At 49.4% G+C, this 425,958-nt stretch carries 156 protein-coding genes, 3 tRNA genes, 2 rRNA genes and 1 pseudogene (2 of these 162 running past the window's edge); 105 read left to right on the top strand and 57 right to left on the bottom strand.

Annotated features, from left to right (window positions below):
• The 3 genes from ACOMG9_RS21625 to ACOMG9_RS21615 form a co-directional block, all read left to right on the top strand.
• Positions 1 to 1,364, top strand: a 23S ribosomal RNA gene (locus ACOMG9_RS21625); it begins 1,729 nt to the left of the window's first position.
• Positions 1,365 to 1,567: 203 nt separating this feature from the next.
• Positions 1,568 to 1,683: ribosomal RNA gene (gene rrf, locus ACOMG9_RS21620) — 5S ribosomal RNA — on the top strand.
• 519 nt (positions 1,684 to 2,202) lie between these two features.
• On the top strand, positions 2,203 to 3,657 hold the full coding sequence (locus tag ACOMG9_RS21615; RefSeq protein ID WP_448218432.1) for an NAD-dependent succinate-semialdehyde dehydrogenase: 1,455 nt from the start codon (positions 2,203 to 2,205) through the stop codon (positions 3,655 to 3,657).
• A gap of 134 nt (positions 3,658 to 3,791) precedes the next feature.
• Here ACOMG9_RS21615 and ahpF read toward each other — a convergent pair whose 3' ends face one another.
• The gene (gene ahpF, locus ACOMG9_RS21610; RefSeq protein WP_448218431.1) at positions 3,792 to 5,381 is read right to left on the bottom strand and encodes an alkyl hydroperoxide reductase subunit F; all 1,590 of its coding nucleotides are present in this window, start codon (positions 5,379 to 5,381) and stop codon (positions 3,792 to 3,794) included.
• A gap of 73 nt (positions 5,382 to 5,454) precedes the next feature.
• On the bottom strand, positions 5,455 to 6,018 hold the full coding sequence (ahpC, locus tag ACOMG9_RS21605; RefSeq protein ID WP_422135518.1) for an alkyl hydroperoxide reductase subunit C: 564 nt from the start codon (positions 6,016 to 6,018) through the stop codon (positions 5,455 to 5,457).
• Between the two features lie 229 nt (positions 6,019 to 6,247).
• Between ahpC and ACOMG9_RS21600 the strand changes: the two genes are divergently transcribed.
• Positions 6,248 to 9,382: a cytochrome c peroxidase gene (locus tag ACOMG9_RS21600; RefSeq protein ID WP_494529403.1), complete on the top strand. Its 3,135-nt coding sequence runs from the start codon at positions 6,248 to 6,250 to the stop codon at positions 9,380 to 9,382.
• A gap of 64 nt (positions 9,383 to 9,446) precedes the next feature.
• Here the strand turns inward: ACOMG9_RS21600 and ACOMG9_RS21595 are convergent, their stop codons facing one another.
• Positions 9,447 to 10,004, bottom strand: a complete 558-nt coding sequence (locus ACOMG9_RS21595) for a DUF1415 domain-containing protein (protein WP_448218429.1) — start codon at positions 10,002 to 10,004, stop codon at positions 9,447 to 9,449.
• Between the two features lie 160 nt (positions 10,005 to 10,164).
• Between ACOMG9_RS21595 and ACOMG9_RS21590 the strand changes: the two genes are divergently transcribed.
• Complete coding sequence (locus ACOMG9_RS21590) at positions 10,165 to 11,655, top strand: DNA recombination protein RmuC (protein WP_448218428.1); 1,491 nt, start codon at positions 10,165 to 10,167, stop codon at positions 11,653 to 11,655.
• Here ACOMG9_RS21590 and ACOMG9_RS21585 read toward each other — a convergent pair.
• Positions 11,637 to 12,557: a LysR family transcriptional regulator gene (locus ACOMG9_RS21585; protein ID WP_494529402.1), complete on the bottom strand. Its 921-nt coding sequence runs from the start codon at positions 12,555 to 12,557 to the stop codon at positions 11,637 to 11,639. The two genes, ACOMG9_RS21590 and ACOMG9_RS21585, sit on opposite strands and share 19 nt — an antisense overlap.
• A gap of 99 nt (positions 12,558 to 12,656) precedes the next feature.
• Here ACOMG9_RS21585 and ACOMG9_RS21580 point away from each other — a divergent pair, with 99 nt between their 5' ends.
• The 4 genes from ACOMG9_RS21580 to ACOMG9_RS21565 all read left to right on the top strand — a co-directional run bounded on the left by ACOMG9_RS21580 (position 12,657) and on the right by ACOMG9_RS21565 (position 14,491).
• On the top strand, positions 12,657 to 13,166 hold the full coding sequence (locus ACOMG9_RS21580; protein ID WP_317144884.1) for a lactoylglutathione lyase family protein: 510 nt from the start codon (positions 12,657 to 12,659) through the stop codon (positions 13,164 to 13,166).
• Positions 13,167 to 13,370: 204 nt separating this feature from the next.
• Entirely contained in the window at positions 13,371 to 14,204 is an 834-nt protein-coding gene (locus ACOMG9_RS21575; RefSeq protein WP_448218426.1) for an SDR family oxidoreductase, read from the top strand.
• Between the two features lie 103 nt (positions 14,205 to 14,307).
• Positions 14,308 to 14,395 (top strand) — tRNA-Ser (locus tag ACOMG9_RS21570).
• A gap of 19 nt (positions 14,396 to 14,414) precedes the next feature.
• Positions 14,415 to 14,491: transfer RNA gene (locus ACOMG9_RS21565), tRNA-Arg, on the top strand.
• Between the two features lie 349 nt (positions 14,492 to 14,840).
• Here ACOMG9_RS21565 and ACOMG9_RS21560 read toward each other — a convergent pair.
• The 4 genes from ACOMG9_RS21560 to ACOMG9_RS21545 are packed head-to-tail and all read right to left on the bottom strand — an operon-like array spanning position 14,841 to position 17,259.
• The gene (locus tag ACOMG9_RS21560; RefSeq protein WP_448218425.1) at positions 14,841 to 15,266 is read right to left on the bottom strand and encodes a hypothetical protein; all 426 of its coding nucleotides are present in this window, start codon (positions 15,264 to 15,266) and stop codon (positions 14,841 to 14,843) included.
• Entirely contained in the window at positions 15,257 to 16,618 is a 1,362-nt protein-coding gene (locus tag ACOMG9_RS21555; RefSeq protein ID WP_448218424.1) for a recombinase family protein, read from the bottom strand. The genes ACOMG9_RS21560 and ACOMG9_RS21555 overlap by 10 nt, the downstream gene beginning before the upstream one ends.
• Positions 16,587 to 17,066 carry a DUF2924 domain-containing protein gene (locus tag ACOMG9_RS21550; protein ID WP_448218423.1) on the bottom strand — a complete coding sequence of 160 codons (480 nt, stop codon included), beginning with the start codon at positions 17,064 to 17,066 and terminating at the stop codon, positions 16,587 to 16,589. The genes ACOMG9_RS21555 and ACOMG9_RS21550 overlap by 32 nt, the downstream gene beginning before the upstream one ends.
• A complete protein-coding gene (locus ACOMG9_RS21545; protein ID WP_448218422.1) occupies positions 17,056 to 17,259 on the bottom strand; it encodes a hypothetical protein in 204 nt (67 codons plus the stop codon). Before ACOMG9_RS21545 ends, ACOMG9_RS21550 begins: the two co-directional genes overlap by 11 nt.
• A gap of 217 nt (positions 17,260 to 17,476) precedes the next feature.
• Between ACOMG9_RS21545 and ACOMG9_RS21540 the strand changes: the two genes are divergently transcribed.
• The 12 genes from ACOMG9_RS21540 (at position 17,477) to ACOMG9_RS21485 (ending at position 27,333) form a co-directional block, all read left to right on the top strand.
• Positions 17,477 to 18,655, top strand: coding sequence for a hypothetical protein (locus ACOMG9_RS21540; RefSeq protein ID WP_448218421.1), 1,179 nt, complete (start codon positions 17,477 to 17,479; stop codon positions 18,653 to 18,655).
• Positions 18,633 to 19,568 carry a hypothetical protein gene (locus ACOMG9_RS21535; RefSeq protein WP_448218420.1) on the top strand — a complete coding sequence of 312 codons (936 nt, stop codon included), beginning with the start codon at positions 18,633 to 18,635 and terminating at the stop codon, positions 19,566 to 19,568. Before ACOMG9_RS21540 ends, ACOMG9_RS21535 begins: the two co-directional genes overlap by 23 nt.
• A 165-nt stretch (positions 19,569 to 19,733) precedes the next feature.
• Positions 19,734 to 20,003, top strand: a complete 270-nt coding sequence (locus tag ACOMG9_RS21530) for a helix-turn-helix domain-containing protein (protein ID WP_317144893.1) — start codon at positions 19,734 to 19,736, stop codon at positions 20,001 to 20,003.
• A complete protein-coding gene (locus ACOMG9_RS21525; RefSeq protein ID WP_448218419.1) occupies positions 20,000 to 20,467 on the top strand; it encodes a hypothetical protein in 468 nt (155 codons plus the stop codon). The genes ACOMG9_RS21530 and ACOMG9_RS21525 overlap by 4 nt, the downstream gene beginning before the upstream one ends.
• The gene (locus ACOMG9_RS21520) at positions 20,464 to 21,306 is read left to right on the top strand and encodes an ATP-binding protein (RefSeq protein WP_448218418.1); all 843 of its coding nucleotides are present in this window, start codon (positions 20,464 to 20,466) and stop codon (positions 21,304 to 21,306) included. The genes ACOMG9_RS21525 and ACOMG9_RS21520 overlap by 4 nt, the downstream gene beginning before the upstream one ends.
• A gap of 2 nt (positions 21,307 to 21,308) precedes the next feature.
• Entirely contained in the window at positions 21,309 to 21,962 is a 654-nt protein-coding gene (locus ACOMG9_RS21515) for a hypothetical protein (RefSeq protein WP_448218417.1), read from the top strand.
• A gap of 50 nt (positions 21,963 to 22,012) precedes the next feature.
• Entirely contained in the window at positions 22,013 to 24,121 is a 2,109-nt protein-coding gene (locus ACOMG9_RS21510) for an AAA family ATPase (RefSeq protein WP_448218416.1), read from the top strand.
• Between the two features lie 302 nt (positions 24,122 to 24,423).
• The gene (locus tag ACOMG9_RS21505; protein ID WP_317144898.1) at positions 24,424 to 24,804 is read left to right on the top strand and encodes a DUF6362 family protein; all 381 of its coding nucleotides are present in this window, start codon (positions 24,424 to 24,426) and stop codon (positions 24,802 to 24,804) included.
• Positions 24,805 to 24,989: 185 nt separating this feature from the next.
• The gene (locus tag ACOMG9_RS21500) at positions 24,990 to 26,267 is read left to right on the top strand and encodes a site-specific DNA-methyltransferase (RefSeq protein WP_494529401.1); all 1,278 of its coding nucleotides are present in this window, start codon (positions 24,990 to 24,992) and stop codon (positions 26,265 to 26,267) included.
• Positions 26,233 to 26,508 (top strand): flagellin, encoded by a 276-nt coding sequence (locus ACOMG9_RS21495; protein WP_257276409.1) that lies wholly within the window; start codon positions 26,233 to 26,235, stop codon positions 26,506 to 26,508. Before ACOMG9_RS21500 ends, ACOMG9_RS21495 begins: the two co-directional genes overlap by 35 nt.
• Before the next feature lie 16 nt (positions 26,509 to 26,524).
• On the top strand, positions 26,525 to 26,968 hold the full coding sequence (locus ACOMG9_RS21490) for an N-acetylmuramoyl-L-alanine amidase (RefSeq protein ID WP_494529400.1): 444 nt from the start codon (positions 26,525 to 26,527) through the stop codon (positions 26,966 to 26,968).
• Positions 26,965 to 27,333 carry a 3TM-type holin gene (locus ACOMG9_RS21485; protein WP_494529399.1) on the top strand — a complete coding sequence of 123 codons (369 nt, stop codon included), beginning with the start codon at positions 26,965 to 26,967 and terminating at the stop codon, positions 27,331 to 27,333. The genes ACOMG9_RS21490 and ACOMG9_RS21485 overlap by 4 nt, the downstream gene beginning before the upstream one ends.
• Here the strand turns inward: ACOMG9_RS21485 and ACOMG9_RS21480 are convergent.
• From ACOMG9_RS21480 to ACOMG9_RS21470, 3 genes are all read right to left on the bottom strand, one after another.
• Complete coding sequence (locus ACOMG9_RS21480) at positions 27,330 to 27,977, bottom strand: GNAT family N-acetyltransferase (RefSeq protein WP_448218412.1); 648 nt, start codon at positions 27,975 to 27,977, stop codon at positions 27,330 to 27,332. The genes ACOMG9_RS21485 and ACOMG9_RS21480 overlap by 4 nt on opposite strands.
• Positions 27,978 to 28,911: 934 nt before the next feature.
• A complete protein-coding gene (locus tag ACOMG9_RS21475; RefSeq protein ID WP_494529398.1) occupies positions 28,912 to 29,391 on the bottom strand; it encodes a DUF3489 domain-containing protein in 480 nt (159 codons plus the stop codon).
• Between the two features lie 19 nt (positions 29,392 to 29,410).
• Positions 29,411 to 29,584, bottom strand: coding sequence for a DUF6900 domain-containing protein (locus ACOMG9_RS21470; protein ID WP_494529397.1), 174 nt, complete (start codon positions 29,582 to 29,584; stop codon positions 29,411 to 29,413).
• A gap of 154 nt (positions 29,585 to 29,738) precedes the next feature.
• Between ACOMG9_RS21470 and ACOMG9_RS21465 the strand changes: the two genes are divergently transcribed.
• From ACOMG9_RS21465 to ACOMG9_RS21455, 3 genes are read left to right on the top strand one after another with little or no spacing between them, the layout of a single operon-like run.
• The gene (locus ACOMG9_RS21465) at positions 29,739 to 30,227 is read left to right on the top strand and encodes a hypothetical protein (RefSeq protein WP_494529396.1); all 489 of its coding nucleotides are present in this window, start codon (positions 29,739 to 29,741) and stop codon (positions 30,225 to 30,227) included.
• Positions 30,224 to 32,074: a phage terminase large subunit family protein gene (locus ACOMG9_RS21460; protein ID WP_494529395.1), complete on the top strand. Its 1,851-nt coding sequence runs from the start codon at positions 30,224 to 30,226 to the stop codon at positions 32,072 to 32,074. The genes ACOMG9_RS21465 and ACOMG9_RS21460 overlap by 4 nt, the downstream gene beginning before the upstream one ends.
• 3 nt (positions 32,075 to 32,077) lie before the next feature.
• Positions 32,078 to 32,278, top strand: a complete 201-nt coding sequence (locus ACOMG9_RS21455; RefSeq protein ID WP_494529394.1) for a phage head-tail joining protein — start codon at positions 32,078 to 32,080, stop codon at positions 32,276 to 32,278.
• On the opposite strand, the gene ACOMG9_RS21450 is transcribed toward ACOMG9_RS21455, so the two are convergent.
• On the bottom strand, positions 32,275 to 32,619 hold the full coding sequence (locus ACOMG9_RS21450; RefSeq protein ID WP_257287963.1) for a hypothetical protein: 345 nt from the start codon (positions 32,617 to 32,619) through the stop codon (positions 32,275 to 32,277). The genes ACOMG9_RS21455 and ACOMG9_RS21450 overlap by 4 nt on opposite strands.
• 39 nt (positions 32,620 to 32,658) lie before the next feature.
• On the opposite strand from ACOMG9_RS21450, the gene ACOMG9_RS21445 reads away from it, so the two are divergent.
• The 17 genes from ACOMG9_RS21445 to ACOMG9_RS21365 all read left to right on the top strand — a co-directional run bounded on the left by ACOMG9_RS21445 (position 32,659) and on the right by ACOMG9_RS21365 (position 50,135).
• Complete coding sequence (locus ACOMG9_RS21445; protein ID WP_448218408.1) at positions 32,659 to 34,152, top strand: phage portal protein; 1,494 nt, start codon at positions 32,659 to 32,661, stop codon at positions 34,150 to 34,152.
• A complete protein-coding gene (locus ACOMG9_RS21440; RefSeq protein WP_448218407.1) occupies positions 34,130 to 35,116 on the top strand; it encodes a head maturation protease, ClpP-related in 987 nt (328 codons plus the stop codon). The genes ACOMG9_RS21445 and ACOMG9_RS21440 overlap by 23 nt, the downstream gene beginning before the upstream one ends.
• A 51-nt stretch (positions 35,117 to 35,167) precedes the next feature.
• On the top strand, positions 35,168 to 35,548 hold the full coding sequence (locus tag ACOMG9_RS21435; protein WP_422137686.1) for a head decoration protein: 381 nt from the start codon (positions 35,168 to 35,170) through the stop codon (positions 35,546 to 35,548).
• On the top strand, positions 35,545 to 36,540 hold the full coding sequence (locus ACOMG9_RS21430; protein WP_494529393.1) for a major capsid protein: 996 nt from the start codon (positions 35,545 to 35,547) through the stop codon (positions 36,538 to 36,540). The genes ACOMG9_RS21435 and ACOMG9_RS21430 overlap by 4 nt, the downstream gene beginning before the upstream one ends.
• On the top strand, positions 36,525 to 36,824 hold the full coding sequence (locus ACOMG9_RS21425) for a hypothetical protein (protein WP_317146043.1): 300 nt from the start codon (positions 36,525 to 36,527) through the stop codon (positions 36,822 to 36,824). Before ACOMG9_RS21430 ends, ACOMG9_RS21425 begins: the two co-directional genes overlap by 16 nt.
• Positions 36,808 to 37,410: a hypothetical protein gene (locus ACOMG9_RS21420; RefSeq protein WP_317146044.1), complete on the top strand. Its 603-nt coding sequence runs from the start codon at positions 36,808 to 36,810 to the stop codon at positions 37,408 to 37,410. Before ACOMG9_RS21425 ends, ACOMG9_RS21420 begins: the two co-directional genes overlap by 17 nt.
• On the top strand, positions 37,403 to 37,804 hold the full coding sequence (locus ACOMG9_RS21415; RefSeq protein ID WP_257287970.1) for a hypothetical protein: 402 nt from the start codon (positions 37,403 to 37,405) through the stop codon (positions 37,802 to 37,804). The genes ACOMG9_RS21420 and ACOMG9_RS21415 overlap by 8 nt, the downstream gene beginning before the upstream one ends.
• 25 nt (positions 37,805 to 37,829) lie before the next feature.
• Positions 37,830 to 38,573 (top strand): phage tail tube protein, encoded by a 744-nt coding sequence (locus ACOMG9_RS21410; protein ID WP_494529392.1) that lies wholly within the window; start codon positions 37,830 to 37,832, stop codon positions 38,571 to 38,573.
• A 118-nt stretch (positions 38,574 to 38,691) separates the two neighbouring features.
• On the top strand, positions 38,692 to 38,943 hold the full coding sequence (locus ACOMG9_RS21405) for a ribbon-helix-helix domain-containing protein (protein WP_422138992.1): 252 nt from the start codon (positions 38,692 to 38,694) through the stop codon (positions 38,941 to 38,943).
• On the top strand, positions 38,930 to 39,223 hold the full coding sequence (locus tag ACOMG9_RS21400) for a type II toxin-antitoxin system RelE/ParE family toxin (protein WP_494529391.1): 294 nt from the start codon (positions 38,930 to 38,932) through the stop codon (positions 39,221 to 39,223). Before ACOMG9_RS21405 ends, ACOMG9_RS21400 begins: the two co-directional genes overlap by 14 nt.
• A 93-nt stretch (positions 39,224 to 39,316) precedes the next feature.
• Positions 39,317 to 42,304, top strand: a complete 2,988-nt coding sequence (locus ACOMG9_RS21395; RefSeq protein WP_494529390.1) for a tape measure protein — start codon at positions 39,317 to 39,319, stop codon at positions 42,302 to 42,304.
• On the top strand, positions 42,304 to 42,693 hold the full coding sequence (locus ACOMG9_RS21390) for a hypothetical protein (RefSeq protein WP_494529389.1): 390 nt from the start codon (positions 42,304 to 42,306) through the stop codon (positions 42,691 to 42,693). The genes ACOMG9_RS21395 and ACOMG9_RS21390 overlap by 1 nt, the downstream gene beginning before the upstream one ends.
• Before the next feature lie 55 nt (positions 42,694 to 42,748).
• Positions 42,749 to 43,228, top strand: a complete 480-nt coding sequence (locus ACOMG9_RS21385) for a hypothetical protein (protein ID WP_494529388.1) — start codon at positions 42,749 to 42,751, stop codon at positions 43,226 to 43,228.
• Positions 43,229 to 43,309: 81 nt separating this feature from the next.
• Positions 43,310 to 46,858 (top strand): hypothetical protein, encoded by a 3,549-nt coding sequence (locus ACOMG9_RS21380; protein WP_494529387.1) that lies wholly within the window; start codon positions 43,310 to 43,312, stop codon positions 46,856 to 46,858.
• A complete protein-coding gene (locus ACOMG9_RS21375; RefSeq protein ID WP_494529386.1) occupies positions 46,858 to 48,048 on the top strand; it encodes a hypothetical protein in 1,191 nt (396 codons plus the stop codon). The genes ACOMG9_RS21380 and ACOMG9_RS21375 overlap by 1 nt, the downstream gene beginning before the upstream one ends.
• Complete coding sequence (locus ACOMG9_RS21370; RefSeq protein ID WP_494529385.1) at positions 48,049 to 49,902, top strand: hypothetical protein; 1,854 nt, start codon at positions 48,049 to 48,051, stop codon at positions 49,900 to 49,902.
• Positions 49,902 to 50,135, top strand: a complete 234-nt coding sequence (locus ACOMG9_RS21365; RefSeq protein ID WP_494529384.1) for a hypothetical protein — start codon at positions 49,902 to 49,904, stop codon at positions 50,133 to 50,135. Before ACOMG9_RS21370 ends, ACOMG9_RS21365 begins: the two co-directional genes overlap by 1 nt.
• Here the strand turns inward: ACOMG9_RS21365 and ACOMG9_RS21360 are convergent.
• Positions 50,132 to 50,701 carry a hypothetical protein gene (locus tag ACOMG9_RS21360; RefSeq protein ID WP_494529383.1) on the bottom strand — a complete coding sequence of 190 codons (570 nt, stop codon included), beginning with the start codon at positions 50,699 to 50,701 and terminating at the stop codon, positions 50,132 to 50,134. The genes ACOMG9_RS21365 and ACOMG9_RS21360 overlap by 4 nt on opposite strands.
• Positions 50,701 to 51,819, bottom strand: a complete 1,119-nt coding sequence (locus tag ACOMG9_RS21355; protein ID WP_494529382.1) for an XRE family transcriptional regulator — start codon at positions 51,817 to 51,819, stop codon at positions 50,701 to 50,703. Before ACOMG9_RS21355 ends, ACOMG9_RS21360 begins: the two co-directional genes overlap by 1 nt.
• A gap of 230 nt (positions 51,820 to 52,049) precedes the next feature.
• Between ACOMG9_RS21355 and drmD the strand changes: the two genes are divergently transcribed.
• The 3 genes from drmD (at position 52,050) to ACOMG9_RS21340 (ending at position 59,318) form a co-directional block, all read left to right on the top strand.
• Positions 52,050 to 55,322 carry a DISARM system SNF2-like helicase DrmD gene (gene drmD / locus ACOMG9_RS21350; RefSeq protein ID WP_494529381.1) on the top strand — a complete coding sequence of 1,091 codons (3,273 nt, stop codon included), beginning with the start codon at positions 52,050 to 52,052 and terminating at the stop codon, positions 55,320 to 55,322.
• The gene (locus tag ACOMG9_RS21345) at positions 55,319 to 58,150 is read left to right on the top strand and encodes a hypothetical protein (protein WP_494529380.1); all 2,832 of its coding nucleotides are present in this window, start codon (positions 55,319 to 55,321) and stop codon (positions 58,148 to 58,150) included. The genes drmD and ACOMG9_RS21345 overlap by 4 nt, the downstream gene beginning before the upstream one ends.
• An 82-nt stretch (positions 58,151 to 58,232) precedes the next feature.
• On the top strand, positions 58,233 to 59,318 hold the full coding sequence (locus ACOMG9_RS21340) for an IS630 family transposase (protein ID WP_448218589.1): 1,086 nt from the start codon (positions 58,233 to 58,235) through the stop codon (positions 59,316 to 59,318).
• A 98-nt stretch (positions 59,319 to 59,416) separates the two neighbouring features.
• Here ACOMG9_RS21340 and ACOMG9_RS21335 read toward each other — a convergent pair whose 3' ends face one another.
• Positions 59,417 to 60,934 carry an IS1182 family transposase gene (locus tag ACOMG9_RS21335; RefSeq protein ID WP_448216038.1) on the bottom strand — a complete coding sequence of 506 codons (1,518 nt, stop codon included), beginning with the start codon at positions 60,932 to 60,934 and terminating at the stop codon, positions 59,417 to 59,419.
• Between the two features lie 70 nt (positions 60,935 to 61,004).
• Between ACOMG9_RS21335 and ACOMG9_RS21330 the strand changes: the two genes are divergently transcribed.
• The 3 genes from ACOMG9_RS21330 (at position 61,005) to ACOMG9_RS21320 (ending at position 69,499) form a co-directional block, all read left to right on the top strand.
• Complete coding sequence (locus tag ACOMG9_RS21330; protein ID WP_494529379.1) at positions 61,005 to 63,266, top strand: Eco57I restriction-modification methylase domain-containing protein; 2,262 nt, start codon at positions 61,005 to 61,007, stop codon at positions 63,264 to 63,266.
• Positions 63,263 to 69,214, top strand: a complete 5,952-nt coding sequence (locus tag ACOMG9_RS21325; protein ID WP_494529378.1) for a DEAD/DEAH box helicase — start codon at positions 63,263 to 63,265, stop codon at positions 69,212 to 69,214. The genes ACOMG9_RS21330 and ACOMG9_RS21325 overlap by 4 nt, the downstream gene beginning before the upstream one ends.
• A 208-nt stretch (positions 69,215 to 69,422) precedes the next feature.
• Positions 69,423 to 69,499, top strand: a tRNA-Arg gene (locus ACOMG9_RS21320).
• Positions 69,500 to 69,502: 3 nt separating this feature from the next.
• Here the strand turns inward: ACOMG9_RS21320 and ACOMG9_RS21315 are convergent.
• Complete coding sequence (locus tag ACOMG9_RS21315; RefSeq protein ID WP_494529377.1) at positions 69,503 to 69,700, bottom strand: hypothetical protein; 198 nt, start codon at positions 69,698 to 69,700, stop codon at positions 69,503 to 69,505.
• A gap of 225 nt (positions 69,701 to 69,925) precedes the next feature.
• On the opposite strand from ACOMG9_RS21315, the gene ACOMG9_RS21310 reads away from it, so the two are divergent.
• The 3 genes from ACOMG9_RS21310 to ACOMG9_RS21300 all read left to right on the top strand — a co-directional run bounded on the left by ACOMG9_RS21310 (position 69,926) and on the right by ACOMG9_RS21300 (position 71,020).
• The gene (locus tag ACOMG9_RS21310; RefSeq protein WP_494529376.1) at positions 69,926 to 70,252 is read left to right on the top strand and encodes a type II toxin-antitoxin system RelE/ParE family toxin; all 327 of its coding nucleotides are present in this window, start codon (positions 69,926 to 69,928) and stop codon (positions 70,250 to 70,252) included.
• On the top strand, positions 70,249 to 70,572 hold the full coding sequence (locus ACOMG9_RS21305) for a helix-turn-helix domain-containing protein (protein WP_422138999.1): 324 nt from the start codon (positions 70,249 to 70,251) through the stop codon (positions 70,570 to 70,572). Before ACOMG9_RS21310 ends, ACOMG9_RS21305 begins: the two co-directional genes overlap by 4 nt.
• 109 nt (positions 70,573 to 70,681) lie before the next feature.
• Complete coding sequence (locus ACOMG9_RS21300) at positions 70,682 to 71,020, top strand: hypothetical protein (protein ID WP_448218378.1); 339 nt, start codon at positions 70,682 to 70,684, stop codon at positions 71,018 to 71,020.
• Between the two features lie 172 nt (positions 71,021 to 71,192).
• On the opposite strand, the gene ACOMG9_RS21295 is transcribed toward ACOMG9_RS21300, so the two are convergent.
• Both ACOMG9_RS21295 and ACOMG9_RS21290 read right to left on the bottom strand, forming a co-directional pair.
• Positions 71,193 to 71,624 carry a type II toxin-antitoxin system VapC family toxin gene (locus tag ACOMG9_RS21295; protein ID WP_422138997.1) on the bottom strand — a complete coding sequence of 144 codons (432 nt, stop codon included), beginning with the start codon at positions 71,622 to 71,624 and terminating at the stop codon, positions 71,193 to 71,195.
• Positions 71,621 to 71,860 (bottom strand): type II toxin-antitoxin system Phd/YefM family antitoxin, encoded by a 240-nt coding sequence (locus tag ACOMG9_RS21290; protein ID WP_422138996.1) that lies wholly within the window; start codon positions 71,858 to 71,860, stop codon positions 71,621 to 71,623. Before ACOMG9_RS21290 ends, ACOMG9_RS21295 begins: the two co-directional genes overlap by 4 nt.
• 254 nt (positions 71,861 to 72,114) lie before the next feature.
• On the opposite strand from ACOMG9_RS21290, the gene ACOMG9_RS21285 reads away from it, so the two are divergent.
• The 6 genes and pseudogenes from ACOMG9_RS21285 (at position 72,115) to ACOMG9_RS21260 (ending at position 75,820) form a co-directional block, all read left to right on the top strand.
• Positions 72,115 to 72,708 carry a transposase gene (locus ACOMG9_RS21285; RefSeq protein ID WP_494529375.1) on the top strand — a complete coding sequence of 198 codons (594 nt, stop codon included), beginning with the start codon at positions 72,115 to 72,117 and terminating at the stop codon, positions 72,706 to 72,708.
• A gap of 15 nt (positions 72,709 to 72,723) precedes the next feature.
• Positions 72,724 to 72,999 carry a hypothetical protein gene (locus ACOMG9_RS21280; protein ID WP_494529374.1) on the top strand — a complete coding sequence of 92 codons (276 nt, stop codon included), beginning with the start codon at positions 72,724 to 72,726 and terminating at the stop codon, positions 72,997 to 72,999.
• Between the two features lie 245 nt (positions 73,000 to 73,244).
• On the top strand, positions 73,245 to 73,802 hold the full coding sequence (locus ACOMG9_RS21275; RefSeq protein ID WP_494529373.1) for a phage tail tube protein: 558 nt from the start codon (positions 73,245 to 73,247) through the stop codon (positions 73,800 to 73,802).
• Between the two features lie 119 nt (positions 73,803 to 73,921).
• Positions 73,922 to 74,173 (top strand): ribbon-helix-helix domain-containing protein, encoded by a 252-nt coding sequence (locus ACOMG9_RS21270; RefSeq protein WP_422138992.1) that lies wholly within the window; start codon positions 73,922 to 73,924, stop codon positions 74,171 to 74,173.
• Positions 74,160 to 74,453, top strand: a complete 294-nt coding sequence (locus ACOMG9_RS21265) for a type II toxin-antitoxin system RelE/ParE family toxin (protein WP_448218375.1) — start codon at positions 74,160 to 74,162, stop codon at positions 74,451 to 74,453. The genes ACOMG9_RS21270 and ACOMG9_RS21265 overlap by 14 nt, the downstream gene beginning before the upstream one ends.
• 200 nt (positions 74,454 to 74,653) lie before the next feature.
• Positions 74,654 to 75,820 (top strand): annotated as a pseudogene (locus ACOMG9_RS21260) (IS3 family transposase).
• Between the two features lie 199 nt (positions 75,821 to 76,019).
• Here the strand turns inward: ACOMG9_RS21260 and ACOMG9_RS21255 are convergent.
• Complete coding sequence (locus ACOMG9_RS21255) at positions 76,020 to 79,013, bottom strand: hypothetical protein (protein ID WP_448218374.1); 2,994 nt, start codon at positions 79,011 to 79,013, stop codon at positions 76,020 to 76,022.
• Positions 79,014 to 79,361: 348 nt separating this feature from the next.
• Here ACOMG9_RS21255 and ACOMG9_RS21250 point away from each other — a divergent pair, with 348 nt between their 5' ends.
• Both ACOMG9_RS21250 and ACOMG9_RS21245 read left to right on the top strand, forming a co-directional pair.
• Positions 79,362 to 80,945 (top strand): NTP/NDP exchange transporter, encoded by a 1,584-nt coding sequence (locus tag ACOMG9_RS21250; RefSeq protein WP_448218373.1) that lies wholly within the window; start codon positions 79,362 to 79,364, stop codon positions 80,943 to 80,945.
• 168 nt (positions 80,946 to 81,113) lie between these two features.
• Complete coding sequence (locus ACOMG9_RS21245) at positions 81,114 to 82,475, top strand: OprD family porin (RefSeq protein WP_448218372.1); 1,362 nt, start codon at positions 81,114 to 81,116, stop codon at positions 82,473 to 82,475.
• A gap of 23 nt (positions 82,476 to 82,498) precedes the next feature.
• Here ACOMG9_RS21245 and ACOMG9_RS21240 read toward each other — a convergent pair whose 3' ends face one another.
• Together ACOMG9_RS21240 and ACOMG9_RS21235 are read right to left on the bottom strand one after the other, a co-directional pair.
• A complete protein-coding gene (locus ACOMG9_RS21240; RefSeq protein WP_494529372.1) occupies positions 82,499 to 83,719 on the bottom strand; it encodes an HD domain-containing protein in 1,221 nt (406 codons plus the stop codon).
• 27 nt (positions 83,720 to 83,746) lie between these two features.
• Entirely contained in the window at positions 83,747 to 83,938 is a 192-nt protein-coding gene (locus tag ACOMG9_RS21235; RefSeq protein ID WP_494529371.1) for a hypothetical protein, read from the bottom strand.
• Positions 83,939 to 84,131: 193 nt separating this feature from the next.
• Here ACOMG9_RS21235 and ACOMG9_RS21230 point away from each other — a divergent pair, with 193 nt between their 5' ends.
• From ACOMG9_RS21230 to ACOMG9_RS21215, 4 genes are all read left to right on the top strand, one after another.
• Positions 84,132 to 84,830, top strand: coding sequence for a SapC family protein (locus tag ACOMG9_RS21230; protein WP_422135460.1), 699 nt, complete (start codon positions 84,132 to 84,134; stop codon positions 84,828 to 84,830).
• 106 nt (positions 84,831 to 84,936) lie between these two features.
• A complete protein-coding gene (locus ACOMG9_RS21225; protein WP_494529370.1) occupies positions 84,937 to 104,781 on the top strand; it encodes a leukotoxin LktA family filamentous adhesin in 19,845 nt (6,614 codons plus the stop codon).
• Between the two features lie 48 nt (positions 104,782 to 104,829).
• Positions 104,830 to 106,515, top strand: a complete 1,686-nt coding sequence (locus ACOMG9_RS21220) for a ShlB/FhaC/HecB family hemolysin secretion/activation protein (RefSeq protein ID WP_494529369.1) — start codon at positions 104,830 to 104,832, stop codon at positions 106,513 to 106,515.
• A 329-nt stretch (positions 106,516 to 106,844) separates the two neighbouring features.
• Positions 106,845 to 107,408, top strand: coding sequence for a hypothetical protein (locus ACOMG9_RS21215; protein WP_448218367.1), 564 nt, complete (start codon positions 106,845 to 106,847; stop codon positions 107,406 to 107,408).
• A gap of 342 nt (positions 107,409 to 107,750) precedes the next feature.
• Here the strand turns inward: ACOMG9_RS21215 and ACOMG9_RS21210 are convergent, their stop codons facing one another.
• From ACOMG9_RS21210 to ACOMG9_RS21185, 6 genes are all read right to left on the bottom strand, one after another.
• On the bottom strand, positions 107,751 to 109,397 hold the full coding sequence (locus ACOMG9_RS21210) for an ABC transporter ATP-binding protein (protein WP_422135452.1): 1,647 nt from the start codon (positions 109,395 to 109,397) through the stop codon (positions 107,751 to 107,753).
• 1 nt (position 109,398) lies between these two features.
• Positions 109,399 to 110,769 carry an ABC transporter permease gene (locus ACOMG9_RS21205; RefSeq protein WP_448218366.1) on the bottom strand — a complete coding sequence of 457 codons (1,371 nt, stop codon included), beginning with the start codon at positions 110,767 to 110,769 and terminating at the stop codon, positions 109,399 to 109,401.
• Positions 110,770 to 110,779: 10 nt separating this feature from the next.
• Entirely contained in the window at positions 110,780 to 111,757 is a 978-nt protein-coding gene (locus ACOMG9_RS21200; protein ID WP_448218365.1) for an ABC transporter permease, read from the bottom strand.
• A gap of 43 nt (positions 111,758 to 111,800) precedes the next feature.
• Complete coding sequence (locus tag ACOMG9_RS21195) at positions 111,801 to 113,972, bottom strand: ABC transporter substrate-binding protein (RefSeq protein ID WP_494529368.1); 2,172 nt, start codon at positions 113,970 to 113,972, stop codon at positions 111,801 to 111,803.
• 65 nt (positions 113,973 to 114,037) lie between these two features.
• Entirely contained in the window at positions 114,038 to 115,009 is a 972-nt protein-coding gene (locus tag ACOMG9_RS21190; protein ID WP_448218363.1) for an aldo/keto reductase, read from the bottom strand.
• A gap of 114 nt (positions 115,010 to 115,123) precedes the next feature.
• Positions 115,124 to 115,429 carry a DUF1244 domain-containing protein gene (locus ACOMG9_RS21185; RefSeq protein WP_448218362.1) on the bottom strand — a complete coding sequence of 102 codons (306 nt, stop codon included), beginning with the start codon at positions 115,427 to 115,429 and terminating at the stop codon, positions 115,124 to 115,126.
• A 276-nt stretch (positions 115,430 to 115,705) separates the two neighbouring features.
• Between ACOMG9_RS21185 and ACOMG9_RS21180 the strand changes: the two genes are divergently transcribed.
• Positions 115,706 to 115,927: a TA system antitoxin ParD family protein gene (locus tag ACOMG9_RS21180; protein ID WP_448218361.1), complete on the top strand. Its 222-nt coding sequence runs from the start codon at positions 115,706 to 115,708 to the stop codon at positions 115,925 to 115,927.
• Positions 115,920 to 116,216, top strand: coding sequence for a type II toxin-antitoxin system RelE/ParE family toxin (locus ACOMG9_RS21175; RefSeq protein WP_448218360.1), 297 nt, complete (start codon positions 115,920 to 115,922; stop codon positions 116,214 to 116,216). The genes ACOMG9_RS21180 and ACOMG9_RS21175 overlap by 8 nt, the downstream gene beginning before the upstream one ends.
• 124 nt (positions 116,217 to 116,340) lie before the next feature.
• On the opposite strand, the gene ACOMG9_RS21170 is transcribed toward ACOMG9_RS21175, so the two are convergent.
• The 5 genes from ACOMG9_RS21170 to ACOMG9_RS21150 all read right to left on the bottom strand — a co-directional run bounded on the left by ACOMG9_RS21170 (position 116,341) and on the right by ACOMG9_RS21150 (position 124,578).
• Entirely contained in the window at positions 116,341 to 118,557 is a 2,217-nt protein-coding gene (locus ACOMG9_RS21170; protein ID WP_448218359.1) for a YgiQ family radical SAM protein, read from the bottom strand.
• 179 nt (positions 118,558 to 118,736) lie between these two features.
• Positions 118,737 to 120,068, bottom strand: coding sequence for a hypothetical protein (locus ACOMG9_RS21165; protein WP_448218358.1), 1,332 nt, complete (start codon positions 120,066 to 120,068; stop codon positions 118,737 to 118,739).
• On the bottom strand, positions 120,068 to 120,562 hold the full coding sequence (locus ACOMG9_RS21160; protein WP_448218357.1) for a SycD/LcrH family type III secretion system chaperone: 495 nt from the start codon (positions 120,560 to 120,562) through the stop codon (positions 120,068 to 120,070). Before ACOMG9_RS21160 ends, ACOMG9_RS21165 begins: the two co-directional genes overlap by 1 nt.
• Before the next feature lie 111 nt (positions 120,563 to 120,673).
• Positions 120,674 to 123,880 (bottom strand): hypothetical protein, encoded by a 3,207-nt coding sequence (locus tag ACOMG9_RS21155; RefSeq protein ID WP_448218356.1) that lies wholly within the window; start codon positions 123,878 to 123,880, stop codon positions 120,674 to 120,676.
• A gap of 110 nt (positions 123,881 to 123,990) precedes the next feature.
• Positions 123,991 to 124,578 (bottom strand): TIGR04219 family outer membrane beta-barrel protein, encoded by a 588-nt coding sequence (locus tag ACOMG9_RS21150; RefSeq protein ID WP_448218355.1) that lies wholly within the window; start codon positions 124,576 to 124,578, stop codon positions 123,991 to 123,993.
• A 228-nt stretch (positions 124,579 to 124,806) separates the two neighbouring features.
• On the opposite strand from ACOMG9_RS21150, the gene ACOMG9_RS21145 reads away from it, so the two are divergent.
• Entirely contained in the window at positions 124,807 to 125,814 is a 1,008-nt protein-coding gene (locus ACOMG9_RS21145) for a hypothetical protein (RefSeq protein WP_448218354.1), read from the top strand.
• Between the two features lie 84 nt (positions 125,815 to 125,898).
• Here the strand turns inward: ACOMG9_RS21145 and dbpA are convergent, their stop codons facing one another.
• Positions 125,899 to 127,278, bottom strand: coding sequence for an ATP-dependent RNA helicase DbpA (gene dbpA / locus ACOMG9_RS21140; RefSeq protein WP_494529367.1), 1,380 nt, complete (start codon positions 127,276 to 127,278; stop codon positions 125,899 to 125,901).
• A gap of 103 nt (positions 127,279 to 127,381) precedes the next feature.
• Positions 127,382 to 128,875, bottom strand: a complete 1,494-nt coding sequence (locus ACOMG9_RS21135) for a hypothetical protein (RefSeq protein ID WP_494529366.1) — start codon at positions 128,873 to 128,875, stop codon at positions 127,382 to 127,384.
• 251 nt (positions 128,876 to 129,126) lie between these two features.
• On the opposite strand from ACOMG9_RS21135, the gene ACOMG9_RS21130 reads away from it, so the two are divergent.
• Complete coding sequence (locus ACOMG9_RS21130) at positions 129,127 to 130,596, top strand: SLC13 family permease (RefSeq protein ID WP_448218351.1); 1,470 nt, start codon at positions 129,127 to 129,129, stop codon at positions 130,594 to 130,596.
• A 17-nt stretch (positions 130,597 to 130,613) separates the two neighbouring features.
• On the opposite strand, the gene ACOMG9_RS21125 is transcribed toward ACOMG9_RS21130, so the two are convergent.
• The 10 genes from ACOMG9_RS21125 to ACOMG9_RS21080 form a co-directional block, all read right to left on the bottom strand.
• Entirely contained in the window at positions 130,614 to 130,955 is a 342-nt protein-coding gene (locus tag ACOMG9_RS21125) for a DUF2956 domain-containing protein (RefSeq protein WP_422138974.1), read from the bottom strand.
• A gap of 71 nt (positions 130,956 to 131,026) precedes the next feature.
• Positions 131,027 to 131,881, bottom strand: a complete 855-nt coding sequence (locus ACOMG9_RS21120) for a methyltransferase domain-containing protein (RefSeq protein WP_448218350.1) — start codon at positions 131,879 to 131,881, stop codon at positions 131,027 to 131,029.
• A 206-nt stretch (positions 131,882 to 132,087) separates the two neighbouring features.
• Entirely contained in the window at positions 132,088 to 132,348 is a 261-nt protein-coding gene (locus ACOMG9_RS21115; RefSeq protein ID WP_317144975.1) for a DUF5062 family protein, read from the bottom strand.
• 248 nt (positions 132,349 to 132,596) lie between these two features.
• Positions 132,597 to 133,028, bottom strand: a complete 432-nt coding sequence (locus ACOMG9_RS21110) for an Mpo1 family 2-hydroxy fatty acid dioxygenase (RefSeq protein ID WP_448218349.1) — start codon at positions 133,026 to 133,028, stop codon at positions 132,597 to 132,599.
• 137 nt (positions 133,029 to 133,165) lie between these two features.
• Positions 133,166 to 134,206: a peptidoglycan DD-metalloendopeptidase family protein gene (locus ACOMG9_RS21105; protein WP_448218348.1), complete on the bottom strand. Its 1,041-nt coding sequence runs from the start codon at positions 134,204 to 134,206 to the stop codon at positions 133,166 to 133,168.
• Between the two features lie 433 nt (positions 134,207 to 134,639).
• Positions 134,640 to 135,257 carry a pseudouridine synthase gene (locus tag ACOMG9_RS21100; protein WP_494529365.1) on the bottom strand — a complete coding sequence of 206 codons (618 nt, stop codon included), beginning with the start codon at positions 135,255 to 135,257 and terminating at the stop codon, positions 134,640 to 134,642.
• 195 nt (positions 135,258 to 135,452) lie between these two features.
• Positions 135,453 to 136,046 carry a hypothetical protein gene (locus tag ACOMG9_RS21095; protein WP_448218346.1) on the bottom strand — a complete coding sequence of 198 codons (594 nt, stop codon included), beginning with the start codon at positions 136,044 to 136,046 and terminating at the stop codon, positions 135,453 to 135,455.
• A 198-nt stretch (positions 136,047 to 136,244) separates the two neighbouring features.
• Positions 136,245 to 137,573 carry an MFS transporter gene (locus ACOMG9_RS21090; RefSeq protein WP_494529364.1) on the bottom strand — a complete coding sequence of 443 codons (1,329 nt, stop codon included), beginning with the start codon at positions 137,571 to 137,573 and terminating at the stop codon, positions 136,245 to 136,247.
• A 19-nt stretch (positions 137,574 to 137,592) separates the two neighbouring features.
• On the bottom strand, positions 137,593 to 145,422 hold the full coding sequence (locus ACOMG9_RS21085) for an AAA family ATPase (protein ID WP_448218344.1): 7,830 nt from the start codon (positions 145,420 to 145,422) through the stop codon (positions 137,593 to 137,595).
• 120 nt (positions 145,423 to 145,542) lie between these two features.
• Positions 145,543 to 152,979, bottom strand: coding sequence for an AAA family ATPase (locus tag ACOMG9_RS21080; RefSeq protein WP_494529363.1), 7,437 nt, complete (start codon positions 152,977 to 152,979; stop codon positions 145,543 to 145,545).
• Positions 152,980 to 153,329: 350 nt separating this feature from the next.
• Here ACOMG9_RS21080 and ACOMG9_RS21075 point away from each other — a divergent pair.
• Positions 153,330 to 154,894 (top strand): IS3 family transposase gene (locus ACOMG9_RS21075; RefSeq protein WP_448215008.1). Its coding sequence is split into 2 segments (ribosomal slippage): positions 153,330 to 153,783 and positions 153,783 to 154,894, totalling 1,566 coding nucleotides; the frame shifts between segments, so codons are not numbered across the junction.
• Positions 154,895 to 155,053: 159 nt separating this feature from the next.
• Here the strand turns inward: ACOMG9_RS21075 and ACOMG9_RS21070 are convergent.
• A complete protein-coding gene (locus tag ACOMG9_RS21070; protein WP_448218342.1) occupies positions 155,054 to 156,037 on the bottom strand; it encodes a transposase in 984 nt (327 codons plus the stop codon).
• Positions 156,038 to 156,265: 228 nt separating this feature from the next.
• Positions 156,266 to 164,215 (bottom strand): AAA family ATPase, encoded by a 7,950-nt coding sequence (locus tag ACOMG9_RS21065; RefSeq protein WP_494529362.1) that lies wholly within the window; start codon positions 164,213 to 164,215, stop codon positions 156,266 to 156,268.
• A 266-nt stretch (positions 164,216 to 164,481) separates the two neighbouring features.
• On the opposite strand from ACOMG9_RS21065, the gene ACOMG9_RS21060 reads away from it, so the two are divergent.
• The 33 genes from ACOMG9_RS21060 to ACOMG9_RS20900 all read left to right on the top strand — a co-directional run bounded on the left by ACOMG9_RS21060 (position 164,482) and on the right by ACOMG9_RS20900 (position 363,008).
• A complete protein-coding gene (locus ACOMG9_RS21060; RefSeq protein ID WP_448218340.1) occupies positions 164,482 to 171,840 on the top strand; it encodes an AAA family ATPase in 7,359 nt (2,452 codons plus the stop codon).
• 314 nt (positions 171,841 to 172,154) lie between these two features.
• Complete coding sequence (locus tag ACOMG9_RS21055; protein WP_494529361.1) at positions 172,155 to 179,762, top strand: AAA family ATPase; 7,608 nt, start codon at positions 172,155 to 172,157, stop codon at positions 179,760 to 179,762.
• 153 nt (positions 179,763 to 179,915) lie between these two features.
• A complete protein-coding gene (locus tag ACOMG9_RS21050) occupies positions 179,916 to 187,301 on the top strand; it encodes an AAA family ATPase (protein ID WP_494529360.1) in 7,386 nt (2,461 codons plus the stop codon).
• Between the two features lie 175 nt (positions 187,302 to 187,476).
• The gene (locus tag ACOMG9_RS21045; protein WP_448218336.1) at positions 187,477 to 195,069 is read left to right on the top strand and encodes an AAA family ATPase; all 7,593 of its coding nucleotides are present in this window, start codon (positions 187,477 to 187,479) and stop codon (positions 195,067 to 195,069) included.
• A gap of 293 nt (positions 195,070 to 195,362) precedes the next feature.
• Entirely contained in the window at positions 195,363 to 202,937 is a 7,575-nt protein-coding gene (locus tag ACOMG9_RS21040) for an AAA family ATPase (RefSeq protein WP_448218335.1), read from the top strand.
• Positions 202,938 to 203,197: 260 nt separating this feature from the next.
• On the top strand, positions 203,198 to 210,763 hold the full coding sequence (locus ACOMG9_RS21035; protein WP_494529359.1) for an AAA family ATPase: 7,566 nt from the start codon (positions 203,198 to 203,200) through the stop codon (positions 210,761 to 210,763).
• Between the two features lie 135 nt (positions 210,764 to 210,898).
• Positions 210,899 to 218,686, top strand: coding sequence for an AAA family ATPase (locus ACOMG9_RS21030; protein ID WP_494529358.1), 7,788 nt, complete (start codon positions 210,899 to 210,901; stop codon positions 218,684 to 218,686).
• Between the two features lie 168 nt (positions 218,687 to 218,854).
• Positions 218,855 to 226,360 carry an AAA family ATPase gene (locus ACOMG9_RS21025; protein ID WP_494529357.1) on the top strand — a complete coding sequence of 2,502 codons (7,506 nt, stop codon included), beginning with the start codon at positions 218,855 to 218,857 and terminating at the stop codon, positions 226,358 to 226,360.
• A 150-nt stretch (positions 226,361 to 226,510) separates the two neighbouring features.
• Positions 226,511 to 234,034 carry an AAA family ATPase gene (locus ACOMG9_RS21020; RefSeq protein ID WP_494529356.1) on the top strand — a complete coding sequence of 2,508 codons (7,524 nt, stop codon included), beginning with the start codon at positions 226,511 to 226,513 and terminating at the stop codon, positions 234,032 to 234,034.
• 150 nt (positions 234,035 to 234,184) lie between these two features.
• Positions 234,185 to 241,759 carry an AAA family ATPase gene (locus ACOMG9_RS21015; protein ID WP_494529355.1) on the top strand — a complete coding sequence of 2,525 codons (7,575 nt, stop codon included), beginning with the start codon at positions 234,185 to 234,187 and terminating at the stop codon, positions 241,757 to 241,759.
• A 169-nt stretch (positions 241,760 to 241,928) separates the two neighbouring features.
• Positions 241,929 to 249,413, top strand: coding sequence for an AAA family ATPase (locus ACOMG9_RS21010; protein ID WP_448218330.1), 7,485 nt, complete (start codon positions 241,929 to 241,931; stop codon positions 249,411 to 249,413).
• A gap of 145 nt (positions 249,414 to 249,558) precedes the next feature.
• Positions 249,559 to 257,208 (top strand): AAA family ATPase, encoded by a 7,650-nt coding sequence (locus ACOMG9_RS21005; RefSeq protein WP_494529354.1) that lies wholly within the window; start codon positions 249,559 to 249,561, stop codon positions 257,206 to 257,208.
• A 300-nt stretch (positions 257,209 to 257,508) separates the two neighbouring features.
• Entirely contained in the window at positions 257,509 to 264,885 is a 7,377-nt protein-coding gene (locus ACOMG9_RS21000) for an AAA family ATPase (protein ID WP_494529353.1), read from the top strand.
• Positions 264,886 to 264,980: 95 nt separating this feature from the next.
• A complete protein-coding gene (locus ACOMG9_RS20995; protein WP_494529352.1) occupies positions 264,981 to 272,630 on the top strand; it encodes an AAA family ATPase in 7,650 nt (2,549 codons plus the stop codon).
• A 31-nt stretch (positions 272,631 to 272,661) separates the two neighbouring features.
• Positions 272,662 to 273,012: a hypothetical protein gene (locus tag ACOMG9_RS20990; protein WP_494529351.1), complete on the top strand. Its 351-nt coding sequence runs from the start codon at positions 272,662 to 272,664 to the stop codon at positions 273,010 to 273,012.
• A gap of 8 nt (positions 273,013 to 273,020) precedes the next feature.
• Positions 273,021 to 273,632, top strand: coding sequence for an Eco29kI family restriction endonuclease (locus tag ACOMG9_RS20985; protein WP_448218325.1), 612 nt, complete (start codon positions 273,021 to 273,023; stop codon positions 273,630 to 273,632).
• Complete coding sequence (locus tag ACOMG9_RS20980; RefSeq protein ID WP_448218324.1) at positions 273,613 to 274,818, top strand: DNA cytosine methyltransferase; 1,206 nt, start codon at positions 273,613 to 273,615, stop codon at positions 274,816 to 274,818. The genes ACOMG9_RS20985 and ACOMG9_RS20980 overlap by 20 nt, the downstream gene beginning before the upstream one ends.
• A 156-nt stretch (positions 274,819 to 274,974) precedes the next feature.
• Entirely contained in the window at positions 274,975 to 275,214 is a 240-nt protein-coding gene (locus tag ACOMG9_RS20975; protein WP_448218323.1) for a HigA family addiction module antitoxin, read from the top strand.
• Positions 275,215 to 275,481: 267 nt separating this feature from the next.
• Positions 275,482 to 276,876 carry an AAA family ATPase gene (locus tag ACOMG9_RS20970; RefSeq protein ID WP_494529350.1) on the top strand — a complete coding sequence of 465 codons (1,395 nt, stop codon included), beginning with the start codon at positions 275,482 to 275,484 and terminating at the stop codon, positions 276,874 to 276,876.
• A gap of 143 nt (positions 276,877 to 277,019) precedes the next feature.
• Positions 277,020 to 277,199, top strand: a complete 180-nt coding sequence (locus ACOMG9_RS20965; protein WP_422135406.1) for a type II toxin-antitoxin system HicA family toxin — start codon at positions 277,020 to 277,022, stop codon at positions 277,197 to 277,199.
• 48 nt (positions 277,200 to 277,247) lie between these two features.
• Positions 277,248 to 277,688: a type II toxin-antitoxin system HicB family antitoxin gene (locus ACOMG9_RS20960; RefSeq protein WP_448218321.1), complete on the top strand. Its 441-nt coding sequence runs from the start codon at positions 277,248 to 277,250 to the stop codon at positions 277,686 to 277,688.
• A gap of 272 nt (positions 277,689 to 277,960) precedes the next feature.
• Positions 277,961 to 285,550 carry an AAA family ATPase gene (locus ACOMG9_RS20955; protein WP_494529349.1) on the top strand — a complete coding sequence of 2,530 codons (7,590 nt, stop codon included), beginning with the start codon at positions 277,961 to 277,963 and terminating at the stop codon, positions 285,548 to 285,550.
• A gap of 316 nt (positions 285,551 to 285,866) precedes the next feature.
• Positions 285,867 to 293,393: an AAA family ATPase gene (locus ACOMG9_RS20950; RefSeq protein ID WP_494529348.1), complete on the top strand. Its 7,527-nt coding sequence runs from the start codon at positions 285,867 to 285,869 to the stop codon at positions 293,391 to 293,393.
• 315 nt (positions 293,394 to 293,708) lie between these two features.
• Positions 293,709 to 301,340 carry an AAA family ATPase gene (locus ACOMG9_RS20945; RefSeq protein WP_494529347.1) on the top strand — a complete coding sequence of 2,544 codons (7,632 nt, stop codon included), beginning with the start codon at positions 293,709 to 293,711 and terminating at the stop codon, positions 301,338 to 301,340.
• 407 nt (positions 301,341 to 301,747) lie between these two features.
• Positions 301,748 to 309,220: an AAA family ATPase gene (locus tag ACOMG9_RS20940; protein WP_448218316.1), complete on the top strand. Its 7,473-nt coding sequence runs from the start codon at positions 301,748 to 301,750 to the stop codon at positions 309,218 to 309,220.
• 125 nt (positions 309,221 to 309,345) lie between these two features.
• Positions 309,346 to 316,914 carry an AAA family ATPase gene (locus ACOMG9_RS20935; protein WP_494529346.1) on the top strand — a complete coding sequence of 2,523 codons (7,569 nt, stop codon included), beginning with the start codon at positions 309,346 to 309,348 and terminating at the stop codon, positions 316,912 to 316,914.
• A gap of 142 nt (positions 316,915 to 317,056) precedes the next feature.
• Positions 317,057 to 324,655, top strand: a complete 7,599-nt coding sequence (locus ACOMG9_RS20930; RefSeq protein ID WP_448218314.1) for an AAA family ATPase — start codon at positions 317,057 to 317,059, stop codon at positions 324,653 to 324,655.
• Positions 324,656 to 324,809: 154 nt separating this feature from the next.
• A complete protein-coding gene (locus ACOMG9_RS20925) occupies positions 324,810 to 332,366 on the top strand; it encodes an AAA family ATPase (protein ID WP_448218313.1) in 7,557 nt (2,518 codons plus the stop codon).
• A 161-nt stretch (positions 332,367 to 332,527) separates the two neighbouring features.
• Entirely contained in the window at positions 332,528 to 340,141 is a 7,614-nt protein-coding gene (locus ACOMG9_RS20920) for an AAA family ATPase (protein WP_448218312.1), read from the top strand.
• Positions 340,142 to 340,288: 147 nt separating this feature from the next.
• Positions 340,289 to 347,653: an AAA family ATPase gene (locus ACOMG9_RS20915; protein ID WP_448218311.1), complete on the top strand. Its 7,365-nt coding sequence runs from the start codon at positions 340,289 to 340,291 to the stop codon at positions 347,651 to 347,653.
• Positions 347,654 to 347,739: 86 nt separating this feature from the next.
• Positions 347,740 to 355,368 carry an AAA family ATPase gene (locus ACOMG9_RS20910; protein WP_494529345.1) on the top strand — a complete coding sequence of 2,543 codons (7,629 nt, stop codon included), beginning with the start codon at positions 347,740 to 347,742 and terminating at the stop codon, positions 355,366 to 355,368.
• 172 nt (positions 355,369 to 355,540) lie between these two features.
• The gene (locus ACOMG9_RS20905) at positions 355,541 to 357,715 is read left to right on the top strand and encodes a hypothetical protein (RefSeq protein WP_494529344.1); all 2,175 of its coding nucleotides are present in this window, start codon (positions 355,541 to 355,543) and stop codon (positions 357,713 to 357,715) included.
• 28 nt (positions 357,716 to 357,743) lie between these two features.
• The gene (locus tag ACOMG9_RS20900) at positions 357,744 to 363,008 is read left to right on the top strand and encodes an AAA family ATPase (protein ID WP_448218308.1); all 5,265 of its coding nucleotides are present in this window, start codon (positions 357,744 to 357,746) and stop codon (positions 363,006 to 363,008) included.
• A 26-nt stretch (positions 363,009 to 363,034) separates the two neighbouring features.
• On the opposite strand, the gene ACOMG9_RS20895 is transcribed toward ACOMG9_RS20900, so the two are convergent.
• On the bottom strand, positions 363,035 to 364,594 hold the full coding sequence (locus ACOMG9_RS20895) for a WD40 repeat domain-containing protein (protein ID WP_448218307.1): 1,560 nt from the start codon (positions 364,592 to 364,594) through the stop codon (positions 363,035 to 363,037).
• Positions 364,595 to 364,976: 382 nt separating this feature from the next.
• On the opposite strand from ACOMG9_RS20895, the gene ACOMG9_RS20890 reads away from it, so the two are divergent.
• A complete protein-coding gene (locus tag ACOMG9_RS20890; protein WP_422135386.1) occupies positions 364,977 to 365,189 on the top strand; it encodes an AbrB/MazE/SpoVT family DNA-binding domain-containing protein in 213 nt (70 codons plus the stop codon).
• Positions 365,189 to 365,617 carry a type II toxin-antitoxin system VapC family toxin gene (locus tag ACOMG9_RS20885; RefSeq protein ID WP_448218306.1) on the top strand — a complete coding sequence of 143 codons (429 nt, stop codon included), beginning with the start codon at positions 365,189 to 365,191 and terminating at the stop codon, positions 365,615 to 365,617. The genes ACOMG9_RS20890 and ACOMG9_RS20885 overlap by 1 nt, the downstream gene beginning before the upstream one ends.
• 25 nt (positions 365,618 to 365,642) lie before the next feature.
• Here the strand turns inward: ACOMG9_RS20885 and ACOMG9_RS20880 are convergent, their stop codons facing one another.
• On the bottom strand, positions 365,643 to 366,380 hold the full coding sequence (locus ACOMG9_RS20880) for a hypothetical protein (RefSeq protein ID WP_448218305.1): 738 nt from the start codon (positions 366,378 to 366,380) through the stop codon (positions 365,643 to 365,645).
• Positions 366,381 to 366,706: 326 nt separating this feature from the next.
• On the opposite strand from ACOMG9_RS20880, the gene ACOMG9_RS20875 reads away from it, so the two are divergent.
• Together ACOMG9_RS20875 and ACOMG9_RS20870 are read left to right on the top strand one after the other, a co-directional pair.
• A complete protein-coding gene (locus ACOMG9_RS20875) occupies positions 366,707 to 374,167 on the top strand; it encodes an AAA family ATPase (protein ID WP_494529343.1) in 7,461 nt (2,486 codons plus the stop codon).
• A gap of 221 nt (positions 374,168 to 374,388) precedes the next feature.
• Complete coding sequence (locus ACOMG9_RS20870; protein ID WP_448218303.1) at positions 374,389 to 377,697, top strand: PEP/pyruvate-binding domain-containing protein; 3,309 nt, start codon at positions 374,389 to 374,391, stop codon at positions 377,695 to 377,697.
• On the opposite strand, the gene ACOMG9_RS20865 is transcribed toward ACOMG9_RS20870, so the two are convergent.
• From ACOMG9_RS20865 to ACOMG9_RS20855, 3 genes are all read right to left on the bottom strand, one after another.
• Positions 377,683 to 385,062 (bottom strand): AAA family ATPase, encoded by a 7,380-nt coding sequence (locus ACOMG9_RS20865; protein WP_448218302.1) that lies wholly within the window; start codon positions 385,060 to 385,062, stop codon positions 377,683 to 377,685. The genes ACOMG9_RS20870 and ACOMG9_RS20865 overlap by 15 nt on opposite strands.
• Before the next feature lie 148 nt (positions 385,063 to 385,210).
• On the bottom strand, positions 385,211 to 387,343 hold the full coding sequence (locus ACOMG9_RS20860; protein ID WP_494529342.1) for a hypothetical protein: 2,133 nt from the start codon (positions 387,341 to 387,343) through the stop codon (positions 385,211 to 385,213).
• A gap of 48 nt (positions 387,344 to 387,391) precedes the next feature.
• Positions 387,392 to 387,559, bottom strand: coding sequence for a hypothetical protein (locus ACOMG9_RS20855; RefSeq protein ID WP_422138927.1), 168 nt, complete (start codon positions 387,557 to 387,559; stop codon positions 387,392 to 387,394).
• A 451-nt stretch (positions 387,560 to 388,010) separates the two neighbouring features.
• On the opposite strand from ACOMG9_RS20855, the gene ACOMG9_RS20850 reads away from it, so the two are divergent.
• A complete protein-coding gene (locus ACOMG9_RS20850; RefSeq protein ID WP_448218300.1) occupies positions 388,011 to 389,744 on the top strand; it encodes a hypothetical protein in 1,734 nt (577 codons plus the stop codon).
• Between the two features lie 101 nt (positions 389,745 to 389,845).
• Here ACOMG9_RS20850 and ACOMG9_RS20845 read toward each other — a convergent pair whose 3' ends face one another.
• From ACOMG9_RS20845 to ACOMG9_RS20820, 6 genes are all read right to left on the bottom strand, one after another.
• On the bottom strand, positions 389,846 to 391,975 hold the full coding sequence (locus tag ACOMG9_RS20845; RefSeq protein ID WP_494529341.1) for an F-box protein: 2,130 nt from the start codon (positions 391,973 to 391,975) through the stop codon (positions 389,846 to 389,848).
• Positions 391,976 to 392,114: 139 nt separating this feature from the next.
• Complete coding sequence (locus tag ACOMG9_RS20840; RefSeq protein ID WP_494529340.1) at positions 392,115 to 399,461, bottom strand: AAA family ATPase; 7,347 nt, start codon at positions 399,459 to 399,461, stop codon at positions 392,115 to 392,117.
• Between the two features lie 92 nt (positions 399,462 to 399,553).
• Positions 399,554 to 407,254, bottom strand: a complete 7,701-nt coding sequence (locus ACOMG9_RS20835; protein WP_494529339.1) for an AAA family ATPase — start codon at positions 407,252 to 407,254, stop codon at positions 399,554 to 399,556.
• A 142-nt stretch (positions 407,255 to 407,396) separates the two neighbouring features.
• Positions 407,397 to 414,986 (bottom strand): AAA family ATPase, encoded by a 7,590-nt coding sequence (locus ACOMG9_RS20830; protein ID WP_494529338.1) that lies wholly within the window; start codon positions 414,984 to 414,986, stop codon positions 407,397 to 407,399.
• 499 nt (positions 414,987 to 415,485) lie between these two features.
• A complete protein-coding gene (locus ACOMG9_RS20825; RefSeq protein ID WP_494529337.1) occupies positions 415,486 to 422,913 on the bottom strand; it encodes an AAA family ATPase in 7,428 nt (2,475 codons plus the stop codon).
• A gap of 113 nt (positions 422,914 to 423,026) precedes the next feature.
• Positions 423,027 to 425,958, bottom strand: partial view of an AAA family ATPase gene (locus ACOMG9_RS20820; protein ID WP_448218294.1) — the final stretch only. It continues 4,526 nt past the right edge of the window; the window shows 2,932 of its 7,458 coding nt (coding positions 4,527-7,458); its start codon lies off the right edge, out of view — the gene reads right to left on this strand; the stop codon is at positions 423,027 to 423,029.

The raw sequence follows: 425,958 nt of genomic DNA, 5'->3' as shown, positions 1-425,958 counted from the left end.
AGGTGGGGAAGTGGTTGATGCCAGGCTTCCAGGAAAACCTTCTAAGCATCAGGTCAAAAGGGACCGTACCCGAAACCGACACAGGTGGTCAGGTAGAGAATACCAAGGCGCTTGAGAGAACCTGGGTGAAGGAACTAGGCAAAATGGCACCGTAACTTCGGGAGAAGGTGCGCCGCTGCCGGTGACCGGACTTGCTCCGTAAGCTGGCGGTGGTCGAAGATACCAGGTGGCTGCGACTGTTTATTAAAAACACAGCACTGTGCTAACACGTAAGTGGACGTATACGGTGTGACGCCTGCCCGGTGCCGGAAGGTTAATTGATGCTGTTATCGCAAGAGAAGCGGTTGATCGAAGCCCCGGTAAACGGCGGCCGTAACTATAACGGTCCTAAGGTAGCGAAATTCCTTGTCGGGTAAGTTCCGACCTGCACGAATGGCGTAACGATGGCCACGCTGTCTCCACCCAGGACTCAGTGAAATTGAAATCGCTGTTAAGATGCAGTGTATCCGCGGCTAGACGGAAAGACCCCGTGAACCTTTACTACAGCTTCACAGTGGATCTTGATGTTGCTTGTGTAGGATAGGTGGGAGGCTTTGAAGTGTGGACGCCAGTCTGCATGGAGCCAACCTTGAAATACCACCCTGGCAATATTGAGGTTCTAACCCAGGTCCTTTAGCAGGATCGGGGACATTGTGTGGTGGGTAGTTTGACTGGGGCGGTCTCCTCCCAAAGAGTAACGGAGGAGCACGAAGGTTGGCTAAGCACGGTCGGACATCGTGCGGTTAGTGTAATGGTACAAGCCAGCTTGACTGCGAGAGGAACATCTCGAGCAGGTACGAAAGTAGGTCATAGTGATCCGGTGGTTCTGAATGGAAGGGCCATCGCTCAACGGATAAAAGGTACTCCGGGGATAACAGGCTGATACCGCCCAAGAGTTCACATCGACGGCGGTGTTTGGCACCTCGATGTCGGCTCATCACATCCTGGGGCTGAAGCCGGTCCCAAGGGTATGGCTGTTCGCCATTTAAAGTGGTACGCGAGCTGGGTTTAGAACGTCGTGAGACAGTTCGGTCCCTATCTGCCGTGGACGTTGGAAGTTTGAGGAGAGCTGCTCCTAGTACGAGAGGACCGGAGTGGACGAACCACTGGTGTTCGGGTTGTGTCGCCAGACGCATTGCCCGGTAGCTAAGTTCGGACGGGATAACCGCTGAAAGCATCTAAGCGGGAAGCCCCCTTCAAGATGAGACTTCCCTGGCCTTAAGGCCCATAAGAGACGTTGAAGACTACGACGTTGATAGGCGGGGTGTGTAAGCGTTGTGAGGCGTTGAGCTAACCCGTACTAATGACTCGAGAGGCTTGACCATATAACGCCAAAGCGATTTGCGCAGCGAAGCTGCCAGCAAAAGCTGGAAGCTGGAAGCCGTACACAGTGAACGAGAGTGTTGAGCAAGAATAGACGACACAGCTTAAAAGAGATTTGGATTCCAGAGCCTTAGTTTTCGAGAAACAGCTTCAAGCCTCCAGCTTAAAGCTTCCAGCTCGAGAGCCAACGGCTCGACCAGTTTTGCCTGGTGACCATAGAGTGTTGGAACCACCCGATCCCATCCCGAACTCGGAAGTGAAACGACACATCGCCGATGGTAGTGTGGGGCTTCCCCATGTGAGAGTAGGTCATCGCCAGGCATTGAATAAAGCAGAACCCCGGTTGAGAGATTGACCGGGGTTTTTGTTTTGCCCTATAAAATTGCAAAAGAACTGGTCGTTGAACGACACATGCCCGGGCTGCATTACCGATGGTAGCGCGAGACTTCCCCATGTAACATAATCGTCGGGAACAATCTGGAAGCCGGTGTTCAGAACCTGTTTGTTGGCACCTTTTAAAAGTAAAGGGCTTTCGTTTATTCGATAAAGCCTGTTCCTAGCATGTGAACCTTGCCAGTCATAATCCATTCTATCCCGGTGCAAAGCAAATCAATGGGTTCGGAAGAGAAATTTGGGTTGCCATTCAGTATCTGTTTTAGTTGAGCTGAGCCAGACTATCCGTAAAAAAACGGATTGTCTGGCTATTCTTTCCGCTCAAACAGTTCATCCATGTCTGAGTTGCTGAGATCCCGGTCTCTGAAAGGATAATCAGAGCGCCCAATCAAGATCGTGTCTGTATGTCAGTGCTTAGATGCACGATTCACTTTCAAGGAGTTAGCCATGAACCTGAACGACTCTGGTCTTTTTAAACAGCAGGCTTACATCAATGGAAATTGGCTCAGCGCCATAGAAACGCTCCCCGTTGATAACCCGGCTACAGGCAAGGTGATTGCCCACATTCCGATGCTGAGCGCTTCAGATGTTCAAAGTGCAATAAAGGCTGCAGAAAAAGCCTTTATTGAATGGCGAGCAAAAACTGCAGCAGAGCGTTCGGGTTTACTTCGCAAGTGGTACCAATTGATTCTGGATAATAAGGAAGATCTGGCCACATTGATGACCGCAGAACAGGGTAAACCGCTGTCAGAATCCAGGAGCGAAGTGGCGTACGGGGCTTCTTACGTAGAATGGTACGCCGAAGAGGCCAAACGAGCTTATGGTGATCTGATTCCTGCTACCAAAAACAGCCAGAGAATTATGGTCAAACGGGAACCGGTAGGCGTGGTCGCTGCAATAACGCCGTGGAATTTTCCCAATGCCATGATCACCCGAAAAGCAGCTCCGGCCCTGGCTGCAGGCTGTACCATTATTATCAAGCCTTCCGAGCTGACGCCTCTCTCGGCTTTTGGCCTGACAGAACTGGCAGAGCGCGCGGGTATTCCAGCAGGTGTCATTAATATTGTCACAGGAGATGCCAAAGCAATTGGTGCTGAGTTAACGGGTAGTTCTATAATACGAAAACTGTCGTTTACAGGCTCGACAGCTGTGGGCAAGTTATTGATGAAGCAATGCGCCGATTCTGTTAAAAAAATCTCAATGGAGCTGGGTGGTAACGCGCCTTTCATCGTTTTTGATGATGCCAATATTGATCAGGCGGTTCAGGGGGCCATAGCCTCCAAGTATCGAAATTCAGGCCAGACCTGTGTTTGTATGAATCGTCTCTTTGTGCAGGACGGTATCTATGATGAGTTCGTTGAAAAGTTTTCCGAGGCAGTCTCCAGACTTACAGTAGGTTCCGCAACGGACGGAGACTTTGATCTGGGGCCATTAATCAACGAGGCTGCAATGCTGAAGATTAGGAGTATTGTCGATGATGCATTGGCCAAAAAAGCTCGATTGCTCACAGGTGGTCGCTCTCATAATCTTGGTGGCCTGTTCTACGAGCCAACTGTTCTCACGGATGCTTCCATAGAGATGAAGTGCTATCAGGAAGAGGTGTTTGGACCCATAGCCCCTGTCTTTCGGTTTCAGTACGAAGAGGACGTGGTCAAAATGGCTAACGATAGTCAATATGGTTTGGCTGCGTACTTTTATGCCAGTGACATTAGTCGTGTATTCAGGGTGGCCGAGGCACTGGAGTATGGTATGGTGGCTGTTAATGAGGGTGTGTTATCCACAGAGGTAGCTCCGTTTGGGGGCATCAAGGAGTCAGGTATTGGTCGGGAAGGGTCAAAGTATGGTCTGGACGAGTATCTGGAAATGAAATATGTACTGTTAGGAGGCATCAACGCTTCCTGAGAGCAGTCAGAAGCCTTACATCATCAAAGGTGGTTTAGAGAAGATTAAGGTGCCAGATCAGTAAGCCCGAGGTTGGCGGTCGGGCTTAAGCCCGATCTGGCAAGAAGTGATTGAATGGATTAATCCATAGTCAATCATGCGGCCACAGCAGCATCGCCTTCAAAACTGTTTCTGATCAGGTAATCAAAAGCACCCAACGAGGCGTTGGCGCCGCTGCCCATAGCAATAATAATTTGCTTGTAAGGTGCGGTTGTCACGTCACCGGCCGCAAAAACACCTGGAATCGATGTTTCGCCCCGGCTATCAACAACAATTTCGCCGCGTGGGGTTAATTCCATTGCTCCTTTAAGGAATTCGGTATTGGGTACCAGACCAATCTGAACAAAAATACCTTCCAGTTCTAAACTGACTTCGTCGTCAGTATTACGATCTTTATAAGTCAGGCCATTTACTTTATTGCCGTCGCCCAGTACTTCTGTCGTCAGTGCGCTGGTAATGATAGTGACATTCTTTAGAGAACGCAGTTTGCGCTGGAGTACTTCGTCAGCTCTTAACTGGCTGTCAAACTCAATCAGAGTGACCTGGGCAACAATGCCTGCCAGATCAATAGCCGCTTCAACACCTGAGTTACCACCGCCAATCACCGCAACACGTTTGCTCTTAAAGAGAGGCCCGTCACAGTGAGGGCAGTAAGCCACTCCTTTGCCCCGGTATTCCTGCTCGCCCGGCACATTCATCTCTCTCCAGCGGGCACCGGTTGCCATCAGTACCGTTTTACTTTTCAGGCTGGCGCCACTTTCCAGTTGGATTTCTATCAGTTCTCCGGCACTGCGGTTGTTTTCAATCAGGGCGCTGGCGCGCTGGTTACTCATAACATCCACATCATAGGCAAGAACGTGCTGCTCCAGATTGGCCACCAGTTTCGGACCTTCTGTTTCCTTAACGGAGATAAAGTTTTCTATGGCCATGGTATCCATAACCTGCCCGCCAAAGCGATCGGCCACCAGACCGGTGCGAATGCCTTTGCGAGCGGCATAGATAGCGGCGGCCGCCCCGGCAGGACCGGCACCTACAATCAGCAGGTCATAAGGATCTTTATTGTTAATGGCCTCTGCCGCACGTTTTTCAGCGTTCACGTCCAGTTTGGCAACGATTTCTGCGGTACTCATACGACCATGACCAAATGGCTTGCCGTTAACAAATACGGCAGGTACGGCCATGATCTGTTTTCCATCCACCTCATCCTGAAACAAGGCTCCGTCGATCATGGTGTGCTGGATACCAGGATTCAGCACAGCCATCAGGTTCAGAGCCTGCACGACCTCAGGACAGTTCTGGCAGGAGAGGGAAATATAGGTTTCAAAATTGAACTCGCCTTGCAATTGTTTGATCTGATCGAGCAAACCAGCTTCCAGTTTGGCTGGATGACCGCCACTCTGGAGAATGGCCAGTATCAATGAGTTAAACTCGTGCCCCATAGGCAGCCCGGCAAAGCGGATTGCAGGGCGATTGTCCTGACCTTGAATGGCCATGGAAGGTTTTCTTACCAGATCGTTGTCGTTTTTACTTAACGTGATCTGGCTGGAGAGTGATTCAAGGTCTTTAGCCAGTGAAGCCATTTCCTGTGATTTCGCAGAGTCATCAAGAGACACAACGATCTCAACAGGTTTTTTCAGGCTCTGAAAGTAAGCTTCCAATTGCTTTTTGATGTTTGCATCTAACATGATTGACTCGCTTGATCGTTTCGATTGGGTTCAAGCTCCCTGTTATTGAATGATGGCAGGGAGCCCGAGCGTTTTAGATTTTGCCGACCAGGTCCAGGGAAGGTGCCAGTGTTTCTTCACCTGGTTGCCACGCAGCCGGGCATACCTGACCAGGGTTTTCTGCGATGAACTGAGCCGCCTGAATCTTGCGAACCAGGTCTCCAGCGTTACGGCCAATACCTGAATCGTTGGTTTCAACGACTTTGATTTCACCTTCGGGGTTCATGACAAAGGTGCCCCGCAGAGCCAGACCTTCTTCTTCGATCATGACTTCAAAGTTGCGAGTGATCTGACCTGTTGGGTCGCCGATCATTGGGTATTTGATCTTGTTGATGGTCTCAGAGCTGTCGTGCCAGGCTTTGTGAGTGAAGTGGGTGTCTGTGGAGACAGAGTAGACTTCAACACCCATGGCTTGAAGCTGTTCGTAGTGGTCGGCCAGGTCGCCCAGTTCAGTGGGGCAAACAAAGGTGAAGTCTGCCGGGTAGAAGAAGACAACAGACCACTTGCCTTTCAGGCTCTCTTCGGTCACTTCAACGAAGTCGCCATTGTGAAAAGCAGTGGCTTTGAACGGCTTGATTTGAGTATTAATGAGAGACATGGTTTATTCCTTCTTACTGATAGTCATTTTGTTTTTTAGTCAGCCGTTTTCGGTGGCGACATGGAAAGAATATGTTGATCTGGTTGATTGGTATAATTAATCATTCAAATGCTGTTAATAGTATTAATCTATTAAATGGCTGTCGGGTTATATTTCTTCGCCCGTTCCAGTATCTTTGAAGGAGTCGATTTAAAACAGCTCAGGGAAGGCTATGGTGCGACAGGGATGCATGTTGACGCTGATATTGGGATCAGTAAGCGTACTCGGTGCTCAAGATCATCAACCTGGCGAGGTACTCAAAGACTGGCTTAAAACTTATCAGCTATCAGACAGACCCACTGTGGATATTGAAGGACCCGGGATTCATTCAGACCTCAGTCAACTTGGGAAAAAACTCTTCTTCAGCCCCGATCTTAGCCTTGATGGCAAAGTGGCTTGCTCGACCTGTCATCACCCGAGGCTGGGTGGGGCAGACAGTCTGGCTCTGCCCGTTGGAGTGACCGTTGATGATCCTTTTCTGACCGGGCAGCCGAGGCTGGATCAATTAATTAAGCTCAGTCCGGACGACTACGTTCGTCATTTGATTCCACGTAATTCTCCCACGGTTTTCAATGTCTCTCTTTATCGAAAGAATCTGTTCTGGGACGGTAGGGTCCAATATGTGGATTCTGACGTTTCCAGTCGAAAGATAAAAGTCGGTGGTGGTTATTCCGAACTTCCCACCAGTCGTTATCAGACCCATAGCCTGCTCCAGGCTCAGGCCAGGCTGCCGATGGTGTCACCTTTTGAAATGAAGGGGCTGTCCGATGCCAGTCATAATAACCTGGAGATACATCAGCTCATTGTGAGTCGGCTGGCTTCAAGTGATGAGTGGTGCAGACAATTCAAAAGCGTTTTTTCTCCGCAAGACGCCAATGTTTCCTGTGAAGCGGTGGTTCAAATTGACACATTGACAGAGGCTCTGGCGGCTTTTCAGGCAGACTTGGTATTGATTGAAAACCGCTTCTTTGGATTCCTCAATAATAAAAATAAGCTGTCAGAATCTGAAATGAAGGGCGCCCGACTGTTCTTCACTGCGGTCAGTAAGGGTGGGGCTGGTTGTTCAGGCTGTCATTCAGGGAGTCATTTCGCGGATGAACAATTCTACAATCTGGGCATAGAACCTTCAGGTCCCGGGGTGAATGGCAGGGGATTGGACTACGGTAGAAGCAATATCGAACCTGACAGTGACACTTTTTCATTCAGGACGCCGAGCCTTTTGAATATTTCACGGACAGCCCCTTATTTTCACAACGGCAGTGCAGCGACCCTTTCTGAAGCCATTAAAGCTCATATCAGAAACAAGCCTGAAAAGAGCCTGTCTGATAGCAATAAGGGTGACAGTAATAGGAGTGATGTCGCTTATATGAAGCGTTCATTGACGATGATTCGGGAAAAAGCAGTGCAATCTCCCTTTCAGAAGCTTTTACCCGAAGCGCTCTCCGATCAACAAGTAGATCAACTATCAGCCTTCCTGGAGACGCTGACGGACCCCTGTTTGCTCGATGAGTCCTGCTTTCAAGTGTTTATTGATGATCAGCCGATCGTGACGCCTTTTACCAGGCCAGTTTCTTTAGAAGAGTCTTCAGCAGAAAAGTTATCAGCTGTACCCAGACAGACCGTTGATAAAATCGAAATTCGTACTCCGTCGTTTGAGAAGTGTGTTGCCACTCCGGCGGTTATCCCGGCAGCAAAAACTAATCAGAACAGGCTCTGGTTTAGAGAAGCAGGTGCTGAAAAGGGCATTGACCACAGGCGCAAAGTCGGTCTGATAAAGCCTGGATGGATCATGGATGTGATTAACTGGGGAGGAGTGAGCGCCGCAGATTTGAATCGAGACTGTCTGGATGATCTGGTCTTCGCTGATAACGATAATAGAGTTTGGGTTTATTACCAGCAGTCCGATGGCCAGTTCAAGCAGCAAAACATCCTTTTGAAGGGGGTAGAGCTTAAGGGTGTGATTACTCCACTGGTAGGGGATCTTGATGGCGATTACCAGCCGGATCTTTTCCTGGGTAATGATGGACGATTTTATCCACAGGTGGTTTATGATTTTACTCGAGCCCCTGAGTCTCTGGTCTTTTCTGATGTCTCGGGACCGGCACTGAATGCCAGTTTTGGTGATCTGGATCAGGACGGTGATCTGGATGCCGTGATGGCATTCTGGCGCACTTACAAGTCGGTCAGGCAACCGCAAATATGGCGCAATTCTGGTTATCGTCAGATGCAGCCTGCTGATTCTAAAGTTCCTGAATTAAGAGAAAGTTATGGGCCGGTTACTTTAAATGATGGCCTGATTCATCAGAAACATGAAGCGCCAGTATTCGGTGGGGACGACTTTACCTTTACCCCTAATTTTGCTGACGTTAATCAGGATGGTATTTCTGATATTCTGATGACAGCCGACTTTTTTACCACGCAGCTTTGGAAGAATACCGGCACTGAGTTGCAGGATGTCACCGATATCAGGGAGATCCATGGTAGTTTTGGTATGGGAGCAGCGATTGCGGATTTTGATAATGATGGCGATCTGGACTGGTTTGAAAGCAGTATTTTCAGCCTTAGTCAAAGCAGCAGTTATACGGGCAACCGCTTGTATCAGAATGAAGGTGACTATCAATTCCGGAATGTCACGGAAAATTCCGGCCTTCGCGAAGGCGGTTGGGGCTGGGGAAGCTGTGCGGCGGATTTTAATAATGATGGTCTGTTGGATATCTTTCATGCCACTGGCTACGGTAATATTCCGGAAACAGCGACCTATCCCAGCCAAGATTATAAGACACTGGCCACGCAAATTCTGAATAACCACAGTGAGTTTCAGCAATCCAGAGCACGACTATTTATTAATTTGGGTGAGATGACCTTTAAAGAGCAGGCTCTGGAAGCCGGGCTTGAAAAGGCTATGGATGGCAGGGGAATCAGTTGTTTTGATTACCAGCAGGATGGCGATATTGATATCGTAGTGAGTAACTGGGAAGGTTCTCCCGATTTTTTTGTCAATTCAAATCCGGACAATCATCACTGGCTTTCTGTGCGACTCATCGGCCCTCCCGGTAATACGGAAGCGCTTGGGGCTAAAATAAGGCTGTATAGCCAGGATGGGACACAGTTCCGTGAAGTCCGTTTTGAAAATAACTTCGTTTCTACCAATCCCAGGCAGCAGCACTTTGGATTAAAACAATTAGAAAAGGTAGATCGGTTAGTCATTGACTGGCCAAAGCCTTATTCAGCCAGGACGGTTCTGGAAAACCCCCGAATTAATCAGCGACACCTTGTTTTTCATCCAGTATTAAATCAGCAGCCTCCATCGGGCACGAACAGGTGAGACCCGAGAGACTCAAAAACTTTTCCAGTTATCTTATCTCTCGGTATTCTTTTTAAAAGCAAGTCTAAGAGCAAGTTTTGCGAACAAAGAGATAAGGAAACAACTTTAACTTCTCATCGGCAGTCAGGTTATTCATCTGTTTAATATTTCTATCGGGAATGCCATCGGGGTCCGGGTGACTGGCCAGAGCCTTTTCCAGACTGTCTTCCCGGATAATATGCAGTAGAGGGTAGGGGGAGCGGTTAGTCAGGTTTTCATCATCATCCGGGTTGGTATCGGCGAAGCAGTAGTTTGGGTGAAAACTGGCTACCTGGAACTGACCTTCCCAGTGGAAGCCGCGAAGCAGGGCATCCACATGATGCAGAAACTGGTTGTAGTCATCAAAATCCTGAAGCATGTCCGGAATGACAATCAGGGTGGTTTCCAGTTCACTGGCCGGTGTTTCGGCAGCCAGCGTAAGTTCAGACTGCAACGTCTCCAGCAGGGCTTCTTCCGAGGTATCCCTTGAGAGGGTGATACGAATCTGGTTGTGCTGCTCTGGCCAGGCCGCAAAGGGGCAGAGATCCAGGCCGATCACTACCTCTTTAAGCCATTGGCTGACTGCTTCAATCTCTTTACTCATGAGGTGAAGTCCGGGTTAATGTGTTACGAAGTATGGCAGAAAGCACGTTTCTGAGCACGAAAGTGGCAGGGATAGACAACAGTGCTGCGCTGTTGATTTCAGTAAAAATACCGTAATGTTCACCAGTAATTATCTAACCTGTGCTGATGAGAGAGCGTGCATGTCTGCAAGTGAAATGGCTGTGGCCATTCTTTTAGTTCTGGTCTGTTCCGGATTATCCTGGCTGTTTGCCAGACAGAGAGCGGCCGCCGAATTGGCAAAGTTGGCTGCACAAATCCAGCAGCAGGATCACAGAATTTCTGAACTTGTCGCAGAGCAGGAACAGCATTCCATTGCCAGAGAAAAGCTGCAACACGACAATCGTGACCTGCACATTTTAAAAGGAAAACTGGAAACTCTGTTGTGTAATGAAAAGCGCAGAGTTGAAGAAAAGGAAGAGCTGATCAGGAAAGGTCTGCTTAAACAGCAGGATGAGCAGGAGGCCAGGTTCAGTGCAGAAAAGCAGGTCAGGGAGCTGAAGGTCAGGTTGGAAGAGCAGCAGTTGCAAAATGAAAAGTCATTGCGGCAGCTGGAAGACAATAAACAGGCGCTCAAGGAAGAATTTGGCAATCTGGCTAACGAGATTCTGGAAGCCAAGAGTCAATCGGTTTCACAGCAGCATCAGGCAGGTCTGGAAAATCTGCTAAAACCTTTTAAAGAACAACTGGGTGAGTTTCGCAACAAGGTCGAAGAAGCCAGAAAAGCGGATAATGAAGGTCGCGCTGCACTCAAACAACAGCTGGAAACCCTGCATAATCTGAACCAGAAGATCACCAATGAAGCAGGCAACCTTGCCAGAGCCCTCAAAGGTGATAAAAAGTTGCAGGGCAACTGGGGGGAATTGCAGGTTGCAAAGATTCTGGAAAGCAGTGGCCTGATTAAAGGGCAGGAGTTCGAGCGGGAAGCCAATTTCAGGGATGAAGAAGGCCAGAACAAGCGGCCTGACTTTATCGTCTATCTACCGGAACAAAAGCATCTGATCATTGACTCCAAAGTTTCACTGGTGGACTATCTGAGTTATGTCAATGCCGAAACCGATGCTGAGCGCGAAGCTGCTCTGAAGCGACATATACAAAGCATCCGGAATCACATCCGGAGTCTTAACGAAAAAGATTATCCCTCGCTGCCAGAGGTTAAAGCTCCTGACTTCGTCTTTATGTTCATGCCTGTTGAACCCGCTTTCATGGTGGCCTTCCAGCATGACCAACAACTATTCAATGAGGCTTTTGAGAAGCGTATTGTGGTTGTGACACCCACCACGCTGCTGGCCACGCTCAGGACAGTGTCTAATCTCTGGACGATAGAAAGACAGAATGCCAATGCCCGAAAACTGGCTGACAAGGCTCGTCAGGTGTACGACAAGCTTCGTGTTTTTGTTGAAAAGATGGAAAAGCTGGATCAACAACTGACCAGTGCCAGAAGCACTTATGATGACGCTATGGGAAACTTGAAGCATGGTCGGGGGAATCTGATATCTCAGGCGGATCAGTTCCTAACCCTGGGAGTGCGTGTTAAAAAAGAGCTGCCCAGACAGACGCTGGAAACAGCTGACCTGGGAAGCGATAGAGTCATTGAGTCTGATCAGCAATCTATTCAGGGTGATGAAGTTTGATAAAACTGTTTATCGGTTTTCTGCATCGACACTGGATTCGAAAAAAGCGTTTCCTGGATAAACTGGAATCTGGAAGGGAGTAGCCGGTGCTTTTTAAAAACCCGGTAGATTGTTTCATAAGCAGGTTGAGGCAGCGTGACAACCTTGATTCTTTCAGGAAAAGCGTAAGATCTGACGGCTGATTCAGGCAGCACCGTAAACCCCAGTCCCGCTGCTACCGGTTCAAGTATCAGGTTAATCTGGTTGATGTAGCCTTGGGCAGGGAAGTCAGAGATGCCCCTGAAGGCGTCAGGAAAATTTTCCTGAAGCAGCAGGCTGGCATGATGTTCTGCGTCCGGGTGATGAATCATGCCCAGTGTCTGCAACTGTTCATATTCCTGAAGTTGGAAGTTTGCAGGCACGACCAGACAGACTTGTTCAGTCATGACAGATTCAGCTTCCAGGCTGCTGGATTCCGGCTTCTGGCTCATATACCCACAGTCCAGACTGTTGTTCAGCAATTCAGATTCAATCCGGTGGTTCGGGGCAATCTCAAAAAATATTTTCAGGCCAGGGTATTTTTTCTGGGCGTTGATGAGTTTCGGGTAAAGAGCCAGACCCAGAGCCCCGGGTGAAGATAGACGACATAAGCCGGAATGGGGGTCGTCCTTGTTCAGAGTCTCCCTCAGGTTTTCTTCACCTTCAAGTATTTTAAGGGCAAAGCGATACACCATTTCACCGGATGGAGTCAGCTCAAAGTGTTTGCCCTGGCGGTTGATCAGACTTGTCTGATAGTGACTTTCCAGCTTTTTAATGTGCTGGCTGACTCCGGGTTGGGTCATAGCCAGAAGGTCTGCGGTTCGGGTAAAGTGGCCCTGTTCGGTCAGAGTGATGAAGGTTCTCAGCCAGGCGGGATTTACCATAATAAAATATTATCAAAAATATCATAAATGATAATTTTACGTTTTTTGGTGAGCTTTTTAAACTGCAGCTATTGATGAAAAACGGATGGAGTTTGTTCAATGTCTAATACAGTTTACCCTCGTACCTTTTCCCACATAGGTATCTCAGTACCGGATCTGGAGAAAGCCGTTAAGTTCTACACCGAAGTGCTGGGCTGGTACCTGATTATGGAGCCCACTGAGATTGTAGAAGATGATAGTGCTATTGGAGTCATGTGTACTGATGTTTTTGGTCCTGAGTGGGGATCATTCCGTATCGCTCACCTGTCAACAGGCGACAGAATCGGTGTAGAGCTTTTCGAATTCAAGAACTACGAAGAGCGCGACAATAACTTTGAATACTGGAAACCCGGTGTCTTTCACTTCTGTGTTCAGGACCCGGATGTTGAAGGTCTGGCAGATAAAATCGTTGCCGCAGGTGGTAAGCAGCGCATGCCGGTAAGATACTACTACCCGGACGAAAAGCCCTATCGCATGGTTTATATGGAAGACCCGTTCGGCAATATTCTGGAAATCTACAGCCACAGCTACGAGCTTATATACTCTTCCGGTGCTTACACCAAGAGCTGACGTTGGGTTCACTGCTTCTGATTTTTTTAGCCGGTAAAGAATAATCTGCCCAAGGATCTGATTATTTTTTACCGGGTCAAGATTGGGCCGAAAAGTTAATATGATGACTGTCGAGTTGTTATAGATGACCTGCCTGAGATGATTGGTGTCCTGTGGTCTGCAGCCGTTTAATAGACCAGAAGTCCCGGTTTATGGAGTGAAGCAATGAAAAATGTACTGATTACCGGCTGTTCATCCGGTATTGGTCTGGCGTTGGCCCTGGAGTTGGATCAGAGGGGGTATAAAGTCTGGGCTACAGCAAGAAAGCTGGAATCAATCAAACATCTGTCAGATAGAAGTATCAGGACAGCAGAGCTGGATGTTACCGATGAAAATCAGGTTGGCAGGATACTGAAAGAGATTCAGGAAGAAGAGGGTAAGCTGGATGTTCTGATCAATAATGCAGGCTATGGCGGAATGGGAGCAGTGGCTGAATTACCCAGAGAAGAACTTCTGAAGCAATTTGAGACCAATGTATTTGCACCGGTGTTGTTAGCCAATAAAGTTATCAAGAAAATGTGTACTAATAAGGAAGGAACAATCATTAATATTGGCAGTGTTTCAGGAGAAGTTACCACGCCCTTCTCAGGGCTTTACTGCGCTTCAAAAGCTGCCTTCAACGCCTTTTCCGATGCTATGAGGATGGAGCTTCAGCCGTTTGGCATAAGAGTTCTGACCGTATTGCCCGGAGCGATCAAATCCCGTTTTGCAGAGAATGCCAATGAAGCTCTTGACCGGGTTTTTTCTGAAGACTCCCTGTATTTTCCTATCGAAGAGGGAGTCAGAGCTCGAGCGAATGCCTCTCAGGATAGGCCCACCCCTGCCAAAAAAGTAGCATCAGAGATTGCTTCATGGCTGGAGTCATCAAACCAGCAGGGCATTTTAAGAGTGGGCAATGGCAGTTGGGCGCTGCCCGGGCTAAAAAGATGTCTGCCTGTTTCATGGTTTGAGGCTATTCTCAAACGCAAGTTCGGACTTAGCCGTTTAACAGTTAAGTAATTGTCCTAAAAGTAGAAAAAAAGTGCATTTTGGCTTTGCCTTTCAGACGGTCCTGCTATAAAGTACGGCTCCGTTCGCAGCAACAGATGCGGGCGACGACAATGGTGAGGTGTCCGAGTGGCCGAAGGAGCACGCCTGGAAAGTGTGTATACGGAAACGTATCGAGGGTTCGAATCCCTCCCTCACCGCCAGTGAACAATTTAGTATTACGCGCTCGTAGCTCAGCTGGATAGAGTACCTGGCTACGAACCAGGCGGTCGTAGGTTCGAATCCTACCGAGCGCGCCATCTTCAGAAAGCCCTATTTTTATAGGGCTTTTTGTCGTTTTGGGGGGTGGTTTCTGCCCTGCCTATCTCGCCTTTTATCATTTTTTGGTCGTCTAATTTTCGCACTGGCAAAAACCGTAAAAATGCCCATTTTTGGCCATTTTGAGGCCTTTTTCTCTTTCTCTTCTCTTAAATCCGCACTTTTCAAAATTCTTGTGCGTACTTTGATTTTCCCTTTAAAAACAGTTGGATATCAGTGGTTTCAGGGTGTTTGGACGGGTGTTGGGTTTGCACTTTATTAGCGATATGTGTGGGGGACGGTCGGCGAACTTTATGATTAAAAATCGAGGGGTAAAAAGGAGGGAGTACATCAATCCTCCGGTATACCCAATGCCTTCTTCTGCTCCGACCACAAGAGTGGAAAAGGCTTCATAAAATCAGCCAGTACCAAACCTCCCAGGCTGCGACCATCAATAATGGCTTCCTGAATCTCTGACGACAGAGTGGTCAGCCGGAGGATTTTCGAGGCATAGCTTTCACTGTTGATTCCTTCCTTTTTGGCCAACACTTTCAGGTGCTTCTCTTTTCCTGTTTCCAATGCCTTCAACCACCGATGCGCCCTGACCAAAGCATTCCTCAAAGCCGGATCGACCTCTTCCAGTGCCGGACGACCATCCGGTGTGATGATCTGGCTCTTGCCCTTGCGGTTGATGAACTTGATGGGGATATGCACCAGAATACAGTTCTCATCTTCGAGATAGGTGCGGGTCGCTTTGCCGGTTACTTTTATGGCCATGTCACTTCTCCTTGTAACTCATGGGTGATGGTGGGTATCCCTTCCTGGTGGAACCGAATCTCAATGCCCTGCTGATGGACGTCTATTCGGTTGACCAGCAGTTTCATTAAACGGCGCTGCTCTTGGGGAAACAGAAGATTCCAGATATCCGATAGGTCGTTCAGGGCTTCCCTGACTTGATCTTCATTGAACGTTTCCTGATCCGTCAGCATCTGCCACGTGGTGAAAATAATCTCTGGCTGCTTCAGTAAATCCCGTAGACTTTCCACCACCAAAAACTCGATTTCCTTCGCGGGCAAGGTAGGCAGGTGTGAATGTTTGTGGCCGTGCCTCCGGGCCACGCTACTGACGTAGTAACGGTGCAATTTGCCCTTGCTGCGGGTGGCCGTAGGTATCAGGGCTTCCTGTTCAGGACCGAACAGAAACCCCCGCAGAAAGGAAGGACTGTGCCTGTGTCGGCTGTCTGACTGCCGGTTCGAGCTGTTGCTCTGGAGAATGGCCTCCGCCCTCGCCCAGACCTCCGGTTTGATGAGGGCTTTATGCTCACCCGGGTACCATTCACCCTTGTGTCCGATCTCACCTTTATAGAGGCGGCTCTTAAGTAGTTTGTAGATGGCGGTGCGGGTGAACTTCTTGCTTCCGACCACTTGGCCACCTTTGCGTGGCAATCGCTTGGTTCGGAAGCCCATTTCATTAATCCGTTCGGCGGTTTCAACCTGTGAGCGGGTTTCAATAAAGATCTTGAAGATCTCCCGAATAATCACCGCCTCTCCTTCATTGGGGATCAGCTTGCGATCCACCACGTCATAGCCCAGCGGTGGCGTCCCACCCATCCATTTACCCTTCTTCTTGGAGAGCAGAAACTTGTCCCTGATGCGCTCCCCAGTGACTTCTCTTTCAAACTGGGCAAAGGACAATAGAATATTAAGCGTCAGTCGTCCCATGCTGCTGGTGGTATTAAACTGCTGGGTGACAGCGACGAAGGATACTTTATGCTTGTCGAACACCTCCACCAGCCGGGCAAAGTCAGCCAGCGACCTTGAGAGGCGGTCCACTTTATAAACAACCACTACATCAATCTTTCCCGCTTCCACATCTTTCATTAATCGCTGAAGCGCAGGCCGTTCCATATTGCCACCGGAAAAGCCGCCATCGTCGTATTCATCCGGCACCAGAATCCAGCCTTCCTGTTTCTGGGAGGTGATATAAGCTTCACCCGCTTCCCTTTGGGCGTGGAGTGAATTGAATTCCTGCTCCAGACCTTCTTCCGAAGACTTGCGGGTATAGACCGCACAGCGCTTGATGTCCTTGATCTTGCTTTTACTTTTTCCCATGGCTTTTTCCCCGCTCATGGCTGCTTCCTTTCAGTCCGAAGAACACCGGCCCAGACCAGTGACTTCCAGTAATCAGCTTGGCGATCCCGGAAAGACTCCGGTAGATTTGCCCCCGGTACTCGAAACCTTCCCTGGTGACAATCACCTCATGGGTCTCACCTTCATACTCCTTAACAATCCGGGTGCCTGCGGGTGGTTTGTTGACCCTGGCCTTGGGCACAGCTTTGTCTTTAGTCGATGGCTTTTGCAGTCGCTGTAATTGCTTCTTGTGCTTCTCGGAAAGGCTGCCCAGTTCCAGCTCCTGAACCCGAAAGGCCAATCTTTGTCGCAGCAGTCGTTTATTGAGCCTGGGGGCTTTGGTGCCATAGAGCTTTGGCCAGAGTTCCAGCAGTGCCTTGGTGGACATCTTCTGAATAGCGGCCACCTTGGCCGCCAGACTTGACTGTTCAGATAATTCATTCTTCATTGTTGGACTCCTGTCGTTGAACCGTATGAGACATACAGACTCTGGTTCCGGCATTAGTCCAGTTATCTTTCTCTCTTTCGGTGTTTTCCGGCTCCTGCTGCTTTATATGGCGACGTTCAATAGCGACAGCCAGAATCTGGCAGATAGCCAGGGTATTGGGGTGCGGCTGGTGGCTTGATGGGGTTTTGTTCATGTTGGGCTCCCATCCCTGGGTGGTGCGGATTTATTGATTATTGTCGGAAGCTCTGAAGCTTTTGTAAAAGGGCAATTTGACCCCGTTTGTACCCTCCGATCTGCTATCTGTTATCCCTGTCTTTGAATGTACTCTATTGACCGAATAGCTGATTATTTATACAGTGTTTAATCCGTACGAAGTTAAGGGTTAACTCACGCCATGGCAAGGAGCCAGTATGAAAGCAGTCCAACAAGTACTGCAAGGCGCTGATCTGGAGTCAGATACCTTTTTTGAACTCTGCAAGATTGACCTCAACGCCGTCTCTCCGGGTACGACCCGCATCATTACTCCCAAAGAAGTCTACAAAAATATTCTGACGCTGGATGAGCAAGACCAGGCTCGTTTGGAGTATGTGGCTATCCGGATTGTTGGTCTGGCCTGTGAGGTCGGACAACAGGTTATGAGTGACTTATCTCATAATTTCATCAGCAATCCATACGACAATGCCCTTCGGCTTCTGGCAGCGAATGAAAGCGACTTCAGGAAAGCCGAAGAGATCCGCTATGTGGAGTATCACCGACATCATGGTCGCATGTGGGATGGCTATTACCTTCCCACTCCGATGCCTCTGGATAAAGACGTTGATCTGACTGACTTTGTGCAGAAGCTCAGAGATCAGTTCAACAATGACAAGCTGGTGATCAGGCGGCAGAAGCGACAGCGTCATAGTGACCATCAGGGTTTGGTCACTGTGTTGCAGTTCATCATTTATCGGGAAGGCTTACCGGTCAGCTTCGAAGTGCTCGATGAAGAAGGCAAGGATGTAGTACTGAAAACCATTCACCCCGCTCGTGAATACGCAGTGACGTATGAGCCGGAGACCGGTGTTATTGAGCTCTACGCAGAGCAGGTAGCCATTCGTAATCTGCTGAAGAAAGCCTTCTGTGAGTCGGTTCTGGAACAGGAAGACAGCCCTGAAAAGCTGAAGCTTAGGCAGATCAACCTGGAGATCTTTCGCCAGCGACCTGATTTTGAAGATAGCTTTGATCTGAAGCACGGAGTCATGGAAGTGACAGTCAAGAATATTGACATTCAGACATTGCCCGGGCGGGGTGGTGCGATCTTAAAAGCCACTTCAAGAAAATTCTTTGACAAGGATGCCTATCAAACCATCGAAGACCTTGGGATCAACCTTCTGAATCCGAACAAGCTCCGTATTCGGGGCGTGACTCTGGCATTCCTTTGTGAAGCTGTGGGCAGCCTGCCGAAAGAAACGATCACGGTTAAGTTGAGAGCCCCCAACGGTTGTTCATTACGGGATCTGTCTCAACGAGAACGCTACTTGAATCATGATCTGCTGGTGCAGATGGGGGTTCTTCTGGAGGACAAGGATGATGAAGCGACAAGCGTTTGATTTTTTACAAAGTTGTTTTGAGGCAGCTACGGATAAAGAGCGAATCAGTGAGCTGAAGTTCTATTACCCTGAGTGCTGGCAAGACATCATTGGCAATAATGCCTTTATCCCGAAAGGCCCTGCCGATGACCGGCTGATCATGGTGGATTATCCTGATGACTTGCAGGACGGCTATCGTCAGGTACACAGGGTCAAGGATGAGTTTGTCTACTATTACAACGGCTGCCAAAAGGTCACAGACGATGAGTTGAGGATGTACAAATTCCGAATGGAATGGTTCCCTGAGTGGCTGGCTGAAAAGCTCAATCTGGATCAGGCAGTACCCATACTGGACGACCGGGTCTGGAAGCTGGGAGAGATCAAAGGCGTCACTGTATTACTGGTTCGAGAGCTGAACCCGAATTTTGATGACATTGCTGACTGTTTGTTTGCACAATCCTTATCCTCCTGTGTAGTGATTTCCAGCCAAAAGCCCAAGTCCCGCTATATGATTTTACCTCCTGGGTTTCAGTTACTGCCTCTGGATGAGTTATTGCCGAAAGGTCCGGTCGCTGTCGACTATAATCGCTTTCTTTCGTATGTTGATCCGGATCAGGCAAGACTGGAGCGGGAAGGCATTATCTGGGATGAGCATAACGGGATACTGAGAGTGTTGGGCCTTGATCCCTGGCTACTGAAAGGTGGGCCAGCCCGTTGCCAGCTGGTGAATCAGTTGGTGCAGGCCGGTAAAAGAGGGGCTCCTCGAATTCTGACCCAGTTACTCCTGGAAGAGTCCAGTTCCAGTAATCTCAGCCAGTTCTTCCACAAGGAACCTCGCTGGAGAGATTTTATCGGCTACGAGCCAGGAGCTTCAGGACGATGTTGGTTAAAGGCTTTTGAAGAACTGGAGATGTTTCAAACATCTGAAGCTTGATCAATAAATCACAATGACATTAATACCGGCCCCTGAGCCGGTTTTTTTTGCATTAATTTCAGCAAAAAACCTCCTCCTACAGTTTCTCCTACAGCTCCTACACTTCTCCTACAGTAATTCCCCCAGTATCAGTCTTGCATGAACACGAAAAGCACGGAGGTCATCATGCAAGACACACTACCGGGAGCCGTTGCTCCTACACTTTGTCCTACACCTGAAAATCAGGTGGTTCATCTGGACTCACTCCAGCTGTCCAAACGCCTCAATATCAGCATCAAGTCTCTGGCCCGAATGCGACAGGACGGCACCGGTCCCCGCTTTATGCGGATCGGAGCCAGAATCCTGTATCGCCTGTCGGATGTTCTGGAGTACGAGCAGTCTCGGCTCTATAACGCAGTGGGCTCACCGGTGATGGAACAGGAGGGTGAGTCATGAGCAGTGAGCTGGAAAACATCCAGAATATGGGAATCGCAGAACTGGCAGCTCGTTCCGGAGCGGAGTTGGCGACGCTGGTCAGGGATACGGATAAAGCCCTGGCGCAACTCCAGCTGCAAAAAGACTGGCTGGAGTCAGTGATCGCCTACAAGTATGTCTACAAGGCTTCCCAGGTTCGAGCTCAGTTGCAGCAGGACTTCGGAACCATCAGTTTTGATGACGAAGGAACGCGTGTGCTGGTGGATTTGCCCAGAGAAGTCAACTGGGATCAGCAGAAACTGAAGACAATAGCCCAGCGGATTCAGGAACAGGGTGAAGACCCATCTGAGTTCCTGGATGTTCACTACTCGGTGCCTCAGGAGAAGTTTGATCTCTGGCCCCAAGAGATTCGTCGATCCTTCGAGCCAGCTTTGCAAGTGAAGCCAGGTCGTTGCACTTACCGGCTGGTGGGAGGTGTGAAATGAGCCTTCCCATTCTCAATGCAGACCAGCGCAGCGAGGAGCATAAGGGCATCAAGTGCGTGCTGCTGGGCAACAGTGGGGTGGGTAAAACCACCCAGCTGTTGAGCCTTAACCCGGACACCACTTTGTTTGTGGATCTGGAAGCGGGTGATCTGGCGGTGCAGGAATGGCCCGGTGATGCCCTTCGACCAGCCACTTGGCCGGAGTTCCGAAACTTTGCCGTCTATCTGGCGGGTCCTAACCCAGCGCTTCGGGACGACCAGGTGTACTCGAAAGCACATTATGAGGCTGTGTGTCGCAAGTATGGTGACCCTGAGTCGTTGGAGAAATACGACACCTACTTTATCGACTCCATCACAGTTCTGGGCCGACTCTGCTTCCAGTGGTGCAAAGGCCAGCCCCAGGCGTTCTCCGAGAAAACCGGCAAGCCGGATACTCGGGGCGCTTATGGCCTCCACGGTCAGGAGATGATTGCAGCCCTGACCCACCTGCAACACGCAAGGGGAAAGAATGTGGTCTTTGTCGCCATCCTCGAGGAGCGGGTGGACGACTTTAACCGCAAGCTCCACCAGCCGCAGATTGAAGGCAGTAAAACCGGTCTGGAGCTTCCCGGCATCGTTGACCAAGTGATCACCCTGGGTAGTCTGCCCGATGAAGAAGGCAACCTGCGTCGTACTTTTGTTTGCCAAACCCTTAACCCCTATGGCTACCCGGCCAAGGATCGCAGCGGTCGTCTGGATGTATACGAACCGCCCCATCTCGGACAGCTGTTTACCAAGATCCGCAGTGGGTCAAGGCAGCCTGTTCAGTTTGAAACTCAACCTCAAGGAACGGAGAAATAACCATGAGCCAACAAAGAGCTATGACACGTTGGAACGACTTTAACGATGCTACCGATCAGGGCAGCTACGATGTCATTCCTTCAGGCACTCTGGTCAAGGTACGTATGACCCTCAAGCCAGGAGGCTACGACAAGCCCGAAATGGGCTGGACCGGTGGTTATGCTACTTGCGGCGATACCGGAGCTATCTACCTCAATGCTGAGTTCACTGTGCTGGAAGGCCAGTACGCCAGGCGCAAGATTTGGTCACTGATCGGGATGCACAGCCCCAAAGGTCCGGAGTGGGAAAACATGGGCCGGTCTTTTGTCCGGGGTGTTTTGCAATCCGCCCGCAATATCAAGGCCGAGGATAACAGTCCACCGGCTTATAAAGCCCGACAGTTGAAATCGTTGTCAGAGCTGGATGGTATTGAGTTCGTCGCCAAAATCAGTACTGAAAAGGATCAGTATGACGACCCCAAAAATGTCATCAAGCAGGCCATCACACCGGAGCACAAGCAATATGCCCAGTTGATGTTTGGTCAGGTTGCTCCTCAGGGGAATCCACCTGCTAATCAGCTGGGTGGCCACCCTCAGGCTCAACTGCAATCCCAGCTCTACAGTCCTCCGGACTCAGCGCCTCACCCGGCTGAAAGCTACAACAACCAGTGGGATTAAGGCCCTCACGCCCACCTGCGGGTGGGCTTTTCCCTACAGGGACTGTGACAATGAAAAACGAATGGCTTGATTTTAACGATGCCCAAGAGCAGGGCACGATGCAGAAACGGGATGCGGAAGACGTTAAGCGTCGTATTCAGGAACGAATGCCAGAGTACCTGGCCTGGCTCTTTCCCAATGGCAAAAAACGAGGTCAGAAGTTTGTATTGGGCAACGTCCAGGGCAAGAAGGGCAAGAGCCTGGAAGTGAAGCTGGGCAGTGGACTTTGGCACGACTTTGAAAGCGGTGAAGGCGGTGACATTATCAGTCTGACCGCAGCGCATCAGTCTCTTGATCCTCAAAGGGACTTTCCAGAAATTGTAGAGCTCATGGCGGAGTGGCTGGGTATGCCGTCATTCACGCCACCAGCTACGGTTAGTCACCAGGAAGAATATGAAGACTTGGGTCATCACACAGGCAAGTGGGACTACCAAGATGCCGAAGGCAATTTGATTGCTTGTGTTTACCGTTATGACACACCAGATGGAAAGGAGTTCAGACCCTGGGACGTCAAGACCCGTAAAACCAAAGCTCCTAATCCGAGACCGCTTTATAACCAGCCGGGCATCAAGGTAGCGGACGAAGTACTGCTGGTGGAGGGTGAGAAAGCAGCTCAGGCACTGATTGATACTGGTTATTGTGCTACAACTGCCATGAACGGTGCCAAGGCTCCAACGGATAAAACGGACTGGTCTCCGCTTAAAAACAAACGAGTGCTGGTGTGGCCCGACCATGATGAGGCTGGATTGCTTTACGCCCAGCAGGCGGCACAGGCTATTTCTGATGCTGGTGCGGCCTCCGTCATTATCTTAAAACCACCTGAGCAGCAACCTGAGAAGTGGGACGCAGCAGATGCTGTGGCAGAGGCATTCGATATTCGTCAATGGATGATTACCACACGACGAAAGACGATCAAGGAGTCTGTGCCCGTCTATCGTTTTGGTGAGTTGCTGGATGATGAATCCCCCATGCCAGAGGATTTGTTGTCTCCGAGGATATTGACGCCTGGTGGCATGTTGGTGCTGGGTGGTGCTCCGAAGGTAGGCAAGAGTGACTTCCTGCTTAACCTTCTCGCGCATATGTCGGCAGGCTTGACCTTCCTGGATATGCGCCCCAGTCGTCCCCTGAAGGTGTTCTATCTACAGGCCGAGGTGCAATACCACTATCTGCGTGAGCGGGTGAAGCAATTACCTCTCAAGGACTTCCAGCTTAACCGGGTTCGAGAGAACCTGGTGATGACAGCCCGGTTAAAACTGATCCTTAATGCGGTGGGCTTGCCCATCATCGCCAGAGCGATTCAGCAGGCTTTTTCTGAAGGACCTGATGTCATTGTTATTGACCCCATCAGGAATGTGTTCGATCCGGGGCCGGACGGCAGCAGCGAAAATGATAACAACGCTATGCTATTTTTTCTCAAGGAGCGAGTGGAGCAACTGCGGGATATCGTCAACCCGGACGCAGGCATAGTGCTCGTTCACCACACCCGAAAGATGAGTAAACGACAGCTTGAGGAAGATCCTTTTCAGGCGCTTTCCGGGGCTGGCAGCCTAAGAGGTTACTACACCTCCGGGATGTTGCTGTTCAGGCCGGAAGAGCTGGAGCCCGAGCGGATGCTGTATTACGAGTTGAGAAATGGTCCTTCACCGAAAGCTCAGAGGATCATCAAAAGAGATGGGCAATGGCGGGAAGCACCTCCCAACAGTATGCGTCTGGCGGGTGAAGAGTTAGGCAAGAAGCACGATGCAGAGCGCATCAGGAAGCGGGAAGTGATCGTTAACTTGCTCTACCAGGAAGCACTGAAAGGCAGGGTGTTCACCGTTAACCAGTTCTCTGAGCAGTTTGAAAACCAGCTGGGCCTGGGTGGCAAAACGACCATCTATGATCGAATTCAGGTGTTGGCTACCAAAGGCTATATCAAGTTTTTCCGGGATTATGACGAGTATAATTTGCCTGCTCCAAAGCGCAGCAAACTGGGGTATTTATGTGTTGATGGCATGGCCTATGGCGTGGATGGCGAGGCATTATGCAGCATCAGGCCAACGGATTTCAAATGCCCCAATACTGGCACATTGCTGCCTGTCGAAAATCCGGATGTTTGGGTTTACCAGGACGCCCTGTAGAAGTCAGAAACCGACTGAAAATGGCCTTTCAGAATTCGGCCAGATTTCAGAATTCGCAGAATTCAAAAAAATTGAAATCTGGTTGAGAACTTATTTTTAAAAGGATTTCAAACGGTTATGTGGGCTTTTTAGAATTCAACTCAGCTTTTCCGAATTCTGGAATCCGAAGTCTGTAAGTGATTGTTTATTAAGCAATATTTTCTAGTTTTCAGAATTCAACAACACCGTATATATAAATATATACAGGCGAGCCTCCTTCAGGTCGGCCTTGCCTGTATAACAAAACCACAGGAGCTGAAGTCATGGAGTGCAAGGATGAACTGGCCCATCGCTATCGGGAAGCCTGGCTGGTGGCACGACGAGTGTCGTCAGGTATTAATCTCCGGTACTCCGCTTTCTGGCCGGAGATCAATCCCAACCGCTGGGAGGTCTACCAGGGAGAAAACAAAATCCTGAGACTGCCTGAGCCCTCGGAAGACGAAGTGGATCGCATGGTGAAGTGTATGCGCTGGTTGCGATGGGTCAGCGAGGAGGAACGCAAGCTGATCTGGCTTCGTGCTTCGGGATTGCCCTGGCGAGTGATTGCTGACGACCTCGGGGTGAATCGAAAAACAGCCTATGGGCACTGGTGCAAGGCCATAAACCGGATTTCTATCCACATTTTACAAAAAAATTCAGGGTAATTTGACCCGTGTAGAGTGTTTAAAGAGGCGTTTGTCTGTCGTTGTCGCTTAAAGTCCGTATATGGAGGATTGGACACTTTTGCCAAATTTGACAAGAATTAACGCTAAGCTCGAAGCGAAGTGCACCTGAACCTCACACCTCCCCGGTCTGAGGTTTTTTTACGTCTGGAAATCACGGAAGAACCATGGCCAGAATCCTTGTCGAAGCCATAGAACATCGCCCCGTCGCCACCCTGGTGCCCTACGCCAACAACGCTCGCACTCACTCCGATGAGCAGGTGGACCAGATTGCCCGGTCCATCGAGGAGTTCGGGTTTGTCAATCCGGTGCTGGTGGGCAGTGACGATGTCATCGTAGCCGGTCATGGTCGTCTGATGGCGGCGAAGCAGCTGGGTATGGAAACCGTGCCGGTGATTGTGTTGGGGCACTTGAGTGAAACCCAGCGCAGGGCGCTGATCATTGCCGACAACCAGATCACGGCCAACTCAGGCTGGGACGAAGCACTGCTCAAGCAGGAACTGGCAGAACTGGATGCCCTGGATTTTGACCTGGACCTGATGGGCTTTTCCGATGAGGAGTTGGAAGGTCTGTTGCTGGTGGACGAACCAGAAGGGCAGACCGATGATGATGAAATTCCTGAACCGGAAGAGCATCCCGCCAGCCAGTTGGGTGATCTTTGGATTTTGGGAAGCCATCGGGTGCTGTGTGGCAGTGCTACCGAACAAGCCGATGTGGAAGCCCTGATGGCAGGCCAGCTGGCGGATATGGTGTTCACCGATCCACCTTACAACGTTGACTACGCTAACCCTGAGAAAAACACCCAAGCCAAAAAAGATCGCCGGATCAAAAACGACAATCTCGGCTCTGAGTTCCACGCTTTCCTGCTGGCCGCCATGACCAACCTGCTCGGAGTCTGCAAGGGGGCGATTTATATCTGCATGTCGTCGTCTGAACTGGATACGCTCCAGAAAGCTTTCCGGGAAGCCGGTGGCAAGTGGTCCACGTTTATCATCTGGGCCAAGAACACCTTCACCCTGGGGCGCTCCGATTATCAGCGACAGTATGAGCCAATCCTCTACGGCTGGAAGGAAGGCAACGAACATTTCTGGTGTGGAGCCAGAGATCAGGGTGATGTCTGGTTCTTCAGCAAGCCTGCCAGGAATGACCTTCATCCCACTATGAAACCCGTCGAGCTGGTAGAGCGAGCTATTCGCAACTCTTCCAAAACCCACGACATTGTGCTGGATCTGTTTGGCGGTTCCGGCTCCACACTGATTGCCTGCGAAAAGTCACACCGCAGTGCCCGGCTCACCGAACTGGACCCCAAATACGTGGATGTCATCGTGCGTCGATGGGAGGAGTACACAGGCAAGGAGGCCTATCTTGAATCCAATCATCTGACCTTTGAACAAACCAGAGAAGAAAGACATGGAAGAACTTTCAAGGCGACTGGATCAGATTGATTCCAAGCTCGACAAACTGAGCGATGCCGTTTCCCGTCTGTCCATGATCGAGGAACGAATCACTCACCAGACCAACAACCTTACCCGTCAGGATGAACGCCTGGACGAGCAGGAGAAACGCATCCGAAAACTGGAGTTTCAGGCCAGTCGCCGGGGTGTGATGCTGGGCTATATCGAGCGCTTCGGTTGGATCGTGCTGACTGCTGCTATTGGCCTGTTGGCTTACTTTCTTAAAACATAAACTCAGGGGATGAGTCATGGGCAAGCGTAAGGAAACTAATTACATCGTCGTTCATTGCTCGGACACCCGAGCCAACCAACACGTTACTTTTGACGACATCAAACGTTGGCACACCATGGAGCGGGCCTTTCTCGATATTGGTTACCATTGGGTGATTGAGAGGGATGGTTCCGTAAAGCAGGGTCGTCCTATTGAAGACTGGGGTGCTCATGTGAAATACCACAACCATGAGAGTGTTGGCATCTGTTTGGTGGGTGGCCTGAATGAACACAATGAGCCAGAAGATAACTTCACTCCGGAACAGAAGCGAATGCTGAAGCTTCTGGTGGCTGGCCATCAATCTATTTATTCAAACGCTGTCGTGCATGGTCATCATCACTTTAGTAAGGTGAAGACCTGTCCCAACTTTGATGTGCACCAGTGGCTCAGACAGGAAGGACTGCTGGGAGGCAAACGGTGAGTCTGGTGGCTGCCATCCCGGTGATCGGGAAGGTCATCGACAAGCTTTTTCCTGATGCTAACAAAGCCAGGGAAGCCAGAGCGGAATTGAGCAAGATGCTGCTCAACGGTGAGCTGAATGAACTGGAGCAAAAGGCTGGCGTTGTTAAAGCCGAAGCTCAGGGTGAAAGCTGGCTGCAAAGGAACTGGCGACCCATGGTGATGCTGGTCTTTACGGCATTAGTCGTGTGTCGCTGGATGGGTTGGTCAGCACCGAATCTAACTGAGGCAGTGGAACTGAAACTGTTCAGCATTATCCAGATGGGTATTGGCGGATACATAGCCAGCCGGGGACTGGAAAAGGTGGTCAGCACAATTAAACACTAACTGAGTTCTTTTAATGGAACGTGTCTGGTCGTTCGGTTAGTTGGGATGTGTAAGTCCAAATAGGATGAAGCAGAGGTTTCTATTTTCGATACAGGCTTGATATAAGCGTGTACCTCTGACAAGGATGAACAACCGCCAGCCACTACTTTCATGCCTTTTTTTTGGTAGAAGCCAACAACATCTCTTGCTGCCAGTAGCTTCAGTGTTGAGATATTTGCATTTTTTGCGTAATCCATAGCGCAGTCACAAAGGTATGAACCCAGCTTTTTACCCTGGAAACTGGGAGTGACAGCAAGCTTGCTCAGCCAAAGCTCAGAAGGCTTACAGTCTGCTGTCTTTTTTAAAGAAACGAAACCGGCCAGCTTTCTATTTCTAATGCTGTGTAATTCAAATATCACGTCATCTTTATATCTATCCGAAATCCTTTGTGATTGGGTATCACGAAGAAAAGTTTTCATGAAAGTCCTATGAGATCGTGGAATCTTGTAGTTTTCAGACCTTCCAAAGTTAACAGAATAGGATTCATCAGAAAGACCTTTGATAGCTTCAACACGAAAGCCTTTGTATTTGGCTCGCTCTAAAAGCTCCGTTGATAGCTGTTTGTTTTGGAGTGGTTTAACCATTGTATCAATGCTTGAGATCATCCCTGTTTCCTCATTGCCTGTATCGGTAACTTTTGACAATAAATCTACAAATAAGTTCAGTGGTAGTTGTGTTTGCTAAAGGAAGAAAGGTGACAAGAACATGGAAAGGCTGAGGCTTAATTTAAGCCGCTCTGAGAGCTTCTTTTTAAATACAGGGAGCGTCTCGGGATCGAAGAGAACGCTTGATAAACATCTTCTGACGGCTTTTCCGGGGTCCCTGGGAGGCGTCTTCTAGTGCGGGTATGCATCAGCGCGGAAAAGCGCCAGCGACAGAGTGAAAATCGGGGTTGACAGCGGTTGACATAATCTCATGCAGGCCAGTAACCATAAGGGTTTCAACGTCAACTAAATTATTTTCTGTCAACCTGCTTACTCCCGGTTGACGTTCAGATTGTCAACCAGAATTCGTTGATCCAGATCAATTCTTTTGTTTCGGTAAATACGTAGCCTGCCGCTATTCAGGGTGGATTGTTTCGGAGTCTGGCAATAAGAACACTAAACGCCAGCTCTCTGGATAAGAATAAACACAGCCAAAATAATAATAAAAACCGCTCACTGCTGATAATCAGCACTTGTCATTTTGCTCCGAGCAATATTTTTTATGTCCGTATACGGGAGATTGGCATTGTTTTCAGTATCTCAGCGGGTTGGAGGAAATGGCATAGTGCTTAAAATGGAGCCATCAACAATCAGGCTAAGACCTTTAGTTGAGTGAATCATTATCCCAGGGATGAAGTGATACGGTGTCACAGTGATGTGAACCGACGGAAGCCCTAAGAAAAAAAGCAGGATGCCAGGGACTTTATAACGACCCCGGTTGTTCTCTTCAGGCCTCGCTTTGTGCGGGGATTTTCTTTTTTTGTGATTTATAAACTGCTCATGAATGGAGCAATAGCGACCGTCACCAGCCGCCTTGCAATTCAGGAGCGGGTGCTCATGAAGTCTCACCCTGAAAGAGCGCTTCCAGCCCGGCGGTGATCCGGTAAATGCGATCCTTGCCTTCAGGCTTCTCAGATTCAATGGTCAGCCCCAGTCGTTTTTTCAAGGCTCCTGCCAAGGTGCCGCGAACGGTGTGCTGCTGCCAGCCGGTCTCGCGCATGATTTCGTCGATCTCAGCGCCCTCGGGTCGGCTCAGCAGCTCAATCACCTTATGGAGCTTGATGCCAGTGCGGATCTTGCCTTTCCGAGCAGGTTGGTCGTCTACCGGGAGGCCAATGGCTGCCTTGCCCTGCGGACTGATGTCGTAGGTGTCAGCCTTTTTCATGGGGATCAGAAAGCCTTTGCTGGTCAGACTGTCCAGCACTTTCTTCCGGGCACCACCCTTCAAGGTGAGTGCGGAGGTATGGAGAGTTCCTGTCTCAGCGGCTTGCTTCAGAACAGTCTCTTGGGTAGCAGTGAGTTTTGTCGTTTTCATGGTGCTTCTCCTTTTGGGGTTATTGTTTTTGGCCTTGTTTCAGGCCCAATTGATAAGCCTGTTCCAAAGCCTTTCTGACTTGCCAGACGGCGACTTCCTCGAAGTCTTCCGAAGTGTTTCGGGTTTTGAGGGTGTCCATTAGCAGGGTCTTTTGGGCGATGTTTTCCAGGGCTTGTTCGGTCTTCTTATTCATGGCCTGTTTCCTTTTTGATGCTTGTTTGCGTTATGTACAGTAAGGCTCCATAACCGGTGGTTATCAAGGAAAAAACTATTAATAATCAATAGCTTGTCGGAAACAGGAGGGCGCATCCGGCCAAAGCGGGACAGAGGAGGTTATACAGATCGCTATGACACTCATCTCGCAATCGGAATTCGCCAAACGTCAAGGCTGGAGCCGCCAATATGTGGCCAAATTGGTCAAGTCCGGCAAGATTCGTCTGCACAAGGGCAAGGTCAATCCGGATGAGGCCTTGAAGGCCATCCAGGCCCAGTCTGAGCCCTCGACTGTGCTGAGAAAACCTGCTTCCCGAGATACCCTGCCAGTGGTCCCCACTGATTCAAGACAGGCGGTGGATTTCGTTACGGCTCGAACCATGCGGGAAGCTTTCAGGGCCAAGATGGCGAAGATGGAGTACGAGGAAAAGGCCGGAAAGCTCACCGAAGCCAGCAAAGTTCGAGAAGATGCTTACCGGGCAGCAAGAATGCTGAGGGATGCTTTGTTGGGCATCCCGGATCGACAGGCCGATGTCCTGGCGGCAGAAACCGATCCTCGCAAAGTACGGCAGCTGTTGATGGATGAACTGGAAGCAATCCTTTCTGAGTTGAGTGGCCCATGACTTCACCTTATCTGGATGGTTTTTTTGCAGGTCTGAAACCTGACACACGACTGACCGTTTCAGAGTGGGCCGATGAATATCGCATTCTGCCAATGAAAGCGGCCAAAGAGGCCGGACGCTGGCGAACCGCTCGGACGCCTTACCTCAAAGAAATTATGGATTGTCTGTCACCCTCTTCGAATGTGGAACGTGTCGTTTTTATGAAAGGTGCACAGGTCGGTGGCACCGAATGTGGCAATAATTGGCTGGGCTATGTGATCCATCATACGCCCGGTCCCATGATGTATGTGCTGCCGACGTTGGATATGGCCAAGAGAACCTCCAAGCAGCGCATAGCGCCGATGATTGAAGAGATGCCGATTTTGCGGGAGCGGGTGAAAGACCCTCGTTCCCGGGATTCTGGCAATACTCAGATGGTGAAGGAGTTTCCTAATGGTGTACTGATCATCACCGGAGCCAACTCCGCCACAGGCTTACGCTCCATGCCTGCCCGCTTTCTGTTTCTGGATGAAGTGGATGCCTACGAAGATGATGTAGATGGGGAAGGCAGTCCTATCAATCTGGCCATTAAACGGACGGCGACGTTTTCCCGCAATCGAAAAATCCTGATGGTGTCAACACCTAATATTGCCGGGGCCAGCAAGGTTGAATCGGCTTATCAGGCCAGTGACCAGCGACAATACCATGTGCCTTGTGTGAATTGTGGGCACATGCAACCCATTGAGTGGCAGCAGATAAAGTTTGAAAACCAGAACCCGGAAACGGCTTGTTTTGAATGCATCCAGTGTCAACATCGTATGCAGGAACATAACAAACCCAGATTACTGGAGAATGGGCAGTGGGAGCCTCAGAATCCAGAGAGTGACGGCAAAATCCGGGGCTACCATCTGAATTCACTCTACAGCCCTAATGGCTGGTACAGCTGGAAAGATGCAGTAGCGGATTTTCTGGCGGCCAAAGATGATCCGGTTCTCTTGAAAGACTGGACCAATACCGTGTTGGGCCAGACCTGGCAGGAAGCCGGAGAAACCGTCGATTACGAATTACTTTACCAGCGTCGTGAGCACTATGTTGCTGAAGTACCTTGGCCAGTAGAAGTGCTGACCTGCGGTATCGATGTTCAGGATGACCGGGTGGAGTATGAAGTAGTGGGCTGGGGTGCCGGTGAAGAGAGCTGGTCTATTGATTACATCCGGCTCTATGGCGATCTGAGTCGCCCGGAAATCTGGAAGATTCTGGCAGACAAACTCAGAACGACTTATCGGCGGCAGGATGGGGTATTGATGAACCTCGCCCAGATTTGTGTGGACTCAGGCGGTCACTTTACCGATGAGGTCTACGCCTTCTCCCGCAAGCAAGGTGCTGACTGGCTGATCCCGATCAAGGGTGCATCCCAGTCTGGCAAACCCATCGCCACTTTCCCGAAAACACGAAACAAGAAAGGCGTCTACCTGACTCTGGTGGGCACCGACACGGCCAAAGAACTGATCTATCAGCGTTACCGAATTCTTGAACCTGGCGCTGGCTATTGCCATTGGCCGGTGAAGGATTGTTTTGATGAAGATTACTTCAAGCAGGCCACGGCAGAAGAGAAGGTTCGCAAGTATAAGCACGGGGTCGCTTATTTTGAATGGGATGCTCGCAAGAAGCGTAATGAAGCGCTGGACTGTCGGGTTTATGCCCTGACGGCAGTGCGTATTTTGCAGCAACACCGGGGATTGGATCTGGAGCAGTTGGCTGCTCAACGTCCGGAGCCAGAAATCAGGGTAGAAGCGTCTGAATCAGAGGCTCTGACTCAAGCCCGATCCCGACGATTTTCTCGCAGTAGCTACCTGAATAATGGATAACGCATGATCACAGAAGCTGAATATCAGGCTTTGAAACGAGCCGTGTTACTGAGAGAAACCCGCACCGTAGAATTTGAAGGTCGCAAAGTGGAGTATGCCAGTTTCTCAGAAATGGAAAAGCGACTGCAGGCCATTGAGCGGGAATTGATCAAGCAACAGAAGCGACCCCGGCAATATGGGGTCTATTCGTCAAAGGGTATTTAATTTCCCAAGCCGAAAAGGATACAAAACCAAATGACGGTGGCAAAAAGAGCTATGAAGGCTGCACAAGCAAAAGCCAGTATGGGGTCTGTTAACCATAATGTGGATTCGGCCCACAAAAAGTAGCAGGTTCCTAAAAATACAATGAGAGCTGGTAGCCACATAAACCATAGGCGAAGTGAAAGGCAGAACCTTTGCCTCCAAGTCAGCGGTTCATCATGGAAGGAATGTTGTTCAGCGTGATCAAAGAAATAATCGCCCAGCTCAGGGATATCAGAGGTGTCAATGTCTTCATCTGACATTGCTTCCAAGCGTTTCCAGTCGGTGTCTGTTTTCTTTTTCATAGTGATTTTTACATTAGCACAGCTTTCGGGAATGATTGAATGGGCTTGAAACAACGTATTGCAGGCTGGCTACTGCCCGAACTGAAAAACCTGGCTTATACCTCGGCAGGTCAGGGGCGAAGAAGTCAGAGTTGGATTGCGCCTTCTACCGGCCCCAATAATTCACTGACCGGAAATCTTGGAACCCTGATCAACCGCTCTCGGGCTGCGATTCGTAATGATCCCTGGGCCGCTTCCGGGCTGGAAAAGCTGGTCGCTAATATTGTCGGCACTGGCATCAAGCCCAAGTCAGAAGCCCGGGATGATGGGTTTCGTAAAGAGTTACAGGCCCTGTTTCTGGACTGGACCGATGAATCCGATGCCGATGGCCAGCTCGATTTTTATGGCCAGCAGGCTCTGGCCATGCGCTCGGTACTGGAGGCCGGAGAGTGCTTTGTTCGCTTCCGTCCTCGCAAACCCGGCAATGGTTTGAGTGTGCCGCTGCAGCTGCAATTGCTGGAAGCGGAGTTTGTCCCCTGGGATTACCACGATGATCTGAAAAAGGGTCATAAGATCCGTGCAGGCATTGAGTTTAATGCCATCGGGCAGCGTGTCGCTTACTGGATGCACAAGCAGCATCCTTCGGATTACACCACACTGGATACTGCCGACCTGCGACGGGTGCCTGCCGATCAGGTGTTGCATCTTTATGAACTGCTGCGGCCAGGCCAGCTGCGTGGTCAACCTTTATTGAGCCAGGTACTGCTTCGAATGTATCACCTGGACAAATTCGATGATGCCACGCTGCTTCGGCAGGAAATCGCCAACCTGTTCACCGGCTTTATCACCAAACCGGCTCCGGAAACGGAAAAGGTCGATCCGCTGACTGGTCGGCCCATTGTCTATGACCTGCAAGGTGTTCCTATGGTAGCGATGGAACCGGGCACCATGCAGGAGCTGTCACCGGGTGAAGAAATAACGTTTAACACACCACCGGGAGCGGCCAGCAATTACCCAGACTTTATCCGTCAGCAACTGATGGCGGTGTCGGCGGGTATTGGCCTGCCTTATGAGATCCTGTCCGGCGATATGAAAGGCGTCAGTGACCGGGCTTTACGGGTGGTGCTTAATGAGTTCCGCCGTCGTATTCAACAGATCCAGCATAATTTGATGGTATTCCAACTTTGTCGCCCGGTCTGGAAACGATGGCTGGAACTGGCCGTACTCAGTGGGGCGATTTCAGCCCCGGACTTTCATCGAAACCCAACGCACTATCGCAAGGTGAAATGGATTCCCCAGGGCTGGGCTTATATTCATCCGGTTCAGGATGTGCAGTCCCAGAATCTGGCAGTCCGCAGCGGTTTTAAATCTCGCTCGGAAGTGGTGTCTGAACAAGGCTACGACAGCGAACAAATTGACGATGAGATCGCAGCAGATAACCAGCGAGCCGACGAGCTGGAGCTGCAATACGACAGTGATCCCAGAACTCAGGGAATAAACAACACCATCATGGAAGAGGAACCCGAGAACGATGAACAAAAAGCCGCTCAATAAGAACCGGGCCTGGTTCACGTTGAAAAATCAGTCCGGCCAACCGGCGGAGTTGCTGATTTACGATGTAATTGGCGATTGGGCAGGCTTATCTGCCCGGCAACTGGTCAGCAGCCTGAAAGATCTGGACACGGATGACATTACCGTTCGGATCAACAGCCCCGGTGGCTCAGTGTTTGACGGAGTCGCCATTTACAACGCCCTGCGTTACCACAAGGCTAACATCCATGTCCGGATTGAAGGGCTGGCGGCCAGTATCGCCAGTGTCATTGCTATGGCAGGCGACACCATACATATGGCTGAAAATGCCTTGCTAATGATTCACAATCCTTTCGGCTGGGTCGGAGGTGATGCCGGTGAGCTGCGCAAAATGGCGGATACGTTGGACAAAACCACGGAGGTCATTGCCCAGACCTACTGCAATCGCTGTGAACTGGATCTGAAAGCCATGCTGAAACTAATGGATGAGGAGACCTGGTTCACCGCCACTGAAGCCCAAGGCCATGGCCTGATTGATGAGGTGGAAGCGCCGGTAAAAATGGCGGCCCATTTTGATCTTTCCAGCTTTATGCATCCACCTCAGCCCGCAAACTCTGAATCTGAAAATGGGGATAAAGGCGCTCATGCCCTGGCAGTGATGACCTTGTGTAATCAGGCCGGTTACCCGGAAATGGCTGAAACTTTTGTCCGCCAGCAACAGGGTGTCGAAGACGTCAAAGCTCGCCTGGCGGAATGTGAAACGATCAAATCCCTGTGTGCAGCAGCGCACTGTGAAGATCGAGCCGGACAGTTTATCCAGTCTGGCAAGACGGAAGCTCAGGTACGCACTGAGCTGTTTGATCTGCTCTTGCAGGATGACGACAGCATCAATAACCAGCTGACACCCAATCAGCAGGATAAAAAAATCCAGCCTCTGGTGGATACCCAGGCCGTTTACCGCAAGCGTAACGGTCAATCGGCAGCCTGAAACCACTCACCCTTTCTTAATTTTCCCTTTCTCACTCAAAGGAACTGAACCATGCCTGTGATGACAGAGCCGGTGCATGCTGGCGAATTTATCGTGTCCGAAGGAAACAACAGCATCAGCCGCGAGCTGGTCGAACTGGCTCCAGATCTGGCGCTACTGCCCGGAACCATTCTTGGCAAGAATACCTCTACAGATGTTTATGGCCCTATTGATCCGGCAGCTGTCACAGGTTTGCAAATGGCGGCTGGAGTGCTTTGGGATCATGTCATTACCGATGCCACAGGCGGCGAGGGCGTCATCATTGCCCGACTGGCAGAAGTGGATCAGGAGTTACTGGTCTGGCCGGAAGGCATCACTGACGAAGAAAAAACGACGGCGGTTGAGGAGCTGTCGTCACTGGATATCATTCTCAGGACAGGAGAGCAGGGATGAACTTGCTGGATATTTTTAACAACGATGCCTTCAGTCTTACCAGCCTGACTGCAACTCTGAACGATATGCCCTATAAGCCTGGGCGTATCGGTGAACTGGGGCTGTTTACTGAAAGTGGCATTAACACCACCACAGCCATTGTGGAGTCACGGAATGGTGAATTGATCCTGCTACCCACTTCCGAGCGGGGTGCTCCGGCTGCCCAGGCTCGCGGAGGCAAGCGCAAGGTACGCAGTTTTGTGATCCCTCATATTCCCTATGACTCCACCATCATTGCTGACGAGGTGCGCAATGTCCGGGCCTTTGGTTCTGAGAGTGCTTTGGAAGGGGTGAAAACGGTGGTTAATGATCGACTGTCGTCCATGAATGCCAATCATGAAGTGACCCTGGAGCACCTTCGACTGGGAGCCATCAAGGGACAGATTCTCGATGCCGATGGTACCAGTGTGATCTACGACCTGTTTCAGGAATTCGGTGTCACTCAGCAAACCCATACCTTTAAATTCAGTGCGGCTGAAACGGATATCCGGTTAGAGTGTGTGGCTCTTCGCAGGAAGGTAGACACGGCTCTGGGCGCTCAGCCTTACACTGGATTAAGAGCCTTCTGTGGTGCTGATTTTTATGATGCTCTGGTCGGACACGATTACGTCAAAGATGCTTACCATCGCTATCAGGACAGCGTTTTACTGCGCAATGATCCCAAGACCGGATTCCGGTTCGGTGATATCGATTGGGAAGAGTATCGTGGACAGGTAGGCGATATTCCTTTCATTAAACCGGATGAAGCTTACGTGATCCCGGAAGGCACCGGCATCTTCCGCACCTGGTTTGCCCCAGCGGACTTTATCGAAACCGTGAATACCATTGGTCTGCCACGGTACGCGAAACAGAAAATTCTCGACTTCGATAAAGGCGTGCAGGTCCACACTCAGTCCAACCCACTGCCCATCTGTCTTAAGCCAAGAGCCGTGATCAAATGCAAGATGAGCTAAGTGATCTGAATCGGCAGGTACTGGCTACCTTTGGGGAGGTTGTCACATTGAAAAAGTCAGATGACAGTAGGCTGGAAGTGACGGGCATTTTGACTCGGGAGCTGATGCCTACCGGTCCTTATGAACAGGTGTTGCAAGAGGTCACTACATTGGCATTGCCCAATGATGTAAAGGTGAGTCGAGGTGATGAGGTGATCTCTGCAGCACAACAATGGACCATTGACCGGAAACTGAAAGGCGATGGTCAAATGAACTGGTGGTCACTCCATGAAGCTGGAGCTTGAGCTGGATGACAGCATTGACGAGTTGATCCATTACTTCAAGAACACTCCGGAAACTCTCCAGCTCGCCATTCGAAGATCATTGAGGAAGTTAACCCGTTTTGCTGAACGACGAACCCTGAGAGCATTAGCTCGAGAGCAAGGCATTACTCAAAAGAAGCTAAAAGAGCTGGGCCGGGTCAAGGTCAATCTCCTGCAACCGGGTGAGCGAGGGAGTGAAGGCTATAGTCTGGTGATCTGGATTGGTGCCTGGGATATACCGGCCCATTATCTGGGCAAACCCAGACAGACCAAACAAGGTGTCAGAACTGGCAAGCATTTCTGGGGAGGGGCTTTTTTAATGCAGCCGGTCAATGCTACACACTCGATGGTCTTCAGGCGAAAAGCCAACTGGCGGCATAAATACCAGCGCTCCAAAAAATCCGGGCGCATGATGTGGATGGGCTTGCCCCTGGAAAAGAAGACTTTGCCGATCCTGAACAGTGCCATTCAGGTGCTGGAAAAGCTTCAGCCCATTTTACTGGAGCGGTTTGCCACCCTGATGCAGCAAGAACTGAATTTCATCGTCAACGGAGCCGGTCATGCTTAACCCAGAACAACAACTGGTTAGCCTTTTGGTAGGTGTTCTGGAGACAGTGTGTAATCAGGTATTGTTGGGCTATGCTGCCACCGGCATTGAACAGGGTCTGAAGCCGCCAGCCGTACTGGTGCAACTGGAATCAATCAGTGAGTTACAACAACAGGGCAGCCGTCGTAAAGATCAATGGCTTTTTAATCTCAGCGCTGTGGTGCCGACCAATGACCGGGCAACTTATGCCTTGCTGGAGCTCTCCAGAACGATTCGCCAAGCCCTGAGCAATGATAAAGCCCTGTCAGAACATTGCCGCAAGCTGACCTTCTCTGAAACCCAGTTTGATATTGCTCCCAGTCAGGGACAATTGTCCTTTGCAGATATCACCCTAACCCTCGAAACCGTCTTTTAAATCCTCTTCAAGGAAGGAGAATTCTATGTCCACCATCGACCGCAGTTTTATTGGTGCAGGCAGTATCCATATTCAGCCTTACGACAAATCCGCACCACTGCTGCCCATTGGCAATGTCAGTGAGTTTAACTTCAGCTTTGAAGAAGATCGTAAAGAGCTGAAAAACTATCTGGGCGGTGGTGGCAATCGCAATGTTATCAGCCGAGTGTCGGGCATTACCGCCAACCTGGTAGCCCATGATTTCACTGCCAGTAATATCTCCCTGGCACTTCGAGGCAGTGTTACTGAGGCTGCGATCACCCCGGTGACTGATGAAGCGCAAGAAACCTATGGTGTGGCGGGTGAATTAATTCCTTTCGGGCATTTACCTGATTTGAGTCAGACCATCACGGTAAAAGACAGTCTGGATACCGTATTGGTAGAAGGTGATGACTACCAACTGATGAAATCTGGCATTCAGGTCATTGAAGGTGGAGGTATTGATGACCAGGGCATCAAGGTTAGTTACACCCCGCTCAAGGCTAATATGGTTCAAGCACTCGTAGAGTCCGGGCGGGAGTTTACCTTGTTTATGGAAGGATTGAATGATGCTCAGGAGGGCTTGCCCTTCAATATCCGGGTGCATCGGGTGAAGTTCTCTCCGGTACAGAATCTGGGTTTTATCTCGGATGACTTCGCCAGCATTCCCCTACAAGTCGATGTGCTGGCGGATACGGCGATTTCAGGGAATGGGCTGAGTTCTTTCATGCAGCTGGATCTGGCGGGCTAGTCGCTAAAATTCCCACGTGTTCCTTTTGATGGACAACACAAAATCTGTGCGATAAACGAGGTGCACTTTTCTTTTTTGGTGCTAATATGGTGCATATATGAACCAAGGAGAGAGTCTCATGCCCAGACAGAGCATCACGTTTACCGAGCCCAACGATGAGTGGCTCAAGGCTCAGGTTGACAGCAAAGAATACAGTAGTAAAAGCGATGTCATTAATGACCTGATCAGACAAGCCCGATCCAGAAAAAGTGAACTTGAAGCGATTCGTGAAGCACTGATCAAAGGAGAAAACAGTGGTATTAGCGAATTAACTCCTGAAGACATAGTGACCCAGGTACTGGAGCGAAAACGTAAAAATGGCGAGTTATAAGCTATCAAATGAAGCTGCTTTGGATATAGAACGTATCCTTGAGTTTGGCATTGATAACTTTGGTCTGGATCAGGCACTTCATTACCACGATAGCTTGCAGGCCCGTTTGACAGAATTAGCGAATTTTCCACTTCACTACCCGGCAGTGGAGCATATCCGCAAGGGATACCGTATGAGTGTGTACGGTTCTCACTCCATTTATTACCAAATTCAGGAAGATTATGTCCTGATTGTTCGGATTATGGGGAGACAGGATATCTCTGAAACATTTCAGGCGTAAGACGGCTATCAGTCTGCAGATCCACACCCACCACCTTTTCACGACACTGATGTCGCTCCTCAACTGTTTTAGTTTTATTCCATGGAGAGAACCATGTCATCCATTAAGGAATTCGCCATTCGGCTGGTCCTCAAAGCCAAAGATACCCTATCGAAAACCGTCCTCCAGTCAGTAACCACCCTCGAGTCCATCCGCAAAGAAGCCCAAACCCTCAAACAAAAACTGTCTGATTTGCAGAAGCAAGATCGTCTTCTGTCGTCTTTCCAAAAACAGACAGCAGCCGTTCGAGATACAGGCAAAGCCTACCGGGAAGCGGAAATCAGGGTTGAGAAACTGGCCAGAGAGTTTCAACAGGCTGAGAAACCTTCCCGGTCTCTTAAGCGTTCTCTGGAGTCCGCTCGTAAATCCGTGGTGTCAGCCAGCCGTTCTTACAAGGCTCAGCGCCAGAAGTTATCTGAGCTGCGCGGCAGTTTGGAGCAGGCAGGGCTTTCCAATAAGAATCTGTCTGTTCAGCTGCAGCGTCTGCAAAAGGAGCTGAAAGAGACGTCTTCCGCTTTGCAGAAAGTGGATGCCAAAGCCAAGAGTTCCGCTCACTCCTTCAAACGTTCCGGCCTCAGGCAATTATCCCGAGATGCAGATCGCGCATCAGGCAGTATAGGGCGTTTGTCTCAACGATTGGGAGCTCTGGTGGCTGCCAGTGTCGGGTTATATACCGTCAAACGAGCTATCCAGGGATTGCTGGGAACAGGTGATCAGTTTGAACGCTTGCGGGTGCAACTCAATGCCGTGATGGGCTCGGTGGCTGAGGGTGAGCAGGCCATTCAATGGATCAAGCAGTTTACCCGTGAAACCCCTTATCAGCTGGAGCAGGTGGCGGAGGCTTTTGTACGACTGAAGGCGTTCGGTCTTGATCCCATGGACGGTAGTATGCAGGCCATGGTGGATCAGGCTTCCAAGCTGGGCGGTGGCATGGAGCGTCTGAATGGGATTTCCCTGGCGGTTGGGCAGGCCTGGGCCAAGCAGAAGTTGCAGGGCGAAGAGATTCTGCAACTGGTAGAGCGGGGTGTTCCGGTTTGGGAGTTGCTGGAAAAAGCCACCGGTAAAAATGTTCAGGAACTGCAGAAGCTCTCCACAGCGGGCAAACTGGGTCGGGATACCATTGCCCTGCTGATCGAGGAAATTGGCAAGAGCTCTGCCGGGGCTGCCGCTGAGAATATGTCTCTGTTGTCCGGTTATGTCAGCAACCTGAAAGACAGCTGGCAGAACTTTCTGGATGAAGTGGCCCAGAGCGGCGCACTGTCTTATGCCAAGGATCAGCTAAAAAGTCTTTCGGACCAGATCAGTATTATGTCTGGAGATGGTCGTTTGTCTCGACTGGCTCAGTCCATCAGCGATGCGTTTGTGCAGATGGGTGAAGCGATCAAAGCCAACTTTACCGGGCTGACGTTTGACGGTGTGGTGACCAGTTTTCAATCTGCGAGTCAGCGTATTGCTTCTACTCTGGCCAGTCTCAACAATACCTTTACTCTGACGGGTAATGCTGTCCAGTTGTTGTTTAATGGCTTTACCCTGGCCGTGAAGTCTTTTGGTCTGGTGTTCAGTGAAGTTATCTCATCCGTTTCCGGGGGGATGGGCAGTCTGTTGGATGCATTAGGTGCGACAGAGTCGGCCCAAAAACTCCAGTCCTTTGGTGAATCACTGAAAGCGGTGTCGGCGGGTTTCAGGGAAGCGGTGAAAGAAGATGTGCAGGACATTAACAACAGCTGGCAGTCACTGGGTGAAGTGATTATTCAATCCAGCCAAAGTACCCAGCAAGCTATCCGTAATGAGAGCCAGAAAACGACAGCGTCCGTCGAGGAAGACGTTGTTAAACTTAACTCGGTCTACGTTGAATCCGGTCAAACCGCCAAGAAAGCCTTCAGCGATGCCGCCGATGCCCTGAAACAGATCAATGCTGCCGAAACCCGCACAGAGCTGGCTGATCTGGCCGTAAAACTGTCTCAAGCTTTCGCGGACGGTACCCTGACCCAAGAACAATACAACGAAGCATTAGCGGCCAGCACAGAGAAGCTGGCCGAGCTGGAAGACGGTGCCCGGTCTGCAGCAGGGGCTGCCCGGTCATTGGGCGATGCCGCGAATAAGGCCGGTGATAAACAGGCACAGGGGGCAGAACGTGCATCCGGCACACTCAATGGTTTAGTGGGTTTTTACAACAACATCACCTCCGAGCTCTACGGTTTGAGTGCTCAGGCAGAAGACACTTTTCTCTCCATGCAAGGCGCTACCCGGATTGATTCCACAGACACCCTGGGTGAGCTGGGACAGCTGAAAGCAACACTGGCTGAAACCAAAGAGGAACTCCAGGCTATGGTCACTGCCAATGTCGGTCTGGATACCACCGGCATCGGAAGCTGGATGAAAGAAACGGCCACCAATGCCGCTTCAGTAAGAGCAGAATTCTATGAGCAGAAGATCGCTCTGGAAGACTTGGTGCAGAGCTATGAAAACGGCTCTGTGTCGGCCCAACAGATGGCCAGCGATGGTCAATACCTGGCTGACAAACTGAACCTGCTCGACCAGCAAGACCTGGACCGTTTGAATCAATCCATCGAGCAAGCCAATGACAGTATGCAACGGCTGTCAGACAGCACCCAAGGCACACTGGACAGCCTTCAGGATGAACTGGATCGCCTTCAGGGTAAGCAGGACGATATCGAGCAACGCCGCTATGAAGCCCGAAAGAAAGACCTCGAACTGGAGCTGGCCATCGCCAAACAAGAAGGTGACTCAGAGGCGGTGAGTAACCTGCAGAAGGCGCTCTCGCTGAATCAATCGATCCGGGCCGAGAAGCAGCGACAGTACCAGCTTCAGCAACAAGAGAAAGTACAAAAGCAAAGGGAGCAGCAAGCCCAACAGGAAAAATCACGTATTCAAACCCAAAGGCAACCCACCCAAAGTAGATCACCAGAGAAAGTCATTCGACTGGAATATCCGGGAGGTCAGGTGGATGTTGGCGTTAAGCCGGGTGATGAAAAACGACTGCTGGAAGCTCTGAAAAATGCCGGAATGAGGTCTGCCTGATGACACTGGATACCATCACACTGCCCGACGATTTGTTATGGATTAATGAGTTCGACTGGAACCCTGTGGCCCAGAGCCAGGACCGCAGCCTGACCGGAGGCTTGCTGGTTCAGGAGCAGTCAAAACAATCGGGTAGACCCATAGAGTTATCGGGAGGTTTGGACGCCGGTTGGGTAGATCGTTCAACAGTCGTTGAACTGCAGTCTCTCAGTGAATTAGCCAATAAAAGCATGCTTCTGAAACTTCCTGATGGGCGTCAATTTACTGTCATTTTTGACCGAACTAGCGGTAGCCCAATTGAAGCAAGGCAGGTTCTACCTTCTGCATATCCTGATGACCATCATTTTTATCAGCTCTCTCTTCGATTATTGGTAGTTCAAGGCACATGAAATGGTTATCTCGACAACTATACTGTCAGGACTAGCAGAACAAGGAAGTCAGCTGATGGATATAAGGAAAACAGAGGGAAAGTCGGTTACATTTTCTGAACCCGAGAAGTCTGAAGCGCCTGAAAATGATGCTTCTTGGGAATCTCGAAAAGTTGAAAAAGCCTGCAAAAGAAAACCAGAAGAAACCAAACAAGAAGCTCCAGAGTCCAAAAAGAGTAACTTGCAGCCAACTGCAACATCTGTTTCAGATAAATCGTTGTTGGAAAGAGAACTGGAAGAAATCAACACTGCTTTAGCAGAGGCAAGGTTAAATCCTAATTCGGTTGCAGACGAAGAAAGGGCTCGAAAGGATAAGGTTTGGTACACTTCAATTGTTAATCGGATGAAAGGTAAAGGGCTTTCTCTGGAATATTTATCCAATAAAAACTCAGAAGAAGTGATGGCATTTTTGCTTGAAAATAAAGTTATTACGCAGAGTACGTCCATGCGTATAAGAATGCAAGGAGTTGACTTGGAAGGCTCTCCGTACTGGTAATTGAATTTTTGTTTAATCCTTCTTCAACATAAAAACCACTCTTGAGGGTGGTTTTTTTTCGTCTAAAGAAAAGGAATTTCTATGCCCATTAACAACGATGACGTAAAACTCTTTGAAAGCCAGCGTCTCACTGACGAGCAAGACGGAGGCGGGCGGGCCACTGGCACTGTAGTGATCGACGGTAATGTGAATAACCTGTTCCAGGACATCTCCCGGATTGACCGCACCATCGGTGACGTCGCCCTGCGAAAAGCCTACATAGGCATCAGCACCGACAACAACGACGCCTATCTCGGCAGTCATATCATCCTCACCGACGCACCGGATGACGACAATGTTAGTGTGCTGTTGTTCAACACCGACAGTCAGACCGATGAGCGCAATGCCGCCCGGGATCGGATCGAAGCCTATGTGGTGCCTGGCACCTCTGCCAGCTTTGAACTGCTGGGTGATCAGCTGGTAGGTCAGCGCAGCATTGTCGGCATTCAGCGAGAAGAAAAAGCCCTGCCGGAAATTGGTGAAGTTTATCGACTGTACAACAGTGACAGTAAAAAAGAGCAGTACGTCCGCATCACCAAAGTAGAGCACCGCATCGAAACCTTCACCTATGCCTACAGCGAAGGCAGCTACGTCGACTTTGAACGTCGGCGGCTGGATATGGAAATCAGTACGGCCCTGATTGATCGCTTTGCCGGCGGCACTGCGACACCTGCAGGGACCGTCATGCCAGTGGATGGACAAGGAGCCAGTGAAGCGAAGACCTCAGTGCAGTCGACACAGATTGCAGACACCTCTCGCTACTACGGTATCCAGGCAACCAAAGCAGCCATTACCCAGGGCGATCTGACCCTGAAGGTCAACAGCGTTTATTCACCTCTGGTGCCCAGCGCCCGGGTTGAAAGCCCGGTGGTTGATCAATACGGCGGCTACACCGCCAAGAGGATGGTGGCCACCTCCTCCAACCAGCGCAATGTCAGCCTTTCATTTGTTCACCTTTCCGGTAACCAAAGTCGGGCCTTTCTGCAGACCGGAGCCTTGCCAGGAACTGTGACGCTGTCGTTAGAAGGTGGCACCTTTGAAGACGACAAGACGGGCCAGCTGGTACACAAAAGCGGCTCCAATAACTACAGCAACCTGACCATTGACTATGAAAGTGGTGAGCTGAACGTCTGGCGAAACAGCAGTTACTATACCAGTACGGCTACTGCCCTATACCAGCCTGCCACAGGCATCACCGGAGCCGCCATCAGTGGCACTCTGGACATCACTGCCCAGAACCGTGGCTTTAACTACACCTTCAACTTTGCCGAGGCCAAGCCCAAGCCTGGCACTCTGGTGGTCAGCTATATCTCTCTGGGCAAGTGGCAAGACCTGAGCGATCCGGGCAATGGCCTGCTGGCTGGTTCAGGTTCGGGCACTATGGACTTCAGCACTGGCAGCGTGGCGGTAACTCTCGACGGTTTGCCCGATCCCGACAGCAAGCTGGTGTTCAGTTATATCGCCCAGGCGGATGACGAAATCACTCTGCGAACTGGCTCGGTGGCGGTGGATAAATTTTCGTTTCGGCACACCACTGCGAAGCCAGGTATCAAGCCGGGCAGTGTCGTCATCACCTATCTGGCCAGTGAGCAAACCAAGACCCTGACCGATCAGGGCAACGGCCTGTTGACGGGCGATGGCTCAGGCAGTGTCTACTACGCCTCGGGTGAGCTGGGCTTTGTGTTGAATGCCTTGCCAGACCAGGGCACCGAGATCGAGATTCAGTACGAAGAAGGCGCAGTAGCCGGTGGCATTGTGGATGTGACAGTGGATGGTTCCGGTTTAATAACCGGCACCATTGCGGGTGCGCCTCTCTTGCCAGGCTCCGTTCAGGTTCAGTTTGCGGTGGATCGGCAAAGTAATGTGCCACAGCATGCAGGCAGTCGCAGCAGTGACTACACCACCTACCAGACCACCTCCCAGAGATTTAAAAGCTACGGTGATGATGGCAATGGCAACTGGCGTGATATTGCCGGCACGATTGATTATCAGACGGGGAATTTCACCCTGCAGGCGACAGAAAACTACAGCTATCCGGAGTACACACTCAGTAGAGAGTCCTACAAATACAGACTGAGTTACTCCAACACCACCAAGACTGAAGTCTTCACAGGCAACACAGTAACCAGCAAGGCCCAGAGCAACAGCCTCAGCCATCAGGCAAATACCGATACTCTGAGTACGCCAGAGCTGACCATCGACCTGCTGCCACTGATTGAAGATCCACTGCTGCCCGGCAGTGTCATTCTGGAGTGGAACGGTGAGCTCTACTTTGATCGAGACGGTGTGCTGTACAAAAACGTCAGCAGTCAGACGAATGCCGGATCATCGGTAGGAACCCTTGATTACACCGGAGGCTTGGCGACACTGACCGTCTATCCCCCTGGTACCGTCAACACAGCAACAGTGCAAGCAGCTACCACCATCTCCGGAGGCTTTAAAGTCGATGCAGTGGCTTTCAGAACACCAGGTGCACCCATCCGGACGGGCAGCCTGCAGCTCACTGCAGTGCGTGTGGATAATGCCGAGATCATCACCGCCACCGCAGACTTTAACGGCGACATCAACACGTCAGAGGTTCAAGGCTCCATGGATGCCACCACCGGCTGGTGTGAGCTGACCTTCACCGATGGCACCGATCCTATCTATGTCATTCCACAGAGTGTGCGCTACAACTGCATTGTGGAAACCAGCCTGCCATTGGATGCTGAGCTGATCGGTCTGGACCCGGTAAGGCTGCCACCCGATGGCCAGGTGCCGATTTATCGACCGGGAGATATTGTGGTCATCAGCCACACCCAGAATACCGATGCAGGCACACCCACAGCGGGCCAACTGGTCACCCTGAACCGTGATCATCAGGCAGAGATCACCGTAGAGGACAGCCAGGGCCAGGCCCTCGATCCAGCCCAATACACGACGGATCGTGAAGCAGGTACCGTTACCTTTGCCGATCCACTGCTGCTTCAGGATGCAGAGAGCAACAGTCTGACAGCGCCGTTTACCATCAAAGACCGTGTCGAGCATATGAGCGTGGCCAGCGACGTGCAGATAAATGGCGAGATCACCATCATCGCTCCGTTGCCCTGGAACTTACCCGCCAATGAAACTCTGGTCAGCAGTGCCGTGGTTTATGGAGATCTGCAAGCCAGGGTTCACAACTTCTTCAGTCAGAAAGTCTGGGACGGTGGCGATCCCAACTGGACCGATGAGCGCATCGGCGATAACACCACTGCCCAGTACAACACCATCAACTACCCATTGGTGGTGACCAACAAGGGAGCCATCTTCGGCAAGTGGGCGATTATTTTTACGTCCGGTTCCGCCTTCCAGATTGTGGAGGAGAAACTCGGGATTATTGATACGGCCACCACTGCCGCTGATGCCGCACCCATTAATCCGGAAACCGGTACACCTTACTTCACTATCAAGGCCCAAGGCTGGGGAAATGGCTGGGCTGTGGGCAATGTTATTCGTTTTGATACAGACGGTTGTCTGGCTCCGGTGTGGATCTGCCGAACCGTACTGGCCGGGCAGGGCACAGAAACCAGTGACCAGTTCACATTGCAGATTCGGGGGGATGCTGACTGATGGCAGGGATATGGTTCGCTAAAGAGAACACTCTGGGTCGGCTGGAAGGCCCCGTTACGGACAAGAATGCAGGTATTTATTTTGGCTCAAACAGGAGGCTTTATTTCTACGCTTTGATTTATATAGACAGCAGCAATGCTGACAAGAACATCCCGTTGCTGACCACCTTGTCTGATTCCAACAATAGCCCGTCCCGCTATAAGACCCGAATCTATTGTGAGAATGGCCAGATCAAAGTGTACGGCACCCGAGACAGTACATTAGTACTGAGAGGATACTGCGATAACGTCATCCCAATGGACGAACTGGTTGAAATAGTGGTTCAGGGAGATTCAGGAGGTGGTAGTAATGCAGTTAATATTTACTATAACGGTGTCGCCCAAAGCGTATCCTCCAAATTCGGGAGGTACAGCATTTTTGACCGATATACCCAGGTCATTCTGGGCGGAGATACGACAGCGACCGGGAATGCAAAGGGAGTGCTGATCTCAAAATTGGTCATCACTGATGACTGGGATAGTCCACCTGTCGCACCACCACTAATCCCTAATAGTACGGGGGTAGTTTGGACTTCTGACTTTGAAGATGTCAATGCACCACTGAAGATTAAGGGCCAGTCAAACAGTCAGGAATACGAACTAGTCTGGACAAATACCGACAACACCACCGTCATCTGGACCGACACCAACGCTCCACCTTCTTCAGGCAGCGCCGGTGGCATCATCATCCCCGGCAATGGCAACACCACGCGCATCCAGGGCACCGTTATGAAAGACGATTTGCCAGTGGCTCGCCGGGTCTTTGCCATCACTCAGGCACAACTGGAAGTCGATGGCAGCCAGGAAACAAAACATGCGGTTCTGAACAGTGTGCTCAGCGACAGCATCAGTGGCAGTTACTCTCTGGACACCAGCCCCTATGAAGGAGCCGTGATTGTGGTGGCCATGGATAACTATGGCGAAGTTTGGCAAGGCAATGTGGTCTACGAGGTAGGCGACGTTATCCGCCCGGTCGACTTCCAGGGTTATGTTTACCTCTGCACAGTGGCCGGTACAGGTGACAGCACCGAACCCACCTGGTGGTTTGATGACAGTGTTCAGGCCATTGGCACCGCGCAATTCAAAGCCAAGCCCTACACTCGTCCACTGGCTCATGGCCCGGTGATACCCGAGATCGTACCGGAGAGTTAAGTGGCCTACTTTCCTGAGAAGACACAAGACTTCAACTTTACCCGGGAGGCTTATCAACCCGCCTCCCACTTTAAGTTTTATCCACAGCCCACCTATGCCTTTATTCCACCGCCCACTGTCGTCAGTGCCTGCCAGAGCCAGTGGCAGACAGGCAACACCTATCAGGTATCTGCCCGGGGACTGTTCCAGCACTCAATGACGATTCAGGCCAGTGTTCAGCAAAGTAGTCATCAAGGCACCGTTCTGGAAGCTCCACAGCTCGGACTGTTCTGGGGCAAGGTGCCTGAATTGGGGGAAGCAGTCAGAATTAGTCATCAGCAAGCCAGTGATCACCAGAGTCAGCAACAGGCTCTCTGGCAGCAACCGCCTGCCAAAGAACTCAGCATCGATGAGTCCAGGGACCAGAGTATCCAGCCAAGAGAGCAGCAAAGTTCTGAACAGTGGCAGCAAGGCAGACAGATAGATCGGCAGAATACAGAGCGTTTTGATCGCAGTGACGAGTATGGCGCAGTCCATCAAATCACCGCCAGTGGCTACCAGGTACCAGCACCTGCATTGCTGAACTTTACCTTTGCGGCCAAACGTTACTCACCATTAACCACCCCAGACGTGTATTTCAATCTGGGCGAGAGTGCTCCCAATAGGGCCATTCAACCAAGAGACTCTCTGCAGCAGTCAGCCTTCAGCAGTAACCGCACTCAGGATGAACCCGTCATCATCCCGTGGGGACCCGGCAGAAAAGCCAAAGATGACACAGTCGACAGTGACTATGGCTGTGAGATCGATGTCATCGAAAAGCCACAACCCGAAGAACCAGAGATCAGGGAGACCTATCTGCTTATGAACACCATCAGTGTGGTGACGCTGCCCGACAGGACACCGATCGAGATGAGTAACATGGATATCAGCCTCGACATCGATAGCTTCAGCTGGGCACTCAGTGGGGAACTTTGGGGAGCCAGCAGTCTGGCATTAGTGGAACCCGATCAGGACGGCCCCAAACAGATCGAGGTCAACATCAATGGCTGGAAGTGGATCTTTATTGTGGAGCGATACACCGGCTCAAGAGCGTTCGGTCAAGAAAAATACTCGATATACGGAACCAGTCGTACACAGCTGCTGGCAGCACCCTACGCACCCCAGCGCAGCAAGTCCAACAGCAGCAACCTCAATGCAAAACAGGCGATCACTGAAGAGCTGGACAACACCGGCTTTTCTGCACTCTATCCGGAACTGGATGATTACAGCACACCCGACTGGATCATCCCTGGCGGCAGCTTCAGCTACCAGAGCGAAACCGCCATGACCGTCATCGCTCGACTGGCCAGCACTGCAGGTGCCGTGATCATTCCTTCCAGGGATGCTGACCAGCTGAACATCAAACCCCGTTATCCAGCCAGCCCCTGGAGTTGGAATACTGCCACCATGAACAAGATCATACCGGCCAGCATGGTCATTAACCTCAGTGCCAGCTGGAGGCCAGAGCCGGAATACAATGCGGTCTACGTGTCGGGCACCCACACAGGTGTTGCAGTCAACGTCAAACGCCAGGGCACTGCAGGTGATAATCAAGCACCAGACATTCTGGAAGACTGGCTGACAGAGACACAGGTGAATACTGAGCGAGGCAGGAACGAACTGGCCAAAGGTGGCCATCAAAGTATCACCACATTGGAGATACCTCTGACGGATGCGAATATGGCTCCCGGGTTGATTGAGCCGGGGCAGTTGGTTGAGGTGCGGGATACTCTTAATGGAGCGAGTGGTAATTGGCGAGCTTTGTGTTTGTCTACCGCTGTCAGAATTGCAATAGGCAAAGTAACACAGGTCATAGATTTAGAGAGGCATTTCTGATGGCCACCACCAACACCTGGCGGCAGTTCAAATCACTGATTCCTGAAGGAAGCAAGGTGATAGCTACTATCACCGCACTCAATGGCAATGGAACCAGTCAGGCTCAGCTCAGGGATGGTTCAGTGGTGACGGTGAAAGGAGAGTCTGTGGGAGTAGGGCAGAAGGCTTTTATTCAGGGAGGAGAGGTGAAGGGCTCTGCGCCGGATTTGGCGCAGTACGAGGCAGTGGTTTAAGGTGGATCGTCACCAAATAGCAGCCGATAATGCTGCCTGAAGTTCATTTCTCCAGAAGGCATGTCCCCCAAGTACCTCCAGAAACCAACAATCTCACGAACTTTTGCCATATCAATGTGATCACACTCCACCATCAATTTCATGAGATCAAGAGTTCGCATGGTTTTGATGTTCAATGCTTGAGCGACTTCAAGCATATCTTTGTCATCTGTGACTACAGCTATACCCATCACATGGGCGTACGCAAGATAACGGGCATCAACTCTTGATGGGCCTGGAGCAAGCTTAGTGATGTAATCCCAAATAAAACTATAGGTAGCTTCGATTTCTTTCTTCTCTTTTCTACCAAGGTTGGGATAATGTTTGCGATTCTCAACATGTTCTGGGTCTTCAGCCCAAGAGAACTTGCTCTTCAGGCGAGCATTTTTGCCGAGTTCTTCGTCAAGTTCAGGAAGCACGTATAAACAATACTCCTCCTCCCCAAACGCCTGAAAGAGCAGTGGGTGAATACTTTTGGCAAGACGAAAATAACTATTGGAATCGATCAGGATTTTGGACTGTGACATCAGGTTAACTCGGCATAAAGAGACTTCGCATCAATTAACCCTATATCTAATACCGTCTGAATATAACTTTCCGATTTTCCAGTTGCTTTCAGGTATCGAGAAAGAACTGAAAAGAAGGGGCTTTCGAATCTCTCTGTCACAAGGTTGATGTACATCTCTGGTTGTACGGGAGCATGTGTAATGAGTGCATCTATCAAGTTGGGGAATTTTTTATTGAAATTGGTCGTTGCCCCATGAATCGATTTCAACTCCAGTGGAGCCAGGCTGTTATGTTCAGCATAGGCTTTAACCTGTAAGAAAATGGCCAGGGGAGAAATAACATACTTCTCAGCCAGTTTCTTGATAGCATTAACCTGAGCTCCCGGATGTTTTCCCTTAAGCTCTCTGTAGCATTGCTCAGCATGCTGGTTTGGAAACAATAAAGCACCAGCAAAAGCATCGGCAAAATCTTCCCCTTCATCACCGCGCAAATCAGGAGCCAGAGCATGACCTAATTCATGGGCCATCCAGAAAAGGAAGTCATGTGTGTTAACGTCAAGATTAAGATAAATCCATGTAGTCATGGATTCGGGAAGATAGACATGGGTAGCATTTTCATGCCTGTCTTTTTGTCCCCACATTACAGGAATCAGAACCGTCTGCAATTTGCGGAAATAACGGATCAGATGTTTAAAATCCAGAATGTCTTCTGGCCCCACACTGATATCCTTTCGGACTTTTTCAGAAACCTGTTGAAGGTAATCGTATTCAAGCACAGGATTTTTTAAGACCAGAGGCTTGGTCAGGTTATCGAAAGTAAGGTAAGGTGCCAGTTTCTCAAGATACCGCCCCATGCTGACAAATTTCTGAAAGTCTTCGTCTCTGGTTTTCGTCCCCTTCCTTTTCCGAAAGGCCACTACCGGAGCATTCTTATCTTCCTGAACAACCAGTTCGGAAAACGACAGGCCCAACAGCATACCCATCCGTAATAATTTATCCGGTTTAGGAAATGAGCTTCCTTTGAGCCATTTAGATACAGCTTCCCTGGAGACCTCGAGCATTTTGCTAAGAGAGGACTGATTGAAGCCTTTTTCGCTCATTGCGGCTTCCAGAGCGGGAATGTTCAGTGATTTTTCCATAGGGTGCCAATAGTATATGGTTGTCAACTTCTGTCAACTTCTATTCGAGTATGGACCGGAAGCAGGGCTATATCAAACAGGAAGGGAAGTTTCGTTAGCCATTCTGACAGCCTTGTCAGAATACCTGGTTTAAAAGAATTAAAGGGTCACCTATTTCAATGCCAATTTTTTCGTTAAAAAGAGTATCATATTTTTACTTTTGACTATTGTGCCTCAAGGAAAGTCTGAAATTGGCTACTACAGATACAGAGCATTCAGCGCCTCTACCTCGTGTAGGTATGCTGGCTACCGTTCGAAACAGGCGTGGGGTTATCTCTGCAGTTGAGTCTATCAGTGAAGGTAAATCCTCTGCATTGTTGCATCTCGTTACCGTAGATTTCAGTGACGCTGAGGGTGATGCACAGGAATCACTTTTGTGGGAACGAGAGCGCAGCCCTGTAGTTCTGAAACCTAACGCACTACCGCGAGTAGATGCTGATCTGCCAATGGCCATGGATGAATTTATGGCACTCCAGCGAGCGACAAGATGGAGTGCATTAACCCCTTTTCTTTCTGCCCACTCCCCGGAGCAACGGTCAGAGCCTGTGCCCACTGCACCGGTTTATGGTGCCGTCAGCGTTGACGACTTTCAGCTGGTTCCTTTGGCCAGGGCTATGCGCATGCCCCGGGTATCTTTACTGCTGGCCGATGACGTCGGACTCGGTAAAACCATTGAGGCCGGATTAATTCTGGCTGAGTTGATACGAACACGCCGAATTCGACGAGTATTAATTATCACTCCGGCATCCCTGCGAACTCAGTGGCAGATGGAGATGGAAGAGAAGTTCTCACTGGGATTTGATATTGTCGACAAGGTTTCCACTCATAAATTACAGCGGGAAATGGGGCTGGATGCCAACCCTTGGCGGGTACTGCCTCGTATTATCACTTCCTATCACTATCTTCGTCAGCCGGATGTGCTCGAGCAGTTTATTGCAAATTGCGAATCAACGAAGGTGCAGGGAAGTGCTCAGCTGCCCTGGGATTTGTTAATTGTTGATGAAGCCCATAACCTTATGCCTTCTAACTTTGGTGCAGATAGCGATCTGGCCAAAATGCTGCGGTTGCTGACCCCTTATTTCGAGCATCGGTTATTTCTTACTGCAACTCCCCATAACGGCCACACCCGCTGTTTTTCCGGCTTGTTGGAGCAACTGGACCCGGTGCGGTTTACCCAGGCACCCAATTTTACCGATAAAGAGCGGACCATGATTGGCGATGTGCTGATCCGCCGCTTGAAAAGCGAAATCAACGAGCAAGATAAGAACGCAGGCCGGGTGCCTCGTTTTGCCAAAAGGCATCTTGAACCATTGCCACTGTATATGCTGCGGGACGAGAAGCAGCTGGCGGAAGCGGTGCGGCGATTCTGTGATGGGCTTAAAAGGATGATACAGTCTGCACCGGAAGCACGCATGGTGCTTAATTTTGCCATTGAGATTTTGCGAAAACGGCTGCTTTCCAGTCCGGTGACCTTTGCGGATAGCTGGCTTCGGTTCAAGGCGGGTCTGGAAGAACATGAGGCGCTTCAGGCCTCAGAGGTCTTGGCTGCCCGCCGTGCCACGGAAGAAGATATAGACGACGACAAAGAGCGGGAAAGTCGTGGTCAGCATGCGGTGCATGTCATCGGGGCATGGATACATCCTTATGTTGAAATCCTGAAAACAGAAATAGACGCCATTGATGCGTCACTAGCTGCATTGGGTCTGAACCAGTTACCCGTGGTCAGTTGTGTGCCCACTTCAGACAGTCGCTTTGATCGGCTGCTGGAAATGATCGACAAGGAGCTTCGTAACGCAGATCAGTGGAAGCCTGATGAGCGGTTGATTATTTTTACCGAATACAAGACGACGCTTGACTACCTGGTGAATCGCCTTAATTCCAGTTTTAGTAAGGATGAGAACAAGGTTGTACAACTTTTCGGCGGCATGGGTGAAGACGAACGGGAAGCCATCAAGCAGGCCTTTAACGATCCTGATTCTGCTGTCAAAATTCTGGTGGCTACAGATGCGGCATCCGAAGGTCTCAACCTTCAGTACACTGCCCGCCTGCTGATTCACTACGAAATTCCCTGGAATCCGTCTCGGCTGGAGCAGCGCAATGGTCGTATTGACCGGCATGGTCAGTCTCGTGATGTCACCATCTATCACTTTACCAGCGACGATGACGCTGACCTCAGTTTTGTTGCCCGGGTCTTGAATAAAGTCAACGACATTCGTGAAGACCTTGGCTCTGTTGGCGAACTCTTCGATGTGGCTTTTCAACGGCGCATGATGGAGCTTAATGAAGATGCCGAAGTACTGGAAAGCCTTGAGCTTCAGATTCAGTCGCGGCGGGGTGCGGCAGATGATGCCCGTGTTCAGACGCAAGAGCGGGGAGGCGCTGAGAAACAGCAACTGATGCAGCTGCTAGTGGATCTTGATCTGTCACCACAAACCCTTGAGCAGACCCTGGCCATTGCCATGGGGCTTGGAGCTAGTCGGAAGATTCTGGATGGGCCGGACCTCCGGGGGCGCATGCGACTGAAAACGCCGTTACCCAGTCGCTGGCAAGCTATCGTTGATGATACGTTAAGGCTACCCGCGCTGCGGGGTATTACCGGTGCCATGCCCTGGGTGGTATTTGATAATCAGTTTTTTATCGACAACATCAACGGCCGTCCAGTCTTTCGGCCTTCGCCGGACACAGTGCTCTTGCATCTGGGTCATCCATTGTTCCGTCATGCCTTGAATACATTTGCCCGTTTACGCTTTCCCGGAGGGCAGAACGAGTTTCAGCCACCGAGTCGCTGGGTGGTCACCACCGGTGACGTTCCAGAAGGTGCGGACGCTCTGGTTCTGCTGACGGTAGAAGAAATGGCGGTCAATCAACTAAGGGAAACCTTCCATCACTGGACACGGACACTGGCCCTGCCGGTACATGGCGATACCCTCGGTGAGCCACTGCCTTATGCAGGCCCCTGTCATGGCAATGGTACTGCTCAACCGGCACAGGACCAGACTGAGCAAGCCCGTGATATTTGGGATGAGGTGGATAAAGAAGTTAAAAGCTTTATCAACCGTTTTCGTGGAAACATTTCCCAGCATATAAAACAGGCATTGAAATTGGCTTATGGCGATGCCAGAACCCGGGAGAGGGAAGCGTTTGAAAAGCGCATAAAAGAAGTTCAGGCCCTTAAGGGCAATCAAAGTATCGAAAAGCTGAAACGGGAAATTGATGAAGAACGTCAGGCATCAATCCAGTTGGACATTCTGGAAGATGCCGATGCGGTTGCAGAAAAACGCCTCCGGGATCTGGAAGATGAACTCAAACGACGGCAGGGGCAGTTTGGCGATTTGCTGGAACGCCTGAAAGCCGAGAAAGATCGGGTTTTAAAGTATGTATTGCCCCAGCGTTATAAATTGCGCGGGGAGGCGCAGGTATTCCCTGTGACTATTGAAATTCGTCTGCCGGAGGCACGTCCATGAGTTTGCATAACGAAGCCTGGGCCGCTCTGAATCACGGTGGACTCCTGATTTCCACTGCCAGACTGGCAGACTACTTCCCAGATACCCTGTCGCCATTGCCTGACTGGCAGATTGAGAAACTGCGCCGGGCGCTGACGGCCTTTGATGGTACCAACGAAACCCTGGCTCCGCTGCTGGATTACTTTCTGCAAAACCTGACGGGCCTGCCCGCAAACGAGTGGCAAAAAGCCCAGAATGTTGAAGCCCACTGGGCTATTCGCAGCTTCACCGGAGTCCAGGTTAAGCCTCGTCGTTTGTGGGTTGGACCTAATGGTGAAACCTTGCCGGTGTTTGTCCCGGAAGAGGGGGCTTCCCGGCAATTTTCCGGTCGCTTGGGGGTTGGTCGATCCCGGGTTTTGCTGGGGCGGGTGCTTGAGTGGCTAAGGCGGCAACAGCAACCCCTGGCGTTGGTGACCAATGGTCGTCAATGGCGGCTGGTGCATGCGGGTCAGGATTATGATGCCTGGTGCGAATGGGATATCGACCTGTGGTTTGTGGAAGGGCAGCCCGGTCCCCAGACGTTGGCCTGGCGCTGTCTGCTGAATCGGGAAACACTGTTGGCCCCACAAGGGCAGAGCCTGCTGCACAAAGCCATCAGCGAATCCCGCAAAGGGCAGGCAGAATTGTCTAGCGTTCTTGGCGAGCGGGTCCGACAGGGGGTGGAAGAATTAATCACTGCCTCCCATGCAGCCATCGAACAGGCCCGGCAGGAAGGCCAGCAGCTGGATTATAACGATCTGTACGTTGCAGGCTCACGCATTATTATGCGCTGCATTATTGCCCTGTTTGCCGAAGCCCGTGCGTTATTGCCGGTGGATAATCCCATCTATCAGCAGGCTTATGGTTTGGAGGGGTTGCGTCAGCAACTGGATCGTCGTGCCGGTGGCCAGGGTAGTGAGCGTCTCAGCCGAAGCCACAGCGCTTGGCCCCGATTACTTGGGCTGTTCAATCTGGTTCACTTTGGCTCCGCCCATCCGCAGCTCACCGTACCCCAATACGGCGGGGCCCTGTTTCAACCCGGCAATGCGACCAGTGATGACCCGATTAGCCGGGCACTGGCACTGCTCGAAGGCGTTACCAACACCATCAGCGACCGGCAGATGCATAAGCTGCTGCGACTGTTGACCCGTACCCGTATGAAAGTGCGTCAGGGACGGGCCAGCCGGTGGGTAGATGCGCCAGTGGACTTTTCCACACTGTCGTCTGAATACATCGGAATCCTCTATGAGGGGTTGCTCGACTTTGAATTAAAACAGGCGGCTGAGAATGATCCGGTGATTTTTCTAGGGGTTGGCAATCAGCCTGCCTTGACGCTCTCCCAGCTGGAAGCCATGGATGACAAAACTATCAAACAGCTGTTTGAAGCGTTGAAAAAAGCTGTCAGCGCTGGGGATGACAGCGAGGAAGAAGAGAGTAATGACGAGCAGGAGGCGGAAGATTCTGTCACAGAAGACCATGAAGACGCCCCAGATGCCACTGAACTGGAGGCAGAAACGCTTGCCGCCGAAGACGATGACGACACCCTGCAGTTGAGTGAGGATCATCTTGACCGGGCTCAGGCATGGCTGGAAAAAGCCGCGCTGCTGGCCGGGCTGGTGAAAAAGCCTCGGGGTAAAAAGGCCGCAGCCCGGGCGGAACAGCAGGAGATGTTGAGCAGAGCTACCAAACAACTCTGTGTTCGTTTGGTGGCACCAGGGCAGTTCTACCTGGTGCGCTGGGGTGGCACCCGTAAGGGGGCAGGCACCTTTTACACCCGGCCACAGCTGGCGGCTCCCACCGTCCGCCGCACCTTACAGCCGTTGGCTTTTGATGCCCTGCGCAGTGAAATTGATCCACGTACCGGGCTGGAAAACATCGTGGAATGGCAGCCCAAGCCGCCGGAAGCGATTCTTGCCCTGAAAATCTGCGATCCTGCCATGGGCTCCGGTTCTTTTTTGGCGGGTGCTTTGCGTTACCTGACTGATGCATTGGTTCAGTCCCTTTATGAACATGGGCTGCTGAAAAAGGATGAAGAGGGCGGTGTGCCCCGAATGGCCGACGGTCAGCTGGCAACCCTGCTCAGTGACGAGTTTACCAAATTGAATCCGGCCCATCCCGATTTTGAACAGAGCCTGAGGGCACAACTGAAGCGCCATATTGTTGAGCGTTGTCTTTACGGCGTTGACCTTGACCCACTGGCGGTGGAGCTGGGACGCATGGCGCTGTGGGTAGAAACCATGGATCGGGATCTGCCCTTTGGTTTCCTAGATCACAAGCTCAAGGTGGGTAATGCTCTGGTAGGCACTTGGTTTAACAGCTTCCGACATTATCCGGCCATGGCCTGGCAGCGGGAAGGGGGCGACAAGGATTACCAGAAGAACAAGCCCGGTAACCTGATCAACCACTTTTACACGAATGATAAAGGCAAGAAAAAGGGCGACGTCTTTACCGATGCCATCAAAGCGCGGGGCAAGAACGTTCAGCCACAGCTGATGGCCATGTTAAGCGGGCAGATGGATTCCGATGCTTCACTGGATGCCAATACTGTTCACGATGAGTTGTTCAAGGTATTCCGCAAATTGCATCGACTGCCGGTGCATGCCAGTGAAAAGCGCGCCACACTTTATCGGGAGCAGGTGCTGAACAATCCTCACTACCATGCTATCAAACAACGTATGGATTTGTGGTGCGCCCTTTGGTTTTGGCCCGGCGACCAGATTGAACGGGCACCTTTGCCCCTGGACTTTGCCAAACCCGCTGAAGATGTGCTGGAGATCGCCTCGGAGCCTGACCGAGAATGGCGTAACTAGTGTAGTGCGACCTAATTAACAGTACATAAAGACTCCTAACGGTCTACTATGGATGTTATTCCAACCACTGCCTGTTTTTACTATGCGAGTTGCCACAGAGATAATACTTGATGCTTCTGAAGAAATACGACTCAGAAAGATTACTTCATCAAATACTTGCCCTCTTCGCTTGGCCCGCCGTGCCCAGATTGTTCTTCTCTCTGCAGAAGGAAAAAGCAATCTTGAGATTGCGCAAATACTGAAGATCGGTCGTCATCAGGTCAGCCGCTGGCGTGACCGATATGCTCAGGAAGGCTTCTCCGGGATTGAACAGGATCGAGCTCGCAGTGGCCGTAAAAAGAAGATTGATGCTGCTGAGATTGTGAGTCTGACCACAAACACCCTTCCGGAAAATGCCACTCACTGGAGCACCCGAACTATGGCTGCTGTTAGCGGTATCAGTGAGAGAAGTGTTCGCCGGATATGGCATGCATATGGCCTCAAGCCTCACCTGGAAAAGACATTCAAGGTGTCCCGAGACCCGAAATTTGTGGAGAAGCTTGAAGATATTGTCGGACTCTATCTGTCTCCTCCTGAACATGCGTTGGTGCTGTGCTGTGATGAAAAAAGTCAGGTTCAGGCACTCGATCGAACACAGCCTGGCTTACCGTTGAAGAAAGGGCGTGCCGCAACAATGACTCATGATTATAAACGACATGGTACAACCACTCTCTTTGCAGCACTGAATGTACTTGATGGTGCTGTCATCGGTCAGTGCCAGCAGCGTCATACCCATGTGGAATGGTTGAAGTTTCTTAAACAGATAAATAGGGAAACGGCAAAAGACAAAGAGCTGCACCTGATTTGCGACAACTATGCGACTCACAAACACCCGAAGGTGCGAGAATGGCTGGAAAAACATCCTCGTTTTCATATGCACTTTACGCCAACGTCAGCATCATGGTTAAACATGGTTGAGAGATTTTTTCGGGATCTCACGAGTCAGCGTTTACGCCGTGGTGTGTTTGTCAGTGTGCCACAGCTAGTCAGTGCGATTGATGAATATATTGAAAAGCATAATCAAAATCCAAAGCCGTTTATCTGGACTGCTAAGGCAAATGATATCTTAGAAAAAGTCGTTCGGGCTAATCGCCGGTTAAGTTGCAAAAAGAACGACGCACTACACTAGATCCCCAGAGGCTCTCTAAAATTTCAGGATGAGCAAAAAACATCCAATTTTTGGTGTAATTTTGCTCATTTTTGCAAATTTAGGCCTTTTCACAGCCTTTATGCCGCTTTTTTAACCCCTTTTAAATTCTCAAGACGGATTGATCCCGTTGAAGCGGCCTTCACAAATTTTTTGAAATTGTGTGCCGTGCATACCAGTGAGAACTCTGCTTCTACCTTCTCTTTACCACGAAGGCTAAAACTCCTGAACCCTGAGTTTTTTATATGACCAAACGGTGGCTCTGCAATGACCTTACGACGCTCATAGATTGCTTTCGCACTGGCTGTCTCCATTTTCTTGTTCATACGTTGCCGCGCGGGCTCAAACTTGTCTGTGCGGATGACCCTGCCAGCATCCTTTTTTGAGCCACTGCATTGTGAACGGTAAACACACTTCCTGCATGCGTCCTTGTTCGCCCGGTAACTCTGCCTCTTGGCCTTGCTGTCTGGGTTAGTTATCAGCTTCTCCCCAGCCGGACAGATAAACACATCCATTTCTGCATCGTAGTCAAAATCTGCTTTGACAAACTTACGCTCAGAGTCCTTAAGCTGGGTATCTGCTGGCTTCTCTTTTCTGTCGGTGGCTATGTAGCCATCTATTTCATGCTTATCCAGCACATGCAGGTTTGGCCCTGAGAAATAACCATTATCCATGCTCACCTTATCCACAACAGCACCATCGGTTGTCTCAGACAGTGCTTCCAAAGCAGGCTCTGCCTCCTGAACATCATTGGCTTGCTGGCTGATGTGCTGGCCGACGATGATCTGATTATCAGCATCTACGGTGATTTGAGCATTGTAGCTGTACTCACAGTAACTTTTCTTGCTCATGATCCGGGCATCATGGTCTGCAAAGCTTATCTGCCTTTTGTCGTCAATAGGCTCATCAGGGTTCAGGGCTTTTTCGCGTTCTTCAAGGGCTTCTTTGGCCGCTTTGATTTTTTTCAGACGCTCCTCTTTAAACTGGAGGTCTTCAGGAATGCTGTAGCCGTTGCTTGCTTTGTAGGCGTCGTCTTCTTCCTGGTCGCACTGACTGGCTTTTTTGATCAGCTCATCCACTTCTGCACTGAGTTCTGCCTCTTTAGCCTTGAGCCTTCCGTAGGTCATGGCCTTGTGCTTTGAGCTGTTGGCTTTGAACTTGGAGCCATCCAGGCTGATATGGCCCAGTGATGCCATTTTGAGCTCCATGGCCAGTTTGACGGACTGTTTGAAGCAGTCATGAAAAAACGACAGATTTTCCTTACGAAAATCTCCCAGAACCCTGAAATTTGGGCAGTTCATTTGTGAGATATACATGAACGCCAGATCTTGTCGACACCGTCGCTCAATCTGACGGGAGCTGAAAACACCATGGCTATAGGCGTAGATCAGAATAGCGACAATGAGCTTTGGAGGGTAAGCGTGCTGACCAAGGTGGTGATATTTTTTTTCAACCTCAGACGTATCGATGTTCTGAAAAATGCTTTCATAAACGAAACAATCATGGTCTTTGGGAAGCAGGTCGAAAATGTTGGTTGGGAACAGCAGATGCTGGTCAAACTCAACAGGGCTGTCCTTGAATTTTGGTGGTGGTGACATCTGGCATCATCGGAGTTGGTTTAAGGCTTATCATAACAGATAAGCCTATTCTCGGTCAGGCTCCTCGGCGGTGGCCCGGGAAAAACGCTTCTTTCACTGGGAACTGGAATTTCCCGATGTCTTTACCGCTAAACAGGACGGCTTTGATGCGGTGTTGGGTAACCCGCCCTGGGAGATTCAAAAGCCCAATTCCAAGGAGTTTTTCTCCAACCATGATCCGCTTTACCGGGCTTATGGCAAACAGGAAGCACTGGCCAAACAGCTGGAATATTTCCGCAACCGGTCACAGCTGGAGCATGACTGGATTGCCTATAACGCAGGGCTCAAGGGTATGTCTAACTGGGCCAAATACGTGGGCCAGCCCTTTGGCGATAAGGTGAATGAAGATAAAAAAGGCAAAAAAAAACATGAACTGAACCTGGGTGGGGGTTCCCGAGACAGCTTTAAGGCGTCACAAGCGTTGCATAAAAAATGGCAGAAAGAGCGTGCGAGACATAAAGGTTTTGCCGATACCGCCCACCCTTTTTTGCACCAAGGATCGGCAGACCTGAACACGTACAAGCTATTTCTGGAGCTGAGCCATGCGTTGCTGTGTAGGGCAGGTCGCCTGGGAATGATTGTGCCCAGTGGTATCTACACCGATAAGGGCACCACGGCATTGCGGGAACTGTTTCTGGAGTACTGTGACTGGCAGTGGATATTTGGTTTTGAAAACCGGGAAAGGATTTTTGATATTCATCGCTCTTTCAAATTCTGCCCGCTGGTTATCCGGAAAGGGGGAGAAACCGGAGCCATTCGGGCGGCCTTTATGCATCGCAATATAGATGACTGGGAACAGGCCGAACGCCATGCTCTGGCCTACCCCCGGGAACGGGTGCTGGAGTTCTCGCCTTATTCAAAAGCCATTCTGGAAATTCGCAGTGAGCAGGATTTGCGGGTGCTGCAGAAAATCTACGCCAATGGTGTGCTGCTGGGGGATAAAAGTGAGCAGGGTTGGGGTATAAAATATGCCACTGAGTTTCATATGACCAACGACTCCAAACTCTTCCCGCCTCGTCCCAAATGGGAGGATAAGGGCTATCAGCCGGATGAATACGGTCACTGGCTGAAAGGTAACTGGCAGGATTACAGCGGGCCGGAGGATATTCTGGATCGGGAATCGGGGCTGGTGTTGTCTCGGGATGGTACGCAGGCCTTGGCGGTTGAACAGATTGAGGATGTTGCGTTGCCGCTTTATCAGGGCGGAATGGTAAATATTTATGATAATAACGCATCAGGCTTTGTTGCTACCGGCAGTACTCAAGCCACATGGAATCCTATGAGCTTTGGTTCAAAAGAAATCAACCCTCAGTTTCTTGTGTCCCTCGTGGATTGTGAAAAGAAAAAGGATCGGTATAGCCCTGGATTGAAACTTGGTTTTAGAGATATAGCCAGAAATACAGACAAACGCTCTGCTATAGGTAGTCTGATTAACGGCTTTCCTTGCGGTAATACGCTGGGAGTATTCTCTTCTACAGAAGAAAAAATGGTTTCGCTTGCATATGCATTTTCAACAATTTGTTTTGACTGGGTTGTCAGGAAACGACTGGGTGGCACGCATATAAATTTGTTTGTTGCGGAAGAGTGTACTGCATCAGCATCTTTTAAAAGCAACTTGGCCAAGTTTATCGGGCCATTCATCAAACTGACATTCCCTGATATAGCTGATGCAAATATTTGGAACAGCTTTAATGCTTTTCTTCAAAAAGATATTTCATGGAGGAAGGTGTGGGCTGTTACTGATTATGAACGTACAAGATTAAAGGTCATCCTTGAAGCAATGGCTTTTAGCTTTTACGGATTGGATATAAATGATGCAGTCGAAATTTTAGAGGATGTTGACCACACACCGAAAAACTTGAGAAGTGAAGCCTTTTGTAAAACGCTAGAGTCTCGTGGCTTTTGGCGTATCGATAAAGATAAGGACCCTGAACTCCGCCACACGGTCCTGTCCCTAATCGCCTTCCACGATCTACAGGAAAAAGGCCTTGATGCTTTCCTTTCCCAAAATAACGGCGAGGGCTGGCTGATCCCTGAAACCCTTCGCCTTGCCGATTATGGCCTGGGCCATGATGCCAAGGCTAAAGAACACCAGCCTGTGGCAGAACGTCTTGGCCCCCGCTTCTACGACTGGCAGCTCAACGAAGATGTGGAACGCAGCTGGCAGGAGTGCGAAGCCCATGCGGCACTGATTCGCCAGATTGTACCGTTGCCAGATGCTACCGGGACAGATACTAACGACCAAAGTCGTCAGAAACCCAAACAGAATATGCAAGAAGTGCTGTTTCCATGATGAACCCGATTACCTACACCGAAACGGTGGTCAGTGACTTTCTCCGTTATCAGCTAAGCACTTACGCCTTTGCCGACGACTCGTTGTATCAGCAGATGCGTGAACTGCTCAATCTGGAGCAGACCCGAGGCACACCCTTGTTGCAGGGGCCTTATATTTCATTGTCCCGGACGTTCCTGAAAGGGGTGACGCTGGATCAGCTGGTGGATGACGGGGTATTGCATCCCCATATAAAACAGCTGTCGCCTTACCCGTCAGCCTATAAACACCAGGAAGAGGCGTTTTGCGCTATTCATAACGGAAAAACGACACTGGTTGCTACGGGTACCGGCTCTGGAAAGACTGAGGCCTTTTTGTTCCCCATTATTAGCCGCTGTCTGCAGTTGCGGGATGAGAACGCAGAGGCGGGTGTAACGGCGGTGATTGTTTACCCCATGAACGCCCTGGCCGAAGACCAGCTCCAGCGAATGCGGGAACTGCTGGTGGGTACCGGGATTAGCTTTGGTATGTATGTGGGCAAAACGCCCAAAAAGGAATCGGACATCAGTGGTGTGCGTCTGCCAGCCGGGAGCACCGTGGTCGATTATCACAACAAACTGGAGGAAATGCGTCGGCAAAAAATGGACGTCGCCCTGCACCCGGCAGAGGAACGGGTGAGCCGGGAAGCCATGCGCTCACCGGGCCAACAGCCCAGGATATTGCTCACCAACGTCAAACAGCTGGAACTGCTGCTGACCCGGCAGCAGGACTTGGAATTGTTCGATAATGCCCGCCTTGATTTTATGGTGTTTGACGAGGCCCATACCTTTACCGGTGCCGGTGGTGCGGAAACCGCCTGCTTGATTCGTCGCCTGCGTGCTTATTGCGGCAAGGATGAACAGAGTACAGTCTGTATTGCCACCTCGGCCACCATTGCCGATCCTCGAAAAGGTGCGGAGGCGGGTCGTGATTTTGCCAGCCGTTTTTTTGGGGTGGATGGTGAGAAAGTAAAGTTAATCGGGGAAGCCTATGAAGAAGATACCTGGGGGGAGCCCCGTACCATCAGCGCCCCCTTTACCGGAAACCAGTCACTGCAGTTGCAAAATGTTTTGGCCCTGCTTAGCCAGCTGCATCGACCCGATGTGAATGAATCAGATCTTCAGGTGTTTCGGCTGTGGTATCAAAGCACCAGCGGCATCCATATGACCGGCAACAACTGGCGGGAAACCCTGAATCACTGGCTTAGTCATAACGAGGTGGTTTATCAGATCGCAGAAGCCTTGCGCAAGCCAAAGGCAGTTCAGGGATTGTTGGAATCTTTGAGCGATACGCTGGGACGAACAATTACCGAAGAAGAGGTATTAATCTGGCTTGCTCTGGGTGCTGCCGCCCGAAGTGGTGACCGGCCCTTGTTGCGGCCTGTGGTGCATGGCTTTGTCCGTGGTATTGGTGGGGCTGTGGTCACGTTTCCCGATAGCGATAGCTTGTCCGCCCGGTTGAGCCTGTCGGCAGAAGATGCCTTGAGAGAGAACCCGGATCTTAAGACGTTCCCTATCTCCAGCTGCACCACCTGTGGCCAGCACTATTTTGAGCATGGCCTGGAGGATTTTAACTTTACCGGCGATGTGCCCGGCGGCGGTTCTGCCGAAGGCAAAGGCCGGGCTTGGCGTGGGGCAGACATTAACCTGACCGGCGTGCGGGCGTTGTCGCTGGATCATCAGGTAGGGCGAGATGAGGATGAACCGGCCCGGACGCAGGCGCTGCTGGTCTGCCGTTACTGTGGTACTGCCCACGATCAGGAGTTAAGCGAATGCGTAGGTTGTGGCCGGAACAAAGCGTTTAAATCCCTCTATTTTGTTCAGCAGAAAGAGGAGTCTATCGGTCACCTGGCTCGCTGTGTTTCCTGTGGTGCCCATGGGCGGCGATCCAGTGGCAAATATCGTGAACCAGCAAGACCGGTCAGGGCAACGGCTGTGGCAGATGTCCATGTACTGGCACAAAGCATGATCCACCGGGCCGAACGTCGGCGGTTGCTGGTGTTTGCGGATAATCGACAGGATGCTGCATTTCAGGCTGGCTGGATGCAGGACCGCTCCCGGCGCTATCGCCTGAGAGAACTGATCTATAAAAAACTGCGGGAAGGCGATATCTCCATCAGTGACCTGACCTTGTGGATGGATCAGTATCTTGACGCAGATGATGAACTGTCCCGGGCGTTGATTCCTGAAGTCTGGCGTGTTGAGCCCAAGTCAAAGGCGGGACAGGCCCATGGCCAGGAACGGAAGTGGTTTTTAAGGGTTCAGATTATTCGGGAGATTACCCTGGGTGCACGGCAAAGTGTCGGTCTTGAGCCGTTGGGTCGTTTAAAAGTGCTCTACCAGGGTCTGGACCCGGAGCTGCCCATGATTCTGAAATGGGCTAACCGGTTGGATTGCAAGGCGGAACAACTGGCCGATGGCATTGCCTCCTTACTGGACGCCGCCCGGTCACGTCGGATGGTGTTTGATTCAATTACCAAAGTGTGGTCGAAATTCTGGCTGGAAGGGGAGCTGGAAGTACAGCGTGGTTTTATCCCGATGATGCGGGATGTTCCGGCAGGGCTGGTATTTGAGCGGGACGGTCAACATGATGAGCGTCGTATCCGGCAGTGGTTTAGTCGTCATGGCAGCGTTGCCAAACAGGCGGCGGCCAATTGGGGCGTATCTCCGGACGATACCGAAGCTTTTCTCCGGGATGTCTGGAACCTTTGTACGCAAGAGCTGGATCTTCTGGTTCCGGTTCAGCTGAAGGGGGCACGGGGTAAAAATCTCCCAGGTTGCCACGGCAGTATGCAGGTGGATGTTGATCACCTGGTGCTGGTGCCGGGGCAGGGCATGTATCGCTGCCAGACCTGTCGTCGTTTACATGGTCGCTCTAACCCTGCTGATGCCTGCATGGCTTGGCGTTGTAGAGGCAAGTTGGTGCATGAGGATGAAAATCCTGATAACTATGACCTGCTGCTGCTGGATCAGGAATTTGCGATGCTGCGAGCGCGGGAACATTCGGCACAGATTCCGGGGCCTGAAAGAGAGCGTATTGAGAATGCGTTCAAAGGGGATAGTGAACGTATCAACACGCTAGTCTGCACTCCCACACTGGAAATGGGGGTCAATATTGGTGCCCTGGATGCGGTACTCATGCGTAATGTTCCCCCCTTACCCGCTAATTACTCGCAGAGAGCCGGGCGAGCGGGGAGACAGTTCCGGATGGCTTTGGATCTGACTTATGCACGGGCTACCAGTCATGATCGGGCCTACTTTAATGAACCGTTAAAAATGCTGGACGGTCTGGTTGAGTCACCCAGTTTCAACCTCCGTAATTCAGTGATGGTGGCCAAGCATGTGCATGCGACGGTGCTGACCACGTTGCTGAAGATGTTGCGAGAACAAAACCTGCTGCCCAACGAACATGAGCAGCTGAAGGTGGCGCTGGATAGCTGTTTGCCCGGACAGATTAAGCCTTATCTGTTTACTGCCGAGGGTTTTGTCAGGGACGAGCCGATGGTGGTCAAACTGCTGGCAGACCAGATTAAACGATACAGGGTGGAGTTATTGAATGCTGTCCAGTCAGCATTCAGTCAGGGGTGGCCCGAGGCGGATAAAGAGGTAGTAGCACCTGATTGCCTTGCAGCAACCATTGATCAGTGTGCGGATGAATTACAGGCAGTGATTAACCGTCTGTTTCAACGTCTTCAGTGGGCTCTTGGGCAATTGGCTCGTTTGCGGCACGTAGCGGAAAACAAAGGGGCTTTGGATTCCGATGAAGAAGCCTTGCGGGGCCGTTGTGAGCGGCTGGTAAAAAAACTGAAAGGTGAAGCCCAGCGCTTTCGGCAGCAGGCGGAAGGGGTTGATGAAACCAATACCTACGGCGTTTTGGCCGCAGAAGGTTTTTTACCCGGCTATGGCCTGGATACTGGAGCGGTGACACTGACCCATGTGGCTCCCCGCTACGGTTCCAATATTTCCGATTGGGAAATTCGCCGTAATACGGCGCTGGCCGTCCGCGAGTACGTACCGGGTAATCTGATTTATGCCAATGGCCATAAATTTGTCCCAAGAACTTTTCATCTTATCCCTGAAGAACCCCTGGTTTTTTCTGTGGATGTGGCGGCGGAGTCGATTCAGGAAACCGGTCAGGCAAATAACAGCTCCCCGGCCCAGAGCAGTTCTATGGGAGCGACGTCAATTCTCGGCATTGCGGTATGTGATGTGGACGCCCCGCACCATTCGTATATTTCTGACGATGAAGATTACCGTTTTCAAATGCCGGTCGCCGTGTTTGGCCAGAATCAGGGACGGCACTCCGGCGGTAAAAATTACGAGTGGGGCAAGTCTCCAGTGCAACTTCGGCATGGTATGCATCTGAGGCTGGTCAATGTTGGTGCTTCGGGGCAGGTGAAGAACGGCGGTTTGCTGGGGTATCCGATCTGTCTGGTTTGTGGTGCCAGCCGGTCTGCGATGAGCACACCCACTGAACTGGAAAAATTTAATGAGTTCCACACCGAGCGGTGTGGTCGACCGATTCAGAACATCAGTTTTTATGCAGAGGTTGTGGCTGATGCGTTGGTAATACCAGACTGCCATTCACAGGAAGTGGCTTACAGCATTACGGAATCATTGCGGCAGGGGGCAGCGGAGGTTCTGGATATGGAAATATCTGATTTGCAGGTGCAGGTGCTGGGAAAACCAGGGGTAGAGGAAGTGGATGCACTTCTTTACGACCCAATGCCCGGTGGCTCTGGTTTGCTGGAGCAGATTCTGAACCACTGGCCTGAGATTATTGCAGCGGCCCATGCGCTGGTGGACGAGTGCCCGTCAGCTTGTGACACTTCGTGTATTGACTGTTTGCAACACTTCCGGAATTCGTTTTATCACGATAAGTTGAATCGGCATACTGCCCTTGAGTATTTTCTTGATTGGGGCGACTCAATTCGCTACGACCATGATGTGCCCCCAGTTTTGCCTGCAGATGATGGAACTAAAAAGCCGGGTAATTCGCCAGAGCAACAACTGGTTGCCTTACTGAATGCTGCAGGTTTGTCCCAGTTTGAGACCGAACGCCCAATCCAGCTGTTGGGCAATGTGGTGACCAGGCCGGATGCTTACTTCCATGAACCCAACGATATTTACGAAGGGGTTTGTATTTATCTGGATGGTATGAGTAAACACTTGCATGGTAATGCTCAGACGGCGGCAAAAGACCGGCAGATAAGGGATGAATTACGGAATACAGATTATGAAGTGATTGAGATTCAGTATCAGGAGCTGTTTGATAAAACGATGATGCGTGCGCATATGCGTCGTATTGCCAGAGCGGTTGTTAACAGGAAAAAGGCAAAAGAGCTGGAAGCGGATGATAGCTGGTTTGACACAGCGGCTGCCACTGCGGCACAACCGACCGAAGCTGACGATACCGCCAGTCCCGCACAGGTACTGAAACTGGTAACGCCTTCGGATGAAAATTTTGAACCTTATGTTAATTGTGTGCCTATGGTCGCCCTTAAGGCTGCGGCGGGTAGCTGGAGTGATGAGCAGGCCGGGATAGAGGGGTTGGCCGATCACGCAGAACATTGGGTCAGTATTGAGGATCTGCCTTTAGCAAAAGGTATGTTTGTGGCACAAGTGGTAGGCTACTCAATGGAACCGGAGATACCAGCGGATAGTTTTTGTCTGTTTCGGTCGGTGCCAGGGGGGTCAAGACAGGGGCGTAAATTACTGATCTGGCATGCAGGCGTTGCTGACGAAGAAACCGGTGGTGAATATACGGTAAAAGTTTATTCCAGCGAAAAGGTTGCTAGGGAAGAAGATAGCTGGCAGCACACCCGGATTACTTTGAAGCCGCTTAACCATGACTATCAACCGATAATTCTGGAGCCTGAGTCTGAAGGGGATGTATTGGCTATTGCGGAGTTTGTTTGTGTTGTGGATTGATTTCGCTAACTGGTGTGGGATCACGAACTTCAGATGAATCAAGTAGCGGGTCAAAAACTGTTGTATTGACCCGTTATTTCTTTATTTGGGAATAAAAATGGTTCGATAGAGTGGTGCAGTATAACTAAATGTTGGTTTTAGTTTGACTCTTATCAAAAAATTCCGCCACCGGTTCCCCACCCACCGCCAGTGAACAATTTAGTATTACGCGCTCGTAGCTCAGCTGGATAGAGTACCTGGCTACGAACCAGGCGGTCGTAGGTTCGAATCCTACCGAGCGCGCCATCTTCAGAAAGCCCTATTTTTATAGGGCTTTTTGTCGTTTTGGGGAGTGGGTTTTTCTGGCTCTCTGTTTGTTTGATAATCATCCCCTGTCTTATAACTGCGTACTTGGAAAATTCCTGAAAAAGCCGATTTTTGGCCATTTTTGGGCCGTTTTTTCTCTCTCCTCTCTAAATAACGTACTTCGGCTACTTTGAAGTACATTACTTGATTTCCTCTTTATAATCAGTGATTTGAAGGTGTTTTTTAGTTTCTGGGACGGGTGTTGGGTTTGCACTTTTATAGCGGTGTGGGCGGGGTGTTGTCGGCGAACTTTTTGATTATTTTTTACTGCTTTTTTTCTCCACAGAGGAACTGTATTTGTTCTAAAGTGTACAATATTTTATACAGAGTGCTAAGCTGTTGGATAACGAAAAGCAGATTTTCTGGATGGGTAGCTCCCTGGAAGACCCGCTTGAATTCCTGGGTATGGCCAAGCGAGAAGCGGGTTATCAATTAAGCCGGGTACAGCATGATCTTGACCCTGAACACTGGAAGGATTTCAAGACAGTGGGAGCGGGTGTCAGGGAAATTATCATCTCGGAAGAAGGTGGTGCTTTTCGAGTGATGTATTTGGCCAAGTTTGAGGAAGCTGTATACGTGCTTCACAGTTTTCAAAAGAAAACCCAACAAACCAGTAAGCACGACAAGCAAGTAGCAGCTCGCCGTTACAAGCAGGTTCTGGCAGAACGGAGCAAAAGGAGGAAGGACGGATGAGTATTAAGAACATCGGACATACGACACCAACAGGTGGCAACGTTTTTGCCGACCTGGGCTTTTCCCCTGAAGAAGCAAAGAAACTGAAAGAGGAAGCTGAGGGTAAAATTAAGGCGGATCTCAAGATTCAACTGATGGTAGAAATTACAAAGGCCATCAGAGATCGCCAGCTGAAGCAGGAAGAAGCTGCACGGTTGTTGAATGTGAGCAGACCCAGAGTCTCTGATGTGATGACAGGGAAGGCCAGCAAGTTCACCATTGATGCATTGGTGGACATGCTACAAAAACTGGGTCTTTCAGTGACACTCAAAGTCGCTTGAGGCAGGGAGGGAGTGAGTCAATCTTCCGATACCCCCAAAGCCTTCTTCTGCTCAGACCAGAGCAAGGGGAAAGGGCTTCATTTTCTATAGAAGTCTGCGTCTATGCTGTATGTCTTTTCGATCACAGGGGCAAAATCCGGCTAAGGCGTTGCCTCATATACTTTACGATTATCTTGAGCTGGTTGACTGGAGTGGGCTTGCAGTCCGATCCGATAAGAAAAGTTCAATCCGATCAGATATCCCACCCATTCTGAGCCGACTGGAAATTGATTCAAATGAATGGCTCAAAACCATGAGATGGAATAACCGCTTCTATCGGGCAGTGGGCTGGCTAGAAGTCATGAAAACTTTTGCTCGGGAAATGGGGCAGCAATGGGTACAGGGGTTGTTTACCTGTAGTCGTTTATTTTCATGGCGTAAGCTGATTGTCCGACTTTTCCGTTGTTAGTTTGTTGCTCCTGTCATCTGGGGAACTCTGCTATTTCTGATTTTTCCCCTTTTTAAGTGATTCGCTTGTTGTTTGTTATGGTAAACGATTAATATCCTCATTTGAGAGGCTGTCAGGGCTTAATGGACTGCTGGGCTCGCGGCTTTTGGGTTGTTGCGGAACATAATCAGCCTTAACCTTCGAGATATAGCTTCACATTTGCTTTTTTTGCAGCTTTCGCTAGTGCATCATCCAGAGTAGCAAGTGGCAGTCCTTCACGAATAGCCAATTCTAAATAGGCTGCATCATAACTACTGAGATTGTAATTTCTGGCAAGCCCCAGTGTTCGACTAAACGCCTGATTAGACGTTAATGGATCGGCGAAAATAGGCAGATTTTCCAGTTGAGCAAGAAAACCTTCAGACAGGGCAATGTCTATATCACCTCTGCGCTCTGACCGAGACACTACATTACACACTTCCAGATGCCAGAGATTTGGGACAATTGCATCAACCGAAGCCAGTGCTGCCATAACATCTTCGGCATACTGCTGATCAGAAGTATCTTCTGTTTTCAATAGCCAGCGCATTGTTACAGAATTGTCTAACACGAAGTCTGTCTTCATCTGCGACCTTCTTCACGAAGAGCTTTCAAATCTACATCAGATATTGTTGGCTTCTTCATCTTTAGTAGATTATTGATGGCTGCTTGAGCCTTCAAACGACTTTTTGCTCGACTGGGGATGAGGTCAGCAATCGGTTTGCCACGGTTTGTTATAGTAAAAGCTTCTCCAGCCTCAACACGGCGAAGAATTTCTGGGAGTTTGGTTTTGGCATCATAAGAGCCAATTTCTTCAAGCATTTGAGTAGCCTCTTTTTTTTGGTTTATATAGACCAGTATACTAGTCTATTAATGTTATGCAATAAAGAAAAAAGAACACCCTTATATTTGACAAATAAGCCAGCTTGCCCAGTTTTTCCCTGTCGCTGATATTTAGTTCCGGCAGGAGAGGTTATTCCTGTGCACGAAGTTCTTTGATCGACCCAGGTTCCACGCCTTATTATCACTGTACAGCTCGATGCGTGCGCAGAGCGTATTTGTGTGGAGAGGATTATTTGACGGGCAAGAACTACGGGCACCGTCGGCAGTGGATTGTAGATAAGCTCAGAGAACTGGTTTCAATCTTTTCTATAGAAGTCTGTGCCTATGCTGTTATGTCTAATCACTACCATGTGGTTTTGCATATCAATGAGAAACCTGCCAGAGAGTGGGCAAGAGATGAAATTTTGAGTCGATGGACAAGGCTTTTCACAGGGCCGCTTCTGGTTCAGAGGTATCTTGCTGCTGACCAGCTGAGTCATTCGGAACTGACTCGTGTGGACGAATTTGCTGAAGAATATCGAAATCGTTTAACGAATATCAGCTGGTTCATGCGTTGCCTAAACGAATATCTTGCCCGTGAGGCTAACCAGGAAGATGACTGCAAAGGTCGCTTCTGGGAAGGACGGTTTAAAAGTCAGGTGTTGTTGGATGAGGCAGCATTGTTAACCTGCATGGCCTATGTTGACCTGAATCCGCTCCGTGCCGAAATGTCGGAAACTCCAGAAGGATCAGACTACACGTCGATTCAGGAACGAATTGAAAATTTGGCAGGTTCTGATACCCGAAAGCAGCCAGTCCCCCTTATGCCTTTTCGATCACAGGGGTAAAATCCGGCTAAGGCGTTGCCTTATATACTTCACGATTATCTTGAGCTGGTTGACTGGAGTGGGCGTGCAGTCCGATCTGATAAGAAAGGTTCAATCCCTTCAGATATCCCACCCATTCTGAGCCAACTGGAAATTGATTCAAATGAATGGCTCAAAACCATGAGATGGAATAACCGCTTCTATCGCGCAGTGGGCAGGCTGGAAGCCATGAAGACTTTTGCTCGGGAAATGGGGCGGCAATGGGTACAGGGGTTGTTTACCTGTAGTCGTTTATTTCATGGCGTAAGCTGATTGCCCGACTTTTCCGTTGTTATTTGTTGCTCCTGTCATCTGGGGAGCTCTGCTATTTCTGACTTTTCCTCTTTTTGAGTGATTCGCTTGTTGTTTGTTTTGATAAACAATTAATATCCTCATTTGAGTGGCTGTCAGAGCTTGATGGACTGTTGGGCTCGCGGCTTTTGGGCGGTGTTTATTACGGTTTATTTTATATGGATGTCCTATTTTTTTATATGGATGTCCTATTTTTTTGATTTTTTTTGTTTTTATATGGATGTCCTATTTTTTTTTTTACCGCTGGTAATATCTCCCTGGCACTTCGAGGCAGTGTTATTGAGGCTTCTATCACGCCGGTGACTGATGAAGCGCAAGAAACCTTTGGTGTGGCGGGTGAATTGATTCCTTTTGAGCATTTACCTGATTTGGATCAGACCATTACGGTAAAAGACAGCCCGGATACCGTATTGGTAGAAGGTGACGACCACCAACTGATGAAATCTGGCATTCAGGTTATTGAAGGTGGTGGTATTGATGACCAGGGCATCAAGGTCAGTTACACCCCACTTAAGGCTAATACGGTACAAGCCCTCGTAGAGTCCGGGCGAGACTTTACCTTGTTTATGAAAGGGTTGAATGATGCTCAGGAGGGGTTGCCCTTCAATATCAGAGTACATCGAGTGAAGTTCTCTCCGGTACAGAATCTGGGCTTTATCTCGGATGACTTCGCCAGCATTCCCCTACAAGTCGATGTGCTGGCGGATACGTCGATTTCAGGGAATGGGCTGAGTTCTTTCATGCAACTGGATCTGGCGGGCTAGTCGCTAAAATTTCCACGTGTTCCTTTTTGATGGGCAATACAAAATCTGTGTGATAAACGAGGTGCACTTTTCTTTTTTGGTGCTAATATGGTGCATATATGAACCAAGGAGAGAGTCTCATGCCCAGACAGAGCATCACGTTTACCGAGCCCAACGATGAGTGGCTCAAGGCTCAGGTTGACAGCAAAGAATACAGTAGTAAAAGCGATGTCATTAATGACCTGATCAGACAAGCCCGATCCAGAAAAAGTGAACTTGAAGCGATTCGTGAAGCACTGATCAAAGGAGAAAACAGTGGTATCAGCGAATTAACTCCTGAAGACATAGTGACCCAGGTACTGGAGCGAAAACGTAAAAATGGCGAGTTATAAGCTATCAAATGAAGCTGCTTTGGATATAGGACGTATCCTTGAGTTTGGCATTGATAACTTTGGTCTGGATCAGGCAATTCATTACCACGATAGCTTGCAGGCCCGTTTGACAGAATTAGCGAATTTTCCACTTCACTACCCGGCAGTGGAGCATATCCGCAAGGGATACCGTATGAGTGTGTACGGTTCTCACTCCATTTATTACCAAATTCAGGAAGATTATGTCCTGATTGTTCGGATTATGGGGAGACAGGATATCTCTGAAACATTTCAGGCGTAAGACGGCTATCAGTCTGCAGATCCACACCCACCACCTTTTCACGACACTGATGTCGCTCCTCAACTGTTTTAGTTTTATTCCATGGAGAGAACCATGTCATCCATTAAGGAATTCGCCCTTCGGCTGGTCCTCAATGAAGTGGTCTAATGACACCGGACACCTCGTTAAGCACAATAGTGCAACCAGTAACGAGGTTCATAATGGCAACGCGAAAACATTATTCTCAGGAATTCAAACTCAAAGCTTTAAAACTGGTTACTGAACAAGCTCAGTGCCTACAGCAGTCGCCAGAAGTCTAGGAATTTGTGCGACTAACCTCCGTCGTTGGGTTCGACTCAGTGAAGAGAAGAAAGAGCTGGCTTTCCCCGGCAAAGGCCATCAGGCCCTGACGACTGAACAGCAGAGAATCAAAGAGCTTGAAGCTGAAAACAAACAGCTGAAAATGGAACAGGAAATCTTAAAAAAAGCCATGGCCTTCTTTGCGAAAGACCAGCTGTAAGATACGCCTTCATACGGCGGGAGAGGAAGGCCTATCCTGTCGTAACGCTATGCAAAGCACTAAAAGTTAGTCGCAGCAGCTTCTACGAATGGAATAAACAACAGGCAAAAAATCAACAGATTGACCCGGAGATGTTTCGCCTGGAGGCAGATGCCCGAGAGATTTTTGCTCAATCAGGTGACTCTTATGGAAGTCGTCGAATGGCGAAAGCCCTGCGTTCAAAAGGTTACAGCATAGGGCGTTATCAGGCCAAAACCCTGATGCAACGGCTTGGCCTGCGGGTTCGGGTGGTCAAAAAATTCAAGGTGACAACCAACAGCAAACACAAACTGCCAGTGGCGGCAAACCTTTTGAATCGTGAGTTTTCAGTTTCAGCACCCGACAGAGTATACGTAGCTGATATCAGCTACCTCTGGACTCGTGAAGGCTGGGTTTATCTGGCGGCTGTCGTTGATCTGTTTTCGCGGAAAGTCGTCGGTTGGTCGATGAGTAACCGTATGACGACAGAGCTGCCCCTGGAAGCTTTGAGAATGGCTTACTGGGGCAGAAAGCCTGGAGATGGTGTGATGCACCATTCAGATCGTGGCAGCCAGTACGCGTCTCTGGAGTATCAGAATCAACTCAGGGAGTATGGGATGGTCTGTAGTATGAGTCGCAAGGGTAATTGCTGGGATACTCTGTGATGGAGCGGTTCTTTGGCAGCCTGAAAAGGGAAAGAACGGATCATTATATTTATGATACTCGGGCAGAAGTAGAGGCACATGTTATTGATTACATTTTGTTCTACAACAATAACAGATTGCATTCCTATCTGGACTATATGAGTCCAGTAGACTTCGAGAAGCAAAAATTGAAAAAAGCAGCTTAATCAGGTGTCCGTTTTTATTTGACCACTACAGAAGAGCCCGGTGTGGGAAATCCGCACGCCGGGATCTGAGGGGGTTGGAGCTACAATTGGTAGCTCCTTCTACCCGGTGAGCGTAGCTGTGAAGCTACGCCCTATCTCGATCATGGAGTGATTTTTACGGCTCCTTGCCTGTTTGAAAATAATCCAAAGACCTACGCTGTCAACTTTCACCTTCCACAGGTTCTGACCAGGCCTGTTGCATCATTTTTACCTTAATCATTCCGTCAGAATAGATATCGCTTTCCACGGGAGCTTTACTCTTTAATTGCTCACTGACTTTGTTGAGAATATTGTCGCTCAAAGCATTCAAGTCATCACGATAGGAAGCTGTCAGAGTTATAAATGCATTTTTCAGATGGATATCATTTCCAGATAAATCCGGAGCGTATAAAACGATTCTAACCAGTGCTGAAGCGATCAGGTCAGCCGCTTTGTCTGTTTCTTTGTCAGCCATTAAAAAACGGGCTTCTGAAAAACAATGAATGACAGATGTAATAATTTGTACGAGCTGGGTGCGGGCATCCAGCTCTGGTTTTCCAAAGTAGAATTTTTGACGTCGATAAGACTGCGTTAACTCTTCATTGGCAGAATCTGCTGCCATTTGCTCATCCTCGCTATGGGATGCCGCAACATTCAACATGGCCTTGCGGGAATGGGCATAAATTCTTTTTCTGAGAGGATCTGTTGTTCCGAATTCAAAAACATTGGCCAAAAAGTTAGCTATAGACCGCGAAACCAGATCCATGCTGTGGAAATAAGCTTTAATGGACGCCTGCACTACAAAGCCTGCTATACCAAGCATATATTCACCATAAACTGCCCAGGAATCCAGGACATCCTGAGCATATTCTGTATCTTCCTGATCACATTTAATACCCCAGTTATTTAATATATCCAGATAACTATCCTTAATGGCTTTGTCACCATAGTTTGAATCCAGCTCGGCAAGATGGAGTAAAACCTGTCTTGCATAAAGGGGCATCAGATTTTTTTGTTGTAACATGTTCAGAGCATTGCCCAATCGTGCGTTGGCCAGGGCAGAGATGACCTTACTGCTGGTTTTAAATTCCGGATGATAATATCTGAGAGCGTAAGCAGAGTATGCGACAACTCTGGCTGAGTCAGTGTAATTTTTCTCCTGATCCGTCAAGAGTGTGTTCGCCAGTAACCAGCATTTTACCAGCATGGCTTCCATCGTCATTTTATAGGAGCGACTGGTTTGGGCTTCAATACTGAGTTTCCGGTGTACAACATTCACCTTGGCAGCAAGCTCGCTCTGAATCTCCTGATCTTCCGGGTCAAGAATGCCGGTTGTGCTGCCTATCCCGTTTTTAACGACAGTTTGCAGATGCACAATGGCAGGTTCACCCACTGAACGAAGTCCGAACTCTATCATTGAGAACAGGAAATAATAACTAACCAGTCGCCAGAAATGTTTTTGCCCGGTTTTCTTTGGATCAACTTTATCAATGGTTAAAGGTTTGATTAGCCCCATTATCATTGAGTACCCGAGAGCGGCACCATGTATTGTTGCGGTAGTCACGGTCTCTCTGCTGGGCAAATATTGGTAATAAAATGGAGATTCTTCTTCGGGTTCAGTCAATCCCTCGGGTAGACACCCTTCTGCAGGGCAAATGTCAGTCTGGTTGTTGGTTGCCACTGAATGGGATGTAACAGGTTTTGCGCCATCCAAAGAAATCTTTGCCCAGCTTTCGCTGAGTTCCTTGTACCCTTCACAATCAGAACATGCAGGGTCGAGAGTTATAACCTGTTTATAGATCTTGTTAACCTCTGATACCGATTTAATGGGCTGGTAAGCTATCAAAAGGCTTCTCATAAGTGTGTCTTGGGCGTTTACTTCAACGATCTCCCGATAATTCTGGACCAGGGCACCGGCTAAAACAGCGGCTTTTTCAGAGGGGTTTCTGTAGGCATCCGCAAAGTGAATAATCAGTAACTCCATCGCCCTTTGACTATTTGATCGGGCGAAATTGGGCTGCTCAGCCAGAATCATCCCCGCTTTTTTTTGCAGAGTACTGAAATACTGGTTGGTATATTCAGCGATACCGGATGTTCTGTTGACCGATGACCCAGTATTAATAGCACCCCAGTTTTCAAGGGAGCGCCTTGATTGGGAAGCAAAGCGTTCCATATTTTCTTTTGTGGTTGACAGCCCGACTATTTTGGAAAAATGTTTAGTTATCACCTGAATAGCGATATGTTTTTTATCAGCGAAATAAAGGAAAGTTCCGGGTACAGAAACCCCTAAAATAAAAATACTTGTTCTGATTTGATCTTTCGAAACACTTTTTAGCAATGACTTAATAAGCCCTGTTTCCTCAAGGTTAGAATGAGAGGCAAGCACTTTTAACTCATCTATCGCATCGTTTTCATATTGAAGGCAATCAATACTCCCAACTTTCCACTGATTCAGCATATCGCAATACCTGAGACCCATAGTGGCCGAATGTTCCATCAGTGGATCCATAACCTTCAGGTAGTGCGTTACTCGAGATCTGAAGCCAGGATGCTGACGCCAGTCAATGGCCCGGCTGAAGCTGGCGTAAACACTGTCGAAAACATCAAGGGCTGTCGCCTCCGGATGAAGGTAAACCATAGATAGAGCACTAAATGCCATCAATGCTGCAGCGCGATCTTCATCGCCTCTGGACATAGCCAGGCTCGCAGAAGAAGACACTGTATCAATAATGTCGAGTAGCCGGAAATAGGTTTTTCTGGCCTTTTGCGCATGAAGGCTCAATATTGAAAATGTTGATAATGAGCGGTAGAGCAAATCAGATTGCAGTTCGTCTGTCTTTTTAGTTATATGACTGTCCGATAAAGCTTTATAGCTGATACTTTCGAGGCGGGCACTGATATTATCAGTGAGGTGTTGGCTCATAGCTCTTTGTACATTATTGCTGTGAATCTTTAGTAGCTTATAGAGAAAGTTATAGCCTTTAGAATCCAGATACTTATCAAGAGAAGTGATCGCTACCTCTGAACCAAGGGGGATCAGCCCCCAGGCGACACCTGTCTTTAAATGATCTGTTATGTAAAATTGATGATCGTCATCATCCTGCTTCTCTGTGCCTAAAGCAGATTGACCAAACAGCACGAACGTGATGATCAAGTTCACCGTGATTTTGTTCATTAGTCACCTGATAGGTTGAAAAAACCAGTTTTAACCATTGGCTGTTGATATTCATAGTAACGTGACTGCCCCCCTACCCTCTCGAAAGTGTTGCGTAAGTTCTGGTTCCCATGCTCTCAAGCCCTGTGGGTTCCATCGGGGAAGCCCATACCTTCACTGAAAGGAATAAAAAATGCGTTCCCACAGAGATCATATTAATGAGTTTTCGAACTTTTGCGAAAACCTCAATTGAGCGAGGGTTTACGGCACTTTTGCAATAACTATAGTTAGAAAAAAGTTGTCGTATTTAACCTTTTCGTCTAGATAAAGTGAGTTTGTCTCAGAATTCACCAGTCACAAGGCGATAAAATGTCAGATAATACTGAATTCAGTAAATGGAGAGCGAGGCTTTGGCCCGTCTACGTTTATGAGCTTAAAAAGCTACTTCCGATGATCCTGATGTTCTACCTGATACTCTTTAACTACACCATATTGCGAGACACGAAAGACACTCTGGTAGTTACTGGTGCTGGTTCAGGAGCGGAGATAATACCTTTTTTAAAATTATGGGTGAATGTACCTTTTGCAATAATATTCACAGTTACATACGCAAAGCTGAGTAATATATTTGAGAGGAGAACTTTATTTTATTTAGTTATATCCAGCTTTCTGTTGTTTTTCTGTTTTTTTTCTCTGGTTCTTTATCCCGCTCGGGATATGCTTCATCCAACAGAGTTTGCAGATTACTTGCAGAGTATTTTGCCGCCTGGATTTATGGGATTGATCGCTGTTATGCGTAACTGGACGTTTTCTCTTTTCTACGTCATGTCTGAGCTTTGGGGAAGTGTCTGCCTCTCTCTGATGTTCTGGGGCTTTGCCAATCATATTACCCGAGTCTCAGAATCCAAACGATTTTATGCGCTTTTCGGCATGATGGGTAATTTGGCATTACCAACGGCAGGACTGTTTGTCTACTTTGCTTCACAGACTCGTGAAAACCTTGCTGAAGGTGTTGACCCCTGGGGTTACTCCCTGAATTTAATGACGGGTGTCCTTACTATTGGTGGCATTTTGATTATGGCGACTTACTGGTGGATCAACCGGTATGTGATGACAGATCCAAGGCTTTATAAACCTGATGAGATAGCAAGCTCCAATAAGGAAAAATTATCCTTATCCCTGAAAGAAAGTTTTATGCATATTATCAATTCAAAATATCTGCTTTGTATTGCCCTTTTGGTTATTGGATATGGTGTCTGTATCAATATTGTTGAAGTCACCTGGAAAAACCAGCTACGCATGCAATATCCAAACCCCCATGAATACAATCAGTTCATGGGATTATTTTCCACCTGCACAGGCATTGTGACTATTTCCATGATGCTGTTTTTTACTAACAATGTTATCCGTCGCTTTGGCTGGACAATAGCTGCACTTTGCACTCCGGTGGTTTTATTAATTACCGGAACTTTGTTTTTTTGTTTTGTTTTATTCAGGGATATCGTACCCGATATTTTATTTCTGGCGCTGGGCACCACTCCATTGATGCTAACCGTCATATTGGGGGGTGTACAAAATATCATGAGTAAATCGACCAAGTACTCCTTGTTCGATCCCACCAAGGAAATGAGCTACATCCCACTTGACCCTGAAGAGAAAGTGAAAGGTAAGGCGGCAGTTGATGTTATTGGCAATCCGACCGGTAAATCAACAGGCTCAGTCATACAGCAAATATTAATAATTTATTTGGGTTCACTGGCGGCTATTGCTCCTTACGTAGCTATTATCGTTCTGCTCTTTTTTGCTATATGGATTGCCGCAGCCCGCTCACTAGGGCACCAATTTAATGAACTCTCGAGGTCAAAGAAAAAGTCGTCTGGGGCACAAGCTCAGGAAGCTGCCGACAGCTCGGAAGTACCTGTTGGCAAAAAACTTGGTCCGGCTGATTACTGAGGCATTTTTCAGAGTGCCTTAATACCTGACCAATCTTGGCGAAGGTGAAATTGATCCTGGTCGGTCAGTCCTGATGTCGGGTTTTGCCATTAAGCAAGTATGACCGTAATTAAAATGTCAAAAGGTAGCTATTGTGCAATCCACAGTAGCTATGTAGCAGGTTTTAATATGCACTTAAAATCAGGTTTGCAACCATTAGTGTTTTTTGCTTCAGGATTTTGGAATACTGCAGTTTTATCGGGTGAATCTTTATCAGATAATGCGCCTTTTATTAATAATACGACACTGGGCGGAAAGCTTCGGACTGTATATTACGATGTAGATAACACTGTAAAAGACTCGACACTTGGAGCTTGGGCGGGAGGCTTATGGCTGGATTTGAGTTCCAGTCTGGGTGACATAGTAGGATTAGGAGCCAGTTTCTATAGCGCTGTCAAGTTGTATATGCCCGAAGAGAATGCTTATTCATATCAGCTTTTAAATCGTGATAATGAGGGGTTCAGTAAACTGGGGCAAGCCTATGTCGAAGTAAAATTACCGTCAACTTACGAAGACCGATCACTCAGCTTTAAGGCGGGACGACAGAATTTACGTACCGGACTGATTTCCGGCTCCAGCTCAAGAACCGTTCCCAGCAACTGGAATGGGTATAATCTCAAAGGCACGATTGAAAACCTGGAAATCGGTTTTGCTCTGGTTGATCAAATGTCACTTAGAAATCAGGCAGGTTTTCATAGTCTGATGAACTTTTCCGGTGAAAAAATTGATTACATCATAGGTGCTGAAGCGATCTATACACTTCAGTTTTCCAAAGAGCGTGAATTGCGGCTTAAATATCGCAATGCTTTTGCCAAAGAATTTTTAAAGGCACACAATGGCGATATCTTGTTTACCACATACGCAGGACAGAATCTCAAAATTAACTTGGGGGGTAGTTATTATCAAACCCAAAAAAGTGGTCGTCTCTGGCAGGGTGCAGGCTGGGGTGGCTCGCCATTATTTGACGATAAAGCCAGTGTTATCAACCTTCACGGGGGTTTGGCTGCTGGTTCATGGCATTTTCGTGCAGGAGTCAGTCATTTTAAGGCACCATCCAGCGTAAAAGCTTCAGGCAATGCTTACACTCCACCCGGTGCTTATTATTATGATTTCGGAGCAAACACCCACGGGTACTGGGACATTAACACTTCAGGTTCTGCAGAAGATATGTTGTATGACGGTGAAACCGCATGGATGATGGGTGTTACTTATCATTTTTCAGAATCCTGGCTCAAAGGGCTGAAGGCAGGTTATTCATTTCATTATGGCTCCGGTATGAAGGTTAGCACCCCCGGCGGCCAAAAAATAGCTGTCGCAGAACAGGAACACGACATTCATCTGGTTTATGCCTTTCCGAAGACTGTATTGGAAGGGTTGAAATTTAAACTGAAATACGGTCTTTATCGAAATGATAAGGCATTACGAAAAGCCATTCACAAAGAAGAAAACGATTTGCGTGTCTGGCTTGATTATGATTTCCGGATTTTCTGATTTCAGCCGGAGGTGCTGTCGCCTTATGGAGACTTAATGGCTGCATAAAAGAGCCGACAACGTTCCATTTCAGCCTGATATTTCCTTTTAAAGGATGGACTAAGGGCTGACAGCCTTTTCCAGCTCGCTGAAACCATTACCCTGGGATCAACAACCCGGCAACGAAGATTTTCAAAGGTTGTGCTAGCCTCATTTGCATCAGTCGTCTCATAAACCCGGTACCAGGCTGATTTTATTTTTTCGACAAGAGCGGCAACCTTTGTATCTTCGCTGCTTAGCATGGACTGCCATACTTCTCTATCTCCCATCTGGTATTTGATATCTTCCAAAGTCAGTTCATTTATAGATATCATGCGTCTGATTGCCTCTGTCGTCCATTGGTAAAGTGTCCGTCCCCAGGCGGTGACAAATATATTCTTGTTGAGCTCCAGGCTTGCATCTGCAAGTAACTGGGCTGAATCCTGACTGCTAAAATACCAGTGGTTAGTTAACGGATCATGGTGAAGGGACTTTATGATCTGATCGATCTGTTCCCGGGTTAAAGTCTTCCTTCTGGCTGAGCCTTGTAATATGTAGTCCAGCCGGTCTGCGCATATATCCGGCAGCTCTCTTTCGAGCATTGTAAATTGAATGTTTTCTGGGACTACGTCGTCAGGCGTTAGATCATGATTTTTTAATATCAAGGCAACCCCGTGCTTTTCTAAAAAACCTCTAAATAGCGAATCATGGTAATCAGGATTTCCTGCAGAGCTTGTAGTAAAAAGGTAATCTGAGACATGACTGAATGCTGTGTGAGATATATCGTGGAGCAACCCGCTGACCTGCTCCTCAAAAGGAGCCCCGAAATAATTCAGAAGATAAAGTACTCCAAGGGAATGGTCATAACGGGTATAAGATTCATTGTTATGCCCCTGAGAGTCAACCAGCTGAATAATTCCATACTGGTTAATGTTCTTCAGTCGTTTAACAGGTTGACTGTTCAACAGTTCTGACAATAGAGGAAACTGGGCACGATTAAACTCCAACACGCCATAATAGGTTTCTATCTGCTCATGGTCGTTGCTATGGGCTTTGGCCAGGAATCCCAAAACACATAAATGGCCTAAAAGCAGGTACCACGAGAAGCGTTGGAACTGCTGGTGGCAGCACTGAGACAGAGTATGACAGGTTATCATTTGATGCACCTTAAAACACTGGTAAACCAAAGTTAGCTCTAAAGCGGTGTTTGCCAGTATAGTCGCCATTTCTGCCCTTTTTATCTAAACTGGCTGTTAGTTAAAGAGAGTGTGCAAGTAATCCAGGGGAGCGTAAAATTTCTTCCATAGATTCCATTCCGACTCCCTGAGACTTTCTTCAAGTGAGATACCATAAACTGCATTGTTTGAAACGCTATTGATCAAAGCAAGAGCCAATGTAGAAGCGAGGATAATGTCGAGGTTTTTCAATAAATGTTTTGAGTCCATTTGTGAGCTACCGTTGTAGACTCTTCGTTTATTGTGATTATTGATCCAGTCCGGCTTTCATCGTCTTTAACGGAATTGCAGTCGTATTTGCGACCTTCTACCTGTATTACGGTTTGAGTAGAGCGCGTGATTTGTGCGACAATGCTCTTGCCAATGAGATTAAACAAGAATTATACGAGAATGGACTTCAAGCATGGCAGCATTACTTTTCTATAAAGACCCTGCACCACTCAATCGTGATCTTCACAAGGCACTGAGATACCAATCTTCCGGAGATTATTCATTTACCGATAGTGTAAATTCTGTACCTCTGACGGGTATTGAGTTTTTTGAAGCCAGTCGAGATATGCCTGTGCTTTTCAGCAAAGATGATGAAGGACGTTTTTTTCCTCTGGCGCTGCTTTCACTGATGGATGCCGGCCATAAACAACTGGATGGCGAAGGACGCTGGGAAGACAGTTATGTTCCAGCCTTTGTCAGACGCTATCCTTTTGCTCTCACCGATGAGGGAACGGTTTGTTTTGACAAGGAATCTGCTCAAATTGGTGGTGAAGAGGGTGAGGCACTCTTTAATGACGAAGGTGAAAACTCTGAAACCCTGAACAACATCATCCAGTTTTTGAACAACTACGACCAGCAGTACAAAAATACTCGCGCCTATTGTGATGAATGCAGTGAGCTGGAGCTGTTCTCACCTTTTAATCTTCAGGTCATGGCCGATAAGGATAATCCCCTGAGGCTGGAAGGGCTGTATGTCATCGATGAGAAAAAGCTGGCCGGGTTGCAGGAAGAAAAAATAAACGACTGGTTCAAGGCTGGCTGGCTGGCCTGGAGCTATGCGCACCTGCACTCTCTGGGAGCGCTCAAGCGGTTGCTGAAAAAACAACAGTAAAACTGCAGTCATTGAGAGTTAAAACAGACGGGGGCTTGCCCCCTCTTCTTCGTCTGGGGCGCCTGAAGGACAGCGTCAGGAATAAAAAAAAAAGGAAAGGGATTCTATGACATGCTTTAATCGCACGCTGTTGTCGACCTCTATTGGCCTGGCTAACAGGGCAACATTCAACAAGGTTCCCTGGCCGGTAGTGACCGGTGCTCTGTTTTCTGCGCCGGCAATGGCAGTGGATAACGACATTCGTGCCGTAGATGGAATCACCTCGTTGTCCAGTTCCGGTAATGTCCATACCATTACTTCCACAAAGCGCTCCAATGCTTCCGCCATCAATGTCTTTGACAAGTTTGTAGTCGGCACTTCCCATACCGCTAACCTGACAGTACCTGCTGACGCCAGTAATCTGGTCAATATCGTCAGGGGCTCCGATGCGCCGGAAGTACACGGTATCCTGAACAGCTACAAGAACGGCTCCCTGGGCGGTAATGTGGTATTCGCCAGCTCAGCTGGCTTCATCGTAGGTGAGACCGGTGTCGTCAATGTCGGCAAGCTTTCTATAAAAACACCCGATAGCAGTGAAATCGCTGCGCTTCTGTCCAATGGCGCGCCGGTAGACAGTGAGGTCAGTGATCTCCTCGGTAACAGTTTCAGCGTCTCTTCCTCTGGCCTGGTGAGAATCCAGGGCAAGATCAACACAGCTTCAGGCATAGACATCTACGCCAACACCATTGATGTTGATGAAAAGGCTATCATCATTGTCGGCAATGCAGCGGCTGCCAGCGGTGTCAGCAACTATGGACAAAACAACGATTACACGGCGGTTAACGTCGATGACCTGACTATTCCAAACGAATTAAAGGTCGATGGCGGCACTATTGTTCTCAAGGCTTCCAGCAGCGCAGACGCTGCCATTAACCTTTCCGGTGATCTTTATGCCGATGGTGGAATTACCATCACGGCTGAGAAAATTTCCGTCAACTCGGGTTCCACTCTGGATGCAAGAGACGGCGCCAGTCTGGCTTCGTCCGGCAGTATTCAGTTTCAGGCTGATGGTAGCGCTTCTACGACACTGACTCTTAATGGCGGTAGCAATCGTGTACTACTCCAGAGTGGTTCTACAGCTTCTCCGGAAACCAATGATTCCGGCATTAACCTGATTGGCAGTGTTCTCTCTGATGGATCAGTGACAGTTACCGGTGACAAGGTTCAGATGAATTCCGGCAGTTCTCTGGATGCAGAGGGCAGTGTAACGGTCACGGCTGCTACTCAGGCCAGCGTCAGTGGCACTTTGGCTGCGGAATCGGGCATCAGTATTGACTCCAAAGATATAGATCTGAACAGCGGCAGTGTTCTCGATACTCGAAACTCAAGCGACACTGCCCGGGGTGATGTAACGCTCACGGCTTCAGCCAGCCAGGATGTCAGCCTGGCTTCTGCCAGCGCGACAACCAACATTGATTTCAGTGGTCAGGTGTACGCCGGAAGTCTGACCGCAAGCGCCAAATCAAAAGCTGCCAGCAGCATCAAAGAGGAACCTGGCGTAGCCATGGGCTCGGTGGTGGGTGGTGCCCTTGCCGGAGCGTCATTTTACCTGATGGACGCCGATGCTGAAGCAACGGTCAACGTCAACAGCGGCGCCAATATAAACGCCAGTGGTAATGTTTCTCTGGCATCGGAATCCCATGCTGTTTCCGACGCTTCCGCCATTACCCTGGGCAATGCTCTGCCCGGAGCACTGGCGGCAGTTTACGCCACCAGTGACGCCACCAGTACTACCCACGTGAAGTCAGGAGCTACGATTCAGGCGGGAGGAAACCTGGACGTTTCTGCCCACAACGAGTCCTATGTGGCGGCCACAGCATTCAACCTTATTGCTGAAGATGCCAATAAGGTAGTGATTGCTGCCGCCGTCGGGGAATCCGATGTAGACGCAACCGCCAAGATTGACAGCGGCGTTACCCTGGACGCCAACAATCTGGTGGTAGCCGCAGAGAACCAGAATTACTACCATATCTCTGCTTCTGCCTATGGCCTGAAAGCAACCCGCTATGGTGTTGCGGTTGCTGTGGGTGATTTTGATACCAATGCTACGGCCGAGCTGGGCAGTAGCCTTGGAACCGATCAGGATAAGACGGGAAATGTTACCATCACAGCCCTGGACCGGACTCTGAACCAGAGGGTTCACTCCGGTGTGACAGTGGGCAGTAACCTGTTCATGCGCACCATCGGCTCCAAAGCCATCAGCGGGGTTTCTGCGTTGCAGAATGGTGTCCACAACTTCACCACCAAATACCTCCCGATAGGGCACTCTGCTCCCACCGATGAAACGGGCAAGGTCAGCTTCAAAGGCGGCCTGGCATTTTCCCTCAATCTTTCGGATCACGATGCCTACAGTTTCCTCGGCACCAATGTATCAGGGCAGACGGATGCACCACATATTATTGCGACTGGCAATATTCTGGTTGCCAGCCAGACCGATCTGGGCAGCGATAATCAGGCCGTTGCGGGTGGTAACAACAATGGTGCCCTGGGAGGCGACCAGGGCGGTTACAGAACTTCGGCAGAAGCGGCTGTATCGGCTCCCAAAGAGAATTCCAGTGGCAGCAACCAGACTCCGGCATCGGACAAAAGTCTGGCGCTGGCCCTTAACCTTGCCATTAACGACAGTGACGCGGTAGCAGAAGTCGGCCAGTGGGTACAGATCGATGCGGCTAATCTCGGTGTCATTGCTCTGCAACATATGCCTATTGTCTCCACCTACGACAAGTGGGACACCTTCTCTGATGTCGTCGGCAAATTTAACGGTGTCGGCGGGTTACAAAACAATATTCTGACCGGTTTCGCTAATGCCGGTGCTGCAGCTGATAAAGAAGCCTACGGCGGCAGCTTTAATGTCCTGTGGAACGATATGGACACCAAGGCCTGGGTAGGCGACAAGGCCAAAATAACGACAACCGGTACGGGCAACTGGAGTGCGAGCAGAGAACTGAAGGCCAACAGTGAAGTTCCCGGAATTCTGGGTAGCAGCAAGGTCTTTAAAGACGTCACCTATACCTTCTCTTTTGATGACTCGGTAGCGGTCAGGGCCTACAACCTGATGGAGACCGCCACTGTTGCTGGTAATCTCGGTAGTCTGGGGCTGATACCGAACGCAAACGGCACCAATGAAAAAGGTAAGTCGGTTGGCGGCTCCATTTCCTATATCCAGCAGTCCGGCTCAGCCGTGGCGGGTATTGGCAAAGCCACGGTCAATGCCAGTGGCAATGTGGGGGTGTACGCAGAAACCGACGAACGTCACTTCCTGGTGACGCCTTCCTCCGGGCAGTCCAGTGGTATTGGCTTCAGCGGCGTTCTTGGTTTTCTCAATTCGGAAGTGTTGACTCACGCATCCCTGCACAATCAGGCTCAGCTGAGCGCTGATAATCTCGTTATCATTGCTGATCATGAATTTGGCAACTGGGCGGCGGCTGGTGCCTTCAGCTGGTCAGACCAGTCAGCGGTTGGCATCGCTATAGCGGCGAACGTTTCCCAGGGCGATACCAAGGCGTTTATTGGTGACAATTCAAAGGAATACAATAAGGTCAAGTTCCAGGACAAAAACAATAACGAGACCGATAAACCTTCCCCAAGTTCGCCAACTGCACCTGATCCAACAAAAGGCATCGTCGTTAACTCGGTCGGCGTGCGTGCCCGCTCAACAGGTACCAACGGATCTCTGGCGGTTGCCGGAGCATTAACCACTGAGCCCAGTGATGAGCCCGGCATTGGCGCCAGGTTCGAGAATTGGTACAACGGCCTGTCTTCCAAGCTGGCTGCGAATTACACCGGCGCTACCGGAAGCAGCAGTGATTCATCGATAGGCAAATCGTCAGAAAGCGGCAAGAACGACGACAGTGGCTCAGGTTCTGGCAAAAGTTCTGCGGAAGTCTCCAAGGATCAGCTGGGCCTGACAGGGGCGGGCAGCTTTACTGTCTCCGTCAACAATATGGACGTCAAGGCCATTATTGATGGTGCTGCCATCAGCGGTCACCAGAACGGTAACAGCTACAACGATGTCGATGTTGACGTTCAGGCTCTGGAAAAAGTGATCTCGGCTTCTGCGACAGGTTCAGCAGCGCTGTCTATGCTGGGAGCAAATTCGCCTACCAATCAGGATACTATTGCCGGGGCTATTTCCTATCAGATCAGTTTCAATGATGCCCTGGCCTGGATTAAAGACTCTGTCATCACTTATGCCGATGACGTAAATGTCCAGGCATTGCACGGTGGTGAACTGACTTCCGTCGCCCTGGCGCTATCTGTCACCAGGCCGGACTCTTCCTCTGGCCAGACACGTAATGGTGCGCTGTCCATCTCGGGTGCCCAGATATACGACGGCACATCAGCACGGATTGAAGGTTCGTCAATCAGCTCAAATCAGGGGGCGAATAATGATCTTGAAGTCTCCGCCTATAACAACAGTTATGTGGGCGTAGGGGGCGGTACCCTTTACGGCGGCGGCAAGCAGGGGGCCGGTCTGGCCATTACCTTTGCCGAGATTAATGATCCGTCCGCCATTCCCGGAGACGCCAACCCGGATGGTAACAATGTTCTCAGTACCGCCTATGATGAGGATGTTTATGACGGTGCAGCCACCGAAGCCATCGTTGACTTCAGTGGTTCCAACCGCTCTTATCTCAATAACTTTGACCGGGTCGACATCAGTGCCCGCAGCCTGAACCGGATCGGTATTGGCGCCGCAGGTATTGGCTATAACAATAATCAGGAAGATTCCCTGGGCTTCCAGGGCAGCTTTGCCATAGGTTCCATCGGTGCGGATACCAAGGCGCTGATGAAAGGCACCAACATCACCGGGGCGGGTGTCGTTAATCTTAATGCCAGTGGTGAGAAAGACGGCGATCTTGACAAGATTCTCAGTGACCTCGGCTCCAGCAATACTAACAAGGATTACGACTTCAGCGGTGCTGAAGCCATGGACAATACCAACGTCCACACCAGTGAAGACGGTAGCGGCTCGACTTACAACTACTCCTCAGAAGGCAAGCGCATCATTGCTGTGGCCGGTGCTGTTCAAGCTGGTAAGAAGAATTTGGGTATTTCCTACGCCCATGCGGATGTGAAAAGTGAAACCAAAGCCCGCATGGAAGACGTCAATATCAATAAGTCAGGAGCCGGGGCAGACGTTAATATCAATGCCCGTGACAACTCCCTGCTCTACAGTGTTGCCATTGGTGTGGGTGTAGGCACTGGCGGCTTCTCCGGTGTCGGCTCTGTTGCGGTTAACCGCCTGAATAACCAGGTCTTGGCTGAAATTGGTGACTGGAACGGTTCCGATAAGGGGACCATCAACGCCAGTGACTTGTCTGTGGTCGCCCAGAATGACATGGATCTGATTAACGTCGCTGGTTCAGTAGCGGTGGCCAGTGGTCAGGGTGGCGCTACTGCCGGAGGTCTGGCAGTAGCCCTGAATCTTGTAGGTACTGACGAGCATTCAACAAAAGCCAGGGTCAGCAACACCAGCCTCAAGGTGGATGAGGATCTTACCGTCAGGGCGCTCAGCGGAACATCCAATGATCATAATCTGCTGGTGGGCAACGCCATCGCTATAGGTGCCAATCTTGGGCAGAGTGGTATTGGCTTTGCCGGCGCAATTTCTACCAACAATGTCGATCAATCCATCGAAGCCGGTATTAAAGACACCGCCACCAATCGTTCCAGCGCAGCATCTTCAACCAGTGGCGGTGATGTCGTTGTCCAGGGTCAGGATTACAGTGATAGCGTAGCCACAGCCTGGATGGGTGCTGGCTCCGGCAATGGTTCCGCCGGTGGTGTCGCCATTGCTACCAACCGTGTCGATTCAGATGTCACGGCAGAAGTGCTGGGTAACAAAGGCAACCCTGGCAGTACAACACTCAAGGCGCAAAACGTTACTGTTGACGCTTTCCGTCGTAACTGGCTGCTAACCATCGACGCCGGTGTTGCGGCTTCCAAGCAGGTATCCCTGGTCGGCTCCGTGGGAACCGGCGTTATAGACGGCAATGTGACAGCAAGAATTGCCGACGATGCCCGAATAGATGCCTGGAACAATGTCTTGGTCAATGCTGATGCGATGAGCGTCAATCTGGTGGGCAGTGGTGCTGTTGGCATTGGTGTCGATGCTGGCGCTGGTGCTGTTGCCATCTCTACAGCGATGGAATACGGCAAGACTGAAGCCTACATTGACGATGCAGTAGTGATTGCCAGAGGCAAGGGCAGCACTATGCAGGTGGATACCGGTGATCTCAAGGGCTATGGTGATCTGCCGGATCTTTCTACTGCCGGTGACAGTTCCAATCCGGATGCTGTCTCCATGGGTGACCTGACTTCCGGCTTCAACACGTTATCTGTGGAGCGCACCAAAGAATCCGTCAACGGTCTTGTTGTTAACGCAACGTCCAGAACCAAGCAGCGAGCGATTACTGTCGGCGGTGCTGGTGGCAAGGCCGTTGCTATCAATGCCAATGTTGCTACTAACGGCACCTATAACGCTACTAAAGCTTACATCAAGGATGCCACCATTAATTCCGGCGTTTCCGGTGAAGATGGTGCAGATGTCTATGTTCGTGCCAATGCTCATGAAGCGGGACTGGCTGTTTCTGCAGGTGTTGCCGTTTCTGGTGGCGGTGAAGCCGCTGGCGCGGGAGTTGGTGGTTTTGCCACCAATGACCAGAAGCGTTCCAGTGAAGCCACGATTGAAAACAGCACTGTTAATGCGGATAAAGTAACCATTGACGCCAATACCTCGAAACTGGCTCAGGCCGTTTCAGCGGGTGTGGCAGCCGGGTTAGGCGCAACCGGTGGCCTGGGTGGCGCTGCTTCAGTGGTTATCACTGAACAGGCCGGTAACACGCGTGCCTGGTTACGAGGTGGCACAACCAATGCCAGAGAGGTAGTGGTTGTCTCCGACAGACGTCAGGAAGCCAATGTCGCCGCCGGTGCAGCCGGTATCGGTACGACAGTGGGCGTTGGTATTGGATTGGCCGTCAATATTGTGGGTGGTGATTCGAAAGCCACTATTGGCAATGATCTGGACGATAACGGCGATACCCTGACTACCGCAGTGAACTCAGATACGGTTACAGTGGATGCTGATCGGGTTTCCAGTGCAAAAAGTTATGTCTTTGGTGCTGGACTGGGTGGCGGCTATGGTGTCGCAGCGATGATCAATACTACGGAGTTCCGTGGCGAAACACGTGCTGCAATTCATGGTTATCTCAAGAATAGCAACCTCACCACAGACATTCGTGGCAGTGACGGCACTTCTGCCGCCACTAATGTGACCGTTAATGCTCAGGAACTTCAGGATGCTGATCAGTGGGCTGCGGGTATCGGTGCTGGCGCCAGTTTGGGTGTGGGTGCTGTGGCGAATGTGGTGCTGGGACGTTCCCAGGTCTACAGTGAAGTGGTTGGCTCGGACATTGAAGCGGGCACACTGGATATTGACGCCAATGCCCAGCGCCAGTCCGATCTGATCAGTGTTGCCGGCGCTGCATCTACTAACGCTGCGGCGGCGTTGAGTATCGGTCTTGCTCTTTACGGTCAGGGTGATACGACAGCCGAAGATGGCACCAACGCTGAAGATGAGTTTGATCCAAGCCGAAACGAAGCCAACACGGTTCTGGCTACGGACACTGCCAGCTATAACAGACATTTGTCTGATGAAGAAATTGCTACGCTGGAAGCCGACAACAATGTCACCATCACTCGCAGCCAGGCGCCTTCTACCTCAACCACTACAGAATCAGGTAAGTCTCTCAAGCTCAGTGGTGAAAGTGTCACTGCTGCCCGGATCAGTGGCGGCAAGATTGATGTCGATACGCTTAACGTCAACGGTCGTACGCTGCAGCACAGCTACCAGGGGCTGGGCGCAGCTCAGGCCAGTTCTGTGGGTATTGCAGGCGTGGTGGGTATCAGTCGTTCCTATGAAATGAACATCGCCACCGTAGACAGCAATGTCAAGGCAGACAATGCGGTGATCGGCGCAAGCCTGGAGAATGCCAGCAGCGATGACGGCGCTCTTGAAATGAAGAGCTTTATTGTTGGCCTGGGTGGTACCAGCGTCGTTATTAACTACACCGATGCGCGCAGTGAAAACCGGGTTGTGGCCGGAATCAACTCAGCAGAGGGTAACGACACCGGAGATCTTGAAGTTACCGCTACCGATTCCACTGATATTCGTCTTGGGGATGTCAGCAGCGGTAAGCCCTCATCGGTTACCGATGGTTCCCTGAACATCAATATTGGCGCCGGGGCTCTTGGGGTCAGCATTGGCTATGCAGAAAAGGACAGTGACATTGATGCCTGGGTGGGTGAAACAGGCAAGCTGATTGACGGCTATAACAACATCACCGTTTCTGCCCTCAACGAAGGTATGGTGAAGAGCACAGGCTTCGCTCTGGCAGGCGGTTTGTTGGCAGGAGTTCAGGGGGTTGTGACTGACGCCCGCGATGATTCCGATGTAAAAGCGACAGTTTACGGCACCATTGATACCGGCTCTGATTCCAGTGCCGTTAATATCAATGCCCAGTCTGCATCGGAGCTTTACTCCAGTGCTTATGGTGTCACCGTTGCGGCGGGTGGTTCCATGGGCGGCTCTTTTGCTTATGCCATTGCTGACACTAAAGCGGAAGCCGAAGTGGCTGACGGAACGGTATTTAACGGCAGTGGTGAAGTTATTGTTCGCTCCGAGACCGGCAGTGGCGCGGACGGTTATCAAAGTGCCTATGCTGCAGCCTTTGCCGCTTCCGGTGGTTTGCTCCTTGGTATTGCAGGCAGTGAAGCCAGGGCCACTAACAAGTCTCAGTCTATCGCCAGAGTAGGTGATGGCGTGTATCTGCCGTATTCCGACTTCACTGTGAATGCCCGTCATACCGGGGTGCAGATTGCTGATGCCGACGGCTACTTTGTTGGTCTGGTGGCCGGAGGCTATCAGACAGGTGTTGCTCAATCTTTCAGCTCAAGCCGGGTTGAGTTTGGCAAGAATCCGATAGCTGCCCTGGAACGTCCGGGTGACCTGACTCTGGACGCCACCAGTTACAACCAGAACCAGAGCTTTACCACCGCAGGCGGTGGCGGCTATTACTCTGGCAGTGCTGCAGAATCGGTTATGGATGCTGGTGATCACAGCAATGGCAATGAGTCCGCTGCGGTCAAGATTGATGACTGGTCTGGCAACTATCGGATTGTTCCTGTCGATGCCGGTGGTGTTTATATTTCTGCCAGCAGTGAGACGGAGTTCTTTGCCGGAACCGATGCTACCACCGTTTCTGTAGTGGGTGGTTCAGGCGCAACTTCTCTGGTCGAGGTGGATACCAATGCCAGGGTGGAGCTGGGCGAGAATGTCAGCTTCTCGGCGCTGGATATTGATATTGACGCTTTCAACAGCGCTTACCAGATTCAGAATCCTTACTTCAATGGCTTTACCTCTTCTATTCACGGCGCGGGCGGTGGTGCCGCCAACGGTACTGCGGGACTTTCCTACCAGGATCTGAAAAACCTCGCCGCCGAAGTGGTGGTGGGTAAAAACGCTGTGCTGAAGATTTCTGACCTGGCCTGGATGGACAGCACTTACGACCACAACATTATGTTGGACGCCAACACGGATTTCTTTGTCTACGACGAGTCCAAGCTGGAAATCGGTGGTGCCTTGCAGGGTGCAGGCGCTGAATCCGATGTGGATGTCAAAACCCGCAACAAAATCTCATTGGGTGAAGGGGCTGAACTTTATAACCCAAGGGGAGAGATTGGTATCGGCACTTACTCCCGGGGCAGTGCCGTGTCCCAGGCTAATGTAACCGTCTGGGCGGCAGCTGGTGTTGCCGGTGGTGTCAGTACCGTTGATCTGGATGTTCTTAACCAGATTGATATTGGTAAAAATGCCATTATCAATGGTTATGGTAATGTCGGAATCTACAGCGGCCGTGGCAGTAATTACTTTCAGGAGAATCAACTGACAGGTAATGCCCTGGCCAACGTCTATAACTGGACGGCTATTCCTATTCCGGCTGGCAACAAGGCAAAATCCAACATCACCCTGAATAACAAGGTGAACTTTGCTGATGGTTTTGACATTGGTTCCGACAGCCATGTGTTTATTGAAGCCAATGAAGGACAGGTCAGTTCCACGCACCGTGGCATTGAAAAGAACCCCTACCTGGAGCTGTTCAGTTCTGAAACCAGCTTTGGCAGCAGTGACTCCAGCACCAGTAATATTCTGACCTTTAACGGCAATGGTAAGGTAGTTGCCGGGCAGTACGCCTATCAGTGGGTGGAAATAGAGTCCGACGGCACCATTAATAAGCAGCTCTACCGTTATGGTACGGCAGCCCGGATGAATGAGAAGTACTCCAGCCGGGCAGAACTGGAAGCCTACATCAAGGATCTTCAGGATCGCGTTGACCTGCTGGAGTCCTGGGACGGTTCCAGCATCCTTATCGATGGGATTACAGTGAGTGATGGCGATGGCGAAGATACCGGCAGCTCATCCGGCACCGGCTCCGAGAGCATCGTCGATGGTGGCACAAACCCTTACCAGGATGAGATCAATGAGCTGAAGTCAGAAATTGTACTGCTGTCGGCTATCGTCAATGATCTGTCTGCGAATCCGAACGATGCCATCAGGGTGGCGGATGTTCAGGCTACAGCAGGGAATATCAACCTGGTGGCAGACACCATTACACTGGCTGGCAGTAACAAACCTGACTTTACTGCCAAAGGCGACGCCTACATCAAAGTGGAGAACAAGACCGATGAACATTTGCTGCTGGAAAACCTGAGCATTACCAATCAGACCGGCGGTAACGTGTTTGTCACTGGCGGTGCCTCGCTGGGCAGCAATTATATCTTTGAGCAGTCCGGCAGTGATTTCACGTCGAAGACTGGCATTGATATCAGCCATGCGCCAACCGGCGCCAACTACCTTGACTCTGACGTTATTATTAATGGTGATATCTCTAACCTGCTGTCCAGTGTCAATATTGATGTGGCAGAAGGCGATCTGATTCAGCAGGCTACCATCGAAGCTAACGCCATTAACCTGAACGTAGAGAACGGCAGCCTGCTGCTGAATTCCAACAAGCCACAAACTTACGGTCGTGATCCCAAGGCGCTGGTCAACTACACTGCTGGCTGGAAACCCTCCGCTGAAGGTTTTGTGCAGCTTTATCTCAACGACAAATACAGCACAGCCATCAATGCTACTGGTATTAATGACTTCAATAACTGGTTTACAGGCCGTGCAATCCGTCATACCGACGACCAGAAGAGTTATTACCAGGGCGGTAGCTACGGCTACGACGAGATGAACATCTACTTCAACTGGGGCTTCAGCGACAGTAAAGAATACAACGGCAGCGATGCAGTAGTATTCGAAATGCGCACCAACAGCAGCAGTCGTGGCGGTAGCAAGTGGAAGTTCAAGCCTGTTCAGAATTTACAGTCCAAACTTGAGCAGAGCGCTACCTACTCCCAGGTAAAAAGCAGTCTCGGCGGAACCGGCACTTCGATTATTGGTGAGAAGGTTGTTATTAATGCCGAGCGTCTGGATATCAACGGCAAGATCATTGTCGGTACCGATAACTCCTGGTCTGTGGATGTGGGTTCAGGCTTTGATGCGACCGTCGCCGATTACATCAGGGACGCCGGACTTTCTGCCGGCGATGTGATTAATATCAGGCCCGGCGAAACCAAAGCTCTCTGGGTCAAACATCCGTCTCTGCCCGGCCTCAAAACCCTGAAATACTATAACTTTGATGTGTCGTCCAGTAATGGCACCTCCGGCATCGGTCTGACTTATGATGTTGCTACCGGCAAGCTCAGGGCTGATGATATTCCGGTCAGCGGCGGTGGCTATGTGGCTATCAGGGCTAGAATTTCCTCAACCGGCGAAGAAGGTAATATTACCGTTAAGGACGGTCTTGGCCAGATTGACATCAATAACGACTCCAGCAAGCAGCTGGTGCTCGGTACTATCAGTGCCGGAGACGATGCCACTGGTGTTATCCGCATTACCGACCTGAACAAAAGAAAAAATGGCAGCTATTACAGTGAATGGTTCGTTCACTCGCCCGGCAACAAAATCAGACAGTATGAGACCGACGCCTGGGCGGTCAGTTATGACGAATCCAATTATGTGAAGAGCCTTGGCGGCACCGGAACAACGTCGACCATGACCTACAACCCCATGGCCGGACAGCTGTTTTATATCCGTGAAGGGGCGACAGTGGTGCGTAGCTTCGATCCGCCCGGAGACAGCTCTGCGCCTTATGATGGCAAGTCTATCGATGGCTACTTCGCGAAGTACCCGAACACCCTGGGGGACTGGTATTACGAAACCAACTGGAACACTGAAACCAGCTATTACACCACCTGTTCCTACAAGCCGGAAGCCTGTTCCAATGGCACAGCCAGTAATTACCTGACCCAGGTCTATGACCGTGGTGGTGAGTACGTCTGGGGGGTGAAGTGGGGCCTCAGCTACGACAAGTACTACGGCAGTAACATGACCAATGTCGATCCCGTGGTTTACGTTCCCTATCGTATGTGGATGGATGCTCACACCTATGTGAAGGCGGACAACGCGATCAGCTTCCAGTTCACTGGTTCGGCTAATGGCTTTATTGACCTGACCTCAAAATCTTCTATAGAGCTGACCGGTAACGTTTATAACCCCAGTGGCACCACGAATATCAGCACGCTCAATAATCTGATCACTTCGGGGTCCACCGCCATTACCTCTGACGTGACCACCATTGCGGCCAGAGGCAGCATTGGCAGCCAGGATAATGCACTGGCGATCATTACCGACGAGTTGGGCCTGAGCTCCAGTCATGGTTCTCTTTACTTCAACGTGACAGGCGCCGATGGTGATGTCGAACTTCGACATCTGAAAGCCAAATACGACATTGTTGGTGTTGTTGACAAAGGCATTGTGGCCAAAGACAGCAGTACGATTATTCAATCTGACCGTCTGGATCTGACCAGCTCCACCGGTGGCATTGGTAAGGTCGGAACCATTGGCAATACCGGTACCTACCAGTTCGTCAATATTTCCACCACCGGCACAGTGAAACTGAATGCCGCTACTGATATTGCTGTTAATCAGGCCAATGGCGACCTTGAGCTCTACAGCGCCAATGCTAACGAAGAAGTGGTGATCAAGCTGGGTAATGGCCGGATTACCAACGGTATTGGCCGACTGGACAAGACCGATGAAGAGCTGGCTTATGATGCTGCGGTATGGGACAGCCTGAACCTGCTGGATGATGACGCCGGTGCTGTGACTGTGTCGTCTTACGAAAACCAGTTCACGCACAAGTACCATACCTACTGGATGATCAAGCAACGTCTGTCTGACGACAGCGATGCCGGTTTCACCATCGATCCCGCCTTTGTTGAAGCCCTGAAAGTGCGTTACAACACCACTGACGAAGTGGAACTGACCAGTCTGGTGAAGGCCGACTATCAGGGACTTGAACAGTGGTTCGCAGATCAGGTTGCTGCCGCTGATGTTTTCGACAAGGCTGAAGACGCCATTGGGATTGAGCAGAAAGGTACTCTCTTCGGTTATGACTATGGCAATCTGCTCACTGGCAGTTACGATCAGAGCTATCGCCTGACTCTGGCGAAAGACTCGAGCTGGTACACCGGCATGGTGGATGGTGCAAAGTGGAAGCAGAGCCAGCTGGATATCAGTATCTCTGCAACAGCGCTGAATGGCGATGCTTCAAGCCAGCTGACCAACAGGGAGGCCAACATCAAGGCTTCCGACATTCACCTGATTGCCAATGGCGGCAGTGTCGGTGAAAACCTGAATGACCTGGTCTTCAGTGTCAGCCGTGATGGTTCCGGAACCATTACCGACGCCCAGAAAGCGGCTCTGCTGGCTGCCGGTGCCGGTGATATTTCAACGACAGTGACCCAGAACAATGTAACGTTCAACGTCAAGCAGGTTGACCCGATCAAGATCGATATGTCCGGGGAACTCTACGCATCGGCCACCAAAGAGATCTACATCGAGTCCAAATCCGGCCTGACCCTGGGCAGTCTGGCTTCTTCCGGTAACGACATTCGTCTGGTGGTGGATGGTGCCATTGAAGCTAAATCAGGGCTGACCAATATAACTGCCCGTGACCTGTTTATCGCTAATACCCGTGGCGATATTGGCTCACAAAGCAATGCCGTGAAGCTCAATCTCACAGGAGCGCTCAGACAGGCGGGTGCTGCATCGGATATGTACCTTCAGGGTGTGGGTGGTGATCTCTATCTGGGATCAATCAGTGCTGGTGGCCTGCTCTCCATAGCCAACGGTAATGATCTTCTGTCGTACAACAACGACAGCTTCCTTGCTGCTGAGTCATTCAATCTGGACGTCAACAGCCACGATCTGGGCAGCAGTTCCGGGGCGTTGAATCTGATTATGACAGGTACGGGTACTTTCCGTGCTGACGCAGGCAATGCCTGGCTGAACGTGAAGGACTCCAGCCTGTTCACGCTGGGGCAGGTTGATATCGACAAAACCTTGTCCCTCAGCGCAGTGGGCGCCCTGGCTCTGCAGGGGAATATTGACGCTACTGACCTGACTCTGGATGTGGATGGCGCTCTGACCAGCGGTGGTTACACAATGACCGTTGGGAATGACGCTGACATAGATGCCGACAGCATTGACCTGGGCGCCATGAACGTCAGAGTGGGCAGTGCGAATATCTACGCCCAGTCTGGCGGCCTCACTCTGGGTGATGTCACTGCATCCAAAGGTTTGTTGACGCTTCTGGCTAATGGTCAGCTGACTCTGAATGGTGACATTGTCACTCAGGGTGGAAATCTTCTGGCTGACGCCAACAGGATTGCGATGGATTCTCTGGCCTCTGTGACCAGCTCCGGCAATATCACCATGACGGCGTCAGACAGCATGAACCTGTTTAATCTGACAGCCCGCAATGGTGTGATTGACCTGACTGCCAGCAACGGTTTTGATGCTCAACTGGGTTCAATTACCGCGACTCGTCTGGATGCCCGTGAGGTAGACATCGAAACCCAGGCTGACCTGACTCTGATTGACACAGTCGCAACCTCTACAGGCAATATACTGCTTACCTCAGGTGGCGATATGTTCCTGAATGCGGATATCACCAGTGACCAGGGCTCCATTATTCTCGATGGACAGAAGGGACTGTATGCCACTCGTCGTATAAAGTCTGGCCAGAATCTTCAGATCACCACCAAAGGCAACCAGGAGCTGAGCACTCTGGAGGTTGGCGGTAACCTGGATATTGATCTGGAGGGCGGCTCAACCCTTAGTATTGCCTCTGCTACTGTTGCCGGGCTTGTGGACATTCTCTCCAGTGGCGACCTGACGCTGTCCGGTTCTCTGGCTGCGAGCGATGTGAGTATTGAAACAACCGGTGGCCTGACCTCTGGCGGTTCCATCAGCTCTTCAACAGGTTCCATGACCCTGAAGATGGGCAAAGGTCTGAACGTTCAGGGTGACATCGGTGCTTTCAGCAACATGAATATTGTTGCCGTTGAAGGTGTCACTATGGCAGCCGGCAAGAGTATTACCGCCGGTGGTTACATGGACATTAACGCCGCCTTCATCAATATGAGCGACAACAGCCTGATAAAATCCGGCGCTGACATGAAGCTCTATACACCGGGCTCCATGCTGCTGGGCACTCTGGAAGTGGGTGGTAACCTGGATATCGATATTGAGTCGGGTGCCGAGCTTGCTATCAGCAGTGCGACGGTTGCGGGTATCGTCGACATTCTTTCCAGCGGTGATCTCGATCTGTCCGGCTCTCTGGCAGCCAGTGACGTCACCATTGAAACCGCAGGCGAACTCACTGCCGGTGGTTCCCTCAGTTCTTCAGCTGGTTCCATGACCCTGAAGGTAGGTAAGGGGCTGAATGTTCAGGGTTATATCAGTGCCTTCAATGATATCGACATTGTTGCTGCAGATGGGCTGACAATGGCCTCTGGCCGAAGCATTACCGCTGGTGGCTACATGGACATCAATGCCGCCTTCATCGATATGGGCGACAACAGTCTGATGAAATCCGGTGCTGACATGAAACTCTACACACCGGGCTCCATGTTGCTTGGCGTTCTGGAAGTAGGCGGTAATCTCGATGTCGATATTGAATCAGGCTCCGTGCTTGCCATTGATTCTGCCACAGTTGCGGGAACCGTTGATGTACTGTCCAGTGGCGACCTGACACTGTCCGGCTCTCTGGCTGCAGCGGACGTGAAAATAGAAACCGCAGGTGATCTGACTGCCGGTGGTTCTATCAGTGCTTCTGCAGGCGCCATGACGCTGAAGATGGGCAAGGGGCTGAATGTTCAGGGGGATATCAGCGCTTCCAGCAATATGAATATAGAAGCGGTTGAGGGTGTCCTGATTGCTTCAGGCAGAAGCATGAGCGCGGGTGGCAACCTTGATCTCAAGGCTGCTTTCCTCGAGATGGCAAGTAGCAGAATTCTCTCCGGCGGCAACATGCAACTGACCACCAACGGTCTGATGGATCTTTCCGAACTGGTGGCAGGAGGTAATCTGACCCTGTTCAGTGGATCTGGACCGATTCTGTTCAACAAGTCTGTTACTGCTGGTGGACATACCAACATCAGAACAGGCAGCCCGGTTGTCTTGAGACTGTCTGCGTTTTCAGAGCCAGGCGCAGTGAATCTGGCAGCGGGAGAAAGCATTACCTCAGCCGGTGGCATCTCAATAGACACAGACACTCTGGTGCTGGGTGACAACAGTCGTTTGAATTCCGGGGATGGCGTCACTGTGTTGCTCAACACTTTTGAGATGGGCGACGATGTGGAAATTTCTGCTGTCAATGACATCGACATGACGGTTCAAAGTCAGGTCGTTCTGAATGGCCCGGTAAGTTCCAGCGCGGGTTCCATTCGAATTACCGGCGCTGAAGGTCTCGATATTCTGCACAGCCTCAATGCGGGTCAGGATATTGTTCTGACTGTTCCTGAAACCCTGGTTCTGCCTACCGAAAAACACCTGCTGGCTGGACGCAGCATCCGTGTGACTTCTGACTGGCTGGATCTGCAGGGCAATAACAATCTGCACGCAGGGGCAAACCTGACACTCAGCAATAATGGTATGAGCTTGCCTGACACGACCAGCCTGAGAGCGGGCGGTGATATGGCATTGCTGACCAGTGGTCTGGTCAGATTGAATGGTCAGGTGCAGCAGACAGGAGGCTCTTTCCAGGTCAACACTGACAGTGACATCCAGCTTAAGCAGGACATCAATGCCGGTCGACATATTCTGTTGACTACGCCTGAAGATGTTTATCTGGAAGTGGGTCGCAGCCTGATTTCCGGAGAGGACCTGCGGGTTGAGTCCGACGGCCTGTATCTGGGACGAAACACTGTGCTTGATGCCGGTGGCAACCTGGCGCTTATTAATAATACGCTGTCACTGCCTGACAGTGTGCAGATCAGCGCGGGTGGCGATCTTGAGCTTGAGACCGATGGAAGGCTCTATCTGACCGGTACCATTGGTGATATTGGCGGCTCTCTGCGGATTCGCACCGATGAACTGTATCTCTATCAGGATCTGAATGCCGGCGAGAGCATCGAGCTTGATACCAGCTACCGCATTTATCAGCAATACCGCAGGAATCTGGTCGCTGGAGAAGATATCAGTCTCAGTACTGACCGTTATTACACCGGCTATCGTAGCAGCCTGACGGCCGGGGATGATATTTCTGTGTCTACCCGGGATGGACTCGACTTTTACTACGTCAGCGCCGGTGGTGATTTCGCTGTTGACAGTGCATACGGTGATGTTCACTTCAAGGAGTCTGTCACAGCAGGTGGAGACATGAGTGTTGAGTCTGGCCGTAGTGTCTATCTCTCGTCATGGAAAGACATCACTGCGGGCTCTCTCGCTGTGGGAACGGCCAATCAGTCCGGAGCTTATCGTTTCTCGGTGGGGTATGGCAGCACCATCGAGACAGAGGGCGACCTGCTGGTGAACACCACCTACAGCCAGGACTATCAGGAACTGATCGTTGGCGGTGATTTCACGGCAAGGGCTGAATATGGCTCTATCCATTTCCGGGACTCTGTGACGGCAGGTGGTGCTGTGAACCTCCACTCGGGAAGGGATATCTACCTTTCAGCCTGGGAAGGTCTTAAGGCCGGATCACTGACCATCGGCACTGAAGGTCAGGAAGGGGCTTACCGATTCACGGTTGGATACGGTTCGTCTATCGAAACCGACGGCGATCTGTTTGTGAACACCACTTATTCCCAAGACTATGAAGCTCTGAATATTGGTGGAAACTTTGTTGCCCGGTCTGCTCATGGAAATATTCACTTCGATGAGTCAGTCACTGCGGCGGGCTTTATTAATCTGGAAGCTGGTCGGGACATTTACCTGTCATCCCACAATGACCTCACAGCGACCTCTCTTTCCGTAGGGTCAGAGAGTCAGGTGGGAGCCTACAACTTCTCGGTTGGTCACAGCAGTACCATCAAACTTGATGGTGACCTGTTGGTTCATACCAGACACGATCAGCAGTATCAGGCAACAAACGTCGGTGGCAGTGTTAATGCTGTGGCTGAGCAAGGGCGGATTTACTTTGCTGACTCCGTGATTGCTGCAGGGGATATGCAACTGCAGGCAGGACGTGACATTGACCTTTCAGGCCGAAGTGTCCTCAGCGCCAACTCTCTGACCATTGGCAGTCAGGAGCAGGCCGGGGCATACAACTTCTATGCAGGGTACGACAGCCGTATTGAGATTGCTGACGACATGTTCATACACACCACAAACTACCAGTCTTATCGTGATGTGACGGCTGGCGGTGATTTTGACGCCATTGCACATAGCTGGATCAATTTCAATGGTGATGTAAACGTCGCAGGAGCGATGAATCTTTATTCCGCAAGGGATATCCATCAGGCTTCACACACTGATTTGAAAGCAGGCTCCCTTACCGTTGGTTCAGAAGATTCGGTCGGTGCCTATCGCTTCAGCACGGGCTATGACAGTGTTATAGAAACCGACGGTGATCTCTTCATCAGCACCACGTCTTCCCAGAATTACCGTGCGCTGACTGCAGGAGGCGACTTCACCGCCAGGGCAGGATGGGGAGATATTGACCTGGGTGGATCAGTCATTGCTGAAGGTGCTGTAAGCTTGTTCTCCGAGAGGGACATTAGTCTTTCGGGCTGGACAGACCTTAAGGCGGCCTCACTGACAATAGGTTCCTCTGAGCATTACGGAGCTGATCGTTTCTCAATGGGCTATGAGAGTTCCATTGAATCCAGTGGCGCGGTAACCATTCATACCCGCGGTAACCAGTATCTCGGCAGTCTGACATCCCACGCTGATGGATTGGCCTTTGCTCTCACCTCTGCAGAAGGCGGCATTTACGGAAACAATGAATACAGATTCAGTAAGTGGCGTGATGCCAGTCACCTGACAGCCAGCAACGGAGAGGCTGTTCTTCAGGCTGCTACAGGTATCGGGCATCCGCTGGTGGTTGATCTGCCATGGCTTTCAGCAGAAACTGAGAGTGGCAATATCAACATTCTGGCCCGTGCCGATCTTCAGGCCAGTCTGCTTAAGACGACCGGTGGCAATATCTACATGACAACTCTGGGCTCACTGTCCATTGATGAACTGGAAGGTAACGCCTGGCTGGTGGTGGGTGATCTCCTGTTTGCCGGCAAAATGACCATGGAACGTGGCTCGATTCGTGCTGAAAATGGCGTGGAGGTTGAAGAACTCAGTCTGACTGGCAGGCATGGCGTCAGCTTTTACGCACCTGATATCCGGGTGACTCAGGTCGATGACGAGGGCACCAGTACGGAAGTCGATACACAGCACTATGCGTATATCAAGCCTGCCTCTGAAAGCCGCAGTTGGGGATGGGGGAGATTTTTCTAGGGTGTAATTGGCCTGTCCAGTGATGGGCAGGCCTGGGAGTAGATGTACTTGGACGCGTATAACAAGAAAAATAATGCTTGCAGAAAGCGACTTTTCTCTAAATTCCATTTCTCGTTGAATGCAGCCGGGCTGGCTTTATGCAGTCTCTGGCTGCAATCAACGGTCACTTTGGCCACACAACTACCGCTGCCAGATCCTTCGGGAAATCTCAGCAGAGACATTGAGAAGCAGAAAGAGCGCCTGGTTGAGCCTGAACTGAGAAAAAAGACGCCAACTGTGAAGAAGGATCAGGAGCCGGAAGCGGTTCAGGAAAGCGGTGGTCCAATGCTTCTTTTGCAGGGCATTCGCTTCACAGAATCCAGACACCTGTCCCGAGAGGAATTGCAGTCGCTGGCGGAGCCCTGGCTGGGCAAAGAGGTCAATTATCAGGATCTGCAAACCCTGCTTGGAGCTGTCAATACACTCTACAAGAGCAAAGGCATTTACACAGCTGCTGCAGTGTTTCCGGAACAGAAAATAGAGAATGGGCTGGTCAGTATCAGACTGGTAGAAGGTCGCTTTGGTGAACTCGTTTTTGCTGGCGAAGTAGAAGAGGATGACAGAGAGTATTTTCAGAAGTGGATCAATACAGACTGGCAGAAAGACTCCATCGATGTCGAAGCGCTGGAGCGGGATATCCTGTTTTATAACCGGGTTCACGGCCAGAGATTGCAGTCAGAGCTTAAGGCCGGTCAGGCGTTTGGATTGACCGATGTCGTTGTTCAGATTCCTGAATCGGAAGAAGGAGCGTCGCTCTATTTTGATAACCACGGCACTGAAAACGCCGGAGAAGAGCAGTTGAGTCTGCTCTACCAGAAAACGTCGGTGTTCAGCCACGGCGACAAATTATTGGGCTATGGTCTGACGTCTGATGGACTCAAGTCATTCAGCGCCAGCTACAACCTGGTCTTGGGCGAAGAGGGCTGGAGACTGGGAGGCAGTTTCCAGTACACCGACAGCGAGCTCGAAATCACAACAGTTGATGTCGACGTTACAGGTGACACGACACGTTACACCCTGGATGCCAGTTACCTGTTCTGGTCCGACATTGATGGCTGGCTGAACCTGCTTTTTTCAGCCAGCAGTACCCGTTCGGAAAACGCTGTTGCGGATGAACCTTTGTCGAACTACCGTAATGATCAGCTGCAGTTCGGGCAGGAATTGAATCTGCTGGACGACAACTGGCAGGTTAATGGCCGACTGCTGTTCAGCAGACTGCGCAGCAAGTCCATTCTGAATGATGATGTGCGGTACCTGAGTTTGTTGAACCCGAGCCTGACACTGATCTACAACTTTGACTCGCCACTCTATGTGCTGTCTTCATGGGAGGCTCAGTGGGCCAGTGAAGCAACTCTGTCTTCGAGCCTTGGCTTTGCTCTCGGAGGGTTGTACAGCATTCGAGGCTATAACAACAGTGCTGTGACCGGCGACAAAGGCTGGCGTCAGCAGACAGAGCTGCACTACTCTGGCCTGTCCTATCGACAGAGCGCAATCGAACCTTTTGTCTTTCTTGATCATGGCGAGACAAGGATGCCCGGTTCCCACGAAAAACTCACCTCCGCTGGCCTGGGGACAAAAGTCTCTGCCGAATGGGGCGCTCTGGAAATCAGCGCCGCCCAGACGCTTGAGCCGGTGGGTGTCTCAGGGAATGACTTTCGGGTTTATGCGCGGTTTAGTCTGACCAGCTGGGATTGAGATGCTTTGATCATCAAACAGGTTGCCAGGACGCCTCCCTAAATAATAAGAGGGAGTCACAGTAAAAAAAGCAGTGATGGAAATGAGTATCTATACTTGAGCGTTGGGTTAATTCGGGAATCTGATAAAGCGAAGTACTTCTCTTTCTTCTGCTATCTGATTGACGACACGTTAGTGTCGAGTGAGCTGGTAAAAATCCGACTGGTGACGTTCGTTTGTTTTTCTACAGATGGATAAATGGTGACTGGAATTTTTTATGTGACCTTGGTCTGGTTAAAGCAGCTTCATGATATTCCCGGGTTATAACATCAGAAGAGGCTTTTTTAGTTATGAAAGTTTTAATGGCTATTCCTGTTGGTTTACTCCTTTCCGGTTTCCTGTCCACAGCATCGGCAGCAGAAGTGACATTCAGAGATGAAACGGTGGGGTTAGGCTATGGCTTTAGTGCAATAGCTGCAGGTTTTCAACATAATGCTTTTAGATATTTCAGGAAGGTGGGTGGCTTGAAGGCCACTTTGGACAGTTTTATTAAGTCTGGTGTTTATCTTCCCATCAGTACCAGTATCAGTCTCCAGAATGTGAACAATGACCTTCATCCCACTGATGCCAGGTATCCCAAGGGGACTGTGGCCTGGTCCCTTGATAGTCCCGATGTTTATAAGCCCACCTATACTTTCTCTGTTTTTGCAGGTGGCATATTTTATTATCCTGATGAGCAGCCGTATATGATTACACTGTCAGTGGATGGAAGGGATTACGGTCCAGTGAAAACAAACAGGGAGAGTAACTGGTCTCCCACTTGCTTTGAGAGAGTACCTTTCTCAGATAGCAGTGATGTGGTTATAACTCTGTCCCCGATAGCTCAAAACGAGCCTCAGAATAATGAACTTTGAGTCTCAAACATTCCGGACAGTTTTTCACTATCGGGTTCATTTCTTCAGGGTGTAGAGCCTGATTATCTTCACGGATGCATAACGAGCCAGAACCCTCGCAGCCTGTCGGACTTAAGCGTCCGTAGCGAGGATTGCAAGAAATTGAGGATAAAAATCTCTGTTTCTGAGGAGAATAGCGAGCTATTTGACGAAGAAACAGAGATTTTTAGACCAATTTATTGCAACCGCACGACTGCATGGATGCAGGAGCTAGAGCAACACAGGAGCAGTTGCCGAGTAGGACAGTCTTAAGTCCGACAGGCTGCTCGCCCATAACTAAGCGTGATGGGCGGGGAATGGCGCTTAACGCACTTCCGGAACAGCGCTGAGCAGCTTACGAGTGTAATCATGCTGAGGTCTGGTCATTACATCTTCGGTATGGCCCTGTTCGACGATTTTGCCTCCCTTCATCACCGCGACCCGGTGAGCGAGATGAGGAATGATTGAAAGATCGTGAGTTATAAACAGGTACGAGACTTGCAGCTCTCTTTGCAACTCCAGCAACAAATCCATGACTTCTGAGCGGATAGATACATCCAGTGCGCTGGTAGGTTCATCACAAATGATCAGGTCAGGTTCAACCGCAAGCGCCCGGGCGATGGCTATGCGCTGACGCTGACCACCAGAGAACTCGTGGGGATAGCGATAGCGGTGCTCAGGCTCCAGCTGGACCCTCTTTAAAAGCGATTCAACACGTTGCTCCCTTTCAGCTTTGCTCAGACCCATCTGCAGGCTAATCATACCTTCTTCGATAATGTCACCCACCGTCATACGTGGGTTCATGGAAGAATAAGGGCTTTGGAAGATGACCTGGATTTTTTTGCGAAGGGGCAACATTTCCCTGCGGGAAAGCGCGTGAATTTTCCGGTGGTTGTACCAGATCTCACCACCGGTCGCTTTTTCCAGGTTAAGAATGGCACGACCAGTGGTGGATTTGCCACAACCCGATTCGCCTACCAGGGCCAGCGTTTCACCTTTGGCGATGGAGAAGCTGATGCCATTAACCGCTTTGGTGTAATCGTGAACTCTCTGGAGGATTCCCTTACGAATGGGAAAGTGAACTTCCAGATTATCTACCTTCAACAAGGGAGTGGGATGGGTCTGAGGCCGGTAAGCGTCCATGTCAGGCAGGCTGTTAATCAGACGACGGCTGTATTCTTCACGAGGATTCTCAAAGAAATCATCACAGCTGCCTTCCTCAATGATCTCACCCTGATACATAACACCAACACGATCAGCGGTTTCACGAACTACGCCCATATCATGGGTAATCAACAATACCGCCAGGTCACGGCTAATGGTTAATGCTTTTACCAGCTCCAGAATCTGCTTCTGAATGGTGACATCCAGGGCGGTGGTGGGCTCATCCGCCAGCAGAATATCCGGCTCACAGGCCAGAGCCATAGCAATCATAACCCGCTGCTGCTGACCTCCGGACATCTGGTGGGGATACCAGTCTACACGTTTATCCGGGTCAGGAAGGCCGACTTCTTCAAACAGTTGGACAGTGCGTTTTCTGATCTCGTCACCGGTCAGATTGGTGTGTATTTTCAGGGTTTCTGCAATCTGGTCACCCACTTTTTGAACCGGATTCAAAGAGGTCAATGCATCCTGAAAGATCATGGCGATCTTTTTACCACGAACGGAGCCCATTTCCTGCTCGGTCAGGGCAAACAGGTTGGTATCATCTTGCCGGATTATTCCCTGAGTGATTTTCAGAGCATCGGGCAGCAGACGCATGATTGACAACGATGTTACCGACTTGCCACTGCCTGACTCGCCAACCAATGCAAAGACTTCACCCTTGTTCAGTTGGAAACTGACGCCTTTTAGAATCCGGGTATCGGGTTCATGTCTGAGGACAACATTAAGATTGGATACCTGCAGTGCCGGTTCTTTGCTCTCGGCCGTTTTGGCCATGTTCTCCCCTGAGGATTCTGTAATGCTCATATCAGGCAGCCTCCAAATGGGTTTTGGGGTTAAAGGCGTCACTGACGAGGTCCGAGAAAAGGTTGGCTGCCAGCACCAGAACAAACATCAGGGTAAAAGCGCCTGCAAGGTTCCACCAGACGGCGGGTACCCGACTGAGTTCTGCGCTGCCAGTGCTGATCATATTACCCCAGCTGTGCATTGAAGAGTCGACTCCCACACCGATGTAGGCAAGCACTGCCTCGGCCATTACCAGACCACTGAAGTCGAGAACAAATATGATCAGAATGATATGGGTAACATTGGGCAGAATGTGTTTGCTGATGATTCTGGCATGACTGACGCCGAAAGCATGGGCAGCCTGGACATAGTCAAGTTGACTGATTTTCAAGGTTTCCGCTCTGAGCAGACGACAGAGGGTGGCCCAGCTGGTGACTCCGAGAATAAAGCATAGGCCGATGAATTTGGCATCACCTTTTTCGAGTCCGGTACTAAAGTAATCAGGGTTCAGGTCAATCCATATCTGGAACAGCAGAGCGGAGGCTGCAATCAACAGAAGACCCGGAATAGAACTGAGAGTGGTATACAAATACTGAATAATGTCGTCTACCCAGCCTTTGAAATAACCAGCGGCTATTCCAAGGGAAATGGCAATAGGCATCATGATCAGAGTAGCCAGAGTGCCAATCAACATGGCGGTGCGAATACCTTTGAGGCATTTGTAGAGAACATCGTTACCTGCTTTATCTGTGCCCAGGATGTGATAAAGGCAGCCGATGTGAATCATCCAGGTGAGCAGGCAAATAATAATTGCCAGGGTTATATAGGCCGTTTTCCACGGGTAGATGCTGTTTTTACCTTTCATCCAATAGGCATGGGCAGCAATCAGAAGAGCGCTGAACAACAGGCCAGTGAGAAGCGCCTGAAATGATTGCAGGGCAATATCCACAAGCCTGTCATCAGAGGATTCCAGATGCTTACCTGCATGTTTCAAGCTGGCATAATCCCGGTAAGTATTGCCTTGTTCATCTTGCATATTTTCCTTGGAGTATGATTTCAGTGAGAAGGGGGCTGAATAGGTTTTTTCCTTGTCCTCCCCCATTTCGCCCAGCACCAGATCCAGAACACTGTTTATATGACTGGAGTAATAAACGTCACTTTTATGCTGACCTTCAAGAGGTTCGATCGCCTTGCGAAAATGCAGTGAATCCAGAACACCTATGACAATGTAGGTAAGAATAATCAGAAAGCAGGACATGCCCAGTCGGGAACGAAAAACTCTGCTCCAGCGTTCACGACTCTCGTTGTTGCGAATGATACTGACAATGAATGCGATCATGGCTGCCAGTAGGATAAACAGCAATGCATCACTCCATAAAATAACCGGTTTCATGGATGTTCTCCTAATTCAGCCTGACACGGGGATCGACCAGTGTGTATGAAATGTCAGTGGCAATCAGGCCTATGATGTAGAGTACTGAGCCAATAAACACCATTGTTCTGACAATGGCGAAGTCCTGGGATTTCAGGGCATCAATCATGTAACTGCCCAGGCCTGGGATGCCAAAGAAGGATTCCATCACCAGGCTGCCCATAAACAGCATTGGAATGACAATCACGATATTGGTCAGAATCGGGATCATGGTGTTGGGCAGAATGTGCCGGAACAGGACGCTGACTTCGCTTACCCCTTTTGCCCTGGCCGTGCGGGCGTAATCCTGATCCGCTTCCTCCAGGAACAGTGTCCGGTAGAGTCGGGCTCCGGCTCCGGTACCGGCAATGACACCAATAACAACCGGAAGAATCAGAAACCTGAAGGAACCCAGTCCGGGCTGGAAACCCGACACAGGCACCAGGTTCCACAAACGGGTGACCAGATACTGGCCACCAATGATGTAAAACAGGTAAGAGACAGACATCAAGCCAACAAAAGAGACCACAAACACTTTCTCAAGTCCGGTATTGCGGAACATAACCACTAAAAGGGCTATGCTGATATTGACCCAGAGTCCGATGAGCAGTGTTGGCAGGGCAAACATGACGCTGGGCCACACGCGCTGGGAAACATCGCTGGTAATATCCCGACCGCTCTCCGACCGTCCAAAGTCGAAGCTGAAGAGACTGATGGATTTGTTGAAAAAGATGGTTTCTGTCAGTGCTTTCAGACCTTCTTCTTCGTGATTGAAAAACAGTGGCTGGTGGTAGCCATTCGTCTCTTTCCAGAGTTCAATGGCTTCCTCGGTGACGTATTTATCCCCCAGCTGAGCTCGTGCCATATCGTCAGGGCTGTTCACCACAAAGAAGAGTAAAAAAGTAATCAGATTGACACCAATAAGAATAGGAATGGCGTAAATCAGTCGTCTGATAATATAAGCAAGCATGGTAGAACGTCCTTAAACCTGAAAATTATTCTTCAGCCTTTTATTAGCTGTCGGTATTTATGACCAGCTTCTGGCGTCGTCTATAGGCGCGAATAGCAGGGATAAACAAAGCGACAAAAACACCCATGCCTGCCACCAGAGGGACAAGATTGGGTTGGTTCCATTCAGCCTGTTTTTGTTTTCTCACTTCTGAATCGATCTTCAGGTATTTAAGGGTAGCCTTGGAGATGCCATGACGTTTGGTATTAGAAACCCACTGGTTATTCAGGTAATACTCTTTCGGGTATTCGCCAGTAAACCAGGGAGCATCAGCGCGAACCTGATCCAACATTTCGGCGATTAACCGATTTCGCTCAGGACCGGGCTGCATGGTCTTCATCTGCTTGTAAAGCCTGTTATAGCGAGGATTGTTATAGTTGGCATTGTTGTTGCCGTCACATTGACAGGCGACAGGGCTTTGAGGGCCATAGAGCAAGAACAGAAAATTCTCGGGATCAGGGTAATCGGCCAACCAGCCATAGGAGAACATTTGGTGGTTCCCTGTGCTCATTTTCTCTTTATAGCGATTCCAGTCTGTCGCTCTGAGTTCTAACTCTATGCCGAGTTTTTTGAGCTGGCGTTTTTGCCAGTCTTCACGGCTTTTGCTGGTGGCTTGGGCCTGGACATCCAGATAGAGCTTCAAAGGCTCACCTGTTTCAGCATCACGACCATTGGGGTAGCCCGCTTCAGCCAAAAGCTGTTTGGCGTATTCAAGGTCTTTGCGAACGGCCTTGCCATTTTTCCAGTCGTGGGTGAAGGGATTGATGCCTGCCTCTGCTTTCAGAGAACCTTCAATACCGGGAGGAATGGGCCCCATGAAAGGAATGGCGGAGCCGTTTCGGAATATTTCTATATATTCTTCAGAATTCCAGGCAATGGAGATGGCCTGACGCAGCTTTTGCTTTTTCGGGGAGTAACCACCCACCACATTGTCCAGCATATTGAAGCCCATGTAGTAGACCGCAGGCTTAACATCCTGGGACAGAGTGATCTGTCTGTCTTGCATTTCGTCGGTAAGCTCTACACCCTCGGGGCCGATGGTCAAGGCCTGGTCAAAGTTTTGGGTGACGTTGCCGTGGTTTTCTCCTGAGCGATCGTAATATCCCTGCAGGAATTTGGTCCACATAGGCAAAACTTCTTTGTCCAGGCTGAAAATGGCTTTATCTATGAAAGGTACCTTTGCTCCGGCATCAGCAAGCAACCCTGCCTCTTTATCACCGGGGGCTCCTTCAGTGGGATAAAAATCATCCCTGAAGTTAGGATTTCGTTCCAGAATGATTTCCCTGTTAGGGTCATTTCTGGTCATCATGTAGGCACCTGTGCCGACTGGATACCAGTCCAGAGTCAGGTTGTTGTCTTTGAACCCGGGGTTGTTATAGAAGCGATCCGCCTCCCAGGGGACAGGTGCAAAAAAGTGCATGGCCAGCCAGTAAGAAAACTGGGGGTAGATGCCTTTTATAGTAATAGAGAAAGTCCGCTCATCAACTCTTTCCAGTCCCCTCATTTTGAATTCACGAAGATCCAGCCACCCGTCTCTTTCAACAGTTTTTAATTCCTCGGTCACTTCACTCATGCCGTCTATATACTGAGCAAGGAAGCCAATTAAGGGTGCTTTATTGTGAGGGTCGGCAATCCTTTTGATCTGATAGAGAAAGTCGTCTGCGTCCAGCCCCCGAGTTGCTGTTTGACCAAAGTCGGAAAGAGCTTTGTAGTTTACGGTTTCACTTTCATCGTTAAAGAGATAGACGTAATCGCCTTTACCGTTTTTGGCGAACGCCGGGTGAGGCTGATAAACAATACCTTCCCTGAGGGTGATGGTGTATCGACTGAAGGCAATGTCAGGGCTATCAAAGGTGGTCTCCTCGTGGTTGGCGTTAAGAAAACGAACCTCTGGCATGGATTCAGCCACCAGAGGTTGCAGTTCATAAGGCCTTTTCAGAAAGTGATAACCAAGAGGAGGCTCGTAGATCTGGTCGATCAGCATACTTTCATCAGTGCTGTACGAAATAGCCGGATCAAAGTGCTGGGGTGGGAGTTGAAAATTGGTGTAGTAGACAGTCTGGTTTTGATGACCAGAACTTTCCTGATGAGGATTATTCCAGGGACCTGAACAGCCCGTCAGCTGAGTGGTAGCTATGAGTGTGGCAGCCAGATATCTGGTTGCTTTCTGGTTCATAATAACTTCATCCCCGTTTTCTAATAATTGTTCGTCGATGTCAGAGTTACTGAGTCATTTTCAAATCAAGGCAGAGACTGCCCTCTGGAGGCGATATAAAGCTTGTACCAGTCTTCCCTGCTTAGATGAACTTCCATCGCCTGAGAGCATGCACGAATACGATCTTTATCCGTTGTGCCAATCACAGGCTGGATGCTGGCCGGGTGCCTCATCAGCCAGGCCAGAGCAATGGCTTCTCCGGAAGTCTGATAGTCTTCAGCCATCTCGGCAACCTGTTTTGCAGTGGCCTGAACGGCCGCTGGTTCCTTACTGGTATCTTTTCCGATGAACAGTCCCTGATCCAGACAGCCCCAAGCCTGAAGCTGAACGTTATTTTTACGACAGTAATCAATCATTCCCGGCGTAAAGCCAGTGTCGGCACTCTCACTCATGGCGACCAGTATCCCGTCTTCCACAAAGTCACAACGGGCAAGACTCATGGGCAACTGGTTGACGATCAAAGGTTGTTCGATGCAGGAGTGAAGGTAGGCGATTTGATGCTGGTTCATATTGGAAACACCAAAGTGTCGTACTTTTCCGCTGTCGTATAAGCGAGTAAACGCTTCGGCGATTAAATCGGGTTCCATCAGCGGGTCAGGGCGATGCAGTAAAAGAATATCCAGATACTCTGTACCCAGCCTTTCGAGAATGCCATTGACACTGAACTCTATCCATTGGGGAGAAAGGTCGTATCGACCGGGGTTGTCGTCGTCGGCAAAGCGAATGCCACATTTGGACTGGATGATCAGGTCCTGGCGAAGTTTTGGCTCCGCTTTAATAACGTTGCTGAATGCCTGTTCTGCTTTGCCCATGGTATAGATATCAGCATGGTCAAAGAAGTTAATGCCACACTCCAGTGCTGTATTCACGGCATTATGGGCCAGAGTGTGGTCGTGATCGGAAATAGGATTATTGTTCCACTCACCTCCCAGGCCCATACAACCATAAATCAGTCGGCTGGCTTTAGGAATGTGAATCTGAAGCGGGAAACGATTCATACTCAGCTCCCTTCTTAAGGACTATTCGGACAGCTCAAGGCTGTTCGGAAAAACTCATGGCTGTGTTGGCATTACTATGGCTGTTTGTTGGGTATTCAGTCAGTATTCAGAGCACTACTTCTTTTGTCTGGCTTCAAAAGCGGCCAGCTGTTCCTCCGATGCGGGCTGCTGATGCTTTTCTTTCCATTGGGAATAGGGCATGCCATAGATACGTTCTCTGGCTTCATTGTCGGACACTTCAACACCCAGATCGTCAGCAGCCGTTTTGTACCACTTGCCCAAGCAGTTCCGACAAAAGTTCGCCAGAATCATCAGGTCAATATTCTGCACCTCTTTATTATCGTCGAGGTGCTTCAGCAGGTGGCGAAAAGTAGCTGCGTCGAGTTTGTCCTGAGTTTCCTGATCAATCTGTGTATTCATCACATCTTCCTTATAAGGTTGTCAGGCAGTGTAAGAAATTGTGGGTCAATAAAAAAGCCCCAGAATCTTCGGGGCTTTCTTCCCGATTATTGCTACCAGCTCCGGCACCATTGCAGCATTTCTAAGCTGCAAGATTGGCTTGGAATCAATCCCTGAATTAAACCACCAGAGGTAGCACACTTTTCGTGACTTCACGAAAAGGGTCAGGGCTTTTGACAGGCTTGATGCATATAACTATATTTGTAGCAATTTGATACAAAAAGTAGGATTTGAAACGTGCCAAGCACACCCTTACGACTGGATGAAGAGCTGGTGACCGCTGCAACCCTTGTTGGCAAGGTCAAAAAACGCTCGGCGGCAAAACAGGTGGAATATTGGGCCTGCCTCGGCAAGATTGCCAAGGAAAACCCTGATCTGCCCATTAATTTCATTGAAGATATTCTGGAAGCCGAAGAAGAGCGCAAACAGGGACTGGTCTCGGAGTACCGTTTTGGCTAAGGCAGAAACGATACTCCAGACAGCCCGGTTTGCAAGAGCCGTGAAAAAACTCAAGCCCAACCAGAAAGCGGATCTTGATACAGCTATCAGAGCCGTAGCCAATAATCCCGATATTGGCGATAAGAAGAAAGGCGTCCTGAGCCACCTCCAGGTTTATAAATTCAAAATGGCAAAACAATTGACCCTGCTGGCTTATTATTTTGACGACGGCAAGCTGGTACTGGAGCTGATCTCCTTTGGCTCCCATGAAAATTTCTACCGGAACCTTGAGCGGCATGAGCGCCAGTGATGCGGTTAAAAAAAATATTGGCTATATATTAGCAAATATTGGCAAGGCCACTTTTTGCCATCCCCATCAACCGAGCAAGGGTCAATAAAAAAGCCCCGAAGAATTCGGGGCTTTTTTTTAGGGGTTATCTGGACTTTTTATTAGCTGAAGGCTTTTTCCGGGCTACCGGCTTTTTGCGGGGTGCTCGGTTATCCCACTGACCACCACGGGCCTTCTGGAATTTTCCCGCAGGCTTTTTGTTGTGTGGTCGGCGGTTGTCTTTGCTCTGTTCTTCCGCAGGTACCAGTTGATTGGGGCCATCGCCAATCAGTTCGGAGCGGTTCATCTTTCTCAGGGCGTTACGGAGGACATCCCAGTTTCTGGAGTCGTGATAACGCAGGAAGGCTTTTTGCAGACGACGTTGTTCCAGCTCTTTGGGAATATAAAGTCTGTCACCCTTGTAATTAAGCTTCTTGAGCGGGTTACGACCGGAATAGTACATAGCCGTTGCCAGAGACATAGGCGACGGATAAAAGGTTTGTACCTGGTCGACACGGAATTTGTGACGTTTCAGCCAAAGCGACAGGTTCATCATATCTTCGTCTTCACAACCCGGGTGGGCGGCAATGAAGTAAGGAATAAGATACTGCTTTTTTCCGGCTTCTTTGGAGAATTTGTCGAACATTTTCTTGAAAGCGTCGTAGGTGCCCATGCCGGGTTTCATCATCAGGTCCAGAGTACCTTTCTCGGTATGCTCCGGCGCAATCTTCAGATACCCACCGACGTGGTGCGTGACCAGCTCACGGACGTATTCCGGATCTTCTACTGCCAGGTCATAACGAAGACCCGAAGCAATGGCGATTTTCTTGATGCCGGGAATGGCACGGGCTTTTCTGTACAGCTCTGTCGTTTGCTTGTGTGAGGTTTCCAGATTTTTGCAGATACCCGGGAACACACAGGAAAGACGGCGGCAACTGGCCTGAATCTCTGCACTCTTGCAGTTCAGGTGATACATGTTGGCGGTTGGGCCACCGAGGTCAGAAATCTGACCGGTAAAGCCAGGCACCTTGTCCCTGATCTCTTCCAGTTCCTGCAGGACGGATTCCTGGGAACGACTCTGGATGACCCGACCTTCGTGCTCGGTGATGGAGCAGAAGGTACAGCCACCAAAGCAGCCCCGCATGATATTCACGGACGTTTTGATCATGTCGTAGGCCGGAATTTTTACATCACCATAGGATGGGTGTGGCCTGCGCTGATAAGGCAGGGCAAAGACACCATCAATCTCCGGCGTTTCCAGAGGAATGGGAGGCGGGTTTACCCAGATTTCCCGGTTGCCATGTCTCTGCACCAGCACCCGGGCATTATGGGGGTTGGATTCCTGGTGCAGCACTCGGGAGGCATGGGCGTATAGCGCGGGATCTTTACGCACTTTTTCAAACGACGGCAGACGAATACAGCTTTTGCTGGTATCAAAGTCAGTCTTGCGGTGCAGCGGAAGTGGAACAATGCGGACAGGCTGAATATCCGGCTCCTGTCTTTTTTTGGATTCGCACTCTTCTTCTTGCACATATTCGTATGGGTTGGTGCCATAGGCTTCTTCCAGAGATCCCGGATCTCTTGGCCAGTCGATACGGGTAGAGTCTATTTCGGTCCAGCCTTCTGGTGTGCCAGGCTTAACGACAACCGTACCGCGAATATCATCCATATTTTTGATATTAACGCCCGCAGCCAGTTTGTCCGCCACCTCGGCCATGGCTCGCTCAGCGTTGCCATAGAGGAGGATATCTGCAGTGGAATCCATCAGAACAGAACGGCGCACTTCATTACTCCAGTAATCATACTGGGCAATCCTGCGAAGGCTGGCTTCAATACCGCCAATAACGACGGGCACATCGTTATAGGCTTCTTTACAACGCTGACTGTAAACAATCACCGAGCGATCAGGCCGTTTGCCCGGCTCTGCATCCGGTGTATAAGCATCGTCATTTCGAACTTTCAGGTCGGCGGTGTAGCGGTTGATCATAGAGTCCATGTTGCCACCGGTGACACCGTAAAACAGGTTGGGCTTACCCAGACGCATAAAGTCTGCTGTGTTGCTCCAATCTGGCTGGGCAATAATGCCCACCCTGAAGCCCTGGGATTCCAGGAAACGGCCAATGACTGCCATACCGAAGCTGGGGTGATCTACGTAAGCATCGCCTGTGACAATGATAATGTCGCAGGAATCCCAGCCTAACTCATCCATCTCTGCTCGGGTCATGGGGAGGTAAGGCGCTGTGCCATAGCATTCAGCCCAATACTTTGGGTAGGAAAACAGTTCCTTGGCAGGCAACGGTTGCTGCAGGGAGGAGTGACTCATGAATGTTCTGGTTTTATCTGCTCTTTCTGAAGGGGCACTATTTTTTCAAAAAATGCGTCGCTTTGATAGCACGAATTGCAGCCAGGGGATGAGATGAAACCGAAGTGATGTGGTGATAAACCATCCCTGCCTCGGTATGAACATCATTGATTCATGGCAAAGGCAGGGTGGTCAGGTACTTACACAGAGGTGAAGCGCTTGATCAGGCTCAGTTCACCGTCTGCATCCTTCATGGAAGAGAGCACCTCGTCAGGAACACCGGATATGTCATCGACAAACCTCTTAATATCCTTTGCCTCTGTAAGCTCTTTATCACCGGTTGACGCACTCATGCTGTCTCCGATACTGCTATCCAGTCCCTGAGAGCCCAGAATCTCTTCTGCCAGAGCAGGGTCTCCGCCTTGCAGTGCGTTGATAGCTGCCTCAAGCTTTTTCTTGGCTTCTTCCGATTCTGCCTGTTGCTGGAGAGTCTGGAGCAGAGCCTTTCTTCTCTCAAAGTGATCAAGACCTTCGCTGGCAATCTGAAGGCCTTCAGTGGCATCGCTCACTGGAGAGCCGGATTCATCAGAGACTTCTTTGCGTTTTTGGGTATCATCGGTTTTTGATGGGTGATTATCGGTTTGTTCAGAGGTGCCGATTTCCACCATGGAAGCTGGCATAAAGGGGCTTGCATGTTTGATAAAGCTTGCATTGGCCTCCCCGGTCTGCTGCAGCATAAAGTCGATTTCATTTTTAGAAAAGATACTTAGATGAGAGTTGTCTTTGCCGGGGTTGACCTCCCGGTCAATCATCAGTGCGGATTCCCACAGCATGACAGGCGGGAACAGGAAAGACAGGGCTTTCAGGAAAATATTTTCAGGCTTGGCTGTAGCCTCGGCACTGGCGCTGTTAACCTCTTCAATGTGTTCCCGGATACGCTCGATATTACTATCATGCCGCTGCTGAGCATCAAGGGAAGCCATCTCAATCTTGTTTTCAGCGTATTTAACCGAGCTGTCTTCCAGGCTGGCATTGATCTGAGCCAGTATTTCTTCGAGCTTGTCGGCGGTCAGTGTGCCCTCAATATGCTCCATTTGAAGTTGATCTACGGAATGACCAATGTGCTGCATGACCCGAGGAGAGGCTTCCACCACCCGTGACAGTTTGGCTTCGGTATCCAGAACAGTCTCACCTACCGCCATAGTCACTAACTCTGGTCGGCTAATGGTAATTGAGTTCGGGCTTTCACCAAACATGCCGCCAATCTCGCCTCGCAGTTTGGCTGTGGTTTGTTGGGTTAAATGCTTTTCAAGGTCATCCAGTTGGCCCGCATTCATTGAGTCGGGTTCTGGAATGGAAGGAGCCTCTGAACCACCGGGAGGCAGAACAACCTGATCTTCCCCGGTTCTGACTGATACCGAGTTCTTGTTTTCATAGCCCTGTGAGACAGGGTTAGTCTTCTCAATCTCTTTTAGAGCTTCTGCCTGCGTTGGGACTAAAATACCATCATTGCGATTAACTGAATCGACCATCAGGACAGCCCTCCCTTATCGTCCTCAAAGGTCTGGAGCAGATTCTCAACTCTTTTCAGCTCCAGATGATTAAACTGATGTTTTCTGGCATCTTTCAAGGCGCTTTTATAAATCACTTCAGCAATGCCTCTTTCCTTCAGAGCCAGGTAGCAATCAGCCATATAGACTTTGGCCAGTGGATTACTGATATCCATTCGCGCGGCGTATTCGAGGGTTTTAATGGCCTGACCGTAAGTTTTCAGCATCATCTGACAGGAACCCAGGCAAAGAAAGTTGCGGGCATTCCAGTGGTCATAAAAGCAGAGATATTGGAAGATTTTGGCAGCCTCTTCAAAATGACCATTCTGGTACTGGTTGTAGCCATGGGAATAAATGGACTCAAGGGCCTTCTCACTCATCTGGTTGGCTTCTGCCAGTGTTCCTCCAGTGAGCAGGTATTCGGTGATAGTGGCCAGTTCCTGACTGTGAGGGGCCTGAAAGATCTGTTTCGACATCGACGGCATCCTTGCTGGTATTTCAAATGACTGTTTCTAAAGGTATAGCATCTGCTTTCAGGAGACTCCTGCCTGTGAAGACGAAAGTTATAAAAAGGCCTAATGAGTGGTTCACGATCCTTTCTTGGACTTATCGTCTGCCTTTTTGGGTTTGGCTTCCTTGGTAAACAACTGGTAATCTTCCTCAAAACCGGATTGAAAGTAATGCTCCATAGAAGCAAACCATTGGTGTTCTTCTCCGGAATAAGTGGGGTATTCCAGATGCAGGTGGGGTTCCGGGTTTGTCCAGAGGTCGAGTTGCTGGGGCCTAACCAGACCTGGCCGAAAGTAGAGCCTGTTGCTCAATGGCAGGTTAGCCTGAACAGGAATGTTCAGAGCATCTGACAGAAAGGTAAAGTCAACGCCAAAGTACCCGGAGTCTTTCAGAAAAGTACCCTGCTTCACTCTTGCCAGCATTGCTTTTACATTCAGCTTCTCAGGCACAGCTTTGCCATCAGGTGTTTTTCCGGTCTCATTGAGCACTTCAAGATAGTCACAGAGCCTTGTCTGGAGTTTCAGGCCCAGTTCACCGGGATCGGCATTTTCCTCTTTAACAGCGGTGGCTTGAGGTTCTGTTGGAGCTTTTTCTCTTTGCCCCTGCCGCTTTCCTTTTTTGCCTTTTCTGGATTTTGCAGCGGTCAGATTTTTTTCCTGAACGCTTTCTGAATCGTAGAGTTTCATGGGTGCAATGAGCTTGTGCTCTATGATCGAAAAGCCCAGGGCGACCATCATGTTCTCGGGAATAGGCAGCTTCAGGGGTAGCAAAACCCCATGAGCTTCTTCAATATCAGCAACTGATGGGGTTTCTATCTCCCCTTCGTCGGAGTCCTTTGAAAACTCAGCAGTAGCTACCGGAGGGGTTGCCATGGATGAGGTTGCCGGTTCGGGCAGAGAGCCCTGTGCAGAATCATTACTAATTTCAGGCGCAGGGCCCGGATCATCAGGGTTCGGGGTCTGCTGTTTGTCTTCAATGGAACCAGGGCTGGTTTTTTCATCCGGCGTCGGGGTATTTTTTTTCGCGATTGAAAGCGTCTGTCGGACTTGAGCCGCCTGTTCACATGTAAGGGTTTTTTCCAACATTCCCATACTGGTATCGAGCTTTTTGCCGAGTTCTTCCAGATCCTTGATGTGATCGCTTAGCTCGCGATGTCGTTCTGAGTCACTTCTTAACTCGCTGCGCCGCTGTGAGCCAACTTTTTTAGATAGCTTGTAATGCTGAATCATTTGACCCCGACGGGCATAAATATCTGGAATGTCCTTGCAGCATTGAATAACGGCTTTTCCCTGTGCAACCAGGTACTCCATGTCATTGTGAAGGTCCACTAGTGCATCAACAAACTCTGGCTGATCCTCATTAAGGCTAAAGAAAATCTCCTGCGCTTCTTTGACGGCCTTGTTCATGATCAGGGTGTTGATACTGATTTTCTGCATATTAAGCTTGAACTGCCTCAGTGCTTTCCTGAATTTGATGTCTTTCTCCAGCTCAGGCGGACCCTGATTTTCCAGAGCTTCACTGAAGGCATAAACGGGCTCAATCATTTTGTGAACAGACTCCAGTTGACGCCGAAGCCTGGAGGTCACCATGTCTGCATAACTGTAGTGAGCCTGAGCCTTGTCAAAGCCGCTGACCCGGGGATGTTGAATCACTTTTTTGAAGATATTGTTCAGAACGCCAATAGGCTCTTTTCGGGCAAACGCCTCGGTAGCCTTGCTCAGAGTACTTTCCAGGTCATAGGGCTTTGGCTCAGGGGGCTCCGGTTTCTTCTCTGCGGCTGCGGCCTGTGTGGCCTGCTTTTTTTGCCATTCGGCCTCCTGTCTCTGTTCTTCTTTTTCCCGACGTTTTTTTGCTCTGGCCACCAGTTTTTCTTTGATCTGCTTTTGTTCCTCTTCTTCTTCTCTAATCAGGTCGGAAGCTATCTGAACGACCCCTGCTTCGCGCTCACGAAGATCCTTTATTACTAATTGGTAGTCGTTGTTGATCCGCTCAAAAAGGTACACCAGCGCAGCCCATAGGTCGTCAGTTAGCATTTTTTTCTTGTTAATGGTTCTGATCAGGGTTACTAACTCAGTTAACGGAGCTACAGTCCCTTCCAGCCGTGCTTTAAAATGGGCCAGTGGTTCAGGGCGGTCATAAAGATAGGCTAGCGATGTAATTAGGGAATGGCAGAGTGAGAAAACATCCTGTGGGGCAAAGTCAGGATTATTTGCTTCCATCTGTTTCCGGAAGAACTGTAAGAAGCGCTCAGCTTGTTTGGGGTTGTCTGCCAGAATGGCGGCATTGATCAGATGCTTGACTCTCCAGCTACACAGCTTCACTACTTGTGGCTGCTCCGGGTCGAAGTCAGTCAGCCACTGGATGAAGCAGCAGGAATGGGTCGCCAGCATTTGACGAAGTTTATCCTTACCGTCAGTGGGCATGTAGTCATCCATGGCCAGATCAGCCAGCATGGCTGCCCCGAAGGCCGCTCTATCGTGGGCATTAAGGCTTTCTTCAAGTTTTGAATATTGTTCAAGCCCCAGCTGACATTGAATGACTTCCTGGTACATTTTCATGCATTCAATGGACTGGGGCAAAAAGTCTTCTATCCTTTGGCGGAAGGTTTCGCTCCCTCGTATGGCATCAAGTTTAGGAATCACTTTGAGAGCTGTGCTAAAGCGTATTCCACAAAGACTGGCATAAAGGAGTATCCGTTTTTTCTCTTGCCAGTACTCCTTGTAGCGTTTGTCAGAATTTCCCAGAATGACGAGGTCTTTCAGGAGATTCTGTTCCTCTTCGCTGACCCGTCGCGATCTGGCAGCTCTTCTGGCGGTGCTTTCCAGTTTTCCATACGCTCTGTAATCCGACTGGAGCACTTGGTACATCCGGTTCACATTAGAAAAATGCGCATCCAGTAATCGTTTCATCTCTACGAACAGGACCTGAGTGGACTCTTTGTAGCCATCGTAAAGTTCACATTTAAGTTCGGGTACCCCTTCATTTAAGCCATTCTCTATTAGAAACGCTGCAATGGCTTTCCGGGACTTTTCGACCTTGTAGCCCATTTCGGCCATTTCATCCGGAGTGTATTTCTTTCTGCTGACACTTCGTTGCGACAACTGCTCGTCCTTGCCAGCTGCGACAGCTGCTCTGGCTACCAGATTTTCGCCGCTGGTGGGAGTGATAGCACGATGATGATGTTCACCTGTGACTTCGCTTTCCTGTTCAGAGCCCATTAAAGATTGAGGAGGGGGAATATTCCCTGTTTGGGGAGAGGGCTCACCCCGGCTTGTTCCGTCCACCGTAACCTGCCATTTTGTTAGTTAGTTTTTTTCAGTCTGAAAAGTCTAGCAGATTTGTCAGAATAGGCAGGAAGCTGACTCACAGGAGCCAGCTCTATGTGAGGGATAGGTCAGATATCCCAGTGCAGACCCAGATTAAAGCCCTTGATGCTTTCATCGTTATAGATGCCCTTGGTGCCATCCATATCGATTTCGTAGAGGCGGTAGCCAGCCTGCAGTTTCAGGTCGGCAAACAGGTAAAAACGGGCACCCACTTCCAGATCGTTAAAGTCAGTATCTTCAGAGCGACCTGCGAACAGCTTGCTGTAAAAGCTGATAGTGCTGGCCTGAAACAGCTCCACATCGGCAGTTAACATGGGGATTGTATCGCTGAATGAGGCGTCCCGGTATTTACCGCTGTCAAAGCGACGAACCCCCAGACCCAGGTCCAGGGCAATATTGCCATTATCCAGAATTTCGTAGTAGCCGGAGGCATCGTAACTGTCGAATTTCAGCTTGTCATGATTGAGTTTGCTATAACCTGCCGCGAGATTGGGGAGCAGTGGGATGGGGTGCTCTATCTGTCCGTAAACAGTGTGAAAGTCACCGTGATCGGCAGTATTCCAATAGTTGTAACCCAGTTTTGCGCCAATAATATCTGCCTGGGCAAGGGTAGAGCTGGCCGCCAGGATGACAGCCGTCAGAATCAATTTTTTCATTTGTCGTTATTGCTTAGATAAAAATAACAAAATTACCGTTTGTGAGCACTGGCTCCCATGCTGACTTTTACCTATAGCCAATGCTCAGTGATATTTCATGTCCCTGAGGGAGAGGATGTGGCGATAAATCCTAACTTCGTCTATATAACTGTGTCTAGAAAAAGATAACTCCAAAAGCTCTAAGGCAGCCGGTTCTGAATTATCAATTTTTAGCAGTGGTGAACTCTGATGCGTTTAGTTCAAATGGCTTTATCCAGTCTGACTGGGGCTTTCCTTTCACTGTCCATGGCACATGCGGAAGCAAATGCAAATAAAGCGTGTTGGCTCTCTACCTATTCCAGCAGCTCGTATAACGTCGATGCCCTCTCTGAAATCATTGAGTCTATGGACGATGTGCCACTTTGTGTGACGAATTCGCCGACACGCTCTGGTATTGAGGTTGGGCATGTGTCTCTTGAGGGGGTAGAAGGCGCCGAGGTTCTGGCCTGCTTGTATAAGGATGCCAACGGAAATAGCTCTTACGGTTATGAGTTTCAGTGGCTATTGGCCAATTACACTCAGTTACAGGAAGCAGAAACCTCTAATCCCTATTTGAAGGACCCTGCGGGAATTAGTACTGAACTTTTTCTATCAAAACGTTTTTTTGAGTTTTGTGATCTACCGACAGGTGAGCCCGAGGTTGATGCTAAGGATGCAGAGTATCAGGGAGAATCAACCCCCGGTGGTGGAGACAAACCTACCCAGGAACACGAGCCTGCCACGCAGGGACTCAGGTTCTGTACGGGTAGCGGAACTGAAGAAGTTCGTGGAGAAGAGCACCGTTACTTCTCTTTTGGTACTAAATCAGCCGATGGCGAGCGCTGTGAGCTGGGTGGGTCTCGTTATTACGAAAATCAGGTTTTCTCAGACCTGGCATCGGAAAATCAGGTATGCAGGTTCCCTGAATATGTTAAAGGCAACATTGATGTCTGCAAGTTTGATATAGGGACTCATAACGGCCATTACTGGATTCGGGACGGTCAGGAAATGAAGCATTCTGCCAGGGATCTGGGTGAGTGTGCCCGTTTCAACTACGAACCAAGGTTCTGCATGGATATGAAGGGTCACTGCATTATTGGCAGAAAAGTCAAACACGATAGTGATCACAACCGCAACTACTGTTATGTCTGCAATGAACAGATAACTCAGGAAGCGAAAAAACTGGACTGGAGCAAGATCAAGTGTATTACCCCTTGATTTAAGAGGCGGTTTCCAAAGATCCCGGCTCATAACACAAATTGGATGTGTTATGGGCCGTGAGCACTTAAAACACGGGAGTTATCAGAGTCTGCGAACTTTAAACTTCCGGCCCTTAATTCTGCCCTGTTCAAGGCGAGCCAAGGCTTTTCGGGCATTTTCTCTTTTAATGGCCACATAGGCGACAAAATCAAAGATATTGATTTTGCCAACTTGATCTCCCGGAATGCCAGCGTCACCAGTAAGAGCACCCAGAATATCACCAGGGCGCACCTTGTTCTTTTTTCCTCCGTCAATAGCCAGTGTCACCATTGGGGCTTTTGAGGGTGGCTGTGTTGCTGGCTTCAGTGCTCTGTGGTCACCAAAAGTCAGTTCCGTCCGCAGGATATCGGCAATAGCATCCAGCTTGTATTGCTCACGGGAGGTGTGCAGGTTTAGGGCCAGCCCTTCCTTACCGGCACGACCTGTTCGCCCGACTCTGTGGACATGGACTTCCGGATCTCGACTCAAGTCATAATTGATGACGGCGGCCAGGTCATCAATGTCCAGACCCCGGGCTGCGACATCGGTAGCAATCAGAACATCGGCACTCTGGTTTGAAAATCGGACCAGCATCTGGTCTCGTTCTCGCTGTTCCATATCACCATGGAGTACCAATGGCTTGTAACCCTGATCATAAAGATATGTTCCAACTTCTTTACAGGTCTGTTTGGTATTACAAAAGATGACAGCAGAACCGGGCTGATAATGGTTGAGCAGTTTGCAGAGGGTTTCTGATTTATCACCGTTCTCAGCTTGATAGAAAAACTGTTGAATGTGCTGGTGAGTATGCACTGACGCAACGGTGACTTCTTCAGGTTCAGACTGGAACTTTTGGCTCAAAGCCCTGATCTGTTTGGGGTAGGTAGCTGAATAAAGCAGTGTTTGCCTGTCTGGTGGGGTGTGATCCAGAATGTTTTCAATGGCATCAATAAATCCCATATCCAGCATACGGTCGGCTTCATCCAATACCACCGTCTTTAGATGCTCGATAGTCAGTGTTCGCTTACGCAAATGATCCTGAATTCTTCCCGGTGTACCGACGACGATATGGGCACCATGGGAGAGTGAGCTGATCTGTGGACCAATAGGTTGCCCACCACATAGGGTAACGACCTTGATGTTCTGCCGGTAGCGAGCCAGTTTTCGAATCTCGTTGGCGACCTGGGTTGCCAGTTCACGAGTCGGGCTCAGCACCAGTCCCTGGCAACCAAAAAAGCGTTGATGAATGCCCAGTAGCATAGCAATGGCAAAGGCTGCCGTTTTACCACTGCCGGTTTTGGCTTTGGCAATCAGGTCTCTGCCAGCCATGGCCAGAGGTAAGCTTTTTTGTTGGATAGGGGTCATTTCCCGGTAGCCAATCTGCTCCAGGTTGTGCAGCAGCGCTTCGGGCAGCGGCAAGTCGGAAAAAGGTTGTGTACTCAAGGTTTACTCTCTACCGTGAAAAGTCTGCATCATTCAAATCTGTGCGGCAATGCAGTTTGGGCCCGGATTATAACAGAGCTGAGGAAAAAGCGCGGACGTGGGCTTAGAGATAGATAGGTGCCAGAGTAAAAATCTGTATCAGCGGCTTAAACTGGTTGATGATCCAGTCAAACAAGGCGCCTATCTCTCTCCTGTCTATGAGGAAGTGCTGTCCTGACAGGCTCAGCATAACATCGCCCGATGCTTCAGGCTGAAAGTTAATCACAGTGACCTGTTGGTCCGGGGTTATCAATTGAGCGATAAAGGGGGTTTGTGCTCCGGTCAGTGCTTCGACATTCTGCAAAGCATCACCTTCAGCTGGATTTTGCTGGAAGCCATAATCTGGCATTGATAGCGCAAGTTTGGCCTGATCCTGAGTCTTTTTAAGTTCCCGTATAGCGCCAGTATGTTCGATAGGAGCATATTCTTGTGAAGAAACCCCCAGTCGTTGGATATGTTCGATGATGGCGACTGTTAGAGATTGAGTCAGTATAGCCCCGGCAGAAGCGCCTTCTGATGACGGGGCGGGATCGTCTGGGACAGCCTCGTGAGTAAAAACAGCCAGTTCTGTCACCCCTTCATGGTACACAAAAGCACTTAGGAGGAGGGGCAGGTTTTCGATACAAATGGGCGAACTCTGCAGACCCAGCTCTGTAATAATCAGAGCCTGCTGGTTTTCTACAGGGTGAATATGGATAACCGTGATCATCCCGTCTTTTTGGGTCATCCGGATAATAAGGTATTTACCTGAAAGCAAAAGCGACTTGAGATTCAACAGGGATTGAGCTGCAAATTCGATATTAAAATGCGACAACAGTGGGAGCAGGACAGGCAGTTCCACCTTGTCTCTCAGCAGCAACATGGCTTCCCCGGGTGGAAGGGCTGAAGCATGAGTGCCTGATATTCCATAACCTCTCTTTTCAAGTCGTTCAATAAGGTTGTAAGCAATAGATGAACCTTCTAAATCCTGCACAGAAGTCCGCACGGTTTGAAACTCTTCATGACCTCCTTGTTCGGCGGGTTCAATAATATTGTGAGCAACAGATGGAGTGGTTGTCGTTATCATTTCAGCAGGCAATGATTCGACGGCCAGATTTTCGTGGGGGTCATCGTGAGTGGGTAAGCTGGTCTTGTGCTCTGCCGTCCCTTCAAAGCTGTATTTGGCAGTGGCTGGCAGCGATAAACCGGAACGTGAACTCACCATGGCAGAAGAAGAAATATAGCCGCCTGTTGCCTGCCCCGGATCGAGTAACAAACGGGCCCTTTCCATCAGGTCCGCCAGTGAAGAGGTATGATCTCTAACGTTGTAATAGGGGCTTTGTTCAGCTTCCGTCGATACCGTTTCAGCAGCATAGCCATAGGTTAGCTGAAACTCCATATCATCTTCCAACTTATTGATTTCATCTGACATGCACTGAAGACAGAAGTGCCCCCCGCTGCCGTCCGGTTCCATAGCCATGCTGTGTTTCGAACACACAGGCATGTCACAGGAGGGCCTGTCAGCTGCTTTTGCCTGATACGTTGATGCCGCTACACACAGCATCAGTACAAAGCTCATAAAGAAAGCAATTCTGACTGAAAAGAGTTTGACAGAAAATAAGGAGTCCATTGCCGTAGTCATTCATAATTTTATTTTGATAATCCGACAAAGCGTAGAATAAAAATTGTCATATTGCTCAGGTAAAAATTGGTCAGAATGACCGTTTGCACACTATGGAAGAGGGCGGTATCTGGATTTTTGGAGGTAGACGGGTGAATAAATCAGGGAATTGACCGACTTATAAACAGAATACTTCCAAGGAACAGACCATGAGCAAACAACCCTCCTCAACAGAGCTGGAAGCGGGGGCTAACCCTTACATCTGGCTGACTGGGCTGATCTCAGGGGGGGCATTGTTTGTGATGACCCTGGTGCTGCCTGCACCTGAGAATATGCCTGTTGCTGCCTGGCAGTGTGCTGGTCTGGCACTGATGATGGCGGTCTTCTGGTCCATGGAAATACTCCCTATTTCAGTGACCGCACTGTTACCTCTTCTGCTGGCTCCGTTAGTTGGCCTGTTATCTCTGGATAAAGTCGCTTCGGCTTATGCACACCCTGTCATCTATCTGTTTATGGGAGGCTTCATGCTGGGTCTGGCTATGGAGCGCTGGAACCTGCATCGGCGGATTGCGCTTTTGACCATGCTGGCTTCTGGTACCGGTGAACGTCGGCAGGTCATAGGGTTCATGCTTACCACCGCCTTTATCAGTATGTGGGTGTCCAATACTGCAACGGCCATAATGATGTTACCCATTGGTATGTCAGTGATCGCAATGATGAAAGAAGAACGGGGTTCTCACGGACACTTTCCTGCGACTCTGCTTCTGGCTATTGCCTATGGCGCCTCCATCGGCGGCTTTGGCACTTTGATTGGAACACCACCCAATGCCCTGTTGGCGGCTTTTCTCAGCGAACAATACGGCATTGAAATTGGCTTTGCCCAATGGATGCTGGTAGGTATGCCTGTGACGCTGTTAATGCTGCTGGTCACGGGCTGGTGGCTCAGTTCCGGGGGCTATGAGCTTCGTCCGGGAGAAAATGAATCTGTACGCCTGTCTTTAAAAGAGCAATTAGCTGAAATGGGTTCCTTAAGCAGGGCTGAAAAATGGGTGGCAGTAATTTTTACTACGACCGCATTATGCTGGGTTTTCCGACCCTGGCTGTCCGGCTTTTTACCAGACATAAAGCTGACTGACACTGCCATAGCCCTTACTGGTGGGCTGCTGATGTTTATCATTCCCGTCCGCTGGGGTGAAAAGCTCGACTTTCTTCTTAACTGGAAAGATATTCGCAGGTTGCCTTGGGATGTTTTGCTGCTGTTTGGAGGCGGTCTGAGTCTGGCGGCAATTATCCGTAAAACAGGGCTGGCAGAATGGATTGCCAGCAACTTCCAGGTATTGGATGGACTGCCTACCATTGCCGCCATAGTCCTGGTGGTTTCTGTGATTATCTTCCTGACTGAAATTACCAGTAATACAGCGACTACGGCTGCCTTCCTGCCGCCTCTGGGTGCGCTGGCTGTCTCCCTTGGCCTGGACCCGGAAGTTCTGGCTATTCCGGCAGCCATAGCCGCCAGTTGTGCCTTTATGTTGCCCGTTGCCACTCCCCCCAATGCAATCGTGTTTGGTTCGGGGCTGTTATCGATTCGTCAGATGATTCGAAGTGGCCTGATTCTGAATCTGGCGGGTATCGTGATTATTACTGTTTTGTGCGCTCTGCTGGTGGACAGGGTCTTCTAGCCAGAAAATCTGAAGTTTTAGACTTCAGACGCAAAAAGGTAAGCGGTAAATGCTGCCCAGCTCAGAGCCAGTAAAAGCCAGGGCAGCCAATGCTGTCTATAGCGGGTCAATTCCTTAGTGATGGTTTCAGTTTCTGCGGCAGGGTTCTCTACCTGCCTTTTAACTTTTTTCAGGTGTTTGTCGAGTTCTCTGGCTTTGGCTTTTTGCTGCTTTTTATAGTGCTCAATGCCTTTCTGGATGCCCTGGGCGATCAGCCTGGTCTGCTCTTTGCTCTGGCCGGGTCGCTGGGTGGCCCTGGCTACAGACATAGCCTCTTCACGGGTTTTGGATGAATCGGTTTTCTTCCGGGGGCTGGCCATATCGTATAACAATCTTGGGGAAGGGAGAGACGGATAATAGAGCAAGACCCCGACGAAATCAGCTCAGATTTCTATCTTTTGTGTGATGCGCGTTGGATCACATAGAGTTTCATATCAAAGCGGCACTGCAGAGCACCCAGGCTGGCCAGCTTTTCTTTCTGGGAAGGTTTGACATGCCAGTAATGTGGGGTCATTGCCAGTAAGTCCATGATATCTTCTGCTGAATTCAGCTGCATACTGCCTTGAACCGCTTTTGTTTCTGTCAGGTTAAAACTTTCAGGAAGTTGATCAAGCAGTTTATCCACAGGGTAAGGCCTAACCGCTTCGTAGATAACCTGACGAAGTTCCAGCAAGTGCTTCTCTCCGGGAGACATCACCAAAACATGCCCTTCAGGCTTTAACAGCCGCGCAAATTCGTTCCAGTCGCATCGTGAAAATACACTTGCAATGACGTCAACTTCCTGGTCTTTAACGGGAATGTCATTAACACTGGCAACCAGCCACTGGACAGTTTTGCTTCTTTTGCAGCAGGCCATTATGGCAGGCCTGGAGATGTCAATGCCGACTACTGCGGCTCCCGGAAACGCCTGTTGCAGCCTTTCTGTGTAATACCCTTCACCGCAGCCGGCATCAAGAATAGACCGATTACTTTCTGAAAATTTCTCAAGGCTGTCCAGAGTTTTGGCAAGTGAATCAGCCACTGGCTGATAGTAGCCTTTGTCCAGAAAACGGGTTCTGGCCTGAACCATTGTTTTGTCATCGCCGGGGTTTTTGCTGCGTTTTTTATGCCCCGGAAGAAGATTGAAATACCCTTGTCTGGCTCGATCAAACTGGTGATTCCGGAGGCAGCCCAGACCCGTACCGGAGGTGTGGAATGAATGTGTCAGAGATTCGTGGCAGACGGGGCAGCGCAGAGTCAGGGTCATGATTACCAGTAAAGGTTTTTTTGATAATGCAAATGCAGCGCATCCGGGCCTTTAAGCCACTTCCACGATTTGCTGGGAACTGGATTTAGCTCAGAGCTGCTCGAGCCGGGAAGTTTACTGTAATTACTGCTTTTTGCCATGAAAAAAATGTCCGCAGCGCCGAACATTAAATCAGCTATGACTTCTAATGGCCTAATTCAGGGCGCTTATTTCAACAGCGGATGATTTTCTGGCAGTTGGCGAGATATCCACAGCGCCAGTTTGCGTTTCATGCTTGGTTCTGACTCTTCCCCTTTCACCAGAGGTTGTATCAACTTGTCATGAACCAGCAGGCGGTATAGATATTCAACTTTTTGCTTGGCGGAATCTGTCGGTTCAAACTGACCTACTTTGCGTTTTTGGGCATAAATAGCTCCGACTCTCAGAGCTTCTTTGACCAGCTCGCTTTCATTTTTGAGTTTTTTCATTGGCTACCCGGTTTTGTTCTCCAAGGTTCACAATAAAGGGTACATCATAATAGCTCAACTGATCTCATGCTCCCGAGTAGTTTGCACTGAGGACCTGCCTGAGGTAAGCAATTCCAGAGTTAATTTGAGTACTATTGGCTAAATCCGGCACCAGACCCTGTTGTTTTTTCTTACCATGGAATAGCCACTCAATGGACTGCAAAGAATGTTTTGGGTTTTTAGAGGGTGTCACCGATAAAAACACCCTGTCAGACCCTTAAATTCCACTTCTTAAAAAGAAAATTCAGACACCAGAGTGGCCCGACCAGCAGAAACTGAATGTCTTCAAAGAAAGAGGGTTTTTTGCCCTCTATCTTGTGGCCGATAAACTGGAAGATCCAGGACACCCCAAAAACAGTAATGCTCAGGGTCAGTAAATACTCACCAAGGCTGGCGGCGATGCAACTCATAACTGCGTATAAGGCAATTATGGCCAGAGATAAAGGCAGAGACAGCATAAAGTAGAAAATCAGGGTCATGGCCATGACCACAATGACCGCAGCAGGGCTGAAAGACCAGACAATGCCAATAATACTGAACATAATTGCCGGAACGCAGATCCAGTGAATCTGTTTGTTGGTGGGGTCCTGGTGACTTTCACCATAGGCTTGGAGCCATTCACTCAGGGGTCGTATTTGCATAGGGGGCCTCATTCTAATGAAACCTGCTAAAGCAGCGTTTTTGTTATTCTTGTCTTTATTCTGCGTAATGCCTGCTACTGAACCCAGTGGCAGGCATGTCAATGATACCTCGCACCATGGAGTTGTTCACAATGATTTTAAAATGCGTCACTGTTTTTCAGAGTTAGCCAGTTATCAGGAGCACTGCTTGCCTTACTGACAAGGAGTGTTTCCTGCTGATTCTGATTCATGGCTGCGATCAACGGTTGTGTGGTCTTTTTAAATCGCTTCAATGCATCACCTTGCAAAGGTTCACCGGTTGGCAGTCTCGCGGTCATAGGATCCACTGCCTTGCCATCGATAAACAGTTCGTAATGCAAGTGGGGACCAGTGGACAAACCGGTATTTCCGGTTTTACCAATCAAATCGCCTTTGCGAACCTTTTGCCCTTCTTTCACATGCAGTTTGCTCAGATGAAGGTACCGGGTGACATAGCGACTGCCGTTTCGCATTTCGATAAAGTGACCGGCTGCCGGGTGATTGGTTTTTGCTTTGACGATGACGCCGTCAGCTGGAGCATAAATGGCAGTTCCTACGGGCACAGCCCAATCTGTTCCATTGTGCGGGCGAATCTGGCCGGTGATGGGATGCTTCCTGGCTGGATTAAAACCGGAACTGACCCGGCCCTTTTTACCCAGAGGGTACCGGGAGAAAGAGCTGCCGAGTATTTTTCCTTCCGGTGTATAGTACTTCCCATCGCTGTAGCGAACCGCCGTGTGGATTTCGTCCTTCTGATAGAGTCGGGCAGCCAGAATGACACCGCCAGCTCCCTTCTTGTTTTTCAGGGAATTGTCAGTCAATAGTTTAAAGCGATCACCAGCCTTCAGATCTTTACTGAAATCAATCTTATATCGGAAAATGGCCGCAAACTTATGAATGAATGAGCTTGAAACACCCGCTTTTCGTGCACTCCGGTAAAGGCTCCCCTGAATTTCGCCGGTAAAAGTTTTGAACAGTTCAAAAGCAGCGGGTTCATGCCTGTCAGTGGAATGAGCAAAAGCAATCTTTGAGAAAGACACTGAAAGTATCAGAGCGGCAGGCAAGCTGCGTCTGACTTTGATGGTGAATGATTTGCTGGTCGAGCGATGAGGCCTGTCAAACAGTCTGGTGCAGGCTTTATAAAATGAATCGGCAGGCATTCATCAGGACCCCCTGTGGAAAACTGCAGGCAGTATCACAGCCCTCGAAAAAGTGGACTATGGAGGCTTCTCCTTAATAGGTCTGTGATCAGGATAAGCGATAACACTGGCTATCGGGATTTTTACCAGGCCGACATCGGACAGGAAAATAAAAAGGGAACAAACGAAGTGATCGAATGTGGACTTTCGTACAATCGGTTGTTCTTTCAGAGGTTTCTACTTAGAACAAAATCCATCTATCAGTATTTTTATATATCAGTAAGCAATAATTCTGCTTTTCTAACATTTGCACGTCTGTATCATGTGGCCGCTTTAATGGGTGAACGCACTCATCAATAGGCGTTTTCGCCCGTTACCCTGTTGTTCTGGCTCCCGCTATGGGCATGAATCCCTTGTTTACTTTTTTCCTGTAAAAACTCAACTCCGCCAGCCCTCAGAAAGGAGGCTGGCTCTCAAATCTCATGGTTTCTGCCGTGGCAGGGTGTTTGAATGTCAGAAGGCTGGCGTGCAGGCGCAAACGGTCAGACGCTGCTCTGGCTTCATCATGAGCGTAAAACTCACAGCCCAGAATAGGGTGTCCCAGCTCAGCCAGGTGAACCCTGAGTTGGTGAGACCGTCCTGTCACGGGCTCCAGCCAGACCCTGCCGTGAGTGCCATCACCCGCTACGGAGTAATACCGGGTCAGGGCCTTTTTTCCCTGCTCATGATCCACCTTTTGTCTGGGTCGGTTAGGCCAGTCGCAAATCAATGGCAGGGATATCTCTCCGGAGTCTTGTTCCGGCGTTCCCCAGACTTCTGCAATGTACCCTTTCTCCACTTCCCGATCCTGGAACTGTCGGCTCAGTTCTCTGTGGCTGGCTGCATTCAGGCCGAACACCATGAGCCCGGATGTGGACATATCCAGCCTGTGGACCACCCGGGTTTCCGGCTCAATGGCAAGCAGGCGCGCATGAGCGCTGTCGTTATCGTTGGGTGGACGACCGGGAACGCTTAACAATCCCGCAGGTTTAACAACAACCACCAGTTCGGAGTCACGGTACAGCTCAGTCAAAGGTTCCTGACAGTGAGGCGCAATAAAGGTCATGCAAAAAGGTCAATAATGAATGTGCGGGCATTATGCAGGGATTGAGGGGGGGATGAAAAGTAAGACTTCTAATCACTGCTGCTGTCACCACCGGTAAAGCCTACGCTCGTAGTATCCAGCTTAAGGACTCTGCCCGACAAAGTGAAACCTGACATTGAGTTTTCATAGCTCATCTTTTCTTAGTATTATATCTCTTTCACTTGAGCAAATGCTTGAATCTGTCGAGGGCCAAATTTTTTTGTTTTCTTTTAAATTGGAGTCTCTAAAAAATAATCTCTGATTGTGAAGGTAGTAATCAAAATCTTCCCAGCAAATGACTAATTTCCCAGTAGCAATTTTTTTTAACCGTATGTAAGCGGTCATTCTTCCAGGCATTTTTCTTAATTCTTCCAGATTGGTTTCTTTTGTTAAAAAAACACCATTCAAGTCGGGATTTTCAGGGGGAGAAGCTGAAATCCATAAGGCGCTATGACTTAACATTCCCTCATCTGTTGTTACATTCATAGTGTAGGTCCCATAACTACCATCTCTCATTACCTGGCCGATCTCGATACGACCATCTTCATCCTGCATGGAGAGTATGAACAGTTTTTCAGAAGCGAAGGTATTTAGCTCATGAAATTCCAGATTGATATGATCAAGGCTGGCACTCTTACCATACCATGAGCCCAATAACTCAAAATAATTAATTGTTGGTCTGGCATAAGAAGACGATGTCAAAAAAATCAATATAGAAAGAAGCATGATTCTTATCATAAATAAATCTCATTACTTCGAATGCAGTCCTCATTGTAAAAAAGAATTTGCAAAATTCCAGAAAACATAACAAAAAAATTCCAGTGGACTGTCAAAGGTTATGCACAGGGTCGATAATGAATGTGCGAGCATTATGCAGTCCCCCGCTACAACATAGTTGTCGTTTTATGTCACGATACGGAAGTACCGACAATGAACTCAATCACTGGCGACTTTCTTAACGAAGCGAGCGACAAAACGTTCTATAAATTCCGGCACTTTTCTGAAAATAAGGGCACAGATCAGCAGATTGAGTACACCAAGTGTCAGGAAAAACTGTTCAATGGACAGCTCCAGTAACCCCAGGAATACCATGCCAGAAAGGGCACTGACCACCATATAGAATGCATTCTGAACATTCAGGGCAGCAATCGTCTGTGCACGACGGTTCGCAGGTGTTCTCTGCTGAACCATGGCATACAGAGGAACAATAAACAGGCCGCTGAAAAAACCAATCATGCCCAGATCCAGCAAAACCCTCAGATTCTCACTGTTTTCCATAAAGGCACTAATGGTCAGTAAGTTTGCCGTTATGGCAGGAGTGACAGCAAAATACAAATCAATTCCGAACAGGCTCAGACCCAGGGCACCAATGGGTACAATACCCGGCTCAATATGACCTTTGGAAAGTCGTCCACAGAACAGCGAACCGGCAGCGACGCCAATGATGAATATCGCCAGCATGACACTGACGACTTGTGGACTGCCTTTCAGGGTCTCGCTGGCCAGGTTGGGAAGCTGTGTCAAATAAGCAGCCCCCAGAGCCCAGAACCAGGAAATGGCAATAATGGATTTGTGAACGCTGTCGTTTGATCGGGTTTTCCGGATTATAGTCAGGGTCTGCTGAAAGAGGTTCCAGTTGATTTTCAGGTCGGGATCAGCCGCTGCAGCCCCCTGTATAAATAGAGACGCCAAATAACCCAGAACGGCAAACAGAACGACAGAAACGGCTACCCAGACAGTAGCATCAGTCTGTTCAATCAAAATACCTGCACCCAGCGTACCCGCCAGTATGGCAACAAAAGTACCCATTTCTACCAGAGCATTGCCGCCAATCAGTTCATTTTCATTCAGGTGCTGGGGAATAATGGCGTATTTAACCGGCCCGAAAAAAGCGCTTTGAACCCCCATCAGGAACAGCAGAACCAACAGGATCAGGTAGTTCTGGGTAATGATAAAGCCGGAAGCGACCGCCATGGTGACAATTTCCAGCAGTTTGACCCGGCGGATAATCATCGACTTTTCATATTTGTCACAGATCTGCCCGGCAGCACTGGAAAAAAGAAAGAAAGGAAGAATAAACAGGCCAGCAGCCAGGTTGATGTATAGATCTGAGTTAAGTGGCAGGTTTTCTGCTGCAGCGAATGCCGCCATCAGTAACAGGCAGTTTTTATAGAGGTTGTCGTTAAAAGCACCCAGAAACTGGGTCAGGAAAAAAGGTAGAAAGCGTCTTTTACCCAGCAGTGCCAGCTGACTCTGTTGCCTCATGTTAAAGCCTCGTTATTTTTTATGACAGGCTCAATGAGTCACAAATTGAGCTCAAATTCACGCTTTTCAAAAACTCATCGGCAATTATTCTCATCTTATCAGATCTGAGTACCAGAGCGTTATTGGCGTTGAGAACCTGCCTTAAGTAGGAGTCTTCAATAGAAGAGTTTGCGGAAGAGCCTTGAACCCTGGACATCATGGCACAGAGCTCTTCTGGTGAAGATGGGGCATGAGAGCCACATTGGTAATCATTCTTGGGCATGATGACAGCACCGACCCAACAATACGTCAGGCAGCCGCCTTTCGAGTGTGTCAATTCATACAGGTAATGACTGAAGGCCTGCTGAATCGCTTGCCTGCATTTGTCTTCTAAGATGTCAGGAAGATTTTTCTCTTCATCCGACAGCTCTAATGACTTCAGACTAGATTCGTAACTTCTGCGAATGGATTGGTGCGTTTTTTTCATAGCAAGCATACTTCTCTTATATTCTTCTTTTTGAGCTTGATTTTGTTGTTGATCCATGGCTGTTTCAAGCTCTTCAATCCTATTTCGCCCAGAGTTGATGTAATCTTCAAGCGCTGCCGCAGTTTTCTTATATTGATTGATTCTTTCCAATTTCGCCTTCAAGTCCGGATTGTTCTCTACTTTTTGTTGGAACAGAGCCTTGACCTTTTCTTTAATCACTGTGTCGCACCAGAAAGATCCCCCTATGATAATCACCGGACGGTGATTCTTCTTGCCTGAGACTGATTGTGAAAACGCAGGACGGTGCACCAGCATTCGTTCTATATTGGGAATGCCCTCAGGTTGGTCTGTCCAGGCGTTCTGTATAGATGAGCTGATAATGCTATCTTCCAGGTATCGTGAAACCCCGTCATGACAATGAGTGATGAAAAAGCCATAACCTTCCCTCTCCCGGAAGCGCTCATAAGCCAACCGCCATACCTGACTATTTTTTTCTCTGGACCATAATTTCCTATACCACTTTTTCAGGCAATGGGTAGCTTCGACCTTCAGTTCATCGAACTTTGCCAGCTCCCTCAATAGATCATAATAATAACTGGCCGATTCAGTATGGCCCCCATTGGTCGGCACTGGGTCCAGCCAACCTGATTTCAGGGCTTCATGGGCAAAGTGAATAACCGCAGGGTCGGTCAAGATCCTGCGTTTCAGAATCTCCACTATTGATTTAAACCATTCGTAAGGGTCTGCACCGCCCTGAACAATCATTTTTGAGTGCAATAACTTGAGTTGTTCAGTGACCTGATCTCCATCATTATTGAGCAATATTTCTCTGACTGTCGCCGTCATCGGGGACTCAATCCGGGCTAAAAAATAGCCCCCTTCGATCAATTTCTTCTCTGCATCGCCCAATGCTTCTTGCTCCAGTAACATTGAGACACCCATGGAAAAACTGGTTAGATCTTTTTGTTTCCAAAGTTTCAAGACCATTTCGGCGGTGCCTGGATTGGTTTCCGGCAATTCACAGTCTGCCTCATCGGCGTTGTCCAGTTCTTCGAGGCTCTCACCATAGGCTCTTTGATGTTTTGCTATAACAGCATCTTTCAAAAGACCTATAAAATTCGCTAACGCAGCGCTGACAGCACTTTCCATTCTGGTGGGCGTGCCAGAAGCATTTGCCATTCTGGTGGGCGTGCCAGAAGCATTTGCCATGCTGGTGGGCGTGCCGGAAGCATTTGCCATTCTGGTGGAAGTGCCGGAAGCATTTGCCATTCTGGTGGAAGTGCCGGAAGCACTTTCCATTCTGGTGGGCGTGCCGGAAGCATTTTTCTCTCTGGTGCCTGTACCGGAAGCATTACCCTTTCTGGCGGGCGTGCTGGGAGCATTTGCCTTCCTGTTAGGCTGGAATTCAGGTTTGATTTCCTTTTCCTCTACAGGTTCCCCGCCAAAAGACTCAGACTCCCAGGTTCGACCACCATCCACTGAATACTCGCCAAAGCCGTGGTTGAGGCTATTTATTTGCCGACATGGAATCCCGAAATAACGGCAAAAAGCAATAAAAACAGGCACTCGATGACGACAGGAGCCTTGCCGCTGGGTGACGAGGAAGTGAAAGAGGTTTTTTTTGCGTTCCGGTTTAGCTTTACCGGAAAACTGTCGGCAATAGTCCGAGATCGCCTCAACTCGTTGTTTTGTGGTTTCTGCGTTTTCTATTGCCCGCAAAATCTGCTGTATTTCCGGCGGGTGATCGGCAATGGTCTTGAAAAGTTCGTTCAGTACGCTTTTCATACCTTCTGAGCAGTGGGCATCAAGACGTGCTGATGGATCTGACCCTTCAGATTGGGCTTCATTAGCCAATGTCTTTTTGCCCGGTTTTCTGGATTCCACGACATAGTCGAACTGAATACTCTGATTGGCTCCGGTGCCGAGAATAATCACTGTGTGAAGCCCGGTATACCGATCCCTTATCAGTTCATATGGCAAATTGGGTTCCATACGCAGTGCCACAATATAGTCATCAGGCGTCAGGCTGGGCAATACATATTGGCCTCTTTGTGGGGGTGATTTATAGCTTGCCAATGTTTGATCACTGGTTAATGTCACTGGCTGGTCATGCCCGGGTAACGGGTCTGGTGTGAGGGTTTCGACTCCCTGAATGTGTTGATCATTAATATCGATACATTCGATATCACCCTTAACAGTCACACGAATATTCATCACCTCATAGCGATACATACTGGGAGGGGGGTTCTCAGTATTGAAGATTTTATGCTCTTCTACTGTTGGCTTCGTTAGTCTCTCAAAGTCCGTTTCCCGATCCAATGCCCGATTCACCGTCGTTTTGTTACCATCACTCGCAGCCAGGCCGCAAAAGTCAGTTTCTTCAGCCAATGCCTTAACCTGCGTCTCTTCGTTAATAGAATCGTTCAACATCTGGTTCGGCAGGTCACTCATCTGATGCCAGAATGCAGGCCAAAATTGAATGTCACGGGCATTCCATGTCTCTATCAGCTTATCAGCCTCCCGAAGATAAGGCTGGCAGGCCGGTGTTTTCAGGGTTTGTTCCTCTTCTTTCGTCATGGAGAATACGTCATCGGCCTTCACGCCGGTGCGGCCAAACTCATCATTAAACCAGCGTTGCTGCCAGTGTCGGTAAAGTGCCCGGGTGAGAATATCGCCGGACTGATACGGCTTCAGGGAGAGACCAGATGCCTGCCATTTGGCCTGAGCCACCCTCCTGATGATTTCCGCTTTGACTTCCTCTTCATTCGGACGCGCCTTAATACGAATTTCGTGGTTTTTTTCATCAATACTGTCGAGGTTACTTTTTCGTATCAACCACGGCCGATCAATGTTGGGTATGCTTTGGATGAACCATTCGCAAAGTCCGGAATCAAACTTACTTTTACCTATGGCGAGAGCGGGTGGTTCTGGCAGATTCTCCAGCGACAGTTCGGCTGCCATCAGATAAAGTCGGTAGTGCTTATCGAGGCATTGAAGCAATGCTTTTTCGGTAAAATCGCCCCCTTTGTCAACCGCTCTGGCGACATTCTGTAAATCAAGGCTGGTCGGCTGCAACGGCAGGTTTTTCTGTTGCAGGCAGGCCCTTAATCGACAGTGTTGCTCAGTCAGCTTTTTAGCCGCAGTTTTCCCTTCCGGAGTCAGTGGCAACACTTTCCCGGCAATGGTCTGCAATTCGGTCTGGTTGTACTGCCGGATCGGCAAATGTCTGAAACGCCCTTTCAGAGCCGGTGATAAGGGTTTTCGTCCGCTGTACTCAGGTGGGTTGATGGTGGCAAACAGGTGGAAACCCGGATGGGCATCACCGGCCAGAATATCGTTCAACTCACCTTCCAGATGCTGGCTGTCGATCAGATTCATTTCTGAAATCACCACGATGCCGCCTTCCACTTTTGCTTTCTGGATCGCTTCACACACTTTATCCCAGGAACAATCACAGGCATTCAGGAGAAAGACGTCCGGCCTGGATTCTCCCCGTTGCTCAGCTTGCAGTCTGACACTTTCAATCATCAGGTTCAGCGTGACATCCTTACCCCGTCCAGCCGGGCCTTCAACCAGCGTCGCCTGACGGCCGTCGTGTTTTCTGTCGTGATGGTAAGCCTGCTGACAGCGACTTAAATCCTGTCCCAGATGTTGCACCAGATCAATAACTGCCGATCCGGAGGTATCAAACTCAGGCCGGAATTTTTTGGTGAATGCTTCGAAGTCCCGCTGAATATCTGGCAGGGTGTGGTTATGAACTTTATCGCGCAGGGTGTTGTCCAGTTCGTAACGGGCAGCAAACCAGATTTCCAGTGCCGAAAGGGCATCCTGTTGAGTCTCGCCGATTTCGGGACCCAGTACATCCCGGAAACTTTGTTGGATCAAACTGTTTACTTGCTCACAGCTGGCACTGTCTCCTTCGGATAACGCACGATCCAGATACCAGCCCACCCAACTGCAGATATCGGTTAAATCCCTGGGGGTAAACTCATGGTCGGGCAATAGCTCCTGATAATATTGCCACAGTGCCATCACACTCTTGCTGGCCTTATGTGCAATACCGTTTATTTGATGGCGTTGTAAATGATTGAGCAAAGCCGGTTCCACTACTCTGTCCCGAAGGAAAGCCTGATCCAGACGTGGGTAGTAAGCCCTGGGCAGTTTCTCTTTCAGGGTCGGGGCCATTTGGCGCCCGGCGTAATGATCGGGGTTGCCAGTGAGAATCACCCGGTGTTTTTCGCTGACCCTGACAGGATGACCATTCACATAAATGCAGGGTTTCGGTTCCCACAAGCCGTTCAATGACGCCAGCAGTCCGGCTTCGGCCAGGTTGGCTTCATCCAGAACCAGGGTTACGTATTCTCCGTCTTTGTCGGATTTGGTATTGGCCCATTCCATCAATGCCCGGTTTTGCTGCACCATAGAGCGGTCGCCGTCGGCGTGTTGTTGCCACTGCCAGCGTTTTATCAGGGTCTGTTCGCTGTCAGAAGGTCCAAGGGAAATGATCTTGGCCTGTCCTGAAGCCTTTGCCATTTTGGCGGAAAAGTAGCTTTTCCCAGTGCCGGTTTCCCCTTCAAGGAATATAACGGGAGAGTCGGTAAGACGGTCATGGAGTCGGGATAATCGACGACTTTCACGATCCTTCTGACTCATCTCGCCATGATAAAGATCCCGGGCCAGTGCAGACAGAGGCTCATCAGAGGAACCCTGCCATTTCAGTGATTCAGACAGTCGATTTTCTATGCGTTCGATGCCTTTTGCCTCAGAACTCGCTGTTCTGGCGATGTGAAAACAATCGCTGGCTAGGCCGTGGATGGCATCGGATCGGGTCTGCCCTGAGTGCAAAGGTAACTGCCAGCCACAAGCCAGTGCATCTTGCAAACGTTTAATCTGTCTTGTTGGCTCGATGGTTAAGGATTGCCAGGGCTTTGTTGCCGCTGGATTGACTGCCAACTGATACGCTATAGCATCCCGTTGTTTTTCAGGCGCGTGGGCCACAATTGTGGCGCAGAGCTTGTCCAGAAATTCTTTTTCAGCCTGCCCTGACAATGGTTTTTCATAGGACAGACGTAATTCGGTACCTTTAAATACTGCCGGGTCAAAGGCTCGGGCCAGTGGCCACAGGTTCTGCCTGACAAACGTTCTATCCAATCGCGGGGCGCTATTTATGACGGCAGCTAACTGATCCGGGTCTACCGAGGCGGCTTGATCCTCATCCGGTAACAAGTACCAACAGGCCACTTTCATAAAATCACGCACGGACGGATCCTGCCGGGTTCCATGGGTGATGACGCTATTGATGGCCCTGCGCCAGTGGCAGGACAGGCGCTGTTTGGAGTGGTCAACCTGCTGTGCCCGGCGGGCAGCCAGTATCAGGCTATTCAACAACTCTTCGGTGATTTCAGGCAGAGGGTTACAAAGGTGGGCAGGAACGGTTTTAAAGGCTTCGTAAAGTTTAGCAATTGCTTGTTCTGGCAGCTCAGTCTGCGGGATTTGATGCTTGCGAGCATTAATATGCCAGAGATCGATCTCAGGACAGGGTTTACCCATGGCGACCATCAAATTGACTACTGAAGACGGACTCTTCGCAGACTCAGGCCAAAGCAGGGTGACATGTGCTTGTGGGTACGCCTGTAATTGGCCATTCACTAACAGAGGTTGCCCTACAATCAGGGGTTCCAGAAGCTGCGCAAGTGTTGGATTAGTCTCCATTCCCAGGAATACAACCGGCTTGCCAGAGGTTAATGCCTTCTGCAACTGACTCTGACGTTGTCCAAAATGCGCCTTTTGTTCGGAAGTAATATGAATGTTATCAAATAGCTGGCTGAAGCTGGTCTGTTCATTGACTTGAATAACCAGAGGCACTTCCTGCTGACTATTTATCCAGTGACTGGTCTGGGCATGATGCTGATACGTCACGGTACTAAAAGCGCGTTGATCTTTGATTTTTTGCTGCAGCTGACAGCTGCTGGACGAAGAGTGCTTATCGTTTTCTGCCAATCCCAGGGCTTCTGGCTGCCGTTTTGAATCAGCCACCTGAAGCCGGGGCTCCAGGCCTGTTGTTTCGCGAATAGTCTGCAGTGAGCCCAGCAAACGGAACCAGTCTGCCTCAGTGAGGGCAGACGTTACGGTGACTGCACCACCTGCCTGAATTTGTTCCAACAGACGGATGTTAGGGACTGCGTAGCCTTCCGGTGCAATGGCAATCGGGCTCAGCCAGTCCCTGATATTACTCTGGTTAATAATGATCGGTTTTTCTGATGTGCACTCGCTATCGTCACCCTCTTTGACAGAAGAGTGGGACAGACTTTGGAACAGTGAATGAAGCTCGTTATCCCCTACCGGCATCTGATAAAACTGAACATCGTCGGGTAACGGACAGATCTTCCCATTGCTCTCAAAGCACTGTTGCGCCAGCATCTGACGAATGCTCTGTTCAAAGGCCAGATCTTTCCAGTCAGCCCCCTTCAAAATCACCCGTTGCCCGGTCTTCAATGACTCAAGCCTGCCGGGGATGTGCCGGATTCGCCCCTGTTTATCCACGCCAGGGCCGCCGAGCAGCAACGGTCGCCAGTGACTGTGCAGGTGGCAGTCAATAAGAACGGTATTGTCGTCATCCGTGGTACTTTCAGCAGAGGGGAGTTCAGCCAATAGCGAAGGAAGCTCGTCGATCTCTATCGATGAGTCATAGTCGGTCTGTGCTTCGAACTGCCAGGTATTGCCCGGTCGATTAATTCGCCGCCAGAAATCAGCACCGGGTGCGTCTTCACGCCGGCCAACCAATGCCAACTGTTCAGGGTCTGCCAACACTAGCAGAGCAACGTGTTCGCCCAGAGGGCGTTTCTTCTGGCTGACATTATCGAACAGACAGGGGTTATCCGGGTCCAGTAGATCGTTAAGTTTAGGCAGTTCCTCACTGGTGAGCTTTCGGATATCGATCACCAGGGTCAATGGCTGTGAACTTTCAAAGAGCTTGCCCGGACTCAGAGTGTGGCGGCCCTCTTCGGAAATGCTCAACCGGCTCACCAGGTTGGCCTGTGAGAGGTCGTCGGGGTGAGAAATAACCGTAACATCCTGATGTTCATCGCAGGTTCTGGCAACCAAAAGCTGTCGAACCTCGTCATCACTGTCGACAAAACGAAAATCGAAGGAATGAGTCGCCTTTTGGAGCGAGGAATCCGCAGAGATGGTTCTCACTTTGTCAGGCAAAGTCTCCGAAGAGGACGATCTCTTTAGTCTGGACCTTACTTCAGAGCAGATTTCTACATCCTGCTTTTCCTTTGACGATACATCCAGCTTTGCCATCTTGGCTGCCATGCCATCATCAAGCAGGCCAGGATCAGAAACGCGTTTTTTGGTACTTCCAGCAATCTGGCCATCCATAGTCAATCTCCCTCTCAACTGTCATTTGAAGTTATTGAAATTGTTTAGTGGTAAGACCTTAAGGTGTGATTAAAGTTCCATTTTAACGATCTCGAAAAACTGATCATGACCAAACGGTTATCAGGTATCCAGTGACTCAGAGAGTGAATTCAAATTCACGCTGTTCAAAAACTCTTCGGCAATGGCTGTCAGCTCAGCGGATTTGAGTATCAGAGCGTTATTGACGTTGAGTGCCTGCCGCAGGTAGGCATCCTTAACAGAATTCTGAAACGTTAAAGAGCTATGAAAACTACACATCATGACTAACAGCTCTTCTGGTGAAGACGGATCATGAGCGCCATAGTAACGTTGATCCTCGCAGTCCCCGAAGAGAGCATCTCCCCAACAATAGGTTAAACAACCACCTTTCGAGTGTGTTACTGAATACAGGTATTGAATGAAAGCCTGCTCAATCATGGGCTTGGATTTGGTTTTTATATCATCCAGAAGCTTTTGGTCATCCCACGACACCCCATGGGGATTTAGTTTGATTTCTTCCAATAACGGTTTCAGGTAAGGGCTGTTATTGATTATTCGTTGATACAGGGAATCAACCTTTTCATCAAACACCGTATCGCCCCAGTGAGGTTGCCCCATGATAATCACTGGACGGTGGTTCGCCTTGCCTGAGGTTAGCTTCACAAACGCAGGATGATGCACCAGCATTCGTTCTATATTCGGAATGCCCTCAGGTTCGTCTGTCCAGGCGTTCTGTAGAGATGAGCTGACAATTTTATCTTCCAGAAATGCTGAAAAACCTTCATAACAATGAGTGATGGACAAGAAGGCATTACCATTTTTTTCCTGGTAGCGTTGATAAGCCATCCGCCACTTCTGGCTATTTTTTTTCAACGAAAATAACTGCTTATACAACTTTTTCAGGCAATGGGTGGCGCCGACCTGCAATTCATCTACACCTTCCAGACGCACCAAAAGGTCGTGATGTATATTGGCTCCCATAATCTTGCTATCGTAGTCCGGCACAGGATCCAGCCAACCCCATGCCATGGCTTTACGGGTCAATTGAAGAACCGAAGGCCTGCTCAGGTTACTTTTATGAAGTAGATAGACCATTGAAGCCAACCAATTGTAAGGGGTGGTGCCGACCTGAAGAATAATTTTTGAATGGAGTGACTTGAGTCGTTCACTGACCTGATCTTTATCACTGCTGGACAATATTTGATGGATTGCCTCCGATATGGGTTTAAATTTCAAATTGAAATGATCAAACTCTTCTTTCTCCAGTGACTCGATCACTGAGACACCCATGGAAAAAGCGGATAAACTTTTTTCCTTAAAAAGGTTATTTAATAATTCGGGAATACCTGGATTGCTTTCTGGCAAAGCATCGTCTGTCTCAAGGGTTTTTTTCATTTCCTCAAGACTCATTCCAGAGGCTGCAGCCAACGTATGCTGTTGTGCTAAGTCAGCTCCTTTCAGCAGATTCTTAATCTTCTTTGATGCAGTGCTGGCATTACGGACTTTCCTGGTGAGCTGGAATTGAGGAGTGATTTCTTTTGGCCGTATTGGTGCTCCGCCTAAATCCACTGACTCCCAGGTTTGGCGTTCATCTAATGAGTACTCGGCAAAGCAGTGGATACGGTTATTAATTTGCCGACATGGAATCCCGAAATAACGACAAAAAGCAATAAAAACAGGCACACGATGACGGCAGCTACCTTGCCGCTGTGTTACGAGGAATGCAAAGAAATTTTTAGCACTCTCTGGTTGAGACGCACCGGAAAACTGTCGGCAATACTCAGTGATTGCCTCAATACGTTGCCTGGTGTCTCCAGCATTTTCTATTGACCGCAAAGGCTCCTGTATTTCGATTGGTTGTTGTTCAATGCTCTTAAACAGTTTCTCCAGTACAGTAATCATACCTTCTGAACAGTGGGTGTCTAACCATGTTTCTAACCATGTTGATTGTTCTGGCCGGGCTTCTTTTCTACCCGGTTCTCTGGGTTCTACGATATAAGCAAATTGAATACTCTGTTCAGCATTGATCCTGGAAACAGGCATCTTGGAAACAAACATCTTGGAAACAAACAATGTATGTAGCCCGTTATATCGGTCTCTGATCAGGGTATATGGCAAATCGGGTTCTATACGAAGGGCTACGATATGATCGTCGGGCGTCAGGCTGGGCAATGCAAACTGGCCATTTTTCGATGACCAGGTAAAGGTCGCCAGCGTTTGCTTGCTGGTTAATGTCACTTCCTTGTCAGGCCCCGGTAACCGCGCAGGTATGAGGGTTTCGACCCCCAGAATGTGTATACCATCAAGACTGATTTGTTTGATATTACCCTCAGCAGTCACGTAAGTATCCACTGCCCGCCAGCGGTACATCGCAGGAGAATGGTAGCGCGTATTAAAAACCTCATGAACGTCAACTTTTGGTTTCTCCTGACATTCATAGTTTGTTATCTGGTCCAGTGCCTTAGCCTTTTTCTCGAGGACTTCTGGATTGTATTTTTCAGAATTGTCCATCCAATGGTTTGGCAGATCACTTATCTGATGCCAGAACGCAGGCCACCATTGAACTTCATCAGCTTTCCATGCCGCTATCTGCTTATCAGCCTCGCGCAGATAAGGCTGGCAAGCCGGCATTTTCAGAGTTTGCTCCTCTTCTTTCGTCAGGGGAAATATAAGATTAGCTTTCACGCCCGTCCGGCCAAACTCACGATCAAACCAGCTTTGCTGCCAGTGTCGGTACAGTGCCCTGGTGAGAATATCGTCCGACTTGTCTGGCTCCAGGGAAAAACCGGATGCCAGCCATTTTGCCTCAGCCACCATCCCGATAATTTCTGTTTTGGCTTCGGCTTCATTCAGATTGGCCTCAATACTTATTTCATGGCGCTCTTCATCAATGCTTTTGTGATCACAGTTTCGTATCAACCAGGGGCGATTAATTCCCTTTACTGTTTGATTGAACCAACTGCAAAGTTCAGCAGCAGGTTCTCCTTTACCTATGGTCAGAGTCGATGGCTCTGGCAGTTTCTCCAGCGACAGGTCTGCTGCCATCAGATAAAGCCGATAGTGCTGATTGAGGCATTGATGAACGGCTTTTTCGCTAAAATCGCCAGCACTGTTGATAGCCCTGGCAACATTCTGTAAATCAAGGCTGGTCGGTTGCAATGGCAGTTTTTTGAGTTGCAGGTAAGCCCTTAAACGACAATGTTTTTCTGTTAGAATCTTGGCGGCGAATGTCCCTTGTGAGGACTCTGGCAACACTTTTTCGGCAATGGTCTGTAATTCGGTCGCGTTGTACTGCCGGATGGGCAAATGCCGGAAACGCCCTTTCAGCGCCGGTGATAAGGGTTTTCGCCCGCTATACTCAGGCGGGTTGATAGTGGCAAACAGGTGGAAACCCGGATGGGCGTCACCGGCCAGAATATCGTTTAACTCACCTTCCAGATGCTGGCTGTCGATCAGGTTCATTTCCGAAATCACCACGATGCCGCCTTCAATTTTGGCCTTCTGGATCTTTTCACACACTTTGTCCCAGGAACAATCGCAGGCATTCAGGTAAAAGACTTCCGGCATGGACTCTCTCTGTCGCCTGGCCTCCTGTCTGACACTTTCAATCACCAGGTCCAGCGTGGCATCTTTACCCCGTCCAGCCGGACCTTCAATCAGTGTTGCCTGACGACCGCCGTGTTTTCTGTCGTGATGATAAGCCTGCTGACTGCGGCTTAAATCCTGCCCAAGCCACTGCGCCAGTTCACGAACTGCCGATCCGGAGGTATCAAAGTCTGGTCGGATTTTTTTGCTGACTGTACTGAAGGTCTGCTGCATATCCAGCAGGGTCTTGTTATGAACTCTGTCGCTCAGGGTGCTCTCCGGTTGGTAACGGGCAGCGAACCAGATTTCCAGTGCTGACAGGCCATCCTGATGAGCCTCGGTGATTTCAGGCCCCAGTACATCCCGAAAACTATGTTGGATCAAACTGTTTATTTGCTCACAGGTCACACTGCCGCGAGCGGGTAGGGCACGATCCAGATACCAACCCACCCAACTGCAGATATCGGTTAGATCCCTGGGGGTAAACTCATGCCCGGGCAACAGCTCCTGATAATATTGCCAGAGTGCCATCACACTGTTGGTGGCACTGTGTGCAATGTCGTTTATTTGCTGCTCCGGCAGATACCGTTGTAACTGATTGACCAGAGCCGGTTCCACCACCCTGTCCCGAAGGAATGCCCGGTCCAGGCGTGGGTAGTAAACTCTGGGCAGTTTCTCTTTCAGGGCCGGGTCCATTTGGCGCCCGGCGTATTGACCCCCGTTACCGGTAAGAATTACCCGGTGTTTGGGGCCGACCCTGACAGGATGACCATTCACATAAATACAGGGTTTCGATTCCCATAAGCCATTCAATGAAGCCAGCAATCCGGTCTGGGCCAGGTTGGCTTCATCCAGAACCAGAGTGACATAGTGTCCGTCTTTGTCGGATTCGGTATTGGCCCATTCCATCAACGCCCGGTTTTGCAGGACCATAGAGCGGTCGCCATCGGCGTGCTCTTGCCACTGCCAACGTTTCATCAGGGTCTGTTCGCTATCAGAAGGTCCAAGGGAAAGTACCGACGCCTGTCCTGAAGCTTTCGCCATTCTGGCAGAAAAGTAACTTTTCCCGGTGCCGGTTTTTCCCTTCAGGAAGAGCACGGGAGAATCTGCGAGTCGATCATGGAGTCGGGATAATCGGCGACTTTCACGATCCTTCTGACTCATCAAACCGTGATAAAGATCCCGCGCCAGTGCTGACAGGGGCGAACTGGCAGAACCCTGCCATTTCAGTGATTCAGCCAATTGGTGTTCTATGCGTTCAATGCCTTCTGCCTGAGAATTCGCTGCTCTGGCCCTATGAAAACAATGAGTGGCCAGAGCGTGAACGGCGTCGAACCGGGTCTGCCCGGATGGCAAAAGTAATCGCCAGCCACAAGTCAGTGCATCTTGCAAACGCTTAATCTGTCTTGATGGCCTGATGGCTAATAGTGAGTAGGGCACTGTTGATTCCAGATCGACTTGCAACTGATAGGCTATGGCATCTCGTCGTTTTTCAGGTGCATGGGCCGTGATCATGGCACAGAGCCTGTTCAGAAATTCTTCTGCGCCAGACTCCGGAAGTGGACTTTCGTAGGACAACTTTAATTTTTCATTAAATAATCCCACGTCAAAAGCTCTGGCCAGTTGCCAGAGGTTCTCTATCACAAACCTTCTATCCACCCACAAGGCACTGTTGATGATGGCAGTTAACCGATCCGGATCTACCCAGGCGGCTTGACCCTCGTCCGGCTTGTTATGGGCATCTGGCGTCTTATCCGGTAACAAGAGCCAACAAGCCACTTTCATAAAATCCCGCACTGGCGGACATTGCCGGGTGCTGTGGGTGATGACGCTATTGATAGCCTTGCGCCAGTGGCAGGGCCGCATTTGTGGAGACTGGTCAACCTGTTGTGCCTGCCGGGCAGCCAGTATCAGGTTATTCAACAACCCTTCGGTCATTTCAGGCAGAGGGTTACAAAGGTCGGCAGGTACGGTTTCAAATGCTTCATAAAGTGAGTAGAGCGCTTGTTCTGGCAGCTCGGCCCGGGGGATACCCTGCCTTAGAACATTGATGTCCCAGACACCAACCTCTGGACAGGGGTTACTCGTGTCAACCATGGAGTTAACTATTGAAGATCGACTTCTTGCAGACCTGGGCCAGAGTATTGTGACATGGGCTTGTGGGTACGCCTGTAATTGGCCATTCACTAACAAAGGTTCGCCAACAAACAGGGGCTCCAGAAGCTGCTGAAGCGTTGGATTACTCTCCAGTCCCAAGAATACAACAGGCTTGCCAGTGGTCAATGCCTTCTGCAACGCACTTTGACTGCGTCCAAAATGTGCCTTTTGTTCCGAGGTGATATGGATATTATCAAAGAGTTGGCTAAAGCCGGTCTGTTCACTGACCCGAATAACCAAAGGTGCTTCCTGCTGATTATTTATCCAATAACTTGCCTCGACATGTTGCTGATAAGTGACAGTATCAAAAGCTGCGTGATCTCTGACATTTTTCTGTAGCTGACGGTTCTTGAACAGAGATTGCTCATGGCCTTCTGCCAATCCCAGGGATTTTGGCTGCCGTCTTGAATGAGCCACCAGCAGTTGGGGGGGCAGGCCTGTCCTCTCGCGAATAGTCTGCAATGAACCCAGCAAACGAAACCAATGTGCCTCAGTGAGGGGAGACGTTACGGTGACTGTCCCCCCCGCCTGAACCTGCTCCAACAGGCAGGTGTTAGGGACTGCATAGCCTTCCGGGGCAATGGCAATAGGGCTCAGCCATTCCGTGATATTACCGCAGTTAATGATGATCAGGTTTTCGGGTACCTGCTCTTTATCAAATCCTTTTTCACCTTCTTTCTCACCTTCTTTGTCAGAAGAGTGAGACAGACTTTGGAACATTGAATAAAGCTCGTCATTCCCCAGCGGCATCCGGTAAAACTGAACATCATCGGGTATCTGACAGATCTTCCCATTGCTCTCAAAGAACTGTTGCGCCAGCATCTGTCGAATCGTCTGTTCAAAAGCCAGGTCCTTCCAATTGGCCCCTTTCAGAATCACCCGCTGTCCGGCCCTCAGAGATTCAAGCCTGCCGGCGATGTGCCGGATTCGCCCCTGTTGATCCACACCGGGGCCGCCCAGAAGTAACTGTCGCCAGTGACTGTGCAAGTGGCAGTCAATAAGAACCGTATTCTTGTCATCCATGGCGCTTTCAGAGCAGGGCAGTTCAGTCAATACCGGGGAAACTTTGTCAATTTTCATCGATGGATCATTGCCGGTCTTTGTGTCGAACTGCCAGGTATTTTCGGGTCGATTAATTCGCCGCCAGAAATCAGCGCCCGGAGCATTGGTCCCCGAGGCGTCATCACGCTGGCCAACCAATGCCAGCTGTCTGTGATCTGCCACGACCAGCAGAGCAACATGTTCTCCCAGAGGGCGCTTTTTCTGGCTGACTTTGTCGTAAAGACAGGGGTTAGCCGGGTCCAGTAGATCGTTAAATTTTGGCAACTCCTCGCTGGTGAGCTTTCGAATATCGATCACCAGAGTGAGTGGCTGGGAACCTTCAAACAGCTTGCCTGAACCCAGAACCTGGCGGCCATCGTCGAAAATGCTCAACCGGCTCACCAGATTAGCCTGTGAAAGGTCATCGGGATGGGAAATAAGGGTAACATCCCGATGTTCATCGCAGGTTTGGGTAACTAAAAGTCGTCGAACCTCATCATCACTGGCGACAAAACGAAAATCGAAGGCATGGGAAGCCTTTTGCAGCGAGGAATCCGTCAAGGATACGGTTCTCGCTTTCTCTGGCTTCATCATTTGAGTTGACGATATATTGAGTTGCTCATTGAGACCAGAGCAGATGGCTATTATCTTTGAAGATGAATCAACCAGCTTTTTTGTTTTCTTGGCTGGCGCGCTAATTTCGCTAATTTTTAGAGCATTGGCATCAGTTTTTCTATCAATAGGATAACCATCCATAGTCAAACTCCCTCCTGTCAAATTAAGGACTGCATCGAAATTGTTATATCATTCGACCTTCAGACAGGATGAGAGTTCAAAAAAATTGAAAAAAAAGACACCCAAAACAAAAAAAAAGACACCCAAAGCAAAAAAAAGAGACACCCATAAAAATGAAATGAAAAAAAGAAACACGAAAAAAAAGACACCCATTAAATAAATAAGACATTTAAAAACTGCATTCCCAAAAAAGGATCTAAAAACCCATCTTCGAATAACCTATCAGCGAGCCATACCCCGCTGTGTCAGGATAGTTGTCCCGCTCACTGATTAACCAATAAAAGCTAGACAGTGGGCGATGGACGTTGAATATGCCTCGTTTTTCAGAGGAACGTAAATCAGCTGTTTTGAAAAAACTGTTACCACCACACAATCGCTCTGTGCCGGATGTTGCCAGAGAGGAAGGTATCAGCGAACAAACCCTGTATAATTGGCGTAAAAAACTACGGGACAAAGGATTACCTGTGCCAGGGAACGAACAAAAATCAGAACAATGGTCTGCTGAAAGCAAGTTTGCCGTGGTCGTCGAAACCGCTGCTTTGTCAGAAACAGAGTTAAGTGAATACTGCCGTAAAAAAGGGCTTTATCCTCAACAAGTCAAGGAGTGGAAGCACGCTTGTATTTCAGGTGCTGTTCAGGCTTCTCAGCGTGCAGACCAGGAAAGCAAGCAATTAAAACAAGAGCGTAAGCGCAATCAGAGCCTTGAAAAAGAGCTTCGCCGTAAAGACAAGGCGTTGGCAGAAGCTGCAGCCCTGCTGGTGCTATCAAAAAAGCTCGATGCCTTCTACGGGATAGACAGCGAGGACAACTGACACCTGTCGATAAGCGCCGCCAACTGCTGACATGGTTTGATGAGGCTATAGCAAACGGCGCTTCTCGCTGGAAGGCTGCTGAACAATTGGAAATATCCCTGAAAACACTGAATCGCTGGCGCGATGACAATGGTGCAGTGTTAACGGACAAACGCCCGGATGCCTTGCGCCCGGTACCCTCTAACAAACTGACTGAGGAAGAGGAGCAACGTATTCTGACTATCAGTAATGAAGATGAGTATGCGAGCCTGCCACCATCGCAGATCGTGCCAGCCCTTGCAGACAAGGGAGTATACGTTGCTTCTGAATCTAGCTTTTACCGTGTGTTGAAAAAGTATGGTCAGTTGCACCACCGCGGTCGTTCAAGAAAGCGATCGAAAAGCAACAAGCCGACAACCTATGTTGCTACTGGCCCTAACCAGGTCTGGTGTTGGGACATCAGTTACATACCTTCCAGGGTACGCGGCCAGTTCTGGTACCTCTACCTGATACTGGACGTTTACAGTCGTAAGATTGTTGGTTGGGAGATTCATAGCCGTGAGTCTGGTGAGTTAGCCAGTGAACTGATTAACCGGACAATGGTGGCTGAAAAATGCACTAAAACACCGCTTGTACTGCACTCAGACAATGGGGCTCCAATGACGTCGAGTACCTTTAAGGCCAAGCTTGAGGAATTGGGCATTATTCCCTCTCATAGTCGCCCAAGGGTGAGTAATGATAACGCATTTGCAGAATCGATCTTTAAAACGGTGAAGTACTGTCCTCAGTGGCCATCTCAAGGTTTTCTGACGTTAGAACACAGTCGACAGTGGATGCTGAAGTTTGAGCGCTTTTATAACAATGAACACCGCCATAGCTCAATCCGCTTTGTGACACCTGCGCAACGGCATGAGAAAAGAGATCAGGAAATCCTGAATCACCGGAAACAGGTGTATACCAAAGCGCGAGAAGCTAATCCAACGCGCTGGTCAGGAGTTATCAGAAACTGGGAGCCTGTAGGTGCGGTTGCACTGAATCCTGAGCGGTTGTCTGAAGCAAGAATTAACGAGAAAAAGGCAGCCTAAAATTCAGTTTTCGGGACAACTATCTTGAAAAACTCCGATACAGAAGCATCCCACGAAAAGAGGCTGCTCAGGCCATGATTCAGACAACACAAAACTATTCCGACTTAAAGTCGAGGAGAGATAAAGAGAAAGTATTTAATTTCTTAACTGCCTTCTGCACTAACCTGTCAGGTACAAACGACTACAGACATTTAAACCTCGAAGCCACTTCTGTCCCGCTTCAAGTGCATAAGCCTTCATCGCCTCCAGACGGCCAACTGCCCGATAAAAACGATTATTCCATTGCATGGTTTTCATCCACTCATCCGGATCAATTTCCAGTCTTTCAAGAATACGAGGGATATGCGACGGGATGGAACCTTTCTTATCTGTTCTGACAATGCGACCACTCCAGTCAACCAGTTCCAGATAGTCGTGAAGAAGGTAGGGAAGGGCAACGTCCGTATTCTGGCCCTGCGAACAAAAAGGTTTCAGGGTCAGCGGCTGCTTTTTAGTCTCAGAATGTGTAACCTGCTCCACGCGTTCCTGAATCGACGTGTAGTCTGATGCTTCCGGTGTTTCCACCTTTCCAGCCCGAATCGGATTCAAGTCAACATAGGTCATGCAGGTCAGTAACGCTGCTTCGTCCAGCAATGCCTGGCTTTTAAAGCGTCCTTCCCAGAAGCGTCCTTTACACTCGTCTTCTTTATTGGCCTCACGAGCAAGATGTTCATTCAGGCAGCGCATAAACCAGCTGATATCCGTTAAACGACGCCGGTATTCCTCAGCATATTCATCGATACGGGCCAACTCAGCGCTGCCCAGTTTGTCAGCGGCCAGATGCCTTTGCACCAGAAGCGGGCCTGCGAACAAGGTCGTCCAACGATGAAGCACTTCATTCCGTGACCAGCCTCTGGCAGATGACTGATTGATGTGCAAAACCACATGATAATGATTCGACATGACAGCGTAAGCGCAAACTTCGATAGCAAAGACTGAAACCAGTTCCTGAAGTTTATCCACCACCCATTGGCGGCGATGCTCGTAATTCTTGCCAGTCAGGTGGTTCTCTCCGCAGAGGTAAGCCTGACGAACACATCTTGCCATACAGTGGTAATAAGGCGTTGAGCCGGGGTCAATCAGAGTATTGCGAGCTTGGGCCATGAACTCACCTGTCTGGGTAAAAAATCAGTGATGGGTGAAAAAGTAGACCAGGTGGATGGGAAAGCAAATTTATGGGTGTCTTTTTTTCTTTTTTTTCTTTTTTCTTAAACAAATTTATGGGTGTCTTTTCTTCTTTTCTTCTTTTTTTCTTTTTTCTTGGGTGTCTTTTTTTTTTGTGGGTGTCTTTTTTTCTTTTTTTTCTTTTCTTTTTTTTTCTTTTTTTCTTTATCAGGTCTCTAATGACTCATAAAGCGAGATCAAATTCACGCTGCTCAAAAATTCTTTGGCGATGGCTGCCAGCATACCGGGTTTGAGCACCAGAGCATTACTGACGTTGAGTGCTTGCCTTAAGTAGGCATCTTTAAACCTGTGCTCACATTCGCGAGAGCTATCAATTTCAGACATCATGGCGTATAGCTCTTTTGGTGAGGATGGAGCATGAGTGCCATAGTTGTCGCTCTCCTGAGTCTCAGACCCTATGCGAGCTTCGGCCCAACAATACATTAAGCTACTGCCTTTCGAGTGTGTTACTCCATACAGGTAATGACAGAAGGCCTGTTGTATCGCTTTCTTGCATTTGTCTTTTAAATGATTCAAAAGTTCTTTGTCCTTTGATGACGAAGTAAGGGTCTTTAAACTAAGGGTGTAATTATTCAGGAGTTCATTCCGTTTTTTCTTATATTCCTCTTTTTGAGCCTGAGATTGTGTATTGCCCCCAGCTTCCCTGAATGCTTTGTCCAATGCTCGCAAGTTATGGGCGCATTGATCGCTGTTTACATGATTTTTATTGATTCTTTCCAATACCGCCTTCAAATCGGGGGTGTTCTTGATTTTTAGTTGAAACAGGGCTTCGATTTTTTCATTACTCACACTGTCTTGCCAGGAAGGTTGCCCCAGGATAATTACCGGACGGTGGTTTGTCTGCCCTGAGATGAACTTCGAAAATGCGGGTTGTTGCGCCAGCATTCGTTCTATATCAGGAACTCCCTCAGGTTGTTCCGTCCAGGCACTTTTTACAGATTGACTGGCAATGTTCTCTTCAAGCAGTCGCGAAAACCCGCCATGCCGATGTTCGACGAACATGACATCACCTTCTCTCTCCAGGAAGTCTTTATAAGCTAACTGCCATACCTGGTTATTTTTTTCCCTGGACAAAAATTCCTGATACCACTTTTTCAGGCAACGGGTGGCTTTAACCTTCAGTGCATCGATTTTTTGCAGACGCACCAACAGATCGTGATGTTCATGAGCCCCCACCATATCGGTCGGCAGTGGATCCAGCCAACCCAATGTCAGTGCTTCATGGGCAAGGCGAATAGTCGAACTATTTATACAAGGGAATTTCAGTATATCCACTATTGCACTCAACCACTTTTGTGGGCTTACTCCGGCCTGATCAATCAATTTTGAATGGAGTGACTTGAGTGGTTCAGTGACCTGATCTTCATGCCTGAAGATCAATAATTCTTTTACTACTTCTGACACAGGTTTAGTGTTATGCCTATCGCCGCGAATAATATGACTGGGAGGCAGATCCTCGTGACCAGTCCAAAGACTATTAATGAGAGATTTATCGTCGTAGTCGAACCAAGGCTTACTATCGGGAAATCCATTCTTGCGATTGGGGTGAGTCTCACTACTGAGCAATTCATGCTTGACATCGCTCAATTCTTTTGTATCCAGCGACTCAATCATTGCGACGCCCAATGAAAAACTGGCTAAATCTTTTCGCCTCCAAAGTTCCTTAAGTACTTCGAGAGTGTCTAGTTGGGATACCGGCAATGTAGTGTCTTGCTCAAGGGCTTTGCTCAATTCCTCAGGGCTCAAACCAATGGCTTGAGCCAGAGCTGCCTTTTGTGCTAAATCAGCATCTTTCAGGATATCCTTGATTTTCTTCGACTGAGTGCCAGAACCACTGACCTGCTTGCGAGGCTGGAACTTGGACAGGATGTTTATATCCCGAGTAGGCGCCCCGCCCAAATCCGCTGACTCCCAGGTTTGGCCTCTATCTGCAGAAAACTCTGCAAAGGCATGGGTATAGCTTCTGATTTTCCGACATGGAATCCCAAAATAACGACAAAGAGCAACAAACACAGGCACACGATGACGACAGCGCCCCTGCCGTTGTGCTACCAGGAAGTGAAAGTAATTTTTCGTTTTTTTCGGCTCAGCCTTACCGGAAAACTGTTTACAATAGTCCCTGATCGCCATAATGCGTTGCCTTGTATTTTTGGCGTCTTTTATGTTCTGCAAAGGTATCTGTACTTCGGTTGGTTGCCCCTTAATGTTATCAAACACTTCCTTCAGTACGCTTCTCATCCCTTCTGAACAGCGGGTGTCAAAACGTGTTGATTGTGCGGGTCGGACTTCTTCAACAGGTGTTTTTTTGCCCGCTTTTCTGGATTCTACGATATAAGCCAATTCAATATTCTGGTTGTCTTTGGCTTCCGGAATAAACAGTGTGTGAAGCCCGGTATATCGATCCCTGAGCAGGGTATATGAAAAACCGGGTTTCATACGCAGGGCCACGATATAGTCTTTAGTCGTCAGGCTGGGCAATTTAAGCTGACCATTTTTTGATGGCCAGGTAAAAGTTGCCAGCGTTTGATCTCTGGCCAATATCACTTCCTGGTCAGGCTCTGGCAACCTTGCAGGTACGAGGACTTCGGCTCCCTGTACGTGTTGATCATTAATACTGATCTGTTTGACATTGCCCTCAGGAGACACATAAACATCCTCTGCCAACAGGCGCATCATTGCGGAAGGAAACTGCGTCGTATCAAAAATTTTATATTCCTTAACGGTTGGCCTTTCCTGGTTCTCATAATTCGTTTTCCGGTCCAACTTCGGAGCCTTTTCCAGGTGGGCCTCTGGAAGGTATTTTTCAGGAGTTTTATCAGCGCTGGCAGGCAAAGTTTTGTTAACAGGTTGTGGCTCACGGTTCGTTCTCTGATCCACTGCCGGAACCTGTTGCTCCTGAACTTTTGGCATGTTTTGTTCAGGCGTTTTATCAGAGCTGATAGTCGATACTTCATTAACGGGTTGTGGCTCACGGTTCGTTCTCTGATCCAGTGCCGAAGCCTGTTGCTCCCGAACTTTTGGCAAGTTTTGTTCAGGCGCTTTATAAGCGCTAACAGCTGGAGTTTCGTTAATAAAATCGTCTACAAAATGGTTCAGCAGACCACTGATTTGACGCCAGAATGCAGGCCACCATTGAACTTCACCGGCTTCCCATGCTTCTATCCGCTGATCAGCTGTCTGAAGATAAGGCTGGTTAATAGACAATTTCAGCGTTTGTGACTCTTCTTCCGTCAGGGGGAATAGGCTACTGGCGTCCACGCCCGACTGGCCAAACTGACGATCAAACCAGCATTGCTGCCAGTGTCGGTAAAGTGCCCGGGTGAGAATGTCGTCCGACTCGTCCGGCTTCAGGGAAAGACCGGATGCCTGCCATTCTGCCTGAGCTATCCCCTTGATGATTTCCGTTTTGGCTTCCTCCGGAGTCAGTTGGGTCTTAATACGAATTTCATGGTTTTTGTCATCAATACTGTTGCAATCACTTTTTCGTATCAGCCACGGACGACTAATGCCCGATACCATTTGATTGAACCAACGGCAAAGTCCGGAACTAAATTCACTTTTCTCCATGGCAAGAGCCGGTGACTCGTGCAGTTTCTCCAGTGATATATTGGCAGCCATCAGGTAAAGCCGGTAGTGCTGATTGAGGCATTGATGAACGGCTTTTTCGCTAAAATCGCCTCCTGCGAAGACGGCCCTGGCGACATTTTGTAAATCGAGGCTGGTCGGCTGCAATGGCAGTTTTCTGCCTTGCAGATGAGCCCTTAAAAGACAATGTTTTTCTGTTAGCTTTTTAGCGGCGGATGTCCCTTCTGAGGACTCTGGCAACACTTTCCCGGCGATGGTTTGTAATTCTGCCGGGTTGTATTGCCGGATGGGCAAATGTCGAAAACGCCCTTTCAGCGCCGGTGATAAGGGTTTTCGCCCGCTGTATTCTGGCGGGTTGATGGTGGCGAACAGGTGGAAGCCCGGATGGGCGTCACCGGCCAGAATATCGTTTAACTCACCTTCCAGATGTTGGCTGTCGATCAGGTTCATTTCTGAAATCACCACGATGCCGCCTTCCAGTTTTGCTTTCTGGATTACTTCACACAGTTGCTCCCAGGAACAATCACAGGCATTCAGTAGATGGACCTCTGGCATGGATTCTTGCCTTAGTCTGGCCTGCTGTTTGGCGCTTTCAATCACCAGGTTCAGCGTGGCATCCTTACCCCGTCCGGCCGGGCCTTCAATCAGGGTCGCCTGACGGCCGTCGTGTTTTATCTCGTGATGATAAGCCTGCTGACAGCGACTTAAATCCTGTCCAAGCTGTTGCGCCAGTTCAATGACTGCCGATCCGGAGGTATCAAACTCAGGTCGGTTTTTTTCGGTGTATTCCATGAAGGGCTGCTGTATATCATTCAGGTTCTGTGTACGAACTTTGTCGTTCAGGGTGTTGTCCAGTTGATAACGGGCAGCAAACCAGATTTCCAGTGCCAAAAGTGCATCCTGATGAGTCTCGGTGATTTCGGGACCCAGCACATCCCGAAAACTTTGCCGGATCAGACTGTTCACTTGCTTACAGCTAACACTGTCTCCTTTAGATAACCCACGGTCCAGATACCAGCCCACCCAACTGCAGATATCCGTTAAATCCCTGGGGGTAAACTCATGCTCGGGCAACAGTTCCTGATAGTACCGCCAAAGTGCCATCACACTCTCGGTGGCTTCATGTGCAATCTTGTTGATTTGGTCGTAGTCCTGCAGATGCCGCTGTAGCTGCCTGACCAGAGCCGGTTCCACTACTCTGTCCCGAAGGAAAGCCTGGTCCAGGCGGGGATAGTAAGCCCTGGACAGTTTCTCTTTCAGGGCCGGGTCGAGCTGGCGCCCGGCGTAATGATTCGGGTTACCGGTGAGAATCACCCGGTGTTTTGGGCCGACCTTGACAGGTTGACCGTCTATATAGATACAGGGTTCTGGTTCCCATAAGCCATTCAATGATGCCAGCAACCCTGCTTTGGCCAGGTTGGCTTCATCCAGTACCAGGGTGACATAGTGTCCGTCTTTGTCGGACGGGGTATTGGCCCATTCCATCAGAGCCCGGTTTTGCTGTGCCATAGAGCGATCGCCATCGGCGTACTTTTTCCAGTACCAGTGTTTCATCAGGGTCTGTTCGCTGTCGGAAGGTCCAAGGGAAATGACCGCAGCCTGTCCTGAGGCCTTTGCCATTTTGGCGGAAAAGTAGCTTTTCCCGGTGCCGGTTTCTCCCTCAAGGAATAGAACGGGAGAGTCCGTAAGCCGGTCATGGAGCCGGGATAATCGACGGATTTCACGATCCTCCTGACTCATCTCGCCGTGATAAAGATCCCGGGCCAGTGCTGACAATGGCCTATAAGCAGAACCCGGCTGTAGCGAATCGGACAGTCGATTTTCTATGCGTTCAATGCTTTCTGCGGGATTCTCTGTGACATATTCTCCTCTGGCAATGTGGAAACAATCGATGGCCAGGGCGTGAATGGCATCGGATCGGGTCTGCCCCGGTAGTAAAGGTAAGTGCCAGCCGCAAGCCAGTGCATCTTGCAAACGTTTAATCTGCCTTGCTGGCCTGATGGCCAACGATTGCCAGGGCTTTGCTGCCGCCGGACTTATTTCCAACTGATACGCTATGGCATCTCGTTGATGTTCGGGCACATGGGCCAGAATTATGGCAGAGAGCCTGTCGAGAACGTCTGCTTCACTCCACTCTGGAAATGGACTTTTATAGGACAGTCGTAATTCGTTACCTTTAAATACTGCCGGGTCAAAGGCTCTGGCCAGTGACCACAGGTTCTGTTCCACAAACACTCTATTCAATGGCAGGGCACTGTTGATGATGGCGTTTAACCGATCCGGGTCTACCGAGGCGGTTTGATCCTTATCCGGTTTCTCATCAGCATCCGGCGTCTTATCCGGTAACAACTGCCAGCAAGCCACTTTCATAAAATCACGCACGGACTGATGCTGGCGGGTGCCATGGGTGACGACGCTATCGATGGCCTTGCGCCAGTGGCGAGGTAAAAGCTGTGAGGCATGGTCAACCTGCTGTGCTCGTTGGGCTGCCAGTATCAGGTTATTCAACAACCCTTTGGTCATTTCAGGCAAAGGGTTACAAAGGCCGCCAGGGACGGTTTCAAACGCCTGGTAAAGTTGCTTAAGCGCTTGTTCTGGCAGTTCAGTCCGGGAGATACCATGCTTGCGGGCATTGATATCCCAGAGATCGACCTCGGGACACGGCTTACCCGCAGCAACCAGCGAACGAAATACTGGCGATGGGCTTATCGCAGACTCAGGCCAGAGCAGGGTGACATGAGCCCGGGGGTAGGCCTGTAATTGGCCATTGACCAGCAGAGGCTGACCCATCATCAGAGGTTCCAACAGCTGCGCCAGGGATGGATTTTGTTCGAGCCCCAGGAATGCCACTGGCTTGCCAGCAATTAATGCCTTCTGCAAGTCACTCTGGCGTCGTTCAAAATACGCCTTTTGTTCTGAGGTGATATAGAGATTATCAAATAGCTGACTTAAGCAAGTCTGTTCATTGACCCGGATGACCAGAGGTGCTCCCCGGTGATCATTGATCCATTGGCTTGCCTCGGCATGTTGCCGATAAGTGACTGCTTCAAAGGCATCATGATCTTTGATTTTTTTCTGTTGCTGATGGTTCCCGAACAAAGGGCGCTCATCTGTTTCTGTCAATCCCAGGGCTTCCGGCTGCTGTTTCCAGTGGGCTACCTGAAGTCGGGGCTTCAGGCCGGTGGTCGCGCGAATAGTCGCCAATGAGCCCAGCAAACGAAACCAGAGTGCCTCAGTGAGGGGCGAGGTTACAGTGACGACACCACCCGCTCGAACCTGTTCCAACAGACAGGTGTTAGGGACTGCATAGCCTTCCGGGGCAATGGCAATGGGGTTCAGCCATTGGGCAATATTACTCTGGTTAATAATGATCGGGCTTCCTGACGCGTTCTCTCTGTTGTCATCTTCTTTGACACCTTCTCTGGTAAGAGAGTGGGACAGACTTTGAAACAGTGAATGAAGCTCGTCATCCCCTACCGGCATCTGGTAAAACTGAACATCGTCGGGTAACGGACAGATCTTGCCATTGCTTTCAAAACACTTTTTCGCCAGCATTTGCCGAATCGTCTGTTCAAAGGCCAGATCACGGCAGTTGGCCCCTTTCAGAATCACCCGTTGTCCGGCTTTCAAACACTCAAGCCTGCCGGGGATGTGCCGGATTCGACCCTCTTGATCCACTCCGGGACCGCCCAGCAGCAACTGTCGCCAGTGACCGTGCAAATGGCAGTCAATTAAAACGGTATTGCCGTCTTCCATAGCACTTTCGGCAGAGGGGAGTTCAGTCAATACCGGAGGAACTTTATCGATATCCATCGATGAATCATTGGCGGTCTGTGCCTTGAACTGCCAGGTATTTCCCGGACGATTAATTCGCCGCCAGAAATCGGCACCCGGAGCGCCAACCGACCTCAACTGTTCAGGGTCTGCCAGGACCAATAGAGAAGCATGCCCGCCAAGGGGGCGTTTTTTCTGGCTGATTTTGTCATACAGACAGGGGTTATCCGGGTCCAGCAGATCGTTAAATTTGGGCAGTTCTTCGCTGGTGAGCTGTCGGATATCCATCACCAGAGTGAATGGCTGTGAACCTTCAAACAGCTTGCCCGAGCGCAAAGTATGACGACCCTCTTCGGAAATGCTCAGCCGACTCACCAGGTTAGCCTGTGAGAGGTCATCGGGGTGGGAAATAACAGTAACATCTTCATTACAGGTTCTGGCAGTCAAAAGCTGTCGAACTTCATCATCACTGGCGACAAAACGAAAATCGAAGGAATGAGTCGCCTTTGGCAGCGAGGAATTCGTTGAAGAGACGGTTCTGACTTTGTCAGGCACCGTCTCCAAAGATGGCGATCTTTTTAGTTTGGACCTTACTTCAGAGCAGCTTCTTACAGTCTTCTCTTGTTCTGATAATAAATCCAGCTTTGCTATCTTGGCTGCCACGCCATGCCCGCCATGATCAAGAAGGTTAGGATCCAGAGCGTGTTTTTTTGTACCTTCATCAATCTGACCATCCATAGTCAATCTCCTTACTGCGATCTGAAGAACCAAGTTGAAGTTGTTATATATTTTGACCTTAAGATTAAACGTAAGTTCCATTTAAATAGAGAGCCGCAACCATGGCAGATGCGACGGCCTCACCTGATTCAGTGCAGCCGAACAGCAGGCTGGGCAACCCTATAGAGGGGTAACAGTCAAAATCGAACTTTAATCCCATCCTAAGGTCAAACAATCAATCAGTTTCAATACAGTTCTTCAAAAGACATCAGGAAGGGAGATTGACCATGGATGGTGGAATAAGGGAAATAAACAAATCGGTTTTTGATAGTGGCTCTGATACTGGCGTACCATCCAAGAAACCAAAGCTGGAATTATCAGCAAATGATGTCGGGATCTGCTCTGATGTCATGGCCAAACTCAATGTATCGTCACCTCAGATTAAGTCACCCGACCGGACAAGAACCGTATCCTCAACGGATTCCTCATTCTGCAAGACCCCTCATGCCTTCGATTTTCGTTTTGTCACCAATGATGATGACGTTCGTCGGCTTTTAGTTGCTCAGACCTGCGATGAACATCGGGATGTCACCCTTATTTCCCACCCCGATGAGCTCTCACAGGCTAATCTGGTGAGCCGGTTGAGCATTTCCGAAGAGGGTCGCCACACCCTTTATCCGGGCAAACTCTTTGAAGGTTCGCAGCCACTCACCCTGGTGATCGATATCCGAAAGCTCACCAGCGAGGATCTGCCCAAATTTAACGACCTGCTGGACCCGGATAACCCCTGTCTGTACGACAAAGTCAGCAAGGAGAAGCGCCCCCTGGGCGAGCATGTTGCTCTGCTGGTGCTGGCAGACCCTGAACAGTTGAGACCGGTTGGCAGGCTTGAGGATATACCGGGGGCCGGTGCCCCGGGGGCTGACTTCTGGCGGCGAATTAATCGACCGGACAATACCTGGCAGTTGGACGCAAAAACCGGCAATGATCCATCGATGGAGATCGACGAGGTTCCAAAGCTACTGGCTGAACTCCCCTCTGCCGAAACTGTCATGGACGACAATACCCTTCTAATTAACTGCCACTTGCACAGTCACTGGCGACAGTTGCTGCTGGGTGGCCCCGGTGTGGATAAACAGGGACGAATCCGGCATATCCCCGGCAGGCTTGAGTCATTGAGGAGCGGACAGCGGGTGATTCTGAAAGGAGCTGACTGGGAAGATCTCGCCTTTGAACAGACCATTCGACAGATGCTGGCGCACCAGTGCTTTGAGAGTAATGGGAAGATCTGTCCATTACCCGACGATGTTCAGTTTTATCAGATGCCGGTTGGGGATGACGAGCTTTATTCACTGTTCCAAAGCCTGTCACACTCTCATGAAAAAAAATGTGACAAAGGACTTGATAAAAAGCACGCACCTCAAAACCCAATCGTTATTAACCAGAATAATATCAGGGAATGGCTGAGCCCCATTGCCATTCACCCGGAAGGCATTGCAGTTCCTAATACCAGCCTGCTGGAACAGGTTCGGGCCGGTGGTGCAGTTACCGTAACCTCTCCCCTGACTGAGACTCTCTGGTTTCGTTTGCTGGGTTCATTGCAGTCGATTCGCGAGACAACTGGGGTAGAGCCGCTGCTTCAGGTGGCTCATTCAAAACATCAGCCGAAAGCTCTGGGATTGGCAGAAAATAATGAGCAGCCTCTGTCTTACCTGCAGGAAAAAATGAGGGCTCGCTCCGCCTTTAATACCTTCACCCATCAGCAAGCTGCCCAGGCCAGCCATTGGCTCAATAATCATCCGGGAACCCCTCTGGTGATCCGGGTCAATGAACAGACCAGTTTCAGCCAGCTATTTGATAATATCCATATCACCTCGGAACAAAAGGCATATTTCGGACGCCGTCAGAGTAAATTGCAGGAGGCATTGACCGCTGGCAAGCCGGTGGTATTGCGGGGGCTGGAAACTAATCCAATTCTTCAGCAGCTTCTGGAGCCTCTGGTTGTTGGCCAACCTCTGCTGGTCAATGGGCAGTTACAGGCCTATCCACAAGCTCATGTCACAATGCTCTGGCCTGAGTCTGTAAAAAGCCCATCGTCAATATTTCGTTCGATGGTTGCCAAGGGTAAGCCCTGTCCTGAGGTGGATCTCTGGGAGATCAATGCCGTCAAACATAGAATCTCCCGGGCTGAACTGCCAGAACAGGCGCTTTATAAACTTTACCAGGCGTTTGAAACCGTACCTGCTCACCTTTGTAACCCGCTACCAGAAATGACCGAAGGGTTGTTGCAAAACCTGATACTGGCCGCCCGGCGGGCACAGCAGGTTGACCAGTCCTTAAAGCTTTTACCCCGCCACTGGCGTAAGGCCATCGATAGCGTTATCACCCATGGCACCCGGCAGAACCCATCAGTACGGGATTTTATGAAAGTGGCCTGTTGGCACTTGTTACCGGATAAGACGCCAGATGAGGATCAAACGGCTTCGGTGGACCCGGATCGTTTAAACGCCATCATCAACAGTTCCCGGCGGTTGGATAGAAAGTTTGTCAGGCAGAACCTGTGGCAACTGGCCAGAGCCTTTGATCAGGCAGTATTTAAAAGCATCGAATTACAACTGGTCTATGAATATCCATTTCCAGCATGGGGCGAAGAAAACGTTCTCGACAGGCTCTGTGCCATGATCCTGGCCCATAGGCCTGAAAAACAACGAGATGCTTTAGCCTATCAGTTCGAAATTGATCCGGAGGAAGCAGAAGAACATCCACCGTTAGCCATCAGACCATCAAGACAGATTAAACGTTTGCAGGATGCACTGGCTTCTGGCTGGCAATTAATTTTGCCATCGGGGCAGACCCTATCCGATGCCCTTCATGCTTTGGCCGCCGATTGTTTTCATGGGGCCAGAACAGCGAATTCCAAGACAGAAGGCATTGAACGTATAAAAAATCGACTGTCTGTATCACTGACATGGCAGGGTTCCGCTGCTATGCCTTTGTCGGCACTGGCCCGGGATCTTTATCACGGCGAGATCAGTCAGAAAGATCGTGAAAGTCGTCGCTTATCCCGACTCCATGAGCGGTTTGCGGACTCTCCCGTTATCTTCCTGCAGGGAGAAACCGGAACCGGGAAAAGTTACTTTGCTGCCAAAATGGCGAAAGCTTCAGGACAGGCTGCGGTGATTTCTCTTGGACCTTCCGACAGCGAACAGACCCTGATGAAACGCTGGCAGTGGCAACAACACGCCGATGGCGACCGCTCTATGGCGCAGCAAAACCGGGCGTTGATGGAATGGGCCAAGACTCCGTCCGAGAAGGATGGACACTATGTCACTCTGGTTGTGGATGAAGCCAACCTGGCCAAAACCGGATTACTGGCATCATTGAACGGCTTATGGGAACCGCAACCTTGCATCTATGTGAATGGCCATCCTGTCAAAGTCAGCCCAAAACACCGGGTGATTCTCACCGGCAACCCGGATCATTACGCCGGGCGCCAAATGGACCCGGCCCTGAAAGAGAAGCTGCCCAGGGCTTACTACCCACGGTTAGACCAGGCATTCCTTCGGGACAGTGTGGTGGAACCGGCCCTGGTCAAGCATTTACAACGGCATCTGCCAGAGCAGCAAATAAACGACATTGCACACAGTGCTACCAAAAGCGTGATGGCACTCTGGCAATATTATCAGGAACTCTTGCCCGACCATGAGTTTACCCCCAGGGATTTAACCGATATCTGCAGCTGGGTGGGCTGGTATCTGGATCGTGCCCTGCCCGCTTGCGGCAGTGTGACCTGTGCGCAAATAAACAGTTTGATCCAACACAGTTTTCGGGACGTACTGGGGCCGGAAATCACTGAAACTCATCAGGATGCCCTGTCGGCACTGGAAATCTGGTTTGCTGCCCGTTACCACCCGAACAATACCCTAAGCGACAGTGTTCGTAACCAGACCCTGTCAGATATTCAGCAGAACTTCTGTACAGTCACCAGAGAATTCCGACCAGACTTTGATACCTCCGGATCGGCAGTCTGTGAGCTGGTGCAATGGCTCGGACAGGATTTAATTCGCTGTCAGCAGGCTTATCACCTCAACAGAAAACACGACGGACGTCAGGCGACACTGATTGAAGGCCCGGCGGGACGGGGCAAGGATGCCACGCTCAACCTGGTGATTGAAAGTGTCAGACAGGAGGCCAGGCGACAGAGAGAGTCCATGCCAGAAGTCTTTTACCTGAATGCCTGCGACTGTTACTGGGACAAAGTGTGTGAAAAGATCCAGAAGGCCAAAATTGAAGGCGGCATCGTGGTGATTTCGGAAATGAATCTGATCGACAGCCAGCATCTGGAAGGGGAGTTAAACGATATTCTGGCCGGTGACGCCCATCCGGGTTTCCACCTGTTTGCCACCATCAACCCGCCTGAGTACAGCGGGCGAAAACCCTTATCACCGGCGCTGAAAGGGCGTTTTCGGCATTTGCCCATCCGGCAGTATAACCCGGCAGAATTGCAGGCCATTGCCGAAAAAGTGTTGCCACAAGACCCGCAGGGAAAAATCGCGGCTAAATGGTTGACTGAGAAACATTGTCGTTTAAGAGCTTACCTGCAACGGGAAAAACTGCCATTACAGCCAACCAGTCTTGATCTGCAGAATGTCGCCAGATCGGTTAACAGAGGGGGTGATTTTAGCGATAAAGCACTCCATCAATCCCTCAATCAGCACTACCGGCTTTATCTGATGGCCGCCAACAGATCGCTGAAGAAACTACCCAATTTATCGGCTCTTGCCATGGGTAAAGGAGCGCCTGAGCCTGAGCTGAGCCATTGGTTCTACCAAACGGTATCGGGCATTGATCGTCCTTGGTTGATTCGACTCAGTGATCGCAACAGCATCGATGAAAAACACCACGAAATCCGTATTACCAGTCATCTGAATAAAGAGGAAGCCAAAACAGAAATTATCAGGATGGTGGCCCAGGCCAGATGGCTGAAATCCGGTCTTTCCCTGAAGCCGAACCAGTCGGACGATATTCTCACCCGGGCACTGTACCGACACTGCCAGCAACACTGGTTTACCCGTGCGTTTGAGGGCACAGGCGTGGATGCCAATAGCGTCTTTCCTCTGACGGAAGAAGAGGAACAAACGCTGAAATTACCCGCTTCCCAGCCTTTTCTTCAGGAAGCTGAGCGGCGGATAAGTGCATGGAACTCCAATGCCATTCAATTGTGGCCCGGGTTTTGGCATCAGCAAATGGGTCAGCCAAGCCATTGGGTTGAGGTTTCTGAAAAATACAATCCGGAAGTTCACGAGAAACAGGCTTCGACATTGGACCAGAACACGAATTATGAGGACCGGGCGAAGCCAAACGTTATCGATTATAAAGTCTTTGATAGCCGAGATCCTTCCCATATGTACCGCTGGTGGGCAAGGGATATTAATGTCACTGTTGAGGGTGACGTCGAACTGATCGACATGAGTGATCAGGACATTCAGAGAGTCGAACCCCTCACGCCTGCACGATTGCCAGAGTATGGTCTGGAAGTGACATTAACCGGATATCAAACGCTGGCGACCCTGAGTATGCGATCAAAAAATGGTCAATATGCATTGCCCAGCCTGACGCCTGACGACTATATCGTGGCCCTGCGTATCAAACCCGATTTGGACTTTAAACTGGTCAGGGATCGATGTACCGGGCTTCACACACTGACTATTCCAGAGGCCAAAGCCAGCCAGAGTATTCTGATCGCTTATATCGTAGAAGAGAGAGAACCGGGCATAAAATCGCCTGATAAAGAGGCCCTGTCAAAACGATTAACAGCTTCTGACACCCACTGTTCAGAAGGCATGAAAAAGGTACTGGACGAACTGTTTGCACCCACCAACCAACACCCAACCGAATTACAGGAGCTTTTGCAGGCCATAAAAAACGCTAAATCCAAGCTACTACGTATTTGTGCGATCAATAACTATTGCAGACAGTTTTCCGGTAAGTCTGAACCAGAGGAAAGTCAGAATTTCTTTCAATTCCTGGTAACAGAGCGGCAAGGTAGCTGTCGTCATCGTGTGCCTGTTTTTGTTGCTTTGTGTCGTTACTTTGGGATTCCCTGTCGGCAAATGGACAATTCTGTCCACTGCTTTGCCGAGTATTCCGAAGATGGAGGCCAAACCTGGAAATCGTTGGATTTGGGCGGGGCCCCTGCGCAGACAATAGAAATCAGTCCTGACTTCCAACCCACCGGGAACTTCAGTGATTACGCCAGGGCATCAAAGAAGATCAGGAATCTGCTGAAAGATCTTCTGAAAAGTGCTGATTCAGCACAACAGCAAGCTCTGGCCAAGGTGTTTGACATGAACCTTGAGGAACTGAAAAAAGCCCTCGAGACAAACCGTCCATTACGGCAAGCCCATATGACTGTTTCCCAAATGGTAGAGAGGCTTTGGAATCAACAAGATTTAGCCGGATTTACCATGGGTGTCTTAATGCTGGAGTCGCTGGAGACAGAAGCCTTGGGCGATGACGAGAAGGCATTGGTCTGTCCCGGGTCCAGAAACCATTATAACGGAAGGCCGATGTCGGACGCAGTAAAAGCAATATTGTCCAACAGTGATGAAGATCAGGTCACTGAACCACTCAAGTCATTACACTCAAAAATCATTGTTCAGGGTGGAGCAAGCCCTCACCAGTGGTTGAAGGCAATGCTGGATATTCTGCACTTAGCCAGACCTTCGGTTACTCTCTTTGCCCGTGAGGCCGTGGCATCGGGTTGGCTTGATCCACTGCCGTACGATAAGAATTATCCCGAGCTGGCCTATGACTTTCATTATCTATTGATGTATATGGAAAAATACTCCGATGAACTGAAAGTTGAAGCCGCCTGTTGCCTGAAAAAGTGGTATCAGACGTTCTTGTCCAGGGAAAAAAATAGCCAGTCATGGCAATTTTTTTATGAACGCTTGCGAGAGAACACAAGTGATACCTCCACCTTTTTCATCACTCATGGTCATGATGGGTTTTCGTCATTCCTTGAAGGTAAAATTGCCAACTCGTCTGTAGAGACCGCCTGGACGGACAATCCTGAGGGCATTCCGAACATAGAACGAATGCTAGTGCACAACCCTGCATTTGTGCAGTTCATTTCCGGCAAGGCAAACCATCGTCCGGTGATTATCACAGGAAAACCTGACTGGGACGCAACATTGATCAAAGACAAGGTCATAGCCCTTTGTCGACAAAAAGTTGAGAAACGCCCGGACTTGCAGCCGTTAGAGGAAGAAAAACTTGTGGATAATTTAAAAGACAAGTGCAAGCAAGCGATTCAGCAGGCCTACAGTCATTATCTGTATGAATTAACACACTCGAAAGGCGGTAGTTTAACGTATTGCTGGATCGATGCTTACAACTGGCGAACCAAAGATAGAGGCAACTATGGCACTCACGATCCCTCTTCACCAGGAGAGCTTTACAGCATGATGTCAGAAATAGACACCTATTCCCTTATGCACGACTGTATTGAGGATACCTACCTGAAGCAGGTACTCAACGCCAATAACGCTCTGGTACTCAAACCCCGTGATATGACAAAAATTGCCGAAGAGTTTTTGAGTACCGTGAATTTGAATTCGCTTTGTGACGCATTGGATACCTGATAACCGTTTGGTCATGTTGAGTTTTTCGAGATCGGAAACTTCCTTTAATGGTTGTTGCCCGGTGCACCCTGGCCTTGTCATCCCCGAGAAGGCGGAGTCCCACTGTTGGCGCTGAATTCCCGCCTTCGCCGGAATGACGAACTCCTCCGCAGGAATGGAAACATTAACTGAGTACCTGATTCAGTGCAGCGGAACAGCAGGCCGGACAACCCTGCAGAGGGGTAACAGTTGAAATGGAACTTTAATCACACCTTACAGGTCTAAACACTAAGAAATTCAACGCAGTCCTTCAGATGTCAGGAGGGAGATTGACTATGGATGGTCAGATTGGCGAAAAAAGAAAAAAACTTGTTATTGAAAGTGGCGTGCCAGCCAAGAGAGAAAATCTGGATTTATCGTCAGAGATTGCAAAGATTTGTCCGGAAGTAAAGTCCAAACTAACTCTATCGCCACCTTCGATGAGGTTGCCTGATAAGGTGAGAACCGTATCCTCAATGGATTCCTCACTCTGCAAGGCCCCTCATGCCTTCGATTTTCGTTTTGTCACCCGTGATGATGAGGTTCGTCAGATTCTGGTTTCCCAGACCTGTGATGACCATCGGGATGTCACCCTTATTTCCCACCCCGATGAGCTCTCACAGGCTAATCTGGTGAGCCGGTTGAGCATTTCCGACGATGGTCGTCAGACTCTGCGTTCAGGCAAGCTGTTTGAGGGTTCGCAACCATTCACCCTGGTGCTGGATATCCGAAAACTTACCAGCGAGGAACTGCCCAAATTTAACGATTTACTGGACCCGAATAACCCCTGTCTGTACGACAAAGTCAGTCAGGAGAAACGCTCTCTGGGCAAACACGTTTCTCTGCTGGTAGTGGCAGACCCTGAGCAGTTGGCATCAGCTGGCAAGCACGACAAATCGCAGGAGGCCGACGCACCGGCGGCAGGCGCTCCGGGTGCTGATTTCTGGCGGCGAATTAATCGACCGGGCAATACCTGGCAGTCTGAACCAAAGACTGACAATATCCCAGCCAAAATTCCTCCGCTGTTGGCTGAACTCCCCTCTGCCGAAGGCGCTATGGATGACGACAATACCGTTCTTATTGACTGTCACCTGCACAACAACTGGCGACAGCTACTGCTGGGCGGCCCCGGTGTGGATAAAAAGGGACGGATACGGCACATCCCCGGCAGCCTTGAGTTATTGAGGGCCGGACAACGGGTGATTCTGAGAGGGGCTGACTGGCAGGATCTGGCCTTTGAACAGACCATTCGCCAGATGCTGGCGCAGCAGAGCTTTGAGAGCAATGGCAAGGTCTGCCAGTTACCCGACAATGTTCAGTTTTATCAGATGCCGGTAGCGGATGACGAGATTCACTCTCTGTTCCGAAGCCTGTCTCACTCTCGTGACAAAGAGAGTGACAAAGAAGATCACAAAGAGCAGGCACCACGAAACCCGATCATCATTAACCAAAGTAATATTGCTCAATGGCTGAACCCGATTGCCATCGCCCCGGAAGGCTACGCAGTAGCCAATACCTGCCTGCTGGAACAGGTTCGGGCCGGTGGCGCAGTTACCGTGACGTCTCCCCTCACTGAGTCACTCTGGTTTCGTTTGCTGGGTTCATTGCAGACGATTCGCGAGACGACCGGCCTGAAGCCCCGACTTCAGCTGGCCCATTGGAAACAGCAGCCCAAAGCCCTGGGATTGACAGAAAGTGATCAGCATCCTCTGTCCAGCCCAAAGGAAAAAGCCGGAGATCACGCCACCTTTAATTTCGTCACTTATCAGCAGCACGCCCAGGCAAGTCTCTGGATCAATTATCATCAGCCAGCCCCTCTGGTCATCCAGATCAATGAACAGACCAGCTTCAGCCAGCTGTTTGATAATATCCATATCACCTCGGAACAAAAGGCCCATTTTGGACACCGTAAGACTGCATTGCAGGAGGCATTGACCACTGGCAAGCCGGTAGTATTTAGAGGGCTGGAAAGTAATCCAACGCTTCAGCAGCTTCTGGAACCCCTGGTAGTCAGGCAACCTCTGCTGGTGAACGGCCAGTTACAGGCCTATCCAAAGGCTCATATAACATTGCTCTGGCCTGAGTCAGCGAAAAGCCCGTCTTCAGTATTTCATTCGATGGTTGCCACGGGTGAGCCCTGTCCTGAAATCGATCTCTGGGAGATCAATGTCGTCAGGCATGAAATCTCACGGGCTGAGCTGCCAGAACAGGCGCTTCACTCACTTTACAGAGCATTTGAAACCGTACCCGGCGATCTTTGTAACCCTTTACCTGAAATAACCGCAGGGTTGTTGAATAACCTGATACTGGCTGCCCGGCGAGCGCAGCAGGTTGACCAGTCCTTACAGCTTTTACCCTGCCACTGGCGCAAGGCCATTGATAGCGTCATCACCCATGGTACCCGGCAGAACCCATCAGTACGGGATTTTATGAAAGTGGCCTGCTGCCACTTGTTACCGGATAAAACGCCGGATGCCGATGAAAAACCGGATGAGGATCAAACCGCCTCGGTAGACCCGGATCGGTTAAACACCATCATCAACAGTGCCCTGCCTTTAGATAGATCGTTTGTGCAACAGAACCTGTGGTCACTGGCCAGAGCCTTTGACCCGGCCGTATTTAAAGGTAACGAATTACAACTGTCCTATAAAAGTCCATTTCCAGAGGGGGGTGAAGCAGACGCTTTTGACAGGCTCTCTGCCATGATCCTGGCCTATATGCCCGAACATCAACGAGATGCCATAGCGTATCAGTTGGAAATAAGTCCGGCGTCAGCAAAGCCCTGGCAATCGTTGGCCATCAGGCCAGCAAGGCAGATTAAACGCTTGCAAGATGCACTGACTTCTGGCTGGCAGTTATCTTTGCTATCGAGGCAGACCCGATCCGATGCCATTCACGCCCTGGCTAGTGATTGCTTTCATAGGGCCAGAACAGCGAATTCTGAGGCAGAAGGCATTGAACGCATAGAACATCGACTGGCTGAATCACTGATATGGATGGGTTCTGCGGATAACCCCTTGTCAGCACTGGCCCGGGATCTTTATCACGGCTCAATGAACCAGAAGGATCGTGAAAGTCGACGCTTATCCCGACTCCATGACCGGTTTGCGGATTCTCCCGTTATCTTCCTGCAGGGAGAAACCGGCACCGGGAAAAGTTACTTTTCCGCCAAAATGGCGAAGGCTTCGGGACAGGCTGCGGTCATTTCTCTGGGACCCTCTGACAGCGAACAGACCCTGATGAAACGCTGGCAGTGGCAACAAAACACCAATGGCGACCGCTCTATGGCGCAGCAAAACCGGGCATTGATGGAATGGGCCAATACCAAATCCGACAAAGACGGAGCATACATCACCCTGTTGCTGGATGAGGCTAATTTGGCCCAAGCCGGATTGCTGGCATCATTGAACGGCTTATGGGAACCGCAACCCTGCATCTATGTCAATGGTCATCCTGTCAAGGTCAGCCCAAAACACCGGGTGATTCTCACCGGTAACCCGGATCATTACGCCGGGCGCCAAATGGACCCGGCCCTGAAAGAGAAACTGCCCAGGGCTTACTACCCCCGGTTAGACCAGGCATTTCTTCGGGACAGAGTGGTGGAACCCGCTCTGGTCAAGCATTTACAAGAGTATTTGCTGGAGCACCAAATAAACGACATTGCACACAGCGCGAGCAACAGTGTGATGACACTCTGGCAATATTATCAGGAACTCTTGCCCGTCCATGAGTTTACCCCCAGGGATTTAACGGATATCTGCAGTTGGGTGGGCTGGTATCTGGATCGTGCCCTGCCCGCTCGCGGCAGTGTCACCTGTGGGCAAATAAACAGTCTGATCCAGCATAGTTTTCGGGATGTATTGGGGCCGGAAATCAGCGAAACTCATCAGGACGCCCTGTCGGCACTGGAAATCTGGTTTGCTGCCCGCTTCGAACCGGAGAACACCCTGAGTAACAGAGTTCATGAACACACCCTGCGGGATATGCAACAGACCTTCACAACAGTCAGCGAAAAAATCCGACCAGACTTTGATACCTCCGGATCGGCAGTCCGTGAACTGGCGCAACGGCTTGAACAGGATTTAAGCCGCTGTCAGCAGGCTAATCATCACGACAAAAAACACGGCGGCCGTCAGGCAACACTGATTGAAGGTCCGGCCGGGCGGGGTAAGGATGCCACGCTGAACCTGGTGATTGAAAGCGTCAAACAGCAGGCTGAACAACGGCAAGAATTGATGCCGGAAGTCTTTTACCTGAATGCCTGTGATTGTTCATGGGACAAACTGTGCGAAAAGATCCAGACGGCAAAAATTAAAGGCGGCATCCTGGTGATTTCAGAAATGAACCTGATCGATAGCCAGCATCTGGAAGGCGAGTTGAACGATATTCTGGCCGGTGACGCCCATCCGGGTTTCCATCTGTTTGCCACCATCAACCCGCCTGAGTACAGCGGGCGAAAACCCTTATCACCAGCGCTGAAAGGGCGTTTTCGACATTTGCCGATCCGGCAGTATAACCCGGAAGAATTGCAGACCATTGCCGAAAAAGTGTTGCCAAAGGACCCGCAGGGAAAAATCGTGGCTAAACGCTTGACTAAGCAACATTGTCGTTTAAGGGCTTACCTGCAGCAAAGAAAGCTGCCATTGCAACCCACCAGTCTTGATCTGCAGAATGTCGCCAGAGCGGTTAACAGAGGGGGTGATTTTAGTGATAAAGCACTTCATCAATGCCTCAATCAGTACTACCGGCTTTACCTGATGGCTGCCAATATATCACTGGAGCTACTGCCACCATCGGCTCCTGCCACGGCTAGAGGAGCGCTTGACCCTGAGCTGAGCGAATGGTTCTACCAAACGGTATCGAGCATTGATCGTCCCTGGTTAATACGACAAAGTGATTGCAACAGCATTAATGAAAAACGCCATGAAATTCGTATTGATGACCTTCTGGATAAAGAGGACGCCAAAACAGAAGTTATCAAGAGGCTGGCCCAGGCCAGATGGCAGGCATCCGGTCTTTCCCTGAACCCTAATGTGTCGCAGGATATTCTCAACCGGGTACTCTACAGACACTGGCAGCAAAGCTGGTTTAATCGTGAGTTTGGCCAGTCGGGCGTGGACGCCAACAGCGTATTTCCCATGACGGAAGAAGAGGAACAAACGCTGAAAATGCCGACTTCCCGGCCATGTCTTCAGAAGGCTGATCAGCAGATAAGCCAATGGAACTCCGATGCCGTTCAATTGTGGCCTGCGTTCTGGCTTCAGATAAGTGGTCAGCAGAGCCCCTGGGTTGAAGATTCTGAACAATGCACCCCAAAAGTCCGGGGAAAGTATTCTCCGCAACTGGACTGCAAAACGAACTACGAGAACCTGGAGAAACCAAAAGAGACAGACTACAAAGTTTTTGATACGAAGGAGATTCCTTCCGATTTGTATCGCTGCAGGGTAGTGGATATTGATGTGACTGCTGAGGGTGACATCAAACTGATCGAGATTAATGATCGAGACACGCAGAGGGCAGAAACCCTAATGCCTGCCCGGTTGCCGGGGCGCGGCCAGGAAGTGATACTTGCCAGCAATCAAACGCTGGCAACCTTTGAACCGTCATCGAAGAATGGCCAGTTTGCATTGCCCAGCCTGACGCCTGATGACTATATCGTGGCCCTGCGTATCCATCCCGATTTGCCATTTACCCTGGTCAGGGGTCGATATACCGGGCTTCACACGCTGTTTGTTCATAAGGCCAAAGCCAACCAGACTATTCGGGTGGCTTATGTCGTAGAACCCAGAGTACCGGACAAAAAAACATCGGCTAAAAAAGCCCGAACAGGACGATCAATATGGCTTGACAACCGCTGTTCAGAAGAGATGAAAAAAGTACTGGACGGAGTGTTTACCACCATTGATCAACAAGCATCAGAAATACAGGAGCCTTTGCGGAAAATAGCAAACGCTCAAGGCATGACACAACGCATTCAGGCAATCACGGAGTATTGCGAACAGTTTTCAGGTGAGGCTGAACCAGAAAAGGGCAGAACCAATTTCTTTCGATTCCTGGTGACACAGCGGCAAGGTAGCTGTCGTCATCGTACGCCTGTTTTTGTTGCTCTTTGTCGTTATTTCGGGATTCCATGTCGGCAAATCAATAACTTTGTCCACTGCTTTGCCGAGTATTCCCCGGATGGAGGCCAAACCTGGGAATCGGTGAATTTGAGCGGGGCAGCAACAGAGTCAACAGAAATCACCTGTAAATTTCAGCCCACAAGGAGGGTCGATGATCCCGGCACTGTGTCAAGGAATATTAAGGTTTTCCTGAAAGATTTCCTGAAAGGTGCTGATTCAGCACAACAGCAAGCTTTGGCTAAAGCTTGTGTTATGAGCCCCAGGAAACTGAAAAAAGCCCTTGATAAGCAAAGTGCATGGCCAGACCCGAATCTGAGTTTCTCCAATATAATAAGGAATCTCTGGGAGAGAAATGATTTAACCGGCTTTTCCATGGGTGTCTCAATGATAGAGTCGTTGGGGACGAATGCACTGAACTTTTTCGAGAAACCATGGGACTATAGTCCTATTGCCAAAGATTGGCATATTTATAAATCAATGTTAGAGACAGTCAAACAACTATTGTCCAACAGTGATGAAGATCAGGTCACTGAATCACTCAAGTCAATCCATTCAAAAATGATTGCTCAGGCCGGTGCAAACCCTCAGCAGTGGTTGAGATTATTAGTGGAAATACTGGAAGGCAGCGACCTGACCAAACCTTCGGTTATTCACTTTGCTCATGAAGCCATGGAGTCGGGTTGGCTGGATCCACTGCCAACCAATAAGAACCACTCTTCACTGCCCTATGCACTTCGTACGCTATTGGTGCATCTGGAAAAGGTCGATGAACTGAAGGTTGAAGCCGCCCGTTGCCTGAAAAACTGGTATCAGGAATGCTTGTCCAGGGAAAAAAACAGCCTGGCGTGGCAGTTGTTTTATAAACGCTTACGAGAGAAAAAAGAGAATACCTGTCACTTTTTCATCACTCACAGTCATGATGGGTTTTCGTCACTCTTTGCAAATAAAATTGCTGACTTGTCTTTACAGGTCGCCTGGACGGATGAACCTGAGGGCATTCCAAATATAGAACGAATGCTGGTACACACTCCTGCATTTGCGCAGTTAAGCTCGGGCAAGGCGAACCACCGTCCGGTGATTATCACGGGGAAACCTTCCTGGTGCGACACAGTGATTAATAAAAAGGCCGAAGCCCTGTTTCAACAAAAAGTCGAGAACAGCCGGGATTGGCAGCCGTTATTGGAAAAAATCAATCGATATAAGGCAATCGAGGAAGAACGACGCCTCAATTCAGAGCAATTAACTATTGAGCAAAAAAAAATGTATAGGGAATTCTCTGTTCCCTGGGAAAGTGAAGAATTCAAAAAGAGGACAGACAAAGTACGTCTTGAGGTAAAGAGAAAACAACATGATATCGACGTGAGATACAAAGCCGCTATGGAGTCCCTTGAGATGTCACCGGGGGAGCAAAACCTTGTGGATAATTTAAAAAACAAATGCGTGCGAGCTATTCAACAGGCCTTCAGTCATTATCTGTATGGATTGACACACTCGAAAGGCGGTAGTTTAACGTACTGTTGGATCGATGCTTTCGTTTGGGGCGAGGGCTATAGAGGCAATTATGGCGCTCATGATCCCTCCTCACCAGAAGAGCTTTACACCATGATGTCTGAAACGGATAACGATAGGTGGTCTGAGAAAACCATTAGGGATAGCAACTTACGACAGGCACACAATGCCAGTAATGCTCTGGTTCTCAAATCCGACGAGCTGACAAAGATTGCCGAAGAGTTTTTGAACAGCGTCAATTTGAATTCCCTTTGTGACGCCCTGGATACCTGATAACCGTTTGGTCATGTTGAGTTTTTGAGATCAATGACTTCCTTTAATGCTTGCGGGTAACTATCCAAATGAAACTTTAATCCCATCCTAAGGTCAAACAATCAATCAGTTTCAATACAGTTCTTCAAAAGACATCAGGAAGGGAGATTGACCATGGATGGTGGAATAAGGGAAATAAACAAATCGGTTTTTGATAGTGGCTCTGATACTGGCGTACCATCCAAGAAACCAAAGCTGGAATTATCAGCAAATGATGTCGGGATCTGCTCTGATGTCATGGCCAAACTCAATGTATCATCACCTCAGATTCAGTCACCTGACACGGCAAGAACCGTATCCTCAACGGATTCCTCATTCTGCAAGACCCCTCATGCCTTCGATTTTCGTTTTGTCACCAATGATGATGACGTTCGTCAGCTTTTAGTGGCCCAGACCTGCGATGAACATCGGGATGTCACCCTTATTTCCCATCCCGATGACCTCTCACAGGCTAACCTGGTGAGCCGTTTGAGCATTTCCGAAGAGGGTCGCCACACCCTTTATCCGGGCAAACTCTTTGAAGGTTCGCAGCCACTCACCCTGGTGATCGATATCCGAAAGCTCACCAGCGAGGATCTGCCCAAATTTAACGACCTGCTGGACCCGGATAACCCCTGTCTGTACGACAAAGTCAGCAAGGAGAAGCGCCCCCTGGGCGAGCATGTTGCTCTGCTGGTGCTGGCAGACCCTGAACAGTTGAGACCGGTTGGCAGGCTTGAGGATATACCGGGGGCCGGTGCCCCGGGGGCTGACTTCTGGCGGCGAATTAATCGACCGGACAATACCTGGCAGTTGGACGCAAAAACCGGCAATGATCCATCGATGGAGATCGACGAGGTTCCAAAGCTACTGGCTGAACTCCCCTCTGCCGAAACTGCCATGGACGACAATACCCTTCTAATTAACTGCCACTTGCACAGTCACTGGCGACAGTTGCTGCTGGGTGGCCCCGGTGTGGATAAACAGGGACGAATCCGGCATATCCCCGGCAGGCTTGAGTCATTGAGGAGCGGACAGCGGGTGATTCTGAAAGGAGCTGACTGGGAAGATCTCGCCTTTGAACAGACCATTCGACAGATGCTGGCGCACCAGTGCTTTGAGAGTAATGGGAAGATCTGTCCATTACCCGACGATGTTCAGTTTTATCAGATGCCGGTTGGGGATGACGAGCTTTATTCACTGTTCCAAAGCCTGTCACACTCTCATGAAAAAAAATGTGACAAAAACTGTGAAAAAGAATTTGATAAAAAGCACGTACCTCAAAACCCGATCATCATTAATTGGAATAATATCAGGGACTGGCTGAGCCCCATTGCCATTCACCCGGAAGGCATTGCAGTCCCCAATACCAGCCTGCTGGAACAGGTTCGGGCCGGTGGTACAGTCACCGTCACCTCTCCCCTGACTGAGGCTCTCTGGTTTCATTTGCTGGGTTCATTAAAGACGATTCGCGAAACAACCGGCGTAGAGCCGCTGCTTCAGGTGGCTCATTCAAAACATCAGCCGAAAGCTCTGGGATTGGCAGAAGATGATAAGCAGCCTCTGTCTAACCTGCAGGAAAAAATGAGGGCTCGTTCTGCCTTTAATACCTTTACCTATCAGCAAGCTGCCCAGGCCAGCCATTGGCTCAATAATCATCCGGGAACCCCTCTGGTGATCCGGGTCAATGAACAGACCAGTTTCAGCCAGCTATTTGATAATATCCATATCACCTCGGAACAAAAGGCATATTTCGGACGCCGTCAGAGTAAATTGCAGGAGGCATTGACCGCTGGCAAGCCGGTGGTATTGCGGGGGCTGGAAACTAATCCAATTCTTCAGCAGCTTCTGGAGCCTCTGGTTGTTGGCCAACCTCTGCTGGTCAATGGGCAGTTACAGGCCTATCCACAAGCTCATGTCACAATGCTCTGGCCTGAGTCTGTAAAAAGCCCATCGTCAATATTTCGTTCGATGGTTGCCAAGGGTAAGCCCTGTCCTGAGGTGGATCTCTGGGAGATCAATGCCGTCAAACATAAAATCTCCCGGGCTGAACTGCCAGAACAGGCGCTTTATAAACTTTACCAGGCGTTTGAAACCGTACCTGCTCACCTTTGTAACCCGCTACCAGAAATGACCGAAGGGTTGTTGCAAAACCTGATACTGGCCGCCCGGCGGGCACAGCAGGTTGACCAGTCCTTAAAGCTTTTACCCCGCCACTGGCGTAAGGCCATCGATAGCGTTATCACCCATGGCACCCGGCAGAACCCATCAGTACGGGATTTTATGAAAGTGGCCTGTTGGCACTTGTTACCGGATAAGACGCCAGATGAGGATCAAACGGCTTCGGTGGACCCGGATCGTTTAAACGCCATCATCAACAGTTCCCGGCGGTTGGATAGAAAGTTTGTCAGGCAGAACCTGTGGCAACTGGCCAGAGCCTTTGATCAGGCAGTATTTAAAGGCATCGAATTACAACTGGTCTATGAATATCCATTTCCAGCATGGGGCGAAGAAAACGTTCTCGACAGGCTCTGTGCCATGATCGTAGCCCATGCACATGAAGAAAAACGGGAGGCTATAGCGTATCAGTTGGCAGCCGATCCGACGGCAACAAAGCCCTGGCAATCCTTAGCCATCAGGCCATCAAGACAGATTAAACGTTTGCAAGATGCACTGGCTTCTGGCTGGCAGTTATTTTCGCTACCAGAGCAGACCGCCCGATCCGATGCCATTCACGCCCTGGCCACCGATTGTTTTCACATTGCCAGAAGAGAATATGTTACAGAAAATTCTGACTCAGAACGCATTGAACGCATAGAAAATCGACTGTCTGAATCAATGAAATCTCAGGGTTCCGCTGATCAGTCTCTGTCAGCACTGGCCCATGATCTTTATCATGGCAAGATGGGTCAGGAGGATCGTGAAAGCCGTCGATTATCCCGACTCCATGGCCGACTTAAGGACTCTCCCGTTATCTTCCTGCAGGGAGAAACCGGCACCGGGAAAAGTTACTTTTCCGCCAAAATGGCGAAAGCTTCAGGACAGGCTGCGGTGATTTCTCTTGGACCTTCCGACAGCGAACAGACCCTGATGAAACGCTGGCAGTGGCAACAACACGCCGATGGCGACCGCTCTATGGTGCAGCAAAACCGGGCGTTGATGGAATGGGCCAGTACCGAATCCGACAAAGACACTGAATACATTACTCTGGTTCTGGATGAAGCCAACCTTGCCAAAACCGGATTACTGGCATCATTGAACGGCTTATGGGAACCGCAACCCTGCATCTATGTGAATGGTCATCCTGTCAATGTCAGCCCAAAACACCGGGTGATTCTCACCGGTAACCCCGATCATTACGCCGGGCGCCAAATGGACCCGGCCCTGAAAGAGAAACTGCCCAGAGCCTACTACCCACGTCTGGACCAGACTTTCCTTCGAGACAGGGTGGTGGAACCGGCTCTGGTCAGGCATTTACAAGAGCATCTGCCGGAGCAGCAAATAAACGACATTGCACAAACTGCCACTAAAAGTGTGATGGCGCTCTGGCAATATTACCAGGAACTCTTGCCCGACCATGAGTTTACCCCGAGGGATTTAACCGATATCTGCAGTTGGGTGGGCTGGTATCTGGATCGTGCCCTGCCCGCTCGCGGCAGTGTGACCTGTGAGCAAATAAACAGTTTGATCCAACACAGTTTTCGGGATGTACTGGGGCCGGAAATCACCGAAACTCATCAGGATGCCCTGTCAGCGTTGGAAATCTGGTTTGCTGCCCGTTACCAAACGAACAATACCCTGAGCAACAAAGTTCATGACCACACCCTGCAAGATATGCAGCAAACCTTCAGTACAGTCAGCAGAGAAATCCGACCAGACTTTGATACCTCCGGATCGGCAGTCTGTGAGCTGGTGCAATGGCTTGGACAGGATTTAAGCCGCTGTCAGCAGGCTTATCACCTCAACAGAAAACACGACGGACGTCAGGCGACACTGATTGAAGGCCCGGCGGGACGGGGCAAGGATGCCACGCTCAACCTGGTGATTGAAAGTGTCAGACAGGAGGCCAGGCGACAGAGAGAGTCCATGCCGGAAGTCTTTTACCTGAATGCCTGCGATTGTTCCTGGGACAAAGTGTGTGAAAAGATCCAGAAGGCCAAAATTGAAGGCGGCATCGTGGTGATTTCGGAAATGAATCTGATCGACAGCCAGCATCTGGAAGGTGAGTTAAACGATATTCTGGCCGGTGACGCCCATCCGGGTTTTCACCTGTTTGCCACCATCAACCCGCCTGAGTACAGCGGGCGAAAACCCTTATCACCGGCGCTGAAAGGACGTTTCAGACATTTGCCGATCCGGCAGTATAACCCGGAAGAATTGCAGACCATTGCCGAAAAAGTGTTGCCACAAGACCCGCAGGGAAAAATCGCAGCTAAATGGTTGACTGAGAAACATTGTCGTTTAAGAGCTTACCTGCAACGGAGAAAACTCCCGTTGCAGCCAAGCAGTCTTGATCTACAGAATGTCGCCAGAGCGGTTAACAGAGGGGGTGATTTTAGCGATAAAACACTCCATCAATACCTCAATCAGCACTACCGGCTTTATCTGATGGCCGCCAACATCTCTCTGGAGGAACTGCCAAAATCATCGGCTCCTGCCATAAGTAAAGGATCGCTTGATCCTGAGCTGAGCGAATGGTTCCACCAAACGGTATCAGGCGTTGATCGTCCGTGGTTGATACGACAAAGTGACCGCAACAGCATTAATGAAAAGCGCCATGAAATTCGTGTTAATACCCTTCTGGATAAAGAGGACGCAAAAACAGAACTTATCAAGAGGGTGGCCCAGAACAGGTGGCAGGCATCCGGTCTTTCCCTGAAGCCGCGTGAGTCGGACGATATTTTCATACAGGCACTTTACAGACACTGGCAGCAATGCTGGTTCGCTTGTGAGTTTGACCTTACGAACGTGGACGTTAATAGCGTATTTCCCCTGACGAAAGAGCAGGCACAAACGCTGAAAATGCCGACTTACCAGCCTCATTTTCAGGAGGCCGATAAGCAGATACAGTCATGGAAGGCCCATGACGTTCAATGCTGGCACGCATTTTGGCATCAGATCAGTGATCTGCCGAACCGTTGGGTAAACGATTTTATTAACAAAGCATCCGCTATTAGCGCTGACGACGCTCCTGAACCATACGACCCGGAAGTCGAGGAACAAAAAGCCCCGGCATTGGACCGAAGCACGAACTATGAGGATAAGGAGATAACAAAGGTTGAATCTTGTAAAATTTTTGATTCGCACCATCCCCCTAAGATGTATCGCTGGGAGGCATGGGATATTCGTGTCACTGCCAGGGGTGAAATCAAAAAGATCAATCTTGATGATAAGTACCTTCTGGGAGTCGAAACCCTCACACCTGGGCGGTTACCAGGGAATGACAGGAAAGTGACATTAACCAGAAATCAAACGCTGGCAACCCTTGAGATATCACCAAAGAACGGTCAATGTCCATTGCCCAGCCTGACGGCCAGTGACTCTATCGTGGCCCTGCATATAGAACCCTGTTTACCATTTAAACTGATCAGGGACCACTATACCGGGCTTCATACCCTGTTTATTCCTCTGGCCGCAGTCGGCCAGAGTTTTCAATGTACTTATGTCGTAGAATCCGCAAAGCCGAGCGGTAAAACGGGTGCTAAAAAAGCCCTTTTTGACGTCCAGTGTTCAGAAGGCATGAAGTCTGTACTGAAGGAACTGTTTGATAACATCGACGAACAACCCGCCAAAATACAGGCACCGTTGCACAAAATAATAGGCGCTGAAAACATCAGGCAACGAATTAGCGCAATCATGGAATACTGCAAAAAGTTCTCCGGTGCAGCTAAACCAGAAGAGAGTGAAAATTTCTTTCGATTCCTGGTAACAAAGCGGCAAGGTAGCTGTCGTCATCGTGCGCCTGTTTTTGTTGCTTTTTGTCGCTATTTCGGGATTCCCAGTCGGCAAATAGAGAGCCTCACGCACGTCTTTGCCGAGTATTCCGTGGATGGAGGCCAATCCTGGGAGTCAGTGGATTTGGGCGGGGCGCCCGTGGAGGCAACAGTAATTATACCTCGCTACAGGAAGCTCAATGATTGGAGCATTAAATCAGAGAAGCTTAAGGATCTCCTGAAAGGTGCTGATTTAGCCCAACAGCAAGCTCTGGCCAGGGCCCTTGAGATGAACCTTGAGGAACTGAAAAAAGCCCTTGAGACAAATCGTGCCTTACCGCAAGCCAATCTGACTGTTTCCGAAATGGTAAGTAAACTTTTTAAGCAAAAAGATTTAGCCGGTTTTTCCATGGGCGTCTTAATGGTGGAGTCGGTGGAGACAGAAGAATTAGCTGCTGCCGAGAAGGCATTGGCCCTTTCCGGGTCTGAAAACTTATTTGTCACAAGTCCGATGTGGGGAGCAGTAAAAGAAATATTGTCCAACAATGATGGAGATCAGGTCACAGAATCACTCAAATCATTACACTCAAAAATGATTGTTCAGAGCGGAGTGAGCCCACACCGATGGCTGAGATCAATAATGAATATATTGAATACCAACTTAACCGGACCTTCGGTTATTCGCTTTGCCCGTGAAGCCATGGTATCGGGTTGGCTGGACCCACTGCCGAACGATAAGAATTATCCTCAGCTGGATTATCAACTTCACTGGCTATTGGCGCGTCTGAAAGGCATCGATGAACTGAAAGTTGAAGCCGCCCATTGCCTGAAAAGGTGGTATCAGGCGTTCTTGTCCAGGGAAAAAAACAGCCAGTCATGGCAATTGTTTTATAAAAGCTTACAAGAGAAAAGAAGTGATACCGCTACCCTTTTCATCACTCACGGTCATGAAGGGTTTTCGTCATTCCTTGAAGGTAAAATTGCCAACTCCTCTTTAGAGACGCACTGGACGAATGAACCTGAGGGCATTCCGAATATAGAACGAATGCTGGTACACAACCCTGCATTTGCGCAGTTCATTTCCGGCAAGGCAAACCATCGTCCGGTGATTATCATAGGAAAACCTGAGTGGTACAACAACGTGATCCATTACAAGGTCGAAGCTCTTCTTAAACAAAAAGTTAATAAACGCCCGGACTTGCAGCCGCTAGAGAAGAAAACACCCGTGGATAATTTAAACAAGTGCAGGCAAGCGATTCAGCAGGCCTTCAGTCATTATCTGTATGAATTAACGCACTCGAAAGGCGGTAGTTTAACGTATTGCTGGATCAATGCTTTCAAATGGGGGACCCTGGACAGAGGCAACCATGGCGCTCACGATCCCTCTTCACCGGGAGAGCTCCACACCATGATGTCAGAAATAGATGCCAATTCCCTCATACATGAATGTATTGAGGTTACCTACCTGAAGCAGGCATTCAACGCCACTAACGCTCTGATACTCCAATCCAATGAGCTGACAAAAATTGCCGAAGAGTTTTTAAACAGCGTGAATTTAAATTCGCTCTGTGACGCATTTGATATCTGAATGATTCCCGGCTTCACTCCCGTCATCCCCCGCTTCACTCTCGTCGTTCCCGCAAAGGCTGGACAACCCTACAGAGGGGTAACCGTTAAAATGGAACTTTAAACCCATCCCAAGGTCAAACAATTAAGTAATTTCAATACAGTCTTCCAAGGGACATCAGGAAAGGAGTTTGACTATGGATGGTCGGATCAGGGAAATAAACAAATCGGTTCTTGATAGTGGTGCGTCTGACGCTATCGTACCAGCCAAAAAACCAAGGCTGGAATTACCAGAAAATGATGTCGAGATCTGCTCCGATGTCATTGCCAAACTCAATGTATCGTCACCCCGGATTAAGTCACCTGACCGGGCGAGGACCGTTTCCGCAACGGATTCCTCACTCCACAAAAACCCTCATGCCTTCGATTTCCGTTTTGTCACCCGTGATAATGAGGTTCGTCAGATTTTAGTTGCCCAGACCTGCGATGAACGTCGGGATGTCACCCTTATTTCCCATCCCGATGAACTCTCACAGGCTAACCTGGTGAGCCGGCTGAGTATTTCCGAAGGGGGTCGCCACACCCTTTATCCGGGCAAACTGTTTGAAGGTTCACAGCCATTGACCCTGGTGATCGATATCCGAAATCTCACCAGCGAGGATCTGCCCAGATTTAACGACCTGCTGGACCCGGATAATCCCTGTCTGTACGACAAAGTCAGCCAGGAGAAGCGGCCTCTGGGCAAGCATGTTGCTCTGCTGGTGCTGGCAGACCCTGAACAGTTGAGATCGGTTGGCAGCCCTGACGACGCATCGGCGGTCGGCGTACCGGGGGCTGACTTCTGGCGGCGAATTAATCGCCCGGACAATACCTGGCAGTTCGACGCAAAAACCGTCGATGACCCATCAATGGAAATCGACGAAGTTCCTCCGCTACTGGCTGAACTCCCTTATGCCGAAAGCGCAATGGACGACGACAATACCCTTCTTATTGACTGTCATTTGCACAACAACTGGCGGCAGTTGCTGCTGGGCGGCCCCGGCGTGAATAAACAGGGACGCATACAGCATATCCCCGGCAGGCTTGAGTCATTAAGAAGCGGACAACGGGTGATTCTGAAAGGGGCCGACTGGCAAGATCTGGCCTTTGAACAGACAATACGACAGATGTTGGCGCAACAGTGCTTTGAGAGCAATGGCAAGATCTGTCAGTTACCGGACGCTGTTCAGTTTTATCAGATGCCGGTAGGGAATGACGAGCTTCATTCACTGTTTCAAAGCCTGTCCCACCCTCGTGAACAAGAGGGTGTCACAAAATCTGATAAAGAACAGGCACCTGGCAACCCGATCATCATTAACCAAAGTAATATTGCCCAATGGCTGAGCCCGATTGCCATCGCCCCGGAAGGCCATGCAGTACCCAATACCTCCCTGCTGGAACAGGTTCGGGCCGGTGGTGCCGTCACCGTGACGTCTCCCCTTACTGAGGCTCTCTGGTTTCGTTTGCTGGGTTCATTGCAGACGATTCGCGAGACCACCGGCCTGGAGCCCCGACTTCAGGTAGCTCATTCAAGACAGCAGCCGAAAGCCTTGGGATTGGCAGAAAACGATGAAGACTCTCTGGCCAGTAAATGTCACCTGGAGGAAAAAATCAGGGCTCAAACTGACATTAATACCCTCATTTATCAGCAACCTGACGAGGCAAATTATTGGGTTTATCGTTACCGGAACACACGTCTGGTCATTCAGGTCAATGAACAGACCCGCTTCAGCCAGCTATTTGATAATATCCATATCGCCTCGGAACAAAAGGCGCATTTTGGACGATGTCAGAGTGACTTTCAGAAGGCATTGATTTCTGGCAGGCCGGTGGTATTCCGGGGGCTGGAAACGAATCCAACCCTTCAGCAACTTCTGGAACCTCTGTTTGCCGGGCAACCTCTGCTGGTGAATGGCCAATTACAGGCCTACCCGAAAGCCCGTATGAAAATACTCTGGCCTGAGTCTGCAAAAAGCCCATCTTCAGTATTTCATTCGATGATTGCCACCGGTGAGACCTGTCCTGAAGTCGGTCTCTGGGGTATCAGTACCGTCAGGCATAATATCTCCTGGGCTGATCGGCCAGAACAGGCGCTTCATAAACTTTACGAAGCGTTTAAAACCGTACCTGCCGACCTTTGTAACCCGCTACCAGAAATGACGGCAGGGTTGATGAACAACCTGATAGTGGCTGCCCGGCGGGCACAGCAGGTTGACCACTCCCCTCAGCTCCTGCCCTGCCACTGGCGCAACGCCATCAATAGTGTCATCACCCATGGCACCCGGCAGAATCCTTCAGTACGGGATTTTATGAAAGTGGCCTGTTGGCACTTGTTTCCGGATAAGACGCCGGATGAGAATCAAGTCGCCTCGGTAGACCCCGATCGGTTAAATGCCATTATTAATAGTGCCTTGCCGTTGGATAGAGCGTTTGTGGAACAAAACCTGTGGTCACTGGCCAGAGCCTTTGACCCGGCAGTATTTAAAGGTACCGAATTACAGCTGTCCTATAAAAGTCCGTTTCAAGGATGGGTTGAAGAAAAAGCTCTGGACAAGCTCTGTGCCATAATCATGGCCCATGCACCTGAAGAACATCGAGAGGCAATAGCCTATCAGTTGGAAATCGATCCGGCAGCAGCAACGCCCTGTTTGGCCATCCGCCCAACGGCACAGATTAAGCGTTTGCACGCGGCACTGGCTTCTGACTGGCAGTTAACTCTGCCATTGGGGCAAACCCGATCCGATGCCATCCTCGCCCTTGCCAGCGATTGTTTTCGCATGGCCAGACCAGCGAATTCTGAGGCAGAAGGCATTGAACGCATAAAACATCGACTGTCTGAATCACTGGCATGGCAGAGCTCCGCTGATATGCCTTTGTCAGCACTGGCCCGGGATCTTTATCACGGCGAGATAAGTCAGAACGATCGTGAAAGTCGTCGCTTATCCCGACTCCATGACCGGTTTGCGGACTCTCCCGTTATCTTCCTCCAGGGAGAAACCGGCACTGGGAAAAGTTACTTTTCCGCCAAAATGGCGAAGGCTTCAGGACAGGCTGCGGTCATTTCTCTTGGACCATCTGACAGCGAACAAACCCTGATGAAACGCTGGCAGTGGCAACAACACGCCGATGGCGACCGCTCTATGTTTCAGCAAAACCGGGCGTTGATGAAATGGGCCAACACTCCATCCGACGAGGATGGACACTATGTCACTCTGGTTCTGGATGAGGCCAACCTGGCCAAAACCGGATTACTGGCATCATTAAACGGCTTGTGGGAACCAGAACCCTGCATTTACGTGAATGGTCATCCTGTCAAGGTCGGCCCAAAACACCGGGTGATTCTCACCGGTAACCCGGATCATTACGCCGGGCGCCGAATGGACCCGGCCCTGAAAGAGAAACTGCCCAGAGCTTACTACCCCCGCCTGGATCAGGCATTCCTTCGGGACAGGGTAGTGGAACCCGCTCTGGCCAATCATTTACAACGGCATCTGCTGGAGCAGCAAATAAACGACATTGCACACAGTGCCAGCAAAAGTGTGATGGCACTCTGGCAATATTATCAGGAACTCTTGCCCGACCATGAGTTTACCCCCAGAGATTTAACCGATATCTGCAGTTGGGTGGGTTGGTATCTGGATCGTGCTCAGCCCGCACGCGGCAGTGTGACCTGTGCGCAAATAAACAGTTTGATCCAACATAGTTTTCGGGACCTACTGGGGCCGGAAATCACTGAAACTCATCAGGATGCCCTGTCGGCACTGGAAATCTGGTTTGCTGCCCGTTACCAACCGGAGAACACCCTGAGCGACAGAGTTCGTTACAAGACCCTGTCAGATATTCAGCAGACATTCGGAACAGTCAGCGAAAAAATCCGACCAGACTTTGATACCTCCGGATCGGCAGTCCGTGAACTGGCGCAACAGCTTGGGCAGGATTTAAGCCGCTGCCAGCAGGCTAATCATCACGACAAAAAACACGGCGGCCGTCAGGCAACACTGATTGAAGGACCGGCTGGAAGGGGCAAGGATGCGACGCTGAACCTGTTGATTGAGACTGTCAGAGAGGAGGCTAAACGACGGTGTGAGTCCATGCCGGAAGTCTATTACCTGAATGCCTGTGATTGTTCCTGGGACAAACTGTGCGAAAAGATACAGACGGCAAAAATTAAAGGCGGCATCGTGGTGATTTCAGAAATGAATCTGATCGACAGCCAACATCTGGAAGGAGAGTTAAACGATATTCTGGCCGGTGACGCCCATTCCGGCTTCCACCTGTTCGCCACCATCAATCCACCTGAGTACAGCGGGCGAAAACCCTTATCACCGGCGCTGAAAGGGCGTTTTCGACATTTGCCGATCCGGCAGTACAACCTGACAGAATTACAGACCATTGCCGAAAAAGTGTTGCCACAGTCCTCACAAGGGACATTCGTCGCTAAAAAGCTGACAGAAAAACATTGTCTTTTAAGGGCTCACCTGCAAGGCAAAAAGCTGCCGTTGCAGCCCACCAGCCTCGATTTACAGAATGTTGCCAGGGCTATCAACCGAGGTGGCGACTTTAGCGAACAAGCACTTCATCAATGCCTCAATCAGTACTACCGGCTTTACCTGATGGCCGCCAATATCTCGCTGGAGGAACTGCCAGAATCATCGGTTCCTGTCATGGGTAAAGGAGCGCTTGAAACTGAGCTGAGTCAATGGTTCTACGAAACGGTATCGAGCATTGATCGTCCGTGGTTGATACGTCAAAGTGATCACAACAGCATTAATGAAAAACGCCATGAAATTCGTGTCAATACCCTTCTGGATAAAGAGGAAGCCAAAACAGAAGTTATCAAGAGGCTGGCCCAGGCCAGATGGAAGGCATCCGGCCTTCCCCTGAACCCGGATCAGTCCGACGATGTTCTCACCCGGGCACTTTACCGACACTGGCAGCAAAGCTGGTTTGTTCATGAGTTTGACCAGACTGGCATTGACGCCAATAGCGTATTTCCCCTGACGGAAGAAGAGGAACAAACGCTGAAAGCACCCGCTTCCCAGCCTTATCTTCAGGAGGCTGATCAGCGCATAAGCAAATGGAAATCCGATGTCGTTCAATTGTGGCCAGCGTTTTGGAATCAGATAAGTGTTCAGCCGAACCGCAGGGTTGATTATGCTGAAGAATACCAGCCGGCAGTCCACTGGAAAGATGTTTTTACATTGAAGTGGAACACGAACTATGAGAACTGCGAGCCAAGACATCATGAAGACCATATAGTTTTTGCTACGAAGAAACTTTCTTCCACTATGTATCGCGTTTGGTTAGATGATATTAATGTGACTGCTGAGGGTGACATCGAACTGTTAGAGATCAGTGATCAACAGCTACAGAGGGTTGAAACCCTCATGCCTGCAAAGTTGCCGGAGTATGGACAGGAAGTCACATTAGCCAGCAATCAAATACTAGCGACTTTTAAATGGCCATCGAAGAATGGCGAATTTGCATTGCCCAGCCTGACGCCTAACGACCATATCGTCGCCCTGCGTATCGAATCCGATTTGGCATTTACCCTTGTCAGGGGTGGCTATACCGGGCTTCACACACTCTATATTCCGGAGGCCAGAGCCAACCAGAGTATTGAGGTGGCTTATGTCGTAGAAACCAGAGAACCGGACAAAAAATCATCGGTTAAAGAAGCCCGAAGAGAACGATCAGTAAGGTTTGACACCCGCTGTTCAGAAGGGATGAAAAAAGTACTGGACGGAGTGTTTACGGCCATTGACGAACAACCATCCGAAATACGTGAGCCATTGCGGAAAATAGCAGACGCCCATGGCACGAAACAACGCATTGAGGCAATCACTGAGTATTGCAAACAGTTTTCCGGTAAATCTAAACCAAAGCGCACAGAAAATTTCTTTCAATTCCTGGTAACACAGCGGCAAGGTGACTGTAGTCATCGTGCGGCTGTTTTTGTAGCCCTTTGTCGATATTTCGGGATTCCATGTCGGAAAGTTAGAAACTATATTCACAGCTTTGCCGAGTATTCCCTGGATAAAGGCCGAACCTGGGAGTCGGTGTCTTTGGGCGGGTCAAAATCAAAGAAAACAGAAATCACCTACAATTTCCAGCCCATCATCCAGCTTGATGATCCCGGCACTGTTTCAAGGAAGATTAAAGGACACCTGAAAGCCCTCTTGAAAGGTGCTGATTCAACACAACAGCAAGCTCTGGCTGAGGCTTGTGTTATGAGCCCCGGGGAACTGAAAAAAAACCTTGATACGCACACTGCCTGGCCAGAAGCGAATCTGAGTTTCTCCAACATCATCAGGAACCTCTGGGAGAGAAATGATTTAACCGGTTTTCTCATGGGCGTCTCGTTGATAGAGTTGCTGGGGACAGACGCACTGAGCTATTTCGAGAAGCCATGGCGCGATAATGTGACTGACAACGAATGGCATATTTATCAATCGATGTCGGAGGCGGTCAAACAAATATTGTCCAACAGTGATGAAGATCAGGTCACTGAACCGCTCAGGTCGATCCACTCAAAAATGATTGATCGGGCCGGAGCAAACCCTCACCAGTGGCTGAGATCAATAGTGAAGATACTGGAAGACAGTGACTTAACCAAACCTTCGGTCATTAACTTCGCCCGTGAAGCCATGGAATCGGGTTGGCTGGACCCAATGCCGATCAATGAGTACATCTCTTCACTGCCCCGTGAGCTTCATCAGCTATTGGTGCGTCTGGAAGACGTCGATGAACTGAAGGTTAGAGCCGCCCATTGCCAGAAAAAGTGGTATCAGGAGTTCTTGTCCAGGGAAAAAAATAGTCAGGAATGGCAGTCGTATTATAAAACCTTACAAGGGGCAAGAAGTGGTAACTATGGCGTTTTCATCACTCAGGGCCATGATGGATGTTCGTCATTCCTTAAACGTAAAATGGCCGATTCATCTTTACAGGAAGCCTGGACGGAAGAGCCTGACGGCATTCCGAATATAGAACGAATGCTGTTGCACAATCCTGCATTTAAGCAGCTAATCTCGGGCCAGGCGAACCACCGTCCGGTAATTGTCATGGGGAAACCTCTCTGGAACGACACAGCAATGTATGAAAAGACCCGAGCCCTGCTTCAACATAAAATGGAGAATAGCCCGGGCTTGAAGCAGTTATCGAAAAAAATCAATCAATATGAGGCGCTCAAAAAAGAAAATAACCTCCGTGCTAAGCAATTTTTGAATGATTTGCAAAATCAGATGAACACACTTTTTCTTTCCGGTGGCCCATCAACTCCAGACGCAATAGTGAATCTGGTTGAGCAAAAACAGAATAGTCTCTTTAGAGACTACAAATCCAATGCAGAGTCCCATGAAATATCAGAGGAGGAGAAAAAACTTGTTGATAATTTAAAACACCAGTGCGAGAAAAAAATTAAGCAGGCCTTCAGTTATTTTCTGTACGAATTGACTCACTCGAAAGGGGGGTGTTTATCGTATTGTTGGGCCAATTCCTGCCTCTGGGGAGATCTTCGTCATAGAGGCAATTATGGCGCTCATGATCCCTCCTCACCAGAAGAACTGCATACCATAATGTCTCAAACGAGAAACGATCCCTTGTTTGAGAAATCCATTAAGGATGACTACTTGCGGCAGACACTCAACGTCAGTAACGCTCTGGTGCTCAGATCTGATGAGCTGACAAAAATTGCCGAAGAGTTTTTGAACAGTGTGAATTTGAATTCGATGAGTGACGCATTGGATACCTGATAACCGTTTGATCATGTTGAATTTTTTCGAGATCAATGACTTCCTTCAATGATTACGGGTAATACCAATCGTGCTTTCTAACTCCCGTGATGAGCATGGAGATTTGAACCTTAAGACAAGGCTGCGTGAGGAATCATAGCCTTAGCTATGGCGACGATCGTCAATGCTGGATTAAGGCTCAAATCTTCAGCGCAATAGGGATCTCCAAATGGAACTTTAAACCCATCCCAAGGTCAAATAATTAAGTAATTTCAATACAGTCCTCCAAGGGACATCAGGAAAGGAGATTGACTATGGATGGTCGGATCAGGGAAATAAACAAATCGGTTCTTGATAGTGGCGCGTCTGACGCTGTTGTACCCGCCAAAAAACCAAGGCTGGAATTACCAGAAAATGATGTCGAGATCTGCTCCGATGTCATTGCCAAACTCAATGTATCGTCACCCCGGATTAAGTCACCTGACCGGGCGAGGACCGTTTCCGCAACGGATTCCTCACTCCACAAAAACCCTCATGCCTTCGATTTTCGTTTTGTCACCCGTGATAATGAGGTTCGTCAGCTTTTAGTTGCCCAGACCTGCGATGAACGTCGGGATGTCACCCTTATTTCCCATCCCGATGAACTCTCACAGGCTAACCTGGTGAGCCGACTGAGCATTTCCGAAGAGGGTCGCCACACCCTTTATCCGGGCAAACTGTTTGAAGGTTCACAGCCATTGACCCTGGTGATCGATATCCGAAATCTCACCAGCGAAGATCTGCCCAGATTTAACGACCTGCTGGACCCGGATAATCCCTGTCTGTACGACAAAGTCAGCCAGGAGAAGCGGCCTCTGGGCAAGCATGTTGCTCTGTTGGTGCTGGCAGACCCTGAACAGTTGAGATCGGTTGGCAGCCCTGACGACGCATCGGCGGCCGGCGTACCGGGGGCTGACTTCTGGCGGCGAATTAATCGCCCGGACAATACCTGGCAGTTCGACGCAAAAACCGGCAATGACCCAGCGATGGAAATCGACGAAGTTCCTCCACTACTGGCTGAACTCCCCTCAGCCGAAAGCGCAATGGACGACGACAATACCCTTCTTATTGACTGTCATTTGCACAGCAACTGGCGACAGTTGCTGCTGGGCGGCCCCGGTGTGAATAAACAGGGACGCATACAGCATATCCCAGGCAGGCTTGAGTCATTAAGAAGCGGACAACGGGTGATTCTGAAAGGGGCCGACTGGCAAGATCTGGCCTTTGAACAGACAATGCGACAGATGTTGGCGCAACAGTGCTTTGAGAGCAATGGCAAGATCTGTCAGTTACCGGACGATGTTCAGTTTTATCAGATGCCGGTAGGGAATGACGAGCTTCATTCACTGTTTCAAAGCCTGTCCCACCCTCGTGAACAAGAAGGTGTCACAAAATCTGATAAAGAACAGGCACCCGGCAACCCGATCATCATTAACCAAAGTAATATTGCCCAATGGCTGAGCCCGATTGCCATCGCCCCGGAAGGCCATGCAGTACCCAATACCTCCCTGCTGGAACAGGTTCGGGCCGGTGCTGCCGTCACCGTGACGTCTCCCCTTACTGAGGCTCTCTGGTTTCGTTTGCTGGGTTCATTGCAGACGATTCGCGAGACCACCGGCCTGGAGCCCCGACTTCAGGTAGCTCATTCAAAACAACAGCCGAAAGCCTTGAGATTGGCAGAAAACGATGAAGACTCTCTGGCCAGTAAACGTCACCTGGAGGAAAAAATCAGGGCTCAAACTGACATTAATACCCTCATTTATCAGCAACCTGACGAGGCAAATTATTGGGTTTATCGTTACTGGGAAACACGTCTGGTCATTCAGGTCAATGAACAGACCCGCTTCAGCCAGCTATTTGATAATATCCATATCGCCTCGGAACAAAAGGCGCATTTTGGACGATGTCAGAGTGACTTTCAGAAGGCATTGATTTCTGGCAGGCCGGTGGTATTCCGGGGGCTGGAAACGAATCCAACCCTTCAGCAACTTCTGGAACCTCTGTTTGCCGGGCAACCTCTGCTGGTGAATGGCCAATTACAGGCCTACCCGAAAGCCCGTATGAAAATACTCTGGCCTGAGTCTGCAAAAAGCCCATCTTCAGTATTTCATTCGATGATTGCCACCGGTGAGGCCTGTCCTGAAGTCGGTCTCTGGGGTATCAGTACCGTCAGGCATAATATCTCCTGGGCTGATCGGCCAGAACAGGCGCTTCATAAACTTTACGAAGCGTTTAAAACCGTACCTGCCGACCTTTGTAACCCGCTACCAGAAATGACGGCAGGGTTGATGAACAACCTGATAGTGGCTGCCCGGCGGGCACAGCAGGTTGACCACTCCCCTCAGCTCCTGCCCTGCCACTGGCGCAACGCCATCAATAGTGTCATCACCCATGGCACCCGGCAGAATCCTTCAGTACGGGATTTTATGAAAGTGGCTTGTTGGCACTTGTTACCTGACAGGGATCAAGCCGCCTCGGTAGACCCGGATCAGTTAGCTGCCATCATCAATAGCGCCCCGCGGTTGGATAGAACGTTTGTGAAGCAGAATCTGTGGTCACTGGCCCGAGCCTTTGATCCGGCAGTTTTTAAAGGTAGCGAATTACAACTGACCTATAAAAGTCCATTTCCAGAATGGGGTGAAAAAGAAGCTATTGACAGGCTCTGTGCCATGATCCTGGCTCACGCGCCTGAAAAACAACGAGATGCTATAGCGTATCAGTTGGCAGTTGATCCGGCGGCAACAAAGCCCTGGCAATCCTTAGCCATCGAGCCAGCAAGACAGATTAAACGTCTGCAAGATGCACTGGCTTGCGGCTGGCAGTTACCTTTGGACTCAGAGCAGACCCGATCCGATGCCATCCACGAACTGGCCAGCGATTGTTTTCACATAGCCAGAACAGCAAACTCTAAAGCAGAAGGCATTGAACGCATAGAACATCGCCTGTCTGAATCACTGAAATGGACGGGTTCCGCTGATGAGCCCCTGTCTGCACTGGCCAGGGATCTTTATTATGGCGAGATGAGTCAGGAAGATCGTGAAAGCCGTCGTTTATCCCGACTCCATGACCGGCTGACAGACTCTCCCGTTATATTCCTTGAGGGAGAAACCGGCACCGGGAAAAGTTACTTTTCCGCCAAATTGGCGAAGGCTTCGGGACAAGCTTCAGTGCTTTCCCTTGGACCTTCCGACAGCGAACAGACCCTGATGAAACGCTGGCAGTGGCGACAACACGCTGATGGCGACCGCTCTATGGTGCAGCAAAACCGGGCGTTGATGGAATGGGCCGAGACTCCGTCCAACGAGGATGGACACTATGTCACCCTGGTTCTGGATGAAGCCAACCTGGCCAAAACCGGATTACTGGCATCATTGAACGGCTTATGGGAACCGGAGCCCTGTATTTACGTGAATGGTCATCCTGTCAAGGTCGGCCCAAAACACCGGGTGATTCTCACCGGCAACCCGGATCATTACGCCGGGCGCCACATGGACCCGGCACTGAAGGAGAGACTGCCCAGAGCTTACTACCCAAAACTGGACCAGGCTTTTCTTCGCGACAGAGTGGTGGAGCCGGCTTTGCTCAAGCATTTACAACGGCATCAAATAAACGACATTGCACACAGTGCCAGCAAAAGTGTGATGGCGCTCTGGCAATATTATCAGGAACTCTTGCCCGACCATGAGTTTACCCCCAGAGATTTAACCGATATCTGCAGTTGGGTGGGTTGGTATCTGGATCGTGCTCAGCCCGCACGCGGCAGTGTGACCTGTGCGCAAATAAACAGTTTGATCCAGCAAAGTTTTCGGGATGTACTGGGTCCCGAAATCGCCGAAACTCATCAGGATGCCCTGTCAGCACTGGAAATCTGGTTTGCTGCCCGTTACGACCTGAAGAACACTCTGAGCGAAAGCGTTCGCAACAAGACCCTGTCAGATATTCAGCAGACATTCGGAACAGTCAGCGAAAAAATCCGACCAGACTTTGATACCTCCGGATCGGCAGTCCGTGAACTGGCGCAACGGCTTGGGCAGGATTTAAGCCGCTGCCAGCAGGCTAATCATCACGACAAAAAACACGGCGGCCGTCAGGCAACACTGATTGAAGGCCCGGCGGGAAGGGGCAAGGATGCGACGCTGAACCTGTTGATTGAAACTGTCAGAGAGGAGGCTAAACGACGGTGTGAGTCCATGCCGGAAGTCTATTACCTGAATGCCTGTGATTGTTCCTGGGACAAACTGTGCGAAAAGATACAGACGGCAAAAATTAAAGGCGGCATCGTGGTGATTTCAGAAATGAATCTGATCGACAGCCAACATCTGGAAGGAGAGTTAAACGATATTCTGGCCGGTGACGCCCATCCCGGCTTCCACCTGTTCGCCACCATCAATCCACCTGAGTACAGCGGGCGAAAACCCTTATCACCGGCGCTGAAAGGGCGTTTTCGACATTTGCCGATCCGGCAGTACAACCCGGCAGAATTACAGACCATTGCCGAAAAAGTGTTGCCAGAGTCCTCACAAGGGACATTCGTCGCTAAAAAGCTGACAGAAAAACATTGTCTTTTAAGGGCTCACCTGCAAGGCAAAAAGCTGCCGTTGCAGCCCACCAGCCTTGATTTACAGAATGTTGCCAGAGCTATCAACCGAGGTGGCGACCTTAGCGAAAAAGCCGTTCATCAATGCTTTAAACAGCACTACCGGCTTTACCTGATGGCCGCCAATATCTCGCTGGAGGAACTGCCAGAATCATCGGCTCCTGTCATGGCTAAAGGAGCGCTTGATCCTGAGCTGAGCGAATGGTTTTACCAAACGGTATCGGGCATTGATCGTCCTTGGTTGATACGACAAAGTGACCGCAACACCATTAATGAAAAACGCCATGAAATTCGTATTAACAGGCTTCTGGATAAAGAGGAAGCGAAAACGGAAATCATCAAGAGGGTGGCCCAGGCCAGGTGCAAGGCATCCGGCCTTCCCCTGAACCCCGATCAGTCGGACGATGTTCTCACCCGGGCACTTTACCGACACTGGCAGCAAGGCTGGTTTGTTCATGCCTTTGACCAGATTGGTATTGACGCCAATAGCGTATTTCCTCTGACGGAAGAAGAGGAACAAACGCTGAAATTACCCGCTTCCCAGCCTTATCTTCAGAAGGCTGATCAGTGGTTAAGCAAATGGAAATCCGATGTCGTTCAATTGTGGCCTGCGTTTTGGAATCAGTTGAGTGGTCAGCGTAACCATAGGGTTGACGATTCTGAAGAGTACGATCCGGCAGTCTACTGGAAACACGTTTCACCGTTGAACTGGGACACGGACTATGAAAACTGCGAGCCAAGACATCATGAAGACCATATAGTTTTTGACACGGAGAAAACTTCTTCCGATATGTATCGCTTTTGGTTAGAGGATATTAATGTGACCGCTGAGGGTGACATCGAAATGCTGGAGATCAGTGATCAACAGATGCAGAGGATTGAAACTCTCATGCCTGAAAGGTTGCCGGGACATAATCAGGAAGTGACATTAGCCAGCAATCAAACGCTGGCGACTTTTAAATGGTCATCGAAGAATGGCGAATTTGCATTGCCCAGCCTGAAGCCTGACGAACATATCGTCGCCCTGCGTATCGAAGGCGATATGGCATTTACCCTGGTCAGGGGTGGCTATACCGGACTTCACACACTGTACGTTCCGGAGGCCAGAGCCAACCAGAGAATTGAGGTGGCTTATGTCGTAGAAACCAGAGAACCGGACAAAAAATCATCGGTTAAAGAAGCCCTGAGAGAACCATCAACAAGGTTTGACACCCACTGTTCAGAAGGGATGAAAAAAGTACTGCACGGAGTGTTTACGGCCATTGACCAACAACCATCCGAAATACGTGAGCCATTGCGGAAAATAGCGAACGCCCATGACACGAAACAACGCATTAAGGCAATCAAGGAGTATTGCAAACAGTTTTCCGGTAAGGCCAGACCAGAGGAAAATGAAAATTTCTTTCGATTCCTGGTAACACAGCGGCAAGGTCGCTGTAGTCATCGTACGGCTGTTTTTGTAGCTCTTTGTCGTTATTTCGGGATTCCATGTCGGTATGTTAGAAACTACACTCACGGCTTTGCCGAGTATTCCCTGAATAAAGGCCAAACCTGGGAATCGGTGTCTCTGGGCGGGGCAAACGGGGTTACGACAAAAATCACCTATAATTTCCAGCCCACCAGGCAGGTCGAAGATCCCGGCGCTGTTTCAAGAAAGATTAAAGGACATCTGAAAGCTCTCCTGAAAGGTGCTGATTCAGCACACCAGCAAGCTCTGGCCAAGGCTTGTGTTATGAGCCTCGGGGAACTGAAAAAAAACCTTGATAACCTCAGTGCCTGGCCAGAAGCAAATCTGAGTTTCTCCAACATCATCAGGAACCTCTGGGAGAGAAATGATTTAACCGGCTTTTCCATGGGCGTCTCCTTGATAGAGCTGCTGGGGACAGACGCACTGAGCTATTTCGAGAAGCCATGGGACCTTAATGTGATTGACGACGGTTGGTATATTTATCAATCGATGTCAGAGGCGGCAAAACAGATATTATCCAACAGCGATGAAGATCAGGTCACTGAACCGCTCAGATCGCTCCACTCAAAGATGATTGATCAGGCCGGAGCAAACCCACACCAGTGGCACAGATCCATAGTGAAAATACTGGAAGACAGTGACCTAACCAAACCTTCGGTTATTCACTTTGCCCGTGAGGCCATGGAATCGGGTTGGCTGGACCCACTGCCGATCGATAAGAAGAACTTTTCGCTGCCCCGTGAGCTTCATCAGCTATTGGTGCGTCTGGAAGACGTCGATGAACTGAAGGTTAAAGCCGCCCATTGCCAGAAAAAGTGGTATCAGGCGTTCTTGTCCAGGGAAAAAAATAGTCAGGAATGGCAGTTGTATTATAAAACCTTACAAGGGGTAAGAAGTGATAACTATGACTTTTTCATCACTCAGGGTTATGATGGATGTTCGTCATTCCTTAAACGTAATATTGCCGATTCATCTTTACAGGAAGCCTGGACGGACGAACCTGAGGGCATTCCGGATATAGAACGAATGCTGTTGCACAACCCTGCATTTAAGCAGCTAATCTCGGGCCATGCGAACCACCGTCCGGTAATTGTCATCGGGAAACCTCTCTGGGACGACACAGCATTTGCTGAAAAGACCCAAGCCCTGCTCCAACATAAAATGGAGAATAGCCCGGGTTTGAAGCAGTTATCGAAAAAAATCAATCAATATGAAGCGCTCAAAAAAGAAGAAACCCAACATCGTAAGCAATTTCTGAATGATGCGCAAAATCAGATGAAGACGCTTTTTCTTTCCGGTCGCCTGTTAACTCCAGAGGCAATTACCAATCTACTTGAGCAAAAAGAGGCTGAGCTTAATAGCGAATACAAATCCATTGCAGAGTCCCATAAAATATCAGAGGAGGAGGAAAAACTTGTGGATAATTTAAAAGACAAGTGCAAGGAAGCAATTACGCAGGCCTTCAGTTATTTTCTGTACGAATTGACACACTCGAAAGGGGGTTGTTTATCGTATTGTTGGGCCAATTCCAGCTTCTGGGATATCTATTTTAGTAGAGGCAATTATGGCGCTCATGATCCCTCCTCACCCGAAGAGCTGGATACCATGATGTCTGAAACGAATCACGCTCCCTTGTTTGAGAAATCCATTAAGGATGACTACTTGCGGCAGGCACTCAACGTCAGCAACGCTCTGGTGCTCAAATCCGATGAACTGACAAAAATTGCTGAAGAGTTTTTGAACAGCGTGAACCTGAATTCGATGAGTGACGCATTGGATACATGATAACCGTTTGACCATGTTGACACCCTCCCCGACACCCTCGAAGGAGGCTGTCGCAAAAGCCCAGCAACTCGTTCCCACGCTCTGCGTGGGAATGCATATCTCCCCTGAAAAGCGCACTCTGCAGCGCGAGATGGGTGGCGATCATTGACGTCTTTCAATCGTCACGGCTGACCGTCAAAAATGAACTTTCGTACTATCTAAAGGTCAAATAACTAAACAACTTCAATTCAGTTCTTCAGATAGCAGTTGGGAGATTGACTATGGATGGTCGTATTGGTGAGAAAATAGACAGTAACCCTGTTCCTGGTTTTGCCGTGTCTGAGAGTGGTGAAAAGAGTGGCGAAAAGAGCCGCGTGCCAGCCAGGAAAGCAGAGCTGGATTCATCATCAAAGAAAGCAAAAGCCTGTTCTGTTGTAACTCCCGAACTCAATAACCCCTTTCCTTCGAGGACGTTGCCTGACAGAGCGAGAAGCGTATCCCCAATAGATTCATCACTCCAAAAGGCCCCTCATGCCTTCGATTTCCGTTTTGTCGGCAGTGATGATGAAGTTCGTCAGCTTTTAGTTGCCCAGACCTGCGGTGAACGTCGGGATGTTACGCTTATTTCCCATCCCGATGACCTCTCACAGGCTAATCTGGTGAGCCGATTGAGCATTTCCGAAGAGGGTCGCCACACTCTGCGTTCAGGTAAGCTCTTTGAGGGTTCAAAGCCACTGACCCTGGTGATGGATATCCGAAAACTCACCAGCGAGGATCTGCCCAAATTTAACGATCTGCTGGACCCGGATAACCCCTGCCTGTATGACAAAGTCAGCCAGAAGAAACGCCCTCTGGGAGAGCATGTTTCTCTATTAGTCCTGGCAGACCCTGAGCAGTTGGCATCGGTTAGCAGGCGTGATGACGCACCGGCGGCCGATGCACCTGGCGCTGATTTCTGGCGACGAATTAATCGACCGGGCAATACCTGGCAGTTCGACACTCAGACCGGCAATAGCCCATCGATGGAGATCGACAAGGTTCCTCCCTTATTGCCTGAATTCACCAGTGCCAAAAGTGCTACGGATGACGACAATACCGTTTTAATTAACTGCCACTTGCACAGTCACTGGCGACAGTTACTGCTGGGTGGACTCGGGGTGGACAAACAGGGGCGAATCCAGCACATCCCCGGCAGGCTTGAATCATTAAGGGCCGGACAGCGGGTGATTCTGAAAGGAGCCAACTGGGAAGATCTGGCCTTTGAACAGACGATTCGTCAGATGCTGGCTCAGAAGTGTTTTGAGAGCAATGGCAAGATCTGTTCATTACCCGACAATGTTCAGTTTTATCAGATGCCGGTGGGAGATAACGAGCTTCGTTCACTGTTTTTCAGTCTGTCCCCTTCTCTTGAAAAAGAACAAGCATCACGCAACCCCATCATCATCAACCAGAGTAATATTGCCCAATGGCTGAGTCCCATTGCCATTGCCCCGGAAGGCTATGCAATCCCTAACACCTGTCTGTTGGAACAGGTTCGGGCGGGGGGATCAGTTACCGTAACCTCTCCCCTTACTGAGGCACTCTGGTTTCGCTTGCTGGGTTCACTGCAGGCGATTCGCGAGACCACCGGCCTGGAGCCCCGACTTCAGGTGACTGATTCAAAACATCAGCCGAAAGTCCTGGGATTGACAGAAAAGGACGAGGTCTCTCTGTCCTGCCCACAGGAAAAAAACAAAGATCAGATCGCGTTCAGCACCCTCACTTATCAGCAATCTGCCCAGGCCAGTCATTGGATCAATAAGCAGCCGGACTCACCTCTGGTCATTCAGGTCAATGAACAGACCCGATTCAGCCAGCTATTTGATAATATCCATATCACCTCGGAACAAAAGGCCCATTTTGGACATCGCAAGACTGCGTTGCAGGAGGCATTAACCGCTGGCAAGCCGGTCGTATTCCGGGGGCTGGAGAGTAATCCAACGCTGCAGCAGCTTCTGGAACCCCTGATTATTGGGCAACCTCTGCTGGTGAATGGCCAGTTGCAAGACTATCCAAAAGCTCGTGTGACAATACTCTGGCCTGAGTCTGCAAAAAGCTCATCTTCTGTATGGAGCTCGATGGTTGCCAGGGGAAAATCCTGTCCTGCGTTCGATATCTGGGATATCAATGCCCGCAAGCATCGTATCTCACAGGCTGATCTGCCGGAACAAGTACTTCACTCCCTTTACGAAGCCTTTAAAACCATACCTGGCAACCTTTGTAGCCCTCTGCCAGAAATGACCGAAGGGCTGTTGAATAATCTGATACTGGCTGCCCGGCAGGCACAGCAGATTGACCACTCCCTACAGCTCCTGCCCTGCCACTGGCGCAAGGCCATCAATAGCGTCATCACCCATGGCACCCGACAACATCCGTCCGTGCGTGATTTTATGAAAGTGGCCTGTTGGCACTTGTTACCCGACAGGGATCAAGCCGCCACGGTAGACCCGGATCAGTTAGCTGCGATCATCAGTAGCGCCCCGCAATTGGATAGAAAGTTTGTCAGGCAGAACCTGTGGCCACTGGCCCGAGCCTTTGACCCGGCAGTCTTTAAAGGTATCGAATTACAACTGTCCTATAAAAGTCCATTTCCAGAGCAAGTTGAAAAAGAAGCTATGGACAGGCTCTGTGCCATGATCCTGGCCCACGCGCCTGAAAAACAATGGGATGCCATAGCCTATCAGCTGGCAGTCGATCCGGCGGCAACTAAGCCCTGGCAATCCTTAGCTATCGAGCCAACCAGACAGATTAAACGTTTACAAGATGCACTGGCTTCTGGCTGGCAGTTACCTTTGCACTCAGGGCAGACCCGATCCGATGCCATCCACGGCCTGGCCAGCGATTGCTTTCACAGGGCCAGAACAGCGAGTTCTGAGACAGAAGGCATTGAACGCATAAAAAATCAGCTGTCTGAATCACTGAAATGGCAGGGTTCCGCTGATGAGCCCCTGTCTGCACTGGCCAGAGATCTTTATCATGGCGAGATGAGTCAGGAAGATCGTGAAAGCCGTCGTTTATCCCGGCTCCATGACCGGCTGACAGACTCTCCCGTTATCTTCCTGCAGGGGGAAACCGGCACAGGGAAAAGTTACTTTTCTGCCAAATTGGCCAAGGCTTCGGGACAAGCTTCAGTCATTTCCCTTGGACCTTCCGACAGCGAACAAACCCTGATGAAACGCTGGCAGTGGCAACAACACGCCGACGGCGACCGCTCTATGGTGCCGCAAAACCGGGCGCTGATGGAATGGGCCAATACCAAATCCGACAAAGGCGGAGAATACATTACCCTGGTGCTGGATGAGGCTAACCTGGCCGAAGCCGGATTGCTGGCGTCACTGAACGGCTTATGGGAACCGGAACCCTGCATCTACGTGAATGGTCATCCTGTCAAAGTCAGCGAAAAACACCGGGTAATTCTCACCGGCAACCCCGATCATTACGCCGGGCGCCAAATGGACCCGGCCCTGAAAGAGAAACTGCCCAAGGCTTACTACCCACGTCTGGATCAGGCTTTCCTTCGGGACAGAGTAGTAGAACCGGCTTTGCTCAATCATTTACAGCGCCACAAAATAAACGACATTGCACACAGGGCCAGCAAAAGTGTGATGGCACTGTGGCAATATTATCAGGAGCTGTTGCCCGACCATGAGTTTACCCCCAGGGATTTAACCGATATCTGCAGCTGGGTGGGTTGGTATCTGGATCGAGCGTTGTCCGAAGGCGACAGTGCCAGCTGTGAGCAAGTGAACAGTTTGATCCAGCAAAGTTTCCGGGATCTACTGGGTCCCGAAATCAGCGAGACTCAACAGGATGCCCTTTCGGCACTGGAAATCTGGTTTGCTGCCCACTACCACCCAGACAACACCCTGCGCGACAAAGTTCATAACCACACCCTGCCAGATATTCAGCGGGACTTCGAAGCATTCAGCAAAAAATTCCGACCTGAGTTTGACACCTCCGGTTCGGCAGTCATTGAGCTGGTGCAACGGCTGGGACAGGATTTAAGCCGCTGTCAGCAGGCTTATCATCACGACAGAAAACACGGCGGCCGTCGGGCAACGCTGATTGAGGGTCCGGCCGGACGGGGTAAGGATGCCACGCTGAACCTGCTGATCAAAAGTGTTAAACAGCAAGCTGAAGAACGGGGAGAAACCATGCCAGAGGTCTTTCCCCTGAATGCCTGTGATTGTTCCTGGGAGCAACTGTGTGAAGTGATCCAGAAAGCAAAAGTCGATGGCGGCATCGTAGTTATTTCGGAAATGAATCTGATCGACAGCCAGCACCTGGAAGGTGAGTTAAACGATATTCTCGCCGGTGACGCTCATCCGGGCTTCCACCTGTTTGCCACCATTAACCCGCCTGAGTACAGCGGGCGAAAACCCTTATCACCGGCGCTGAAAGGACGTTTTCGACATTTGCCGATCCGCCAGTATAACTCGGCAGAATTGCAGACCATTGCCGGGAAAGTGTTGCCAGACTCCCCAAAAGGGAAATCCGTCGCCATACAGCTGACTGAAAAACATTGTCGTTTAAGAGCCTGCCTGCAACGGAAAAACCTGCCGTTACAGCCCACCAGTCGCGATTTACAGAATGTCGCCATGGCTGTCAAAACAGGAGGCGATTTTAGCGAAAAAGCCCTTCATCAATGCCTCAATCAGCACTACCGACTTTACCTGATGGCCGCCGACCTGTCGCTGGAGGAACTGCCAGAGTCATCGACTCTTGCCATGGCTAAAGGAGCACTTGATGCCGGATTTTGCAAATGGTTCAACAAAACGCTACCGGACATTGATCGTCCGTGGTTGATACGACCCGGTAACCTCGACAGTATTGATGAAAAAAACCATGAAATTCGTGTTAAGGCTCGTCCGAATAAAGAGGAAGTCAAAGCGGAAATCATCAAGAAGGTGGCTCAGGCCAGATGGCAGGCATCCGGTCTTTCCCTGAGGCCGGATGAGTCGGACGATCTGCTCATCCAGGCAATCTACCGACACTGGCAGCAACGCTGGTTTGCACATAAGTTTTGCGAGACGGGTGTGGATGCTAATAGCGTATTTCCACTGACGCAAGCACAGGAACAAGCGTTGAAATTACCGGCTTCCCAGCCTTATCTTCGAGAGGCGGATCGGCGGATAGAGGCATGGAACTCTGACGCAGTTCAACTATGGCCTGCGTTCTGGCATCAGATAATTAATCTCCCGAGGCATCAGATAAGTAATCTGCCGAGCCATCAGGTTGACGATCATAGTAAAGAAGCTTTAGCGGTTGGTAATGATAACGCTCCTGAAAAATACCGTCCGAAAGCCCACTCGAACCTGGCTAAGACATTGAAATGGATAAAAAGCTATATAGACCCACCTTCCAGGAACCGGCCTGATCATCAGGCATTAGACCGGAGAACAAACAATAGAGGCCCTGTGAGTGGAACATCTCCTGTCAGCCAGCCTGATCATCAGACATTGGACCGGAGAACCATCGATAAGGGCCCGCTGAACAGAGCGTCCGGTCAGTCTGATCTTCTGGTATTGGACCGTACAACGAATTATGAGAAGCTGAAGCTGCCAGAAGTTAAAGACTATAACGTTTTTAATACACAGAAGTATCCTTCCTTTATGCATCGCTGGGAAGTATTGAATATTGATGTGACTGCCAAGGGTAATGTCGAAAAGACCTTTCTTCAGGTGCAAGGCCTTGAGGGGTTCGAAACCCTCACACCGGACCCGTTACCAGGACGTTACCACATGACACTAGCCAGCAATCAAACGATGGCAAGCATTTTGTTATCATCGAAAGTTAATCTTTTTTCATTGCCCAGCCTGACGTTTAACGACTACGTCGTTGCCCTGCGTATATCAACCGATTTGCCATTCACCCTGTTCAGGGATCTCTATACCGGGCTTCACATAGTGCTGATTCCAAAGGCCAAAGCCTACCAGAGAATTGAATTTAATTATGTCGTAGAAACCAGAAAACCGGGCAGAAAAACAGCTCCGCAATCAACCCGACCAGAACGATCAACACAGCTTGACGCCCGGTGTTCAGAAGGTATGAAAAACGTACTGGGCGAAATGTTTATGACTATTAAAGAACAACCGACAGAAATACAGGAGCCTTTGCAGAAAATAAAAGACGCCAAAAACACTGAGCAACGAATTGAGGCGATCACGGAGTATTGCCGACAGTTTTCCGGTAAGGCTAAACCATCGAGACATGAGAATTTCTTTAAATTTCTGGTAACACAACGGCAAGGGGACTGCCGTCATCGTGCGCCTGTTTTTGTTGCTTTTTGTCGTTATTTCGGGATTCCATCCCGGCAAGTGAATAGCCAAATCCACGCCTTTGCTGAATATTCCGTTGATGAAGGCCAAACCTGGGTGTCAGTGGATCTGGGCGGGGCGCCTGTCGAGAGAATAGATTTCAAACCTGACGTCCAGCCCAGTACCAATGTCAGTAGTACCAGCACTGAGTTAAAGAAGCATAAGGCTTTCCTGAAAGATTTCCTGAAAGGTGCTGATTTGTCACAACAGCAAACTCTGGCTAAAGCCTGTGATATGAGCCTTGAGGAACTGAACAAAGCCCTTGATAAAAACAGCGCATTGCCAGAAGCCAGGCTAATTATTTCCAACATAACCGGGAACCTTTGGGAACAAAGAGATTTAATCAGTTTTTCCCTGGTTGTCTCAATAATAGTGTCGCTGGGGAAAGAGGTATTGGACGATTGCCAAGGGCAACTTAAACAAATATCGGAGGCGGTGAAAGAAATATTGTACGACGGTGATGAAGGGCAGGTCATTGAACAACTCAAGTTACTCCATCCAAAAATAATTAATGAGGACGAACTGGACGCTATAAGTTGGTTTTTTTCAATGGTAGAAATACTGAAAGATAGTGACCTGACCAAGTCATCGGTTATTCGCTTTGCCCTTGAAGTCCTGAAATCAGGTTGGCTGGATCCAATGCTGGCCGATGAGTACTCTTCTATATACGCCCAAAATCATAACCTATTGGTGTGTCTGAAAAGCGTCGACGAACTCAAGGTTGAAGCCACCCATTGCCTGAAAAAGTGGTATAAACAGTTATTTTTCAGGGAAAAAAATAGTCAGTTATGGCAGAAGGCTTATGAATGCTTCCAACGGAGAAAAGGTACCTCGTTCGTCGATCATTGTTATGATGGCTTTTCATCATTCCTTGAATATGAAATTACCAATCGACTCTTAAAGAACGCCTGGACCGACGCACCTGAGGGCATTCCCAACATAGAACGAATGCTGGCGCACCAGCCCGCTTTTCCGAGTGTAACCTCAGGCAGGGGGAACCACCGTCCGGTGATTATCCTGGGGAAACCTTCCTGGCAGTGCGCACAGATTAATACTCATGTCGGATTCATGATTGATCAAAAAACCAGGGACTGGGGCAATTGGGAATTAAGTCGGAGAAAACGTGATTCTTTACGCAACCAATCCGCGCTGGCGATTCAGAAGGCCTTCAGTCATTATCTGTATCAATTGACAAACACAAATGGCGGCTGCTTAACCTATTGTTGGGCGGATGCTTCCTTCGAATCGTGCTATGAGCGACACTCCTACGGTGCTCATGACCCATCCTCACCAGAAGAACTCTATGCCATGATGTCTGAAATTCAGAGCTCTGAATGCTTTGAGGACTCTCTGAATGATGACTACTTACGGCAGGCACTCAACGCCGATAACGCACTGGTGCTGAGATCCCGTGAGCTGACAACTATTGCCAAAGAGTTTTTGCACAGTGTGGATTTGTTTTCGCTTTGTAACCTGTTGAAAATCCCATAGAACGATTTGGGAACCTGATAGCAGTCTTTTCAAGGGTCACGGCTGACTGTCAAAAAGGAACTTTCGTACTATCTAAAAGTCTAATAATTAAACAGCTTCAATTCAGTTCTTCAGATAGCAGTTGGGAGATTGACTATGGATGGTCGTATTGGTGAGAAAATAGACAACAACCCTGTTCCTGGTTTTGCCCTGTCTGAGAGTGGTGAAAAGAGCAGCGTGCCAATCAGGAAAGCAGAGCTGGATTCATCGTCAAAGAAAACAAAAACCTGTTCTGTTGTAACTCCCGGACTCAATAAACCCTTTCCTCCGAGGACCCTGCCTGACAGAGCGAGAAGCGTAGCCCCAATAGATACATCACTCCAAAAGGCCCCTCATGCCTTCGATTTCCGTTTTGTCGCCAGTGATGATGAAGTTCGACAGCTTTTAGTTGCCCAGACCGGCGATAAACATCGGGATGTCACTGTTATTTCCCATCCCGATGACCTCTCACAGGCTAATCTGGTGAGCCGTTTAAGCATTTCCGAAGAGGGTCGTCACACTCTGCGTTCAGGTAAGCTCTTTGAAGGTTCAAAGCCATTAACCCTGGTGATAGATATCCGAAAAATCACCAGCGAGGATCTGCCCAAATTTAACGATCTGCTGGACCCGGATAACCCCTGCCTGTACGACAAAGTCAGCCAGAAGAAACGCCCTCTGGGTGAGCATGTTTCTCTATTAGTCGTGGCAGACCCTGCACAGTTGAAATTCGTTGGCCGACGTGAAGATGCGCCCGCAGCCGGCGCTCCGGGCGCTGATTTCTGGCGACGAATTAATCGACCGGGCAATACCTGGCAGTTCGACACTCAGACCGGCAATAGCCCATCGATGGAGATCGACAAGGTTCCTCCCTTATTGCCTGAATTCACCAGTGCCAAAAGTACTATGGAAGACGACAATAGCATTTTAATTAACTGCCACTTGCACAGTCACTGGCGACAGTTACTGCTGGGTGGACTCGGGGTGGACAAACAGGGGCGAATCCAGCACATCCCCGGCAGGCTTGAATCATTAAGGGCCGGACAGCGGGTGATTCTGAAAGGAGCCAACTGGGAAGATCTGGCCTTTGAACAGACGATTCGTCAGATGCTGGCTCAGAAGTGTTTTGAGAGCAATGGCAAGATCTGTTCATTACCCGACAATGTTCAGTTTTATCAGATGCCGGTGGGAGATAACGAGCTTCGTTCACTGTTTTTCAGTCTGTCCCCTTCTCTTGAAAAAGAACAAGCATCACGCAACCCCATCATCATCAACCAGAGTAATATTGCCCAATGGCTGAGTCCCATTGCCATTGCCCCGGAAGGCTATGCAATCCCTAACACCTGTCTGTTGGAACAGGTTCGGGCGGGGGGATCAGTTACCGTAACCTCTCCCCTTACTGAGGCACTCTGGTTTCGCTTGCTGGGTTCACTGCAGGCGATTCGCGAGACCACCGGCCTGGAGCCCCGACTTCAGGTGACTGATTCAAAACATCAGCCGAAAGTCCTGGGATTGACAGAAAAGGACGAGGTCTCTCTGTCCTGCCCACAGGAAAAAAACAAAGATCAGATCGCGTTCAGCACCCTCACTTATCAGCAATCTGCCCAGGCCAGTCATTGGATCAATAAGCAGCCGGACTCACCTCTGGTCATTCAGGTCAATGAACAGACCCGATTCAGCCAGCTATTTGATAATATCCATATCACCTCGGAACAAAAGGCCCATTTTGGACATCGCAAGACTGCGTTGCAGGAGGCATTAACCGCTGGCAAGCCGGTCGTATTCCGGGGGCTGGAGAGTAATCCAACGCTGCAGCAGCTTCTGGAACCCCTGATTATTGGGCAACCTCTGCTGGTGAATGGCCAGTTGCAAGACTATCCAAAAGCTCGTGTGACAATACTCTGGCCTGAGTCTGCAAAAAGCTCATCTTCTGTATGGAGCTCGATGGTTGCCAGGGGAAAATCCTGTCCTGCGTTCGATATCTGGGATATCAATGCCCGCAAGCATCGTATCTCACAGGCTGATCTGCCGGAACAAGTACTTCACTCCCTTTACGAAGCCTTTAAAACCGTACCTGGCAACCTTTGTAGCCCTCTGCCAGAAATAACCGAAGGGCTGTTGAATAATCTGATACTGGCTGCCCGGCAGGCACAGCAGGTTGACCACTCCCTGCAGCTCCTGCCCCGCCACTGGCGCAAGGCCATCAATAGCGTCATCACCCATGGCACCCGACAGCATCCGTCCGTGCGGGATTTTATGAAAGTGGCTTGTTGGCACTTGTTACGGGATAAGACGCTGGATGAGGATCAAACCGCCTCGGTAGACCCGGATCAGTTAGCTGCCATCATCAATAGCGCCCAACGTTTGGATAGAAAGTTTGTCAGGCAGAACCTGTGGCCACTGGCCCGAGCCTTTGACCCGGCAGTGTTTAAAGATGCCGAATTACAACTGTCCTATGAAAGTCCGTTTCCAAAGCAGGGAAAAAAAGACTTTATGGACAGGCTCTGTGCCATGATCCTGGCCCACGCGCCTGAAAAACAACGGGATGCTATAGCCTATCAGCTGGCAGTCGATCCGGCGGCAACAAAGCCCTGGCAATCCCTGGCCATCAAGCCAACCAGACAGATTAAACGTTTGCAAGATGCACTGGCTTCTGGCTGGCAGTTACTTCTGCCATCGGGGCAGACCCGATCCAATACCATTCACGCGCTGGCCACCGATTGTTTTCACATATCCAGAACAGCGAATGCGGAGGCAGAAGGCATTGAACGTATAAAACATCGACTCTCTGAATTACTGAAATGGCAGGGTTCCGCTGATGAGCCCCTGTCTGCACTGGCCAGGGATCTTTATTATGGCGAGATGAGTCAGGAAGATCGTGAAAGCCGTCGTTTATCCCGGCTCCATGACAGGCTGACAGACTCTCCCGTTATATTCCTGCAGGGGGAAACCGGCACAGGGAAAAGTTACTTTTCTGCCAAATTGGCCAAGGCTTCGGGACAAGCTTCAGTCATTTCCCTTGGACCTTCCGACAGCGAACAGACCCTGATGAAACGCTGGCAGTGGCAACAACACGCCGACGGCGACCGCTCTATGGTGCCGCAAAACCGGGCGCTGATGGAATGGGCCAATACCAAATCCGACAAAGACGGAGAATACGTAACCCTGGTTCTGGATGAAGCCAACCTGGCCGAAGCCGGACTGCTGGCGTCACTGAACGGCTTATGGGAACCGGAACCCTGCATCTACGTGAATGGTCATCCTGTCAAAGTCAGCGAAAAACACCGGGTAATTCTCACCGGCAACCCCGATCATTACGCCGGGCGCCAAATGGACCCGACCCTGAAAGAGAAACTGCCCAAGGCTTACTACCCACGTCTGGATCAGGCTTTCCTTCGGGACAGAGTAGTAGAACCGGCTTTGCTCAATCATTTACAGCGCCACAAAATAAACGACATTGCACACAGGGCCAGCAAAAGTGTGATGGCATTGTGGCAATATTATCAGGAGCTGTTGCCCGACCATGAGTTTACCCCCAGGGATTTAACCGATATCTGCAGCTGGGTGGGTTGGTATCTTGATTGTGCTCAGCCAGCAGTTGGCAGTGTTACTCCTGAGCAAATCAACAGTTTGATCCAGCAAAGTTTTCGGGATGTGTTGGGTCCCGAAATCAGCGAGACTCAACAGGATGCACTTGCGGCACTGGAAATATGGTTTGCTGCCCGCTACCACCCGGACAACACCCTGCGCGACACAGTTCATAACCACACCTTGCCGGATATTCAGCGGGACTTCGAAGCATTCACCAAAGAATTCCGACCTGAGTTTGATACCTCCGGATCGGCAGTCATTGAGCTGGTGCAACGGCTGGGACAGGATTTAAGCCGCTGTCAGCAGGCTTATCATCGCGAGATAAAACACGGCGGTCGTCAGGCAACGCTGATTGAAGGCCCGGCCGGACGGGGTAAAGATGCCACGCTGAACCTGTTGATTGAAAGTGTCAGAAAGCAGGCTAAGCAACGGGGAAAAACCATGCCAGAGGTCTTTCCCCTGAATGCCTGTGATTGTTCCTGGGAGCAACTGTGTGAAGTGATCCAGAAAGCAAAAGTAGAGGGCGGCATCGTAGTTATTTCGGAAATGAACCTGATCGACAGCCAGCATCTGGAAGGTGAGTTAAATGATATTCTGGCCGGAGACGCTCATCCGGGTTTCCACCTGTTCGCCACCATTAACCCACCTGAGTACAGCGGACGAAAACCCTTATCACCGGCGCTGAAAGGACGTTTTCGGCATTTGCCGATCCGCCAGTATAACTCGGCAGAATTGCAGACCATTGCCGGGAAAGTGTTGCCAGACTCCCCAAAAGGGAAATCCGTCGCCATGCAGCTGACTGAAAAACATTGTCGTTTAAGAGCCTGCCTGCAACGGAAAAACCTGCCGTTACAGCCCACCAGTCGCGATTTACAGAATGTCGCCATGGCTGTCAAAACAGGAGGCGATTTTAGCGAAAAAGCCCTTCATCAATGCTTCAATCAGCACTACCGGCTTTACCTGATGGCCGCCAACCTGTCCCTGGAGGAACTGCCCGAATCATCGACTCTTGCCATGGCTAAAGGAGCACTTGATTCCCGACTTTGCAAATGGTTCAACAAAACGCTACCGGACATTGATCGTCCCTGGTTGATACGACCCGGTAACCTCGACAGTATTGATGAAAAAAACCATGAAATTCGTGTTAAGGCTCGTCCGAATAAAGCGGACGTCAAAGCGGAAATCATCAAAAGGATGGCCCAGGCCAGATGGCAGGCATCCGGTCTTTCCCTGAAGCCGGATGAGTCGGACGATTTGCTCATCCAGGCACTGTATCGGCACTGGCAGCAACGCTGGTTTGCGCATAAGTTTTGCGAGATGGGCATGGACGCTAATAACGTATTTCCACTGACGGAAGAACAGCAACAAACCCTGAAATTAACGGCTTCCCAGCCTTATCTTCAAGAGGCGGATCGGCGGATAGAAGCATGGAACTCCGATGCAGTTCAATTGTGGCCTGCGTTCTGGCATCAGATAAGTAATCTGTCGAGCCAACAGGTTGAGGATCATAGTAACGAAGCTTTAGCGGTTGGTAGTGATAAGGCTCCTGAAAAATACCGTCTGAAAGCCCGCTCGAAACTGGCTAAGTTATTAAAACGGAGAAAAAGCCTTAAAGGTCCGGAGAGCAGAACGCCTCCCAACAAAGAGCCTGATCCTCAGGCATTGAAACAGAGAAAGAACAATAAAGGCCCGGTGAGCAAAACATCTCCCGTCAGACAGCCTGATCCTCAGGCATTGAAACAGAGAAAGAACAATAAAGGCCCGGTGAGCAAAACATCTCCCGTCAGACAGCCTGATCCTCAGGCATTGAAACAGAGAAAGAACAATAAAGGCCCGGTGAGCAAAACATCTCCCGTCAGACAGCCTGATCCTCAGGCATTGAAACAGAGAAAGAACAATAAAGGCCCGGTGAGCAAAACATCTCCCGTCAGACAGCCTGATCCTCAGGCATTGAAACAGGGAACGAACGATAAAGACCCAGTGAGCAGCACTCCTCCAACCGACCATTATTCTCCTGCGTTATTGGACCAGATAACGAACTATGAGAATCTGGAGCTGCGACAAGTTAACGATTATAAAATTTTTAAACCGCATAACCAGCCTTCCCATATGTATCGCTCGGCGGTGCGGGATGTCAAAGTGACTGCCTGGGGTGATGTCGAACTGACCTTTCTTGAGGTTCAAGACATTGAGGGTGTCGAAACTCTCAGTCCGGATCCATTAACAGAGTGCGACCAGGAAGTGACCTTAGCCAGCAATCAAGCGCTGGCAAGATTTTCGGCATCATTGGGGAAGGAACGTCTATTTATATTGCCCAGCCTGAAGTTTTACGACTATATCGTTGCCTTGCGTATAGAACCCGATTTGTCATTTACGCTGTTCAGGGATCAATATACCGGGCTTCACTTATTATGGATTCCGGAGGCCGAAGCCAACCAGCGTTTTGCCTTTGATTACGTCGTAGAACACAGAGAACCGGGCAGAAAAACACTTCCTGAAGAAGCCCGGCCAGAACGATTGACAAACCTTGATGCCCGGTGTTCAGAAGGTATGAAAACCGTATTGAACAAACTGTTTAAGACCATTGAAAAACAACCGACCGAAATACAGGTGCCTTTGCAGAAAATAAAAAACGCCAAAGACACAGAGCAACGAATTGAGGCGATCACGGAGTATTGCCAACACTTTTCCGGTAAAACCACACCAGCGGGCCATAAGAATTTCTTTAAATTTCTGGTAACACAACGGCAGGGGAGCTGCCGTCATCGTACGCCTGTTTTTGTTGCTTTCTGTCGTTATTTCGGGATTCCATCCCGGATAGTGAATAGCAATATCCACAGCTTTGCTGAATATTCCGTGGATGAAGGCCAAACCTGGGTGTCAGTGGATCTCGGCGGGGCACCCGTCAAGAAAACAGACATCGAATCTGTCCGCCAGACCACCACAAATGTCATTCATTCCAGCAATGAGTTAAAGAAGCATAAAGCTTTTCTGAAAGATCTCATGAAAGGTGCTGATTTGTCACAAAAGCAAACTCTGGCTAAAGCCTGTGATATGAGCCTTGAGGAACTGAACAAAGCCCTTGATAAAAACAGCGCATTGCCAGAAGCCTGGCTAATTATTTCCAACATAATCAGGAACCTTTGGGAACAAAGAGATTTAATCAGTTTTTCCCTGGCCGTCTCAATCATCGTGTCGCTGGGGAAAGAAGCATCGGGCGATTACAAGAAGCAACTTGAACCGATATCGAAGGCAGTGAAACGAATAATATTGTACCGCGATGATAAACAGCGTGTCATTGAACAACTCAAGTTACTCCATTCAAAAATAATTAATCAGGATGACCTGAGCGCTCACCATTGGTGTTCCTCAATGGCAGGAATACTGGAAGGTAGCGACCTGACCAAGCCATCGTTTATTCGCTTTGCCCTTGAAGTCCTGAAATCGGGTTGGCTGGATCCAATCCTGAACGATGAGACATATATAGAAAACGCCGATAAACATCATAGGCTATTGGTGCGTCTGAAAAGCGTCGATGAGCTCAGGGTTGAAGCCACTCATTGCCTGAAAAAGTGGTATAAGCAGTTGTTCTTCAGGGAAAAAAATAGTCAGTTATGGCAGAAGACTTATGAAGACTTCCAACGGAGAAAAGGTACCTCGTTCGTCGATCATTGTTATGATGGGTTTTCATCATTCCTTGAATATGAAATTACCCATCGACTCTTAAAGAACGCATGGACAGACGAACCTGAGGGCATTCCCAATATAGAACGAATGCTGGCGCAGCAGCCCGCTTTTCCGAGGTCAATCTCTGGCAGGGGGAACCATCGTCCGGTGATTATCCTGGGGAAACCTTCCTGGGAGTTCACATCGATTTACAAAAAGGCCGGAGATCTCTTGCAAAGTCAATATGCGGTCATTTTGGATCGTAAAGGGATAGTAGACCCGCTGCTTTTAAATAAAGAATTCGAGGATTTGATTCAAAAGGCCTTCAGTCATTATCTGTATCAATTGACACACTCAAAAGGCGGCTGCTTAACCTATTGTTGGGCCGATGCTTACATCAAATGTTGCAACGAGAGATACTCCTATGGTGCTCATGATCCATCCTCACCAGAAGAGCTGTATGTCATGATGTCTGAAATTGACGGCTCTAAATGGTGTATGGACTCTCCATCCAGATTGTTTGTGGACTCTCTAAAGGGTGACTATTTACGGCAGGCACTCAACGCCGATAACGCACTGGTGCTCAAATCCGATGAGCTGACAATCATTGCCAATGAGTTTTTGAACAGCGCTAATTTTGATTCGCTTTGAGGCGTGATGGGTTTCTGGTAGCAGTCTGTTCATGATGAATTTTTCGAGATCGGTAATTGCCTTCAATGATCACGGCTCACTGTCAAAAAGGAACTTTCGTATTGTCTAAAGGTCAAACTACCAAACAACTTCAATTCAGTTCTTCAAATGGTAGTTGGGAGATTGGCTATGGATGGTCGTATTGGTGGGAAAATTGACAACAACCCTGTTTTTGATATTGGCCTGTCTGAGAGTGCTGAAAAGAGTGACATGCCAGCCATTAGAGCAGAGCAGGGTTTACCGTTAAAGATTACAAAGGTCAGCTCTGGTATCACCTCCAAACTCAGTAAATCGTCACCTTCGACAACCTTTCCAGACAAAGCAAGAATCGTTTCCGCAACAGATTCCTCGCTCCAAAAGACCCCTCATGCCTTCGATTTTCGTTTTGTCGCCAGTGATGATGAGGTTCGACAACTTTTAGTTGCCCAGACCAGCGATAAAAATCGGGATGTCACCCTTATTTCCCATCCCGATGACCTCTCACAGGCTAATCTGGTGACCCGGTTGAGCATTTCCAAAGAGGGTCACCACAGTCTGCGTTCAGGTAAGCTCTTTGAAAGTTCAAAGCCACTGACCCTGGTCATGGATATCCGAAAACTCACCAGTGATGAACTGCCCAGATTTAACGATCTGCTGGACCCGGATAACCCCTGTCTGTTCGACAAAGTCAACCAGGAGAAACGCCCTCTGGGTGAACATGTTTCTCTGCTGGTCTTGGCAGACCCTGCACAGCTGGCATCGGTTGGCAGGCGTGATGACGCATCGGTGGCCGACGCACCGGGGGCTGACGCACCGGGCGCTGATTTCTGGCGACGAATTAATCGACCGGGCAATACCTGGCAGTTCGACACTCAGACCGGCAATAGCCCATCGATGGAGATCGACAAGGTTCCTCCCTTATTGCCTGAATTCACCAGTGCCAAAAGTGCTACGGATGACGACAATACCGTTTTAATTAACTGCCACTTGCACAGTCACTGGCGACAGTTACTGCTGGGTGGACTCGGGGTGGACAAACAGGGGCGAATCCAGCACATCCCCGGCAGGCTTGAATCATTAAGGGCCGGACAGCGGGTGATTCTGAAAGGAGCCAACTGGGAAGATCTGGCCTTTGAACAGACGATTCGTCAGATGCTGGCTCAGAAGTGTTTTGAGAGCAATGGCAAGATCTGTTCATTACCCGACAATGTTCAGTTTTATCAGATGCCGGTGGGAGATAACGAGCTTCGTTCACTGTTTTTCAGTCTGTCCCCTTCTCTTGAAAAAGAACAAGCATCACGCAACCCCATCATCATCAACCAGAGTAATATTGCCCAATGGCTGAGTCCCATTGCCATTGCCCCGGAAGGCTATGCAATCCCTAACACCTGTCTGTTGGAACAGGTTCGGGCGGGGGGATCAGTTACCGTAACCTCTCCCCTTACTGAGGCACTCTGGTTTCGCTTGCTGGGTTCACTGCAGGCGATTCGCGAGACCACCGGCCTGGAGCCCCGACTTCAGGTGACTGATTCAAAACATCAGCCGAAAGTCCTGGGATTGACAGAAAAGGACGAGGTCTCTCTGTCCTGCCCACAGGAAAAAAACAAAGATCAGATCGCGTTCAGCACCCTCACTTATCAGCAATCTGCCCAGGCCAGTCATTGGATCAATAAGCAGCCGGACTCACCTCTGGTCATTCAGGTCAATGAACAGACCCGATTCAGCCAGCTATTTGATAATATCCATATCACCTCGGAACAAAAGGCCCATTTTGGACATCGCAAGACTGCGTTGCAGGAGGCATTAACCGCTGGCAAGCCGGTCGTATTCCGGGGGCTGGAGAGTAATCCAACGCTGCAGCAGCTTCTGGAACCCCTGATTATCAGGCAACCTCTGTTGGTGAATGGCCAATTGCAGGCCTATCCAAAAGCTCATATCAAAATACTCTGGCCTGAGTCTGCAAAAAGCATATCTTCAATATTTCATTCGATGGTCGCCAGGGGTGAGCCGTGCCCTGAGGTCGATCTCTGGGGTATCAGTGCCCGCAAGCATGGTATCGCCCGGACTGACCTGCCAGAACAAGCGCTTCACTCACTTTACCAAGCTTTTAAAACCATACCTGGCAACCTTTGTAGCCCTCTGCCAGAAATAACCGAAGGGCTGTTGAATAATCTGATACTGGCTGCCCGGCAGGCACAGCAGGTTGACCACTCCCTGCAGCTCCTGCCCCGCCACTGGCGCAAGGCCATCAATAGCGTCATCACCCATGGCACCCGACAGCATCCGTCCGTGCGGGATTTTATGAAAGTGGCTTGTTGGCACTTGTTACGGGATAAGACGCTGGATGAGGATCAAACCGCCTCGGTAGACCCGGATCAGTTAGCTGCCATCATCAATAGCGCCCAACGTTTGGATAGAAAGTTTGTCAGGCAGAACCTGTGGCCACTGGCCCGAGCCTTTGACCCGGCAGTGTTTAAAGATGCCGAATTACAACTGTCCTATGAAAGTCCGTTTCCAAAGCAGGGAAAAAAAGACTTTATGGACAGGCTCTGTGCCATGATCCTGGCCCACGCGCCTGAAAAACAACGGGATGCTATAGCCTATCAGCTGGCAGTCGATCCGGCGGCAACAAAGCCCTGGCAATCCCTGGCCATCAAGCCAACCAGACAGATTAAACGTTTGCAAGATGCACTGGCTTCTGGCTGGCAGTTACTTCTGCCATCGGGGCAGACCCGATCCAATACCATTCACGCGCTGGCCACCGATTGTTTTCACATATCCAGAACAGCGAATGCGGAGGCAGAAGGCATTGAACGTATAAAACATCGACTCTCTGAATTACTGAAATGGCAGGGTTCCGCTGATGAGCCCCTGTCTGCACTGGCCAGGGATCTTTATTATGGCGAGATGAGTCAGGAAGATCGTGAAAGCCGTCGTTTATCCCGGCTCCACGACCGGCTTATGGACTCTCCCGTTATCTTCCTGCAGGGAGAAACCGGCACCGGGAAAAGTTATTTTTCAGCGAAGATGGCCAGGGCTTCGGGACAAGCTTCAGTCATTTCCCTTGGACCTTCCGACAGCGAACAGACCCTGATGAAACGCTGGCAGTGGCAACAACACGCCGACGGCGACCGCTCTATGGTGCCGCAAAACCGGGCGCTGATGGAATGGGCCAATACCAAATCCGACAAAGACGGAGAATACGTAACCCTGGTTCTGGATGAAGCCAACCTGGCCGAAGCCGGACTGCTGGCGTCACTGAACGGCTTATGGGAACCGGAACCCTGCATCTACGTGAATGGTCATCCTGTCAAAGTCAGCGAAAAACACCGGGTAATTCTCACCGGCAACCCCGATCATTACGCCGGGCGCCAAATGGACCCGACCCTGAAAGAGAAACTGCCCAGGGCTTACTACCCACGTCTGGATCAGGCTTTCCTTCGAGACAGAGTAGTGGAACCCGCTTTGCTCAATCAGTTACAACGGCATCAAATAAACGACATTGCACACAGTGCCAGCAAGAGTGTGATGACACTCTGGCAATATTATCAGGAGCTGTTGCCCGAGCATGAGTTTACCCCCAGGGATTTAACCGATATCTGCAGCTGGGTGGGTTGGTATCTGGATCGAGCGTTGTCCGAAGGCGACAGTGCCAGCTGTGAGCAAGTGAACAGTTTGATCCAGCAAAGTTTTCGGGATGTGTTGGGTCCCGAAATCAGCGAGACTCAACAGGATGCACTTGCGGCACTGGAAATATGGTTTGCTGCCCGCTACCACCCGGACAACACCCTGCGCGACAGAGTTCATAACCACACCTTGCCGGATATTCAGCGGGACTTCGAAGCATTCACCAAAGAATTCCGACCTGAGTTTGATACCTCCGGATCGGCAGTCATTGAACTGGTGCAACGGCTGGGACAGGATTTAAGCCGCTGTCAGCAGGCTTATCGTCACGAGATAAAACACGGCGGTCGTCAGGCAACGCTGATTGAAGGCCCGGCCGGACGGGGTAAAGATGCCACGCTGAACCTGTTGATTGAAAGTGTCAGAAAGCAGGCTAAGCAACGGGGAAAAACCATGCCAGAGGTCTTTCCCCTGAATGCCTGTGATTGTTCCTGGGAGCAACTGTGTGAAGTGATCCAGAAAGCAAAAGTAGAGGGCGGCATCGTAGTTATTTCGGAAATGAACCTGATCGACAGCCAGCATCTGGAAGGTGAGTTAAATGATATTCTGGCCGGAGACGCTCATCCGGGTTTCCACCTGTTCGCCACCATTAACCCACCTGAGTACAGCGGACGAAAACCCTTATCACCGGCGCTGAAAGGACGTTTTCGACATTTGCCGATCCGCCAGTATAACTCGGCAGAATTGCAGACCATTGCCGGGAAAGTGTTGCCAGACTCCCCAAAAGGGAAATCCGTCGCCAAACAGCTGACTGAAAAACATTGTCGTTTAAGAGCCTGCCTGCAACGGAAAAACCTGCCGTTACAGCCCACCAGTCGCGATTTACAGAATGTCGCCATGGCTGTCAAAACAGGAGGCGATTTTAGCGAAAAAGCCCTTCATCAATGCTTCAATCAGCACTACCGGCTTTACCTGATGGCCGCCAACCTGTCCCTGGAGGAACTGCCCGAATCATCGACTCTTGCCATGGCTAAAGGAGCACTTGATTCCCGACTTTGTAAATGGTTCAACAAAACGGTACCGAACATTGATCGTCCCTGGTTGATACGACCCGGTAACCTCGACAGTATTGATGAAAAAAACCATGAAATTCGTGTTAAGGCTCGTCCGAATAAAGCGGACGTCAAAGCGGAAATCATCAAAAGGATGGCTCAGGCCAGATGGCAGGCATCCGGTCTTTCCCTGAAGCCGGATGAGTCGGACGATTTGCTCATCCAGGCACTGTATCGGCACTGGCAGCAACGCTGGTTTGCGCATAAGTTTTGCGAGATGGGCATGGACGCTAATAACGTATTTCCACTGACGGAAGAACAGCAACAAACCCTGAAATTAACGGCTTCCCAGCCTTATCTTCAAGAGGCGGATCGGCGGATAGAAGCATGGAACTCCGATGCAGTTCAATTGTGGCCTGCGTTCTGGCATCAGATAAGTAATCTGTCGAGCCAACAGGTTGAGGATCATAGTAACGAAGCTTTAGCGGTTGGTAGTGATAAGGCTCCTGAAAAATACCGTCTGAAAGCCCGCTCGAAGCTGGCTAGGTTATTAAAACGGAGAAAAAGCATTAAAGGCCTGGAGAACAGAACGCCTCCCATCAAAGAGCCTGATCCTCAGGCATTGAAACAGAGAACGAACAATAAAGGCCCGGTGAGCAGTGCTCTTCCAACCGATCAGTCTTCTCCTGCGGTATTGGACCAGATAACGAACTATGAGAATCTGGAGCTGCGACAAGTTAACGATTATAAAATTTTTAAACCGCATAACCAGCCTTCCCATATGTATCGCTCGGTGGTGCGGGATGTCAAAGTGACTGCCTGGGGTGATGTCGAACTGACCTTTCTTGAGGCTCAAGACATTGAGGGTGTCGAAACTCTCAGTCCGGATCCATTAACAGAGTGCGACCAGGAAGTGACCTTAGCCAGCAATCAAGCGCTGGCAAGATTTTCGGGATCATTGAGGAAGGGTCGTCTAGCTACATTGCCCAGCCTGACGTTTAACGACTATATCGTTGCCTTGCGTATAACACCCGCTTTGCCATTTAAGCTGGTCAGGGATCGATATACCGGGATTCACACATTACGGATTCCGGAGGCCAAAGACAACCAACGTTTTGACTTTGCTTATGTCGTAGAACACAGAGAACCGGGCAGAAAAACACTTCCTGAAGAAGCCCGGCCAGAACGATTAACAAGCCTTGACGTCCGGTGTTCAGAAGGTATGAAAACCGTCTTGAACAAACTGTTTAAGACCATTAAAAAACAACCGACCGAAATACAGGTGCCTTTGCAGAAAATAAAAGACGCCGAAGGCACAGAGCAACGAATTGAGGCGATCACGGAGTATTGCCAACAGTTTTCCGGTAAAACCACACCAGCGAGCCAAAAGAATTTCTTTAAATTTCTGATAAAACAACGGCAAGGGAGCTGCCGTCATCGTACGCCTGTTTTTGTTGCTTTCTGTCGTTATTTCGGGATTCCATCCCGGATAGTGGATAGCAGAATCCACAGCTTTGCTGAATATTCCGTGGATGAAGGTCAAACCTGGGTGTCAATGGATCTCGGCGGGGCACCCGTCGAGAAAACAGAGATCGAATGTGTCTACGAGTCCACCAAAAATGTCATTCATTCCAGCACTGAGTTAAAGAAGCATAAAGCTTTCCTGAAAGATCTCATGAAAGGTTCTGATTGGTCACAACAGCAGACTCTGGCTAAAGCCTGTGATATGAGCCTTGAGGAACTGAAAAATGCCCTTGAGAGAGACAGTGCATTGCCAGAAGCCAAGCTAATTATTTCCAACATAATCGGGAACCTTTGGGAGAAAGGAGATTTAATCAGTTTTTCCCTGGCCGTCTCAATCATCGTGTCGCAGGGGAAAGAAGCATCGGGCGATTACAAGAAGCAACTTGAACCGATAATGGAGGCAGTGGTAAAAATATTGTCCGACGGTGATGAAGGGCAGGTCATTGAACAACTCAAGTTACTCCATTCAAAAATAATTAATCAGGATGACCTGAGCGCTCACCATTGGTGTTCTTCAATGCTAGAAATACTGGAAGACATTGACCTGACCAAGCCATCGGTTATTCGCTTTGCCCTTGAAGTCCTGAAATCGGGTTGGCTGGATCCAGTACTGAACGATGAGGAATATATAGAAGAAGCCGATGAACATCATACGCTATTGGTGTGTCTGGAAAGCGTTGATGAGCTGAGGGTTGAAGCCACTCATTGCCTGAAAAAGTGGTATACGCAGTTGTTGTTCAGGGAAAAAAATAGTCAGTTATGGCAGGAGGCCTATGAAAGCTTCCAACAGAGAGAAGGTGATACCTCGTTCGTCAGTCATTGTCATGATGGTTTTTCATCATCCCTTGAATCTGAAATTACCAATCAATTATTACAGAACGCGTGGACAGACGAGCCTGAGGGCATTCCCAATATAGAACGAATGCTGGCGCAGCAGCCTGCTTTTCCGAGGTTAATCTCGGGCAGTGGCAACCACCGTCCGTTGATTATCCTGGGAGCACCTCACTGGGAGAGCACATCGATTAACAGAAAGGCCAAATTTCTGTTTCAAGCTGAATATGGGGACATTTTGAAACCTGAACAGCAGATAGATGTGGAGGATTCAAAAAACAAATGCACGCAGGCGATTCAGCTGGCCTTCAGTCATTATTTGTATCAATTGACACACACAAAAGGCGGCTGTTTAACCTATTGTTGGAGCGATGCTTCCATCCAATGTTGCGGCGAGCTTCACTCCTATGGTGCTCATGACCCATCTTCACCAGAAGAACTGTATGCCATGATGTCTGAAATTAAGGACTCTGAATTGTCTGTGGACCCAAAGGAAGACTACCTACGGCAGGCACTGAACGCCGGTAATGCACTGGTGCTCAGTGCCGGTGAGCTGACAAAGATTGCCGAAGAGTTTTTGAAAAGCGTGGATTTGGTTTCACTTTCTTACGCGTTGAGAACCTGATAGTAATCTGGTCATGATGAGTTTTTCGAGATCGGTGATTTCCTTCAATGATCACAGCTGACTGTCAAAAGTGAACTTTCGTATTGTCTAAAGGTCAAAATACCAAACAACTTCAATTCAGTTCTTCAGATGGCAGTTGGGAGATTGGCTATGGATGGTCGTATTGGTGAGAAAATTGACAACAACTCTTTTCTTGGTATTGCCGTGTCTGAGAGTGGCGAAAAGAGCGACGAAAAGAGTGTCGAGCCAGCCAGGAAAGCAGAGCAGGATTTACCGTTAAAGGTTGTAAAGGTCTACCCTGGTATCGCCTCCAAACTCAATAAATCATTACCTTCGACAACCTTTCCAGACAAAGCAAGAATCGTTTCCGCAACAGATTCCTCGCTCCCAAAGACCCCTTATGCCTTTGATTTTCGTTTTGTCGCCAGTGATGATGAGATTCGACAGCTTTTAGTTGCCCAGACCAGCGATAAAAATCGGGATGTCTCCCTTATTTCCCACCCCGATGACCTCTCACAGGCTAATCTGGTGACCCGGTTGAGCATTTCCAAAGAGGGTCGCCACACTCTGCGTTCAGGCAAGCTCTTTGAAAGTTCAAAGCCACTGACCCTGGTCATTGATATCCGAAAACTCACCGGCAATGAACTGCCCAAATTTAACGATCTGCTGGACCCGGATAACCCCTGTCTGTTCGACAAAGTCAACCGGGAGAAACGCCCTCTGGGTGAACATGTTTCTCTGCTGGTCGTGGCAGACCCTGCACAGCTGACATCGGTTGGCAGGCGTGACGACGCGCCTGGCGCTGATTTCTGGCGACGAATTAATCGACCGGACAATACCTGGCAGTTTGACACTCAGACCGGCAATAACTCATCAATGAGCATCGACGAGGTTCCTCCAGTAGTACCTGAATTCACCAGTGCCAAAAGTACTACGGAAGACGACAACACCGTTTTAATTGACTGCCACCTCCACAGTCACTGGCGACAGTTACTGCTGGGTGGCCCCGGAGTCGACAAACAGGGGCGAATCCAGCACATCCCCGGCAGGCTTGAATCATTAAGGGCCGGACAGCGGGTGATTCTGAAAGGAGCCAACTGGGAAGATCTGGCCTTTGAACAGACGATTCGTCAGATGCTGGCGCAGAAGTGTTTTGAGAGCAATGGCAAGATCTGTTCATTACCCGACAATGTTCAGTTTTATCAGATGCCGGTAGGGAATAACGAGCTTCGTTCACTGTTCCAAAGTCTGTACCCTTCACTTGACAAAGAACAAGCATCACGCAACCCCATCATCATCAACCAGAGTAATATTGCCCAATGGCTGGGTCCCATTGCCATTACCCCGGAAGGCTATGCAACCCCTAACACCTGTCTGTTGGAACAGATTCGGGCGGGGGGATCAGTCACCGTAACGTCTCCCCTCACTGAGGCACTCTGGTTTCGCTTGCTGGGTTCACTGCAGGCGATTCGTAAGACCACCGGTCTGGAGCCCCGACTTCAGGTGGCTGATTCAAAACATCAGCCGAAAGTCCTGGGGTTGACAGAAAACGATGAGGTCTCTCTGTCCTGCCCACAGGAAAAAAACAAAGATCAGATCGCGTTCAGCAGCCTCACTTATCAGCAATCTGCCCAGGCCAGTCATTGGACCAATAAGCAGCCGGATTCACCTCTGGTCATTCAGGTCAGTGAACAGACCAGCTTCAGCCAGCTATTTGATAATATCCATATCACCTCGGAACAAAAGGCCCATTTCGGACACCGTCAGACTAAGTTGCAGGAGGCATTAACCGCTGGCAAGCCAGTTATATTGCTGGGACTGGAAAACAATCCAACGCTTCAGCAGCTTCTGGAACCCCTGATTGTTGGCCAACCTCTGTTGCTGAATGGCCAGTTGCAAGACTATCCAAAAGCTCGTGTGACAATACTCTGGCCTGAGTCTGTGAAAAGCCCCTCTTCAATATTTCATGCGACGGTCACCACGGGTGAGCCGTGTCCTGATGTCGATCTCTGGGATATCAATGCCCGCAAGTATGATATCGCCCGGACTGAACTGCCAGAACAAGCGCTTAAACAGCTTTACAAAGCCTTTAAAACCGTACCTGTCCACCTTTGTAGCCCTCTGCCTGAAATGACCGCAGGTTTACTGAATAACTTGATACTGGCTGCCCGCCGGGCACAGCAGGTTGACCACTCTCTACAGCTCCTGCCCCGCCACTGGCGCAAGGCCATCAATAGCCTCATCACCCATGGTACCCGACAGCATCCTTCAGTGCGGGATTTTATGAAAGTAGCCTGTTGGCACCTGTTACCGGATAAGACGCCGGACCAGGATCAAGCCGCCTCGGTAGACCCGGATCGGTTAAACGCCATCATCAACAGTGCCCTGCCATTGAATAGAGTGTTTGTGGAACAGAACCTGTGGCCACTGGCCCGAGCCTTTGACCCGGCAGTCTTTAAAGGTATCGAATTACAACTGTCCTATAAAAGTCCATTTCCAGAGCAAGGTGAAAAAGACGTTATGGACAGGCTCTGTGCCATGATCCTGGCCCATGCGCCTGAAAAACAACGGGATGCTATAGCCTATCAGTTGGCAGTCGATCCGGCGGCAACAAAGCCTTGGCAATCCTTATCTATCGAGCCAGCCAGACAGATTAAACGCTTACAAGATGCACTGGCTTGTGGCTGGCAGTTACCTTTGCACTCAGGGCAAACCCGATCCGATGCCATCCACGGCCTGGCCAGCGATTGTTTTCGTATGGCCAGAACAGCGAGTTCTGAGACAGAAGGCATTGAACGTATAAAAAATCAGCTGTCTGAATCACTGAAATGGCAGGGTTCCGCTGATGAGTCCCTGTCTGCACTGTCCAGGGATCTTTATCATGGCGAGATGAGTCAGGAAGATCGTGAAAGCCGTCGTTTATCCCGGCTCCATGACCGGCTGACAGACTCTCCCGTTATATTCCTGCAGGGGGAAACCGGCACCGGGAAAAGTTACTTTTCTGCCAAAATAGCCAGGGCTTCGGGACAAGCTTCAGTTATTTCCCTTGGACCTTCCGACAGCGAACAGAGCCTGATGAAACGCTGGCAGTGGCAACAACACGCCGACGGCGACCGCTCTATGGCGCAGCAAAACCGGGCGCTGATGGAATGGGCCAATACCAAATCCGACAAAGACGGAGAATACATTACTCTGGTGCTGGATGAGGCTAACCTGGCCAAAGCCGGATTGCTGGCGTCACTGAACGGCTTATGGGAACCGCAACCCTGCATCTATGTGAATGGTCATCCTGTCAAGGTCAGCGAAAAACACCGGGTGATTCTCACCGGCAATCCCGATCATTACGCCGGGCGCCAAATGGACCCGATCCTGAAAGAGAAACTGCCGAGGGCTTACTACCCACGTCTGGATCAGGCTTTTCTTCGGGACAGAGTAGTGGAACCCGCTTTGCGCAATCAGTTACAACGCCACCAAATAAACGACATTGCACACAGTGCCAGCAAGAGTGTGATGGCACTCTGGCAATATTACCAGGAGCTGCTGCCCGACCATGAGTTTACTCCCAGAGATTTAACCGATATCTGCAGCTGGGTGGGTTGGTATCTGGATCGTGCGTTGTCCGAAGGCGACAGTGCCAGCTGTGAGCAAGTGAACAGTTTGATCCAGCAAAGTTTCCGGGATCTACTGGGTCCCGAAATCAGCGAGACTCAACAGGATGCCCTTTCAGCACTGGAAATCTGGTTTGCTGCCCGTTACCAACTGGACAACAGCCTGCGCGACAAAGTTCATAACCACATCCTGCCAGGTATTCAGCGGGACTTCGAAGCATTTACCAAAGAATTCCGACCTGAGTTTGATACCTCCGGATCGGCAGTCCGTGAACTTGCGCAACAGCTTGGGCAGGATTTAAGCCGCTGTCAGCAGGCTTATCATCACGACAGAAAACACGACGGACGACAGGCAACGCTGATTGAAGGCCCGGCCGGACGGGGTAAAGATGCCACGCTGAACCTGTTGATTGAAAGTGTCAGAAAGCAGGCTAAGCAACGGGGAGAAACCGTGCCGGAAGTTTTTCCCCTGAATGCCTGTGATTGTTCCTGGGACACAGTGTGTGAAGCGATCCAGAAAGCAAAAGTAGAGGGCGGCATCGTAGTTATTTCGGAAATGAACCTGATCGACAGCCAGCATCTGGAAGGTGAGTTAAATGATATTCTGGCCGGTGACGCTCATCCGGGCTTCCACCTGTTTGCCACCATCAACCCACCTGAGTACAGCGGGCGAAAACCCTTATCACCGGCGCTGAAAGGACGTTTTCGACATTTGCCGATCCGCCAGTATAACTCGGCAGAATTGCAGACCATTGCCGGGAAAGTGTTGCCAGACTCCCCAAAAGGGAAATCCGTCGCCAAACAGCTGACTGAAAAACATTGTCGTTTAAGAGCCTGCCTGCAACGGAAAAACCTGCCGTTACAGCCCACCAGTCGAGATTTACAGAATGTCGCCATGGCTGTCAAAAAAGGAGGCGATTTTAGTGAAAAAGCACTTCATCAATGCCTCAATCAGCACTACCGGCTTTACCTGATGGCCGCCAACTTGTCGCTGGAGGAACTGCCGGAGTCATCGACTCTTACCATGGGTAAAGGAGCACTTGATGCCGGACTTTGCAAATGGTTCAACAAAACGCTACCGAACATTGATCGTCCGTGGTTGATACGACCCGGTAACCTCGACAGTATTGATGAAAAAAACCATGAAATTCGTGTTAAGGCTCGTCTGAATAAAGAGGAAGTCAAAGCGGAAATCATCAAGAGGGTGGCTCAGGCCAAATGGCAGACATCCGGTCTTTCCCTGAAGCCGGATCAGTCCGGCGATATCCTCATCCAGGCACTGTATCGGCACTGGCAGCAACGCTGGTTTGCACATAAGTTTTGCAAGACGGGCGTGGACGCTAATAGCGTATTCCCCCTGACGGAAGCACAGGAAGAAGCGTTGAAATTACCGGCTTCCCAGCCTTATCTTCGAGAGGCGGATCGGCGGATAGGGGCATGGAACTCCGATGCAGTTCAATTGTGGCCTGCGTTCTGGGATCAGATAAGTAATCTGCCGAGGCATCAGACAAGTAATCTGCCGAGCCATCAGGTTAACGATCATAGTAACGAAGCTTTAGCGGTTGGTAATGATAACGCTCCTGAAAAATACCGTCCGGAAGTCCGCTCGAAGCTGGCTAAAGCATTGAAATGGAGAAAAAGCCATAAAGACCCGGTCAGCAAAACGCCTTCCAGCAACCGGACTGATCGTCAGGCATTGGGCCAGAAAACCAACAATAAAGGCCCGGGGAGTACTAATCTTCCTATCAACCAGTTTTATTCCGAGGTATTGGACCGGGGAACGAACTATGAAAATCTGAAGCTGCAACAAGTTAATGATTTTAAAATTTTTAAGACGGATCACCATCCTTCCTATATGTATCGCTGTATGACGCGGGATATTAATGTGACTGCCTGGGGTGACGTCGAACTGAGCAATCTGGAGACTGAACGCATTGAGGGGATCGAAATCCTCATACCGGACCCGTTACCAGAGCATGAACAGCAAGTGACCTTAGCCAGCAACCAAACGCTGGCAGACTGTTCAATGACATTGCTTAATGGTCGTCTAAATCGATTGCCCAGCCTGACGTTTAATGACTATATCGTTGCCCTGCGTATAACACCCGCTTTGCCATTTATACTGGTCAGGGATCGATATACCGGGCTTCACACAGTCTTTATTCCGAAGGCCAAAGACAATCAGGTTTTTACATATACTTATGTCGTAGAACACAGAAAACCGGACAGAAAAACACCTCCTGAAGGAGCCCGGCCACAACGATTAACACAGCTTGACGCCCAGTGTTCAAAAGGTATGAAAACCGTACTGAAAAAGCTGTTTAAGACCATTGAAAAACAACCGACCGAAATACAGGTGCCTTTGCAGAAAATAAAAGACGCCAAAGGCACGGAGCAACGAATTGAGGCAATCACGGACTATTGCCGACAGTTTTCCGGTAAAGCCAAACCAAAGAGCCATAACAATTTCTTTAAATTTCTGGTAACACGACGTCAGGGGAGCTGCGCTCATCGTACGCCTGTTTTTGTTGCTTTCTGTCGTTATTTCGGGATTCCATCCCGGATAGTGGATAACAAAATCCACAGCTTTGCTGAATATTCTGTGGATGAAGGCCAAACCTGGGTGTCAGTGGATCTGGGCGGGGCGCCTGTCTCGTCAACAGACATCCAATCTTATTTTCAGCCCACCATAAATGCCAGTCATTCCATCACTGAGTTAAAGAAGCATAAGGCTTTCCTGAAAGATCTCATGAAAGCTGCTGATTGGTCACAACAGCAAACTCTGGCTGAAGCCTGTGATATGAGCCTTGAGGAACTGAACAAAGCCCTTGAGACAAACAGTGCATTGCCAGAAGCCTGGCTAATTATTGCCAACATAATCTGTAACCTTTGGGAGAAAAGAAATTTAGTCAGTTTTTCCCTGGCCGTCTCAATCATCGTGTCGCTGGGGAAAGAAGCAACGGGCGATTACAAGGAGCAACTTGAACCGATAGCGTGGGCAGTGAAAGAATTAATATTTTACTGCGGTGATGAAGAGGCTGTCATTGAACAACTCAAGTTACTCCATCTAAAAATAATTAATCAGGACAACCTGAGCGCTCAGGATTGGTCTTATTCAATGGTAGAAATACTGAAAAATATTAACCTGACCAAGCCAACGGTTATTCGTTTTGCCCTTGAAGTCCTGAAATTGGGTTGGCTGGATCCAATAGTGACCGATGAGGAATATACAAAAGAAGCCGGTGAACATCATAGGTTATTGGTGCGTCTGGAAAACGTCGATGAACTCAAGGTTGAAGCCTCTCATTGTCTGAAAAAGTGGTATAAGCAGTTATACTCCAGGGAAAAAAATAGTCAGTTATGGCGGGAGGCTTATGAAAGCTTCCAACAGAGAGAAGGTGATACCTCGTTCGTCAGTCATTGTTATGATGGTTTTTCATCATCCCTTGAATATGAAATTACCAGTCAATTATTACAGAACGCCTGGACAGACGAGCCAGAGGGCATTCCCAATATAGAACGAATGCTGGCGCAGCAGCCCGCTTTCCCGAGGTTAATTTCGGGCAGCAGTAACCATCGTCCGTTGATTATCCTGGAGGCACCTTATTGGGAGTGGACATGGATTGACAGAAAGGCCGAACTCCTGTTTCAAGCTAAATATGGTGACATTTTGGAACCTGAACAGCAGATAGATGTGGTGGATTTAAAAAACAAATGCACGCAGGCGATTCAGCTGGCCTTCAGTCATTATCTGTATAAATTGACACACACAAAAGGCGGCTTCTTAACCTATTGTTGGACCGATGCTTCCATCCAATATTGCGACGAGCGACACTCCTATGGTGCTCATGACCCATCCTCACCAGAAGAACTGTATGCCATGATGTCTGCAATTGAGGTGATTGAGGACTCTGAATTGTTTGAGGACCCAAAGGAAGACTACCTGCGGCAGGCACTGAACGCCGGTAACGCACTGGTGCTCAGTGCCGTTAAGCTGACAAACATTGCCGAAGAGTTTTTGGACAGCGTGGATTTGATTTCACTTTCTTACGCGTTGAGAACCTGATAGTAATCTGGTCATGATGACTTTTTCGAGATCGGTGATTTCCTTCAATGATCGCAGCTGACTGTCAAAAGTGAACTTTCGTATTGCCTAAAGGTCAAACTACCAAACAACTTCAATTCAGTTCTTCAGATAGCAGTTGGGAGATTGGCTATGGATGGTCGTATTGGTGAGAAAATTAACAACAACTCTTTTCTTGATATTGCCGTGTCTGAGAGCGGCGAAAAGAGCGGCGAGCCAGCCAGCAGAGCAGAGCAGAATTTACCGTTAAAGATTACAAAGGTCAGCCCTGTTATCACCTCCAAACTCAATAAATCATTACCTTCGACAACCTTTCCTGACAAGGCAAGAATCGTTTCCGCGACAGATTTCTCGCTCCCAAAAACCCCTTGTGCCTTCGATTTTCGTTTTGTCGCCAGTGATGATGAAGTTCGACAGCTTTTAGTTGCCCGGACCAGCGATAAAAATCGGGATGTCTCCCTTATTTCCCACCCCGATGACCTCTCACAGGCTAATCTGGTGACCCGGTTGAGCATTTCCAAAGAGGGTCGCCACACTCTGCGTTCAGGCAAGCTCTTTGAAAGTTCAAAGCCACTGACCCTGGTCATTGATATCCGAAAACTCACCGGCAATGAACTGCCCAAATTTAACGATCTGCTGGACCCGGATAACCCCTGTCTGTTCGACAAAGTCAACCGGGAGAAACGCCCTCTGGGTGAACATGTTTCTCTGCTGGTCGTGGCAGACCCTGCACAGCTGACATCGGTTGGCAGGCGTGACGACGCGCCTGGCGCTGATTTCTGGCGACGAATTAATCGACCGGACAATACCTGGCAGTTCGACACTCAGACCGGCAATGACTCATCAATGAGCATCGACGAGGTTCCTCCAGTAGTGCCTGAATTCACCAGTGCCAAAAGTACTACGGAAGACGACAACACCGTTTTAATTGACTGCCACCTCCACAGTCACTGGCGACAGTTACTGCTGGGTGGACTCGGGGTGGACAAACAGGGGCGAATCCAGCACATCCCCGGCAAGCTTGAATCATTAAGGGCCGGACAGCGGGTGATTCTGAAAGGAGCCAACTGGGAAGATCTGGCCTTTGAACAGACGATTCGTCAGATGCTGGCTCAGAAGTGTTTTGAGAGCAATGGCAAGATCTGTTCATTACCCGACAATGTTCAGTTTTATCAGATGCCGGTGGGAGATAACGAGCTTCGTTCACTGTTTTTCAGTCTGTCCCCTTCTCTTGAAAAAGAACAAGCATCACGCAACCCCATCATCATCAACCAGAGTAATATTGCCCAATGGCTGAGTCCCATTGCCATTGCCCCGGAAGGCTATGCAGTCCCTAACACCCAACTGTTGGAGCAGATTCGGGCGGGGGGATCAGTCACCGTAACGTCTCTCCTCACTGAGGCACTCTGGTTTCGCTTGCTGGGTTCACTGCAGGCGATTCTCGAGACCACCGGCCTGGAGCCCCGACTTCAGGTGGCTGATTCAAAACATCAGCCGAAAGTCCTGGGGTTGACAGAAAAGGACGAGGTCTCTCTGCCCTGCCCACAGGAAAAAAACAAAGATCAGATCGCCTTCAGTACCCTCACTTATCAGCAATCTGCCCAGGCCAGTCATTGGATCAATAAGCAGCTGGATTCACCTCTGGTCATTCAGGTCAGTGAACAGACCAGCTTCAGCCAGCTATTTGATAATATCCATATCACCTCGGAACAAAAGGCCCATTTTGGACACCGTCAGACTAAGTTGCAGGAGGCATTAACCGCTGGCAAGCCAGTTATATTGCTGGGACTGGAAAACAATCCAACGCTTCAGCAGCTTCTGGAACCCCTGATTGTTGGGCAACCTCTGTTGCTGAATGGCCAGTTGCAAGACTATCCAAAAGCTCGTGTGACAATACTCTGGCCTGAGTCTGTGAAAAGCCCCTCTTCAATATTTCATGCGACGGTCACCACGGGTGAGCCGTGTCCTGAGGTCGATCTCTGGGATATCAATGCCCGCAAGTATGATATCGCCCGGACTGAACTGCCAGAACAAGCGCTTAAACAGCTTTACAAAGCCTTTAAAACCGTACCTGTCCACCTTTGTAGCCCTCTGCCTGAAATGACCGCAGGTTTACTGAATAACCTGATACTGGCTGCCCGCCGGGCACAGCAGGTTGACCACTCTCTACAGCTCCTGCCCCGCCACTGGCGCAAGGCCATCAATAGCCTCATCACCCATGGTACCCGGCAGCATCCGTCAGTACGGGATTTTATGAAAGTGGCTTGTTGGCACTTGTTACCGGATAAGACGACGGATGAGGATCAAGCCGCCTCGGTAGACCCGGATCAGTTAGCTGCCATTATCAATAGCGCCCCACGACTGGATAGAAAGTTTGTCAGGCAGAACCTGTGGCCACTGGCCCGAGCCTTTGATCCGGCAGTATTTAAGGACACTGGATTTAAAGAATTACAACTGACCTACGAAAATCCATTTCGACAAAGGGGTGCAAAAGAGATTCTGAACAGGCTCTGTACCATAATCGTGGCCCATGGGCCTGAGCAAAAACGAGATGCATTAGCGTATCAGTTGAAAGTCGATCTTGTGGAAGCGGAACCCTGGCAATCCCTAGCCATCAGACCAGCCAGACAGATTAAACGTTTGCAAGATGCACTGGCTTCTGGCTGGCTGTTACTTCTGCCATCGGGGCAGACCCGATCCGATGCCATTCACGCGCTGGCCAGCGATTGTTTTCACATGTCCAGAACAGCGAATGCGGAGGCTGAAGGCATTGAACGTATAAAACATCGACTCTCTGAATCACTGGAATGGCAGGGTTCCGCTGATATGCCCCTGTCAGCACTGGCCCGGGATCTTTATCACGGCGAGATAAGTCAGAAAGATCGTGAAAGTCGTCGCTTATCCCGGCTCCACGACCGGCTTACGGACTCTCCCGTTATCTTCCTGCAGGGAGAAACCGGCACCGGGAAAAGTTACTTTTCTGCCAAAATGGCCAGGGCTTCGGGACAAGCTTCAGTCATTTCCCTTGGTCCTTCTGACAGTGAACAGACCCTGATGAAACAGTGGCAGTGGCAGGAACACGCCGACGGCGACCGCTCTATGGTGCAGCAAAACCGGGCGTTGATGGAATGGGCCAGTACCGAATCCGACAAAGACGCTGAATACATCACCCTGGTTCTGGATGAAGCCAACCTGACCCAAACCGGATTGCTGGCATCATTGAACGGCTTATGGGAACCGCAACCCTGCATTTACGTCAATGGTCATCCTGTCAGGGTCAGCGAAAAACACCGGGCGATTCTCACCGGCAACCCGGATCATTACGCCGGGCGCCAAATGGACCCGACCCTGAAAGAGAAACTGTCCAGAGCTTACTACCCACGCCTGGATCAGGCATTCCTTCGGGACAGGGTGGTGGAACCGGCTCTGGTCAGGCATTTACAACGGCATTTGCTGGAGCAGCAAATAAACGACATTGCACACAGGGCCAGCAAGAGTGTGATGGCACTCTGGCAATATTATCAGGAGCTGTTGCCCGGACATGAGTTTACCCCCAGGGATTTAACCGACATCTGCAGCTGGGTGGGCTGGTATCTGGATCGCGCGTTATCCAAAGACGACCGTGTTAGCTGTGAGCAAGTGAACAGTTTGATCCAGCAAAGTTTCCGGGATCTACTGGGTCCCGAAATCAGCGAGACTCAACAGGATGCCCTTTCGGCACTGGAAATATGGTTTGCTGCCTGCTGCCACCCGGACAACACCCTGCGCGACAGAGTTCATAACCACACCCTGCCAGATATTCTGCAGGACTTCAGAACATTAACCAAAGAAATCCGACCTGAGTTTGATACCTCCGGATCGGCAATCATTGAGTTGGTGCAACAGCTGGCACAGGATTTAAGCCGCTGTCAGCAGGCTTATCATCGCAAGATAAAACACAGCGGTCGTCAGGCAACGCTGATTGAAGGCCCGGCCGGACGTGGTAAGGATGCCACCCTGAACCTGCTGATCAAAAGTGTCAAACAGCAAGCTGAAGAACGGGGAGAAACCATGCCAAAGGTCTTTCCCCTGAACGCCTGTGATTGTTCCTGGGACAAAGTGTGTGAAGCGATCCAGAAAGCAAAAGTCGATGGCGGCATCGTAATCATTTCAGAAATGAATCTGATGGACAGCCAGCACCTGGAAGGGGAGTTAAACAATATTCTGGCCGGAGACGCTCATCCCGGCTTTCACCTGTTTGCCACCATCAACCCGCCTGAGTACAGCGGGCGAAAACCCTTATCACCGGCACTGAAAGGACGTTTTCGAAATGTGCCGATCCGGCAGTATAACCCGACCGAATTACAGACCATTGCCGGGAAAGTCTTGCCAGAAAACGAGCAGGGAAAAACCGTGGCTAAAATGTTGACTGAAAAACATTGTCGTTTAAGGGCTTACCTGCAACGGAAAAACCTGCCATTGCAGCCCACCAGCCTCGATTTACAGAATGTTGCCAGGGCTATCAACAGAAGGGGCAATTTTACCGAAAAAGCCGTTCATCAATGTCTTACTCAGCACTACCGGCTTTATCTGATGGCCGCCAACCTATCGCTGAAGGAACTGCCCGAGTCAACGGCTCTTGCCATGAGCAAAGGAGCAATTCATTCCGGGCTTTGCCAATGGTTCAACCAGGTGGTACCTGGTATTAGTCGTCCATGGTTGATAAGAAGCAGTGATCGCAACAGTGTTGATGAAAAAAAACATGAAATTCATATCGACTCTGATCTGATTGAAGAGGAAGCCAAAACAGAAATAATCAGGATGGTGGCTAAGGCAAGGTGGCAGGCATCCGGTCTTTCCCTGAACCCCGATAAGTCGGACGATATTCTCACCCGGGCACTTTACCGACACTGGCAACAATGCTGGTTTGATCGTGTGTTTGGCCAGATGGGTGTGGAAGCCAGTAGCGTATTTTCCCCGACCGAAGAAGAGATACACACGCTGAAAATATCAATTAACCAGCCTTATCTTCAGGAGGCTGATTTGCGGATAAGGGCGTGGAAAGCCGATGACGTTCGGTGTTGGCCTGAGTTCTGGCATCAGATCAGGGATCTGCTGAACCATTTTGTTAGCGATTATATTAACAAAACCTCAGCTGTTGTTGGTGATAAGGCTTCCGGGCAATCCCTGCCACAAGTCCACGAGAAACAGGCACCAGCATTGGCTCAGAGAAAAAACCATAAACCAGATCCGGCTCGGACATTGGACCAGAATACCGACTATGAAATTCAGGGGAAGCTACCCGTTGACGATCATATGATTTTTAATATGCAGAGCCATTCTTCCGCGAATTATCGGTGGTGGGCAAAGGATATTTATGTGTCTGCCCAGGGCGATATCCAGCAGATCAATATTAATGATCTACAGATGCAAGGGGTCGACGTTCTCATACCTGCCCGTTTATCAGAGCATGACCAGGAAGTGACATTAGCCAGTGACCAGACCCTGGCGACCTTGGTGGTGAAATCAAGAAATGGTCAATATGCCTTGCCCTGCCTCACATTCAACGACTATATCGTAGCCCTGCGCATGAAACCCGAGTTGCCATTTACTCTGTTCAGAGATCGTTATACCGGCCTTCACACAGTTTCTATTCCAAAGTCCAGAATCAACCAGAGCATTAAATTTGCTTATGTCGTAGAGTCCGGAAAAGCGGGCAAAAAAACACGTACTGAAGAAGTCCGACCAGCACAATCAACACGTTTTGACGTCCGCTGTTCGAAAGGTATGAAAACAGTAATGGAGGGAGTGCTCACGGAGATTGAAGAACAACCACAAGAAGTGCAGGAGCCTTTGCAGAAAATAAAAAGTGCTAAAAACACGACGCAACGCATTGAGGCGATCAAGGATTATTGCCGAGGATTCTCCGGTGCTGCCACACCAGAGCGCAATAAAAATTTCTTTCACTTCCTCGTAACACGGCGTCAAGGGAGCTGTCGTCATCGTGTACCTGTTTTCATTGCTTTTTGTCGTTATTTTGGCATTCCGTGTCGGCAAATGAATAATCGTATCCATTCCTTTGCGGAGTGTTCCCTGGATAGAGGCCAAACCTGGGAGTCAGTGGACTTGGGCGGAGCACCTGAAGAGGTAACTGAAATCACACCTGAATTCCAGCCCACCAGGTGGGTCAGTAGCTCTGGCACTGAGTTAAGGAAGGCTACGAATCTCCTGAAGAATGTCCTGAAAGACGCTGATTTAGCACAACTACAAACTCTGGCCAAAGCCTATGGTATAAGCCTCGAGGAACTGAACAAAACCCTTGAGACAGACCATGCCTTGCCAAAAAAAAATCTGAGTACTTTCGAAATAGTAAAGAACCTCTGGGAGGAAAAAGAGTTAACCGGTTTTGCCATGGGCGTCTCAATCTTGCAGTCGTTGGAGACAGAAGTATTGAGCGAGGACGATAAAGCATTGGTCGGTAAAGTGATTGGCGGCGGAAGACCCCCCTATAAACCAATGTCGGAGGCACTCAAACCAATATTGTCCAACAGTGATGAAGATCAGGTCACTGAACTACTCAAGTCACTCCATTCAAAAATGATCGACCAGGCCGGAACAAGCCCTGACCAGTGGTTGTGCTCAATAGTGGACGTATTGGCAAACAGTGATTTGACCCGTCCTTCAGTTATTCACTTTGCCCGTGAAGCCCTGGAATCGGGTTGGCTGGATCCAGTGCCGACCTATAGCAAATATGTTATGACGGCCGTTGAACATCATAAACTCTTGATGCGTCTGGAAGAGGTCGAAGAACTGAACACTAAAGCCGCTCATTGCCTGAAAAAGTGGTATCAGGTGGTGATGTCCGGGGAAAAAAATAACCAGCAATGGCAATCAACTTATGAAACCTTCCAGGAGAGAAAAGAGAATGCCTTCTTCATCACTGATCCTCATAACGGGCATTCGCCATTCCTTAAAAATGTAATGGCCAGTCTATCCGTCGAGATTGCCTGGACGGACAAACCCGAGGGCGTTCCGAATATAGAACGACTGCTGTTGCACAACCCTGCCTTTGTGCAGTTAAACTCGGGCAAAGGCAACTACCGTCCGGTGATTATCCTGGGGAACATCTCACTGAACAGCAAAGTGATTAATGAAAAGGCTGAAGCCCTGTTTCAACGGAAACTTGAGAAAAGCCCGGACTTGAAACAGATATTGGAAAAAATCAATCAATATGAAGCAATGGATCGACGATGCTTTAATGCTCTGAAAGCAACGGATAGTCAGAAAGAAAGGCTTGATATCATCAACAAGTACCAACCCATCCTGAAGTCCCTTGAGGTACCATTCAGGGACAAAGTTCTGGTGTCTGACTTAAAAGACCAATGCCGGAAAGCGATTCAACAGGCCTTCATTTATTACTTGTATGAAATGACACATTCGAAAGGGGGGGGCTTAACCTATTGTTGGGCCGATGCTTTCATCCTGGCGGAAGACGATGATGGCCACTGTGGTGCTCATGCTCCATCCTCACCAGGAGAACTGTATGCCATGATGTCTTTAATCAAGAGCTCTGACTGGTCGCAGGAAGCTATTAGGGATGACCACTTGCGGCAAACACATAACCTCAGTAACGCCCTGATTCTCAAAACCAATGAACTGACAAAAATTGTCGAAGAGTTTTTAAACAGCCTGAATTTGAGTTCGCTTTGTGATGCTTTGGATACCTGATAACCGTTTGCTCATGTTGAGTGCTTCACTCCCGTCATTCCCGCGAAGGAGGCTGGACAACCCTACAGAGGGGCAACAGTTAAAATGGAACTTTAATCTCATCCTAAGGTCAAACGATTAATCAGTTTCAATGCAATCCTTCAAGGGACGTCAGGAAAGGAGATTAATAGTGGATGTTAGGATCAGGGAAATAAACAAATCGGTTCTTGATAATGGCGCGTCTGACAATATCGTACCAGCCAAAAAACCAAAGCTGGCATTACCGGCAAATGATGTTGAGATCTGCTCTGATGTCACTGCCAGGCTCAAGGTATCGTCACCACTGATTTCGTCGCCTCACAAGGCGAGAAGCGTATCCTCAACGAATTCCTCGCTCCCCGGGGCTCCTCGTGACTTCGATTTTCGTTTTGTCGCCAGTGATGATGAGATTCGACAGCTTCTGCTTGCCCGGACCTGCGATGAACATCGGGATGTCACTCTTATTTCCCACCCCGATGACCTGTCACAGGCTAACCTGGTGACCCGCTTGAGCATTTCCGGCGACGGTCGCCACACGCTGGGTTCGGGCAAGCTGTTTGAAGGTTCACAGCCCATGACTCTGGTGCTGGATATCCGAAATCTCAACAGCGAGGATCTGCCAAAATTTAACGATCTGCTGGACCCCGATAACCCCTGCCTGTACGACAAAGTCAGCCAGCAGAAATGCCCTCTGGGCGAACACGTTGCTCTGCTGGTGCTGGCAGACCCTGACCAGCTGGCATCGGTTGGCCAGCGTGAAGATGCACCCGGTGCTGATTTCTGGCGGCGAATTAACCGACCGTTCAATACCTGGCAGTTCGACGCACAGAGCGGCAATGCTTCGGCAATGGACATCGACCAGGTGCCTCCTGTATTGGCGGAACTCTCCGCTGAAGGCGCCATGGATGATGGCAATACCCTTGTTATCAACTGTCACCTGCACAGTCACTGGCGACAGTTGCTGCTGGGTGGCCCTGGCGTAGATAAACAGGGACGAATCCAGCACCTCCCCGGCAGGCTCGAGTTATTGAAGGCCGGACAACGGGTGATTCTGAAAGGGGCCAACTGGCAGGATCTGGCCTTTGAACAGACGATTCGGCAAATGCTGGCGCAGCAATGTTTTGAGAGCAATGGCAAGGTCTGTCAGCTACCCGACAATGTTCACTTTTATCAGATGCCGGTAGGGAATGAAGAGCTTCGTTCACTATTCCAGAGCCTGTCCTGCTCTCTAGAAAAACAAGACGACAAAGGATCTGATCAGGAGCAACCACCACAAAATCCGATCATCATTAACGAGAGTAATATCAGGGAATGGCTGAGCCCGATTGCCATCGCCCCGGAAGGCTATGCAGTCCCTAACAACTGTCTGTTGGAACAGGTTCAGGCGGGCGGTGCTGTCACTGTTACGTCTCCCCTCAATGAGGAAAACTGGTTTCGTTTGCTGGGCTCACTGCAGACTATTCGCGAAACCACTGGCCTGGAGCCCCGGCTCCGGGTGGCTCATTCAAGACGGCAACCGGAAGCCCTGGGATTGAAAGAAAGCGATAAGCACCCTTTACCCGGGAGCGTTCAGTTACCGAAAAAAGTCAGCGATCAGGCTGCCATTGACAGCGTCACTTATCAGCAACATGCCCAGGTCAGACACTGGATCAATCAGCAGCCGCAAACACCTCTGGTCATCCAGGTCAATGAACAGACAGGCTTCAGCCAGCTATTTGATAATATCCATATCACCTCGGAACAAAAGGCGTATTTTGGACGACGCCAGAGTAAATTGCAGGAGGCATTAACCGCTGGCGAGCCGGTGGTATTCCTGGGACTCGAGCGTAGTCCAGCGCTTCAGCAACTGCTGGAACCTCTGGTTGTGGGACAACCTCTGCTCGTGAATGGTCAATTACAGGCCTACCCAAAAGCTCGCGTCACACTGCTCTGGCCTGAGTCTGCAAAAAGCCCCTCATCAGTATTGAACTTGATGCTTGCCACAGGCAAGCCCTGTCCCGGGATCGATCTCTGGGATATCACTGCCTCCAGGTATGAGATATCGCGGACTGAACTGCCTGAACAAGCACTTAATGAACTTTACGAAGCCTTTAAAACCGTACCCGCCCACCTGTGTAACCCTTTGCCTGAAATAACTGAAGGGTTATTGAATAACCTGATACTGGCGGCCCGACGGGCACAGCAGGTTGACCAGTCCCCAGAGTTCCTGCCCCGCCACTGGCGCAAGGCCATCAATAGTGTCATCACCCATGGCACCCGGCAGAATTCGTCCGTCCGTGATTTTATGAAAGTGGTTTGTTGGCAGTTGTTACCGGATAAGATGCCAGATGCTCATGGGAAGCCGGATGAGGATCAAACCGCCTCGGTAGATCCGGACCAGTTAAATGAAGTCATCAATAGTGCCCCGCACTTAAACCGAGAGTTTCTAAAGCAGAACCTCTGGCCACTGGCCAGAGCCTCTGACCCGAAAATCTTTAAGCAAGCAAAACTCTACTATCAAAGTTCATGTCCGGAATGGGATGTAGAAGAAATTCTGGACGGGCTCTGTGCCCTGATCGTAGCCCATACGTCTGCAGAACAACAAGACGCAATGGCCTGCCAGTTGAAAGTCGATCCGGCAGCAACAGAGACCTTTCAATCGTTAACCATCAGGCCATCAAGACAGATTAAACGTTTGCAAGATGCGCTGGCTTGCGGATGGCAGTTAAACCTTGCGTCTGGTCAGATCCGATCCGATGCTATTCAGGCTCTGGCCAGCGATTGTTTTCATATTGCCAGAACCGCGAATACGGTCACAGCAGGTATTGAAGAGATAGAAAATCGTCTGCCTGAATCACTGGAGTGGACGGGTTCCGCTGATAATCCTTTGTCAGCACTGGCCCGGGATCTTTATCACGGCGAGATAAGCCAGAGAGATCGTGAAAGCCGTCGATTATCCCGACTCCATGACCGGCTTACGGACTCTCCCGTTATCTTCCTGCAGGGGGAAACCGGCACCGGAAAAAGTTACTTTTCCGCCAAAATGGCGAACGCTTCAGGACTGGCTGAGGTCATTTCCCTTGGACCTTCCGACAGCGAACAGACCCTGATGAAACGCTGGCAGTGGCAAGAGCATACCGATGGCGATCGCTCTATGGCGCAGCAAAACCGGGCGCTAATGGCATGGGCCAATACCGAATCCGACAAAGATGGAGAATACATCACCCTGTTGCTGGATGAGGCTAATTTGGCCAAAGCCGGATTACTGGCGTCATTGAACGGCCTGTGGGAACCGGAACCCTGCATCTATGTCAATGGTCATCCTGTCAAGGTCAGTCCAAAACACCGGGTGATTCTCACCGGTAACCCTGATCATTACGCCGGGCGGCAAATGGACCCGGCCCTGAAAGAGAAGCTGCCCAGGGCTTACTACCCACGTCTGGACCAGGCTTTCCTTAGGGACAGAGTGGTGGAACCGGCTCTGCTCAATCAGTTACAACGGCATCTGCCGGATTCTCAAACCAGCAGGATTGCGCAGAGTGCCACCGGGAGTCTGATGGTGCTGTGGCAATATTATCAGGAACTGCTGCCAGACCATGAGTTTACCCCCAGGGATTTAACCGATATCTGCAGTTGGGTGGGTTGGTATCTGGATCGTTCGTTATCCACCGGTGAGACGGTTACCGGCAAGCAAATGAACGCTTTGATCCAACAAAGTTTTCGGGATCTACTGGGCCCTGAAATCACCGAAACAAATCAGGATGCCCTGTCAGCACTGGAAAGCTGGTTTGCTGCCCGTTACCAGCCGGAGAACACCCTGAGCGACAGGGTTCGTAACAAGACCCTGTCAGATATTCAGCAGACCTTCAGAACAGTTACCCAAAAAATACGACCAGACTTTGATACCTCCGGAGCGGCAGTCTTTGAGCTGGTAGAACGAATTGGACAGGATTTAAGCCGCTGTCAGCAGGCTTATCATCGCAAGATAAAACACGGCGGCCGTCAGGCGACACTGATTGAAGGCCCGGCCGGGCGAGGTAAAGATGCCACGCTGAACCTGGTGATTGCAAGTGTCAAACAGCAGGCTGAAGAACGGCAAGAATTGATGCCGGAAGCCTTTTACCTGAATGCCTGTGATTGTTCCTGGGATAAAGTGTGTGAAGCGATCCAGAAAGCCAAAGTGCAGGGTGGCATCGTGGTGATTTCGGAAATGAATCTGATCGACAGCCAGCACCTGGAAGGTGAGTTAAACGATATTCTGGCCGGTGACGCCCATCCGGGTTTCCACCTGTTTGCCACCATCAACCCGCCTGAGTACAGCGGGCGAAAACCCTTGTCACCGGCACTGAAAGGACGTTTTCGACATCTGCCCATTCGGCAGTACAACCCGGCAGAATTACAGACCATTGCCGAAAAAGTGTTGCCAGAGTCCTCAGAAGGCACATTCGTCGCTAAACAGCTAACAGAAAAACATTGTCTTTTAAGGGCTTACCTGCAAAGCAAAAAATTGCCATTGCAACCCACCAGCCTTGATTTACAGAATGTTGCCAGGGCTATCAACAGAGGTGGCGATTTTAGCGAAAAAGCCGTTCATCAATGCCTCAATCAGCACTACCGGCTTTATCTGATGGCCGTCAACCTATCGCTGGAGGAACTGCCCGGCTCTTCGGCTCTTGCCATGGGGAAATGTGAATTTAATTCCGGACTTTGCCATTGGTTCAATCAGACAGTACCGAACATTGATCGTCCATGGTTGATACGAAGCAGTCATCTCAGCAGTGTTGATGAAAAAAAACATGAAATCCGTGTTAACACTGAGCTGGATGAACAGGAAGCCAGAACGGAAATCATCAAGAGCGTGGCTCGGGCAAAGTGGCGGTCATCAGGCCTTCCAATGAGGCCCTATGACTCGGACGACATACTCACCCAGACACTTTACCGACACTGGCAGCAAAGCTGGTTTAATCATAATTTTGGCCACACCGGCGTGCACGCAGATAGCGTATTTTCCATGACGAAAGAACAGAAACTGACGCTGATTTTATCAGCTAACCAGCCTTATTTTCTTGAGGCTGATCGGCGAATCAGTGCATGGAGCGTCGATGGTGCACAATGTTGGCCTCTGTTCTGGCATCAGATCAGTGATCTGCCGAAACATCTGGTCGATGATTTTATTAACGAAACACCACAAGACATGTCAAAAGTCAGCGAGAAACAGGCGCCGACATTGCATCAAAGTACCAACCCTGAGCCACAGTCTGTTTACCAGGCATTGGCTATTGACAGTGATAAGGCCTATGAAAAATACAATCCCGAAGCCCTCGAAAAAGAGGCTCCAACATTGGACCGCATGACGGACTACCAGAACAAGAGTAAACCAAAAATCAAGCGTTATATGATTTTTGACACTAAGGACTTTTTTCCCGCTCATTATCGGTGGCGGGCAAGAGATATTTTTGTATCTGCTGCGGGCGACATCAAATGGATCGATATTAATGATCGTCACATGCAGGGAGCCGAAGTCATCATACCGGGTCGGTTACCGGAACCTGACCAGGAAGTGACATTAGCCAGCGATCAGACGCTGGCGACCTTTGAGCAGCCATCGAACACTTGTCGATATGCCTTGCCCGACCTGAAGCCTGACGACCGAATCGTGGCCCTGCGCATAACACCAGCATTGCCATTTACCCTGATCAAGGACCGATATGCCGGGCTCCATACACTCTATGTTGCGAAGGCCGAAGATAACCAGACTATTCAATTTGCTTATGTCGTAGAACACAGAGAAGCGGGTGAAAAAACACTTGCTGAAAAAGTCCGACCCGCACAATCAACACGGTTTGACGTCCGCTGTTCAGAAGGTATGGAAGCAGTACTGAAAAAAGTATTTACCCGAATTGACCTGCAGCCAACCAAAGTACAGGCGCCTTTGCAGACAATAAAAAACGCTAAAAACAGCAGGCAGCGCATTGAGGCGATCAAGGACTATTGCTTGGGGTTTTCCGGTGGTGATATGCCAGAGGATAATAAAAATTTGTTTCAATTCCTGGTAACACAGCGGCAGGGGAGCTGTCGTCATCGTGCGCCTGTTTTTGTTGCTCTTTGCCGTTATTTTGAGATTCCATGTCGGCTAATTGCTAACAAAAACCACGCCTTTGCAGAATGTTCCATAGACAGCGGTCAAACCTGGGAGCCAGTGGATTTGGGCGGGGCACCTGTTGAGGCAATAGAAATCTGGCCTGACTTCCAGCCCAGCAAGCGGATCAGCGGTTCCGGCACCAATTCAAAGAAAATCAGGGATCTCCTGGAAGGAGCTGATTTAGCACAACAGGAAGCTATAGCTAAAGCCCTGGGAATGAGCCTGGAGGAGCTGAAAAAAGCCCTTGAGGCAAACACTGCATTGTTAGAAGCCAATCTGACACCTTTCAAATTAGTAGTGAGGCTTTGGAGGAAAAAAGATTTGGCCGGCTTTTCCATGGGTGTCTCAATCCTGGAGTCGCTGGAGAGAGACAAATCAGACTATGTCGAGCAGGCATTGATCGGTAATATAGATTGGCGAGGAGATAATCCGATGTCGGAAGCCGTAATGCAAATATTGTCCGACAGTGATGAGGACCAGGTCTCTGATCAACTTAAATCACTCTATTTAAAAATGATTGTTCATGGCGGAGCAGAGCCGCTCGCCTGGTTGAATTCAATAGTGAAAATACTCAATGGCAGTGACTTGACCAAACGTTCGGTTATTCAATTTGCCAGTGAAGCCCTGAAATCGGGTTGGCTGAATCTATTGCCATTAGAAAAATACCAAATTAAGAAGACAGTTAAACATCATCAGCTATTGCTGCGTCTGGAAAGCGTCGATGAACTGAAGGTTGATGCCAGCCGTTGTCTGAAACACTGGTATAAGGAGTCATTCTCCAGGGAAAAAAATAGCCATATCTGGCAGTTCCTATATAGCGACTTCCAAATAAAGAAAAAGTATGTCTTGCTCGTCACTCATAGTCATGACGGGGTTTCGCCATTCCTGCAAAGTAGAATTGCCAGCTTGTCTTTGCAAAAATCCTGGACAGACGAACCCGAGGGTATTCCGAATATAGAACGAATGTTGGTACATGACCCGGCGTTTGAGCAGTTGAGCTCGTTCAAGGCGAACCACCGTCCGGTGATTATCATGGGGCAACCTTCCTGGGACGACACAATGTTGAATAAAAAGGTCGAAGCCCTGTTGCAGCGAATTATTGCCAACAGCCCGGACGACCTGGAGCCGTCGGATGAGGAGCGAAGGCTGGAAAGTGATTTAAAAAACAAATGCACTCAGGCAATTCAGCAGGCCTTCAGTTATTACCTGTATGGACTGGCAAACTCGAAAGGCGGTTACTTAAAGTATTGTTGGGCTGACGCTGTCATCGGGCCTTATAAAAGCAGCGACCACCATGGCGCTCACGATCCATCCTCACCGGGAGAGCTGTATGCCATGATGTCCTGGATTCATAGCTCTTACGAGTTCCAGGGAAGTGTTGAAGATGCCTGCTTACGGCATGCGTACAACGCCAGCGATGCTCTGGTGCTGAAATCCGTCGAGCTGACAATTATCGCCGAAGAGTTTGTAAACAGCGTGAATTTGAATTCGATTTATGACGCATTGAAGAGCTGATAACCCTTTGGTCATGATGAATTTTTAGAAAGATTTCCATCAATCGTTACGGCTAACTTTTCAAGCGGAACTTTAGTCCTATCTTACGGTCAAATAATTAAACAGTTTCAATTTAATCCTTCAGATGGCAGTAGGGAGATTAGCTATGGATAGTCGTATTGGTGTGGAAAAAAACAACCCCGTTACTCTTGGTGACGTGCCTGTCAGTGACGTGCCTGATAGCGCAGTACCAGGCAAGAGAGCAAAGCAGGGTTTACCATCAAAGATTATAAAGGCTTGCTCTGGTATCGCTTCCACAGTCAATGAATCATCACCTTCGGTAAACTTTCCTGACAAAGCCAGAATCGTAGCCCCAACGGATTCTTCACACCATAAGGCCCCTCATGCCTTCGATTTTCGTTTTGTCACCAGTGATGATGAGCTTCGAAAGCTTCTGGTTGCCAAGACTTGCGATGAACATCGGGATGTCACCCTTATTGCCCATCCTGATGATCTCTCTCAGGCTAACCTGGTGACCCGCTTGAGCATTTCCGGCGACGGTCGCCACACCCTGGGTTCGGGCAAGCTGTTTGAAGGTTCACAGCCCATGACTCTGGTGCTGGATATCCGAAAGCTGTCTAGCGAGGATCTGCCAAAATTTAACGACCTGCTGGACCCGAATAATCCCTGTCTATACGACAAAGTCAGCCAGAATAAACGCTCTCTGGGCGAACATGTTGCTCTGTTGGTGGTGGCAGACCCTGAGCAGCTGGCATCGGTTGGCCAGCGTGAAGATGTACCGGGGGCCGACGCACCGGGGGCCGATGCACCGGGGGCCGACGCACCCGGTGCTGATTTCTGGCGGCGAATTAATCGACCGGGCAATACCTGGCAGTTCGAAGCACAAACCGGCAATGCTCCGGCAATGGACGCCGACGAGGTGCCTCCGGTATTGGCGGAACGCTTCGCTGAAAGCACCATGGATGATGACAATACCCTTGTTATTGACTGTCACCTGCACAGTCACTGGCGACAGTTGCTGCTGGGCGGCCCTGGCGTAGATAAACAGGGACGAATCCAGCACCTCCCCGGCAAGCTCGAGTTATTGAAGGCCGGACAGCGGGTGATTCTGAAAGGGGCCAACTGGCAGGATCTGGCCTTTGAACAGACGATTCGGCAAATGCTGGCGCAGCAGTGCTTTGAGAGCAATGGCAAGGTCTGTCGGTTACCCGACAATGTTCAGTTTTATCAGATGCCGGTAGGGAGTGACGAGCTTTGTTCACTGTTCCAAAACCTGTCCTGCTCTATAGAAAAACAAGATGACAAACAAGACGAAGGACTTGTTCAAGAGCAACCACCACAAAATCCGATCATTATTAACGAAAGTAATATCAGGGAATGGCTGAGCCCGATTGCCATCGCCCCGGAAGGCTATGCAGTCCCTAACAGCTGTCTGTTGGAACAGGTTCAGGCGGGCGGTGCCGTCACCGTTACGTCTCCCCTCAATGAGGAAAACTGGTTTCGTTTGCTGGGCTCGCTGCAGACCATTAGCGAAACGACCGGCCTGGAGCCCCGGCTTCAGGTGGCCCATGTAAAAGGACAACCAAAAGCTCTGGGACTGACAGAGCACGATGAGCATTCATTGCCCGGGTTACCGAAAAAAGTCAGCGATCAGGCTGCCATTGATACCTTCACTTATCAGCAACATGCCCAGGTCAGACACTGGATCAATCAGCAGCCGCAAACACCTCTGGTCATTCAGGTTAATGAACAGACCAGCTTCAGCCAGCTATTTGATAATATCCATATCACCTCGGAACAAAAGGCGTATTTTGGACGACGCCAGAGTAAATTGCAGGAGGCGTTAACCGCTGGCAAGCCGTTGGTATTCCTGGGACTCGAGCGTAGTCCAGCGCTTCAGCAACTGCTGGAACCCCTGATTGCAGGACAGCCTCTGTTGGTGAATGGTCAATTACAGGCCTACCCAAAAGCTCGCGTCACGGTGCTCTGGCCTGAGTCTGCAAAAAGTCCCTCTTCATTATTGAGCTTGATGCTTGCCACAGGTAAACCCTGTCCCGAGATCGATCTCTGGGATATCACTGCCTCCAGGTATGAAATACCGCAGACTGAACTGCCTGAACAAGCACTTAATGAACTTTACGAAGCCTTTAAAACCGTACCCGCCCACCTGTGTAACCCTTTGCCTGAAATAACCGAAGGGTTATTAAATAACCTGATACTGGCGGCCCGGCGGGCACAGCAGGTTGACCAGTCCTTAAGGCTTTTACCCCGCCACTGGCGCAAGGCCATCAACAGCGTTATCACCCATGGTACCCGGCAGCATCCGTCTGTGCGTGATTTTATGAAAGTGGTTTGTCGGCAGCTATTGCCAGATGAGAATCAAACCGCCTCGGTAGACCCGGATCGCTTGAACACCATCATCAAAAGTGCCCTGTCGTTAGATAGAGAGTTTGTGAAGGAGAATCTGTGGCCTCTGATCAGAGCCTTTGACCCGACAGTCTTTAAACAGTCAAAACTCTCTTGTCAAGACTCATCTCTGGAATGGGATCAGGAAGAAGTTCTGGACAGGCTCTGTGCCCTGATCGTAGCCCATACGTCTGAAGAAAAACGAGGTGCAATGGCCTGCCAGTTGAAAGTCCGTCCGGCAGCTGCAAAGACCCATCAATCGTTAGCTATCAGGCCATCAAGACAGATTAAACGTTTGCAGGATGCGCTGGCTTCTGACTGGCTGTTAAACTTGCCATCGGGGCAGACCCGGTCCGATGCCATTCAGGCGCTGGCCAGCGATTGTTTTTACATGGCCAGAATGGCGAATTCTGAGGCAGAAGGCATTGATCGTATAGTACTTCGGCTGTCTGAATCATTGAAATGGACGGTCTCCACTGATATGCCTTTGTCAGCACTGGCCAGGGATCTTTATCACGGCGAGATAGGTCAGAAAGATCGTGAAAGCCGTCGATTGTCCCGACTCCATGACCGGCTAACGGACTCTCCCGTTCTGTTCCTGCAGGGAGAAACCGGCACCGGGAAAAGTTACTTTTCTGCCAAAATGGCCAGGGCTTCGGGACAAGCTTCAGTCATTTCCCTTGGACCTTCCGACAGCGAACAGACCCTGATGAAACGCTGGCAGTGGCAACAACATGCCGATGGCGATCGCTATATGGTGGAGCAAAACCGGGCGTTGATGGAATGGGCCAATACCAAATCCGACAAAGACGGAGAGTACATTACCCTGGTTCTGGATGAAGCCAACCTGGCCCAAGCCGGATTACTGGCGTCATTGAACGGCTTATGGGAACCGCAACCCTGCATCTATGTGAATGGTCATCCTGTCAAGGTCAGCCTGAAACACCGGGTGATTCTCACCGGCAACCCGGATCATTACGCCGGGCGCCAAATGGACCCGGCCCTGAAAGAGAAACTACCCAGGGCTTACTACCCTCGCCTGGATCAGGCATTCCTTCGGGACCGGGTGGTGGAACCGGCTCTGGTCAAGCATTTACGAGAGCATCTGACGGAGCAGCAAATAAACGACATTGCACACAGTGCCAGCAACAGTGTGATGACGCTCTGGCAATATTATCAGGAACTCTTGCCCGACCATGAGTTTACCCCCAGGGATTTAACAGACATCTGCAGTTGGGTGGGTTGGTATCTGGATCGTGCTCAGCCCGCTCGCGGCAGTGTGACCTGTGGGCAAATAAACAGTTTGATACAACACAGTTTTCGGGATGTACTGGGCCCTGAAATCACCGAAACACATCAGGACGCCCTGTCGGCACTGGAAGTCTGGTTTGCTGCCCGCTACGAACCGGAGAACACCCTGAGCGACAGAGTTCATAACAAGACCCTGCAGGAAATGCAGCAGACCTTCAGTACAGTCAGCGAAAAAATCCGACCAGACTTTGATACCTCCGGATCGGCAGTCCGTGAACTGGCGCAACGACTTGGACAGGATTTAAGCCGCTGTCAGCAGGCTTATCATCACGACAGAAAACACGGCGGTCGTCAGGCGACACTGATTGAAGGTCCGGCGGGGCGGGGCAAGGATGCCACGCTGAACCTGGTGATTGAAAGTGTCAGAAAGCAGGCTGAACAACGGCAAGAATCCATGCCGGAAGTCCATTACCTGAATGCCTGTGATTGTTCCTGGGACAAACTGTGCGAAAAGATCCAGAAGGCAAAAGACGATGGCGGCATCGTGGTGATTTCGGAAATGAATCTGATCGACAGCCAGCATCTGGAAGGTGAGTTAAACGATATTCTGGCCGGTGACGCCCATCCCGGCTTCCACCTGTTTGCCACCATCAACCCGCCTGAGTACAGCGGGCGAAAACCCTTATCGCCGGCACTGAAAGGACGTTTTCGACATTTGCCCATCCGGCAGTACAACCCGACAGAATTACAGACCATTGCCGAAAAAGTGTTGCCAGAGTCCTCACAAGGGACATCAGCCGCTATAAAGCTGACAGAAAAACATTGTCGTTTAAGGGCTCACCTGCAAGGCAAAAAACTGCCATTACAACCGACCAGCCTTGATTTACAGAATGCTGCCAGGGCCATCACCAGAGGTGGCGATTTTAGCGAAAAAGCCGTTCATCAATGCCTCGATCAGCACTACCGGCTTTATCTGATGGCCGCCAAACTATCGCTGGAGGAACTGCCCGGGTCATCCGCCGTTGCCATGAGGAAAAGTGAATTTAATTCCGGACTTTGCCAATGGTTCAATCAGACGGTATCGAACATTGATCGTCCGTGGTTGATTCGAAACAGTCATCTCAACGGTGTTGATGAAAAAAACCATGAAATTCGTATCAAGACTCGTCCGATTGAAGAGGAAACCAAAACGGAGCTCATCAGGATGGTGGCTCAGAAAAAATGGCAGGCATCCGGTCTTTCCCTGAATCCGGATCAGTCGGACGATATTTTCACACAGGCACTTTACAGACACTGGCAGCAACGGTGGTTCGCTGATGATTTTAGCCTTACCGAAGTGGACGCTAATAGCGTATTTCCCCTGACCAAAGAACAGGCACAAACACTGAAAATGTGGGACTGCAAGCCTTATCTTAAGGAGGCTAATAAGCAGATACGGGCATGGAACTCCCGTGACCTTCAATGCTGGCCCGCATTTTGGCATCAGATCAGCGCTCTGCCGAACCGTTTGGTAAACGATTTTATTAAGGAAGCATCAGCCATTAGCGGTGATGAGGCTCCTGAACCCTACAATCCAGAAGTCGAGGAAGAAAAAGCTCGGGCATTGGATCGAAGAACGAACTATGAGGATCGGGATAATTCAGGGACTAAGCTTCAAAAAGTTTTTAATACGCAGCATCACCCTAGTATGTATCGCTGGGAGGCAAAAGATATTCGTGTCACCGCCGGGGGTGAAATCAAACAGATCGATCTTGATGGCAAACACTTTCTGGGGGTCGAAACCCTCACTCCTAAACGGTTGCCAGGGAAAGACCAGGAAGTGATATTAACCAGAGATCAAACGCTGGGGACCCTTGAGGTATCACCAAGGAATGGTCAGTGTCCCTTACCCAGCCTGACGGCCAGTGACACTATCGTGGCCTTGCGTTTAGAACCTAATGTGCCATTTAAACTGACCCGGGACCAATACACCGGGCTTCATACACTGTTTATTCCTCTGGCCAAAGCCTACCAGAGTTTTCAGTGTACTTATGTCGTAGAACCCCGAAAGCCGGGCGGAAAAACGGCTGCTAAAGAAGTCTTTTTTGACGTCCAGTGTTCAGAAGGCATTAAGTCCGTACTGAAGGAACTGTTTGATAACATCAACGAACAACCCGCCAAAATACAGGCACCGTTGCGCAAAATAATAGACGCTAAAAACATCAGGCAACGAATTAACGCAATCACGGAGTATTGCAAAGAGTTCTCTGGTATCGCTAAACCAGATGAGAGTGAAAATTTCTTTCGATACCTGGTAACAAATCGGCAAGGTAGCTGTCGTCATCGTGCGCCTGTTTTTGTTGCTTTTTGTCGCTATTTCGGGATTCCCAGTCGGCAAATTGAGAGCCCCAAGCACGCCTTTGGTGAGTATTCCGTGGATGGAGGCCAAACCTGGGAGTCAGTGAATTTGGGCGGAGCGCCTGTCGAGTATACAGAAATCGCACCTGACTTCCAGTACAGCAGCAAGGCCGGTAGTTCCAGCCGCTGGCCAAACAAGATTAACATTAACAATCTTCTGAAAGGTGCTGATTCAGCACAACAGCAAGCTCTGGCTGATGTTTTGGAGATTAGCCAGAAGGCGCTAAAAAAAGCCCATAAGACAAACACTGCATGGTTAGAAACCAATCTGAAACCTTTCGAAATGGTACTGAAGCTTTGGAAGAAAAAAGATTTGGCCAGCTTTTCCATGGGTGTCTCGATCTTATTACTAAAGACAAAAGTATTGAACCTAAATTCAGCGCTGGATTTGATCGGTAATGTTTATGGCGAAAATAATCGAAGATATAATCCAATGACGGAAGCCGTAATACAAATATTGTCTGACAGTGATGAAGATCAGGTCTCTAATCAACTCAAATCACTCTATGTAAAAATGATTGTTCAGGACGAAGCAAACCCTGAGTATTGGTTGAGATCAATAGTGAAAATACTGAACGTCAGTGACTTAAGCAAACGTTCGGTGATTCAATTTGCCGGTGAAGCCCTTAAATCGGGTTGGCTGGATCTGGTGCCGGTAATAATATTCCAGGGGCAGGAGAAAATTGAACATCATAAGCTATTGGTCCGTCTGAAAAGCGTCGATGAACTGAAGGCTGATGCCAGTCATTGCCTGAAACAATGGTATGAGGAATTATTGTCAAGGGAAAAAAACAACCACCGTTGGCAATTCTTTTATAGCAACTTCCAAAAGAATAAAAAGTATGCCTCACTCGTCTCTCGCAGTCATGATGGGGGTTCGCCATTCCTTCAAGGTAAAATTGCCAGCTCGTCTTTGCAAAAATCCTGGACACACCAACCTGAGGGTATTCCAAATATAGAAAGATTGCTGGCACATGATCCCGCGTTTGAGCAGTTAAGCTCGGTCAGGGCGAACCAACGTCCGGTGATTATCCTGGGGCAACCATACTGGAACGACACAACGATGTATAAAAAGGTTGAAGCTCTGTTGCAACGAATGATTCCCAGCGACCCGGACAACCTGAAGCCGCTTCTTGCAAAAATCAATCAATATAATCAGATCAAAAAACAATTTGACGATGATATGGAAGCACTGAAGAAAGAACATAGTTATAGAGAATGCAGGCACTCCGGCTTTTTTGATAAGCGATATCAAAGTGAAAAAAATGACTATGAGAAAAAAAGGCTTGAGATTGAAAACAGGTATAACTCTGCTCTGAAGCTCCATGAGTTGTCGATTGAGGCGCAAGAACCGCAGAGTGATTTAGTAAACAAATGCATTCAGTCAATTCAGCAAGCCTTCAGTTTCTACCTGTATAGATTGGCAAACTCGAAAGGCGGTTACTTAAAGTATTGTTGGGCCGATGCTGCTATGGGGCTTCATGCTGTCAAAGGGCCTAATGATGGAAAATGCTGCCACTATGGCGCTCATGATCCATCCTCACCAGAAGAGCTGTATGCCATGATGACCTGGATTAGAAGCTCTGACGAGTTCCAGGAATCTGTTAAAGATGCTTACTTACGGCAAGCGCAAAACGCCAGCGATGCTCTGTTGCTGAAATCCGGTGAGCTGACAACCATCGCCGAAGAGTTTTTGAACAGCGTGAATTTGAATTCGCTTTCTGACGCATTGGAGAGCTAACAACCTCAATATCCCAAAAGACCAACCCATTTGTGATGGATACGGGTAATACCAATCGTATTTTCTAACTCCCGCAATGAGCATGGAGATTTGAGCCTTAAGACAAGGCGGCGTGAGGAGTCATAGCCTTAGCTATGGCGACGATCGCCAACGCAGGATTAAGGCTCAAATCTTCAGCGCAATAGGGAGTTAGAAAGTTCGATTGGTATAACTATCCTGACGGAACTTCCATCCTGTCTGAAGGTCATACCATTAAACAATGGCAATGCTGTCCTTCAAATAACAGGTAGGAGATTCACTATGGATGGTCGTATTGTTGGGCAAAAATGCAAACCTTCTGCTGATAATAGTTTATCTCCAGCCAAGAGACAGGGAGGAGAATCATCATCAAGGATTGCAGAGGTCTGCTCTGGTGTCACTCCCCAAACCAAGACATCATCAAATCCGGTGATGTTGCCTGACAGAACGAGTTCCGTATTCTCTATGGATTGCACGCTCCCAAAGGCCCCTTATTCTTTTGATTTTCGTTTTGTCGCCAGTGATGATGAGGTTCGACGGCTTTTAGTTGCCCGGACCGGCGATGAGAATAGAGATATCACCCTTATTTCCCACCCCGATGATCTTGCACAGGCTAACCTGGTGAGCCGGTTGAGCATTTCCGCCGATGGTCGCCACACTGTGAGTTCGGGCAAGCTGTTCGAAGGTTCACAGCCACTCACACTGGTGATGGATATCCGAAAACTCAACAGCGAACAGCTGCCAAAATTTAATGATCTGCTGGACCCGGATAACCCCTGTCTGTTCGACAAAGCCAGTCAGAAGAAACGCCCTTTGGGTGAGCATGTTTCGCTATTGGTCGTGGCCGCCCCTGAACAGTTGGCATCGGTTGGTCTGCGTGAAGATGCACCCGCAGCCGACGCTCCCGGTGCTGACTTCTGGCGGCGAATTAACAGGCCGGGAAATACCTGGCAGTTCGAGGCTCAGACCGACAATGCCCCATCAATGGACGTAGACAATGTTTCTCCACTATTGGCTGAACTCCCCAGTGCCGAAAGTGCTATGGATGACGACAGTACCGTTCTAATTGACTGTCATAGGCACAACAGCTGGCGACAGTTGCTGCTGGGCGGGCCGGGAGTGGATCAACAGGGGCGAATCCGGCACGTCCCCGGCAGGCTTGAGTGTTTGAGGGCCGGACAACGGGTCATTCTGAAAGGGGCCAACTGGCAGGACCTGGCTTTTGAACAGACGATTCGACAGATACTGGCGCAGCAGTGCTTTGAGAGCAATGGCAAGATCTGTGGGTTACCCGACGATGTTCAGTTTTATCAAATGTCGGTAGACAATAATGAGCTTCACTCACTGTTTCAAACCCTGTCCTGCCCGGGTGACGCTTCAGGAAACCCGATCATCATTAACCAGAGTAACATTAGTGAATGGCTGAACCCGATTGCTATTTCCCCGCAAGGCTATGCAACCCCTAACAACTGTTTGTTGGAACAAATTCGGGCGGGTGGTGTAGTCACTGTAACCTCTGCCCTTAATGATGCACTATGGTTTCGTTTGCTGGGTTCATTGCAGACTATTCGCGAAACGAGTGACCTGGAGCCCCGACTTCAGGTGATGCACTCAAAACAACAGCCGAAAGCCCTTGGATTGCCAGAAAACGATGGGCAGCCTCTGTCCAGCCTGCTGGAGAAAACCAGAGAGCAAACTGCCTTTGATATTGTCACTTATCATCAACAGGCCCAGGCAAGCCAATGGATCAATTATCAGCAGGAAGCACCTCTGGTCATCCAGATCAATGAACAGACCAGCTTCAGCCAGCTCTTTGATAATATCCATATCACTTCGGAACAAAAGGCTCATTTTGGGCGACGTCAGAGCGGGTTGCAGAAGGCATTAATCGCTGGCACGCCGGTTTTATTGCGGGGACTGGAAACTAATCCAATGCTTCAGCAACTTCTGGAACCCCTGGCTGTAGGGCAACCTCTGTTGGTGAATGGCCAATTACAGGTCTTCCCAAAAGCCCTTGTCGAAATACTCTGGCCCAAGTCCGTGATGAGCTTCTCTTCGGTATTGGATTCGATGGTCGCCACGGCTGCCCCATGTCCTGACTTCGATATCTGGGATATCAATGCGGACAGGCATGGTATCCCCCGGACTGAATTGCCAGAACAAGCACTTTACTCAGTTTACAATGCGTTTAATACCGTACCTGCTCATCTTTGTAACCCTTTGCCTGAAATTACCGAAGACTTGTTGAATAACCTGATACTGGCTGCCCGACGGTTACAGCAGGTTGACCAGTCACCACTGCTTTTACCCGGTCACTGGCGCAAGGCTATCAATAGCGTCATTACCCATGGCACCCGGCAGCATCCGTCCGTGCGCGATTTTATGAAAGTGGCTTGTTGGCATTCACTGCCTGATGTTCATACGACGCCGGCTAAGGATCAAACCACCTCGGTAGACCCGGATCAGTTAGCTACCATCATCAACGGTGCTCTGCGATTGGATAGAAAGTTTATGAAGCAGAACTTCTGGCAACTGGCCCGAGCCTTTGATCCGGCGGCATTTAAGGGCAGTGAATTACAAGTGTGCTATGAAAGTCCATTTCCAGTAGAGGGTGAAAAAGAAGTTCTGGACAGATTCTGTGCCATGGTCCTGGCCCATGCGCCTGAAGAAAAACGCCAGACAATGGCCTATCAGCTGGCAGTCGACCCAGCAGCGGCAGAGCCCTGGCAATCGTTAACCATCAGACCTACAAGACAGATTAAACGTTTGCAAGATGCACTGGCTTCTGGCTGGCAGTTAACTTTGTCATCGGGGCAGACCCGATCCGATGGCATTCAATCTCTGGCTGGCGATTGCTTTTACATAGCCAGAACAGCCAATTCTGACGCAGCAGGCATTGAGCACATAAAAAATCGACTGTCTGAATCACTGGCATGGACGGGGTCTGTGGATAAGCCCTTATCGGCACTGGCCGAGGATCTTTATCACGGCCTGACGAACCAGAAGGATCGTGAAAGCCGACGATTATCCCGACTCCATGAACGGTTCGCGGATTCTCCCGTTATCTTCCTGCAGGGAGAAACCGGTACTGGAAAAAGTTACTTTTCCGCCAAAATGGCGAACGCTTCAGGACAGGCTGAGGTCATTTCCCTTGGGCCATCTGACAGCGAACAAACCCTGATGAAACGCTGGCAGTGGCAAGAGCACACCGAGGGTGATCGCTCCATGACACTGCAAAACCGGGCGCTGATGCAATGGGCCAACACTCCGTCCGGGAAGGATGGACACTATGTCACTCTGGTGCTGGATGAAGCCAACCTGGCCAAAGCCGGATTGCTGGCATCATTGAACGGCTTATGGGAACCGCAACCCTGCATATACGTCAATGGTCATCCTGTCAATGTCGGCCCGAAACACCGGGTGATTCTCACCGGTAACCCGGATCATTACGCCGGGCGGCAGATGAGCCCGGCCCTGAGAGAGAAAATGCCCAGAGCTTACTACCCACGGTTAGACCAGGCATTCCTTCGGGACAGGGTGGTGGAACCCGCTCTACTCAATCAGCTACAGCGACATCTGCCGGAGCAGCAAATAAACGACATTGCACAGAGTGCTGCCAAATGTGTGATGGCACTCTGGCAATATTATCAGGAACTCTTGCCCGGGCATGAGTTTACCCCCAGAGATTTAACGGATATCTGCAGTTGGGTGGGTTGGTATCTGGATCGTGGGTTATCCAAAGGAGACAAGGTTACCTGTGAGCAAATAAACAGTCTTATCCAACATAGTTTTCGGGATGTACTGGGGCCCGAAATCACCGAAACTCATCAGGATGCCCTGTCAGCACTGGAAATCTGGTTTGCTGCTCGTTACCAACCGGAGAACACCCTGAGCGACAGAGTTCGTAACAAGACCCTGTCAGAGATTCAGCAGACCTTCATTACAGTCACCCGAGAAATCCGACCAGACTTTGATACCTCCGGATCGGCAGTCTGTGAGCTGGTGCAACAGCTTGGACAGGATTTAAGCCGCTGTCAGCAGGCTTACCATCACGGCAGAAAACACGGCGGCCGTCAGGCGACACTGATTGAAGGCCCGGCCGGGCGGGGTAAGGATGCCACGCTGAACCTGGTGATTGAAAGTGTCAAACAGCAGGCTAAGCGACAGGAAGAGTCGATGCCGGAAGTCTTTTACCTGAATGCCTGCGATTGTTCCTGGGAAAAAGTGTGTGAAGCGATCCAGAAGGCAAAAGTCGATGGCGGCATCGTAGTGATTTCGGAAATGAATCTGATCGACAGCCAGCATCTGGAAGGTGAATTGAACGATATTCTGGCCGGTGACGCCCATCCGGGCTTCCACCTGTTTGCCACCGTCAACCCGCCTCAGTACAGCGGGCGCAAACCCTTATCACCGGCACTGAAGGGGCGTTTCAGACATCTGCCCATCCGGCAGTATAACCCGATAGAACTGCAGACCATTGCTGCAAAAGTATTGCCACAGAACCCGGAGGGGAAAATCCTGGCTAAAGAGCTGTCGCAGCAACACTGTCGATTAAGGGCTTACCTGCAACAGCAAAACTTGTCGCTGCAGCCGACCAGTCTTGATCTGCAGAATGTCGCCAGGGCGGTTGCAAGAGAGGGCGCCTTGACCGACAAGAGACTTCTTCAATGCTTCAATCAGCACTACCGGCTTTATCTGATGGCCGCCAAAATATCGCTGGCGGAACTGCCCGGGTCATCGCTCCCGAATTTAGGTGAAGGAGCGCTGGAGTCTGATCTTTGCCATTGGTTCAATGAAACGGTATCGGGCATTGATCGCCCCTGGTTGATACGACACAGTGACCGCAACAGTATTGATGAAAAAAACCATGAAATTCGTGTTAACACTTGTCTGCATCCAGAAAAAGTCAAAACGGAAATCATCAAGAGGGTGGCTCAGGCAAAATGGCAGGCGTCCGGTCTTCCCCTGAAGCCTCAACAGTCGTACGACATACTCACCCGGGCACTCTACCGACACTGGCAACAGAGCTGGTTTGGTGTTCAATTTGGCCAGACGGGCGTGGACGTTAATTGCGTCTTCTCCATGACGAAAGAAGAGCAACAAACGCTGAAAGCACCGGCTTCCCTGTCTTATGTCCGCAAGGCTGATCAGCGGATAGCGGCATGGAACGCCAATGAAGTTCAATTTTGGCCCGGGTTCTGGCATCAGATCAGTGATCTGCCGAACCAATGGGTTGACGACTCTGAAAGATACAATCCGGAAGTCGAGGAGAAAAAAGCCAAGACATTGGACCAAATGACGAATTATGAGGATCTGAAGAGAGAGCTTAACGATTATAAAATTTTTGATACGCAGGACCATTCTTGCCACATGTATCGCTGGCAGGCAATTGATAATTATGTGACGGCTAAGGGGTATGTCAAACTGATCGATCTTGATGATGAACATCTTCAGGGGTTCGAAACCCTCATACCAACATCGTTACCTGGGCGTGACCAGACAGTGACATTAGCCAGAGATCAAACGCTGGCGACCCTTGAGCTGTCATCAGAGAATGCTAATGGTGAATATCCATTGCCCAGCCTGAGGGCTAACGACTATATCGTAGCCCTCAGACTGGAACCCAATTTGGCATTTACCCTGGTCAGGGGTCGATATACCGGGCTTCACATACTGTCTATTAAAGAGCCCAGAGCCAACCAGAGTATTCAGTGTACTTATGTCGTAGAACCCAGAGAATCGAACAACAAAACAGCTGCTAAAGGAGTCCGGCCAGAACAATCAACACATTTTGATATCCACTGTTCAGAAGGTATGAAAACAGTACTGGACAGATTGTTTGAGACCATTATTGAAGACCTGCAAGACCCAACCGAAGAACAGCTGCCTTTATGGAAAATAAAAAACGCTAAAAACACGACGCAGCGCATTGAGGCGATCAGCGAATATTGCCGACAGTTTGCCGGAGATGCGCAACCAGAGAGCAATAAGAACTTCTTTGAATTTCTTGTAACACAGCGGCAAGGTAGCTGTCGTCATCGTGTGCCTGTTTTTGTTGCTTTGTGTCGTTACTTCGGAATTCCCTGTCGGCAAATTAATAGCCGGACCCACGCCTTTGCCGAGTATTCTCTGGATGAACGGCAAACCTGGAATTCAGTGGATTTGGGCGGGGCGCCCGCAAATACAACAGAGATTGAATCTGTCTTCCAGACCACCAGGAGGATCAGTGTTTCCAGCACTGAGTCAAAGAAGATTAAGGATCTTCTGAAAACAGCAAATCTGGCACAACTGCAAGCTTTGGCTAAAGCCCTTGACATAAATTTTGAGGAACTGAAAGAAGCGCTTGAGACAAACAGTGCATTGCCAGAAACCCATCTGAGTCTTCCTGAATTGGCAAGGAAGCTCTGGGAGCAAGGAGATTTAACCAGTTTTTCCCTGAGTGTCTCAATCATAGAGTCAATGGATACAAAAACATCAGGCTATCTCATGAAGCAGCTGACCGGTGTTCTTGATGGCACCAGTGAGCATACCGGTAAAAGGATGTCGGAGGTGATAGCACAAGCATTGTCCGAGAGTAATGAAGATCAGGTCATTGAACCACTCAAATCATTACACTCAAAAATGATTGTTCAGGGCAAAGCAAACCCTCGGCAGTGGTTGAGTTCAATGGTGGATCTGCTGAAAAACAGCGACCTGAGCAAGCCTTCGGTGATTCACCTCGCCCGTGAAGCTCTGAAATCGGGTTGGCTGGACCCACTGCCAACCTCTGACGGCGAAATTATAGATGCTGACGAACATCATGAACTATTGGTGAGTCTCGAAGGTATCGATGAGTTTAAGTTTAAAGCCGGACATTGCCTTAAAAAGTGGTACAAGGAATTATTGTCCGCAGAAAAAAATAGCCAGCTATGGCGGTTAACTTATGAAAGCTTCGTAAAGAGAGAAGGTACTGACTTGATCGTTGATCATTCTCATGATGGCGTTTCGTCACTCCTTGAAAATAAAATAGCCAGCCCATCTATACAGATGTCCTGGACAGACGAACCTGAGGGAGTTCCTGATATAGAACGAATGTTGCTGCAACATCCCGCGTTTGGGCAGTTAATCTCGGGCAATACTGACCACCGCAGGGTGATTATCCTGGGGGAACCTCACTGGGCAGAGACAATGATTGTTGAAAAGAGCGAAGCCCTGTTTCAACGAGTCGTTGAGAACAGCCCGGAATTGCGGCAGTTATCGGAACAAATCAAAACAAAGTCCCCTGGTGTGCCCTATGAAGACGAAAGGCTTGAGGAATTAAAATGCAGATGCTTCCCAGTAATTCAGCAGGCCTTCAGTCATTACTTTTATAAAGTGACACACTCAAAAAACGCCAGTTTGACGTATTGTTGGGTGAATGCTCACATCAGGAGGTCCCAATACAATTACAACTATGGCACCCATGATCCATCCTCACCAGAAGAGCTGGATGCCATGATGAATGAAATTGTTAGCGATTATAAGTTTGAGAAATCGATTAAGGATGACTGCTTACGACAGGCACTCAACGCCGATAATGCTCTGGTGCTCAGAACCGACGATCTGACAAAAATTGCCGATGAGTTTTTGAACACCGTGAATTTGAATTCGATGTTTGACTCAGAATATTTATTCCTCTGATGACAACTGTCCTTACGGAACTTCCATCCTTTCTGAAGGTCTTACGCTTAAACATTTTCAGTACAGTCCTTCAGATAACAGGTGGGAGATTGACTATGGATGGTCGTATTGTTGGGCAAAAAAGAAAAGCTTTTCCCGCTAATAATGTCACGCCCGCCAAGAGAGCGACAGAGTATTCATCGGCAAAGATTGCAGAGGTTTGCGCAACCCCCCAACTCAATAGATCCTTACCTCCGATAATCTTGCCTGACAGGGCGAGAAGCCTGTTCTCAGCCGATTCCCCGTTCCCAATAGCTACTCATTCCTTTGATTTTCGTTTTGTCGCCAGTGATGATGAGGTTCGACAGCTTTTAGTTGCCGAAACCGGCGATAAATATCGGGATGTCACCCTTATTTCTCATCCCGATGACCTCTCAAAGGCCAACCTGATGAGCCGGTTGAGCATTTCCGGCGATGGTCGCCACACTCTGCGCTCAGGTAAGCTGTTCGAAGGTTCGCAGCCATTAACTCTGGTGATGGATATCAGAAAACTCACCAGCGCTGAACTGCCGAAATTTAACGATCTACTGGACCCGGATAATCCTTGTCTGTACGACAAAGTCAGGCACAGGAAACGTCCTCTGGGCAAGCATGTTTCTCTATTGGTGCTGGCGGCTCCTGAACAGTTGAGATCGGTTGGCAGACGTGGGGAAGCACCGGGGGCCGATGCACCGGGGGCCGATGCACCGGGGGCCGATGCACTGGGGGCCGACGCACCGGGGGCCGATTTCTGGCGGCGAATTAATCGACCGGGAAATACCTGGCAGTTCGATACTCAGACCGGCAATACCCCATCAATGACCAGCTGCAAGGCTCCCCCGATATTGCCTGAATACCCCAGTGCCGAAATTGCTCTGGATAATACCGTTCTTATTGACTGCCACTTGCACAATAACTGGCGACAGTTGCTTCTAGGCGGCCCCGGAGTGGATCAACAGGGGCGAATCCGGCACATTCCTGGCAGGCTTGAATCATTGAGGACCGGACAAACGGTGATTCTGAAAGGTGCCAACTGGCAGGATCTGACCTTTGAACAAACGATTCGACAGATACTGGCGCAACAGCGCTTTGAGAGCAATGGCAAGGTTTGTCAGTTACCCGACAATGTTCAGTTTTATCAAATGCCGGTAGGGAATGACGAACTTCATTCACTGTTCCAAAGCCTGTCCCGCTCTCGCGACAAAGAAGGTGACAAAGAAGCTGACAAAGGGCCTGATAAAAAGCACGCACCACCAGGCCCGATCATTATTAACCAGGTTAATATCAGAGAATGGCTGAGCCCGATTGCCATTGCCCAGGGAGGCTATGCAGCCCCTAATACCTGTCTGTTGGAGCAAATTCAGGCGGGTGCTGCAGTGACCATAACGTCTCCCCTCACTGAGGCTCTCTGGTTTCGTTTGCTGGGTTCACTGCAGACTATTCGCGACACAACCGGCCTGACGCCCCGACTTCAGGTGGCTCATCCGGGACAGCAACCAGAAGCCCTGGGATTGGCAGAAAACCATGAACAACCTCTGTTCAATATCAGAGATCAGTCTGCTTTTAATGCAGTCACTTATCAGCAACAGGCCCAGGTAAGTCACTGGATCAATCATTACCCGCAAGCCCCACTGGTTATTCAGGTGAATGAACAGACCAGCTTCAGCCAGCTTTTTGATAATATCCGTATCACCTCGGAACAAAAGGCACATTTTGGACGACATCAGAGTGGCTTGCAGCAGACATTAACCGCTGGCAAGCCGGTGGTATTGCGCGGGCTGGAGACAAACCCAACACTTCAGCAACTTCTGGAACCCCTGGCGGTTGGGCAACCTCTGTTGGTCAATGGCCAATTACAGGCCTACCCGCAGGCTAATGTCACCCTACTCTGGCCTGAGTCTGTGCAGAGCCCCTCTTCAATATTTAATTCGATGGTCGCCACGGCTAACCCCTGTCCTGAGGTCGATCTCTGGGATATCAATGCCCTCAGGCATGGTATCTCCCGCACTGAACTGCCGGAACAGGCACTGCACTCACTTTACGAAGCGTTTGAAACCGTACCTGCCCACCTGTGTAACCCTCTGCCAGAAATGACCGAAGGCCTGTTGAATAACCTGATACTGGCTGCCCGACGAGCACAGCAGGTTGACCAGTCTCCTCAGCTCCTGACCCGCCATTGGCGCAAGGCCATCAACAGCGTCATCACCCATGGTGCCCGGCAGAATCCGTCAGTGCGGGATTTTATGAAAGTGGCTTGCTGGCACTTGTTACCGGACAAGACGACGGATGCCCATAAAAAGCCGGATGAGAATCAAGCCGCCTCGGTAGACGCGGATCTGTTAGCGACCATCATCAGTAGCACCCCGCGACTGAATAGAAAGTTTGTCAGGCAGAACCTGTGGCAGCTGGCCCGGGCCTTTGACCCGGCAGTCTTTAAAGATGCCAAATTACAACTGTCCTACGAAAGTCCATTTCCAGTACAGGGTGAAAAAGAAGTTATGGACAGGCTCTGTGCCATAATCCTGGCCCACGCACCGGAAAAACAACGAAATGCTGTAGCCTATCAGCTGGCAGTCGATCCGGCGGCAACAAAGCCCTGGCAATCCTTGGCCACCAGACCAACCAGACAGATTAAACGTTTGCAAGATGCACTGGCTTCTGGCTGGCAGTTACTTCTGCCACCGGGGCAGACCCGATACGACGCCATCCACACTCTGGCCAGCGATTGTGTTCACATGGCCAGAACAGCGAATTCTGAGGCAGAACCCGTTGAACGCATAGAAAATCGGCTGTCTGAATCACTGAAATGGTGGGGTTCTGCCGATGTGTCCCTGTCCGCACTGGCCCGGGATCTTTATCACGGCAAGATGAGTCAGGAGGATCGTGAAAACCGTCGATTATCCCGACTCCATGACCGGCTTAAAGACTCTCCCGTTATATTCCTCGAGGGGGAAACCGGCACCGGGAAAAGCTACTTTTCCGCCAAAATGGCGAGGGCTTCAGGACAGGCTGCGGTGATTTCCCTTGGACCTTCTGACAGCGAACAAACCCTGATGAAACGCTGGCAGTGGCAACAACACGCCGACGGCGACCGCTCTATGGCGCAACAAAACCGGGCATTGATGGAATGGGCCAATACCGGAACTCACAAAGACGAAGGCTGTGTTGAAGGAAGCTATATCACCCTGGTGCTGGATGAGGCTAACCTGGCCCGGGCCGGATTGCTGGCGTCATTGAACGGCTTGTGGGAAGCGCAACCCTGCATTTATGTGAATGGTCATCCTGTCAGGGTCAGCGAAAAACACCGGGTGATTCTCACCGGCAACCCGGATCATTATGCCGGACGCCAGCTGGACCCGGCCCTCAGGGAAAAACTGCCCAGGGCTTACTACCCACGCCTGGATCAGGCTTTCCTTCAGGATAGAGTGGTGGAACCGGCTCTGGTCAATCAGTTGCAACGGCATCTGCCAGAGCAGCAAATAAACGACATTGTACGCAATACTGTCGGAACTGTGATGGTGCTCTGGCAACATTATCAGGAGCTGTTGCCTGAGCATGAGTTTACCCCCAGGGATTTAACGGATATCTGCAGTTGGGTGGGCTGGTATCTGGATCGTGCGCTGCCCGCAGATGACCCCGTTACCTCCGGACAAATCAACAGTTTGATCCAACAGGGCTTTCTGGATGTACTGGGTCCCGAAATTACCGGGACTCATCAGGATGCCCAGCTGGCACTGGAAATCTGGTTTGCTACCCGTTACGAACCGGAGAACAGCCTGAGTGACAAAGTTCATAATCACACCCTGTCAGATATTCAGCAGGCCTTCAAAACATTCAGCCAAGAGATCCGACCTGAGTTTGATACCTCCGGATCGGCAGTCATTGAACTGGTACAACGGCTTGGACAGGATTTAAGCCGCTGTCAGCAGGCTTATCATCTCAACATAAAACACGACGGAAGACAGGCGACACTGATTGAAGGACCGGTCGGACGGGGTAAAGATGTCACACTGAACCTGGTGATCGAAAGTTTCAGACAGCAGGCTGAACGACGGGGAGAATCCATGCCGGAGGTCTTTCCCCTGAATGCCTGTGATTGTTCCTGGGACAAGGTGTGTGAAGCGATCCAGACGGCAAAAGTCCATGGCGGCATAGTGGTTATTTCGGAAATGAATCTGATCGGCAGCCAGCATCTGGAAGGTGAGTTAAACGATATTCTGGCCGGTGACGCTCATCCGGGTTTCCACCTGTTCGCCACCATCAACCCTCCTGAGTACAGTGGGCGAAAACCTTTATCACCGGCCCTGAAAGGGCGTTTTCGACATTTGCCCATCCGGCAGTATAACCGGGCCGAATTGCAGACCATCGCTGAGAAAGTGTTGCCACAGACCCCAAAAGGGAAAATGGTGGCTGAATGGCTGACTCAGCAACATTGTCGATTGAGGACTTACCTGCAACGCAATAACTTGCCGTTACAGCCCACCAGCCTTGATTTACAGAATGTCGCCAGGGCTGTTATCAGAAGGGGCGACTTTAGCGAAAAAGGACTTTATCAATGCCTCGATCAGCACTACCGACTTTATCTGATGGCCGCTGACCTGTCAGTGGAGAAACTGCCTGAGTCATTGGCTCTTGCCATGGGTAAAAGTGAGCCTGATTTCAGACTTTGCCAATGGTTCAACCAAATGGTATCGGGCCTTGACCGTCCGTGGTTAATACGACGCAGTGATCTCAACAGTATTGATGAAAAACGCCATGAAATTCGTTTCAAGGCTCGTCTGACTGAAAAGGCAGCCAGAACGGCAATCATCAGGATGATGGCTCAGGCAAAGTGGCTGGCATCTGGTCTTTCCCTGAAGCCCGATCCGTCGGACGATATTTTCACCGGAGCACTGTACCGATACTGGCAGCACCGCTGGTTTAATCATGAGTTTGGTCGGACAGGTGTAGACGCTGATAGTGTATTTCCCCTGACCGAAGAGGAAAAACAAACGTTGAAATTACCGGCATCCCAGCCTTATCTGCGAGAGGCCGATCAGCGGATAGTCCCATTGAACGCCCACGAAGTTCAGTTATGTCCCGGGTTTTGGCATCAGATAAGGGATCTGCCAAACCATTGGGTGGAGAGGTCTATGAGCGAAGCGTTCGAAACCGGCGATGATAAGGCTCCTGAACAATACGATCCGGAAGTCCAACAGAAACAGACTCCGACATTGGACCAGGACACGAACTATGAAAATCAGGAGAAGCCACCCGTTAACGTCCATAAAATTTTTAATACGCAGACCCCTTCTTTCCATATGTATCGCTGGTGGGCAAAGGAGATTTACGTGACTGCTGAAGGTGATGTCAAACGGATCGTCATTAATGACAAACCCACTCTTGGGATTGAAACCCTCATACCTGCCCGGTTACCAGGGCATGATCAGGAAGTGACATTAGCCGAAGATCAGACGCTGGCGACCCTCAAGAGATCATCCTGCAACGGTCAATTTGACTTGCCCAGCCTGACGCCTGACGACTATATCGTGGCTTTGCGTATCGAACCCGATTTGCCATTTACCCTGGTCAGGGATCGATATACCGGGCTTCACTCACTGACTATTCCAGAGGCCAGCGCCTGGCAGAGTATTCAATTTTCTTACGTCGTAGAACCCAGAAAAACGAGCACTAAAGGAACCCGGCCTGAACGGTCAATAGATTCCGACAGCCAGTGTTCAGAGGCTATGAAAAATGTACTGGATGAGCTGTTTACGACCACTGACCAATACCCAGCCGAAGTAGAGGCGCTTTTACAGACAATGAAAAGCACTGAGGACACGAGGCAACGCATTAAGGCGATCACTGACTATTGCCAGCAGTTTTCTGGTAAGGCCCGACCCGAGAGTAGTGACAATTTCTTTCAATTCCTCGTCACACAGCGGCAAGGTAGCTGTCGTCATCGTGTGCCTGTTTTTATCGCTTTTTGTCGTTATTTCGGGATTCCATGTCGGCAAATAAGCAACCTTGTCCACAGCTTTGCTGAGTATTCTGTGGATAGAGGCCAAACCTGGGAGCCAGTGGATTTGGGCGGTGAGCCTGTGCAGACAACAGAAATCACACCTGACTTCCAGCCCACCCGGAAGAGCGGTAGTTCCGGCACTGCATCAAAGAAGATCAGGGATCTCCTGAAAGGAACTGATTCAGCACAACAGCAAGCTCTGGCCAAAGCCTGCGGTATCAGTTTTGAGGAACTGAACAAAGCCCTTGAGAGAAACAATGCATTACCAGACACAAATCCAGGTACTTTCGAAATGGTTAAGAATCTCTGGAAAGAAAAAGATTTAGCCGGTTTTTCCATGGGTGTCTCAATGTTGGAGACAAAAACATTGGGCCATCTGGAAAAGCAATTGATCGGTGATGTGCATGACCCCGATGGGTATACCTGGAAACCGATGTCGGAGGCAGTCAAACCAATCTTGTCCGGCAGTGATGCAAATCAGGTCATTGAACCACTCAAATCATTGCACACAAAAATGATTATTCAGTGCGGAGCAGACCCCTGCCAGTGGCTGAGTTCAATGGTGGATATACTCAAATACAGTGACTTGGACAACCCTGCGGTTATTCACTTTGCCTGGGAAGCACTGCAATCGGGTTGGCTGGATCCATTGTCTGTCTACGAACACCATATTGTGGGAGCCCATGAACATCATGATCTATTGGCGTGTCTGGAAGGCATTGATGAACTCAAGGTTAATGCCGCCCACTGCCTGAAAAAGTGGTACAGGGAATTGTTGTCCAGGGAAAAAAATATTCAGGTATGGCGTCTGGGTTATAAAGACTTCCGGAGTGAAGAGGGTAATGTCCCGTTCATCACTCATTGTCATGGCGGATTTTCACCATTCCTTGAAGATAAAATGGCCAGTCCATCTTTACAAAACACCTGGACGGACGAACCTGAGGGCATCCCGAATATAGAACGAATGCTGGAGCAGCTCCCCGCATTTGTGAAGTTAATCCCGGGCAAGGCGAACTGTCGTCCGGTGATTATTATGGGAAGACCTTCCTTCCGCAGCGAAGTGATGGATAAAAAGATCGAAACCCTGTTAACCAGGAACAACCCCGACTTGAAGCAGTTATTGGAAAAGATCAATCAATATGAGGCAAAGGAAAAACAACTCCAGCATGAGCTGGATGCATTGGATAGTTCTTATCCTGATAGTGAAATGGAATTTGACTGCATGGAGAAAAAAAAACGTGCCATCAAACGCAAATACGAACCCACTCTGAAGTCCCTTGAAGTGTCATGGGAGGACAGAAAGCTTTTGCATGATTTAAAATACAAATGTACGCAAACAATTGAGCAGGCTTTGATTCATTACCTGTATGAAGTGACACACACAAAAGGCAGTTGCCTGACGTATTGTTGGGCCAATGCTTACATCGGGGACTCCAGGGACCCCGACTACTATGGCGCTCATGACCCGGCTTCAGCAGAAGAGCTGTTTTTCATGATGTGTAATATTGATAGTTCTTTATCGTTTCAGAAATCTATCAAGGATACCTATCTAAAGCAGGCACTCAACGCCAATAACGCTCTGGTGCTCAAATCCGATAAGCTGTTAAAAATTGCCGAAGAGTTTTTGAATCGCATCAATTTGAACTCGATTTATGAATCGTTGGATATGTGTCAGGTGTCTCTTTGCAATACCTTGGCGGCCCCCTCTCAATGTCTGCTACGCTGACTGCTCCTACAACAAATGATAACGGTGCAGTATGTCACTGGAACATCGTGTAGAGAAACTTCAATCCTATTTTGAATCGTTGGATAACGCTCTGCACCGGTTCATCGAGATTACATGGGAAACACAGAAGATTGTGCTCGAAAACCAGCGAGAGAACCGGCTCATGTTTGAGCGGCAAGACTGTAAAATTGAGGCTTACCAGTCTGAGAACCGCAAAGGTTTTGACCAGCACGACAAACGTTTTGACAAAATAGAAGAAACTCTCGCCATCATCGTAAACCACCTTCAGAAACAGCCTTGCCACCAAACAACTCGCTTGTCGGGGACTGGCTTTGCCAGCCCGTCAGCTCTGGTGTTAGCGGCTACCCAAGATTTTAACTGAGGATGTAAATGAAGATAGAAGAACATATTTATCGGTCGGAGTCTTTTGTAGAGCTTATCGAAGACGCAGTTGAATTTATGATAAATACGCCGTTTGAAAAACTTCCACCGGAGGTCAAATTCGCAGGCGGTGGCGTATATGCACTATATTACAAAGGGGATTTTCCACAGTACAGAAAGATCTATAGCAAAACTCCAGATCTTCCAATTTATGTGGGTAAAGCAGTACTGCGGGGATGGAGGCAAGGTCGGGGTAGTCTTAAAGAAAATGATTCCGCTTTATACAGAAGGTTAAACGAGCACGCGAGAAGCATTAATGCTGCGGAGAATCTTCAGATTGAAGATTTTTCATGCAGGTTTATCGTGTTACAAGATCAGGAAGCTGACCTTATAAGTACTGTGGAAGCGGCGATGACTCGCAGGTATAATCCTCTTTGGAACTCTCATATAGATGGGTTTGGCAATCATGATCCCGGTAAGGGCAGGTATGAGCAAGCAAAATCTGAATGGGACGTGCTTCATCCCGGCAGAGTTTGGGCTGATCGACTAAAAGGTACGCCACCGAATGAGAATAAAGTTGAAGAAAAAATAGGTATTTATCATGTCCAAAAATCAACCTAACTCAGTCGAGCTATTTTCTGGAGCAGGCGGGTTAGCTTTGGGGTTGGCAAACAGTGGCTTTAAGCATGAAATGCTCGTTGAATTTAATAAAGATGCTGTAAACACATTGTTAAAGAATCATGATGAGGGACAAGCTCAAATAAAAAGCTGGGATATCCAGCATGAAGATGTAAGAAATATATCATTCCAAAAATATAGAGGCAGTCTTTCTCTCGTTGCAGGTGGCCCTCCCTGCCAACCATTTTCTTTAGGTGGAAAGCACAAGGCGTTTAACGATAACAGAGATATGTTTCCTCAAGCTGTTCGAGCAGTAAGAGAGTCAAGGCCTGACTCTTTTATATTTGAAAATGTTAAGGGATTGCTGAGAAAAAATTTCAGCACATATTTTGAATACATAATATTGCAATTATCCTACCCAAATATCTCTAAGGCAGATGGCGAAGACTGGGAGAGTCATTTAGCGAGACTCGAAGAAACTCATACGAAAGGCAAATATAGAGGTCTTAAATACAATGTCGTGTACAGACTTCTGAATGCTGCAGATTATGGTGTTCCTCAAAAAAGAGAGCGAGTTTTCATTGTTGGCTTCCGTAATGATTTAAATGTCGAGTGGAGTTTTCCCAAGGCTACTCACTCTCAAGATGCATTGTTATGGGATCAATGGGTTACTGGAGATTACTGGAAGCGCCTCAAGGTTTCTAAATTCGATAGGCCAAAACTAAATCAAAACCCAGAGAAAATTGCTTCACGTCTTCAAAAAAAGTACGGGCTATTCCAACCTGAAGAAAAACCATGGGTTACTGTCAGGGAAGCTATACGAGATTTACCTTCGCCTAAAAAAAAGAATGATTTTAACAACCATGTATTTAAAGATGGTGCCAAATCATATCCTGGTCACACAGGAAGTCCCATCGACGAGCCTTCTAAAACATTAAAAGCGGGAGATCATGGTGTCCCCGGCGGGGAAAATATGGTTCGCTTTAATGATAATTCAATTAGGTATTTCACCGTACGTGAGGCTGCAAGAATTCAAACATTTCCTGATGATTATCATGTTGCCGGAGTATGGAGTGAGTGCATGAGGCAAATTGGTAACGCCGTTCCCGTCACACTAGCTGAAGTAGTAGCAAAGAGTGTCTATCAAGTCATTGCCCCTAACAAGTCAAAGCACTCGGTGGCAGCATAGCTGCGCCGGTGTTTGCGGCGTTAGGCTCCATACCAAATTCGAGAACTTGGCTTTTGACTCGTATTGAGCAATAAGCTGCGTAAGTGGTAACTGGCGAGTTAACTTCGAATTTCGTGATGGCAATGCGTAAATCCTTAATTATGAGGATTATCATTAATGTCTATGCACAATCCGCCCCACCCTGGAGAATTCATTGAGTCTGTATACATGGAGCCTCACGGGGTCAGTTGCCGTTACCTTGCTGAACAGCTCGGTGTAGCCGCTTCTATTTTGAATAGAGTTATCAAAGGCAAGAGTGCAGTTTCACCAGAGATGGCGCTGAGGCTTTCCAGAGTATTGGGCCGCACACCTGAAAGCTGGCTCAGTATGCAAGACAATTATGAAGCCCGGATTTGACAGCCACTCAGTATGGTTTAAGGGAAATAGCTTTTTCTCTGGCAGCTTTTATAGCTGATGCAGGTTGGTTTTGACTTTTGTTAAGCTCAGCGCGTCACTGCCCCGGCTATTAATTGTGCATTGTCGTAAAATTATTTGTTCAGATTATGCTGGCTCTTCTCTGTTGAGTGAATTTAAGCGCTTTTTTTATCAGCTCTGTACCGGTTCATCGAGATTACTGGGGAAACACAGAAGATTGTGCTCGAAAACCAGCGAGAGAACCGGCTCATGTTTGAGCGGCAAGACTGCAAAATTGAGTCTTACCAGTCTGAGAACCGCAAACGTTTTGACAAAATAGAAGAAACTCTCGCCATCATCGTTAACCACCTTCAGAAACAGCCTTACTACCTAACGAACTGGCATCACTGGGACGGTTTTGACGCCCGTGTGCTCTGGGTTATGTTTCTCATCAATCCGCCTCAATGCCGTATTTTTTTTACGGCAAGTCTTCTGGAATGTGTTAGAGTACAAGAATTCTATTGGTTATATGAATACATGGTGCATGTGATGCTTAAAAAAATATCTGTAAGGGGGTTTAGGAATTTCAAGGATTGGTATGAGTTCGATCTTGAGACTAAGAAAAATTATGAATTTAATACTGAGACGATTAAAGACGGTATAGTTAAAAATTCCATAGTTTATGGACAAAATGGTAGTGGAAAATCGAATTTGGGGCTGGCTATTTTAGATCTAACTTGCCACATTAATGACATTCCTGTTATGCCATCATTAAATATGAATTATTTAAATGGCGACAATGAAGAATCAAGCATTGCTGAGTTTATTTATATATTTAAGTTTGGAAAGAACATAGTTGAATACGCTTACGGAAAAGATTCTCCTGGCCTTACAACTTATGAAAGTTTAAAAATAAATGACAAGGTGGTTATTTGTTTTAATCGTGATGAAGAGAGTTTTATAGAAACAAATCTGTTAGGAACAGAAACTCTTAACAAGGATTTATCTGAAACAAACATTTCAGCCATTAAGTATATAAAATCCAATGCAATTCTTGATAAAAATCATATTGAATCCAAAATTTTTAAGAGATTCATAGAGTTTGTTTCTGGTATGGTTTTCTTCAGAACACTATCACAAAATGCCGATTATTACGGTCAATTATTAGACAATAAAAGCTTGTCTAAAGCCATTATTGATTCAGGGAAATTAGCTGATTTTGAAGAGTTTCTCAATTCTGCTGGAGTTGATTGCAAGCTAAAAGCTGTTGGGGAAGGTAGTGAAGAACGAATTGTTTTTGAATTTAAAAATCATACAATCGAGTTTGGATTAGCAGCTTCCACAGGTACAATGTCGCTGGGTATCTTCTATTATTGGTGGCTTAAATTAGATGGCAATAAGTTAACTTTTGCTTATATTGATGAATTTGACGCCTATTATCACTTTTCATTATCAAAAATGGTTGTCAAAAAGTTAATACAGGCAAGTTGTCAAACAATACTTACAACTCACAACTTAAGCATTATGTCAAATGACTTATTGAGGCCTGACAGTTATTTTATTCTGATAGATAAGCAATATCCATTTTATAAGCTTGTTGATAAAGACTTAAGAAAAGCACACAACCTGGAGAAAATATACAAGGGTCTAAAGTATGATTCCTAAGAGTAATATTTTATGTGTTTTCGAAGGTGAAAAGCGCTGAAATTAAAAATAAAAAGCTCTTTGCACATAACTGTGTATGGAAAGGTTTGCTTGTGGTGTGTATGCATGCATATACTTCTGTTATGCAAGTTTAGGGAGGTCGAATGACTTCGGACGAACTAAGAAAAGAACTTGAAGCCAGGGGTTGCAGGTTCTTAAGGCAAGGCAAAGGCTCTCATGAGATATGGATAAACAAGGAAGGGAAAAGAACTTCCGTTCCTCATCCGAAAAGGAAACTTGGAAAGGGGCTTGTAACAAAGTTGCTGAAATGGGCAGGGGAGTGATCTCCCCCTCAGAATCGATAAAGAAATTATATTAATGTGAGGCAAGACATGTTATTTAAAATTGGTATAGAAAAAGCGGAAGACAATAACACAGCCTATGGTATTGTAATTCCTGCTCTGTGCAATGATAAATACTCAGCCTATTCTTCAGCTGATGAGTTTGATGATATTGTAAAAAATGCAAAAGATGCCGCATTTACAGTTATGGAAGAGATGGCTCTTAATGGAGAATTAGATCTATCTCAAATTGCATTATCAAACAAACAAGATTATTCGAATAATCCTGATTATGAAGATTTTACCGAATGGGCTTTTATAGATATTGAAGTAGATGAAGTTCTGGGAAAGCAAAAAAGAATCAATGTCAGCATGTCTGATCTTCTTATTGCTCATATAGATCAAATCGTTAAGAGTGGTGGAAAGTACAAAGATCGAAGTGATTTTTTGACGCAAGCAGCATTACATCAAATAACTGGTGCAACCTTATAACAAGTAAAACCATCTCCTGACAAACGACATGTACACGGACAAAAAATAGAACGCGCATAACGAACTCGCTTGACGGGGTCAGCTACGCTGCCCGTCAGCACTGGGATACCAGTTCATGATGCGTTTTTTGAGATCGCTGACTTTCTTCTCCGCTGACTTTCTTTCCTCACCAGGGATAATCATCAAAACGGAACTTTAGTACTTTCTTAAGGTCAAATAATTAAACAGCTTTAATTTATTCCTGCAAATGACTGTAGGGAGGAAGATTGACTATGGATGGTCGTATTGGTGAGAAAATAAATTACCCCGTTCCTGATGGTGGCATGCCAGCCAGGGGAGCAAGTCTGTATTTATCGTCAAAAAATACGGATGTCTGCCCTGGTGTAACGCCCAAACTCAATGGATCGGCACCTCCGGTTGCGTCGCCGGACAGAGTGAGAACCGTATCTTCAAAGGACTCCGCGACTCAAAGGCCCCCTCACGCCTTCGATTTTCGTTTTGTCGCCAGTAATGATCAGGTGCGACAGCTTTTAGTTGCCCAGACCCGCGATGAACATCGGGAGGTCACCCTTATTTCTCATCCCGATGACCTCTCACAGGCTAACCTGGTGAGCCGACTGAGCATTTCCGGTGATGGTCGCCACAGGCTGTATCCGGGCAAACTGTTTGAAGGTTCACAGCCATTTACCCTGGTAATAGATATCCGAAAGCTCGCCAGCGAAGCACTGCCAAAATTTAACGACCTGCTGGACCCCGATAACCCCTGTCTGTACGACAAAGTCAGCCGTAAGAAACGCCCCCTGGGCAAGCATGTTTCTCTATTGGTCGTGGCAGACCCTGCACAGTTGGCAGCAGTTGGCCGGTGTGAAGGCGCATTGGCGGCCGGCGCACCGGGTGCTGACTTCTGGCGGCGAATTAATCGACCGGGCAATTCCTGGCATTTCGATGCTCAGACCGGCAATGCCCGGGCAATAAACATCGACAGTGTTCCTCCGGTATTGGCTGAATTCTCTCCCGCTGAGAGCACCATGGATAACGACAATACCCTTGTTATTGACTGTCACCTGCACAGCCACTGGCGACAGTTGCTTCTGGGCGGCCCCGGAGTGGATGAAAAAGGGCGAATCCAGCACCTGCCCGGCAGACTTGAGTCATTAAAAGCCGGACAACGAGTGATTCTGAAAGGCGCCAACTGGGATGACCTGGCCTTTGAACAGACGATTCGACAGATGTTGGCGCAACAGAGCTTTGAGAGCAACGGCAAGATTTGTCAGTTACCCGACAATGTTCAGTTTTATCAGATGCCGGTAGGGAAGGACGAGCTTCATTCATTGTTCCAAAGCCTGTCTCACTCTTATAAAGAAGATGACAAAGGACTTGATAAAAAGCACGCACCACGAAACCCGATCATCATTAACGAGAATAATATCACGGATTGGCTGAGCCCCATTGCAATTGCTCCCGGAGGCTATGCCACCCCTAACACCTGTCTGTTGGAGCAAGTTCGGGCAGGTGGTACCGTCACCGTAACGTCTCCCCTCACTCAGGCAGAATGGTTTTGTTTACTGGGCTCACTGCAGACTATTCGCGAAACGACTGGTCTGGAGCCCCGACTTCAGGTGGCGCATTGGAAAAAGCAACCGAAAGCCCTGGGATTGACAGAAAACGATGAGCATCCTTTGCCCGGGAGCCATCAGTCACAGAAAAAAGTTAAAGATCATGCTGCTTTTAATACCTTCACTTATCAGCAACATGCTCAGGCAAGTCATTGGCTGAATAATCAGCGGGGAGAACCTCTGGTTATTCAGGTCAATGAACAAACCAGCTTCAGTGAGCTATTTGATAATATCCATATCACCTCGGAACAAAAGGCCCATTTTGGACGACTTCAGAGTAAATTGCAGGAGGCATTAATCGCTGGCACGCCGGTTGTTGTTCGGGGACTGGAGAGTAATCCAAGGCTTCAGCAGCTTCTGGAACCTCTGGTTGTGGGACAACCTCTGCTAGTGAATGGCCAATTGCAGGCCTACCCAAAAGCTCATGTCACAATACTCTGGCCTGATTCTGCAAAAAGCCCGTCTTCGGTATTTCGTGCAATGGTTGCCAGGAGTAAGCCGTGTCCCAAGGTTGATCTTTGGGGTATCTGCGCCTCCAGGCATGGTATCGCCCGAACCGAGGTGCCAGAACAAGCACTTGATAAACTTTACGAAGCGTTTAAAACCGTACCTGTTGGCCTTTGTAATGCTCTGCCTGAAATCACCGAAGGGTTGTTGAATAATCTGATACTGGCTGCCCGGCGGGCAAAACAGGTGGACCAGTCCCAACAGCTTTTACCCCGCCACTGGCGCAAAGCCATCAATAGCGTCATCACCCATGGCACCCGGCAAAATCCATCCGTGCGTGATTTTATGAAAGTGGCTTGTTGGCAATTGTTACCGGATAACACGCCGGATGCTCATCAGAAGCCGCAAGAGGGTCAGGCCGCCTCGGTAGACCCGGATCAGTTAACTGCCATCATCAACAGTGCCCGGCATTTGGATAGAGAGTTTGTGGAGCAGAACCTGTGGCCACTGGCCCGAGCCTTTGACCCGGCAGTATTTAAAGGTACCGAATTACAACTGTCCTATAAAAGTCCGTTTCCACAATCGGCTGACAAAAAAGCTCTGGACAGGCTCTGTGCCATGATCCTGGCCCATGCGCCTGAACAACAACGACAGACCATAGCCTATCAGTTGGAAGTCGATCCGAAGGCAACAGAGCAATATTCATCGTTAACCATCAGGCCAGAAAGACAGATCAAACGTTTGCAGGACGCACTGGCTTGCGGCTGGCATTTACCTTTGTCACAAGGGCAGATCCGATCCGATGCCATTCAGGCTCTGGCCACCGATTGTTTCCACATGGCCAGAACAGCGAATTCTGAGGCAGAGCGCATTGAACGTATTGAAAATCGACTGTCTGAATCACTGAAATGGCAGGGTTCCGCTGATATGCCCCTGTCAGCACTGGCCCGGGATCTTTATCACGGCAAGATAAGTCAGAAAGATCGTGAAAGTCGTCGATTGTCGCGACTTCATGACCGGCTTACGGACTCTCCCGTTATATTTCTGCAGGGAGAAACCGGCACCGGGAAAAGTTACTTTTCAGCAAAGATGGCAGAGGCTTCAGGACAGGCTAAGGTCATTTCCCTTGGACCTTCCGACAGCGAACAGACCCTGATGAAACGCTGGCAGTGGCGGGAGCAAACCGATGGCGACCGCTCTATGATGCAACAAAACCGGACTCTGATGGAATGGGCTACTATCCCACAGGACACAGATGGAGAATACATTACTCTGGTTCTGGATGAAGCCAACCTGGCTAAAACCGGATTACTGGCGTCATTGAACGGCTTATGGGAGCCAAAGCCTTGCATCTATGTCAATGGTCACCCTGTTCCGGTCAGCCCAAAACACCGGGTGATTCTCACCGGCAATTCGGATCATTACTCCGGGCGCCAGCTCGATCCGGCCCTGAAAGAGAAACTGCCCAGGGCTTATTACCCACGCCTGGATCAGGCTTTCCTTGAGGACAGGGTGGTGGAACCGGCTCTGGTCAATCATTTATCACAACGGCATCTGCCGGAGCAGCAAATAAACGACATTGCACACAGTGCCACCAAGAGCCTGATGGCTCTGTGGCAATATTATCAGGAGCTGTTGCCCGAGCATGAGTTTACCCCCAGGGATTTAACCGACATCTGTAGCTGGGTGGGTTGGTATCTGGATCGTGCGTTGTCGGAAGGCGACAGTGTTAGCTGTGAGCAAGTGAACAGTTTGATCCAGCAAAGTTTTCGGGATGTACTGGGTCCCGAAATCAGCGAGACTCAACAGGATGCCCTTTCGGCACTGGAAATCTGGTTTGCTGCCCGTTACCACCCGGACAACACCCTGCGCGACAAAGTTCATAACTACACCCTGCCAGATATTCAGCGAGACTTCGAAGCATACACCAAAAAATTCCAACCTGAGTTTGATACCTCCGGATCGGCAGTCATTGAACTGGTGCAACGGCTGGGACAGGATTTAAGCCGCTGTCAGCAAGCTTATCATCACGACAGAAAACACGGCGGACGACAGGCGACGTTGATTGAAGGCCCAGCCGGGCGGGGTAAGGATGCCACGCTGAACCTGATGATTGAAAGTGTCAGACAGCAGGCCAGGCAACGGCAAGAATCCATACCAGAGGTTTATCTCCTGAATGCCTGTGATTGTTCCTGGGATAAAGTGTGTGAAGCGATCCAGAAAGCAAAAGTGGAAGGCGGCATCGTGGTGATTTCGGAGATGAATCTGATCGACAGCCAGCATCTGGAAGGTGAGTTAAACGATATTCTGGCCGGTGACGCCCATCCGGGTTTCCACCTGTTTGCCACCATCAACCCGCCTGAGTACAGCGGGCGAAAACCCTTATCACCGGCGCTGAAAGGACGTTTCAGACATTTGCCGATCCGCCAGTATAACTCGGCAGAATTGCAGAACATTGCCGGGAAAGTGTTGCCAGACTCCCCAAAAGGAAAATTCGTCGCTGCATGGCTGACTGAAAAACATTGTCGTTTAAGGGCCTGCTTGCAACGAAAAAACCTGCCGTTACAGCTCACCTGTCGCGATTTACAGAATGTCGCAATGGCTGTCAGAACAGGAGGCAATTTTAGCGAAAAAGCACTTCATCAATGCCTCAATCAGCACTACCGGCTTTACCTGATGGCTGCCAACCTGTCGCTGGAGGAACTGCCGAAGTCACCGGCTCTTGTCATGGGTAAAGGAGCACTTGATTCCGGACTTTGCAAATGGCTCAACGAAAGGGTATCGGGCATTAGTCGTCCATGGTTGATACGACGCAGTGATCGCAACAGTATTGATGAAAAACACCATGAGATTTGTTTCAAGGCTGGTCTGACTGGAAAAAAAACCAAAACAGAAATCATCAGGATGGTCGCTCAGTCACAATGGCAGGCATCCGGTCTTTCCCTGAATCCGGATCCGTCGGACAATGCTCTCACCCGGGCACTGTACCGACACTGGCAGCAAAGCTGGTTTGATCGTAAGTTTGACAAGACGGGCATTGACGCCAATAGCGTATTTCCCCTGACGGAAGAAGAGGAACAAACGCTAAAGTTACCCGCTTCCCAGCCTTGTCTTCAGGAAGCTGATCAGCGGATAAGCACATGGAACGCCAATGCAGCTCAACACGGGTCTGCGTTTTGGCAACAGATAAGTGATCTGCCCAACCAGCAGGTGAGCGATTATGCTAACAAAGCCTCAGCCATCAATGCTGACGAGGCTCATGAAAAATTCATCCAGGAACTCTCCGAGAAAGATTTCATAGGCCTGGAACGGGACACGGACTATGAGTGCGAGGAGAAGCCACGAATTAAGGATGAAATAGTTTTTAAAACTCAGCACCATCCTTCCCATATGTACCGTTGGCGGGCAAGTGATGTTTGTGTGTCTGACACGGGTAATATTAGAACGGTCGATATTAATGACCTGCACTTCCTGGGGGTCGAAACTCTCACACCTGACCCTTTACCAGGGCGTGATCAGGAAGTTATCTTAGCCAGCAATCAAACCCTGGCGACCCTCAAGATGTCATCAAAGGATGGTGAATATGAATTGCCCAGTCTGACGCCTAATGACTATATCGTGGCCCTGAGTATAGAACCCGATTTGCCATATACCCTGAAAAGAGACAAATATACCGGGCTTCACACGCTGTTTATTCCAAAGGCCAACGCTAAGGGGCAGCGTATTCAAATTTCTTATGTCGTAGAATCCAGAGAACCGGACTTGGAAGCATCGGCTAAAGAAGCTCGCTCAAAACGATCGATAAGGTTTCACACCCGCTGTTCAAAAGGGATGAAAAAAGTACTGAAAGGACTGTTTACGAACATTGACCAACAACCACCCGAAATACAGGAGCCTTTGCGGAAAATAGCAGACGCTCAAGACACGGCAGAACGCATTCAGGCAATCAAGGAGTATTGCCGGCAGTTTTCCGGGGTGACTAAACCAAAGCGCGGGGAGAATTTCTTTGAATTCCTGGTAACACAGCGGCAAGGGCGTTGTCGTCATCGTGCGCCTGTTTTTGTCGCTCTTTGCCGTTATTTCAAGATTCCATGTCGGCAAATGTTTAACAATACCCACGCCTTTGCCGAGTGTTCCGAGGATGGAGGCCAAACCTGGCTGTCAGTGGATTTGGGCGGAGCGCCCACAAAGAACACAAAAGTGATACCAAAATTTCAGCGCATCAGAACGTTGCAAAGTTCCAGTGCTGCGTTAAAAACAATTAAGAATCTCCTGGAAGGGGCAGATTTATCACAACAGCAAACGCTGGCCAAAGCCATGAATACGAGCCCCGAGAAACTGAGCAAATATTTTCTGACAAACAGTGCATTGCCAGAAAGCATTCCAAGCATTTTCGAGATAGTAAAAAAACTTTGGGGAGAAAAAAATTTAACCAGTTTTGCCATGGGTGTCTCATTGTTATCAGAGACAAAAGCGTTGAGCAATGACGAGATGAATTTGCTCGGTACTGTGACTCGCGACGATCAGGATGAGAACAGTAAAAGTCATAATGATAAACCGATGTCGAAGGCTCCGTTAAAACGCCTCATAGACGCGAGGTATGAATTCGATTCTGTGCAAGTCGACGATTGGGAATGGTACAGGAGGAATCGCGACTATGAACCGATGTCGGAGGCAGTCATACAAATCTTGCTCGACAATGATGAAGATAAGGTCACTGAACAACTCGAGTCATTGTACTCAAGAATGATTATTCAGGGCGGAGCAAATCCTAACAAGTGGTTGAGTTCAATGGTGTCTATATTGCGTCAGAGCGAACGGACCAAACCTTCGGTTATTCACTTTGCCCTTAAAGCCATGGAATCGGGTTGGCTGGATCCAGTGCCAGATTATCAAAGCGATATTATCGATGCACGTGGACATCATGAGCTATTGGAAGCTCTGGAAGGTATCGATGAACTGAAGGTTAAAGCCACCCATTGTCTGAGAAAGTGGTATGACGCATTGTTGTCCAGGGAAAAACACAGTAGTGTGTGGCGTTTGAATTATGAACACTACCAGAGGCAAGAACGTGATACCTTGCTCGTCACTCATTGCCATGACGGGTTTTCGTCATCCCTTGAAAATCAGATGGCCCATCGTTCTATACAAGACGTCTGGACGAACAATCCTGAGGGCATTCCTGATATAGAACGAATGCTGGTGCAACAGCCTGCTTTTCCACAGTTAAACTCGAGCAGGGATAAAGACCGTCCGGTGATTATAATCGGTTGCCCCGACTGGGGCGAAATTGCAATTAAGGAAAAGGTTCAAGCCCTGCTGCAACGAAAAGCAGAGAACAGGCCGGAGTTTAAGCAGATATTGGAAAAAGCCAATCAGACTCTGCCCCCCCTCAAGGTGTCGGGTGAGGAGAAAAAAATTCTTGATGACTTCACAAACAAATGCGAGCAAGCGATCAGACATGCCTTCAGTCATTATCTGTACGAAGTGACACAGTCAAAAGGCGGTCGCTTAACGTATTGTTGGCTTGACACTGTCATGCTTTCTCGCATGAACCATGACAGCAATAACTTTTGCTATGGCGCTCATGATCCATCCTCACCAGAAGAGCTGTTTGCCATGATGTCTGATATGAGTTGCTTTAGACAGAAAGAGAAACTTGTTAAGGACGCCTACTTGCAACAGGCACAAAACGCCAGTGACGCCCTGGTGCTGAGGTCCGATAAGTTGACAACCATTGCCGAAGAGTTTTTGAACAGCATGAACCTGAATTCGATGTCGGATTCATTGGGTATCTGATCATAAGTACCTGGCCAGTTGGTTTCGCATATTCTGGCGAGTGGATTTTTTCATCCTTCAAGGCGCAACGACGGGCGCGTAGCCATAGCTACGCAACCAGAGTTGGAACGCAGAAGGATGGAAAAAGCCGCCGTCCAGAATATGCGAAACCAACTGGTTAGGTACTTAGTCTGGTCACGAAGAGTTTTTAGAGGTCGTTGACTTCCTTCAATGTTACAGGCAACTGTCCAAATGGAACTTTAATCCTATTTTAAGGTCAAATAGTAATAGAGTTTCATAACACTCCTGCAAAGGAAAGCAGTAGAGGGGATTGACTATGGATGGTCAGATCAATGGAAAAACAAACAACCCTGTTTTTAAGGCTGAAAGGCCTGATGGCGGCATACCACCCAAAAGAGCAAAGCTGGATTTAAAACCAGAGATTGCAGAGGTCACTGGTGTAACTGCCAGACTCAATATATCGCCAACTTCGAGAGGCCTGCCTGACAAAACGAGAATCGTATCTGCAATGGATTCGTCGCTCCAAAAGTCTACTCATGCCTTCGATTTTCGTTTTGTCGCCAGTGATGACGAGGTTCGACAACTTCTGATTGCCAAGACCTGCGATAAACATCAGGATGTTACTGTTATTTCCCACCCCGACGACCTCTCACAGGCTAACCTGGTTAGCCGGTTGAGTATTTCCGAAGAGGGTCGCCACACTCTGCGTTCAGGCAAGCTCTTTGAAAGTTCACAGCCATTGACACTGGTGATAGATATTCGAAAACTCACCGGTGAAGAACTGCCAAAGTTTAACGATTTACTGGACCCGGATAACCCCTGCCTGTACGACAAAGTCAGCAACAAAAAACGTCCTTTGGGCGAGCATGTTTCGCTATTGGTGTTGGCAGACCCTGCACAGTTGGCATCAGTTGGCCGACGTGACAAGGCGTCGGGGGCCGAGGCACCCGGTGCTGATTTCTGGCGGCGAATTAATCGACCGGGCAATACCTGGCAGTTCAACGAAACGACCGGCAATGCCTCATTGATGGATATCGACGAGGTTCAGTTATTGGCTGAACTCCCCTCTGCCGAAAGTGCTATGGATGACGAAAATACCCTTCTTATTAACTGCCACTTGGACAGCAGCTGGCGGCAGTTATTGCTGGGTGGCCCCGGAGTGGATCAACAAGGGCGAATCCGACACATCCCCGGCAAGCTTGAGTCGTTAAAGGCCGGACAACGGGTGATTCTGAAAGGCGCCAATTGGCAGGATCTGGCCTTTGAACAGACGGTTCGACAGATGCTGGCGCAACAGTGTTTTGAGAGCAACGGGAAGATCTGTCCATTACCCGACGATGTTCAGTTTTATAAGATGCCGTTAGGCAATGAAGAGCTTCATACACTGTTCCAAAGTCTGTCTCACTCTGATAATGAAGAAGGTGACCAGGAACTTGATAAAGCCCATGCATCAGCAAACCCGATCATCATTAACCAGAGTAATATCAGGGAGTGGCTGAGCCCGATTGCCATTGCCCCGGAAGGCTATGCAATCCCTAATACCAGCCTGTTGGAACAAATTCGGGCAGGTGGTGCTGTCACCGTAACGTCCACCCTCACTGAGGCACACTGGTTTCATTTGCTGGGTTCACTGCAGACGATTCGCGAGACGACCGGCCTGGAGCCCCGACTTCAGGTGACTGATTCAAGACAGCAACCAAAAGCACTGGGATTGACAGAAAACAATGAACAGCCAATCACAGATCAAGCCACTTTTAATACCGTTACTTATCAGCAACATACCCAGACAAGTCATTGGCTAAATAATCAGCAGGAAGCCCCTTTGGTCATTCAGGTCAGCGAACAGACCGGCTTCAGCCAGCTCTTTGATAATATCCATATCACCTCGGAACAACAGGCGCATTTTGGACGACAGCCAAGTAAATTGCAGGAGGCATTGAGCACTGGCAAACCGGTTGTATTCCGTGGACTCGAGCATAACCCAAGGCTTCAGCAGCTTCTGGAGCCCCTGGTTATTGGGCAACCTTTGTTGGTGAACGGTCAATTACAAGCCTACCCACAGGCTTGTGTCACCTTACTCTGGCCTGAGTCTGCGAAAAGTCCTTCTCCGGTCTTGCATTCGCTGGTCGCCAAGGGTAAACCCTGTCCTGAGGTCGATCTCTGGGCTGTCAATGCCAACAGGCATGAAATCCCCCGGGCTGAACTGCCAGAACAAGCGCTTAATAAACTTTACCAGGCGTTTAAAACCGTACCTGCTCACCTTTGTAATCCTCTGCCTGAAATAACCACGGGTTTGTTGAATAACCTGATGCTGGCTGCCCGTCGGGCACAGCAGGTTGATCAGTCCCCGCAGCTCCTGCCCTGCCACTGGCGCAAGGCCATCAATAGCGTCATCACCCATGGCACTCGGCAGCATCCGCCCGTGCGTGATTTTATGAAAGTGGCTTGTTGGCAGTTATTGCCTGATGAGGATCAAACCGCTTCAATCGACCCGGACCGCTTAAATGCCACCATCAACAGTGCTCTGGCGTTGGATAGAAAGTTTGTGAAGCAGAACTTTTGGCAACTGGCCAGAGCCTTTGACCCGGTGATATTTGAGGACACCAAATTTGAAGGATTTCAACTGTCTTATGAACGTCCATCGCAACTGGATGATAAAGACAAAGATCTGAACAGGCTCTCTGCCATGATCCTGGCCCATGCGCCTGAAGCACAACGAGATGCAATGGCGTATCAGTTGGAAATCGATCCGGAGGAAGCAGAGCTCTGTCAATCGTTAGCCATCAGGCCAACCAGACAGATTAAACGTTTGCAAGACGCACTGGCTTCTGGCTGGCATTTACTATTGCCGCCCGGGCAGACCCGATCCGACGCCATTCACGATCTGGCTACCGATTGTTTTTATATTGCCGCAACAGCAAATTCCGACGCGACAGGCATTGAACATATAGAAAATCGACTGTCTGACTCACTGGAATGGAAAGGTTCCGTTGATAACCCCATGTCAGCACTGGCCCATGATCTTTATCACGGCGAGATGAGTCAGAAGGATCGCGAAAGTCGTCGATTATCGCGACTCCATGACCGGCTTACAGACTCTCCCGTTATCTTCCTGCAGGGGGAAACCGGCACCGGAAAAAGCTACTTTTCTGCCAAAATGGCGAAGGCTTCAGGGCAGGCTTCGGTGATCTCCCTTGGACCTTCTGACAGTGAACGGACCCTGATGAAACGCTGGCAGTGGCAACAACACCCTGACGGCGACCGCTCTATGGCGGAGCAAAACCGGGCATTGATGGAATGGGCCAAGACCGAATCCGACAAAGACGGAGAGTACATCACTTTAGTGCTGGATGAAGCCAACCTGGCCCAAGCCGGATTACTGGCATCATTGAACGGCTTATGGGAACCGCAACCCTGTATTTACGTGAATGGTCATCCTGTCAAGGTCAGCCCAAAACACCGGGTGATTCTCACCGGTAACCCGGATCATTATGCCGGGCGCCAGCTCGACCCGGCCCTGAAAGAGAAACTACCCAGAGCTTACTACCCACGTCTGGACCAGGCTTTTCTCATGGGCAGGGTGGTGGAACCGGCTCTGGTCAAGCATTTACAAGAGCATCTGACGGAGCATCAAATAAACGACATTACACGCAGTGCCAGCAAAAGTGTGATGGCGCTCTGGCAATATTATCAGGAACTCTTGCCCGACCATGAGTTTACCCCCAGAGATTTAACGGATATCTGCAGTTGGGTAGGTTGGTATCTGGATCGTGCTCAGCCCGCTTGCGGCAGTGTTACCTGTGGGCAAATAAACAGTTTGATACAACTCAGTTTTCGGGATGTACTGGGCCCTGAAATCACCGAAACACATCGGGATGCCCGGTCAGCACTGGAAATCTGGTTTGCTGCCCGTTACCAACCGGAGAACACCCTGAGCGACAGTCTTCGTATCAAGACCCTGTCAAATATGCAGCAGACCTTCAGTACAGTCACCAGAGAAATCCGACCAGATTTTGATACCTCCGGATCGGCAGTCCGTGAACTGGCGCAATGGCTTGGACAGGATTTAAGCCGCTGTCAGCAGGCTTATCATCGCAAGATAAAACACGGCGGCCGTCAGGCAACACTGATTGAAGGCCCGGCAGGACGGGGTAAAGATGCCACGCTGAGCCTGGTGATTGAAAGTGTCAGACAGGAGACTGAGCGACGGGGAGAATCCATGCCGGAAGTCTTTTACCTGAATGCCTGTGATTGTTCCTGGGACAAAGTGTGTGAAACGATCCAGAAGGCAAAAGTGGCAGGCGGCATTGTGGTGATTTCGGAAATGAATCTGATCGACAGCCAGCATCTGGAAGGTGAGTTAAACGATATTCTGGCCGGTGAAGCCCATCCGGGTTTCCACCTGTTTGCCACCATCAACCCGCCTGAATACAGCGGGCGCAAACCCTTATCACCGGCGCTGAAAGGGCGTTTCCGACATTTGCCCATCCGGCAGTACAACCCTGCAGAATTGCAGACCATTGCCGGGAAAGTATTGCCAGAGTCCTCAGAAGGGACATTCGTCGCCAAGATGCTAACAGAAAAACATTGTCTTTTAAGGGCTCAACTGCAAAGCAAAAAACTGCCATTACAACCGACCGGCCTTGATTTACAGAATGTCGCCAGGGCTGTTAACAGAGGGGGGGATTTGACCGAAAAAGCCGTTCATCAATGCCTCAATCAGCACTACCGCCTTTTTCTGATGGCCGCCAACATATCGCTGGAGCAACTGCCAGAGTCATCAGTTACTGCCATAGGTAAAAGTGAGTTTGATTCCGAACTTTGCGAATGGTTCAACCAAAGGGTATCGGGCATTGATCGTCCGTGGTCGATACGACGCAGTGATCGCAACACTATTGATGAAAAACACCATGAAATTCGTTATGCGGCTCGTCTGACTAAAGAGGAAACCAAACCAGAAATCATCAAGATGACAGCTCAGGCCAGGTGGCGGGCATCAGGTCTTTCACTGAAGCCGGATCAGTCGAACGGTATGATCACCCGGGCACTGTACCGACACTGGCAGCAACGCTGGTTTAATCATGAGTTTGGCCAGACAGGTGTGGACGCTAACAGCGTATTTCCCCTGACGAAAGAAGAGAAACAAACACTGAACATGCCAGCTAACCAATCTTATTTTCAGGAGGCTGACCAGCTGATACGCGAATGGAATTCCAATGCTGCTCAATGGTGCCCTGCGTTTTGGTATCGGATAAGTGGTCAGCTGAACCCTTGGGCAGAGGATTCTGAAAAATACCTGCCACACGTCCAGGAGAAACAGGCTCCGGCATTGGATCAGAGAACGAACCATGAGCCGCGACCTGGTAAAGAAACATTGACTATTGGTAATGATAAGGCTCCTGAAAAACACATTCTCAAAGTCGACACAAAAGGGTCTCGATTATTGGGCAGGGAAACGAACTATGAAAGCCTGGAGAAACCAGTACGTACCGACTACAGAGTCTTTGAGCAGAGAAAGTCTCATATGTATCGCTGCCGGGCAGAGGATATTGATGTGTCAGCTAAGGGTGATATCGAACTGATCGACATTAGTGATAGACACATTGAGGGTTTCGAAACCCTTACACCTGAACGGTTACCAGGGCGTGACCAGCAATTGACATTAGCCAGCAATCAATCGCTGGGAACCCTTGAATGGTCATCGAAGAATGGTCAAGTTATATTGCCCAGTCTGACAGCTGACGACTATATCGTGGCCCTGCGTATAGAGCCCGATTGGCCATTCACGCTGATCAGGGACCAATATACCGGGCTTCACACACTGACTGTTCATGGGGTCACAGCCAAACAGAACATTAGAACGACTTATGTCGTAGAACACAGAGAGTCGGGCAATAAAACAGCTGCTAAACGAACCCGACCAGATGGATCAACACATTTGGACACCCGCTGTTCAGAAGGTATAAAAACAGTACTGGACAAACTGTTGGACCAACAACCCTCCGAAGTACATGAGTCTTTGCGGGCAATAAAAACCGCTAAAACCACGAAACAACGAATTATGGCAATCAAGGAGTATTGCCGACAGTTTTCCGGTGATGCCAAACCAATAAGCAAGGGCAATTTTTTTCATTTTCTGGTAACACAGCGGCAAGGGAGCTGTCGTCATCGTGTGGCTGTTTTTGTTGCTTTTTGCCGTTATTTTGGGATTCCATGTCGGCAAATGAATAGTCATATCCACAGCTATGCCGAGTATTCCGGGGATAAGGGCCAAACCTGGAAATCAGTGAGTTTGAGCGGGGCACCTGCACAGTTAAAAAAAGTCAGACCGTATTTCCAGCCCTTCATGAAGGGCGCTGATTCCAGCACCAGGTCCGGGAAAATTAAGGAACTCCTGAAAGATTTCCTTAAAGAGGCTGATTCGGCACAACAGCAAACTCTGGCTAAAGCCTGTCGCATGAGTCTGGAAGAACTGAACAAAGCCCTTGAGAGATACAGTGCATTGCCTGAAAACAATCTATTTTTTGCTGGAATAGTCGAGAGACTTTGGGATGAAAAAGGTCTAACCAGTTTTTCCATGGGGGTCTCATTGCTGGAGTCACTGGAGACAAAAGAATGGGGCCGTTACGAGAAGCGTTTGGTCGGAGGTAATTTATATCCGATATCATGGACAGTCAGACAACTATTGTCCAACAGTGATAAAGATCAGGTCACCGAACTACTCAAGTTATTGTACTCAAAAATGATTGTTCGGTGGGAAACAAGTCCTCTGATTTGGTTGAGTGTCATGGAGCAGATACTGAAATGCAGTGACTTGGCCAGGCCTTCGGTTATTCACTTTGCTCTTGAAGCAATGAAATCAGGTTGGCTGGACCCACAGCCGGAATACATTGAGCAGTTTATAAAGGCTGTTGATCACCATCAGCTATTGATAAATCTGGAACGCGTCGATGAACTGAAGATTGAAGCCGCTAATTGCCTGAAAAAGTGGTACAGGGAATTGTTGTCCAGAGAAAAAAATAGCCAGACCTGGCGTTTGGTTTTTCACAATTTCCAGAATAGAGAAAGTGATGCCATGTTGGTCACTCACTGTCATGGTGGGCTTTCGTCAACCCTTGAGGGTGACATCGCCAGCTCATCGTTAAACGCCGCCTGGACGGACAATCCTGAAGGCGTTCCGAATATAGAACGAATGCTGGTGCACCATCCCGCGTTTCCGAATTTAATCTCGGGCAAGGCGAGCCACCGGCCGGTGATTATCATGGGGCAGCCTTCCTGGCAAAACACGATGATTAATGAAAAGGTCGAAGCTCTGTTTCAACTAATCGTTGAGAACAGCCCAAACTTGAAGCAGATATTGGAAAAAATACATCAAAATAAGTCAGCGCAAACACCATTTGGCAATGCTCTGAAAGAATTGGATATTCACAATTATGATAAAAACTGCGACAAACCAGTAACCTCTCAGGCTCAAGATCTTTTGCCTTATCTAAAAGACAAATGCGAACGGGCAATTCTCCAGGCCTTCAGTCATTACCTGTATGGAATAACGCACTCGAAAGGCGGTTGCTTAACCTATTGTTGGGCCGACACTTCCAACAAAGGTTTCATGCTTAAGGAATATGGCACTCATGATCCATCCTCACCAGAAGAGCTGTATGCCATGATGATCACAATTGATAGCTCTCCCGGGTTTCTGAAATCTTTTCAGGACGCTCGCATAAGGGAGGCACACAACGCCAGTGATGCTCTGGTGCTGAAGTCCGATAAGCTGACAACCATTGCCGAAGAGTTTTTGAGCAGCGTAAACCTGAATTCGATGGCTGACTCATTGGATATCTGATCATAAGTTCCTGGCCAGTTGGTTTCGCATATTCTGGCGAGTGGATTTTTTCATCCTTCAAGGCGCAACGACGGGCGCGTAGCCATAGCTACGCAACCAGAGTTGGAACGCAGAAGGATGGAAAAAGCGCCGTCCAGAATATGCGAAACCAACTGGTTAGGTACTTAGTCTGGTCACGATGAGTTTTTAGAGGACGTTGACTTCCTTCAATGTTACAGGCAACTGTTAAAATGGAACTTTAATCCTATTTTAAGGTCAAATAGTAATACAGTTTCATAACACTCCTGCAAAGGAAAGCAGTAGAGGAGATTGGCTATGGATGGTCAGATCAATGGAAAAACAAACAACCCTGTTTTTAAGACTGAAAAACCTGATGGCGGCATACCACCCAAAAGAGCAAAGCTGGATTTAAAACCAGAGATTGCAGAGGTCACCGGTGTAACTGCCAGACTCAATATATCGCCAACTTCGAGTAGCCAGGCGGTCAAAACGAGAACCGTATCCACAACAGATTCGTTGCTCCAAAAGGCTCCTCATGCCTTCGATTTTCGTTTTGTCGCCAGTGATGATGAGGTTCGACAACTTCTGATTGCCAGGACCTGCGATAAACATCAGGATGTTACTGTTATTTCCCACCCCGACGACCTCTCACAGGCTAACCTGGTTAGCCGGTTGAGTATTTCCGAAGAGGGTCGCCACACTCTGCGTTCAGGCAAGCTCTTTGAAAGTTCACAGCCATTGACACTGGTGATAGATATTCGAAAACTCACCGGTGAAGAACTGCCAAAGTTTAACGATTTACTGGACCCGGATAACCCCTGCCTGTACGACAAAGTCAGCAACAAAAAACGTCCTTTGGGCGAGCATGTTTCGCTATTGGTGTTGGCAGACCCTGCACAGTTGGCATCAGTTGGCCGACGTGACAAGGCATCGGGGGCCGAGGCACCCGGTGCTGATTTCTGGCGGCGAATTAATCGACCGGGCAATACCTGGCAGTTCAACGAAACGACCGGCAATGCCTCATTGATGGATATCGACGAGGTTCAGTTATTGGCTGAACTCCCCTCTGCCGAAAGTGCTATGGATGACGAAAATACCCTTCTTATTAACTGCCACTTGGACAGCAGCTGGCGGCAGTTATTGCTGGGTGGCCCCGGAGTGGATCAACAAGGGCGAATCCGACACATCCCCGGCAAGCTTGAGTCGTTAAAGGCCGGACAACGGGTGATTCTGAAAGGCGCCAATTGGCAGGATCTGGCCTTTGAACAGACGGTTCGACAGATGCTGGCGCAACAGTGTTTTGAGAGCAACGGGAAGATCTGTCCATTACCCGACGATGTTCAGTTTTATAAGATGCCGTTAGGCAATGAAGAGCTTCATACACTGTTCCAAAGTCTGTCTCACTCTGATAATGAAGAAGGTGACCAGGAACTTGATAAAGCCCAGGCATCAGCAAACCCGATCATCATTAACCAGAGTAATATCAGGGAGTGGCTGAGCCCGATTGCCATTGCCCCGGAAGGCTATGCAATCCCTAATACCAGTCTGTTGGAACAAATTCGGGCAGGTGGTGCTGTCACCGTAACGTCCACCCTCACTGAGGCACACTGGTTTCATTTGCTGGGTTCACTGCAGACGATTCGCGAGACGACCGGCCTGGAGCCCCGGCTTCAGGTGACTGATTCAAGACAGCAACCAAAAGCACTGGGATTGACAGAAAACAATGAACAGCCAATCACAGATCAAGCCACTTTTAATACCGTTACTTATCAGCAACATACCCAGACAAGTCATTGGCTAAATAATCAGCAGGAAGCCCCTTTGGTCATTCAGGTCAGCGAACGGACCGGCTTCAGTCAGCTCTTTGATAATATCCATATCACTTCGGAACAACAGGCGCATTTTGGGCGAGAGCCGAGTAAGTTGCAGGAGGCATTGAGCGCTGGCGAACCGATTGTATTCCGGGGACTCGAGCATAACCCAAGGCTTCAGCAGCTTCTGGAGCCCCTGGTTATTGGGCAACCTTTGTTGGTGAACGGTCAATTACAAGCCTACCCACAGGCTTGTGTCACTTTACTCTGGCCTGAGTCTGTAAAAAGTCCGTCTCCGGTCTTGCACTCGCTGGTTGCCAAGGGTGAACCCTGTCCCGAGGTCGATCTCTGGGCTATCAATGCCAACAGGCATGAAATCCCCCGGGCTGAGCTGCCAGAACAAGCGCTTAATAAACTTTACCAGGCGTTTAAAACCGTACCTGTCGGCCTTTGTAACCCTCTGCCTGAATTGAACGAAGGCTTATTGAATAACCTGATAATGGCTGCCCGGCGGGCACAACAGGTTGATCAGTCCTCAACGCTTTTACCCCGCCACTGGCGCAGGGCCATTAATAGCGTCATCACCCATGGCACCCGGCAGAATCCACCCGTGAGGGATTTTATGAAAGTGGCTTGCCGGAGCTTGTTACCGGATAGGACGCCGGATAAGGATCAGCCAATCTCGGTAGACCCGGATCAGTTAACGGCCATCATCGACAGTGCCCCGCAGTTGAATAGAGCGTTTTTGGAGCAGAACCTGTGGCCATTGGCCAGAGCCATTGATCTGACAGCATTCAAGAACGGTAAATCTAAAGGATTACTGTTGTCCTATGAAGAACCAGTTTCCGTTTGGCATAAGGAAAATTTTCTGGACAAGCTCTGTGCCCTGATTGTGGCCCCTTTGCCTGATGAACTTCGTCAGGCCATGGCGTATCAGTTGAAAGTCGATCCGGAGGCAGCGAAACGCTATCCACCGTTAACCATCAGGCCATCAAGACAAATTAAACGTTTGCAGGATGCACTGGCTTCTGGCTGGCAGTTACGTTTGCCACCAGGGCAGACGCGATCCGATGCCATTCAGGCTCTGGCTACCGATTGTCTTAATAAAGCCATAACAGCGAATTCTGAGGCAGAAGGCATTGAACGCATTGAACACCGATTGGCTGAATCACTTATATGGGCAGGCTCCACAGACAATCCCCTGTCAGCACTGGCCCGGGATCTTTATCACAGCGAGATAAGTCAGAAAGATCGTGAAAGTCGTCGATTATCCCGACTTCATGACCGGCTTACCGACTCTCCCGTTATCTTCCTGCAAGGGGAAACCGGCACCGGGAAAAGTTACTTTTCTGCCAAAATGGCCAAGGCTTCGGGACAGGCTTCAGTCATTTCCCTTGGACCTTCCGACAGCGAACAGACCCTGATGAAACGCTGGCAGTGGCAACAATACGCTGATGGCGACCGCTCTATGGTGCAGCAAAACCTGGCATTGATGGAATGGGCCAATACCAAATCCGACAAAGACGGAGAGTACATCACTTTAGTGCTGGATGAAGCCAACCTGACCCAAGCCGGATTACTGGCATCATTGAACGGCTTATGGGAACCACAACCCTGCATCTATGTGAATGGTCATCCTGTCAAGGTCAGCGAAAAACACCGGGTGATTCTCACCGGTAATCCGAATCATTATGCCGGGCGCCAACTCGACCCGACCCTGAAAGAGAAATTGTCCAGAGCTTACTACCCACGCCTGGATCAGGCTTTTCTCAGGGACAGGGTGGTGGAACAGGCTCTGGTCAATCACTTACAAGAGCATCTGACAAAGCATCAAATAAACGACATTGCACGTATTGCCAGCAAAAGTGTGATGGCGCTTTGGCAATATTATCAGGAACTCTTGCCCGACCATGAGTTTACCCCCAGGGATTTAACGGATATCTGTAGTTGGGTGGGTTGGTATCTCGACCGTGCTCAGCCCGCTCTTGGCAGTGTGACCTGTGGGCAAATAAACAGTTTGATACAACACAGTTTTCGGGATGTACTGGGCCCTGAAATCACCGAAACGCATCAGGATGCCCTGTCGGCACTGGAAATCTGGTTTGCTGCCCGTTACCAGGCGGAGAACATCCTGAGCGACAGAGTTCGTAACAAGACCCTGTCAGATTTTCAGCAGACCTTCAGAACAGTCAGCGAAAAAATCCGACCAGACTTTGATACCTCCGGATCAGCAGTCTGTGAACTGGCGCAACAGCTTGGGCAGGATTTAAGCCGCTGTCAGCAGGCTTATCATCACGACAGAAAACACGGCGGCCGTCAGGCAACACTGATAGAAGGTCCGTCCGGGCGGGGTAAAGATGCCACTCTGAACCTGGTGATTGAAAGTGTCAGACAGCAGGCCGAAAAACGTCAAGAATTGATGCCGGAAGTCTATTACCTGAATGCCTGTGATTGTTCCTGGGACAAACTGTGCGAAAAGATCCAGAAGGCCAAAATTGAAGGCGGCATCGTGGTGATTTCGGAAATGAACCTGATCGACAGCCAGCATCTGGAAGGTGAGTTAAACGATATTCTGGCCGGAGACGCCCATCCGGGTTTTCACCTCTTTGCCACCATCAACCCACCTGAGTACAGCGGGCGAAAACCCTTATCACCGGCCCTGAAAGGGCGTTTTCGACATTTGCCCATCCGGCAGTACAAAGCGACCGAATTACAGACCATTGCCGCGAAAGTGTTGCCAGAGTCTTCACAAGGAACATTCGCCGCTGAGATGCTAACAGAAAAACATTGTCGTTTAAGGGCTCACCTGCAAAGCAAAAAACTGCCATTACAACCGACCAGCCTTGATTTACAGAATGTTGCCAGGGCTATAAACAGAGGTGGTGATTTTAGCGAAAAAGCCGTTCATCAATGCCTCAATCAGCACTACCGGCTTTACCTGATGGCTGCCAACCTATCGCTGGAGGAATTGCCGGAGTCTTCGGCTCTTGCCATGGAGAAAAGTGAATTTGATTCCGGACTTTGCCATTGGTTCAATGAAACGGTATCGGGCATTGATCGTCCGTGGTTGATACGAAGCAGTCATCTCAACAGTGTTGATGAAAAAAAACATGAAATCCTTGTTAACACTCAGCGTGATGAAAAGGAAGTCAGAACGGAAATCATAAAAGGTGTGGCTCAGGCAAAGTGGCAGTCATCAGGCCTTCCCCTGAAGCCGGACGAGTCGGACGATATTCTTACCGGGGCACTCTACCGACACTGGCAGCAACGCTGGTTTAGCAATCATTTTGGCCGGACGAACGTAGACGCTAACAGCGTATTTCCCCTGACGGAAGAACAGCAACAAACGCTGAAAATGTCAGCTAACCAGCCTTATCTTCAGGCCGCTGATCAGCAGATAGGGGCGTGGAAAGCCGATAAAGTTCAATGGTGGTCTGTGTTCTGGTATCAGATCAGTGATTTGCTGAACCATCTGGCAGACGATTTAATCAACGAAGCATCCGCTATTGGTGGTGATAAGGCTCCTGAACAAGACAAGCCAGAAGTCCACGAGAAACAGGCTCGGGCATTGGATCAGAGAACGGAGCCTGCGCCAGAACCTGTTAACGAAGTCTTGACCACCAGTAGTGATAAAGTTCCGCCACAAGTCCACGAGATGCAAGCTCCGGCATTGGATCAGAGAGCGAACCTCGAGTCACAACCTGTTAATAAAACGTTGACTGTCTACGGTGATAGCACTCCAGAAAAATACATTCCGGAAGTCCATGAGAAAGAGGCCCCGGTATTGGACCGAAGAACGGACTATGAGAATGAGAAAGAGAGCGAGCGACAACTTGACGATTATATAATTTTTGATGACCCGGACCATTTTCCCGGGATTTATCGGTCATTGGCAGAGGATATTTATGTATCACCTGAGGGCAAAATCAAAAGGATCAGTATTAATGATAAACACATGCAGGGAGTCGAAGTCATCATACCTGCACGGTTACCAGAGCATGGCCGGGAAGTGACATTAGCCAGCGACCAAACACTGGCTACCTTTTACATGTCATCAAAAAATGGTCAATTTATATTGCCCAGCCTGACAGTTAAGGACTACATCGTGGCACTGCGCATAGAACCTAATCTGGCATTCACACTGCTCAGGGACCGATATACCGGCATACACACACTATTTATTCCAGAAGCCAAAGCCGACCAGAGCATTAAATTTGCTTATGTCGTAGAACCCAGAGAAGTGGGCAAAAAAACACCGGCTGAAAAAGTCCGGCCAGCACCATCAAGACGTTTTGACGCCCACTGTTGCCAGGGTATGAAAACAGTACTGGACGACGTGTTTCAGAAGATTGAGAAACAGGCATCCAAAGTAAGGAAACCTTTGCAGAAAATAGCAAAGGCTGAAGACACGGAGCAGCGCATTAGGGCAATCCAGGATTATTGCGAAGACTTTTCCGGTGTTGCTGTACCAAAGCGCAATAAAAATTTCTTTCACTTCCTGATAACACGCCGACAAGGCAGCTGTCGTCATCGTGTGCCTGTTTTTATTGCTTTATGTCGTTATTTTGGCATTCCATGCCGACAAATATCCAATGATACCCACGCCTTTGCAGAGTGTTCGCCGGACGGTGGCCAAACCTGGAAATCGGTGGATTTGGGCGGAGCGCCTGTCGAGGTAACAGAAATCCTCCCTGAGTTCCAGGACACCAGAAGAGTCAGTGTTTCCGGCACCGAGTTAAAGAAGACCAGAGATCTGCTGAATGGGCGTCTGAAAGGTGCTGATTTAGCACAACAGCAAACTCTGGCTGAAGCCTGCGGAACAAGTCCTGAAGAACTGAACAAGGCCCTTGAGGCAGGCTGTGAATCGCCGGAAACCCTTCCAGATATTTTCGAAATAGTAAAGAAACTCTGGCAGACAAAAGATTTAACCGGCTTTTCCATGGGTGTCTTAATATTAGTGTCGCTGGAAACAAAAGCATTAGACTTTAACGAGAAGGAGTTGATTCGTACTGTCTTTAACAATGATCAACCGTTGTCGAAGACAGTCAAACACATCTTGTCCAACAGTGATAGAAATCAGGTCATTGAACCACTCAAGTTATTGCACTCAAAAATGATTATTCATGGCTCATTAAAACCTGGGGACTGGTTTATCTTAATGCTGAATATTCTGAGTGACATTGATCTGACCCCTGCGGTTATTGACTTTACCTGGGAAGCCCTGGCATCGGGTTGGCTGGATATACTGCCAACCTATAAATGCCTGGAGGCCGGTGAACACCATAAGCTATTGGTTCGTCTGCAAGGTGTCGATGAACTGAAGGTTCAAGCCAGCCATTTACTGAAAAAGTGGTATAAGAAATTATTCTTCAGAGAGAAAGATAGCCAGACATGGCAAAGGGCTTACCATTCCTTCCAAACAAGTAAATCAGGGGCCTTTTTTGTCACTCGTTGTCATCATGGTTTATCGCCATCTCTGGAAAAAAACATTCTCACCTCATCTTTACGCAACGCCTGGACGGACCAACCCGAGGGCATTGCGAATATAGAACGAATGCTGGTTCACCATCCTGCATTTCCGAAATTAATCTCGGGCAAAGCGAACCACCGTCCGGTGATTATCATGGGGAGGCTTAACTGGATATCTGGCTTGAAAGTGAAGCATAAAAAGGTCGCAGCCCTGTTACAACGAATCGCTGAGAACCGCTCAGACCTGAAACATTTGTTGGAAAAAAACAGTCAATTCAGCTTATCTTCAGGGGAAGTAGCTCTCATAAATGATTTAAAAGACAAATGTATGGAGGCGCTTAAGCAGGCCTTCAGTCATTATCTGTATGAAGTAACACACCTGAAAGGCGGTTGCCTGACCTATTGCTGGGGCGATGCCCACATAGATGGATGCTGGGATAGCAACAGGTATGGCGCTCATGACCCATCCTCACCAGAAGAACTGAATGCCATGATGTCTGCAATCAGAAATGAAGAGCTTGAGAAATCTATTCAGGATGACTACTTACGTCAGGCACTTAACGCCAGTGATGCTCTGGTGCTCAAAACCAATGAGCTGAATACCATTGCCGAAGAGTTTTTGAACAGCGTGAATTTGAATTCGCTTTGTGAGGCATTGGATACCTGATAACCGTTTGGTCATGATGCGCTTTTCGAGATCGGTAACTCCACTCCCGTCATTCCCGGCTTCCCTCCCGTCATTCCCGGCTTCCCTCCCGTCATTCCCGGCTTCCCTCCCGTCATTCCCGCGAAGGCGGGAATCCACACTGACTCACCACCAGAACCATACTACCCGGTGCCCCCCTGGCCTTGCCATCCCCGAGAAGGCAGAGATCCAACGTTGGCGCTGGATTTCCGCCTTCGCGGGAATGACGACCCTTTAGTGCCGCACAGGCCCAAAGACTCTATAACAGCAGGTTGGACACCCCTACAGAGGGGTAACAATTAAAATGGAACTTTAATCACACCTTAAGGTCTAACCATCAGACAGTTTTAATAAAGTCCTTCAAATGACAGTTGAGAGGAAGATTGACTATGGATAGTCAGATTGCCAGAGGTACAAAAAAACACGTTCCTCATCCTGGCCTGCCTGATTATGGCGTGGCAGCCAAGATGGCAGAGCCGGGTGTATCGTCAAAGGAAAAGCAGGATGTAGAAATCTGCTCTGAAGTAAGGTCCAGACTAAAGAGATTGCCCTCTTCGGAGACCTTGCCTGACAAAGTGAGAACCCTCTCCGCAACGGATTCCTCGCGCCAAAAGGCGACTCATTCCTTCGATTTTCGTTTTGTCGACAGTGATGACGAGGTTCGACAGCTTTTGATTGCCAGGACCTGTGATGAACATCAGGATGTTGCTGTTATTTCCCACCCCGACGACCTCTCACAGGCTAACCTGGTGAGCCGGTTGAGCATTTCTGAAGAGGGTCGCCACACTCTGAGTTCGGGCAAGCTGTTTGAAGGTTCACAGCCATTGACTCTGGTAATTGATATTCGAAAGCTTACCAGCGAAGAACTGCCAAAATTTAACGATCTGCTGGACCCGGATAACCCTTGTCTGTTCGACAAAGTCAGCCATGAGAAGCGCCCTCTGGGCCAGCATGTTTCTCTATTGGTTCTGGCAGACCCGGCACAGCTGGCATCGGATGGCAGGCGTGATGATGCACTGGGGGTCGGCGCCCCCGGTGCTGATTTCTGGCGACGAATTAATCGGCCGGAAAATACCTGGAAGTTCAACGCGCAGACTGACAATGACCCATCGATAGAGATCGACAAGGTACCTTCGGTATTGACTGAACTCCCTTCTGCCGAAAGTGTTATGGACGACGACAATAGTGTTTTAATTGACTGCCATTTGCACAACAACTGGCGACAGTTGCTGCTGGGCGGCCCCGGAGTGGATAAACAGGGGCGAATCCGGCACCTGCCCGGCAGGCTTGAGTCATTGAGGACCGGACAACGGGTGATTCTGAAAGGGGCGGATTGGGAAGACCTGGCCTTTGAACAGACGATTCGACAGATGCTGGCGCAACAGTGTTTTGAGAGCAACGGGAAGATCTGTCCATTACCCGACGATGTTCAGTTTTATCAGATGCCGGTGGGGAAAGACGAGCTTAATTCAATGTTCCAAAGTCTGTCGCACTCTTGCGACGAAAAAGACTCCGCTCCACGACCCCCGATCCTTATTAACGAGAGCAATATCAGTGAATGGCTCAACCCGATTGCTATTGCCCCGGAAGGCTATGCAATCCCTAATACCAGTCTGTTGCAACAAATTCGGGCAGGTGGTGTAGTCACCGTAACGTCCACCCTCACTGAGGCACACTGGTTTCATTTGCTGGGTTCACTGCAGACGATTCGCGAGACGACCGGCCTGGAGACCCGGCTTCAGGTGACTGATTCAAGACAGCAACCAAAAGCACTGGGATTGGCAGAAAACAATGAACAGCCAATCACAGATCAAGCCACTTTTAATACCGTTACTTATCAGCAACATGCCCAGACAAGTCATTGGCTGAATAATCAGCAGGAAGCCCCTTTGGTCATTCAGGTCAGCGAACAGACCGGCTTTAGTCAGCTCTTTGATAATATCCATATCACTTCGGAACAACAGGCGCATTTTGGGCGAGAGCCGAGTAAATTGCAGGAGGCATTGAGCGCTGGCGAACCGATTGTATTCCGGGGACTCGAGCATAACCCAAGGCTTCAGCAGCTTCTGGAGCCCCTGGTTATTGGGCAACCTCTGTTGGTGAACGGTCAATTACAAAGCTACCCACAGGCTCATGTCACTTTACTCTGGCCTGAGTCTGTAAAAAGTCCGTCTCCGGTCTTGCACTCGCTGGTTGCCAAGGGTGAACCCTGTCCTGAGGTCGATCTCTGGGCTATCAATGCCAACAGGCATGAAATCCCCCGGGCTGAGCTGCCAGAACAAGCGCTTAATAAACTTTACCAGGCGTTTAAAACCGTACCTGTCGGCCTTTGTAACCCTCTGCCTGAAATGAACGAAGTGTTACTGAATAACCTGATAATGGCTGCCCGGCGGGCACAACAGGTTGATCAGTCCTCAACGCTTTTACCCCGCCACTGGCGCAGGGCCATTAATAGCGTCATCACCCACGTCACCCGGCAGAATCCGCCCGTGAGGGATTTTATGAAAGTGGCTTGCTGGCAATTTTTACCGGATAAGGATCACCTTCCCTCGGTAGACCCGGATCAGTTAACGGCCATCATCAACAGTGCCCCGCAGTTGGATAGAGCGTATTTGGAGCAGAACCTGTGGCCACTGGCCAGAACCATTGATCTGACAGTCTTGAAGGACAGTAAATCTGAAGGATTATCGCTGTCCTATAAAGAGCCAGTTTCATTTTGGCATAGGAGAAATTTTCTGGACAGGCTCTGTGCCCTGATTGTGGCCCTTGGGCCTGAAGAACATCGTCAGGCAATGGCGTATCAGTTAAAAGTCGATCCGGAGGCAGCGAAACGATATCCACCCTTAACCATCAGGCCATCAAGACAAATTAAACGTTTGCAGGATGCGCTGGTTTCTGGCTGGCAGTTACGTTTGCTACCAGGGCAGACGCGATCCGATGTCATTCAGGCTCTGGCCACCGATTGTTTCCACATCGTCAGGACAGCCAATTCTGAAGCAGAAGGCATTGAACGTATAAAACGTCAACTGTTTGAATCAATGGCGTGGCAAGGTTCCACTGATATGCCCTGGTCAGCACTGGCCCGGGATCTTTATCACGGCGAGATAAGTCAGAAGGATCGTGAGAGTCGTCGATTGTCCCGACTTCTTGATCGGCTTACGGACTCTCCCGTTATCTTCCTGCAGGGAGAAACCGGCACCGGGAAAAGTTACTTTTCTGCCAGAATGGCGAAGACTTCAGGGCAGGCTTCGGTGTTGTCTCTTGGACCTTCTGACAGCGAGCAGACCCTGATGAAACGCTGGCAGTGGCAACAGCATGCCGATGGCGACCGCACTATGATGCAGCAAAACCGGGCATTGATGGAATGGGCCAATACCAAATCCGACAAAGACGGAGAGTACATCACTTTAGTGCTGGATGAAGCCAACCTGACCCAAGCCGGATTACTGGCATCATTGAACGGCTTATGGGAACCACAACCCCGCATCTATGTGAATGGTCATCCTGTCAAGGTCAGCCCAAAACACCGGGTGATTCTCACCGGTAACCCGGATCATTATGCCGGGCGCCAGCTCGATCCGGACCTGAAAGAGAAGCTGCCCAGGGCTTACTACCCACGTCTGGACCGGGCATTCCTTAGGGACAGGGTGGTGGAACCGGCTCTGGTCAAGCATTTACAAGAGCATCTGATGGAGCATCAAATAAACGACATTGCACACAGTGCCAGCAAAAGTGTGATGGCGCTCTGGCAATATTATCAGGAACTCTTGCCCGACCATGAGTTTACCCCCAGGGATTTAACGGACATCTGCAGTTGGGTGGGTTGGTATCTGGATCGTGCTCAGCCCGCTCGCGGCAGTGTGACCTGTGGGCAAATAAACAGTTTGATACAACACAGTTTTCGGGATGTACTGGGGCCGGAAATCACCGAAACGCAACGGGATGCCCTGTCGGCACTGGAAATCTGGTTTGCTGCCCGTTACCAGGCGGAGAACACCCTGAGTGACAGAGTTCGTAACAAAACCCTGTCAGATTTTCAGCAGACCTTCAGTACAGTCACCCGAGAAATCCAACCGGACTTTGATACCTCCGGATCGGCGGTCCGTGAACTGGCGCAGCAGCTTGGGCAGGATTTAAGCCGCTGTCAGCAGGCTCATCATCACGACAGAAAACACGGCGGCCGTCAGGCAACACTGATTGAAGGTCCGGCGGGGCGGGGTAAAGATGCCACTCTGAACCTGGTGATTGAAAGTGTCAGACAGCAGGCCGAAAAACGTCAAGAATTGATGCCAGAAGTCTATTACCTGAATGCCTGTGATTGTTCCTGGGACAAAGTGTGTGAAAAGATCCAGAAGGCCAGAATTGAAGGCGGCATCGTGGTGATTTCAGAAATGAACCTGATCGACAGCCAGCATCTGGAAGGTGAGTTAAACGATATTCTGGCCGGTGTCGCCCATCCGGGTTTTCACTTGTTTGCCACCATCAACCCGCCTGAGTACAGCGGGCGAAAGCCCTTATCACCGGCGCTGAAAGGGCGTTTTCGACATTTGCCCATCCGGCAGTACAATGCGACCGAATTACAGACCATTGCCGAAAAAGTGCTGCCAGAGTCCTCACAAGGGACATTCGCCGCCAAGATGCTAACAGAAAAACATTGTCGTTTAAGGGCTCACCTGCAAAGCAAAAAACTGCCATTGCAACCGACCAGCCTTGATTTACAGAATGTTGCCAGGGCTATCACCAGAGGTGGCGATTTGAGCGAAAAAGCCGTTAATCAATACCTCAATCAGCACTACCGGCTTTACTTGATGGCTACCGACCTATCGCTGGAGAAACTGCCCGAGTCTTCGGCTCTTGCCATGGGGAAAAGTGAATTTGATTCCGGACTTTGCCGTTGGTTCAATGAAACGGTACCGGGCATTGATCGTCCGTGGTTGATACGAAACAGTCATCTCAACATTGTTGATGAAAAAAAACATGAAATCCTTGTTAACACTCAGCGGGATGAAAAGGAAGTCAGAACGGAAATCATCAAAAGTGTGGCTCAGGCAAAGTGGCAGTCATCAGGCCTTCCCCTGAAGCCGGACGAGTCGGACGATATTCTTACCGGGGCACTCTACCGACACTGGCAGCAACGCTGGTTTAGCAATCATTTTGGCCGGACGAACGTAGACGTTAACAGCGTATTTCCCCTGACGGAAGAACAGCAACAAACGCTGAAAATGTCAGCTAACCAGCCTTATCTTCAGGCCGCTGATCAGCAGATAGGGGCGTGGAAAGCCGATAAAGTTCAATGGTGGTCTGTGTTCTGGTATCAGATCAGTGATCTGTTGAACCATCTGGCAGACGATTTTATCAACGAAGCATCCGCTATTGGTGGTGATAAGGCTACGGCATTGGGTCAGAGAACGAACCACGAGCCACAGCCTGTTAATAAAGGGTTGACTATCTACGGTGATCGCGCTCCAGAAAAATACATTCCGGAAGTCCATGAGGAAGGGGCTCCGGTATTGGACCGAAGAACGAACTATGAGAAAGAGAGCAAGCCACGAATTGACGATTATATAATTTTTGATAAGCCGGGCCATTTTCCCGGGATTTATCGGTCATTTGCAAAGGATATTTATGTATCTCCTGAGGGCAAAATCAAACGGATCAGTATTAATGATAAACACATGCAGGGAGTCGAAGTCGTCATACCTGCCCGGTTACCAGAGCATGACCGGAAAGTGACATTAGCCAGGGACCAAACACTGGCCACCTTTTACGAGTCATCAAAAAATGGTCAATTTATATTGCCCAGCCTGACAATTAACGACTATATCGTGGCACTGCGCGTAGAACCCAATCTGGCATTCACGCTGCTCAGGGACCGATATACCGGTATACACACACTATTTATTCCAGAAGCCAAAGTCGGCCAGAGCATTAAATTTGTTTATGTTGTAGAACCCAGAGAAGTGGGCAAAAAAACATCGGCTGAAAAAATCCGGCCCGCACAATCAAGACGTTTTGACGCCCACTGTTGCGAAGGTATGAAAACAATACTGAACGACCTGTTTGAGAACATTGAGAAACAGGCATCCGAAATAAAGAAACCTTTGCAGAAGATAGCAGAGGCTACAGACACGGAGCAACGCATTAAGGCAATCAAGGACTATTGCGAACACTTTTCCGGTGTTGATGTACCAGAGCGCAATAAAAATTTCTTTCACTTCCTGGTAACACGCCGACAAGGCGCCTGTCGTCATCGTGTGCCTGTTTTTATTGCTTTATGTCGTTATTTTGGCATTCCATGCCGACAAATATCCAATGATACCCACGCCTTTGCAGAGTGTTCGCCGGACGGTGGCCAAACCTGGAAATCGGTCGATTTGGGCGGAGCGCCTGTCGAGGCAACAGAAATCCGCCCTCACTTCCAGGACACCAAAAGAGTCAGTGTTTCCGGCACTAAATTAAAGAAGACCAGGAATCTGCTGAATGGGATCCTGACAGGTGCTGATTTAGCACAACAGCAAACTCTGGCTAAAGCCTCTGGTATGAGTCCTGAAGAACTGAAACAGGCCCTTGAGGCAGGCTGTGGATCGCCGGAAACCCTTCCGGGTAGTTTCGAAATGGTAAAGAATCTCTGGGGGAGAAAAGATTTACCCGGCTTTTCCATGGGTGTCTCAATATTATTAGTGTCGCTGGAAACAGAAGCACACAACTTTGACGAAGTTCTATTGGTTTGGAGTGTTTTTGACGAAAATAAACTGATGTTGGAGACAATCAAACACATCTTGTCCAACAGTGATAAAGATCAGGTCACTGAACCCCTCAAGTTATTGCGTTCAAAAATGAGTATTTGGGACATAGCAGGCCCTGAGGACTGGCTAAACCCAATAATGAAAATTCTGAATGACATTGAACTGACTCCTTCGGTTATTGACTTTGCCCGGAAAGCCCTGGCATCGGGTTGGCTGGATATACCGCCGACCTATACGGGCCTCGTAAAGGCCCATAAACACCATGAGCTATTGGTACGTCTGCAAGGTGTCGATGAACTGAAGGTTAAAGCCAGCCATTTACTGAAAAAGTGGTATAAGAAATTATTCTTCAGAGGGAAAGATAGCCAGTTATGGCAAAGGGCTTACCATTCGTTCCAAACAACAAAAGCCGGGGCCTTTTTTGTCACTCATTGTCATCATGGTTTATCGCCATTTCTGGAAAAAAATATTCTCAGTTCATCTATACGCAACGCCTGGACGGACCAACCTGAGGGCATTGCGAATATAGAACGAATGCTGGTTCACCATCCTGCATTTCCGAAATTAATCTCGGGCAAAGCGAACCACCGTCCGGTAATTATCGTGGGGAGGCCTGACTGGAGCTATGGCCTGGAAGCGATGGATAAAAAGGTCGAAGCCCTGTTACAACGAATCGCTGAGAACCGCTCAGACCTGAAACATTTGTTGGAAAAAAACAGTCAATTCAGCTTATCTTCAGGGGAAGTAGCTCTCATAAATGATTTAAAAGACAAATGTGAGGAGGCGCTTAAGCAGGCCTTCAGTCATTATCTGTATGAAGTGACACACCTGAAAGGCGGTTGCCTGACCTATTGCTGGGGCGATGCCCACATAGATGGATGCTGGAATAGCAACAGGTATGGCGCTCATGACCCATCCTCACCAGAAGAACTGAATGCCATGATGTCTGCAATCAGAAATGAAGAGCTTGAGAAATCTATTCAGGATGACTACTTACGTCAGGCACTTAACGCCAGTGATGCTCTGGTGCTCAAAACCAATGAGCTGAATACCATTGCCGAAGAGTTTTTGAACAGCGTGAATTTGAATTCGCTTTGTGAGGCATTGGATACCTGATCATAGTTTGGTCCTGATCAGTTTTTCGAGATCGTTAAAATGGAACTTTAATCACACCTTACAGGTCTAACCATTTAACAATTTCAATAAAGTCCTTCAAATGACAGTTGAGAGGGAGATTGACTATGGATGGTCAAATTGCCGGAGGTACCAAAAAACGCGTTCATGATCGTAGCCTGCATGATCATGACGTGGCAGCCAAGATGGCAAAGCTGGGTATATCGTCAGAGGAAAAGCAGGATGTAGAAATCTGCTCTGAAGTAAGGTCCAGATTAAAGAGATCTCCCTCTTCGGAGACCTTGCCTGACAAAGTGAGAACCATCTCCGCAACGGATTCCTCGCTCCAAAAGGCGACTCATTCCTTCGATTTTCGTTTTGTCGACAGTGATGACGAGGTTCGACAGCTTTTGATTGCCAGGACCCGTGATGAACATCTTGATGTTGCCCTTGTTTCCCATCCTGATGACCTTTTAAAGGCTAACCTGGTGAGCCGGTTGAGTATTTCCGAAGAGGGTCGCCACACTCTGGGTTCAGGCAAGCTGTTCGAAGGTTCACAGCCATTGACTCTGGTAATGGATATTCGAAAGCTTACCAGCGAAGAGCTGCCCAAATTTAACGATCTGCTGGACCCGGATAGCCCCTGTCTGTACGACAAAGTCAGCCAGGAGAAGCGCCCCCTGGGTCAGCATGTTTCTTTATTGGTTCTGGCAGACCCTGCTCAGCTGACATCGCTTGGCAGGCGTGATGACGCACCTGGCGCTGATTTCTGGCGTAGAATTAATCGACCGGAAAATACCTGGCAGTTCAACGCACAGACTGGCAATGACCCATCAGTGGAGATCGACAAGGTACCTCCGTTATTGGCTGAACTCCCCTCTGCCGAAAGTGTTATGGACGACGACAATAGTGTTTTAATTGACTGCCATTTGCACAGCAACTGGCGACAGTTGCTGCTGGGCGGCCCCGGAGTGGATAAACAGGGGCGAATCCAGCACCTGCCCGGCAGGCTTGAGTCATTGAGGGCCGGACAACGGGTGATTCTGAAAGGGGCCGACTGGGAAGATCTGGCCTTTGAGCAGACCATTCGACAGATGCTGACGCAACAGTGTTTTGAGAGCAACGGGAAGATCTGTCCGTTACCCGACGATGTTCAGTTTTATCAAATGCCGGTTGGGAATAACGAGCTTCATTCACTGTTCCTGAGTCTGTCGCACTCTCTTGTCAAAGAAGGTGACAATAAAGACTCTGCTCTACGAATCCCGATCATTATTAACGAGAGTAATATCAGTGAATGGCTGAGCCCGATTGCCATTGCCCCGGAAGGCTATGCAGTACCAAACAACTGTCTGTTAGAACAGATTCGGGCGGGAGGTTCAGTCACCGTAACGTCTCCCCTCACTGAGGTTCTCTGGTTTCGTTTGCTGGGATCATTGGTGACTATTCGCGAGATGACCGGCCTGGAGCCGCAACTTCAGGTAGCCCACTGGAAAAAGCAACCGAAAGCCCTGGGATTGACAGAAAAAGATGAGCGCCCTCTGTCCAGGCCACAGGAAGAAATCAGAAATCAGGCCGCCTTTCATTTCGTCACTTATCAGCAATACGCTCAGGCAAGTCACTGGATCAGTGAACAGCAGGAAGCCCCTCTGGTCATTCAGGTCAATGAACAGACCAGCTTCAGCCAGCTCTTTGATAATATCCATATCGCCTCGGAACAAAAGGCGCATTTTAGACGACATCCAAGTCAATTGCAGAAGGCATTAACCACTGGCAAACCGGTTGTACTGCTGGGACTGGACAGCAATCCGGCGCTTCAGCAACTTCTGGAACCTCTGGTTGTTGGGGAACCTTTGCTAGTGAATGGCCAACTGCAGGCCTACCCAAAAGCTCGTGTCACCCTCTTCTGGCCTGAGTCTGCAAGAAGCTCATCTTCAATAGTTAATTCAATGGTTGCCACAGGTGAACCTGGTCCCGAGCCCGATCTCTGGGATATTAGTGCTCATAAACATGGTATCTCCCGGACTGAGCTGCCAGAACAAGCACTTGATGAACTTTACGAAGCCTTTAAAACCGTACCTGCCCACCTGTGTAACCCCCTGCCTGAAATGACCGAAGGATTGTTGCACAATCTGATAATGGCTGCCCGGCGAGCACAGCAGGTCGACCAGTCGCCACGGCTTTTACCCCGCCACTGGCGCAAGGCCATCAATAGCATCATCACACATGGCACCCGACAACATCCGTCAGTGCGTGATTTTATGAAAGTGGCTTGTTTGCAGTTATTACGGGATAAGGATCAAACCGCCTCGGTAGACCCGGATCGCTTAAACGCCATCATCAAGGGTGCCCCCCGGTTTGATAGAAAGTTTGTGACTCAAAACCTGTGGCCACTGATCAGAGTGTTTAATCTTGCATTCTCAGAGGGCAAACGGTCTGAAGGCTTGCATCTTTCCTATGACTCTCCCTTTACACGGTGTCATGAAACAACTGAAAAAAAATTTCTGGACGAGCTCTTTGGCATGATCCTGGCCCATGCTCCTGAAGAACAACGAGATAAAATAGCGTATCAGTTGCAAGTCGATCCGGAAACGACAGAGCAATATCAATATTTAGCCATCATGCCATCAAGACAGATCAAACGTTTGCAAGACGCACTGGCTTCTGGCTGGCAATTATCTTTGCAAAAAGGGCAGACCCGATCCGATACCATTCACGCCCTGGCCACTGATTGTTTTCATAGCGCCAGAACAGCGAATTCTGAGGCAAAAGGCATTGCACGCATTGAACATCGACTGGCTGAATCACTGAAATGGACGGGCTCCACTGATATGCCCCTGCCAGCACTGGCCCGGGATCTTTATCACGGCGAGATAAGTCAGAAAGATCGTGAAAGTCGTCGATTATCCCGACTCCACGACCGGCTTACAGATTCTCCTGTTATCTTCCTGCAGGGAGAAACCGGCACCGGCAAAAGTTACTTTTCCGCCAAATTGGCAAAAACTTCAGGACAGGCTGCGGTCATTTCCCTTGGGCCTTCTGACAGCGAAAAAACCCTGATGAAACGCTGGCAGTGGCAAGAGCACACCGATGGTGATCGCTCCATGAAACTGCAAAACAGGGCGCTGATGGAATGGGCCAACACTCCGTCCGGGAAGGATGGACACTATGTCACTCTGGTTCTGGATGAAGCCAACCTGGCCAAAGCCGGATTGCTGGCATCATTGAACGGCTTATGGGAACCGGAGCCCTGCATTTACGTGAATGGTCACCCTGTCAGGGTCGGCCCAAAACACCGGGTTATTCTCACTGGCAACCCGGATCATTACGCCGGGCGTCAAATGGACCCGGCTCTGAAAGAGAAACTGCCGACAACTTACTACCCTCGCCTGGATCAGGCATTCCTTCGCGACAGAGTGGTGGAACCGGCTTTGGTCAAGCATTTACAACGGCATCTGCCGGAGCAGCAAATAAACGACATTGCACACAGTGCCACCCAAAGTGTGATGGCACTTTGGCAATATTATCAGGAACTCTTGCCCGACCATGAGTTTACCCCCAGGGATTTAACCGATATCTGCAGTTGGGTGGGCTGGTATCTGGATCGAGCCCTGCCCGCTCGCGGCAGTGTGACCTGTGGGCAAATAAACAGTTTGATACAACATAGTTTTCGGGATGTACTGGGGTCGGAAATCACCGAAACTTATCAGGATGCCCTGTCAGCGCTGGAAATCTGGTTTGCTGCCCGTTACCAACCGGAGAACACCCTGAGCGACAGAGTTCAGGAACACACTCTGCAGGAAATGCAGCAGACCTTCAGTACAGTCAGCGAAAAAATCCGACCAGACTTTGATACCTCCGGATCGACAGTCCGTGAGCTGGCGCAACGGCTTGGACAGGATTTAAACCGCTGTCAGCAGGCTTATCATCACGACAGAAAACACGGCGGTCGTCAGGCGACACTGATTGAAGGCCCGGCCGGACGGGGCAAGGATGCCACGCTGAACCTGGTGATTGAAAGTGTCAGAAAGGAGGCTAAGCGACAGGGAGAGTCCATGCCGGAAGTCTTTTACCTGAATGCCTGTGATTGTTCCTGGGACAAAGTGTGTGAAGCGATCCAGAAGGCAAAAGTCGATGGCGGCATCGTGGTCATTTCAGAAATGAATCTGATCCACAGCCAGCATCTGGAAGGTGAATTGAACGATATTCTGGCCGGTGACGCCCATCCGGGTTTCCACCTGTTTGCCACCATCAACCCGCCTGAATACAGCGGACGAAAACCCTTATCGCCGGCGCTGAAAGGGCGTTTTCGACATTTGCCCATCCGGCAATACAACGCGGCAGAATTACAGACCATTGCCGAAAAAGTGTTGCCAGAGTCCTCAGAAGGGACATTCGCCGCTAAACAGCTGACAGAAAAACATTGTCTTTTAAGGGCTTACCTGCAACAGCAAAAACTGCCGTTGCAGCCGACCAGTCATGATTTACAGAATGTGGCCAGGGCCGTTATCAGAGAAGGTAATTTTACCGAAACCGGCCTTCATCAATGCTTCTATCAGCACTACCGGCTTTATCTGATGGCCGCCAACCTGTCGCTGGAGGCACTGCCAGAATCACCGGTTCCTGCCACGAGTGGGACTGAACTTGTTCCTGAAATTTGCGTCTGGTTCTACCAAACAGTATCGGGCATTGGTCGTCCGTGGCTCATACGACGAAGTGATTGCAACAGTATTGACGAAAAAAACCATGAAATTCAAATTGATACTCATCTGGATGAAGAGGAAGCGAAAACCGAAATCGTCAGGCGTTTGGCTCAGACAAATTGGCAGGCATCAGGTCTTCCCCTGAAGCCGGATCGGTCCGACGATATTTGCACCCGGGCACTCTACCGATACTGGCAGCAAAGCTGGTTTAATCATAATTTTGGCCGAACAGGCGTGGATGCCAATAGCGCATTTCCCTTGACGGAAGAAGAGAAACAAGCACTGAAAATGCTGGTTTCCCAGCCTTATCTTCAGGAGGCTGATCAGCGGATAAAGGCGTGGAATTCCAATGCAGTTCAATGCTGGCCTGAGTTTTGGGAGCAGATAAGGAATTTGCCGAACCGTCTGTTTGGCAATTCTATGAACGAAGCGCTGGCTATGGGCGATGATAGCCCTGCTGAACAATACATTCCAAAAGTCCACGGGAAACAGGCTCCGGCATTGGATCAGAGAATGAACTATAAGCCACAAACTATTAGCGAAGCGTTGGCGATTGGCGGTAATAAAGCTCCTGAAAAATACATTCCGCAAGCCCATAGCAAACTGACTCGGGCATTGGATCGGGAAACGGATTATGATCTCCGGAAGGAAGCAACAGATACGGATTATAAAATTTTTGATACCTGGAGGTATTCTTCCCGTATGTATCGCTGTTCGGCAGAAGATATTTTTGTGACTGCCAGGGGTGATATCATGCGGATGAATATTAATGATATACACATTGAGGGAGTCGAAACCCTCATGCCTGAGCGGTTGCCGGGGCCTGACCAGAAAGTGACATTAGCCAGCAATCAAACGCTGGCAGTCGTTAACTGTTCACCGAACAAACGTCAACATACTTTGCCCAGTCTGAGCCCTTACGACTATATCGTGGCCTTGCGTATAGAATCTGATTTACCATTCACCCTGATCAGAGACGAATATACCGGGCTGCACACGCTGTTTATTCCCGAAGCCAAAGCCGACTCTGGTATTCAAGTGGCTTATGTCGTAGAACCCAGAGAAGTGGTTAAAAAAACACCTGCCAGACGAACTCAACGAGAACGTTCAACACTTTTGGACACCCACTGTTCAAATAATATAAAAACCGTACTGAACAAACTGTTTGCAAACATTGCCGGACAGCCAGACGAAATACAGAAACCTTTGCAGACCATAAAAGACGCTAAAGGCACGATGCAGCGCGTTCGGGCAATCACGGACTATTGCAAAGGGTTTTCCGGTACGGCTCAACCAGAGCCTAATAAAAATTTCTTCAAATTTCTCGTCACACGGCGGCAAGGTAGCTGTCGTCATCGCGTGCCTGTTTTTATTGCTTTTTGCCGTTATTTTGGGATTCCATGTCGGCAAATAAATAGTTTTATCCACAGCTTTGCAGAGTATTCTCCGGATGGAGGACAAACCTGGAAATCAGTGGATTTGGGCGGATCGCCCGGACGGACAAAAACAATGACACCTGACTTCCAGCGCAACAGGAATCTCAATGATTCCAGCACTGAGTTAATGAAGATTAAGGAGTTTCTGAGGGATATCCTGAAAGGGGCAGATCTGGCACAACAGCAAACTCTGGCTAAAGCCTGTGATATGAGTCTGGAGGAACTGAACCAGGCCCTTGAGACAAAAAGAGCGTTGCCAGAAACCAATCTGGGTATTTCCGAAATCGTCAAGAACCTTTGGAAGGAAAAAAATCTGACCGGTTTTTCCATGGGCGTCTCACTTCTGGAGTCACTGGAGACAGAGGCACTTGACAATAAAAAGCAGGGATTGGTCGGTTTTATGGTTGACAACGATGGGAATGTCATCAGACCGATGTCGGAAGCAGTCAAACATATATTGTCCAACACTCATGAGGACCAAATCACTGAACAGCTGAAGTTACTTCATTCAAAAATGATTGTTCAGGCCGGAGCGAGTCCTGTCAATTGGTTGGATTCAATAGTGCATATACTGAAGGGCAGTGACCTGGCCAACCCTGCGGTTATGCGCTTTGCCCGAAAAGCCCTGAAATCGGGCTGGCTGGAAACACCGCCGCACGATGATTGGAACGCCGGAAATACCCATGACCATCATCGGCTATTAGTGCGTCTGGAAGCTGTTGATGAACTGAAGGTTGAAGCCACCCGCTGTCTCAAAAAGTGGTACAGGGATCTTTTGCCCAAGAAAAAAAATAGCCACATGTGGAAGACAGGTTATGCAATCTTCCAAAAGAAGAAAGGTGACACCTTGTTGGTCACTCATTGTCATGATGGGTTTTCGCCATTCCTTAAAAATAAAATAGTCCTCTCATCCTTGCAGACTGCCTGGACGGACGACCCTGAGGGCACGCCAAATATAGAACGAATGCTGGTGCGCCATCCTGCGTTTGAGCAGTCAAGCTCGGGTAAGGCGGCCCACCGTCCGGTGATTATCCTGGGGCAACCTTCCTGGGACAACACAATGATTAATGAAAAAGCCGAAGCCCTTTTTCAACGAATAGTTGAGAGCAGCCCGAACCTGAAAAAACAGCTTGATGCCAAAAGCAGGAACAAATCCGCAACAGAACCCTCTGAGCTATCACCCGGGGAGCAGAAACTTGTGGATGATTTACAAGACAAATGCAAGAAAGCAATTCAGCACGCCTTCAGTCATTATCTCTATGGAGTGACGCACTCGAAGGGCGGTTGTTTAAACTATTGTTGGGCCAATGCTTCTATATTTGGCTGCTTCACAGATTTATATGGCGCTCACGATCCATCCTCACCAGAGGAGCTGAATGCCATGATGTTTTCAATCAATAGCTCTCCCTGTTTTCAGGAATCTGTCAAGGATGCCTATTTAAGGCAGGTACAAAACGCCAGTAACGCTCTGGTGCTCAAATCCGATGAGCTGACAAAAATTGCCGGAGAGTTTGTGAACACCGTGAATTTGAATTCGATTTATGAGTCATTGGATACCTGATAACCGTCTTGCCATGATGCGTTATTCGAGATAGGGGACTTCCCCCAATGGCAACGAATAACGACCAAAATGGAACTTTACTCCCACCTTAAGGTCTAATCGTTAAAGAATTTTCAAATGACAGTTGAGAGGGAGATTGACTATGGATGGTCAAATTGCCGGAGGTACCAAAAAACGCGTTCATGATCGTAGCCTGCATGATCATGACGTGGCAGCCAAGATGGCAAAGCTGGGTATATCGTCAAAGGAAAAGCAGGATGTAGAAATCTGCTCTGAAGTAAGATCCAGACTAAAGAGATCGCCAACTTCAGAGACCTTGCCTGACAAAGTGAGAACCATCTCCGCAACGGATTCCTCGCTCCAAAAGACGACTCATTCCTTCGATTTTCGTTTTGTCGCCAGCGATGACGAGGTTCGACAGCTTTTGATTGCCACTACCCGTGATGAACATCTTGATGTTGCGCTTATTTCCCATCCCGATGACCTTTTAAAGGCTAACCTGGTGAGCCGGTTGAGTATTTCCGAAGAGGGTCGCCACACTCTGGGTTCAGGCAAGCTGTTCGAAGGTTCACAGCCATTGACTCTGATAATGGATATTCGAAAGCTCACCAGCGAAGAGCTGCCCAAATTTAACGATCTGCTGGACCCGGATAGCCCCTGTCTGTACGACAAAGTCAGCCAGGAGAAGCGCCCCCTGGGTCAGCATGTTTCTTTATTGGTTCTGGCAGACCCTGCTCAGCTGACATCGCTTGGCAGGCGTGATGACGCACCTGGCGCTGATTTCTGGCGTAGAATTAATCGACCGGAAAATACCTGGCAGTTCAACGCACAGACTGGCAATGACCCATCAGTGGAGATCGACAAGGTACCTCCGTTATTGGCTGAACTCCCCTCTGCCGAAAGTGTTATGGACGACGACAATAGTGTTTTAATTGACTGCCATTTGCACAGCAACTGGCGACAGTTGTTGCTGGGCGGCCCCGGGGTGGATAAACAGGGGCAAATCCAGCATCTTCCCGGCAAGCTTGAGCTATTGAAGGCCGGACAACGGGTGATACTGAAGGGGGCCGACTGGGAAGATCTTGCCTTTGAACAGACCCTTCGACAGATGCTGGCGCAACAGTGTTTTGAGAGCAATGGCAAGATCTGTCAGTTACCCGACGATGTTCAGTTTTATCAGATGCCGGTAGGGAAGGACGAGCTTCATTCACTGCTGCAAAGTTTGTCCCACTCTCATAACAAACAGGGTGACAAAGGACTTGATAAAGAGCAGGCACCAGCAAACCTCATCCTCATTAACGAGAGTAATATTGTTCAATGGCTGAACCCAATTGCCATCGCCCCGGAAGGCTTCGCAGTTCCTAATACCTGCCTGTTGGAACAGGTTCGTGCCGGTGGTGTCGTCACCGTAACGTCTCCTCTTACTGAGGTAGACTGGTTTTGTTTGCTGGGCTCACTGCAGACGATTCAGAAGACAACCGGCCTGGAGCCCCGACTTCAGGTGGCTCATGCAAAAGGACAACCAAAAGCCCTGGGTTTGACAGAAAACGATAAATACCCTCTGCCCAAACCACCGGAAAAAGTCAGAAATCGCGCTGCCTTTGATACCGTGACTTATCAACGATCTGCCCAGGCAAATCATTGGATCAATGGTCTCCCGCAAGCCCCCCTGGTCATTCAGGTCAATGAACAGACCAGTTTCAGCCAGCTATTTGATAACATCCATATCACCTCGGAACAAAAGGCCCGTTTTGGACAAGGTCGGAGTGCGTTGCAGGAGGCATTAACCGCTGGCAAGCCGGTGGTATTGCGGGGGCTGGAGACTAATCCAACGCTTCAGCAGCTTCTGGAACCCCTGATTATTGGACAACCTCTGTTGGTGAATGGCCAATTACAGGCCTATCCAAAAGCTCATGTCACCCTGCTCTGGCCTGCGTCTGCAAAAAGCACGTCGTCAATAGTTAATCTGATGATCGCCAAAGGTAGCCCGTGTCTTGAGGTTGACCTTTGGGATATCAATGTCGTCAGGCATGGTATCCCACGGACTGAACTGCCAGAACAGGAGCTTTATAAACTTTACGAAGCGTTTAAAACCGTACCTGCCCGGCTTTGTAACCCACTGCCGTCAATAACTGAAGGGTTGTTAAACAATCTGATACTGGCTGCCCGGCAAGCACAGCAGGTTGACCAGTCCCTGCAACTCCTGCCCTGCCACTGGCGAAAGGCTATCAATAGCGTCATCACCCATGGCACCCGACAGAACCCGACTGTGCGTGATTTTATGAAAGTGGCTTGTTGGCAATTGTTACCGGATAAGAATCAGACCACCACGGTAGACCCGGATCAGTTAACGGCCATCATCAACGGTTCCCGGCGGTTGGATAGAAGGTTTGTGAGGCAAAACCTCTGGCCGCTGACCCGGGCCCTTGATCCGGCAGTCTTGACGGATAACCCGTTTGAAGGATTACAACTGTCCTATGAAAGTCCACTGCCCGGGTGGGCTCAAAAAGAAGTTCTGGACAAGGTCTGCGCCCTGATCGTGGCCCATGGGCCTGAGGAACAACGACAGGCCATGGCGTATCAGTTGAAAGTCGATCCGGAGGCAGCGAAACTTTATCTACCCTTAACCATCAGGCCATCAAGACAGATTAAACGTTTGCAGGATGCACTGGCTTCTGGCTGGCAGTTAAACTTGCCATCGGGGCAGACCCGGTCCGATGCTATTCACGCGCTGGCCAACGATTGTTTCTACATCGTCAGGACAGCCAATTCTGAAGCAGAAGGCATTGAACGCATAAAACATCGACTGTTTGAATCAATGGCTTGGCAAGGTTCCACTGATATGCCCTTGTCAACTCTGGCCCGGGATCTTTATCACGGCGAGATAAGTCAGAAGGATCGTGAAAGTCGTCGATTATCCCGACTCCATGACCGGCTTACCGACTCTCCCGTTATCTTTCTGCAGGGAGAAACCGGCACCGGGAAAAGTTACTTTTCTGCCAGAATGGCCAAGACTTCAGGGCAGGCTTGGGTGCTGTCTCTTGGACCTTCTGACAGCGAACAGACCCTGATGAAACGCTGGCAGTGGCGACAACATGCCGATGGCGACCGCTCTATGGTGCAGCAAAACCGGGCACTGATGGAATGGGCCAAGACCGAATCCGACAAAGGCGGAGGCTGTGTTGGAGGAGAGTACATAACCCTGGTGCTGGATGAAGCCAATCTGGCCAAAGCCGGATTACTGGCATCATTAAACGGCTTATGGGAACCGCAACCCTGCATCTATGTGAATGGTCATCCTGTCAAGGTCAGCGAAAAACACCGGGTGATTCTCACCGGCAACCCCGATCATTACGCCGGGCGCCAAATGGACCCGGCCCTGAAAGAGAAACTGCCCAGGGCTTACTACCCCCGCCTGGACCAGGCATTCCTTAGGGACAGGGTGGTGGAACCGGCTCTGGCCAATCATTTACAAGAGCATCTGACGGAGCAGCAAATAAACGACATTGCACACAGTGCCAGCAACAGTGTGATGGAACTCTGGCAATATTATCAGGAACTGCTGCCAGAGCATGAGTTTACTCCCAGGGATTTAACAGACATCTGCAGTTGGGTGGGCTGGTATCTGGATCGAGCTCAGCCCGCTCACGGCAGTGTGACCTGTGGGCAAATAAACAGTTTGATACAGCAAAGTTTTCGGGATGTACTGGGCCCTGAAATCACCGAAACGCATCAGGATGCCCTGTCAGCACTGGAAATCTGGTTTGCTGCTCGTTACCAACCGGAGAACACCCTGAGCGACAGAGTTCATAACAAGACCCTGGAGGAAATGCAGCAGGCCTTCAGTACAGTCAGCGAAAAAATCCGACCAGACTTTGATACCTCCGGATCGGCAGTCCGTGAAATGGCGCAACGGCTTGGGCAGGATTTAAGCCGCTGTCAGCAGGCTTATCATCACGACAGAAAACACGGCGGCCGTCAGGCAACACTGATTGAAGGTCCGGCGGGGCGGGGCAAGGATGCCACGCTGAACCTGGTGATTGAAAGTGTCAGACAGCAGGCCGAACAACGGCAAGAATTGATGCCGGAAGTCTTTTACCTGAACGCCTGTGATTGTTCCTGGGAGAAACTGTGTGAAAAGATCCAGAAGGCAAAAGTCGATGGCGGCATAGTGGTGATTTCAGAAATGAATCTGATTGACAGCCAGTATCTGGAAGGTGAGTTAAACGACATTCTGGCCGGTGACGCCCATCCGGGTTTCCACCTGTTTGCTACCATCAACCCGCCTGAGTACAGCGGGCGAAAACCCTTATCACCGGCGCTGAAAGGGCGTTTTCGACATCTGCCCATCCGGCAGTACAATCCGACAGAATTACAGACCATTGCCGAAAAAGTGTTGCCAGTGTCCTCAGAAGGGACATTCGTCGCTAAAAAACTAACAGAAAAACATTGTCTTCTAAGGGCTCACCTGAAACGCACAAAACGACCGTTGCAACCGACCAGCCTTGATTTACAGAATGTTGCCAGGGCTATCACCAGAGGAGGCGATTTTAGCGAAAAAGCCGTTCTTCAATGCCTCAATCAGCACTACCGGCTTTATCTGATGGCCGCCAACCTATCGCTGGAGAAACTGCCCGGGCCTTCGGCTCCTGTCATGGGGAAGAATGAATTTAATTCCGGACTTTGCCAATGGTTCAATGGGACGGTATCGGACATTGATCGTCCGTGGTTGATTCGAAACAGTGATCTCAGCAGTGTTGATGAAAAAAAACATGAAATTCGTATCAAGACCCGTCTGACTGAAGAGGAAACCAAAACGGAACTCATCAGGATGGTGGCCCAGACCAGATGGCAGGCATCCGGTCTTTCCCTGAAGCCGGATCGGTCGGACGATATTCTCAGACAGGCTCTCTACAGACACTGGCAGCAACGCTGGTTCGCTGATGATTTTAGCCTTACCGAAGTGGACGCTAATAGCGTATTTCCCCTGACCAAAGAACAGGCACAAATACTGAAAATGCCGACTTGCCAGCCTTATCTTCAGGAGGCTGATAAGCAGATACAGGTATGGAAGGCCCATGACGTTCAATGCTGGCCCGCATTTTGGCAGCAGATCAGTGATCTGTCGAACCATTGGGCAAAGGTTTTTATCAACCAAGCATCAGCTATTAGCGGTGACAGCGCTCCTGAACCCTATGATCCGGAAGTTGAGGAGAAAGAAGCACCGGCATTGGATCGAAGAACGAACTATGAGGATCAGGAGATACCGAAGATTGAACTTTGTGAAGTTTTTGATTCGCAGCATCCCCCTGAAATGTATCGCTGGCAGGCAATAGATATTCGTATCACTGCCAGAGGTGAAATCAAAAAGATCAATCTTAATGGTAAATACCTTCTGGGGGTCGAAACCCTCACACCTAAAAGGTTGCCAGAGAATGACCAGAAAGTCGCATTAACCGGAGATCAAACGCTGGCGACCCTTCGGGTATCACCAAAGAATGGTCAATGTCCATTGCCCAGCCTGACGGCCAGTGACTCTATCGTGGCCCTGTGTATAGAACCTAATTTGCCATTTAAACTGATCAGGGACCACTATACCGGGCTTCATACACTGTTTATTCCTCTAGCCGCTGCCGACCAGAGTTTTCAATGTACTTATGTCGTAGAACCCGGAAAGCCGGGCAAAAAAACGGCTGCCAGAGAAGCCTTTTTTGACGTCCAGTGTTCAGAAGGCGTGAGGTCCGTACTGAAGGAAATATTTGGAAACATCGGCGAACAACCAGCCAAAGTACAGGCACCGTTGCAGAAAATAATAGACGCTAAAAACATCAGGCAACGAATTAGCGCAATCACGGAATACTGCCAACAGTTCTGCGGTGCAGCTAAACCAGAAGAGAGTGAAAATTTCTTTCGATTTCTGGTAACAAATCGGCAAGGTAGCTGTCGTCATCGTGTGCCTGTTTTTGTTGCTTTTTGTCGCTATTTCGAGATTCCCAGTCGGCAAATTGAGAGCCTCAAGCACGTCTTTGCTGAGTATTCCGTAGATGGAGGCCAAACCTGGGAGTCTTCGGATTTGGGCGGGGCGCCGGTGAAGGTAACAAAAACTACACCTTTCTACCAGGCTGCCGGGAAGGCCGGGAAAGCCAGGAAGGCCGAAAAGGTCAGAAAGGCTGGTGATTTCAGCACTGAATTAAAAAACCTGAACGATGCTGACTTAGCACAACAGCAAGCTCTGACTAAAGCTTCTGGTATGAGCCCTGAGGAACTGAACAAAGCCCTTGAGACAAACAGCGCATTACCCAATCCAAGTACTTCCGAAGTTGTACAAAATCTTTGGAGGGAAAAAAATTTAGCCGGTTTTTCTATGGGTGTCTCAATATTAACAGAGACAAAAGAACTGAGCGCTTCAGAAAAGAAATTGATCGGTAATGTGCCCAACCAATATGGGAAGCCCCATAATCCGATGTCGTCGGCAGTAAGACAAATATTGTTAGACAATGATGCAGATCAGGTCATTGAACAACTCAGGTCATTGCACTCAAAAATGGTAGTTGAGGAAGAAGCAAGCCCTCTGCAGTGGTTGGGTTCAATGAATAAAATACTGCTGTACAGTGACTTAACCAACCCTTCGGTTAGACACTTTGCCAATAAAGCCCTGCAATTGGGTTGGCTAGATCCACTGTCGTTCTACAAAGAAAAAATTATCAGAGCCGGTGAACACCATTGTCTGTTGAAGAGACTTGAAGACGTCGATGAACTGAAGGTTGCAGCCACAGATTGCCTGAAAAAATGGTATCAGACCCTGTTGCACAGGGGAAAAAACAGCAAGCAATGGTGTCATTTTTATAGCGACCATCAAGAGAATAATCTCGATGCCTTGTTGATTACTCACTGTCATGATGGTTTTTCAAAATCCCTTGAAAATAAAATCGCCCACCGAGCTCTAAACAGCCGCTGGACTGACCAGCCCGGGGGCATTCCGAATATAGAACGAATGCTGGTGCATCAACCTGCTTTTGAGCAGTTGATCTCGGGCAGGGCGAACCACCGTCCGGTAATTATCGTGGGAGGCAATTTTTGGTGCAACACAGTGATTGATGAAAAGGCCGAAGTCCTGCTCCAACGAAAAGTTGAGAGCAATCCGGAATTGAAGACATTATCGGAAAAGGTCAAAAAATATAAGGCGATAGAACTGGAATGCACCAGAGCTCTGGCCGACTTGGATGAAGAGAGAAAAAACGCCTACAAACTCTGTTTTTCTTGTTGGCAATATCAAAATAAATTAAAAGAAATCGTGAAAAAACAGCTTGAAATCGAAAGCCGCTACCGACGCATTCTGGAGACCCTTGGGGTATCAGATAAAGAGAAGTCCCTTCTGAGAGGTATAGAACTCAAATACTCAGAAGCGATTTGTCAGGCCTTCAGTCATTATCTGTATGGAGTGACACACTCAAAAGGCAGCTCTTTGACCTATTGCTGGGTCGACGCTTCCTTAGGGAACTCCTGCTACAAAAACTCCTATGGTGCTCATGAGCCATCCTCACCACAAGAGCTGTATGACATGACGCGTCATATTAACAGCTCTTTATCGTTTCAGAGTTCTGTAGAGGATACCTACTTAAAGCAGGCACAAAACGCCGGTAACGCTCTGGTGATCAAATCCTGTGACTTGACCAAAATTGCCAACGAGTTTTTGCACACTGTGAATTTAAATTCGCTGTATGAGTCATTGGATACCTGATGAGTACTTAACCATTTGGCCGTGATGAGTTTTTTGAGATCGGTGATTTCCTCCAATAGTCAGGGTTATCTCTTTAAATGGAACTTTCGTTCATTTCTAAAGTCTAAACATTAAACACTTTCAATTTAATCCTTCAGATGTCAGGAGGCGGACTATGGATGGTCGTATTTGTGGTAAAAAAATAAAGGCGCCCGTTCACGATACTGCCACGCCTGCCAAAAGAGCAAAGCTGGATTTACCGCTAAGTATTGCCAAGGTCACCAGTGTAACTGCCAGACTCGATAAATTGTCAATTCCGGGTGTGATGTCTGGTAAACCGAGAAGGGTATCCTCAACGGACTCATCGCTTCAAAAGATCTCTAATGCCTTTGATTTTCGTTTTGTCGCCAGCGATGACGAGGTTCGACAGCTTTTGGTTGCTACTGACGGTGATGAACATCGTGATGTTGCCCTTATTTCCCATCCCGATGACCTTTTACAGGCTAACCTGGTGAGCCGGTTGAGTATTTCCGAAGAGGGTCGCCACACTCTGGGTTCAGGCAAGCTGTTCGAAGGTTCACAGCTATTGACTCTGGTGATGGATATTAGAAAGCTCACCAGCGAAGAGCTGCCCAAATTTAACGATCTGCTGGACCCGGATAACCCCTGTCTGTACGACAAAGTCAGCCAGAAGAAGCGCCCTCTGGGCCAGCATGTTTCTCTATTGGTTCTGGCAGACCCTGCACAGCTGGCATCAATTGGCCATAGTGGCAATGCCCCCGGTGCTGATTTCTGGCGACGAATTAACCGACCGGAAAATACCTGGCAGTTCAACCCACAGACTGGCCATGACCCATTGATGGAGACCGACAAGTTACCTCCGTTATTGGCTGAACTCCCCTCTGCCGAAAGTGCTATGGACGACGACAACACCGTTGTTATTGAATGTCACTTGCACAACAACTGGCGACAGTTGCTGCTGGGCGGCCCCGGAGTGGATAAACAGGGGCGAATCCAGCACCTCCCCGGCAGGCTTGAGACATTGAGGGCCGGACAACGGGTGATTCTGAAAGGGGCCGATTGGGAAGATCTGGCCTTTGAACAGACCATGCGACAGATGCTGGCGCAACACTGTTTTGAGAGCAATGGCAAGGTCTGTCAGTTACCCGACGATGTTAAGTTTTATCAAATGCCGTTGGGGAATAACGAGCTTCATTCACTGTTTCAAAGCCAATCCCGCTCTTGTTACAAAGAAGGTGATAAAGGAGTTGATAAAGATCAGACACCAGGAAACCCGATTATTATTAACCAGGGTAATATCGCCCAGTGGCTGAACCCGATTGCCATTGCTCCGGAAGGCTTCGCAGTTCCTAATACCTGCCTGTTAGAACAAGTTCGTGCCGGTGGTGCCGTCACCGTAACGTCTCCTCTCACTGAGGCAGATTGGTTCTGTTTGCTGGGCTCACTGCAGACTATTCAGAAGACAACCGGTCTGGAGCCCCGGCTTCAGGTGGCTCATGCAAAAGGACAACCAAAAGCCCTGGGTTTGACAGAAAACGATAAATACCCTCTGCCCAAACCACCGGAAAAAGTCAGAAATCCTGGTGCCTTTGATACAGTGACATATCAGCAAGATGCTCAGGCAAATTATTGGATCAATGGTCTCCCGCAGGCACCTCTGGTCATTCAGGTCAATGAACAGACCAGTTTCAGCCAGCTATTTGATAATATCCATATCACCTCAGAACAAAAGGCCCGTTTTGGACAAGGTCGGAGTGCGTTGCAGGAGGAATTAACCGCTGGCAAGCCGGTGGTATTGCGGGGGCTGGAGACTAATCCAACGCTTCAGCAGCTCCTGGAACCCTTGATTATTGGACAACCTCTGTTGGTGAATGGCCAATTACAGGCCTATCCAAAAGCTCATGTCACCCTGCTCTGGCCTGCGTCTGCAAAAAGCCAGTCGTCAATAGTTAATCTGATGATCGCCAAAGGTAGCCCGTGTCTTGAGGTCGATCTTTGGGATATCAATGTCGTCAGGCATGGTATCCCACGGACTGAACTGCCAGAACAGGCGCTTTATAAACTTTACGAAGCGTTTAAAACCGTACCTGTTCACCTTTGTAACCCACTGCCAGAAATAACTGAAGAGTTGTTGAACAATCTGATACTGGCTGCCCGGCGAGCACAAGAGGTTGACCAGTCCTTGCAACTCCTGCCCTGCCACTGGCGAAAGGCTATCAATAGCGTCATTACCCATGGCACCCGACAGAACCCGACTGTGCGTGATTTTATGAAAGTGGCTTGTTGGCACTTGTTACCGGATAAGAATCAGACCGCCACGGTAGACCCGGATCAGTTAACGGCCATCATCAAAGGTTCCCGGCGGTTGGATAGAAGATTTGTGAAGCAGAACCTCTGGCGGCTGACCCGGGCCTTTGATCCGGCAGTCTTGATGGAGAACCCTTTTGAAGGATTACAACTGTCCTATGAAAGTCCACTGCCCGGGTGGGCTCAAAAAGAAGTTCTGGACAAGGTCTGCGCCCTGATTGTGGCCCATGGGCCTGAAGAACATCGACAGGCAATGGCTTATCAGTTGGCGGTGGACCCGCAGGCAGCGAAACACTGTCTACCCTTAGCTATCAGGCCATCAAGACAGATTAAACGCTTGCAGGATGGGCTGGCTTCTGGCTGGCAGTTACACTTGCCATCGGGGCAGACCCGGTCCGATGCCATTCAGGCGCTGGCCAGCGATTGTTTTTACATGGCCAGAACGGCGAATTCTGAGGCAGAAGGCATTGATCGTATAGTACTTCGGCTGTCTGAATCATTGAAATGGACGGTCTCCACTGATATGCCTTTGTCAGCGCTGGCCAGGGATCTTTATCACGGCGAGATAGATCAGAAAGATCGTGAAAGCCGACGATTATCCCGGCTCCATGAACGGCTTACGGACTCTCCTGTTATCTTCCTGCAGGGAAAAACCGGCACCGGGAAAAGTTACTTTTCTGCCAAAATGGCCAGGGCTTCAGGACAAGCTTCAGTCATTTCCCTTGGACCTTCCGACAGTGAACAGACCTTGATGAAACGCTGGCAGTGGCGACAACAGGCCGATGGCGACCGCTCTATGGTGCAGCAAAACCGGGCGTTGATGGAATGGGCCGGTACCCAATCCGACAAAGACGGTGAATACATTACCCTGGTTCTGGATGAAGCCAACCTGGCCCAGACCGGAATACTGGCATCATTGAACGGCTTATGGGAACCGCAACCCTGCATCTATGTGAATGGTCATCCTGTCAAGGTCAGCAAAAAACACCGGGTGATTCTCACCGGCAACCCGGATCATTATGCCGGGCGTCAAATGGACCCGGTCCTGAAAGAGAAACTGCCCAGGGCTTACTACCCCCGGTTAGACCAGGCATTCCTTCGGGATGGAGCCGTGGAACCCGCTCTGGTAAAGCATCTACAACGGCATCTGCTGGAGCAGCAAATAAACGACATTGCACACAGTGCCAGCAAAAGTGTGATGACGCTCTGGCAATATTATCAGGAACTCTTGCCCGACCATGAGTTTACCCCCAGGGATTTAACAGACATCTGCAGCTGGGTGGGCTGGTATCTGGATCGTGCTCAGCCCGCTCGCGGCAGTGTGACCTGTGGGCAAATAAACGGTTTGATACAGCAAAGTTTTCGGGATGTACTGGGCCCTGAAATCACCGAAACACATCAGGATGCCCTGTCGGCACTGGAAATCTGGTTTGCTGCCCGCTACGAACCGGAGAACACCCTGAGCGACAGAGTTCATAAGAAAACCCTGGAGGAAATGCAGCAGGCCTTCAGTACAGTCAGCGAAAAAATCCGACCAGACTTTGATACCTCCGGATCGGCAGTCCGTGAACTGGCGCAACGACTTGGACAGGATTTAAGCCGCTGTCAGCAGGCTTATCATCACAAAAGAAAACACGGCGGTCGTCAGGCGACACTGATTGAAGGTCCGGCGGGGCGGGGCAAGGATGCCACGCTGAACCTGGTGATTGAAAGTGTCAGAAAGCAGGCTGAACAACGGCAAGAATCCATGCCGGAAGTCCATTACCTGAATGCCTGTGATTGTTCCTGGGACAAACTGTGCGAAAAGATCCAGAAGGCAAAAGACGATGGCGGCATCGTGGTGATTTCGGAAATGAATCTGATCGACAGCCAGCACCTGGAAGGTGAATTGAACGATATTCTGGCCGGTGGCGCCCATCCGGGTTTCCACCTGTTTGCCACCATCAACCCGCCTGAGTACAGCGGGCGTAAACCCTTATCACCGGCGCTGAAAGGGCGTTTTCGACATTTACCCATCCGGCAGTACAACGCGGCAGAATTACAGACCATTGCCGAAAAGGTGTTGCCAGAGTCCCCGGAATGGATATCAGTCGCTAAAAAGCTAACAGAAAAACATTGTCGTTTAAGGGCTTACCTGCAACAGAGAAAACTGCCATTGCAGCCGACCAGTCTTGATCTTCAGAATGTCGCCAGGGCTGTCTTCAGAGGAGGCGACTTTTCCGATAAAGCACTTCATCAATACCTCACTCAGCACTACCAGCTTTTCTTCATGGCCGCCAATCTATCGCTGGAGAATCTGCCCGGGTCATCAGCTCTTGCCGTGGAGAAAAGTGAATTTAATTCCGGACTTTGCCAATGGTTAAATCGGACAGTATCGGACATTGATCGTCCGTGGTTGGTACGAAGCAGTCATCTCAGCGGTGTTGATGAAAAAAACCATGAAATTCGTATCAAGACTCGTCCAGCTGGAGAGGAAACCAAAAGGGAACTCATCAGGATGGTGGCCCAGACCAGATGGCAGGCATTCGGTCTTTCCCTGAATCCGGATCAGTCGGACGATATTTTCACACAGGCACTTTACAGACACTGGCAGCAATGCTGGTTCGCTGGTGTGTTTGACCTTACGGACGTGGACGCTAATAGCGTATTTCCCCTGACCAAAGAGCAGGCACAAACACTGAAAAGGCCTGCTTTCCAGCCTTATCTTCAGGAGGCTGATAAGCAGATACAGGCATGGAAGGCCAATGACGTTCAATGCTGGCCCGTATTTTGGCATCAGATCAGTGATCTGCCGAAGCGCTGGGTAAACGACTTTATTAACACAGCATCAGCTATTGGCGGTAACGACGCTCCTGAACCCTACGACCCGGAAGTCGAGGAACAAAAAGCTCCGGCTTTGGACCGAGAGACGAACTATGAGGATGAGGAAACGCAAAAGGTTGAACTTTATAAAGTTTTTGATTCGCAGCATTTCCCTGAGATGTATCGCTGGCAGGCATGGGATATTCGTGTCACTGCCAGGGGTGATATCAAAAAGATCAATCTTGATAGTAAACACCTTCTGGGGATCGAAACCCTGACATCTGACCAGTTGCCAGGGAATGACCAGGAAGTGATATTAACCAGAAATCAAACGCTGGCGACCCTTGAGATATCACCAAAGAACGGTCAATGTCTGTTGCCCAGCCTGACGGCCAGTGACACTATCATGGCCCTGCATATAGAACCCTGTTTGCCATTTAAACTGATCAGGGACGACTATACCGGGCTGCATACACTGTTTATTCCTCTGGCCGCAGTCGGCCAGAGTTTTCAATGTACTTATGTCGTAGAACCCACAAAGCCGGGCAAAAAAACGGCTGCTAAAGAAGCTTTTTTTGACGTCCAGTGTTCAGAAGGCATGAGGTCCGTAATGAAGGAACTGTTTGATAACATCAACGAACAACCCGCCGAAATACAGGCACCGTTGCACAAAATAATAAACGCTAAAGACGTCAGGCAACGAATTAGCGCAATCACGGAATACTGCGAACAGTTCTCCGGTGGCGCTGCACCAGAAGAGCATAAAAATTTCTTTCAATACCTGGTAACACAGCGGCAAGGTAGCTGTCGTCATCGTGTACCTGTTTTTGTAGCTTTCTGTCGTTATTTCGGGATTCCCTGTCGGGAAATTAGTAGCCGCATCCACAGCTTTGCCGAGTATTCCGTGGATGGAGGCCAAACCTGGGGGGCAGTGGATTTGGGCGGGGCGCCCATGGACATAATAGAAATTACACCTGACCAGCAGTCTTCCGGGGAGGTCGTAACGTTTAGCACTGATTCAAAGATCGGGGATCTGATTAAGAATCTCCTGAAAGATGCTGACTCAGCACAACAGCAAGCTCTGGCTGAAGCCTGTTATATGAGCTTCGAGAAACTGCACAAAGTCCTTGAGACAAACAGTACATTGCTCGATAAATATCTAAGTACTGGCGGATTGGTAGAAAATCTTTGGAAGCAAAGAGATTTAGTCGCTTTTTCTATGGGTGTCTCGATCTTGATATCTATGGGTGTCTTGATCTCGATCTCGATCTTCTCGATCTTGATAGAGACAAAAGCATTGCGCTCTTCAGAGGAGCAATTGGTCGGTGATGCGTTCGACCACTATGGGAATCCCCTTGATCGGATGTCGGATGCAGTAATAAAGATATTGATGGGCCATGATGCAGATCAGGTCATTGAACAACTCAAGTCATTGCACTCAAAAATGATTGTTGAGGGCGGAGCAAGTCCCCTGCAGTGGTTGGCTTCAATGAATAAAATACTGCGATGCAGTGACTTAACCATCCCTTCGGTTATTCACTTTGCCAAAGCAGCCATGCAATTGGGTTGGCTAGATCCACTGTCGTTCTACAAAGAAAAGATTATCAAGGCCGATCAACACCATTATCTGTTGGAGTCACTTGAAAAAGTCGATGAACTGAAGGTTGCAGCCACAGATTGCCTGAAAAAATGGTATCAGACCCTGTTGCACAGGGAAAAAAATAGCAAGATATGGTGTGATTTTTATAGCCACGAAAAGAATGAACGCGGTGCCTGGTTCATTACTCACTGTCATGATGGTTTTTCAAAATCCCTTGAAAATAATATCCCCGAGCGATCTTTACAGATCCGCTGGACCGACCAACCCGGGGGCATTCCGAATGTAGAACGACTGCTGTTGCGCCAACCTGCGTTTGAGCAGTCGATCTCGGGCAGGGTGAACCACCGTCCGGTATTTATCATGGGAAATATTTTATGGCACAACACAGTGATTAATGAAAAGGTCGAAGCTCTGTTGCAACAAAAAGCTGAGAACAATCCGGAATTGAAGACATTATCGGGAAAAGCCAAAAAATATCAGGCGATAGAACTGGAACGCAACAGAGCGCTGGCCGACTTGGGTAGTAAGCGAGGTCAAATTGAATTAGAAGAATTCAAGAAAAAACAGCTTGAAATCATAAGCAGCTACCAACAGATTCTGGAGCCCTTTAAGCTATCAATTAAGGAGCAGCTCCTTCTGGAGAAATCAGAAAAAAAATGCAAAGAGGCGATTTATCAGGCCCTCAGTCATTACCTGTATGGAGTGACACACTCAAATGGCGGCTCTTTGGCTTATTGCTGGATCGAGGCTTTCTTAGGGAGCTCCTACCATACAGACTCCTATGGCGCTCATGATCCATCTTCACCAGAAGAGCTGTGTTGTATGTTGTCTTCAATCCAAAGTAATTCTGTGTTAATTCAGTCTCTTGAGGATGACTACCTACGACTTGCACAAAACGCCAATAACGCTCTGGTGCTCAAACCCACTGAGTTGACAAAAATTGCCGACGAGTTTTTGAACACTGTGAATTTAAATTCGCTGTTTGAGTCATTGGATACCTGATAACCAACTGGTTAGGTACTTAACCATTTGGCCATGATGAGCTTTTTGAGATCGGTGATTTCCTCCAATAGTCAGGACTATCGGAACTTTTTTCCAACCCTAAGGTCAAATTACTGATGACTTTCAATGTCAGTTTTTTAATGACAGCAAGGAGATGGACTATGGATGGCCAGATTAGCACAGGTACAAAAAAACGCGCTCTTGATCTTAGCCTGCCTGATGATGGCGTAGCAGCCAAGATAGCAAAGCTGGATTTAGCGTTAAAGGAAAAGAAGGATGTAGGAATTTGCTCTGAAGTAAGGCCCAAACTGGAGAGATCACCGTCTTCGGAGAGGTTGCCTGCCAGAACGAGAACTGTATCCTCAACGGACTCCTCCCTGCCAAATCCCGCTCATGCCTTCGATTTTCGTTTTGTCGCCAGTGATGATGAGGTTCGACAGCTTTTGGTTGACCAGACCTGCGAAGGCCGGGACGTTACCCTGATTTGCCATCCCAATGACCTCTCTGAGGCTAACCTGCTGAACCGATTGAGCATCTCCGCTGATGGTCGCCACCTTCTGCGTTCGGGCAAGCTCTTTGAAGGTTCGCAGCCATTGACCCTGGTGCTGGATATCCGAAAACTCAGCAGCGATGAACTCCCCGTATTTAACGATCTACTGGACCCGGATAACCCCTGTCTGTTCGACAAAGTCAGCCAGAAGAAACGCCCTCTGGGCGAGCATGTTGCCCTGCTGGTGCTGGCGGACCCTGCACAGTTGAAATCAATTGGCAGCTCAGACGAGGTGCCGGGAGCCGATTTCTGGCGGCGAATTAATCGCCCGGGCAATACCTGGCAGTTCGATGCTCAGAGCGACAATAAAACCGATAATAAAACCGATAATGTCTCATCGATGGCCATCAATAAGGTTCCTCCACTGTTGCCTGAATTGCCCAGTGCCGAAAGCGCCATGGACGACGACAATACCGTTTGTATTGAATGTCACTTGCACAGCCACTGGCGACAGTTGCTGTTGGGTGGTCCCGGAGTGGATCAGCAGGGGCGAATCCAGCATATCCCCGGCAGGCTTGAGTCATTGAGAGCCGGACAACGGGTCATTCTGAAAGGTGCCAACTGGCAGGATCTGGCCTTTGAGCAAACGATTCGGCAGATGCTGGCGCAACAGAGCTTTGAGAGCAATGGCAAGCTCTGTGGGTTACCCGACGATGTTCAGTTTTATCAAATGCCAGTGGCGGAGGATGAGCTTCATTCAGTGTTTCAGACCCTGTCCCGCTCCAGTGACAAAGGGTTTGGTAAAGGGCAGGCACCACAAAACCCGATCATTATTAACCAGAGTAATATTGCCCAATGGCTGAGCCCGATTGCCATAGGTCCGGAAGGCTATGCAGTCCCCAACACCTGTCTGTTGGAACAGCTTCGGGCAGGAGGTGTGGTCACCGTAACCTCTCCTCTCACTGAGGCACACTGGTTTCGTTTGCTGGGTTCTCTGCAGACTATTGGCGAGACCACAGGCCTGAAGCCCCGACTTCGGGTAGCTCATTCAAGACAACAGCCGAAAGCTCTGGGACTGGCGGAAAACGATGCGCACTCTCTGGCCAATAACCGTCACCTACAGGAAAAAATCAAAAAGCAAACCGACATTAAAGCCTTCATTTATCAGCAACCCGCCTTTGCAAATTATTATGTCAATCGTCACTGTGGAGAGCCTCTTGTCATTCAGGTCAATGAGCAGACCAGCTTGAGCCAGCTATTTGATAATATCTATATCACCTCGGAACAAAAGGCACATTTCGGACGCAGTCAGAGTGACTTGCAGAAGGCATTGACCACTGGCAATCGGGTGGTCTTCCGGGGGCTGGAGAGCAATCCAACCCTTCAGCAGCTTTTGGAACCCCTGATTGTCGGGCAACCTCTGCTGGTGAATGGCCAATTACAGGCCTATCCGAAAGCTCAGGTGACAATACTCTGGCCTGAGTCTGTGAAAAGCCCATCCTTAGTATTTCGTTTGATGGTCGCCAAGAGTAAGCTGTACCCAGAGTCCGACCTCTGGGATATCAATGTCCTCAAGCATCATATCCGCCGGGAAAAACTGCCAGAGAAAGCCCTTCACTCACTTTACAAAGCGTTCAATACTGTACCTGGATACCTGTGCAAACCCCTGCCAAAAATGACCGCAGGGTTGTTGAGTAACCTGATACTGGCTGCCCAACGAGCACAGCAGGTTGACCATTCCTCAGAGCTTTTACCCCGCCACTGGCGCAAGGCCATCAATAGCGTCATTACCCATGGTACCCGTCAGCATCCGGCGGTGCGTGATTTTATGAAAGTGGCTTGTTGGCACTTGTTACCGGATAAGGATCAGGCCGCCTCGGTAGACCCGGATCAGTTAGCTGCCATCATCAATAGCGCCCCGCGACTGGATAGAAAGTTTGTCAGGCAGAACCTGTGGCCGCTGGCCCGGGCCTTTGACCCGACCGTGTTTAAGGATGCCGAATTACAGCTTTCCTATGATAGTCCGTTTCCAGAGCGGGGTGAAAAAGACCTTATGGACAGGTTCTGTGCCATGATCGCGGCCCATGGGCCTGAGGATAAACGAGATGCCATAGCCTATCAGTTGGCAGTCGATCCGGCGGCAACAAAGCCCTGGCAATCCCTGGCCATCAGGCCAACCAGACAGATTAAACGTTTGCAAGATGCACTGGCTTGTGGCTGGCAGTTACTTTCGCAATCAGGGCAGACCCGATCCGATGCCATTCACGCTCTGGCCTCCGACTGTTCAGACATTGCCAGAGGAGAATTTGTCACAGAGAATCACTCAGAACGCATTGAACGCATAGAAAATCGACTGTCTGATTCACTGCGATGGTCGGGTTCTGGTGATAGGCCATTTGTCACAGAGAATCCTGACTCGGAACGCATTGAACAAATAGAAAATCGACTGTCTGATTCACTGCAATGGCCGGGTTCTGGTGATAGGCCATTGTCAGCAATGGCCCGGGATCTTTATCACGGCGAGATGGGTCAGGAGGATCGTGAAAGCCGTCGATTGTCCCGGCTCCATGACCGGCTTAAAGACTCTCCCGTTATATTCATTGAGGGAGAAACCGGCACCGGAAAAAGTTACTTTTCAGCGAAGATGGCAAAGGCTTCAGGACAGGCTTCGGTCATTTCCCTTGGACCTTCTGACAGCGAACAGACCCTGATGAAACGCTGGCAGTGGCAACAACAAGACGACGGCGACCGCTCTATGGTTCAGCAAAACCGGACATTGATGGAATGGGCCAATAGCGAATCCGACAAAGATGGAGAATACATCACCCTGGTGCTGGATGAAGCTAACCTGGCTGAAGCCGGATTGCTGGCATCATTGAACGGCTTATGGGAACCGCAACCTTGCATCTATGTGAATGGTCATCCTGTCAAGGTCAGCGAAAAACACCGGGTAATTCTCACTGGCAACCCCGATCATTATGCCGGGCGTCAGCTGGACCCGACCCTGAAGGAAAATCTGCTCAGGGCTTACTACCCACGCCTGGATCAGGCTTTCCTTCGGGACAGGGTGGTGGAACCGGCTTTGCTCAATCATTTACAACGCCATCAAATAAACGGTATTGCACATAAGGCCAGCAAGAGTGTGATGGCACTGTGGCAATATTATCAGGAGCTGTTGCCCGACCATGAGTTTACCCCCAGGGATTTAACCGATATCTGCAGCTGGGTGGGCTGGTATCTGGATCGTGCGTTGTCCAAAGGCGACAGTGTTAGCTGTGAGCAAGTGAACAGTTTGATCCAGCAAAGTTTCCGGGATGTACTGGGTGCCGAAATCAGCGAGACGCATCAGGATGCCCTTTCGGCACTGGAAATCTGGTTTGCTGCCCGTTACGAACTGGACAATAGCCTGCGCGACAAGGTTCATAACCACACCCTGCCAGATATTCAGCGGGACTTCGAAGCATTTACCAAAGAATTCCGACCTGAGTTTGATACCTCCGGATCGACAGTCCGTGAACTTGCGCAACAGCTTGGGCAGGATTTAAGCCGCTGTCAGCAGGCTTATCATCACGACAGAAAACACGACGGACGACAGGCAACGCTGATTGAAGGCCCGGCTGGACGGGGTAAAGATGCCACGCTGAATCTGCTGATCAAAAGTGTCAAACAGCGAGCTGAAGAACGGGGAGAAATCATGCCAGAGGTCTTTCCCCTGAATGCCTGTGATTGCTCCTGGGACACAGTGCGTGAAGCGATCCAGAAAGCAAAAGTTGATGGCGGCATCGTGGTGATTTCGGAAATGAATCTGATCGACAGCCAGCATCTGGAAGGTGAGTTAAACGGTATTCTGGCCGGTGACGCGCATCCGGGTTTCCATCTCTTCGCCACTATCAACCCACCTGAATACAGCGGTCGAAAACCCTTATCACCGGCGCTGAAAGGACGTTTCAGACATTTGCCGATCCGGCAGTATAACCCGACCGAATTACAGACCATTGCCGAAAAAGTGCTGCCACAGAACACCCAGGGGAAATTCGCGGCTGAAAAGCTGACCCAGCTACATTGTCGCTTGAGGGCTGACCTGAAACAGAAAAACCTGCCGTTACAGCCCAGCAGCCGTGATTTACAAACTGTCGCCAAGGCTGTTACCAGAGCGGGCGATTTTAGCGACAACGGACTGCATCAATGCCTCAATCAGCACTATCGGCTTTACCTGATAGCCGCCAGACTATCGCTGGAGGAACTGCCAGAGTCATCAACGCTTGCCATGGATAAAGGCGTGTTCGATTCCGGACTTTGCCAATGGTTCAACAAAACAGTACCCAGCATTGATCGTCCGTGGATGATACGACTCGGTCACCTCGACAGTATTGATGAAAAAAACCATGAAATTCGCATTAAGGCTCGTCCGAATAACGAGGAAGTCAAAGCGGAAATCATCAGAAGGGTGGCTCAGGCCAAATGGCAGGCATACGGTCTTCCCCTGAAGCCGGATCAGTCGAAGGATATGCTCATCCAGGCACTTTACCGACATTGGCAACAACGCTGGTTTGCTCATGAGTTTCGCGAGACGGGCGTGGCTGCTAATAGCGTCTTTCCCCTGACGGAAGAACAGGAACAAACGCTGAAAATGTCAGCTAACCAGCCTTATCTTCAGGAGGCTGATCAACGGATAGGGGCATGGAGCTCCGACGCGGTTCAATTGTGGCCTGCGTTTTGGCACCAGGCAAGTGGTCAGCCGAACGACAGTCTTGACGATTCTGAAAAACACATCCTGAGAGCCCTCAGGAAAAAGGATACGATGTTGGACCGGATAACTAACTATGAGCATCTGGAGACGCCACAGTGTTATAACTATAAAGTTTTTGATATCGAGTCCCCTTCATCCACGATGAATCGCTGGTGGGTAAAGGATATTAATGTGACTGCAAAGGGTGATGTCGAACGGCTCGATATCAATGATCAAGACATTGAGGGGTTTGAAACCCTGACACCGTCCCAGCAACTGCCAGAGACATTAACCAGAGTTCAAACACTGGCAAAATTTAAAACGTCATCGAAGAATGGTCAGTATCTATTGCCCAGCCTGACGCCTGACGAGTCTATCGTGGCCCTGCGTATACAACCCGAGATGGCATTTACCCTGATCAGGGGTCGATATACCGGGCTTCACACGCTGTCGGTTCCAGAGGCCAAAGCCGATCAGTTTGTTCACGTGACTTACGTCGTAGAACCGAGAGCACCGGGCAAAAAAACACCGGCTGAAGCAGCCCGGGCAGGACGATCAACACGGCCTGACGTCCACTGTTCAAAAGGTATGAAAAAGGTACTGGATGGATTGTTCAAGAACCTTGCCGATCAGCCATCCGAAATTCGGGAGGGCTTGAAGACAATAAAAAAAGCTAAAAACACAAAGCAACGTATTAAGGCGATCACGGACTATTGCACACAGTTTTCCGGCAAGACTCAGCCAGAAAACAATGAAAATTTATTCAAATTCCTGGTCACACAGCGACAAGGTAACTGTAGTCATCGTGTGCCTGTTTTCGTTGCTTTTTGTCGTTATTTCGGGATTCCATGTCGGCAAATCACCAATCCTGCCCATTGCTTTGCTGAGTATTCCCCGGATGGCGGTCAAACCTGGAAATCGGCGGATTTGGGCGGTGCAACTGTAGTGACAAGAGAAATCAAATCTGACTCCCGGCCCCTCTGGAAGTTAAGGGATTCCAATCATGTGTCAGCAAAGCTTAAGAATCTCCTGAAAAGGGCTGATTTTGCACAACAGCAAGCTCTGGCTGAAGCCTCTGGCATGAGCCTCGGGGAACTGAACAAAGCCCTTGCTTCAGAAAGTGCGTGGTCTGCAACGAATCCGGGTCCTTCCAGTATTCTGAAGAACCTCTGGGAGAGAAAAGATTTAGCCGGTTTTTCCATGGCTGTCTCATTGATCGAGTCTCTGAAGACAGATGCATTGGCCTGGGGCAAGAATGAATTTAAAGCAATATCGGAGGCAGCAAGACATATACTGTCCAACAGTGATGAAGATCAGGTCACTGAGCTTCTCAAGTCACTCCGTTCAAAAATAATGGGTCAGGCCGGAGCAAGCCCTCATCAGTGGTTGAATTTAATAACGGACATACTGGTAGACATAGACTTAGCCAAACCTTCGCTGATTCACTTTGCCTATGAAGCCATGGAATCAGGTTGGCTTGAACCACTGCCGGTCAATGTGAAACATCCTGCACTGACCACGAAACTTCATCTGTTATTGTTGCTCCTGGAAAACGTAGACGAGCTGAAAGTTAAAGCCGCCCATTGCCTGAAAAACTGGTATCAGACATTTTATTTCAGGGAAAAAAATAGCCAGGCATGGCAGTTGTTTTATAAGCGTTTCCAGGAGAATAAAGATGATACCCGCGCCTTCATCACTGATAGTTATGATGGGTTTTCGTTATCCCTTGAAAAAAGTATTGTCGACTCATCTTTACAGGAGGCCTGGACGGACCAACCCAATGGCATTCCCAATATAGAACGAATGCTGACGCACAATCCTGCATTTGTACAGTTAATCTCGGGTAAGGCAAACTGCCGCCCGGTGATTATCCTGGGGCAACCTTGCTGGAGTAGCACAGTGATTGATGAAAAGGCTAAAGCCTTGCTTTATCAGGAAGTTGAGAACAGTCCGGTATTGAATCCGTTAATGGAAAAAATCGATCAATATCTGATAAACGAAAAAGAAAAACTCCACTATCTTGGGCAAGAATTAGACGAGATCTTTGCACAGTTAATAGGAATGAGTGTTCGCAGCAACATTACAAACATGGACGAATTACTGCTTCAAGTTAAGGAAACACCAATTGCTACGCAAAACAAATACGAAGCCGAGCCCTCTAAGTTATCACCTGAGGAGCAAACACTTGTGGATAACTTAAAAAGCAAGTACTCCCGGGCGCTTCGTCAGGCCTTCAGTCATTATCTGTTTGGATTGACACACTCGAAAGGCGGCTCCTTAACGTATTGTTGGTGCGATTCTGTCGCCCTGGCCAAGATCTCGGTTAGCGGTTCTCATGGCGCTCATGATCCCTCCTCTCCGGAAGAGCTGAATGCCATTATGGAAAAATTGGATCCTTCTCTGTCTCGGGAAAGTCTCAATGATGACTACTTACGGCAGGCACAGGACGCCAGTAACGCTCTGGTGCTGAGATCCGCTGAGCTGACAACCATTGCCGAAGAGTTTTTAAACAGCGTGAACCTGAACTCGCTTTATGAGTCATTGGACACCTGGTAACCGTTTGGTCATGATGAGTTTTTCGAGATCGACTGCTTCCTCCAATGGTGACGGCTAACTGTTCAAGCGGAACTTCCATCCTGTCTGAAGGTCATATCATTAAACATTTTCAATGCGGTCCTTCAGATGACAGGAGAGAGATTGATTGTGGATGGTCGGATTAATGAGAAAATAGACAACTCCGTTCGTAATACTGGTGTACCAGACAACAGAGCAAAACTGGATTCATGGTCAAAGGCTGTAAAAACCTGCCCTGAAGTAATCGCCAAACTCAACAGATCGTCAACTCCGATAACATCGCCTGACAGAGCGAGAATCGTATCCTCAAACTCAAAGACCCCTCACGCCTTTGATTTTCGTTTTGTTGCCAGTGATGATGAGGTTCGACAGCTTTTAGTGGCCCAGACCGGCGATGAGCATCAGGATGTCACCCTTATTTCCCATCCCGATGATCTCTCACAGGCTAATCTGGTGACCCGGTTGAGCATTTCCGACGATGGTCGCCACGCGCTTCGTTCAGGCAAGCTGTTCGAGGGTTCAAGACCATTAACACTGGTGCTGGATATCCGAAAGCTCACCAGCGGGGATCTGCCAAAATTCAACGATCTACTGGATCCGGATAACCCCTGTCTGTACGACAATGTCAGCCAGAACAAACGTCCCCTGGGGGAGCATGTTTCCTTGCTGGTTCTGGCAGACCCCACACAGTTAGCATCGGCTGGGCAGCGTGACGAAGCAGCGGGGGCCGACGCACCGGGGGCCGACGCACCGGGGGCTGATTTCTGGCGCCGAATTAATCGCCCGGAAAATACCTGGCAGTTCAACGCACAAAAAGCCAAAGTCCCTCCTGTATTGGCTGAGCTCCCCCCTGCTGAAAGCGCTGTGGATGACGACAATACCCTTCTTATTGACTGTCACCTGCACAGCAGCTGGCGACAGTTGCTGCTCGGCGGCCCTGGAGTGGATAAAAGGGGACGAATCCGGCACATCCCCGGCAAGCTTGAATCATTAAAGATCGGACAACGGGTAATATTGAAAGGAGCCAACTGGAAGGATCTGGCATTTGAACAGACGATGCGACAAATGCTGGCGCAAAAGTGCTTTGAGAGCAATGGCAAGATCTGTCATTTACCTGACGATGTTCAGTTTTATCAGATGCCGGTAGGGGATGAAGAGCTTCATTCACTGTTCCGGGCCCTGTCCCACCCTGATGAGGCAGGACTTTCCCATAACCCACCGGGAAACCCGATCATTATTAACCAGAGTAATATTAGCGAATGGCTGAGCCCCGTTGCCATTAACCCGGAAGGTTATGCTGCGCCTAACACCCGCTTGCTGGAACAGGTTCTGGCGGGCGGTGCAGTCACCGTAACCTCTCCCCTCAATGAAGCACTCTGGTTTCGTTTGCTGGGTTCACTGCAGACGATTCGCGAGACAACAGGTCTGGAGCCCCGACTTCAGGTGGCTCATTCGAGACAGCAGCCGAAAGCCCTGGGATTAGCAGAAAACGATGAGCAGCCTCTGTCCATCCCACAGGAAAAAACCGGAGACCAGGCTGCCTTTGAAACCGTCATTTATCAGCAAAATGCCCAGGCACGCCATTGGATCAATGATCACCCGAAAGCACCTCTGGTCATTCAGGTCAATGAGCAGACAAGCTTCAGCCAGCTATTTGACAATATCCATATAACCTCGGAACAAAAAGCCCATTTTGGACGATGTCAAAGTGATTTCCAGATGGCATTAACCGCTGGTAAGCCGGTAGTAATCCTGGGACTCGAGACTAATCCTGCACTTGCGCAGCTCCTTGAGCCCCTGGTTGTTGGACAACCTTTGTTGCTGAGTGGCCAATTACAGGCCTACCCGGACGCTCATGTCACCCTACTCTGGCCTGAGTCTGCAAAAAGCTCCTCTTCAGTATTGAGCTCTATGATTGCCATGGGTAAACCCTGTCCTGAGGTTGATATCTGGGAGATCAATGCCCTCAGGCATGGTATCCACCGGGCTGAGTTGCCAGAACAAGCGCTTAATGAAATTTACGAAGTCTTTGAAACCGTACCCGGCGGGCTTTGTATACCTCTGCCAGAAATCACTGAAGGATTGTTGAATAACCTGATACTTGCTGCCCGCAGAGCACAACAGGTTGACCAGTCGACACTGCTCCTGCCCTGCCACTGGCGAAAGGCCATCAACAGTGTCGTCACTCATGGTGCCCGGCAACACCCATCCGTGCGTGATTTTATGAAAGTGGCTTGTTGGCACTTGCTACCGGATAAGACGCCAGATATCAATAAGAAGTCAGATGAGAATCAAGCCGCCTGGGTAGACCCGGATCGCTTGCACGACATCATCATGACTGCCCCACGGTTGGATAGAGCGTTTGTGAAGGAAAATCTCTGGCAACTGGCCAGAGCCTTTGACCCGGCAGTATTTAAAGCCCAGCAATTACGACTGAGATATAAACGTCCATTTCTGAGCGATGAAGAAGAAGCTCTGGACAGACTCTGTGCCCTGATCGCGGCTCACGGGCCTGAAGAAAAACGGGATGCAGTGGCGTATCAGTTGGAAGTCGATCCGGCGACAGCAGGACCCTCTCAACCCTTAGCCATCAGGCCAGCAAGACAGATTAAACGTTTGCAGGATGCACTGGCCTGTGGCTGGCTGTTAATTTTGCCAGCAGGGCAGCTCCGATCCAATGTCATTCACGCTCTGGCCACTGATTGTTTCCATATTGCCAGGGGAGAATATGTCACAGAGAATCCTGACGCAGAGCGCATTGAACGCATAGAAAAACGACTGCTTCAATCAATGCAATGGACGGGTTCCAATGATCAGTTCCTGTCAGCACTGGCTCATGATCTTTATCACGGCGAGATGGGTCAGAAGGATCGTGAAAGTCGTCGATTATCCCGACTCCATGACCGGCTTACAGACTCTCCCGTTATATTCCTTGAAGGAGAAACCGGCACCGGGAAAAGCTACTTTTCTGCCAAAATGGCGAAGGCTTCAGGACAGGCTGCGATCATTTCCCTTGGACCTTCTGACAGCGAACAGACCCTGATGAAACGCTGGCAGTGGCAAGAGCACGCCGATGGCGACCGCTCTATGAAGCTGGAAAACCGGACCTTGATGGAATGGGCCGGGACCCGATCCGACAAAGGCGAAGGCTGTGTTGGAGGAAACTATATCACCCTGGTGCTGGATGAAGCCAATCTGGCCAAAGCCGGATCGCTAGCGTCATTGAACGGTTTGTGGGAACCGGAGCCCTGCATCTATGTGAATGGTCATCCTGTCAAGGTCAGCGCAAAACACCGGGTGATTCTCACCGGCAACCCGGATCATTATTCCGGGCGCCAGCTGGACCCGGTCCTGAAAGAGAAACTGCTCAGGGCTTACTACCCTCGGTTAGACCGGGCTTTCCTTCGGGACAGAGTGGTGGAACCGGCGCTGGTCAATCAGTTACAACGGCATCTGACAGGACTTCAAATAAACAAAATTCTACCCGGTGCAACCGGGAGTGTGATGACACTCTGGCAGCACTATCAGGAGCTGTTGCCGGATCATGAGTTTACCCCCAGGGATTTGACCGATATCTGCAGTTGGGTGGGTTGGTATCTGGATCGTGGGTTATCCAAAGGAGACAGTGTCAGCTGCGAGCAAGTAAACAGTTTAATTCAACAAAGTTTCCGGGATGTACTGGGTCCCGAAATCAGCGAGACTCAAAAGGACGCTCTTTCGGCACTGGAAATCTGGTTTGCCGCCCGTTACCCACTGGATAACACATTGAGCGACAATGTTCGCATACAAATCCTGAACGATATACAGCAGCCCTTCATGCAATTCGCTGAAAAAAACCGACCTGAGTTTGATACCTCCGGATTGGCAGTCATTGAGCTGGTGCAACGGCTGGGACAAGATTTAAGTCGCTGTCAGCAGGCTTATTATCGCAAGGTAAAACACGGCGGCCGTCAGGCGACGCTGATTCAGGGTCCGGCCGGACGGGGTAAGGATGCCACGCTGAATCTGATGATCGAAAGTGTTAAACAGCAGGCCAGGCAAAAGGGAGAAACCATGCCAGAGGTATTTCTCCTGAATGCCTGTGATTGTTCCTGGGATAAAGTGTGTGAAGCGATCCATAAGGCAAAAGTGGAAGGCGGCATCGTGGTGATTTCAGAAATGAATCTGATCGAAAGCCAGCATCTGGAAGGTGAGTTGAACGATATTCTGGCCGGTGACGCCCATCCGGGTTTCCACCTGTTTGCCACCATCAACCCGCCTGAGTACAGCGGGCGAAAGCCCTTATCACCGGCTCTGAAAGGCCGTTTCAGACATTTGCCGATCCGGCAGTATAAGCAGACCGAATTGCAGACCATTGCCGAAAAAGTGTTGCCTCAGACCACGGAGGGGAAATTCGCGGCTGAAAGACTGACTCAGTTACATTGCCGATTAAGGGCTTACCTGCATCGGAAAAACCTGCCGTTGCAGCCGACCAGCCTTGATCTGCAGAATGTCGCCAGAGCTGTTACCAGAGGGAACGATTTTACCGAAAACGGACTGCATCAATGCCTCGATAAGCACTACCGGCTTTACCTCATGGCAGCCGACCTGTCGCTGGAGAAATTGCCAGAATCATCGGCTCTCGTTATAGGTAAAAGTAAGCTTGATTCTGAACTTTGCTATTGGTTCAACCAAAGGGTACCGGGCATTAGTCGTCCGTGGTTGATACGACGCAGTGATATCAACAGTATTGATGAAAACAATCATGAGATTCGTATTGAGGCTGAGCTGAGTAAAGAGGAAGCCAAAACGGAAATTATCAAAAGGGTGGCCAGGGCCAAATGGCAGGCATCCGGTCTCTCGCTGAAGCCGGATGAGTCGGACGATATTCTCACCCGGGCACTTTACCGACACTGGCAGCGACGCTGGTTTACTCGCGAGTTTGGCCGCACGGGCGTGGACGCCAATAACCTGTTCCCTCTGACAGGAGAACAGGAACAAACGCTGAAAAAATCAGCTTGCCTGCCTTATCTTCGGGAGGCTGATCAGCTGATAAGGGCGTGGAACGCCAATGAAGTTCAATGTTGGCCTGCGTTTTGGCAACAGATAAGTGATCTGCCGAACCATTGGCTTGACAGTTCTGAAAAATACAATCCGGAAGTCCATGAGAAAGAGGCTATAGCATTGGACCAGGAAACGAACTATTCGCACCTGAAGCAGCGGCAAATTGTCGACCATAAGATTTTTGATACACAGAGCTTTCCTTCCAATATGTATCGCTGGCAGGCAGAAGATATTTATGTGACTGCCGGGGGTGATATCAAACTGATCGATATTAATGATCAACATATTCAGGGAGTTGAAACCCTGATACCTGACAGTCTGCCGGGGCCTGACCAGGAAGTTACACTAGCCAGCGATCAAACACTGGCGACCCTGATCATCTCATTGCACAAGGGTCGATGTATCTTGCCCAGCCTGCAGGCTAACGACTATATCGTCGCCCTGCGTATAAAACCCGAGTTGCCATATAATCTGACCAGGGATCGATATACCGGTCTCCACACACTCTCTGTTCCTGAGGCCGAACCCTTCCAGCGTATTGAAGCTGCTTATGTCGTAGAACCCAGAGAAGCGGGCAAAAAAACACCCGCCAAAGTAGCCCTCCCGAAACAGGCAACACGCTTCGACGCCCACTGTTCAGAAGGCATGAAAACAGTACTGAACAGATTGTTCAAGACCATTGAAGGCCTGCAAGACCCAACCGAAGAACAGCGGCCTTTATGGCAAATAAAAAACGCTAAAAACACGACGCAACGCATCGAGGCGATCAAGGGCTATTGCCAACAGTTCTCCGGTAACGCCGTAGCAGAGAGCAATGAAAATTTCTTTCAATTCCTGGTAACAAAACGGCAAGGAAGCTGTCGTCATCGTGTGCCTGTTTTTGTCGCTTTATGTCGCTATTTCGGGATTCCGTGTCGGCAAATTGGCAACTTTACTCACGCCTTTGCCGAGTGTTCTATGAATAGAGGCCAAACCTGGGAGTCAGTTAACTTGCTCGGGGCGCCTGCCGAGGTGACAGAAACCCCGTCTGTCTTCCAGCCTACCAGGAGGGTCAGTGGTTCTGGCACTGCGTCAAAGACACTGAAGGAGCTCCTGAAAGGCGCCGACCTGGCACAACAGCAAGCTCTGGCTAAATCCTGCGGCATCAGCATTGGGGAATTGAACAAAGCCCTTGAGACTAACGGTGCATTGCCAAAAGCCAGTCTAAGCACCTCCGATATGGTAGACAAACTATGGCAGGAAGGAGATTTAGCCAGTTTTTCCATGGGTGTCTCAATATTATTGGAAAAAGATGCATTAAGATATCACGACAGGATTTTGATCGCTGATATCTATAACGACGATGAGAATGAACATAAAACGATGTCGGATGCAGTAAGAAAAATATTGTCCAACGATAATGCCGATCAGGTCATTGGACAACTCAAGTTATTGTACTCAAAAATAATTGCTCAGGGTGGATCAATCCCTACAAGGTGGTTGAGTTCAATGAATAGTTTATTGGATAGCAAAGCCTTAGCCATACCTCCGTTTATTCGCCTTGCCCATGAAGCCCTGGTATCGGGTTGGTTGGATCCACTGCCCACCTACCATAACCATGTTATGAATGCCGCTCAGCATCATCAGCTATTAGTGCGTCTGGAAAGCATCGATGAATTGAAGGTAAATGCCAACCATTGCCTGAAAAAGTGGTATACGGAATTATTCTCCAGGGAAAAAAATAGCCATGAATGGCGATACGCTTTTGCCTATTTACAAAACTACGGAGATTATTCCTTTTTCGTCACTCATTGTCATGGTGGGTTTTCGCCACTCCTTGAAAATAAAATGACCCACTCATCTTTACAGACCGCCTGGACGGATGAACCTCAGGGAGTTCCGAATATTGAACGAATGCTGGTGCATCAGCCTGCTTTTGTGCGGTTAAACCCTGGCACGGCGAACCACCGTCCGGTGATTATGCTGGGGCAACCCTTTTGGTTCAACAGCGGGATAATTGAAAAGGCCAAGGCTCTGATCCAACTAAAAGCTGAGAATAGCCCGAGCTTGAAGCAGTTATTGGAAGACATCAAAGAAAAACCTGATGAGGAATCACCTGACCTTTTGGAAAATTTTAAAAAACAATGCTGGGAAGCAATTAAGCAAGCCTTCAGTCATTATCTGTATGGAGTGGCAAACTCGAACGGCGGTTGCTTAACGTATTTTTGGACCGATGCTTACGCCGGGTCAGACTCCTGTGGCGCTCATGATCCATCCTCTCCAGCAGAGCTGTATGCCATGATGTTTGAATTTGGTACCCCCTCCTTTTTTCAGAAATTTATCAGGGATGACTACATAAGGCAGGCACTCAACGCCAGTAATGCCCTGGTCCTGAAACCCAATGATCTGACAAAAATTGCCGGAGAGTTTTTGGACAGCCTGAATTTGAATTCGTTGTCTGAATCGTTTTAAAAACTATAAAACTTTTGTCCAATCTCATGGTCAAATCATTAACCCGTTTCAATAAAGTCCTTTAGATGGCAATTGGGAGATTGACTATGGAAGGTCAGATTAGTGGAGAAATTAAGGGAACCATTCCTGACAATGGCGTGCCAGCCAGTAGAGCAAAGTGGGATGCACTATCAAAGAATAATGTAGATATCTGCCCTGATGTCACTCCCGCACTCAATGAATCATCACCTCTGATGAGGCTGCCAGACAGGCCGAGAAATGTATCCTCATTGGATTCAACGCTCCAAAAGCCCCCTCGTGCCTTCGATTTTCGTTTTGTCGCCAGTGATGATGAAGTTCGACAGCTTTTGATTGCCAATACCTGTGATGAACATCAGGATGTTACTGTTATTTCCCATCCCGATGACCTCTCACAGGCTAACCTGGTGACCCGGTTGAGTATTTCCGACGATGGTCGCCACGCTCTGTATCCGGGCAAACTGTTTGAAAGTTCTCAGCCACTGACTCTGGTGATGGATATCCGAAAACTCAACGGCGAAGAACTGCCTGAATTTAACGACCTGCTGGACCCGGATAACCCCAGCCTTTACGACAAACTCAGCCAGAAGAAACGCCCTCTGGGTGAGCATGTTTCTCTGCTGGTCGTGGCAGACCCTGCACAGTTGATATCGGTTGGCCAGTGTGAGGGTGCACCGGGGGCTGATTTCTGGCGGCGAATTAATCGACCGGAAAATACCTGGCAGTTCAACGCACAGACCGGTAATGGCCCGTCAATGAATATCGACGAGGTTGCTCCGCTATTGCCTCAACTCTCTGCTGCTGAAAGCGCTACGAACGATGACAATACCCTTGTCATTGACTGTCACTTGCACAGCCACTGGCGACAGTTGCTGCTGGGCGGTCCCGGTGTCGATCAACAGGGACGAATCCGGCACCTCCCCGGCAAGCTTGAGCTATTGAGGCCCGGACAACGGGTCATTCTGAAAGGAGCCAACTGGCAGGATCTGGCCTTTGAACAGACGCTTCGACAGATGCTGGCGCAACAGTGCTTTGAAAGCAATGGCAAGATCTGTTCTTTACCCGACAATGTTCAGTTCTATCAGATGCCGGTAGGGAGCGAGGAGCTTTATTCACTGTTCCAAAGCCTGGCCGACACTCCTGACAAAGAAGGCCACAAAAAAGGTGAAAAAGCACTCGATAAGGAGCCCGCATCAGGCAACCCGATCATTATTAACCAAAGTAATATTAGCCAATGGCTGAATCCTGTTGCTATTGCTCCACAAGGCTATGCAGTCCCTAACACCCTTCTTGTGGAAGAGGTTCGGGACGGTGGAACTGTCACCATAACTTCTCCCCTCACTGAGGCACTTTGGTTCTGTTTGCTGGGCGCACTGCAGACTATTGGCAAGACGACCGGCCAGAAACCCCGACTTCAGGTGGCCCATACAAGACAGCAGCCGAAAGCACTGGGATTGAAAGAAAGCAATGAACACCCTTTGTTCAGAAGCCTTCAGCCACAGAAAAAAGTCAGAGATTATCCTGCCTTCAGAACCGTCACTTATCAGCAATATGCCCAGGCAAGTCATTGGATCAATCATCACCAGAAACCACCTCTGGTGATTCAGATCAATGGGCAGACGAGCTTCAGTCAGTTATTCGATAATATCCATATCAGCTCGGAACAAAAGGCACATTTTGGACGACAGCAGAGTCCATTGCAGGAGGCATTAACCGCTGGGAAGCCGGTCGTATTGCGGGGGCTGGAAAGCAATCCAACGCTTCAGCAGCTTCTGGAACCCCTGCTGGTTGGACAGCCTCTGTTGGTGAATGGCCAATTACAGGCCTACCCGGACGCCCGTGTCACCCTGCTCTGGCCCGAGTCTGCGAGAAGCTCCTCTTCACTATTTAATACAGTGGTCGCCACGGCTGACTGCTGTCCTGAGGTCGATTTCTGGGAGATCAATGCCCGCAAACATGGTCTCTTCCGGACTGAGCTGCCAGAACAAGCGCTTAATCAACTTTACGAAGCGTCTAAAACTGTACCTGGCAACCTTTGTAACCCTCTGCCTGAAATGACCGAAGGGTTGTTGAATAACCTGATACTGGCTGCCCGGCGGGCACAGCAGATTGACCAGTCGAAACAGCTTTTACCCTGCCACTGGCGCAAGGCTATCAATAGCGTTATCACCCATGGCGCCCGGCACAACCCGCCCGTGCGTGATTTTCTGAAAGTGGCTTGCTTGCAATTGTTACCGGATAAGACGCAGGATGCTCATGAACAAGCCGCCTCGGTAGACCCGGATCAGTTAAATGCCATCATCAACAGTGCCCCGAAATTGGACAGAGCATTTGTGATGCAAAACTTCTGGCAACTGACCAGAACCATTGATCCGACAGTATTTAAGGACACTGAATCCAAAGGATTACTTCTGTCCTATGAAAGTCCAATTTCATCGTCGGATAAGAAAGAAGCTCTGGACAGACTTTGTGCTCTGATTGTGGCCCACGGGCCTGCAGAACATCGACAGGCGATGGCGTATCAGTTGAGTGTCAATCCGGCGGCAGCAAAGCGATATAAACAGTTAGCCATCAGACCATCAAGACAGATTAAACGTTTGCAGGATGCATTGGCTTCTGGCTGGCAGTTAATTTTGCCATCGGGGCAGACCCGATCCAATGCCATTCACACTCTGTCCAGCGATTGTTTTCACAGGGCCAGAACAGCGAATTCCAGGACAGAAGGCATTGAACGCATAGAACATCGACTGGCTGAATCACTGGCATGGCAAGGGTCTGCTGATATGCCCTTGTCCGCACTGGCCCGGGATCTTTATCGCGGCAGGGTGAGTCAGAAGGATCGTGAAAGCCGTCGATTGTCACGACTCCATAACCGGCTTACAGACTCTCCTGTTATCTTCTTGCAGGGGGAAACCGGCACCGGAAAAAGTTATTTTTCAGCGAAGATGGCGAACGCTTCAGGACAGGCGTCAGTGATTTCCCTTGGACCTTCTGACAGCGAACAAACCCTGATGAAATGCTGGCAGTGGCAGGAACACGCCGATGGCGACCGCTCTATGGTGCAGCAAAACCGGGCACTGATGGAATGGGCCAGGACCAAATCTGACAAAGACGCTGAATACATGACCCTGGTTCTGGATGAAGCCAACCTGACTCAAGCCGGATTACTGGCATCATTGAACGGCTTATGGGAACCGCAACCCTGCATCTATGTGAATGGTCATCCTGTCAGGGTCAGCCCAAAACACCGGGTGATTCTCACCGGTAACCCGGATCAATACTCCGGGCGCCAAATGGACCCGGCCCTGAAAGAGAAACTGCCCAGAGCTTACTACCCACGCCTGGATCAGGCATTTCTTCGGGACAGGGTGGTGGAACCGGCTCTGGTCAGGCATTTACAACGGCATCTGTCGGGGCATCAAATAAACGACACCGCATACGATGCCAGCAAAAGTGTGATGGCACTCTGGCAATATTATCAGGAACTCTTGCCCGACCATGAGTTTACCCCCAGGGATTTAACGGATATCTGCAGTTGGGTGGGTTGGTATCTGGATCGTGCGTTATGCAAAGGAGACAGGTTTACCTGTGAGCAAATAAACAGTTTGATCCAACATAGTTTTCGGGACGTACTGGGGCCGGAAATCAGCGAAACTCATCAGGATGCCCTGTCAGCACTGGAAATCTGGTTTGCTGTCCGTTACGAACCGGAGAACAGCCTGAGCGACAGAGTTCGTAACAAGACGCTGTCAGATATTCAGAAGGCCTTCAGAACAGTCAGCAAAAAAATACGACCAGACTTTGATACTTCCGGATCGGCAGTCTGTGAACTGGCGCAACGGCTTGGCCAGGACTTAAACCGCTGTCAGCAGGCTTATCATCTCGACAGAAAACACGGCGGTCGTCAGGCAACACTGATTGAAGGCCCGGCTGGACGGGGTAAGGATGCCACGCTGAACCTGATCATTGAAAGTGTCAAACAGCAGGCTGAACAACGGCAGGAATTGATGCCGGAAGTCTTTTACCTGAATGCCTGTGATTGTTCCTGGGACAGAGTGTGTGAAGTAATCCAGAAGGCCAAAGTGCAGGGTGGCATCGTGGTGATTTCGGAAATGAATCTGATCGACAGCCAGCACCTGGAAGGCGAATTGAACGATATTCTGGCCGGTGACGCCCATCCGGGCTTCCACCTGTTTGCCACCATCAACCCGCCTGAGTACAGCGGGCGAAAACCCTTATCACCGGCGCTGAAAGGGCGCTTTCGACATTTGCCCATCCGGCAGTACAACCCGACCGAATTACAGAACATTGCCGAAAAAGTGTTGCCAGAGTCTTCTGAAGGGAAATTCGCCGCTAAAAAGCTGACAGAGAAACATTGTCTTTTAAGGGCTTACCTGCAACAGAAAAACCTGCCATTGCAGCCTACCAGCCTCGATTTACAGAATGTCGCGAAGGCTGTTACCAGAGAGGGCGATTTTACCGAAGACAGCCTTCATCAATGCCTCAATAAGTACTACCGGCTCTATCTGATGGCCGCCAAAATATCGCTGGAGGAACTGCCTGAGTCATCGGCTCTTGTCAAGGATAAAGGAGAGCTTGATTCTGAACTTTGCCGTTGGTTCAACGAAACGGTACCGGGCATAGATCGACCCTGGTTGATACGAAGCAGTGACCACAACAGTATTGATGGAAAAAAACATGAAATTCATATCAAGACTGATCTGACTGAAGAGGAAGCCAGAGCGGAAATTATCAAAAAAGTGGCTCAGGCCAGATGGCAGGCATCTGGTCTTTCTCTGGAGCCGAAGAAGTCGGACGATATTCTCACAAGGGTACTTTACCGACGCTGGCAGCAACGCTGGTTTGAAGGTGTGTTTTGCCAGATGGGTGTGGGCGCTGATAGCGTATTTCAACTGACGAAAGAAGAGGAACAAACGCTGACATTATCGGCTTTCCGTCCTTACCTTCACGAGGCTGATAGGCAGATAAGTGCGTGGAACGCCAATGCCGTTCAATATTGGCCTGCGTTCTGGCATCAAATGAGTCATCTGTCGAAGCATGGTGTGGACGATCATACTAAAAAAGCGGTAGCTATCGGCGGTAATAAGGCTCCTGAAAAATGCATTCCAGATATAAACGGGGAACAGACTGAGTTCCTGGACCGGCTCACGAACTATAAGCACCTGAAGAAGTCACAACTTGACGATCATAAAATTTTTAATACTCATTACCCCCCTTCCCGGATGTATCGCTGCCAGGCAAAGAATATTGATGTGTCTGCTGAGGGTGATATCGAAGTGAGCGAGATCAGTAAGAACATTCTGGGGGTCGAAACCCTAACGCCTGAACGGTTACCGGGGCCTGACCAGGAAGTGACGTTAACCAGCAAGCAAACACTGGCCACCTTCATAGCGTCGTCAAACGATGGTCAATATGTATTACCCAGCCTGACGCCTGACGACTATATCGTGGCCCTGCGTGTTGAACCCGATCTGGCATTGAGCTGGCACAACTGGGCAATGAGTTTCTTCAGTCAACCTGTAGAACCCGAATATACCCTGCTCAGGGACCGATATACCGGACTTCATACACTGTCTATTTCAGAGGCCAAAGGCAAAAACACTCTTCGAATTGCTTACATTGTAGAACCCGGAAAGTCTGGCGAAAAAACAGCGGCTAAAGAATTCCGACGAGCACAATCAACACTGTTTGACAGCCACTGTTCAGAAGGTATGAAAACAGTACTGGACAAACTCTTTGAGACTGTTGGTGAAGAGACTATTGGTGGACACCCACGCAAAATAGAGAAGCTTTTACGGACCATAAGAGACACTAAAGACACAACGCAACGCATTAAAGCGATCACAAAGTATTGCCAACAGTTTTCCGGTGAGGCTAAAGCAGAGAGCGGTGAAAATTTCTTTAAATTCCTGGTAACAAAGCGGCAAGGGAGCTGCCGCCACCGTGTGCCTGTTTTTATTGCTTTTTGTCGTTATTTCGGGATTCCCTGCCGGCAAATTGATAGCTTCGTCCACTGCTTTGCTGAATATTCTGTCGATAAAGGCCAAACCTGGGAGACAGCGGATCTAGGCGGGGCAACCAGAGAGAAAACAGAAACCCTGTCTCACTTCCAGTCCACCAGGAAAGCCCCAAGTTCCGGCACTGCAACAAAGAAGATTAAGGAACTCATGAAAGGGGCTGATTTAGCACAACAACAAACCCTGGCTAAAGCCTGTGGCATGAGCCTTGAGAAACTGAACAAAGCCCTTGAGAAAAACAGTGTATTGCCAGAAACCCATCTAAGTATTCCCGAAATACTGCAGAAACTTTGGCAGGAAAAAGATTCAACTGGTTTTTCCATGGGCATGTCAACGATCGCTTTACCAGGGGAAAAAGCGTTGGACTATTACAGGGAGCCATTTAATCCGATATTGGAGGCAGTCAAACGCATGCTGTCTAACAATGATGAAGATCTGGTGATTGAACAGCTCAAGTCATTCCATTCAGAAATGATTAATCAGGGCGGAGAAAGAGCCCAAAAATGGTTGAGTTTAATAGTGAATATACTGAAACGCAGTAACTTAACCAGGCGTTCGGTTATTGACTTTGCCCGTGAAGCACTGGCATCGGGTTGGCTGGACCCACTGCCGATCTACTCAGGGGATACTATAGAGGCCTATCAACATCACGACCTATTGTTGCTTCTGGAAAGAGTCGATGAACTGAAAGATAAAGCCGCTCTTTGCCTGAAAAAGTGGTATGGAGAATTATTGGCCAGAGAAAAAAATAGTCAGTTATGGCGGCTGGCTTATCAACGCTTTCGACAAGCAAGAGGTAATGCCTTTTTCATCACTCATTGCCATGAAGGTTTTTCATCATTCCTTGAAGATAAAATCAGCCGCACATCCCTAAAGAAAGCCTGGACGGATGAACCTAAGGGAATTCCGAATGTAGAAAGAATGCTTTTGCACCAGCCCGCATTTGAGCAAATAAACTCGGGTAAAGTGAACCACCGTCCGGTGATTATACTGGGAAGACTAAAGAACATTCCAGCGATACTTAAAAAGGCCGAAGCCCTGTTTCAACGGAAAGTTAAGAACAGCCCGAATCTGAAGCAGATGCTCGAAAAACTCAATCAATTCAATGCGGAGACACAACGGCTCCAACATGAACTGGATAGTCCCTGTCCCGGAAGAGATCGTGACAAAAGCGTGCCTTATGATGTTACAAGCGATGATCTTATTGATTGCGATAACGATAGCGATATTGACTGTGTGGATATGGACGATAGTTCGAGGGGTTCGTCAGGTAAGCAAGTTCAAGATCAGGAATATAAGCACAAATGCATAGAGGCAATTATTCAGGCCTTTAGTTATTACCTTTATGAAGTGACACACTCGAATGGCGGCAGCTTAACCTATTGTTGGGTCGATGCTTACATCTCGTCTGATATCTACCTGGGTCACTGCTATGGTGCTCATGATCCATCTTCACCAGAAGAGTTGTTTGCCATGATTTCTTGTATTAAGAGCGGATTCTTTTGCGAATTCGTTCAGGAAACTCTTAAGGAAACCTACTTGAGGCAGGCACTCAACGCCAATAACGCTCTGGTGCTCAGAACCGATGAGATAACAAAAATTGCCGAAGAGTTTTTCAACACCGTGAATCTGGATTCGCTTTGTGACTCATTCATGTAAACCCTGGGCGTGTTTTCCTCTCTGATGACCACTATCCATGCATATCTCATGAGGCTATCGCATCTGCCATAGTTGCGGCTGCCTGTTTAAATGGAACTTACGTTTAATCTGAAGGTCAAATTATAAAACAACTTCAACTTGGTTCTTCAGATAGCAGAGAGGGTGATTGACTATGGATGGTCAGATTGATAGAGGTAGAAAAAAACACGCTCTGTATCCTAACCCCCTTGATCGTGGCGTGGGAGCCAAGATAGCAAAGCTGGATGTATCGTCAAAGCAAAAGAAGACTGTAAGAAGCTGCTCTGAAGTGAGGTCCAGACTAAAAAGATCACCATCTCCGGAAACCTTGCCTGACAGACTGAGAACCGTCTCTTCAACGGATTCCACGTTCCAAAAGGCGACTCATTCCTTCGATTTTCGTTTTGTCGCCAGTGATGATGAAGTTCGACAGCTCCTGATTGCCAGGACCTGTGATGAACATCAGGATGTTACTGTTATTTCCCACCCCGATGACCTTTCACAGGCTAACCTGGTGAGTCGGCTGAGCATTTCCGAAGAGGGTCGTCATACTCTGCGCTCAGGCAAGCTCTTTGAAGGCTCACAGCCACTGACTCTGGTGATGGATATCCGACATCTCACCAGCGATGATCTGCCTAAATTTAACGATCTGCTGGACCCGGATAACCCCTGCCTGTACGACAAAATCAGTCGCAGGAAACGCCCTCTGGGTGGGCATGTTTCTCTATTGGTCGTAGCAGATCCTGCCCAGCTGGCATCGATTGGCGAGCGTGATGACGCACCCGGCGCTGATTTCTGGCGGAGAATTAATCGGCCGGGAAATACCTGGCAATTCGAGGCACAGACCGGCGATGACACATTGATGGATGTCGACGAGGCTCCTCCGGTATTGCCTGAATTCACCAGTGCCGAAAGTGCTATGGATGACGGCAATACCGTTCTTATTGACTGCCACTTGCACAGTCACTGGCGACAGTTGCTGCTGGGCGGCCCCGGTGTGGATAAACGGGGGCGAATCCGACACATTCCCGGCAGGCTTGAGTCACTGAGAGCCGGACAACGGGTGATTCTGAAAGGGGCCAACTGGCAGGATCTGGCCTTTGAACAGACCATTCGACAGATGCTGGCGAAAAAGTGTTTTGAGAGTAATGGCAAGAGCTGTCCGTTACCCGACCGTATTCAGTTTTACCGGATGCCGGTAAGGAATAACGAGCTTCGCTCAGTGTTCAAGAGTCTTTTCCACGCTCGTTTCAAAAAAGGTGTCAAAAGAAAGAACGCATCAAGAAGCCCGATCATTATTAACCAGAGTAATATTACCCAATGGCTGAACCCCATTGCCATTGCCCCGGAAGGCTATGCAATACCTAACACCCGTCTGTTGAAACAGATTCGAGCCGGTGGTGTCGTCACGGTAACCTCCCCCCTCTCTGAGGCACTCTGGTTTCGTTTGCTGGGTTCACTGCAGACGATTCGCGAGACGACCGGCCTCAAGCCCCAGCTTCAGGTGGTTGATTCAAAACGGCAGCCGAAGGCATTGGGACTGGCAGAAAACAATGAACATCCAATCAGAAATCACACCGCCTTTGATACCATAACTTATCAGCGACCTGTCCAGGCAAGTTATTGGATCAATAATCAGCCGGAAACCCCTCTGGTCATTCAGGTCAATGAACAGACCAGCTTCAGCCAGCTATTTGATAATATCTATATCACCTCGGAACAAAAGGCGCATTTTGGGCGACATCAGAGTCAATTTCAGATGGCATTAACCGCTGGCGAGCCAGTGGTATTCAAAGGGCTGGAAAGTAATCCAACCCTGCAGCAGCTCCTGGAACCTCTGGCTGTTGGCCAACCTCTGTTGGTGAATGGTCAATTACAGGCCTACCCAAAGGCTCATATCACCCTGCTCTGGCCTGAGTCTGCGAAAAGCCCCTCCTCAGTATGGAGTGCAATGATTGCCAAGGGTAAGCCGTGTCCTGAGGTCGATCTCTGGGATATCAATGCTCACAAGCACGGTATCTGCCGAACTGAACTGCCAGAACAAGCGCTTAATGAACTTTACAAAGCCTTTGAAACCGTACCTGCCCACCTGTGTAACCCTCTGCCTGAAATAACCGAAGGGTTGTTGAATAACCTGATACTGGCTGCCCGACGGGCAAAGCAGGTTGACCATGCCGCACAGCTTTTACCTCGCCACTGGCGCAAGGCCATCAATAGCGTCATCACCCATGGCACCCGACAGCATCCGCCCGTGCGTGATTTTATGAAAGTGACTTGTTGGCACCTGTTACCGGATAAGATATCGGACACCCACAAAGATACTGGATAAGATATTAGACACCCATAAAAATCCGAATGTGGATCAAACGGCCTCGGTAGACCCGGACAGGTTAAATGCCATCATCAATAGTGCCCTGCAATTGGATAGAGCGTTTGTGAAGCAAAACCTTTGGCAACTGGCCAGGGCATTTGACCCGGTAATATTCAAGGACACCGGGTTTCAGCTGTCCTATGAAAGTCCAATACCAGGGTGGGCCCAAAAAAAAACTCTGGACAGGCTCTGTGCCATAATCGTGGCCCACAGGCCTGAAGCACAACGAGATACAATGGCGTATCAACTGGAAATTGACCCGGCAACCGCAGAGCCCTGTCAATCATTGACCATCTGGCCAAGTAGACAGATTAAACGTTTGCAGGATGCTCTGGCTTCTGGCTGGCAGTTAGCCCTGCCACCGGGGCAGACCCGATCCGATACCATTCATACTCTGGCCACCGATTGTTTTCATAGGGCCAGAACAGCGAATTCTGAAGCAGAAGGCATTGAACGCATTGAACATCGACTGTCCGAATCACTGAAATGGACGGGCTCCGCTGACAGGCCCGTGCCAGCACTGGCCCGGGATCTTTATCACGGCGAGATTAATCAAAAGGATCGAGAAAACCGTCGATTATCGCGACTCCATGACCGGCTTGCGGACTCTCCCGTTATCTTCCTGCAGGGGGAAACCGGCACCGGGAAAAGTTACTTTTCCGCCAAAGTGGCGAAAGCTTCAGGACAGGCTGCGGTGATTTCCCTTGGACCTTCTGACAGCGAACAGACCCTGATGAAACAATGGCGGTGGCAGGAACGTGCCGATGGTGACCGTTCTATGGCACAGCAAAATCGGGCCCTGATGGAATGGGCCAGTATTAAACCCGACAAAAATGACAAATTCGTCACTCTGGTGCTGGATGAAGCCAACCTGGCTAAAACGGGATTACTGGCGTCATTGATTGGCTTATGGGAGCCGGAACCCTGTATCTATGTGGACGGTCAACCTGTTCTGGTCGGCACAAAACACCGGGTAATTCTCACCGGCAACCCGGATCATTACTCCGGACGCCAACTGGACCCGGCTCTGCAAGAAAAGCTGCCCAGAGCTTACTACCCTCGTCTGGACCAGGCTTTCCTTCGGGACTGTGTGGTGGAACCGGCTCTGGTCAATCATTTACAACGGCATCTGCCGGAGCCTGAAATAAACGACATTGCACGCAGTGCCACACAGAGCCTGATGGTGCTCTGGCAATATTATCAGGAGTTGTTGCCCGAGCATGAGTTTACCCCCAGGGATTTAACGGACATCTGCAGTTGGGTGGGTTGGTATCTGGATTGTGCGCTGCCTACAGCTGCCCCTGTTACCTCTGAGCAAATCAACAGTCTGATCCAACAAGGTTTTCGGGATCTGCTGGGTCCCGAAATCAGCGAGACTCATCAGGATGCCCAGTTAGCATTGAACATCTGGTTTGCTGCCCGTTTCGAACCAGACAACACACTGAGCGACAAAGTGCATAACCAGACCCTGCCGGATATTGAGCAGGCCTTCATAAATTTCACCGAACAAACCCGTCCTGAATTTGATACCTCCGGATCGGCAGTCCGTGAACTGGCAAAACGGCTTGGACAGGACTTAAGCCGCTGTCAGCAGGCTTATCATCTCAACAGAAAACACGACGGTCGTCAGGCGACTCTGATTGAAGGCCCTGCTGGACGAGGTAAGGATGCCACGCTGTACTTGATGATTGAAAGTGTCAAACAGCAGGCAGAAGCACGGCAAGAATCCATGCCGGAAGTCTTTTACCTGAATGCCTGTGATTGTTCCTGGGACAAACTGTGTGAAAAGATCCAGACGGCAAAAATTAATGGCGGCATCGTGGTGATTTCGGAAATGAATCTGATCGACAGCCAGCATCTGGAAGGTGAGTTAAACGATATTCTGGCCGGTGATGCCCATCCGGGCTTCCACCTGTTTGCCACCACCAACCCGCCTGAGTACAGCGGGCGAAAACCCTTATCACCGGCGCTGAAAGGGCGTTTCAGACATTTGCCGATCCGCCAGTACAACCCGGCAGAATTACAGACCATTGCCGGGAAAGTGTTGCCAGAAACCCGGGAAGGGAAAATCCTGGCTAAAAAGCTGACGCAGCTACATTGTCGCCTGAGGGCTTACCTGCAACGGAAAAACCTGCCGTTGCAGCCTAGCAGTCTTGATTTACAGAATGTGGCCAGAGCCGTCATCCAGGGAGACGATGATACCGAAAAAGGCCTTCATCAATGCTTCAATCAGTATTACCGGCTTTACCTGATGGCCGCCGACATATCGCTGGAGGAGCTGCCCGAGTCATCGTCTCTTGCCATGGGTAGAAGAGAGTTTGCTCTTGAACTGAGCAAATGGTTCAACCAGGCACTGCCGGACATGAATCGCCCGTGGCTGTTACGACTCAGTAATCTCAACAGTCTTGATGAAAAATGCCATGAAATTCGTATTAATGCAGATCTGAATGACAAGGAAGCCAGAACGGAAATCATCAGGATGGTGGCTCAGGCCCGTTGGCAGGCATCCGGTCTTTCCCTGAATCCAGACGGGTCCGACGATATTCTCAACCAGGCACTGTACCGGCACTGGCAACGATGCTGGTTTGCCCGGGAATTTGACCAGGCAGGCGTGAATGCGAACAGTGTATTTCCCCTGACGGAAGATGAGGAACAAACGCTGAAATTACCGGCTTCCCAGCCTTATCTTCGCGATGCTGAGCAACGGATCGAGTCATGGAACGCCAAGGCATCTCAGTTATGGCCTGCGTTTTGGCGCCAGATGAGAAGACTGCCGAACCCTGTTAACAAAGCGCTGGCTATCAGCGTTGATAAAGCGGCTGAAAAATACGACCCGGAACTCCACGAGAAAGAGTTTGAGGCATTAGACCAAATGACGAACTATCGGCATCAGGAGATGCCACAAATTGATGATCATATCGTTTTTGATACCCGGGACTTTACTACCGAGATGTATCGTTGCTCGGCAAACGACATTTTTGTGTCTGCCAAGGGTGATATCACACCGATCGAGCTTAGTAATAAACACCCTATGGGGATCGAAATACTCATGCCGGACCCGTTACCAGAGCATAACCAGTTAGTGGTATTGGCCGACAATCAAACGCTGGCGACCTTGAACGTGACACCGGACAATGGTCAATATGCATTACCCAGCCTGACGCCTGACGACTATATCGTGGCACTGCGTATAGAGCCCGATTTGGCATTTACCCTGGTCAGGGACCAATATACCGGGCTTCACACACTCTCTGTTCCTGAGGCGAAAGCCAACCAGAGTATTCGAGTGACTTATATCGTAGAACCCCTGGAACCGGGCGAAAATACATTGGCTGAAGGATCCCGATCAGAACGATTTGACGCCTGCTGTTCAGAGGGTATGAAATCAGTACTGGACAAAGTGTTTGAGAATATTGACGGACAATCAGGCAAAGTACGGTTTCTTCTGCAGAAAATAAAAGACTCTAAAAACACAAAGCGACGAATTAAGTTAATCACGCGTTATTGCCAGCAGTTCTCCGGTAATGCCATACCAGAGCGCAAGCAAAATTTCTTTGAATTTCTCGTAACAAAAAGGCATGGCAGCTGTCGTCATCGTGTGCCTGTTTTTATTGCTTTTTGTCGTTATTTCGGAATTCCCTCACGGCAAATGAATAGCAGTTTCCACAGTTTTGCTGAGTATTCCCTGGATGAAGGCCAAACCTGGAAGTCTGTGCATTTGGGCGGGTCGCCTGTTCTGAAAACAGAAATCCCATTTAACTCCGAGCCCACCGGGAAGGAAAATGGTTCCGGCACTGAGTCAAAGATGAGTATGGATCTGCTGAGGAAGATTATGAACGAGGCAGATTTAGCACAACAACAAGCTCTGGCTGAAGCCTGTGACATAAGCCTTGAGGAACTGAACAAAGCCCTGAAGACAAACAGTGAATTGCCAAAAAAAAATCCAAGTACTTCCGAAATACTAAACAACCTCTGGAAGAAAAAAGATCTACCCGCTTTTGCCATGGGCGTTTCAATAATCAAGTCGCTGGAGACAGGGGCATTGGGCTATTACGAGAAGGAATTTAAACCGATATCGGAGGCATTGAAAAAAATATTGCACAAAAGTGATGAAGATCGGATCACTGAACGACTCAAGTCGCTTCATTCAAAAATGATTATTCAGGACGGAGCATGCGTTCAACCGTGGTTGGGCTTAATGGTGGCAACACTGGAAGGCAGTGACCTGGACAAACCTTCAGTTATTCATTTTGCTGGTGAAGTCCTGGAATCGGGTTGGCTTGATCCAGTACCGAACTATAATAAATCTGTCGTAGGAGCCTTTCAACATCATAAGCTATTGCTGCGCCTGGAAAATATCGATGAACTGAAGGTTAAAGCCAGCCATTGCCTGAAAAAGTTTTACAAGCAGTTATGGTCCAGAGAAAAAAATAGTCAGGTATGGCGTTTGGCTTATGAACGCTACCTGGAGATAGAAGATGATGATGACTTCCTCGTCACTCATTGCCATGATGGTTTTTCGCAATACCTGGAAAATAAAATTGTCAGCTCATCTCTACAGTTCGCCTGGACGAAAGACCCTGAGGGCATTCCAAATATAGAACGAATGCTGACGCAAGATCCCGCGTTTCTGAAACCAGACTCGGGCAAGGTCAATCACCGTCCGGTGATTATCATGGGACAGATTTTCCGGAACGATGAAGCGACTGGTCACAAAGTCGAAGCCCTGTTTCAAAAGATTGTTGAGAAAAGCCCGGAATTAAAGAATACATTACAAAAAATCAATACCCGTATGGCAATGAAAAAACAACGCATCAATACTCTGAAGGCATTGAAAAAAATGAAGAAAAAGTTTCAAGATGATTTAAAGCATAAATGTGCGCAAGCGATTGGGGAGGCGTTCTGTCATTATCTGTATGGATTGACACACTCGAAAGGTGGTTGCTTAACCTATTGTTGGGCCGATGCTCGCTCTGAAAACTCCGCAGACTCAGGCTACTGCGGCGCTCATGAACCATCTTCAACGGATGAGCTGTATATGATGATGCTGTATTTTAATAGTTCTTCAGCATTTCAGAAATCTCTTAAGGATGCCTACCTGCGGCAGTCACTCAACGCCAATAACGCTTTGGTGCTCAAAGACGATGATATGGGCAAAATTTACCAAGAGTTTTTCAACACCGTGAATCTGGATTCGCTTTCTGACTTTCTGATCTATGAAGGTGACCAGCCCCTCATCTGCAAAGCATAGTTTCTTTCAGCGCACTCAAAATGGCGTCATTCAGTGACAGCAAGCAATGAATCATACCTTCGCAGTTCAGTGATTTTCACTGAATGGTCGCTGGAGGCAGTTACCACAAGGCGACTATCGATACTGAAGTTGGCCGATAAGACCCAGTCATTATGGTAAATGCAGGCTTTTTCTGACCATAACCCATCGGTGCCCAGACCAATGATTTTCGCTGTTCCGTCCCTGCTGGCAGTCACCACATGGCGGCCATCAGGACTAAAATTGGCTGATAAAACTCCGTCTTTATGGTAAATATTCACTTCTTCTCGTTCCCATGATCCATTCGCTGTCTGGCGATAGATTCTTGCTGTGTCATCTTCACTGGCCGTCACCAGATAACGGCCATCGGGGCTAAAGACGGCTGAGTGGACATAGCCACTATGGCGAATGGTCTTTTTTGGTTCCCATGATCCATCGGCCTTTTGAGCAAAGATTTTCGCTGTGTTATCCCTTCCGGCAGTCACTAAATGACGGCCATCGGAGCTGAAGTTGGCTGATAAGACCCATCTATGACGTTCTGTGCTGGTTTTTTCTGAATGGGATCCATCGCCCTTGGGGCCACAGATTTCTGTCGTTTTATCGCCAGCATCGGTCATACGAACAGCGGGGTTAAAGCTGACTAATTTCATCGGACCATTTGGGCGAACAGTAGCTTCGCTTTCCCATGATCCATCGTCCCTGAGGCCATAGACTTGCGCTGTTCCATCATTACTGGCAGTCAGCACATGGCTGCCGTTGGCGCTGAAAGTGGCTGAATAGACAAGGTCACTATGGGAAATAGTGCGAACTGGTTTCCATGATCCATCTTTCTTATAGCCATAAATTATCGCCCTGCCATCATCACTGGCGGTCACCACATAGGAACCATCGGGGCTGAAGCTGGCTGAATTGACCTTGCTGGTATGGCGAATGATGTCTATCAATTCCCATAATCCAGCAGCCGTTTTAACGTAGATTTTTGCGGTGCCATCGTCGCTGGCGGTGACCAGATGGCGTCCATCGACACTGAGGCTGGCTGAGTTTACACAATTCGCTTCGTTAATAGTGGTTGTATCTAAAACAAATGTCTCACATTCAGACATCAGCCTGGACAGGGTGAAAAATAACAGAGCCGGCACATAAACCCTGTCCGTTTTGCGATCTGTGATTGACTTCACTAATGCCTGATCATTCGTGAACGACCTAAACCAATCACAAAGTTGGTCAACATTTTTTGTATTGATGGTTGTCCTTAGTTGATACTGCAATGGTGAAGGAAACCGGCGATACCATGCTTTTGCCAGAGCATTATCTTGATGGATACCATTGCGAAGGCGTTTACATACCCGTTTTAAAATGACAACATCCCGAAGTCGCAAACGGCTGAAAATCATGGGGCTTGATAAAATAGAAAAATATTGAAATGGAGGTCTGTTCTTTTTTTCTTGATCAGCAACAGCGACGGATCTAGCCGCACTGACACGAGATAATGCACGTTCCAGTTCGGCTTGTCCGGTTGGTGGCGGGTTAGGTTGTGCAATGCTGGTGTTATTATCTATTCCATGCATCCCTGAATTCTCCAGAATAGGTATTTATCTTCGATCAACAAGGAACATTCAATGTTGATGCTGAGCTATATGGAAAATTGGAGTCAGTTTTAAAATGAAAGTTCATAACATGTTGTTAAGTGCAACTAACAGAGTTTCTGTCTTTCAGCGCACTCAAAATGGCGTTACTCAGTGACAGCAAGCAATGAATGATTGCTTGGTAGTTCAGTGATTTTCACTGTGCATCACGCTAATCACCTGATTCTCTATAGAGGAAAAGTGAATTTCCTTATCAAGCAGTCAGGTGGCAGTTCGATAAAACGGAGATGCAGTACGCTATATATTGCGATAAGTAAAGTGACGCTCTATCTTTACTATACGAAAAATGTAAAGAAATAAGCCTGTGCCTAAACTCAGTGCCAAACGGCAAATCACTATCCCTGCCGGTCAGTGTGAAGAACTTGGCATCCAGCCAGGAGATGAAATCGACAGCTTTATCGTCGATGGTCGGATTACCTTGATCAAGAGGCATAAAGGGGCAGCAGAAGGGTTTCTGAAGCACGTCAAGACCAAGCAGGACATCTCAGACGACGATTCACTTCAGAGTGGTTTGTAATGATAGTCATTGATAGCAATATCCTGCTCCGATACTTGCTGAACGATGATGAGAAGCAGTCAGCACAGGCCGCCCGGTTGATTCAGGGAGAAGAAAAGGTTCTGGTGACTGATGCTGCTCTGGTTGAGACAGTCTGGACGCTGAAAGGTAAAAAATACCAGCTTGCCAAACCTGAAATCATTGAGACCGTTTTGCAGCTTTTTCAGAAAATCAACCTCTACTTTGAGGACGGCCAGGTTGTTTGGAAAGCCCTGACTGACTTCAAGAACGCAAAGCCTGTAAAAGGCAAGGAAGCCGACTTTGCTGATGCGCTTATTGTGTGCAAAGGTCGAAGCGTGATTGAGAAGCAGAAAGAGGTACTCAATGGCTCCTTCACTTTTGACAAAGCTGCACAAAAACTACCTGGAGCCAAGGCTCCGAAGAATTAGAATCAGGGATTATCTACAGCTCGTCTTAGAGCTCGTCATTTGGTGTTGCAGGCCTGCACCATGGTTTATCTTCGCATAATCCACCTACGCACCTTTCAGAACCGCAGAAGGTGTCATCCGGGCATGGATCCCAGTATGTAAATGCTGAGCATCTGAAGGCGCCACAGCCATTACCATTACAATTGTGACAATGGGTGGTGACCGCATCGGAAGGACATGAATCCGGCACAGCATTGAGTTCAATAAATGGTGAGCTGTGGTCTTGTGGTCTTTTTGCGCAGTTTATTCTTTCGTAACGGTGATCATAGACAGCTTTGACGAGATCCCGTTTTCCACATGTCGTACTACCATTGTCGTTTTGCTCATAACCAAAGGATATTTTACCTTCTTGTTTGTCGACATATGCACATATTGGTTCGTTAGCCTTAGAACAGTTTTCAGGCGTTCTCATAACGTAATAATAATTTTTTGAGCCCGGGATAGTGACTTCTGTTGTATGGATATGCATGAAACCATCAATGGCATAGAAATCTGCGTCCAACCAATCATAGTTTGTGAACTCTTCTTGCATAGAACCATTTGCATGATATCTGCAGACATGTGTGCTGGATTTTTCTGATGTTATCGTAGTGACATAACCAATACGCTCTTTACACTCTTCAGGTTTGCCGGGGTCGTTGGATAGGTTGTCAGCATTTTCAACATTGCTGACGAAACATAACAAAACTGTTGGCTTCAACTTGCTGATATCCTCAGGAAGCATGCTGGGTGGCCTTCGGTATTCGTCGATAGAATCATTCTTAGCCAGTGTCTGAAGAGAAAGAACAGAGACCAAAAACAGGGCTAATGACCCTGTTTTTTTCAGTGAGTTGAATAACATCAGACATTCACTCTTTCAGGAGGTGAAATTCTCTTATAGACAAGGATACAAAGAATGACAAACGCTCGATTTAAACGTCGGGAGAATAGAGACCATCGCATCTGCCATGGTTGCGGCTCTCTATTTAAATGGAACTTATGTTTAATCTGAAGGTCAGAATATAAAACAACTTCAACTTGGTTCTTCAGATAGCACTAAGGAGATTGACTATGGATGGTCAGATTGATGAAGGTACAAAAAAACACGCTCTGAATCCTAACCTTCTTGATCATGGCGGGAATGGCGTGGCAGCCAAGATAGCAAAGCTGGATTTATTGTCAGAACAAGAGAAGACTGTAAGAAGCTGCTCTGAAGTAAGGTCCAAACTAAACAGATCGCCATCTTTGGAGACGGTGCCTGACAAAGTCAGAACCGTTTCTTCAACGGATTCCTCGCTGCCAAAGGCGACTCATTCCTTCGATTTTCGTTTTGTCGCCAGTGATGATGAAGTTCGGCAGCTTTTGACTGCCATAACCTGTAATGAAGATGTTACTGTTATTTCCCACCCCGATGACCTCTCACAGGCTAACCTGGTGAGTCGGCTGAGCATTTCCGAAGAGGGTCTTCATACTTTGCGCTCGGGCAAGTTGTTTGAAGGCTCACAGCCATTCACTCTGGTGATGGATATCCGCAAGCTCACCAGCGAAGAACTGCCCAAATTCAACGATTTACTGGACCCGGATACCCCCTGTCTGTATGACAAAATCAACCGGAAAAAACGCCCCCTTGGCGGGCATGTTTCTCTATTGGTCCTGGCAGACCCTGCACAGTTGGCATCCATTGGTCAGCGTGATGACGCGCCCGCAGCCAGCGCTCCCGGTGCCGATTTCTGGCGGCGAATTAATCGGCCGGGAAATACCTGGCAGTTCAACGCACAGACTGGCAATGACCCATCGATAGAGATCAACCAGGTTACTCCGGTATTGGCTGAACTCCCCTCTGCCGAAAGTGCTATGGACGACGACAATACCGTTCTTATTGACTGCCACTTGCACAACAACTGGCGACAGTTGCTGCTGGGCGGCCCCGGAGTGGATAAACAGGGGCGAATTCAGCACCTGCCCGGCAGGCTTGAGCTATTGAAGGCCGGACAACGGGTGATTCTGAAAGGGGCCGACTGGCAAGATCTGGCCTTTGAACAGACCATTCGGCAGATGCTGGCGCAACAGTGTTTCGAGAGCAACGGGAAGATTTGTCCGTTACCCGACGATGTTCAGTTTTATCAGATGCCGGTGGGGAAGGACGAGCTTCATTCACTGTTCCATAGCCTGTCCCACTCTCTTGCCAAAGAAGGTGTAATAGAAGGTAACAATAAAGACTCTGCTCCACGAGTCCCGATCATTATTAACGAGAGTAATATCAGTGAATGGCTGAGCCCGATTGCCATTGCCCCGGAAGGCTATGCAGTCCCTGAAAACTGTCTGTTAGAACAGATTCGGGCGGGTGGTGCAGTCACGGTAACCTCTCCCCTCACTGAGATTCTCTGGTTTCGTTTGCTGGGTTCACTGCAGACTATTCGCGAGACCACTGGTCTGGAGCCCGGACTTGAGGTGGCTTATTCAAGACGACAGCCGGAAGCTCTGGGCCTGACAGAAACCGATGACTACCCTCTGTCCAAACTTCAGGAAAAAATGAGCAAGCACCTGGCCTTTCGTGCTGTCACTTATCAACAACCTGGTCAGGCAAGTTATTGGATTAATAAGCAGCGGCAAGCCCCTCTGGTCATTCAGGTCAATGAACAGACCCGCTTCAGCCAGCTCTTTGATAATATCCATATCACCTCGGAACAAAAGGCTCATTTTGGCAGTAGTCAGAGTAAACTGCAGGAGGCATTAACCGCTGGCAGGCCGGTGGTATTGCGAGGGCTGGAAACTAATCCAACGCTTCAGCAGCTTCTGGAACCCCTGGTTGTCGGGCAACCTCTGTTGGTGAATGGCCAATTGCAGGCCTACCCAAAAGCTCATATCACCCTGCTTTGGCCCAAGCTTGCAAGAAGCCCATCTTCACTGGTTAATTCAATGGTTGCCATGGGTAATCGGTGTCGCCGGGTCGATCTCTGGGATATTAATGCCCACAAACATGATATCCCCCGGACTGAGCTGCCAGAACAAGCGCTTGATGAACTTTACGAAGCCTTTAAAACCGTACCTGCCGACCTTTGTAACCCTCTGCCTGAAATGACCGAAGGATTGTTGCACAACCTGATAATGGCCGCCCGGCGAGCACAGCAGGTTGACCATTCCCCACAGCTTTTACCCCGCCATTGGCGCAAGGCCATCAATAGCCTTATCACCCATGGTACCCGGCAGAATCCTTCAGTGCGTGACTTTATGAAAGTGGTCTGTTGGCACTTGTTACCGGATAAGACGCCGAATGCCCATGAGAAGCCGGATGAGAATCAGACCGCCTCGGTAGACCCTGATCGGTTAAATGACATCATCACCAGTGCTCCACGGTTGGATAGAGCCTTTGTGGAGCAGAACATCTGGCTACTGGCCAGAGCTTTTGACCCGGGAGTACTTAATGAAGAATTAAAACTGCGCTACGTAAGTCCATTGCCATCGAGGTATGAAGAAAAAGAAGAAGTTCTCGGCAGGCTCTGTGCCATGATTGTGGCCCATGCTCCTGAACAACAACGGCAGGCAATGGCACAAGAGTTGGCAGTCGATCCGGAGTCAACAAAGCATTATCAATCCTTAGCCATCAGGCCATCGAGACAGATTAAACGTTTGCAGGATGTACTGGCTTCTGGCTGGCAGTTACCTTTGCCGTCAGGGCAGACCCGATCCGATGCCATTCAATCTCTGGCCACCGATTGTTTTCATATTGCCAGAACAGCCAATTCTGACGCAGCAGGCATTGAACTCATAGAAAATCGACTTTCTGAATCACTGAAATGGACGGATTCCGCTGATACCTCCTTGTCAGCACTGGCCCGGGATCTTTATCACGGCGAGATAAGTCAGAAAGATCGTGAAAGTCGTCGATTATCCCGACTCCACGACCGGCTTACAGATTCTCCTGTTATCTTCCTGCAGGGAGAAACCGGCACCGGCAAAAGTTACTTTTCTGCCAAAATGGCAAAAGCTTCAGGACAGGCTGCGGTCATTTCCCTTGGACCTTCCGACAGCGAACAAACCCTGATGAAACGCTGGCAGTGGCAAGAGCACACCGATGGTGATCGCTCCATGACACTGCAAAACCGGGCGCTGATGGAATGGGCCAACACTCCGTCCGGGAAGGATGGACACTTCGTCACTCTGGTTCTGGATGAAGCCAACCTGGCCAAAGCCGGATTGCTGGCATCATTGAACGGCTTATGGCAACCGGAGCCCTGCATTTACGTGAATGGTCACCCTGTCAGGGTCGGCCCAAAACACCGGGTTATTCTCACTGGCAACCCGGATCATTACGCCGGGCGTCAAATGGACCCGGCCCTGAAAGAGAAACTGCCCACAGCTTACTTCCCTCGCCTGGATCAGGCATTCCTTCGCGACAGAGTGGTGGAACCGGCTTTGGTCAAGCATTTACAACGGCATCTGCCGGAGCAGCAAATAAACGACATTGCACACAGTGCCACCCAAAGTGTGATGGCACTTTGGCAATATTATCAGGAACTCTTGCCCGATCATGAGTTTACCCCCAGGGATTTAACCGATATCTGCAGTTGGGTGGGCTGGTATCTGGATCGTGCCCTGCCCGCTCGCGGCAGTGTGACCTGTGGGCAAATAAACAGTTTGATACAACATAGTTTTCGGGATGTACTGGGGCCGGAAATCACCGAAACTTATCAGGATGCCCTGTCAGCACTGGAAATCTGGTTTGCTGCCCGTTACCAACCGGAGAACACCCTGAGCGACAGAGTTCATGAACACACTCTGCAGGAAATGCAGCAGACCTTCAGTACAGTCAGCGAAAAAATCCGACCAGACTTTGATACCTCCGGATCGGCAGTCCGTGAGCTGGCGCAACGGCTTGGACAGGATTTAAACCGCTGTCAGCAGGCTTATCATCTCAATAGAAAACACGGCGGTCGTCAGGCGACACTGATTGAAGGTCCGTCCGGACGGGGCAAGGATGCCACGCTGAACCTGGTGATTGAAAGTGTCAGACAGGAGGCTAAGCAACAGGGAGAGTCCATGCCGGAAGTCTTTTACCTGAATGCCTGTGATTGTTCCTGGGACAAACTGTGCGAAAAGATCCAGACGGCAAAAATAAAAGGCGGCATCGTGGTGATTTCGGAGATGAACCTGATCGACAGCCAGCATCTGGAAGGAGAGTTAAACGATATTCTGGCCGGTGACACCCATCCGGGTTTCCACCTGTTTGCCACCATCAATCCACCTGAGTACAGCGGACGAAAACCCCTATCACCGGCGCTGAAAGGGCGTTTTCGACATTTGCCCATCCGGCAATACAACGCGGCAGAATTACAGACCATTACCGAAAAAGTGTTGCCAGAGTCCTCAGAAGGGACATTCGTCGCTAAAAAGCTGACAGAAAAACATTGTCGTTTAAGGGCTTACCTGCAAAAGGAAAACCTGCCGTTGCAGCCGACCAGTCTTGATCTACAGAATGTCGCCATAGCCGTTAACAGAGGGGGTGATTTTAGCGATAAAGCACTCCATCAATGCTTCAATCAGTACTACCGGCTTTACCTGATGGCCGCCAAACTATCGCTGGAGGAACTGCCAAAATCATCGGCTCCTGCCATGGGTAAAGGATCGCTTGATCCTGAGCTGAGCGAATGGTTCTACCAAAGGGTATCAGGCATTGATCGTCCGTGGTTGATAGGGCGCAGTGATCGCAGCGCTATTGATGAAAAACGCCATGAAATTCGTATTAACGCTCATCTCGATAAAGAGGAAGCCAAAACGGAAATCATCAAGGAAGTGGCTCAGGCCAGATGGCAGGCATCCGGTCTTTCCCTGAAGCCGGATGAGTCGGACGATATTCTCACCCGGGCACTGTACCGATACTGGCAGCAATGCTGGTTTAAGCATGAGTTTGTCCACACGGGCGTGGACGCCAACAGTTTGTTTCCGATGACGGAAGAAGAGGAAGAAACGCTGAAAATGCCGGATTCCCAACCTTGTCTTCGGGAGGCTGATCAGCGGATAAACACATGGACATCCAATGCCGTTCAATTATGGCCTGAGTTTTGGCATCAGATAATTGATCTGCCAGACTATTGCATTGGCAATGATAACGCGCCTGAAAAATACGATCCTGAGGTCTTCGAGAAACAAGCTCCGGCATTGGACCGGAGAACGAACTATGAGGTTCTGACGACACCAGATCCTGAGGATCATATAGTTTTTGATACGGATAAGAATATTTCCCATATGTATCGGTGTTCGGCACTGGATGTTTACGTAACTTCTGAGGGTAATATCAAACTGATCGATCTTAAGGATATACACATCAGGGGGGTCGAAACCCTCATGCCTGAACGCTTACCCGGGCCTGACCAGACACTGATATTAGCCAGCAATCAAACGCTGGGAACCCGGGAGTTGTCATCGGACAATGGTCAATATGCATTGCCCAGCCTGACGCCCAACGATTATATCGTGGCCCTGCGTATGGAACCCGATTTGCCATTTACTCTGGTCAGGGACCAATATACCGGGCTTCACACACTGTCTGTTCCTGAGGCCAAAGTCGGCCAGAGTATCAGAGTGGTTTATGTTGTGGAACCGAGAGAGCCGGGCAAAGCCACGCGCGCCAGACAAACCAGACCTGCAACAGATTTGGACACCCACTGTTCAGAAGGCATGAAAACAGTACTGGACAGGGTGTTTACGACCATTGACCAACAGCGTCGAGCCAAAGAACGGGAGCCTTTGCAGACCATAAAAGACGCCAAAGACACTGAGCAACGAATCGAGGCGATCAGGAAGTATTGCCGACAGTTTTCCGGTAAGGCAAAGCCAAAGCGCACGGAAAATTTCTTTGAATTTCTCGTAACACGACAACAGGGTAACTGTCGTCACCGTGCTCCTGCTTTTGTTGCATTATGCCGTTATTTCGGGATTCCATGCCGACAAGTCGCAAGCTTTGTCCACTGCTTTGCTGAGTATTCCGGGGATGGTGGACAAACCTGGAAGTCAGTGGATTTAGGTGGGGAGCCTGGAGAGACAGTAGAAACGACAACTGAGTTCCAGACCACCACAAAGATTGATGATTCCAGCAATAAATCAAAGAGAATTAAAGCTCTCCTGAAGGATTTCCTGAAAGGGGCTGATTTAGCACAACAACAAACTCTGGCTAAAGCCTGTGGCATGAGTTTGGAGGAACTGAACAAAGCCCTTGAGACAAACAGTGCATTCCCGAAAGTCAATCTAAGTATTTCCAAAATAGTCAGGAACCTTTGGGAGGAAAACAATTTAACCAGTTTTTCCGTGGGGGTCTCATTGCTGATGTCCCTTGAGACAAAAGAATTAGGCTGGGACGAGATTGTATTGACTGGTACTAATTACGACAAAAATAGGAATACCTACAGCCCAATGTCGGAGGCGGTAAGAAAAATATTGTCCAAGAGTGATGAAGATAAAATCACTGAACAACTTAAGTTGCTTCATTCAAAAATGATTATTCAGGGTGGAGCAAGCCCTCGCCAGTGGCTGAGTTCAATAATTATAATACTGATGGACAGTGACTTAACTCAACCTGCGGTTATTCACTTTGCCAGTGAAGCCTTGAAATTGGGTTGGCTGGATCCACTGACGGCCTCTGGCTCGTACGGAGTCAATATCAACGCCTATGAATTTCATCAGCTATTGGTGAGCCTGGAAGCTGTCGATGAACTGAAGGTTGAAGCTGCCCATTGTCTGAAAAAGTGGTACAAGGCCTATTTGTCCAGGGAGAAAAATAGCTATTCATGGCTGTCAGTCCATGAGTACCTCCAAAAGAAATTAACCAGGACTACGTTGGTCACTCACGAACATGATGGGTTTTCGCCATTCCTTAAAGGTGAAATAGCCTGCTTATCTTTACAAAGCTCCTGGTCGGACGAACCTGAGGGCATTCCGGATATAGAGCGAATGCTGGTGCACCATCCTGCGTTCAGGAAATCAAGCTCGGGCAAGGCAAACCACCGACCCGTGATTATCCTGGGGCAACCTTCCTGGGACAGCACGGTGATTAAGGAAAAAGCCGAGGCTCTGTTTCAACGAAAAGTTGAGAACAGCCCGGATCTTAAGCTGTTACTGGAAAAAACCAAACTGAAGTCCTTCAAGGTGTCATTGAAAGATCAAAGGCGTTTAGATAATTTAAGAAACAAATACCAGCAAGCGATTCAGCAGGCCTTCTGTCATTACCTATATGGAGTAACGCACTCGAAGGGCGGTAGCTTATTGTATTGTTGGGCCGAGGCTCAAATGCAGGAGTCCCTGAGTCAAGATTTCTATGGCGCTCATGAGCCATCCTCAGCAAAAGAGCTGTTTGACATGATGCGTTATATTAATAGCTCTTTATCCTTTCAGAATTCTATTAAGGATGCTTATTTAAAGCAGGCACAAGACAGCAGTAACGCTCTGGTGCTCAAATCCCGTGAGTTGACAAAAATTGCCGAAGAGTTTTTGAGTACCGTGAATTTGAATACGATTTATGAGGCATTGGATACCTGATAACGACCATCCGGAAAACCTGAATCAGCTACTGAATTTCATAAACTTCAGCGACTCAGACAAGGCTTCCCAAAGCAAACTTTATTTTTCTTCTTTCTATTGCTTGCTTCAGGTCGACGGTGAACTTTATACAGGTATTATTGTCGAAAATACGAGAGGTACTTTATTTATGCGTTAGCGATTAAATCATGGATGAGCATTAGTATGATAAAGGTGTCAAAATGTTAAATGCCAATTTTGGTGACTCAAAGCTCCAAATCCCGACGACGAATTCAAACCAGGATACCTGGTCTGGCAGTCCAACCAATCGGTCTGAAAGTGAATCCAAAAGACATTTTGATCCTGGTGGCGTTCCAGCCATCGAAATGCCTTTAGCCAAGCGTCTCTGTCGTTTGTCTGTTCCAGATCAGGTTGGCACACTCCGGGAACAACTTGGGGGCAAGGGAATGTTTTTGCAGCGGATGAAGGACGCCGGTCTGAATGTTCCACCGTTTAAATGTGTGACAACCCAGGTTGTGAATGCGCTTGAACAACAGCCTCTGAATCCCCGTTCTTTAGCCCGTTATCTTCCCGATATCGCCTATGAGCCGGGTGCTCAGGCCAGTCTGGCGCACATCAGGGAATACCTTAATACTTTGTCATCTTCAGACGCCAAAAGAACCGGGGTGCTGAAGGGGCTGGCGGAATTTATTGCCGGTGATGACTTTTACCAGCAGATTAAAGAGTCTGAAGCGGCCCAACAAATCAGGGATCTACGTCATCAGTTGGACAAACCCTCTCTATCAACACCGGTTATCGTCCGCAGTTCTGGCATCAACGAAGATAATTACGGCGATGCCCAGGCGGGCAAATACCTCTCTATAGTTCAGGAAGAAGACGATGTTTTGCGAACCTGTCTCAAGGTCATGGCTTCAGGCTACCACCCTGAAGTCTGTCCCGCAGGCGTACCACAACCCATGGCACTGATCATCCAGGAGTGTATTGACTGTCAATACGGCGGGGTCATCATGAGCTTTAAATCTTTTCGGGATGGTACCATCGGGGTTGAGTTCACCCGCGGTCAACCCAGAGGTGTGGTTGCAGGGCAGTCCGGTAATACGCCTCACCGCATCGATATTTCTGACGAGGAAGGCCCTGACAGCTATCAATATTTTCCCGGTACGATCTCAAGTCATTTTGTCCTGCGCAAAAGCACTAACGGTTATTCAGAAACCAGAATTGAAAATACAGACACCCATAAAGACGACGTAAGTCATATAGTTAATGATAAAATGGTTGCAGATATCAGGACGATGCTGACAACGCTAGAAAGCTTACTGTTCTGCCCCGTGGATGCCGAGTTCGCCATCAATCCTGAGGGTGACCTGTTCCTGTTGCAGGTGCGTCCTGTTACCCAACTCTCTGGTGATATGGACTTTGCCATGCCCATGCCCAAAAAGACCATTGCTATTGGTGCGGGTGTCAGCGAAGGCTTTTGCACCGGATCACTTTGGCTGGCCAGACGACCAGAGGCAGACTCTATGCCGGATGGAGCCATTGTCGTAGCTGACCACGTTGAAGACTGGATGCTTGAGCCTAGGTTCCTGAAACGGGTTGGCGGTTTTGTTATTGCCAAAGGAGGATTCAATGATCATGTGGCGATCCTTATGAAACAGGAACAAAAAACTTTGATGCTGGCCGGTGATCAGTTTGAAGCGCTGTCTGTTCAGGCTGGCCAACAGGCGACACTGGTCTGCGCTTGTTTTAATGATGAGCCTGGTGCCTTTATTGTTGCCGGTGACCTTAGCGGAAAACTGGCCAGTTGCAGAAAGCTGTCCTCAGCTGTTTCTGATGTGTCGTTAGCCAAAGCCGTCCCCTCACGGGATGATTTATCCTTTCCTGAAGGCACATTCCCTGAGGTTGCCAGCGGTTTCAAATGGCTCACGGATCAAAATGTCCGCCTGCTGGCATTATTTGCCCCTGGTGCCGGACTGGATGGTCTGGCCAACCCGGTAAAACTGAGCATGTCACCACAACGATCCAGAATACTGGCAGAGACTGAAGACAGCGTAAATCGGCTGGTTTATGGGGCCGAAGCCCTGTTGCAGGGTTACCGGGCCTTCTTACAGCTGGCGGGTGTCAAAGGTTCACCCGAGGTTCAGTTATTGCGGGATGAATTGCAGCAACTGACCAGCAGGTTCGAGACGTTGCAAAAGACCATCCAATCAAGGCTGGAGCGTGTCACTCTGCCCATGCAAGCTGCTGAAGAACGGCGGCTATCCCCGGGTATCTTTCGTCAATGGCTGGCCGATTGCCATAAGCTACAATCCGATCTTCAAGCGCTCAACCCCGGGCAAGCTGAGCAGGTCCGAAGTGTCCATGAGCTGATTTTTGCCCTGCATCAGCGCTTTGTCAACGCACTGGCACCGGTCACTCTGGCTTCGGGCCAGGGCAGGATATCTACGGAAAAGAAAATCATCTATGTCGATTGCACGACCTCGGGTGGCTCGGTAGAAAAGGCGCCACTAATGAGGCCGTCCGACAAAGCATTCATCGCAGAAGCAGGGAAATCAGGGACTGTCGTCAGTACCGATGATGCCTTGATTGTTAACCTGAAGCTTGGAACTCATATGAGCGTTATCGAGCTACTTGAACAAGCAGGTGGGGGGAAAGGACGAACCCTGCGGCTGAAATTATCTGACGAATTTAATAACCCTGATGAAGGATTTAAATCCGGTAAGTTAAAGCGTATGTGGTTTCTGGCACAATTTCTAAAAGCGATCGAACTGGATGAATACTCAGACCCCATGAAGATAAGTTGCAACGCCGTAGCGGGTGAAATAACCATTGAATGCCCGCAAATGAAATCACGTAAAACCATGCAGAATGCCTTTGAACAACTGCTCATTGTGATAAATGGTATGTTTTGTCTGGATACACGCCTTGAGGAGATAGCCATTTTTGGAAGAGATCAGTGGGACTTTAATGTTCTTGCACAACATCTTAATTGCGATGTTACGACAGAAGCTGATAGATTCGCCTTTCAACACAGCCTTTTCTCAATCTTTTATATTCAATCTCTTCGCAGTATTCCTCCTTGCTACAAGTTATTAAGCAACCACCAACAGTTTATTCATCATGCTCATCGGTTGGGAGTGTGTCATTTTTTAATATCCTTCAAGAAAGAATCGAAGGGTAGTTTTCGGGAAATGTTTATGAGCGATGAGATGAGTGAGGATATCCGCAGGGAAATCTTACAGCATCTTGTGTTGTTAGATCCCAAAAGGGCTACACGATTATATGAGGATGTCTACCCCGATTTAAAAGATAAATACTTTGTTATCACTCCAACACACGACTATAAGCCAGACTTTGTTGTTCAACCCGTTGAGCCCTATAGGGAGCATAATGAACAATTCGCGCAAACCCTGCTGAAGCATGGACTGAAATATGCGAGCAAACGGGCTCGGAGCGATTACTCCTACCTGGGGATTCGTGACCATTCCCTCAAAAAACGCATCATGACCAAACCGTTATCAGGTAGCCATTGACTCATAAATCGAATTCAAATTCACGGTGCTCAAAAACTCTCCGGCAATTTTTGTCATCTCGTCGTTTCTGAGTACCAGAGCATTGCTGGCATTATGTGTCTGTCGTAAGTAGGCATCCTCAATAAGTTCCTGACACTCGCGAGGGCTAGCAATATGCAACATCATGGCATACAGCTCTACCGGTGAGGATGGGTCATAAGTACCACATTCTTTACTTATAAAAGCACCTGCCCAGCAACAGCTTAAGCAACCGCCTTTCGAGTGTGTCACTTCATAAAGGTAATGACAGAAGGCCTGCTGAATTGCTTGTTTGCATTGCTTTTTTAACTTCTCCAAGAGCGTTTCTGCTTCCAATACCAGCGGGCAGGACTTTGATTTGAGCATTTCCAATACCGGCTTCCAGTTAGGGCTGCTATTAACTTTTCGCTGATACAGGGCTTCGGCTTTTTCTTCAATCACCGTCTTGTTCCAGGCAGGCTGCCCCATGAGAATCACCGGACGATGGTTCGCCTTGCCCGAGGTTAACTGCGGAAATGCGGGCCGTTGCTCCAGTATTCGTTCTATATTCGGAATGCCCTCAGGTTGGTCTGTCCAGGCGTCTTCTATAGATGGATTGGCAATTTCACCTTCAAGAGATGACGAGCGCCCATCATGACAATGAGTGACGGAAAAGGCATTCTTTTTTACCTCATGGATGGTGGCATTAACATTGCACGTCCGATTATCTTTTCCCCTGGAGAAGAATGTCTTATACCACTTTTTCAGGCAATGGCTGGCGTCAACCCTCAGTTCATCGACGTTGACCAGACGCAACAGTAGCTCATGATGTTGAAGCGGCATGATACCACCGTTCCGCTTGTTGGACACGGGATCCAACCAACCTGATAGCAGAGCTTCACGGGCAAAGCGAATAAACGAAGGCTTGGCCAAGTCAGTTTTCACAATATCTACCATTGAACGCAACCACTCGTAAGGGTATTCTCCAGCCTGTTCAACCATTTTTGAATGAAGTAGCCTGAGCGGTTCAGTGACCAGAACTTCATCACTGTCAGACAATATTTGAATGACTGCCTCCGACATCGGTCTGTAAGGAGGCTTGCCGAAATCCATCACACTACCGAGCAGTCGATTCGTAGGGTGGTCCAATGCTTCTGTCTTCAGCGACTCTAACAGCGAGACACCCAGGGAAAAACCGGCAAAACTTTTTTCTACCCAAAGCCTCTTTACTATTTCGATAATAAATCGATCGACTTGTGTAATAAATGGTAATAAACCGCCTGTCTCAACGGCTTTCTTCAGTTGCTCAAGGCTTATGTTAAAGGCTCTGGCCAGAGCTTGAATTTGTTCTGAATCAGCCTCTTCCAGAAGGTCCTGAAGATGCTTTGATGCAGCGTTCAAATCACAGAACTTCCCGGAATCAGGTGTAATTTCTGTCACCTCCCCGGGCGCTCCGCCCAAATCTACTGACTCCCAGGTTTGGCCTCCATCCACGGAATACTCGGGGAAACAGTGGAAAAGGCTATCAATTTGCCGACAGGGAATCCCGAAGTAACGGCAAAAAGCAATAAAAACAGGCACGCGGTGACGACAGCTACCTTGTCGTTTTGTTACGAGAAATTCAAAGAAATTTTCATGCTCTCCTGGTTTAGCTTCACCGGAGAACTGTTCGCAATATTCCGTGATTGCGTTAATTCGTTGCCTGGTGTCTTCAGGGCTTGCTATTGTCTGCAAAAGTGCCTGTATTTTGGGTGGATGTTCGCCAGTGTTATTAAAGTTATTAAGCAGTTCTTTCATTACGGACTTGATACTTTCTGTACAATCGACGTCAAAATGTATTGATCGTTCTGTTCGGGTTGCTTCAGTACCCGTTTTTTTGCCCGGCTTTGCGGGTTCTACGACATAAGTACATTGAAAACTCTGGAAGGCTTCGGCCTGAGGAATAAACAGTGTATGAAGCCCGGTGTATTTGTCCCTGATCAGTTTATGCGGCAAATAGGGCTCTATACGCAGGGCCACGATAGAGTCACTGGCCGTCAGGCTGGGTAAGGGATATTGGCCGTTCTGTGATGATATCTTAAGGGTCGCCAGCGTTTGATCTCTGGTTAATCTCACTTCATGGTCATTACCTGATAACCGCTCAGGTGTGAGGGTTTCGACTCCCAGAAGGTGTTTACCATCAAGATTGATCTGTTTGATTTCACCTCTGGCAGTGACACGAATATCTAATGCCTGCCAGCGATACATCGTAGGGGGATGCTGCGAATCAAAAACTTTAAATAGTGTAGCCTTTGGCGTCTTCTGATCTTCGTAGTTCGTTCTTTGGTCCAATGCCGGAGCTTCTTCCTCCTCAACTTCCGGGTCATACGGTTCAGAAGCGTCATTACCGCTAATAGCTGATGCTTCGTTAATAAATTCGTTTACCAAGTGATCTGGCAGAGCGCTGATCTGATGCCAGAATCCAGGCCAGCATTGAATGTCGAGAGTGTTCCATGCCTGTATCTGCTTATCAGCCTCCTCAAGATAAGGGTGGTAAGCCGGCGTTTTCAGCGCCTGTGCCTGTTCTTTGGTCAGGGGGAATACACTATTAGCGTCCACTTCCGTAAGGCTAAAATTATGTGCGAACCAGCATCGCTGCCAGTGTCTGTACAGAGCCTGTGTGAGAATATCGTCCGATTGATCCGGCTTCAGTGTAAGACCGGATGCTTGCCACCTGACCTGGGCCAGCCTCTTGATGATTTCCGTTTTGGCTTCCTCTTTATCCAGACGAGTGTTAAAACGAATTTCGCGGCGTTTTTTATCAAGACTGTTGCGATGACTGCCTCGTATCAACCATGGGCGATTAATGCCGGAGACGGTTTGGTAGAACCATTTGCTCATTTCAGGGTCAAGCGCTTCTTTATTCACGGCAATAGCTGATATCCCGGGAAGTTCCTCCAGCGTTATATTGGCGGCCATCAGATAAAGTCGGTAGTGCTGATTGAGGCATTGATGAACGGCTTTTTCGCTAAAATCGCCACCTCTTTTGATAGCCCTGGCAACATTCTGTAAATCAAGGCTGGTGGGCTGCAACGGCAGTTTTTTGCGTTGCAGGTGAGCCCTTAAAAGACAATGTTTTTCTGTTAGCTTTTTAGCGGCCAATGTCCCTTCTGAGGACACTGGCAACACTTTTTCGGCAATGGTCTGTAATTCGACTGGGTTATACTGCCGGATCGGCAAATGTCGAAAACGCCCCTTCAGCGCCGGTGACAAAGGTTTTCGCCCGCTACACTCAGGCGGGTTGATGGTGGCAAACAGGTGGAAGCCGGGATGGGCGTCACCGGCCAGAATATTGTTCAATTCACCTTCCAGGTGCTGGCTGTCGATCAGATTCATTTCCGAAATCACCACTATACCGCCTTCCAGTTTTGCCTTCTGGATCACTTCACACACTTTGTCCCAGGAACAATCACAGGCATTCAGGTAAAAGACTTCCGTAATAGACTCTCCCCGTCGCTTAGTCTCCTGTCTGACACTTTCAATCACCAGGTTCAGCGTGGCATCCTTACCCCGTCCTGCGGGGCCTTCAATCAGTGTCGCCTGACGACCGCCGTGTTGTATCTTGCGATGATTAGCCTGCCAGCAGCGGCTTAAATCCTGCCCAAGCCGTTGCGCCAGTTCACGGACTGCCAATCCGGAGGTATCAAAGTCTGGTCGGATTTTTTCGCTGAATGTACTGAAGGTCTGCTGCATTTCCTGCAGGGTGTGTTCATGAACTCTGTCGCTCAGGGTGTTCTCCGGCTGGTAACGGGCAGCAAACCAGATTTCCAGTGCTGACAGGGCATCCTGATGAGTTTCGGTGATTTCCGGCCCCAGTACATCCCGAAAACTTTGTAATATCAGACTGTTTATTTGCCCACACGTCACACTGCCGCGAGCGGGCAGGGCACGATCCAGATACCAGCCCACCCAACTGCAGATATCGGTTAAATCCCTGGGGGTAAACTCATGCTCGGGCAACAGCTCCTGATAATGTTGCCAGAGTGCCATCACACTCTTGCTGGCACTGTGTGCAATGTCGTTTATTTGATGCTCCAGCAGATGCTCTTGTAAATGCTTGATCAGAGCCGGTTCCACCACCCTGTCCAGAAGGAAAGCCTGGCCCAGGCGTGGGTAGTAAGCTCTGGGCAGTTTCTCTTTAAGAGCCGGGTCCATTCGGCGCCCGGCGTAATGATCGGGGTTGCCGGTGAGAATCACCCGGTGTTTTGGGCTGACCTCGACAGGATGACCATTCACATAGATGCAGGGATCTGGTTCCCACAGGCCGTTCAATGATGCCAGCAATCCGGCTTTGGCCAGATTGGCTTCATCCAGCACCAGGGTAATGTACTCTCCTTTTATGTCGGATTTGGTCTTGGCCCATTCCATCAATGCCCGGTTTTGCTGCACCATAGAGCGGTCGCCATCGGCGTCTTGTTGCCACTGCCAGCGTTTCATCAGGGTCTGTTCGCTGTCGGAAGGTCCAAGGGAAATGACTGAAGCCTGTCCCGAAGCCCTGGCCATTTTGGCAGAAAAGTAACTTTTCCCGGTGCCGGTTTCTCCCTGCAGGAATAGGACGGGAGAGTCCGAAAGTCGGTCGTGGAGTCGGGACAGTCGACGACTTTCACGATCTTTCTGACTTATCTCGCCGTGATAAAGATCCCGGGCCAGCGCTGACAAAGGCCTATCAGCAGAACCCTGCCATTTCAGCGATTCAGACAGTCGATGTTCTATGCGTTCAATGCCTTCTGCTTTAGAATTCGCCGTTCTGGCCCTGTGAAAACAATCGGAGGCCAGCGCGTAAACGGCATCGGATCGGGTCTGGCCAGGCGGATGGTTTAATTGCCAGCCAGAAGCCAGTGCATCTTGCAAACGTTTAATTTGTCTGGCTGGCCTGATGGCTAGCGATTGTAGGGACTCTGCTTGCGCAGGATCGACTTTTAACTGATACGCCAATGCATCTTGTTTTTTTCCGGGTGCATAGGCCACGATCAAGGCACAGAGCCTGTCGAGAGTTTCTTCTTCATCCTGCCATGAAAATGGTTTTTCATAGGACCGTTGTAATTTTTCATTAAATACAACCGGGTCAAAGGCTCTGGCCAGTGACCACAGGTTCTGTTCCACAAAGGCTCTGTCTAACGGCAGGGCAGTGTTGATGATGGCATTTAAGCGATCCGGGTCTACCGAGGCGGTTTGATTCTCATCTGGCAATAGCTGCTGACAAGCCACTTTCATAAAATCACGCACGGACGGATGCTGCCGGGTACCATGGGTGATAATGCTGTTAATGGCCTTGCGCCAGTGACAGGGCAGGATCTGCAGGGACTGGTCAACCTGCTGTGCCCGCCGGGCAGCCAGTATCAGGTTATTCAATAACCCTTCGGTTACTTCAGGCAGAGGGTTACACAGGTGGGAAGGTGCGGTTCTAAAGGCTTCGTAAAGTTCATTAAGTGCTTGTTCAGGCAGCTCAGCCCGGGAGATTTCATGCTTGACGGCATTGATATCCCAGATATTGACCTCAGGACAAGGCTTACCTGTGGCAACCATCGAACGAAATACTGAAGACCGGCTTTTTGCAGACTCAGGCCAGAGCAGTGTGACACGAGCTTTTGGGTAGTCCTGTAATTGACCATTCACCAGCAGTGGCTGTCCTGCAACCAGAGGTTCCAGAAGCTGCTGAAGGGTTGGGTTGCTTTCCAGCCCCCGCAATACCACCGGCTTGCCAGCGGTCAATGCCTCCTGCAACCCACTCGGACGTTGTCCAAAATGGGCCTTTCGTTCCGAGGTGATATGGATATTATCAAACAGCTGGCTGAAGCTGGTCTGTTCATTGACCTGAATGACCAGAGGAGCTTGCGGGAGATCATTGATCCAATGATTTGCCTGGGCAGATTGTTGATAAGTGACGGTATCAAAAGCAGCGCGATTTCCGACTTTTTCCAGTGGGTTGGGCAGAGGGTATTTATCGTTTTCTATTAAACTCAGGGCTTTTGGCTGTCCTTTTGCGTGGGCCACCTGAAGCCGGGGTTCAAGGCCGGTCGTCTCGCGAATAGTCTGTAATGAACCCAGCAAACGAAACCAGAGTGCTTCAGTGAGGGGAGACGTTACGGTGACGGCACCACCGGCACGAACCTGTTCCAACAGGCAGGTATTAGGAACTGCGTAGCCTTCCGGGACGATGGCAATCGGGTTTAGCCATTGAACAATATTACTCTCGTTGATGATGATCGGGTTTGCTGGTGCCTGCTCTTTATCAACTTCTTTTTCAGGAGAATGGGACAGACTTTGGAACAGTGAATGAAGCTCGTTATTTCCCAGCGGCATCTGATAAAACTGAACATCGTCGGGTAACGGACAGACTTTCCCATTGCTCTCAAAGCACTGTTGCGCCAGCATCTGCCGAACGGTCTGTTCAAAGGCCAGATTTTGCCAGTCGGCTCCTTTCAGAATCACCTGCTGTCCGGCCCTTAATGACTCAAGCCTGCCGGGAAGATGCTGGATTCGCCCCTGTTTATCCACTCCGGGGCCACCCAGCAACAACTGTCGCCAGTTACTGTGCAAGTGACAGTCAATAACAAGAGTATTGTCGTCGTCCATAGCATTTTCGGCGCCGGGAATTTCTTCCAATAGTGGAGGAATTTCGTCGATGTCCATCGATGGATCACAGCCGTTCTGCGCGTCAAACTGCCAGGTATTTTCCGGTCGATTAATTCGCCGCCAGAAATCAGCTCCCGGTGCTTTGTCGTGCTGGCCAGCCGCTGCCAACTGCTCAGGATCTGCCACCACCAGCAGAGAAACATGTTGGCCCAGAGAGCGTTTCTCCTGACTGACTTTGTCGTACAGACAGGGGTTATTCGGGTCCAGTAAATCGTTAAATTTGGGCAGTTCTTCGGCGGTGAGTTTTCGGATATCCAGCACCAGAGTGAATGGTTGTGAACCTTCAAACAGTTTGCCTGAACGCAGAGTCTGACGACCATCGTCGGCAATGCTCAACCGGCTCACCAGGTTAGCCTGTGAGAGGTCATCGGGGTGGGAAATAAGGGTGACATCCCGATGTTCATCGCAGGTTTGGGCAACTAAAAGCTGTCGTACCTCATCATCACGGGTGACAAAACGGAAATCGAAGGTTTGAGGAGGCTTGCAGAGTGAGGAATCCGTTGAGGATACGGTTCTTGCCCGGTCAGGAGACTTAATCCGAGGCGACGACACATTGAGTTTGGCAATGACATCAGAGCAGATTGCTACATCATTCGGCAGTAATTCCAGTTTTGGTTTCTTGAAGGGGGTGGTGGTATCAGACGCGCCACTATCAAGAATCGATTTGTTTATTTCTCTGATTTGACCATCCATAATAAAGCTCCCTTCCCGATGTCCTTTGAAGGACTGCATTTAAGACGTTTAATAACTTAGATCTTAAAATGGGATGAAAGTTCCATTTTAATTGTCACCTCTCTGCAGGGGTTTTCAGGTTGTTGTTCGGCTGCACTGAATCAGGTGCTCAGTTAATGTTTCCATTCCCGACTTCATTCTCGTCATTCCCGCCTTCGCGCGAATGACGGGAGTGCATGATCTTCCAGAGCGAAAAAACCTCTTGCTCTCTGACATGGTCATCAGTAGAGCGCAAACTGGTGACTTGAAGGGTGCGGCTGCACGGGCTGAAGCAAAATTTTTCAATCCTGCCTTCTGTTTGCAAACGGGTCCTTTCCAGCCAGCTCCCGTCTGCCGTCAACCCGAACAGAATCAGGCTTTGCGGACACGTACTGGGAACTAAAGCCAGAAGGCAACCTTCCTGATTGAAATCTGCTTTTACGATGGAAAAACCGATGCGTTGATTGACCCACTCAACGGCGGCGGGTTCAGCGAATGGCTGACCGAAAGGTTCAGCAAAAGGCTTACGTTGATAGAGATCAGTGTGGCCAGAAGGATCGTTACAAACAATAGTTTCACCGCTGGGACTGGCTACTACCAGGGACTCAGCGGGAAAGGTTTGTGTCTCGCCCCAGATTCCGGACGCTGCCTTGCGCCAGATCGTTACGCTGCGCCCGCTTCTTCTGATGAATTCACAAGGGTCCACAGAAAAATAAAAATCACCACCGCCACCCTGGGACTCCTCCCGATAAGAGAGTTGCCATTTGTCGTCAGCATCCAATTCCCAGATATTAAAACTTTTTTCGGAGGTGATAATCAGAAGCCGACCATCCTGGCTAAATTCAGGTTTGATAAAGAAATACCGCCTTGGCCAGTCACAGTATTCAATGATTCTCTTTTTTTCACGCCACTGCCCTTGCGGATCACAGGCAAAAATGACGACAAAGAAATAGTCCCGTTCAATGGCACCAAGATCGCTATCATCGCCGGCATCCTCAAACCATGTGGCAAAATGGCGGTTATCCGGGCTGAATTTCACATCGAGATCAAAGCCAAAGTCGCTCACTTTTTCGCCACTGGGCGTTTTTTTCAGATCATCAGCAGGATCTGTAACAACAATGTCGCCCGTTTGTGACCAGGATTTATCCTCTGCCCGACTCATCAAAGTAATGTATGATCCGTCATAAAGCAGAAGATGATTGTTGTCGGCACTGAACAGCAAATGATGATTTTGGCCTGTGTTAATCTTGCCTCTATTGACCCACTGCCCATCAGCCCCCCGACCGAGAATAGCACCGGCTTCCCCATTGTGAATACAGACCAGTGAACTGGCATCAGGTGACAAGTGCATCTCATTCATGTACTTGTTCTGTTCTTGAGGAAAAACCTCACCCGTTGTCAGTTGTTGCTCAACCCACGAATCTTTCTTGCGTTCAAAAACAGACAGTAAATGCTCTTTGCCGGTGTATTGGTGGCTAAGGGGTCCCCTTCGCATAAGACCTCGGGGAACGCGATGCAGGACAAATAAAATATGGTCGGCCCATTGATGACCATAACTGACACGGTCATTGTGTTTGATTTCAGCTTCCCTGACCCATTGACCGTCAGGATCCGGAGTCAGAATATCACTGGAGTTAGCCGCCTTCCTCTCAATGATAATGGGAATATGATCACGCAGATGATGGTGATAATGAACATCCAGGCTGCCAATGGGTATAAAGGTCAATGCGGCCCCATCAAGAATCTGCTGGCGCAAATGGCTGGCATAACAGGAGTAATAGGCCGGGCCCAGTTGCGCAGGGAAGTGGCGGTCAGAAAATATGGGCAATGTTCTGAGATACTCAAGGAGCAAATGACTGGACTGAATGATTGCCCGGCACGAAGACTGCCTTTGCCTGGTCAGGGAGAGAAAGTAATGGACCTCATCCAGGCCGCATGACCTCAGACGATGGCCCATTGTTGGCGATGTTTGCCCAAAATGATTGATATCGTTGATGGATAAATAGCTGGCGATTCTGTTGAACACTTCCCCGGGCAAGCTAACCAGTCGGCTATCGGAGCAAGTCGTAGCAGTTGCTGAAACCGTTGCGGATACGGTTCTCGTCTTGTCAGGCATCTTGGCCGGAGTTGACCATGGACTGAGTTTGGGAATGACATCAGAGACCTCTGCAATGTTTGACGCTACATCCTGCTTTGCTCTGTTGGCTGGTGGCTCACTATCTGGAAAAGGAGTGTTGCTTTTCTCATTAATCCGAACATCCATCGTAAACTTCTTTCCTGTCATCTAAAGGACTGCATTGAAATTGTCTGGTTAGGTACTTATGACCTTCAGAAAGGAGAAAAGTTCTATTTGGATGGTTACCCGTAACCAGTGGAAGAAATCGGTAATGGTTGTCAACTCATCGGATTTCAGTACCAGAACATTACTGGACTGGTCTGAATAGTCACCCTGCCCTGTGAAGGCCAATTCATCGGGCATGATCTACCAGAGCGAATAAAACTCTTGCGCTTTAACACCGCCAGCGGCAGGGCGTAAACTGGTGACCTGGAGAGTGCGGCTGCACGGGTTGAAACATCAAGTTCTGGGGCAGCTTTCTCTTCACATGAATGCCGTGTAGATTGAGAGCCTTGAAAATTCATAGGATGTAATAAGAACCTTTGTATTTGATAAGCAGGGGAGTAATTTTCTTTAACAACTTCATATCGGACTGCTGTCAGATATCAGGGGTTCTGTTATCACAGACGCATGAATCACTGCTGGATAGTTGGATTTGAGTGTCCGGATTTGAGTGTCCATTAAAACGGAAGAGATTGTTTTTTTATGCCTATACTATTGCCTGTCCGAAAATTATCAGGCTCCTGGGATCAGGCAATTCTGAGTTTTTTTATCTAGAATGGTGCTTTTATCTCTTGGAGCTTAGTTATTTGTAATGAAGAATATGTGCTGCGCCTTTGTTGCTGTCGGCGTTTTTTTGTCAGTTATTAGTCAGGCTGCAGTTCCTTATGCTTCATTATTGGTCTCTGGCAATGGTGTCGATGAAATTCTTTCCTCTTTTTTATCTGACCCTATTCGTTTACCTAAGTCTGGGATTGTTCTGCTGTCTCTGTTAAAGAAGGGAAAAAAAGGTTCAATCACTTCGCCTTTTTCTGAAGGGGAAGGGTTACAGCCAGATAAAGGAACGGTGTTTACTGGCTATTCATTCGAATTAAACCGTTATGGCAACGAAAACAAGGAGCAATCTAAAACTGACGGTAAATCTCCGCCACCGCAGCAAGAGCAACAAAGTAAAAAACAAAGTACGAAAGAGCAGGGCAGTTCTGGCTCTTCGGGTTCATCAGGCTCTGGTGCAGCGTCAGCATCGGCTTCCGGTAATGATAAGAGTCATGCCAGGCATCTTGAAAAACTGAAAGAAATTCTTAAGGCTGCTGAAAAGTCATTGAAAACAGTAGATCAGAAAAAAAATATTGATGACTTTAATGCAGAATTGGAAAAATTGTATGAGGCAAACCCCGATATTTTGGCAGAAAAAGGAGCTCTGGAAAACAAACAACACCGTGGTAAAGCGATTCTAAGGGTACTTCAGCTTTACTTTCCTGGAAAGCTGGAAAGAGGTGAAATGATACATGTTTTACTTGACTATCCAGGGCTTAGGATATTTCCAATACATATAATCAAATTATTTGCCAAAGTTCTGTTACCTCAAATTGAGTTACCCGAAGGTCTGCCCGATCACGAGCTTGTTTACAGGCTTGAGGAAGCAGCTAATCTGGATATGAGAAAACTCATGCATGCTTACCTTGGCTCCTATCATTGTCTTCATCAGCTACTTGCATTGTTTATAACCCAGCTGCCATTAATGACAGCAGAAGAAACAAAAAATTATATTTTTCAGGATAAATCAGGTCACGTCAGTGTTGTTTCTATCAGGAGGAATGGCAAAGGGCATTATCGGTTTTTTTTTGTTGATAGTCTAAGGACTTTTAAGCGCTACCCAGAACAAACTTATTCACCCATGTCGCACCTTGTCGGTTTAGTGCTGACACTGGCGATAAAATATCACGGCTTCACTGATTCCCGGTTTTTCTTTCTGCCTGGACGTCAAGTCAATGACTTTGGTTGTGAGTCATTTATGTTGCACGATCTGAAAACATTGTTGGAATCCCCTATGTTGCCTCAAAGCGGTTATTATGTGGACAAAGAACCCCTTAATGAAGACACCATGATGACGTTTTTTTTGCAGATAATGTATTTAGAGGGGGCCGAACAACTGGGGCGATTGGTAGTCAATGGGGAGGCTAAGGACTTTATCAAAGCAGCAGACAAACCTGCCTTTAATGCGCAAGACCTGGACTTCTTTATTGCTATGGCGATCGGAACCTGGAAGGAATCAGGGCTGGAACAAGATTTGGTTAATTTGTATCAGTTGCGCCAGTTTCCTCTGAGGTTTGCACATCTGACCCAGGGACAGAGGAATCTAAAACGGTTGCTGGATGAATTCCCTGAAGAAAGCCAAGAGGAGGTGAATCAGGTGATCGATGAAACTCGGGGTTTGTTAACCGTCAATGATGGAGCCTGCCATAACGTGAACCTGGCTGCTACTCTGCTGTGGATGAAAATGAATATTGATTTGCTGGATATGAACGGCCACGGTCAGGAAAAATAAATCTGTTCGGACGCTATCCCTGCAACTGCTTCAGCAGAGGCAGGCGCTGTTGGTGAAACGGGACCAGAAGCTCGCCGCCCTTGAACACCAGCTGGCCTGGTTTAAACAACAGTTGTCTGGTGAAAATCTGAAAAGTCATCCCGCCCTGCGAAAGCCAGTTCATCGGGCATGATCTGCCAGAGCGAATAAAACTCTCGCCTTTTGGCACAGCTGTCAGGGCGCAAAGTGTAGACTTGAATGGAGCGGCTGCACGAGCTGAAGCAAAATTTGTAAATCCTGCCTTCTGTTTGCAAACGGGCCCTTTCCAGCCAGCTCCCGTCTGCCGTCAACCCGAACAGAATCAGGCTGCGCGTATCCGTCTTGGGAACCACAGCCAGAAGGCAACCTTCCTGATTGAAATCTGCTTTTACGATAGAGAACCCGATGCGTTGATTGACCCACTGAACGGCGGCGGGTTCACCGAATGGCTGATCGAAAGATTCAGCAAAAGGCTGACGTTGATAGAGATCAGTGTGTCCGTCAGGATCGTTACAAACAATGGTTTCACCGCTGGGACTGGTTACTAAAAGGGACTCAGCCGAAAATGTTTGTGTCTCGCCCCAGATTCCGGACGCTGCCTTGCGCCAGATCGTTACGCTTTGCTCGCTTTTTCTGATGAATTCACAAGGGTCCACAGAAAATTGAATTTCACCACCGCCGTCTTCGGGCTCCTCCCGTTTAGATTGCTGCCACTGGTCGTCAGTTAATTCCCAGATATCAATACTTTCCTCGGTGGTGATAATCAGAAGCCGACCATCGGGGCTAAATTCAGGTTTAAGCTGGAAATATCGGGTTGGCTGGTCACAGTATTCAATGATTCTCTGTTTTTCACGCCACTGCCCTTGAGGGTCAAAGGCAAAAATGACGACAAAGAAATAATCCCGTTCAATATCACCGTGATGGGAATCATTGCCGGCATCCTCAAACCATGTGGCAAAATGGCGGTTATCCGGACTGAATACCACATGAAGATCAAACTCAAAATCGCTCACTTTTTCGCCACTGGGCATTTCTTTCAGATCATCAGCAGGATCTTTAACAGTAATGTGACCCGTGTTTGACCAGGATCCATCGTCTGCCTTGCTCATCAGCCTGATGCGTGAGTTATTACCATAAAGCACAAGATGATTGCTGTCGGCACTGAATAGCCGATGAAAAAGACGTGTATTAATGTTGCCTTTATTGATCCACTGTCCATCTGCACCCCGACCCAGAATAGCTACAGCTCGCCACTGGTTAATACAGACCAGTGTCCTGGCATCAGGTGACAGGTGCATGATATCGATATCCTGATACTTACATTTAGGAAAAACCTCATCCGCTGTCAGTTGTTGCTCAACCCACGTATCGTTCTTGCGTTCATAAACGGACAGACAATGCTCTTTGCCGTTGCATTGGTAGCTTAAAGGTCCAGATCGTATAAGAGTTCGTGGAAAGGGTTGCCGGACAAATAAAATATGGTCGGTCTGCTGATGCCCAAAACTGACATGGTCGTCGTGTTTGATTTCAGCTTCCCTGACCCAATGGCCATCAGGGTCCAGGGCCAGAATATCGCTGTAGTTCTCCGCCTTTTTCTCAATGATGATGGGAATATGATCACGCAGATGATGTTTAAGGCTATGAATATTTATGCTGTCAGTGGGTATAAGGGTCAGTGTGACCCCATCAAGAATCTGCTGGCGCAAATGGCTGGCATAAAAGGAGTAAAAGGCCGGGCCCTGTTGCGCAGGGAAATGACAAACAGAAAATATGGACAATGTCCTGAGGTACTCAAGGAGTAAATGACTGGACTGAATGATTGCCCGGCACTCAGTCTGCCTTTGTCTGGTCAGGGAGAGGAAGTGATGGACCTCTTCCAGACCGCATGACCTCAGACGATCGCCCATTGTCGGCGATGTTTGCCCGAAATGATTGATATCTTCGATGGCTAAATAGCTGGCGATTTTCTCGAGCACTTCCAGAGGCAAGCTGGCCCACTGGCGGTCGAAACAAGTCATAGCCGTTGCTGAATCCGTTGCGGATACGGTTCTCGTTTTGTCCGGTATCCTGACCGGAGTTGACCATGGACAGAGTTTGGGAACGACATCAGAGACCTCTGCAATGTTTGACGGTGTATCTTGCTTTGCTCTGTTGGCTGTCGCGTGACTGTCAGGAAAGGGGGCGTTTATTTTTCCACCAATCAGACCATCCATAGTTAACCTCTCTGCTGTCTGTCTTGAAATTGTTTAATGATATGACCTTCAGACAGGAGAAAAGTTCTATTTGGATGGTTACCCGAAAACATTCAGGGAAATGACTGATCTTGAAAAACGTATCACGGTCAAACGCTTATCAACTATCCAATGACTCATAAATCGAATTTAAATTCACGTTGCTCAAAAACTCTTCGAGAATGGTTGTCATATCCCAGGATTTGAGTATCAGAGCATTATTGGTATTTTGTGCCCGCATTAAGTAGGCATCCTTAACAGACTTCTGAAACAAAAAAGAGCTGTTAATATTACACATCATGGCAAACAGCGTCTCAGGTGAAGATGGATCATGAGCGCCATAGTAGTCGTCATTCTCAGATCCCACGACGCTGGCATCGCCCCAACAAAAATTTAAACAACCGCCTTTCGAGTGTGTCACTTGATACAGGTAATAAGTGAAGGCTTGCAGAATTGCGCTCATGCATTTGTTTTTTAAATCATCCAAATGCTGTTGGACCTCTGACTGCACCTCAATGGACTCTGGTCTCATTTTTTTCAACGACTGCTGCAGTTTAGGGCTGTTCTTAACTTTTCGTTGAAACAGGACATCGGTCATTTTATTAATCTCTGTACTGTACCAGTCAGGTTGCCCCAGGATAATCACCGGACGGTGGTTATTCTTGCCTGAGGATAACTCTACAAACGCAGGATGGTGCAATAGCATTCGTTCTATATTCGGAATGCCCCCGGGTTGATCCGTCCAGGCATTCCGTATAGATGGGCTGACAATGTTACCTTCCAGAAATGGCGAAAAACCATCATGAGAATCAGTGATGAAAAAGATACTGCCTTGTTTCTCCCGAAGTCTTTTATGAGCCAGCAGAAACGCCTGACTATTTTTTTCCCTGGACAAAAAATGCTGATACCACTTTTTCAGACAGAGGGCGGCTTCAACCTTCAGTTTATCAATGCCTTCCAGACGCACCAATAGCTCATGATTATTATGGGCCCATACTAAATGGCTTTGTGAGAACGGCACTGGATGCAGCCAATTCAATGCCATGGCTTTACGCGCAAATTGAAGAACCGAAGGCTTGGTCAAGTCACTGCGCTCCAATACAAATACTATTGCAAGCAGCCACTTGTCATGAGTTACCCCGGCCTGCTCAATCAATTTTGAATGGAGTAACTTTAGTGGTTCAGTGACCTTATCTTCATCACTGTTGGACAATATTTGTATGACTGCCTCCGCTATCCATTTAAATGCCTCCTCGTAAGAGCCCAATACTTCTGTTCCCAGTGACTCAATCACTGAGATGCCCATGATAAAGGCGGTTAAATTTTTTTCCTTCCAAAGGTTATTTAATAGTTCGGAAACACTTAGATCGGTTTCTGGCAATACACTGTTTGTCTCAAGGGCCTTTTTCAGTTCCTCAAGGTTTATGCCACAGGCTTTGGCCAGAGTTTGCAGTTGTGCTGAATCAGCCCGTTTCAGGAGATTCACAATCTGCTTTAATGCAGTGCTGGAACTACGAAACTTACTGTGGGGCTGGAAGGCAGGTTTGATTTCTGTTCGCTCTGCAGGTGCCCCGCCCAAATCCACGGGCTTCCAGGTTTGGCCGTCATCCCCGGAGTACTCGGCAAATCTATGGATGCGGTTAACAATTTGTCGGCATGGAATCCCGAAATAACGACAAAAAGCAATAAAAACAGGCACACGATGGCGACAGCTGCCTTGCCGCTGTGTTACGAGAAATTCAAAGAAATTCTTACCAGGCTCTGGTGCAGCCTTACCGGAAAACTGTTGACAATAGTCTTTTATCGCCTCAATGCGTTGCTCCGTGTTTTTAGCGTCTTTTATTGTCTCCAAAAGCACCTTTACTTCAGATGTTTGTTCGCCAGTGGTCTTAAACAATTTGACCAGTACTGTTTTCATACCTTCTGAACAACTCTGGTCAAAAAGTATTGATCGTTCTGGTCGGGCGCCTTTAGTCGGTGTTTTTTTGCCGGGTTCTACGACATAAGCCACTTGAATACTCTGGTTGGCTTTTGCCTCTGGAATAGTCAATGAGTGAAGCCCGGTGTATCGGTCCCTGATCAGGGTGAATGGCAAATCGGGCTCGATACGGAGGGCCACGATGTAATCGTCAGGCGTCAGGCTGGGCAATGCATATTGACCATTCACCGGTGACACCTTCAGGGTCGCCAGCGTTTGATTGCTGGCTAATCTCACTTCCTGGCCTTGCCCCGGCAATCGCTCAGGCATCAGGGCTTCGACCCTCTGAATGTGTTTATCACTGATCTCGATCAGTTTGATGTCACCCTCAGGAGTCACATAAATATCCTTTGCCCACCAGCGATACATCCGGGAAGAGGGCGTCTGCGTATTAAAAACTTTATAGTCTTCAACGACAGGCTTCTTCTGGTTCTCATAGTTTGTGCTCCAGTCCAATATCTCAGACTGTTTCTCGAAGGCTTGTGGGTTGTATTTTTCAGAATCGTCAGCCCGATGGTCCGGTTGAGCGCTTATCTGATGCCAGAACGCAGGCCACCATTGAACGGCATTGGAATTCCAGGTGCTTATCTGCTGGTCAGCCTCCTGAAGATAAGATTGGTTAGCTGGCATTTTCAGTGTTTGTTTCTCTTCTTTCGTCAGGGGAAATACACTATTGGCGTCCACGCCCGAGCCACCAAACTGACGATCAAACCAGCTTTTCTGCCAGTATCGGTACAGTGCCCGGGTGAGAATATCGTTTGACTGGTCCGGCTTCAGGGGAAGACCGGATGCCCGCCATTCTGCCTGAGCCACCCTCCGGATGATTTCCGTTTTGACTTTCTTTTCATGCAGATGAGTGTTGATACAAATTTCATGTTTTTTTTCATCAATACTGTTGCGGTTACTGTGTCGTATCAACCACGGGCGATTAATGCGCGGTACTGTCTGGTTGAACCAATCGCACAGTTCAGGATCAAGCGCTCCTTCATCCATGGCAAGAGTCGATGATTCAGGCAGTTGCTCCAGTGACAGGTCGGCGGCCATCAGATAAAGTCGGTAGTGCTGATCGAAGCATTGATGAAGTCTTTTTTCGCTAAAGTCGCTCCTTTTCATAACAGCCCTGGCGACCTCCTGTAAATCAAGGCTGGTGGGCTGTAACGGCAGGTTTTTTCGTTGCAGGTCAGCCCTCAATCGACAATGTAGCTGAGTCAGCTTTTTAGCCGCGAATTTCCCCTCCGTGGTCTCTGGCAACACTTTTTCGGCAATGGTCTGCAATTCGGTCTGGTTATACCGGCGGATCGGCAAATGTCTGAAACGTCCTTTCAGCGCCGGTGATAAGGGTTTTCGCCCACTGTACTCAGGCGGATTGATGGTGGCGAACAGATGGAAACCCGGATGGCTGTCACCGGCCAGTATATCGTTTAACTCACCTTCCAGATGCTGGCTGTCGATCAGATTCATTTCCGAAATCACCACGATGCCACCGTCGACTTTTGCCTTCCGGATCGCTTCACACACTTTGTCCCAGGAACAATCACAGGCATTCAGGAGAAAGACTTCCGGCATGGATTCTCCCCGTTGCTCAGCCTGCTGTCTGACACTTGCAATCATCAGGTTCAGCGTGACATCCTTACCCCGTCCAGCCGGGCCTTCAATCAGCGTTGCCTGACGACCGCCGTGTTTTCTGCCGAGATGATAAGCCTGCTGACAGCGGCTTAAATCCTGCCCAAGCCGCTGCACCAGCTCAATGACTGCCGATCCGGAGGTATCAAACTCAGGTCGGTTTTTTTCGGTGAATTGCATGAAGGGCTGCTGTATATCCTTCAGGTTCTGTGTACGAACTTTGTCGCGCAGGGTGTTGTCCGGGTGGTAGCGGGCAGCAAACCAGATCTCCAGTGCTGACAGGGCATCCTGATGAGTTTCGCTGATTTCGCTACCCAGTACATCCCGGAAACTTTGTTGGATCAAACTGTTCACTTGCTCACAGCTAACACTGTCTCCTGTGGATAACGCACGATCCAGATACCAGCCCACCCAACTGCAGATATCCGTTAAATCTCTGGGGGTGAACTCATGTTCGGGCAATAGTTCCGGATAATATTGCCAGAGTGCCATCACACTCCTGGTGGCAGTGTGTGCAATGTCGTTTATTTCAGGCTCCGACAGATGTCGCTGTAACTGATTGACCAGAGCCGGTTCCACCACTCTGTCGCGAAGGAAAGCTTGATCCAGGCGTGGGTAGTAAGCCCTGGGCAATTTCTCTTTCAGGGTCGGGTCCATTTGGCGTCCGGCGTAGTGATCGGGGTTGCCGGTGAGAATCACCCGGTGTTTTGTGCTGACCGGAACAGGATGACCGTTCACATAGATGCAGGGTTCCGGTTCCCACAAGCCATTCAATGACGCCAGTAATCCGGTTTTGGCGAGGTTGGCTTCATCCAGAACCAGTGTGACATAGCCTCCGTCTTTGTCGGATTCGGTATTGGCCCATTCCATCAACGCCCGGTTTTGCTCCGCCATAGAGCGGTCGCCATCGTCGTGTTCTTGCCACTGCCAGCGTTTCATCAGGGTCTGTTCGCTATCAGTAGGTCCAAGGGACAACACCGAAGCCTGCCCTGAAGCCTTCGCCATTGTGGCAGAAAAGTAACTTTTCCCAGTGCCGGTTTCTCCCTCAAGGAAGATAACGGGAGAGTCCGTAAGCCGGTCATGGAGTCGGGATAAACGACGACTTTCACGATCCTTCTGACTCATCTCGCCGTGATAAAGATCCCGGGCCAGTGCTGACAGAGACCTATCGGTGGAGCCCGACCATTTCAGTGATTCAGACAGTTGATGTTTTATGCGTTCAATGCCTGCTGCCTCGGAATTTGTTGTTCTGGCAATTTGAAAACAATCGCTGGCCAGTGCGTGAATGGCATCGGATCGGGTTTGTCCTGATGGCAAAGGCAATTGCCAACCGGAAGCCAGTGCATCTTGCAAACGTTTGATCTGTCTTGCTGGCCTGATGGCTAACGGTTGATATTGCTCCGCTGCCTCCGGATCGACTTGCAACTGATGTGCCATTGCCTCTCGAAGGTGTTCAGGCACATGGGCAACGATCATGGCACAGAGCCTGTCCAGAGCTTCATTATTTTCCTGTCGAAATGGACTTTCATAGGACAGTTGTAATTCTCCATTAAATACTGCCGGGTCAAAGGCTCTGGCCAGTTGCCAGAAGTTGTGCTCCACAAATTCTCTATTCAGCCGCAGAGTATTGCTAATGATGTCATTTAAGTGATCCGGGTCTACCGAGGCGGTTTGATCCTCAGTTGGCGTTTTATCCGGTAACAAGTGCCAGCAAGCCACTTTCATAAAATCACGCACGGACGGATGTTGCCGGGTGCCATGGGTGATGACGCTGTCGATGGCCTTGCGCCAGTGGCGGGGCAGGAGTTGCAGGGAGCGGTCAACCTGCTGTGCTCGCCGGGCAGCCAGTATCAGGTTACTCAACAGGCCTTCGGTCATTTCCGGCAGAGGGTTACACAGGTGGGCCGGTACGGTTTCAAAGGCTTCGTAAAGTGAGTGCAGAGCCTGTTCAGGCAGTTCAGCGCGGGAGATACCATATTTGAGGGCATTGATATCCCAGAGATTGATCTGAGGACAAGGGTTTCCCCTGGTAATTATCGAACGCAATACTGAAGAGGCACTCTTCGCGGACTCAGGCCAGAGCAGAGTGACATTAGCCTGTGGGTAAGCCTGTAATTGGCCATTGACCAATAGAGGTTGCCCAAGCATCAGGGATTCCAGAAGCTGCTGAAGCTTTGGGTTAGTTTCGAGTCCCCGGAATACCAACGGCTTGCCAGCGCTTAATGCCTTCTGCAAGTCACTCTGATGTCGTCCAAAATGAGCCTTTTGTTCCGAGGCGATATAGATATTATCAAAGAGCTGGCTGAAGCTGGTCTGGTCATTGACCTGAATGACCAGAGGGGCTTCCTGATGACTATTGATCCATTGACTGGCCTGGGCGCGTTGCTGATAACTGACAGCACTGAAGGCAGACTGACCTCTGACATTGAGCAGAGGATGTTCATCCTTTTCTGACACTCCCAGGGCTTTCGGCTGCTGTTTTGAATGAGTTAACTGAAGCCGTGGCTGTATACCTGTCGTCGCGCGAATCGTCTGCAGTGAACCCAGCAAACGAAACCAGAGAGCCTCAGTGAGTGGGGACGTCACTGTAACTGCACCACCTGCCCGAATTTGCTCCAACAGAGAGGTGTTAGGGGCTGCATAACCTCCCGGGGCAATGGCAATCGGGCTCAGCCATTCCGCGATATTACTCTGGTTAATGATGATTGGGTTTGGTGGTGCGTGCTTGTTATCAGGTCCTTTGTCGCCTTGTTTGTCACGAGAGCGGGACAGGCTTTGGAACAGTGAATGAAGCTCGTCATTCTCCACCGGCATCTGATAAAACTGAACATCGTCGGGTAACTGATAGATCTTCCCATTACTCTCGAAACATTGTTGCGCCAGCATCTGTCGAATCGTTTGTTCAAAGGCCAGATCCTGCCAGTTGGCCCCTTTCAGAATCACTCTTTGTCCGGCCCTTAATGACTCAAGCCTGCCGGGGAGGTGCCGGATTCGCCCCTGTTGATCCACTCCGGGGCCGCCCAGCAGCAACTGTCGCCAGTGACTGTGCAAGTGGCAGTCAATAAGAACAGTATTGTTGTCATCCATAGTGCGTTCGGAGTAGGGGAGTTCAGTCAATACCGGAGGAACTTTGTCGATCTTCATCGATGGATCATTGCCAGTCTTTGCGTCGAACTGCCAGGTATTTTCCGGTCGATTAACTCGCCGCCAGAAATCAGCCCCAGGTGCGTCGCTCCCCGTTGCCTCGTCAAGCCCGCCAAAGGATACCAGCTGGGCAGGGGCTGCCAGGACCAATAGAGAAACATGCTCGCCCAGAGGGCGTTTCTTCTGGCTGACCTGGTCGTATAGACAGGGATTATCCGGGTCCAGCAGATCATTAAACTTTGGCAGTTCATCACTGGTGAGTTTTCGGATATCTATCACCAGGGTCAGTGGCTTTGAACCTTCAAAAAGCTTGCCTGAGCGCAGAGTGTGGCGACCATCGGCGGCAATGCTCAAACGGCTCACCAGATTAGCCTGTGAAAGGTCATCGGGATGGGAAATAAGGGTGACATCCCGATATTCATCGCCGGTCTGGGCAACTAAAAGTCGGCGAACTTCATCATCACTGTCGACAAAACGAAAATCGAAGGAATGAGTCGCCTTTTGGCGCGAGGAATCCGTTGAGGAGACGGTTCTCTTTTTGTCAGGCATCCTCTGTGAAGATGGCGACTTCTTCAGTTTGGGCCTGACTTCAGTGCAGATTCCTACATCATTATTTGCCTCTGATGATAAATCCAGCTTTGCTAACTTGGCTGCACAGTCACTATAAAGAGAGTTATCATCAAGGGCGTGTTTGTTTGTAGCTGGACCAATCCGGCCATCCATAGTCAGACTCTCCTGTTATCTGAAAGGGCTGCATTAAAATTGCTTAATGATTCGACCTTCAGACAGGAGGAAAGTTCAATTTGGTTTAGAAGTCACCAAACTTGAAAAAATTCATCATAATCAGACTCTAATGCCGTATCCAGTGAGTCATAAAGCGAATTCAAATTCACGCTGTTCACAAACTCTTCGGCAATTTTTGTCAGCTCATTGTTTTTGAGAATCAGAGCGTCACTGGCGTTATGTGCATGTCTTAAGTAGTCATCCTTAATAGCTTCCTGCGACCAGTCAGAGCTCCCGATTAAAGACATCATGGCATATAGCTCTCCCGGTGAGGATGGATCATGAGCGCCAAAGCTGCGATCATTTTCCCTCCAGTCGCGAGGATAGGCCCAACAATAGGTTAAGCTCCCACCGTTCGAATGTGTCATTCCATACAAGTAATGAATAAAGGCCTGTTGAATCGCTTTCTTGCATTCTTTTTTATAGCGAGACACCAGAAGTTTTTCCCTGGATGTGACCTCATTGGACTTCAGGAAGGATTGGTACTTGCTGTTGATATCAAGCTTTTCTTTCCTGCTATCCGTTGCCCTGAAAGCATTACGGTATCGTTTTATCATTGCCTCATATTGATTGACCTTTTCAAATATCTGCTTAAAGTCCGGGCTGTTCTCAAGTTTCCGTTGAAACAGGGCTTCGGCCTTTTCATTAATCACTTTGTTCCTCGGGGAGATTTGTCCCAGAATAATAACCGGACGGTGGTTCCCCTTACCCGAGTTTGACTGCAAAAAGGCAGGTTGTTGCAACAATATTCGTTCTATATTCGGAACGCCCTCTGGTTTGTCCGTCCAGGCAATCTCTACGCATGGACTGGCAATTTTATTTTTAAGGAATGGCGAATCCCCGTCATGATGATGAGTGATGAAGAGAGTGTTCTCTTTACTCTTTTGGAAGCTTTCATAATCCTGCTGCCATTGCTGGTTATTTTTTTCCCTGGACATCAATACCCCATACCACTTTTTCAGGCAATGAGCGGCTTTAATGTTCAGTCCTTCGACACTTTCCAGACGCACCAATAGTTCATGATGTACAGAGGCCTCTATAAGCTCTGTTTTATAGGTCAGCACTGGATCCAGCCAACCCGATTCCAGGGCTTCACGGGCAAAGTGAATGATTGCAGGACGGGTCAAATCACTGTTTGCCAGTACGTCCGCTATTGAACACAACCACTGTTCAGGAGGTGTTCCGACCTGATCGATCATTTTTGAATGGAGTGACTTGAGTTGTTCACTGACCTGATCTTCATCACTGCTGGACAATATTATTTTGAGAGCCTCCGCCATCGGTTTATATTGACTTCCGTATTCAAACACTTTACCGACCAATGCTTTCTCGTCTTCGCCGAATGCTTCTGTCTCCAGCGACTGAAGCATTGAGGCGCCAATGGAAAATCTGGTTAAATCTCTTGCCTCCCAAAGGTGCTTCACTATTTCGAAAGTACCTGGAATTTTTTCTGGCAATGCACTGCCTGTCTCAAGGGTTTTGTTCAGTTCCTCAAGGCTCATACCAGAGGCTTCAGCCAGAATTTGCTGTTGTGCTAAATCAGCATCTTTCATGACATTTTTCAGGAGAACCCTGGCCTGCCTTGACTCATTACCAGAGCAACGGACCCTGTTGACAGGCTGGAACTGAGGTAAGATTTCAGTTAACTTGCCAGATTTTCCGCCCAAGTCCACTGTCTCCCAGGTTTGGCCTCTATCCGGGGAACACTCGGCAAAGGCGTGGACAGGGTTATTGATTTGCCGACATGGAATGCCAAAATAGCGACAAAAAGCAACAAATACAGACGAACGATGTGTACAGTTACCTTGCCGCTGTGTTACGAGGAAATGAAAGAAATTTTTATTGTGCTCTGGCAAAGCATCACAGGAAAATCCTCGGCAATAGTTCTCGATCGCCTCAATGCGTTGCATCGTGCTTTTAGCGTTTTTTATTCTCTGCAAAGGCACCTGTACTTCGGTTGGTTGTTGCTCAATGTTATCAAGCACTCCCTTCAGTACTGTTTTCATAGTTTCTGAACAGCGGACGTCAAAACGTGTTGAATGGGCTGGTCGGAAGTCTTCAGCAGGTGTTTTTTTGCCCGTTTGTCCGGACTCTACGACATAAGTAAATTCAATACTCTGGTTGGCTCCGGAGTTTGGAATAAACACTGTGTGAAACCCGGTATAGCAATCCCTGAACAGGGTAAACGACGAATGGGGTTCTGTACGCAGGGCCAGGATACAGTCGTCAGGCGCCAGGCTTGGCAATGGGTATTGACCATTGTTTGATGTCATCTTAATGGTTGCCAGCGTCTGGTTGCTGGCTAATGTCACTTCCTGGTCACGTTGTGGTAACCGGTCTGGTATGAGAACTTCGACCCCCTGCATGTGTTGATCACTAATATTGATCCATTTGACATCGCCTTGAGCAGACACATAAACATCCCATGCGCACCAGCGATCCATCCGGGAAGAAGGGTTCTGCGTAAGAAAAACTATATGCTCTTTGAAGTGTGGCTCCTCCTGGTTATCGTAGTCCGTGCTCCGTTCCAATGTCTTAGCCTGTTCCTCGTAGGCTTCTGCAATGTATTTTTCAGGCGCCTTATCAGCGTAAACAGTCAACGTCTGGTCAACAGGTTGTGACTCATGGTTTTTTCTCTGATCCAGTGGCGAAGCCTGTTTCTCGTGGACTTCTGGCTTGTCTTGTTCAGGCGCCTTATCAGCGTAAGCAGTCAACGTCTGGTCAACAGGTTGTGACTTATGGTTTTTTCTCTGATCCAATGGCGAAGCCTGTTTCTCGTCGACTTTGATAAAATCGTCTGCCAGATGGTTCGGCAGATCATTGATCTGATGCCAGAACGCAGGCCGCCATTGGACTTCACCGGCTTTCCACGCCCTTATCTGCTGATCAGCGGCCTGAAGATAAGGCTGGTTAGCTGACATTTTCAGCGTTTGTTGCTGTTCTTCCGTCAGGGGAAATACGCTGTTAGCGTCCACGTTCGTCCGGCCAAAATGATTGCTAAACCAGCTTTGCTGCCAGTGTCGGTAGAGTGCCCCGGTGAGAATATCGTCCGAATTCAGGGGAAGGCCTGATGACTGCCACTTTGCCTGAGCCATGCTCTTGATGAGTTCCGTTCTGGCTTCCTTTTCATCCCGCTGAGTGTTAACAAGGATTTCATGTTTTTTTTCATTAACACTGTTGAGATGACTGCCTCGTATCAACCACGGACGATCAATGCCCGATACCGTTTCATTGAACCAACGGCAGAGTCCGGAATCAAATTCACTTTTCCCCATGGCAAGAGCTGAAGACTTGGGCAGTTTCTCCAGCGTTATGTTGGCAGCCATCAGATAAAGTCGGTAGTGTCGATTGAGACATTGATGAACGGCTTTTTCGCTAAAATCACCACCACTGGTGATAGCCATGGCAACATTCTGTAAATCAAGGCTGGTGGGCTGCAACGGCAGTTTTTTGTGTTGCAGGTGAGCTCTTAGACGACAATGCTTTTCTGTTAGCATTTTAGCGGCGAATGTCCCTTCTGAGGACTCTGGCAACACTTTTTCGGCAATGGTCTGCAATTCGGTCGGGTTATACTGCCGGATGGGCAAATGCCGAAAACGCCCTTTCAGCGCCGGTGATAAGGGTTTTCGCCCGCTATACTCTGGCGGGTTGATAGTAGCAAACAGGTGGAAACCCGGATGAGCATCACCGGCCAGAATACCGTTTAACTCACCTTCCAGATGCTGGCTGTCGATCAGATTCATTTCCGAAATCACCACGATGCCGCCTTCCTCTTTTGCCTTCTGAATCGCTTCACATAGTTTGTCCCAGGAACAATCACAGGCATTCAGGAGATAGACTTCGGGCGTGGACTCTTGCCGTTGCTGAGCCTGCTGTCTGAGACTTTTGATCAGAAGATTTAGCGTAGCATCTTTACCTCGCCCAGCCGGGCCTTCAATCAGTGTTGCCTGACGACCGCCGTGTTTTATCTTGCGATGATAAGCCTGCTGACAGCGACTAAAATCCTGCCCAAGCTGTTGCACCAGTTGACTGACTGCTGATCCGGAGGTATCAAACTCAGGTCGGATTGCTTTGGTTAATGTTTCGAAGGTCTGCTGAATATACGGCAGTGTATGTTTATGAACTTTGTCACGCAGGGAGTTGTCCACTTCGTAACGGGCAGCAAACCAGATTTCCAGTGCCTGCAGGGCATCCTGATGAGTTTCGGTGATTTCAGGACCCAGAAGATCGCGAAAACTTTGCTGGATCAAACCGTTCACTTGCTTGCAGGTAACATTCTCACCTGCGGGCAGCGCACGATCCAGATACCAGCCCACCCAACTGCAGATATCCGTCAAATCCCTGGGGGTAAACTCATGCTCGGGCAAGAGTTCCTGATAATATTGCCACAGTGCCATCACGCTCTCGGTGGTAATGCGTGCGATGTCGTTTATTACAGGCTCTGACAGATGTCGCTGTAACTGATTGACCAGAGCAGGTTCCACCACTCTGTTGCGAAGGAAAGCCTGATCCAGGCGTGGGTAGTAAGCCCTGGGCAATTTCTCTTTCAGGACCGGGTCGAGCTGGCGCCCGGCGTAATGATCCGGGTTACCGGTGAGAATCACCCGGTGTTTTGGGCTGACTTCGACAGGATGACCATTCACGTAAATGCAGGGTTGTGGTTCCCATAAGCCGTTCAATGATGCCAGTAATCCGGTTTTGGTGAGGTTAGCTTCATCCAGAACCAGGGTGACATAGCCTCCATCTTTGTCGGATTTGGTATTGGCCCATTCCATCAATGCCTGGTTTTGCTGCGCCATAGAGCGGTCGCCGTCGGCCTCTTGTTGCCACTGCCAGCGTTTCATCAGGGTCTGTTCGCCGTCAGAAGGTCCAAGGGACAACACCGAAGCCTGCCCTGAAGCCTTCGCCATTTTGGCAGAAAAGTAACTTTTCCCGGTGCCGGTTTCTCCCTGCAGGAATATAACCGGAGAGTCTGTGAGCCGGTCATGGAGTCGGGATAATCGACGACTTTCACGGTCCTTCTGACCTATCTCGCCATGACAAAGATCTTTGGCCAGTGCTGACAGGGGCTTATCAGCGGAACCCTGCCATTTCAGTGATTCAAACAGCCGACTTTCTATGCGTTCAATGCCTTCTGCCTCAGAATTCGCTGTCCTGGCCCTATGAAAACAATCGGTGGCCAGTGTCTGAATAGCATCGGATCGGGTCTGCCCTGGTGACAAAGGTAAATGCCAGCCAGAAGCCAGCGCATCTTGCAAACGTTTAATCTGACCTGTTGGCCTGATGGCTAACGATTGCCAGGGCTTCGCTGCCGACGGTTCGACTTGCAACTGGAACGCTAAAGCGTTTCGCTGTTGCTCAGGCCGACAGGCCACGATGATGGCACAGAGCCTGTCCAGAATTTCTTTTGCATCCCTGTATGGCAATGGATTTTCATAGGACAGTTGCAATCCTTTAATCAATCCAGCGGCCCTGAATACCTCCGGGTTAAAGGCTCTGGCCAGTTGCCACAGGTTTTGCTTCACAAACGCTCTATCCAACTGCGGGGCACTATTGATGACGGCATTTAACCGATCCGGGTCTACCGAGGGAGATTGATCCTTATCCGGTAACAAGTGCCAGCAGGCCACTTTCATAAAATCACGCACGGACGGATTCTGTCGGGTACCATGGGTGATAACACTATTGATGGCCCTGCGCCAGTGGCAGGGCAGCAGTTGTGAGGACTGATCAACCTGCTGTGCTCGCCGGGCAGCCAGTATCAGGTTATTCAATAACCCTTCGGTTATTTCAGGCAGAGGGTTACAAAGGTTGGCAGGTACGGTTTTAAAGGCTTTGTAAAGTTCATTAAGCGCCTGTTCCGGCAGCTCAGACCGGGAGATTTTATGCTTGTCCGCATTGAGATCCCAGAGATCGACCTCAGGACAGGGTTTACCCTTGGCAACCATCGAATTAAATACTGAAGAGGGGCTTTTCACAAGCCCGGGCCAGAGTACGGTGACTTGAGCCTCTGGGTAGGTTTGTAATTGGCCATTCAGCAACAGAGGTTGCCCAATAATCAGGGGTTCCAGAAGCTGCTGAAGTGTTGGATTAGTTTCCAGCCCTCTGAATACCACCGGTTTGCCAGCGGTCAAAGCCTTCTGCAAGTCACTCGGACGTCGTCCAAAATGCGCCTTTTTTTCCGAGGTGATGTGGATATTATCAAACAGCTCGCTGAGGCCGGATTGTTCATTGATCTGAATGACCAGGGGGGCTTGCGGTTGATGACTAATCCAATAACTTGCCTGGGCATGTTGTTGATACGTCACCGTGTTAAAGGCACGGTGATCGCTGACTTTTTCCTGTGGCTCGGGCAGAGGGTATGCATCGTTTTCTTCCAACCCCAGGGCTTTGGGCTGCTGTTTTGAATGAGCCACCTGAAGTCCGGGCTCAAGGCCGGTCGTCTCACGAATCGCCTGCAGTGAGCCCAGCAAACGGAACCAATGTGCCTCAGTGAGTGGAGACGTTACAGTTACGGTACCACCGGCCCGAACCTGTTCCAACAGACAGGTGTTGGGTACTGCATAGCCTTCCGGGGCAATGGCAATCGGGCTCAGCCATTGGGCAATATTACTCTCGTTAATGATGACAGGGTTGCCTGATAAAGAATGGGACAGACTCTGGAACAGTGAATGAAGCTCGTCCTTCCCTACCGGCATCTGATAAAACTGAACATCGTCGGGTAATGGACAGATTTCCCCATTGCTCTCAAAGCACTTCTGCGCCAGCATTTGCCGAATCGTCTGTTCAAAGGCGAGATCCTGCCAGTTGGCGCCTTTCAGAATCACTCTTTGTCCGGCCCTCAATGACTCAAGCCTGCCAGGGAGGTGCTGGATTCGCCCCTGTTGATCCACTCCGGGGCCACCCAGCAGCAACTGTCGCCAGTTGCTGTGCAAGTGACAGTTAATAATAATGGTATTGTCGTTTATAGCACTTTCGGCACTGGTGCATTCAGGCAATAAGGGAGGAACCAAGTCTATCTCTATTGATGGGTTCTTGCCGGTCTGCGCATCGAATTGCCAGGTATTTCCCGGTCGGTTAATTCGTCGCCAGAAATCAGCACCGGGTGCTTCATCGCTCTGGCCAACCGATGCCAGCTGCCCAGGCTCTGCCAGAACCAATAGAGAAACATGCTCGCCCAGAGGGCGTTTCTTCTGGTTGACTTTGTCGTACAGGCAAGGGCTATCCGGGTCCAGCAGATCATTAAACTTTGGCAGTTCATCACTGGTGAGTTTTCGGATATCCATCACCAGCGTCAGTGGCCTTGAACCTTCAAAGAGCTTGCCAAAACCCAGAGTGTGGCGACCGTCGGTGGCAATGCTCAACCGGCTCACCAGATTAGCCTGTGAGAGGTCATCGGGATGGGAAATAACGGTGACATCCCGATGTGCATCGTCGGTCTGGGCACTTAAAAGCCGACGAACTTCATCATCACTGTCAACAAAACGAAAATCGAAGGAATGAGTCGCCTTTTGGCGCGAGGAATCCGTCGAGGAGACGGTTCTCTTTTTGTCAGGCATTCTCTGCGAAGATGGCGATCGCTTCAGTTGGGACCTGACTTCAGTGCAGATTCCTGCATTATTATTTGCCTCTGATGATAAATCCAGCTTTGCTAACCTGGCTGAAAAGCCACTATGAAGAGGGTTATCATCAAAGGCGTGTTTGATTGTAGCTGGACCAATCCGACCATCCATAGTCAGTTTCCCTCCTGTTATCTTACAGGCCTTTATTAAAATTCCTTAATAATTTGACCTTCAGACAGGACGGAAGTTCCCTTTGGATGGACTATGGAAGCAAGTCACCAATCTCGAAAAACTCATGACGAACAAACCAGGATCACGTATCCAATGAGTCATAAAGCGAATTTAAATTCACGTTGCTCACAAACTCTTCGGCAATTTTTGTCAGTTCATGGGATCTGAGGATCAGAGCGTTACTGGCGTTTTGCACCTGCCTTAAGTAGTCATCCTTAACAGATTTCTGAAAACAGTAAGAGCTGTTAATTTTATTCATCATGGCATATAGCTCTTCTGGTGAGGATGGATCATGAGCACCGAAGTAGTCCTCTGTCCTGCCGACCCCGCCCCAACAATAGGTTAAACAACTGCTTTTCGAGCATGTCACTCCATACAGGTAATGAATGAAGACCTGCTCAATTGCTCGTTCGCATTTGTCTTTTAAATCATCCAAAAGTCTTTCTTTCTCCGGTGAAACCTCAAAGGGCTTCAGTTCGTGTTTTTCCAATAACTGCTTCAAGTCGGGTCTGGTATCAACTTTTCTTTGAAACAGAGCTTCGGCCTTTTCCTGCAATTTTCTGCTCCAATGGCAAGGTCCCAGGATAATCACCGGTCGGTAGTCCGCTTTGCCCGAGTTTGACTGCACAAACGCGGGGTGGTGCACCAACATACGTTCTATATTCGGAACCCCACCGGGTTCATCCGTCCAGGTGATCTGTAAAGATGTATTGACCATGTTAGCTTCAAGGGTTGGCGAAAACCCGCCATGACAATGAGTGACGAAAAAGCCACCAACATTTTCCTTTTTGAAACGTTGATAAGTAAGTTGCCATGCCTGACTATTTTTTTCCCTGGACAACAATTCCCTGTACCACATTTTCAGGCAACGGGTGGCTTTAACCTTCAGCTCATCGACGCCTTCCAGACGCACCAACAGCTCATGATGTCGAATGGCCTTAATAAAATAACCCATACTGGGCGGCAGTGGATCCAGCCAACCTGATTTCAGGGCTTCATGGGCAAAGTGAATAACCGAAGGATTCGTCAAGTCACTGTCTGTCAATATGTTCACTATCGAATTCAACCACTTGCGAGGACATGCTCCGGACTGATCAATCATTTTAGAATGGAGTGACTTGAGTAGTTCAGTGACCTGATCTTCATCACTGTTGGACAATATTTGTTGTACTGCCTCAGACAACCGCTTGCTGTCGGACTCAGAGTCAAGCATGCCTCTGACAAGTCGCTTCTCGCAATCGTCCACTGCCTCTATCTCCAGTAACATTGAAACCCCCATGGAGAAACCGATTAAATCTTTTCTCTCCCAAAGCTTCTTTACCCGGTCGTAAGTACTCAGATATAGGTTTGGTAATGCCCCCTTTGTCTTAAGGGCTTTGTTGAGTTTACCAGGGCTGATGCCGCAGGTTTCAGCCAGTACTTGCTGTTCTGTTAAAGAAGCCCCTTTCAGGAGATCCCGGATCTTCCTTAACTCAGTGCCAGAATCTCTGACCCTTCTGTTGGGCTGGAAGCCATATTTGATTTTTGTTGCTTCGATAGGTGACCCGCCCAAGTCCACTGGCTTCCAGGTTTGACCGCCATCCGGGGAATACTCTGCAAAGGCGTGGATATGATTAGATATTTGTCGGCATGAAATGCCAAAATAACGACAAAAAGCGATAAAAACAGGCACACGATGACAGCATTTGCCTTGCCGCTGCATTACGAGGAATTGAAAGAAATTTTTATTGCGCTCTGGTACAGCAACACCGGAAAACAGTTTGCAATAGTCCCTGATTGCCTGAATGCGTTGCTTTATGTCTTCAGCGTTTTCTATTGTCTCCAAAAGCCGCTTTACTTTGAGTGGTTGTTCGTTAATGGATACAAACACTTTGTTCAACACTGTTTTCATACCTTCGCAACAGTGGGCGTCAAAACGTTTTGATGGTGCTGGTCGGACTTCTTTAGCAGGTATTTTTTTACCCGCTTCTCCGGGTTCTACGACATAAGCAATTCTTATGCTCTGGTCGGCTTTGGCTTCTGGAACAAATAGTGTGTGAAGACCGGTATATCGGTCCCTGAGCAGTGTGAAGGGCAGGTTGGGTTCTATGCACAGGGCCGGGATACGGTCGTTAGCTGTCAGGCTGGGCAATGGATATTGACCATCTTTTGATGTCATATAAAAGGTTGCCAGTGTTTGGTTGCTGGCTAATATCACTTCCTGGTCCTGCCTTGGTAACCGGGCAGGTATAAGGACTTCGGCTCCCTGCAAGTGTTTATCATTAATGCTGATCGTTTTGACTTCGCCCCCGGCAGTCACATAAATATCCTCTGCAATCCACCGATAGGTCCCGGTAAAGAGGCCAGGCTTGTCAAAAATAACATAATCGTCATATTTTGGTTTTGCCAGCTTCTGATAGTTTGTTGATGTGTCCAATGCCGGAGCCTTTTTCTCATGGACTTCCGGAATGTATTTTTCAGGAGCCTTATTACTGTAAATAGCCAACGCGTTATTAACAGATTGCGGCTCATGGTTCCTTCTCTGAGCCAATGCCGGAGCCTTATCACTGTAAATAGCCAACGCGTTATTAACTTGCGGCTCGTGGTTACTCTTCTGAGCCAATGCCGAAGCCTGTTTCTCGTGGACTTCTGGCTTGTCTTGTTGAGGAGCCTTATCACCGTCAATAGCGGATGCTTCGTTGATAAAATCGTCCATCAGGTGGTTCGGCAGATCACTGATCTGATGCCATAACGCAGGCCACCATTGAACTTCATTGGTTTTCCATGCCCTTATCCGCGCATCAGCTGCCTTAAGATAAGGCTGGTTAGTTGACAATTTCAGCGTTTGTTTCTGTTCTTCTGTCAGGGGGAATACGCTGTTAGCGTCCACGCCCGTTCGGCCAAAATCACCCGTAAACCAGCGTTGTTGCCAGTGTCTGTATAGTGCCTGTGTGAGAATGTCGTCTGAGTGCTTCGGCTTCAGGGGAAGACCTGATGCTCGCCACCTGACCTGAGCCACCTCCTTGATGATTTCCGCTTTGGCTTTCTCTTTATCCAGACGAGTGTTAAAACGAATTTCATGGCGATTTTCATCAACACTGTTGTGATCACTGTGTCGTATTAACCACGGACGATCAATGCCCGATACCCTTTGGTAGAACCATTCGCTCATTTCAGGGTCAAGCGCTGCTTTATTCATGGCAATAGCCGATAGCCCGGGGAGTTCCTCCAGCGATAAGTTGGCGGCCATCAGATAAAGCCGATAGTGCTGATTGAGGCATTGATGAACGGCTTTTTCGCTAAAATCGCCAGCACTGGTGATAGCCTTGGCAACATTCTGTAAATCAAGGCTGGTCGGTTGCAATGGCAGTTTTTTGAGTTGCAGGTGAGCCATTAAACGACAATGTTTTTCTATTAGCGTCTTGGCGGCGAATGTCCCTTGTGAGGACTCTGGCAACACTTTTTCGGCAATGGTCTGTAATTCGGTCGCGTTGTACTGCCGGATGGGCAAATGCCGGAAACGCCCTTTCAGCGCCGGTGATAAGGGTTTTCGCCCGCTGTACTCAGGCGGGTTGATGGTGGCAAACAGGTGGAAACCCGGATGGGCGTCACCGGCCAGAATATCGTTTAACTCACCTTCCAGATGCTGGCTGTCGATCAGGTTCATTTCCGAAATCACCACGATGCCGCCATCGACTTTTGCTTTCTGGATCTTTTCACACACTTTGTCCCAGGAACAATCACAGGCATTCAGGAGATAAACTTCAGGCATGGACTCTCCCCGTCGCTTAGCCTGCTTTCTGACACTTTCAATCACCAGGTCCAATGTGGCATCTTTACCCCGTCCAGCCGGGCCTTCAATCAGCGTTGCCTGACGACCGCCGTGTTTTCTGTCGTGATAATAAGCCTGCTGACTGCGGCTTAAATCCTGCCCAAGCCACTGCACCAGTTCACGGACTGCCGATCCGGAGGTATCAAAGTCTGGTCGGATTTTTTTGCTGACTATACCGAAGGTCTGCTGCATATCCTGCAGGGTGTGGTTATATACTTTGTTGCTCAGGGTATTGTCCGGGTGGTAGCGCGCAGCAAACCAGGTTTCCAGTGCCGACAGGGCATCCTGATGAGTTTCGGTGATTTCGGGCCCCAGTACATCCCGAAAACTATGTTGGATCAAACTGTTTATTTGCTCACAGCTGGCACTGTCTCCTTTGGATAACGCACGATCCAGATACCAACCCACCCAACTGCAGATATCCGTTAAATCCCTGGGGGTAAACTCATGCTCGGGCAAGAGTTCCTGATAATATTGCCAGAGTGCCATAACGCTCTCTGCGGTAATGCGTGCAATGTCGTTTATTTCAGACTCCGACAGATGCCGTTGTAACTGATTGACCAGAGCCGGTTCCACTACCTGGTCCCGAAGGAATGCCTGATCCAGGCGTGGGTAGTAAGCTCTGGGCAGTTTCTCTTTCAGGGTCGGGTCCATTTGGCGCCCGGCGTAATGATCGGGGTTACCGGTGAGAATCACCCGGTGTTTCGGGCTGACTTTGACAGGATGACCATTTACATAGATGCAGGGCTGCGGTTCCCATAAGCCACTCAATGATGCCAGTAATCCGGTTTTGGCAAGGTTGGCTTCATCCACAACCAGGGTGATGTATTCTTTTCCATCACAGCCTCCGCCTTTGTCGGATTTGGTCTTGGCCCATTCCATCAGCGCCCGGTTTTGCTGCACCATAGAGCGGTCACCATTGGCGTGTTGTTGCCATTGCCAGCGTTTCATCAGGGTCTGTTCGCTGTCGGAAGGCCCAAGGGAAATGACCATAGCCTGCCCTGAAGCTTTCGCCATTTTGGCGGAAAAGTAACTTTTTCCGGTGCCGGTTTCCCCCTGCAGGAATATAACAGGAGAGTCCGTAAGCCGGTCATGGAGTCGGGATAAGCGACGACTTTCACGATCCTTCTGACTTATCTCACCGTGATAAAGATCCCGGGCCAGTGCTGACAAGGGCATATCAGTGGAACCCTGCCATGCCAGTGATTCAGCCAGTCGATGCTTTATACGTTCAATGCCTTCTGTCCTGGAATTCGCTGTTCTGGCTATGTGAAAACAATCGCTGGCCAGAGCCTGAATGGCATCGGATCGGGTCTGCCCCAATGGCAAAGTTAACTGCCAGCCGTTAGCCAATGCATCCTGCAAACGTTTAATTTGTTTTGATGGTCTGATGGCTAACTGTCTATATCGCTTTGCTGCCGCCGGACTGACTCCTAACTGATGCGCCATTGCCTGTCGATGTTCGTCAGGCCCATGGGCCAGAATCAGGGCACAGAGTTTGTCTGGAACTGCTTCTCTATGATGCAATGGAAATGGATTTTTATAGGACAGTTGGAATAGTTTAAATACGCTCGGGTCAAAGGCTCTGGCCAGTGGCCACAGGTTTTGTTTCAAAAACTTTCTATCCAACCGCGGAGCACTACTGATGATGGCAGTTAACTGGTACGGATCTACCGAAGCGGTCTGATCCTCATGAACATCGGGCAGTAACTGCCAACAAGCCACTTTCATAAAATCACGCACTGACGGATTCTGCCGGGTACCATGGGTGATAACGCTGTTGATAGCCTTACGCCAGTGGCAGGGCAGCAGCTGTGGGGACCGGTCAACCTGCCGTGCTCGCCGGGCAGCCAGTATCAGGTTATTCAGCAATTCTTCGGTTATTTCAGGCAGAGGGTTGCAAAGGTCGGCAGGTACCGTTGCAAATGCTTCATAAAGTCTATGAAGCGCTTGTTCTGGCAGATCGGCCCGGGGGATATCATGCCTGATAGCATTGATATCCCAGATATCGACCGCAGGACAGGGCTTACCCGTGGCGACCATCGAACCAAATACTGAAAAGGGTTTTTGCAAGGACTCAGGCCAGAGTATTGTGACCTGAGTCTTTGGGTAAGTCTGTAATTGGCCATTTACTAAAAGAGGTTGGCCTACGGCCAGGGGCTCCAGAAGCTGCGCAAGTGTTGGATTGCTTTCCAGCCCCAGGAGTACCACCGGCTTGCCAGCGGTCAACGCTATCTGCAATGCACTCCGACGTTGTCCAAAATGCGCCTTTTGTTCCGAGGCGATATGGATATTATCAAATAGCTGACTGAAGCGGGTCTGTTCATTGACCTGAATGACCAGAGGTGCTTCCGGCTGATTATTGATCCAGTGACTGGCTTGGGCAGCTTGCTGGTAACTGACGATACTAAACGCGGCCTGATCGCTGATTTTTTCTTCTGGGCAGGACAGGCAGGACACAGAGTGCTCATCGTTTTCTGCCAGTCCCAGGGCGTTTGGCTGCTGTTTTGAATGAGCTACCTGAAGTTGGGGCTCAAGGCCGGTCGCCTCGCGAATCGTCTGCAGTGAGCCCAGCAAACGAAACCAATATGCCTCTGTGAGGGGAGACGTCACAGTGACCAAACCACCCGCCCGAATTTGTTCCAACAGACAGGTGTTAGGGACTGCGTAGCCTTCCGGGGCAATGGCAATCGGGCTCAGCCATTCCCTGATATTACTCTGGTTAATGATGATCCGGTTTGCTGGCACCTTATGGGAAAGTCTTTCCTCATCAGAGTGAGACAGGCTTTGGAACAGCGAATGAAGTTCGTTATTTCCTACGGGCATCTGATAAAACAGAACATCGTCGGGTAACTGGCAGACCTTGCCATTGCTCTCAAAACATTTTTGCGCCAGCATCTGTCGAATGGTCTGTTCAAATATCAGATCCTGCCAGTTAGCCCCTTTCAGAATCACCCGTTGACCTGACCTTAGTGACTCGAGCTTGCCGGGGACGTGCTGGATTCGCCCCTGTTGATCCGCTCCGGGGCCACCCAGAAGTAACTGCCGCCAGTTATTGTGTAAGTGACAGTCAATAAGAACAGTATTGCCGTCATCCGTAACACTTTCGGCGGGGAATTCAGTCAATACCGGAGGAATCTTGTCGATGTCCATCGATGGTTCATTGCCGGTCTGAGCATCGAACCACCAGGTATTTTCCGGTCGATTAATTCGCCGCCAGAAATCAGCACCCGGAGCGCCGGCCGCGGGAGCCTCGTCGCTCTGGCCAACCGATGCCAGCTGGGCCGGGCTGGCCAGAACCAATAGAGAAACATGCTCACCCAGAGGGCGTTTCTTCTGGCTGACTTTGTCGTACAGACAGGGATTATCCGGGTCCAGCAGATCGTTAAACTTTGGCAGCTCGTCGCTGGTGAGTTTTCGGATATCCATCACCAGCGTCAGTGGCTTTGAACCTTCAAAGAGCTTGCCAGAGCCCAGAGTGTGGTGACCGTCGGCGGCAATGCTCAACCGGCTCACCAGATTAGCCTGTGAAAGGTCATCGGGGTGGGAAATAAGGGTGACGTCCCGATGCGCATCGGAGGTCTGGGTAATCAGAAGCTGGCGAACTTCATCATCACTGGTAACAAAACGAAAATCGAAGGCATGAGGGGTCTTTTGGAGCGAGAACTCCATTGCTGATACGGTTCTTGCTTTGTCAGGCAAGTTCACCGGACAGGGTGAAATCTTTAGTTTGGCGCTTACTTCTGAGCAGATTCCTACATCCTTCGTTTCCTCTGAAGATAAATCCGGCTTTGCTATCTTGACCGGCACGCCACTCTCAGGACCGAGTTTATATATTTTTACATCAATACGACCGTCCATAGTCAATATTTCCCCACTGTCATTTGAACAACTAAAGTGAAACTGATTAGTTATTGGACTTTCAGTTTGTATGAAAGTTCCATTTTAGTGGTAATAAAGGCCGGGCCCGGTTGCACAGGGAAATGGTAAACAGAAAATATGGGCAATGTCCTGAGGGACTCAAGGAATTAAAGGGACGGTTTGTTTACCAGTTTCGCCGTAAAGCCTCGCCCAATGCGGGCGGGGATATAAGGCGGGAACGCGTAGAGCGTTCCGGTTGAGTGTTTGCAGGTAAACTGCTACCTTTTGTCCTGTCTCTTGTAGACCTACCGTCGGGCAGACGGGATGTTAAGTCTGTGGAGTTTGTGTGAGACTTGGGGAGCATGGGTTGATTCGCCATCGTAAAAGCTCCCACTGTGGAACTTTTATGCGATAACCAAGCCTGTTCCCTGAGCAACGAACTATGAAACAGAAACGTTCTTGAGCGATCAAGAACCCTCGCCCGATAGGGCGGGGAGTGTCAGTCTGTATCCAGTGACTCATAAAGCGAATCCAAATTCACGCTGTTCAAAAACTCTTCGGCAATTTTTGTCAGCTCACCGGATTTGAGTATCAGAGCGTTACTGTCGTTGAATGCCTGGCGCAAGTAGGCATCCCTGCCATATTCCTGAAACCAGGAAGAGCTGTTGATTTCAGACATCATGGCATACAGCTGTTTCGGTGAGGATGGATCACGAGCTCCATATTTGTATGGTTTATCAATTTCAGGCTTCACGGTAGCATCGGCCCAACAATACGTTAAGCTACCACCTTTCGAATGCGTCACTTCATACAGGTAATGACTAAAGGCCTGCTGAATTGCCCGCCTGTATATGGCTCTTAAATCATCTAAAAGCTTCTGATTCTGCCTTAATACGTCAAAGGGCTGTTGTATGGCTTTTTCCAATAACTGTTTCAATTCCGGGCTATTGTCAACTTTTCGTTGCAACAGGGCTTCGACCCTTTCATTAATCACAGTGCTGTTCCAGGAAGGCTGCCCCATGATAATCACCGGACGGTGGTTCGCCTTGCCCGAGATTAACTTTGGAAACGCAGGCGAGTGCACCAGCATTCGTTCTATATTCGGCATACCCTCAGGTTCGTTCGACCAGCCGGTCCCTAAAGACCGACTGATAATGAAATCTTCAAAAGACTGCGAAAGCCCGTTATGACAGTGAGTGACCAATAAGGCATCACCTTCTTTCTCCCGGAAGTTCCTGTAAGCCAACCGCCATGCAGGGCTACTTTTTTTCCTGAATACATGCTTATACCATTTTTTCAGGCAATCAGCGGCTTTAACCTTCAGTTCATCGACGCCTTCCAGACGCACAAATATCTGGTGATATCTATCAAATCCCCAGAGACGGTTGTCAAAGTGCACTGGATCCAGCCAACCCAATTCCATGGCACCAAGTGCCAGGTGGATAGCCGAAAGTCTGGTTATGTCGATGTCTTGCAATATGTGCAGCAATGTCATTATCCACTTTAAACTGCTTGCTTCGGCCTGATCAATCACTGTCGAATGGATTGACTTGAGTCGTTCAATGACCTGATATTCAACACTGTTGCACAATATGTGCATTAATGCTCCTCTCATCAGTTTAAAGTCCATTTCCTGATCGATCAGTGCTTTGGTTTCCAATGTCTCCAGCATTGAGACTCCCATGAGAAAACCGGCTAAATTGTTTTCCTGCCGAGGGTTCTTTACCATTTTGGAATTACCTGAATGGGTTTCCGGCAATGCACTGTTTTTCTCAAGGGCTTTGTTCAGCTCCTCCAGACTCACGCCAAGGTTTTTAGCCAGAGCTTGCTTTTGGGCCAAATCACCCCCTTTCAGGAAAGCCTCAATCTTCTTTGACTCATCGCTGGAACAACGGATCTTTCTGTTGGGCTGGAAAGCAGACAGGATTTCTATTGCCTTGAAAGGTGCTCCACCCAAATCCACGGATTTCCAGGTTTGACCGTCATCCACGGAGTACTCGGCAAATGAGTGAATAGCGCTTTGAATCTTTCGACAGGGAATCCCGAAATAACGACAAAAAGCAATAAAAACAGGCACACGATGAAGACAGTGCCCTTGCCGCTGTGTTACAAGGAATTTAAAGAAATTTTCATGGCGCTCTGGTTGAACCTTACCCGAAAACAGTCGGCAATAGTCCGTGATCGCCCTGATTCGTTGCAGCGTGTTTTTAGGGGATTTTATTTGCCGCAACAGCATCTTTACTTCGGATGGGTGGTCAGTTCTCGCGAACAGTTCATCCAGTACGGTTTTGATACCTTCTGAACAGTGGCTGTCAAACCATGTTGATCGTTCCGCACGGGTTCCTTTGGCAGGCGTTTTTTTGCCCGGCTCTCTGGATTCTACGACATAAGCCAGGTGAATACGCTGGTTGGCCTGGACCTCAGTAACAGTCAGTGTATGAAGACCGGTATATCGGTTCCTGACCAGGGTAAATGGCACATCAGGTTTTAAACGCAGGGCCACGATATAGTCATTAACTGTCAGGCTGGGCAATGCATGTCGACCATTGCCCGATATCCGGTTAAAAGTCGCCAGCGTTTGATCTCTGGTTAATGTCAGTTGCTGATCAGGCCCCGGCAACCGGGTCGGTATGAGGTTTTCGAAGCCATCAATGTCTTTATCATTAAGATCGATCTCTTTAACCTCACCCTCAGCAGACACATAAATATCCTTTGCCCGCCAGCGATACATATAGGAAGGGCTCTGTGTCTTAAAAATTTTATAATCCTCAAGTTGTGGTATCTCCTGGCACTCATAGTCCGTTGTCCGATCCAATGTCGGAGCCTGATTCTCGTGGACTTCGGGATTGTAGGGTTCAGGAGCCTTATCACCGCCAACAGCTGACACTTGGTTACTGCAACCGTCAACCCGAAGGTTCTGCAGACCGCCCATCTGATGCCAAAATGCAGGCCATAGTTTAATGTCACATAGTTTAACGTCATGGGCATTCCATGCCGCTATCCGCTGTTCAGCGTCCTGAAGATAAGGCTGGGAAGCTGGTAATTTCAGCGTTTGTTCCTGTTCTTCCGAGAGGGGAAAGACGCTATTGGCGTCCATGCCTGTCTGGCAAAAGTTACGATCAAACCAGCGTTGCTGCCAGTGTCGGTACCGTGCCTGGGTGAGGATATCGTCCGATTCATCCGGTTTCAGGGAAAGACCGGATGCCCGCCACCGGGCCTGAGCCAGTCTTTTGATGATCTCCGTTCTGGCTTCCTTTGCATTCAGATCAGCATCAATAAGCATTTCATGGCGTTTCTCATCCGTACTGTTGAGATAACTGCGTCGTATCAACCACGGACGATCAATGTCCGATATTGTTTGGTTTAACCATTTGCAAAGTCCGGAATCAAACTCACCATTACTCATGGCAATAGCTGATGGATCTGGCAGTTCCTCCAGCGATAGTTTTGCAGCCATCAGGTAAAGTCGGTAGTGCTGATTGAGGCATTGACGAAGTGCTTTTTCGCTAAAATCGCCTTCTCTGTTAACAGCCATCGCGACATTCTGTAAATCGCGACTGGTCGGTTGTAACGGCAGGTCTTTCCGTTGCAGGCAGGTTCTTAAACGACAATGTTTTTCAGTCAACCGTTTAGCCATGATTTTTCCCTGCTCGTTCGCTGGCAAGACTTTTTCGGCAATGGTCTGTAATTCGGTCGAGCTGTACTGCCGGATCGGCAAATGCCTGAAACGCCCTTTCAGCGCCGGTGATAAGGGTTTTCGCCCGCTGTACTCAGGCGGGTTGATGGTGGCAAACAGGTGGAAACCCGGATGGGCGTCACCGGCCAGAATATCGTTCAACTCCCCTTCCAGGTGCTGGCTGTCGATCAGGTTCATCTCCGAAATTACAACGATGCCGCCATCGACTTTTGCCTTCTGGATGGCTTCACACACTTTGTCCCAGGAACAATCACAGGCATTCAGGAGAAAAACTTCCGGCATCGACTCTCCCTGTTGTTCAGCCTGCTGTTTGATACTTTCGATCATAAGATTCAGCGTGGCATCCTTACCCCGTCCAGCCGGACCTTCAATCAGCGTCGCCTGTCGTCCGCCGTGTTTTATGTTGAGATGATAAGCCTGCTGAGCGCGGCTTAAATCCTGTCCAAGCCGTTGTGCCAGCTCAATGACCGCCGATCCGGAGGTATCAAACTCAGGTCGGATTTCTTTGGTCAATGTTCTGAAGTCCTGCAGAATGTCTGGCAAGGTTTGGTTATGAACTCTGTCGCGCAGGGTGTTGTCCGGGTGGTAGCGTGCAGCAAACCAGATTTCCAGTGCCGAAAGGGCATCCTGTTGAGTCTCGGTGATTTCGGGACCCAGTAGATCCCGGAAACTTTGCCGGATCAAACTGTTCAATTGCTCACAGCTGGCACTGTCTTCTTTGGATAAGGCACGATCCAGATACCAACCCACCCAACTGCAGATATCCGTTAAATCCCTGGGAGTAAATTCATGCCCGGACAACAGCTCCTGATAAAATTGCCACAGTGCCATCACACTCTTGCTGGCACTGTGTGCAATGTCGTTTATTTGCTGCTCCGGCAGATGCCGTTGTAAATGCCTGACCAGAGCCGGCTCCACTACCCTGTCGCGAAGGAATGCCTGATCCAGGCGAGGGTAGTAAGCTCTGGGCAGTTTCTCTTTCAGGGCCGGGTCCATTTGGCGCCCGGAATAATGATCGGGATTGCCGGTAAGAATCACCCGGTGTTTTTCGCTGACCTTGACAGGATGACCATTCACATAGATGCAGGGTTGCGGTTCCCATAAGCCGTTCAATGATGCCAGCAATCCGGCTTTGGTGAGGTTGGCTTCATCCAGAACCAGGGTAATGTACTCTTTTCCAACACAGCCTCCGTCTTTGTCGGATTCGGTTTTGGCCCATTCCATCAGCGCCCGGTTTTGCAGCACCATAGAGCGGTCGCCATCGGCGTGTTGTTGCCACTGCCAGCGTTTCATCAGGGTCTGTTCGCTGTCGGAAGGCCCAAGGGAAATGACCGTAGCCTGCCCTGAAGCGTTCGCCATTTTGGCGGAAAAGTAACTTTTTCCGGTGCCGGTTTCCCCTTGCAGGAATATAACAGGAGAGTCCGTAAGCCGGTCATGGAGTCGGGATAAGCGACGACTTTCACGATCCTTCTGACTTATCTCACCGTGATAAAGATCCCGGGCCAGTGCTGATAAGGGCATATCAGTGGAACCCGTCCATTTCAGTGATTCAGACAGTCGATGTTCTATGCGTTCAATGCCTTCTGTTTTGGAAGTCGCTGTTCTGGCCCTATGAAAACAATCGCTGGCCAGGGCGTTAATGGTATCGGATCGGGTCTGCCCCAATGGCAAAGTTAACTGCCAGCCACAAGCCAGTGCATCCTGCAAACGTTTAATCTGTTTTGTTGGCCTGACGGCTAATGATTGACAGGGCTCTGATGCCGCCGGATCGACTTCTAACTGATACGCCATCGCATCTCGTTTTTCTTCAGGTGCATTGGCGACGATCATGGTACAGAGCCTGTCCAGAACTTCTTTTTCATTCTGCTCTGAAAATGGACTTTTATAGGACAGTTGTAATTTTTCATCAAAGACTGCCGGGTCAAAGGCTCTGGCCAGTGACCACAGGTTCTGCTCCACAAACGCTCTATCCAGGCGCAGAGAATTGTTGATAATGGCATTTAAGTGATCCGGGTCTATCGAGGCGGTTTGATCTTCGTCCGGCGTCTTATCTGGTAACAAGTGCCAACAGGCCACTTTCATAAAATCCCTCACAGTCGGATGCAGCCGGGTACCATGGGTGATGACGCTATTGATGGCCTTGCGCCAGTGGCAGGGCAGGAGCTGCGCGGACTGCTCAACCTGCTTTGCCCGCCGGGCAGCCAGTATCAGGTTATTCAACAACCCTTCGGTCATTACAGGCAGAGAGTTTTTAAGGCCGACAGGTACGGTTTTAAACGCTTTGTAAAGTTTATCAACTGCTTGTTCTGGCAGCTCAGTTCCGGGGATATGATGCTTGTCGGCATTGATAGCCCAGAGATCGACTTCAGGGCAGCGTTTACCTGTGGCGACCAGCGAATTAAATACTGAAGACGGGCTCTTGGCAGACTCAGGCCAGAGCAGGGTGACATGAGCTTGTGGGTAGGCCTGTAATTGGCCATTCACCAACAGAGGTTGCCCGGCAGCCAGAGGTTCCAGCAGGTGCTGAAGCGTTGGATTACTCTCCAGCCCACGGAATACGACCGGCTTGCCAGCGGTTAATGCCTTCTGCAACTCACTCTGACTTCGTCCAAAATGGGCCTTTTGCTCCGAGGTGATATGGATATTATCAAATAGCTGGCTGAAGCCGGTCTGTTCATTGACCTGAATGACCAGAGGTGCTGGCTGGTGATTATTGATCCAATGGCTTGCCTGGGCATGTTGCTGATAAGTGACTGTTTCAAAGGCAGCGCGATTTCTGGTTTTTTCCAGTGGCATGGGCAGAGGGTATTCATCGTTTTCTGCCAAGCCCAGGACTTTCGGCCGCCGTTTTGAATGAGCCACCTGAAGCCCTGGCTGCAAACCTGTCTTCTCGCGAATCCTCTGCAGTGAACCCAGCAAACGAAACCAGAGCGCCTCACTGAGGGGAGACGTTACGGTGACGACACCCCCCGCCTGAACTTGTTCCAACAGACAGGTGTTTGGGGCTGCATGGCCATCCGGGGCAATGGCAATAGGGCTCAGCCATTCATTGATATTACCCTGGTTAATGATGATCGGGTTTCCTGGTGCCTGCTCTTTATCAAGTCCTTTTTCACCTTCTGTGTCACCTTCTCTGTCGCAGGAGCAGGAAAGGCTCTGGAACAATGAACGAAGCTCATCATTCCCTACCGGCATTTGATAAAACTGAACATTGTCGGGTAACGGACAAATATTCCCGTTGCTCTCAAAACATTGTTGCGCCAGCATCTGACGAATCGACTGTTCAAAGGCCAGGTCCTGCCAGTTGGCCCCTTTCAGAATGACCCGTTGTCCGGCTTTTAATGACTCAAGCCTGCCGGGGAGATGCCGGATTCGCCCCTGTTGATCCACTCCGGGGCCGCCCAGAAGTATGTGTCGCCAGTTTTTGTGTAAGTGACAGTCAATAAGAACAGTATTGCCGTCATCCAAAACACTTTCGGCGGGGAATTCAGTCAATACTGGAGGAACCTTGTCGATGCTCATTGATGGGTCATTGCCGGTCTGAGCATCGAACCACCAGGTATTTTCCGGTCGATTAATTCGGCGCCAGAAATCAGCACCGGGTGCGTCGGCCGAGGGCGCTTCGTAGCTCTGGCCAACCGATGCCAGCTGCGCAGGGCTTGCCAGGACCAATAGAGAAACATGCTCACCCAGAGGGCGTTTCTTCTGGCTGACTTTGTCGTATAGACAGGGATTATCCGGGTCCAGCAGATCGTTAAACTTTGGCAGCTCGTCGCTGGTGAGTTTTCGGATATCCATCACCAGCGTTAGTGGCTTTGAACCTTCAAAGAGCTTGCCAGAACCCAGAGTGTGGCGACCGTCGGCGGCAATACTCAACCGGCTCACCAGATTAGCCTGTGAAAGGTCATCGGGGTGGGAAATAAGGATGACATCCCGACCTTCATCGCCGGTTCGGGCAGCCAGAAGCTGTCGAACCTCATCATCATTGGCAACAAAACGGAAATCGAAGGAATAAGGGGCTGCCTGTGAGGAATCGGTTGAGGAAAGGGTACCTGCTCTGTCAGACAAGGTCATCGGAGTTGACGATAAAGCTTTGACAGTGACAACAGGGTCGATGCCTTCAACCTTTGGCGGTGAACCGAACTGTGATCTCTCTGCTGGCATGCCATTATGGGATACGCCATTGTTACAAAAGGAGGGGGTTATTCCTCCGCCAATCTGGCCATCCATAGCCACTTCTCCTGTCCTTTGAGAGGCTAAATTGAAATTGTTTGATCATTTGACCTTCGGATTGAAGAGAAGTTCATTTGGATAGTTATGCCATTGAAGGAAGTCATCTATGATCACATTCTTAATGACTCATAAAACGAATTTAAATTCATATTGCTCAAAAATTCATCAGCAATTTCTGTCAGCTCATTGGGTTTGAGTATCAGAGCATTACTGGTGTTGAGTGCCTGCCGTAGGTAGTCATCCTTAACAGAGTTCTCAAAAGAATAAGAGCTGAAAACAGAAGCCATCATGGCATACAGCTCTTCTGGTGAGGATGGGTCATGAGCGCCATATTCCGGCCTGTTGGCATCACCGCCCCAACAATAGGTTAAACAATCGCCTTTCGAGCGTGTCACTCCGTAAAGATAAAGACTGAAGGCCTGTATTAACGCATGCAAGCATCTCTCGTTTGAATCACTCAAAAAGCCTGCATCCTCAGGAGATATCCCAAGGTGGGCTAGTTCGTTTATTTGCGACAGTTGCTTCGAGTTCAGGCTATTCTCAACGGCTGTTTGAATCAGAGCTTCGATCTTTTCATAGAGCACAGAGCCGTACCAGTGAGGTTGCCCCACGATAATCACCGGACGGTGGTTTGCCTTGCCCGAGTTTAACTTCACAAATGCAGGATGGTGCAGCAACATTTTTTCTATATTCGGAGTGCCCTGAGGTTCGTCCGTCCAGACGGTCTTTATGGATGAGCTGGTCATTTTTTCTTCAAGCAGTGGCGAAAACCCTTCATGACAATGAGTGACGAACAAGGTATCACCATGTTCCCGTTGGAAGCGTTTATAACTGCGTTCCCATTCCAGGCTATTTTTTCCCCTGGACAATAATCCCCGGTACCACATTTTCAGACACTGGGCGGCTCTGGCCTTTAGCTCATCGACGCCTTCCAGACGCACCAAAAGCTGATGATGTTCAATGGCTCCCTTAACAAGGCTCTTGCAGTCCGGCAGTGGATCCAGCCATCCCGATTTCAGGGCTTCATAGGCAAAGTGAATAACCGAAGGGTTGTCCAGGTTACTCTCTTTCAATATACGTGTTATTGAATTCAACCAGTCTTCAGGGTCGGCCCCAGCCTGATTTATCATTTTTGAGTGCAGTAACCTGAGTTGTTCAGTGACCTGATTTTCATCACTTTTGGACAATATCTGTTTGACCGCCTTGGACATTGGCCTGTGACGACCTTTACTGTCATCCAATTCGCCGATCAATTTCATCTCAAAATAGCCCAATGTTTCTGTCTCCAGTAATATTGAGACACCCATGACAAAACCGGTTAAATCTCCTCTCGCCCAGAGATTCAATACCGTGTTGTAAGTGTTCAGGTTCGTTGCTGGCAGTGCACTGCCTGTCTCAAGGACGTTGTTCAATTCCTCAAGGCCCATACCCATGGCCTCAGCCAAAGCTTGCCGTTGTGCTGAGTCAGCCTCTTTCAGGAGATCACCGATCTTCTTCGACTCAGAACCAGAACCGCTGACCCTTCTGTTGGGCTGGAAGAAAGACAGGGTTTTTGTTGCCTCGACAGGCGACCCGCCCAAATCCACTGGCTCCCAGGTTTGACCACCATCCACAGAACACTCTGCAAAGGCATGGGTACGGTTAGATATTTGCCGACATGGAATACCAAAATAACGACAAAAAGCGATAAAAACAGGCACACGATGACGACAGCTGCCTTGCCGCTGTGTTATGAGGAAGTGCAAAAAATTGCCATTTTGCTCTGGCATAGCAGCACCGGAAAACTCTCGGCAATAGTCCCCGATTGCATCAATGCGTTGTCTCGTGTTTTCAGCGCTTTTTATTCTCTGCAAAGGCATTTGTATTTCGGGTAGTTGTTGCTCAATGTTCTCAAGCAGTTCCCTGAGTACTGTTTTCATACCTTCTGAACAGTGGCTGTCAAAACCTGTTGATCGTTCGCGGCGGGCTGCTCCGGCAGGTGTTTTCTGGTCCGCTTTTCTGTGTTCTACAACATAAGCAAATCGGATACTCTGGTTGGCTTTGGCCTCTGGAGCAGAGAGTGTGTGAAGCCCGGTATATCGATCCCTGATCAGGGTGAATGGCAAACGGGGTTCTGTTCGCAGGGCCACGATATAGTCGTTAACTGTCAGGCTGGGCAATGCAAATTGACCATTGTCGGATGAGATGTCCAGGGTTGCCAGGGTTTGATCGCTGGCTAATATCAGTTCCTGATCCTGTTCTGGCAACCGGGCAGGTATGAGAACTTCGGCCCCCTGTATGAACTGATGACTGATATTGATACTTTTGATTTCACCCTCAGCAGATACATAAATATCCTTTGCCCACCATCGATAAATCCCGGGAAAATGGTTCGGTAAATCAAAAATTATATAGCGGTAAATTTGTGGCTTTTGCAGAGCCTTATAGTTCGTTTTCCGGTCTAATGCCGGAGCCTGTTCCTCGTGGTCTTCCGGGAGGTATTTTTCAGGAGCCTTATCACCGTCAATAGTCAACGCCCGGTTTAGAGGTTGTGGCTCTTGGTCGGTTCCCTGAGCCAATGCCGGAGCCTGTTGGTCATGGACTTGTGGTATGTCTTGTGATGCATCGTTAATAAAATTGTCTACCAGATGATTCGTCAGATCACTTAGCTGGTTCCAAAATGCAGACCACCCTTGAAGGTCACGAGCGTTCCATGCACTTATCTGCCGATCAGCCTCCTGAAGGTAAGGCTGGCAAGCCGATAGTCTCAGCGTTTGTTTCTGTTCTTCCGTCATGGGAAAAACACTATTGCCGTCTGCGCCTGCCCAGCCAAACTGGCGATCAAACCAGCGTTGCTGCCAGTGTCGGTATAGTGCCCGGATGAGCGTATTGTCGGACTCATCCGGCTTCAGGGATAGACCGGATGCCTGCCATTTTGCCTGAGCTACCCTCTTGATGATTTCCTTTTTGGCGTCCTCTTCATTCAAAAGAGTGTTGAAACAAATTTCGTGGTTTTTTTCATCAACACTGTTGTGATCACTGCGTCGAATCAGCCATGGACGA

The sequence above is a fragment of the Endozoicomonas sp. PH6C genome (genome assembly GCF_059322965.1).
This window is presented reverse-complemented; position numbering and strand designations above follow the sequence as displayed.

Bases quoted from the DNA above. Each gene is read 5' to 3' on its own strand.
- ACOMG9_RS21615 (WP_448218432.1), top strand. From the start codon at position 2,203: ATGAACCTGAACGACTCTGGTCTTTTTAAACAGCAGGCTTACATCAAT.
- ahpF (WP_448218431.1), bottom strand. From the start codon at position 5,381: ATGTTAGATGCAAACATCAAAAAGCAATTGGAAGCTTACTTTCAGAGC.
- ahpC (WP_422135518.1), bottom strand. From the start codon at position 6,018: ATGTCTCTCATTAATACTCAAATCAAGCCGTTCAAAGCCACTGCTTTT.
- ACOMG9_RS21600 (WP_494529403.1), top strand. From the start codon at position 6,248: ATGTTGACGCTGATATTGGGATCAGTAAGCGTACTCGGTGCTCAAGAT.
- ACOMG9_RS21595 (WP_448218429.1), bottom strand. From the start codon at position 10,004: ATGAGTAAAGAGATTGAAGCAGTCAGCCAATGGCTTAAAGAGGTAGTG.
- ACOMG9_RS21590 (WP_448218428.1), top strand. From the start codon at position 10,165: ATGTCTGCAAGTGAAATGGCTGTGGCCATTCTTTTAGTTCTGGTCTGT.
- ACOMG9_RS21585 (WP_494529402.1), bottom strand. From the start codon at position 12,557: ATGGTAAATCCCGCCTGGCTGAGAACCTTCATCACTCTGACCGAACAG.
- ACOMG9_RS21580 (WP_317144884.1), top strand. From the start codon at position 12,657: ATGTCTAATACAGTTTACCCTCGTACCTTTTCCCACATAGGTATCTCA.
- ACOMG9_RS21575 (WP_448218426.1), top strand. From the start codon at position 13,371: ATGAAAAATGTACTGATTACCGGCTGTTCATCCGGTATTGGTCTGGCG.
- ACOMG9_RS21560 (WP_448218425.1), bottom strand. From the start codon at position 15,266: ATGGCCATAAAAGTAACCGGCAAAGCGACCCGCACCTATCTCGAAGAT.
- ACOMG9_RS21555 (WP_448218424.1), bottom strand. From the start codon at position 16,618: ATGAGCGGGGAAAAAGCCATGGGAAAAAGTAAAAGCAAGATCAAGGAC.
- ACOMG9_RS21550 (WP_448218423.1), bottom strand. From the start codon at position 17,066: ATGAAGAATGAATTATCTGAACAGTCAAGTCTGGCGGCCAAGGTGGCC.
- ACOMG9_RS21545 (WP_448218422.1), bottom strand. From the start codon at position 17,259: ATGAACAAAACCCCATCAAGCCACCAGCCGCACCCCAATACCCTGGCT.
- ACOMG9_RS21540 (WP_448218421.1), top strand. From the start codon at position 17,477: ATGAAAGCAGTCCAACAAGTACTGCAAGGCGCTGATCTGGAGTCAGAT.
- ACOMG9_RS21535 (WP_448218420.1), top strand. From the start codon at position 18,633: ATGATGAAGCGACAAGCGTTTGATTTTTTACAAAGTTGTTTTGAGGCA.
- ACOMG9_RS21530 (WP_317144893.1), top strand. From the start codon at position 19,734: ATGCAAGACACACTACCGGGAGCCGTTGCTCCTACACTTTGTCCTACA.
- ACOMG9_RS21525 (WP_448218419.1), top strand. From the start codon at position 20,000: ATGAGCAGTGAGCTGGAAAACATCCAGAATATGGGAATCGCAGAACTG.
- ACOMG9_RS21520 (WP_448218418.1), top strand. From the start codon at position 20,464: ATGAGCCTTCCCATTCTCAATGCAGACCAGCGCAGCGAGGAGCATAAG.
- ACOMG9_RS21515 (WP_448218417.1), top strand. From the start codon at position 21,309: ATGAGCCAACAAAGAGCTATGACACGTTGGAACGACTTTAACGATGCT.
- ACOMG9_RS21510 (WP_448218416.1), top strand. From the start codon at position 22,013: ATGAAAAACGAATGGCTTGATTTTAACGATGCCCAAGAGCAGGGCACG.
- ACOMG9_RS21505 (WP_317144898.1), top strand. From the start codon at position 24,424: ATGGAGTGCAAGGATGAACTGGCCCATCGCTATCGGGAAGCCTGGCTG.
- ACOMG9_RS21500 (WP_494529401.1), top strand. From the start codon at position 24,990: ATGGCCAGAATCCTTGTCGAAGCCATAGAACATCGCCCCGTCGCCACC.
- ACOMG9_RS21495 (WP_257276409.1), top strand. From the start codon at position 26,233: ATGGAAGAACTTTCAAGGCGACTGGATCAGATTGATTCCAAGCTCGAC.
- ACOMG9_RS21490 (WP_494529400.1), top strand. From the start codon at position 26,525: ATGGGCAAGCGTAAGGAAACTAATTACATCGTCGTTCATTGCTCGGAC.
- ACOMG9_RS21480 (WP_448218412.1), bottom strand. From the start codon at position 27,977: ATGATCTCAAGCATTGATACAATGGTTAAACCACTCCAAAACAAACAG.
- ACOMG9_RS21475 (WP_494529398.1), bottom strand. From the start codon at position 29,391: ATGAAAACGACAAAACTCACTGCTACCCAAGAGACTGTTCTGAAGCAA.
- ACOMG9_RS21470 (WP_494529397.1), bottom strand. From the start codon at position 29,584: ATGAATAAGAAGACCGAACAAGCCCTGGAAAACATCGCCCAAAAGACC.
- ACOMG9_RS21465 (WP_494529396.1), top strand. From the start codon at position 29,739: ATGACACTCATCTCGCAATCGGAATTCGCCAAACGTCAAGGCTGGAGC.
- ACOMG9_RS21460 (WP_494529395.1), top strand. From the start codon at position 30,224: ATGACTTCACCTTATCTGGATGGTTTTTTTGCAGGTCTGAAACCTGAC.
- ACOMG9_RS21455 (WP_494529394.1), top strand. From the start codon at position 32,078: ATGATCACAGAAGCTGAATATCAGGCTTTGAAACGAGCCGTGTTACTG.
- ACOMG9_RS21450 (WP_257287963.1), bottom strand. From the start codon at position 32,619: ATGAAAAAGAAAACAGACACCGACTGGAAACGCTTGGAAGCAATGTCA.
- ACOMG9_RS21445 (WP_448218408.1), top strand. From the start codon at position 32,659: ATGGGCTTGAAACAACGTATTGCAGGCTGGCTACTGCCCGAACTGAAA.
- ACOMG9_RS21440 (WP_448218407.1), top strand. From the start codon at position 34,130: ATGAACAAAAAGCCGCTCAATAAGAACCGGGCCTGGTTCACGTTGAAA.
- ACOMG9_RS21435 (WP_422137686.1), top strand. From the start codon at position 35,168: ATGCCTGTGATGACAGAGCCGGTGCATGCTGGCGAATTTATCGTGTCC.
- ACOMG9_RS21430 (WP_494529393.1), top strand. From the start codon at position 35,545: ATGAACTTGCTGGATATTTTTAACAACGATGCCTTCAGTCTTACCAGC.
- ACOMG9_RS21425 (WP_317146043.1), top strand. From the start codon at position 36,525: ATGCAAGATGAGCTAAGTGATCTGAATCGGCAGGTACTGGCTACCTTT.
- ACOMG9_RS21420 (WP_317146044.1), top strand. From the start codon at position 36,808: ATGAAGCTGGAGCTTGAGCTGGATGACAGCATTGACGAGTTGATCCAT.
- ACOMG9_RS21415 (WP_257287970.1), top strand. From the start codon at position 37,403: ATGCTTAACCCAGAACAACAACTGGTTAGCCTTTTGGTAGGTGTTCTG.
- ACOMG9_RS21410 (WP_494529392.1), top strand. From the start codon at position 37,830: ATGTCCACCATCGACCGCAGTTTTATTGGTGCAGGCAGTATCCATATT.
- ACOMG9_RS21405 (WP_422138992.1), top strand. From the start codon at position 38,692: ATGCCCAGACAGAGCATCACGTTTACCGAGCCCAACGATGAGTGGCTC.
- ACOMG9_RS21400 (WP_494529391.1), top strand. From the start codon at position 38,930: ATGGCGAGTTATAAGCTATCAAATGAAGCTGCTTTGGATATAGAACGT.
- ACOMG9_RS21395 (WP_494529390.1), top strand. From the start codon at position 39,317: ATGTCATCCATTAAGGAATTCGCCATTCGGCTGGTCCTCAAAGCCAAA.
- ACOMG9_RS21390 (WP_494529389.1), top strand. From the start codon at position 42,304: ATGACACTGGATACCATCACACTGCCCGACGATTTGTTATGGATTAAT.
- ACOMG9_RS21385 (WP_494529388.1), top strand. From the start codon at position 42,749: ATGGATATAAGGAAAACAGAGGGAAAGTCGGTTACATTTTCTGAACCC.
- ACOMG9_RS21380 (WP_494529387.1), top strand. From the start codon at position 43,310: ATGCCCATTAACAACGATGACGTAAAACTCTTTGAAAGCCAGCGTCTC.
- ACOMG9_RS21375 (WP_494529386.1), top strand. From the start codon at position 46,858: ATGGCAGGGATATGGTTCGCTAAAGAGAACACTCTGGGTCGGCTGGAA.
- ACOMG9_RS21365 (WP_494529384.1), top strand. From the start codon at position 49,902: ATGGCCACCACCAACACCTGGCGGCAGTTCAAATCACTGATTCCTGAA.
- ACOMG9_RS21360 (WP_494529383.1), bottom strand. From the start codon at position 50,701: ATGTCACAGTCCAAAATCCTGATCGATTCCAATAGTTATTTTCGTCTT.
- ACOMG9_RS21355 (WP_494529382.1), bottom strand. From the start codon at position 51,819: ATGGAAAAATCACTGAACATTCCCGCTCTGGAAGCCGCAATGAGCGAA.
- ACOMG9_RS21345 (WP_494529380.1), top strand. From the start codon at position 55,319: ATGAGTTTGCATAACGAAGCCTGGGCCGCTCTGAATCACGGTGGACTC.
- ACOMG9_RS21340 (WP_448218589.1), top strand. From the start codon at position 58,233: ATGCGAGTTGCCACAGAGATAATACTTGATGCTTCTGAAGAAATACGA.
- ACOMG9_RS21335 (WP_448216038.1), bottom strand. From the start codon at position 60,934: ATGTCACCACCACCAAAATTCAAGGACAGCCCTGTTGAGTTTGACCAG.
- ACOMG9_RS21325 (WP_494529378.1), top strand. From the start codon at position 63,263: ATGATGAACCCGATTACCTACACCGAAACGGTGGTCAGTGACTTTCTC.
- ACOMG9_RS21315 (WP_494529377.1), bottom strand. From the start codon at position 69,700: ATGTACTTCAAAGTAGCCGAAGTACGTTATTTAGAGAGGAGAGAGAAA.
- ACOMG9_RS21310 (WP_494529376.1), top strand. From the start codon at position 69,926: ATGGGTAGCTCCCTGGAAGACCCGCTTGAATTCCTGGGTATGGCCAAG.
- ACOMG9_RS21305 (WP_422138999.1), top strand. From the start codon at position 70,249: ATGAGTATTAAGAACATCGGACATACGACACCAACAGGTGGCAACGTT.
- ACOMG9_RS21300 (WP_448218378.1), top strand. From the start codon at position 70,682: ATGTCTTTTCGATCACAGGGGCAAAATCCGGCTAAGGCGTTGCCTCAT.
- ACOMG9_RS21295 (WP_422138997.1), bottom strand. From the start codon at position 71,624: ATGAAGACAGACTTCGTGTTAGACAATTCTGTAACAATGCGCTGGCTA.
- ACOMG9_RS21290 (WP_422138996.1), bottom strand. From the start codon at position 71,860: ATGCTTGAAGAAATTGGCTCTTATGATGCCAAAACCAAACTCCCAGAA.
- ACOMG9_RS21270 (WP_422138992.1), top strand. From the start codon at position 73,922: ATGCCCAGACAGAGCATCACGTTTACCGAGCCCAACGATGAGTGGCTC.
- ACOMG9_RS21265 (WP_448218375.1), top strand. From the start codon at position 74,160: ATGGCGAGTTATAAGCTATCAAATGAAGCTGCTTTGGATATAGGACGT.
- ACOMG9_RS21255 (WP_448218374.1), bottom strand. From the start codon at position 79,013: ATGAACAAAATCACGGTGAACTTGATCATCACGTTCGTGCTGTTTGGT.
- ACOMG9_RS21250 (WP_448218373.1), top strand. From the start codon at position 79,362: ATGTCAGATAATACTGAATTCAGTAAATGGAGAGCGAGGCTTTGGCCC.
- ACOMG9_RS21245 (WP_448218372.1), top strand. From the start codon at position 81,114: ATGCACTTAAAATCAGGTTTGCAACCATTAGTGTTTTTTGCTTCAGGA.
- ACOMG9_RS21240 (WP_494529372.1), bottom strand. From the start codon at position 83,719: ATGGCGACTATACTGGCAAACACCGCTTTAGAGCTAACTTTGGTTTAC.
- ACOMG9_RS21235 (WP_494529371.1), bottom strand. From the start codon at position 83,938: ATGGACTCAAAACATTTATTGAAAAACCTCGACATTATCCTCGCTTCT.
- ACOMG9_RS21230 (WP_422135460.1), top strand. From the start codon at position 84,132: ATGGCAGCATTACTTTTCTATAAAGACCCTGCACCACTCAATCGTGAT.
- ACOMG9_RS21225 (WP_494529370.1), top strand. From the start codon at position 84,937: ATGACATGCTTTAATCGCACGCTGTTGTCGACCTCTATTGGCCTGGCT.
- ACOMG9_RS21215 (WP_448218367.1), top strand. From the start codon at position 106,845: ATGAAAGTTTTAATGGCTATTCCTGTTGGTTTACTCCTTTCCGGTTTC.
- ACOMG9_RS21210 (WP_422135452.1), bottom strand. From the start codon at position 109,397: ATGAGCATTACAGAATCCTCAGGGGAGAACATGGCCAAAACGGCCGAG.
- ACOMG9_RS21205 (WP_448218366.1), bottom strand. From the start codon at position 110,769: ATGAAACCGGTTATTTTATGGAGTGATGCATTGCTGTTTATCCTACTG.
- ACOMG9_RS21200 (WP_448218365.1), bottom strand. From the start codon at position 111,757: ATGCTTGCTTATATTATCAGACGACTGATTTACGCCATTCCTATTCTT.
- ACOMG9_RS21195 (WP_494529368.1), bottom strand. From the start codon at position 113,972: ATGAACCAGAAAGCAACCAGATATCTGGCTGCCACACTCATAGCTACC.
- ACOMG9_RS21190 (WP_448218363.1), bottom strand. From the start codon at position 115,009: ATGAATCGTTTCCCGCTTCAGATTCACATTCCTAAAGCCAGCCGACTG.
- ACOMG9_RS21185 (WP_448218362.1), bottom strand. From the start codon at position 115,429: ATGAATACACAGATTGATCAGGAAACTCAGGACAAACTCGACGCAGCT.
- ACOMG9_RS21170 (WP_448218359.1), bottom strand. From the start codon at position 118,557: ATGAGTCACTCCTCCCTGCAGCAACCGTTGCCTGCCAAGGAACTGTTT.
- ACOMG9_RS21165 (WP_448218358.1), bottom strand. From the start codon at position 120,068: ATGGTCGATTCAGTTAATCGCAATGATGGTATTTTAGTCCCAACGCAG.
- ACOMG9_RS21160 (WP_448218357.1), bottom strand. From the start codon at position 120,562: ATGTCGAAACAGATCTTTCAGGCCCCTCACAGTCAGGAACTGGCCACT.
- ACOMG9_RS21150 (WP_448218355.1), bottom strand. From the start codon at position 124,578: ATGAAAAAATTGATTCTGACGGCTGTCATCCTGGCGGCCAGCTCTACC.
- ACOMG9_RS21145 (WP_448218354.1), top strand. From the start codon at position 124,807: ATGCGTTTAGTTCAAATGGCTTTATCCAGTCTGACTGGGGCTTTCCTT.
- ACOMG9_RS21135 (WP_494529366.1), bottom strand. From the start codon at position 128,875: ATGAGCTTTGTACTGATGCTGTGTGTAGCGGCATCAACGTATCAGGCA.
- ACOMG9_RS21130 (WP_448218351.1), top strand. From the start codon at position 129,127: ATGAGCAAACAACCCTCCTCAACAGAGCTGGAAGCGGGGGCTAACCCT.
- ACOMG9_RS21125 (WP_422138974.1), bottom strand. From the start codon at position 130,955: ATGGCCAGCCCCCGGAAGAAAACCGATTCATCCAAAACCCGTGAAGAG.
- ACOMG9_RS21120 (WP_448218350.1), bottom strand. From the start codon at position 131,881: ATGACCCTGACTCTGCGCTGCCCCGTCTGCCACGAATCTCTGACACAT.
- ACOMG9_RS21115 (WP_317144975.1), bottom strand. From the start codon at position 132,348: ATGAAAAAACTCAAAAATGAAAGCGAGCTGGTCAAAGAAGCTCTGAGA.
- ACOMG9_RS21110 (WP_448218349.1), bottom strand. From the start codon at position 133,028: ATGCAAATACGACCCCTGAGTGAATGGCTCCAAGCCTATGGTGAAAGT.
- ACOMG9_RS21105 (WP_448218348.1), bottom strand. From the start codon at position 134,206: ATGCCTGCCGATTCATTTTATAAAGCCTGCACCAGACTGTTTGACAGG.
- ACOMG9_RS21095 (WP_448218346.1), bottom strand. From the start codon at position 136,046: ATGATAAGAATCATGCTTCTTTCTATATTGATTTTTTTGACATCGTCT.
- ACOMG9_RS21090 (WP_494529364.1), bottom strand. From the start codon at position 137,573: ATGAGGCAACAGAGTCAGCTGGCACTGCTGGGTAAAAGACGCTTTCTA.
- ACOMG9_RS21085 (WP_448218344.1), bottom strand. From the start codon at position 145,422: ATGGATGGCCAGATTGCTGGAAGTACCAAAAAACGCGTTTCTGATCCT.
- ACOMG9_RS21080 (WP_494529363.1), bottom strand. From the start codon at position 152,979: ATGGATGGTTATCCTATTGATAGAAAAACTGATGCCAATGCTCTAAAA.
- ACOMG9_RS21070 (WP_448218342.1), bottom strand. From the start codon at position 156,037: ATGGCCCAAGCTCGCAATACTCTGATTGACCCCGGCTCAACGCCTTAT.
- ACOMG9_RS21065 (WP_494529362.1), bottom strand. From the start codon at position 164,215: ATGGATGGTCAGATTGATGAAGGTACAAAAAAACACGCTCTGGATCCT.
- ACOMG9_RS21060 (WP_448218340.1), top strand. From the start codon at position 164,482: ATGGATGGTGGAATAAGGGAAATAAACAAATCGGTTTTTGATAGTGGC.
- ACOMG9_RS21055 (WP_494529361.1), top strand. From the start codon at position 172,155: ATGGATGGTCAGATTGGCGAAAAAAGAAAAAAACTTGTTATTGAAAGT.
- ACOMG9_RS21050 (WP_494529360.1), top strand. From the start codon at position 179,916: ATGGATGGTGGAATAAGGGAAATAAACAAATCGGTTTTTGATAGTGGC.
- ACOMG9_RS21045 (WP_448218336.1), top strand. From the start codon at position 187,477: ATGGATGGTCGGATCAGGGAAATAAACAAATCGGTTCTTGATAGTGGT.
- ACOMG9_RS21040 (WP_448218335.1), top strand. From the start codon at position 195,363: ATGGATGGTCGGATCAGGGAAATAAACAAATCGGTTCTTGATAGTGGC.
- ACOMG9_RS21035 (WP_494529359.1), top strand. From the start codon at position 203,198: ATGGATGGTCGTATTGGTGAGAAAATAGACAGTAACCCTGTTCCTGGT.
- ACOMG9_RS21030 (WP_494529358.1), top strand. From the start codon at position 210,899: ATGGATGGTCGTATTGGTGAGAAAATAGACAACAACCCTGTTCCTGGT.
- ACOMG9_RS21025 (WP_494529357.1), top strand. From the start codon at position 218,855: ATGGATGGTCGTATTGGTGGGAAAATTGACAACAACCCTGTTTTTGAT.
- ACOMG9_RS21020 (WP_494529356.1), top strand. From the start codon at position 226,511: ATGGATGGTCGTATTGGTGAGAAAATTGACAACAACTCTTTTCTTGGT.
- ACOMG9_RS21015 (WP_494529355.1), top strand. From the start codon at position 234,185: ATGGATGGTCGTATTGGTGAGAAAATTAACAACAACTCTTTTCTTGAT.
- ACOMG9_RS21005 (WP_494529354.1), top strand. From the start codon at position 249,559: ATGGATAGTCGTATTGGTGTGGAAAAAAACAACCCCGTTACTCTTGGT.
- ACOMG9_RS21000 (WP_494529353.1), top strand. From the start codon at position 257,509: ATGGATGGTCGTATTGTTGGGCAAAAATGCAAACCTTCTGCTGATAAT.
- ACOMG9_RS20995 (WP_494529352.1), top strand. From the start codon at position 264,981: ATGGATGGTCGTATTGTTGGGCAAAAAAGAAAAGCTTTTCCCGCTAAT.
- ACOMG9_RS20990 (WP_494529351.1), top strand. From the start codon at position 272,662: ATGTCACTGGAACATCGTGTAGAGAAACTTCAATCCTATTTTGAATCG.
- ACOMG9_RS20985 (WP_448218325.1), top strand. From the start codon at position 273,021: ATGAAGATAGAAGAACATATTTATCGGTCGGAGTCTTTTGTAGAGCTT.
- ACOMG9_RS20980 (WP_448218324.1), top strand. From the start codon at position 273,613: ATGTCCAAAAATCAACCTAACTCAGTCGAGCTATTTTCTGGAGCAGGC.
- ACOMG9_RS20975 (WP_448218323.1), top strand. From the start codon at position 274,975: ATGTCTATGCACAATCCGCCCCACCCTGGAGAATTCATTGAGTCTGTA.
- ACOMG9_RS20970 (WP_494529350.1), top strand. From the start codon at position 275,482: ATGTTTGAGCGGCAAGACTGCAAAATTGAGTCTTACCAGTCTGAGAAC.
- ACOMG9_RS20965 (WP_422135406.1), top strand. From the start codon at position 277,020: ATGACTTCGGACGAACTAAGAAAAGAACTTGAAGCCAGGGGTTGCAGG.
- ACOMG9_RS20960 (WP_448218321.1), top strand. From the start codon at position 277,248: ATGTTATTTAAAATTGGTATAGAAAAAGCGGAAGACAATAACACAGCC.
- ACOMG9_RS20955 (WP_494529349.1), top strand. From the start codon at position 277,961: ATGGATGGTCGTATTGGTGAGAAAATAAATTACCCCGTTCCTGATGGT.
- ACOMG9_RS20950 (WP_494529348.1), top strand. From the start codon at position 285,867: ATGGATGGTCAGATCAATGGAAAAACAAACAACCCTGTTTTTAAGGCT.
- ACOMG9_RS20945 (WP_494529347.1), top strand. From the start codon at position 293,709: ATGGATGGTCAGATCAATGGAAAAACAAACAACCCTGTTTTTAAGACT.
- ACOMG9_RS20940 (WP_448218316.1), top strand. From the start codon at position 301,748: ATGGATAGTCAGATTGCCAGAGGTACAAAAAAACACGTTCCTCATCCT.
- ACOMG9_RS20935 (WP_494529346.1), top strand. From the start codon at position 309,346: ATGGATGGTCAAATTGCCGGAGGTACCAAAAAACGCGTTCATGATCGT.
- ACOMG9_RS20930 (WP_448218314.1), top strand. From the start codon at position 317,057: ATGGATGGTCAAATTGCCGGAGGTACCAAAAAACGCGTTCATGATCGT.
- ACOMG9_RS20925 (WP_448218313.1), top strand. From the start codon at position 324,810: ATGGATGGTCGTATTTGTGGTAAAAAAATAAAGGCGCCCGTTCACGAT.
- ACOMG9_RS20920 (WP_448218312.1), top strand. From the start codon at position 332,528: ATGGATGGCCAGATTAGCACAGGTACAAAAAAACGCGCTCTTGATCTT.
- ACOMG9_RS20910 (WP_494529345.1), top strand. From the start codon at position 347,740: ATGGAAGGTCAGATTAGTGGAGAAATTAAGGGAACCATTCCTGACAAT.
- ACOMG9_RS20905 (WP_494529344.1), top strand. From the start codon at position 355,541: ATGGATGGTCAGATTGATAGAGGTAGAAAAAAACACGCTCTGTATCCT.
- ACOMG9_RS20895 (WP_448218307.1), bottom strand. From the start codon at position 364,594: ATGCATGGAATAGATAATAACACCAGCATTGCACAACCTAACCCGCCA.
- ACOMG9_RS20885 (WP_448218306.1), top strand. From the start codon at position 365,189: ATGATAGTCATTGATAGCAATATCCTGCTCCGATACTTGCTGAACGAT.
- ACOMG9_RS20880 (WP_448218305.1), bottom strand. From the start codon at position 366,380: ATGCTTCCTGAGGATATCAGCAAGTTGAAGCCAACAGTTTTGTTATGT.
- ACOMG9_RS20875 (WP_494529343.1), top strand. From the start codon at position 366,707: ATGGATGGTCAGATTGATGAAGGTACAAAAAAACACGCTCTGAATCCT.
- ACOMG9_RS20870 (WP_448218303.1), top strand. From the start codon at position 374,389: ATGTTAAATGCCAATTTTGGTGACTCAAAGCTCCAAATCCCGACGACG.
- ACOMG9_RS20865 (WP_448218302.1), bottom strand. From the start codon at position 385,062: ATGGATGGTCAAATCAGAGAAATAAACAAATCGATTCTTGATAGTGGC.
- ACOMG9_RS20860 (WP_494529342.1), bottom strand. From the start codon at position 387,343: ATGGATGTTCGGATTAATGAGAAAAGCAACACTCCTTTTCCAGATAGT.
- ACOMG9_RS20855 (WP_422138927.1), bottom strand. From the start codon at position 387,559: ATGCCCGATGAATTGGCCTTCACAGGGCAGGGTGACTATTCAGACCAG.
- ACOMG9_RS20850 (WP_448218300.1), top strand. From the start codon at position 388,011: ATGAAGAATATGTGCTGCGCCTTTGTTGCTGTCGGCGTTTTTTTGTCA.
- ACOMG9_RS20845 (WP_494529341.1), bottom strand. From the start codon at position 391,975: ATGGATGGTCTGATTGGTGGAAAAATAAACGCCCCCTTTCCTGACAGT.
- ACOMG9_RS20840 (WP_494529340.1), bottom strand. From the start codon at position 399,461: ATGGATGGCCGGATTGGTCCAGCTACAAACAAACACGCCCTTGATGAT.
- ACOMG9_RS20835 (WP_494529339.1), bottom strand. From the start codon at position 407,254: ATGGATGGTCGGATTGGTCCAGCTACAATCAAACACGCCTTTGATGAT.
- ACOMG9_RS20830 (WP_494529338.1), bottom strand. From the start codon at position 414,986: ATGGACGGTCGTATTGATGTAAAAATATATAAACTCGGTCCTGAGAGT.
- ACOMG9_RS20825 (WP_494529337.1), bottom strand. From the start codon at position 422,913: ATGGATGGCCAGATTGGCGGAGGAATAACCCCCTCCTTTTGTAACAAT.